This window comes from Streptomyces sp. CB02923 (genome assembly GCF_001905005.1).
In the GTDB taxonomy this organism is placed as follows: domain Bacteria; phylum Actinomycetota; class Actinomycetes; order Streptomycetales; family Streptomycetaceae; genus Streptomyces.
In genome coordinates this window covers 456,545-917,917 of the sequence record NZ_LWKZ01000023.1, presented here as the reverse complement: position 1 = coordinate 917,917, position 461,373 = coordinate 456,545, and the positions used below count along the sequence as shown (strand labels likewise).

Here is a 461,373-nt window from a genome sequence, read left to right as displayed (position 1 = left end):
ACGCTGATGGCGAGTCCCGCCGATCCGACGGTGATCATCACTCCCGTGGTGAGCACCGGCTCGCCGCGGGGCCGCGGCTTGCGGGCCATGAGACCCGGGCTCTCCCGGTCGAAGCCGAGGGCGAATCCGAAAGCGGCGTTGACGAAGAAGTGGATCCACAGGACCTGCGCGGCGGTGAACGGTTCACCGGCGGCGATGTTGAACAGCGCGGCGCCGAGGAACGTCAGGACGAAGACCACCAGCAGGACCAGGACGAAGCGGATGTACTTGGTGAGGTTGTCGTAGATCTTCCGGCCCTGCTCGACCGCGGAGACGATGCTGGCGAAGTTGTCGTCGGAGAGGATCATCTGGCTGGCGTTCTTGGCGACTTCCGTGCCGGAGCCCATGGCGATGCCGACGTCGGCCGCTTTGATCGCCGGGGCGTCGTTGACGCCGTCCCCCGTCATGGCCACCACGTCGCCCTTCTTCTTCAAGGTGTCCGCGAGCAGCACCTTGTGTTCGGGAGCGACCCGGCCGAGTACCCCGATGTGCTCGATGGCGGCCAGCCGTTCGGGCTCGGACAGGGCGGCGAAGTCCGCCCCGAGGACGGCGTCGCCCTCGATGCCGAGCTGTTCGGCGATGGCGGCGCCGGTGGTGACCTCGTCCCCGGTGACCATGCGGACGCGGATCCGGGCTGCCTGCGCGGCGGCGACCGCGGCCCGGGACTGGGCCCGTGGCGGATCGACCATCCCCACCAGGCTCGTCATCTGCAGTTCGGTGACGTACCCGAGGAGGTCGCCGGCCGGGTCGAACCGTTCCGGGTCCAGGTCGCGGACCGCGGCGGCCATCACCCGCTTGCCCTGCCGTGCCATCCGGTCCTCGTGCGCCTGTGCCCGCCGGCGCAGGTCGGCGTCCCACGGGAAGCTCATGCGGTCGGAGAGCGCCGTTGCCGCACGGGCCGTCACCGCCGGTGCCGCACCCTTCACGAAGCACCGTACGACCGGCCGCCCGGCGGCATCGCTCGCCGCGTTGAACGTGGCCATCAGCTTGTAGGTCGGATCGAACGGCAGAGTGGCCAGCCGGGGCAGGCGCTCGCGGGTGGCGTCGATGTCCAGGCCCGCCTTGTGGCAGAGGACGACCAGTGCGCCCTCCGTAGGATCTCCGACCACCTTGCCGTCGACGAGTGCGGCGTCGGAGGCGACCAGATACGGCAGCACCGCCTGCTCGATGGAGGCCGAACTGCCCGCGGCGTGATGCACCTTGCCTTCCAGGCCGTAACCGCTGCCGGAGACGGTGTAGCGGTCCGTCGGCGTCAGCACCTCTACGGCCGTCACCTGATTCATCGTCAAGGTGCCGGTCTTGTCGGAGTTGAGGGCCGAGGTGAAGCCCAGGGTTTCCACCGACGGCAGGCCCTTCACGATCGCGTGCCCCCTGGCGAGGTTGACGGCCCCGATCGAGAGGATGGTCTGCGCCACCGTGGGCAGTGCCTCCGGGATGGCCGCGATGGCCAGGGCGACGGCGCTCACGAAGAGCACGTCCCAGGCTTCGCCGCGGCTGCGCCCCAGGGCGAACATCGCGATCATCGTCAGACCGGCCGCCGCCGCGATCCACAGGGTGAGCCGGTCCAGCTCCTTGGTCAGCGGCGAGACCTCTTGGGGCGTGGCGGAGAGCATGCCGGAAATGGTGCCGAGTTCGGTGTCGGCCCCGGTGGCCGTGATGATGACGATGCCGCTGCCGTGCGTGACAGGGGTGTTCATGAACGCCATGTTCGACTGATCGGCTGGTCCCGGCCGTTCGCCGGACAACGTCCGCGCTTCCTTGGCGACGGGTGCGCTCTCGCCGGTCAGTGTCGCCTCGTCGATCTGCAGAGCGCTGGCCGTGATGATGCGGCCGTCCGCCGGGACCTCGTTTCCGGCCGAGAGGAGCACGATGTCGCCGACGACCACCTGTTCGGCCGGGATCTCGGCTTCCTTCCCGTCCCGGCGCACCCGGGCGGTCGCCTTCATCATCGACTTGAGCGCGTTCATGGCGCTCTCGGCCTTGCCGGCCTGCCGCATGCCGATCACCGCGTTGAGCACCGTCAGGGCCAGCAGTATCCCCGCGGTCCCCCACTCCGTGATCAGCAGGGACACCACGGCGGCAACGACCAGGATGATCTGCATATAGCTGCGGTACTGGGCCAGGAACCGCCGCCAGCCCGGCTCGGGCTCCTCCGCTGGTAACGCGTTCGGGCCGTTCCGGCCCAGCAGTTCGGCGGCGCGCGCCGCGGGGACTCCCACCGCCGGGTCCACCCCCATGGCCGCCGCGACCTCCTCCGGCGAACGCGCGTACCACCGCTCGGGCTCGACTGCTCGATGGTTCCGGGCACCTGTTTCCACAGCCATCGTGACTGCCTCCGCTCCGGTCATCCCCGGGCTGCGCCCTATCCCTGTTCCTTCCGCCCGCCCTTCCTGCTGGCCTTCCTGCCGTTCTTCCCGCTGTCCTTCCCGTGCCGCTCGCGGTTCTTGCCGGCGGCCGACGCCGCATACGGATCTGCCCGGGCGCCCTTGGGCGCTTCCTTCTCCAGATCCTTCTTGGCCTTGGCGAGCTCCTGGCGGGCCGGTTTGCTCATCCGCGGGTACTGCGGGCCGATGTCGATCAGCGTGTGCGCGAGCACGGCGGCCGCGCAGAGCCGCGCCAGCCACTTGCGGTCCGCGGGTACGACGTACCAAGGCGCCCACGAGGTGTTGGTGGCGGAGAGCATCTGGGAGAAGGCCCGCTGGTAGGCGTCCCAGTGCGCGCGTTCGCGTACGTCGGCCGCCGAGAACTTCCAGTTGTGCTCCGGCACGTCGATCCGCTTGAGGAACCTGACCCGTTGCTCCTCTTTCGACAGGTTCAGCATCAGTTTGACGACCTTGACACCGTTCTCGGCGAGGTACCGCTCCCAGGCGTTGATCTCCCGGTAGCGGCGCGCCCACACGTCGCTGTCCTGCGTTGTGCCGGGCAGCCTCTGCCGGTCGAGGTTCTCCGGGTGCACCCGCACCACCAGGACCTCCTCGTAATGCGACCGGTTGAAGATGGCGATCTCGCCGCGCCGGGGCAGCTGACGCGCGTAACGCCACAGGTAGTCGTGGTCGAGCTCTTCGGCGGAGGGCACTTTGAAGTTGGCCACCCGTACGCCCTGCGGGCTCAGCCCGCTCATCACATGGCGGATCGTCCCGTCCTTGCCGCCGGCGTCCAGCGCCTGCAGACACACCAGTACGCCCCAGGTCCGCTCGGCGGCCAGCCGCCGCTGGTACTCGGCCAGCAGCTCGATCCCCACACGCAACAGCTCGACCCCGTTCGTCTTCTCCGCGATGCCCGCCCGGAAACCGGGGTCGAAGTCCTGCTCCAGGTCCACCTCCGTGCCAAAAGGAATCCGTAGCTGTTCGATGAACGCCTCGATGCGTTCCGCTGTCGTGTCGGTCATCCGCGGTCGGCCCTTTCGGTGTGAGCGGGCCTACGAGTACCGGTTGCCCGCCCTGCCCCGCCACGCGCCGCCGGACACGGCGGAGCAGTCTCGTACCGGAGCAGTCAACGAACTTTCGCTTCGCGATCCCGAGGCAGCGCACGGGCTCGGACGTCGGTCCGGACGTCGGTCCGACGGCAGGCCCCGCTGGTGCGAGCCGCATCACCCGCTGCCCGTTCCCGGGTCGTATGTCCGTCAGTGACACGAGCCGCCGAGGTCCGGGGCGACAACTGTAGGACGAGAGTACGGCGGACCACCCGCTTGAGGAACACCGTCCGGCCCTCCTCGCCGTCGGACGACGATCGCCGTTCACGAAGGCCCTGGCCGGGCTCCCCGAGCGGTGGCCAGCCCGGTCAGAAGAGCCGTACGGGCGTCGAGCCCGTCCCACGTTCCGCGCCAGGCCAGCAGGGCGACCGCGGCAGTCGGGAACTTCTCCCGAACCTGCCGGACCCGCCGGCCGACTCCGTCGCCGCCCGCCAGCAGGATCGTGTCCTGCAGGCTCGGATTGTGGCCGATCACCAGTAACGTCGATACGTGGGCGGGCACTTCGTGCACGACGGCCAGGAGTTGTGGCACGGACGGGTGGTACAGCCGCGGCTCGAAGCACACCCGAGGCAGCCCCGCCAGTTCCGCCGCGGCCAGCTCCCACGTCTCCCTCGTACGGTGGGCCGTGGAGCAGAGCACCAGGTCAGGCAGCCAGTCCTCCTTCACCAGCAGGTGTCCCGCGGCCCGCGCGTCCCGGCGGCCACGCCCGGACAGTGGCCGCTCGTGGTCCGCCGTCCCCGGGGGACGGGCGGCTTTGGCGTGGCGCAACAGCAGCAAGCGCCGCAGAGGCGGGATCGTCACACCGGGACACCTCACGTCGAGAGTGCCGAGGTCCAGAGGGGACGCGCCCTGGCATCGGGCCGGTACGCGACAGCGTGGACCGCGGTGGTCAGGAGCGTCCGAGTTCGCAGGTGAAGCACACAGTACTCGGTGCCTGACGCACGTCGATCCCGCCGACGGCACTGCCTCGTGTCTTTCGGACAGCGATCGAGTCGCCGCGCGCCGTGTACTCACCTCCTACGGGGGATGCCGTCCCACCCTGCCCGTTGCTGAATGGCGGGGAACCCCTACAGAGGGAGACCGTATGACGACCGAGACCGGCCCCATACAGCTGTTGACGATCGCGTTCGGCCCGGACACGACGTTCGAGGGGCGGATCGTCGAGGAGCTGGCCGACCTCACGGCCGCCGGCCAGATCCTCGTGCTGGACCTGCTGGTCGTACAGAAGCAGACCGGCGGTGACCTCGTCTCCGTCGGCTACCAGGCGGAAGGCATGGGCGACACGGTCAGCGCGCTGCTCGGGCTGAGCCCCGGCAGCCTGCGGGAAGCGGAAGCCGCATTCCCCTCCCTGGCACCGGGACGCCCCTTCGGCCTCAGCACGGACGACATCCGGGAACTCGCCGACGACCTGGAACCGGGCACCACAGCAGGTTTCCTGCTGCTCGAACACCGATGGGCGAGGAAGCTGCGGCGCGCGGTCCGCGAACAGGGAGGCGTGCCCGTCGCGGAAGGCTTCCTCACCGAAGAGGCCCTCGCCCCCATCGCCGCGGAGCTGCTCGCAACCGCCGCGCGGCTCGAAGACGAGACGGAGGACAAGACATCGGAAGGGGCCGGTCCCCGAAAGAACCCCTCGTGAAAACGTGGGACTTCACGAGGAGCTGAACGCCACCGTCCTTGGCCCGTCCTGACATGGCTCCCGCCGCGCGGCCGCTCCGGTGCCGGCAGCCGACGGGCCCAGGACCGCGACGATGAAGATCCGTACGCCGGTCGCCTGCCTCGACGAGACAAGCCCGCGCACGCTCTTTCGCACCGCACGTCCCGCTCGGGGCACCACCGCCGGTCCGCTCGGCCGCGCCGTTCCGGTGGCACGGTGGCACGGTGGAAGACAGGGCAGAACGAGCGATGGAAAGGAAGGAGAGGACCATGAGCGGTTCCGTCACCCTCGCGTACGACTATCCGCTGTTCGGCGTTTTCTGGACCACGTTCTGGCTCTTCATGTGGATACTGTGGTTCTTCCTGCTCTTCCGCGTCATCGGCGACGTCTTCCGCGATGACCGGCTGAACGGATGGGCCAAGACGGGCTGGATCATCTTTGTGCTCGTGCTGCCTTTCCTCGGTGTCTTCGTCTATGTCCTCGCCCGGGGACGCGGCATGGGCGGACGCGAAGCGAGCAGGGCGCAGGCCCAGCAGGAGGCTTTCGACGCGTACGTACGCCGGACCGCGGCGAAGGACGCGCCCCGCACCACCCAGGCCGACGAGCTGACGAAGTTGTCCCAGCTCAGGGAGCGCGGCGACATCTCGGACGACGAGTTCCAGCGGGCGAAGGGCGAGGTCCTGCACTGACGAAAGCACCCTGCTTCGACGCCTGCCGACAGGCCAGGGCGAGCGACGCCGTTCAGCAGCTACGGTGAACGGCGTCGACGGGACCGCGGGTGTGCGCTGCGCGGGCTGTGCGTCGGCCCTGTTGTCACGGTTGCCGGTCGAAGATCTTCAGCTCACGGGTGATGTCGTTCCCGTCCACCCAGAACGTACCCGTATTGCCGTACCTGTCCCACGCGACGATCTTCGGAGTGTCATACCCCTGCCATGCGTTCAGCGGCCCGCTGTTGGGGATGTGCCATCCGTTGCCGCCGGTGGTGGAGTGCACCCAGGTGAAGCACAGGTAGCGTTCGGGGTTCGACCTGTCGTAGACATCCGCGTAATCCCACCAGTGGTTCCCTTCGGGGAAGTTGACGATCTCCCCGGTGCCGGGCGTGTGCGGCTCGCGGTACCAGACGTAGCCTCCGTAGAAGTTTGCGCGGTGGTTGTCGGGAGTGATGTCCCACGCGAAGAAACCGTCGTAACCGGAATCACTGCAGTGTCCGTGCGCCCGGAAGGTGACGAAGTAGTTGTCTGCGGCCTTCAAGGACAGGTAGTAGTTCCAGGCGCTTGTCGTCACATACTTCGTGTTGCCGCTTTCTTGGGTTGTCGCGCGCGAGTAGTTCCAGTCGATGTCTCCCCGCATGTACGTGACGGCCGCCCGCGGACTGAGTGTGACTTTGCTTTGGAAATCCCCGTCCTGGGAACTCGTGAAGGTATCACCCGAGTCGGTTTGAACCCGGACGCCGATCGACTTCCGGTTCACCCCGGGAGAGCAGTACACGTAGAACGTGACGTGCCGGGTTCCGTCGGATTCAGCCATGGCTTCGGTGCGGGCGCCGGGCCCGTCGGGGATCGCGGTGAACTCGTTCGCGGTGTCCGTATAGGACCACCCGGAGCTGCCCTTCCAGGTGAGCGTCGACTCGTTGACGTAGTCGATGAGCCACAATTTCCCGGCCAGGTACCGGGAGTCGATGTCGATGGAATCACCGTCGTCGTCGGTCGGCTCGACAGTGATCGTCACGCCGATCCTGTTCCATCCGTTCGCGTAGATGTTGCAGTTGTCGTCACCACTCTCCAGTGTCAGCGAGAGCTTCGAGACGCCCGTCCACGATGACATTTCCTGTCTCCTTCGTTCATGTGTCCGTACGCCGCCCATGCGGGGCGCGGCGAACACCGCGCCGCGTCGCGCGATTCACCCGGTTGTTTCCTCGACCGAAATGTGCAGAGCTGCTCGGCCGGAGTTGTCCTGCTGGAAACCCATGCGCTACCAAAGAATTCCGAGCGCGCCCAGCAGATGCTTGTCACCGTGGCAGGGCTCCTGCCACCGGCCGACCCATCTTCCTTCTTGCCGCACCGGCCGCATTGCGACACTGCGCGCCCCCGCGAAGTCGCGGTGTCCCGCATTCCATGCCTGTTCCAGGCAGTCGACTTCGGCACAGTTCCAGTGGAATTGGGATCGGTTTCTGGGAATATCGCCCAGGATATCGGAGTATTCTCTGAGCAGCCTTCTGGTGCCGGTCCATGTCGAGAAGGAGTTGCTGGATCCCCTGAAAATTCTCCCGCCGGGCATCTCCAGTGCCGCAATCATCGCCGGTGTTTCGGCGTGACGAAGAGCGTTGTTGTGGAATCCGACCGCTTCCCGGGCGCTTCTGGTCACCCTGTTCCATTGAGCTCCGGTCGGCTGCCTGTATCGGCCCGAACGCCTGAGGACGGGGCGGTTTCCCGGAAGCGGGTGGGGGTCGAGTCTCTCGAAACTGTCGGCACGTTGCATGAAGTTGGGATTGGCGGCGTCGGCCGGGCCGGTGAAGGTGTACTCCGAGGTGATGAGGTCGGTTGTCCGCGGGGTCTGTTCGGCCAGTCGGGACGACCCTCGTGCGGCGGCGGCACCGATTCCTGCTCCGGCCCCGGCCAGGCCGGTGCCGAGGGAGACCCATCCGAGAACCGAGGATGCCTTGGGGGATGCTTCTTCCAGCGCCCCGCCGGCGATGCTGGTGACGTCGGAGGCGACGCCGAGGCCCGCGACGGCGAGTTCGCCGGCGGTGGCGGCGCTCCAGGCGGCCATGACGCCGCCGGCCGCCGCGATGGAGGCACCGGCGGTGAACACGGCCAGGCCCAGGCCCAGCACACCGATGCCGATGCCCGCCCATGCCATCCAGCTGAGGTGCCCGGTGGGATCGGTCCGGTTGACGGGGTCGCCCGCGCAGTAGGCGTAGGGGTTGATGCCCCCGGCGCCGAAGGGGCTGAGGGTGTCGGGGGTGGTGAACCGCATGAGGGCGGGATGGTAGGCGCGGTAGCCGTTGCCGAGGTGGTACCAGCCGGTGGCCGGGTCGGTCCGCTGGCCGTCGTAGCCCTGGACGCTGTCCGTCTCCTTGGCCGGGCGGTTTCCGTAGGCGGTGTAGGCGTACTCCTGCGGGTTGTGGCCCGTGGTCGACACCAGCACGGTGCCTTTGGCGTCCGTGCCCAGCAGTAGGGTCTCGCCCTGGCCCGCGGTGGTGCGGTGCTGGGCCGCGCACACCGGGCCGAGGAGCAGCAGTCGCGTGTGCTGGTCGCCGTCGGTTACGGCGGCCAGCCGTCCCTGGCGGTAGGTCAGCACGCTGGTGGTGGTGCCGGTGGTCTGGGTCAGCAGCCGGTCCAGCGGGTCGTACCCGTAGCGGGCTGCTGTCCCGGCCGACTGAAGGCGGCCCAGGGGGTCGTAGGTCAGTGCGCGTGCGGCGTCGTCGGTGATCAGGCGCCCGGCGGCGTCGTAGCGCAGGGCGACCGGGGAGGGGAACGAGGGGTGGGTGTGGCGGATGCCGGTCAGCTGGCAGGGGTCGGCCTTGTTCTCGTACAGGTAGGTCGCCGTGTCCGAGAAGGTGGGAAAGGCGCTCTGGCAGCGGGTGACGTTCCCGTAGGCGTCGTAGGTGAACGCCTGCCGGGTGACCGGGTTGCCGCGGTCGTCATGGGGCGGCGAGTCTCCGGTACAGGTGTAGGTGAGGAGTTGGTTGCGGCTGCTGTAGGAGAAGGACTCCTCCCGCAGTACCTTGCCCTGGCGCGTGAGGGACCTGCCGCTTAGGAGGTCGTTCCGCTGCCAGCTCTGTATCAGTGTCCACGTGGTGCCCTGGCTGTCGCTGACCGCGCGTTTGACTTCACGGCCGAAGTCGTCCAGGTCCAGTTCGGTGGTCAGGGTGTGCTGGGACTGCTTGTCCTTGGCCGCCCACCGGGTCAGTCGGCCGACACTGTCGTAGGTCAGCCGCACCTGGGTGGCCGGGTCCTCGACCTCGATGATCCTGCCGGAGGGGTCCCGGCTGACGGTCTCGGTGGCGCCGTCCACCGCGGTGTAGCTCTGCGCCAGGCCGCCCACGGTGTAGCTCCATTGGGCGCGGCGCTCGCCCTGGTGGGCAAGCGCGGTGGCGTCGGTGCGCAGCATGCCTGACGGGTAGTAGTCCAGGGTGGTGGTGACATCGCCTTCGCGGGCGGTGGTCAGGTGACCGGTGACCGGGTCGTGGGTGTACTGCTGGGTGACCGGGCCTGCCTGGACACGGGCCAGGGCATGGTCGAGCTGGGGAATGTACTGGTAGGTGATGGTCTGCTGGTCGGGGGCGGTGACCGAGGAGGGGAAGGGGTCTTCGGGCGCGGCGTAGCGGTGGGTCCAGGTGCGCCCTCCCGAGGTGCTGGTGGCGAGCCTGCCCAGGCCGTCGAAGCTCTGTGTGCCGTAGAGCGTCTGGTTGAGCGCGATGCCCGCGTCCAGTGCGGCCGGGGACGAGGGCGCGTAGGTGCGGGTGATCGTCGTGCCGTCCGGGAGGGTGGTGGTCGTCGGCCGGCCCCGGGGGTCGTAGTCGTAGTGGGTGGTGTTGCCCAGTTCGTCGGTGGTGCTGCGCAGTCGGCCCCAGCCGTCGTACTCCATCGACTGGGTCCCTGCGGGCGCGCCGCGCAGGTCGAAACGTGCCACGCTCACCGGTTCGCGCCGTGTGTCGTAGGTCGTCACCCGGTCAGCTGAAACTGCCCGGTGCCGCGTACGTGGTCGGCTTCCGTCACCGATGACAGGCGTCCCTGCTCGTCGTAGCCGAGCGTCCGGACGGTGTACCAGGTGCCGTCGCCGTCGGTGTCCTTGCGCTCGTACCGGATCGGCCGGCCCATGCCGTCGAGGCTCTGCCGCAGTACGTTGTTGGTCGCGTCCGTGGACGTCACGACGAACGGAGCACTGCCGGCCGTCTCGTACGCAATGGTGTCCGTCGCCTGATACTGGGCGGCCTCGGCGTTCCGGGTGCGGGTCAGCATGCGGCCGAGACCGTCGTAGGTCATGGTCACGGCGTTCTGGTGCGGGTCGGTGGCCGACCACAGGCGTCCGGTGAAGCGCGAGCGCGTCTGCGACCGCGTGAGCGTGAGATGGTCGTGGCTCGTGAGCGTATGCCGCTGGACCAGCGCCTCCTGTTGCACCGAGAAGGCGAAGCCGTGGGTGGCGGCATACTTCGGGCCGCCTGGCCCGCTGGGGTACTCGGTCTCCACCAGGCGGGCCAGGCGGCCCAGTTCCGGTCCCGTGGTGCTGTAGGCGAACGTCTGCTCCCTCAGGAGCCGGCCGTCGGCGTAGTGCTGTTCGAGGGACTTCAGCACCGCGGCGCTCACCCGCGGATCGGCCGTGCCCTGGAGCTGGAGGTACCCGTACGTCTCCTTGTACACGGGCGCATCGAAACCGGTGTGCGCGGGCGTGCGGGTGACCGACTGCAGCAGGCGGCAGAAGCCGTTGGGCTCGCGCGGGCCGTCGGAGCCGCTTCCGCTCGCCGGGTAGTAGGTCCACTCGGTGCGGGTGCCGTCCGGCTCAACCTGGCTCTGGGGGTTGCCCGCCGCGTCGAAGGCGGTCTGGGTGGTCTCGGTGCGCGAGTTCTGCCGGGAGTCGGTCCAGGTGACCGTCCGGCTCTTCGGGAGCTGGAACTGCGCCGGCTGCTGGTCGAACGGCTGGCCGGCCGACGCGTAGTAATCGGTCTGGGTCTTTTGGGAGCACCCGTTCTGCCGTGTTTCCTCGGCCGTCTGCAAGTGATACTGGTTGTAGCTGCGAATGGTTTCCGAGGGTTGGCCGTTACCGGCCCTGGACTCGGTGGAGCCGTACGAATAGCTGGTCAGCACCCCGTACAGACTGTCCTGGTCGGGGTTCCAGGCGGCGCCGGAGTGGCCGCCGAGAAAGTTCTTGTCGGTGTAGCTGTAGTCCACCTCGATCGGCGGCTGCCCGCCGCCCGGTTTCTGGACGTGCCGCGTCACGTAGGGCAATGCCGGAAGGTGGGCAGAGGCCGGGAACTGGTGGCCCGACCCGTCCTGGGGGTAGTAAACCGTCTCGGACATCCCGCCCGGCATGCTGACACCGGTGATCCACGAACCCCACACCCCCTGCCGGCCTATCGGGCTGGAGGTGAAGTTCCACACCAGCGGCGCGTCCGTACCGAGTCCGAAATGATGCACACCGGCCAGCAGGCCGTTTTGGAACCACAGCTCCACGCGGTAGCCCTCGGAGTGCCCGGGCAGCACGTTCAAGGTGGCCTTGCTGCGGGAGTAGTCCACGGTCAGCAGCGTGTCGGTCTCGTCCCTGACCTCCTTGAGACGCGGCAGCGGGCCGTCATGGAAATCCCATGTCAGGCCCAGGGAATGACCCGCGGGCGTCAGCAGCACAGTGGGCACCTTGAGACTGAACCCGCTCCCGGGCCCGGTCAAGACCTCCACATCGCCGGTCTTGTGCACAATGCGGTACGCGTTCTGGTCCTTCGCGACATGGACCGTATCGAGCTTCTTCTGCAGCAGAATGACGCTCGCGCCGGTCTCTTGGACCTTGTACCGCTCACCCGAGGACAAAGACAACAGCCGACTGTTCTTGTCGTAGGTGGTCAGTCCCAGCGAGACACCCTGCCCCAAACCCACGTCGGTACTGTTGAGCGGCGAGTAACTCAAAACCAACGGAAGCGACGGCCCGAGATTACGATTGCCGACAAGATTCCCCAACACGACCTGGACATTGAACAATCCGGTGCGGGGATCCACACCCCCGGAAACCGCGCTCTCGAAATTACCGGCCTGCGTGAAAAACGACGGCGTTGAACTCATACTGAGGTCCCCCCGACAGAAACAGACAGCACAAGAGATCGAACGAGCCGCAGCAGCTCGCGTCCCCGCGCCCCCAGGTGCCGGACCAAGGAACACCGCCTACCACCTCTGGCCCCTGCACGCGACCAGAGCAGATTCCCATCAGGCTGACACTCCGTCACCCCTCGCGTTACAGGAACCCACAGAATGGCCGATTTCCGCGGCCCGGCCACGCGCGCTTCGGTGTGGTCGCGTGACGACCGGTCCGTGACGAACTGCCGCCTCTGCCGAGCCCTCTTGACCTCAAGCACCATGGCCCTGCTGGCCGCCGTCCCGCCCGGCCCTGTCCCGGTACGAACCGGCGGCACACGCCGTCGTACGCTTCGAGCTCCCGCCCCCGCCCCTGCCCGAGTTGCGGAACACCCGCCCCGTCCTCGTCCTGCCCTACGACGAGGGAACGGCCTTCCACGGACCGGCCTTTCGCTCACTCGCCGGGATGCGCAGGGGCGAGCGGGGCAGCGCGGGAGCGCTGGACGCCCGCTTCGCCGGTCTCGCCGACGGCGACCCCACCCGCCCGCTCACCGATGTGCAACTGCACCACCAGGGACACGGGTGTCCACGGTCGGAAGCCTCTACGTCCACGGCCCCGAACACGAGCCTGCGGCCTTGGTGTTCGCTGCGCTCGTGTCCGCCCTCAGCGATGCCCCCGCCCTGCTGTTATGGCCCGGCCCCGGTACACGTCACCTGCTGTCCGCTCTCTTCGCCGAGCCCGACATCCATACCGGCCTCCGCACTAACATCCGCACCGGCCTCGGTACGGACCTCCGCACCGACTTGTGTCACTGCCCCTGCGCACCGCGCGGGTCGGGAGTCGTCCGCCGGGTAGCGGCCCATGTGAGCCACGGGGGCTCGGTCGTCCTGCCGTCGGCGGACACGGGCTGCGCCAGGGAGGACCGCCAGGAGACCGAGGAGCTGATGAGCGCCGCGGTCACCGCCGGAGCCCGCGTGCACGCACTCGGATTCCGGCAACTGCGCACCCCGGCAGCCGAAATCTTCCCGCCACCGGCCCCACCGGCCCTCCCCCGCGCCTGCCGCCACAGGGTCGGCGCGCCGCTCTCCGCGACTGCCCTCCGGGAAGACGCCTGGCAGGCTATTCAGCAAGCCCTCCGCACCCTGGCAGAACCATCCGCGGCGCAGGCTGGGTCGGGCTGGTTCGGGCTCACAGCGTCACGTGGGTGAGGAAGGTGCTGCGGCTGGGGCATGTGGTTCGGGGGAGGTAGAGCGCGTGGAGGGGCGCGTAGACCGGAGGCTCAAGGGTGAGAATGTGCGCTTTGCCGCCCGCGGCGGGGCCCGGCGCCGTGGTGACGAAGGCGATGTGGTGGGTGCCGATGACGGCGGTGACCGGGGGTGTGCCTTGGCGGTCGGTGCGTTCGACGCGGGGTTCGAAGCCGGCCTGACGGCAGTGGTCGATGAGGAGGTCGGTGTAGTCGGAGTGGCCGGGGACTCCCCAGACCAGGAAGGGTTCGTCGGCGAGTTCGGGGAGGGTCACGGTGGTGCGGGTGGCGAGGGGGTGATCGGAAGCGACGGCGATGTGCAGGCGCTGATGGCCCAGGGTGGCGCGGGTCAGGCCGTGCGCCGGTGTGATGGCGCGGCACAGTCCGATGTCGAGGTCGCCCGCGAGGAGCGCGGCGGTCAGCTCGGAGGGATAGCGCTGGTGGGCCTCCGGGACGATGCCGGGGTGCGCGTCGGTCACGGGTGCGAGCAGAGTGACGAGTTCGTCGCCGGTGACGGCGGGGGTATAGCCGATGCGCAGCGTCTCGGTCTCGCCGCGTCCGATGCGCCGGGCGCGGCGCAGGGCGGAACGGGCCATGCCGTTCAGAACGTGGGCATCTTCGAGCAGGGCCGCTCCGGCGGGCAATACGGTGACACCGGCGCTGCCGCGCTCCAGCAGAGGCACACCGACTTCGCGTTCGAGGACCCGGATGGAAGCGGACAGGGCTTGCTGGGACAGGTGCAACCGGGCGGCGGCGCGCGTGAGGCTGCCTTCCTCGGCAACGGCGACCAGGTGTTCGAGCTTGTTCAGGTCCAGTCGCACGTCAATATCCCCGGGCTCGGTAGTGGCGGACGGTGAAGAGGGGTCGACTGCCGAAGGGCGGCACCCTCAGGCTGATGCCCGGTGCTCCCGGCCCATGCCCAGGAAGCCGGTACCGGCCGTGACCCCGCCTGCCGACAGGCGCAGGCCACCGTACGGGTGATCTCGGCGGCATCCGGCGCCGGGCGGGCGGGCGAGCAGGCGTCTTCAGGCCTGGCCGGTTTCGAAGCGGCTGACGCGGCCGTCGGTGACGGCGAAGGCCCACCGAGTGCGCATGCTGCCCCAGGTGGAGTTGGTGTAGGTGACCGTCAGGATCCGGCCGTCGGCCGAGATGTCCTCGACATCCATACGTCCGTTCGAGGAGAAGATTTCCTTGTCGGCCCACGCGGCGACGTCGCGTTCGCTGCCGTCGTCGGACATGGTGGCGTCGTCCGTCAGCGCGGCGGAGAAGGCGTCCTCGTCGCCGGCATTGACTGCGGTAACGAAAGCGGCCACCGCAGGATCGGTCGGGTGAGCAGGCATCCGGTACCTCCAGGTGTCGCGGAGGCATCCGGTGCCTCCAGGTGTCGCGGTTGAGGGCGCCGACGCCGGCGGGTCGACCGTGCCGGAAGGTGGCCGGTGCGGCCCGCCGGGAGGGCGCGGGGTCAGCGGGTGGTGTAGCCGCCGTTGGGGAACATCGTCTGGCCGGTGAACCACCATCCTTCGGTGGCCAGGAACCTGATGATCGGGACGATGTCCTCGATGTGGGTGAGCTGGTTGCCCATCGCCTGGGACTTGTGGAACTCCACCCTCTCCGGGGTTTCCTGCGGGTAGAAGAACGGCGTGTCCATCGGCCCCGGGGCAACGGTGTTCACCGAGATGTACCGGTCGGCGAACTCCTTGGCCGCCGCCCGGGTGAAGTGCTCCAGCGGCGCCTTGCCCCCGGCGTAGGTGGAGTAGCCGTCCGTGAAGGCGGCCAGCAGCGACGTACCCACGCTGATGATCTTCCCGTGGTCGTTCAGCCGTCGCCCGGCCTCCTGGATGAAGAAGTACGCCGCCTTGGCATTGATACCGAACATCCGGTCGTACTCTTCTTCGGTGGTCTCCAGGATCGGCTTGCGCAGCACCATCCCGGTGGTGTTCACGGCGATGTCGACGCCGCCGAAGGTGTCCACCGCCGTATCGAAGAGCCGCCGTACGTCCGCGACCTTGGTCAGATCCCCCTGGGCGGAGACGGCCTGCCCCCCGGCTTCCTGGATCGCCTTCACCGTCTGCTCGGCATCGCTCTCGGAGCTGTGGTAGTGCACGACCACCTTCGCCCCGGATTCCGCGAAGGACCTGCTGATCAGCCCACCCAGGTTCTTCTCGCCCCCACCGACGATCGCGACCTTGTCCCGCAGAGTGTTCTCGGCCATGCTCCGGACTCCTCACGTTCTTGCCGGTGACCGACTTGATCACCTTCTGCTTACGACACTAGGTGGACATTACGGTCATCGGGTAACAGAAGTTTCGAGTCGCTCCACAAACATCGTCGATACCCCCAGACGGCACCCCGACCGTCTCCCGACCCCGGCTCTCCGCCCGCGCACACCGCGTTTCCTCAGCTCAGCCGACCGGCCGGAGCGCCGCCGGGCCACGCCACGGATCGAGGGTCACGGGCCACGGGCCACGGAGTACGGAGTACGGAATAGCCGACACCGAAGGGCTCTCAGTACAGGGCGGTTCCCAGCCCCTGCCCCTTACCGCCCTCGCCGAGCCCGAGACTCACCTCGACCGTTTCCGTCACCGCGACGGGCGACGGGCGACGGGCGACGAGCAGCCGGTACGGACCCGTGCCCGTCCCCGCGAACTGCGCGAACCAATCCACCGCTCCTCCCTCCGCGGCCTCCACAGCGGCCCGGTTCGGGCGGTTGGTGGCCTTTTACAGCCGCCGGACGCGTAGCACGCCGGTCAGCATCGGCAGGGTGAACTCGCCGCGGGCGGTCTCCGGTGTACTCGCGAGGAATGCGCGGATCCGGCCCAGTGTGGCCCTTTGCTCCTGTTCCGGCATGACCAGGACCCCCGCGCGCGTCGCGAGGGTCGCGACCAGGGAGTCGGCGGTGCGACGCTGCCCATGCGGGAAATCGGCCTGCTCCGGCGAGCCGAACCGGGCGGCGCCGCTCTTCGGAAGGTGCAGGTCGGCCGTCTCCGCGCGCCAGCCGACGGGAGTGTCACGCGGACCGACAGCCGCGCTCCCGCTCACCCGTGCGAGCCCGGCAACCCACTCGACCTGGTCGTCCATGAGGTTCCACAGACCGGCCAGAACGCCTCCGGGCGCGAGGACCCTGGCGATCTCGGGCCCCGCGACAGCCATGTCGAACCAGTGCATGGCGTTACCGGCCAGCACGGCATCGACGGACGCGTCCGGCAGCGGAATCGCCTCGGCCCTGCCCGGCAGGGCACGGACAGGCGGCAGCGAGCGGCGCAGCTCGGTCAGCATGGCCACATCGGGCTCGACCGCGATGACCTCGGCGCCCAGCGCGACCAGCGTGACGGTCAGCTTGCCGGTTCCGGCTCCGAGGTCGAGCACGCGCGGGCCGGGCGCAGTTGCGAGCGCCCAGCGCACCGCGGCCTGCGCGTAGTCCGGACGGTGCGCGGCGTACGCGACCGCCGCCGTGCCGAAGGACGAGGCGTGAAGCGCCAGTTCATCCCGATCCACACGATCACGATATCTGCGCCGCAAGTGGCCAGCGGGGCGTTCGGCGAATCCTGTCGCGGGTGGGCAGGGCAAGGCGGACAGACACCGCGTCAACCGCGCGTACTTCCGTGCTCCCGGTGCGCACCCACCACCGGCAGTGCCTTGGTCAGGTCGTCCGTGAGCGCCGGGGCCCGGCAGGGGACCAGGCTGCTGCGTACCTGGTAGCGGGCGTGCCCGCCGCCAGGGCGTGCCGTCAGGGCCACGGTGACCGGGCCGGCGAAGGTGTAGGACCGCTCGGCGGCGTAGCGCCGGACCTCGGCGGCCAGCTCGGGCCCGAGCTGGTCCTGGTGGCCGGCCAGCTGTCGGTGGCTGTCCGCGGGCAGCTCGACGGTGAAACGGTTGGGCACCACCGTCCGCCCTTGCCCCATGATCAGGGCGTTGGCGTCACACTCCCGATGCAGCCGGGCCACCACGTCGATCGGCTGCTTCCGAGGCTTGCGCACCGAGCCCCACGCGGCGGCCGTCCAGCCTTCCACGGCCCGTTCGAATCGTCCGATCCTGTTCATTCCTGGCACCTGTCCGTCCGTGCCCCGGCCATGTCCGCCCATCCGGGTGGCCCCGGGGCTCCTGGGTTTCAACGACCGTTTCTGCATCCCGGACACCCCCACCCGGCGACCATTCGGGCCGACGGCGGTCCCGGGAAGGGAGGCGACGATGCGCCCGTACCGGTGCGGCCTGCCCATCTGCCCGGCCCCAATCGACCTCCCCACCACCCACACCGCGCCCTGCCCCCTGCCCCCTGCTGGACACCGCTCTCCCCCACCTGCCCCAGGTGAACGAATTATGGAACGGGCGTTCGCGGCGCCGGACATGGTGGGTTCCGTGCTGCGACCAGGGCCTCGTGTCGCCGCCGGGAGCGTGCTTCCCGGGACGGGGGTGAGGAATCAGGAAAACCACGTCACGCACCTCCTGCGGTCGGCAGGATGAGGTCATGGGCCATGAGAACGTGAGTCAGGGCGGGATGCGGCGGATCGTGGTGAGGCATCCGAAGGATCCGGTGGAGGCCGTCATGGAGGCCGACGCGCTCGACGCCGCACTGGGGACCGCGACGATATTGGTACGAGGTCCGCTGTTCGGGGTGGCCGCACAAGACGCCGGGCAGGCGCCGCGGTGGCAGGTGGTGAGCGCGGTGGAGGCCGGCTGTCCGCAGCAGGCCCGGGACTGCCTCAACTCATCGCTGTGGTACCGGGCAAAGGACGAAGCCCGGAACCGGGAGGAAAGGTGCGCCCTGTTGGCGGCGGTCGCCCGGCTGGAGAGCGAATGCGTCGATGACCTCACCGTACTCGGGACCCGCTACCGGATCGTACGTGCCGAGGAGTACGCCGGCACGGGGCCCGACGGCATCGAACAGCCCCGCCCGACCGACCCCGAGCCCACCGTGCCCGACTGGGACCGCAGCGCAAAGGAGACATTCGACGACGGCCTGGTTCTGGATCCGGATGCGCCGGTCACGCCCTCCCAGGCCGCGGAACGCCTGGCGCTGCGCAGCCTGGCCTATACGGGGTCCCGGTTCCCCGAAAACGTATGCGGGGACTCCCGGCAGGCGCTGCAGACCCACCCCGACGTCGTACTGCTGCCCACGGTCTTCAGGATCGTGGAGAAGAGCGATCCCGGATGGCAAACAGGCGGGGGCCTGCACGCCAGTGCGCACGGAGCCCGCAGGTCGCTGGACTTCGCCCTGACGTGGCTCCAGCCACGCCTGCAAGGTTTCATTGCCTGGAATGCCGACGACAGGGAAACCGACGCCCGCACGGTGGCTGCCGAGGGCACCGATCCTGCCGCCGGAGAACTGGCCGAGTACGTCCGGGCCGCTGACCGGCTCCGGTCCGAGCGCGCCAACCAGGTCGAGGCCCGCGGCACCGTTCACCGCATCTGCCGCGTTCGCCGACTGCTGCGCTGGGGCCCTGACGGCCCCGAAGGACCGCGCCCGTCCGACACCAACAGCCATACTCCGGAACGGATGCATCCACGCATCGACGAGGACGGCAACATTCACCACGACTGAGCGCGATCATCGGGCTCACTCCGCCTTTCCAGATATCCAGGAATGAGCCGCGCTTCGGAGTTTCGTCGACATACCTGGTTCGGAAGGGTCATGCACGAGAGTCGGGGGGATTCGGTTTCGCGCCTGACCGTCACGCCAGTCCGTCAGGTGGTCAGACCGGCGCTGGTCAGCCAGATGTGTTCGCAGGTCGCGGATGCCCCTTGCAGCGTCTCGCGGGACTCTTGTGAGGCGTGGTAGAAGGTCCGCTCGATCATCCAGCACAGGGCACGTGCCATCGCTGAGGCGTGTTCTGGTTCGGTGCCGGCCTGGATGCCGGCCCGTTCCAGGACGGCGGTGATGGCCGCGATGAACAAATCCGCCGTGTGGCTCCACAGCTCGCCGATCTCCGGCACGGTCAACGACAGGTCGATCGCCGTGCGCATGACCAGGCCGTGCTCGTTCCACAGCTCGACCGTGCGCTGCATGGCTGCTGCGATGGCCTGGCGCGGCTCGTCGGTCTGCGCGGTGGCCCGGGACCGTTCCCACAGGTGCTCGACGGTCCGGGCCACGAGTGCCGTGACCACTTCTTGCTTGGAGCCGAAGTAGAAGTACAAGGCACCGCGTGTGATGCCGGCGCCCTGGGCCACGTCGCCGACGGTCATGGCGTCGTAGCCCTTGTGCGCCAGCAGGGCCTCGCAGGTGTCGAGGATGGCCCGCTCCCGGAGGTCCCCCTTGCGCTCGGTGGGGCGACGGCCGCGCGCGGGGTGGTGGCCGGGCATCAGAGCTGAGCGCCCTCGGCGAAGTCGGTCGTACGGGAGAGCGCCTCCCACGCGCGGATGTCCTCGTCCACGGCCGTGCGCGCGGCGGTGACCAGCCGCAGCGCGTCCGAGCCCAGGACGAGGTGGGCCGGCGGCTGTTCGACCGACGCGATGTGTACGACGGCGTCTCCGGCCTTGGCCGGGTTGCCGAGCTGGTTCCCGCTGGCCTTCTGCCGCGCTTCACGGATGGGACCGAACAGCTCGTCGTAGTCGTCGACGGTCCGCGCGGCGCGTGTCATGGACCGTCCGGCCCAGTCGGTGCGGAAGGAGCCGGGCTCGATCGCCGTCACGTGGATGCCGAACTGCGCGACCTCCTTGCCCAGTGCTTCGAGGATGCCTTCCAGGGCGAACTTGCTGCCGCAGTAGGCGGACATGCCGGGCACCGCCATGAGCCCGCCCATGGAGGTGACGGCCATCAGGTGTCCTCGGCGGCGACGGCGCATGTGGGGCAGCGCTGCCTGCAGGGTGGCCACTGCCCCGAAGACGTTGATCTCGAATTGCCGCCGCACGTCGGCCAGCGGGGTTTCCTCGAAGGTGCCCTCCAGGCCGTAGCCGGCGTTGGCGATGACGACATCCAAGGGACCGACGCCTTGCTCCACCTCTGTGATCACGTCCGAGACGGCGTGGTCGTCCGTCACGTCCAGGATGCGGCCGTGGGCGTAACCGGGCTTGAGCTCCTCGAAGGCCCGCAGGTCCTCCTCGGAGCGGACCGTGCCGACAACGGTGTGCCCGGCGGCCAGGGCGGCCTGGGCGAAGGCGCGTCCCAGGCCCGTGCTGACGCCGGTGACGAGCCAGTTCTGCCTCTGCATTGCTCCTCCAAGAAGGTCTCGCGGGGAGCGGAACTGCTCCCCGCCCAGAAAGTCTACACGGTGTCGATTTTTATCTTCGCCGTGTCGGTTCCGGGATGCTCAACGACATCACGCCTGGCCGGGGGCGCTCCGGTCGTCGCGTACGAGCGGACGAACCTGACCTTTCGGGGACCGGCTACGGAGGAGAGCGAGGCGCTGATCACGGAACGGCCCCGAGGCGGCGGGCCGGCGCAGCACGTGCAGGCAAGCTCAAGCAGATTCGGAGCGGGGCAACGAAGCGCGAGTTCGCCGACCAGCCGAACCGGCGAACTCGCGCGTCATCGATGAACCACCGTGTGGGCCGTCAGACTCCGATCAGGGCGTACGTACCCGTACCGTCCTGCCTGCCGCTGGAGTACTGACGTATGAACTCTCCGTCCGCGTACCGGTCGTGGCCCATCATGGAGCCGGTGTACTTGTTCTGCACACCGATCTTCGAGCTGCCGGGTACGTCGCGGTAGATGTAGAACCGCTGGAGGTCGTCCTCCGCGCAGGAGGCCGTCTGCAGGACCGCCCGTTCGGTGGCCGCGTTCTGCTGGGCGATGGTCGCGCACCCGCCGTTGCCCCAGTTCCACAGGGACGCCTCAAGGACCCCGTTGCGCTCCGTCACGTTGCACAGGCGCCAGTTGTCCAGGTGGGCGCTGAAGATCGACGAGGGCCGCAGGCGGACACCGTCGTCCGCCAGGAGCGGCGCGCCCCAGGACAGGGGCTTGCCGGGTACGGCGATCTTGTAGACCTCGGCCATGCAGTCGAGAGCGGCCCGCGCGCCGCGCCCGGTGGCCTTGGGCTGTTCGGCGGACGTGCCGCTGGTGAGAGCCGGGCGCTGCACGAGGCGGTCCCGCTTCTGCTTCGCCGTGGGTGCCACCTCACCCGCCGGGTGCTCGGCCTTCGCGACGGCCGAGCCGCAGTCGAGGAGGGATTGCGCCTTGGCCATGATGCTGCCGGCGGGCACCCGGTCCTGGCAGCGCACCGCGCCTTCCTCAAGGGTGGTGTAGGTGGTGAAGTTGCCGCCGTCGGGCCCTTCGATCCACTTCAACGCCCAACTGTTGTTGCCCTGTTGAACGCGGTTGCAGTTGAGGCTTCCGTACGTACCGGTGACCTTCTTGGTGCCCTTGTAGGCGCCGTAGTAGCCGGGCTGGTTGAAGTTCCACGTGACCGCGTTGGTCTCGGTGCTGGTGGAGGTGTAGTTGACCTTTACGTCCAGGCCCAGGCTCGCGCCGACCTTGCCGAGGGCCTCGGTGCCGAAACCGCCCTCGATTTTGCCGTTGAGGCCGACGGAGACCGTGATGGTCGTCTGGGTGGTGGTGGTGACGGTCTGGGTGCCGGTGGTGCCCTCGGTGACGTACCAGCCTTTGAAGTGGGTGATCGTCGGGGACACTTCGGTGCTCTTGATGTACGGGTGACGTTGGCCGAGGTCGGCCGCCGTACAGGTGTCGCCGGGCGCGGGCGTCTGCGCCGTCGCGGTGGTGGGTGCCGCAGCGGCCGGTGAGGCGGCAAGGCCCATGGCGGTGACCGCCCAGGCGGCCGCCGTAGCGGTCACCGCCATGAGTGATCTGCCGGTGCGGCTGACGGGTCTTATGGGGCGCATCGTTGCCCTTCCCCCTGGTCGTGTGTGTTCGGTCAAGGGGTGAACGTAGCGGCCACGGGGGTGGCGGCGAGAGCCTGGAACTGGCCAAAAATGATCATAGAGGGGCTTATTCCGCCCCTGGCGCGCACGGGCACCGGGCCGGTTCCACGCCGGCGAGAAGAGGGAGCGCAGCAGGCGTACTACAGCTGTGACGCGCACCCGCGAGGGCGGCACGATCGGCTCCTCAGGCGTCCTCAGGCGTCCTCAGGCGTCCTCAGGCGTCCTCAGGCGTCCTCAGGCGTCCTCAGGCGATGACGGCGTACAGGTTGCTGTCGTCGCTGCCGACATAGACCATCCCGTTCGCCACAACCGGCGACGACCAGAGGGCTTGCCCGAGGCGCTCTCTCCAGCGCTGCTTGCCGTCCCGCGCGCGCAGCGCGTACAGGTAACCGTCGACACTGCTGACGTACACCGTGCCCTTGGCCACGGCCGGTCGCGTCCGCACCTGACCGTGGGTGTCGGCCCTCCACCGCTCCCGTCCGTCGGCCACGCTGACGGCGTACACGTTGCTGTCGTCACTGCCGAAATACACCGTCGAGCCGACCACGAGGGGCGTCGAGCCGACGTCGGCGCCCGTGCGGTGGGCCCAGCGTGCCCTTCGGCGCTTGGGGTCGATCGCGTACAAGTGCCGGTCACTGCTGCCGACGTACACCGTTCCGTCGGCTACGGTAGGGCGCCACACAGCGCCTTCCGTGCGAAATGACCGGAGCAGCTCGCCGCGGGCGGCGTCGACCATGTACAGCTGACCGTCATCGCACCCGACGTACACCACTCCTTCTGCCACCGCGGGCCCCCAGACGGCCGCAGACGTGTGAAACGGGCGCTGCCATCGTTGTACGCCGCTCGCCGCGTCGATCCTGTACAGGCTCTGGCCGTTCTTCTCGTCGCCGCTGTTGACGTATACGGAGTCGCCGGCGAGTACCGGAGACGACCAGCCCAGCGGGGCGCCGGTGGACGCCTCCCACCGGCGTCTTCCGTCACGTGCGTCCAGGGCGTACAGCTTCTCGTCGTCACTGCCGACATAGACCGTGCCCCGCCCCACCACCGGTGATGACCGTGACTTCCCTCCGGTGGGAAACGGCTGCGGCCACACAAGCTTCCCGGTGCGCGCATCGACCGCGTAGACCTGCTGATCGTCGCTGCCGAAGTACACCACGCCCCGCGCGACGGCGGGGTCCGAGCTCACCGGCTCATCTGCCGGAAACGTCCAGCGTCGCGGCTTCGGCAGGGAGTCCGGGGAGTCGAGGACGTGCCAGCCGGCGACGCTGATGCCCGCGGCGGCGGTCGCCGTGACCGCGTTCGCCAGGAAGGTCCGCCGGGTCAGCCACGCCGCCGTCCGCTCCAGGGCCTCCTCGGACGAGTCGGTGCCCTGCACGGTCGAGGTGGAGCCGGTTCCGTCCCGCTTCCGCGCCGGAGCACGCGGGTCGATGATGTCCCTCCCGCCCACGGGAACGTTTCCCTGGGCGGCCCCTTCCCGGTCGTGGGCGAGGGTGGACCGGGCCGGGGAAGCCGTCTCCAGGAGCCGGGCCCAGGGCTGGTAGGGGGCCGCGGGCCGCTCCGCCCACCCGGCCAGGACGCGCACGACTTTCATCAACTGGTCGAGATCACGCGGATGATGGCGGCCGTTGAACCAGTCACTGAGTGTCTGCTCCGACACCCCGCTCTTCTTCGCGAGGGCGGCCCTCGTCGTACGCCGCCCCGACCGCGCTCTGGCCTCCTTCGCCTTCGCCTTCAGACTGACGAGTTCGCGAACCAGCATGTCGGTTCCGTGCGGTGCTTGCCGTGCTTCCACGGCCGGACCTCCTCGCGCCGTGCCCGACTCCGATGTCGGTGCCCATCCCCAGCGCGTACGGATGCGCCGACGCGTCCGTTCAGATCCCCGATTCCCCGACCCCCCGATTCCCCGATTCCCCGATTCTGCCGGTGCCGGCCCCCGGCTCCCCGGCCCCGGGGTATTCGGGCCGTGCAGCGGTGCCGATGCCGTTTCCTCCGACTCGGAGGCATTCGGAGGAGGGCGCTGACCTGCCATTTCGTAGGAGCGTCCCCGGAGCTCTCCGGAGTTCCTTGGGTTGGCACGGCCCTTGCCGACTACTGGAGGGCACCGGCACGTATCAGACGGACGGACGGAAGGGGAACTCACATGAAACGTGTTCCGCACGCACCACACGGCGGCGAGGGCGTGGCACGGTGCAACGGCGGGCGCCAGTACCGGGGCCCGGACAGCCTCCGTAAGGAGCCGGTGCTCCGCTCCCGCGTCCTGCGGCCCCTGCTCCGCAGCGCGGCGGCCGGAGCGACGCGCGCGGGCGCCATGGCGCTGGAGTCGACGCTGACCGCCGTGATCCTGTTCCTGCTGCACAGTCTGTAGCCCGGCACTTCGCGGACTGCGGACTTCCCGGAGTGGACTTCGCGGATATCTGCCGGCCGGGCTCCGGATCGCACCACTGCCCTTCGCGGTGCCCGCCGCTCCCTTCACGGGGCGGCGGGGGCCGCCGTTCGCGAGCGTGAGGGGCCGACCCCGCCCCACACTGGAACCTGGTGACGGCCGCCCTTGCGAACGGTCCCGACAGCCATTGCCCATCCTCTCGCTGCGGCCTTTAAGGCGGAGGGATCGAATACCTCGCAGTCCCCTTCGTCATGCGGGGCACCCGGGGTTCTTCACCGGCGTAGCCGCCGCTCCACGTCCGGCTTGCGGCTGATTGTGCTCCCCGTAAACTGGTATCGCTGCCTGATGGCGTACCCGGCGGATGCCACCAACCCACTTCGCGCGCGCCGGGGCCGTATCACGATTACGGCCCGGTCCGCCGTGCGCGTGCAATGAACCGCCTCGGCGTCGATCTGCGCATCGGGCTGCGCCGCGATCACGGTTCTCCGGCGTCCCGTATCCGACCTTTCCGGTTCCGCCCGCCTCCGCGCCCAGGTGTGGCCTCCGCACAGGCGACGCGCGCGCATCCGCCATCCGCTCCCATCGGAGGTCTTCGGAGGTCGCCATGATCGACGATTCGCGTAGCCTGCCTTCCGGCCCGAACGCCCCGGTGCTCCGCGCCGTGCTCCTGACCGGCGCGACCGGCAGTCTCGGCGGGCGGCTCTGCGCCGAGCTGCTGGACCGCACCTCGGCCACGGTGTACTGCCTGATCCGCGCCGCAGACCGTCCTGCCGCCGAGGGACGCCTGCACGACCGGCTGGAACGCGAAGGCGTGCTCGCCGCCGACGGCATGGAACGTGTCATCTCCGTCCCCGGCGACCTGGACGGCCCGGGGCTCGGAATGAGCAGGCCCGCCTACGACGCCCTCGCGGACTCCGTCCACGAGGTCTGGCACTGCGCCGCCTCCGTCAATCTGACCGCCGACTACGCCCGGCTCGCCCCGGTGAACGTCGACGGCACCCGCCATGCCCTGGCCTTCGCCGAATACGCCGCGCAGCGTGCCGGCCGCCCCGTCCCGTTCCGGTTCATCTCCACTCTCGGCACCCTCCTGGCCGCCCGCGACACCGGCCTGGACGCCGTCGACGAGTCGACCACGACGACCGGGGAGACGTCCGGCCCGCTCGGCTACCCCCTCAGCAAGGCCACCGCCGAGCAGGAACTGCGCGCCGCCGGGGCCGGGGCCCCGGTCACCTTCTTCCGCCCCGGCGTGATCACCGGCGACTGGCGCACCGGCCGTACCTCCGAATCCGACCTCCTGATCCCGCTCCTCAAGGCGGCGGTCGCGCTCGGCTCCGTCCCGGCGGACAGCGGCGCGGTGCCCGCCGACACCATCGACACCGTGGTCCGCGCGATCGTCGAACTGGCGCGTACGGCCCCCGAACCAGGCGCCGCCTTCCATCTCGTACGCCCCCGTCCCCTGTCCCTCGACGACGTCTTCGACGCGGTGGTTCGCGCCGGGCATCACCTCACCCGCGCGGACCCCCGTCTTTGGTGGGAAGAGTTGGACGACCGCGCCGACGACCCCGCCGTCCACCCCCTCGCCGCGATGCGCGAGGTCACCCGCTACATGCTCTCCGCCGACCCCGACCACCGCCCCCCGCAGGTTCATTCGGACCGTACCTGGGCGGCTCTCACGCAGGCAGGGGTCAGCCAACCACCGCTCGATGCGGACTACTTGGACCGACTGATCGCGGGCCTCATCGCCGATGGCACTCTCCCCGCGCCCACCGACTCCGACCGCCCCCGCCGCAGGGGAGCGAACCGGTGAGCACGACCGCGTCCCCGCCCCGCACTCCGACCGCGTCCCCGCCCCGTATCGTCGAATCCTTCGTTCGTGACGAACTCCTCGGTCAGGACGCTCTCCTCGACTCTCTCGCCGAAGCCCCTTCTTCCCCTCTACGCCCGTTCCGCCGAAGCCCGTCTCTCCAACTAGTGGCTCTCCAAGGAGTACGGCGGCCTCGGACTCACGCTGGAGGAGACCGTCCCGCTGGTCTCCGCACTCGCTTACGGTGACGCCGGCGTGGCCTTCTCCCTCTTCCTGCCGATCCTTCCGACCTGCATGATCGCTCTGTACGGCAGTCCTGAGCTGCGCGCCCGTCACCTGGGCCGGCTGGTGGAGGAGAACGCGTTCGCCTCCACCCTCGGCAGCGAGCACGACGCGGGCAGCGAACTCGCCCGTATCTCCACCACGGTCCGACGCGACGGCGACACGCTGGTTCTCGACGGCCGCAAGGCGTTCTCCACCAACACGGACTTCGCCCGGTTCCTCCTCGTCCTGGCCCGCTCGGCCGAAGACCCCGACGACTACCTCGCCGTGCTCGTCCCCCGTGAGACCCCCGGAATCCGCGTCGAGAAGCGCTGGGACGTCATCGGGGTACGGGCGTCGGCGACGTACGAAGTCACTCTCGCGTCGTGCCGGGTCCCGGCGGGCAACGCCCTGAAGGGCAACGGCCTGCGTCTCCTGGAGAACGGCCTCAACACCAGCCGGATTCTGATCGGCACCACGGCCGTCGGAGTGGCCCGGCGCATCCGTCACCTGTGCATGGACTACGCCGCAGAGAAGCAGGTCAAGGGCGCTCCGCTGACGGACAACGCCGTCTTCGCCTCCCGGCTCGGCCAGTTCGAGATGCAGATCGAAGTGATGAACCAGCAGTGCCTGGCCGCGGCCCGGAGCTGGGACTCGCTCGCCTCCCGCCCTGACGCCTCTGAGGAGCTCTACCGTCTGGGCACCCTCAAATCGGCCCTCGTCACCAAGATGTTCTGCGGCCGGACGGGCTGGGACATCGCCTCCACCGCCTCCATCGCCTCTGAGATGTTCGGAGGTCTGGGCTACACCCATGACTCGCCCATCGGCAAGCTCATGCGGGACATCCGCTATGTGTCCCTCGTCGAAGGCGGCGACGACGTCCTGCGCGAGCTGGTCTACAACCGCTACGTCGTCCCGGTCTCCAAGCGCGCCTGATCAAGCGCATGGTCAGAGGGCCCGGGGGGGGGAGGCCCCGCCGTCATCCGTCGGTCAGTTCGGCCGCGAGGTCGCGCAGGCTGCCGGTGCCCAGCAGCCGCGCCACGGGAATGTCGACGCCGTGATCACGGCGCACTCGAGTGCGCAGATCGGTGGCCATGAGCGAGTCCATGCCGAGGTGGTCCATCGGCCGGGAGCGGTCGATCCGCGAAGCGTCCGTCCCGAGGACGGCGGCTAGGTGACCGGCGAGCTGCTCCTCGATGGTGGCGGCATCGCTGCCGTCCTCGGAGGCGGTGGTTTCGGGTGCGGTGGTTTCGGAGGCGCCGCCGTCGGAGGCGGAGGTGCCCTTGGTGTCCGAGGTGCCCTTGGTGCCCTCGGCGGTGCCCCCGTCGGCTGGCGTGTCTTGGGAATCCGCTGCGGGGCGGGAAACGTCGTGCTCCTCGCGAGCCCGGCCCGGACGCGGCGCGGACGGCCGCTCCCGGGAAGAAGCCGGGGTGCCGGAGGTCGCCGGACGGCGCTCCGGACCGTCGGTGGTGTCGTGCGTCTCGCGCTCGGGCGCCTTCGTGGACTCGGGCGTCTTCGTGGACTCGGGCGTCTTCGTGGACTCGGGCGTCTTCGTGGACTCGGGCGTCTTCGCGGGCTCGGACGCCTTCGCGGACTCGGGCGCCTTGGGTGTGTCGTCGGGGGTGCCGGACGCGTCGCGGGCCGGGGCGTCCGGTGCCGTCCGTGGCTCGTCGTGGTGGGCGACTTGGTGCGCGACTGGCTGGGCGGCCGGTCCGGTACGTACGCCCGTCGGCGTATCGCCGGAGCCGGTCTCCGGCGCGTACAGCAGAGGGTTGTCCGCATCCGGAGGGTAGGTGTCGAGGTAGCGGTCCCAGTCGACCGGCGGGAACAGCGGCAGCTGTCCTGTCGCCCGCAGCATCAGAGAAAAGAGCGCCGGGGCGTCCTCGGGGCGGATGGGGGCCATGCCTTCCGGCCGTACGTCGTAGCCGTTGGCCTCACTGAGGCGGGCGGCGATGCCGACCTCGGCCCAGTACCCCCAGTTGACGACCGTCGCGGGCAGGCCCGCTCCCAGCCGGTGCGCGGCCAGTGCGTCGGTGAAGGCGTTGGCCGCGGCGTACGCGCCCAGTTGCCGGCCGACGGTCAGGCCGCCCAGCACCGAGACCGCGGAGGAGAAGAGCACGAAGAAGTCGAGCGGCCGGTCGGCGAAGAGCCGGTGCAGCGCCCAGCCCCCGGCGACCTTGGGGTGAAGCGTCGCGTCGAGGGCGTCGGCGTCGAGGTCGGCCACCGGGCACGGGGTCAGGACGGCCGCCGCGTGCACCACCCCGGCCACCGGCGGCAGTTGCTCATGGTCGCGCCGGTTCAGCAGTTCGGCCATGGCCTCCTGATCGGCGGCGTCGACGGCCGCGTACTCGACTTCGGCGCCGGCGGCCCGCAGCTCTTCCAGCAGGGCGGACCTGCGGTCGTCGGGCGGCAGGTCCGCGAGGTCGGAGCGGCCGGTGAGTACGAGGTGCGCGGCGCCCTGGTCGACGAGCCAGGCGGCGAGCAGTCCGCCGACGCCGCTGAGGCCGCCGGTGACGAGGTAGCTCGCGTCGGGCCGGATCTCCACCGGCTCTTCCTTCTCCTGGGGCATGGCCAGGACGACCTTGCCGATGTGGCCGGCCCTGGCCATCAGGTCGAAGGCGTCGGCCGCCTCGGCGGCCGGGAAGACCCGGACGGTGGGCGTCTCCAGTGTGCCGTCACCGACGAGGTCCGCGACGGTACGGACCAGGTCGCCCAGGTGCTCGGGGCGGTGCCGGTACAGGTCGATCACATTCACCGGCAGGTAACTGTGGCTGCCCGCGAACACGCTCATGGGCAGCGGGCGGCCGGCGGCGATGTCGTTGACGGACAGATCGACGTAACGGCCGAAGGGCTTGAGGATGGCGAAGCCCGCGTCCATGCCCTCGCCGACGAGGGTGCCCAGGACGACGTCCACGCCGTCGCTGAACTCGTCGGCGAAGGCCGTGGAGCGGGAGTCGGCGATCTTCTCCACGCCGAGCCGTGCGAGGAGTTCCCGCTTGGCGGGGGTTCCCGCCGTGGCGTAGACCGTCGCGCCGCACATTCGGGCGATGGAGATCGCGGCCTGGCCGACGCCGCCGGTCGCGGAGTGGATCAGTACGCGTTCGCCCGGAGCGAGCCGGGCCCGTTCGACCAGGGCGTGGTAGGCGGTGGCGTGCGCTGCGGGTACGGCCGCCGCTTCGGCGGGGCGGAGACCGGCCGGGGCGTGGGCCACGAGACAGGTGGGGACGGTGAGGTGGGTGCGCAGCGACGGGTAGGAGAAGGCGACCACCGTGTCGCCGACGGCAAAATCGCCTACGCCGGAGCCCGTACGGGCGACGGTACCGGCGCATTCGCAGCCCAGGGGCGGAGGCCCGTCGGCGGCGTCACCGTCGGCTCCGGCCGCGGCCAGGACGTCGTGATAGTTCAGGCCGGCGTGAGTGACGAGGATCTCGATCTCGCCGGGCCCCGGCTCGGTGCGTGCGAGGGGGACGAGGCCCAGACTGTCGAGGCCGCCCTCGGTGACGAGCGCGAGCGGCTTCACGGAGCGGTCGTCCGGGACCACAGCCGACAGTCTGGGCGCGTAGAACTCGCGGTCGCGCAGGGCCACCTGGTTCTCCGGCGTACGGGAAAGCAGCAGCCCGGCCAGCCTCTCGGCGTCGTCGCGTGCCGCACCGTGCTCGTCCAGGTCGACCAGCAGCGGCGCGAGGTCCGGGTGTTCCTGGCCGGTGACCAGGCCGAGGCCCCATACGGCCGCTTGCCAAGGGGCCGGGCAGTTGTCCGTGGCACGGACCCGCTGCGTGCCACGGGTGACGAGCAGCAACCGGCAGGGCGCGTCCAGCACGGCTTGAAGCGTCCTGGTCAAGGAATTGCACAGCCGGACGGCCTTGTCCTGGACGCTCTCGTCCCGGGCGTCCTCGGGTGCCTCTTCGTCGTACAGGCAGACCACGCCGTCGAGCGGTCCGTCCTCGGCCGCCTCGTCGAGCACCTCGGGCAGTTCGGCCGTCAGGGGCGCGACGGTGACCGCGTGCCCGGCCGTCGTCAGGACGCGGGTCAGCCGTCGGACGAGCCGTCCGCCGTCGCCCACCAGCAGGTAACGGCCCGGCCGGGCGGCGGGCTCGGGTATCCGGGCGGGCCCCCAGCGCAGGGCGTGCGCCCACTTGTCGTGGGAGGCGCCGGAGTCTTCGGCGTGTTCCGACTTCTCCGGGGTTTCGGGGGACGAAAGGGCTCGGGACGAGGGGGCTCGGGGCGCGGGAGGCGGCATCGGCTTGGCCCGAAGGCCGGTGATGTCCACAACGGTGTGCCCTTCGGTGTCGCTCACGGTGATGTCGGCGCTCAGACCGTCCGGCCCGGAGCCCGTGAGACGCGCGTGGGCCCACAACTCGCCGTCCCCACACGCCTCGCGCGGCAGCCGGAGCCGGTCCACCGAGGCCAGGACGAAGCCGCGGTCGGCGTCCAGGAGCACGGCGACGGGCTGGAGGCAGGAGTCGAGCACGGCCGGGTGCAGGCCGAGGCGGTGCTCGCCGACGGGGTGGGCGGTGACCCGGGCGAGTGCTTCGTCCGGACCGTGCCACAGTTCTTCGACGGAGCGGAAGAGGCCGTCCCAGCTGTTCCGGTCGCCGGAGTACGTACGGTAGAAGTCTTCGCCGGTCAGGCGGTCGGTGCAGCGTTGGCGGACGTCTTCGGGGCGCTCGGCGTCCCGTTCGGCCGTATCGGTCGCCGTCGCAGGGGCCTGGGCGCGAGCGCGCGCGGAGGCGTGGCGGGTCCACGTCGTGCCGGTGCGGCTCTCCACCACCAGCCGGCGTCCGCCGTTCTCCTCTCCGTCCTCGGTACGGACGCGGATCTCCGGCGGGTGGGACGTATCGAGTACGAGCAGTTCGTGGAAGGCGGCCTCGGTGAGCTCACCGACCGGTCCCCCCGCCGCGTCGGCCAACAGGCTGAGGAAGCCGGCACCGGGCATCACGGAGACGCCGCCGACCCGGTGATCGAGCAGGAAGCGGTCCCGCTCCAGGTCGATCTCCCGCTCCACCGGCGCCACCGGCTCCACCGGCTCTTCCTGTTCCTCCGGGTCCACCGGGTCCACCGGCTCCTCCGGGCCCACCGGCTCCTCCGGGCCCACCGGCTCCTCCGGGCCCACCGGCTCCTCCGGGCCCACCGGCTTCTCCGGGTCCACCGGCGCTTCCTCGCCGATCGGCGGGTAGGGATAGTCGTCGGCCTGGTACCAATGGCGTTCGCGCTGCCACGGATACGTCGGGAGCGTCAGCGCGCGCCCGCCCTCCGGATACAGCGCGTCCCAGTCGACGTCGGCCCCCGCCTCGTAGAGCCTGCCGAGCGAGTCCAGCAAGGTGCGCGCCTCGGGCTCCCCGCGGCGCAGGGATTCAAGGACGACGGTCTCCGCCGGGGAACTGCCGCGGATCGCCCCGGTCAGCACCGGGTGCGGCGAGATCTGCAGAAAGACCGGCGGACGTGGGTCGTTCTGTGCCGCCACGACGGGTTCCAACAGGACCGTCTCCCGCAGGTTGCGCCACCAGTAGTCCGCGTCCAGCGAGGCGCCGGGGAGTTCGCCGCCCTCGACGGTGGACAGGAAAGGCACGTCGCCGTCCGCCGGGCGCAGTCCCGCGATCCCCTCCAGCAGCGGCTCGCGGACGGGGGCGATCTGGGCGCTGTGCGCGGCGTAGGCCACCGGGATCGGGCGGCACTCCAGGTCGCGGTCCGTGCAGGCGGCCATCAGGCGGTCGATCTCCTCGGGTGTCCCGGACAGCACCGTGGAGGCGGGGCTCTCGGCGACGGCGATCTGTGCGTCGATGCCCGTCTCGGTCAGGAGATCCGGCACGTCGGTGTGCGGCAGGGCGAGCCAGGCCATGGCGCCGGGCGGCGCCAGCTCATCGATCAGGCGCGCCCGCAGACAGCTCAGGTGCCCGGCCTGTTCCAGGGTGAGCGCGCCCGCGCAGTGCGCGGCGGCGATCTCCCCCTGGCTCTGGCCCAGTACGGCGTCCGGAGCGACGCCCCAGGAGCGCCAGTGTTCGGCCAGCGCGACGCCCATGGCCCACAGCGCGGGCTGGACGTACGCGGTGCGCTCCTGCCAGGAGGCGTCCTCGCCGCGCAGGGCGTCCAGCAGCGACCAGCCGGTCTCGGTCTCGATGACGCGAGCGCACCGCTCCAGCGTCGTACGGAACGCCCCGCCGCGCTCCAGCAGTTCGCATCCCATGCCCTGCCACTGCGCCCCCTGGCCGGGGAAGACGAAGACGATGCGAGGGGGGTCCGCGGGTTCGTCGCCGGGGTCCCGCCGCGCGATGTCGTCGAGCGCCCCGGCCATCTCCTCGCGGTTGTCGCCCGTCGCAGCCGCGCGCCACTGATGATGCGTACGCTGCCGGGCGGCCGCCGCGCACTGCTCGGCGAGCGGAGGAGGATCGTCCGCCGTCAGCAGTTCACGGTGTGCTGCGGCCAGTTCCCGCAGCGCGCCGGGGGCGCGGGCCGACAGCGGCAGCAGGTAGGGACCCGGCCCTTCGGCGGGGGACGGGGGGCCGTGCGGCGCGGAGGAGAGCACGACGTGGACGTTGGTGCCGGAGGCGCCCAGGCTGTTGACGCCGGCCAGCAGTTGCCCCGTGGCGGGCAGCTGCGCGAGGTCCCGTGGTACGCGGAAGGGTGCCGTCGCCCAGTCCACGGCGGGGTTGGGTGTGCGCAGGTGCGGGTTTCCGGGCACCTGGCGGTGTTCCAGGGTCAGTATCGCCTTGATCAGCCCGGCGATTCCGGCGGTGCTCTCGGTGTGCCCGATATTGGCTTTGCCCGACGCGACGAGAAATGGCTCACCACTTCGGTGGCCGCCCATCTCCGCGGCGAACGTGTTCAGTTCGGTGCTGTCGCCGAGCGGGGTGCCCGTGCCGTGGGCCTCGACGAAGTCGACGTCGCCCGGTTCCGTCCGGGCACCCTCGAAGGCACGGCGCAGAGCGTCACGCTGCGCCTCCTGTTCCGGAGCCGCTACGCCCAGACCGCTGAATCCGTTGTTGTTGGCGGCGCTGCCCCGGATCACCGCGCGGACGCGGTCGCCGTCCGCGAGCGCCTGCCACAACGGTTTGAGCAGCACCGTCCCGACCGCCTCACTGCGCACGAAGCCGTCCGCCGAGGCGTCGGCGAACTTGCAGCTGCCGTCCGGCGAGATGCCGCCGGCCCAGGCGAAGGTGAGAGTCGTGTACGGGGTGAGGATGACGTTGACGCCGCCCGCGAGAGCCGTGTCGCACTCGCCCGTACGCAGGCTCTGGCACGCCAGATGCACGGCCGTCAGCGAGGAGGAGCACGCCGTGTCCACCGAGACGGCGGGTCCTCGGAAACCGAAGACATAGGCAAGCCGGCCGGAGTGCGCGGAGCGGGTGCCCGCTCCGAGTTCGGTGTAGATGTCGAGTTCGTCGGGCGCGGCGATGTGACGCAACCAGTAGTCGCTGTAGCAACTGCCGATGAACACTCCCACCGGTCGCCGTGCGAGCCGTTCACCGGGAATTCCCGCATCCTCGATCGTCTCGTGGGCGGTCTCCAGCAGGAGGCGCAACTGCGGGTCGGCGCGCGCCGCTTCGCGCGGTGGAATGTCGAAGAAGGAAGCGTCGAACCGGTCGATTCCCGGAAGGAAACCGCCACGGTCGGTGGGAACGCGGCCCGGGGTACGCGGCTGCGGATCGTGGAGTTCGCGCATCCATGGCCGGTCGGCCGGGGCCTGGCCGACGGCCTCGCGCTTACTCACCAGCAGCCGCCAGAAATCATCCGTGGACGGGGCTCCGGGGAAACGGCCGCTCATGCCGATAACGGCGATCGGCTCTTGGGCGGGGGCCGGGGCGGGAGTGGACATACGAACAACCCTCCAACGAACACGTCGGCGGGTGTCACTCCGCGATTTCGGTCCGGTACGACCACTCGTACCGGTACAGGGGGACGCCGCTACGGTCCAGGCCTTCGTCGGCCGCATAGAAGAAGTGCTCGTAGCCCGCCAGGTGCGTGACGCGGATCTGATCTTCCGCTTCCTCCGGCGACAGGATGAGTTGGCGTTCTGCGGCAGTGATTTCAGGTGGCCCGCCGATGAGTTTCACATGTACTTTCTGCACGATTTCAGCACCTCCGTGGGATGCTCGATTGCCGCATGAGACGGGTGAAGCGGCTGGCCATACGACATCTCGGCGCGCCGGGGGCCCTTCGGGCCGTCCCCCCTCCATCGAAAACCCGGTCGAACCGCATACCAGCCAGCGGGGCAGCATGGCAGCACTCTCGGAGATTTACCGTTATGTCCAGTATGCTCCGCCCTTTCCGAGCACGCAAAGGGACAGCGGCGCGACCTCGGTCGCGGTCATCGGTACCGTCGGCCGACCGCGGGCGTCGCGCGGTCGAGTGTGGCATCGACCGTCGCGTGTGTTCGCGGATAGCTGCCCGGAGTTTTCCGCTTACCGCTGACGGCTTTCCGGTGGACAGTCGGCGATGCGGTTTCCCGGTGGTTCCCCGGGGAATCTTTGGGGGCGACGATCCAGCCGTCCAGCCCCCCTCCCCGACTATTCCGTGTCTCGTTCCGGCCGATGATGCGGCCCGTTGTGGGCGGCGTTTCCGGTGTCGGCCTCCCTTCAGCAGATGGTCCGGTTCGTGGATCGCGAGAGGGGAGTTCCCTGCCGTTTCCGGCATCCGGCTGGGCGGGCCGGATCGACGTATGTCCAAGGAGTGTGCATGCCCGCTCGGTTCTCCCGCCGCAGGGACACCGCCGCCATCGTCGAACGCATGGGACGAGTACGGCTGTTCGCCGTCTTCGTGCGGCCGACAGCGGAGTACGACGTCGAAAGCGAACGCGGACGTGACCTGATGCTCGACCATTTGGACTGGCTGCTCGACCTGGAGGACGAGGGGCGTCTCTTCGCCGGAGGGCCGCTCCGTGACGACGGCGACGACGACGAGAACGAAGGCGACGGCGCCGGGCCGGAAGATGCGCCATCGAGGGAATCGGGCGTCAACGCCACCGGCTTCTTCGTCATCGGCGCGGCGTCCGTCGAAGAGGCCCGGGAACTCATCGCGCGAGAGCCCTTCGTGCGCGCGGGCTGGCGGACCTGCGTGGTGCACACGTGGCTGCTCAACGAAGGCATCACGATTGCCGTGGGGCGCCGGATCGAGGAGAACTTCGGCGGGCCCGGACCGGAACTCGGCACGGCCTCTTGGGAACGCACCGACGAAGCGGGAAAAGGAGCTTGAGATGCCTGCCGTGCTCTACGACTTCGACGGTCTGCTCATCGACAGCGAGACGGCGGGTCTGCTCTCGTGGAAACGGGTATACGCCGAGTTCGGACACGAACTCGACCTGGCCCACTGGCTTTCCGAGATCGAAGCGGGGCGGGGCCCGTGCATGCCGACGCAGCGGCTCGCGGAACTCGTCGGGACGCCCGTCGACTGGGAGGCGGTGGAACGCCGGCGGATCGTGTGGCGGGACGAACTCCTCGTCGCGCGACCGGGCGCCGGAGAACACCTCGCGGAAGCCCGGCGGCTCGGTTTCGACCTGGCCATCGTGTCGAACGCGCCGGACTGGTGGATCCGGCAGCGGATGGACAGCGCCGGGATCGCTCACGAGTTCTTCGACGTCATCATCTGCAAAACCGAGGGAATCGCCCGGAAACCGGCCCCGGACGCTTACCTGGCGGCGCTGCGGGAACTGGGGTGCGCGGCCGGTGACGCCCTCGCGTTCGAGGACAGCCCGGTGGGAATCCGGGCCGCGCGGGCTGCCCGTATCCGGTGTGTGGCGGTGCCCAACATGGTCACCGCGCATTTCGACCTGTCCGCCGCGGATGTGACGCTGCCGTCCTTGGATGCCCGGCCGCTGGCGGAGGTGGCCGGCGCGCTGCTCACCGCCGGCCGCCTCCGGGTCAGGGGACGATCACCAGACGGCCGGTGACCCCGCCGCGCGCCAGGCGGTCCAGCGCCTCGTTGATCCCGGCGAGCGGGTACTCCGCGGCGATCAGGCCGCGGAGGCTCCCGGCGGCGGCCATCCGCACCACGTCCCGTGCGTCGTCGAGCGTGGCTCCCACCGAGCCGAGCACCGCCGTCTCACGGGAGACCAGCGGGAACACGTCCAGGGCCACGGGCCTGCCGGTGTAGCCGACGACGGCCACCCGCCCCTGGAGGTCGGCCAGCAGCACATCGAGGTTGAGGGTGTCGGTGCTGCCGACGGTATCCACCACGACGTCGCAGCGGAGGACCTCCATGCGGGAGAAGCGCTGCATGGCGCCGACCGGGTGCGGGTCCGCCGGGTCGACGGCCGCGAGCGCCCCGTACCGCAGCGCCGCCTCCCGGCCGGAGGGGCGCGGGTCGAAGGCGACGACGCGGGCACCGCGCGCGACGGCCGCCTGGACACAGGCCAGTCCGACGCCTCCCGCACCGACGACCGCCACCGCCTCCCCCGGCAGCAGCTTCGCCACCGACCGGAGGACGTGCAGCGCGGTGGTGCCCGAGCACCCGAGGACCGCCGCCTCGGCGAGGGGGACCTGCGGCGGAACGGGCACCAGGCAGCGCGCGGCGGCCAGGAAGTATTCGGCGAATCCTCCGTCGGTGTCGAATCCCCACTTGGCGAGCGGGGTGGGGCAGAGATTCTCCAGGCCCCGTGTGCAGCGGCGGCACACTCCGCAGCCGTGGTAGTAGTACGCCAGCACGCGGTCCCCGACAGCGAGCCCCGTGCTCCGGGCCGCGCCCTCCCCCAGCTCCGCGACCTCGCCCGCGATCTCGTGCCCCAGGACCAGGGGCAGCCGGGGCGTGGCAGGCACCCCCGCGGCGAGGTGCAGGTCGGTGTGGCACACGCCCGCGGCCCGGACCCGGATCACCGCCTCGCCCGCGCCGGGTACCGGGCGGGCACGCCGCTCCAGGGTCAGCGGCCGGCCGACCCCGCCCAGGACGGCGGCGAGCATCGTGTGGTCCGGCCCGCTGTCGACAACGCGGGCACCGGCCGTGGCACCGGGGTCAGTCACCGTTCTCACCGGGCCAGCGGACGTCGAGGTTCCAGGCGGCGTCGAACACGTCGACCTGGTGCTGCACGCTGCGCAGGTACAGGAGCTGCATCCGGTCCCGGCCCGTCTCGTCGGTGCGGGCCGCTTCCGCCTCCATCATCTCGGCGTGCACCTGGGCCATCCGGTGCACGGCCCGCTGGACGTAGATGTCGGCCCACCTCTGGTACGCGGACGGCCCGACGACGCGGACGTCCGCGAACCGCCGCCCGATGACCTCGGTGAACATCGCGCACGGCAGCAGCGCCGCGGCGATGTCGCCGATGCTCCCCTCCAGGGAGGTGCGGACGAGGTGGTTGGCGTACGCCTCACGGGCGGGGATGTAGGCGGCGGGACCGATGCGCAGCTTCCCCGTGACGCCCAGCTCGGCGAGGATCTCCTCCTTCGCCCGGATCTCCCCGAGCACCCACACGTCGTCCAGGACGGTGGCGGCGGCCTTGGACCACGCGGAGCCGGTGGGGGCCTTGGCCAGCCCCAGGGCGAGCGCGCGGTGCAGGTCGGAGATGTAGGGGGCGTCGTTGACCTGGAAGGAGACGAACTTCTCGACCGGGAGGGTGCCGGCGGCCATCGCCTCGATCCACGGGTGGTGCCGGTAGGCGCGCCAGGCCCCGGCGGCGTGCCGGCGGCACCGTTCCACGAATGGGTCGACCATCAAGAGACCACCTCTCCGGAGGGATCGCGCGTGCGATCAACTGCCTGTACGAGGGCCCGGCGGACGAGGACACGGACCAGGTGGCGCCGGTAGTCGGCGGAGGCCAGCGCGTCGGACCGGGTGCGGACGGTCCGCGCGGCCAGGTCGGCCGCCCGGCACACCGCCTGTTCGTCCACCGGGCCGGAGCACAGCGAGGCACCGGCCTCGGCGAGTGCCGCGCCGTCGTGTCCGGCGACGAACGGCGCGATGCGGGCGCCGCGGCACCGGCGGTCCGGGCGCAGGTCCAGCCGTACGGCCACGCCGCCGAGGTGGGCGCCGAAGGTCCGGCGGCCGGCCCGCAGGAAGGCCCAGCCCTCGCCGGGGCGGCAGCCGGGTACCTCGACGGCGGTGACCAGTTCGCCGGGACCGGTGCCGGCCGCGGCGTACAGCGCGCGGGCGGCGCGGTCGTGCGTGTCCGCGGCCCGGCGCACCGTGACGCGGATGTCCAGCACCGAGCAGAGCGCGGACATCTGGAGCGCGGGGTCGGCCTGCGCGACGGCCCCGGCCAGCGTGCCGCGCTGCCGTACGAGAGCGGTGCCCATGGTGCGCAGCGCGGCTGCCAGCAGGGCGTGTTCGGGGTGCCGGGCCGCGAGGGCGAGGACATCGGCCTGACGGGCGGCGCAGCCGATCCGCAGCACCGGGCGCGGTCCGCCCGGCCGGCCGGGCAGGACGGTGACGCCGTCGATTCCGGGGACGTTGTTGATGTCCACGAGCAGGGCGGCCCGGCGGCGACGCGAGCGCAGTTCGGGGATCAGGCTGAGCCCGCCGGCCAGTACGGCGGCGTCCGGTGACATGTCGAGCACTTCGAGTGCGTCCTTCAGGTCGCGGGCCGCGTGGAATGCGAAAGGTGCTGCGTGCATGGAAGCCTCCGGCGGTCGGACGGGCTGCCCTTGTCGGGCCGTACGGGAATCCCGGCGGTCAGTCGGCCTCCTTGGCGGCCACCTTCACCTCACCGGCCGGTACGTACTCCTCGCCGGTCACCGCCGCGTACGGCAGCCGCCGTTCCAGCGGCAGTGTCAGGGCGGTGCCGAGCAGCGCGACCCCGCCGACGACGATCCAGGGCAGCGCCGCGCGCTGGCTGAACAGCACGGTGAACAGGACCGGGGAGACGATGGTGCCCACGGTGAAGGAGTACTGGAACGCCGCGAGGTAGATGCCGCGTACGGGAGGCGGCGCGGCGCCCGCGGCCAGGGAGTTGGACGCCGGTTCGTGAATCAGCTCGCCTGCGGTGTAGCAGAGCAGTACGAGCAGCAGGAACACGGGCAGCGCCGCGTGCGGCACCAGGAGGGCCACGGCCGACCCGGCGCACCACACAGTCCAGCACAGGCCGGACAGCGCCATCGTCCGGACTCGCGTCATGTGGCGGCGGACGAACCGGCTGACGAGGGCCGGGGTGGTGGCGAGCAGCACGGTGTTGACGGCCAGCAAGGGCCCGACCACCCAGCCGGCCACGCCCAGGCCCTTGGTCACGTACACGGGCAGCGCGGTGGTCAGAAAGGTGCTGCACACGGCGAACGCGGTGTTGGCGAGGATCAGTTGGAGGTAGGGCCGGTCGCGCAGCAGGGCGCGGTGGCCGGCGCCGGGCGGTTCCGTCCGGGCTCCGGCCTCTGCGGCGGCCTCCGTCTCCGTCTCCGTGGCGGTGCGCGGAGGGTGCGTACGGACGGCGGGGTTCACCCGGACGAGGGATCGCACCAGGAGCGCGGCCACCGTGAAGGAGACGCCGTTGACCAGGATCAGGAGGTGGTAGGCGCGGGTGGACTCCCAGGCGAGGGCCACCCCCGCCGTCATGCCGCCCGCGCCCATCCCCGCGGCTCGGATCATGCTCGCCCTGGCGAACCACCACTCCTTGGCCCGGCCGGTGGTGTCGGCGTCGGCCAGCTCGGCGATGAGGGTGAAGACGGAGGACCAGTAGATGCGAGCGCCGATGCCCTCCACGAGGACGGCGACCATCAGGGAGACGGGTCCGGAGACCTGGAGGTACAGGAAGAATCCGACGGCCTGGACGAGTTGCCCGGTGATGACGACGGGGCGGGCGCCGAAGCGGTCGGCCGCCCGGCCCGCGAGGAGCGGCACGGGCAGGGAGAGCGCGGTCGCCACGCTGACGAGCGTGCCGATGAGGGGCAGCCCGACGTCCGTGGCATGCAGGAAATACAGCAGGGACAGCGGCACGTACAGGCCGGTGCCCAGCGCGTCCACCGACATCGCCGCGAACAGGGGCCAGGCGGCGGGGGAATGTTCCCGGGATTCTCTACGAGGCACCGTGGGCGACCTCTCCTCTTGTTGGGTGCGGGTGCCGTACATTGTTCCGGCGCACACAAGCAAGGACAAATAAGAATATGAACTCACCGCGTCCGGACGGTTCGCACACCGGGACAGGTGAGAAGTGCCGGCGAACCGCGCTCTTTTGGCGTGACCCGTCGGGTAACGTCCGACCACGGGCCGGTGGATCAGCAAAACGGTAACCCGCTCCGCGCGCATCGTCCAGAAAACGATCAGAAGTTCAACGCCTCGTTCATTCCAGCATTTCGACGCGACCGATGATCTCGACGATTCGGGCGGGATGAATCACTTTCCGGCAAGCGCGTAAATGCCGGTTGGCCGGTAATGCCTCCGGGTAGTGAGCACTCGTACCGGAACAGGCCGAGCACCGCGTCCACACGGACGGAATGCACCGCGGGGCAAAGCCACAGTGCGGTTCTCCTGGGGGAAACATGTCTCGAACCGGCTCCGGTGCTCGCACCGACACCCGCGTGGCGCTCTCCTGCCACGTCGACGGGGAACACCACCGCCTGCGCACGGAGCCGCGCGAGACGCTCGCGGGGCTGCTCGCCGGCCTCGGCTCCCCGGTCGGCACTGGCTGCGACCAGGGAGAATGCGGGGTCTGCACGGTGCGCCTCGACGGCCGGCCGGTACGGTCCTGCCTCATCCTGGCCGCGCAGTGCCACGGCGCGAGAATCCACACCGCACGCTCCGGCGACCCCGCCCTGGCCGGTGTGCGCGCGTGGCTGAGCGCCGCCTCGGCGCTCCAGTGCGGGTACTGCACACCTGCGTTCGTGACGCTGCTGACAGACACCGAGCGCCGGACCGCGGAAGGAGGCCCGGCAGCCGTCGACGGGCCACCGGCACGCCACCGCGTCAGCGAGGTGACCTGCCGCTGCACCGGCTACCCCGGCCTGACCCACGCGGCGGCCGGCCTGGCGGCGGGCACGTCCCCTCCCGGACACACCCCGCGCGTCGAGGACGAGCGGCTGCTCAGCGGCCGCGGCGACTTCGTCGGCGCCCGCGACCTGCCCGGACAGCTGTGGGCGCGGGTGGTCCGCAGTCATGTCGCCCACGCGGCCCTGCTGCGCGTCGACGTCCGGCGCGCTCTGCGCCACCCCGGTGTGTCCGCCGCGTACACCGCCGACGACCTGCCCGAGGCCATGCGCCTGCTCCACCGGGATCTCCCCGCCCCCGCGGAACCGGTCCTCGCCACCACGGACCTTCGCTACGCGGGCCAGCCGGTGGCAGTGGTCCTGGCGGAGAGCGCCGCCGCCGCGGAGGACGGCGCGGAACTGGTCGACGTCGTCTGCGCCCCGCGCACCCCGCTGTCCGGCCCCGAGCACGGCACGTCCCACCTCTCCGACGACGACCCGCGCTGGATCGCCACCGTCCGCCAGCGAGTGGGCCCGGACCCGGCGGACGTCGACGCCGCCGTCGTCCTCACCCGTACCTTCCGCCTCCCCCGGCAGACCGCCATGCCGCTGGAGACCCGCGGTCTGCTCGCCGAGTGGGACGCCCGCGCTCCCCGCCTCACCGTGCACGGCGTCACCAAACACCCGCAGCTCACCAGGGAACTGCTCGCCCGGTCTCTGGACCTGGACCCCCGGCACATCAGCCTGCCCGCGGGGGACGTGGGCGGGGCGTTCGGCGTCAAGGGCGAAACCCACCCCGAGGATCTGCTCGTCCCCTGGCTCGCGATGCGCGCCGGACGGCCGGTGAAGTGGCTGGAGGACCGGGCCGAGCACGTCGTCGCGGCGCACCACTCGCGCGGCATGGTGTGGCGGGCCGAGCTGCGGGCCGACCCGGACGGGCGCCTGCTGGGCGCCGGTGCCGAGATCGTCGCCGACGCCGGTGCGTACGTCCGCCCGCTCACCACCCTCCAGGCCCTGCTGGCCACGGCCCTGTTCCCCGGCCCGTACCGGCTCCCCCGCTACCGCGCGCGGGCCCGCTGCCTGCTGACCAGCCGGACACCCGTCGGGCCGCTGCGAGCGCCCGGCCGGCTGGAGGCCGCTTTCGTGCGCGAACGCATGCTGGACCTGCTCGCCCACGAACTGAACCTCGACCCCGTCGAGGTGCGCCGTCGCAACCTGCTGACCGCCGCCGACATGCCGTACGACGCCGGCACGGTGAACGAGGGGCCGGTGCGCTACGACAGCGGTGACTTCCTCGGCGCGTACGAGCATGCGGTCCGCCGGGCCGGTGCGTACGAGCAAGCGCTCCGCCGGGCCGGCTCGCAGCGACCGGGGACGAGCGAGGGGACGATCACGGGGGCGAGCGGCGCTCCTGACGGCACGGCGCACGGCCCCGGCGGCCTCAAAGGCCCCGGCAGTCTCGAAAGCCCCGACGACCCCGGCGGCTCTCCGGAGGACGGGTGGCGGCGCGGGACGGCGGTCGTTCCCTTCGTCGACAAGGCCGGCATGGGCGGGGACGAGCGGGCGGTCGCCACTTTGCGGCCGGACGGCACCGTACGGATCGACGCGGCCGCCGCGCCCTCCGGGCAGAGCCACCGCACGACGCTCGCCCGAGTGGCGGCCACCGCGCTGGGCATCCCCCGCGACCGCGTCCACATCGTGCTCGACGACCACACTTCGGGCGCCGCGGGACCGGGCACCTTCGCCAGCCGCACCGCGACGCACACCGGCAACGCCGTCCACGCCGCCTGCGTCGCGCTGCGGCGCCGCGCGGCCGAGTGGGACCGGGCCGCGGGCGCGGACCGGACCGCCGTCCCGCTCGACCGCATCGCGCGGCGGGGCGGTGCCGGGCTCCGGGCGGTCGGCCGGTACGCCGTCGACGCGCACACCTACCCCCACGGCGCGGTGACCTGCGCGGTGGCGGTGGACCCGGAACTCTGCCTGGTCCGGGTCGAGCGGCTCGCGATCTCCTGCGACGCGGGGCGGGTGATCGACGAGCGGGTGGTCCGCGGCCAGCTCGCGGGCGGTCTCGTCCAGGGGGTGAGCGCCGCGCTGCTGGAGGAGATCCGTTACGACGAGCGGGAGCAGCCGCTGGTCACGGGGTTCGGGGAGTACCCGCTCCTGCTGGCGGCGGACGTGCCCGACATCGACGTCGACCTGCTGCCGCCCGCCGCCCCGACGGCCGGGACCCCGTACAACCCGCTCGGTGTCAAGGGCATCGGAGAAGCGGGCACCTCGGCCGCCGCCGCGGCGGTGGCTGCCGCGATATGCGCGGCCGTCCCGGAATGGATGCCCGCCATCGACCGGCTGCCCCTGTCCCCGGAGCACCTGATGGCCGCTGTGGACGCGCTCGCCCGGCGGTCCGGCGCCCGGCACCGGGCGGGCCGCGGCATTCCCGCACCGAGGAGTGACACATGAACACGCCCATGTACGACAGCTTCCAGGACGCCTATCTCGCCCAGTTGCGGGAGACGTTCGAGAACTCCGCCTACCGCAACGCGCCGAGAGGATTCAGGAGCCGCGAGCGCATCGGCGTCGGTTTCGGTCTCCTCGATCCCGTCCAGCGCCACGTCACCCTGCCCGCCCGGCGGGCCAATCTCGTCTTCAATTACGCCGAGGCCCTGTGGTATTTGTCCGGGACGAACGAGCTGGATTTCATCGGCCACTACGCGTCGAGTATCGCCCATTACTCGCAGGACGGCCGCACCCTGCAAGGCACCGCGTACGGCCCCCGCATTTTCCGGCACCCTCCGGACGGCCTGGACCAGTGGCAGAGCGTGCTGAACACCCTGCGCGAGGACCCGGACAGCAAACGTGCGGTGATGCAGATCTTCACCCCACGGGAACTGGCGGTTCCCGGAAACATCGACGTCGCCTGCACCCTTGCCCTGCAATTCATGATCCGCGAGGGAAAGCTGTGCACGGTCGGATTCATGCGGGCCAACGACGCCTTCCGCGGCGTGGTGAGCGACGTCTTCTCGTTCACCCTGCTCCAAGAGGTGATGGCCCGCGAACTCGGCGTCGGCGTCGGCTCGTACAGCCACCACGTCGGCTCCGTCCACGTATACGACTCGGACGCGCAGTGGGCGGACCGGGTGCTGGCCGAGGCGGCGCACAGCCCCGCCCCGCCCGCCCCGTTCCCCGCCATGCCCCGGCAGGACAACTGGCCCTGCATCCAAGAGGTCCTGAACTGGGAGGCCCGGCTGCGCACCGACTCCGTACGGCTGTCCCCCTCCGCGCTGGAACGGCTCGACCTGCCGCCGTACTGGCGCAACGTCGTCGGGCTCTTCGAGTGCTACCGGCAAGTGCGGCACGGCACCGGCCTGGCACCGCAGGTGGCGGCCGTCCTGCCCGGCGTCCACCACCGCGCGCTGGCCACCCGCTGGCCCCGGCACTTCGCCGAAGCACTCGCGCAGAGCCGGACCTGACGCGTCGTCCGTTCCCTGCGTTCCCTGCGTTCCCTTCGTTCCCTTCGTTCCCTGCGCTCCCTGCGCTCCCTGCGCTCCCTGCGCTCCCTGCGCTCCCTGCGCTCCCTGAAAGACGTACCCCACAAGACCGCGCAACGGGCTTCGGCCCGGTGAGTTGCACTCCCGATGGAGGACCGCATGACATCCGACAGCACTGCTACGCGCCCCACCGCCCTGCGCGAAGTATTCGTGGGCGGTCCTTTCTTCCAGCTCGTCGATCCCAGGACCGGATTGATGTCCGACGCCGACCGGCTCAAGTTCCACCGGCTCATCGAGCACTTCGAACAGCGCGGCGCCACGGTGTACAACGCGCACCGACGCGAGGCATGGGGCGCGGAATTCCTCACCGCGGCCGAGGCCACCAAGCGGGACTATCTGGAGATCAGCCGCTCCGACCTGTTCATCGCCTTCCCCGGTGTTCCGGCGTCCGCCGGTACCCACGTGGAGATCGGCTGGGCGAGCGCGCTGCGGAAACCGATGGTCCTGATGCTGGAGAAGGAACAGAAGCACACCTTCCTCGTCACCGGTCTGGAGAACCAGGCGAACGTGGAATTCATCTGGTTCGCCGACCCGGCGGAGATCTACCCACAACTGGACGCGGCGGTCGGGCGCGTTCTCGCGCGCAGCGGCGAACGGACCACCATCGGCTGACCTGCCGGCCGGTCCGGCGTACGAGCCCAGGGCGCTTCTGAGGGAAGGGGCACGGATGACAGCCGCCGTTCCGGTCTGTCTGACCATCGGTTCCAGCGACTCCAGCGGAGGCGCGGGAATCCAGGGAGACATCAAGGCATTCGCCTCGGTGGGCTGTTACGCGGCCACCGTCCTCGTCGGGATCACGGCGCAGAACACGAGCGGGGTGACCGGCCGCTGGTCCGTGCCCGTGGAGGCGGTGACGGCCCAGTTGCGCGCCGTCCGTGCCGACCTGCCGATCGCCGCGGTCAAGGTGGGGACGACCTGGAGCCCCGAGCTGCTCGCGGCCCTCGCCCCCGAGCTGGCCGGGTTCGCGGCCCGCGGGGTGCCCGTCGTCGTGGACCCGGTCATGGTGACGGCCGCCGGCTCCTGGCTCTCGGCGGACACGGACGTGACCAAGGCCGTGATCCGCGACCTGTTCCCGTCCTCGGTGGTGATCACGCCCAATCGCAGGGAGGCCGGTCTGCTGGCGGGCCGGGACGGTTCCCGCCGGGAGCTGGCCGAGACGATCGCGGGGCTGGGTGCGCCGACGGTGGTCATCACGCCGGGGCCGGGCGAGAGCGGGGACTGGTTCTTCGACGGCGAGCGGCACGCGCAGCTGACCAGCGAGCGCCACGACAACGCGGCCGAGCACGGCGTGGGATGCGCGCACTCCGCCCTGACCGCCGGCCTGCTCGCCCACGGCCGGCCGCTGGACCTGGCCGTGCGGGAGGCCGGCGCGCGGGCCGCCGCGGGTGTCCGCGCCGGGCTCGGTCACCTCGGCGCGCGGGTGCATCCGGTCGATGTGCTCGGTCTCGTGCGCCGCGTACCGCCGGTGGAGGGGCAGGCTGTCGGGCGGTAGACGCGCGCACGCCGGTGCGCCGGTGCGCGGCACCGGGACCTTCCCACGCTCCGGATGCGCGACGGATGCGGGACGGACGCGGGACGGACGCGGGACGGACGCGGGCGGGGAAGTGCTCCGGTGATCGGCTCCCGGTCCGGACGTCCTGCGCGCCGCCACCCGTGACATCACGATCGGCACGACGCCGCTTCCCTTCCGAGAACGCTGCCCCGAAGTGCGTCCCGCACCGGATCCGGCCCACGGGACCCACCCGCTCACACCGGCTGCCGGACAGTTCCGGCACGTCTGACAAGGCCGGACAGCGAAACGCTACGGGAGTGCGGTTTCGGCGGCGTCCGGCTTGCTGCCTCGCTGGTGTTTGCGGGTGCACCGGTTTCTGTTTTCTCCGTGCCGGGGGAGGCGGACAAAGGCCGGACAACACGGTGCTTGCCTGGGGTGGCAGGTGGCTTCAGTATCGACGCTGCATGTCCGCTTCGGCCGTTCCCCCGGAGGCGTCATGGCACTGGGCTTCCGTACGGGACCTGCTGGAGCGGATCGGCCGGATGAGGTCACGTCACTGGCGGGGAGTGCGCAGCATGCTGTTCCGGTTGTTGAAGCAGTGGTTTGAGCGCTGTCGGGTGGCCACCGGGGGCGGAATGCCGGGAGAGGCTCGCGTGCGTCGAGGTCAGCGGGCGGGCGTCATGGGTGGGGTGGGGTGGTTCCAGGTGCCGTGGTGCGGGAGTGCGGCGTGGGCCGGAATGCCCGGCGACGTGAATGCCGTGTGGTGACGCGGCTCGGTCCGGCCCTTTCCGAGGCGTTCACCCCGGGAATTCCACATGTCCGTGCACCTTTGGAGGGTGGCATGGTGAGGTTCGAGATCTTGGGAGTTCTGCAGGCGCGGGCAACGCACACCACCTTCAGGGTCAGGGGTGGTTTCCAGCGCGTTCTCCTTCAGGCGCTGCTCGTCAGCGAAGGGCGGGTCGTCCCCGTCGACTCGCTGGTGCGGGAGATATGGAACGACCATGCTCCCGAAGGCGTGGCCAACGCGCTCCAGGCCCATGTGAGCCGGCTGCGAAGATGGCTGCAGACGCTGGAGCCGGGCACCGACGGATCACGGCTGGTGGGGTACCACAACGGATATCAGCTCGTCATGGACGGAGTCGGGCTGGACGCGGCCGACTTCGTGGCGGCCGTGCGCCGGGCCGCGGGGCTGAAGGCGGATCAGCCGGTTCAGGTGGCGTGCCTGCTGCGGACCGTACTCGGCCTGTGGCACGGTCCGGTCTTCGGCGGGAGCGGCGGCGGACCGTTGTGCCAGGCCGCCGCGGCACGTTACGAGGAGTACCGGCTACAGGCCCTGGAGCTGCTCTTCGATGTGCAGATGGACACCGGACAGCACGCGCAGATCCTCGGTGAGCTGCACGAGGTGTGTACGAGCAATCCGCTGCGGGAGAAGTTCTGCCAGCAGTTGATGGTGGCGCTGTACCGGTCGGGGCGGCAGGCCGAGGCGCTGAACGTGTACCAGCAGATGCGCCGCAGGCTCGCGGACGAGCTGGGTCTGGAGCCGTCACCGCCGCTGCGTACAGTGGAGCGCGCGATTCTGGGGCACGACCCCGCGTTGCAGAATCTGCGGTACCTACGGCTGCGGGAGGGTGCGGCCAAGGCGTTCAGTGGGTGAGGAGGGGACGCCGTTCCGGCCGGGTGGGCGCCGGGGCGGGCTGGGCCGGGTCTCCTGTGTGCTGGCGTTGGTGTCGGTGATCCCTCAGTTCGGGGTGACCGTCGTGGCGCCCGCACTGCCCGGGATGGCGGCGTTGCCGTCCGGTGGTCCGGGGGCGGTGCAGTTGGTCGTCACGCTCTATCTGGCCGGGTTCGCGGTGTCGGTCCTGCTGGCCGGGATGCTGGTGGAGCGCTGGGGGGTGCGGCGGACCCAGTTGTGGGCGCTGGGGCTGTTCGTCGTGGCCTCGGTGGTGTGCGCGGTGGCCCCGACGCTGCCGGTGCTCGTGGCGGGGCGGTTCGTCCAGGCGCTCGGCGGGTGTGCGGCGACGGTGCTGGCGCGTCTGACGGTGCGGCACGTCTACCCCGAGGCGCTGCGCGTGCGCACGCTGTCCACGCTGATGGCCGCCATCGCGGTCACCCCGTGCCTGACGCCCGTCCTCGGTGGCCGGCTGACCGAGTCGACGGGCTGGCGGGGCGTCTTCGTCCTCATGGCGGTGCTCGGTGCGGTGGCTGCCGTGCTCTTCCTCGTCGTGGTGCCGTCCGGTGCGGAGCCGGAGGGGCGCCGGGGAGTGCGGGTGCGGACGGTGCTGGCGGACTATGCCGTCCATCTGCGGGACCCCTCCTACCGTGCCTGCTGGTACGCCATCAGTCTGGCGTCGATGGCGCATGTCGTGTTCGTGACGTACTCGGCGCACGCGCTGGGCGTGGGAATCCGGCTGACGCCGACGGCGTACGGCGGGCTGGTGGCGGTGACCGCGCTGGGCGCGGTGGCCGGTGCGTTCGCGGTCCGGGGGCTCTCGGCCAGGTGGGAGCTGACCGCTCTGCTGCGGCGTGCCGCGGTGGTGTGCGCGCTGGGCGGCGTCCTGTTGGCCGTGGTCGCCGCGGCCGCCGCCGGGCTGGGGGCCCGGCATTCGCCGTGGCCTGTGGTGGTGCCCATGATGGTGGTGATGGCCGGGGTCGGCGCGGTCCTGCCCGCGTCCCAGGCAGGCATGCTGCACTCGGTCGGCCGCAGTCCCGGCAACGCTTCCGGGCTCTTCTTCTGTCTGCAACAACTGGCGAGCACGGTGTACGGGTCCGTGGCCGGGCTCTGGCCGGGGATGACCGCGTCCGCCCTGGCCGTGTGCGTCGCCGTGCCGTGTGTGCTGGTGCCGCTGGCGGTACGGCGGACGGCGTCGGCGGGAGCGGACGGCAAGGGCGTACGGAAGGGCCGGCGAGTGGACAGGCCGGTGGCGGACTCCGTGCCGCCGGGGCGGTCAGGCGGTCGTCAGTGAGGTGTCAGGGGGTGGTGGGAGGATCGGTGGGACAGCGCATCACGCCGGTTCCCGTCGCCGTGCCGTTGCCGCCATGACATCCGTTGCCCTTCGCCGTGCCGTTGCCGCCGTGACACCCGGTGCCGTCCCGTGCCCGGTGTGCGGGCGGCCCCGGGCCGTGCGGCGTCCCGGGGACCTCGTCCGGCAGACGGGTGGGGACGACGCGACGGCCGGCCGACCGCAGGAGATCAGACATGGCCGTCAGAGTCGTCAGAGGTGTCGGCGCACGCGCCCGGAGCGGTCTTCACGCCCGGCGCGTCCGGGGGGTGTTGCGAAGAGGGCGGGCGCGGGCGGCGGAGCATCAGGGAGCGCTTGCGGTGACGGTGCTGCTCGCGGCTGCGCTGATCGCTCCCCCGGCGCCGCAGGCCACGGCGGGCGGGTCCCGTGGCGGGGCGGACGGCGGGTTCCGTACGGGCGTCGCCGCCGGATGCCAGACGCGGGCCGACGCGCGGCACACCGACTGGACCGGCATGAACTTCCTCGGAGACGTGGTCTGTCCGCACAACCTGGGCGCGATCCGGGTGCAGTCCACCCCCCAGAGCACCGTGAACGGGCAGATCGCCTTCGCGCCGAGCTGGTTCGTGTGCTGGAAGAAGGGCGGCTCCTACCAGGGCAAGGACATCTGGTACTACACGCAGGCCGACACCGTCTCCGGGAGCAAGGGGGCCAAGGGGTGGGGCTATCTGCCCGCCGCGGAGATGCAGGTGTCCGGGCATCCGGTCGCCGGTCTGAAGAAGTGCACGTGGGCGTGAGGTGTACGTGGGCGTAAGTGCACGTGGGCGTGAAGTGACGCGAGGTGTACGGAGGCCGGTCGTCGGCCGGGAGGGTGGTCGCACATGAAGGGCAGGAATGTCCGGCGGGCTCCGGTGCTGCGGCGGACCGTACCCGTGGTGGCCGTGCTGGGACTGGTCACGGGGCTGACGGCGGCCGGTCCCCCGGAAGCCGGGACCGGTGGGGGCGCCGCGCGCGAGGGCACGTCGGCTGCCGGGTGTGCGCTGCGCCAGCAGCAGCCGCACCAGGACACCCTCAACAACGTCTTCACCTTCGACCTGTACTGCGACAACCTGGCCAACGACATGTACGGCCGCGCCTCGTACGACGCGCCCGTCACCGGCCGTCTCAAGTTGTCGCCGAGCTGGTTCGTGTGCTGGACGCAGGGGGACGCGGCCCCCGGCGAGAGCAAGGTCTGGTACTACACCCAGGGCGACGAGGTGGCGAGCCTGCCGAGGCTGAAGGGGTGGGGGCTGGTGCCCGCCCGGGTCGTGGCGTCGCCGAGGCATCCGTTCCCGGGGCTCCCCCGCTGTTCCTGGTTCTGACGCTGTTCCTGGTTCTGAGAGCCGGTCCCGTACGGGGGGCCGTCGTTCCCCCCTGCCGCGCCCGCTCCCACACCCCGCACCCCACACCGTTTCGTCCTTTCCAGTACCGGAGGTCGCCCGATGTCTTCACGAAGCGCCACAGGTGTGCGGGGCCGCGCGCTGGCCGCGGCGCTGCTGGGATGCGCGCTGCTCGCCGGCCCGGCCGTGGCCCTCGGCGGTGGAACCGCCGCGGCGAAGGCGCCGGCCCGCTCCGCCGAGGCCGCCGGCCTCCGGAACGGCGTCAACGGCGAGTGGCGGTACTGCCCGTACACGGGTGACCATCCAGAGCTCGGGAACGGTCACGCCAATGACGCCGTCGGGCATCTCCAGTGCGTGTTGAACAAGGTGTACGGCTACCGCAACGTGGCCACGGACAAGATCTTCGGCGCGGCCACACTCGCCGCGGTCAAGGACTTCCAGCAGTCGGTCGGCCTGACCGCCGACGGCTTCGTCGGGCCGAGGACCTGGGCCGCCCTCCACCCGTGACCCGGGCCCGGCGGCTCACCTCTGCCGCTCCGCCTCCGGCGGCTCCCGTCCCGCCAGAGCGGCGTCCAGGGCGCGCAGTGCCGCGTCCGCGCGGGCGCGGGTGGGCATGTCGTCCGGTGCCCCGGCAACGGCGTGGAAGGCGTCGACGACCGCCTGCTCGTACACCGTGAGCCGGGGCGCCCGGCGCTCCTGATCTTCCTGACGTGCTGTCATGGGCTGATCCTCCCCTTCCACAATCGTCCCCTTTCACCATCGTCCGAGTGGTGTTCTCAAAAGGCGTTCGCGGCGCGGAAGATGTGGGCGAAGGCGGCCAGGCTCGGGCTGCCCCGGAACGCCGCGTACTCGGGCAGGATCACGTCCGGTGCCCATTTGCGCTTGTACGCGAGCTGGGTGCGGGCGGTGTAGACGGCTTCGCCGTACTCCTCCAGGTGGTGCAGGAACCACTGGAGCCCCCGGCTGTGGCCGGGCACCTCGTGCGCTTCGTGGAGTCCGGTGAAGGGCGTGAACCCGAAGTGCAGCCAGCGGGCCCCTTCCGTGCGGAACGTGTCGATGGCGGTGCTGTTGACGGCCTCCATGACGCCGGGTGGGCCGTCGGGCACGCGTCGGCTGAGGTCGTGCAGCCAGCCGGGCCGGGAGCCGGGGACCGGGGAGTAGGAGATGTAGCCGATGGGCCGGCCGTCGATGGTGCCGAGGAAAAGCCGGCGGTACGCCTGTCCCCTGCCGTCGGTGCGGCCGACCAGGAATTCCAGCGGCCTGGCGTGTTCGCCCTTGCTCGCCAGCCAGGCGGCGTCGATGTCACGGAGGGCGGCGCGGCAGGTGGCGGCGTCGGTCTCGGTGACCGCCAGGCCCGCCCGCCGGGCCCTCGCGATCTTGTTGCGCAGTTGCATGAAGCGGGTGCCGCGCAGGGTGAAGGCGGCCAGGCCGACCGTGTAGGAGGCGCCGACCTGGTTGACGGTGTAGCCGCAGTCGGCGTAGATCTCCGCGTCGTGGCGCTGGAGTTGTACGGCCACGGGCGTCAGGCCGGACCGGTCCGCGTACCGGAGGAACGCGTGCAGCAGCGTCCGGTAGTCGCGGCGTGGGGCGAACGGGCCGCCGAACTGCACGGCGTAGCCGCCGCACCGGCGGAAGACGACCATGCCGTCGGCCTGCGGGCTGGTGAAGTGCTCGGCTTCCTCGTTCAGGGCCAGGAAGGCGCTGGAGTTGTCCGCGTCGGTGTGGGTGCGGATGGCGGTGAGGACGGTGTCGGCGGAAAGGAAGGGCAGGGCGGCGGCCTCATCGGTGGTCGGCGGGGCTGACGCCCGGACGGGAGAGGTGTCCGTACCGGTGGCCGAAGCCTCCGTGCCGGTCGTGGGGGGTTCCGTACCGGTGGCCGAAGCCTCCGGACCGGTCGTGGGGGCCTCCGTACCGGTGCCCGGGATGTGCGGTCGCATGGCTGTCACCTCGTATTCGCGGATCGCGGAAGGGCCGGTACGCACCGGCCGGTGGGGCGCGGTCCCCGCGGGGGCTCTCACCCCGTTCCCATCGCCAGTACCGCGTTCTGCCCGCCGAAGCCGAAGGAGTTGGTCAGCGCGACTCCGGGGCGCAGTGGCCGGGCCGCGGTGGCCACGTCGATGTCCAGTGCGGGGTCGAGGACGCCGAGTCCGGTGGTGGGGGGCGCGGTGGCGTGCCGTATGGCCAGGAGGGTGTAGACGGCCTCCACCGCGCCCGCGGCGCCGAGCAGGTGGCCGGTGGTGCCTTTGGTGGAGGTCACCACGGCTCCGGTGCCGAAGAGCCGGCCGAGGGCCAGTCCTTCGACGCGGTCGTTGTGCGGGGTGGAGGTGCCGTGCGCGTTGATGTGGGTGACATCGGCCGGTACGGCGCCGGCGTCGGCGAGGGCGGCGCCGACGGCTGCCTCGATGCCCCGGCCGCGGGGGTGGGGGGCGGTGATGTGGTGGGCGTCCGACGAGGCTCCGTAGCCCAGGACGAGGCCGTGTACGGGTGCGCCACGGGCCCGCGCGTCCGCCACCCGTTCCAGGACCACGATGCCGGCGCCCTCCCCCGCCACGAAGCCGTCACGTCCGGCGTCGAAGGGGCGGGAGGCGGTGGCCGGGTCGGCCGTCCGGCGGGACAGGGCGCCCATCTGGGCGAACCCGGCCATCACCAGGGGGGTGAGCATCGCTTCGCTGCCACCGGCCAGGACCACGTCGCAGCGGTCCAGGAGCAGCAGGTCACGGGCGGTGCCGATGGCGGTGGCGCCGGATGCGCAGGCGGTGGTGACGACCAGGCCGGGGCCCGAGGCGCCAAATTCCAGGGCGAGTTGCCCGGCCAGCATGTTGGGGAGCTGCATCGGCAGCAGGAGCGGGGAGACCTGGTCGGGGCCGTCCGTCAGCAGAACACGGTGCTGGGTCTCGACGGTGCCGGGGCCGCCGTCGGCGCAGCCGAGGACGACGCCGACGCGGGCGCCGTCCCAGGTGGGCGGGTCCAGTCCGCTGTCCCGTACGGCCTCCTGGGCGGCGACGAGCGCGAACTGGACGAACCGGTCGAGGCGGTACGCCTTACGGTCGCCGAGCAGCCGGGCCGGGTCGAAACCGGGGACGCGGCAGGTGAGGTGGGCGGGGAGGGGGTGAAGGCCCGGGTCGAGGGAGGCGGTGGCCCGGCCGGCGAGGACGGTGGACCAGTTGGCGGCGACGCCGGTGCCGGCCGGGGTCACCAGTCCCATGCCGGTGACCGCTACGGCATGGCGGGGGCGCGGACGCGGCGCGGCGCCCGTCACGGACACATCCGGTGCGGGCATGTGCGACGCGGGCCCATTCGGTACGGACACATCCGGTGCGGGCGCGTGCGGTGTGCTCTCATTCGCCGGCATGCGCGGCAGCGCTCCGCTCCTCGATCAGGTGCACGATGGCGGCGACGGTGGGCGTGCGGGCCAGTTCGTCGTCGCTGACGTGGACGCCGAGTTCCTTGGCCAGGACCAGGGAGAGTTCCACCAGGGCGAGCGAGTCCAGTTCGATGTCGTCGTGGGTGGCGTCGACGGTGATGTGTTCCGGGGCGATGTGGAGTTTGCCGACGAGGATCTCCCTGAGGTGCTCGAAGAGCGCGGTGTTCACCGAGGGTGTGGGGCTCGTGGAGGTCATGGGTTCGCTCCTTCAGGGAGTGTCGCGCGGTACGGGCAGGTCGGGCCAGCGCAAGGTGGTGGCGCCCCAGGTGAGGCCCGCGCCGAAGGCGGTCAGGACGAGGCGGTGGCCGGGGCGCAGCCGACCGTCGGCCGATGTGTGGTCCAGGAGCAGCGGGATGGAGGCGGCGGCGGTGTTGCCGACATGTTCGATGTTGGAGAGGCGGTGTCCGGGCGGCAGGCCGAGTTCGTCGGCGAGGGCGTGCAGGATGCGGGTGTTGGCCTGGTGGGCGGCGAGCCGGTCGATGTCCGTGAGCCGCCAGCCCGCGGCGGCCACGGCCGTACGGGACGTCGTGGCCATCCGTTCGACGGCCTGGCGGAAGGTGGCCCGGCCCTGCATGCGCAGGTACCGTTCGCCCGCCGGGACTTCGATGAGGCCGGCCAGGTCGCCGTCGCTGCCCAGGACGACCGGGCCGAACGCGCCGGGTTCGCCGTCGGTTCCGGCCCGCAGGACGACGGCTCCGGCGCCGTCGGCGAAGATGACGGCGGTGCTCCGGTCCGCCGGGTCGATCAAGGTGCTGAAGGTCTCGGCCGCGATGAGCAGGACGCGGCATGCGCTGCCGGTGGCCAGCAGCCCGCCGGCGGTGGCCAGGCCGTAGAGGAAACCGCTGCACACCGCGGCGACGTCGAAGGCGGGGACACCGCTCAGGCCCAGGCGGGCGGCCACCTGGGGTGCGGTGGCCGGGCAGCTCCGGTCGGGGGTGGTGGTGGCCAGCACGACGGCGTCCGCGGTGGGTTCCTCGGCCGATTTCAGGGCCCGGCGTCCGGCTTCGACGGCCAGGTCGGAGGTGGTGGTGCCGGGGGCGGCGAGGTGCCGGCGGCGGATGCCGGTACGGCTGTGGATCCAGGCGTCGTCGGTGCCCAGGCGCCGTTCGAGGTCGTGGTTGGTCAGGACGTCCGGCGGCAGCCAGGAGCCGATGCCGGTGAGCACGGGCCGTACGGCCGTGGGCGGTGGTGTTCCGGCCGTCTCCCGCGGCCGGGCGGCTGTCATCGCGCACCGCCGAGGATGCCGATGGCGTCCTCCAGGCCCATGTACCGCATGCGGACCTCCGCCATCTCGTCGGTCCAGCGTTCGGCGGCGGCGTAGCGCTCCTGCGGTGTGGTGTCGGTCAGGCGGCGGCCGGGCCACAGTTCCTGGGCGCCCACCACGTCGGCGTGTTCGCTCAGGCCCTGCTGGAAGAGTTCCTCGCGGGCCAGGACGAATTCCCGGTCGGGGACCTTGTCCCACAGGTCGCGCCCGGCGTGGAGGATCTCGACGACGCGGGACCGGTATCCGGGGTGGCGGGCCAGGTGCTCGCGCAGGAGGGAGCTGCCCACGGTCAGGTGCCGTATCTCGTCGATGGCGGCGGTGCGGGAGAGTTCGGAGGCGGCCGGGTCCAGGCGGCTCCATTTGCGTTCGCTCAGTTCGGCGGCGGGGGCGAGGACCCCTTCGATGACGATGGTGAAGACGGCGACGCCGCCCGCGAAGTCGGCCCGGTCGCGGACGATGTCCAGGGTGAAGTCGACGACCGGGTCCAGAACCCGGCGGCGGTAGTCGGCGTTCCGTTCCTCCAGGTCGGCGAGGAGAGTTGCCGCGGGCAGGCCCACTTCCGTGAGGTGGTGGCGGAAGATGCGGCTGTGCCGGGCCTCGTCGACCAGTTGGGTGGCGTAGAACTCCATTTCGGGGACGCCGGGGGCGAGGGCGACGTAGTGGGCCAGGAGCCGGGTGGCGTATTCCTCGGCGAGGGCGCGCTGGCCCAGTTCGAGGACGATGGCCTCGCGCAGCGGCCCGGGGCGGCGCATGTGGTCGGGCGTCGGGGTGGTGTCGCGGTGTCCGGAGACGGCCCGGTCGCGGAGGGTGCCCTGGGCGACGTGGGTGAACCAGTACGCGAGGTCGCAGCGGTCGGCGGTGAGGGTGAGGTCCATGGCGCCTTCGAGCAGTCCCGGTGCGGTGTCGAAGTCCGCTTCGGGGGCCGTCGGCCCGGGTGTCGCCGGGTCCGGCCGGGGGGTGGGGGTCATCGGCTGGTCTCCTTCTTCGCGTCCTTCGCGGGTGCGGCCGGGTCTCGTACCGGGCCAGGCCGTGCGGTCACCGGGCCGGTGCCGTGCGGTCACCGGCCCGCGTCGGCCGTGCGGGGCCGCTGCTTCTTCCCGTGGTGTGCGGGCACCCGCTCCAGCAGAGGGCCGCGCAGTCCGTCGAGGAGCGTGCGGTAGCCGGGTTCGGGGGCCGGTTCGAAGTGCAGGCCGAAGGGTTTGTAGAAGTTGCCGAACAGGCCGCGGTCGCCGAAGAGGTGCCACGGGAGCAGCAGCAGGGCCCATTCGGGGCCGATGAGCCAGCACCACAGGGCGGCCACGGCACCTTGGGTGACCAGGCTGTGCATCGTGTTGTAGAGGACGTAGTAGACCTTGGAGATCTCCTTGGTGCGGCTGCGGCGGTAGGCGACGGCGCCGGGGAGGTAGCCGACGAGGTCGATGTAGAGGAACAGCGCGATGGCCGGGAGCCAGCGGATCTCGTCGGCACGGGCGACGATCAGGACGGTGACGACCGCGAAGCCGACGAGGTATTCGCCGCGGTGCAGTGCGGCGGTGGTGGGGGTGTCGAAGGGGTTGGCCTGGTCCATGGCGGGGTCCTGGGTCCTAGTGGGTGTCCTCGAAGGGGGCGGCAGGGTCGGTGGGCGGTTCCGGGGCCGGTTCCGGGGCCGCTCCCGCGGTCTCCCCGGTGGCCGTTCCGGTGTCCGGTTCCATCGGTACGGACAGGCCGACGTCGGGGAAGAGGCCGTGGACGGCCCAGGCGACGGTTTCCCTGACGACCCGTTCGGCGATCGGGTCGAGGATGCCCTCCAGGCTCGGGATGCCGAAGTCGAAACGGGCCAGGAAGCGGACCCGTACGTCGTCGCCCGCCTGGGCGAATTCCCAGTGGCCGGTGAATTCCTCGAAGTCGCCGTCGGTCTGCCGGAAGGTGACGCGCAGCGCGTCGCGGTCGTACTCCTCCCGCTCGGTCCAGCTCAGCAGTCCGCTGCGGAAGTGCAGTTCCCAGCTGGAGCGGCCGTCGGCGGGGCCGCGTTCGTGCACGGTGGTGGTCCGTACGTGCGGGGCCAGGTGCGGGTAGTGCTCCCAGCGGGTGACTTCGTCCAGGACGTGCGGTGCCTTCTCGTTCCGCACGGTCGCTTCCAGTTCCACCCGTCTCATGGGCTCTCTCCGTCGTCCGGCAGGCGCGCGCCGCCCGATACGAGCGCGCGGCACGCCTGTTCCAGGGATGTGAGGAAGAAACCGGTCTCCTCGTCGGTGAGGGTGGCGGGCGGGGTGAACCGGACGACGGAGCTGCCGATCATCGAGTGGTTGCCGATGACGTGGTGGTTGAACAGCTCGATCAGCAGTTCCCCGGCCAGGCCCGCCTCCGCCAGTTCGATGCCGATGAGCAGGCCCCGGCCGCGGACGTCCACCGCCAGGCCGCCCAGGGTCCGGGCGGCCACGGCGCGGATCTGCGGCAGCAGCCGCTCGCCGAGTTCCCGGGCGCGGGTGATCAGGTCCTCCTCCTCGATGGCGCGCAGGGTGCCCTGTACGGCGGCCATGAGGAGGGGCTGGCCGGAGAAGGTGGCGGTGTGGACGTAGGGGTCCTTGTCGAAGGGCCGGAACGCCTCGCGGGTGGCGACGGCCGCGGAGACCGGCACGATGCCGCCGCCGAGCGCCTTGCCTGCCAGGAGGACGTCGGGGGTGACGCCCTCCAGGTAGGCGCCCCACCACCGGCCGAGCCGGCCCAGGCCGGTCTGTACCTCGTCCAGGACGAGGAAGCCGTCGTGACGCCGTACGAGTTCCTCGGTCCGGCGCAGATAGCCGGGCGGCGGCAGGACGACGCCGCCCTCTCCCTGAACGGGTTCGACCAGGACGCACACCTCGCCGGGGTGGGCGGCCAGTTCCCGTTCCAGGGCGGCGGCGTCACCGTAGGGCACATGCGTCACGTCGGGGATCAGCGGCCGGAAGGGCGCCTGGTACACGTCCTTGGCGGTGGCGGACAGGGCGCCCAGGGTCTTGCCGTGGTAGCCGCCGCGCATCGCCACGGTGCGGCGGCGGCCGTTGGCCCGCGCCAGTTTCAGGCCGGTCTCGACGGCTTCGGACCCCGAGAGGGCGAAGTGCACCCGGTCCAGTCCCTCCGGGGTGACGGCGGTCAGGGCCTGGGCGGCGCGGGCGACGGTGGGTTCCAGGAGGATGCGGGTGGCGGTGGGGTGGGTGTGGAGCTGGCGCAGTACCGCGTCCATGACGACCGGGTGCCGGGCGCCGGTGAAGAAGACACCGTAGCCGCCGCAGTTCAGGAACCGTTCGCCGTCGGCGGTCGTGAGCCAGGCGCCGTGGGAGGAGATCTCCAGATGGCTGCCGAAGAGTTCGGCGAGGGTGGCCCGGCCCTTGCTGAGGTGGGCCCGGTACAGGCGCAGGGTCTCCGCCCCGGTGGCGGGAGGGGCCGTCCCGGGGGGTGCGGGATGGGGCATGGGTGTCACGGATGTGCCTCCGGTTCCGGGGCGGGAGGGCGCGGGCGGAAGGGCGCGGGCGGAAGGGCGCGGGGCGGTCAGGACAGGATCAGGGGCGCGCCGCAGAAGTAGGCCACCAGCGCGTCGGCGGTGCTGGTGCGCGAGGGCGGGTGGAAGGCCAGCGGCCGTACGGAGCGGGCGAGCAGGGCGCTGTCGCCGGAGCGGATGAAGTCGATGCCGCCGAGGAGTTCCAGGGCCAGGTCGGCGGCGTGGCCGAGCATCTCCTGGGCGGCGAAGCGTGCCACGAGGACGGCGGCGACCGCGTCGTCCCCGGCGAGTCCGTCGCGTACGGCGCGGGCGGTGCCCTCCAGCAGCGCGTAGGAGGACTCGACGCGTACGGCGAGGGCGGAGCGCTCCGCGACGCTGCCGCGTTCGCGTTCCAGGACGCGGCCGGCCAGGGCCGAGGCCGCGCCCGCGTAACCGGCGGCGACCAGCAGTTCGAACCAGACGAAACCGGCCTGCTGGAGGTCGTCGAGGCGGTGCGGGTCCTCGGCGGTGGTGTGGATGACCAGATCGCGCGGTACGTACACCTCCCGCAGGCGGACTTCGTCGCTCTCCGCGCCGGCCAGCACGTCGTTGCCCCAGAACGGCTGCACGCTGATGCCCTCGGAGCCGGCCGGGATCAGGGCGAGGGCCAGTTCGGAGGCGCCGCCGGGACCTTCGACGGCGATGCTCGCGGTGAGCAGGTCCATGGAGCGGGAGAGGCTGCAGGGTTTCTTGCCGCCGTTGAGGCGGTAGCCGTCACCGTCGGGGCGGGCGGTCACCGACGGCAGCAGGATGTTCTGCCGGGTGCGTCCTTCGGCCCAGCCGGAGGCCAGCAGCAGCTGTTCGGGGACGACCCGGCCGAGGACCGCCAGCTGGGCGGGGGTGAGGCGGCCGGTCTCCGCGGCGAGGGCGTAGAGCATCGCGACGGTGAAGTGGTGCATGGCGACGGCGGCGGCCAGGGAGGGCGAGTAGGAGCCGACGGCGCGCATGACACGGACCCCGTCGACCGGGTCCGCTCCCTGGCCGCCGAACCGCCGGGGCACCAGCAGGGAGACGCCGCCGTGTTTGCGGAAGAGGTCGATGACGGGGCTGCCGGGGGCTTCCCGGGCGGTGGGCGGGACGGCCTCCAGGGCCTGGCCGAGGCCGGGATGGTAGCGCTCGCACACGGCGCGAGCCTGGTCGAGGGAGCGCACGGTGGCACCTCCGGGGTGTGTGCCGCGGCAGGGCGGCCGGGTCAGCCGCGCCGGTCGCCGAAGACGGCGCGCAGCGGACTGACGCCGGCGCCGACGCTGACGCCCTGCAGATGCGAGGTCTTGAGCATGGGGTAGTTGGCCTCGCCGTGGACGCCGCCGGTCAGGCCGGTGCCGCCGTGGCTGGGCAGGTAGGGCAGGAATCCGATGTGCGAGTCGTTGACCTTGAGCAGGCCGCCGTTGGTGACCCGGCGTACGAAGGTGTCGGCGATGTCCCGCGAGCGGGTCCACAGCGAGTTGCGCAGCCCGTAGGCGTTGCCGTTCACGAACCGGATCATGTCGTCGAGGAGGCGGTCGTCACCGGCGGGGCCGGGGACGACGACGGGCAGCAGCGGGAAGAAGGTCTCCTCGCGGACCACGTCCAGGCGCGCGGCCCGCTCCAGGCCGTCGGCCCGTACCACGGTCGGTTCCAGGAAGACGCCGGTGGCCGAACGGGTGCCGTCCAGTTCGGTACGTGCGCCGCCGCACACGAGGCGGGCGCCCCCGGCGAGGGCCTGGTCGAGCAGCGCGAAGAACCGTTCGCTGCGGCGTACGGGCGTCAGCAGTACGCCGTCGTCCTCGGGGTAGCCGGGCCGTACGGCGCGGGCCTTCTCGGCGATGCGGGCGGTCAGGTCGTCGGCGACGGCGGGGTGGGCGATGACGCGGTTGGGCACCATGCAGATCTGCCCGGAGCCGTAGAACGCCTCGCAGGCCGCTTCGGCGGCCCAGTCGAGGTCGGCGTCGGCCCACACCACGACGGTGTCGTTGCCGGCCAGTTCCAGGACGGGTTTCTTGCCGCCTGCCACGCACCGCCGCTCGATGCTCAGTCCCTCCGTACAGCCGCCGATGTAGAAGATGTCGTCGACGTACGGACTCTCCAGCCACCGGTCCATGGTGGAACGGGGGTTGCCGCAGACCACACTCAGCGTGCCGGGCGGGGCGCCCATGTCCTCCAGGAGCGGTACGGCCAGGTCGCGCAGGACGTACAGGGTGCTCAGCGCGATGCTGCGCGGGGCCCGTACGACGACGGCGTTGCCCGCCATCACGGCGAGGACGGCGAGCGCGGCGCTGGGAGCCGGGGCGTTCTGCGGCGGGTTCAGGCAGACCACGCCGTCGGGCTGCCGGCGGACGATCAGGCGGCGCCCGCCGTGCCGGATCTCGGTGTGCATCTGCTGGCGGCACCAGGCGAGGGTTTCGTCGCTGTAGGTCTGTAGCAGACAGCTCAGCTCCCAACGGGCGAGGGCGCGCGGATGCGCTTCGGCCGTCAGCAGGCCCAGGAACTCCTCCTCGTGGCGCAACAGACGCGCCCGGAAGGCGGCGCCGAGCCGCATTCGGTCCTCCAGGGGGACCGCGGCCCAGGCGGGGGCGGCCTCGCGGGCCGCGCGCAGCGCCCGCTCGTTGTCCTCGGGCGAGGTGACCGCGACCCGGCCGACGACGTAGGGATGGCCGGCCGCGGCGGAGCCGGGGTCGCGCTCCAGCCTGCGTTTGAGGGCGACGCTGGCGAACACGTCCTCCAGGAGGGAGCGGGAGCTGACGGTGTAGACCCAGTCGCCGTTCCCGGCATCCGCGTCACGGCCTGCGATGTACGAGGGGTAGCTGCGCGGCGGCGCGGCGGCCGGGGTGCGTACCGGCCGTGCCGGGCGGAGATGTTCGGCGGAATTCATCGCGTACGGACCTCCCCCGGCCGGTGACGAACGTGCCCATGAGCGGGATCCTGGCACGCCCGTCTGACACCCGGCTGACAGCGCGCTGACCGCCGTACGGACGCGGGGCCCGGCCGTCAGCGGCTCATCAGCGGGCCGTCAGCGGCGGCGGCCACACTGGCTGCGCACACCCGCCGGAACACGCCCGCCGGAACACGCCCGCCGGGAACAGAGGAGATCGCGTATGACGGCTCCACAGGGAAGTGCCGCGCCACCGGCGCCGTCCGCGTCGTTCGCGGAATTGCTGCACCAGGTGAAGGCCGAAGGGCTGCTCGAACTCCGGCCGCGCTATTACGTGGGAAAGCTGGCCTTCAACACGGCTTTGCTGGCGCTGGGATTCACGGCGTTCCGCACACTGGGCGCCTCGTGGTGGCAGCCGGCGGTCGCGGTGTGGATGGGTTTCTGCGGAGCGCAGTCGGCATTCATGTGGCACGACGCCGGACACAAGGCGATGTTCCGCAGCAAAAGACTCTCGACAGCCGTCGGACTGATCCACGCCAACCTGGTCAACGGGGTGAGTTACGGCTGGTGGGTGAGCCACCACAACCGTCACCACGCCCACCCCAACCACCTGGAGCTGGACCCGGACATCGGCCGCCGCACGGCGATCTTCGACCTGAAGCAGTATCCGTCCCGCCGGGGGCGCCAGCGGTTCATCGTGCGGTATCAGAGCGTGCTGTTCTTCGTCCTGCTCGTCCAGGAACTCTTCAAGATGCAGCGCAATGCCGTACGGCTCATCCGTCGCGGCGAGGTCGAACGGCCCGCCGTGGAAGCGGCACTCATCATCACCCGCGCCGTCGTCTATCTCTCCCTGGCGTTCTGGGTCCTCACTCCCGCCCAGGCCGTGGTGTTCATCCTCGTCCAGCAGGCCGTGCAAGGCGTGTATTTCGGGCTGCTCTTCGCCCCGAACCACAAAGGCATGGACATCCGGGACGGCGCGGAGGAGTCACTGGACTGGCTGGAGCGGCAGGTCCTCACCTCACGCAACATCCGTCCGTCGCCGCTGATGAATTTCCTCTACGGTGGCCTCAATTTCCAGGTGGAACACCACCTTTTCCCTGCCATGCCGCAGAAGAACCTGCCCCGGGCCCGGCAACTGACGCGGGAATACTGCGCCCGGCGCGGTCTGCGCTATCACGAGGTCGGCTTCCTGCGCTCGTACCGGGACGTGGCCTCGTATCTGCACGCCGTCTCCGCGCCGATCCGCCGGGGGCACCGGTCCGGAAGGAGCGTCACCTCGTGCTGAATTCGCCGGTCGCGGCTGTACGGGCCGCGCGAAGAGCCCGGTCCGGGGCGGTCGGGGCGGCCCTGGCCGCCGCGGCGTTCCTGGTCGCCGCGACCCTCATGCCGGGGGCGGCCCAGGCCCGCCCGCCGGAGGAGCGAGTGGGCCCGGCGGCGCGCGTCGCCGCGTGTGTGACCCGGGACGGAAGCCAGCACGTCGACTGGACGGGCGCGTGGTTCGACCACGATGTCGTCTGCGACAACACGCGGGGAGACGTACGGCTCCAGTCGTTCTCGGACAGCCCGGTCGTGGCCAGGATGCTCACCACCCGGAGCTGGTTCGTGTGCTGGAAGACCGGCGACCCGACCCCGGCCGGCAACAGCTTCTGGTACTACACGCAGGGCGACGAGATCGTCTCCCGTCCCTCCGCGAAGGGCTGGGGCTACCTGCCGGGCAACCTGGTTCACTCGGGGGCCCATCCGGCTCCGGGGGTACCCAAGTGCCAGTGGGCATTGCAGGACGAAGCGGCGAAGACGCAGTCACCGGCCGGGCCCGCCGCCTCCCACGGCGACCGGGCCGCGACCCACGGTGTCCGGGCCGCCGCCCACCGCCCCTCAGGCATCTGCCAGCTCCGCAGTAACGTCTCCCACACCGACTTCACCGGAAAGAACTTCACCCGGGATCTGTACTGCGAGAACGTCGTCGGCGACGTCTACGCCAAGACGGAGAACTACGCCATGGTGGTCGGCAAGCTCATCACCACCCTGAGCTGGTTCGTGTGCTGGGAGACCGGCGAACTGCACGCCGGGCAGAACCGCATCTGGTACTACACCCAGGGCGACAGGATCCTCAACTGGCCGCAGCGCAAGGGGTGGGGCTATATCCCGGCTTACCGGCTGACGACGACGGTGGACCCGTTCCCCGGACTGCCGGCCTGCGTACCGGGCAAGACCTCGCCCGGTCTGAAGCAGGCGGCGGGAGACCGCCGATGAGGCCGCCCGGCCCCCGCCGTGCCGCCCGGCTCCGTACGGCCCTGGTTGCCGTCGCACTCACCGGCGTCGGCGTTCTGACCACGGTCCCGGCGTCCGCCGCTCCCTCGTCCGCGCCCGCGCGTACGTGTCATCTCCGTGACGGCGTGCACCACGCGGACACCCTCGGCAACTCCTTCTCCAAGGACCTCTACTGCGAGAACAAACCCGGCGACCTCTACGGCCGGGCGTACTTCACGGCGCCGGTGACCGGTCGGCTGAAGTCCTCCACCAGTTGGTTCGTATGCTGGACGCTGGGCGATCCGCACCCGGGCGGCAACAACGTCTGGTACTACACGCAGGGCGACGAAGCCCTTCAGTTCCCCACCCTGAAGGCCTGGGGCAGCATCCCCGCCGACCATCTGTGGACCGAGCAGGACCCCGTTCCCGGCCTCCCCCGCTGCCCCTGGAGGTAAGTGGCCCCCGCGATGACGGGCCCGTGGCCTGCTTCAGTACCGCAATCGTGCCGCGGCGTACACCTCGATGGCATCGCGCCGGTACGCGGCCAGGCCCGGCGCGATCGACTCGTACGCCGCGCGCCAGTGTGCGTTGTCCACGCAGGAGCGCCCGATCGCACGGTATTCCTCGGCGGTGGCCGGCCGGATCCGGACCAGCGCGCGGTACTGGGTGTCGATCTCGGCCTGCGTCCGATCGGTGTCGGCGGAGAGACCGGCGGCCAGCAGTTCGGTGAGCCGGATCATCTGTGCTGTGCGCGCGGTGACCGGCCTCGATCTCCGCCTCGGTCAAGGCCGGGGTGTGCCGTTCGATGGCCTCGGCGAGCTCCGGGAAGTCACGCAGGCTCTGCATGTACTGGGCGGGGCGGATGCCCTCGAACGTGCTTCCCGTATCGAATAAGCGCCGCAGCGGACCGCACGCTCACGTCGGGATGGCCCCCGCCATTCGACGGAAGACGGCTTTTTACCTCCACCACACCTCGCGTTCGAACGACCGGCCTCGATGGCGTCGCCGCCCCGTCCACCGGAATCGCATCGACGGCGTTGTATATATCTCCAGTCATACAAGCAATCGCTTCTCGCATATGCGTGCGGCAGGTTGAGCAAAGCACATGGAAGGTTGCGTATAACTCTGTCCAATTGTGTTCACCGGGGCGGTTCGGGGAGCGCTTTCGGGGTCAAACTTGGCCCGAAAATGCGCGATGCCCGCTGTCAGGACACAGGGTGCCGCCGCACGGAGAGAAGGGACGTCCGGCCGTGACGCATCGCGGAGCACGCAAGGCAGCGGAACGTGTGGCGGGTGAGGTGGCAGAGCGATTACTGCAGCTCGGCCAGCAGTTGCAGGGGACCGCGACGACATCCGACCGGCGCGCGGTCTACCGTCCGGACCAGCAGGTCAACGACGCTCCGTACCGTGAGCGGTGGGCGCACGACAAGGTGGTGCGCTCGACCCACGGGGTGAACTGCACGGGTTCGTGTTCCTGGAAGGTGTACGTCAAAGACGGTCTGATCACCTGGGAGACGCAGCAGACGGACTACCCGTCGGTGGGCCCGGACCGCCCGGAATACGAGCCGCGCGGTTGCCCGCGGGGCGCGTCGTTCTCCTGGTACACGTATTCGCCGACCCGAGTGCGCTATCCGCATGTGCGCGGTGTCCTCCTGGAAATGTACCGGGAAGCCCGGCAGCGTCTGAATGATCCGGTGGCGGCCTGGGCCGAGGTCACCGGCGACGCGGACAAGCGCCGGCGTTACCAGGACGCACGCGGCAAGGGCGGGCTGGTGCGGCTGGGCTGGGACGAGGCCCTGGAGATCGCGGCCGCCGCCCACGTACACACCATCCGGACTCATGGTCCCGACCGGGTGGCGGGCTTTTCGCCGATTCCGGCGATGTCGATGGCCTCGCACGCGGTCGGCGCCCGGTTCATGGCGCTGCTCGGCGCGCCGATGCTCTCGTTCTACGACTGGTACGCGGACCTGCCGATCGCCTCGCCACAGGTCTTCGGCGACCAGACCGACGTACCGGAGTCGGGCGACTGGTGGGACGCGGCGTACCTGATGCTGTGGGGCTCCAACGTGCCGGTCACCCGCACCCCCGACGCGCACTGGATGGCCGAGGCCCGCTACCGCGGCCAGAAAGTCGTCGTGGTCTCCCCCGACTACGCGGACGCGACCAAGTTCGCCGACGAATGGCTGCACCCCCACCCGGGCACCGACGGAGCCCTGGCGATGGCCATGGGACATGTGATCCTGCGCGAATTCTTCGTCGACCGGCAGGTGCCGTACTTCACGGACTATGTGAAGTCCTTCACCGATCTGCCGTTTCTCGTGGAGGTGGAGCGGCGCGGTACGTCCTTCGTTCCGGGCAAGTTCGTCACGGCGGCCGACCTGGACCTGTCCGAGGAGAACCGGTCCGAGGAGGACCGGGCGGAGGCGGGGCAGGCGGAGGAGTACCGGCGCTGGAAGCCGGTGGTCTTCGACGCGGGCCGTGGTGCTCCCGTGGCGCCGCCCGGGACGCTGGGGGAACGGTGGTCCGAGCACGGTGCGGGCCGCTGGCATCTCGGCCTGGGTGACGTGGACCCCCTGCTCACCTTTTACGAGGAGCGGGCCGGGACCAGCGTGGAGGTCCTTCTGCCGCGCTTCGACCAGGGCGCGGAAGGTGTGTCCGGCGGCGGAGGCACCGTACGCCGGGCGGTTCCGGTGCGCGAGATCGGCGGGCGGTGGGTGACGACCGTCTTCGACCTGCTGCTGGCCCGGTACGGCGTGCACCGTCCGGGCCTGTCGGGGCAGTGGCCCGAGGGGTACGACGATGCGGAACTGCCGTGCACGCCGGCCTGGCAGGAGTCGCTGACCTCGGTTCCGGCGGGTGCGGTGGTAAGGGCCGCGCGGGAGTTCGCGCACACCGCGGAGAAGACGCGCGGGCGCTGCATGATCGTGATGGGAGCCGGCACCAACCACTGGTTCCACTCGGACACCATCTACCGTTCGTTTCTGACGCTGTTGCTGCTGACCGGCTGCCAGGGCGTCAACGGGGGCGGCTGGGCGCACTACGTCGGCCAGGAGAAGGTGCGCCCGTACGCGGGCTGGCAGCAGGTGCAGAGCGCGGCGGACTGGGTGCGGCCCTCGCGGCAGATGGCCGGGACACCGTTCTGGTACCTGCACACCGACCAGTGGCGCTACGAGTCCTACCGCGCCGACGCGCTGGCCTCCGCGACGGGCCGGGGGCTGTTCGCAGGCCGTCACACCGCCGACCTGGTGGCGCAGTCGGCCCGCCTGGGCTGGATGCCCTCCGCGCCCACCTTCAGCGACAACCCCCTGACCCTGGGGGAACAGGTACGCGCCGCCGGACGCGAGCCGGGGCAGTGGGTCGCCGACCGGCTCCGGCAAGGACAGTTGCGTTTCGCGTGCGAGGACCCGGACGATCCGGCGAACTGGCCGCGGGTACTGACGGTATGGCGGGCGAACCTGATCGGTTCCTCCGCCAAGGGCAACGAGTACTTCCTGCGGCATCTGCTGGGCGCCGGCGACAACGCGAGCGCCGAGGAAGCGCCGCCCGAGTCACGGCCGCGCGATGTCACCTGGCACGAGCAGGCACCGCGCGGCAAGCTGGACCTGCTGCTGGCGCTGGACTTCCGGATGACCTCCACGACCCTGATGGCGGACCTGGTGCTGCCCGCCGCCACCTGGTACGAGAAGCACGACCTGTCCAGCACGGACATGCACCCCTACGTGCACGCCTTCTCCCCCGCCATCGACCCGCCCTGGCAGGCCCGTACCGACTTCGAGATCTTCCAGAGCCTGGCGGCGAAGTTCAGCGAACTGGCCCGGGGGAGGCTGGACACCCGCCACGACCTGGTGGCCACCGCCCTGCAGCACGACACGCCCGGCGAGACGGCACAGCCCGGCGGCGTGGTGCCCGACTGGCGGGAGGCAGGCCCGCCCCGGCCCGGCCACAACCTCCCGGCGTTCGCTCTCGTCGAGCGGGACTACACGGCCGTGGCCGCGAAGCTGGCGAGCCTGGGGCCGCTGGCCGAGGAGGCGGGCATGACCGTCAAGGGCGTGACCGTGTACCCGCGGGCGGAGGCCCGGTGGCTGGCCGACCGGTGCGGAACGGCCCGCCCGGAACCCGTACGGGGCCGGCCGCTGCTGGACACGGACGTGAAACTGTGCGAGGCGATCCTCGCCCTCTCCGGCACCACCAACGGTCGGCTGGCCGCCGAAGGCTTCGCGCGGCTGGCCGAACGCTGCGGCCCGGACAGCCGGCTGGAAACCCTCGGCGAGTCGGTCGCCGAGCGGCGGGTGGTCTTCTCCGACACCCAGGCGCGCCCGGTGCAGGTGGGCGCCAGCTTCGAGTGGTCGGGCAAGGAAGGACCCGAGCGCCGGTACGCGCCGTTCACGATCAACACCGAGCACCGCAAGCCCTGGCACACCCTCACCGGGCGCCAGCACTTCTACCTCGACCACGACTGGATGGCCGAACTCGGTGAGCAACTGCCCGTCTACCGGCCGCCCCTGGACCTGGCCGCACTGGGCGAACACTCCCCGACGGGGGTGGGGAGCGCTCGCTCGGTGACGGTCCGCTACGTCACTCCGCACTCGAAGTGGTCGATCCACTCCGAGTACCAGGAGAACCTGCTCATGCAGACCCTGGCCCGCGGCGGGCCGGTCATCTGGATCAGCGTCGAGGACGCGGCGCGGATCGAGGCCGCCGACAACGACTGGATCGAGGCGGTCAACCCGAACGGCGTGGTCGTCGCCCGCGCCGTCGTCTCGCACCGTATGCCGCCGGGCACGGTGTTCATGTACCACGTACAGGAACGCCTGGTGAACGTGCCCAAGTCCGAGGCCACCGGCCGTCGCGGCGGCGTCCACAACGCACTCACCAAACTCCTGATCAAGCCCACCCACCTCATCGGCGGCTACGGCCAGCTGTCCTTCGCCCCGAACTACTACGGACCCACCGGCAACCAGCGCGACGCCGTCACCGTCATCCGACGCCGCTCGCAGAACGTGGAGTACTGACATGCCCCGCGGGACACCCCCCACCCGCCGTGTCATGGCCCAGGTGGCCATGGTGATGAACCTCGACAAGTGCATCGGCTGCCACACCTGCTCGGTCACCTGCAAGCAGACCTGGACCAACCGCACCGGTACGGAATACGTGTGGTTCAACAACGTCGAGACCAGGCCCGGCCAGGGCTACCCCCGCGGCCATGAGGACCAGGACCGCTGGAAGGGCGGCTGGCGGCTCAAGGGCGGCCGGCTCGTCCCGCGCTCCGGCGGCCGCGCCCGACGGCTGGCCCGCCTGTTCGCCAACCCCGAGCTGCCCGCCCTGAGCGACTACTACGAACCCTGGACCTACGACTACGCGAACCTGACCACCGCGCCGCTCGGCGAGGACCTGCCCACCGCGCCGCCCCGCTCCCTCATCGACGGCCGCCCCACCGACATCACCTGGGGCCCCAACTGGGACGACGACCTCGGCGGCGGCCCCGACCAGCTGGCAGCCGACCCGGTGCTGCGGCAGATGAACGAGAAGGTGCGCCTGGAGTACGAGCAGGCGTTCATGTTCTACCTGCCCCGCATCTGCGAACACTGCCTCAACCCGTCCTGCGTGGCCGTGTGCCCCTCCGGCGCCCTCTACAAGCGCATCGAGGACGGCATCGTCCTCGTCGACCAGGACCGCTGCCGCGGCTGGCGCATGTGCGTGTCCGGCTGCCCGTACAAGAAGATCTACTTCAACCACCGGACCGGCAAGGCCGAGAAATGCACCCTCTGCTACCCGCGCATCGAAGCGGGCGAGCCCACCGTCTGCTCGGAGACCTGCGTGGGCAGGCTGCGCTACCTCGGCGTCGTCCTCTACGACCCCGACAAGGTCGGTGAAGCCGCCCGCGTCCCCGACGAGAAGGACCTCTACGAGGCCCAGCTCGGCTGCTTCCTCGACCCCTTCGACCCCGAGGTCGCCCGCGCCGCCGAGGCCTCCGGCATCCCGCACGACTGGGTCACCGCCGCCCGCCGCTCCCCCGTCCGCGCGCTGATCACCGACTACCGTGTCGCGCTGCCCCTGCACCCGGAGTACCGCACCATGCCCATGGTCTGGTACGTGCCGCCGCTGTCCCCCATCGTCGACTCCCTCACCCGCAGCGGCCACGACGGCGAGGACCCCGCCAACCTCTTCGGCGCCATCGACACCTTGCGCATCCCCCTGGACTACCTCGCCCACCTCTTCACCGCGGGCGACACCGCCCCCGTCGAAGCCGCCCTGTGCCGCCTGGCCGCCATGCGCACCTACATGCGCCGCATCAACCTCGGCGACCCCAGGGACCCCGCCATCGCCCAAGCCGTCGGCCTCGGCGGAGACGACATCGAGGCCATGTACCGGCTGCTCGCACTGGCCAAGTACGAGGACCGCTACGTCATCCCCACCAGCTACACCGGAACCCTCCCCCCGGACACGCTGGACGACGGATGCAGCCTCGACGGAAACGGCGGCCCGGGAATGTACGACGCCGGCCTGCCGGGCATGGACACCTTCCATACCCCGCCCGCCCCGGAACCGGTCGCAGCCGGTGACGGACTGCGCGGCCGTGTGAACCTCCTCAACTGGAACGGCCGGGGTACACCCCGCGGCCTGTTCCCCCGCCGCCGGGAGAGCGAACAATGACAGCCGTCCGCCCCGCCATCCACCAGGCGGCCTCCCTGCTCCTGACCTACCCCGACGGCGACTGGCCCGTACGGCTGGCCGCCGTCACCGATACGATGAGCCGGCTGCCCGGGGAGCCACCGGCCGCGCTGCTGCGCTTCTGCGCCTACGCCCGGACCGTACCGGCCCTGGACCTCGCAGCCCGCTACGTCCTCACCTTCGACCGCAGCCGACGCCGCACCCTGCACCTGACCTACTACACCGACGGCGACACCCGCCGCCGAGGCGCCTCCCTGGCCCGCCTCAAAGCCCTCTACCGTACCCACGGCTGGCAGCAGGGCGACGGCGAACTGCCCGACTTTCTGCCGGCCGCACTGGAATTCACCGCGCGCTGCCCCGAACCCGGCCTGCGCCTGCTGCGCGAGCACCGGCCCGCCCTCGACCTGCTCGCCCACGCGCTGGAGACGTATCGCAGCCCTTACGCCGAGGTCCTGCGCGCCGTGCGCGACACGCTGCCGGGCCCGGCGCCCGCCGACCGCGCCGCCGCCCTCGCTCTGGCGCGCGGCGGACCGCCGACCGAGAACGTGGGCCTCGACCCGTTTCCCGCCGATGGAGCGCCGAGCAGCGAAGGAGCCCGCAGGTGACCCACGTCCACATCGCGCTGTGGGGAGTACTGCCCTACCTCGTCCTGGCCGTGCTGGTCGCGGGCACCGCCTGGCGCTACCGCTACGACCGCTTCGGCTTCACCACCCGCTCCAGCCAGCTCCACGAATCCCGCCTGCTGCGCATCGGCGGGCCCCTCTTCCACTACGCCCTGTTCCTGGTCATCGGCGGGCACGTCATGGGCCTGCTCGTACCCGAAGCCCTCACCGAACGCCTGCACATCGGCGAACCCCTGTATCACCTGTCCGCCCTGGCCGTCGGCGGCTCGGCGGGCCTCGCCGCCGTCGCGGGCCTCGCCATCCTCCTCTTCCGCCGCCTCCGGGTGCCCGCCGTCCGGACCGCGACCAGCCGCAGCGACCGCCTGGTCCTCCCCCTGCTGATCACCGTCCTGCTGGCCGGGCTGCTGGCCACCGCCTCCTCCGTCAGCAACCCCTACGACTACCGGCTCGGCGTCTCGGTCTGGTTCCGCAGTCTCTTCGCCCTCGACCCCGACGTCGGTGCCATGGCCCAGGCCCCGTTCGTCTACCAACTGCACGCGCTGCTGGGGATGGCGCTGTTCGCCCTGTGGCCGTTCAGCCGCCTGATCCACGCCTTCACCGCGCCCCTCGGCTACCTCATCCGCCCCTACGTCATCTACCGCTCCCGCCGACGCGGCCCCTACCGCCCGGCCACGCCGTCCGGCACCCCGCACCAGGTACGTGCGGAAACACCGGCCCGGCCCCCGGAGCGACACCCGAGGTAAGCGCAGCCGCACCTCCGGGCCGACACCGCGTGTCTCACTCGTGCCCGAAGAAGTTGGAGTATCCATGGGCCACGAGGGCGCACTCAGCCGGAAGAGCTACCGGACCCGCGCGCGGGAAGGCATCGAGCGGCTCCCGCCGGGGTGTTTCGCCTGCGTCATGGCAGCGGGCATCGTCTCCAGGGCAGCCACCACCATCGGCGCGCGATCCCTGGCCCGTGTCCTGCTGATGCTGGGTGCGCTGCTCTACGCCGGACTCGTCGGCGCGACCGTCTGGCGGATCGCCGCGCACCGCAGCCGGGTGGCGCAGGACGCGGCCGACCCGGCCCGTGCCTTCGGGTTCTTCACGTTCGTGGCCGCATCCGACGTCCTGGCCGCCGGCCTCGCCGCAGGCCGCTGGCGCCCCCTCGCCATCGGCCTGCTGGCCGGTGGCGCCCTGTCCTGTGTGGCGCTGGTCCTGCGAACGGTCGTCACCGTGGTCCGGGCCCGGTCGGCGCGGCCCGACGGCAGCTGGTTCCTTGTCGTGGTCGGCCCGCAGTCGGTCGTCGTGGCCACCACAGAGATTCAGGCCGGGACCATGACGGCGGTGGCCGGGGCCTGCTGCTGGGCAGCGGGCGTCCTGGCGTACGTCACGATCACGTCGCTGGTCTGGATACGCCTGCGGCACCACGGTGTCACTCCGGCGGAGCTGACTCCGGTGTACTGGATCGCCATGGGAGCAGGAGCCATCAGCGTCCTGGCAGGTGCGAGCCTGCTGCTGTCCACCCCCTGGGGCGGGCCGGTCAGAACGGTGATCATCGTGGCGCTGACGGCCGTGTCGGGCTGGGCGACGGTGCTGATTCCGGTCCTGCTGGGCGCCGGAGCATGGCGGCACATCAGGCACCGCGTACCGCTGCGCTACGAACCGTCCTGGTGGTCGGCGGTCTTCCCGCTCGGCATGTACGCCGTGGCCACCCAGCAGGCGGGGCGGGCGACGGGTGCGGGCCTGTGGGAAACGGCAGGACGGACGGTGGCGTGGGCGGCAGTGGCCGCGTGGGCCCTGGTCGGCGCGGAGAGCCTGCGCCGCTACACCGGGTCCTGGTCCCGCACCAGTCGTTCGTAGCAGTCGTAGTTGCGCTGGGCGCAGATCTTGCCGTCACGGAACTCAAGGAAGACCGCGATACGGGCCCGCAACACGTGACCGGCAGGCAGGCTCCCCATCGGGGTGGCGAGGGTTCCGGTCCACGTCACCTCCACGGCTACCTGGTCACCGGCCGCGACCGCGTTGTGCACCTCGAACCGCTGGTGTCCGAGCAGTGCCCGGCCCCGCTCGGCGCTCTCCAGTACGTCGGACAGGTCGCGTCGGACGCCATCGGGGAACAGCGCGTTGGGGAACTCCTCCTGCACCACGCACGCGTGGAAGTAGCGGGCGAGTTCCTCGCCCACGGCGCCTCGGGCGACCGCCTCGTGGTAGCGGACGGCTGTTTCGACATGGGGGTGCTGTGGCAGACCCGGCATATCCGGCAGGGTAGTTGAGCCTGCCCGGTTCTTGAAGCTGCCGCAGCGGCAGCCTCTACCGTCCTGAACAGGGCGGGAGATTCCGGCCCGGTGAAGCGCGTGTGAGGGAGGCGGCGATGGCCTGGCCGATCGCGGAGGTCGCCCGGATGTCGGGTGTGACGGCCCGGACGCTACGGCACTACGACGCCATCGACCTGCTGTCGCCGGCCTGGATCGGGGACAACGGCCACCGCTACTACGAGGAGCGCCAACTGCTGCGTCTGCAGCAGGTTCTCGTGCTGCGGGCGCTGGGACTGGGCCTGCCCGAGATCGGCCGGGTCCTGGCCGCGCAGGTCGACGAGCTGGAGGCGCTGCGGGGTCATCACCGTCGGCTGCTCGCCGAGCGCGACCGGCTGGATGCCCTGGCCGGCACCGTCGCCCGCACGATCACCGAACTGGAGCAGTCCAGAAAGGACGGCACCGACATGATCAGCATCAGCCGGCCGGAGAACCTGTTCGAGGGCATCCGGTCTGCCCAGTGCATGAAGGCCCTGCACGGTTTCCCGGAGCTGGCCGGGGCCGTCGAACGGCACACCGAGGCGTTGAGCGAGGCCGAGAGCGAGGCCGACGAGCGCGAGCGCACGGCGCAGATGATCCGGCTGGCCGAGCTGTTGGCCGCGGGCCTGCCCGCTGACGCCGACGCGGTGCAGGCCGAGATCGACACCCAGTACCGGACGCTGGCCCGCATCCGGGCAGCCACCGGTGAGGAGTACCGCGCGATCGGGCGTACCTGCGTGGAGAACGAGCACTGGCGCGCGGTGTACGAGGCGGTCGCGCCGGGCCTGGCCGCGTACCAGCGGGCCGCCATCGAGGCGTACGCCGCGACTCGGCTGCGCTGAGCCGGGGGCCGCCGTCACGGGGGTGCGGCGGCCCTGCCGGGCCGGGCCCTTTGCCGGTACGGCCGGCAAAGGGCCCGCAGCCGGCTGTCGAGGAACGGCCGCCTGTCACGTTCGCGGCTCTCAGTCGATGCAGAACTCGTTGCCCTCGATGTCCAGCATCGGGATGCACGAATCGGTGCCGTCATACAGCGTCTGTACGTATACCGCTCCGAGCGGAACCAGTCGTTCGCGCTCGGCCTCAAGGGCGGCGAGGCGCTCTTCACCGACGAGCCCGGTGCCGACCCGCACGTCGAGGTGTACCCGGTTCTTGACGGCCTTGCCTTCGGGGACGCGCTGGAAGTACAGCCGCGGGCCCACGCCTGAAGGGTCGACGCAGGCGCACCACGCGTCCTGCTGCTCAGGCGGCTGGGAACGCCGGTAATCGTCCCACGTGGCGAAGCCCTGCGGCGGCGACACAACGTACCCCAGCACCTCGCACCAGAAACGAGCCAGGCGCTCCGGTTCCGCGCAGTCGAAGGTGACTTGGAACTTCTTGATCGGCATCACGGGGTCACCGTATGCGCACGTGCTCCTCGGCGAAAGCCTCACGGCTCACCGCGTACCGACATCGTGAGTGGTGCCGTCGGCGATGGCCCGGAGTTTGTCCGGGTTGGCCATGTTGTGGATGGCGGTGATGCGGCCGTCGGCGTCGAAGTCGAAGGTGACCGTGGCGATCACCCGGTCCGGAGCGCTGAAGAGGATGCCCGGTCCGCCGTTGATCCCGACGAGTTCGGCGCGCATGTCGGCCGGCTCGACGCCCTGGTACGTGACCGTGCCGATGGCCGCGAACCAGCCGGCCACCGTGTGCGCGCCCACCACCGGGCGCAGGGCCTGGCGGACCTTGCCGCCGCCGTCGGTCCACAGGGTGACGTCCGGGGACAGCAGCTCCATGAGGGTGTTGATGTCGCCACCGGTCGCGGCGGCGAAGAACCGCTCGGTGGCCTGCCGCTGCCGCGACCGGTCGGCCGTGAAGCGCGGCCGCCGGGCCCGCACGTGCTCGCGGGCACGGTGCGCGGCCTGCCGGACCGCGGCTTCGGAGCGCTCCACCGCCTCCGCGATTTCTGCATGGCTGAAGCCGAAGACCTCCCTCAGCACGAACACGGCGCGCTCCAGCGGGCTCAGCGTCTCCAGTACCACCAGCATCGCCATGGACACCGACTCGGCGTCCGTGACGGCCTCGGCGGCGTCCCCGCCGGTGAGGATGGGCTCCGGCAGCCACGGCCCGACGTAGGTCTCACGCTGGTGCCACGCGGACCGCAGCCGTTCCAGCGCCAGGTTCGACACGATCCGCGCCAGATACGCCTTGGGGTCGCTCACCTGCGAGCGGTCGGCGGCCGACCACTTGATCCAGGCGTCCTGGACCGCGTCCTCGGCGTCGGCCGCGCTGCCGAGGACGCGGTACGCCACCGAGAACAGCAGGGTCCGATGCCGCTGGAACACCTGCTGGTCGGCGTCCGCGGCCAGGTACGTCACCGCGCCTCCCGGACGATGCGGGTGAAGCGGCCGCCGCGGGGCCAGAACGCGCCCGAGGCGGGCATCTTCTTCATACGGCCGTAGGTCGGCCAGGGCGAGGCAGTCACCGTCTCCTTATACCGGGCCGCCGTACGGCCGGTCAGATGAATGCGCCGCGGGCTGTCGTCGGGGCGGGTGAACTGCACCACCGCGTCGTGCCGCCCCAGGCTCACCGGCGTGTGGTAGTAGCCGAAGCGGAACGGCCTGGGCTGCTTGCCCTTCAGCGCGCGGACGATCGACACCGCGGCGTGCACACCGGTCGGCATGCCGCCCTGGCAGGTGCCGTGCATGACTCCGTAGCCCTGGCGGACCGCGGCCGCGTCGCCCACCGCGTACACGCCCGGGTGCGACACCGACCGCAGTGCGGCATCGGTGACGATGCGGCCGCGCTCGTCGACGGTCAGCCCGGCGGCGGCCGCCAGCGGCGACACCCGCGTACCGCTGGTCCACACCACCACATCGGCGGCGATGCTCTCTCCGCCCGCCAGCTCGACCCCGCCGGGCAGCACCTTCGCCACCTCGATCCCGCTGCGCAGCTGGACACCCAGCCGTTCGAGCGCATTGTGCAGATACGCCTTGGCCTTCGCATTCATGGCCGCACCGGGCTCGGCCCGGCCCAGCAGCACGACGTTCAGCTCCGGGTGCTGCTCGGCGATCTCCGCGGCCGTCTCGACGCCGGTCAGTCCGCTGCCGCCGACCACCACCGTGCCGCTGTCGAGCAGCGCCAGCCGACCGGCCAGCACCTCGGCGTCCCGGGCACTGTCCAGGGAGTACGCGTGCCCCTCGGCTCCGGGCACCGCCACCGTGTCGGCCACGCTGCCCAACCCGTACACCAGCGTGCCGTAGTGCAGAACCCGGTCGTCGTCGATCCGCACCGTCTTCGCGTCCGCATCCACCGCCGTCACCCAGCCGCGCTCGAACCGCGCGCCCGTGCCCTCCAGCAGCTCCGGGATGCTCAGCTCGGCGAGCTGCTGTCCGGTCGCCGTCATGTGCAGCCGCAGCCGCTCGGTGAACCGCTCCTGCGCATTGACCAGGGTCACCTGCACGTCCTCACGCCGACCGGCCCGAGCCGCGAGCTGCGTCGCGGCGGCCGTGCCCGCGTAACCCGCCCCCAGGATCAGAACGCGGTGGGTGGTCGCCCGGCCGGCTTCGTGCTGTGTGCTCATCGCTTCGCCCGTCTCTGTATCCGCTGCGCGTTGTTGACGACCACCAGATGGAGGGAGCCGCCCCGTCCGTGACACGAGGCCGGTGTGATGCGCGACACAGCCTGCCCGGCGGCGGGATGCCCGGCCGGTACGGCGATGTCTCCCCGCGCGATCTGCCGGATTCCGGCAGGTGAAACGCCGCGGTCCGGTGGTGGCCGGACCGCGGCGCGGACATGACCGGCGGGATCAGCTGCCGGTGAGGCTGATGGCCAGGTCCGTGATCTCCAGCGGGAACTGCTCGATGGCCGTGGCTTGGCCGGTGAAGACGTTGACGCTGTACAGCGACGAGGTGCTGGCGCCGTACGGGGTGAGGGTCGCGAAGGCGGCGTTGTCGACCGTCTTCCCCTTCGACAGCGTGCTGTAGATGTCCAGGCCGGCGTTGAGCCCGGCGTCGACGCCGAGGCTGCCGGTCGGGACGAGCGTGCCGCTGTTGGCCGGGGACTGGAGGACGACCTGGTCGCTGAGCGTGTTGATGTCGGCCAGGGTGGTCGCCGTGGCCGCATCGACGTCGTTGTTCGTGTACGCGGCGGCGGTGACGCCCTTGGTCGCGCCCTCGTCCGGCGGGGTGTTGAGGTTCTGGTCCTGGACGGTCGTGTGGTTGTTGAGGTTGTGCCGCAGGTTCTGGCCGTTGTCGCTGATCACGCGGAGCCGGTCGGCCGCCGGGTTGAAGTCGACGCCGAACGCCGTGCCGCGCAGGTCGTACTGGAGCTGGGACACCTTGGTGACCACGACTTCCTTGGTGGCCGGCGGGGTCTTGATCGTGTAGATGCCGCCCTTGTTGCCGACCCCGTACAGCAGGCCGTCCTGCACGCGGAAGTCGATCCCGATCAGGCTCGTGTCGCCGCTGAGGCCGGTGACGGCCTTGACCCAGCCGAGGATGTCCGGCCGGTCGGTCGTGAACGAGGCCATCAGCTTGCCGTTGGCGCTGATCCCGAACGCATTCAGGCTGGGGGTGGCCGGCGCAGCCGAACCGCTGCCCGGTACGCCGAACATGAGCGTTGCCGACGTGACCATGACCACGCCTGCCGCCATGATTCTCTTTTTCGCGTTTGCTTTCATCGGAGCATCCCTCCGGTTTGGGCGGGCACCGTCGCGCGGCGCCTGGTCGAGAATTCCCGCACATCCGCCCGTACCGATTACCAAAGTCATATCGGAGTCGCGCTCAGAATGACTGCCGCGGCGTTCCCCACGGGCGTGTACGTGGCTCTCATTAAGGCCACTTCACGGCTCCTCCACAAGCGGAAGAGATGACGAGAACGCCCCGATCCGGGAATTTTGCGCACTGTGACAAAGGTCTGGTCGATATACTTGCCGCCGTTTTATGCGCAGTGACGAACGCCGTCCGGATCCCGCCTGTCGGCCGGTTCGCTCGGGCGGGCATGCTCGTGCCCGTGGGGAGCCTTTTCGTCGAACTGGCCCGGCAGGTATCGACCAACGCCCGCCGGGAGGTCGAGGCGTACGCGCGCGAGATCCCGGAGTTCGGATTCCTGGACAAGGACCCCCGGGCACGGGCCAGGACGCTGGAGCACGCCCTGTGGCTCCGGCACCGGACCGTCGAACTGTCGCCGGACAACAGCGCGTTGTCCCTCGACGATCTCAGCCACATCGCATCGATGGGGGAGCTGCGGGCCACGGCGGGAATGTCGCTCGACACGCGGCAGCGGGTCCTGTGGCTGCACACCGCGCTCATGCTGCGCGAGATCAACGAGGCGACCGAGGCCCAGCGCGGCAGCGGTGTCGAGGAACTCATGCGCATGATGCACTGGTTCGCCCCGCAGGGTGAACGCGGCATCGGCGCCTACCGCCAGGGATTCGTACGGGGACTGCGGCGCCGGATGCGGTATGTCGAGCAGGTCTCCCTGCTGACCCGGTCACTGCTGAACGGAGATCCCATTTCGCTGGAACTCGCCTCTGCCGTCGGCATCGAGCTGCCGCATTACTGGGCGGTGACGATATTCCGGATGCCGAACCGCCCCGCCGAAGATCGGTTCCTGGAAAACGAGATCGAGACATTGGTGAAAAGTTACCGGGTACCCGTCATGTGGGGCCCGGAGGACGGAGACGGAAGCGGTGAGCTGATTGCTCTGATTCCTCTGATTTCCGGCACGGCGGGAGCGGAAACCGAACCTCCGCATACCGTTCTCGACCTCATACCCGATCTCGCCCCCGACCATTTGTTCCAGCTCGTACAGGACTTCGCCCAGGCCCTCGGCCGGCCCTGCGCCGTCGGCACCGCCACCGCACCGCTGCCCGAACTGGCCGACGCCCTCGACCGGGCCCGGCAGATCAGCCGGGCCGCCCCGCTGAGCCGGGCGTCCGCCCGGCTCCGGCCGCACACCCTGGCCGATGTGTTCGTCGAACTCGCCGTCGTGGACGTGCCGTTCGCCGACGCATGGCTGCGCGACGTGGCCCGGCGACTGGACTCCGGCCCGGACCTGCTCGTCACCCTCGACGCGTACTACCGCCACGACATGCACCGCGGCGCCACGGCGACCGCCCTCAACGTCCACACCCGCACCCTGGACTACCGCCTCCGCCGGGTACGGGAACTCACCGGCATCGACCCCGGCTCGACGCGGGGCGTGCGCACGCTCAGCGCGGTCGTCACCCGGCGCCTCTCGGGAGCGTGGCGCTGAACCCCACCGCTCCACACATGCCGATCAGTGTTTGCAGCCGCCACGAAGGAACCATGCCGTGCCGTGGGGGCGGCTGAAGCGCGCGAAAAGAACAAGACTGCCGTCGGAAAGCCGACTGCGGGACCCTGGCCGCACCACCCCACGGCAGGAGACCGCAGATGACGATGCCATCGGGTTCCCCCGCACCCCTGCACCTCGCGGGCAACAACGCGCCGATCGCGGCCGAGGTCACCCACCGGCCGAGCGCGGTGACCGGCACCGTTCCCAAGGAGCTGTGCGGCCAGTACTTCCGCAACGGGCCCAACCCGCGCACCGGCTGGTCGCCCCACTTCTTCGCCGGCGACGGCATGATCCACACCATCGCGCTGGCCGACGGCCGCGCCGCCTGGTACCGCAACCGGTACGTGCGCACCCCGCTGTACGCGGCGCCGGGCGCCTCCCGCCTCGCCCTCGCCTTCGATCCGGCCACCTCACGGATCGACTACCGCGTCACCACGGCCAACACCCACCTGATCGCCCATGCCGGCCGGCTCTTCGCCCTCGAAGAAGGCGGCTTCCCCTACGAAGTCACCCCCGACCTGGCGACCCTCGGGGTCTTCACCTTCGACGGGGCGCTCACCACCCCCATGACCGCCCACCCCAAGACCTGCCCCCGCACCGGGGAGCTGCACTTCTTCGGCTACCGCCTCCGGCCGCCGTACCTGACCTACTACCGGGCCTCCGCAGCGGGCGAAGTGCTCCAGAAGCAGACCGTGGACCTGCCGCGGGCGGTCATGATGCACGACTTCGCCCTCACCGCCCGCCACGTCGTCTTCATGGATCTGCCCGTCGTCTTCGACGCCGACCGGGCTGCCACGGGCGGCCCGCCCTGGCGGTGGGACGACGGACACCGCGCCCGCTTCGGCATCCTGCCCCGGGCCGAGGAGGACGCCTGCGTACGGTGGTTCGACATCGCGCCCTGCTACGTCTGGCACACGATGAACGCCTTCGAGAGCGACGGAACGATCACCCTCACCGGCACCCGCGTCCCGGCCCTGTGGCGCCAGGGGCCACAGGACCTCAGCGGGGGCCTGCCCGCCCTCCACCAGTGGGTGCTCCACCTGGCCACCGGCAAGGTCACCGAAACCCCGCTGGACGACACGCCCAGCGAATACCCCCGCATCGCCGACACCGGTATCGGCCTGCCCCACCGCTATGGCTACACCGCCGGATTCACCCTCGACGCCGAGCCCCGGCACACCGAGATCCACAAGTACGACCTGGCCCGCGGTGCCCTGCGCAGCACCCACCGCTTCCCCGCCGGCCACCTCTGCGGAGAGCCCGTCTTCGTCCCCCGCTCCCCCGCCACCCCCGGTCAGGAAGACGACGGTTATCTCCTGACGTTCGCCCACGACCGCTCCCGCGGCACCGGCTACCTGGCCATCCTGGACGCCGCCGACGTCAGCGCCGCCCCGGTCGCCGAGATCCACGTCCCCGTCCGCATACCGGCGGGCTTCCACGGCAACTGGATACCCGGCACCCCGAACGACACAGCACCCCGGAGCCGGGACGGCCGACAGCCGGATTGAGACGGCACGTGCGCGGCTGCGCACGCACGCAGCCGCCGAGAACGAAGCCGACAACGCCGCCGCAGCCGGTCACTGCTGGTCATGCGCGTCAGCCGCGCAGGGCCGCGATTCCGTCGTAGGCGGACATCACGACCTCCAGCCCGCGGTTGTCGTCCCCGGGCTCGCGCATCTGGTTCGTCACGTACGCCACCACCATGCGGGCGTCGGGGTCGATCATGACCATCGAGCCGCCCCAACCGCCCCAGCCGTAGGTGCTGCCGAACAGGCCGTACCCCAGGCCGTAGCGCATCGACATGCCCAGGATGCGGTCCTCGCCGCGGAACTGTTCCTGCCACGCACGGTCACAGCCCGCCTGCGACAGCAGCCGTACACCGCGCACCGTTCCCCCGCACGCCATCACCGACTGCACGAGAGCGACCGAGCGGGCATTGCCGAATCCGCTCGCCGCGGGGATCTGCGCGCGGCGCCAGGCGACGCTGTTCCCGTCACGGACCCGGATCCCGGTCCCGGCGGCGGAGGCCGCGGCTTTGCCGGGCGCGCTCGCGAGGTGGTCCTCGTCCCGCGACGGCGGCGGGACCGAGAGCGCGACCCGGTGGTCGTGCTCGGCGGACAGCCCGATGCGGAAGTCCGCGCCCAGCGGCCCGGCCACCTCGTCGGCGAAGAACTCGCCCACGCTGCGGCCCGTGATCCGGCGCACCACCTCGCCCACGAGGAATCCCTGGGTCAGCGAGTGGTACCCGGCCGCGGTGCCCGGCTCCCACTGCGGAGCCTGCGCGGCGAGCCGCGCCGTGGCGGCCGGCCAGTCGTACAGCTCCTCGACCGGCCCTTCCCAGTGGGGCAGGCCCGCGGTGTGCGCCAGCAGGTGCCGCACCAGCACCCCGTCCTTGCCCGCCGCGGCGAACTCCGGCCAGTACCGGGCCACCGGCACGTCCGGGTCGAGGTCGCCGCGGTCGGCCAGGACGAGGGCGCACAGCGCCGTCATCGTCTTGGTGACGGACCACACGCCTGCGATCGTGTCGCGCTGCCACAAGACCGTGCGGTCCGCGTCGGCGAATCCTCCCCAGACATCCACCACCGGCTCGCCGTCGACGAAGACCGCCGCCGAGGCGCCCGCGTCTCCGGCGTCCAGCAACGCGGCCAGCACGCCGGGTACCGCGGTGAACAGATCGTCGTAGAAACCCTGAATCTCGGCCATACGCGGAAGCTATCCCGCACCGGAGCGGCCCGGTCAACCGAATTCCCGGCGGGACGGCTCGAAATGCCTGCCCGAGGTCATGGAGACGGCCTGACCACAGGCGATTCATGCAGACCTGAGTCCTTCATCTGATGCGGGCTTCATTGCGCTATACGGCCGGGAAAGGCTGAGACGATATGCCCAAGACAGTTCCCCTGTCTTCGCGGGCGAGGCGTACGGCTAAAAGCACCTGCGGAGGTGCTTCCCCGGGGCGGAGTATTCTCCCGCATCGCCCGCCTCGCACACATCTCCCGCAACGGCGTCGAATCTTCCCGCCGGCCATGGCCAGGCCGGCTCCCCCTGCGGCACAGGCTCCTCGTGTGCCACAGACCTCCGTTGACGTTGATCCGTAAGCCGAAGGCGGTGGAGCCGACGGGAGCGGATGGCGCCTTTCCCTCCCTCGGCGGAGCACCGGCTTGACGCCGGCGGCCGGGGTCCTGAGAGTACGCCCGACAGCCTTCGACCGAGGAGGTTCCATGACCAACCGCATTGATCAACCACGTAAGCTCGACCTGGTCGGCAACCCGGTACAGATCGGCGGTATCGGCACCGGCTTCGAGGCCACCCTGCAGTACCGTGTCGGCGACGGGCACGACGAGGTCAGCGGCCATTTCAATGTCGGGGGTGGCTCCGGGGAACACGGACAGTTCCAGGTTCAGGCCGACGTCGCGCGCGCCGCCTTCAAGCTCGACCGGCTGCTGGTCCAGGTCTTCGAAATCAGCCCCAAGGACGGCAGCGAAATCAATCTCGTGTCCGTACCGGTGATTTACGGTCCGCGTATCGTCCGTGGTTACTACGGATACCGCGAGCACACGGTGGTGAAGGGCGACACCTTGTCGTCCATCTCCAAGGCGTTCTACGGTGACCCGTCCCTGTACCAGCGCATCGTCCGGGCGAACCCGGATCAGATAGCGGACCCGGACAAGATCATTCCGGGTCAGGTGCTCCGCATTCCGATCGGGTCCTGACACCGGCGGGCTGTAGGCGGGTGACTGCTCGCACAGCGCTCGCCCGCCTTGTCCGGCCCCTGCTCCGCCGCCCCCGGCCCACCCTCAGGGCCGGGGGCGATCCGTTTGCTCCGGGGGCCGTTCGGCCCCTTCCCCATCGCCTCCCCCGGCTGTGCACTTGCCGTGACGTGAGTGAGACGGCACTTCGAGACCTCGATCACCGACGGTCCGGTGCTTCCGCCGCGAGGAGGCAACGCCATGGACATGACCGATTTACCAACTTGCCGTCTGCGTCAGCATGCTGACGACTCCTCAGTAACAGGATCGCGATCCGGGCCCCAGCGCCAGGACGCCTCCCGGACGCCGGTACCGGCAGCCCCGTCAACTCCCGTCATCCCAGGTCACACGGCGCACCGTCGCCGTCAAGGCCCCGTAGGCGGTCACAGACCGGTAGGTCCCCTTCCGCACCTTGGGCACAAATTCCACACATCACCCCTCTTCTTATCGGCCTCGATGCTCTAGATTGACCGTGCTTCAGATGTTCGGACACGAAGCGACCAATGATGATCTATAGGTCCGGCGCTGCACACAGCCAGCAAACGCATCACCGGCGCCAGACGTGGGGTGATCAATTCTTGGGGTCCGAGAGGGACTTCGGGTGTGGGGAGCACCTGCGGTTTCGACGGATTCCCGCGCACCTCGTCAGTCTGACAGGACGTGCGCGTCCACAGCGCCAGGGTGGGTTCGAGTAGCGCTGGAAAAGCCGGAACATCACACGGGGGGCGGGGACCTCCCGGGGCGAGGAACGTTGCTGGGCGAACACGTCGAACCACTGGCGACCCGGGGGGTTCTGTGCAACAGGGGGGATTAGTCAACCCGTTTCCGTCGGCGCGCGGGCGTCTGGCGAACGGGGCAAGCGATCAGCCCGCGATCGACTGGGAGCTGCGGTACCGCCGTACCGTGATGACCAGCGATTCCGTCGCCACCGCCGTCGTGGTGGCAGCCATCGGTATCTTCTTCGGGGCCCGGGACGCGGCCAACTGGCACGAGAAATGGGGCATTCTCGCCTTCGGTACCGAGCTGCTGGTGCTGGGAGCGCTTGCGGTGAGCCGGGCGTGGGCTCCGGCCGTGCTCGGCCAGGGGGCCGAGGAATTCCGCCGGCTCGGCCGCTCACTGTTCGCGGCGGCCGTCGTCCTGGCGCTCGGCGGGATCGCCCTCACCTCGCGCAACATCAAGCTCTGGATCTTCGTCGCGATCCCCGCGGTCGCGCTCACCACCATGACCGCGCGGTATCTGCTGCGGCTGTGGCTGCACAAACAGCGCAAGCAAGGCCGGTGCCTGAGACCGGTGCTCGCTGCCGGGAGCCCGGCCACCGTGCGCGACCTGATCACCCGCGCCCGCAAGTTCCCGCATCTCGGCTGGCGGGTGGATGCGGTGTGCACGACGGATGGTCACGGGCTCGACGGTGACCATCTGGACGGAGTGCCGGTCGTCGGTGAACTGACGGACGTCGCGGGCCACGTCCGCCGTGACGGCTACCGTGTCGTCGCCGTCACACCGGATCCGCACTGGTCACCGGACCGGCTGCAGCGGCTGGCCTGGAACCTCGAAGGCAGCGACGCCGAGATGGTCGTGGCCCCCGTGCTGATGGAGGTGGCCGGCCCGCGGCTGCACGTCGATGCGGTGCTCGGGATCCCGCTGCTGCGGGTCAGCATGCCGACGTTCACCGGGGGCCGCCGGGCCGTCAAGGAGGTCGTCGACCGGATGGGCGCGGCGGTTCTGCTGATGCTGTTCGCGCCGCTGATGGTGCTCGTCGCGCTGCTGGTGCTGATGGACAGCCGGGGCGGGGCGTTCTACCGCCAGTGCAGAGTCGGCAAGGACGGCCGCGAGTTCACCATTTTCAAGTTCCGCACCATGGTCACGGGGGCCGACGCGGCACGTGCCGGGCTGGCCCACCGCAACGAGGGCGCGGGGCTGCTGTTCAAACTCCGCCGGGACCCGCGGGTGACCCGGGTGGGAGCAGTGCTGCGCCGGTACTCCATCGACGAGCTCCCGCAGCTCTTCAACGTGCTCACCGGATCGATGTCGCTCGTCGGTCCGCGGCCTCCGCTGCCGGAGGAGTCAGCCGCGTACGGCCCGGACATCCGGCGGCGGCTGCTGGTCAAACCCGGGCTCACCGGCCTGTGGCAGATCAGCGGACGCAGCGACCTCCCGTGGGAGGAAGCGGTCCGGCTGGACCTGCGGTACGTGGAGGACTGGTCGCTCGCCCTGGACGCAGTGATCTTGTGGAAGACGCTGCGTGCGGTGCTCTACGGGCAAGGGGCCTACTGATGCGCGGAAGGCTGCGGCTCAACGGCCCGGCCGGCGCGCGGACCGCAGGCCGGGAGGGCCTGCCTGGGGGGAGAGAAGGGTCATGAGGGTCAGCGTTTTCGGGCTCGGCTACGTGGGCTGCGTGTCGGCCGCGTGCCTGGCCGGCATGGGCCACGAGGTCATCGGGGTGGACGTGAACCAGGTGAAGGTCGACCTGGTCAACGACGGCAAGGCCCCGGTGGTCGAGGAGCGGATCGGCGAACTCATCGCCGAGGTCGTGCGAACCGGGGCGTTGCGCGCCACCGCCGACGTCCGCGAGGCGGTCATGGGCAGCGAGGTGTCGCTGGTCTGCGTGGGCACGCCGTCGGAGCCCAACGGCAGCCTGTGCACCACGTATCTGGAGCGGGTCACCGAGCAGATCGGCGCCGTGCTGGCCGAACGCGGAGGGCTCGGCGGGCGCGGCGGGCGGCACACGGTCGTGTTCCGCAGCACCATGCTTCCGGGCACCTGTCTGAATCTGCTGGTGCCGATCCTGGAGAAGCACGTCGGCGGCACGGCCGGGGCGGATTTCGGGGTCGCGGTCAACCCGGAGTTCCTGCGCGAGGGCACGAGCGTGCGGGACTTCTACGATCCGCCCAAGACCGTGATCGGCGAGTTCGACCGGGCGAGCGGCGACGCGGTGCTGGCGCTGTACGGCGGGTTGCCCGGCGAGGTGTTCCGGGTGCCGGTGCCGACGGCCGAGGCGATCAAGTACGCGGACAACGCGTTCCACGGTCTCAAGATCGGCTTCGCGAACGAGCTGGGCGCGGTGTGCCAGGCGCTCGGGGTGGACTCGCACCAGGTGATGGATGTGTTCCTGGCCGACCGCAAGCTGAACATCAGCCCCGCCTATCTGCGGCCCGGCTTCGCCTTCGGCGGCTCCTGCCTGCCCAAGGACCTGCGCAGCCTGGTCCACGCGGCGCAGCGGGCCGACGTCTCCGTACCCATCCTCGCCCATGTGCTGCCCTCCAACTCCGCGCATCTGCAACGGGCGGTGGAGCTGGTCGAGCGCACCGGCAAACGCCGGGCGGGCCTGTTCGGGCTGTCCTTCAAGCCCGGCACCGACGACCTCCGCGAGAGCCCGCTGGTCGAGCTGGCGGAGCGGCTCTTCGGCAAGGGCTACGACCTGAAGATCTACGACGCCAACGTGAGCCTGTCCCGGCTGCTCGGCGCGAACCGTGAGTACATCGAGACCCGGCTGCCGCACCTCGCGCAGCTGCTCGCGGACTCCGTCGGCGAAGTGCTCGAACACGCCGAGGTGTGCCTGGTCGGTACCAGGGACCCGGCCGTGCTGTCGGCGCTGCCCCATGGCGGCGACGGCCCGGTGATCGTCGACCTCATCCACCTTCCCGACGCCGAGGCGCGCCGGGCCGAACCGGGGTACGTGGGCCTTGCTTGGTGACGTGAGAAGCGGCGACGGGCCCGCCCGTCGCGCGCTGATCCTGGTGGAGAACCTGTCGGTGCCGTTCGACCGGCGGGTGTGGCAGGAGTGCACGACGCTGCGCGACGCGGGCTGGACGGTGCACGTCATCTGCCCCCGGGGCGAGAAGCGGGACACGGAGCCGGAGGCGGTGATCGACGGCGTACGCATCCACCGCTACCCGTTGCGCGCGGCCACCGGCGGTCCGGCAGGCTATCTGCGGGAGTACGGATCGGCGTTGTGGCACACGGCCCGGCTGGCCCGCAAGGCCGGGCCGGTCGACGTGGTCCACGCCTGCAATCCGCCCGACCTGCTGTTCCTTCCGGCGCTGTGGCTGAAGCGGCGCGGCGCGCGGTTCGTCTTCGACCAGCACGACCTGGTACCCGAGCTGTACCTCTCCCGGTTCGACCGCGGCGAGGATCTGCTCTACCGCGCCGTGTGCGCGCTGGAACGATTCACCTACCGGGCCGCGGACATCGTCCTCGCCACGAACGAGAGCTACCGGGACGTCGCGGTGCGCCGTGGCGGCCGACGTCCGGAGGACGTCTTCGTGGTGCGCAGCGCGCCCGCGACCGACCGGTTCCAACCGGTACCGCCCGAGCCGGAGCTGAAGCGCGGCAAGCCTCATCTGCTGTGCTACCTAGGCGTCATGGGGCCTCAGGACGGCGTCGACTACGCCTTGCGGGCCCTCGCGAAGCTCCGCGACGAGCAGGGGCGGACCGACTGGCATGCGGTGTTCGTCGGCGCGGGCGACGCCTTCGACGCGATGGTGGAACTGTCCCGGCGGCTCGGACTCTCCGATCACGTGCGGTTCACCGGGCGCGTTCCGGACGCCGACCTGGTGCGCTACCTGTCCACCGCGGACGTGTGCCTCTCCCCCGACCCGCGCAATCCGCTCAACGACGTGTCGACGATGAACAAGGTCCTGGAGTACATGGCGATGGGCCGGCCGATCGTCTCGTTCGACCTCCGGGAGGCGCGGGTCTCCGCCGGTGACGCCGCCGTCTACGCGCCCGCCAACGACGAGGCCGCGTTCGCCGGGCTCATCGCGCTGCTGCTGGACGATCCGGAGCGGCGGGCCCGGATGGGCAAGATCGGCGAGGAGCGGATCGGCGGGCAGCTTTCCTGGCGGAACTCCCAGCGGTCCCTGCTCGCCGCCTACGCCGCCGCCTGCCGTGACCGCGCTCCGGTGGCGGCGGGCGGCCCGGCCCGGGGCCGGGCACGGAGGTGGCCGCACCGTTGAGCGAGGACACGATACGCCTGGTCACGATCGGGCGGATTCTCCAGCGGCGTCGGCGGCTGCTCGCCGTCCTCGCCGTCGTGGGCGCGCTCGTCGGCTTCGGCGCCTCGGTGCTGTTTCCGCCGCGGTACACGGCGTCGGCGTCGGTACTGCTGCCGGGGCAGTGGGAGGAGCGCGAGCTGCTGACCCAGGTGGAGATCGCGGCCAGTTCGTCGGTGGTCGACCGCGCGGCCGCCAGGCTCGGCTGGGCGGGCGTCAGCGGCAGCGATCTGCGGGGCCGGGTGAGCGCCAAGGCCGCCGACGGGAACATCATCAAGATCTCGGGTACGGCCGACACCCCGGAGCGCGCTCAGCAGCTCTCCGACCGGGTGGCCCAGCAGTTCGTCGCGTTCGCCGCGCGCGTCACGGGGAGCACCACCGACCCCGAAGCGGCCACCGGGCCCGAGGCGCTGCGGCAGAAGGTGGCGGAGACCAACCGCCGCATCACCGACCTGGCCAATGCGGCCGGTCCGGGGCGGAGCGTGGAGAGCGTGCAGGCCCGCACGGCGCTCGAAAAGCTGCGCACCGCGCTGCAGGAGGCCATGAAGAGGCTGGACGAGGCCAACCCGGCGGCCAACAGGTCCGGCCTGGTCGTCATGGGGCCGGCGCCCCGGCCGACCGGCGAGGAGCCGCCGACGAGGATGCAGCTCATCGTCGCCGGGGCACTGCTGTTCTTCCTGCTCGCGGTCATCGGCCATCTCGCCGCCGCACGGGTCAACCGCCGGCTGCGCACCGGGCCGGAGATCGCCGCGGCGCTGGGCTCGACGCTGCTGGGTACCGTCGACGTACCCGGTGAACCGCGCGCGCACCGGGCGGAAGACCATGACGCGCGGGCCCGCATCCGCCGGTTGCTGGGCGTCGACGCCCGATGGGACGTACCGGCCCCGCAGAGGTCCGGCGACGAGGCCGGCCGGCGGATCCGCTACCGGCGGGTGTGCGCCCGCCTCCGGGACCGGCTGCCGGCCCCCCGGAGTCTGCTGGTCGTCGTCCCGGACGGCGACGAGATCGCCCGCCGGGCCGCCGGGCAGCTCGTCGCCGAGGCCCTGAACGATCCTTCCCCGCGCTCTTCGGGCCGGGGAGAGCCCATGCTGCGGGTGGTGGAGGTTTCGGTGGCCCGGCCGATGCTGCCGGACCGCGGCACCGAGTCCGGTGCCCTGGTCGTGCTCAGCATGGGCGTCTGGACCGCGGAGGAGCTCGCGGGCATCGCCGAGGCGTGTGCGGACGCCAGGCACGAGGTCGTCGGCACCGTCGTCGCCGGCCCGGTCCGGACCCGTCCGACGCGGTCTGCCGGTCGTGCTCCGGAGAACGCCTCCCCGTCGCTCGCGGTGCGCGGCCACGCGGCGGGAGGTCCGGTGTGATGACGAGCACGGCTTCGGAGCCGTCGGCAGCTCCGCTGCTGGACCTGCAGGCGCTGGTGGTGGCGGTGCGCAGGCGCCGCCGCCTCTGGTGCTCCATGGCACTGCTGGGGCTGCTGGTCGGCGGGGTGGCGGCGGTGCTGATGCCGCCGCCCCCGGCCGCGGTGACCAAGGTGCTGGTCGCGCACAAGGAGGACCAGCCGAACGACACCGGGACGCTGATCCGCACCGATGTCGCGCTGCTGGGAACCACGCGGATCGCCGGCCAGGCCCTGCGGTCCCTCAAGTCCACGGCGAAACCGGAGGACTTCCTGCAGGACTACCGGGGCACCGGCCTGACCAACAACCTGCTGCAGATCGATGTGACAGGTGACAGCGACGCGCAAGCGGTGTCCCGGGCCGAGGCGCTGGCCGACGCGTTCATCGCGGACCACGTACGGCGGATGCGGGAAACCGCGCAGGCCGAGGCCAAGGCCCTGCTCGACCAGCGGGACCGCATGCGGGACGAGCTCACCACGGTCAACAAGACGATCGGAGACCGGTCGCCGGGGAGCGACCCGAAAGCGTCGGCGAGCCTCGAATCGCTCTTCGCCCGCCGGGCCGAGCTCAACTCGCGGATCTCCGATTTCGACCAGCGCGCCGCGGACGCGCGCACCGGCACGCCCCGGCTCGTCGCCGGCACGCAGATCGTGGACGCACCGCGCGCGGTGCGGCACTCCCTGCCCAAGGCCGCTGTCACCAACGCCGGAATCGGGCTCGCCCTCGGTCTCGTCCTCGGCCTCGTGCTGGCCGCGGTCGGCACCGTGGTGGCGGACCGCCCCGTACTGCGCCGGGAGATCGCGGCGAACCTGGGTGCCTCGGTCATCGCGGAGCTGCGCCGCACGCGCCGCCGGCCGGCCGGGCCGTGGCAGCTCCGTCGGACCCGGGCGGCGTACGAACGGCTCACCGTGACCCTGGCCCGCACCGCGCGCGGCTCCGCGGAACCGTTGTCGCTGCTGGAGCTGGGCTGCGCACGCAGCACGAGCGTGATCGCCCTGAACGCCGCCAGGGCACTGGCGGCGGAGGGGCAGGTGGTCGTCATCGACGGTCTGCCCGGCACCGATCTCGCCGACAGCCGCCGGACGCCGGACGATCCGGCCGTGGTCAGCGGCGAGCGTGCCGCGGCCGTGCCCGCGCAGGTGCGGCGGCTCGGCGTCGGATCGGTCGCGCCCGGCACCGCGTGGACCGATCTCCGGTACCTCGGCAGCCGGACCGTGCTCGTCGTACGTGCCGGGTACGGCAGCGCCGCCTGGCTGCACACCGTGGCGCGGCAGCTCACGGACCAGCGCATTCCGGTGATCGGTGTGGTGCTGGTCGACCCTGATCCGCGGGACCGGACCGACGGCACGCTGTGGGACAGACCGAACACGGCGCCGCGCGGCCCTTATGAGCGGTTGGCCTGGCAGCTCGGGACGGGCCAGCCGCGTACGGAACGGCTGGCCCGGCAGCACGGAACAGGCCCGTCGCGGACGGAGCGGCCGTCGATGTCGGCCGCACGGGGTCCGGGCAGCGACCAGGAGGCGCGGTAGAACATGTGTGGCATCGCAGGCACGTACCGATGGCCGGACGGGAAGGCCGTGACCGACCGGCTCACCCACATCCTCGCCCACCGCGGTCCGGACGGGGCGGGCCGCTACAGCCACCCCGCCGGTGACGGTGAAGTGCACCTCGGACACCGTCGACTGGCCATCATCGACCTGTCCGGGACCGGCGCCCAGCCGATGGTCGCGGGCGGCCTCGCCCTCACGTACAACGGCGAGCTGTACAACGCGCCCGAACTGCGCGCCGAGCTGTCGGCCGCCGGGGTGCGCTTCCGCGGTACCTCCGACACCGAGGTGCTGCTGGAGGCCTGGCGGCGCTGGGGCACCGACTGCCTGCCCCGACTGCGCGGCATGTTCGCGTTCGCGGTCTTCGACGAGCGGACCGGTGAGCTGGTGCTCGCCCGCGACCAGCTCGGCATCAAGCCGCTGTTCCTGCTCCGGCGCGGCGCGGGCCTGCTGTTCGCCTCCGAGCTCAAGGCGCTCGCCGCCGTGACCGGCGGGTCGCTGCAAGTGGACCATGCGGCGCTGGTGGCCTCGCTGCTGTACTACTGGGTGCCGGACTCGCGCTGCGCGTTCCGCGAGGCGGAGAAGCTGCCGCCGGGCAGCTGGCTGCGGTGCAGACCCGACGGCCTGATCGAGACCGGCCGGTACTACAGTCTCAGGGACGTCGCCGCCGAGGCGCGGGAGCGGGCCCGGAGCGGCGAACAGCCGGATGTCGCCGCCGTCGTCGAGGCGTCGACCCGGCGCCATCTGCTCTCCGACGTACCCGTGGCCACCTTCCTCTCCGGCGGTCTCGACTCCAGCTACCTGACCGCGCTGGCGGCCCGCGACCGGCCCGGGATCTCCGCGTACACGATCGGGTTCCGCGCCGAGGACGCCAGGTTCGAGGCGATGCCGGACGACCTGCGCTACGCCCGGCAGGTCGCCGAGCGGTTCGGCGTCGACCTGCGGGAGATCGAGATCGCTCCGAACGTGCTCGACCTGCTGCCGCAGATGACGTACCACCTGGACGAGCCGATCGGCGACCCCGCCGCGATCAACACGTTCCTGATCTGCTCGGCCGCCCGGGAGGCCGGGGTCAAGGTGATGCTCTCGGGAATGGGGGCCGACGAGCTGTTCGCCGGGTACCGCAAGCACCTGGCCAACCTGCTCGCGCTGCGCTACCAGCGCATCCCGCGGCCGCTGCGGAGCGGCCTGTCCGCGACCGTGGACCGGCTGCCGGTCGCCACGTCCCGCCGGGGATACCGGTCGGTGCGCTTCGCGAAGCGGTTCCTGTCCTTCGCCGGTCTGCCGGAGGAGACCGCGTTCCGGCGCAGCTACACCATGTACGACCAGGACGAGCTGCTCGCCCTGGTCGATCCGGACCTGGCCGGGACGGTCGAGGACGTGCTGACCGAGCATGCGGACGTCTACCAGGACAACGACCTCGACGACTTCGTCAATCGCATGTGCCTGGGCGACGCCCGGCTGTTCCTGCCGGGTCTGAACCTCGCCTACACGGACCGGTCGAGCATGGCCGCGTCGACCGAGGTGCGGGTGCCGTACGTGGACGTCGAGGTGGTCGAGGCGGCGTTCGCCGTACCCGGCGACCGCAAGATCGTCGGGCGGCAGGGCAAGGCCGTCCTCAAGGAGGCGGCCGCCTCGATCCTGCCCCGGGAGATCGTGTACCGGCCCAAGGGCCTGTTCAGCGCCCCGCTGCGCGCCTGGATGAGCCGGGATCTGGCGCCGCTGGTGCGCGAGGTGGTGCACGACGGTGTGCTCGTCAACTCCGGGATCCTGCGCCGCGAGGCGTTGGCACGCATGGTCACCGAGGACGCCGCCGGGCAGCGGGACTTCTCCAAGCATCTGTGGCATGTGCTGACCCTTGAGTACTGGTATCGCGGCGCGACCTCCGGCTCCGGCCGGAGCCGGGCAGCTTGACGGTGTGGAAACAAGAGGAGCTCGGGTGAAACAGGTCGTGCAGAACTACAAGAGCGGCGAGCTGGCGGTGCTCGACGTGCCGGTTCCGGGGTGCAAGCCGGGCGGGGTGCTGGTCCGCAGCGCCTACTCGCTGATATCCACCGGGACCGAGCTCATGAAGGTGTCCGAGGCCGGCATGTCGATGGTGGGCAAGGCCCGCTCCCGGCCGGACCAGGTGGCCAAGGTCATGCAGAGCGTGGCCACCAACGGGGTGCCCGCCACCTACCGCAAGGTGATGGGCAAGCTGGACTCCTACACGCCGCTGGGCTATTCGCTGTGCGGAGTGGTCGAGCAGGTCGGCACCGGGATCGACGATGTGGCGGTCGGCGACCTCGTGGCCTGCGCCGGCAACGAGCACGCGTTGCACGCCGAGCTGAACTGGGTGCCGAAGAACCTCTACGCCCGGGTGCCGGACGGCCTCGCGCCACGGCACGCGGCCTTCGGCACCGTCGGGTCGATCGCGTTGCAGGGTGTCCGCCGCGGCGAGCCGCAGCTCGGCGACGTGGCGCTGGTCATCGGCCTCGGGCTGATCGGACAGCTGGTGGTACAGCTGCTGGCCGCCGCGGGCGTCCGCGTCGTCGGGGTCGACCCCGACCCGGTGCGCTGCGGGCTCGCCGACCGCCTGGGCGCCGCGGCCTGCGGCGATCCCGCGTCGCCTGCCGTGGAGGCCGCCGTCGCCGAACTCACCGGCGGTCACGGCGTGGACCAGGTGTATCTGGCCGCGGGCGGCGGCAGCAACCAGCCCGTCGAGCTGGCCGCCCGGCTGAGCCGGGACCGCGGCCGGGTCGTCGACATCGGCAAGTGCCGTCTGGACCTGCCGTGGAACGCGTACTACGAGAAGGAGCTGGACGTCCGGTTCTCCCGGTCGTACGGCCCCGGGCGCTACGACCCGGAGTACGAGCTGGAAGGGCGGGACTACCCGATCGGCTACGTGCGCTGGACCGAGCGCCGCAACCTGGCGTGCTTCCTCGATCTCCTCGCCCGCGGCAGCGTCGACGTGGAGCCCCTGATCTCCCACACAGCCGACTTCGACGACGCCGTCGAAACGTATCAGCGCCTGAAGGACGGCGGCCTGAAGGCCGTTGCGGTGCTGTTCCGGTACCCCGAACACGCGGGGGAAGCGGAGGTCCCCGCGGTGGCCGTGCCCGCGGTGAACGTGCGGCCCGGCCCGGCCCGGCCCGCCGGGACGCCGGTGCGTCTCGCGTTCGTCGGCGCGGGAAACTACGCCACGTCGATGCTGCTGCCGCACCTGGCGCGGCGCGACGGCGTCACGCTGTCGGCGGTCGTCACCACGACGGCGCTGTCCGCGGCCAACGCGCAGCGGAAGTTCGGCTTCGCCGAGGCGACCACCGATCTCGACGCCGTGCTCGGCGACCCGTCGATCGACGCGGTGTTCGTGGTCACCCGGCACAGCTCGCACGCCGAACTGACCCGAAGAGCGCTGCTGGCCGGCAAGACGGTGTTCGTGGAGAAGCCCCTGGCCCTCACCGAGGACGACCTCGCGGGCGTGCTCGCGGCGGTGGAGGAGTCCGGCAACGACCGGCTGCAGGTCGGCTTCAACCGCCGGTTCGCGCCGCTGCTGGGGGAAGCCCGGCAGCGGTTCGGCACCCGGAGCGGTCCGGCGAGCCTGCGCTATCTCGTGAACGCGGGCCGGTTGCAGCACGGCAGCTGGTATCTCCGGCAAGGCACCGAGGGCTCGCGGTTCGCCGGCGAGGGCGGGCACTTCATCGACACGGCGAGCTGGCTGCTCGGGGCCGACCCGGTCTCGGTGTACGCGGTCGCCACCTCCGGCAACGAGGACCTGCAGGTCGTGCTGCGCTACCCGGACGGGTCCACCGCCACGATCAGCTACGTCACCACCGGTGCGGCCGGCTTCCCCAAGGAGACGCTGGATCTGGTCGCGGACGGCAAGGTGCTGCGGCTCGACGACTTCGTACGGGCCGCTGTGTACGACGGCCCCCGTAAGCGGTGGGTCGGTTCGCGGCTGCCCAAGGCCCGGGACAAGGGCCAGAACGCCGAGCTGGCCGCGTTCGTCAAGGCCGTGCGGACCGGCGGGCCGATGCCGGTGCCGCTGGAGTCGCTGGTCGCCACCACGGCGGCCACCCTCGCCGTGCAGTCCGGCCTGGCCGGCGGCGCGCCGGTGACCTTGGCGAGGACGCCGTGACCATGAACGCGGGCTGGTACCTGCGGCGCCTGTCCCGGATGGGGCCGCGGGAGGTCGGCGGCCGGGCGGGCGACGCGGTGCGCAGGCGGCGGTGGCGGTCGGCGCGGCCGCACTGCCCGCGCGTGGCCGGTGCCCGGTTCACCGCGGTACTGCCCGCCGGGACGATCGCCGCGATACCTCCGGACGCCGCGAAACGTCTGCTCGCCGAGGCGGACCGGCTGATGGCCGGGCACGTCGAGTATTTCGGGGTGGTCCGCGACGACCTGGCCGACCCCGACTGGTGGTACGACCCGAAGACCGGGCGCCGGGCCCCGTGGGGCCACGCCTTCGACGTGCCGTACCGGGACGAGGAGACGGTCGGGGACATCAAGCAGATCTGGGAGCTGTCCCGGCACCAGTACCTCACCGTGCTCGCCGCCGCCTACGCGATCAGCGGGAACGAGCGGTACGCCGAGCGGGTGGCCGGGCATCTGCGGTCGTGGTGGGCGGCCAACCCGCCGCTGCGCGGCGTGCACTGGATCAGCGGCATCGAGCTGGGCATCCGGCTGCTGTCCTGGGTGTGGATCCGCCGGCTGCTCGACGGCTGGCCGGGGGCGGCCGGGCTGTTCGAGGACAATCCGGTGGCGCGGGAGCAGGTCTGGCACCACCAGCGCTGGCTGGCCGCCTTTCCCAGCCGGGGGTCTTCGGCGAACAACCACGTCATCGCCGAGGCCGCCGGGCAGTTCGCGGCGGCCTGCGCGTTCGGGTGGTTCCCCGCCTCGGCGCGCTGGCGGGCCGGGGCGCTGCGGTCGCTGGAGCGGCACCTGCGCGGCAACACCTTCGGCTCCGGCCTCAACCGCGAGCTGGCCACCGAATATCACGGACTCGTGCTGGAGCTCGGCCTGGCCGCGATGGCCGAGGCGGATGCCGCCGGTGTGCCGGTCCCCGCGTCCGTCCGCCTGGTGCTGCTGCGGATGACCGACGCGCTCGCGGCCGTGGTGGACGGCCGGCTGCGGCCGCCGCGCCAGGGGGACGCGGACGACGGTCACGGTCTGGTCCTGGACGGCGCGGGTACCGGCCGCTGGGCCTCGCTGCTGGCCACCGGGGAAGCGGTGTTCGGCCGGCTCACCTGGTGGCCGGCCGTGACCGGCACCGATGTGCGCACCCCGCTGCTGGCCGCGCTCATCCGGCCGTACGCGAAGGACGCAACCGTGCCGGGCGTGGTCCGCCCGGCAACCCGGCCGGGCCACTTCGCCGACGCGGGCATGACCATCCTGCGCGGCCCGGAGGAGATCTGGTGCCGCTGCGACGGTGGTCCGCACGGCTTCCTGTCCATCGCCGCGCATGCCCACGCGGACGCGCTGTCCCTGGAGGTCCGGCACGACGGGGTCGAGGTGCTCGCCGACCCGGGGACGTTCTGCTACCACGGGCAGCCGGAGTGGCGGCGGTACTTCCGGTCGACCCTCGGCCACAACACCGTGCAGCTGGACGGCGGCGACCAGTCCGTCTCCGGCGGCCCGTTCCTGTGGACCCGGCATGCCCGCAGCCGCGTCCTGGTCGCGGACACGTCCGGGACGGGGGTGGCCCGCTGGTGCGCCGAGCACGACGGTTACCGGCCGTCCGTGCACCGCCGCCGGGTGGAGCTGACCGCCGCGGCCAAGGAGCTGCGAGTGGTCGACGAGGTGCGCGGCCCGCGCCGGGCCGTGCGGCTGGCGTTCCACCTCGGCCCCGCGATCACCGCGGGCCTGGTGGGGAACCGGGCAGCGCTCACCTGGACCCGGGACGGCGAGGACCGCTGCGCGGTGCTCGACCTGGACGGACAGCTGTCCTGGCGGGCCCATCGCGGCGAGACCGGCCCTCCGCTGGGCTGGTACTCCCCCGGCTTCGGGCGCAAGGAACCCTCCACGACGCTGGTCGGCACCGGCTTCACCGGCGGCGGGCAGGGGTTCACCACCGTACTCAGGTTCCGCGGCTAGGGGGACGCGTGGGGATCAAGTGGCGGAACCGGGCGTTGCCGACGGCGGCACTGGCACTGCTGGCGTCCGGCTGCGTCGGCACGCCGGGCGCCGGGTCGCAGCCGACCGCCGCGCCCTCCACGTCCGGGGCCCGGTCGTCCCCGGCCAAGGTGTGCGCCAAGCCTGCCCCCGGGCCGGCGAAGGCACCGGCGGGCGCGGTGACGGTCGACCCCGCGGTGGTCGGCGACCTGGCCGCGAAGACCAGGAGCAGTCCCCCGGACACCATGTTCTGGCTCCGGCCGGGTCGGCACCGGCTCGATCCGGACCGCTACGCCCAGGTCGTCCCCAAGAAGGGCAACCGCTACCTCGGTGCGCCGGGCGCGGTGCTCGACGGCGGGAAGAAGAACCAGTACGCGTTCAGCGGTACCGCCCCCGACGTCACCCTCCGCCACCTGACCGTGCAGGGGTTCGTCGCGCCGCACGACGAGGGCGTGGTCAACCACGACTCGGCCGACGGGTGGGTGATCGAGCACTCGACGATCCAGTACAACTCCGGCGCCGGGCTGATGGCCGGTGCCCGCCAGCGGGTCCGCGCCAACTGCCTGCGCGGCAACGGCCAGTACGGCATGAACGCGTACAAGGACGGCGGCCGCATCAGCGCTCTGGTGGTCGAGGGCAACGAGATCGTGGGCAACAACACCGGCGACTGGGAGCGGCGGCGGGAGGGCTGCGGCTGCACCGGCGGCGTGAAGTTCTGGGCCGTCGACGGAGCCGACGTACGCGGCAACTGGGTGCACGACAACCGCGGAACCGGATTGTGGGCGGACACCAACAACAACGACTTCCGCATCGAGGACAACGTGCTGGAGGCCAACGACGGTGCCGCACTGATCTATGAGACCAGCTACAACGCGGTCATCCGGAAGAACACGATCCGGCGCAACAACCGGGTGGAGGGCCGCAGGTACGCCGACCGCGGCGACGGCTTCCCGTTCGCGACCGTCTACCTGTCCGAGTCCGGCGGCGAACCGCGGGTCAAGGCCCGCACGGACAAGATCGATATCTATCGGAACGTGCTGGAGAACAACTGGTCCGGAATCACCCTGTGGGAGAACGCCGACCGGTTCTGCAACAGCCCGGCCAACACCTCCTCCGGTGACTGCACATTGCTGGTGCGGGACCCCGGCCGCTGCGCGCGGCCGGCCATCGCCACCGCACCGCTCTACGCCGACTGCCGGTGGAAGACCCAGCGGGTGGACATCCACGACAACCGCTTCGTGCTGGACAAGTCCGTCGTCGGGTGCACGGCGAAGTGCGACCGGATGGCGGTGCTCGCCAACTACGGCACCTACCCGGACTGGTCGCCGTACCAGGGTGAGCGGGTGGCCGAGGCGATCACCCACAAGCAGCACAACCGCTGGCACGACAACGTCTACGTCGGCCCCTGGACCTTCGTCGCCCACGACCCCAGCCGGGTGCTCGACTTCGGGCAGTGGCAGGGCACGCCCTACGAGCAGGACGCGGACAGCACCCTCGATCCGCGGGCCGGTGATTGAGATGGCCGGGGACCTGCGGCACGGTGGGCTGCCGGGCGGAGCGGACACGCAGGGCACCCGGCCCGGCGCCGGAGCGCGCCCGGCCGGGGTGCCGAAGACCGTGGGGATCGTCTGGGGGCTGCTGATCCTCAACACGCTCGGCTCCGCCGGGGCGAAGACCGTCATCCCGCTGCCCCGCTCCCTCATCCAGCTCGTCACCATGGGCGCGCTGATCGCGGCGTTCACGCTGGCGCTCGCGCTCAACCTCCGGCTGCGCATCCGGGCCAGCGCCTTCCTGCTCCTGCTCACCCTGCTCCTCGTGCCGAGCGTGCTCTCCAGCCTGCAACTGGAGTCGGGGCTCGGCGCGCTGTTCCGCTGCACCCGGCTGGCTCTCTTCGTCGGCACGCTGTGGCTGCTCAGCCGCTGGTGGGACGGCGGCCTGACGTTCGTACGGCACCACATCCGGATGTACTTCGCGGTGCTCGGGACGGTCGCCGCCGGTGCGGTGGTCTCGCCGGGCGCGGCCATGCCCGACCTCTACGGCGGGCGTCTCGTCGGCGCGTTGTGGCCGCTCACCCCGCCGCAGATCGGACAGTACGCCGCAGTGATCATCGGGCTCACGGTGCTGCTCGTGCTGGACCGCCGCACCGACCGGGCCGGCGCGGCGGTCGTCATCGTCCCCTCACTCGTCCTGCTCGTGCTGACCCATACCCGGACGGCCACGCTCGGCCTGCTCATCGGGCTGACGTTGGCGATCGGCTCACTCGTCCTGACCAGCGCCGCCGCCCGCCGGTTCTTCACGTGGGCGGTGCTGTGCGCCGCGGTGGCGGCGGTGGGGTTCGCCTCCGCGCTGCGGGCGTGGTTCCTGCGCGGCCAGAGTCAGGAGAACCTCACCAGCCTCACCGGCCGGGCCACGGTCTGGGACGCCCTGCTGGCAGCGCCGCGGACGGCCGTGAAGACGCTGTTCGGCGTGGGCCTGGGCGACAAGTCGTTCGGCGGGCTGCCGATCGACAACAGCTGGCTGGCCGTCTACCACGAGCAGGGGCTGGCCGGCATCGCTCTGGTGGCGGCGATCATCGTCGTGCTGGGCGGCGTCGCGTTGCTGCGGCCGCCGTCGCTGCCGAGGGCCTGTGCGATCTTCCTGATCAGCTACTGCGTGATCGCGTCGTACACCGAGGCCGGGCTGGGCGACGCCTCGCCGTACCTGCTGCACCTGACCGTGGCCGCCGCACTGCTGACGGCACCCGCCGCGGCCACGCCCCGCGCGGCGCCCGAACCCCCACGACGACATGTCCCGCGCTGGGCCCGGGATCGGAGGTGACCTCAAAGATGCACGTTCTCGTGGTGCACAACCGCTACGCGTCGGCGCAGCCGAGCGGGGAGAACAAGGTCGTCGACCAGGAGGCGGGGCTGCTGCGCGCGGCCGGCCACCGGGTCGAGATGTTCGAGCGGCGCAGCGACGACATCGCCGCCCGGTCCCTGCTGGGCAAGGCCGCGGTGCCGCTGCTGGTGCCGTGGAACCCGGCGGTCCGCACGGAGCTCGCTGCCCGGCTCCGCGCCGAACGGCCGGACGTGGTGCACATCCACAACGTCTTCCCGCTCCTGTCGCCCGCGGTGCTGGCCGCCTGCGCCGACGCCGGGGTACCCGCCGTCGCCACGCTGCACAACTACACCCAGATCTGCCCGCCCGGCACGCTCCAGCGGGACGGACGGCCGTGCACCGAGTGCGTCGGGACGGCGCCGCTGCCCGCCGTCCGGCACGGCTGCTACCGGGGCTCCCGGCTGGCGACGGTGCCGCTCGCGGTCAGTCTGTCGGTCAACCGGCGGCGGTGGTGGTCCGGCGTCACGCGGTTCTTCTGCATCTCCGCGGCGCAGCGCGACGTGCTGGTGCGGGCCGGGATGCCGGCCGAGCGGCTGGCGGTCAAGCACAACTTCGTACCCGACCCGGGCGCCCGCCGGTCGGGCACCGGCGAGCATCTGCTCTATCTCGGCCGGCTCGCGGAGGCCAAGGGCGTGCGGCTGCTCATGGCCGCGTGGGACGAGATCGCCGCGGGCGGCGGGGTGGGTGTGCCGCTCGTGGTCGCCGGTGCGGGGCCGCTGGAGCGGGAGGTGGGCGCCTGGGCGGCGGGCCGGGACGACGTGCGGTTCGTCGGCCTGTACGACGCGGACCGGTGCCGGGAGGCCGTCGCGCGGTCGGTCGCCGTGGTGGCGCCCTCGACGTGGCTGGAGGCGTTCGGCCTGGTGGTCGTGGAGGCGATGGCGGCCGGGGTGCCGGCCGTCGCCGCCGGTCACGGCGCCTTCGTCGAACTCGTCGAGGACGGGGTGACCGGGCTGCTGCACCGGCCGGGCGAGCCCGCCTCGCTCGCGTCCTGCCTGCGCCGGATCACGGCCGGGCCGGACCGCAACCGGGAGATGGGCCAGGCGGCCCGGCGCCGTTACGAGCAGGGGTTCAGCCCGGCCGTCGGCCTTGAGCGCCTGGTGGAGGGGTACCGCACCGCAATCGCGGGTCGGACGGAAGCAATGGGGGGCAGTAAATGACACGATGCCGACTCTGCGGCTCGGCGGCGATGGCCAGCGTCGTCGATCTCGGGGCGACCCCGCCGTGCGAGAGTTTTCTCGCCGCGGACCAACTGGACCGGCCGGAGCCGACGTACCCGCTGCACCTGCGGGTCTGCACCGACTGCTGGCTCGCGCAGATCCCGCCGCTGATCACCCCGGAGGAGACCTTCACGCAGTACGCGTACTTCTCCTCCTACTCGACCTCCTGGGTGGAGCATGCGCGCACGTTCGTCGCCGACGCCGTCCAGCGGCTGGATCTCGACTCCGAAGACAAGGAAGCCTTCGTGGTCGAGGTCGCGAGCAACGACGGTTACCTGCTGCGGCATGTGGCGGACCGCGGGATCCGCTGCCTCGGCATCGAGCCGTCGGTGAACGTCGGCGCCGCGGCGCGGGACGCGGGTGTGCCCACGCTCACGGAATTCCTGGACCCGGCCACCGGCTCGGCCGTCCGGGCCGAGCACGGCCCGGCGGACCTGGTCGTGGCCAACAACGTGTACGCGCACATCCCCGACGTCGTCGGGTTCACCCGGGGGCTGCGCGCCCTGGTCGCCGACGACGGCTGGGTCTCCATCGAGGTGCAGCACCTGCTGACCCTGATCGAGAAGAACCAGTACGACACGATCTACCACGAGCACTTCCAGTACTACACGGTCGCGTCCGCGGCCCGCGCGCTGGCGAGCGGCGGCCTCGCGCTCGTGGACGTCGAGCTGCTGCCCACGCACGGCGGCTCCGTCCGGCTGTGGGCCCGGCCGGCCGAGGTGGCGGGCGAGCCGTCCCGCCGGGTGACCGACGTACTGGGCCAGGAGAAGGCCGCCGGTCTGCAGGAGCTGTCGGGTTACACCGAGTTCTCCACCCGGGTGGCCAAGGTGCGCCGGGACCTCCTCAGGTTCCTCGTCGAGGCGGCCGAGCGCGGCGAGACGGTCGTCGGCTACGGCGCCCCGGGCAAGGGCAACACTCTGCTCAACCACTGCGGCATCCGGCCCGACCTGCTGCCGTACACCGTCGACCGCAACCCCTACAAGCACGGCAGGTTCACCCCGGGCACCCGCATCCCGGTCCTGCCGCCCGAGCAGATCAGCGCCGACCGGCCGGACTACGTGCTCGTCCTCCCCTGGAACCTGCGCGCCGAGCTGGTCGAGCAGCTGTCCTTCGTGCACGCCTGGGGCGGCCGGCTGGTCTTTCCCATCCCGGAACTGAGCATTGTCGAGGTCAAGCCATGAAGGTCGTACTGTTCTGCGGCGGTTACGGGCTGCGTATGCGCGACGGAGCTTCCGACGAGATACCCAAGCCGATGGCGATGGTCGGCCCGCGGCCGCTGATCTGGCACGTCATGCGCTACTACGCGTACTTCGGGCACACGGAGTTCATCCTGTGCCTCGGATACGGGGCACACCACATCAAGAATTTCTTCCTCACCTACGAGGAGACCGCGTCCAACGACTTCGTACTGAGCAACGGGCGGATCGAGCTGCTGTCCACCGACATCGCGGGCTGGAACATCACGTTCGTGCAGACCGGCATCGAGTCACCGATCGGGGAACGGCTGCGCCGGGTGCGGCACCATCTGGACGGCGACGAGATGTTCCTCGCCAATTACGCCGATGTGCTCACCGATGCCCCGCTGCCCCGGATGATCGACGAGTTCGCCCGGCGTGACGCCGGGGCGTCGATGATGGTGGTGCCGCCGCAGTCCTCGTTCCACTGCGTGGACCTGGGCGAGGACGGCCTGGTGGGGGGCATCACCGCGGTCAGCGAACTGCCGCTGTGGGAGAACGGCGGCTACTTCGTGCTCCGCCAGGAGGTCTTCGACCACATCCCGGAGAACGGGGACCTGGTCGCCGACGGATGCTCCCGACTGGCCAAGCGCGGGCGGCTGGTGGCGCACCGGCACCGCGGCTTCTGGAAGCCGACCGACACCGTGAAGGAGCGGGCCGCGCTCGACGCCGCCTATGCCCGGGGCGACCGCCCGTGGGCCGTGTGGGAGCGGGACGGCGCGGAGGCGGGCGCGACCGGCAGCAGGAACGGCGCCGGAGCGAGCGCGTGATCCGGCTCGGGGCCGGGCGCCTGGACCGGCTCGTCGCGGTGGGCGCGCACTGCGACGACATCGCCATCGGCGCGGGCGGCACGCTGCTCACGATGTGCCTGGCGCACCCGGGTGTCCGCGTCGACGCGCTGGTGCTCTCCGGCGGTGGCAGCGAGCGCGAGCAGGAGGAGCAGGCCGCGCTCGCCGCCTTCTGCCCGGACGCCGACCTGCGGCTGACCGTGCTCAAGCTGACGGACGGGCGGCTGCCCGCGCAGTGGGACGAGGCCAAGGCCGCCGTCGAGGAGCTGCGCGCGCAGACCGAGCCGGATCTCGTGCTGGCCCCGCGTACCGATGACGCGCACCAGGACCACCGCGGCCTGGCGAAACTCGTGTCCACCGCGTTCCGCGACCACCTGGTCCTCGCTTACGAGATCGTCAAGTGGGACGGCGATCTCGGCCGTATGGCGGCCTACCAGCCGCTGTCTCCGGAGGTCGCCGAACGGAAGGTGCGGCTGCTTCAGGAGCACTACCCCTCACAACGGCACCGGCCCTGGTACGACCGGGAAGCCTTCCTCGGCCTGGCGCGGATCCGCGGCATCGAATGCCACGCGCGCTACGCCGAGGCGTTCGCCGTCACCAAACTCACTCTCGATCTGGGGGACTGAAATTTGCGCGTGCTGCTGACCGGACACCAGGGGTACCTGGGCACCGTGATGGCCCCGGTCCTCGCGGCCGCCGGGCACGAAGTCGTCGGCCTCGACGCCGGGCTGTTCGCCGACTGCGTGCTGGGGCGGCCGCCCGTGGACCCGGCGGGGCATCAGGTGGACCTCCGCGACGTCACGGCCGAACACGTCGCCGGGGTGGACGCCGTGATCCACCTGGCCGCGCTGTCCAACGACCCGCTGGGCTCGCTGGCGCCGGAACTCACCTACGACATCAACCACCATGCGTCCGTACGGCTGGCCAGGCTGGCCCGCGACGCCGGAGTGCGGCGTTTCCTGTACGCGTCGACCTGCTCGGTGTACGGCGCCTCCGGCGGTGGCGACCTGGTGACGGAGGACGCCCCGCTGCGCCCGGTGACGCCGTACGCGGAGTCCAAGGTGCGGGTGGAGGACGACCTGCACTCGCTGTCCGACGGCGACTTCAGCCCGGTGTTCATGCGCAACGCCACCGCCTTCGGCCACTCCCCCCGGCTGCGCGCCGACATCGTGCTGAACAACCTGGTCGGTCACGCGTTCCTGTCCGGCGAGGTCCTCGTACTCTCCGACGGCACTCCCTGGCGACCGCTGGTGCACGCCGCCGACATCGCACGGGCCTTCACGGCCGCGCTGACCGCGCCGCGGGAAGCGGTGCACGACCGGGCGTTCAACATCGGCAGCGAGATCAACAACGTCACGGTCGCCGAGATCGCCGAGCAGGTCGCCGAGGCGGTGGCCGGCTCGAAGGTGGTGATCACCGGGGAGACCGGGTCCGATCCGCGGTCGTACCGGGTGGACTTCTCCCGCTTCCGTGCCGCCGTGCCCGGCTTCGACTGCGCGTGGACGGTGAAGCAGGGCGCGCTCGAACTCGCCGACGCCTACCGGAAACACGGCCTGACCAGGGAGGACTTCGAGCAGCGCTTCACCCGGCTCGCCGTGCTGCGCGCGGCGTCCGACGCCGGTGCCGTCGACGACACCCTGCGGTGGCGCCGATGACCGCGGTCGGCGAGGAGATGCACGCACTGGTGGAGCGGCTGTACCCGCTCTGCCGGAGCATCACCGGCGACGGGGTGCGTGCCACCCTGGAGATCGTCGGGGAATACGTCCCGCTCCAGGTGCACGAGGTGCCGACCGGGACGCAGGTGCTCGACTGGACGGTGCCGCAGGAGTGGAACATCCGGGACGCGTACGTCGCCGACACCGCGGGCAACCGGGTCGTCGACTTCGCCGCGTCCAGCCTGCACGTGCTCGGCTACAGCGTGCCGGTGTCGCGGACCATGCCCCTGGCCGAGCTGCGCGCACACCTGCACACCCTGCCGGACCACCCGGCCTGGGTGCCGTACCGCACCAGCTACTACACCCCGGAATGGGGATTCTGCCTGGCCCAGGAGACCTTGGACGCGCTGCCGGACGGCGACTACGAGGTGCGCATCGACTCCACGCTCGCGGACGGCCACCTCACCTACGCCGAGCACGTGGTCCCCGGCCGGGTCCCCGACGAGGTGATCATCTCCTGCCATGTCTGCCACCCGTCGCTGGCCAACGACAACCTGGCCGGCATCGCGGTGGCGACGTTCCTGGCCCGGACGCTGGCCCAGGAGACGCCGTACTACACCTACCGGTTCATCTACGCGCCCGGCACCATCGGGGCGATCACCTGGCTGGCGCGCAACGCGGAGCGGATCGAGCGTCTTAAGCACGGCCTCGTCCTGGCCTGCGCCGGGGACGCGGGCCAGCTGACGTACAAGCAGAGCAGGCGTGGCGACGCGGAGATCGACCGGGTGCTGCGGCACGTCCTCGCCACCTCCGAACGCCCCCACCGCATCACCGAGTTCACCCCGTACGGCTACGACGAGCGGCAGTACTGCTCCCCCGGCTTCGACCTCGGCGTGGGCTCGCTCAGCCGGACCCCGTACGCCGGATACCCCGAATACCACACCTCGGCGGACAACCCGGACTTCGTCTCCCCGGAGGCGATGGCGGACACGCTCGCCGTCTGCCGCGAGGCGTTCGCCGTCCTCGACCGCAACCGCCGGTACGTCAACCTCAGCCCCTACGGCGAACCCCAGCTGGGCCGGCGCGGGTTGTACGACTCGCTCGGCGGGCGCAGCGACGCGAAGCAGGCCCAGCTGGCCATGCTCTGGGTGCTCAGCCTCTCCGACGGCGAGCACAGCCTGCTGGACGTGGCCGAGCGGTCCGGGCTGCCGTTCGACACCGTCGCCGTCGCGGCCGACGCCCTGCTCGGCGCCGGGCTGATCAAGGCATGACGCCGATGGCCACCGGGAGGGAGAAGCGGACCGCCAAGCGGGCCATGGCGGGCCGGCTGTCCTGGGGCCTTGCCGACCAGGCGGTCTGCAGCCTGAACAACTTCGCGGTGGGAATCTACGTGGCACGGTCGCTGGGGCTGACCGCGTTCGGCGTGTTCAGCCTGGCCTGGGTGACCTACGGCGTGGTGCTCAACATCTCCCGCGGCCTTGCCACCGACCCGCTCGTGGTGCGCTTCAGCGGTGTGCCGACCGGGGCCTGGCGCGCGGCGGCGGCCCGGTCGACGGGTACCGCGCTGGGTGTCGGCGGCGCCGTCGGCGCGGCGTGTCTGGTGGTCGGGGGCGCGCTCGGCGGCCAGGTGGGGCCCGCGTTCGCCGCCCTCGGCGTCGTCCTGCCGGGGCTGCTGTTGCAGGATGCCTGGCGGTTCTCGTTCTTCGCCGCGGGCACCGGGCGCAAGGCGTTCACCAACGACGTCCTGGCGACCGTCGCGCTCGTCCCGGCCATGGTGGTGGCGGCACGCATAAGCAGCGGGGCCGGCGTGGCCGCCTTCGTGCTCGCCTGGGGCGCGGCCGCCGCGGTGGCCGCGGGGTACGGCTGCCTCCAGTCCGGCCTCAGGCCCCGGCTGACCGAGGCGCGCGCGTGGCTTCGCGAGCAGCGCGACCTCGGCTACCGGTACCTGGTCGAGAACGTCGGCGTCAGCGGTGCGGCCCAACTGCGGGCGTACGGCCTCGGCTTGATCGTCGGAGTCGGCGCGGTGGGTGTGGTCCGGGGCGCCGAACTCCTGCTCGGCCCCTTCCTCGCCGTACTGATGGGTCTTTCGCTGGTGACCGTCCCGGAGGCGGCACGGGTGCTGCGGCAGGCCCCGCACCGCCTCGCCAGATTCTGCTTGCTACTGGGCGCCGGTCTCGCCGCCGGTGCGGTGCTCTGGGGCGCGGCGCTGCTGCTGGTGCCCGACCGGCTCGGCGAGCTCGTGCTCGGCGACGTCTGGAGCTCCGCCTCCGGGCTCATCGTGCCGGCCGCGCTCGGCGTCGCGGGCGCCGGACTCGGCAGTGGCGCGGCGGCCGGACTACGCGCGCTCGCCGCCGCCCGGCGCAGCCTGCGGTGTCAACTCTTCGCCTCCGCCTGCTACGTCGGCGGCGGGCTCGGCGGGGCGGTCGCGGGCGGCACGGTCGGCTCGGCCTGGGGCGTCGCCGCCGCCACCGTCTGCAGCTCGGCCGTGTGGTGGCTGCAACTGCGGTCCGCCCTGCGCGAGCGCCACCGGAACCCCCTCCCCGAAGTGAGGACGCCATGACCGCGTTGCGGAGCACCCCCCGGCTGAGCATCGGCCTGCCCGTGTACAACGGCGAGGAGTACCTCGCCGAGTCGCTCGACGCCCTGCTCGGCCAGACCTACGAGGACTTCGAGCTGGTGATCTCCGACAACGCCTCGACCGACGGGACCCAGGACATCTGCCGCCGGTACGCCGCGCAGGACCCGCGCATCCGCTACCTCCGGCTGCCCCGGAACATCGGCGCCGCGCCGAACCACAACCACGTGTTCACCGAGTGCCGCGGCGAGCTGTTCAAGTGGGCCTCGCACGACGACCTGTACGCCCGGGACCTGCTGAAGCGCTGCGTGGAGGCGCTGGACGAGCGGCCGGACGTGATCCTCGCGCACAGCGGGCAGGCGGTCATCGACGGCGACGGCCGGGTGAAGGTCCCGTACGAGTACGGGCTCGCCACCGACTCACCGCACGCGCCCGAGCGCTTCCGCAGCCTGCTGTTCGAACCGGGGGGCGACGACTTCTACGGGGTGATGCGGGCCGACGTGCTGCGCCGGGTCAAGCCGCACGACAGCTACCACCACGCGGACCGCACGTTCGTCGCCGAGATCACCCTGCACGGGCCCTTCCACCAGGTGCCGGAGTTGCTGTACTTCCGCCGCGACCACCCCGCCCGCGCCGAGCGGGCGAACCCGGGCAAGCGCTCCCGGTGCGTCAACCTGGACCCGCGCCGGGCAGGCCCGCTGCACCCGACGCCCCGGCTGCTCGCCGAGTACGTCTGGGGCTTCGTCTCGGCGATCCGGCGGGCGCCGTTGTCCCGGGCCGACCGGCGCGCGTGCTACCGGCACCTGGCCGCGTGGATGACCAGCCGGGTCCGGCCGGGCGCCGGAGAGCGGGTCGAGGACCGCGCCCCGGCCGACCCGGCCGGGCTCACCGTCTCCGTCGACGCCCTCGTCGCCGGTCGTGAAGGCCGTGCAGGCCGTGAAGGGGGGCGGGTGTGACGCGGGTGCGGGTGGGGGTGTTCGGCCTGCTCGGCTCCGGCAACCTCGGCAACGACGGGTCGCTGGAAGCCGTACTCGGCTACCTCCGCGCCGAGCACCCGGACGCGGCCGTGGACGCGCTGTGCGGCGGACCGGAGGTCGTCACGGCCCGTTACGGCATCCCCGCCACGCGGCTGCACTGGTACCGCGGGGAGTACCGGACCGCGTCACGTGCGGGCGCGGTCGCGGCGAAGGGCCTGGGCAAACTGGTCGACGCCTTCCGCACCGCCGCCTGGGTGCGCCGCCACGACGTGGTGATCGTGCCGGGCATGGGCGTCCTGGAGGCCACGCTGCCGCTGCGGCCGTGGGGCTTTCCGTACGCACTGTTCCTGCTCTGCGCGTCCGGCCGGCTGTCCGGCACCCGGGTCGCGCTGGTCGGCGTCGGCGCCGCCCCGATCGGCAACCGGGCGACCCGGGCCCTGGTGCGCCGGTCGGCGCGGCTGGCCACGTACCGCTCGTACCGGGACGTCCTGTCCCGCGACGCGATGCGGGCGATGGGCGTGGACACCGCGCGCGACGAGGTCTACCCGGACCTCGCCTTCGCCCTGCCGACGCCGCGGACGGCCCCGCCCCCGGACCCGCCCGGGACGGTCTGTGTCGGCGTCATGGCCTTCCACGGCGGCGACGACGACCGCGCCCGTGCCGACGAGATCCACCGGCGCTACCTCGAAGGGACAACCCGCTTCGTCCGTACGCTGGTTGAGGAGGGACGGCCGGTCCGGCTGCTCACCGGCGACGAGTGCGACGCGCCGGTGGTCGCCGCGATCCTCGACGCGGTGGACTCACCGCTGGTCACCGCCGCCGAGGCGGCCTCGCTGGCCGACCTGATGCAGGAGACGGCGGCTGCCGACACCGTGGTGGCGACCCGCTACCACAACCTGGTGTGCGCGCTGAAGACCGGCACGCCGACGCTCGCACTCAGCTATGCGGCGAAGAGCGACGCGCTCATGGCGCAGATGGGGCTGGCCGCGTACTGCCACCCGGCCCGCGATGTCGACGCCGACCGGCTGCTCGCCCGGTTCCGGGAGCTGGAGCAGCGGTCGGCGGAGCTGCGGCAGACCCTCACCGAGCGGAACGCGGCCGCCGCACGGCGCCTTGAGCACCAGTTCACCGTCTTGACCGCGGCCCTGTTCCCGACCGCGGACCACCCGCACACCCACGCGCGGCAGGAGACTGCATGAAAGCGACCGAAGTCCCGGCGATCGACGGCGCGTACCTGTTCGAGCCGACGCCGTACGCCGACGAGCGCGGCTTCTTCTGCCGCACCTTCGACGCCGACGTGATCCGCTCGGTGGGCCTGGACCCGGACGCGTTCGTCCAGGACAGCATGTCCCGCTCGGCCCGGGGCGTGCTGCGCGGCCTGCATCTGCGCTCCGGCGCCGGCGAGGCCAAGCTGGTGCGGTGCTCGTACGGGAGGATCTTCGACGTCGTCGTGGATCTGCGGACGGACTCGCCGACCTACCGCAACGTGGCCTCCTTCGAGCTGTCCGGCGACACGCAGGTGACGCTCTACATCCCGGCCGGGTGCGCGCACGGCTTCCAGGCGCTGACCGGGACCGCCGACACCGCGTACCGGATCGACCGCCCGCACGATCCGGCCGAGGACGTGACGATCGCCTTCGACGACCCGGAACTCGCCATTCCCTGGCCGCTTCCGGTCACCTTGATGTCACGGCGGGACCGCGAGGCGCCCAGCCTCGCCGAGGCCCTGCACCCCCACGAGAGCTGAGGTCGGCGTGGACAGCGAAGAGTTCCTCCTGCCCCGGTCGCGGCTGGCGAACGAGCGGCTGCACGCCCTGGTCCCCGGGGGCGCGCACACCTACGCCAAGGGCGACGACCAGTACCCCGAGGACCTGGCGCCGGTCATCAGCCACGGCCACGGCGCCCACGTATGGGACATCGACGGCAACCGTTACATCGAGTACGGCTCCGGCCTGCGGTCGGTCAGCCTCGGCCACGCCCATCCCCGGGTACTGGAGGCGGTGCGGCGGGAACTCGGCCGCGGCAGCAACTTCGTCCGGCCGTCCATCGTCGAGGTCGAGGCCGCGGAACGTTTCCTGGCCACCGTGCCGACCGCCGAGATGGTGAAGTTCGCGAAGAACGGCTCCGACGCCACCACCGCCGCGGTACGCCTCGCCCGCGCCGTCACCGGGCGCCCGCGGGTGGCCCTCTGCGCCGACCATCCGTTCTTCTCCGTCGACGACTGGTTCATCGGCACCACACCGATGTCCGCCGGCATTCCGACGGCGACCACCGACCTCACCGTGGTGTTTCCCTACGGAGACCTGGCCGCCGCGGAAGAGCTGCTCACCCGGTACCGGGACGAGGTCGCCTGCCTGATCCTCGAACCCGCCACCCACACCGAGCCCCCGCCCGGCTACCTCGCCGGGCTGCGCGAACTGGCCGACCGGCACGGCTGCGTACTGGTCTTCGACGAGATGATCACCGGCCTGCGCTGGTCCGAGGCGGGCGCCCAGGGCCTGTACGGCGTCGTCCCCGACCTCTCCACGTTCGGCAAGGCGCTGGGCAACGGATTCGCCGTCTCCGCGCTGGCCGGACGCCGCGACCTCATGGAGCGGGGCGGGCTGCGCCACTCCCGCGACCGGGTGTTCCTGCTGTCCACCACGCACGGTGCGGAAACGCACTCCCTGGCAGCCGCGATGGCCGTACTCGCCACCTACGTCGAGGAGGGTGTCACCGCGCGGCTGCACGCCCTCGGCGAACGGCTGGCCGCCGGTGTCCGGGAGGCCGCGGCCGGTATGGGCGTCGGCGACCACGTCGTCGTCCGGGGCCGGGCCAGCAACCTGGTCTTCGCCACCCTCGACGAGAACCGGCAGCCGTCGCAGCAGTACCGCACCCTGTTCCTGCGGCAACTCCTCGCGGGCGGGGTGCTGGCCCCGTCGTTCGTGGTGAGCAGCGCGCTCGACGACGCCGACATCGACCGTACGGTCGACGTGGTGGCGCGGGCGTGTGCGGTGTACCGGAAGGCACTGGACGCCGCGGACCCCACGCCCTGGCTGGCCGGGCGACCGGTGAAGCCCGTATTCCGCCGCTTGGCGTGACGTCGGGTGAGATAGCTGGAGGTTGCGTTCGAGGACTTGAGGTGACGTCAGCGACGCTCTTGCCGACCGGCGTCACCCATCCGATCGCCCGTCCTGTCGTCCGCCCGCTCGCCCGTCCTGTCGCCCGTCCGCTCGCCCAGCCGGTCGGCCGTCCGGTCGACCAGCCACGCGGTCACCGGTAACACCGCCAGCGCGGTGCACCAGCCGCCGAGGACGTCGGTCGGGTAGTGCGCGCCCAGAGCGACCTGCGCCCATCCCATGACGGCTCCGGCAACCAGCGCCGCGGCGAGCACGAGCACCGCGCCGGCCCTCCTGCCGAGACCGAACCGGCCGGTCACGAGCAGCGCCACCACGAGGGCCAGCGCGGTGAGGAAGGCGGCGTGCCCGCTCGGGTAGGACAGATTCCCGCCGTGGATGGTGCGCCCCACCACGGACTTGAGCAGCGTCGCCGCCCCCACGGTCATGCCCACGCCGACGACGACGAGCACCGCCGCGCGTGGACGTCGCAGCAGCAGGCAGCCCGTCACGGCGGCCACGACCAGCGTCGCCGCTCCGGCGGGCTCCCCCAGGAAATCCGTGGCCAGAGCGACGTACCGCAAGGGCGGCCGCACACTGTCCGCCGTCGGCTGGATGATCCACCTGTCCACCGTGCCGGGTTCGCTGTGGCCTGCGTAGAGGACCCCGAGCACGACAACCGTCAGCGTGGCGAGGACCGCCGTCAGCCCGAGCCACGCGCGCAGCCACGGAGGCAGCACCGCAGGCACCGGCTGCCCGGTCACCCGCCCACCGCGTCCGGTCGGCCCACGTCAAGTCCGGGCACCACCCGCCCCACACCGTCGCAGACCACCCGGCAGACGCCATGCGCCGCGCGGCCGGAGCCGCTCACAGGTCCGGCCGATGCGTCACCTCGGCGGCCCGCCTATGCCGGACAGAGCGGTCAGGACGGTTTCCTTCCGCCCGCTGGTCTTCAGATCGAAGGTCTTGTCGATTCCGCCCGAGTCCTTGGCCAGCCATACCCCGCTGACCGTCACGTCCTGGGGAAGGCCGAAGATGCTGCCGTCCACCTGCACCCGCACCGTGCCGCTCACCGCACCGAGCTCCGGCCACCAGTGCTGCACCGTCAGCTTCTCGGCCGGCAGCCCCCCGGCCACGGTCCCGAGCTCCGACGTGCTCCACCTGATCGAGAGCGCGCCGAGGCACCAGCCGGGCTGCATTCCGCCGTTGTCGTGGAAGAGCCGGACCTTCTTCAGGTCCCCGATGTCGTCGATGGTGACCCGGTAGGTGTCGTGGTCGCCCTGCTCGAAGTCGTTTCCCGGCTTGTCCAGCGCGACCTCCGGGCTCTTGCCCTTCTCACCGATGAGCTGGATCTTCACCGTCGCGTCGGTGCCCGCGTCATTGATGTTGGCCGTGGCGATGTTGAGGTCGTAGGTGATCTTCTCGGACATGGGACTCCTTCGAATGGGGAGTTCGTTCCGTGATCGCATCCGGTTCCGTGACCGCATCCGGTTCCGTGATCGCACCCGCACGCTAGGCCACACCCCATCACCGGTGCTAGTGATGATCACGCCATACCCGCGGACGAGGAGGTGGGCGCCGCGTCGGCCGGCGGCGACGCGGCCGCCGTCCCTCCTAACGCCGACGAAACCCTCGCCGTGTGGCGGTCTTTGCGGCAGCCTGGGGACGGGCCGCGCACGACAGCGGCGGCGCACATCCAGAGCCACCCGCACCAAGCGAGGAAGGCGGTCTGTGATGAGCGATTCGGTTACGGAGGCCGTGGGGCCGGGCCGGGACGAGTCGGCCCGGCTCTCGGCGGTCATGCTGCGCGTCAACGGCCGGACGCGGCGGCTTGAGCTGGACCCGCGGACGTCACTGCTCGACGCCCTGCGCGAGCATCTGCGGCTGAGCGGGACCAAGAAGGGGTGTGATCACGGGCAGTGCGGCGCCTGCACGGTGCTGGTCAACGGCCGGCGCATCAATTCCTGTCTGACGCTCGCCGTGATGCACGAGGGCGACGAGGTGGTGACGATCGAGGGTCTGGAAACGCCTGACGGACTGCACCCCCTGCAAGCCGCCTTCGTCGAGCGGGACGGCTTCCAGTGCGGCTATTGCACGCCCGGCCAGATCTGTTCCGCTGTGGGCATGCTCGACGAGGTGGCGGCGGGCTGGCCCAGCCACGTCACGGCCGAGGTGGCGTCCCCGCGGATCACGCTGACCGAGGAAGAGATCCGCGAGCGGATGAGCGGCAACATCTGCCGGTGCGCCGCCTATCCGAACATCGTCGCGGCCATCCGCGCGGCGGACGGAGGCCCCCGGTGAGGCCCTTCACGTACGAACGGGCGAAGGCGGCACCGGCCGCCGTCGCCGCGGTGTCCAGGGACGGCGCCACGTTCATCAGCGGCGGCACCAACCTGCTCGACCTGATGAAGCTCGGCATCGAGCGTCCCAGCCATCTGGTCGACATCAGCCGGCTTCCACTGCGGGACATCGAGGAGCTGCCGGACGGCGGCCTGCGCATCGGCGCCCAGGCGCCGAACTCCGATGTGGCCGCCGATGCCCGCGTACGCACCCGCTATCCGGTGCTGTCGCAGGCCCTGGTGTCCGGCGCTTCGGGCCAGTTGCGCAACAAGGCGTCCACCGGTGGCAACCTGCTGCAGCGGACACGCTGCCCGTACTTCTACGACACGGCCGCGGACTGCAACAAGCGGGACCCCGGGTCCGGCTGCTCGGCGACCGGCGGCTTCAACCGGATCCACGCGGTTCTCGGCACCAGTGACTCCTGTATCGCGACCCATCCCTCGGACATGGCCGTTGCGATGACCGCGCTGGGGGCGGAGATCGAACTGCTCGGTCCCGGCGCGTCCGTACGCCGCGTCGCCATCACGGACTTCTACCGGCTGCCGGGAGACACCCCGCACATCGAGACCGTGCTGCGGCCCGCCGAGATGATCACGGGTGTGGTCCTGCCCCCGCCCCCGCCGGGCCGGCAGCTCTACCGCAAGGTGCGCGACCGGGCGTCGTACGAGTTCGCGCTGGTCTCCGTGGCGGTCGTCGTCTCGGCCGAACAGGGCACGATCGACGCGGCGCGAGTGGCGTTCGGCGGTGTGGCGCCCAAGCCGTGGCGATCCGTCGAGGCGGAGACCGCGCTGCGCGGCCGTCCGGCGACGATGGCCACGTATCGCGTCGCGGCGGAGGCGGCGATGCGCGACGCCGTGGGCCGGGGACACAACGACTTCAAGATCGAGCTGGCCGAGCGCGCGCTGTGCCGGACGCTGGCACAGGCGGCCCGGTCGGGCTGAGGAGGCGAGATGATCGGGCGAGCGCTGAACCGCGTCGACGGCCCGTCGAAGGTCACCGGCCGGGCCGTCTACGCCTACGAGCAAGGGGACGCCGGGCCACCGCTCTACGGGGTCGTCGTCGGCGCGACGATCGGCAAGGGCCGCATCACCCGGATCGACACCGCGAGCGCCGAACGCGCCCCGGGCGTACGCATGGTGATGACCCACCTCAACGCCCCGGCGCAGGGCTCCCGCGACGAGCCGGTTGCGTTCGAGTTCTGGCGCGCCCAGCCGGTGCTGACCGGCCCGGACGTCCACCACCACGGCGATCCGGTCGCGTTCGTCGTCGCCACGGCCTTCGAGCAGGCCCGGGAGGCGGCCGGTCTCGTACGCGTGGAGTACGCCACCGGGCAGGGGCGCTTCGACTTCGCCGCGCACCAAAGCGAGGTGTACGTGCCGAAAGAGGTCAACGCCGGGCTCCCCACCGACACGGCCGTGGGCGACTTCGCCGCCGGGTTCGACAGCGCGCCGGTCAAGATCGATCAGCGCTACACGACGCCGTACGAGTTCTCGATGCCCATGGAACCGCACGCGTGTCTCGCGGTGCCGCGGGGCGAGGACCTGATCGTCCATGTCAGCTGTCAGATCGTCGACGCGGCCCGCGCCTCGATCGCCGGCACGCTGGGCATCGACCCGGTGCGGGTCCACGTCGTCACTCCCTTCGTCGGCGGGGGCTTCGGCTCCAAACTGGGCATCCACTGCGAGACCGTCCTCGCGGCGCTCGCCGCTCGTGCGCTGCGCCGGCCGGTCAAGGTCGCGCTGACCCGGCAGCAGATCTTCCAACTCGTCGGCATGCGCCCCACATCGAGCCAGCGGGTCCGGCTGGGCGCGGGGCGCGACGGACGGCTGGCCGCCATCGCCCACGACGTCACGATGAACACCAACCCCGCCCTGGAGTACGCCGAGCAGACCGCCGCGACGACCCGCAGCCTCTACGCCGCACCCCACCGCGCGACGAGTCACCGGCTGACGACGCTCGACCTGCCACGCGGGGCGGACGTCCGCGCGCCCGGCGAAGCGCCGGGCCTGCTGGCGGTCGAGTCGGCCATGGACGAACTGGCCGACGCGCTCGACATGGACCCGGTCGAACTGCGCATCCGCAACGAGCCCGCCGTCGACCCCGAGCGCGGCGTGCCGTACAGCGACCGGCACTTGGTCGACTGCCTGCGGGAAGGTGCGCGCCGGTTCGGCTGGGAGCGCCGCCCCACGACTCCGGCGAGTGCGCGCGAAGGGCGGTGGCTGGTCGGATACGGCATGTCGGCCGCCATCCGCGGGCACTTCCAGACGCCGACGACGGTACGGGTACGGGTCGACGCGGACGGCACCGCCGTCGTCCAGACGGACATGACCGACCTCGGCACCGGCACGTACACCATCCTCACCCAGGTCGCAGCCGACGGACTGGGGCTGCCGCCCGACCGGGTACGGACCGAGCTGGGACGGTCGGAGTTTCCCCGCAGTTGGGGGTCCGGCGGCTCGTGGGGCGCCACCAACTCCAGCACCGCGACGGACCGCGCCTGCGCGGACCTGCGCGCGAAGCTGCTGGACGCGGTACGCACCGACACGCGCTCCCCGCTGTACGGCCTGGACCCGGCGGACGCGGTGTTCCGCGAGGGCCGCGTACGCGTCGGGCACGCGTCCGAGCCCCTGGGCGAACTGGTCCGGCGCCACCACCCCCATGGCCTTGAGGCGGTGGGCGAGACCCTCTTCATGGGTGACGATCCGAACTACACGGCCTACTCGATCCACACCTACGGAGCCCATTTCGCCGAAGTGGGGGTCGACGCGGACACCGCCGAAATCCGGCTGCGGCGGATGCTGGGCGTGTTCTCGGTGGGCCGTGTCCTCAACCCCAAGACCGCCCGCTCGCAACTGATCGGCGGCATGATCTGGGGGATCGGGGCCGCCCTGGAGGAAGAGGCCGTCGTCGACCCGCGGACCGGCGCCTTCGTCAACCGGGACCTCGCCCAGTACCTGGTGCCGGTCCACGCCGACGTCCCCGACGTCGACGCCGTCATCCTCGACGGATACGACGGCAAGGCGAACGCCCTGGGCGCGAAGGGCGTCGGCGAACTGGGCATCTGCGGGGCCGGCGCGGCCGTCGCGAACGCGGTGTACAACGCCACGGGGGTACGCGTGCGCGACTTCCCCGTCACCTTGGAGAAGGTGCTGCCCGGCCTGCCGTCCATGGATTCGTGACCCCGGACGCCCCGGCCCCCGGCGGTACGGCGTCGAACTGCCGCACCACCAGCGGCAGGGCCTTGCGCACCGACCCGTTGTGGTCGAGGTCCCCGACATCCGTGAGACGGTTCACGCCTCCGTTGGCGGTCAGCTGACGCTGACAGTGACGGGCGTTGTCGAAGGCGACGTCCTTGTCTCCGGAGGCGTGGTACAGGTGCACCGGCACGTCCGGGCGCCAGTCGCAGGTGGTGTCCAGCGCGTTCAGCCGCTGCCGCAGCTTCCCGGTGGGGTGGCGGATCGTGTCGAGGAATTCCGGAGTGAACAGGTCCTTCGAGGCAGGCGGCAGGGCCGCGGCTATCTCGGACGCCTGGTGGTCGCCGTCGAAGAGGGCTTCCACCGTCTTGTCGTACGGGGCGCGGAACGCCTGTGCCGGTGTGTCGTACAGGCCGTACAGCCGGTTCCACGCGGTCGCGAAGTAGGCCAGGTAGAGCGACGACCGGACGACCTTGTCGTCCGCCGCGGCGGCCTCGAAGGCGCTCAGGTCGAACGGTCCGGCGACCGGGGCGAGCGCGCCCAGGCGGAAGTACGGATTGACGCCTTGCTGAAGGGCCCGCCCGACCATCATGGTGGCGGGCCCGCCCTGGGAGAAACCGCTGACCAGGACGTGCCTGGTGAGGGTACGGCGGTCCTGCCGGGCGAACGCGCGAGCGGCCCGGAGCGCATCGACCGAGGCGGTGACGGTCGCCTGCGGATCTCCGTACGGATGGGTGCCGGGGCCCACGCCCAGGCCGAGGTAGTCCGGGGCGGACACGGCCCGGCCGGTGGAGGCGAAGAGCAGGGCCGCGGCCCGGTCGGTGGACGCCTCGTTCATCGACGCCACGTCGCCCCGGTACACGGTCGTGCCGTGCAGCCAGGACACGACCTGGAGATCACGTCTGCCGTTGTCGGGTGTGGCGATTAGCTGGCTGGCCGTGGTGGGCCGTCCGTCCGCGCCGCGGGTGCGGTAGACGATGCGGTGCGCCCGTACGCCGTATCTGACCTGGGACGCGTCGATGCCAACCCGCTCCAGACGGTCCGCGACCTCCTTCGCGTCCAGATCGTCGACGAGGGTGGCGGAAACGACCGAACCGGGGGCCGGGCGCTGCGTGGAAACGCCCGGGACGGAGGGCGAGGCGGCGTACCAAGTACCGGTCCCGGCCTCCCCCACCCTCGTCGCTGCGGCCGCCGGTGCCGCGGCCGTGACCAGTACGACCGCGGCACACCCCAACGCGAGTACCGCCCGTGGAGCTGCGGTCCGTTCACGGAATCGTTTGAAGATCATGGCTGCAACTCTGCCGTGCACGACAGGGGCAGCACATTGCGGTTTGCCTCACTGTCGCCGTGGGGTTTTCCCCCGTATCCGGCTGGGCTGCGCTTCAATCCGAATGTAGCTGCGGGTCAGGCTGGCCGGCAGATCACCGCGCGCCTGCCCAGTACCAAGCGCGCCCCCTTAGGACTCCTCACGAAATGAGACCACCGGGTCGCCGGGAATGACGGCATGTCAGCCCTCGTTGAAGCTGGCTGAAGGGGGTGCGACCCAGTCAAAGCAAGGAGGACTGCTGCGAAACCATGGATGGTGGACGATGCACTGTGGTCGCGTATCGAGTCGCTGCTGCCAGTCGTCCCATGCAACCCCCGACATCCGGGGTGGAACGAAGCAGGCGTCTGGCAGAAGCTGCACGAGCTGCTGCTTGCCGAACTGCGCGCGGCCGACCTGCTGGATTTCTCTCGCGGCGCGGTCGACTCCAGCGATGTCCGGGCGATGAAGGGCGGGCCGGCCACCGGCCCGTCCCCGGTGGACCGAGCGAAGACCGGCAGCTGGCATCACATCATCGTCGACGCCCACGGCATCCCCCTGGCCACCACGGTTACCGGCGGGTACCGCAACGACGTCACCCGACTGATCCCGCTGATCGAAGCCATTCCGCCGATCCGCGGCAAGCGCGGACAACCACTGCGCCGCCCGCGGCACCTGTACGCCGGTCGCGGCTGCGACCACGACGTCTGCCGTGACAAGGTCCGCCGGTTCGAGATCACGCCGCACATCGCCCGGCGGGGCACCGGCCATGGCTCCGGACTCGGGGTGTAGCGCTGGGTCGTGGAAGGCGCGCTCGCGCTGCTGCACTGGTTCCGCCGCCTGCGCATCCGCTGGGAGATCCGCGCCGACATCCACGAAGCCTTCGTTACCCTCGGCCGCGCCGTTATCTGCTGCTGGTGGCGGCGGCTTCGTGACGTCGCTCTTCAGCCCCAAGACCAGGGCTGCCGACTGCCGGGACAGATGAGGACGGAATGTACGCCGAGTCGTGCGAATGCTCTCACCCATCGTCCCATCCGCCGTTGTGCTGCAGAGGGGTTGGCTTTCGGCGAGGGCTCGGCACCTACCGGGCAGGGTTGTCCGTCCCCGCGCGGGTCATGGTCTCGATGCCGGCGAGGATGAGGTCGATGCCGGTGAGGAACTGGGCGCGATCGTCGTGTTCGCGCAGTTGTGTCCTGGCTTTGTGTACAGACGGGTACCTGGTGGGGTCGAGCCGCGCCCACTGGGCGGCGACGTCGGCGAGGAACTCTGACCGGTCCATCTTGCTGTTGGCCAGGGCGCGGGCGTTGGCGGCATTCTGTTCGGCGACCCCGAGGATGTAGGTCACGAGCGTGAACCCGCAGTCGGGCATGGCCCGTTCGGGCACCTGGAGTGCCAGCAGTTGCCTGCTGACGGCCTCGTAGATGTCCGCCAGGGCCGGGCGCCAGGGCTCGCGAGTGAGCTGGGCGCCGACCCAGGGGTGGGCATCGATCGCGTCGTACAGGCCGAGCGCGAGGGCGCGCAGCGACTGTGCGGGCTCGGCGTCGGGGGCGAGGTCGGCCACGGCGCGGGCGATGACGTCGTCGGTGGCCGCCGCGAGCAGGTCGTTCCGGTTCGCGACATGGTGGTAGATCGCCCCGTATCCGGTGGCCAGGCGCACGGTCAGCGCCTTCAGGGTCAGTGCGTCCTCGCCCCCGGCGTCGAGCATCTCGGTGGCGGTCTGGACGATCACGTCCCTGGACAGCGCCTGCGTACGTCGGGGAGCCCGGTGGGCCTTGGTCGCCATGGCTCGTATTCTGCCACGGTTGGATCGCCACTCCAAACGCGTGCTAGCGTCATTGGAGTAACGATCCAACAAGTTTCGGGGGACCCGATGACCACACCCGTCACCATCGTCGGAGCCGGCCTCGGCGGCCTCGTCCTGGCCCGCGTCCTGCACGTGAACAACATCCCGGTCACCGTTTACGAGGCCGACCCCTCGGCGGGTTCGCGTACCCAGGGCGGGCTGCTCGACATCCACCCGTACAACGGGCAGCAGGCGCTCGAGGCGGCCGGCCTGATCGAGAAGTTCCGCGACCTCGTCCTGCCCGGACGTGAGTCATACCGGGTGCTGGACCAGGCCGGGACCGTCCTGCTCGACCTGCCCGACGACGGCGAGGGCGAGCGTCCCGAAGTCTCGCGCGGCGAGCTGCGCCAGATGCTGCTCGACTCGCTGCCGGAGAGCGTCGTGCACTGGAACCGAAAAGTGCGCGGCCTGCACAGCCTCGGCGGGGGCCGCCACGAGCTGCGCTTCGCCGACGGCTCCACCGTCTCCACGAGCCTGCTGGTCGGCGCGGACGGGGCGTGGTCGCGCATCCGGCCGCTGCTCTCGGACGCCACCCCCCACTACACGGGCTACATCTCCATCGAGTGCTTCCTGTTCAACAGCGACACCCGCCACCGCCCCACGGCGCAGGTGGTCGGCACCGGATCGCTCTTCGCCCTCGCGCCGGGCAAGGGCCTTCTCGCCCACCGCGAGCGGCACGGCACCCTGCACACCTATGTCCAGCTCAAGGCACCGCGCGACTGGCTCGCCGACATCAACGCATCCGACAGCGCAGCCGTCTCGGCACGGGTGGCCGCCGAGTTCGCCGGATGGGCCCCCGAGCTGACCACGCTGATCACCGAAAGCGCCATCGCACCGGTCGTGCGCTACCTGCACACCCTGCCGACCGGGCACAGCTGGGCCCGGGTGCCCGGGGTGACCCTGCTCGGCGACGCCGCCCACCTCGCCGCCTCCAACGGGGAAGGCGCGAACCTGGCCATGCTCGACGGAGCCGAACTCGGCCAGGCCATCGCCGCCCACCCCGGCGACATCGAGACCGCGCTGGCCGAGTACGAGCAGGCCATGGTCCCGCGGGCCGCCGCCGAAGCAGGAGGGGAGGACACCTACGACCTCATGCTCGGCAACGACGCGCCCCACAGCTGGGTCGCCATGATGACCGGCAGCGAGCAGGAAGCGTGAACACCCCTGTCACCGAGCCCGGCCGGGGGCACAGTGAGGCCGGACATGAATAACCCTCCCCGCCCGACCCACCCTAACGATCTCCGAGGTTCAAAAGCAGCTACTCACTCACGGTCTTCGTGGCGCCATTTTGTGAGGAGTCCTTGGCCCGGGGCCATCGGCGTCAGTCAGAGCCGATCATCGGCGTGCCGCGTGCGCGCCGGACTGCCGCACAAGAGGGCTTAGAAAACAGGGACGCAGGACGGCTCCAGTGCTTCCGGTGACTGAAGGTTCTCAACTCCCCCCGTACGAGTAGCTGCCTGCCCTTCGAGAGTTCACTAGCATTTGCATGGATGGGCATCATGCAATCCCATATGGGAATCGCTCAGCGCAGCACAACATGCAGGCAAGGTCCGATCGCACGAAGGTGGGGATGTTGATGCAGGTTGACAATGGCGTTGCCGCCAACGAGCTTTCCGGCGTGACGTGGCAGAAGGGGAGCACAAGCCTTGGGGACGGCAACTGCATCGAGGTTGCCGCGCTGCCTGGAGGGGGCGTAGCTATACGCAACTCCCGTCATCCCGACGGGCCGGCCTTGGTGTTCACCACGGACGAGCTTGCGGCGTTCGTCGCAGGTGCCAAGGGTTCAGAGTTCGATCACCTGACGATCTGAACGGTGAACCTTAGGCCATAGCTTGGATCGACGGACTCCGAGACGGCATGCTGGGTACGCTAAGTCCCGTCTGCCTTCTCGGAGTTCACATGTCCGCGTCTCGCCTTGCGCGTGTTCAACCTGAGGCGTCTGTCGTTCCCCTGCAAACGGCGCCCTCTCGTGCTGTCGCGGGTCGACTGCTGGGCGAGGAACTGCGCCGGTGGCGGGAGTCGCGAGGGCTGACGCTGAAGGACGTGGCCCCGGTCATCCGCGGGTCGACGTCAAAGATCAGCAGGTTGGAGCGCGGAGAGAGCCCTCCCAAACCGCGGGACGTGCTGGACCTGGCTCGTCACTACGGTCTCGGCCAAGAGGAGATGCAGTTGGTCGAGCGGCTCCTGGAGCAGGCTCAGGACTGCGAGTGGTACGAACAGTTTTCGGATGTGACCCCCACCTACCTGCGACGCCTCATTCAGCTGGAGGGCTCTGCACAGAAGATCTGCACCTTCGAGAACCAGGTGGTCCCCGGATTGTTGCAGACACGCGAGTACGCCCGGGAGATTGTCCGGCTCGTGATGCCCGGCGCCTCGGAGGACGAGATCGACCGGGTCGTGGAGCTACGGATAAGGCGCCAGCTCATTCTGGCGGACGGTATACCCCGGCTCACCGCCTTGCTCGACGTCAGCATCCTGTACCGGCGCCGCGGCAGTGATCTGGTCATGCGGGAGCAGATGGAGCATCTGCTCCGCGCGGCCGGCACCGCCAAGGTGAATGTACGTGTGATCAAATTGGAAAGCGTAACGCCTCCGCATCCGATCACACACCTGGTGTTTCCTGAAGGAGGGCCCTCGGAACTCGCGTATGTCGAACTCATCAGGAGTGCGAACTACGTGACTCGGACCAAGACCCTCGACGATTACCGGAAGATACTGACCCATCTGCGTGACGTCGCCGCCAGCATGGAGGAGAGCCGGGACATCATCGTGGAGGCCGCAGAACGGTATCGCTGAACGGGACCGCCGAGGGCCCGCCCGGTTACACTCAGAGGAGACCCAACCCGCCCCATTCGACCCACTCCGTGGGCCGCATACCAGAAGGCGGAGGCGGTACATCGGGCCGCCAGTCGATCACATCCACCAGGCCGGGTTCCACGATGGTCATGCCTTCGAAGTACCGCCGGACTTCGTGTTCTTCTCTCACGCGACCCCAGCGGTTACGAGTGCTATCAGCCATCAGACGGGTGACATCACGGCGAACGGCGGGGTCATCGCTGACCAACTGACAGATGACCATGCAACTGCCCGGTGGAAGCGCCGCAGCGACTCTCTTCACCAAAGCTGCAGGGTCTCGTTGATCATCCGCGTCCGGCAAGCAGTGCAGGACCGAGACGAAGAGGGCCGCGATGGGCTTTGCCCAGTCGAAGAATTCCTTCGTAACCTCAAGGATCTGTTCGGTGTTCCGCATGTCCTGATCGATGACCATCGTATTGCTGTTCTCGTGCAGCGTCGTGCGTCCGTGTGCGAGCACCATCGGATCATTGTCGACGTATGCAACTTTCGCGTCACGGGATGCACGCTGAGCCACTTCATGCACGTTGTTCTGGGTCGGCAGACCGGATCCGTGATCGAGGAACTGTGTGATGCCGAAGTCGGTGACGATGATGCGCACGACGCGTTGGAGGAACTCGCGATTGGTGCGGGCCAATTGCTGGGAGTTCGGCACGATTCTCAGGAGTTTGGCGCAGGCGTCTCGGTCCACCTGGTAGTTTTCCACACCTCCCAGCAGCCAGTCATACATACGAGCGACACTGGGTATCTCCATGTCGATGTAGTGAGCTTGGGGTTCCTCCCCGTGGGGCATGCCCCCTCCTTGACGGCCTTAGCCGAAGGCCAGATGCAGTGGGAAAGACCCATCGTAGGGAGGGGCGAGGCTGCGCGCTATCGGACAACAGGGCTACACCCGAAGGTGTTAGAGCCCACAGGCGGGTGACAAATATGACCGGCGCACTACCCGCCGAGCGGGGGCGCCGACCGGCCACTGTCTATACCCAGCCGGGCGGCCACACAGGCCGGTATGGCTGCCAGAGCACGTTCGGCGCTTCGCAGGAGGGATCGCACGGCGTAGTCAGGCAATCCCATCAGCGCTGCCGTCCTATCGACCGAAAGGCCCAGGTGCCGCTGAAGAAGCACCGCGTCGGCCTGTGCCGCCTCCAGGAGACAGTGCACGCTCCACGCATGCCGGGCTCGGCAGTCCGCCCTGCCGCCGGCCTCTCGCCCCAGCAGGCTCCAAGCCACTGCTGCCGGACAGTTGCTGCGTAGAGCCGTCAGCCAATGTGTCGAGAGAGCATCGAAGGTGGTTCGTACACATTGTTCCGCCTGCGCGTGATCTCCGGTACGTACACATGCGTAGTGCAGGTACGGACCATGGTGCATCTGCCGGAACGCCAGATACTCCAACCGGAAACATATCGGAGCGCTGTCACCCTCCGGCACGGGCAGTGTCGGCCGGAGGTGGTGTGTGTTCACTGTGCAGGGTCTCCTTCCTGGGCCCCGCATGAGGAGGCGCCGGCTTTCCACAGCGCTCGGTAGGCATCTGGCTCGGCTCCCAGGTGCGTGAGCAGTGCACGAATCGTGTCCCAGGCCGGCATCGTTCGCCCGTCCAAAGCCGCTCCTACCACTGCGGCATCGAGGTCTGCCTGTGCGCACAGGCAGGAAAGCTCCGGGGCGCCGGCCGCCAGATGTGCTCCACGCAAAGCCGCCGACAACCGCTGCGGTGAATTCAGGGGCGTGAATGGTTCCGGCCCCCAGGCTCGCTCCCAGAGCAGACGCAGATCTCCGGGGGCGCCTCCGGTCGCCTCGGCCAGCATGTATGTCACCGGCCAGGACGGGAGTGCTCGCCCCTCGCACACCAGGGCCACCAAGCTGACCGGCAGAACGGTCCTTTCGGCGACCGCGGTCAACTCGACGTCTGACATATGCCGCAGGGTCGTCAGGGCTTTGGCCAGATGACGTACCGCCTCTTCCGCCACCGGAGGGACCGGCAGAACGTCGCAGCCGGAACCTTGTCCGGCGGTGAAGGGTCTGCTCCGGAGCTTCACTTCGCCGTCTGTTGCCGATTGGCGCCGAGCGAGGATCGTTTGAGCCTTGGCTCCTCCCCATCGGGCCCGCACGGACGCCTCGGTCGCTCCGGCAGCATCAGCGATCTCGATCCACCCGGAACCCTCGGATCGAGCTTCGATCACAGCCGCCGCTGCATAGCAGAGCGCATCTTCCCGCAGCCGCGCAGCCAGATCCAGCATGACGGCAAGAGACGGACGCACCTCAGAGACTGCCAGCATTTCCTCGACTGCCACGGCCATTTCGTCGGCTATCGCATGACTTCGATGGGGGCCCTGGGGCGCTGGATCGGCGCGCCTGTCGCGGTCCCGACGACGCTGGGCCCGGCGCCGGCACCGGGCGTTGCAGTAGTCTCGGCGACGCCCCCGTCCACTCTTCTGTGCAATAAGCTTTCCGCAGTCTCCACAGAGTTCCTGCTGTGAGGGCACAGTCACGGAAGCGCTTCCCTCCCGCCCTCATGACGCGTGGTGCAACTACGCGACATCCGGGGCAGCAGCTCCTCGCGGGCGCCACGATCCCGACAGTGACGCCCGCTCTGGTGTGGTGGTCAGCCTCGACGCAAGCGGACGAACCGCATGCCGCTGCAGCAAGACGCCACCAGCAGCATCACAAGAAGCGGCCCCACGATGTGGACCGGGCACTGGACAGTCGCGGACACCCACCAGATGAAGAGAATCACCAGGATCAGACTGCAGCAGACCCGGACGTCCCACAGACACGCAGAAGGAGTTTCATCGCGCCGCTGGAGCGGGATAATGCACCTGCGAAGCATCGGGGAGGCCGTAGCACGCTCCCGGTCGTTTCCAGGGGTCACTGAAGGCGCCTTTCTGGGCGTTGATGGCCTGTCAGGTGGCCTCGGGCCGCAACCCCGGGGCCACCGCACACAGTCCGCCATCACTTCGCTGCATGCGGTGAACTCACCATACCGTCGGATGTTGGCCCTTCACTTGCAAATCGTGCAGCCCGAACACTTTTCCCTCCATGCAAGTCGCTGGCGAATGCAAGGGCATCTGAATCGATCTCGTCCACGCATTCCATCACCGCCGGAGCGACATGCAGCGATCACAGCTGGCCATGGCTCGATCAGATCAGAACGACAGGCGTAAGAGGCCCACCTTCCCGAGGCAGATAACCCCTGTTCAGGCGCGATAGGCCCGCCCCATCCGCCTTCCGGGCGGAGCATTCACATGTGGAGCTGTCACGTCCAGCCACCTGCACAGGCACATGGGAATCCGACAGGACTCGCAGACGCTAATTTCGTAACGCTCATGCTGCCGCTTCCACATTCGTGAGAGATGAGGGCTTTCCCTCCGACCTGCAGAGCGATCCATCACGGATGCATCCCGGCATGCCCCATAAGGGCATCCCCCGAGCAAATCCCCACCGAAGTAACAAAGCGCGACGGAACAGTAACAGAGGGCTCGGTTCCGAGATTTCGCGCCCAGTCGACCCCGATCGCAGCTCGCCCCTGCGCTATATCTACCGCCGGATCGGGGCGCCCACACTGCGCACCACAAGAGTTCGCTTACCCCACGGGAACCCACCGCGCAACTCCGTCAACAGCGTCGATGCCCGCCAACCTGTCCAGTAGCGTCGCCGTAGACGCAACGACGGTTACCCGGCGATGAGCAGAGGCGAGCCATGGCCTTGCCGGATCCTCGCCCATGCCAACTCGCCCTTGGTCGCGCGTCCCTGGAGACCTGCCCCACCACCCGCACGGACAACGACTCCAGCTCAGCCGCCCACAGACTGGCGCCACCATGTGCGCGAGAGGACCTGGTGGAGTCGGCCAGGCGGGTTTCCACCCACGGTTTACCTCTGCCTGGAGCTGTCCGGTCTTCCATGAACCTTTCAGTCTTCGTTCACGTGGTGTCTGCATGGCAGGAGTCATCTCGTTCGGTCTGCGTCGGGACTGTGTGTCGCCCCCTCCTCCGCGACCTTTGGACGGACCACCGTGACCGCTTCACGTACGCGCCGCTTGTGCCGTGATTTCGCTCTTCTCCTCGTCACCGGGTCGGCACTGGCCGGTTCGCTGGCCGCCTCTCCTGCGCACGCGGCCCCGGCCGGTGACATCCGTATCAACGAAGTGGTGACCACCGGGGACGTCGAGGACTCGATCGAGCTCTACAACAAGGGCGCCGCGGCCGTCGACATATCGGGCTGGATCCTGAAGGACGACAAGGACGGCTCGAAGTACAAGATCGCCTCCGGGACCACGCTGACGGCGGGCGCTTCCCGCGCCTTCGACGTCCACGGCGCTTTCGGGCTGGGCTCGGACGACCGGGCCCGCCTGTATCTGGCGGACGGCAAGACCCTGGTCGACAGCTTCTCCTGGAGCAAGCACTCCGCCCCCTCCTGGTCACGCTGTCCCGACGGCACCGGCGCGTTCAAGGCGGCCAAGGTGACCCTGGGCGCCGCCAACGACTGCGGTGGCGGCGGCACCACACCCGTGGCGTGGCCCGGCAGCGGGAAGGTGACGACCGCTGACCCCGCCGACGTCTTCGGCGAGGACCTCAGCGGCCTCTACCAGGAAGGCGGCGTCATGTGGGCTGCCCAGAACAACGGCAGGCTGTGGCGTCTGGTCCGCAACGGTTCGGGCGGCTGGGCTCCCGACACCGGCGGCGGCTGGGCCTCCGGCAAGTCCCTGCGCTTCCCCGGCGGGTCCGGCCACCCCGACAGCGAGGGCGTCACCGTGGCCGGTGGCGGGTCCGCCACCGGCGTGTTCGTCGCCAGTGAACGCAACGGCGACGCCTCCGGCACCAGCCGCCTGTCCGTGCTGAAGTACGACGTCTCCGGCACCGGCTCCACGCTGACCGCCGCCAAGGAGTGGAACCTCACCTCCGACCTGCCGTCCGTCGGCTCCAACCTCGGCTTCGAAGGCATCACCTGGGTCCCCGACACCTACCTGACCGGAGCCGCCTTCAAGGACGCCGCCACCGGCGCCGCCTACGACCCGGCGCGTTACGGCGCCCACAGCGGTGGCGTGTTCTTCACCGGCGTCGAAGGCACCGGCATGATCTACGGCTACGTTCTGCAGGACTCCGGCGCCTTCACCCGCGTCGCGTCCGTCGACAGCGGCATGAGCGGCGTCATGGAACTGCAGTGGGAGCCCCAGGCCGCCCGCCTGTGGGCCGTCTGTGACGACACCTGCGACGGCCGGCACAGCACCCTTCGGATCGGCACCTCCGGCGTCTTCACCACCACCGCCGTCTACAACCGTCCCACCGGCATGCCCAACTACAACAACGAAGGCTTCACCTTGGCAGGGGCCGACGAGTGCACCGCGGGCTCCAAGTCCGTCTACTGGTCCGACGACAGCAACGACGATGGCCACGCACTGCGCAAGGGCACCATCACCTGCTGACTCCTGCTCCTCCCTATGAGGGCGGAGGTGAGGGCGGGCCGGGACACGACCGGCGGCGGAGTACGGCGTGCCGTGCCTGCCAGGTGGCCGCGTGGCTGCCGAACGGCGCGTAGTCGATCTCCAGGACGGTGAATTGGGGGTCGACCAGGGCGAGAAAGGTCTGTTCGGCCATGCGGGAGGGGCCTCGTGCCACGCTGTGTTCTGCCTCCACGGTGGCGGCGCTCGCGCCCACGTGGATCCAGAGGCCCCCCGGGAGGCAGACACGTGCCATCGCCTCGACGAAGTGACGCCTGTCCGGCGTGTGCGGTACGGCATGCAGGACGCCCCGCTCCAGTACGACCGGAAACCGGCCGAGCCGCGGTGGTACGTGCATGACGTCGGCCATCGTGAACCGGACCGGCAGCGCCGCGGGGGTCCGTGCACGGGCCAGTTCGATCGCCCGTGACGAGAAATCGCACCCGGTGACCTGGTAGCCGTGCTCGGCGAGCCAGCGCGAGGCGGCACCCAGCCCGCATCCGACGTCGATCACCTCTGCGGGAGGCGGGGCGTGACGGGCGAGCAGGCGGGCAAGGGGTGCGGTGGGCGGCTCGTCCCACACCGGGTCGCCGAATTGATAGGTCAGGTTCCATTCCTGTGCCGTCATGGGCTTCATGTCCCGTGGCTTTCCCATTGCGAGATGTTCCTCTTGTTCTTTCCTGACGGTCAAGGACAGCACCTCGGAACCGCGCCACACCGCATCGCACAGCACCACACCGCACGGAGCCGAATGCGTGCCACAGGAAGGTAATTCGCGACTCCACCGGCGTTGTGACCTCCGGTGGCCCGGAAGTACCGTGGGCCGGGAGCCGCTCCGGCCGCGCATGCGCGGCGCGGCTCGGAATCAAGAAATCAGCGCGAAACTGATCTTCCATTCGACAACCCGCCATGTTCCCATCAGGGAGGGGTCATGACCGCTCTGCGCCCCGAAGTGCCCGTCGAGGAAGAATTCCCGGAACTCGACGAACTGGAAGTGATTGATTCCAAGGAGCTGAAGCTCGGCGGCTCCTACCACGCTTACGTCTATATTGCCGCGGAGGACGTTTTCGAGACCGCCGACTGAGTCCCGTACCGGTTCCGCGGGCTGCGTGCGGTTCCGCCTCCGTCGTTCCCGGGGGTTCCGCGCTGCGTTACGCATTCACGCAGAGCGCGCCGTGCTGCCGTGGTGTACGGCCGTCCGGCGGGCAAGGAGGTGGGCCGTGCCGCGCGTACCGGCGGTGGACGGTGAGCCCGTCGACGTACTCCTCCTCTTCCCGCCGCAGACCGAAGCCAGGTTCTTTCCGTATCTGAGCCTGCCCTATCTCACCGGCCACCTGCGGCGCCGGGGCCGAAGCGTTCACCAGGCCGACCTCAACATCGCCCTGCTTCACGAAATACTGCGCGATCCACGCCTGCTGGACGCCCCTGCGCGTGCCCGTGGCGGCGACGGTATGAGCGACTGGTACCGCCGGGAAATGGCCCGTGCCGTCGACCGGCATATCCACGAGATCCGCGCACATGTCATGCGGAAGACGTCCCCGGGCGAGTTCGGCGCCGCACGCTCGGTGCGGCTCGCCCGGCAGGCACTCGAACTGTTCGTGCGGGACACCTTCCTGACATCGGCCTGGCACGGCCTCGACGAGCTGGACAGTGCGGTGCTGCGGGCGGCGGACCGGCCGCCCGCCGCGTCCGGACCGGCGGTGGAGGTGCTCCACCGGCTCGTGAACGAACTGCTCACCCGGCATCCGCCGCGCGTGGTCGGGCTCTCGGTGGCGTTCTTCAGCCAGCTCGGACCCGCCCTCCTGATCGCCGCCTGGGTGCGCAGACTCAGCCCGCGCATCAAGATCTGCCTGGGCGGACAGCAGATCATGCTCCGCGAAGCGAACCTCTCGGTCCTGCCCGGCCTCCGCCGTACCGTCGACGCCCTGTGCTGGACCGCCGGGGAGGAACCACTCGAACGCTGGCTCGACGCCCTCGACGGAACGATCCCCTCGACCGAGGTGCCCGGCATGACCTGGTCGCCGCGCGCGGGGAACGCCGCCCCCGCGGGGAACACCGCCCCTCCCCGCCGGGCACCGACCCTGCGTTTCCACGAATTCGGCCCTCCCGACCACATCGGCCTGCCGGTCCGCTCGTACCTCAACGAGGGCCTGGAGGTGGCGATCGTCTCCTGCGTCGGCTGCTACTGGGGGCGGTGCGTGTTCTGCGCGTACGGCAACCGGTCGCTGCCGCCCGGCAGGTACCAGCAGGCCACCGTGGGGCAGGTCGCCGACGCGGTCGAGACGGTGGTCCGGGACACGGGGACACGGTTCGTGGCGATCGTGGACGAGAACACCAACCTGCGCCTGGTCTCCAAGGCGATGCGCGCCGTGCGCGAGCGCGGGGTGCGGGTGCGGTTCGGGGTGCGCAGCCGGCTGGAGTCCAGCCTGACCGATCCGGCGTTCTGCCGGGCGCTGGCGGAAGCGGGCTGCGCCATGATCGCCGTAGGGTACGAGGGGAACTCGCAGCGCCTGCTCGACCTGATGGACCGGGGCGTGCGCGCCGCCGACTACCAGCGGATCGTGGACAACGTCACCGGGGCGGGAATCACCCTGCGGTTCTCGGTGATGGGCCATGTCCTGGACGAGCGTCCGGAGGAGTTCGAGGAGTCCCTGCGATTCCTGGCCGCCAACGAGCGGCACCTCGGCATCGACGCGCTCGAACTCATGGTGCCCGAACCGGGCAGCAGGCTCGCACAGGACCCGGAGCGTTTCGGGGTCTCGCTCGACGCCTCGGGCCGGCTGGCCGGAAACCCCGAACTGAGCTACCTCGGCGGCCGGGTCGGCTACCCGCTGACGGTGCACGGCGGTCCGTCGCGCACCGAGGCCCTCGCCCGGCTGGAGCGGGTCTTCCAGGTGGTGCGGCCCGGCCGGGTGAGCGCCGTGCACCCGCCGTCGCGCCGTGCGGCGGACCGGGGCGGCCGGCGTTCGGCCGACGCCGCGAGGCCGCATCCGTGGGTACGTACCGTGCCCGCCCGCCTCGACGCGGTGCCCGACCGCATCGTGGTGGCCGATCTGGTGTGGGAACGGTTCTACGCGTTGCCGTGCCGTGACGTCGAACAGCACCCCGACGGTCTGCTCACGGCCCGCACCGCCCGTGGACAGCGGCTGCTGGCGCGCCTCGTGGACGTGTCGGCCGCCGAGCCTTGCCGGGCGGTGCCCGCAGCCGCGGTCGCCCCGCACATCAGGAGGCCGACGTGACCACGCCCTCTCCCACCGCCGCGCGCACCACGGGCAGCGGGGCTGCGCACCGGCTGGGTCTCGGTGTCCTCGTGGACATGCCGTGGTCCGCAGAGGGCGTCGGCGGGCGGGGCGCCGGGTTCGTGGACACGGACGACGGTGGCGACATCCACCCCCGGCTGAGGGCCTTCTTCCGGCGTCACGGCGGTGACTTCGGCTATGCGGCCCACTCCTTCCAGCCACGCTCGCGTGCCCTCCCCCGGGCCGTCGACTACGTCCGCGCCTACGACCGGTTCGGGCAGGCGCTGCCTGCCGGCCTTCCCCGCGCCTTCCACCACACCGAACTGAACATGGGCACGCCCGAGCGCTACGACCGCCGGCCGGCCGCCGAGTTCGCCAACGAGCTCCACGCCCGGTACGGCTTCGCCTGGGTGGTGGAGGACCTGGGGATCTGGAGCCTGCGCGGGTGTCCGCTGCCGTATCCGCTGCCGCCGCCGCTGACCGGCCCCGGCCTGGAGATCGCCACCCGCAACGCGGCCGAGGCCGCACGGCTCCTGGTGCCGCCGCTGCATGTCGAGTTTCCCGGTTTCACCGAGGGCGGCTCGTTCGCGCTGGGCGGCATGGACGCGTTCGAGTACTTCGCCGGGCTGGCCGACGGCGCCGACGTGTGGGTGACGCTCGACGTCGGCCACCTGCTCAGTTACCAGTGGCTGCGCGGACGCACCGGCCCGTACATGTACGACGGTCTGGAGGCGCTCCCGCTGCGCCGCTGCCGCGAACTCCACCTGTCGGGCTGCCAGATCGTCAACGGGAGGTTCCGCGATCTGCACCACGGCGTGCTCCTCGACGAGCAGATCGCTCTCACCACCTGTCTGCTGGACCAATGTCCGAACCTCGTCGGCGTCACCTACGAAGATCCGGTGTTCCGTGAGGACGGCCGGCTGGTGGAGAAGTCCCGGCGCAATTACGACCGGCTCAGGGAGCTGGTCGCCGAGTGGCAGGGACAGGGGCCCCTATGAGGGCGCCTCCAGGACAGCAGTTGAACGGTCAGCAGCTCACCGACCTGCTGATGCGGCTGCTGCTGGACGCCCCTTTCAGGCAGCGCCTGGCCGTCGAAGGCGCCGCGGCGGTCGCCGCGGGGGCCGGTGAGCTGGAGTGCCTGGAAACGGTCGACCTCGCCGAACTCGACAGTGCCGCTCGCCAGTTCCGCACCGCGATCTGGAAGCCGGGCAGGGGCGGCGGCATCTCCGCCGCGTTCCCGCGCAGCCTGCGCATCCTCGCGGCGGCGGGCGTCGGGGACGCGGAACTGCTCACCGGGTTCCTCCGCTCCGAAGAGTTCGGCAGGTTCCGGCTGATTCCCCACACCGGGCGCGGACTGTCCGTGGAGGAAGCGTTCGCCTCGTACGTGCTGGGCTTCGTCGCCGCGTACGGGGAGCGGCTCACGAGGGCGGGCGCGGAAGCGGCGGAAGCAGTGGACGCAGCGCGAGCCCCCGTCGTGCTGCGCGAGACCGTGACGCACGAACTGATGACGGCCCTGTTCACGGCCCTGGTCCGGGAACAGCCGCTGTCGTTCGACATCGCCGCCGAGGGGATCGTCACGACCGGCCGGGGCCATGCGGCCCTGCGCCGGTACACGCCCCGCTCCGTCGCCTCCTGGGCGGACCGCCCGACGGCCGCCGCCCGGCCGGAGCGCGGGGAACCGGTGGCGTACGCGTACTTCGCCACACCCGCCGGGGTCACGCGCGGAGCCGTCTCCGCGCGGATCACCGCGGCGTTCGAGACCACCCCATCGGCCGAGGGCGACGCCGCCCGCCACGCGCTGTCCGGGCGCGGGCTCTGGTGAGGCCGCCGCCCACACCGGCGCGCCCGCCGGACGGCCTCGGCGAGAAAGGGAACGGACTGTCATGCGCATCGTGTTGGTGGACATGCCGTGGTCGGCGATCGACGCCCCGTCGCTGGCCCTCGGCATCCTCAAGCGCCGGGTTCTCGACGTCTTCCCGGATGCCCGGATCGACGTCGTGCACGCCAATCTCGACTACGTCGACTGGCTGACGGCACGTACCGGCTTCACGTTCGAGGAGTACGACTTCTGCGCGAGCTCGTACTTCTCCGGACACAGCGAGTGGATCTTCTCGGCCGCCCTCAACGAGCAGCCCGGGTGGCACCCGGAGTTCGGCGGGTCACTGGGGTCCCGGGTACCCGAGCCGCTGCTCGCCAAGGCACGGGAACTGCACCGACTCGCCCCGCTGTTCGTGGGCGAGACCGCCGCCCGGATCACCGCCGGTGGGCCCGATGTGGTCGGTTTCACCACGACCTTCGCACAGAACGCCGCAGCTCTGGCCACCGCTCGCGCGGTCAAGGTCCGCGCTCCGCGCGCCGTGACCGTTTTCGGCGGCGCGAACTGCGACGGCCCGCAGGGCGCGGCACTGCACCGGAACTTCCCGTTCGTCGACTTCGTCGTACGGGGTGAGGGCGAGGCGGCGTTCCCCCAGCTGCTGGCCGCGCTCCGGGACGGCGGCGAGTTCGCGGGGATCTCCGGCCTGTGCTGGCGGGACACCGGCGGCCGCTGCGTCACCAACCCCATGGAGGCCAAACCCCTGCCTCCGGCGGCGCTGGTCACACCCGAGTACGGCGACTACTTCGACCGCCACGCACGGTCCACCGCGGGCAGCTGGGTGGAGCCCCGCATCGTCGTCGAGGGCTCACGCGGGTGCTGGTGGGGCGAGAAGCACCACTGCACGTTCTGCGGGCTCAACGGCTCGTTCATGGAATTCCGCAGCAAGAACCCGCAGCGGTTCGTCGACGAGATCCTCGGCCTGGTCGAGCGGTACCGCATCCTCGACGTGTGGGTCACCGACAACATCCTCGACATGGCCTACCTCACCTCGATGGCGCCCCGGCTCCAGGAATCCGGCTACGACCTGCGGCTGTGCTACGAGATCAAGTCGAACCTGCGGCGCGAGCAGCTCCGGACCCTCAGCGCGGCGGGCATCGGCTACATCCAGGCCGGTGTCGAGAACCTCAGCAGCCGGGTGCTGAAACTCATGGACAAGGGCGTGACCGGCTGCCAGAACGTCCGCCTGCTGCGCGACGCGGAGACCGTCGGCATGAACCTGAACTGGAACTACCTCTACGGCTTCCCCGGCGAGTCGGAGGAGGACTACGACGAGGTCTGCGACCAGGTTCCCGCCCTGCATCACCTCACCCCGCCCTTCAACGCCACCCGCCTCAAGGTCGAACGCTTCAGCCCCTACTTCGACCGGCCAGAACTCGGCTTCGACAACCTCCGCCCCGCCTCCCACTACCACCACATCTACGACTTGCCCGACTCCGAACTCGCCGACCTGGTCTACCTCTTCGACTCCCCCAAACGCGGCATCCCCCCGTCCTGCCTGGATCGCCTGAAGCAGGCCGTGAGCGGCTGGAAGGACGCCTATGTGCACTGCCGTCTGACCCACTGCGACCTCGGCGACCACATCGTCCTCGTCGACACCCGCCCCGGGTTCACCTGGCACCTCCTGGACCTGACGGACCCCCTGGAGACGACCGTCTTCCGCCTTCTCGACATGCCGCACTCCCCCGCGTCCCTGCTGCGCAAGGCCGCCGCCCGCCACGCGGACGCAACCGAGAACCGGATTGGTGAGCTCCTCGCCCGCTGGCGCCGCCTCGGCCTCGTCTTCACCGACGGCGGCCAGTACATCCACATCGCCCCGGCGGTCGCCAACCAGGACCTGATGCGCCTGGACGGCAGCCATCTGCACAGCGCCGAGCCCCTCGCCCCGGCCCTCGCCGCCGCCGGAGGAATCCGGTGAGCCCGCTCGCCACCCGGCCCCCCGCCCCGGTGACCCTGGCACTGTGGAGGGAACGCGACCCGGCGGCCAGGGACATCCCGGGGGTGTACGTCGGCACGCTCGACCTGATCGGCGACCAGGTGAGCACGGTGGCGGACCTCGCCGCCCACCGCGTCCAGTTCGCCCGCCTTCCCCGGACCGTCGATCTGACGGATCGCGACGGCGCCGCCGCGGTGACGGCCCTCGTCGCCGTCCGCGAACTCACCGCCTTCGGCATCGCCGTCGACTGGACGCTGCGTCTGCCCGAGCCCGAGCCCGGAACCGGCACCGGAACCGGCACCGGCATGGGCCTCGGAACCGGCACACCGGTCGAGTGGCAGCCGCTCAGCCACCTCCACCCTCCCACCGCCGTGTTCCGTGGCGGCTCCGGCAGCTCGGACGGTTCTGGCGGCTCGGACGGCTCCGGCGGCTCGGACGGCTCCGGCGAAGACATCGCCGTCCGGTGGCGCGACTCGTTCCACGCCGCGATGTGCGGATACCGCCGCGGCCCCGGCTTCATCGAGGTCCGGGACCGCCGCGGCGGTTCGTTCAAGCGCCTCGTCATCCGCACGTACCAGCACGACCAGCTGATCCAGTCCCTGCTGCGCGGCCTGCCGGAGACCGGCGTGCCGCCTTCCGTCACCGCGAGGTACCTGCCACCCGGCCTGATCCACCGGGCGGGGCGCTTCCTGTGGTGGACGCCGTACCGGATCCGCCGCTGGCCGCTGAGCACCACCATTCCGTAGGCGGACGGGGCGTTCAGACGGGAACCGCTTCCACCCAGCTGTGGTCCTCGGTGAGATACCGGACCAGTCGGAGCCCGGCGGCCGTCAGCATGCGCTCCAGCGTCGCGTCCGGGACATCCCGGGCACGGAAGGAGTGGGTCCACCGCGTGCCGTCGATCTCGTACTCGATACGTACGTCGGAGACACCGGGCATCGGGCGGTCCACGGAAACGATCCGCATGCGGGCCCCCGCCCGTTCCCCGCCGGCCGGTGCCCTGCGGGGCCTGAACCAGTCCTCGCCCTGCCGCTCCGCCAACACCCGTCCCCCGGCGGCCACGTGACGGCGGCAACTTCGCAACATCGCGTCGCACGAGGGCGGCTCGGCGGTGTTGAGCAGATGGGAGGCGAGCAGCACGGCATCGAACTGCTCGCCGAGGTCCAGTTCCTCGATGGAGCCATGCACCGTACGAGCCCCCTTGACCCGGCTGAGCATCTCCTCCGACTCGTCCACGGCGACGACTCGATAGCCACGCTCCAGCAGTACGTGGGTCACCCGCCCGGCTCCCGCGCCCAGTTCGAGTATCGAGGCCCCCGGCGGCACGACCCGCGCAATGATCTCCGGCTCGGCTCCGGCGGGAAGCCGGGCGTACAGCTCCACCGCGTTCCCGTCCGGCGTGAACGCCCCTGGACCGCTGCCCGCTCCGCGATGTGCGGGTCCGTGTGCCCTCTCGCCCATCCGACGCTCCCGTGTCGAGTCGCGTCCGTTGCCCCGGTTACCGGTTCAACTCTCCGCGTCGGAAAACTTCTGCGCGAGGTCGCGATGCCAGTCCGCGACCGCCTTGCCATGGGCAGGGCTGATGGCCGATCCCAGCATGCGGCTCAAGCGTTCGACCTGCTCCGCGAGGCGCAGGTGCTCGCGCCGCGCGTGCTCACGGCAGGCAAGGCAGGTGACGCGGTCCGGACGCGGAGAGGCCATCGCGTAGGGCACCCGCAGCCCGCATCCGGTGCTGACCGTGCTCGGCACGTTACCGACCAGGCCGAACGTGGATGCCAACAGGTTGCGGGCAGCGGCATCGCCGTGGACCACCTTCGCGTCGACATGGATGTGCGGATCGATTCCGCCCATGGTCCCTCCCCTTTCTTGCTGGCGGCTCCCTGCCACGCTTCGACGGAGCGAAACCCCCTGAAAACCCCGGTACCGGCCCCGCTCCTCGTCGGGCTCGCGCTCACAGCAGGCCCAGTTCCCGAGCCCGCAGTGCGGCCTGGGTGCGGTCGCGCAAGGCGAAGCGGCCGAGGATGCGGGAGACGTAGTTCTTCACGGTGCCCTCGCTGAGGTACAGCTGCGCGGCGATCTCCCGGTTGGTCCTGCCTTGCGCCACGAGGCGCAGGATGTCGATCTCGCGCGGGCTGAGGGCGACCGCCGGCTCCGCTCCGGGGCCCGGACAGGGCAGGCAGGCGGCGAGGTGGCGGGTCACGGAGGCGTCGAGCTGGGTGACGCCCGCGTACGCGAGCCGGACCGCGTGGGCGAGTTCGTCGGCCGGCAGGTCCTTGAGCAGGTAGCCGCAGGCCCCCGCGCGGATGGCCTGGACGACGTACTCCTCGTCGTCGAACGTCGTCAGCATCACCGTCCGGCACTCCGGCGCCTCGCCGCGCAGCACGGCGACCGCCTCGACGCCGTCCATCCCCGGCATCCGGACATCCATCAGCACGATGTCCGGGCGGAGTTCGAGCACCTTCGCGACGGCTTCGCGGCCGTCCACCGCCGTGCCGACGACCGTGATGCCCGGCCGGATGGAGAGCAGCGACGCGATGCCGTCCCGGATGAGCCGCTGGTCGTCCACGACGAGTACGCGTACCGGCGTCGCCCCCTCGCTCACCGCACGCCTTCCTCACTGTGGGCTCGCGGCACCGTCACCGTCAGCCGGGTTCCCGCGCCCGGACCGCTGTCGATGTGCACGCTCCCGCCCACCATGTGCACCCGCTCCCGCATCCCCAGCAGCCCGAACCCGGTGACGGACCCGTTCGGGACGAATCCGCAGCCGTCGTCGGACACCACGAGGCGTGCCGCGTGTTCGGTCAGGCGGACCGCCACCGTCACCCGCGTGGCCCGCGCGTGACGGCGCGCGTTGGTCAGGCCTTCCTGTGCGGCCCGGTAGAGCGCGGTCAGCTCCGCCGGGCCGTAGCCGTCCTCGGATCCGTCCACCTGCACGGTGACGTGGGGCCGGGCCTCGTCGTCGCACGCCAGGCCCGCGAGCCCCACCGTCAGCGACTTGTGCGTCTCCTCGCCCCGCAGGGCCCGCACGGACTGCCGTACGTCGCCCAGCGCGCGCTTCACCGACAGCCGCGCCTCGTCGACCGCTCGCTGGGCGGAGTCGGGTTCCAGGGCCCGGAACTCGGAGGCGATCTCCAACTGTACGGAGACGGCGGTGAGGTGGTGTCCGAGGCTGTCGTGGATGTCCCGCGCGAGGCGGTTGCGCTCGGCCGTGGCGGACAGTTCCGCGACCTGCGCGGCGTACTTCTCCAGGACGCGCCGTGCTCGCTGTTCCCCGATGGCGACGGCCGCCATGGAGAGCGCGAGGATGAGGCCGACGCAGAGCATCAGCAGGTCGGACACGCGCTCCGCTTCGCTGTACCAGCCGGGCTCGGTCAGCGCGTATCCGATGAGGAGCCCGGCCACGCACAGAGCCGCCAGCGCGAGTGCGGCGCAGCGTCCGAAGACGAAGTAGGCGGTGAACGGCAGGAGCACGAAAAGGGCCTGGGCCAGCCCCGACTCGTCGAGGACGACCACCACCGCGATCAGGCTGCCCCGCGCGAGCAGTGGCAAGCACGCGCGGGCGACGACCCCGCGCCGCTCCACGACCTCCAAGGCGACCAGCGCCACGAGCCCCGCGGCGAACCCCGCCGTGCGCCAGATCGGCGGGCCGGGTCCGGGGGTGAGGTCCGCCACCGCGTAGTAGAGGCCGCAGACCAGCACCGCGGCGTACAACAGGGGCGATACCCACGGCACCGGTACGTACGCTGCCACACGCCCACCCCCTCCTGCGTGCCGCCCAGGCTAGGCGGGCGGCGGCCGGGAGGCGAGGGCACGGGGCGGCCACAGGCGGATGCGGTCAGGCGATACGTGCCGAATGGCCGTACGGCAGCGGTGAGCCTGGTGACCACCGGCGGTCGGTCTCGCCGTTCTGCACCTGACGCGAAGGGCCGGCGGCTCCCTAACGTTCTCGGTCCCGGCCCGCGCGGTTCCGGGCCGGGGCCGTCCTTCGACGTATTGGAGTGCCGTCGTGCCCATACCCTCGTCCGACCGGTCCACCTGCATCGACGCGCTGTCCGGCGCGCTGTCCGGACTCCTCGTCGCCCTGCCCGCACTCGTCGAGATCTTCACCGGGGAGACCGCGGCGACCAGCTTCTTCCTCGCCCTGTCCCCCGCGTTCGCGCTGCCGCTGCTGGCCGGGCTGCACCGGCGCCAGGGCCCGGTCACCGGCAGCTTCGGGGAGACGGCCTACGTCGTCAACCTCATCGGGCTCGGCCTGTTCGGCGGCGCCGCGTTCGCCTCGAACCTCGTGCTGTTCTACTTCGACGATGGGACCGTCGAGAAGACCCTTACGGGCCCCACGGTCCCCGCGTTCATCGGTTCCGCGGCCGTCTTCGCCGTGGGCTGCGCCCTCTTCGGGGCGGCGATGATCCGTGCCCGGGTGTTTCCGCGGGGCGCGTCATGGTCGTACGCGACGGCGCTGCCCCTCTTCGCGTTCCTGACCGCCCTGCCCGACTCCGCGCTGACCAGCACGCTGCACATCGTGGTCGGCGCCACCTTGGTCCGGCTCGCGTCCGCCCTGCGGCGGCCCGCCGGGAAGACAGCCACTGGGGCGGGCGTCCTCGCAGGTCAGGCCGAGCCCGGCTGATCTCGGGGAGGCCGGTCCCGTGGGCGGTCCGGCCCGGTCGGCGGGGTCTGCCCGGCTTGACACGCAACCAAATGGTTGCCAATCTGATGACGAGGGGGTTGGATGGCATGGACGAGGTGTTCAAGGCGCTCGCGGACGCGAACCGCAGGCGGCTGCTGGACCGGCTGAACGAGCGGAACGGCCAGAGCCTGCGCGAGCTGTGCGCGGGGCTGGAGATGTCCAGGCAGGCGGTGTCCAAGCACCTGGCGGTGCTGGAGGGCGCGGGCCTGGTCACGGCGGTCCGGCACGGCCGGGAAAGGCTGCACTACCTCAATCCCGTACCCATCCACGACCTCGCCGACCGCTGGATCGGCCAGTACGAGCGGGGCCGCATGGCCGCACTCGGCAATCTGAAGCACGCCCTGGAAGGAACGGCGATGAGCAAGCCCGAGTTCGTCTACACGATCTACATCCACACCACGGCCGAGAAGCTCTGGGAGGGACTGACCAGCCCGGAATTCCTGAAGCAGTACCACGGCAGCTGGGCGCCCTCCTCCGACTGGAAGGCCGGCTCGAAGGTGCTGTGGCCGGTCGAGGACGGCGGCGAGCCGCAGGACCTCGGCCAGGTCGTCACCGAGTCGGTGCCCGGCAAGCGGCTCACCTACACCTGGCACACGCTGCAGCCGATGCACCAGGAGATGTTCGGCATGAGCGACGCGGAGTTCGCCGAGGCGGTCAAGGAGCGCTCGAAGGTCGCCTTCGACATCGAGCCGGCCGAGGAGCCGGAGATGGGCGTGAAGCTGACCATCACCCACGACGGCTTCACCTCGGCCGACTCCAAGATGCTGGAGGGCGTCAGCGGCGGCTGGATCATGATGATGTCGGAGCTGAAGACGATCCTCGAAAAGGTCTGAGCTTGGCATTCAACCCGTAGAGGCCTTCGCCGCCCGGCCCGCATACTGGTCCGATGAGTCCGATCTCCACACGCCATCGATTCCGGGACCCGCGGAGCACGAAGGACGACTTCCTCGCGTCCGTTCTCGTGCGTTGTCCCAGTTGCGACAAGGTCGCGCACGTGGCAGGACCGGATCCGGCCGGAGTGCACGATCCGGACCTCTTTGCGCCACGGCGGCTCGTCTGCCGGAACTGCGGGACGGCGAGGGAATGGAGCCGTGGATGTGTGGCCTTGCACCGGGACCGGTACGAGCCGGCCACAGACCCGCACTTCGGCGTCCGCCTGTGGCTGCAGACCGAGACCCGGCACGGGTGGGTATGGGCCTACAACCTGGAGCACCTGGACCTGATCAAACGATTCGTGCAGGCGCCACTGCGTGAAGGGATTCCCTGGCACGACCACGGCCGGAAGATGACCGTGGTGGCCCGCCTGCCCGCATGGATGCAGCAAGCCAAGAACCGCGACGAGGTACTGCGGGCCATCGCCCGCATCCACGCCTCACTGCTCCGCAGCTGATCCGGCAACACCGAGTTCCGATCGACATGGCTCTCGAACGTGACCGCCCCTGGAGGGAAGTGCCGGACGCGGCTCACCGGCCTGCCGGACGCGGTTGGACTGTTCGGGCCCGAGGTCCGTGGGCGTGTAGTGGGGGCACCGGTCGGCCCGGCAGGGGCAGGTGCCGGCGCTCAATGCGGGCTGCGCCGGCTCCGGTAGGCCGCGACGCTGGCCCGGTGTGAGCAGGTTCGGGTGCAGTACTGCTTCGAGCCGTTGCGCGAGAGGTCCACGAAGGTGGCCCGGCAGGTCGGCCCGGCACATACGCCGAGACGAGCGGGACCGAGCGTGGCGATCACGGAGGCCAGTGCGCTGAGCGTAGTCGCGGCAAGGTGCGCCGAGCAGCGGTCGGTGCCGGAGGCCACCTCGGTCCACCAGCGGTCGTCCTCGTGGCGCAGTACCGGGGTGGCGCGGCTGCGACGCAGACCGTCGTTGATCAAAGCCGCAGCTTCGACCGCGTCCGTGTTCGCCCGTTCGAGCACCTCACGCACCGTCGCGCGCAACGCGCGGACTTCCGCCAGGTCGGCGCGGGTGAGATGCCGCGGACCGGTCCTTTGGTTCGCGGCCGAACTCTGAGGCTCAGCCGCGGGATGGCCGTCGAGGAAGTCCCGGAGCTGCTCCACGGTCTCGAGCGCGTCCTCTCCCTTGATCGGCCTCAAGGTGTTGGCCAGGTCGACGGCCGTCTGGACCACCCCTGGGCTGTAACACGCATTCTTCATTTGACGTGTCTCCTCACTGCTCCGTAACGTTACACCCAAAGGAGCTTTGGCATGTCACAACGTACTCGGCAAGGGACGACGCCGCAGGCCATCCCGTCCGGAGGGGCCCCGGCGCCGGAGCGAACGGACGCCCGGGACGGGCGTCGGCTGGGGCTGACTTTGGGGATGCTGGTGCTGCCGATGTACGTGGCGCTGGGAGCGCCGTCGGTGGCCCTGCCGGCCATCGGCCGCGCATTCGCGGTGCCGTTCGGGGCCACCGCGTGGATTCTCGCCGCGTGGTCGCTGACCTCCGCGCTCGCGATGCCGGTCGCGGGCCGGCTGCTGGTCCGCTGGAGTCCCTTCCAGATCCTCGTCGCCGGGGTCGTGGCGCTCGCCGCGGGCTCCGCGCTCGCCGGGGCCGGGCCGACACTGTCCGTCGTGATCGTCGGCCGACTGATCGGCGGCGCCGGGGCGGGTGCGACCGTGATCGCCGTCTTCGCCGCGGCCACCGCCCTTCCCGGGCGGCAACGGATCCGCGCCCTGGGAATCATCGCGGCCGCCAGCGCGACGGCGTCGGGGTGCGGGACCCTGTTGGGCGGGGCGGTGACCACTTGGCTCGGGTGGCGTGCCGTGCTCGCGATCCCGGCCCTCGCGCTGCTCCTCCTGCTGGCCGCATTGCCGAGTAGGCGTGCGCTGACGCGGAACGGCAGCGGCGAGCGAAACGGCTCGACCGGGCGACTCGATATCGTCGGCGCGGCCGTGCTGTCGGTACTCGCCGGCTCCTTGATCACGTTGCTGCAGGCACACTCGGTCGGCCTGCCCACTCCGGTCACGCTCGTCGTGGCTGCCGCCGGGGCACTCGCCGCCGTGGGACTGTGGTGGCGCGTGCGCAGCACGCCCGACGGGTTCGTGCCTCGGCGGGTGATCGCATCCCCCGGCTTCCTGGCGGCCGGGCTCATCGGCGGGACCGTCTTCGCCGGCTACTACGGGGTGCTGTTCCGCGCCCCGTCCCTGATCGAGCAGGCCACGGGCGGTGGCCCCCTGGAAGCCGGCGTGCTCTTGGTCCCGGCCGCCGCCTGCTCGGTGCTGGCCGGGCGGCTGGTCGGCACCTTGACCGACCGGTTCACCGGCTGGCAGGTGTCGGCCGGGCTTGCGGCACTCACCGCCATCGGCGTGCTCGTGGTCGCGATCTCCACCGGGCCGGTCCCGATCGTCATCGGCACGGCCTTGACCGTGTGCGGGTTCGCCGGCGCCCAAGCCGTACTGGTGGGCCTCGCGCCGGACCTGGTCGCCGCGGACGACCGCCACACCGCACAGGGCCTGCTCAACTTCATGAACGCCCTGGGCGGCGGGATCGGTCCGGCCACTGTCGCAGGTCTGTCCGGCATCGTGCCGGCGCCGATGACCCTCGCCGTGCTCGCGGCACTCCCCCTGGCCGGACTCCTCCTCAGCCTGACCCGGCGCCCTACCGCCGACCGCCGCCCCGAACCCGACGCCACGCGTGGGAGCCCGCGCTGACAGTCCACCTGCATCCGATCCGATAACGCCTTGACCAGCAAGGAGCCTTGCCATGCCCGCCGAGCCATTCGAGGTCAGCATCACCGAAGCCGAGATCGCGGACCTGCGTGAACGCTTGCGACGGACACGGTGGCCCGAGCGCGAGCCGGTGGACGACTGGTCACAGGGTTTGCCGCTGGCGTATGCGCAGGAGCTTTGCCGCAGCTGGGCCGAGGACTACGACTTCGGGTTCGCCGAGCGGCTGAACGTGTTCCCGCAGTACCGCGACACCATCGACGGGCTGGGCATCCACTTCCTGCACGTCCGCTCGCCGGAGCCGGACGCGTTCCCGCTCGTGCTCACGCACGGGTGGCCGGGTTCGGTGCTCGAATTCCTGGAGGTCCTCGGCCCGCTGACCGACCCGCGCGCGCACGGCGGTGACCCGGCGGACGCGTTCCACGTGGTCGCGCCGTCATTGCCCGGGTACGGCTGGAGTGACAAACCGTCGACGACCGGGTGGGGCATCACCCGCACCGCGCGCGCCTGGGACACATTGATGGTCTCGCTGGGTTACGAACGGTACGGCGCGCAGGGCGGTGACTGGGGTTCGGCGGTGTCCGCGGCGCTGGGCGAGGTGGCGCCCGAGCGGGTCGTCGGCGTCCACCTGAACCTGGGATCCGTGGCGGCGGGCACGTTCGACGACCCGACGCCCGCGGAGCTGGCGAATCTCGAGGCCGAGAAGGAGATGCAGCGCACCGGCCGGGGGTACTCGGCGATCCAGGCGACCCGGCCGCAGACGCTCGGCTACGGCCTCACCGACTCCCCGGCGGGGCAGGCCGCCTGGATCGCCGAGAAGTTCTGGGCGTGGACGGACAACGACGGCCATCCCGAGGACGCGTTGTCGCGGCAGACGATCCTCGACGAGATCTCGGTCTATTGGTTCACCGCGTCGGCCACGTCGTCGGCGCGCCTGTACTGGGAGAGCTTCGCCAACTTCCGGGCCAAGGTGACCGCGCCATCCGGGCTGTCGGTCTACCCGCGCGACATCACCCGCCCGTCGAGGCGGGAGGCCGAACTGCGGTTCACCGACCTGCGCTGGTTCGAGGAACTGCCGCACGGCGGCCACTTCGCCGCGTTGGAGCAGCCGGAGTCGCTGGTCAAGCAGGTGCGCGGGTTCTTCCGCCTGTTCCGCTGACTGTCCGTGCCACCCCCTGGGAAGCCCGCTCCCAGGGGTGGCCCTGTCCGTCCCCCGGGTTACCGGCAAAACGACGGCCGCGCTCGGCGGGCGGACTCTGGTGATCATCGCCCTCGAACATTGATCAGGTCCGTTGGACGGTTCTTCGACACCGCCTCGCTCCGTATCACCGCCTCGGCGGTCTTCCGGGCCTTCGCCTTGTCGTACGACAGGCCCGTCCGGGCGGCCGGCTCGACGGTGATCCCGCCGGGCGGTTCCTTCTGGAGATCCCCCTTTCCGCCGCCCCAGCCGCGTGCTGGTGGGCCCGGCAGACCGTGGAGTCGACGTTCACGTCCCAGGTGATCAGGCCCTTCGCATCGGCCTCGGCCTGGAGCCGGGTGAGGATCCTCGCCCAGGTGCCGTCCCGCTGCCGGCGCCGGAACAGGTCATAGACCCGGTCCCACGGCCCGTAGCGTTCCGGCACGTCACGCCAGGGAGCACCCGTCCAGGTCCGCCACCGTATGCCGTCCATCAGCTGCCGCTGCGTCCATACCGGCGGACGGCCCGATCGGCCTACGCGGTTGTGGCGATGCCGCCGTCGACGGGGATCACGGCGCCTGTCAGATATGCGCCTGCCCGGCTGGCGAGGAACACGGCGACACCCGCCATGTCATCGTCGCGGCCGATCCGGCGTAGTGGGGCCGACGCCGCAATCGCCTCGCCGAACTTATCGAGGGTTGCAGCCATCATCGCCGACGGGAACGGTCCCGGCGCCACGGCGTTCACGGTGACGTGCTGCGGTCCTAGTTCCTTGGCGAGCACTCTGGTGAGTTGATGCAGTGCGGCCTTGCTGCTGGAGTACGAGTAGTTGGGCCGCTGGGGGATGTGGATGGCGGCGATGCTGCCGATGTTGATGATCCGCGCGGGATCGTCGGCGGTGCCCGCCCTGCGAAGTGCGGGCAGCAGCGCCTGGACGAGCCAGAACGGCGACTTCAGGTTGAGGTCGACGACCGTGTCCCAGGCCGCGTCCGGGAACGTCGCCAGCGGCTCGTCCCACATGGCGCCCGCGTTGTTGACGAGGATGTCGAGACGCTCCGAGTCGGCGGTGACGAGGTCGGACAGTCGCCGACACTCGTCGTGGCGGGACAGGTCGGCGGGGATGGCCCGCACCTCACCAAATTCGGACAGCCGTTCCTGCGCCTGGGTGCACGCTTCTGCGTCGCGTGAGCTGATGACTACGCGGACGCCCGCCTGGAGAAGGCCACGCGCGATCATCATTCCGATACCTCGGGTGCCACCGGTGACGAGCGCGCGCTTTCCACTCAGATCGAAAAGTTCTGCATGCGTGGTGAATTGGTTGTCTTCCACTTGCCGTCTTTCCAGTTGGTTGTGCGGGATGACGCGTCGACACGTTGGGTGTTCGGTCCAGCCGGCTCAACGCTATGACCTTGGAGCGCACTCCAAGCAAGCGGATCAGGGTCCCGACGGATCGCGTCCGCAACCGCCTCAAGCGCCACCGGGCTGTAGCCACGAGGTAGGACAAGCTCGCGGTCCGCTACGAGGCGACCGTGCTGGTCGCGGTCCTCAACGAGTGGCTGTGACCAGCACTTTCACAACAGACCCTAGGCGCGAAGAACAAGTGCAGTTCGTGCGCGTTGATCAGCCGCTTCAACCGCGGATACGCGGTCCTCTCGATCGAGGTCGCCGCTCGCCCCGCCCCGGACGACATCCAACGTCACCACCAAAGACGCTGACCGGACAGATGACGGGCCCGATGCGCCCACCCCTTCAAGATCATCTCGTGGCGGGTTTCTGCTGCTGGCACTGGCCGGTGTGCGGGCCGCTTTCCTCGCCGGTGGGCTGCTGACCACCACGGCCTGCGCAGTGTTGCTCAGCGGGTCACATCGCCCGCCATCTGTGACGTCATCAGCCGAGTGACACGGCAGGAGCGCTGGAGACGGTGCGGTGCTTGACAGTATCTGCGGCCGGAATCAGGCCAGGGCGGTGGGGGCCAGGCGGACCGTCTGCGACTGTCTCCGGATGCGTAGCGACTTGGGCTTGCCGACCGCTTTCACCGGTTCGACGGGGTGCGGTGACGCGCGAGGCGGTCGGGGAGGCCGGGTGGACGGCGGGCCATGAGGGTGATGAAAGTCCAGATCACCCCGTCGTCGTTGATGTAGCGGATGGCGTCGATGACGTTGCGCCTCGGGTGCTTCTCCGGGCGTTCGCCCCAGGGCCGGGTGCAGGCCGGCGGCGGAAGCAGCGGCTCCAGAATCGCCCACTCGGCATCCGTTTCTTGGCGTGCGGGCCGACGGCGGCCTCGATGAAGTTGGTGATGTGCCGCAGCTCGATCTTGAAGATCGCCCGCTCGTTTCACGGATCAAGGGATGTGGCACAGCTTGTGACCCGCTTTCGTACCGGCGTCCCGGCGTCCCGGGTACCTGTCGCAAACTCCGGTTGAAACGGCGGAGTTGAGATACATAGCGTGACCGCATGCGCAGACGAGGAGCGGTCGCGGTCCTGCTGGGCTTCGGCGTAGGGGTGCTGGCGGCGTGTGGTGGTGAGGCCGGGCAGCCGCACCACCCGCCGGAGTCGGCGTCGCCGTCGCGCTCCTCCGAGCCGCCCGGCCCGGCCGATCCGCCGTCCGCGAAGCCGGAGGCGGTACGGGGCGACGGCGCCGAACTGGTGCACCGGGAGCGGGGGAAGGGCAGCGCGCAGAATCCGGCGTACGCACCCGACGGGACGTCCATGCTGTTCACGGTCTTCCACGGCGGTTACAACGAGGGGGCCGCCGCGCTGCGCGTCCTTCCGCTGAGCCGGGACAGCGATGGCGTACGCAAGGTCCGCGATCTGCTGAACGAGGACGACCGGGCGGCGGTGAACCTGCCCGGTGCGAGCTGGCGGCCGTCGGCGGGGGTCACGTTCGCCTCCGACCGCGCGGGGGCGGAAGAGATCTGGGTGATCAAACCGGGCGGACGGCCGGCGAGGGTGACGGAACACCACGGGCCTTCGGGGTACCTGGAACCGAGTTTCTCGCCGGACGGGCAGTGGATCGTCTTCCAGGAGAGCGTGCAGCGGGAGGACCCGGACGAGCGTGCGGCGCTCGCGGACCGGTCGGCGTTCGGTTCGCTGTGGAAGGTGAGGCGGGACGGTACGGGGCAGGCGCGGCTGGTGAACGGCCCCGCCAGCCGTACGGACAACCGTGAGCCCAACTGGTCGCCGCGCGGCGATCAACTCGTCTTCCAGCGGCGGGAACTGGGGAGCGATGCCTGGGCGTTGTACGTGATGAACGCCGACGGAGGCGGCGTGCGCAGGCTGACCACCCTGGAAGGGGAGCACACGGACGCGAGCTGGTCGCCGGACGGCAGGTCGGTGGTCTTCTCCTCCACCACGGGCGGGCTCGACCTGCCCAAGATCTTCGTCATGCCGGTGGCAGGCGGCGGTGGGCCGGTGCAGGTGACGCGGGAGCACGGTACGTACGACGGGGCGCCGAGCTGGTCGCCCGACGGCCGCTGGATCGCCTTCGAGTCCCACCCGGGGAGCGCTGACCGGCCCACGTCCTTGTGGCGGATCCGCGCCCCCGGGAAGCCGTGACACTCACCGGCACACCGGTGCCCCGTACACACTGTGCACGCCGGCACACCGGTGCCCCGTACACGCCGGGGCACCGGGTCGGGTGACCGGGTCAGCTACTCAGCTGATGGTGACGCTGAGCAGCGAATACTGCACCACCGTCAGCTCCACACTCACCTTGTCGCCGTCCGTCTTCCAGGTCACCGGTTTCGGTCCGGGGCCGGAGTGGTCGGGCGAGCTGACCGTGGCCGCCCGTACCTGCCGGCCGGCGGGGACGGTGAGGCCGACAGTGCAGGTGGTGGGCTTGGTCTTGAAGGCCGTGGGCGTGTCGCCGAAGGCCGTGAAGTTGACCAGTTGCACGATGGTGGCGTCGCCGAGGCGGCTCAGTTCCAGGTGGATCCGCGGGTCACCGGTCAGTGTGACGGCGGGCGGAGCGGTCGTGCGGACCGGCCCGAGGAGTGTGTCAGCGGTGGGCTGATCGGTGCGCGAGAGGTATTTCAGGCCGAGCAGGTCCTTGAAGAACCAGCAGGTGCCCTGGCCGAACGCGTTCCGCTTGGTGGCGGGCACCGGGTCCGCCTTGCGGAAGCCGAGGACGTCGGCGAGCGCGTACTCCGTACGGGCGCCGCCCCGCTCGTCGAGGCCGGTGGGCGCGGGTCCGGTGATCACGACGGTGCCGCCGCCCGCCACGTACGAGCGCAGGACGTCCGCCTCCTCGGCCGAGACCGCCTGGAGGTTGGGCAGGTACAGGACGCGGTATCCGGCCAGGTCATCGGCGCTGACGCCGGGGCTGGGCACGGTGTTGAACGGGATGTGCGCGAGCACCAGGGACTTGACGGTGCCGCGGAACTCGCCCAGCCATTTCTGGTTGGTGCAGCTCTCTTCCGGCGTGTCGAAGCTCCACCAGTCCTTGACCCCGGCGGGCGGCTTGGTGTTGACGTACATGCCGCTGCCCTCGACCGGGCTGACGAAGTCGCGTGACGGCGAGGAGTGGTAGACACCGACCGTGGCCCCGGAGGCGGCGGCGAACAGCTCCTCCTGGTGGGCCGCGACGAAGCCGTACATCCGGGTCCGCATGGCGATGTCCGTGCTGTCGGTCTTGAACGGGCTCTTGACCTCGTACGGGTTGCAGCCGGCCGCCAGTGTCTCCGCCATGACCAGCGACGCGTCGTCGGCCTTCCAGCCGTAGGAGAAGGCCCAGGCGGGCTTGGTTCCGCTGGCCGCGCGGGCGTACTTGTACATCGAGATCAGACAGGTCCAGTCGGATGCCGTGGCGTGGCGCATCCCGTCGTAGTTGGCGAGGACGTCCACCTCCCAGACGTGGCTGACGCCTTCCGCCCGGCGCAGATACGCGCCGTCCAGGCCTACGGTGGTGGCGTACTTGTAGTCCATGGTCACGGTTTCGACGAAGGTGACCAGGTCCGGATTGACCGAGCGGCCGGCGGCGGCGATGTCGAGCTGGAACTGGTTGAGGTTGCGGTGGCGCCACTCGACGTAGCGGCGGAAGGCGGGGTTGGAGAAATCGACGGTGGTGGGCAGCGCCAGGCCGGTGTCGGCCCGGAAGGCGGTCGCCGCCCAGGTGGAGGCGTCGCACCAGCTCAGCGCGCCGTCGAAGTAGATCGGTACGTCCGGCCAGATCGCGTCCACGCCGGTACGCGCCAGGGCTTTGATGCGGGTGAGGTAGTAATCGCGCCAGGGGGAGTTGGCGCTGACCCAGCAGCTCTCGTCGCCCGGGTCGACCCAGACGACCAGGCTCCCGTAGAAGACGTTGGGTTTCCCGTCGAGGCCGCGCTGTACCCAGTTCTTGCCGTCGCTGTCCTTGTAGAACGACTTGCCCTTCTCCCCGCCGACGCTGATGACCTCCAGCGACGGGTAGTACACGATCACCCGTATGCCGGCGGCGTGCGCCAGATCGGAGAATCGCTTCATCTGTGCCATGTGCGTGGCGAACTCGTCGTCCGGCAGCCAGTTGGACAAGATCGTGTCGACCTCGATGACGCTCACGTTCTGCGCCTTGAGCTTGTCGATCACCGGCTTCATGTCGCGGGCCGGATCGGCGTCGTCGTCGAACGTACCGTCCGCGATCCGGGCGAACCTGGCCCAGTCGGGGAACGCCGCGGCGGCCCCGGGGGCTCCCGCCGGAGAGCCGGCCGGCACGGCGGCGGGCCCGGAAGCCGCCCACGCCGCGCCCGGCGCGCGTCCGTACACCCCGGGCAGCAGGCTCGCGGTCACCGCCAGTCCGCCCGCCCCCAGCCCGCTCCGTAACAGAGATCTGCGGCTCAGTCTGCGTCTTTCGTCCATCCGTCTCACACCCCCACATCGGGTACCGCTTCCGGTACGCCGTCCCAGAAACGTTCTCGATTCAACTCCTGCCCCACATGGTCATGCCCCCGACAACGGTAGAACGGCCGGAAGTAGCCGCAAGCGGGCTCCCGTCCCGGCGCTGCCGCCGCATACGCACTCCGGTGTCCGTGCTTCCCCGTACGCGTCGGCCTGTGCCCCCCCTCAAGCCGCACCGGACGACACCGTTGCCTCGACGGAGCTGCGCCTTTATATTATGAACATGTTCACTGAACGCGTTCAATCAACCCGCGCTGAACAGAAACGACGTACCACCGCCCGCATCACCGAGGCTGCTGCGCGGCTCTTCCAGGAGCACGGCTTCCACGGCACGACGGTGCGACAGATCGCCGCCGAGGCAGGTGTTTCCGTAGGGGCGGTCATGGCGGCGGGAGACAAGGAGTCGCTGCTGAGCCTGGTCTACGACCAGGCCATCGCCGCCCGCATCCCCGCGCCGCCCACCGTGGAGTCCGCCACGTCCGCGGTCGACTACCTGTCCCGCTACTTCGACCCGTTCATCGACCTGTTCACCGAGAATGAGGAACTCGCGCGCGCGTACTTCCGGGCCCTGACCCGCGGCCGGCCCGCGAACGCGGCGCTCGGCGGACTACGCACGCTGACCGAGAGCAACCTCACCACCGCGATGGTGAACGCGGGAATTCCGCACGCCCGCGCGGGGCTCGGCGCGCAGGTGATGTTCGCCGGTTACCTGGGTGAGCTGATGCTGCTCGCCGCGGGCTCCACCGACCCCGAACAGACCGCGGACAGAATCCGCAGCACCGCTGAATTCATCACCGCCCAAGGCAGGAACTGACCGATGACGCTCTCCGAACTCCCCTCCCCCGTATGGCCGGTGCTGGTCCTGCTCGCGATCCAGGCCGGCGACGCCGCGATGATGATCCGCCCGCCGAAGTTCATAGTCGACTGCCTGGAGGGCGTAGGGTTCCCGCGCGACTGGTGGTGGGCGCTGACCACGGCCAAGGCGGCCTCGGTCGTGGGGCTCGCCGTGGGGCTCCGGGTGCCCGGCGTCGCCATGACGACCACCGCGGCGGTCGTGGTCTACTTCCTGGCCGCCGCCACATCCCACCTTCGCGCAAAAGCCCTGAACTCCGCGTTCTGGGTCAACTGCCTCGGCATGCTCGTACTGTCCCTGGCCGTGCTCGTGGTGAGCTTCGTACGCTGGTGACCCACTACGGGCGCCTTGACGACAGCCGGCCCGACACCAGTCGCCGTCAGCGGTCACCGGTCCCCGGCCGCCGGTCAGCTCATGACCCGCCCACGTCCTCGAAACCGAACCGGGTCAGTACCCGCCCGGCCTCTTCCATCATCTCCCGGACGATCTCTCCGGCGGGCCGGATGCCGTGGACGAGGCCGACGCCCTGCCCCATCAGCCAGGGCATCTCCTCCCAGTCGGCCTCGGTCCCGGGCACCGGCGGCAGCACGCTGAACTTGCACAGTACGGTCTCCTCCCCCTCGTACACCGTCGTGCCGACCTCTTCGAGCGCGTCACGCTCGGCCGGTATGTCCGCCAACCGGTCGTGCCACTCGGACACCACACGGTCACGCTGCACCCGCATCGGGTTGAACTCCGGCCATTCGGGGCCGAAGACCGACGTGAGCACCGTGTCCTCCCCCAGGGAGGAGACCAGCCGACGGTGGTGCTCGGGATGCACCCGGGCCTCCCGCGAGGCAACCAGCCGGGTGCCGACCCACACGCCGTCGGCCCCCAGGCACAGGGCGGCGGCGACCTGGCGGCCGTCGGTGATCCCGCCTGCGGCGAGGACCAACGCGCGGTCCCCCACGGCGTCCACGACGCAGGGCACCCCGACCATGGTGGGCAGACCACCGTAGTTGTGCCCGCCGGCCTCCCACCCCTGGGCGACGACGACCTCCACGCCGTCGTCGACGGCACGCTCGGCCGCCCCGGCCGAGCCGACCTGCTCCCACACCGACACCCCGGCCTCGCGCAGGCACGTGAGCTGGTCGGCCGGCGGGTGACCCCAGTGGAAGGAGACGATCGGCACGCGCTCCTCGGCGCAGACGCGGACGTGTTCGGCGGTGTCGAAGTACGTGATCAGGTTGATGTTGAACGGTGCCGCGCCGACGCCCTCCCGGACCTCGCGGACGACCCGCCGGAGCCGGTCGACGGGCATGAGCGCGGCCCCCACCGCGCCGATGCCGCCCGCGGCGCAGACGGCTTTCGCCAGTTCCGGAGTCCCGCCCACGATGCCCATGCCGGCGCAGGCGAACGGGTACGGGACGGCGAACCTCTCGGTGAGCCTGGTGGACAGCACGCTCATGACAGCTCCCTCCTGAACCCTGCTGAGCCTTCCCGAACCTTCCTGGAACCTTCTGGAGCCGATGGCGGAAGACGCGTCCTGGCCCGTCCTGCAGGTTCCCACCGGGTCACAGCACGAGGCCAGAGCCTGACGCGGCCGCGCGGGATACGCGCGTTGGCCACGCTTCCGGTCGGCTGGAGTGCGGAGGCCCGCCCTTGCCTCTGACGTCAATGTCAGGGTTTACCCTCCACGGCCAGGGCCGGTTCGCGGCCCGCTGCACAGCACACGGCGAATGGAAAAGAACAATGGATTCGCTCCAGAGCAAGACCACCACCACAGGTTCGGAACAGACTGCCCGGACGGCCGTCATCATCGCCGGCCGGGTCTTCGTCCCTGCCGGTGACGTCGAAACGTTCGTCACCGAGGCACGGGCGACGTACCCGATCGCCGCGGCGAATCCGGGAAACGTACTGATCTCGTTCTGCGTGGAGGACGCGGCGGCGGGAACCGTCACGGTACTGGAGCAGTGGACGTCCCAGGAGGCGCTCGATCGGCACCTGAGCACACCGGAGGTCGTGGCGCTCTTCGCCAAGTGGGGCCCGCACATGCGCAACGAGGTGCGCAAGTTCGACGCGCTCAACGAGAGGGACCCCCGGGCCTGAGGCACCGGCACCGGCACCGTTCTACGCGTGCACGCGCTTGCTCCTTCATCGACTGTACTTTCCCCCTTGACCGGTCTTCGATGGACAGCAGTAAGAGGTGCGAGCAGTTTTCGTGTCGGCCTCGAATGCGGACTGTGCGCCAGGGCATATAACACCGCTGGCGGGTCAGGCAGGCCGGTGCGGTCGAATACCTCGTAACGGCGCCCGCAGTTCCGCGGGCCGGAAGCCAATGCCTGTCGATCACGGCGCATTACGGCAATCGACGGCCGACGGCCACGGGGTGAACGGACTGTCCGCACCGGCAACCGCGAATTCGTGCGACAGCGCGCCGGCACCACCGACGACCGTCGGTCCGCTCCCGCTGTGGTGAGGAGATTTGATGCCCTCGATGTCATCTCCCCGAGGCGATTACCCCCTGCTGGCGGAGATCACCGGCCCCAAGGCTCTGCGTGCGCTGCCGGAGGGAATGCTGTCCGACCTGGCGCGCGAGATCCGGGCCTTCCTGGTCGACAAGGTCGCCGCCAGTGGTGGGCATCTGGGGCCCAACCTCGGGGTGGTCGAGCTGACGCTGGCGTTGCACCGGGTCTTCGAATCGCCTCAGGACACGCTGCTGTTCGACATCGGACACCAGGGGTACGTCCACAAGCTGGTGACCGGGCGGGCCGACGGGTTCGACCGGCTGCGTCAGGCCGGGGGCCTGTCCGGATACCTGTCCGGGGTCGAGTCCGAGCACGATGTGATCGAGAATTCGCATGCCTCGACCGTGCTGGCGTACGCGGACGGGCTGGCCAGGGCCCGCGAGCTGACCGGGGAGAGCGACCGGGCCGTGGTCGCGGTGATCGGGGACGGGGCGCTGACCGGCGGTATGGCATGGGAGGCGCTGAACAACCTCGGTGGCGCCGAGCGCCCGGTGGTCGTGGTGCTCAACGACAACAGCCGCTCCTACGCTCCTACCGTCGGGGGCCTGGCCGATCACCTGCGACGACTGCGCGAGCGGGCACACGACGGGTGGCACCTGGAGCTCGGTGACCTGGCCGGAGACGACCTCGCGGCAGCGGAAGCGGCGCCCAACATCTTCACCTCGCTCGGCTTCGTCTATCTCGGCCCGGTCGACGGGCACGACCGGGAATCGCTGGAACAGGCGCTGTCGGTCGCCCACGGGCTCGGTGCGCCGGTGGTGGTGCACGCCGTCACCCGCAAGGGGAAGGGCTATGAGCCGGCCGAGAGGGAGCCGAACGACCGGATGCACACCTGCGGCGTGATCGACCCGGCCACCGGGTCCACGGCGAAGAAGGTTTCCGCGCCCTCGTGGACGAGCGTGTTCGGCGAGGAGCTGTGCGTGCTGGGCCGACGGCGCAGGGACGTGGTGGCGTTGACGGCGGCGATGCCGGGCCCCACGGGGCTGGCCCCCTTCCGGGACGCCTTCCCGAGCCGGTTCTTCGACGTGGGCATCGCCGAGCAGCACGCGGTGACCTGCGCGGCGGGGCTGGCCACCGGCGGCCTGCATCCGGTGGTCGCCCTGTACGCCACCTTCCTGACCCGGGCCATGGACCAGGTACTGATGGATGTGGCCCTGCACCGGCTGCCCGTCACCTTCGTCCTGGACCGCGCCGGAATCACCGGGCCGGACGGTCCCAGCCACCACGGCATGTGGGACCTGACGCTGCTCGGCGCCGTGCCCGGGGTACGGATCGCCGCGCCGCGTGACGCCGGCCAGTTGGCCGAGCTGCTCGGCGAGGCGCTCGCCGAGCAGGCCGGGCCCACCGCGCTCCGGTTCCCCAAGGGCCAGGTGGGCCCGGACGTACCGGCCATCGAACGCACCGGCCCGGTGGACGTCCTCTATCGCCGGGGCCGCCGCGACGTGCTTCTCGTCGTCTCCGGCCCGCTGGCCCGGGAGGCCGTGGAAGCCGCGGTGCGACTGGCCGCACTGGACATCGGCGTCACCGTCGCCGATCCCCGCTGGGTCCTGCCCGTACCCGGGGAACTGACCCGGCTCGCCGCCGGCCATCAGCTGGTGGTCACGGTGGAGGACAACATCCGCCGCGGCGGCCTGGGCACCGCCATCGCCCAGGCTCTGGCCGATTCCGGCTGTTCGCTTCCGGTCCGGACCCTGGGGCTGCCCAGCCGCTTCCTCCCGCATGCCGCCCGCGGCGAACTGCTGGCGCGGTCCGGCCTCGACGCACGGGGCCTGGCCCAGTCCGTCCTCGCCGCTCGCGCCGGCCACCCCCTTGACGACGGCGACGGGGGCCTGTGATGGCCACCGTCGGCCTCGGCATGCCCGTACTCCCCCACACTCCGGCGCGCCGCCGCTCACGGCAGATCCAGGTCGGCGATGTCCCCGTGGGCGGCGACGCGCCGGTCTCGGTCCAGACCATGACCACCACCAGCACCGCCGATGTGGATGCGACCTTGCAGCAGATCGCCGAGGTCACCGCCGCAGGCTGCGACATCGTGCGGGTCGCCGTGCCGTCCGCCGCCGATGCCGCCGCGCTGTCCACGATCGCGGCCCGCTCCCCCATCCCCGTCATCGCCGACATCCATTTCCAGCCCCGGTACGTCTTCGCCGCCATCGAGGCCGGGTGCGCCGCGGTACGCGTCAACCCCGGCAATATCAAGAAGTTCGACGACCAGGTCGCTGCCATCGCCGCCGCGGCCTCCGCCGCGGGTGTCCCCCTTCGCATCGGCGTCAACGCCGGCTCCCTGGACCGGCGCCAGCTGGCCAAGCACGGAAGTGCCACCCCCCAGGCGCTGGTCGACTCCGCCCTGTGGGAGTGCTCGCTGTTCGAGGAGCACGGCTTCGAGGACCTCAAAATCGCCGTCAAGCACCACGATCCCGCCGTCATGATCGCAGCCAACCGGCTGCTGGCCGAGCGCTGCCCCTACCCGCTGCACCTGGGCGTGACCGAAGCCGGGCCTCCCCTGCAGGGCGCGATCAAATCGGCGGTGGCCTTCGGGACGCTGCTACAAGAAGGCATCGGCGACACCATCCGCGTATCGCTCTCCGGCCCGCCGGTCGAACAGGTGCAGGCCGGCTGCCACATCCTCGCCTCGCTCGGCCTGCGCCCGCGCAAGCTGGAGATCGTCTCCTGTCCCGGCTGCGGCCGTCTCCAGGTCGACATCCACAAGCTCACCGCCCAGGTGGAAGCCGCCTTCGACGGCTTCCACCACCCCTTGCGCATCGCGGTGATGGGCTGCGTCGTCAACGGACCCGGCGAAGCCCGCGAAGCCGATCTGGGCGTCTCCTGCGGCAACGGCAAAGGGCAGATCTTCCGCAACGGCGAAGTGCTGCGCACGGTTCCCGAAGCGCGGATCGTCGAAGCACTCGTCGAGGAAGCGCTACGGCTGGCCCCATAGCCGCCGGGGCAGTGGCGTCGGCGGCCGACGGCCGGCGCGCCACATGGGATGCGGCGAGTGGTCCGGCCGCGGAAGGAGGTGAGGCCCGAGCCGCCGCAGAGGGTCCGCAGACGTACGGAAAGGACGGCCGCATGGCCAGGCGAAGGAAGAACCTGCTCGACATCGCGATCGACCGCACGGGCGATATCAACAAGGACACCCGCAAGGCGCTCCGGCGCGGTTTCCGGAGCAAGAAGAAGAAAAAGAGCACCCAGAAGCTGGCCCGGCGGAACAACAGGGACATCAGGGCGCTGACCGCACAGATCCAGTACCTGACCCACCACATGGCCGCCGACAAGAACCCCGCGAACGACAAGTAGCAATCGGGTGCGTACGCCTCCGGGACACTCGACACGGATGAGGTGAGTATGGCCAAGGGGCGTACGCGTCGCACTGCCAACATCGCTCTGCGCGCGGTCTGCAGCGAGGCCGCACGAACCGCACACGCCCGGTTCAAGAAGACCGGGATACCGGACGGGCCCGACGCCAAGCGGCAACGGGCGGTCAACATCCGCACCACCTTGGAAGAACTCGGCCCCCTGTACATCAAGGTGGGGCAGATCCTGGCGACGCGTCCGGACTTCGTGCCGCAGTATGTACGGGACGAGCTGGAACTCCTCAACGACGAGGCCACCGTGGCTCCGTTCGCCGGATTCGAGACGGTCCTGGAAGACGAACTCGGGCCCGGCTGGAGGCAGCACTTCCAGAGTATCCGGACCGACGAGCCGCTGGGGGCGGCTTCCCTCGCGCAGGTCTACAAAGGCGTCATGGCCGACGGCACTCCGTGCGCGGTCAAGGTACAGCGCCCGGGTGCCCGGGAGGCCGTCGCGGGGGACATGGATGTGCTGCGCAAGGTGGCACGGCTCATCGCGAGGAGTGCCCCTCATTTCAGTGAGGTCGTCGACGTCAAGGCCATCCTCGAAGTTCTCTTCACCATCATGAAGAACGAACTCGACTTCACCCTCGAAGCCCGCAACATGAAGAAGGCACGCAAGATTGCGAAACGCTTCAAGCACATCGCCGTGCCGAAAGTCATCCTGGCCACGCCGCGGGTGCTCGTCCAGTCCTTCGCCGACGGGGTGCCGATCAACAAGGTCAAGCCCGACAGCCTGACGAAGAAGCAGCGGAAGAAGCTGTCGTACGAGTTGGTCTCCTTCATGTTCCGGTCCTATTTCGTCGAACGCTTCTTTCACGCCGATCCGCATCCGGGCAACGTCATCGTCAACGAGCACGGCAAGGCGTATCTGATCGACTGGGGCATGGTGGGCCGCATCGACCGGGGTACGAGCGCCGCCCTGCTGGGGGCGCTCCTGGCCTTTGCCCGCAACGACGGGGCGGGCCTGGCCCGGCAGTGGATCAACCTGGGGTCGCTGACGCCCTGGAGCAACAGCACCGCCTTCGCCGGCGACGTCGCCCGTGTGCTGCCCAACTGGCACGACGCCACCCTGGAGGAACTGAACTTCGGCGTCGCCTTCATGTCGGTCGTGAAATACTCCACCGCCCGCGGCATACAGGTGACCCCGACAGCCACGATCGCCGGGAAATCCGTCGCCAACATCGAAGGCTGCGTGCGGTACATCTACCCGAAACTCAAACTCGCCAAAGCGCTCCGGAGCGTACTGGAAGGCATCCTGCTGGACCTGTGGCGCGAGGCCGCCGCTCCCGACCAGCTCGCCCAGTGGTCCACCGACGTTCTCGCCATGATGAACGCGATACCGGGCCAGCTGCAGTCCTTGCTCGACGACGTGGCCGGCCGCCAGTTCACCGTCCAGGCCCGGACCAACTTGGGCGACCCCGTCAAGGCGGGAGTGAAGCAGCGCGTTTCGAGGGGCACGAAATTGTCCACGACGGTGGTTCCCCTGGCGGTGGCGGTGGCCCGGATGAAAAGGAATGCCCGGTAGGGACGTTCACCCCCGGTACTCCGCGGACTGCGCACGGACTGCCAGTGCCGCACGTCGAGCAGTGGCATGAAGGGCCACGCGCTGGGGGTGGTCCAAGGGGCGGTTACTGCGGTGGATGAGCCCGCATGCCGCGAGGGGACGGCGATTGCCGCTGAATATGGGCACGGCGAACTCCGCCAGGCCCGACCGTCCTCGCATGCGTTGCGAGGCCGCTCCGGTCTCGGCGACCTTTCGCCTTTGGTCATGGGTGATGTCGGAGGGCGACGTGTCCGACGCCCGGTACGCGAGGCTGACCACTCCCAGGGCCGTGTGATGGGCAGGGCTCCGCTCACCCCGAACAGGTGACATCTGCTCCTGGCCGGGCCGGAAGACCGCGTCCAGGATCACGCACTGGTCCTGCCTCAGGACTCCCAGGACAACCACCAACCCCGTCATGTGATGAAGCTGCACCAGATACGGGTGAAGGAGGTGCTGGACGCATGCGGGGAGCGGATCCGCGGCAGCCAGGCGGGCACCGAGCTGATATCCCCTGCCGTCCCGCCGCACCAGGCCGTGTTCGCGCAGGCCGAGGAGCAGGCGGTGGGTGGTGCTCTTGGGCAGACCGGCCCCCCTGGCCAAGTCGGAGAGCGAAGCAGGCTCCCGTGCGTCAGCCACGAGATCGAGAAGGGTCACGGCCCGTCCCAGTACCCCGGTCGGCCTTCGAAGGCCGTTCGGCTCACGCCCACGAGACGGGTGGCAACCACCATTCATGAATCCTGCTCTCTCGGCTGTTGAACACCAAGGGCCTGACAGGTATTACCGCCGACGTCGGCAGCAGCCGAGGCCCCCCTCTACCGAAGCCTGCGCGCACAGGGCGGGACAAGGACCTGCACCGCGGGGAGCGTGAATGCGTTGAACCCGCACGGCGGCGCGTGAGCAGACTCGGAGAAAAGAGGGGCGGACCTGACCGCAGGATTCCCGATGGGGTGAGCGGGGCTGTGCGCTGTCGGGTGCCGGTGCCGGTGCCATCAGTGATTCTGCGTATCGGCCTCTTGATCCTGCGTATCGGCTTCCTCCAGCCTTTCCAGCATCTGTTGCTGGTGGCGGTGGCCGATCGTTTCGTAGCCGATCACGGTGACGAAGGGGGCGAGCATGATGATGAGCAAGCACACCGCGATCGGGACACCGGCCGAGGACAGCAGGACGGCCGCGAGGAGTACGACGAGCGTGAGGGAGATCAGCAGCAGGTGGAAGCGGTCTGCCGCGGACAGCAGCAGGGCGTGCAGCAGGTAGACCATCAGCAGGTAGAGGCCGACCGGGATGGCCAGGGACAGGACCACGGCGACGCCGCTGAGCTCGGAGTGGTGTTCCAGTTGCAGTCCGGCCACGTGCAGCCCGGCGCCCGCCCCGGCGATCCCGATGAACAGGGGGATGTGTCCGTAGCCGAAGAGGTATCCGCGGTTGCGGCGGTGTACGAGGACGTCGCCGAAGGGAGTGGCGAAGTAGACCCACCACATGCCGAAGGTCAGCCCGACGCCGGCGATGACGACGGCAATCGCGTCGCCGCTCCAGTGCGTACCGTCCGCACCACCGAGGAGGCCGCCCGACGAGGCCACGGTGCCGACGACGCCCTCGCCGAGAACGATGATCGCAAACAGGCCGTACCGCTCCGCGACGTGGTGGGGATGCCAGGGCGTGCCACCCGCGCGGCCCTGGGTGAGCACCGGCAGCAGCAGTTCCAGCGCCCCGAGTACGACGAAGGCGACGAACGCGACGGCGAGCGGCGGATGTGCGAATCCGACCACGATCCAGCCGAGCTGAGCGACCACCGTCCAGCGGATGTTCGCCCTCCCGACGTCCCGGAACGAGGGGGACTGCCGGGCGGCGCGCCACCACTGCGACACCATCGCGATCCGCATCACGACATACCCGATGACCATCACCCGCAGTTCGAGGTGTCCGCCCTCCTCGACCGAGTGGAACATGGCCGGCAGGCCGAGCGTGAACACGACGACACCGATCATCTGCACCATCGTCAGGGCCCGGTAGAGCCAGTCGTCGGTGCTGAAGGCGGAGGCGAACCAGCTGAAGCTGATCCAGGCCACGCTGATCGCCACCATCGCCAGTACGAACGCGGTGACCGCCTGCGCCGCGTGCCCTTCGGCGACCATCTCGGCGAAGTGGGTACTCGCGGTGCCGACGGCGACCACGAACGTGAGGTCGAACAGGAGCTCCAGCGGTGAGGAAACCCGTCCGTGCTCTTCCGGGTCACGGCCGACCATCGTTTTCAGCCGACGCGACGGAGCACGCTGACCGTCCTTGCTGGTGTGCTGGGGATCATTCATGTGCAACATCATTTCCGACGACGTCGGTTCTTGAGCGCGCGCCGCACGGCGCGGCGCCACAACGTGCCGAGAACGGTGCCGCCCCGGTGCGGAGGTGGACCGGTGGTTCACCTGCCGAACCGGAGGTCGCGATCCGCGTACCATTGCAGCGCCTTCTCGAAGTCGGCGCGGTCGAAGTCGGGCCACGGGGTGGAGGTGAAATAGAGCTCTGCTTCCGCGGTCTGCCAGGGCATGAAGCCGGACAGGCGCTGTTCTCCCGAGGTGCGGATGACCAGGTCGATATCGGGCTGCCCGGCGGTGGACAGATGCTGGGTGAGCCGGTCCTCGGTGACTGCTCCGTCACACGCCGGGCCGGTTTTCTGCTCGACCAGCGCACGCACTGCGTCGACGATGTCGCTGCGGCCGCAATAGGCGAGAGCCACGTTCAAAGTGACGCCCCGAATATCGCGGGTCTGATGCGCGAGGGCCCGCAGTGCGGTGGCCTGCTGCGGGGGTAATTGGTCGAGCGCGCCGATGAAGCGGATGCACCAGCGCCGTGTGGCAGCCATCTCGCGGACCCCGTCTCTGACTGCCTGGACGATTCCGTCCACCGCGGCGGTGCCACGGTGCAGGTTGTCCTGGGACAGCGCCCACACCGTCACGAACGCGATGCCCGCTTCCTCGCACCAGGTCATCAGATCGTGCACCCGTAGGGCGCCGGTCTGGTACGCATCGGTCTCGGTCCGGCTGTGCCGCACGGCCCAGCGCCGGTTCCCGTCCATGATGACCGCCACGTGCCGGAGCGCCTGACCGTCCCGGGAGGTCACGTCCGCTGTCAGGGCAGAGCCGGGTCCCGGATGTACGGCGTCGGCTCCGGGCCGGTCGTCGGCGCGCGGCGGCCCTGCGGGGGCCGCCCCGTCGTGAGGGCAGGTGGTGTGTCGGTTCATCGTGTCCTCCGTGTGCCACCGGTCTCCGGACGTCAGCGTGTCCCGTGGCGCGATGGGACGGGCCGGTGGAACCGGCGGCCGACGGGCCCCGGGGATTTACATTCGGGAGAGAAGGTGCAGCGCCATCCGGCCCGGGGGGCCGCCTACGAGTTCGGGAATGGTCGTACGCCCCGCTGCGTAGTCGAAGAGCTTTTTCGAGATCGGTGGTATGCGGGTCAAGCCGGTATGGAAGAGACCTGGATGGCGTTCGAACGCGGCGAGGAGCAGGCGCCCCGCGTGCATTTCGCCGCCGAGCGTTTCGTGGATCCGGCGGGCGTACACGATGGTCGCGTCCCGGACGTCGGCAGCGGATTCCGCGTCGGCGACATCTGCCGCCGCGGCTCCGGCCAGGGACCCTGATCGCAGAGCGAAGGAGATGCCTTCGCGGAACATCGGGTCGAGCAGCCCGGCCGCGTCCCCTGCCACGAGGACCCGTCCACGCGACAACGGGGAGTCCTGGGCCCGGCAGCGCGTGAGGTGACCGGACCGGCGTACGGGTTCCACTCCCCTCGGCGCGTTTTCCGCGAGGAATTCGCGCAGGTAGGCGCGTGTGGCGTCGCCGTGCCCACGGTGGGCGAGTACGCCGATCGTGAGCTGATCGCCCTTGGGGAATACCCACGCGTACGAGCCGGGCAGGGCGCCCCAGTCGAGTAACGTCCGCCCCCGCCAGTTCCTTGCGACGGGGCCGGTGACGGGAATCTCCACTTCCAGGGCCAGGTCAACCTGCTCGCACCGGACAGCCACATGCCGGGCGACGCGGCTCGAACTTCCGTCCGCACCCACCACGCACCGGGCGTTGAGGCGGCGGCCTTTGTCCACGGTGACCGTCACGGAATGAGCAGCCGGTTCGAGAGCGGTGACGACGGTGCTCTCGCGCAATACCGCGCCGGCTTCGACCGCCATTTCCGTCAGGGCCGCGTCGAATGCGGCGCGGTACACCATATGGGCGGTGGGTTCGTTGTGCGTGACGGTCCTCGGATTCCGGAACCGGTTGCTGACCGTGATCTGGTCGATGTGATCGAGAGACGGGACCCGGAACGAGGGGGGAAGGGCGGCGACCGCCGCGCCGACCAGCCCTCCGCCGCAGGTCTTGTAGCGGGGCAAGGAGGCGCGTTCGAGGAGCAGGACCCGCTGTCCCCGCTCCGCGGCGACACGTGCCGCGGTGGCACCGGCCGGTCCCGCACCGACCACGATCACGTCCCAACGAGGGCTACGGCTCTGTCGTGCTGAAGGTGTCATGTCGCGAGTTCCCGGGAGTTGGTCGTGGTCTGGTGCAGCACGTCGGCACATTCGGCCGGTGGGAGGTCATGGGTGGGTGGCACCGGTTCCGGACCGTGGACATGCGCGTGAGGTCCGGTCACTTGTAGCGGGAGGATCTGCGGTGCCAATCGTGGTTGGCGACCAGCCAGGTGGCGATTCCGTCGGCACACCGGATCACCCTGTCCCGTTCCTCGGCCGGACAGCGCAGGTCATCGAGCAGGACGCGCAGACGTGCCTGGTGGTCGAGAAAATCACCGACGCGCCGGTAGATACGGCCGAGGGTCTGCAAGGCGGCGGACTGTAGCGCACAGCCCTGTTGGAGCATGAGCAGGCCGGGCAGGGTGAGCATTTCCCCTTTGGCCAGTTCCGCGGGTGCGCTGAAGACATCGTTGGTCCAGCCCGCAATGTCCGCTCCCGCCTCGTAGAGCCCCTGATAGGGCTCACTGCGGTAGACGTCCACCGGAACGTCGAACATCTCGGCACGCTCCACCAGGTCCATCGCGGCATAACACCAGAACGAGTACCGGCGTTCGGCGATGTAGTCGGGAATACCCGGTGGCGAAGACGTGTGATGGACAGACTCCACACGCATGGCGTGGATGAATCGCAGGGTGTTGCGGCGGAAGCGACGTTCCCAGACGGCGGACATGGGGGTGACCGTCGCCCGCCACAGTTCGACCAGGGCCACGGTCATCGGGTGATCGGCCTTGCCGGTGGTGAGGGACTCCGCCACATCGCCGAACACCCGGTCGAAGGCCGTGACCCGGTCCTCGAAGGGAAGGCCGTCGAAGAACTCGTCCAGTGCGAGCGTCCACAGAATCCACCTGTTGAGAAGCAGGACCATGTCTTCATCGGCGAACGGCATGGCGCGTGTCGCCAGATCACCGGTTCGGGCCGCCATGATCTTGGCTCGCACCGCCGGGTCGGGGAACAGGCCGGCCCGGGTGATCCAGCTGTCGCCGTCACGGCATGCGGTCTCTGCGTAGGGGCCGGACCGTTCGGGGAAAGGAAGCGTGAAATCAGGGACGCGGTAGGCGGCGTCCGTGCCGGGGTGCTCGTCCTGCCTCATGTCGGTCCCCCAATTCTTGGCGTACTTGGCGTACTTCGCGTCGAGTTCGGCCGGTTCCCGGCCGTTGGGCCGGTGGTTGTCAGGTGGCGGTGTAGCCACCGTCCACGGAGTGACAGCTGCCCGTGATGAATGAGGCGTCGTCGGAGGCCAGGAAGCAGATGAGTGTGGCGACTTCCGCGGGTTTCCCGGCGCGTTTGATGGCTTGGGCATCAACGGCCTGCTGAAGCCGCGACGTGACGGTCTCCTGCGGCAGGTGACTGGTGATGGCGGTGTCGACGACTCCGGGAGACACCGCCACCACACGGATACCGGAATCGGCATAGTCGACAGCCGCGGCCCGGGTGAGTCCGGCTACCGCGTGTTTGCTCGCGGTATAGGACGCGGCGAACGGAACCGCGCGTGTCGCGGCGAACGAGGCGAGGTTGACGATGACGCCGCCACCCGCGGTGAGCATCGGCGGGATCTCGGCACGCATGCAGTGGAAGACGCCGAAGAAGTTGGTGTCCATCACCTGGTGGAGGTGCGCCAATGGCGTTTCGTGGACCCGGGAGGGCTCGGCGATGACACCGGCGTTGTTCACCGCGATGTCCAATCCCCCTTCCTGCCGGGATATTTCCTCTATGGCGTTGTATGTGGCGTGTGCGTCGGTGACGTCGAGCGGGAGCGCGCGGATACGGTTCGGCTGCTGTTCCGCGACGCTCCGGGCGGTGTCCGGGTTGAGGTCCGCGGCCACGACGCGCGCGCCGTGTTCCGCGAAACGGCGGGCGCAGGCTGCACCGATACCCGATCCCGCGCCGGTGATCAGAACGGTTTTACCGCGAAACTTCATCGTCTCTCCTCGGTCCTGCGGATGTGACGTCGATGAATTCGAAGTCGGCAAGGCGGGGACGGCGCAGGTATTTCCGGTGGCTGCGCGGGGACCAGGGCCACAGGATGAGGGAGCCGTTGTCGCTCTGGTACCAACTGCTGCAGCCGGAGGCCCAGACCGTCCGTGACGCCGCGGCGTCGGCCTGTGCGAGAAAGGTTTCCGTCGCGGGGACGGTCGGCATGACCGCCGCGGCCGGGCCGAGCGTGTACAGGGTCCTGATCCAGCCGATGATGTAGTCGGCGTGCGTCTCCGCCGTTGTCACCTGCGACTGATTGCCGACCGGGCTGTAGGGGCCGATCATCATGAAGAAATTGGGGAAGCCGGGCAGGGCCACACTGGCGTAGGAGGTCGGGCCGTTCGCCCAGGCCCGGTCAAGGGTCCGGCCGCCGAGTCCGGTGACCTTCATCGGCCGGACGTACGCCTGGGAGTCGAAACCGGTGGCCAGAACGATGATGTCGACAGGATGGAAGCGGCCGTCGCCGGTCACGATCCCGTTCTTCTCGATCCGCGCGATGGGGGTGTCGACCAGTTCGACGTCATCCCGCTGGAGCGACCGGTAGAACATGGAGTCCACGATGAGCCGTTTGCACATGGGGGCATGATCGGGGCGCAGCCGTCGTCGCAGGTCCGGGTCCCGGACCGCCAGCCGCAGGTGGAGCCTGCACGCGGTCGAGAGCGCGGTGCGGGCCCAGCCCGCACGCAGGGGGGAGGTTCCACTGATCGCTTCGAACGCCGTCCTCAAGCAGTGTCGGCTCGCCCGGCCGAGACCGGGCCGACGCTGGTACAGGCGGCCGACCGCCTGTACCAGACGCGGGTTGGGCACCGGGGCGATCCACTGTGCGGTGCGTTGGAAGACCAGGAGGTGGTCGGCGTCTCCGGCCAGGGCGTTGGTGAGCTGTACGCCGGTGGAGCCGGTGCCTATGACGGCCACGCGGCGTCCTGCGGGGTCGGCGGAGTCGTCCCAGCGGGCCGCGTGCCGCAGTGCTCCTTCGAATGCGTCGAGTCCGGGAATTGCCGGGGTTCGGGGGGTGTGCAGAAAGCCGGTGGCCGTCACGAGGATGTCAGCGGTGGCAGGGCCGGCGCTTGTCTCCAGTCGCCATTGGGTTTCGTCCCACCTCGCGGCCGTCACCTGCACTCCGTAACGGATGTGCGGCAGGACCCCGTGGTCCGCGGCGACGTTCCGCAGGTACTGGTGGATTTCCCTGCCGGTCGAGAACAGCCGTTTCCACGCGTGGACGGCGGCGAACGAGTAGGAGTAGAGGCGGGACGGGACATCACATCGCAGGCCCGGGTAGCGGTTCTCCCGCCACGTGCCGCCGAGGTCGTCGGCCTTCTCGTACACGGTGTAGTCGGCGAGGCCGGCGGCTGCGAGTTTCGCGGCGAGGCATATTCCCGACACGCCGGCGCCGACGATCGCCACCTGTGCCTTTCGGCGCGGTATCGGAACGGAACGGCGGATCTGTTCCCCCCATTCCGTGACAGCGGCGTCGGATTCACCCAGCAGCCCGGTGAAGAGGTGGAAGCCGTGCCACATGTGCACGTGCCGCTTGTGTTCCAGTGTGACGCCGGAGGACGCGGCGAGCGCCTCCAGGCGGTCGGCGTCCGTGGCCAGGAGGTCCCCGTCGGCCGAGTGGACCAGGAGGGGAGGAAGGCCCCGCAGGTCCCCGACCAGGGGCGAGGCCTGGGCGGTGCCCGCCTGGGCGGGGCGGGCGTAGAGGCGGGACCAGCGGCGGAGTGTCCGTGCCGTGAGGGGTGGGCGAGGCCTGCGCGCGCTGTCTTCGTGCGCGGTCGGGGTCACGTCGAGCCAGGGGCAGAGCATGGCGACGAGAGCGGGTGGTGGCAGGCCCCGGTCCCGTACGGTCATGGCCAGTCCGAGGGCCAGTCCGCCCCCCGCGGAGTCCCCGGCGATCACTATGCGCTCGGCGGGCCAGCCGGATGCCAGCAGCCCCTGGTACACCGCGAAGGAATCGTGCGGAGCCGCGGGAAAAGGATGCGCGGGCGCGAGCCGGTAGTCGGGCAGAAAGCACGGCATTCCGGCGGCCTTGGCGAGCGCTGCCGCAAAGCTGCGGTAGCTGCGGGCCGAGCCGAGGACGAACCCGCCTCCGTGGAGATAGAGCAGGACTCCCCCGGGCGCTGATGCCGGTGGCTGCACCCACAGCCCCGGCACTCCGTTGATCTCCCCCTCGTGGCACTGTGCGGTGCTCCGACGCAATGCCGGTAATTCGGCCAGTCGGCGTTGGACCTTCAGCGGTGCCCAGCTCAGTACCGCCCGGTCCGCTATCCGCACCATGAGCCGGGCCATTCCGGAACCCACCCCGCTACCGGCTGCAGAGGCAGCGCTTACCCGCATTCCCTCGCCCTCCTCTCAGGCTGAACTGCCGTCCTCTGCCATGCCGCCGCTGATCAATCCGTTCCCACTCCGTGCCGCAGAAGCCGGCCCGGCGTGGCTCGGGTGCATTGCCCGTCCTGAAAAGTGACCACGCCGTTGACCAGGACGTAGCGGTATCCCTCCGCCCGCTGCACACGCCGCCATTCGCCGCCCGGCAGGTCGTGTTCGACCTCCGGGGGCAGGACCTTGAGGTTTTCGAAGTCGTAGACGACCAGGTCGGCGGGTGCACCGGGCACGATCGTCCCCCGGTCGTGGAATCCGGCCATCCACGCGGGAAGCGCCGAGATCTTCCAGTGCATCTCTTCGAGGGTGAGCCACTGCTTCTCGCGTACGTACCGCTGGATGTGCTCGGTGGGAAAGCGGGCCATCGTGGAGATCTTGGCGTGAGCTCCGCCGTCGGAAACCCCCGGGATGACGAACGGGTCCTGGACGATTTCGCGGAGGTGTTCGTCCGCGGGAGGCGGACGGAGCGGCACCTCCCATATCGTCGCGAGATCCTCGGCCAGGGAGATGTCGAGCAGTGCGTCGATCAGATGCTTGCCGAGCTTCACCGCGATTTCGGTGAGGGGCAGATTGACGTACGGCTTGAAGTCGGGATGCTGCGTGCCGGCCAGCCGGATGAGTTCCGGGGGATACAGGATGGGCGGCTGCTTCTTGAGTCGTTCGCGGAGTCCCGTGTCCGACAGCGCGGCGATGCGGTGTCCGGTGTCGCCGACCAGTGCCTCTCGCCAGGCGTCGTCGTGGTCCCACAGCGCCCAGTCGTCCAAGGAGAAGGTGAGGGTCGTCTCGACCGTCATGCCTTGGCAGTACAGCGGGAGACCGCGCTCGCGGCACCGGTTGAACCACTGCTGGTAGGAGCGGTGGAACTCGGGCATGTCCCCGTCGGGGAAGAGGGAGTTCCACAGGATGGGCCGCCCGCCGATCTCGGCCAGCTTCTCGACGTGGCGGTTGTCCGCCTCCAGGTCCTCCGTTCCTATCGTGAGCTGAGTGAACCCGGCGCCGCGTTCGTTCATCACCGCGCTCAGCAGGAATGCCGTCTCGTCTCCCATGACGTTGCTCGCGAACGGAGTTCCGTCGTGGTCACGGTGGTTGGAGGCAAAACTGCCGGGCGGTGTCCGCATGGCCGACCAGCCGCAGGCGCCCGCTTCGAGTGCCTCCTCGAATGTGGCGGCGATCCTGCGGTGTTCCTCCTCCGTCGGTGGACGGCTCTTCGCGGCCTCTTTCCCCATCACGTAGTTGAGCAGGGGGTTGACTCCCACATACGGCAGGACGTTCACCCCTTTCGGGGTGGCGTCCAGGGCGTCGAGGAACTCGGGGAAGGTTTCCCATTTCCACGGCATTCCGGCCTTGATCGACTCGTAGGGAACCTGCTCGACCCGGTTCAGCGTCCGCATCGCGTAGTCACGGTCTTCGGGTTTGACGGGCGCGAACCCGAAACCGCAGTTGCCGATCACCAGCGAGGTGACACCGTGGTACGCGGAGATCGTGCAGTAAGGGTCCCAGAATATCTGGGCATCGTAGTGCGTGTGCAGATCGACGAAGCCGGGTGCGACGATGAGACCGGTCGCGTCCACGACCCGTTCGGCGTCGGACGGGTCCAGTCGGCCGACCGCCGCGATACGGCCGTCCTTGATCGCTACATCGGCGCGAGAGCGAGGGTTCCTCCGGCCGTCGATCACGATTCCGCCCATGACGAGGGTGTCGAACTGTGCCATACGTGTCCACCTCATTCCCCGTGCCACATTCCTTTGCGCAAGGTTCCCGAACGCGGAGTGGATTCTCCTACTCGGCGTTCCGGTCAGTGGAACACTGCGGCTCTGCCGGGGCCGGGAGGGCACCGATGAGCGCCGGGGAATTCAACGCGTTCACGCGCCCCTTCGGTGGGGTTCTTGTCCGTCAGGGGCGGCGTGGCTTGGGTGGGACGTGTACGGCCCGGCTCGGGCTTGTGCGGTGTGGGCGGCCGGCTGCCTTTCAAGGGAGTGGGACATGGACAGGGCATTCGTTGCTGCCGCATCTCCTGAGGACGCCGGGCTCATCCTGCTGGAGCAGGCCGGCCATCGGGTACGTCCCGTCCTCGAACGGCAGGTCACCGGCCGCCTGAACCAGGTGGAAAAGCACGCGGGATATCACTTGGGCTGGCAGGACGAGAAAGGCCGGCCGTGTGCGGGAAGCTCGGGCAAAGCGGTACGGCCCGCGCTGGCCTTGGCGTCGGCGAAGGCGGTGGGCGGCCGGTCCCGGGACGCTTTGACGGCCGCTGGTGCCGTGCAGATGGTGCACGAATTCTCGCTGCTGCACGACGACATCATCGACGGAGACCGCACCCGGCGGCACCGCCCGACGGTGTGGTCCGTCTTCGGCGTTCCGGCCGGGATCCTGACCGGGGACCTGCTGCTCTCGTTGGCCTTCACCACGCTGGCCGACGGTCCGCTCCGGGCGGCGCCGGATTCGCTGAGGTGCCTCGCCGACGCGGTCACCGAACTGGTCGAAGGCGAAGCGCTCGATGTCGCTTTCGAGCGGCGCCGCCACGTCTCCTTGAGCGAGTACACCGCCATGGCCGCCGCCAAGACCGGCGCGCTCATGGCGTGCGCCTGCACGCTGGGCGCCTTGGCCGGTGGCGCCGGGCGCGAACGCGCGCAGCTGCTGGGGGCTTTCGGCCGGCATCTCGGTGTCGCGTTCCAGATCGTGGATGACCTGCTGGGCCTGCAGGGTGATCCGGCCGTGACGGGCAAGCCGGTCGGCGCCGACCTGGCCGCGGGCAAGAAGACGATGCCGCTGCTGGCCGCGCTGGCCTCCGGCACCCGGCAAGGCCAGGAACTGGCGGCCCTGCTCGCCGGCAGTGCCTCGCCGGAGGGCGCGGTGCCGGCCCGGGCGGCGCTGCTGGTGGCGGAGGCCGGGGGCGTGAGCGCAGCGCGCAGCGCCGTCCACGGGGAGCTGACCTCGGCCTTCGCCGCGCTGGCCGAGGCGGTCCCGACCGGGGCCGATCGGGATGAGCTGCGCGCCCTGGCCCACGTGCTGACCCGCCGCAACCACTGACGACCGGCAAAGGAAACCTTCGCGCATGCCTCGGACACCCCGTAAGGACCGTGAGACCACCCGTTGTTCGGAGTCCGCCGCTGCGGGGCCGAGGCGCCCGCGTCGAGTGCTGCTGGCGGCCCCGCGGTCGTTCTGTGCCGGAGTGGAGCGGGCCATCGATGTCGTCGAGATGCTGCTGGAGCGCCGCGGCGTTCCGGTGTACGTGCGTAAGCAGATCGTGCACAACGCCCACGTGGTGCGGGATCTGGAACGCCGTGGCGCGGTGTTCGTCGAGGAGCTCGACGAGGTGCCGCCGGGCGCGCTGGTGGTGTTCTCCGCGCATGGGGTTTCCCCGCAGGTGCGGGCGCGGGCCGAGCAGCGGGGGCTGGAGGTGGTCGATGCCACCTGCCCGCTGGTGACCAAGGTGCACACCGAGGCGCGGCGGTTCGCCGCTCGCGGCGACACGGTCGTGTTGATCGGCCATGTGGGGCACGAGGAGGTCGAGGGGACGCTCGGTGAGGCCCCTGAGCACACGGTCGTGGTGGAAAGCGTCGCGGATGCCGCCACGGTGGACGTCGCCGATCCCGGTCGGGTCTCGTACCTGACGCAGACCACCCTGGCCGTGCAGGAGACCGCCGAGATCGTCGAAGCGCTCACCCGGCGGTTCCCGCACCTGCGGGCGCCGGGTTCGGAGGACATCTGTTACGCCAGCACCAACCGGCAACGGGCGGTGGAGCGGGTCGCCAGGGCCGCGGATGTGCTCCTGGTGGTCGGCTCCGCCCATTCCTCGAATTCGGTGCGGCTGGTGGAGGTGGGTGAGCGTCTCGGCACCGTGTCCCACCTGATCGAGGATGTGACCGCCATCGACCCGGCCTGGATCGCCGACGCCGAGGTGATCGCCTTGACCGCCGGGGCCTCGGCTCCCGGGGCCCTGGTCGACGAGGTGGTCGCCCATCTCCGTTCCCTGGGTCCGGTGGCCGTGACCGAACATGTCGCCACTGTCGAGGACGTCCACTTCCATCCGCCGGCGGCCGTCCGGACCCACTGATGCGGCGTCCTGCCGCCCGCCCTTCGTGGCAGTCATCCTGAAATCACTCCGCCTCACATCATTCTGCGGCCAGAAGAGTGACTTATGCGGCAGCGCACTGCCCAGGACGACCCTGCCTGGCGGGAAAGCCCCGGCGCAGCGGTTATCCATAGGGAATGGACGACCCGTTTTCGTTGAGCCCGCTGCCGGTCCCCCGTTATCGACGCGTTCCGCCTGCCCTGGACATGCGGCAGACGGGGGAGAACGTCGCTCGGCGCGGCGCTGCGCCGACCCGCCCTTCGGTCGGCGCAGCGCCCTTGCAGGCAGCCGGGTTCACGGGCGTCTGCCGGACAGTTCGCGGGCCCGGTCGCTGACGATGCGGGCATGCGGCTGACGGGGGAAGCTCCGCGCGGCTTGGTGCAGGGTGTCCGCGGCGCGTTCGACGTGGACGGAGGACAGGTGCGGGTAGTGGTCCAGGAAGACGTGCCAGTGTCGGCAGGCTTCCTCCAGATGGCCTGAGCGTGCCAGCACTTCGGCCAAGCGGGCCTGGGCCAGTGCGTAGGGGCGGCGCTGGGTGGGCGAGCGGTGCGCTTCGGCGTCGCGGAAAGCCGTGAGGGCCGCGTCCGCGTGTCCCAGAGCGTAGAGGGTCTCCCCTCGTTGGTAGTCCAGTCCGGCCCGGGGGTAGGACGCGAAAGGTCCCGCGGAGGCCGGCGCTTGGCCGTGCTCCCGTTCGGCCGCCTTCAGGTCTGTGTGCGCCTGGGAGCGGCGGCCGGTGTGGGCGTGCACCAGCGCGCGTTGCACCAGTAGGAAGGCGCGGGTGTCAGCGGTGACCTGCCCGGCGCTTCCCACAGCAGCGCAGGCCAGGTCGGCTGCGTATTGCAGGTGGCCCAGGCGCAGGGCCTGGGTGCTGAGGGCGCGCAGCGTGGTGGCGTAAGCGGAGCGGTCGCCTGCCCGGTGGGCCAGCGCCAGGGCGATGCGGTAGTAGGCCTGGGCCAGGCCGTGGTGGCCCGCGTCGTCCGTCATGTTCGCCAGCAGGTGTGTCAGATGCGCGCAGCCCAGGAGGTGCTGCTCGTGCCACTGCGCGCCCGCCGGGGCCAGCAGGATCGGGGCGGCGTCGTCGGCGAGATAGGCGGCCAGAGCCGTACGGGCGTGTCCGCCGCCGTTGACGTCGGTCAGCGAGGCGAAGACGAGCCCCATGTTCTGCAGGATCGATACCTCGGCCTCCGAGCGTCCGCCTTCGCCGCAGGGCGGCGCGGACGGGCTGCTGTCCCGCCAGGACGGCAGCTTCAAGGGGTGCGTTTCGTAAGGGGCGCGTCGCAGGACCGCGCGCCGCGTGAGGTCGGTTTCCGCGCGGCACACCGCCGCCAGCCGGTTCCTGGGGTCCACGTCCGACGTCCAGGCCATGCCCAGGGGAGCAAGGGGCGGCAGGTCCGGTGCGAGTCCGGTCTCCTCCACCGTGATCAGACGGCCGCTGCGCTGGCTGAGCGCCTGCGCGACGAGGCCGGGCACCTTCTTCCGGGGGCGCGAGCCGGCGAGCCAGTGCGCCACCGACGTACGGTCATAGCGCACGTTCATTCCTTGGCGGCCGCCCAGGACATTGACGGCTCTCGCCAACTCGGCGGCGCTCCACCCTGCTTCGTCCAGCAATGCTGATAAGCCATGGTTACGGTATTTTCGTGACACTCACGCCCTCCTCGCCCCGCGATGCTGTGCGGATTCCGCAGCCGACGCTGCAGGTTGAATCTTGGATAATCACATGACTGCCCCATTACGGGCTGCGCACTCGCCCCACCGATCGTGATTTTTTAGCAACCGGAAACCGCCCCGAGAAGACACATTCAGCCGGTCGCGCCCCAGGCATCCCAGCACCCTTCGCCATTCACACAGGCGCTCTTCGTATACGGGACATCGGCTCCACGTCAGGGGCAACTGCTTCCCCTCGTCTCCCGTTTCGAGCGATTCTCTTGGCTGACCCGCTCGCGCCACTCGGACCGCCCCGCAATGCCGATCCGCAGGTATTCACAAAGCCGCAAGCATTCATCGCGTGCACGCGCCCACCGCGCCGAACCTCTATTACCTGCCGAAGATCTGGTGCCAGATGGATGCATGACCGTATGGCACTGTCGTCACATCCACTTGCCCGGCCGTATCGGGCGGGACATCCATGACGCGTGGGAGCGGCACCGCCGCTGCCCCCTGGTCTTCCCGCTGACCGTCACTGCGGCCGGTCAGGGAATCCGGTCATGACGACGCAATCGGCCCCGACCGGTTCGCCGGTGCTGATCACCGGGTGCTCCACAGGCATTGGCTTCGCCACTGCGGGTTATCTGTCGGCCCGGGGATATACCGTGTACGCCACTGCGCGCCGCCCGGAAGTCCTGGACGGCCTGCGCTCCCGCGGATGCCGTGTTCTACAGCTCGATGTCACCGAGAAACACTCCATGGTGGCCGCCGTGGAACAGGTGCAGAGGCATCACGGCTCGGTCGGCACTCTGATCAACAACGCCGGTTACAGCGAGATTTCCCCGCTGGAGACCTGTTCGCTGGATCGCTACCGGCGGCAGTTCGAGACCAATGTCTTCGGAATGGCCCGCATGTGCCAGCTGGTCCTCCCCGGCATGCGTGCGACGGGAGGCGGGCGCATCGTCAATGTCGGCTCCATCGGCGGGCGATTCGCTCTGCCCCTGTGGAGTGGCTACACGGGTTCCAAACATGCCATGGCGGCGTTCAGCTCGGCACTTCGTATGGAAGTCCGCGGATTCGGTGTCGAGGTGACGCTCGTCGAACCCGGTTTCGTCAAGACGAACTTCGTGGCTTCTCTCAGCCGGAACATGGCCGACCATGCGCAGGAGATGGGGTGTGAAGCATATGCCGCGGCTCTCCGGTCGTTCGAGTCCGTCACACGGGGAGTTCTGGCCGGCACAGAGTGCGCCGGTACGCGGCGGCTGCAGAATCGCGGCTTCCGCGCCCGCGCACTCTCCTGGGCCGCGGTCGAGCCCGACCGTGCGGCCAAAGTGATCCACAAGGCCGTGACCGCGAGACGACCGCGGCCCCGCTATCTCGTCACCGGGCATGCCCGCGCGGCCGTTCTCGCGCAGCGCTGTCTCCCGGCACGGTGCTGGGAAGCCGCTGTCTGCTCCTTTTTCATCCATGAAGCCGACTCCACACACGAGAGGTGATCGCAGTGTCTCCTTGGCAACAGCCGCCCCGCGAACAACCGCTTCTGCCTCGCGAATGGCTGCAACGCTATGACGCGGTACGGCTCGTCCGGCACAGCGACGGGAAGACGCTGGACGTTCCCGGAACCACATCCGTTCTCTCGTTCCTGGACTTCAATCCCCGCTGGTACATCGACCAGTTGGTGCGCACCCAAGGGCGGGCGCTCTTCAGCGTCGCACTCGACATGACGAACTCGTGCACCGATTCCTGCCCCATGTGCTTCACGATGGCCAAGCGCGAGGCCGAGGGCATGAAGAACCACATGGACGGGGCCCTCGCACTGCGCCGCCTCTCCGAGTTGCACGAGACGTACCCCGACACCTTCCGCATGGTGTTCATGTCCGGATCCGGTGAGCCGCTGAGCATGCCCCACGTCACCGAATTGATCGACGGGGTGACGGAGCTGGGCCTGGCCATCCGCCTGTACACGGCAGGGAAGAACCTGCGCAAGGCCGGAATCCGGGCCGCGCTCCTCGCGGCCGGCGCGGTGATCCGGGTGAGCCTCGACGCCGCCAGTGAGCAGAGCTTCCGCGCCACGCATGCCTCCAAAGGGCTCGACGAGCGCTGCGCGATCATCCGCCAGGTCGTCCAGGAGCGCGACGCCACGGGCAGCTCCTCTCTCATCGGGGCGCACTTCGTGATCCAGAAGGGGAACCTGCACGAGATCGTCGCCTTTGCCGAGCAGGCCAGGGAGTTGGGCTGCGACTTCGTCGCCTACAGCCAGGAGACCTACGGGCAGGTGGCCGGCGGGTTCACCGAGAACGATCTGCGACGGGTGCTGGACGGTCTGCTGACCGTCGAGGCGATGCACACCGACCGCTTCGGAGTCATGGTGCCGAAGCTGGCGCGGCGCCCCACCATCACCCGCTTCGACAAGGAGCACATCGCGTCGCAGAGCGAATTGAACATGTGTCACCGCAGTCGCCACCATCTCTTCTTCGGTGTCGCCGACGACTACTCGGCTTGCTGCCTCGCGGGACTCGACACCTCGTTCAAGGACCAGTCCCTCGTCGGCCCGCTCGCCGAACCGACGACGATGCGTACGCTGCGCACGGTCGTCGACGAGGGGGTCGGCACCGGGCTGGGCAGGGCCGCGAAACTCAGCTGCAACTCCTGCATGGTCAACAACTACAACCGGACGCTCGACCGCATTCTCGCGCATCTGTCGGGAGAGTCCGGCTGGGACTGCGACCTGCTGCCGTACACCCCCGGCATGCTGCGCGACGACTACGAACTCACCGTCTCCGGGACGTCCGACCAGGTGCTCGCCGCGCCCCCGGGGAAACGGGCGGGCGATGCGTGAAAATTCCGGTTACTACCTCTGCCTGGGCGCGACAGGGGTTCTCTGGGTCACGACCTACATCCTGATCATCAAGGTGTCGTTCCGCGACCGCAGCTACGGAATGCCGCTCGTGGCCCTGTGCGGGAACATCTCCTGGGAGTTCCAGTACGCCTTCGTGAACCCCTACGACACCCTCCAACGCTGGGCGTGTATCGCCTGGTTCCTCTTCAACCTGGTGATCCTGGCAACGGCGCTGCGGTTCGGCCCCTCGCATTTTCCCGTCATTCGGGCGAGGCGGGTCTTCTACCCGCTCTTCGCTGCCGTTCTGGCCCTCGCCTATCTCGGGATCCATCTCCTCGCGCGGTACCTGGAGCATGGCGCCGGGGTGTACACCGGATTCGCCCAAACGCTTTTGATGTCCGGGCTGTTCCTCTCCATGCTGCTGAGCCGCCGCAGCCTGCGGGGCCAGTCCTTGGCCATCGCGTACGTCAAGATGGCGGGGACGCTGTGCGCCTCCGTTGCCTACTACGCGTTCAGTGCGCAATACCGGGGCTCGGTGCTCCTCGCCTATCTGTGCACGGCGATCCTCTTCGCCGATCTGGTGTACGTGGCGGCCGTTCACAGCCTGCGCCGCGAGGAAGGGCAGAAGGCCGACCGCGCGCCTCGTTCTCCGCTGCCGCAGCAGGCGCCCCACGCCAGGTGAACGCCCCCACATTCTGCGTACCCCATCCGATCGGAGCTTTCCATGAAGCCGTACGACACCCTGATCCAGGGTGGCACCGTCATCGACGGACGACGTAATCCCCGCTACCGGGCGGATGTAGCGATCAAGGGAGGCCGCATCGCCGCGATCGGCCGCCTCGATCCCTCCGACGCCGAAGAGGTCCTCGACGCCGACGGGCACATCGTCGCCCCCGGATTCGTCGATCTGCACACGCACTACGACGCCCAGCTCTTCTGGGACCCCTACTGCACCATCTCCGGCTATCACGGCGTCACATCGGTGGTCATCGGCAACTGCGGCTACGGATTCGCCCCCGTGCGTGCCGACATGCGCCGGCAGGCCATGCACACCCTCACCCGGGTCGAGCAGATTCCGTACGACGCGATGGAATCCTCCCTGCCGTGGTCCTGGGAGACCTTCCCCGAATTCCTCGACGCGCTGGATGCCACACCCAAGGGCGTCAACGTCCTCCCCTACATCGGCGCGTCTCCTCTCCTCAACTATGTGATGGGCCCGGAGGCCGCCAAATCCCGGGCCGCGACTCCACAGGAGAACGCCGAGATGGCGAGGCTCTTCGACGAGGCCCTCACGGCCGGCGCCTGCGGCTGGTCGGCCATGCGTACCCCGCCTGACTCCTTCTCCAGCGTCCACCGCGACGCGGACGGCACCTCCTTTCCCGCCGACCTGATGAGCAACGACACCGCGTTCGCGCTCGCCGACGTCATGGCCCGCCGGAATACCGGCTTCATGCAGATGACGATGGTCTCCGACGACCAGGCCGCCGATATGGCACACCTGGAAGAGCTGGCCCGCGCCAGCCGTCGCCCCATCGTGTGGAACGCGCTCCTGGTGGACGGAGAAAACCCGGACCTGCACCGTCAGGTCCAGGCGTGGTTCGACAGGTGTCGGCAGCGCGGGCTGAGCCTGTACTGCCAAGGCATGACCACCGACGTCAGCATGCTGTTCAACCTTGAGGTCTGGAACCTGTGGGACGCCAATCCCAGCTGGCAGCAGACCTTGATGGGCGACCGCGCCGAACGTGCCGCGAAGCTCCGGGACCCGGAGGTGCGAGAGGCTTTGCGCCAGGACCATCCCGTCCTCTATCCCTTGCGTCTGGTGGAACTGCACCGCACACAGCTGCCGGAATACGACCGGTTCATCGGACGCAAACTCCCCGACATTGCCGCGACGCTCGGCAGCGATCCCGTCGACACCCTGCTCGACATCTCTCTCGCGGAGGACCTCCAGACCACGTGGAAGGTGCCGCTCTTCCAGCAGAACGAGGACCTGATGCGCGAAGTCGTCCAGGACCCCTGGGTCCTCCCCGGCGTCTCCGACGGCAGCGCGCACACCAAGATGCTCACCTCCGGCCGGTATCCCACCGAGCACATCGAGGAATACGTGCGCAAGCGCGGCTGGATTCCGCTGGAGGACATGCACTGGAAACTGTCCGCATTCCCGGCGTGGGTCGCGGGCTTCAAGGACCGTGGCACGCTGTCCGAAGGCGCACCCGCCGATGTCGTCGTCTACGACTTCGACGGGCTCCGCTGCCTCCCCGACGAAGTCGTCCACGACGTGCCCGGTGGGGACTGGCGGCGCATCCGACGCGCCGAAGGCTACCGGTACATCCTCGTCAACGGCCGCGTCACGTTCCACAACGGCGAGTGCACCGGCGCCACTCCGGGTGCGCTGCTTCGCCACGGCCACCATGGCAAGGCGTCGGCATCATGAGCGCCACGCGCGTCCACGTCCTCGTCATCGGCGGAGGCCCGGCCGGTGCCGCCGCGGCGGCGACGGCGGCCAGGGCCGGAGCCTCCGTGGCGCTCGTCGAGCGGGGCCGGCCGCATCGTCCCAAGGCGTGCGGTGACGCCCTCCTCGGGGAAGCCGTCGCCGCGATCGACGCGCTGGGAATCGACCTCGCGCAGCGGACGGACGCCCTGCGGCCGCGGTCCTTCCAGCTCACCGCTCCCAGCGGCGACGCCCGGAACGGGCGGGTCCCCGGCGGCTGCCTCGTGATCGCACGGGAGGTGCTGGACCAACTGCTGCGCGACCGGGCCGCAGCGCTGGGAGCCGACGTCAGCTACCGCACCATGGCCATTGCGGTCCAGCACCGCCGACCGGCCGGTCTCACCGTGGAGACCATCGTCACGGCGCGGACGCGAAGGAGGATTCACGCCGACGCGGTCGTCCTGGCGCACGGTTCGAGTTCCCGGCTCAGCACCACGCACAGCATCGACGGTGCCGCGATCCGTGCCCCGGCACTCACGTGCTATCGGGAAGACACCGATTCCGACTGCCTCGAATTCGCATTCACCGCACCGCTGGCGCCGGGCTACCGCTGGCGCTTCCCGGCCACCGGAAGCCGGACCAACGTGGGCGTCATACAACTCCCCCGCGACGGCATTCCCGCAGAAGCACACCTCGTCTCCCGACACCGGCCCGAAGGGCCTGCCGGGGAGCCCTGGCGTGGTGGCCATGCCCCCCTGTGGACCGGGAAGGGAAAGCGCTGGCACACCGAGGACGGAATTCTTTCCTGTGGCGATGCGGCCGGCCTGGTCGACCCGCTCACTGCCGAGGGAATCGGGTCCGCAGTCGTGAGCGGGACGCAGGCGGGGATTGCGGCAGCGGGCTACGCCCTGGACCGCGCGCGGAGCCTCGGCGATTACAGCACCTGGGTCGCCGACTGGGCCGCCACCCGCTATGCCCCGGCCAAGTGGCGCGATACCTGGCAGAAATTCGCCGCGGGTCCGGTATCCGGAGAGACGTCAGGCCGACACCTGCCCGCCACTCCCCTCCCCGGACACCGGTGAATCCCGGGCCGCGCAGTCGGGGAGCCCGATCGGAGCCGACCATGGTTCACCCCTCACGACCGTCCGCCCCACCGTGGCCGGATGCCCCCGTACGAGCCGATTCCCGGCTGGCCGACACCCGCAGGGCCATCGACACACACCTCGCGGAATTCCTGAACGCGAAGGCACGCTCATCGACGCACCCCCCGCTCCCCGACGAGGTCTCCGAGATTCTGGAACAGTTCCTCTTCCACGGCGGCAAACGGCTACGGCCACTGCTGTGCGTCCACGGATGGCATGCCGCGAGAGGAGAAGGCGAGCCCTCCGAAGTCATCCGTGTGGCAGCGGCCCTGGAAATGTTCCACGCCTTCTGCCTCATTCACGACGACATCATGGACAGCTCCGATCTGCGCCGCGGGCATCCCACCCTGCACCGTGCCCTCGCCGCCCGCCACACGGAGGGGAGAACTCCGGCGGACGCGCGGCGCGTGGGTACCAGTCTGGCCATTCTCGTGGGCGATCTGGCGATGGTCTGGTCGGATGAACTGCTGCGGAGCGCCGACCTCCCCCCTGCTCAGCTCGCGGGTCTGCTGCCGTTGGTCAACACGATGCGCTGCGAGGTGATGTACGGCCAGTACCTCGACGTCACCGCCACGGGCAGGCCCACGCCCGACCTCGGACACGCCATGGAGATCGTGCGCTACAAGACCGCCAAATACACGGTGGAACGCCCGCTCCACATCGGCGCCACCCTCGCGGGGGCCACACCGCAACTCCTGCACGAGCTGACCTCGTACGCCCTGCCCCTCGGCGAGGCGTTCCAGCTGCGTGACGATCTCCTCGGGACCTTCGACGTCCCCGCCGCCACGGGAAAAGGCCACACGGACGACTTGCGCGACGGCAAACACACGGTCCTCCTGGCCACCGCTTTCCAGCATGCCGACCCCGCCCAGCACGCGTCACTGCACGCGCTGCTCAGCGCGCCCCGTCGTACGCGGGACGAAACCGACCAGCTCCGTCGGCTGCTGACGGCGACCGGCGCGCGCGACCGCGTCGAAAGCAAGATCAAGACCTATCGCGCGCAGGCACTCCACGCCCTGGAGCGGATTTCCCTTCCCTCCGCGGCGGGCGCCGCCCTGCGCGACATGGTCGACGCGGCCACGCTCCGGACCAGGTGACCGCCCGTCGCCTCACCGCCCCCGGTCCCGAAGACCCCTACGGTGCCGCCGCGTCGCGCGTGGCCGGCAGCTGCCATACGTACTCGAAGGAGGCCTGAATCATCTTGTAGCCGTGCGCTCCGGAGCGGAAGAGGATCATCGGCAGTCCCACCGGCGCCTTGGGCGCGAGGAGGTTGGGCGAGTAGTAGCAGACGTGCGGGAAGATGACCGTGGTGCAGTAGGGGGCGGACATGGCCAGCCGCAGGTCGACGTTCGGCCCCATCGTGGCCCGCAGTCCGGCCACGGTCACCTGCGTCGACTCGATGTCGCGCGCCAGTTGGGACGTGTGCTGGGGGCTCCGTCCGGCTTCCTCGATCGCGGCCCGTACCGGGACGTCGGGGTTGCCCGGGTCGCAGACGATCGCCCGGATCCGGACCCGTCCGCCGGTCTCCCTGAGCATGGTCTCGATGTCGCGGTGGAACGGGCCGAGGGGGTTGAAGAAGACCCGCAGGGAGACCCCCATCATGAGGATCTCCCCGTTCTCGAAGCCCCGGAACTCCTCCGCCAGCCGTGTCTGCGCGTTGTCCCGGAGCGCCGAGGTCTCACGGTCCTTGTACACGCGGCTGATTCCGGCGTCGGAGAGCTCGTTGAAGATGCGCCACACCTCGTCGCCGAGCCACTTCTCCTTGAGCCGGTCGTACGAGAACGACACCAGGATGGGAAAGAGCACGGCCGAACCCAGCGCCTCCAGCACCACGGCCGCCAGGGCCCACGTCCTGCTGTCGGTGAGGATGCCGACCGCGAGCCCCGCGACGAGCACGGCGAACCCGAGCGCGGCACAGAGGTAGAGGAACTTCTGGTGCACGGCGGACGGGCTCAACCGGGCGTCCTCTCCCCGGTGCCGACGCTCCCGGGCCGCATCACGACCGTCCCGGCGGGGCCGTCATCCGTCACCTCGCCGATCTCGACGGCCGGGACGCCGTGCTCGGCGCAGCGGCCGAGGAATGCGCGGGTCCGGTCGGCAGGGGCCGCGAGGAGCAGCCCGCCCGAGGTCTGCGGATCGCACAGGGCGAACCGGCGCGCGACGGGGAGGTCCGACCAGTCCACCCGCTCCTCCAGCGCGAAGTACGTCCGTTCCGCGCTGTTGGGCACGATGCCCTGTTCCTCGCAGAGTTCGACCGCGTGCCGCAGCAGTGGTACGGCCGCGGGGAACACCGTCGCCGTGCACTCCGACGCGAGCAGCATGGTCCGCAGGTGGCCGACGAGTCCGTATCCGGTGATGTCCGTGGCGGCGTCGATGCCGGTGTCACGGGCCAGCCGGCCGGCCGCGCGGTTCGAGGTGAGCATCACGCTCTCGGCCTCCGACACGGCCTTCGCACAGGCCACTTCGGCCTTCTGCCCGGCGATGACGATGCCGGTGCCCAGTGGCTTGGTGAGGATGATCCGGTACCCCGGACGGGCGTTGCTCTGGAGCATGGCATGTTCGGGCCGTACCGTGCCGACCACGCACAGGCCGAACACCGGGGTCTCGGAGTCGATGGAGTGCCCTCCGGCCAGCTGCACGGAGCACTCGGTGAGCGCGCTGACGGCGCCCCGCATGAGCCGCGACACCGTCTCGTGCGGCAGCTGGGGAGGCCAGCCGAGGATGCCGAGGGCGAGGAACGGGTCGCCGCCCATGGCATAGATGTCGGACACCGCGTTCACGGCGGCGATCCGGCCCCAGGTCTCCGCGTCCTGGGAGACGGGCGTGCCGAAGTCCGTGGAGCACGCGAGAGTGACGTCGGAGGAGAGCGTGTAGAGGGCCGCGTCGTCGCGCTGGGTACCGGGGACGAGGTGGTCCGCGCGGCTGCCGAGTGTGGCCGGCCAGGCCCCGAGCGTCTCCAGCAGGGCATCCATCCGCTCCATGGGGATCTTGCCTGCGCATCCCCCTGCCACGGTCATGCTCAGCAGGTTCGCCGAAGCCGCCGCGTCTGGCATCGCATGCCCCCTCCGGTGACCACCGCCGAGTCGCGCGCGGTACCCCCACTATGACGGCGGCCCCGGACGGAGACCAGGGCCGACCAGGGGCGAGTTGCCCCGTGTCACCTCGTCGCTTGGTGTGCGAAGGCGTTTGCGAGCCTTCGCACGCCCTCCTCGATCCGGCCGGGCGGATGGGTCGGGAAGGACAGGCGCAGCGTTCTCCGGTCGGGGGGTCCGGAGAAGAAGGGTTCGCCCGGCACGAAGGCGACGCCGTGGTCGACGGCCGACCGCAGCAGGGTGGTGGTGTCGTGGCCGTCCGGCAGCCGGGCCCAGACGAACATGCCGCCGCTGGGCCGGGCATACCGGCTGCCGGCCGGCAGGCACGGTGCCAGCCCGGCCAGCAAGGCGTCGCGCCGTGCCCGGTAGGCGCTCCGCACCCGTTCGAGATGGCCGTCGTGGTCGCCTTCGGTCAGGTAGGCGGCAGCGGCGGCCTGGTCGATGGTCGAAGTGTGGACATCGGTGGCTCCCTTGACCGTGGCGCAGGCCCGGCGCAGGGCCGCGGGCGCGCGAAGCCATCCGAGCCTGAGCCCCGGCGCCACGCTCTTGGAGAGGCTGCCCAGGAGCACCGTCCGGTCGGCGGCCGCGGGCAGCGCGGCGATCCACGGCTCGGCCCGGCCCTCGTACCGCAGTTCCCGGTACGGGTCGTCCTCGGCGATCCAGAATCCGTGGCGTGCCGCGAGGGAGGCGACCGTACGGCGGCGGCCGGCCGGCATCGTCCGGCCGGTCGGGTTGTGGAAGGTCGGTCCCAGGTAGAGCAGCTTGGGCCGGTGCAGCCGGACGGCCTCCTCCAGCGCGGCCGGCTCGATCCCGTCCCCGTCGCAGCGTACGGGGACGGCTCGTGCGCCGGTGAGGGTGAAGCACTGCAACGCGACCAGGTAGGTGGGCTCTTCGACCAGCACCACATCGCCCGGCGCCAGCAGTGCCGCGCACGCCAGCGACAGTGCCTGCTGTGCGCCGGTGGTGATCAGCAGCGCGTCCGCCGCGGTGGCCAGTCCTTGCCGCGAGAGGCGCTCGGCTATCACCTCGCGCAGCAGCGGATCGCCTTCGGTGGTCGAATACTGCAATACCCGCCGGGGAGTCGCGAGCACACGGGCGTAGGCCGCCGAGATGCCCTGCGCGTCGAACAGGTCGGGGGCGGGCATGCCGCCGGCGAAGGAGATCACGCCCGGCCGCGCGGTGTGCGCGAGAATCTCACCGAGTGATGCCGCGAGGGAACTCGCGGCATCGATGCGTGCTCCCGGATCCGTGGAGTTCACGTCTCCTTTCCCTGGCATTGTCCTCCTGTCCAGCCCGCTCCGCGGAACTCCGCCACGTGTATTTCGATGAAAGGGAGCGTCCACCACACCGGACAGCAGGCGAGATGGGGTTTGCTTCGTCATGGCCTCGGCGGTGCTCAGCAGGCCGGGGGCACCGGCCGTCCGGGCCGGGCAGGCGCCGGACCGTGCGGCGGCGCCTGCTCCGGGAGTAGCCGCATCCCCGGTCCGTCAAGTCCCGTGCTCCGACTTTTTCCGGCACCTCACCGGAGAGGCTCTCCTTTTCGATCACTCGTCACCTGTTTTCAGACAGGTACGGCAGAGATCGGGCCAATGTGCCTCACCGGCGTTGAATCATCCCCAATAAATGGGTCGCCGCGGAAGCGCCAAGGAAGGTTCAAGATGCAAGCACACTTCTTTCTCCCTGTTGACACAACACTGACCGACGGCGGAAGCTGATGCGCGTCACGCCTGACACCAACATGTCCGGACTGAGCACCGCAAATGCCGGAGGTGGCCGCAATTCCTTTACCCAAAGGTATTTCCGAAATAACCCTCCGAAATGTAGTCAAGACTCTCAGAGAAGCAGAACCGGAAGATGTTTCCGCAGCCGATGTATCGAGGGACACGGGAATGAGTACCGTGACCGCCCGGCGTTATCTCAGGTTCCTGGCCCGTGTCGGCGTGGCGGATGTTGCCCACCGCTACGGTCGTATCGGGGCGCCTGAGCGGCTGTACCGGCTGCGAGATGCTCTCGCTCGCCAGAGATCACCGTCGGCTCTCCACCACCAGGCGCACCACTCGCAGCCGGTACCGGCAGGACAGGGCTCCGTTCGGCTGCACGCTCCTTCCGCAGAGGCGACAACCACAGAATCACGGCGACCAACGGCAGAAGCCAGGCGAACAGGAGGACCGTAGGACGCAGGCCCAGCACCGTCCCCAGGGCCCCGCCCGCCACACCGGCGAGCGGACGCAGCCCCCATTGCAGCCAACTGGCCGTGGCGTTCAGCCGGCCCAGCATCTCCTTCGGACAGGACGCCATCCGGTAGGACCGCTGAGCGATGTTGTAGGTGAGGGCCGAGGCCAGCGTCACGGTGAAGCCGATGGTCACCATGATCTGTCCGGAGAGCCCCGGCAGCACGTACCCGGCGGCGATCTGCCCCGGGGCGAACGGGATCGGGCTGAAGAGCAGGATCCGGACGAGTCCGTACCGTTTGACCAGAGGTTTGGCGATCAGACTGCCGATCACACCCCCGACCGCGCTGATTCCTCCGACGAGGCCGACGGTCTGCGCGGACCAGCCGAGTTCCCTGACCGCGTAGAGCACCCAGACGGAACTGATGGCCGCGAGCAGGAAGTTGCCCAGACTGTTCGAGATCGTGACGAAGGTCAGGATCCGGTCCGCCACGATGATCCGGAGCCCGGCGGACAGCTCTCGTCGAAACCCTCGGTCGCTCGCGGGTTTCGGCGCGGGGCGCGGCTCCCGGAACCGGACCAGCAGCAGACAGGCCGCGCTCGCGAGATAGGACACCGCGTCGGCGGTGACCGCGGTGGCCGCGCCCACGAGCGCCACGAGAAAGCCCGCGGAACCGGGGCCGACCACGCCGGCCGCCGCCGACACGGTACTGACTTTTCCATTGGCGTCGACGAGTTGAGACTTCGTCAGGAGAATTCCGGGAAAACTCAGGTACGCGCTGTTGAAGAGCACCGCCAAGGTGCCGGACACCAGCGCCACCGCGTAGAGCTGGACCAGTGAGAGGACGTCCAGTGCCGCCGCCACCGGCACCGTGCACAGCACGGCGAAGCGGGCCACGTCGCACCAGAGCATCACGTTCCGCTTGCGGGAGCGGTCGACGATCACTCCCCCCGGTAAGGAGAAGAGCAGCCAGGGCAGGGTGCTGAACGAGGTCAGCAGCGCGACCTGGAACGTCGACGCGTGCAAGGTGAGGGCGGCGAGCAGCGGCAGCGCCAGCACGGTGACCTGAGCACCGACCAGGCTGACGGACTGCCCGCCCCACAGGAGCATGAAGTCCCGGTGACGCCAGAGGGAGCCGGCCGGCTCCGTTTCGCGCATAGCACCATTCCGTCCGAGGATCGCTCCGGGCGGCAGGCAGAAGGGGGGCCCTCCGCGCATTGCTCGGCCGGCCAGCGGGATGAGGTCCGGGTCAGGTTACCCCGTCGGCGTACGGCCGCCGCAGGCGTGTCCGGGCCGCAGCCGCACCCGGTCACGCCCCGGCTGCGCCCGTCGCGCTCCCCTGCCGGTCGGCGTCCGGCGCCTCCCCCGTCAGCTCGTCCTCCAGGAGCTGGGAAATCTTGGGGCGGTTGAGGTAGTAGGGCGGTTCGAATATCGCCCGCTGAAGCGGCGTCAGTTCGTCGGCGTAGTTCTCGTAGTTGACCGGGAGCGCCGCGGGCCGGAACTGCATGCCGCCCGGGGAGTAGCGGGCGAACACCGTGCGCCGCTCCGACGTGCCGGTCCAGGGCAGGGTGCCGTGCACCAGGGCTTCGGTGAACAGGACCGCCGAACCGGCGCGGACGGGGATCTGCCGCACGTACTCGGCGTGGGACTCCATCCGCCGGATCTCCGGCGGGCAGGGGAAGTTCGCCTTGTGGCTGCCGGGGATACAGGCGAAGCCGCCGTCCCCGGGCTCGACGTCGGTGAGGGCGTAGGCGATGTTCATCAGGCCGTTGGACATCCTGCCGCCGGTGACGTCGTAGAAGCGCAGGTCGCCCGGGATGCCGCCACCGCCGTGCAGCCGGAATCCCTCCGTTCCGAGCGTCATGACCGTGGCTTTCATCGTGTCGTAGCGGAAGCCGTCGCCGGCGAGTTCGATCATCAGCTCCACCGCTGCCGGGAGCGACAGCAGTCTGCGGAAGGCCAGGCAGGCGGGCTTGGGCCAGTCGAAGGGCTCGTCGAACTCGGTGCGGCGGCGCTCGCCCTCGAACCGTTTCGCCTTCTCGGCGAGGGAGAAGTCGAGCTGGCCGAGCCGGTCGCCGGCCTCGTCGAACGCGTCGTTGAGTTCTTTCAGGTGATCCGCTTCGAGGATGTCCTCCAGCAACAGATAACCGTTGACGTCAAAAAGAAACTTCTCATGCTCGGTCAGCATCGCCGGCCAGTCCTCTCAGGATGTGTGACAGCGTGTGTCGCAGCGAGCAGTCTCGTCGTTCCCCGACGTCCTTGATACGCGCCCGAACTCCGGAACGCCACATGACATTACCAATTCTTTACCTTGCTGATTTCATTGCGCGGAACGCTCATAACCTCCGCAATATTGACCCGCCTTGCCCCTGAACGTACGTTCGGCGTGTCATTCGACTCGTATCCGGAGCCGCACTGTTGGAGGAAACACGTGGGGGCCGAAAACCAGTGCACTCTCGACCGCCGGGAAACGGCGGCGCTGCACGAAGTGGCGTGCGAGGTCGCCGAACTCGTGCCCGGTGACCCGGACGGGGTCGGGGACGCCCTGGACGAGGTGCCGGCCGGACTGCGCCGTCAGCTGACCGCCCTCACCGGCCCCGGCCGCACACAGCCCTACTGTCTCTTCGACGTGGCCGCACCGGAACCGCTCTCCGCCCTGCCGCCCACCCCGACGGCCGACAGCCCCGCGCCCGGGGGCCACTGGTCCGCGGGCCTGCTGCTGCTGGTCGCCGAGATCCTCGGCGACCTCATCGGCTACGCGGACGAGAACGGCGGCAGGCTGATCCACGAAGTCGCCCCGGAGCCCGGCATGGAGGAGTACATCCAGAACGTCGGCGCCTCGTCGCTGGGACTGCACACCGAGAACGTCCACCACCCGTTACGGCCGGACTTCGTCAGCCTGCTGTGCCTGCGCCAGGACCACGAGGACGTGGCGGCACTGCTGGTCTCGTCCGTGCGCGAGGCCGTACGGCACCTGCCGCCCGAGACGCTCGACGTCCTGCGCGAGCCGCTGTTCCACAGCCTCTATCCCACATCGTTCGGGCTGGACGCCCAGGGACAGCGGCCGGTCTCCGGCCCGCACCCGGCGCTGTCCGGCTCCCGGGCCGCACCCACCATCCGCTACAACACGCACAACACCAGCGCGTCGACGCAACAGGGCACCGACGCGCTGGCCGCCCTCCGTACGGCGCTGGAGCGGACCGCCCGGCGGCTCCGGCTCCGGCCCGGCCAGCTCGCCGTTCTGGACAACAGCGTCGTCGTCCACGGCCGGACGGCGTTCACCCCCCGCTACGACGGCCGGGACCGCTGGCTGCGCCGGTGCTACGCGGTGCGCGGCCTGCCCCGCGGACTGCGCGGACTGATGCCCCGGCCCCGGGTGATCCCCGCCCTGCCCTCATTGCCGACGTCGCTCGACGCTCTCGCGGTGGAGCGCGGGACGGCGGGACAACCGCGCCCGGAAGGAAGTACCCGATGAACGGGACGGTCATCGACTGCGAGCGCCTCGGGCCGCACGATCCCGGGGCTCTCGTGGCCGCGGCCGTCACCGTGGTGCACCGCAGGACCACCGACGAGAGCGTCCGTATCCGCTGCCGCATCACCGGGGCGTCCGGCACCCGGCACGGCGTCCTGTGCGTCGGCCTCGCCGATGATCCGTCCTTCGGCGCGCTGGCCAAGTGGGCGGCGGCGGAGATCGAGGCGCTGAACTCCGGTGCTCCGCAGGCAGATCCGCCCATCGAACCGCGGGCGGAGCGAGGCGCGCCGCCCGCGGCGGGCTCCGGCCACGACGGCCACGACGGCCGTGACGGCAACCACGACCGCCACGGCCCCGACGCCCCCGACCGCCCCGGCTCCCCCGCGCCGGAAGTCGTGCTCACCGGGACAGCGGGCGGCGCCCTCCTGCCCGTAGAGGTCCGCGGCATCCCCGACGAGCCCGGATGGGCCGAACAGCTGGCCGCCGCCCTCACCGCCGGCGTCGGCGATCCGGCGGTGCCCCTGTCCGTGCTCGACCTGCTTCCGCCCGGCGCGGCGTCCCGCGCGACTCCGGTCCAGGGCACCGGGACACCGGCCGAACCGGCACGCGCCATCCACACGTACGTCGCCGCCCAGGCCGCCGCCCGTCCCACGGCGCCCGCCGTCACCTATGGGGACGCGACGCTGTCCTACGGCGACCTGTGGAGCCGGGCAGGCGCGGTGGCCGACACCCTCCGGGCGCGGGGCGTGGTCCCGCACGCGGTGGTCGGTGTGCTGCACCGGCGTTCCGCCGACCTGATCGTCGCCCTGCTCGGCATTCTGCGCACCGGCGCCGCTTACCTGGCGCTCGATCCGGAGGATCCGCCTGCCCGGCACGCCGAACTCCTCGCCGCGGCCCGCACCGGCCATGTGCTCGTACAGGCCGGGCTGGGCGCCCTGCTGCCTCCGGAGCAGGTGACGATCGACGTGGCCTCCTGCCGCCCGCAGGGCGCCGCCGACCGGCCGACCGCCCCCGCCGCGCCCCCGGAGGCGCCGGACGCGCTCGCCTACGTCAGCTTCACGTCGGGGTCCACCGGCCGCCCCAAGGGGGTGGGCGTCCCGCACCGGGCCGTGTCCCGCTTGCTGCGCGGCCCGGACTGGATGGAGATCAGACCGGACGACGTGTTCCTGGAGCTCTCGCCGGTGGCGTTCGACGCCTCGACCATCGAGATCTGGGCGCCGCTGATGAACGGTGCCCGTCTGGTGGTGCTGCCGGGCCCGCCGACCGCGGTCGAACGGATACGGCCCGCCGTGGAACGCGAAGGCGTCACGGTCCTGCTGCTGCCGACCGGACTGTTCAACCATCTGGTGGCGGAGGAACCCGGCCTGTTCAAAAACGTGCGGCACGTCCTGACGGGGGGTGAGACGGCCTCCGCCGCCCACGTCCGGCGCCTGCTCACCGACTTTCCCGCCCTCACCTTCACCAACGGCTACGGGCCGACGGAGAACACTTCGTTCACCACCTGCTGGACCACCGCGGGAGTTCTCCCGGAGGGCCCGCGGGTACCGATCGGAAGCCCGGTGCGCGGCACGCGGGTCGTGGTGCTCGACCCGGCGCTGCGTCCCGTACCCCCCGGGGTCGTCGGCGAGCTCTACACCGGCGGGGAAGGGCTGGCGCACGGGTACGTCGGGCAGCCGGCCGCCACCGCGGAGCGCTTCGTGGCCGATCCCTTCGCCACGCGGCCCGGCCGGCGCCTGTACCGCACGGGCGATCTGGTGCGCCGGCTGGCCGACGGCACCCTGGAATTCGTCGGGCGGGCGGATCACCAGGTCAAGGTGCACGGCTTCCGGGTGGAACCGGCCCATGTCGAGGCTCATCTGATCGGGCGGCCCGAGGTCAAGGAGGCGGCGGTCGTCGCCCAGCCGGACGGCACGGGCGGCCAGCGGCTGCTCGCCTACGTCGTCCCACGTCACGGTGGGAGCGGCACCGCGTCCGCCGGACGCGACGAAGCCGCCGGTCTCGGTGCCCGGCTGCGCGAGGAGCTGGCCGCGGAGCTGCCGCCGCACATGGTGCCGTGGGCCGTCATGGTCCGCGACGATCTGCCGCTGAACCGCAACGGCAAGGTGGACCGCCGGGCCCTGCCCCCGCTCGTCCGCTCACCGCGGGCCCTCCCCGCCGGTCCCGTGCCGCCGCGCACCTCTCTGGAGGCGCGGCTCGCCGCCATCTGGTCCGAGGTGCTGGACGTGGAACCGGTCGGCGTGGAGGACGACTTCTTCGCTCTCGGCGGCCATTCCCTGCTCGCCGCGAGGCTCCTCGGCGTGCTGGAACGCCAGCTGTCCGTCAGCGTCCCGGCACGGGAGCTGTACGAGGGGCGGACCATCGCCCATCTGGCCCGTGCCCTGTCCGACGCGCTCGACGCCCTGCCCGGCGGCACCACCGCGCCCCCCGGGACGCCGTGAGACAGGCCCGTCCCGACCGAGCCCGAACCAGGAGAACCCTGTGCACCGAATAGTGCTGGGCGGCATCGGGGCCGACGCCCACTCCGTAGGACTGTTCGTTCTCCGGCACGCCCTGGCGGAGAGCGGCTATCAGGTCATCGATCTGCGCACGCAGAACGAACTGCGCGATTTCTTCGAGGCGGCGCGTACCGCCGACGTGGTGATGATTTCGAGCATGGACGGGCACAGCCGCTTCTACACGCGCGAATTCCGCGAACTCCGCAAGGAATACGGCACCCCCGACGTCCACTGGTACATCGGCGGAAACCTGTCCGTGTCGTCGTCCCGGGACGACGTGGTGCGCCACTTCTTCGAGCTGGGCTTCCGCCGGGTGTTTCCGGGCTATGCCGACCTGCGCGAAGTCCTGCGGTTCCTGGAGCACGACCTCGCCGGGCGGCCGCCCGCACTGCCCGCCGCCCATGACGGTACGTCCCCCGCGGGGCGGGCCCGCACTCTGGTGATGCCCGACGACGAGCGGATGGAGGACGAGCACTTCCGGGTCGTCAGGAAGGAGGTCCTGCAGCACTGGCGCACCGGGCGGGCCGCCGCCGAACTCGACGCCAACGCCGAGTACCTCGTGGGCCGGCCGTCGCTCGCGGCCGCTCAGCTGCGGGCCCGGCACACCGGGCGGCCCCTGCTGCAGCCCCGGTGCGGTGTGGCGGACGCGGTCGGTCAGGTGCGTCTGTTCACCGCGCTGCACCGGGCCGGGGCGAACGTGCTGTCGTACCAGGTGGACTCCCTGTCCCGGAACAACGACTATCCCGGCGCCGAGGAGGGCCTGCGCGCCAGCTCCCCGGAGCGGTCCGTGCTGAACGGCTTTCCGGCCGTGAACCACGGTGTCCGCGTCCTGCGCCAGTTGGGGTCCCGGATTCCCGTCCCCTTGCAGGTCCGGCACAGCACCCGGGACCCCCGGCTGCTCGGCGAGATCTCCTACGCCGGAGGCGTCACCGCGTTCGAAGGCGGCGCCATCACCTACAACCTGCCCTATTACAAGGACTATCCGCTGGAGGAGTCGATCCCCGTCTGGCAGTACGCCGACCGGCTCACCGGGCTGTACGCGGAGCGCTACGGGATCATCCTGGACCGGGAGTTCTTCGGCGTCCTGACGGCGACGCTGCTGCCGCCGTGCCTGGCGATCGTCACCTGCCTCCTGGAAATGCTGATGGCCGTCGGGCAGGGGGTCCGCTCGGTGAGTCTCGGCTATGCCGAGCAGGGCTGCCGGTCCCAGGACGTCGCGGCCGTCCAGGTCATGGACGAGATGGCCCACGAGCTGGTCGGCCACACGCGGCACGGGGTGGTGGTCACGGCGGTCTTCCATCAGTACATGGCCGCGTTCCCGGAGTCCAGGCGCAAGGCGGCCCAGCTGCTGCGCGGTTCGGCGCGTACGGCGGGTCTGTCGGGCTGCGGCCGTGTCCTGCTCAAGACGACCGCCGAGGCCTGGGGCATCCCGTCCGTGGAGGAGAACGCCGAGTCGATCCGGGAGGCACACCGGTCGATCGCCGCCGCCACGCCGGCCGACCTGGACCGGAGGGCCGTCGACGAGGAGAAGCGGCTGCTGCGTGCCGAGTGCGAGCATCTGCTGAACGCGGTACTGGAATGCGGGGGCGGCAGCGTCACCCAGGGCGTCGTGCGGGCTTTCCGGCTGGGCCTGCTCGACATACCGTTCGCGCCCAGTGTGCACAATCGCGGCGAGGTGCTCGGCATCCGGGACACCGGCGGTGCCGTCCGGCTGCTCGCCCCGGGGCGCCTCCCGCTGCCCGCGGACATACGGGCTTTCCACCGCGACCGGATCGGGGAGCGCCTTTCCAAGGACCGCGTCCAGGGGAGTACCTCCGCCGAGGTGGCCGCCTCCGACATCCGCCGTGTCATCGAGGGGAATTTCGACGATTGGCCGTTGTCGTGAACGGCTGCCGTGAGCGCAATCGACCACAACAACCCCAACGAGTAATACGGTCATGATCTGGGTTCCCGGATCTCGCGCGGATAGCATCGGACGTGGTCCCGATATCCGAGCCGAAGTCCGGTGCGGCAGTGGTGACCGCTCTGTCGCCGACATCCCATCCGCTTCTCGAAATGCTCCGGGAGTTCACGGCATGCCTGGCCCCGATCGGACATCGCTTTCCCTGTCGGCCGCGCAGCGCGAGGTCTGGCTGGCCCAGAAACTCGACCCCGACAACCCCGTTTTCAGCATCGGCAGTTACTTCCACATCCGCGGCGCCATGGACCGGCGTGCCTTCGAGGCGGCGCTGCGGCGGGCGGTCTCGGAAGCGGAGTGCCTGCACGTCCGGATCGACGAGGACGCCGAGGGGGGCCTCCGGCAGACCGTGGAGGTCCGGGAGGACTGGCCGCTGCCGTTCCTGGACCTCGGCGCGGAACCCGGTGCCCGCGAGCGTGCCGAGGACTGGATGTACGAGGACCTCGCGCGTCCGGTGGACCCGGCCCGGGGCGGCATGTTCGGGCACGCGCTGCTGCGGACCGGGCCCGACGAGCACCTCTGGTACGTACGCGCCCATCACTCCGTGGTGGACGGCTACGGCCTGTTCCTGCTGGGGCAGCGGGTCGCCGAGCTGTACACCCGCGACCTTGAGGGGCAAGACCAACGGGAGGCGTCGTTCCGCCCGTTGAGCGAGGTGGTCGCCGAGGACGAGGCCTACCGGCAGTCCGCGGAGTACGAGGGCGACCGGACCCACTGGCGCGCCCGGTTCGCCGAGCGCCCGGCCATCGTGACCCCGGCCGTGCGCGCCGCCGGGACGTCCGCGCCCTTCCTGCGTACGACCGGGCACCTCGACCAGGACCGGTTCGACCGCCTGGTGGCCCTGTCCAAGCAGGCCCGGGTCCGCTGGACGGCGACGGTGTCCGCGGCGGTGACCGTCTACCTCGGCAAGGTGATGGCCACCGACGACGTCAGCCTGGGGCTCACCGTGACCGGCCGGACCGGGGCGGCCACCAGGACGACGCCCTGCCAGGCGTCCAACGTCGTGCCCCTGCGGCTGGACGTCTCGCCCCGGGAAACCCTCTCCGGCCTGGCCCGCCGGGCATCGGGCGGTCTGATGGAGGCACTGCAGGCGCAGCGTTTCCGCAGCGAGGAACTCCGGCGCGAGCTGGGGCTGCGCGGCGACGAGCGCCTGTTCGGCTGGCACCTCAACCTCGTGCCCTTCGACTACGGACTGTCCTTCGCGGGGAGCCGGGCCGAGCTGAACACCCTCACCCTGGGGCCCGTCGACGACCTCTACATCTACGTCTACAGCGGATTCGGCGGCCAGGGGCTGCGTCTGGACTTCTTCGCCGACCCCGGCCGGTACACCGCCGAAGAACTCGACCGCCACCGGGCTCGTCTGCTCCGGCTGCTCGCCGACATCACCGACGCGGAGTCCCTGGACGTACCGGTCGGCACGCTCGACGCGGCCGACGCCGACGAACGGTCCCAACTGGTCGACTCCGCATGGGAGTCGTCTCCCTGCCGGCCCGGCGCGCACACCACCGTGCTGGATCTCCTGGCCGAGCAGGCCCGCAGGTCTCCTCAGGCACCGGCGGTCAGCGCGGGCAGCGAGCACCTCTCGTACGGCGAACTCCTCGCCGGAGCAAACCGGCTGGCGCGCCTGCTGCTCGATCGGGGCATCGGGGTCGACGACGTCGTCGCGGTCGCCGTGCCCCGGTCCCTCGACATGGTGGTCGCGGTGCTGGGGGTCCTCACCGCGGGCGCGGCCTACCTGCCGGTGGACCTCGACTACCCGCCGGACCGGGTGTCGTACATGCTGCGCGACTCCGACGTGCCCCTGCTGCTCACCACGGCCGACGGCGACCGCACCGGAGCGCTGGACGCCTCCCCCGCCCCCCGGCTCGTGCTCGACGCCCCCGAGGTCCGCGCGCACCTGGCGGCCCTGCCGGACAAGGAGATCCAGCCCGGGGAGCGCACCGGCCTCCTGCGGGCCCGCAACCTCGCTTACGTCATCTACACGTCCGGGTCCACCGGGCGGCCCAAGGGCGTCGCGGTGGAGCACCGCTCGACGGTGAACTACGTGAGCCGCGCCACGGCCGCGTACCCGAGTCTGGCCGGCCGCGTCCTGCTGTATTCGTCGCTGTCCTTCGACATCACGCTGACCGCCCTGTTCGGCACGCTCGCGGCGGGCGGAGAACTGGTCATCTCCAGTGTGGAGGAGTACGCCGAAAGCAGCGGCGCCGAGGGGAGCTACTCCTTCCTCAAGGCGACGCCCACCCACCTGGCTCTGCTGGACACCCTGCCCGACCTGTGTTCGCCGACCCAGGAGTTCATCGTCGCGGGCGAGCCCCTCGTGGGTGAACTGCTGCGGGAGTGGCGCCTGCGGCACCCCGGGGTCACCGTCATCAACCACTACGGGCCCTCCGAGGCCACCTGCGGCTGTGTGGACCACCGCATACCGCCCTCGGCCGGGACGGCGTCCGGGCCCGTGCCGATCGGCACCCCGTTCGCCGGTGCCGGACTGCACGTGCTCGACTCCGGTCTCCGGCCGGTGCCGCGCGGTGTGGTGGGCGAGCTGTACATCTCCGGGGAGAACCTGGCCCGCGGCTATCTGCGGCAGCCGCGCCTGACCGCGGAGCGGTTCGTCGCCGATCCGTTCGGCGGGCCGGGCGAGCGCCTGTACCGGACCGGCGATCTGGTGCGGCAGCGTACCGACGGAGCCGTCGAGTTCATCGGCCGCGTCGACCACCAGGTCAAACTGCGGGGCTTCCGGGTGGAGCTGGGCGAGGTCCAGGCCGCCGTCGCCGCTCACCCCGGCGTACGGCAGGTGGTCGTCCTGGTACGGGAGGACGAGCCCGGGGACCGTCAGCTGGTGGCCTACGCGGAGACCGTGCCGGAGCGGCGCCCCACCGCGGCGGTGCTGCGCGACCACGTGTCCCGGGTCCTGCCCGGCTTCATGGTCCCCTCCCTGTTCGTGCTGCTCGACAAGCTGCCCACCACGCCGAACGGGAAGATCGACCGGGCCGCCCTGACGGTGCCCGAGCGGCTGCCCGCGGCGGGCGGGGGCCGGGCTCCCCGGTCCCCGCAGGAGGCGACGCTCTGCCGGCTGTTCGGCGAGGTCCTCAAAGTGGCGCGGATCGGCGCGACGGACGACTTCTTCGCCCTCGGCGGGCATTCCCTGTCCGCGGTCAAGCTCGCGGCGCGGATCCGTGCCGTCACGGGCGCCGAGGTGTCCGTCCGGGAGGTCTTCGACCTCGCCACCCCGGAGCTGCTGGCCGGACGGCTGACGGCGGGCGACCGTGCCGGAGCGGGCCCGTCCGCGGGCGCCGGTGCCGACGGGGCCCCGCTGTCCCTGCCCCAGCGCCGGCTGTGGTTCCTGAACCAGTCGGACATCCCGCGGTCCGTGTACAACATTCCCTACGTCGTCGCCCTCGACGCGACGACCGACGTGGCGGCCCTGACCTCCGCGCTGGGCGACGTGGTCGAACGGCACGAGATCCTGCGGACCGTCTTCCCGCAGACGCCCGACGGCGTACAGCAGGTCGTACTCGACCCGGACACCGCACGCCCCGAGGTGCCGGTCCTGGACATACGGGACGAGGAGGCGGACGGCGCGCTGGTGCAGGCCGCGCGGCAGTCCTTCGACCTGACGCGGGACACCCCGCTGCGGGCCCGGCTGCTGCGTACACAGACCGGCTTCCGGCTGCTGGTGGTGCTGCATCACATCGCGGGGGACGGCTGGTCCTTCGCCCCCTTCGGACGCGACCTCGAACGCGCCTACGCCGCGCGGCGCGACGGAAGGGCCCCGCGGTGGGCGCCGCTCCCCGTCCAGTACCGCGACTACGCCCTGTGGCAGCAGCGCTTCCTCGACGGCGGAGCCCGGGGCAGCGCCTTGCTGTCCCGTCAGACGGCTTATTGGAGCGAGCAGCTCGCCGGTCTGCCCGTCGAGCTGCCGCTGCCCGCCGACCGGCCCAGGCCCGCCGTGGCGAGTCATCTCGGCGGCACCGTACCGATGCGTATTCCGCCGGAACTCCACGGCCGTCTGCGGGCCACGGCCACCGAGGCGGGCGCGACGCTGTTCATGGCCTTGCAGGCAGGGCTGGCCGTCCTGCTGACGAAGCTGGGGGCCGGCGAGGACATCCCGGTGGGCACCGGGGTGGCGGGCCGGACCGACGACGCCTGGGACGATCTGGTCGGGTTCTTCATCAACACGCTCGTCCTGCGCACCGACGTGTCCGGCAACCCGGATTTCCGGGAGCTGCTCGCGCGGGTGCGGGAGACCGACCTGGCGGCGCTCGACCATCAGGACCTGCCCTTCGAGCGGCTCGTGGAGGTCCTCAACCCGCCCCGGTCACCGGCCCGGCATCCGCTGTTCCAGGTACTGCTGATGCTGCGCAACACCCCTCGTTCGGACCTGCGGCTGCGCCTGGACGGCCGGGAGGCCGACGGGGACGAGATCCCCATCGGGTTCGCGAAGTTCGACCTCACCGTCAGCCTGCGCGAATCGGTGTCCGAGGACGGCGTCTGCGAGGGCGTCGAGGGGTTCCTGGAGTACGCGGCCGACCTGTTCGACGCCGCGTCGGCCGAACGCCTCGTCCGGCTGTTCCTCGTCGTGCTGGACGCGGTCACCGCCCGCCCCGGCCGCCCGGTGGGCGAGATCGACCTGCTCACCGAGGCCGAGCGGCGGCACACGCTCGGTACGCTGGGCCGCCGCGCCCCGGCCGTCCACGACCGGAGTCCGCTGCCCGTACTGTTCGAGCGCCAGGTGCTGCGCCACCCGGACGCGGTGGCGGTACAGGGCGGCGGGGAGTCACGGACCTTCGCCGAACTGGACGCGGACGCCAACCGCCTGGCCCGGGTGCTGCTCTCCCGGGGAGCCGGCCCGGAGCGGCGGGTGGCGCTCGCCCTGCCGCGTTCCCGGCAGCTGGTCACCGCGGTCCTGGCGGTCCTGAAGACCGGCGCCGCCTACCTCCCCGTCGACCTGGACTATCCGGCGGCGCGCATCCGGGCCATGCTGGAGGACGGCAGGCCGACCGTCGCCGTCACCACCGAGGCGCACCGGAGCCTGTTCGACGCCTCCGCCGTCGAGGTCCTCTGCCTGGACGCTTTGCCGGTCACCGCCGAAGTGGACCGCGCCGCGCCCGGCGGCCTGGACGACGCGGAGCGCGGCGGGCCGCTGGATCTGCTCGGGGCCGCGTGTCTGCTGTTCACCTCCGGATCGACCGGCAGGCCCAAGGGCGTGCTGCTCACGCACCGGGGGACGGCCGATCTCGTGAGCGCGCAGCGCGCGCTCTTCGAGGTGACCGAGGACAGCCGGGTGCTGCAGTTCGGGTCCCCCAGCTTCGACGCGTTCCTGCTGGAGATCTGCATGTCCGTGCTCTCGGGCTGCCGCCTCGTGCTCGCCGAGCCGCGCGACCTGGTGCCCGACCAGACGCTGGCCGACACCGTACGGCGGCTCGGCGTCACCCATGTCACGATGCCGCCCTCGGTGCTCGCCGCCGTGCCCGCCGGGGCCCTGCCGGCCGGCCTCACCCTGGTGGTCGCCGGTGAGCGCGTGCCCGGCTCCCTCGTACGGGACTGGGCCGCGGGCCGCCGCATGGTCAACCTGTACGGGCCCACCGAGGGGTCGGTCATCACCAGCTGGGCGGGGCCGCTCGGCGGCGCCACCGCCCCGCCGATCGGCTCGCCCCGCCCCGGCATCGGCCTGTACGTCCTGGACGCCTGGCTGCGGCCGGTGCCGCCCGGTGTTCCCGGCGAGCTCTACCTCACCGGGGACTGCCTCGCCCGGGGGTACGCCAACCAGCCGACGCTGACCGCGGAACGCTTCGTGGCCGACCCGTTCGCGGCCGCCCGCGGAGCCCGGATGTACCGCACCGGCGATCTGGTGTCCTGGCGCCCCGACGGGCAGCTGGACTTCGTGGGCCGGGTCGACCACCAGGTCAAACTCCGCGGTTTCCGGATCGAGCTGGCCGAGGTGGAGTCCGCGCTCGCCGCCGTGCCCGCGGTGTCCGGGGCCGCGGCGGTGGTCCGGGAGGACGTACCGGCCGAACGGCGGCTGGTCGGCTACGTCGTTCCCGAACCGGGCGGCCACGGCAACGGTACGGACATCCGGCGCCGGGTCGCCGAGGTGCTGCCCGCCTACCTGGTCCCGGCGCAGGTGGTCGTGCTCGACCGGTTCCCGCTGAACCCCAACGGGAAGCTGGACCGCGCCGCGCTGCCGGCGCCCGACCGGAGCACACCGCGGCACCCGGCCGGAGGCTCGCCGCTGGAACTGCCCGTCGCCCGGGTGTGGGGCGAGGTGCTCGGGGTGGACGAGATCCTCCCCACGGACGACTTCTTCAAGCTCGGGGGGCACTCCCTGCTCGCGGGCAAGGTGGTCAACCGGCTCCGCGACGCGTTCGGCATCGCCATCCCGCTCCGGGTCCTGTTCGAGCATCCGACGGTTTCGGGGCTGGCGCGCGAGATAGGTCTGCTGCTCGGCGCCGACGCCCGGGAGGAGGCGTGATGACCGGCGGCGGGCTGCTGTATCCCACGCAGGAGCGGCTGTGGCGCCTGGAGCAGCGGCAGCCGGGCCGTCAGGACTTCCTGGTGGCGGGGCTCATGCGGCTGTCCGGCGACGTGGACGAGGCCGCTTTGCAGGACGCGGTGGAGACCGTGGTGGGCCGCCACGAGTCCCTCCGCACGGGATTCCGCTCCACCGCCGAGGGCCCGCGCCGTTTCGTGGTGGACCCGCCGCGCGGAGCGCTCGGCCTGTTCGACGTGCGCCGGGCGGCGTCCCCGTACGAGCGGGCCCTGGACATCGCCGAGGAGCACTGCCGTCGGCCCTTCGACCTCACGGACCCGCCGCTGCTGCGCGCCGCGCTCGCCCGGTACGGAGACACGGAGCGGCTGCTGGCCCTGGCGATGCACCACATCGTCACCGACGGCTACTCCAGCGGCATCGCCCTGCGGGAGATCGGCGCGCTCTACCGCGGGCGCGTCACCGGCCGGGCGGCCGGACTGCCGTCGCCCGCCGCCCAGTACGGCGAGTTCGTGGACCGCCAGTACGCCTGGTTCACCGGCGAGGAGGCCCGGAAGGATCTGGCCTACTGGCTCGACGACCTGCGCGGCCACCAGCCGCTGCGGCTGAGTCCCTCCGCGCGGTCCGTGCCCGCGGACGGCCCGTGCGGGGACGCGTACGACCTCACCCTTCCGCAGCCGCTGTCCGAGCGGACGCGGCAGTTCGCCCTGGAGCACGGCTGCACCCCCTACCTCGTCCTGCTGGCCGTGATGTACCTCCTCGTGCACCTCTACACGGGAGAGCGCGACATCGCCCTGGGGTCCGCCATGGCCAACCGCGGCCGCACCGAGTACGAGGACATGGTCGGGTACCTGCGGAACATCGTCGTGCTGCGGGAGACCGTGCACGGCGACCGGCCGTTCACGGAGTTGCTCGGCGGGATCCGCGGCCATGTGCTGTCCGCGTACGACCATCAGGCCCTCCCCTTCGACCACGTGGTGCGTGCCCTGGGCGGTGACCGCGGGCCGGACGGCGACGAGGACCTCTATCCGGACGTGCTGTTCTGCACGGACAACTCCGCCGCGGTGCGCTGGGACCTGCCCGGCGTCGGCGTCGAGCGGATCGACCGCCGGGGAGTGATCTCCAAGCGGGCGATGACCGTCTTCCTCCAGGAACGTGATCCCCATCTGACCCTGAGGTTCGTGCACCGGCCCGATGTCCTGGGCACCGACGACGTGCACGCCCTGGGCGAGATCTGCCAGGCCCTGCTCCGGCGGATTCTCACCGACCCCGAAACCCCCCTGAACGTGCTGTCCGGAGAAGCCGAGCTGCCCACCTGGTGGCGCTCCCGGCCGGTACGGCAGAAAGGAGCCCCCGCATGACCGTGACCCACGACACCCACACCGCCCACGCGGCAGGACGTCAGCTCAGGACCGAGGTCGAACACAGCGGTACCGCCCCGGACATGGCCGCCGCCGCGGCGCTGCTGGAGATGGGCGACCGGCTCGGCGTGCTGGACGTGATCACTCCCGGGCGCACGTTCGACAGCGCCGCGGTGGCCGCGGCGGCGGACGTCCCCGAGGAGGGAGCCGGACGCTATCTGCAGGCCCTGGAGTCCGCCGGTCTGATCGAGCCCGCCGCGGCCGGCGGCCCGGCCTTCCGGGTGGCGCCGGACTTCGACGTCATCCTGCACCGGGCGGGTTACATCTCCTGGACCATGAACGCCAACCGCCCGTTCATCGAGCACGCCCGGGAGTTCCTCACGGACCCGGTCGCGGCCGGCGAGATCTACGGGCGAGACGGCCGCCAGGTCGCGGTCAGCTCGCAGTGGATGGGGTCGCTCGCCTTCTACCCCGCGGCGCTCGACGTGATCTTCCATGCCAAGCCCCGGCGGGTGGCGGACCTCGGCGCCGGTACCTGCCGGCTGCTGATCGAGACGCTGGAGAAGTTCCCGGACGCCACCGGCGTCGGTCTGGACCTCAGCTCCGGCGCCTGCGACGCGGCCCGTGAAGCGGTCCGCAACGCGGGCATGGCCGAGCGGCTCACGGTCGTCGAGCGGTCCATCCAGTCGATCGCCGAGGACCCCGGGCCGGTGGAGGGCGCCGACGTCATCCACGCGGGCTTCGTCTTCCACGACATGATGCCCGAGGAGGAGGCGGTGGCCGACAAGGTGCTCGCCAACTGCCGGGAGGCGCTCCAGCCGGGCGGCATCATGGCGATCACGGACGCGGTGCCCTACCTCCGCAACGACCGCGAGCGGCGGTTCAGCGCGATCGTCACCTACTACCACCGGCAGTTCATGGGCCGCAAACTGCTGTCCGTGGACGAGTGGGAGGCCAAACTGCTGGAGGCGGGCTTCTCCCAGGTGGAGACCGTGGAACTCGGTTTCCCCACCGGCCGTCTCTTCGTGGCGCGGCGCTGATGAACGGTCCGGAGGCCGACGGCTCCGCGGTGGCGGGCGGCTCCGCCTGGTGGTTCGCCACCCCCTCCGGGGACAGGGCCGCCGGGGACGTGACGCTGTTCTGCCTGCCGCACGCGGGGGCGGGCCCGGTTGCCTTCCGGGAATGGGGCGCGCTGCTCGGTCCGCGCATCGACGTGGTTCCGGTGCAGTACCCCGGACGCCCTCCGCGGCTGGCCGAGCCCCCGGAGACGTCCCTGAAGCGGCTGGCCCAGCGGCTGGCCGGACCGGTCGCGGAACGGGCCGGCCAGGGGCCGTACGCGCTCTTCGGGCACAGCATGGGCGCGCTCGTGGCCTACGAGGTGGCCTGCCTGCTGACCCGTCTGGGGCATCCGCCCCTGCGGCTGCTGGTGTCCGGTCAGACGGCCCCGCACCTGTACCGCCCCACCCGGGTGCACGAACTGTCCGACGCGGGGCTGGTCGACCACATCACCCGGCTCCAGGGCACGCCGGAGGACGTGCTGGCCAACCCGTCCCTCCTGGAGATGCTGCTGCCCGTCCTGCGTGCCGACTTCGCCCTGTGCGAGACCTACGCGTACGAGGAGACGTCCCCGCTCACGGCCGACGTCACCGTCCTCGGCGGCACGGACGACCCGGGTGTCGAGCCGGGGCTGCTCGACCGCTGGGGCGAGCTGACCGACGGCGCCTGCGACGTCCGTACCGTACCCGGCGGGCACTTCGCCCTCTTCGACCAGTTGCCGGTCGTCCTGGACCTGATCGAGTCCGGCGTCCGCCCGACCGCCGCGGACCGGCCTGAACGAGGGAGAGTGCGCTGATGCGGTCCGATGCCGCCACCGCGGCAGACGTCCCCGATCTGTCCGACCCCCTGCTGTACGAGAGCGGAGAGGCACTCGCGGTCTGGCGCCGCCTGCGTGCCGAGCGGCCGGTGTGCCGGGTCGTCCGGCCGGGGGGCGGCCCGTTCTGGGCGGTGCTGTCGCACGAACTCGTCACACAGGTGCTGTCCCGGCCGGACGTCTTCTCCTCCACGGGCGGCATGCGCCTCGACGCGGACGAGACGGCGACGGCCGCCGGGGCGGGCAAGATGATGGTGATCTCCGACCCGCCACGGCACGGCAAGATCCGGCGCATCATGAGCAGCGCGTTCACCCCGCGCACGGTCCGCCGGCTGGAGCGGAACATGCGCACCACGGTGACCGGGCTCCTCCAGGACGCGCTGGCGGGCGATACCTGCGAGTTCACCGAGGTCGCGGCGCGGCTGCCGCTGTCGGTCATCTGCGATCTGCTGGGTGTGCCCCGCGCCGACTGGGACTTCATGCTGAGCCGGACGATGACCGCGTTCGGCGTGGGGGACCGTGCCGGTGCCACCGACGCGGCCGCCGCCGCGGTGGCGCACACCGAACTGTTCCAGTACTACGACGCGTTGATGCGCGAGCGGCGCCGCGCCCCCAAGGACGACATCATCAGCGCCCTGGTGCACGGGACGATCGACGGTGAGCCGTTGGCCAGTACGGAGGTGATCCTGAACTGCAACGGCCTGATCTCCGGGGGCAACGAGACGACCCGGCACGCCACGCTGGGCGGTCTCCTCGCCTTCATCGAGAACCCGGACCAGTGGACCCTGCTGCGGGAACGGCCGGAGCTGCTGCCCAGTGCCGTACAGGAAGTGCTGCGCTACACCTCACCGGCGATGCACCTGCTGCGCACGGCGACGCGGGACACGGAGATCGGCGGCGAACCCATCCGTACCGGTGACCGGATCACGCTCTGGCTGGCCTCGGCCAACCGGGACGAACGCGTCTTCGCCGACCCCGACGCCTTCGACATCACCCGCTCGCCCAACCGGCATCTGACGTTCGCCCACGGGCCGCACCACTGCATCGGCGCCACCCTGGCCGCCACCGAGCTGACCATCATGTTCGACGAGCTGACACGCCGGGTCGAGCGGGCACGACCGGCAGGCCCGGTCCGCCGGATGAGGTCCAACCTCATCGGCGGGCTGGAGTCCCTGCCCGTCTCGCTGACACCCGCGAACGGCTCGCGTACGCGGGAAGGACGGACATGACCCATCCCTTCGACGACCCCGACGGCAGTTACCTCGCCCTCGTCAACGACGAGGGCCAGTACTCCCTGTGGCCCGCCTTCCTCGCGGTGCCCGACGGGTGGCGCGTCGCCCACCCGGAGGCCTCCCGGCAGGAATGCCTGGACCACGTGGAGGAGCACTGGACCGATCTGCGGCCCCGGAGCCTGGTGGAGGCGATGACCGGCTCCGGGACCGCATGACGCGCCCGGCTCCCATGGCGGGAGGCGCGCAGCCGGGCGGGGCGGCGGAGGACGGCCGCGCGGTCCGTGTGGACGTGTCCGAAGGCGTCGCCCTCCTCTCGCTGGACCGGCCGGAATCCGGGAACGCGCTGACGCCCGCCGTGCTGCGCGACCTCGCGGCTGCCGTGTCGGGGCTGCGCGAGGCCCCCGGCGTGCGCGCGGTGGTGCTCACCGGCGCCGGACGCGACTTCTGCCTCGGCGGCTCGCTCGGCGACCTGGAGCGGCTCGCCGGAGATGTCCGGGCCGCCGAGGGCCGGCCCGACGAGGAGTCGCTCGCACCCCTACGGGCCCTGGCCGAGGCCGTCCTCGGCCTGGCCGCGCTGGAGTGCCCGGTGATCGCGGCGGTGAACGGGCAGGCGGCCGGCGCCGGGTTCTCCCTCGCGCTGGCCTGCGACCTGAGGATCGCCTCGGAGAAGGCCGCGTTCCATTTCGCCTACGGCATGCTGGGGTGTTCGACGGACGGCGCGATGTCCTGGTTCCTGCCACGCGTCGTCGGTCCGGCACAGGCCCTGTCCCTGCTCCTGGAGCAGCCGGTGCTGCGGGCCCCGGCCGCGCTCCGGACCGGTCTGGTCTCGGCCGTCGTGCCGCCCGACGACCTGGTGTCCGTGGCACTCCGCCGGGCGCACGCCCTCGCCCGGACCGCCCCGCATTCCGTTCGCACCGCGAAGCGCCTGGTCAGCCGGAGCCTTTCGCTGCCGCTGGCGGATCATTTGCGGCTGGAACACGACTGTTTCATCAGAGGTCTCATGACCGAGGATGTACAACGCGAACTGAGCGCCCGGCAGCCGGGAAATCAGCCGGAACGCCACAGAAACTGACGGGTGTATGGTGAAGCCCATGCGTCGACTGCTTTATCGGCTTTATGAAAGCCGACTTCAACATCAGTTAACGAAATGGCCAATTCCGCACCACGTCGCCATCATCATGGACGGCAACCGGCGATGGGCGCGACGGGCGGGCCTGGGAAACGCGAGTCTCGGCCATCAGCACGGCGCCGAGCACGTCGAGGAGGTCCTCGGCTGGTGCTCCGCCGCGGGCATCAAGCATGTGACCATCTTCGCCGCCTCCACCGAGAACCTCAGCAACCGCTCGTCGTCCGAGATGGGCTTCCTCATGGACGTGATCGAGCGGGTGGTCGAGGAGCACCTCACCCAGCCGTCCAGCCTGTGGCGCGTGCGCATCGCGGGCAACCTGGACCTGATCCGCGACTCCACGGCGCGCACGCTCAAGTCCGCCGAGGGGACCACCAGCGCCTACGACACCGACCACCACCTCACGGTCGCCATCGGCTACGGCGGCCGGCAGGAACTGATCGACGCCTTCCGCGCCTGGATGGACGCCGAGATCGCGGCGGGCACGCCGGTCGCGGAACTGTCCGACAGGCTCACGGCCGACGGCGTCGCCGGGCATCTGTACACGAGCGGCCAGCCCGACCCCGACCTGGTCATCCGTACGAGCGGCGAGCAGCGGCTGTCCGGGTTCCTGCTGTGGCAGACGGCGTACTCGGAGCTGTACTTCTGCGACATCTACTGGCCGTCCTTCCGGCGCGTCGACTTCCTGCGGGCCCTTCGCGCGTACGCGGCGCGTCAACGGCGTTACGGAGCCTGACCCGTCGGCGTGTGGCGGCACCCCTTCCAGTCGAGCAGCGCGGCGGCCCAGGTCAGCCCGGCCCCGAAAGCGGCCATGCCCACCCGGGTGCCCTGCGGCAGCCGTCCGTCCAGCTGGGCGCGGTGCAGCGACAGCGGGATGGAGGACGCCGACGTGTTGCCGAACTCCCCGACGTACACCACGGTGCGCTCCGCGGGGAACTTCAACTGGCGGAGCACCGACTTGATGATGCGCGCGTTGGCCTGGTGCGGCACGAACAGGTCGACGTCCGCCAGCTCCGCTCCCCGCAGGGCGCAGGCCCGGCGGGCGCTGTCGGCCATGGCGTCGACGGCCCGCTCGTAGACTTCGGCGCCCTCCATGTGCACCGCGTGCCGTGCCCTGTCGACGTACAGGATGTCGCCCAGGGAACCGTCGGCGCCGAGCACGACCGCGGGAGCGCACGCGGCGCAGCAGCGCTCGGCGGAAACGGCTCTGACGACGACCGCGCCGGCCGCGTCCCCGAACAGCGGGGCGGTGAAGCGGTCGTCCGGGTCGATGATCCGCGAGGCCGCGTCGGCGCCGCACACCAGCACGCACGTGCGCCGGCCGGCGTCGATCTGCGCCACCGCCTGGTCCAGGGCGTACAGGAAGCCGCTGCACGCGGCGTTGAGGTCGAGCGCGGGCACGTCGCGCAGGCCGAGGCCGCAGGCCAGTTCGGGGGCCAGGCCGGGAGACACCCGGTCGGAGGTGGCGGTCGCGGCGATGACCAGGTCGATGTCCTCCGGCGCGCAGTCCGCGTCGGCGAGCGCGAGGCGGCTCGCCTCGACCGCCAGCCCGGTCAGTCCCTGGCCCGGTTCGAGCCAGCGCCGTTCCCCGATTCCCGTCCGGCTCGTGATCCACTGGTCGGAGATGCCGAGATACGCGAAGTGGGAATTGCGGATCACGCGGGCCGGCCGTGCGGCACCGACCCCGCTGACCACCGCGACCACGTCGCGTCCCCCGGTCAGGAACCGCACGGGCGGTACAACCGCTCGGGCGCCCCGACCTTGCCGTACCGGCAGGACACCTGGGCCCTGCCGACGGACGCGAGAAAGCGCAGGTAGCGGCGGGCCGTGACGGTGCTCATTCCCGTGCTCTGCGCAACATCCGTGGCGGAAACCTCCTCACGGGTCGGGTTTTCCAACTCGCTGATCACCAGGCTCAGCGTGATCTCCGAAATGCCCTTCGGGGGCGCCCCTGTTCCCACGTCCGAATCCTCCGTACACGACTCCGGTCGAATTCACCAATTCAGAACGATCTTTCCGCCGACGTCGCCCTCGGCCAGCAAGCGGAATCCTTCGGCGCCGTCCTCGGCGGGAAACTCCCGGTAGATGCGGGGCCGCAGGTCGTGGGCCACCATGAACGTCAGCAGGCTGCGCAGTTCCGCCAGGGTTCCGCACATGACGCCGAGCACGCGCAGTTCGTTCCAGAAGATGCGGGTCAGATGCGCGGGCGGCAGCGCTCCGGTCGTCGCCCCCGCCACCACGACGCAGCCGCCCGCCCGTACCGAGCGCAGGCTGTGGGCCCAGGTGTCCCGGCCCACGCTCTCCATCACCGCGTCCACCGGCTCCGGCAGCGGCGCGCCCGGGACGAAGGCCTGGTCGGCGCCCAGTTCCCTGGCGAGATCACGCTTCCATCCGGTACGCGAGGTGGCCCATACGCGGAGTCCGGCCGCCCGTCCCAGCTGGATCAGCGCGGTGGACAGGCCTCCCCCGCTGCCCTGGACGAGCACGGTGCGGCCGGGGAGCAGTTCGGCGCGGGTGAACAGCATCCGGTACGCCGTCAGCCAGGTGCCGGTGATCGCGCCCGCCTCGGTGAAGCTGAGCTGGGGCGGCTTGGCGACCAGCGTGTGCCGGGGCACCGCGACCCGCTCCGCGAAGGTCCCCGGCCGGCCCTCGCCGAGCATCGTCCACGCCGGGTCGCGCACGGGGCAGTCCAGGAACTCCCGGCCGTAGACCATGCCGTGCACGATGACGTCGCGGCCGGTGTCATCCGTTCCGGCGCACTCCACCCCGAGGGTCAGCGGGTACCGGTGGGACGGCACGCCGGAACCGCGCAGGGTCCACAGGTCGTGGTGGTTGAGGCCGGCCGACCGGACCTCCAGCACCGTCCAGTCGTCGTCGGGCGGTTCGGGCTCCGGGCGCTCGCCGAAGCGCAGCGCGGTCAACGGGTCGTCGGGACACGGTCGTTCGGCGTAGACGGCCTTCATGGGCAGCTCCTGTGCTGCTGGGGACCGGGTAGGGGTTCGACGCGCTTGTCGGGGGGAGGCGGCGGGGCGGGTGACGGCTCAGCCGGGTGGCGGGTAGGCCTGCGTGATGCGGGCGGCGACCTCCGGCAGCGCGAAGGTGGCCGCCTGCATCCGCAGTTCGGGGCCGAGGACCTCGTCCGTCGCGCGGCGGAGCCGCGTGCGCAGGTGCCGCTTGAGCAGACGCAGGCTCGTCCGGGGTGCCCGAGCGGTGCGCGCGGCCAGTTCGCGGGCTGTGCTCTCCACGAGGTCGTGGGCCACCACCCGGTAGGGGACGCCGCGTTGCCGCAGGTCCGCGCCGCGGTAGGAACAGCCGGTGAGCAGCATCTCGGTGCCGAGCACCGCACCGAGCCGGGCCGGGAGCAGGGCCGTGGCGCCCACTCCGGGAGTGAATCCGTACGCCATGAAGTTGGCGGCGTACACGGACCGCTCCGACAGGACCGCGAGGTCGGCGTACAGTCCGAGCAGCAGCCCGCCGCCGATCGCGTGGCCGCGGATCGCCGCCACGACGGGGGCCGGGCAGTCCAGCGGCGCGGTGATGCACTCCTCGGCGTCGAGGGTGGACCGCCCCGCGTGGAAGCCGAGCAGTTCGTCCTGTGTGCCGCCGGCGCAGAACACCGCGGGCTCCCCGCTCAGCAGGACGACCCGCGTGGCGGGGTGTGCCGCCGCCTCGTGCAGGGCCGCCGGGAGCCGGGCGCAGAGCCGGGGGGTGATGCGGTTGCGCTCGGCCGGGTCGCAGATGGCCACTCGCGCGACGGGCCGGCCCACCGTCACGCGGACGGGAGAGTCGTCGTCGGCCGGATCGACGGACATACGGCGCTTCCCCCTTCACCGCGACGGACCGCCGGGCATCCGGATCACCCGGTCCGATCACAGTCTCGCGGAGAGCGCCGACAGTGTGACGACAAGATCGGCCGCGGACACCGCGTCCGGTACGGCGTCGCCGTTGTGTCGGCAAGGTGTCGGTGGCCCCGCCCGATACTCGTTGCCGAGCCGCCTGCCCGGAAGCAGCGCGGCCCGTCCGGCCCCTCGACGACCGGGAAGGGACTCTGCGTTGACCATGTTCCGCGAGCCAGACGGACCCGCCGATGCGGCCGGCTCCCCGGCCGGTGAGCCCATCGCCCTGGTGGGGATGGCATGCCGGGTCTCCGGAGCCGACGACCTCATCGAATTCGCCGCCCTGCTCGACCGGGGGGAGGTCCGGTTCGGGCCGGTCCCCGAGGACCGGTTCCCCGGGCTGGACGTCTCGGCGCTGAGAATGACCGACAAGCCCCTCGTGCGGGCCGCCCTGCTGCACCGCATCGACGAGTTCGACGCGGCGTTCTTCGGCATCCGCAACCGCATGGCGGTGGCCATGGACCCGGCCCAGCGCATCCTGCTCGAACTGACCTGGCAGGCGCTGGAACACGCGGCGATCCCGCCGGACCGGCTGGCCGGCGGCGACACCGGCGTCTATGTCGCGGCGGGCGGGTACGACTTCCGGGAACGCGTCGCGGCGGCCGGTATCCGCGACGGGTACACCGGCGTGGGCAATCTGCTCTCGTTCAACGCCAACCGCATCTCGCAGCAGTTCGATCTGCGGGGCCCGAGCATCACGGTGGACACGGCGTGCGCCGGCGGGCTGACGGCGGTCGCGCTCGCGGTGTCCGAACTGCGCTCCGGGACCTGTGACACCGCCGTCGCGGGCTCGTCCAACATCCTCTGTGCCGCGCTGAACGAGGCGGCCTACTTCCAGTCGGGCATGCTCTCGCCGCGCGGCCGCTGCGTTCCGTTCAGCGCCGACGCGGACGGCTATGTCCGCGGCGAGGGCGGGGCGGTGTTCATCCTGCGGCGCCTGGCGGACGCCCGGCGCGACGGCGACCCCGTACAGGCGGTGATCCGGGGTGCCGCGGTCCGGCACGGCGGGCGCACCAAGACCATGACGTCGCCCAGCCTGTCCGCGCAGACGGCGGTCATCTCCCGCGCGTGGCGCGACAGCGGGCTCAGCCCCCGCGCGATGGGGTACCTGGAGGCCCACGGCACCGCGACTCCCGCCGGGGACCCTTTGGAGATCGCCGCCGTGCGCCAGGTGACGGGCCGGGACGACGGAGCCGCGCCCGCGGACGGCGGCGACGCGCAGGACCCGTTGTGGGTCAGCTCGGCGAAGGCCAACGTCGGCCACCTGGAGGCGGCCGCGGGGTGCATCGGCCTGGTCAAGGCGGTGCTCACGCTGCGCAGTGGCCGGGTGTTCCCGATCCCCGGACTGCACGAGATCAATCCCGGCCTGGAGCTCGCCGGGTCGAGCGTGGCGCTGGCGGACCGCCCGGTGGACTGGGCTGCCGCCGGGGGACGGCGGCTGGCCGGTGTGAACGCGTTCGGCATCAGCGGCTCCGTCGCCCACGTCGTGGTCGAGTCGTGGGCGGCGGACGGTGCGGAGAGCGGCGGGGAGGCCGCCGGGACGGCTCCGGTGGCTCTCGCGCTGTCGGCGACCGGCGACGGTACTCTCCGCCGGTCGGCTGCCCTGCTGGCGCGCCAGCTGCCCGGGGCGGCGCTGACCGAGGTCGCGGCGGCGCTCGGGAGCGGCAGGCACCATCTGGACCGGCGCGCCGTGGTGCTCGCGCGGCGTGTGGACGAGGCGCGGGAGGCGTTCGAGGCCCTGTCCGAAGGCCGGTCCCACCCGGCGCTGTCCGACCCGGCGGAACCGCACCCGGACCTGTCCCCCGCGTCGGCGGAGTGGCTCTCCGGCGGGACGTCGGCATGGCCGCCGGACCCCGAGCCGGCGCGGACCCGTGCCGCTCTGGTGACGTGCCCCTTCGATCGCCACCGCTTCTGGATCCCCGGCGAACCCGAACTCAAGGATGCCCCGCCGCCGGACGACGGCCCCCGATGAGAGGAAAAATCGTGTCCCTGCCAAGCAACGGCGACGCTGCCGCCCAGGATGCGCTGCACACGGTCGTGGGCAGCGCGGCCAAGGTGCTCTTCGTCGCTCCGGAGGAGGTCGATCCCGACATCCCGCTCGTCGACCAGGGTCTCGACAGCATCCTCACCGTGGAGCTGCTGGAGTCGCTCAACAGCGTGTTCGACCGCCGGGTCAGGGCCGCCGAGCTGAACGAGCACGCCACTCCCCGTCAACTGGCCTCGTACTACGTCAAGTTGACGGTCGGTACAGACGGCACGGACGCGGAGCCGCCGTTCCTCGCCGTCGTCCGGGAATGCCTCGCCGAGGTTCTGATGACCGACGTCGACGCGGCGACGGACGACACCACGTTCGCCGACCTGGGCATGGACTCGATCCTCAAGGTGGAGCTCATCGTGGTGCTCAACGGCCGGCTGGGCAGGTCGGACGACGAGGCGCTGCTGCGCGAGTACCCGACCCCGGCCCTCTTCGCCGCCTACCTGGCGAGCCGGGCGGACGGGGAGGCGGGGCAGCAGCCGCCCGCCGAGGCGTTCGCGGTCCTGCGGGAGGCCGTACTGGACGTGCTTCCCCAGACCCCGGCGGACGCGGTGACGCCCGAGAACTCGCTGCACCAGCTGGATGCCTCCTCGCTGGACCGGGCCGACATCGTGGCCCAGGCGATGCACCGGCTGGGCGTGCGGGCCCCCGCGGAGAGACTGGCCGCGGCCCAGAACCTCGGTGCCCTCGCGACCGTCCTGGAGCAGTACCGGGAACACGGATGACCGCACACCGCCCACGGACCGTCACCCCCCTGTCCCTGACCGCGGGCGCCGTCCTCACCGGACACGCGGGCGGTCTCGACGACTACGTCAAGGTGCTCGCCGGCACGCGGTCCGCCATCGCCGCTCCCGCCGAGGGGTCCGTGTACGAGCAGGCCGGTGCCGGAGCCGTCGCCTCCCTCGGCGGCTTCGAGCCGTCCGCCTGGGCACGCGACCACCTGGTCCGGGCGCCCCGGTTGCGGGAGCGGCTGACCGCCGTCTCGGCGCGCGGGACGCTGCCCGCGATCACCGCGGCGTGCGTCGCCGCCGCGGCCGTGCACGACGCGGGCCTGTCCCCCCAGGACCTCCAGGACTGCGCGCTGATCGTGGCGGGCGGCAACCTCTCCCCGCGGCATCAGGCGGAGACCGCGGTGACGTTCGCCGAGCGGGGCCACGTGGCACCGTCGTACGCGCTGACGCACATGGACGTCGACGTGGTGGGCACCGTCAGCCAGGTCACGGGAGCCGTGGGCGAGGGCTGGGTGCTCGGCGCGTCGGCGGCCGGCGGCGCGCTGGCCGTGCTCCAGGCGGCCCGTCTGGTGGCTTCCGGGGAGGTGGCGCGCTGCCTGATCGTGGCGCCCGCGACGGAGTACTCGGCCGTGGAGCTGACCGCTCTGCGGCAGGCCGGAGCGCTGGGCGGGGTCGTGCCGCGCCGCGACCCGCGGACGCTGTGCCGCCCGTTCGACCTCGGCCGCACCGGTTTCGTCCCCGGTCAGGGGGCGGCAGCGGTGCTGCTGGAACCCGTCGGGGACGCCGTACGGCGCGGAAGTGAACCGCTCGCGCTGCTCCTCGGCCACGGCCAGGCCCTGGACGGGAGGCGGGCCGCCGACCCGCTGCCCGCGGGACAGCGGACCGCACTGCGCCGGGCCTTGGAACGGGCCGGTGTCGACGCGCGCGACGTCGACTACGTCAACGCCCACGCGGCGGGCACCCGCGTCGGCGACGAGATCGAGGCGCGCTCCCTCGCCGAGTTCTTCGGTACCCGCCCGCTGGTCAACTCCTCGAAGGCCCTCACCGGCCACTGTTTCGGCGCCTCGGGCCTGCTGGAGCTCCTCGCCACGGCGATCCAGCTGCGGGACGGCTTCTGCCACGGCAATCCCCAGCTCACCCGGCCCTGTACGGACGGGCTCACCTTCGCCCCACGGGACACCGTGCAGGCAGACCTCGCCCTGGCCGTCAGTTCCAGCTACGCGTTCTGCGGCATCAGCTGCTCGCTCGTGCTGGCCCGCGCCGGGGCCGGTGCCGGGGCAGGAGAGGACGGCTCGGCATGACGAGGCACGCGGACGAGGTCCGGACGGTCGGCATCGACGCGGTCGGCGTGGACTGCGGTGCGGCCGTGGTCGCGGTGGACGAACTGTGCCGGGGCGACGCGGCACACGACCGCCGGGTGCGCGCCCTGGGCATGGAGGCGCGGGGCGTGGCACTGCCGTGCGACGACCCCGTGGTGTTCGGCGCGACCGCCGGGCGGCGGGTCCTGGAACAGCTGACGCCGGATGAGCGGGAGACCATCGAGCTGCTGGTGTTCGCCACCGAGTGCGGTCTCGACCTGAGCAAGTCGCTCGGCGGAGCGGTACACCGCCTGCTGGGCCTGCCCGGCGCCTGCCGCACCCTGGAGTTCAAGCAGGCCTGCTATTCGGGGACCGCCGCCGTGCAGCTGGCCGCGGCCGTGGTGGCGACGAGTCCACGGCCCGATGCCCGTGCCCTGGTCGTCACCGGGGACATCGGCCACCATCCCCTGCACAGCCTGCCGGAGACCGTCACGGGGGTCGGCGGTGTGGCGGTGCTGGTGTCGGCCGAGCCCCGCATCGCCGCTCTGCGTCCCGGGCTGAGTGGACTGCACAGCGACGACGTGTCCGACACGCTCCGGCCGTCGTACACGCAGGAGGTGATCGACCCCGACCTGTCCCTGCTGAGCTACCTGGAGTGCCTGCGCTCCTGCTGGCAGGACTACTCGGCCAGGTCGCCGGGGGCGGACTTCATGCGGGACTTCGACCTGCTCGCCATGCACACCCCGTTCGCGGCGATGGTCAAGGGCGCGCACCGCACGCTCACCCGCGATGTCGTGGGACTGCCGCCCGCGGAGATCCAGGCCGACTTCGAGCGCCGGGTCGAACCGTCGCTCGCGTATGTGCGCCGCACCGGCAACATGTACACCGGCACCTCCCTGCTGTGCCTGATCAGCGCCGTGGCGCACAGCGGCAGCCGCGAAGCGGCCACCGCGGGGGTGTTCTCCTACGGGTCGGGGTGCTCCGCGGAGTTCTACGGCTGCGACATCGCGCCCGGTGCCGCGGACCGCGTGGCCGGGGGCGGTGTCCGGGAGGCGCTGGACAGCCGCTGCCCGCTGTCCTTCGACGCGTACGCGCGGCTCGCCGGCACCGATGTGCCCGCCGGTGTCCGCGACACGGGCGTCGACCTGGAGGCGGCGCAACCGGTCCTGCGGCACGTGGAGAAGGCGGGCGCGCCCCGGCTGATGCTGACCGGGGTGCAGGACTACCGGCGGCAGTACGCGTGGACGGACGGTTTTCCCCGATGACCGGCGTGCCGACCGCGGCTTCGGAACTGCGGGGCACCGAGCGTCCCGGCCGCCTCGAAGCGCGCACATGACCGAGATCTGGATGTTCCCCGGGCAGGGAAGCCAGCGCGTCGGCATGGGTGCGGGCCGATGGGACGCCGCGCCAAAACTGGTCGCCGCCGCGGACGCCGTCCTCGGTTACTCGGTGCGTGACCTGTGCGAGCACGGACCACGGGAACGGCTGGACGACACGCGCTACGCGCAGCCCGCTCTGTACGTCGTCGGCGCCGTGGCGTGGCGGGCGGCGCTGGACGCCGCCGCACCGCCGCCCGATGTGCTCTGCGGCCACAGCCTCGGCGAGTACAACGCCCTCGAATGCGCGGGAGCGATGGAGTTCACCGACGGGCTGCGGCTGGTGCTCCGCCGCGCCGAGGCCATGGCCGTGGTCACCGGCGGCGGCATGCTGGCGGTGCGGGGCCTCGGCTGGGACGGTCTGCGTCCGCTGCTGGACCCCGTACGCCACCGGGACGTGAGTCTCGCCGTGGTCAACGGGCCACGGCAGTTGGTGCTGGGCGGTCCCGGGCCGCAACTGCGCGATCTGGCAGGGGAACTGACCGCGAGCGGGTTGTGCAGGGTACTGCCGCTGCGGGTGAGCGGCGCGTTCCACACCCGTCTCATGGACGCGGCCGCGCGGGAGTTCGCCTCCGCGGCGGCCGGGCTGCCCTGGGCAGATCCGGCGGTCCCGGTGCTGTCCAATGTGACGGCCCGTCCCCACGACCGGCAGCGGCTGCCGGAACTGCTGGTACGGCACCTGACGCACCCGGTGCTCTGGCACGACACGCTGCGGGAGCTGCACGGCATGCCCGCACCGCACTTCCGCGAGATCGGCGGTGGCACCGCACTGACGGGAATGGTGAGGGCGGCCCGTCCGGCCTCCGCCCCACGGAGCTGACGACAAGGAGAGTCATGGACGCGGACACGTACACCAGGGAGAAGATCGAGGAGCTGGTCGGCGCATGGCTGCGCGAGCTGGAGGTGGAGGGACCGGTCGACTCCGAGGCCCTGCTGCTGGACCTGGGGGTCGACTCGCTGAGCGTCGTGGACTTCAGTCAGCTGCTGCGCCGCGAACTCGGCGTGGAGATCAAGGCCGCGGAGTTCGACCTCTACGCCACCGTGTCGGAGACGGTGACCAAGGTCTGCGAGCAGATCAGGGCGCGGTAGCCGGGGAGGGCAGTTCGATCCGGAGGCGGGTGTCCGCCTCGTCGAGCAGCATGCGCTGGTACAGGGACTGCAGATCCGGGGAGGGTTCGATGCCGTAGTCGCGCACCAGCCTGTTCCGCAGGGACCGGTAGATCTCCATGGCGTCCACCTTGCGGCCCATCCGGCACAGGGCCGTGATCAGGATCATGTTCAGTCCCTCGTCCGCCGACCCGGCCGGCACCTCGGGGTGCAGCCGGGCCACCACGGCCTGCGGACGGCCGGTGCGCAGCTGGGCCTGCGCCCAGGTGCGCAGTGCCAGCGTGCGCAGCTCCTCCCACGACTGTGCGGCGAGGCGGTGGCACTCGCCGTCGACGGCGCCGCCGAACGGCTGCCCCTGCCAGATCGCCAGTGCCTGGTCGACGATCCGGATGGCGGCCTCGGTACGGGTGGAGCTCAGCGCGGTGGCCTCGCGCACCAGCCGTTCGAAGTGCAGGGCGTCCACCCACGAAGGCGAGACGTCGAGCAGATAGCCGCCGCCCACCGTGCACACCTGCAGCGTCCGGCTCCATCCGAGGCGCGTGAGCGTTCTGCGCAGCCGGCCGACGTGCGCCTGGACCGCCTGTTCCGGCTGGAGGGGCGGCGCGCCTCCCCAGAGTTCCTCGACGATGACGCCGGTCGCCACCGGCTGCTCGGCCGACATGGCCAGGAGTTCCAGCAGGCTGCGGCGCAGGGAGGGGCGGGGGCTGCAGGTGGCGCCCGTGGCGGCGGTGAGCAGCGTCGGCCGGAGCAGACAGATGGGGTGCTGGATGCTGTCCTCACGTAACGGCATGGGCCACCTCTCCGAAGGCCGCGGTACGGCTCACAGCTGTCGGCACAGGTCGTCGAGGAGGTCCTGTTCCTGTCGCTCTTCCTGGTCCGTGCCGCCGAGCATGTAGCCTCCGAATTTCATGCCGCTGCCCGCCTCGCCCATTTGGATCACGCCTCGCCCCAGGTCCGTCAGAGCCGCTTCGACATCGGCGAGCCGTACCTCCGTGTTGGTGCGCAGATACAGCTCGGTCAGTTTTCTGGACGGCAGGATCTCGCCGTGCCAGGAACGCACCTCGGGGCTGGAGTTGTAGGCCTCCCAGTACATCCGGGAACCGGGCACGATGGCCGGAGCGGCGACGGATACGGTGGTGATGATGTCCTGGTACTGCTGGGCCAGGGCCAGCCAGTTGTCGACCTCGGAGCGGAGCTGGGCGGTGTCCGTTCCCGGCAGTCCGAGGATTCCGGACACATACAGCCGGTAGTCGAGGTCGCGGGCGAGTTCCAGTGCCTCGTATATGCGGTCGGGGCCCTTGTTGATGCCTTTCGAGTTCTGCTTGAGCAGCTTCGGGTCGAATGCCTCCAGTCCGACGTTCCAGGTGCGGACGAATCCCTGGCAGAGTTTCGCGGAGTGCAGGAATTCGTAGACGAGGCCGTAGGCGAGCATGAAACGCCGGTCCCGCAGGACCGGTGAGGCCGCGCAGGCCTCCGCCAGGTCGTCGAGCAGGGAGAACTGGCCCTGCCACTGGCCCCGGGAGAATCCCAGGGTGGAGTCGCCCGCGGCGTAGACGTTGGCTCCGAGGGTGCCGACGGCCTGCTCCAGAGCGGAGACGGTCTCCCCGATCGCGGCCGTCTTCGGCGTCAGTCCCTGGATCGAGCAGTGTTTGCAGCGGCGCCGGGGTGACTCGCCCCAGTGGCAGCCGCCGTCGATGGCCATCGTGATCATGCGCTGGAGGTCGTAGTGGCCCGCGTACCAGGTCTTGAACGCCTTGTCGTAGTGCTCCACCAGCTGGTCGGAGATCAGGGAGTAGTCCGGCATCCGGCGCCGGTTCAGGGGGTAGGCGGAGGCATCCTGGTGGACGACGGCCCCGCCCCGACGGTAGGCGAGGGACGGCACCCGCTCCTGTTCCAGGTCCCCGCTCAGCGCGTACAGCAGGCCCATCATCGTGAACGGCCCGTTGTTGCCGGTGCCCACGAAGTCGACGAGGCGGCTCCCGTACCGGCCGGTGAGCACCTCCTCGTAGAGGATGGCCGCGTGGTCGTTCCCGAACACGATGACCGCGCCGGGATTCACCAGCTTGATCTCGGCCGCGACGATGAACGCCCACGGCGCGGTGGCGGTGTACACCGTGAAGGCCGCCACGTCCGGCGGGTTCTCGTGGATCTGCTCGCGTATCGACTGCCATCCGGTGTGGCTCATGTCGAGGTAGCGCCACGGTATTTCGGGGAAGCAGATTTCGTGGTACGTGGCCATTTCCACGAGCGAGGAATGAGGGTAGACGGTGCCCTCATTCACGTACCTCTCCTGACTGCCCGCCCCGGCGATCTGCGCACCTCCCCCGGAATGGCTTCCGCGGTGTGCCGTTGTCAGCGGAAGCGCTATGTACCAGACCGACCGGAAGGGCGGACATGAAGCCGGTGATCTGTCGAGCGGAATTTTCCACGAGTAGCGGGGGTCGATTCCGACTTTTTCCCTGACCGGTTCGAGGGACATATCCGCAGCGCAACCTCTCCGTGCGTGGTCGAGGTAAACGTATGGGCAACCAGCGTAAGAGCCTTGATCACCCAGGGGCAAGATTTCGAAGGATACGATCAAATAGGTCATCGCGGGCTCGCGCGGCGGACCGCCACGGCCGCGCCGGCCGTCCGCACCCCGCACGGGCGCGGGGCCGGGTTCGGCACGACCCTTGAAGAAGGCGACGCAGCGGCCTACCGTTTGGGGCCAAACAATACGTCTCGAACGCGGCCGGGAGTCCGGATGACCGAGCCCCACCCCCGTATGACGCTCGTACTGACCGAGAACTGGACCATGACCGGCGGCCGTTGCGACCTCGGCGCCCTGGTGCGCTGGGCCCGCGAGGCGGAGGACGCCGGGTTCGACTCGGTCATGCTCAGCGAACACATCGTGCTCGGCCCGGACTCCGGGGCCAAGGGCCCGATGCCCAACCCGCGCGAATACGCCCTGCCGGGAAATCAGGCCCCGGACACGCCATGGCCCAGCTCCGTCGTCCTGCTCTCCGCCATGGCCGCCGTCACCGAGCGGATCCGGCTCGCCGCCGCGGCCGTGCTGGCGCCGCTGCGCCACCCGCTCCTGCTGGCCAAGGAGCTGGCCACGCTCGACCTGCTGAGCGAGGGGCGGCTCGTCGTCCTTCCGACGGTGAGCTGGAGCGAGGACGAATACGCCGCACTCCAGGTGCCGTTCGACCGGCGCGGCCGGCTGCTCGACGAGCACCTGGCCGCCTGGAAGCTGCTCTGGCAGCCGGGCCCCGCCGCCTTCGAGGGCGAGCACTACCGCTTCCGTGACGCCTGGCTGGAGCCGAAGCCGTACCGGGCGGGCGGCCCGGAGCTGTGGTTCGGCGGTTCGACGCTGCACGATGCGGTACTGCGGCGCCTGGTGACGTACGGCCACGGCTTCAACCCGCTGGGGCGGCCCGCGCCGGGCGAGCTGGAGAAGCTGCGCGCGGCGATGGCGGAGGCCAGGCGCGACATGTCCGGACTGGAGATGGTCGGCGGGACCCGTGCCGTCTTCCCCGACGGAACGTCGGTGGCCGGTCTCGAACAGGCGCTGGAGGCCGTGCCGGAGCAGATGGAGCAGGGCTTCACGACGTTCTGCATCAAGCCGTCGCAGTTCACGGACGACCCGGAGGGGGTCGGGGACTTCTGCCGCGAGGTGATGCGGCGGGTGGAGCGGCTCGCCGGGTGATGCCGTGGCGGCGGGCGATGCGGCGGCGCCGGGTGGCACGGTGGGGAATTCGTGCAGCCCCCTTGCGCCGGGGACAGCCACCGGGCATATGTTTGGGCCCAAACGACAACGGACGGAAAGGGGTCTTCCATGCCCGGACCCGCAGACCTCGTGCTGGTCAACGGCACCGTGCTGACCGTCGACGCCGCGTTCCGCAGCACGCAGGCCGTCGCCGTACGCGACGGCCTGATCGCGGCGACCGGCACCACCGGCGAGATCCGCGCACTCGTCGGGCCCGGTACCGAGGTCGTCGACCTCGAAGGGCGCACCGCACTCCCCGGGATCAACGACTCGCATCTGCACGCCGCCGCCTTCGGCGCCACCCGGCCGCCGCTCGCCCTCGACGTCGCCTCCCCCGCCGTGTCGTCGATCGCCGGCATACGCGAGGCCGTACGCCGCAAAGCCGCCGGGCTCCCGCGGGGCTCCTGGGTCTTCGGCAACGGATGGGACACCGGCTACCTGAAGGAGTGCCTGGCCGAGCCGGGCCGTACCCCACGGCGCCAGGACCTGGACGAGGTGTCGCCGGAGCACCCGGTGCTGCTGTACGAGTTCTCCGGGCACACCTCCTGGCTCAACTCCCGTGCCCTGGAGATCGCCGGCATCACCGCCGCCACACCGGTGCCGCCCGGCGGCGTCATCGAGACCGACGCCGACGGCGCCCCGACGGGCATCCTCCGGGAGGGCGCGCAGGACCTGGTGAACGCGGTGGTCCCGCTGATGGACGACACCGCGCGCGAGGCCGCCGTCCGCTCCGCCATCGCGGTCTGCCACGCCGAGGGCATCACCAGCTTCACCGAGCCGGGCCTCGGCCCCGGGGGCACCTCGCTCTTCCTGGGAGTCGCGGACACCGGGACGCTCAACGTGTACGCCCGCCTGGAGGCGGCCGGGGAACTGCGGGCGCGGGTCAGTGTGCTGCTGCTCCCCCTGGAGATGGGCGGCGCGGCACGGCATCTGCCGGACCGGCTGGCTCAGTTGGAGGGGGTGTGCGCGGCGGCCGATCCGCGGCGGCTGCGCGTCCTCGGCGTCAAGCTGTTCGCCGACGGCATCCCGCCGAGCCGCACGGCCTGGATGCACGAGGAGTACGAGGGCGGCGGGCACGGCAGCCTCTGCCTGCACGGCCACAACGACGTCCAGCGCGTCGGGGAGCTGAACACGATCGTGCGCTACGCCCACGCCGCCGGCCACCAGCTCGGCGTGCACATCACCGGGGACCACGGCATCGACGCGGTCGTCGAAGCCTTCGAAGCGGCACAGGCCGAGTCCCCGCGCCCGGACGCCCGGCACTACGTCATCCACGGCGACTTCGCCTCGGCCCGCTCGCTCGCCACGCTCGCCCGGCACGGCTGGGGCATCAACATGAACCCCGGCGTCAAGGACGCCACCGCGGACGCGATGGACGCGATCGTGGGGCCCGCGCGCTCCGCCTACCAGTGGCCCGTACGCAGCGCCGTGGAGGCCGGGATCCCGGTCACCGCCAGCTCGGACGCGCCCATCACCTACCCCGACTGGCGCCGGGGCGTGGCCTCGATGATGCTGCGGGAGGCGAAGGCGAGCGGACGGCAGAGCGGCCCCGAGCAGTGCGTCGACCGGGAGACCGCGATCCGCGCGTACACCTCGAACGCCGCGTGGCAGGACTTCGCGGAGAGCTGGAAGGGGACGCTGGAGCCCGGCAAGGCGGCCGATCTCTGCGTCGTGGACGGCGATCTCGCGCACGCGGACCCGCACGAGATCGCGTCGATGCCGGTGGCGATGACGGTCTTCGACGGGGAGGTCGTCCATGATGCCCGGTGACCGGATGCCCGGTGGCCGGACGTCCGGTAGCAGGAAGCCCGGTGACGAAGCGGTCGGTGACCGCAAGCCCGTCGGCGTGCCACCCGGTGCGGGGAGGCCGCAGCCGTCGCGGCCGTCCGTCCAGCCGTACTCCGGAGCGCTGTCCGGGCGCTTCGCCCGCTGGGCCGTCGCCCTCTCCCCGCGGCGGAAGTGGGCGCTGTTCGGCTGCTGGTTCACACTCGATGCCGTACTGGCGCTGGCACCGCCGGTGTACTGGGCCGCGGGCGATCCGCGGTTCCAGGGCGGAATCCCGTTGTCCTTCTGCTACTTCCTCGCCCTCGGCGCGCACATCTCGGCCGGCGTCATCGCGCTGTACGGCGTCGAGGCGGCCCGCGGCGAGATCGACTGACACCTCCTCGGACCGGAGAGGGGCTCGCCCCAGTGAATGTGTTCCTCGGCTACGGCATGGTGGTGCTCTTCTTCTGCGGAGTACTCCTCACGCTGTACGTGCACCGCAGGCGCGACGCCGACTTCACCGACTACGCCGTAGGCGGGCGCAGCTTCGGCAGCGGCTATCAGACCATGTCCGTCCTCAACACCTGGTTTCCCGGCTCGGTCTTCATCGCCGACGCCGGTCTGGCGGCGCGCAGCGGCGTGATCGGCTTCCATCTGCTGGTCTACGGCCTGTTCGCGTACCTGCTGATGTACCTGATGTCCCGGCGCGTGTGGATGTGGGGGGAACGGTACGGGCTGCGCACCCAGTCGGACCTGTTCGGGCTGCGCTACGGCGGGACGTCGTCGCGCACCGTGCCCGCGCTGATCCAGGTCCTGGTCAACTTCCCGATGACCGTGCTCGGGATGCAGGCCATGGGGCTGATCTTCTACTACATCTCCTTCGGTCACCTCAGCTACTCCCAGTCGGTGCTCGCGGGCGTGCTGGTGCTGGTGGCCCGCCAGTTCTGGACCGTGCGCATGGGCATGCGCGGAGTGGTCGTCACGGACTTCTACCAGGGCATGATCGCGTACGTCTTCGGGTCGGTCCTGCTGGTGGGGCTCATCGTCTATCTGGCCGTGCACGGCCACGGGTTCGCGCGGCTGCCGCTGGAGCGGCTGACGCTGCCCGTGAGCGGCGGCGGCAGCGGCGGGCTCTACCTCTTCGCGCTGACCTTCACCGGCTCGGTGGGCGGCTGGTGCCTGTCGGGAATGTTCGTCCGGCTCTTCACCGCGGACGGGGTACGGAGCGTCAAGCGCTCCGCCGTGTTCGTCATGCCCGCCTCGCTCGTCTTCGCCGGGCTGCTGCTGACCGCCGCCCTGCTGTCCGGGACGCTGCCCGGCGTCTCCGACGACCCCGACCGCGCCCTGTTCACCCTGGCCCAGCACATCGGCGGCCCGTGGGTCGTCATCGCGATAGCGCTGTGCATCCTGGCCGCCCAGATCGGCATGGCGGACGGGGTGCTCCAGTCCGTGGGCACGCTCATCGCCAACGATCTGGTCGCGGTGTACCGGCCGATGAACGACAAGGGGCGGCTGCTGGCGGCGAAGATCTCCATCGCCGTCTACACGGTGGCCTCCGCGCTGGTCGCCAACATCGGGCTCGGCAACCTCATCACGCTGTCGATCATGGCGTACCAGGGAGTGGTGCAGCTCGCCGTCCCGCAGTTCCTCGGACTCTTCTGGAAGCGCGGCAACCGGACCGGCACGGTCGCCGGGACGGTGGCCGGCTTCGTCACCGCCGCCGGGCTCTCGGCGGTCTACCCCACCTCCATCCCCTGGCTGAGCGGCCTGACCTCGGGGATCGTGGGACTGGCCGTCAACCTCACGGTGTACGTCGCCTGCGCGTACCTCCTCCCGCAGACCACGACGGAGCAGCAGCGGGTCGCCGGGCTGTTCGCCGCCACGGCCGTGTCCGCCGACCGCGTCCGGCAGAACTCAGTGGCCGGGTGACGTGGGGCCCGGCGCGGGAACGCCGGACCCCACGGCCGGACCAGGCTCAACGCCAGGATGCCCGCCGACAGGGCCCGGCCATACGAGAAGTTACGGGCCGCCGCCGACCTCGTACCGCTCTAGGACCGCCGGGGAGGCCGGATGCCGCGGTGCTCCCAGTCGCCGCCGAAGGCCGTGGACAGGACTTCCTCCGAGGCTGTCGGCTGGGCTCCGCAGTCGTTCCGGACGGGCGTCGGGCCCGCCACGATGTGGTTGGTCAGCCGGCCCAGGCCCTCCGCCTCGACCTCCACGACGTCGCCCGGCCGGACGGGGCGCGAGTGGGCGGGGGTGCCCGTGAGGAGGACGTCGCCGGGGACGAGGGTGATGGTCCGGGCGATGTCGGCGACGAGGTAGTGCATGTCCCACGTCATCTCGTCGGTCGAACCGTCCTGCATCAGCTGCCCGTTGACGTACGTACGCAGGTACTTGCCGCGGAAGTCCCACCCGGTCACCAGCCCGGGGCCGAGGGGGCAGAGCGTGTCGGAACCCTTGACGCGCAGCATCGAACCGGCGTCGGTGTCACGGAAGTCGTGCAGGCCGTAGTCGTTCGCGACGGTGTAGCCCGCGATGCAGTGCCCGGCGTCGTCCGGCGCGACGTTGCGGCACTCGCGGCCGATGACGAGCGCGATCTCGCCCTCGTAGTTGAGGTACCGGCAGCCTTCGGGGCGGACCACCGCGCCCCCGTGCGCGTTGAGCGCGGAGACGGGCTTGTGGAAGAACGTGGGCGCGGACGGCAGCGAGATCTGGAACTCCTCCACCCTGCTGCGGTGGTTGAGGTGTACGGCGATCACCTTCGACGGCTGTACGGGCGGCAGGTGCAGGGCGTCGGCCGCCTTCACGCGGCGGCCGTCGCCTGCCAGCAGTTCGTCGCCGTCCCGCACGACGTGGACGGCGGTGCCGTCGAGCAGGATGCGGCGGTATTCGCGGGTCCCGTCCTCGCCTGGGCTGTGCGTCGTGTTCATGACGCCTCCATCCTGGTCACGGGCCTGGTCACGGACCTGGTCACGGGGCGCCCCTCTCGGGCCCAGCCTGCCGCCGGGCGGTCGAACCACAGGTGGATCTGTCCCGTACCGATCGAGTTCTCGTACGCGCTGCAAGCGCGCGCGGGCGCGGTCAGGCGCTCCTCGCCCAGCGCGCCCGCCATCATCAGGTAGTGCCCGAAGCCCGCCTCGGGCCGGTGGGCGGCGAACTCCGGCATGGTGCGCAGCACGCGCGCGTGGTCACCCTGCAGAAACCACGCGATCCGCTCCTCGTCGGCGGCACGCGCCGCGGGGGTGCGGAGGTGCACGGGGTCGCTCGCTTCGTGGTCGCGCAGTTCGCGCAGGGGCCAGAAGGTGTGGGAGAGCGCGCCGGAGGCGATCAGCACCACCTTGCGGTCCGGCAGGGCGGCGATGCCGTCGGCGAGCGCGCGGCCGAGCCGGAGGTGGTCCTCGGCGTCCCCGGTCTGGCACACGCCGACGGAGACCCACCGCTTGTCGGGCAGCCCCTGCCCCAGGTACGTCCAGAGGTTGACGGTGGCGTAGTGGACCGGCAGGCAGGGATCGTCGATCGGGGTGATCCAGGTGCCGTGCCGGTCCGCGAACGTGGCGGTGGCGCGGGCGAGTTCGGGGTCGCCGGGGAAGTCGTAGGGCATACGGCACATGCCGCGCGGCAGTTCGTCCGAGGTGTAGAGCCCGGCCCTCCTGTCCTGCGCGGCGATGACGAACTCGACGGTGGTCGCCCAGTGCGAGTCCAGGACGACGACCGTGTCGTAGTCGAGCGTCTCGAAGACGTCCCGGCGCAGTCGGCGCAGACCGGGTACGAGGCTGACCTCGCGGCCCGCGTTCAGCTCCCGGCGGCCCGCTTCGGGCAGGACGATGGTGGGGACGTGGGCGAGGAGACCGGCCCCGACGATCTCACCCATGGCGCTGCCACCCCTTCGGTGCCGTGACGGTGTTCTTCACATCGCAGTAGAAGTCGAAGCTCCAGTCGCCGCCCTCGCGCCCCAGGCCGGACTCGCGGGAGCCGCCGAAGGGCGCGGCGAGGTCGCGGACGAAGAAGCAGTTGACCCAGACCGTCCCGGCGACGAGCCGCGCGCCGACGCGGTCCGCGCGCTCGCGGTCGCCGGTGACGAGGGTGGCGGCCAGTCCGTAGCGGGTGTCGTTGGCGAGGGCCACGGCCTCGTCCTCGGTGCGGAAGCTCTGGAGGGTGAGCACGGGGCCGAAGACCTCCTCCTGCACGATCTCCGAGTCCTGCGCGACGTCGGTCAGCAGCGTCGGCCGGTAGTAGGTGCCGCCGGTCCGCTCGTTCAGCTCGGTGTGCGGGCCGCCGCCGAGGATCGCGGTGGCGCCGTCCGCCAGGGCCCGCCGGACGAAGCCGTCGACCCGCTCCAGGTGCCGGGGGTGGATGGTGGGGCCGATGCCGGTGGACTCCTCGCGCGGGTCCCCCTGGACGAGGGCGCGGGCCCGGTCGGTGAAGCGCTCCAGGAAGGCGTCCCGTACGGAGTCCTCGACGAGCAGCCGGGTCGCGGCCAGACATACCTGGCCCGCGTTGTCGTACTGCTCGACGGCCAGGTCGGCGGCCAGGTCGAGGTCGGCGTCGGCGAAGACGAGCAGCGGGGACTTGCCGCCGAGTTCGAAGCTGGTGGGGACCAGGTTCGCGGCCGCGGCGCGGGCGATGTGCCGCGCCGTGGGCACGGACCCCGTGAAGCTGACGCGGCGCACGCGCGCGTCGGACACCAGGGGTGCGCCGGCCTCGTCCCCGTACCCCTGGAGGACGTTGAGGACCCCTGGGGGCAGCCCCGCCCCGGCGGCGATGTCCGCGAAGAGCGAGGCGGTGAGCGGGGACCATTCGGCGGGCTTGAGGATCACCGGGTCACCGGCGGCCAGCGCGGGGCCGATCTTCCATGTGGCCAGCATCAGCGGCGCGTTCCACGGTGTGACGAGCGCGGCGGGGCCGGCCGGGTCCCAGGTCACGTGGTTGGTGTGGCCGCGCGTCGCGAAGTCGTCGTGGCCGAGGGCGAGCAGGCGGTCGGCGAAGAAGCGGAGGTTGTGCGCCGCGCGGGGCATCACGCCGTGCCGGTGCGAGCGCAGCAGCGCGCCGTTGTCCGCGGTCTCGACGGCGGCGAGGTCTTCGAGGCGCGCCTCGACGCCGTCCGCGACGGCGTGCAGCAGCCGGGCGCGCTCCCGGTGCGGGGTAGCGGCCCAGCCGGGGAACGCGTCGTGGGCCGCGGCGACGGCCGCCTGTGCCTCCTCGGCACCGCCCCGCGCGATCTCGGCGAGCGGCGCTCCGTCGATGGGTGAGCGGTCGGTGAAGGTGCCTGCGGAGGCGACGCGTTCGCCGCCGATCCAGTGGCGGGTGTCGACCGTGACTCCGGCCACCGTGGCGGTGCTGTCGGCGGTCAAGGAGCCCGGTGCGGGCGCGGGGAGAGCCATCACAGCCTCCATTTCGTTTGAGGCCAAACAAAATAGGCGGCGCCGCTCCGGGTGGTCAACCCCTTCCCCGACGGCCCCCTGCGGCTATCATTTGACCCCAAACGTCATGCCGGAGCCCGGTACCGCAAGGGCCGGGAGAGACGGGAGAGGTGCCCATGCCGGAGAGTGACACCAGCCACGACACCTGGCTTCGCCGGGCGGACCGGTGGGTTCCGCCCACCCGCCATCGCATCGCGGGCGCGGACGAGGACGGCTCGGGCGCGTCCTTCCGCGTCCTGTCCCCGCGCGACGGCCGTGAGCTGGCCGTCGTCGCGGACGCCGGGGAGCGGGAGGTGGGCCGCGCGGTCCACGCGGCCCGGCGCGCCTTCGACGCGGGCCCCTGGCCCCGCCTCTCCCCGGCCGCGCGAGGCCGCGCCCTGCTGCGCCTCGCCGACCTGATCGAGGAACATCGCACGGAACTCGCCCTGGCCGTCAGCCTGGAGAACGGCAAACCGGTCAGCGAGGCGTACGGCATCGAACTGCGCGCCACCATCGCCACGTTCCGCTGGTACGGACAGCTCGCGGACAAACTGCACGACGAGTCCCCGCACACCGGCCCCGCCGCGCTCGCCCTCGTCACGCGCGAACCCACCGGCGTCGTCGGCGCGGTCGTCCCCTGGAACTTCCCGCTCTCGCTCGCCTCCTGGAAGCTGGCCCCCGCGCTCGCCGCCGGCTGTACGGCCGTACTCAAGCCGTCCGAGCTGACGCCGCTGTCCGCGCTGCTCCTCGGCCGGCTCGCGGACGAGTCGGGACTGCCGCCGGGCGTACTCAACGTGGTCGCGGGCGACGGCCCCGTGGCGGGGCGCGCCCTCGGTCTGCACCCGGACGTGGACGTCCTCGCGTTCACCGGATCGACGGCCGTGGGACGCCACTTCCTGCGCTACGCCGCCGACTCCAACCTCAAGCGCGTCTGGCTCGAACTCGGCGGCAAGTCACCGAACATCGTGCTGCCCGACGCGCCCGATCTGGAGACCGCCGCCACCACGGCGGCCTGGGGGATCTTCTTCAACCAGGGCGAGATGTGCACGGCGCCCTCCCGGCTGCTGGTGCACTCCTCGGTGGCGGAGCAGGTCGTGGACACGGTGGTCGGGCGGGCCCGCGCGCTGCGTGTCGGCGACCCGCTGGACCCGGCGACGGAGATGGGCGCGGTGGCGGGCGAGGCCCGCGCCCGTGCCGTACTCGCCCACGTACGGGCCGGGCAGGAGGCGGGCGCCCGGCTGCGCACCGGCGGCGCCCGGCTGGACCGCGTACCGGGCGGCAGCTATCTGGAACCGACGGTCTTCGACCGGGTGCGGCCGGACATGCGGCTCGCGCGGGACGAGGTGTTCGGCCCCGTGCTGTCCGTCCTCACCTTCGACACGGAGGAGGAGGCGGTGGCCCTGGCCAACGACACCGAGTACGGCCTCGCCGCCGCCGTGTGGACCGCGGACCTCGGCACCGCCCACCGCCTCTCGCGTGCCCTGCGCGCGGGCACCGTCTGGGTCAACTGCTACGAGGAGGGTGACCTTTCCGTCCCCTTCGGCGGCTACAAGCAGTCGGGCAACGGGCGCGACAAGTCCGTACACGCCCTGGAGAAGTACACCGAACTCAAGACGACCTGGATCCAGTGGTGAACCCCCCGCGCAACGGCTCCCGCGGCGCTCCGCGAAGCTCCCCGCGGAACTCCCCCCGGAACGCTTCGCGGGACTCCCTCCGGAACACCTCGCGGGACTGCGCGCCGTACGGTGCCCGCCCCCTCATCGCCCTCCCCCAGCGCTTCTCCGCCACGGCTTCGGCGCTGCGCCACGGCGCCGTGGTGACCGCGCGGGCGCTGTCGGAAGCCGTCCTGCGCGCGGGCGGCGAGCCGTTCATGATGCACCCGGGTCCGCCGGATGAGGCCGCCGGGCGGCTGGCCCGCTGCGACGGCGTACTGCTGCCGGGCGGCGGCGACGTGGCACCCCAGCTCTACGACACCGGTGCCGAGACCCACGACAGGGTCTACGACGTCGACGCGGAGCAGGACGCGTTCGACCTCGCGGTGGCGCGGCACGCGCTGGCGAACGGGCTGCCGCTGCTGGCCGTCTGCCGCGGACTCCAGGTCGTCAACGTCGCCCTCGGCGGGACGCTGCGCCAGGACATGGGCGGCACGGAGGGCGAGCACCGGCACCGCGTCCACCACGTCACGCTCGCGGCGGGCTCGGTGGTCGCGAAGGCGATGGCGGGCGGCCGGATCCATGGGGCAGTGCGTCCGCAGGCCGCGGCGGAAGCCGACAAGGTGGAGGTGTCGTGCTATCACCACCAGTGCACGGACCGGCTGGGCGAAGGGCTCGCGGTCACCGGGCGCGCCGCGGACGGCACCGTGGAGGCCCTCGAACTGCCTCGCCGCCGTGCGTGGTTCGCAGCGGTGCAGTGGCACCCCGAGGACACGGCGGCCTCGGATCCTGCCCAGCAAGGCCTGTTCGAGGCGCTGGTCGAGGCGGGCAGGGGGCGGTTCTCCTGAGGGCCGGCTCAGCGCCGGGAAGGGCGGCGTCCGCTGCGTCGCGGGCGGGGGTCGGCGCCGTCGAGGAGGGCGAGCCGCCGCTCCTCCCCGTTCTCCTCCGTCTGCACCACGATCTTCCGCAGGAGATCGGCCAGCGTCCGGCACTCCTCGTCGGTCAGCCGCTCGGAGACGAAGACCTCCTCCGCGTTGAAGGCGGGGAAGACCTCGGCCATCAGCTGCTCGCCCTCGTCCGTCAGCCGCAGCAGCACCAGGCGCCCGTCGGAGGGGTGGCTGTTGCGTTCGAGGAGGCCCCGGCTCTGGAGCGTGCGGCACACTCCCGTCAGGGTGCCCTTGGAGATGCCCGCCTCCTCCGCCACGTGGCGGGTCTCCGTCTCGCCCCAGATCCATACGACCCACAGCACGACGAACGAGGTCCAGGACAGCTCGGCCCCCCGCAGCACGGAGTTCTCGAAGTGCTGCCGCACGGCCGCTGCGGCGCGGTAGATGTTCGCCACCGCGACCATCTGTACGTGCCGGATCGGTGTGTCGCCCAGCTTGGCCTGTACGGCCTTCTCGGTCTCCCGGATGGAACGGTGCTCCGTCACGTCGTGTTCTCCCGCGTCTCTCGCCCTCGCCGGCAGTCCCCTGCCGGGTCCCGTGCGCCCCTGTACGACCGTTTTCGTTCGCGACCCTTACGGACTCAAACGATAACCCGGCCCACCCTGCCGCATCCGCTCTCCCCTGGGCCCGCCCCCTTCTCCGTCCTCAGCTCACCGTCGCACCGCCCTTCAGCGAAAGCGAGTTCCCTATGACGCCCGTACTGCTCGTGGCCGGGGCCAGCAGTGGGATCGGCGCGGCCATCGCCGCGCGCGGCACGGAGGAAAGGGCCCGTGTCGCCGTGTGCGCACGGCGCGCCGAGGCGCTGCGCAAGGCCGCGGACGCGTCCGGCGCGACGCCCTACGTCGCCGATGTGACCGTACGCAGCGAGGTCGAGGAGCTGATCGCGGCCGTGGTGCGGGACCACGGCCGCCTGGACGGCGTGGTCGCCAACGCCGGAACCATCCGCCCCGGCGGCCTGCTCGAACTCAGCGACGAGGACTGGGACGTCACGCTGCGGACCAACCTCACCTCCGTCTTCCTGCTCGCCCGCGCGGCCCTTCCCCACCTGGCGGCCGCGCGGGGCGCGTTCGTCACGGTGGGCTCCGTCGCCGGGCTGCGCGCCGCCGCGGGCGCGAGCGCTTACGCCGCGTCCAAGGCGGGCGCCGGGATGCTGACGAACGTCATCGCCGCGGAGTTCGGCCCGCGCGGAGTGCGCGCCAATACCGTCTGTCCGGGCTGGACGCGTACGGAGATGGCCGACGAGGAGATGCGGGAGTTCGCCGACGGGCTCCCCTTGGACGCGGCGTACGCGCGGGCCACGGCGCTGGTGCCGCAGCGGCGCGCGGCGTCGGCCGAGGAGGTCGCGGATGCCGTGCTGTGGCTCCTCGGACCGCGGTCCTCCTACGTCAACGGGGCGACGCTGACCGTGGACGGCGGCCTGACCTCGGTCGACGCGGGGCGCGTGCCCTTCGACTTCACGGTGACGCCGCGGTGACACGACGTGGGGACGGAGGCGGGGGCGCAGGCGCAGGCTCGTACCGCTACGCGCCCGTGTTCCGCTCCAGCACCGTCCCCCCGTCCCAGCACACCCCCACCTGCCGGTAGTAGGCCCCGATCGGCTCCGCGACGGCGAGGGCCGCCAGTTCCTCCGTGGGCGACTCGAAGAGTTCCAGTTCCGCGTCCGCTGCCCACGCCTGGCCTGCTTCGAAGGAAGCGGCCCCGCTCTCGACCAGTTCGTCCAGGGCGAGTCCCGTCCCGTCGACCGAGGGCATCGAGCGGTGGTGGGCCATCGGGTGGCCGTTCACGAAGCCGCCCGTCGCCGACGGCTCGCGCAGCGTGGCGACCGCCTGCGCCAGCCGCCGGTCCCCCGCCGCGAGCGTCGCGCCGAAGACGGCGCCGGGCTCGATGCGGGGCGCGGGCCCGTACGGATGGGGCCTGGTCATCTGGATGGAGCCGAGCTTCTTCGGGTAGCCCTGGTGGATTCCGCGGGCGAGGGCGAAGTCCTTGTCGACCCAGATGTAGACGCAGCGGGAGTACGTACGGCCGCGGTAGCCGCAGCGTACGACCGCGAAGCACTCCTTGTACTGGCTGCGCACCGGGTCGAGCAGCTCCTCCTTCCCCGCGCCGCAGGACTGCCAGTCGGCCCAGATGAGCGCGACGGCACCGGGGTCCTCGTCCGCGGGGGCGAGCGGCGCGGGGAGGAGTTCGCGGACCCGCGCGGGATCGGTGCGGTATTCGATGGTGAGCAGGTCGCCGGAGTAGTACCAGGGCGGGGCCGGGATCAGCGATGCCCGCCCCGTGGCGGTCCTGGGCGGGAAGAAACCTCGGACGGTGGGCACGGTGGGCACGGCGGACTCCTCGGGTTCCTCGTTCGGCATACCGTTTGGGCCCGTACGATATGCCCTTGACCCCGGGTTGTCACGAGCGCGCCGATCGCGCCGCCGATCCATCGCGCCCCCTTGCGCGGCACCCGCCCTCTTCATATTGTTCGACCCCAAACGATATCGAGTGAACCCGAGCACAGGCCCCGCAGGAAGGCTGGACAGGGTGAGCGAACAGAGCCCGGCACACGGCGACCAGGCCCGTCAGGCCGTCGCGGCGCTGCGAGCACAGGACATCGATGTGGTGCGCGTCGTCTACCCCGACCTGCTCGGCGCCGACCGCGCCCGCGACATCCTCGTCAGTCATCTGCCGACCGCCGCGCGCCAGGGCCTGGCGTTCTGCCGCGCGGTCTACCACACCAGCCCGCAGAGCGACACCGTCCCCATGCCGGGGGGCCTGTCGGCAGGCATGCCGGACATCTCCGTCCGGCCCGATCTGGACACCCTGCACGGCCTCCCCTGGGAGCCCGGTGTCGCCTGGTGTCTGGGCGACGCCCTGGACCCGGCGACCGGGCGCCCGGCCCTCGAATCCCCGCGCGACCTGCTGCGCGGTGTCCTCGACCGGTGCGGCGAGGAACTGCACCCGGTGATCGGCCCCGAGCTGGAGTACTACCTGTGCGAGCGGGACGAGGGCGCCGTCACCGGCTGGTCGCCGTACGGGAGGTCTCCCGGCAACGTCTACAGCGCGGGGCTGCGCGGCGACCCCGACGGCCACCTGCTGCGCACGCTGCGGCACCTCAAGGAACTGGAGATCGGCGTGACGGCCGGGAACCGCGAGTTCGGCAGCGGCCAGTTCGAGATCAACCTCGACCACTCACCGGCGCTCGACGCAGCCGACCGCGCGTTCCGCTTCAAGTCGGCCGTCAAGGAGATCGCACGCACGGAAGGGCGGCTGGCGACCTTCATGGCCAGGCCCTTCAACGAAGAGGGCGGCTCCGGCTTCCACCTGCACCTGTCGATGGTGGACGCGGACGGGCGCAACGTCTTCGAGGGCCGCGGCGAGGGCGATCCGCACGGCCTGTCCTCCGCCGCGCGGCACGCGATTGCCGGTGTCCTCACCCACGCGCCCGCGCTCACCGCGCTGCTGAACCCGACCGTCAACTCCTACAAGCGCTTCGGCCCCGACAGCCTCGCCCCGTGGCTGATCGACTGGGGGCTGGACAACCGCAGCGCGATGGTACGGATACCGCCCGAGCGCGGCAGCGGCACCCGCCTGGAACTACGCCTCGGAGACGCCACGGCCAACCCCTACCTCGCCGTCGCGGGCGCAATCGCCGCTGTGGGACTCGGCCTGCGGGAGAAGCGGGAGCCACCCGCGCCCCTGGACGGCTACGGCTACGGGCAGGACACCGCGGCGCGGCTGCCGGGCACGCTCACCGAGGCGCTGGACGCGCTGGAGGGCGACACGGACCTGACCGGGGTACTGGGCGCCGAATTCACCCACTCCTTCCTCACCTACAAGCGCAACGAGATCGACCGTTTCCAGCAGTACGTCACCGACTGGGAGTTCAAGGAGTACGCCTTCCTCCTATGACGCCTTCCTCGTGTGACGCCGCTCTCCTATGACGCCTTCCTCCTGTGTACGCCCCGTCCGCCCGCCCCTCCGGAGGACAGCTCCCCATGACCATCGCTCCCACCACACCCGAACCGCTGTCCCTCGACGCGGTCGACCTCGCCGACCACGACAACTTCACCGACGGCGAGCTGCCCTGGCGGATGTTCGACACGCTGCGCCGCGAGGACCCGGTCCACTGGCAGCCGGAGCCCGCGCCCAACAGCGGCTTCTGGGCCGTCACCCGGCACGCCGACATCGTGCGCGCCGGCCGCGACCCCGAAACGTTCACCTCCACGGAGTTCACCAACCTCGAAGAGGTCGACGCGCAGCACTGCGAGGCACGCCGCTCCCTCCTGGAGACCGACGGACCGCGCCACCGGGTCATGCGCAGGCTGTTGCAGCAGCAGTTCACGCCGCGCGCCGTCGCCACGTACGAGGTGTTCCTGCGCGGGCTGACCGCACGGACCCTCGACGCGGCGCTCGCCAAGGGCCGCTTCGACTTCGTCCAGGAGGTCGCGGCCGACTTCCCGATCAACGTCCTCGCCCGCATGCTCGGCGTCCCCGCGCACGACACCCGGCGGCTCATCGACTGGGGCAACCGCATCATCGGCAACACCGACCCCGACTACGCGGACGTACTGCTCGGCACCGAGGAGAGCGAGCGCTACCGCGACCTGCCCTTCCGCAGCCCCGCGGCGCTGGAGGTCTTCGCGTACGGGCGGGAGCTGGCGGCGCGGCGCAGGGGAGGCGACGGCGACGACCTGGTGAGCCGGCTCGTCAACCAGCCGCCGTCCGACGGGGTGCCGCTGTCGGCGCGGGACTTCGACAACTACTTCCTGCTGCTGGTCGTCGCGGGCAACGAGACGACCCGGCACGCCATCTCGCACGCCATGCTCGCCCTGATCAACCATCCGGAGCAGCGGGAGAAGCTGCGCCGGGACCCTTCCTCGATGCCGGGCGCCGTCGAGGAATTCCTGCGCTGGTCCTCTCCCGTCTACCACTTCCGCCGCACCGCCACCCGCGACACCGAGCTGGGCGGCAGGCGGATAGCCGAGGGCGAGAAGGTCGTCCTCTGGTTCGCCTCGGGCAACCGCGACGAGACGGTCTTCGACGCCCCCTACCGCTTCGACGTCACCCGCACCGCCAACGACCACCTCACCTTCGGCAAGGGCGGCCCGCACTTCTGCCTGGGCAGCTCACTGGCCCGCCTGGAGCTGCGCGTCATGTTCGAGGAACTCCTCCCCCGCCTCTCCGACATCCGCCTCACCGCCGCTCCCCGCCACATCCGCTCCAACTTCGTCAACGGCCTCAAGACCCTGCCCGTCGAGGTCGTCACGGCATAGCCGTGCGCGAGGGGGTGGTGGTTCCGGGGGCGGCCGGTGGTACGGCCGGCCGTATGACGCGGAGAGGTCCTCCAACAGCACTTCGGATACCAATTCCTCGACCACGGCCACGCCGAGCCCGGTCATGGCCTCGGCCAGCCCGGGGTCCCACGGCGCTTCGGTGACGCGGCCGGGCCGAGGACCGTGGGGGTGGCGGACAACCGCCGCGCGGTAGTCCGCCGCCGTCATGCGCCACGGGCATGCCGGTGTCTTGTCCAGGAGGTACGCGGCGATGCGGACGCCTTCACCGTCGAAGTCGCCGTGGTAACGCAGGGCGGAACCGTGGTCCGCGAGCAGCCGCAGGAGGCGGATCGCCGCGCTGTTGGGCCAGCCGGACGTACAGACGAGCGGCGGGCAGTCCGGGCCGAAGCGGCGTACGGCCAGCGCAAGGATGCTGGGGTTCTCCACGACGTGGACGACGGGGGCCGATGGGACCACGGGGGCCGGTGGGAAAGCGAGTTCCGGTGGGACGGCGGGAGCCGGCTCTTCGAGGAAGCCGAATTCGCCCGGGGCCCGCAGATGGGCGAGGGTCAGGCAGGCCGCCTGCCCCGCCTCGGCACACACCCGCGTCACACGGGCGAGCAGTCCGCCGCCGGACAGGCGGAGTCCGGCGGCCAGGACGGTGCTGGACAGGTCGTCGTCGGCGACGCCCGCGCGGACCCACAGGGCACGCCGGTCCGCGGCGGACTGCGGCGGCGCCGTGTCATGGAGGGTGGCCAGGGCGCGCAGGACGAGGGAAGACAGGCGGGTGCCGTCGTCGAGTGCGTGCGCATCTCCTCGCAGGACGCGGGCGGCGAAGACCGGCAGGGGCTCGGCCTGGGCAGGGAGCGCCGCGAGGACGGTGAGCGCGTCGGTGAGCAGGTGCCGGGTGCGCTCCGGTGAGCCGCCGACCAATCCGGCGGACCGGCAGGCGGCGGCCCAGTCGGCAAGCGCCGGCTGAGCCCGTACGGTGTGGTGGCCGTCCAGCCATGTCCAGAGTCCGGCTCGTTCGGCCGCTTGGCGGCGCCGGTCCCCCGCACGGTTGTCGAGCGGGCCGACGAGGTCGGCGACGGCTTCGTGGACCGTGCGCCCGCACAGTTCGGTGACGGCTTCCTCCAGGCGGTCCAGGGCGACGGAGGGCCGGACGGGCGGCAAGCGGTCCAGGCCGAGGAGGTCGGCGAGAGCTTCACGCTGGGCTTCGTCGAGCGGGCCGATACGCACGCGGGTGACGGGGCGGCCGGACGAGAGGCGGTCGTGGACCGCCTGCCACAGGACACGCAGCTCGGGGCGGCGCAGGGTGCGCTTCCCCGTGACCGGATCGGTGGGTGTCATTCCGCCTCCAGGTCGGTGCCGTTCCAGACGAAGCGAGCGCTGGTGACGGCGTCGTCGTCCGCCCCGGTGAGAAGCTGGTGCACGGCGATGCCGGGCAGCTCCCCGTAGGTGCACCACTCGTGGTCGGAGGTGAGCATGAGGTCCAGGTCGAGTGCGGCGAGCAGGGCGAAGACCTGTCCGCGGTTGACGGTGTCGACACCGACGAAGACCTCGTCCAGCAGGATGGGCCGGGGTGCTCCGGGCACCGCCTCGTAGTGCGCGGCGACGGCGGCGAACAACGGCAGGTGCAGGGCGATGGCCTTTTCCCCGCCGGACAGCGCGCCGTGCAGCTTCTTGGTCAGCGGCTGCCAGCCGGCCCCGTTGGCCCGGTCGAGGCGTACGGTGAACCGGTGCCACGCCGTGTAGTCGAGCACCTCACCGGAGCTGCTCCTCCCAGCTGGTCGCGGTGTTCCTGCTCTTGGCTTCCTCGATGCGGGCACGGAAGAAGTCGTGCAGCGCCTCCCGGTCGGCTCGGGTGACCCTGCCCGGGTCCTTGAGCAGGAGTTCGCGGGCGGTGCGGGTGCCGTCGGGGAGGTCGGGGCGGATCTGCCAGACGAGTTGTACGGCGACACGGGAGGCGGTGCGGACACGCTCCAGATGCCCGTTCATGCGCTCGACGAGTTCACCGGCCTGACGGATCCGGGCAGCGAGGTGGCGGCGGATGTCGCCGGTGAGGATCTGGTCGAACAGACCGCGTTCGGCGGCGGTGATGTCGTCGCGGCTGCGGTCGCGCTCCCGGGTGAGCGCGGTGAGCAGGCCGGTGGCGCCGACACGTACGCCGTCCAGGGTGGCGGTGAAGAGCTGGATGTCGTCGTCGGGCTCCAGGTCCAGGTCGGCACGGGCACCGAGACGCTGCCGGGCTTCGTGGACGGCTTCGGAGAGGCGGGTCGCGGCGTCGCTCAGGTTGCGCGGCGCGTGCGGGATGCCGGGCCATTGCGCCGCCGTCGCGCGGGCGGCCTCCAGGGTGGCCTTGGCGCCGTCCTCGGCGTCGAGTTGCAGTGCGATACCGGCGTCTTCGGCCAGCCCGGTCCTGCACAGGTGCCGGAACCGGCCCGCCGCCTCGTCCCGGGTCGTGACGGCCCGCTCACGTAGCTCGGCGTCCTGGCTGCTGGTGGCCTGGAGCCCTCCGATACGCCCTTCCAGACGCAGCAGGTGATCTCCCGTCCGGGCGAACTCCTCACGGCACTCGCGCAGTTCACCGCGCGCCTCGGCGACGCGCGCGACGACCTGCCGGTAGTCCTCGCCGACAGTCGCCTCCACCGCCTCCAGACGCGCCCGCAGTCCATCGGCGTCGGCCTCGGCGGCGGCCGCGTCCGCGGACTGCTCGTCGGCGGCCTGGCGCGAGCGATCCGCCTGGCCCGCCAGCTGGCGGGCCTTGTCGGCACCGGTGGCGGCGGCGATTCGGGCGTCCACCCAGGTGTCGGCCGTGTCACGGTACCGGTCCACTTCGCCGGACAGGTCACGCAAGCGGCCACGGTCGGTGGGCAACGCGTGCTCCGCGGCCCGGCGGCTGAGCGTACGCAGGGCGGTTCCCACCTCGGTCTCGCACCGGGCCAGGTGCGCGGCGGCATCGCGTACGGCGTCGTCCCGGGCGGCCACCCTTTCCTCGGCGCGGTCCCGGTCACGGCTGCGGGCGTCCAGTTCCCGGTGGTCGGGGCGGGCCGCCCGGTCGGCTTCCAGGCGGGCGCGGCGGGCGGCAAAACCGTTCAGCTGGTTGTCGAGCGCGGCGAGTGAGGCGTTCATCCCGCCGATACGGTCGGTCACCTCGCTGATCCGGCGCTGTCGTGCCCGCTGCCGGGCGAGGGCGCCGATGTACGCGGGCTCCGGCTTGCTCCAGGTGCCCGTGGCGAGCGCGAGCCGCCAGGCACCGTCGGCGGAGACGGCCGCCGGGTGGCCGCCGGGCAGGCTCGTGCCGTAGGCGACACCGGCGAGGAGCCGGGTCACGGCAGCGGCCGGGACCGGGATGTCCTCCTCGGGGCGGAGCACCTCCAGCAGGCTCGGCCCGGGGGCCGCCGCGGCCAGGGCGGCCTCGGCCCGGACGTCGTGGCCGGACAGCATGATGCCCTCGTGGGGGCGGACCCAGGCGTCCAGCAGGCCGGAGGCCTCCAGCGCGGCTTCCACCGCGGCCCGTACGGCGAGGGGGACGTCGTCGCGGAAGGCGATCAGTCGCCACAGCGGGGCACCTGCCGTCGCCGTGCGGTCCGCGGTGCGGGTGGGCGGCGGCGCGGGCGGCAGGTCGGTCTCACGGCTCAGCCGCCGCACTTCCTCTTCGAGGTGGCTCCGCTCGTCCGCCAGGCTGTGCCGGGCGGCCCGGACGGTGGCTTCCGCCGCGGCGATCTCCTGTTCCACCGCACGCGCGGCGGCTTCCGTCACGGCCGTCACGTCAGCCTCGGTGGCCGCTCGGGTGACCAGTTCCCCGGGGTCGGTGATGCGGAGTTCCGCGCACGCTCCGGCCCAGGCGCGCAGCCGCTCCGCCTGTGAGGTGAGGGCGTCGTCCCAGTTCCGGGCGGCTTCGTCGCGCAGGGTGATCGCTTCCATGAGACGGGTGCGGGACCGGTCCAGTGCGTCCTCGGCGGCGCCGCGGTCGCGGACTGTGCGGTCGTGTCCGTCCATCGCCTCGGTGACGCGGGTGATCTGCTCCCGCCGGGCGGCGACAGCGCCGCGCAGCAGCCGTCGGGCCCGGCGGGCCTGTTCCTCACTCGACGTGCTCGTGGCCGCGCCGTCGAACAGTGCCTTCGCCTCGTGATGGATGGACTCCAGGCCGGCTGACCGGGCCGCGGTACGGGTCTCCTCGGCGGCTTCGTGGGCGTGGTCGTCGAGGGTGCGCGCGTGACGCGTGGCGTCGTCGGCGCGCCGCTGGTCCTCCTGCGCCCTGCCCTGTCCGGTCCGGGCGGCTGCGCTCTGCCGCCCGGCAGTGGTTGCGGCGTGCTCGGCGCGGCGACGGAGCCGGTCCAGTTCCTCGCCCTGTTTGTACGCGTCGCTCTCCCGCAGGCCCTCGACGGTCTCCTCCAGGGCGTGCGCGCGCCTGTCCTGCTCCTCGCCACGGGCCTGGGCCGCCTCGCGTTCCTCCAGGACCTGTGTGAGCTCCTCGGCACTGAGGCGGGCCACGCGGGTGAGATTGTCCATCTCGGTGGTCGCGGAGATCAGCGCGGCCGAGCCGGCGCGCAGGGCCCGTCGTGCGTAGGCGCGTTGGCGGGTCGCGACGGACTCGGCCGCTGTCACCTCGTCGTCGAGCCGCTTGAGGTGTTCACGCTGGCGGTCCAACCGTTCGAAGCCCTCGGCGAGCTCCGCGATCTCCGCCTCACCCAGCGGCGGCAGGGCACGGGAGAGCAGCGTGGAGAGCAGGGACGGGTCGAGCCGCTCGGACAGTTTGGGCTGGCGCAACTGCAGCAGGGCGGACAGGAGCGACTCGTAGCGCTGCTCCCCCATGCCGGCGAAGAGTTCGCGTCGTACCGCCGCGCGGTAGTCGGCGGCCGCGGCATGCACGTCGCCGCGGTCGCGCAGTTCCTCGACGAGGGCGGCGCGGGTCAGCGGCTGCCCCGCCCCGTTGACGAGGGACGCGCCTGCGGGGTGGGCGATCCTGGTGCTCGTGGTGAAGTAGTCGGCGTGCACCCCGGTGGTGTGCACGCTCGCCTGCAGGCGTGCCCCGCAGCCGAACCACCGCTCGCTGCCGTCCTCGCCGAGGCGGCTGAACTCCATCCACACGTATCCGACGCGGGTCTTGCCGGAGGCGCCCTCGCCGAGCAGGTTCCAATGCATGGTGCGTTCCGACCCGCCGAACGTGGACAGCCGGTGGGGGCGCAGGCTGGCGTCGAAGAGGAAGGGCAGCAGGAGCTCCAGGGCCTTGGACTTGCCCGACCCATTCTGCCCGCGCAGCAGCAGGCGGCCCTGGTGGAAGGTGAAAACCTCGTCGTAGTAGCGCCAGACGTTGAGGATGCCGGCGCGGCGCGGCTGCCAGCGGCTCCGGGCGGGCTCCACCGCTCGTACCGGTGTGCCGGCCGGCTCGGTGGGCTCCTGCCGCCGCGGCAGGGGAAGCTCCGTCACGCTCACTGCTCGTCTCCTTCCTCCGCGGCGCCGCCCGAAGCCGCGGCACCCGTCGTCCCGGCCCGGGTCGCACTCCGCTGCCCGCCTGACTCGCTGTCCGTTCCCGCACTCGCCGCCTCGGCCACCCGGTAGCGGTGGGCGGCGGGGCGCGCGATGACACGGCCCCCGTCCCGGCGGACCAGCCCGACGTCACACAGCACGCGTACGGCGTCGTCGGCCAGCCGTGCCGCGCCGTCCTCGGACCGGTACGCCTTCGCCCACCGCGGAAAGCGGCGCAGCAGATCCGCCCCGGCCTCGGCGAGCTGCTCGGGCAGCTTCCCGGCGGGCGCGGCGCAGACGGAATCCAGGAGGAGCAGCGCGGCGACCCGGGCGGTGGACGTGTCGTCGGGGAAGCGGAAATCGGTGGCCAGGGCATCCGGGTCCACGAGCAGGAAGCCCTCCGCCCGTTCCTCCAGGACGAAGCCCGCCTGCTCGACCGAACGGCGCAGGATCTGGCGTCCGGTCAGGGACGTGACGTAGGCCAGCTCCTCCTCGGAGAGGTCCGCCCGGTACAGGACCGGGTCGTCGAAGAGGCGGCGCAGGACCGAGTGGCGCAGATGCAGGTTGCGCTGTGTGTCCGTGGCACCGGTCTCGCTCCGCGCCTCGTCCGCGGCGCCGCCACCCGCCGCCTCCGGTACATGGCCGTAGCGTCGTTCCCGCACGAGTCCGGCGAGGAGGTCCTCGAACCGTGCGGGCGCCTCCTCCGGGGGCACGGCCAGCCGGGAGGCGCCGACGGGTGCGGAGGGCAGCCGTATCAGCAGGGTGGAGTCCACGCGGTACAGCACCTTGGCCTCCGCGGACTCGATGTACGCGTCGGTGGCCCCGTCCACGGCGCGCAGCACACCGTACGACTCCAGCAGCTTCAGGACGTCGACGAACGCCGTCCGCTCCGGCCGGTGGACCGGGTCGAAGGCGGACAGCGCCCGGTCGGCCGCGGTGGCCTGCACGACACGGTCGGCGAGCAGGCCGATGGTCGTCATCGGCATCGACAGCAGTTCGGCCGCGGTCACGCACAGCAGCACATAGCGCCGACGGTCGAACGGGGCCCGGCCCGCACGCGGCCTGCGGGCCGGGCGGGAGCCGTCCGGGTCCGCGCGGACCTTGGCCAGGCGCGCGTACCCGCGGCGGGGCTCCACCACCAGGTTCCAGCCGCACGTGTAGTCGAACCACTGCTCCAGCGGCTCGTGGCGCCGCCGTACGAGGTCGAAGGCGGCCGGGTCGGCGGCCTCGGTGAGCAGGGGCCGGGCCAGCAGGAACCGTATGCCGCGGGCGACCTCCTCCCGCTCGACGGCGGCCAGTTGGTTGGCGAGCGTGCTCATCCCACCGCCTCCTGCCGGGCAGCGCCCGGAGCCGGGAACGCACCCGGGCCGGCCACTGCGGTGACCCGGACGACGTAGTCGGGGCCGGCCAGCGTGCCCTTCGCGGTGTGCAGCACGGCGGTACGGCCGTCCGGTGGCGGAGACAGGGTGATCTCCACCCGGCCGTCCCCCGTCGTGGCGCGGCGCAGCCCGTCGGTGTCCGGCCGGGCGGACAGGGCCCGGCCCAGCAGGTCGAGCAGCCGCTCGAACACCACGGGATCCAGCGTCCCGAAGGAGGACAGGCACACCGGGCCGTCCGTCGCCAGGCCCTGCCAGGCCCGCGCGAGTTCCGCCCGCTCCGCACGGGCGCGCTCGGCACGCTCCGCCCGGACCGCCGCCACGTCCCGCACCTTGGCCGTACGGGTGAACCGCTCCGCTCTGCCGCTGGCCCGCAGCAGCGCCGACACCTCCACCGGCGGGGCCTCGGCCCAGGAGAGCGACGAGGGGATCAGCTCCGGGTCGGGGTGGGCGAGATGGGCGTGCCGCGCCGAGCCCAGGCCGAAGACCGCCGACCAGAGCCGGTGGAGGTCCTCCTCGGCCGGGGCGGCCGCGAACCAGCGCGCCAGCTCCCGGAAGTCCTGTACGGCGCTGGAGGAGCGGCGCCGCGATTCGTTGATCCGCTCCAGTACCTGCAAGAGGGAGACGATGGCCCGCCGGGCGATGTCGTGCAGCTGCTCGGCCCTCGGCCGTGCCCCGTCGTCCGGCAGGAACCACGCGCGCAGGCCCGCCCAGCGCGCCCGCCGGCTCTCCAGCCAGTTGGCCGCGGGGTCCTCGCCCGCCGACGGCGGCAACTCCGCTCCGCGCAGGGCCCGCTCGCGCAGTACGGCGATCCCGCACTCCTCCGCACGGGCCACGGCGGCGGCGACGGCCTGCCCGCGCCGGTCGAGGTTGACGAGGAACTCCTGCAGGTAGGCGACGGTGGCGGCCTTCACCTCGCGGAACACCTCCAGGTCCGCGCCCTCGGCGCGCAGGAGCCGCTGCAACTCGCCGTTGAACGCCTTGGTGTTCTCCACCAGAGCTTCCAGGTGCCCCTCCAGCTCACGCAGCGTGGTGAAGATGCGGCGGTCTGCCGAAGCGGGCTCGCCGGACAGCAGGCACAGCTCGTCGAGCCGGTCGGCTATCGCCTCCAGCACAGCCGTCTGCAGTGCCCCCGTGGAGGCGAGCATCTCCAGTGCGTGCCGCACACCGGCGAGGGCCGCCTCTCCGCGACGGGTCAGCAGGTACTGCAGGTTGCGCCGCTCGTACTCCTCGGCCGTGCGGTAGTTCTCGGCGTGGTTGTGGACCACGACGAGCAGCTCCCACTGCACCAGCTTCTTCAGCGCCTCGTGCAGTTCCCCGTCCTCGACCGCCGTCAGCCACCCCACCCCGCGCAGCCACTCCCGTACGGCGTCGAGCCCCAGCGCCGTCTCCAGATGCTCGCCGGCCGCACCGAACGCGTCCAGCACCGCTCCGTACAGGTCGGACCTCTCCACCGTGGTGAACCGGAACATCTCCGGTGGAACCCTGCGCACGCCCGTCGGCCTCCTCCCCACCGCATCAGCGGCATCTAATCCACCACCGTAGAGGGAGGCACTGACACTCATAGCTCTGTACCGGAACCGACGACGACGTCCGACAGTCGGCAGGGGGCCGCTCGCGACCCGCGCCACTCCCCCATCCCCCGCAAGTTACGCTTCTCTGCCGCCGTGATCACCGGAAACCGGCAACACAGGGGCGGCCGGCGAAAGGGAGGACAGAGGACATTCGAAGAACGACTGTGTCATCTTCCGAGGACCGCTCGGGGAGATGGCGGAGGCCGAGGCCGGCCGGGCGCGGGTGGACGCGTCGGAGCCTTGTGGGACCTCTCCCTCCATGACTGGCAGGGCTTCTTGTCCACGGACGCCGCCACGTACTCCCGCGCTCTGCACTTCGCCCGGCGAGCAGCCCCCGTGGCTCCCCGCCGGGAATCGGCATCGGACGACTGGCACAACGAACTCGCAGCGGCGTATTCCTGGGCCTTCAACACCCGGCCGCGCCTGAGCTACACCACGCGCGCGGGGCTCCAGAGGGACACGATCCGCACGGGTCCTCACCGACATCGCACGGTCGTCGACGCAGTGAGCGTTTTCAGCGTGGCCCCCGATCGGTGAGGGTGTCGGGGTGGGCGGGGCGGCCGGCTTCGGGACATCCGTCGGCACCGCCCACGCCCATGTCACGGACAGCGTCGGCCTGCTCGCCGACCGCGCCTCGGGCCTGCTGAAGGTTCTGAGTGAGAACGTCCCTGACTTCGCCCTGCTCGACGGGACTCTCGCCGAGTGCGACCGCGTCGGCGACGGCCACGCGGACTACTCGGCCAAGCACCGCCGCCACGGGATCAACGTCCAGGTCGTCACCGGCCCCGAAGGCACAGTGCGGTGGATCTCACCCGTACTGCCGGGACGCACCCACGGCCTGACCGCAGCCCGCAGCCCGTAGCCCGTAGCCCGTAGCCACCGCATCATCCGGATCTGCGAACGACTGGGCATCCCGTCCTGGCCGACCGCGCCTACCAGGGCGCCGGCCCCTGGGGCACCACCGACCTCAGACGACCGCCCGGCGGCGAACTCAGCGGGCATGTCCGGCCTGGTCAGCGGGCGAGGCGGGGGAAGAGCACCTCGGCGTTGCCGCGGTCGACGGCTTCGGCCTGACCCGGGGTGTAATCGGGGTAGGTCTCAAGGAAGTTGTTGTAGTAGGAGCCGGCCTCCTGGGGGGCGAAGGGCCAGTCGCTGCCGTAGAGGACGTGGCCGGGCTCGGCGAAGGCGAGCAGGGCCGGCAGCGCGGAGGGGCTCGCGGACAGGGCGGTGTCGAAGTAGAACCGCTTCAGATCGCGCAGGACGTCCTCCGCCTTGCGCTCGCGGTCCACGACCGTGGAGGTCAGGCCGGAGAAGCGGTAGGCGGCGTAGGGCAGGAAGCCGCCTCCGTGGGAGAGGATCACGCGCACGTTGCGGTAGCGGTCCATGACGCCGTTGAGCACCATGTTCAAAGCGGTGCGGGTGGTGTCGAAGACGTAGTCGGCAAGCGGGGCGGGAGTGCCGGGCAGCAGCGTCATCGGGGGCTGCGCGGGGTGGACGAAGACGTTCGCGGCGCGGCGGTCCAGTTCGGCCCACAGGGGCTCGAATTCCGGGTCGCCGAGGTACTTGCCGTGGGCGTTGGACATCAGCACCACGCCGTCGGCGCCGAGGGTGTCGAGCGCGTACACGGCCTCGGCTACCGCGGCGTCGATGTCGGGCAGCGGGATGCCGGCGAAGTGGCCGAAGCGGTCGGGGTGGTCCTTGACGACCTCGGCGCCGTACTCGTTGACGGCGCGGGCCAGGTCGCGGGCGGCCGCGTCGTCGCCGAGGTGGACGCCGGGCGAGGTGACGGACATGACGCCGGTGGCGATGCCCTGCTGGTCCATCATCGCGACCGCGCTCTCGGGGCTCCAGGCCGGGATGGCCCAGCCGCCGGAGTCCAGGCCCCGCGCTGCCAGGGTCTGGGCCCAGACCGGCGGAACGATGTGGTGGTGGACGTCTATGCGCGCGGGGTAGTCCATGATTCCTAGCCTTCTAAAGCTTAGCTTGCTAATTGATTCATTTAGTAAGCTAACAGTCATGCGAGAGACGAGCAACCACGAAGTGGACGACCTTCAGGACCCCGCCGGCGACGAGGCGGGCGTGAGGGAGCTGGCGCAGGCCGCTGACCGGCTGTTTTATGCCATGCGCCGCTCTCGGGCGGCCACCATGGGCCGCTCCGGGGCCGGGCTGTCCATGGCTCAGATCACCCTGCTGGAGCCCCTCGCCGCCGGCGCCAAGGGCGACGGATTGCCGGTCGGCAAGCTCGCCGTCGCCGCCGAGGTCAGCGTTCCGACCGCCACGCGCATGCTCAAGCAGCTCGAAGCTGCGGGCGTGGTCACGCGGGAGCGCTCCCCGCACGATGAGCGCCAGGTCCTCATCCGTCTCACCGAGGACGGGGCCGATCGGCTCGCGGCGATGCGGACGGAACTGCGGGCCCGTCAGTCCGAGGCGCTGGCGCACTTCACGCCGCCGGAACGCCGCGAACTCGCCGCCCAGCTCCAACGCCTCGCCGCCGTCATCGGCGACACCGTCCCCCAGCCCGGCGAGGGGGAGACCATACAACCGTGACGCACCCCGGTTCCGGCAGCCGCCCCAAGCGCATGACCGTCATCAGCAGGGCCGCCCTCACCCTGGAGAGGCAACGCTGAAACCGCTCAGTGACCGGCAGCCACGGAAGGAGGATCACACTCCACCGGTGGCACTTCGTCGACATCCGGTACGTCCGCCACCACCGGCAACGCTGGACGCAGCGAGTCGTCCCTCTCCGCGGAGGCAAGCCGCTCGGCATGGCGCGTTAGGGGCCGGGGTCCCCCGCCTTGCGCAGTATCGCGGCGGCCGTTTCCAAGAAGTCCAGTGCAGGGCCTGCGCAGTTGTTCTCCGGGGCGGCCAGGCAGGTCTTCACGGGCAGGGCGTCGGTGACGGGCAGGTAGACGAGGTCGGGGCGGGAGTACGAGGCCGCGACGCTGAGGGGAACGAGCGCTATGCCCTGTCCGGAGGCGATGAGTTCGAACTTCTCCTCCAGTGAGGAGGTCCGCCGCGTCCTGACGTCGAGGATCGGCTCGGCGTCGAGATCGGCCGATGTGAGTGTGGGGCGGGCGGCCAGCGGATGCGTCGCGGGCAGGCATGCGACCTTGGTCTCGTGCCCGATGGGGACGGTGCGCAGTCCCGCGTCGTCGAAGGGGTGCCGGAGGTATCCGACGTGCGCGCGGCCGTCGCGCAACGGCGCGTCCTGCTCCCACCAGCGCAGCGGGAAGACATCGATCCGGGTCTCCGGGTGGGCCGCCGTGAAAGCCCGGATCGCCTCCGACACGTGCAGGCCGGGCGAGAAGGCGACGACGAGCCGCTGTTCGCCCCGTTCGGCCTCGTGCACGCGCCGCAGTGCCGTGGTCACCACCGTGGTGATGCTGCGCGCCTCGTCGTACAGCTGCCGGCCCGCGGGGGTCAGCTCGACGCTGCGCGTGGTCCGCGTCAACAGCCGGCAGCCCAGCTCCTGTTCGAACGCGCGGATCTGCCGGCTGAGCACCGGCTGCGCGATGAACAGCGCCTGTGCCGCCCGGCCGAAATGCCGATGGTCGGCCACCGCGACGAAGTAACGGAGCTTGCGCAGATCCAGGTCCAGGTTCAGGTCCAGATCCATGCCTTAACGGTATCAATGTGTTCGGAAGAGTATTGGACGTCCGGCCGGGCCGCTCGGAGACTTGGCTCATGATCGGCAGGGCCGCTCCGACGGGTCGTACGGGCAGCCGGGTTGTGCACCGGCTGCTGGAGTGAGCATCCGAACCGGCCCACGACGCTCCACGACTACCCGCGACGCTCCGCAACGAACCGCGACGACCCGCGCCGCCCCATACGCATCACGATAGGAATCACATGACCGAATCCCCCAGGACCGCCCTCGTCGTCGGAGCTTCCCGGACGCTCGGCCTCGGGCTCGCCGCCGAGTACCTCCGCCGCGGCTGGGACGTCATCGGCACGGTGCGCGGCAGCCGGCGCACCGGACTGCACGACCTGGCCGAATCGTCCGGAGGGCGGCTGACCGTCGAATCGCTGGAGATGACCGATCCGGAGCAGGTTTCAGCGCTGCGCGACCGGCTGGCGCGGCGCACCCTCGACCTGCTCTTCGTCAACGCCGCCATCACGCGCGGCGACCTCCCGATCGGCGAGGTCCCGACGGACATGTTCACCGAGGTCATGGTCACCAACGCGCTCAGCCCGATGCGCGTCGTGGAGTCCCTGCGCCCGCTGGTCGCGCCGACCGGGACCATCGGTGTGATGTCCTCCGACCAAGGCAGCATCACGCTGAACACCGAGGGCGGGCAGGACCTGTACCGGGCCAGCAAGTCCGCGCTGAACCAGCTGATGCGCAGCTATGCCGCCCGCTACGCGGAGGACACCCGGACGCTGCTGCTCATGGACCCGGGCTGGGTGCGCACCGAACTCGGCGGGCTTGAGGCCGAACTCAGTGTGGAGGAGAGCATTCCCGGGGTGGCGGAGACGATCGAACGCCAACAGGGGAAGCCCGGCCTCCACTTCCTCGATCACCTGGGGCAGGTCGTTCCCTGGTAACGCGAGCCCTGGTAACGCCGGCCCTGGTAACGCGGTCCCTGGTAAACGCGGTTCCGGCCTCCTGTCATGCGCCGCCCGTCGGTTCGAGTGCGGCGAACTTCCAGTCCGCCCAGATGAGACGGGATGTCTCCGCCGGGTACGGCACGGTGACGGAGTCCGCGGTGAACACCCGGGTCAGCCGGTCCTCGGGCCGGTACGGGGACCAGCCGGGCGTACCGGTTCCGGCGAAGGCGGTCCAGGCCGCCATCATCGACTCCGAGAGCGCCCTGGCCTCGGGGGAAGGCTCCTTCCCCAGGAGCATTTCGGCGAGTTCGCCGTGGAAGGCGCCGAAGACCAGCGGGACGTCGAGCCCGTGGCAGGCGCCGAGCGCACCGTCCATCGCCGGGCTCGGCCAGGCCATCTCGTACAGATACGCGGTGCCTCCGCCCGCCACGTGGGCCTCGGCCAGGTGGAGACTGGGCATGCGGAACAGCCAGTCGGACATGACCAGGTCCTGGATTCCGGTGGGGTCCGCGGCCGGATGGCCTGTCCGGTAGGCGCGTGCTCCGGCGGCGTCGGGCGCGCACCATTCGAGGGTGGCAGCGGCTTCTTCCTCGGTGACCTTCCCGCGCCGCCCCGAGAGCGCGGTGAACCCGCGGCATTCGTCCCGCGTGTGCCCCACGACGAGGTCGATGCCTGCGCCCTGCCCCGCGCGCAGCGCCTCCCAGGGAGTTCGCGGCAGCACGTCGCCGTCGACCACGGGCGCGAACGGCATCCGGGCCCGTGCTGCCCGGCCCCACCGCGCGCCGTGGTCCGCCATCTTGTTCCATACGGAGTCCGCCGCGTCCCGCAGGGCGCCGGGCGCCACCGGTGCGAGGCCGTCACGCGTAGCGGGCACTCCCAGTTCGGCGGCGATGGCCGCACCGATGTCCGAGGCCAGCGGCGTGCTGAAGAAGGTGCCCGGCACGCTCTGCGCCACGGCCCGGTGGAAGAGCCCGGCCGCGCGGGGCATCGTCATCAGGGCGGCCACCGCACCCGCGCCCGCCGACTCGCCGAAGACGGTCACCCGGCCCGGGTCGCCGCCGAAGGCCGCGATGTTGTCCCGGACCCACTCCAGCGCGGCGACCTGGTCCAGCAGGGCCCGGTTGGGCGGCGCGCCCGCGAACTGCCCGTAGCCTTCGGCGCCCACCCGGTGGTTGAACGTCACCACGACGGTGTCCCGCCGGGCCAGGCCCGTACCGTCGTAGCCGGGCCCGTCGGCCGAGCCGATCATGTACACGCCACCGTAGAGCCAGACCATGACCGCCAGTCCCGCTCCGCCGGGATCGGGGCTGAAGACATTGACGGTCAGCCAGTCGTCCGCGCCCGGCGCGCTCTGCGGCCCGGCCCCGTATCCGAGTGCGAGGGACTGCGGTGGCGGGGGCCCGAAGGCGTCGGCCTCGCGCACCCCGTCCCAGGGCAGCGCGGGCACGGGCGCCGCCAGATGCAAGTCGCCGACGGGCGGCCGGGCGTACGGAATGCCCCGGAAGACGGCCACGTCGCCCTGCCACCGGCCGCGGACGGAACCGGCCGACGTGCGGACTTCCGGTGCCGGGATGGATCGGATGGATCGGGTCATGTGGTTCCCTTCCTTCCGCGTTCGGCGGGGATGCGCCCTCGCGCTGGGGTACCGGCCCTTCACCATGAGCCTGCGGTCAGCCTAGGCCGGAGGGCGGACGGTGGAACAGTGAGTTCGCTGCACGCGTGACGACGCGGGGTGACGGCGCCCCGTCGCGGCTCAGAGCACCCGGACAGCGTGCACGGCAAGGTGCCGGCTCTCGTCGTCCAGGCAGGCTCCGGTGCGCAGGTCGAAGCGCTGCTTGTACATGGGTGAGGTCACCACCGGCGTTCCGTCGACCGCTCCGTAGATGCCGCGGGAGATGACGGCGGCCCGCGAGACGGGGTCGGTGTCGGAGACGGCGAAGACCTCTCCGTCCGGTGAGCGGAAGAGCGCGACCGTCTCTCCTTCGTCACCGGCGCGGACCGGCACGCCGCGCCCCGGTTCGAGTTCCTCCAGCAGGCAGACGGACTGCCACGCGCCCTCGGGTGTGCGGATCTGGACGTGCCCGGGGGCGGCCGGGCCGTCGGGGGCGGGGCGGGCGGTGGTGAAGCGCCGCAGCTTCGCCGGGTCCTCCAGGACGGCCCGCCATTCGTCGCGGTAGGCGTCCACGTGCCGCTGCAGCTGGGATTCCAGCTCCTCGGCCAGTCCCAGGGAGTCGTGCAGGACCACGTCACGGACGTGGTCGATGCCGCCGTCGATACGTTCCAGCCAGGCCGCGGTGCGTTCCAGGCGGTCCGCGGTGCGGATGTAGAACATCAGGAAGCGGTCGATGACACGGATGAGTTCCGCGTCGCCCAGGTCCTGGGCGAGGAGATCCGCGTGGCGGGGTGTGACGCCGCCGTTGCCGCCGACGAAGAGGTTCCAGCCGTTCGCCGTGGCGATGACGCCGACGTCCTTGCTCTGGGCCTCGGCGCATTCGCGGACACAGCCGGAGGCCGCCAGCTTCAGTTTGTGCGGGGACCGCAGTCCGCGGTAGCGCAATTCCAGCTCCACGGCCATGCCGACGGAATCGCGCTGCCCGAAACGGCACCAGCGGGAACCCGCGCAGGATTTCGCGGTGCGCAGGGATTTGCCGTAGGCGTGGCCCGATTCGAGGCCGGCGTCGACCAGCCTGCGCCAGATGTCCGGGAGCTGGTCAACGGTGGCGCCGAACAGGTCGATGCGCTGTCCGCCGGTGAGTTTGGTGTAGAGGCCGAATTCGCGGGCGACCTCGCCGAGCACGATGAGGTGGTCGGGGCTGATCTCACCGGCCGGCAGGCGGGGCACCACGGAATAGGTGCCGTCCTTCTGGAGATTGGCGAGGAAGAGGTCGTTGGTGTCCTGGAGGGCGGCCTGCTCGCCGTCCAGGATGTGGTGCAGTCCGAGTTCCGGGCCGAGGGTGGCGAGGAGCGAGGCGACGGTCGGGCGGCAGACCGCGCATCCGTGCGGCGGTGTGCCGTCCGGGCCGGGAACGCCGTACTCCCGTGCCAGACGCGTGAAGCTGTCGGTGCCGGTCACCCGGATGATCTCGTACAGCTCCCGGCGGGTCTGTGTGAAGTCCGGGCACAGTCCGCCCGGTCCGGTCTCGACGCCTTCGGCCGCCAGCTGCGCTTGCATGATCGACGTTACGGCGCCGACGCAGCCGCCGCACCGGGTGCCGGCGCCGGTGCACTTCTGCACGGCGGCCAGATCGTGCGCGCCGGCGTGGACGGCGTCGCGCAGGGCCTTCTTGGTGACTCCGTTGCACGAGCAGATCACCGCGTCGTCGGGGAGTACCGCGGTGGTGTCCACCGGGCCCGACGCGTCGGCGGGCAGCAGGAAGGAGGCGGCCGGGCCGGGCAGCCGGGCCCCCACGAGGGGGCGCAGGGTGCCGTACGCGTCCGCGTCCCCGACCAGGATGCCGCCCATCAGCTTGCCGTCCGGGCCGAGCACCAGTTTCTTGTAGACGCCGGAGCCGGAGTCGGCCCAGAGCACCGAGCCCCCGGCGTCCGGAGCGAAGGGGTCGCCGAAGGAGGCGACGTCCGCGCCCAGCAGCTTGAGCTTGGTGGAGGTGTCGGCGCCGGTGAAGCTGCCTTCCCCGCCGGTCAGGGTGTCCGCCAGGGCTTCCGCCATCCGGTAGCCGGGCGCGACGAGCCCGTAGACGTTGCCGTCGGCGGCGCGGGCGCATTCGCCGAGCGCGTAGATCTCCGGCGCGGAGGTGCGGCACCGGCTGTCGATCATGATGCCGCCGCGGTCCGCGACGTCGAGGCCGGCCGCCCTGGCGAGTGCGTCGCGGGGCCGTACGCCCACGGAGAAGACGATGATGTCGGCCTGGACGCTCGTGCCGTCCGACAGCGACAGGCCGCGGACGCGCCCGTCCGCACCGGTCCACACCTCGGTGATCGCCGCGTCGGTGTGCACGTGGACGCCCATGGACTCGACGGTGCGTGCCAGGGCGTCGGCCCCGCCGGTGTCCACCTGTCCGGGCATCAGCCGGGGCGCGGCCTCCACCACGCTGGTCTCCAGGCCGAGTGAGCGCAGGGCCCCGACGGCCTCCAGCCCCAGCAGCCCACCGCCGATGACCGCCGCGGTACGGGCGCCGCGCGCCGCTTCCCGGATGGCCCGGACGTCCTCGACGGTGCGGTAGACGAAGCATCCGGGCGCGTCCCGGCCGGGCACCGGTGGGACGAAGGCGTACGAGCCGGTGGCCAGCACCAGCGCGTCGTAGTGCCACGCCGCGCCCCGGCGCGTGGTCACCGTGCGGGTGGCGGTGTCGATGGCGGTGGCGGGGTCGCCGAGGCGCAGTGTGACGTCGTGGTGTTCGAGGAAGTCGGGTTCGGCGAGGTTCAGTTCCTCCGGGGTCGTTCCGGTGAACAGCGAGGACAGGTGCACGCGGTCGTAGGCGCGGCGCTCCTCCTCGGCGAGGATCACGACGCGCCACCGCTTGCCGTCGTCCTCGCCGTTCTCCGGGCCGGCGAGCGCGTCCCGTTCGGCCAGTTCTTCCAGCAGCCGTTGGCCGACCATGCCGTGACCGACGAGAACGAGAGTGGGCCGGTCGGTGGATGACACCATGTGAGCTCTCCTGCCAGCTGCTTGGCGACGGGACGCGTTTTCCGTATTCCACGACTGCCGCACGGAACCCGCGCCTTCCCGGGCCGCAGCGTCTTCAGGCTATGACCGCTCCGCGCCCGCCCCCCGCGCCGAACGTCCCCTTGATCAGGGCCTGTCGTCCCTGCAATTCCGGGACCAGCAGTTCCTTATCGCGAAAGGGAGGCATTATTACGGTGGCGGCATGGCCTCCTTTTCCCCTGTGCTGATTGCCGCCGCGCACGGCAGTCGCGAGGCACGGGCGCAAACGGAAACGCACCGGTTGCTGGCGCACGTGCGCGCGCTGCGTCCCGCATTGCGGGTGGACATCGCGTTCTTCGACCTGCACCGCCCCAGGGTCGACGAGGCCGTGGCCGCTGTGAAAGGCGCGCCTGCGATCGTGGTGCCCTTGTTGCTGGGGGCGGGCTTTCATTTCACCGTGGACCTTCCCGCCTTGCTCGGGCCCGCCCGCGCCGCGGGGCCGCTGGCGCCGCACCCGCTGCTGACCGAGGCGCTCGCGTACCGTCTCCAAGAGGCCGAGGCGCGCGCCGGATTCCCGGCGGACGCCGTCGTCCTGGCCGCCGCGGGTTCACGTCGGCCGGGCGGGAACGACGGCTGCCGCGCCGCCGCCCGCCAGTTGGGTACGGCTCTGCGCGCCCGGCGGGCGACCCCCGTCCCCGTACGGCCCGCCCTGCTGTGCGCCGGTTCCGGCACCGGTAGCGGGGAAGGCCGGTCCCTGGCCCGTACGGCACAGGACCTGCGTGACGAGGGCTGTACACGTATCGCGGTCCTGCCCTACCTGATGGCCCCCGGCCGTTTCTCCGACCACCTCGCAGCGGAGGCCGACCGTGCGGGATGCATGGGCACCGCCCGTCCGCTCGGCGCCCACGACGCCATGGCCCGTCTCGTTCTCGCCCGCTTCGACGAAGCCCGGAGCGGCCCCGGTGCGCCGCCACGTGGCGGGCGGTCGGCCGGAAGGCCATTGGTCCCCGGACTCGGGACCTCGGGGCCGTCCCCACGGTGACCGCCGTGCCCGGAGAGTGGAGTCAGGACGTACTCCCGTTCCCGCTTCAGGAGGTCCCCATGCCCGGCACCGTCACCGTCGGACTGGACGGAACCGACCACAGCCTCGCCGCCGCCGACTGGGCCGCCGCCGAGGCCACGCGCCGCGGAGCGCGCCTGCGGCTGGTCCACGCGTGGCTGTGGCGCCCCCTGGACGTGCCGGTCGCGGCGGACGAGGAAGTGCAGCGCCGCTGGGCCACGGAGGTGCTGCGGGAGGCCGCGGTCCGGGTGGCCGGGGACTTCCCCGAATTGCCCGTCACCAGGGAGATCCTGGCCGCCGAGACCGTTGTGGCCCTGGTCGCCGAGGCCGCCGCGGCGGACTTGCTGGTCCTGGGCTCGCGCGGGCACAGCACACTGGTCGGCTACCTGCTCGGATCCGTGGGACTCCAGGTGCTGCGGCAGGCGACCGCCCCCGTGGTCCTCGTACGCGGCACGCGCGACGACGAGGCGGGGCAGCCCCGTGACGAGGTCGTGGTGGGGGTGCAGGACGAGCGGGAGAGCGGCCCGGTGCTGGAGTTCGCCTTCGCGGCGGCCGCGGCCCAGGGGGCGGTCCTGCGAGCGGTACGGGCCTGGAACATCCCGCCGGTGCTGGTGTGGGGCGGCGAAGCCATGCGGGCGGCCGACGACGCCGGCGGCCTGGAGCCGCTGGAGCGCAAGCGGCTGGCCGACGCCGTGCGGCCGTGGCGGGAACGCTTCCCGGGGGTGAAGGTCGTCGAGCACGTCGAGATGGGTGGTGCGGGACAGGTTCTGCTGGCGGGCAGCGGGCGGGCCCGGCTCCTGGTCGTGGGACGCCGCGCTCCGGGCCGTCACGACCTGAGGAAGATCGGTGCGGTCGCGCACGCGGCGCTGCACCACGCACCGTGCCCGGTGGCCGTCGTGCCCCACCCGTGACCCGGGCCCCGGGGACCCCGCTCCAACCCTTCCGGCAGACACCGCGGTGACTGCCACCGCACCTTCCTGACATCCCGAAAGGCCTGTATCGGGGTCCGTTCGGCCCTGTTGTCAAGAGGGTGTCTTCGGAAGGCTGGCCGTCAGGCAACGAGTGCCCGGACGAACGCCGCCGGAGCAGAGGGTGTGCAGGATGAACGACGAAGACGCACAGCAGGTCGACGAACGCCGTGAACCGGTGGCCCCCCGGGGGATGCAGCAGCTCCTCCGGGGCGAATCGCTGCGGCTGCTGGGCAGCGTCCCGCTCGGCCGGCTGGTGTTCACCCAGAACGCCCTGCCCGCCATCCGTCCCGTCAACCACCTCCTGGACGGGGAGGACATCATCGTCCGGCTCAACGACGGGGCGACCCTCACCTCGATCGCGCCGCCCGCGGGCGAGGCGGGCCTGGTGGTCGCGTACGAGGCCGATGCCATCGATCCGCGTACCCACCTGGGCTGGAGCGTCATCATCACCGGGTACGCCCAGCTGGTGGCCGACCCCGTGCAGGTGGCCCGCTACCAGGACCTGCTGCGGCCGTGGGTGGCGCAGACCATGAACGGCGTGCTGCGCATCCAGCCGGATCTGGTCACCGGTTTCCGGCTGGTGACGCAGCCCGCGGTCGCGGTGTGCGCCACCGGCGGCGAGGGCTTCTGACTCCTCGCCGCCGGCAGCCCGTCAGGTGCCCGCGGGCAGCGGAGCGCGCCACACGATCCGGCTTCCGCCCTCGTCGGGCGTACGGATCTCCAGCACCCCGCCCACGCTGCTCGCCCGTTCGGACAGGTTGCCCAGCCCGCTGCGCCGGCCGCCCTCCGGAATGCCTCTGCCGTTGTCCGTCACGGTCAGCAGGACCTCGTCGCCGGTGGCCTGGAGCGCCACCTCGACCCGGGTCGCGTGCGCGTGCCGGGCCGCGTTGCTCAGCAGCTCGGTGAGGGCCGCCACGACGTGATCGGCGACCTGCGCCGGTACGTCCGTGTCCAGCAGGCCCTCCATGCTCAGCCGGGGCGGGAAGCCCAGTGCCGTACCGGCCTCCCCCACGGCGCGCGCCACGCGGGCCCGCAGGCTCGGTCCCGTGTCCTCCTCCCTGACCCGCAGACCGAAGATCGTCGACCGGATGATCTTGATGGTCTCGTCCAGGTCACCCACCGCCCGGGTGACCCGCTCCGCCGCGCCGGCGTGCTCGACCAGCCGGGCGGCGCTCTGCAGCGTCATACCGGTGGCGAACAGCCGCTGGATGGCGAGGTCGTGCAGGTCGCGGGCGATACGGTCGCGGTCCTCCAGCAGGGCCAGCTGTTCGGCGTCGCGCCGTCGCTCGGCCAGTTCCAGGGCGAGGGCGGCCTGCCCGGCGAACGCGTGCAGCGGCTCCAGCTCCCCTTCGGTGAACACCGCCTCCCCTTCGGCGCGTGCCAGCAGGAGTACGCCCCGGGCGCTGCCGCCCTCGCTGCCCAACGGCACGGCCACCGCCGGTCCCAGGCCGTCGAACCGCCGGGGCCCGGCGGTGCAGCGGTCGTCGCCCGCCAGGCCGGACGAGGTGACCGGTCCTCCCGCCTTGAGAGCGGCGCCGGACAGGGTGCCGTCGGCCGGTACCACCAGGCCGCGGCGCTCGGCGCCGTGTCCGCCGAGCGCCAGCTCGACGACCAGGTCGCCGGTGTCGTGCATGGGGACGCAGACGTCCGCGAGCTGCGCCCTGGTGATTTCCCGGGCCCGGCGGGCGATCAGCTCCAGGACCTCCAGGCGCGGCATGCCGGAGAACAGGCTGTTGGTGATCTCCGCGCCTGCCTTCAGCCAGCGCTGCTGGCGCTGCGACCCCTCGTAGAGCCGCGCGTTGTCGATCGCCACACCGGCGGCGACCGACAGCGTGGAGATCACCGACTCGTCCTCCGCGTCGAAGTCCCGCCCGCCGCGCTTGTCGGTCAGGTAGAGATTGCCGAAGACCTCGTCGCGGACCCGGATCGGCACGCCCAGGAACGTACGCATCGGGGGGTGGTGGGCGGGAAACCCGTAGGACGACGGGTGGGCGCCGAGGTCGGTGAGCCGCAACGGCTCGGGGTTGCGGATCAGTTCGCCCAGCAGGCCGTGTCCGGCCGGCAGCGGCCCGATCGCGGCGACCTCCTCGGGGGTCAGGCCGACGGTCAGGAACTCCGACAGCCGCCTGCCGTCCGGGCCGATCACACCGAGTGCCGCGTACTCCGCGTCCACCAGCAGCGCGGCGGCTTCGACGATGCGCCGGAGCACCTGGGGCAGGTCCAGCTCCCGCCCCACCGAGACCACGGCCTCCAGGAGGCTGTGCACCCGGTCCCGGGTGCCGCGTGCCGCGTCGATGCGTGCCTGCAGTTCCTCCAGCAACTCGTCCAGTCGCATCTGAGGCATGCGCGACAACGACTCCTGCGTGCCCACCGGTCCTCCTTCTTCGGTCGCCCGCCGTACCCGGTCAGCGTATCCCTGTTCGAACAGTGGGATCGGAGCCCCGTGGCCGCGCGCTCCCGTGCGGGTCGTGCGCGCGGCACATTCGGGGCGATCGGCCCTCGGACGGAGGAAGACAGGCCCATGCTTCCCCGGCCCGTCCCCGGCGAGACTCGACCGGCGGGGAAAGAGCGTCCGGCCGGGAGGCCGGGACCGTGAGGCACCGACGCAGGGGAGGTATCGCCGTGCAGCACCGCACCGTGGCCGAGGTGATGACGTGGGAGGTCGTGCAGGCCCGCCCGGACACCCCGGCCGAGGAACTGGTCCGGCTGCTCGACGTCCACGGGATCAGCGGCCTGCCGGTGGTGGACGGCGACGACAAGGTCATGGGGGTCGTGTCGCGGACGGACCTGCCCGCGCCCGCCGGGGGCCCGGACGCTCCCGACGGGCCGTCACGCCCGGCCTCGCGCCCACCGGCCGGGGCCGCCGCCGGGGGTACGACCGCGGGCGAGGTGATGACGACACCGGCGGTCACCGTGCACCCGGAGCACCGCGTCGAGGACGCCGCGCGCATCATGCAGCGCCGCCACGTCGACCGGCTGCCCGTCGTGGACGAGGAGGACCGTCTCATCGGTATCACCACCCGCCGGGACCTGTTGCGGGTCTTCCTGCGGCCGGACGAGCAGATCCGCGCGGAGGTGGCCGGCGAGGTGCTGGGCCGCGCCCTGGGCGTGCCGCCGGACGATGTGCGGGTGTCGGTACGGGACGGTCTCGTGACCCTGCGGGGAACGCTCGTGCACGAGGACGACATCCCGGCCGCGATCGGCCTGACCTGGCGGGTGGACGGAGTGGTGGGCGTGGTCAGCCGACTCGTAGCGCGCGCGGACGACGGCTGCACCCCGCGCGGCCCTGACGGCCCCAACGGCCCGCACGGTGGGCCGTTAGGGCGGACATGGGGCTGAGCCCGTGTTTCAGGCTTCAGGAAGCGAAGACCGTGCTGGACAGGATCACGTGGACGGCGGTGCCGCCGAGGATGCTCAACAGCGCGTTGCGGCGCCACAGGTGCAGACCGACCGTGACGGACAGGGCGGCCAACGGGGCCAGTCCGCGTGCGTGGGTGACGGAGAGGTCGCGCAGGCAGTAGGCGAGGAGGATCACCATGACGCCTGCGGGCATGCGCCTGCTGAGGTACTGGACGGTGCTGCTGGACCGCAGGGGTGTGAGGGCGGCGAAGGGCAGGGCGCGCACGGCCCAGGTGACGGCGGCGGCGACGAGGACGGCGGCAATGGCGTAGCGCGTGTCAGGCATGGCTCGGTTTCTTGCTGGTGGTGAAGTGGCGGGCCAGGAGGGCGGCAGTGAACAGGGCGAAGGCGGCCAGGAGCATCTCGTCGGGGAAGAGGAGCCGGGCGGCCAGGGCGCTGAGCAGGGCGAGTGCGGGGGTGGGCAGGTCGCCGCGCAGGTCACGGACCGCGTCGAGGGCGAGGACGGCGAACAGGGCCGTAAGGGCGAAGTCCAGACCGGTGACGCTGTGCGGGATGAGGGAGCCGAGCAGGGCTCCGGCAGTCGCGCTGCCTGCCCAGTACATGTGCAGGAAGAATTGCAGCCACAGGATGCGCCGGCCGGACCAGGAGCGGGCCCGCTCCCCTGTGGAGAGGGCGTACGCCTCGTCGCACAGGGCGAACGTGCTGTACGTCCTGCCGAGGCGGCCGGAGATGCGGTGCAGGGGGAACGACAGTGCGTAGAAGACGTGCCGGACGTTGACCATGAACGCGGACAGGGCTATCACCGCCAGCGGGGCCGCGGCGGTGACCATGCCGATGAGCAGGAACTCGAACGATCCGCCGAAGGCGAGGGCCGCGGACAGCCCCGCCCACCACCAGTCCAGGCCCGACTGCGGCACCAGCGCCCCGAAGGCGAGGCCGACCACGACGAATCCCAGGCCGGCGCCGACGGATTCCTTGAATGCCGCCCGCGCCTCGGACGGCGTAGCGGGCGGTGTCACGGGCGGAGGGGCGGGTGATGGGGCGGGCGCCGGGCGAGGCGGGCTCCCGGTGGCGGCGGGGCTTATGTCCATGGGGAAATTTTAGGACTAATCCCGCCTCATATGGTTGCTGATTATCGCCCTAGGATGGCCATGTGAGCAATGAAGTGACTCTTGATGCGGTTGATCGCGACATTCTGTTTCACCTGAGCCAGGACGGCCGGCTGACCAACGTCGAGCTGGCCAAGCGGGTCGGCCTGACCCCGCCGCCCTGCCTGCGCCGGGTCAGACGGCTGGAGGAGGCGGGCGTCGTCACCGGGTACCGGGCCGTCATCGATCCCGAAGCGGTGGGCCGCGGGCTGGAGGTCCTCGTCGCCGTCGAGATCTACGCCCAGGACCGCACCAGCTTCGAGGAGTTCGAGGGCACCGTGGCCTCCTACGAAGAGGTCGTGGAGTTCCGCCGGATGTACGGGCGCCCCGACTACTTCCTCCGCGTCGCCGTCGCCGACCACGCCGCCTACGAAGCCTTCCTCACCGGCCGGCTCAGCTGCCTGCCCGCCGTCCTCCGTCTCGAATCCCATCTGACGATGAAGGAGATCAAGACGGGTCCGTGAAGCTCAGCCCGTGCCGACCGACCGCCGGCCGCCGCCGGTTGCCGGGCCCTGGGTGGCTCCGAGCGCCTGGGTGGCGATGACCGCGGCCTGCACCCGGCGTTCCACGCCGAGTTTGGCCAGCAGGCGGGAGATGTTGTTCTTGACCGTCTTCTCGGCGAGGTAGAGCCGCTTGCCGATCTCCCGGTTGGTCAGCCCTTCGCCCACCAGCGCCAGGATCTCCCGCTCCCGGTCGGTCAGCCCGGGGAGGCCCTGCTGCGGTTCCTCCCGCTCGGTCTCGCCCCGCAGCCGGGCCATGACGCGGGCGGTGGCACCGGCGTCGAGCAGTGAATGGCCGGCGGCCACCGTCCGTACGGCGTTGACCAGGTCGGTCCCGGTGATCTGCTTGAGCACGTAACCGGCCGCCCCCGCCATGATCGCGTCCAGCAGGGCCTCCTCGTCGTCGAACGAGGTGAGCATCAGGCACACCAGGTCCGGCATGCGCGAGCGCAGCTCGCGGCACACGCTCACCCCGTCGCCGTCCGGCAGCCTGACGTCCAGGATCGCCACCTGCGGACGCAGGGCGGGTACGCGGACCAGCGCCTGCTCGGCGGTGTTCGCCTCCCCCACCACGGTCAGGTCCGGTTCGGCGTCCAGCAGGTCGTGCACGCCGCGGCGCACCACCTCGTGGTCGTCGAGCAGGAAGACGCTCACCGGTGCCTTCGTCGGTGCGTCGGCGGGGTTTTCCGTCATCATGCAGCTCCGATGTTCCTGGTCGGGCCCGCCCCCACGGGCGTGCCCCCTGCAGCCTGCCGCACGCCGGGGCCGGAGAGCCAGGGCCGGACGGCCCTTCTTGCCACCGGGCGGGGTGGGCAGAACGGCCCCGGCGCACTCACACGGGTCGCGTGGCGTCCGTAGGGGGCGCGGCGTCCGTAGGGAGCGTGGCGTCCGTAGGGAGCGCGGCGTCCGTAGGTGCCGTGGCGTGGGCGGCGGCCCGCCGGACCCGGGTGACGGTGAAGGCCAGGGCTGCGGCCGAGACCAGCGCCAGCAGGAGCAGGCCCAGGGCGTAGGTCCCCGCGGCGCTGAAGATGACGCCCATGACCAGCGGGGGGATGAATCCGCCCAGGCCGCCCGCGGCGCCGACCACGCCGGTGATCGAGCCGACCTTGTTCGCCGGGGCCAGGAGGGCCACCAGGGCGAAGGCGGCGCCGCTGCCCGCGCCGAGCGCGGCGGCCATGGCCAGGAAGGCGAGGGTGCCCACCGGAGCGAGCGGCGGGGTCGCCGACTGCACGGCGGCGCCCACGGCGACGACGGCCAGGGCCCCGGTGAGGACGCGGACCGGGCCCACCCGGTCCGACAGCCAGCCGCCGACCGGGCGCATGGCCACCGCCAGCAGGACGAAGCCGGCCATCCGGTCGGCGGCGTCGGACTGGCCGAGTCCGTAGCCGGTCTTCAGGTAGGTCGGCAGGTAGACCGAGAAGGCGACGTAGCCGCCGAACGCCACGGCGTACAGGGCGGATGCCTGCCAGGTGAGGGACAGGCGCGCGGTGTCGGCCAGGCGGCGGGTCAGCGGTTCGGCCGGTACGGTGCGGCCGGGCGCGTCCCGCAGCAGCACGGCGGCCAGGACGGCGTAGACGGCGAGCGCCGCCGCGGTGATCAGGAACGGGTTGGCCATGCCGTGCGCGTCGACCAGCTTGACGGTCGTCAGCGCGCTGACGGCGGTGCCGCCCATGCCGGCGCCGAAGACGCCGATCGCCAGCCCGCGCCGCTCCGGCGGGAACCAGCCGCTGACGAACGGCACGCCGACGGCGAAGGCCGTGCCCCCGATGCCCAGGAAGAACCCGCCGGCCAGCAGGGCGCCGAGCGAGGAGTGACCGGCCAGCCCCAGGTAGAGCACCGGCACGATCGTCGCGGCGGACACCAGGGGGAACATCACCCGGCCGCCGTACCGGTCGGTCAGCGCCCCCACCGGGACGCGTCCCAGCGACCCCACCACGACCGGCACCGCCACCAGCAGGGACTGCTCGAACGAGCTGAGTTCCAGGGTCTCCTTGAAGCGCGGGCCCAGTGGACTCAGCAGCGCCCACGCCCAGAAGTTGACGGCGAAGCCCAGCGTCGCCAGCGCGAGCATCATCGACGGCCGCCCGGCCGGGACGGCAGGGCCCGCTGCCCTCGGCGGGGCGGTGTCGACGGTGTCCTCAAGCGCGCGCATCGTGTACCTCTCGGTCATCGGATCGTTCCGGGAGCCGCCCGGTGCGGGACCGCGTTGTGGCGGCCGGAGCCGGTTCACCGGGGCGCCCCGGGTCCGGCCGGCCCGCGCCGGGCGGGGTCGGCGGGATGCCCGCCGTACACCGGGGGAGCCGCCTTCCGGCGGTAGACCAGGTACGGGCGGCGCAGGTAGCCGACGGGGGCGCTCCACACGTGGACGAGGCGGGTGAAGGGCCAGACCGCGAAGAGCAGGCACGCGCTCAGGGCGTGCAGTTGGAACAGGAGGGGCGCGTCCGCGATGGCCGCGGGCTGGGGTTGCAGCAGGAACAGTCCGCGGAACCAGACCGAGACGGTGGAGCGGTAGTCGTAGCCGCCCCCGGCGATGTTGTGGACGACGGTGGCGGCGATGCCCAGTGCCACGGTCACGGCCAGCAGCGGGAAGAGCACCTTGTCGCTGTGGCTGGTGCGGGTGCGGATGCGCGGGGCGAGCAGGCGCCGGGCGCTGAGCATGCCCAGCCCCGCCACCATGGCCGCACCGGCCACGGTGCCGAGAGCCACCGCCACGGTGTGGTAGGCGTGCTCACTGATGCCCATCGACCCGGTCCAGGACGCGGGCACGGCCAGGCCCACGACGTGTCCGCCGATCACGGCGAACGCGCCGAGGTGGAACAGCGGGCTGCCCCAGCGCAGCCAGCGGTGTTCCAGCAGCTGGCTGGTGCGGCTGGTCCAGCCGAACTGGTCCTTGCGGTAGCGCCAGACGTGCCCGGCGACGAAGACGGCCAGGCAGATGTAGGGAACGGCGACCCAGAGCAGCAGGCCGGTGCCGTCCGTCGCGGTGAGGGGGCCGGCGGCGCTCATCGGCGGGTCTCCGTATCCATGGGGCCGGTCAGCGGGGGCATCAGGGTCGGCTCGGCCGGCCGGGGCGGTACGAACGTGCCGGGCGGGGCGAAGCCGGTGCCGCGGTACGGGTCGAGGCCGACGTCCTCGGCCGGTGGGCCTTCAGCGGCCAGCCGGGCCACCGCCTCCAGGTCGGCGGCGCCGGCCGGGGGCAGCAGGGACAGCAGCGCCGCGATCGGTCCGGCGTACGGGGACCGCGCCTCCGACAAGGCGTGGTGGATGAGCACCAGGCCGCGCCGGTGCCTGCGCAGCGGTGCCTCTCCGGCGCGCGGACCGGCCAGCGCGGCGAATTCCAGGACGACGGGCAGGTGGTCGGGGAGTTCGCCGCTGTCGGCGTCCCACCCGGCGGCCCGGTAGGTCTGGGCGAGGGTGAGCAGGGCCATGCCCCGTCGCCGGGTGTCGCCGTGCAGGTAGTAGGTGAGGTAGAGGCTGCTCTTGCGGCGCAGGTCGAAGACCTCCACGTAGTGGCTCTCCAGCGTTTCGGCCGGCTGGGCCGCGAACCAGGTGGTGAAGGAGGCGAGTTCGTCGGCGGCGGCCGAGGGCGGCAGTGCGTGCACTGCCGCGGTCAGCGCGGGCCGCCCGGCGGTCAGTTCGGCGTCCGGGTACTGCAACAGGAGCGACAGCAGTCGCAGCAGGAGCGCGCGCTGTGCGGTCTCTTCGGGGCCGGGGCGGACGCGGCGCCCGGCTGTCGGGCGGATACGGGTGCGCAGGGTGCTCATGCGGTCTCTCCTGCGGGGTCGCCTGCGGCGGCGGTCCGCCGCCGCAGGGTGGGAATGCCGAGCATGGTCTTGCGGCCAGGGCCGGGCGGCGCGTCGCCCGCGCTCTCCACGGGGCAGCGGTCCTGCATCGCGCTGAGCGCGGCGGCGTCCTCCTGATGGGCGGCGGGGACGACGTACCGGTCGGAGTACTTGGCGACGGCCAGCAGCCGGTGCAGGTCCTCGGTCTGCGCGGGGGTCAGGCCCACGGCTTCGAGGGCACTCGCGTCGCCTGGTCCGCCGAGGGTGCGCTGCCGCATGTGGCTGCGCAGCGCGGTCAGTTTCATCAGTACTCCGGCGACGACGTCGGTGTCTCCGGCGGCGAAGAGGTTGGCCAGGTAGTCCAGCGGGATGCGCAGGCGGGTGACGGCGGCGAAGACGTGGTCGGGGTCGTCGGCGTCGCCGCCCGCCTCGCCGACGGCGTCCAGGACCGGGGACAGGGGCGGTACGTACCAGACCATGGGCAGGGTGCGGTACTCCGGGTGCAGCGGCAGGGCCACCTTGTACTCGCTGATCAGGGCGCGTACGGGTGAGCGGCGGGCGGCCTCGATCCAGTCCTCGGGGATGCCGGACCGCCGGGCGGCCTCGCGGACGCCGGGGTCGGCGGGGTCGAGGAAGACGCTCCGCTGGGCGTCGAGCAGGTCCTTCTCGTCCGCCACGGCGGCGGCCTCGCCGACGCGGTCGGCGTCGTAGAGGACCAGGCCGAGGTAGCGCAGGCGTCCGACGCAGGTCTCGGAGCAGACGGTGGGCTGTCCGGCCTCGATGCGCGGGAAGCAGAAGGTGCACTTCTCGGCCTTGCCGGTGGCGTGGTTGACGTAGACCTTCTTGTACGGGCAGGCGGTGACGCACATCCGCCAGCCGCGGCAGCGGTCCTGGTCGACCAGGACGATGCCGTCCTCGGCCCGCTTGTACATCGCGCCGGACGGGCAGGCCGAGACACAGGCCGGGTTGAGGCAGTGCTCGCACAGCCGCGGCAGGTGGAACAGGAAGGTCTGCTCGAACTCGAACTTCACCCGTTCGGCCAGGCCCCCGCTCAGGTTGGGGTCACCGGCCGCCGTCTCGGCCGCGCCGCCCAGGCCGTCCTCCCAGTTGGCGCCCCAGGTGATGGACGTGGGTTTCCCGGTGAGCACCGAGCGGGGGCGGGCGACGGGCACGTCCTGGCCGGCGGGGGCGCTGACGAGGTTGTCGTAGTCGTAGGTGACCGGCTCGTAGTAGTCCTCGATGGCCGGCAGGTCGGGGTTGGAGAACAGGGAGGCCAGGCGCTTGAGGCGGCCGCCGGAGCGGAGCACCAGGCGCCCGCGGCGGTCCAGTGCCCAGCCGCCCTTCCACTGCTGCTGGTCCTCGTAGCGGCGGGGGTAGCCGACGCCGGGTTTGGTCTCGACGTTGTTGAACCAGGCGTACTCCACACCGGTGCGGTTGGTCCACGTCTGTTTGCAGGTGACGGAGCAGGTGTGGCAGCCGATGCACTTGTCGAGGTTCATCACCATCGCCACTTGGGCCATGACGCGCATGTCAGTACTCCACGTCCTGGCCGCGGCGGCGCAGCACGGTGACCTCGTCGCGCTGGTTGCCGGTGGGGCCGTAGTAGTTGAAGGCGTACGTGAACTGGGCGTAGCCGCCGGCCAGGTGCGACGGCTTGAGCAGCAGCCGGGTCAGGGAGTTGTGCATGCCGCCGCGCCTGCCGCTGACCTCCGTCTTCGGCACGTTCACCGTGCGGTCCTTGGCGTGGTACATGTACACGGTGCCCTCGGGCATCCGGTGGGTGACCACCGCGCGGGCCGCGACGACGCCGTTGCGGTTGTACGCCTCGATCCACTCGTTGTCCTTGACGCCGATCTTCCCGGCGTCGGCGGTGCTCATCCAGATCACCGGCCCGCCGCGGGACAGGGCGAGCATGTAGGCGTTGTCCTGGTACTCGGAGTGGATGGACCACTTGGAGTGCGGGGTGAGGTAGCGGACCGTCACCTCGGCGCGGCCGTCCTCGCCCAGGTGCTCGTCGCCGTAGTGCCGGGCGGTGTTCAGCGGGGGCCGGAACACCGGCAGTTGTTCGCCCAGCTCGGTCATCCAGTCGTGGTCGACGAAGAAGTGCTGGCGGCCGGTGAGGGTGTGCCAGGGTTTGCGGTGCTCGACGTTGATGACGAACGGGGAGTAGCGGCGTCCGCCGGTCTCGCTGCCGGACCACTCGTACGACGTGATCACCGAGCGGGGCTGGACGCGGGTGTCGGCGAAGGTGATGCGCTCCGCCTCGCGCTCGGCGGCCAGGTGCGCCAGCCCGGTGCCGGTACGTTCCTCCAGCGCCTTGAAGCCCTCGGTGGCCAGCCGCCCGTTGGTGGTGCCGGACAGGGCGAGGATGGCCTCGCACATGTCCGTCGCGGTGGCCAGGGACGGGCGCCCGTCCGCCGCGCCGCCGCGCCGTACGCCGTTGGTCCGCCGCAGGTGCTCCAACTCCTGGTCCGGGTGGACGGTGACGCCCTTCGTGGTGGTCCCGAGCCGGTCGAGGAGCGGCCCGACGGCGCGCATCTTGTCCGCCACCGCCGCGTAGTCCCGCTCGATGGTCACCAGCTTGGGCATGGTGCGTCCGGGGACCGGCGCGCACTCGCCGGCCTTCCAATCGGCGACGACGCCGCCGGGCTGGGCCAGTTCGTCGGGCGTGTCGTGCTGGAGGGGCACGGCCAGGACGTCGGTGCGGGTGCCGAGGTGCTCCGCGGCCAGTTCGCTGAAGCGGTCGGCGATGGTCAGGAAGGTGTCGTAGTCGGTCCGTGCCTGCCAGGGCGGTGCGATGGCCGGGGTGAAGGCGTGGACGAAGGGGTGCATGTCGGTGCTGGACAGATCGTCCTTCTCGTACCAGGTGGCAGCCGGCAGCACGACGTCGGAGAACAGACCGGTGGAGGTCATCCGGAAGTCCATGGAGACCAGGAGGTCGAGCTTGCCCTCGGGGGCCTCCTCGTGCCAGACGACGTCCCGGGGCCGCCCCGCGGGCGGTGTCTCCTCGGAGCGGACGGCCGCGTCGGTGCCCAGGAGGTGGCGCAGGAAGTACTCGTTGCCCTTGCCGGAGGAGCCCAGCAGGTTGGCCCGCCACACGGTCAGCACGCGCGGGAAGTTGGCGGGGTCGTCCGGGTCCTCGGCGGCGAAGCGCAGCGCGCCGGACGTCAGGCCCTCGACGATGTGCTCGGCCACGGGACGGCCGGCGGCGGCCGCCTCGTCGGTCAGGTCCAGCGGGTTGCGGTTGAAGCCGGGGTGGCCGGGGGTCCAGCCCATGCGGACGGCCTGGGCCAGGCAGTCGGCGGTGGAGCGGCCCGTGAAGCGGCCCTCGCCCAGCGGGGAGGCCAGTTCGTCCGGGCCGAAGGCGTCGTAGCGCCACTGGTCGGTGGCCAGGTACCAGTAGGAGGTGCCGGCCATGTGGCGGGTGGGCCGCTGCCAGTCGAAGGCGAACGCGAGGTGCTGCAGGCCGGTGACGGGGCGGACCTTCTCCTGGCCGACGTAGTGGGCCCAGCCGCCGCCGTTGACGCCCTGGCAGCCCGTCATGGTGGTCAGGGCCAGGAAGGCGCGGTAGATGGTGTCGGAGTGAAACCAGTGGTTGGTGCCGGCGCCCATGGCGATCATGGAGCGGCCCTCGGTGCGCTCGGCGTTGCGGGCGAACTCCCGCGCGATACGGGCCGCCTGCGCGGCGGGGACCGAGGTGATGGTCTCCTGCCAGGCCGGGGTGTACGGCTGGGAGGCGTCCTCGTAGGAGGACGGCCACGTACCGGGCAGCCCGGGGCGGCGCACGCCGTACTGGGCCAGCATCAGGTCGAAGACGGTGGTCACCTGCCGTCCGCCGATCCGGCGGACCGGGATGCCGCGCGCCATCACCCCGCCGCCCTCGGTGGGGCCCTCGTCGAAGCGCGGCAGCGCCACGGTGGCCGTGTGTCCGGCCCGCTCCAGCAGGCTCAGTTCCGGTTCGGTGTCGCCCAGTTCAAGGTTCCAGCGGCCCTTGCCCTCCTCGCCCCAGCGGAAGCCGAGCGAGCCGTTGGGGACGACGGGCCGGCCGGTGGCGCGGTCGAGGAGGACGGTCTTGTGGCGCGCGTTCTCGCTCGTGTCGCCGAGGTCGGCCGCGGTCAGGAAGCGGTCCGGCACCAGGTCGCCGTCCCGCTCGCGCAGCGTGACCAGGAACGGGGCGTCGGTGAAGCGGCGCAGGTAGTCTTCAAAGTAGGGCGTGGCGCGGTCCACGAGGAACTCGCGCAGGATCACGTGTCCCATCGCCATCGCCAGGGCCCCGTCCGTCCCCGGGTGCGGGGCCAGCCACTCGTCGGCGTGCTTGACGTTGTCGGCGTAGTCCGGGCTGACGGCGACGACCTTGGTGCCGTTGTAGCGGGTCTCGGTCAGGAAGTGGGCGTCCGGGGTCCGGGTGACGGGGATGTTGGACCCCCACATGATCAGGTAGCCGGCGTTCCACCAGTCGGCGGCCTCCGGCACGTCCGTCTGGTCGCCGAAGACCTGCGGCGAGGCGACGGGCAGGTCCGCGTACCAGTCGTAGAAGGACAGCAGGGTGCCGCCGATCAGCGACAGGAAGCGCGTCCCCGCGGCGAAGGACGCCATCGACATCGCGGGGATCGGCGAGAACCCCGCCACCCGGTCGGGGCCGTGGGTCTTGACGGTGTGCACGTGGGCGGCGGCGACCAGTTCGGCCACCTCGTCCCAGTCGGCGCGCACCAGCCCGCCCTTGCCGCGGGCCTTCTTGTACGCACGGGCCTTGGCCGGGTCGCCGGTGATCTCCGCCCAGGCCGCCACCGGGTCGCCGAGCCGGTGGCGCGCCTCGCGCCACATCTTCAGCAGCGTGCCGCGGACGTACGGGTAGCGGACGCGGCTGGGCGAGTAGGTGTACCAGGAGAACGACGCGCCGCGCGGGCAGCCCCGCGGCTCGTACTCGGGGCAGTCGGCGCCGATCGACGGGTAGTCGGTGGCCTGGTGCTCCCAGGTGATGATCCCGTCCTTGACGTAGACCATCCAGGAACAGGAACCGGTGCAGTTGACGCCGTGGGTGGAGCGCACGACCTTGTCGTGGGACCAGCGGTCGCGGTAGAAGCCCTCCCACCGCGGGTCCCCCGTGCCGAACACGGCACGTCCGTCCTCGCTCACCTCGCGGCGGTTGAGCAGCCGCCGGCCGGCCAGCGGCCAGCCGCGTTCTCCGGCAGCCTGCGTCGGGCCGCCGACTTGTTCGTTCTCCATGAAACCGAACTTAAATCGCCCTCATACGGGTCTCGGTGGGCGAAGCGTCCCGCGGCGCAGGGCCACAGGACCCCGATTGTTTTCGGCCATCCGGGACCAACGACCCTGCGCCGGGGCCGGCAGCCCCCGGCGGTGCGTGCCTGGTCAGCCGCATGCTGGGGGTGACCGCATCGGAGGTACCGCTCATGTACGACCACTCCCGGCGGGCGGCCGGCCGCCCCGCCCCGTCTCCGTCGACCACCCGGTGAGCGGCGCCCGCCCGGTCCGCCGGCAGCATCAGGATGCCGCGGACAAGCCGTTCATCGTCATCTGGGAATCGACCCGCGCCTGTCCCCTGGCCTGCCTGCACTGCCGGGCCACCGCGGTCCCGGACCGCGATCCCCGCGAGCTGGACACCCGGGCCGCCAAGGGCCTGATCGACCAGATCGCCGCCTTCGGGCGGCCCGCTCCCCTGTTCGTCATCACCGGTGGCGACCCGTTCCGGCGCCCCGATCTGCTGGAACTGATCGTTTACGGCACGCTGGCCGGGGTAAGGGTCGCCGTCTCGCCCTCGGGCACCCCCACCCTGACCGCGCGGAACCTCCGGGCGGTGCGGGAGGCGGGGGCGGTGGGCCTGTCCCTGAGCCTGGACGGCTCCACCGCCGCACTTCACGACGGCTTCCGCGGCGTCCCCGGCGTCTACCGCTGGACCCTGGACGCCTGGCACACCGCCCGCAGTCTGGGCATGAAGGTCCAGGTCAACACCACGGTCAGCCGGCACAACCTGCACGACCTGCCGGAGATCGCGGCGCTGGTCCGCGAGCACGGAGTCATGCTGTGGAGCGCGTTCTTCCTCGTGCCCACCGGACGCGGCAGGCAGCTGGCCGCGCTCGGTCCCGGGGAGTGCGAGGACGTCCTCAACTTCGTTCACGACGTCGGGCTGTCCGTACCCGCCAAGACCACCGAGGCCCACCACTTCCGCCGCGTCGCCCTGCAACGCGCGGTACTGGACGCCAAGGGCGAGGACCACGTCGAGGCGCTGCGGCTGGGACCGCTGTACCGCCGGCTCCGCGAGCGCGCCGAAGAGCTGGGCCTGGTCACCGGCGGGCGCCGGGCCCGCCGACCGCCCCTGGACGTCAACGCCGGCCGGGGCTTCGTCTTCGTGTCCCACACCGGCACCGTGCATCCCAGCGGCTTCCTCCCCCTCGGGGCGGGCAACGTGCGCACCCGCCCGCTGCCGGTGATCTACCGCGAGTCGGAGCTGTTCACCGGCCTGCGCGACGCCGAACGGCTGGGCGGCCGGTGCGGCCGGTGCGAGTTCCGGCGCGTCTGCGGAGGGTCACGCTCCCGCGCTCACGCCGTCACCGGCGACCCGTACGCCGAGGAACCCTGGTGCGGCTACGCACCCGGCTCGTTCCCCTACCAGCGGGAACTGGCGGACCTGTTGAACGGAGGCGCACCGGGCCGTTGAGAAGGCCGCGCACCCGCGCGTCCGTGTATTGCCGAACCATTCCGCAATTTTCGATTCGCGAACGCCTGGAGCGGCGGTACGTTGGCGCTCGACCGGCTTCTTTCGGCAGAGGTGGTACGGCGATGGGTGAGCAACGGGCGTCGCAGGTCGGCCCGTCGCGCATCCGGATGGCGTACGAGAGTTTCGGTGCGGACCAGGCGCCTGCCGTGGTGCTGGTGATGGGCGGCGGCGCGCAGATGATCGCCTGGCCCGAAGGGTTCTGTGCCGAACTGGTGGGACACGGCCTGCGGGTGATCCGGTTCGACAACCGGGACACCGGCCGGTCGTCGCACTTCCCCGACGTCGCGGTCCCCGGCCCGGGGACGGTAGGGGACGGCCCCTTCTCCCCGGTGTCCTACACCTTGTCCGACATGGCCGGCGACATCATCGGCCTGCTCGATGTGCTGGGCCTTGACCGTGTCCATCTGGTGGGGGCGTCGCTGGGCGGGATGATCGCCCAGACCATGGCCATCGAGCATCCCGCGCGCACCCGGTCGCTGACGTCGCTGATGTCCACCACGGGTGACCTCTCGGTGGGCCGTTCCGACCCCGCGGCGCTCGCCGCGCTGGGGGCGCCCCCACCGGACCGCGAGGGCTTCATCGCCTGGCAGCTCCGGGCCCTGCGGACGGTGGGGTCTCCGGGGTACGCGTTCGACGAGGCCGCGGTGGCGGAGCGGGCCGCACGCGCTTACGAGCGGGGCCACGATCCCGCGGGCATGGTGCGCCAGTTCGCCGCGGCCGCGGCTTCCGGCGACCGCACGGCGCAGCTCCGCGCGCTGCGCGTTCCGGCACTCGTCATCCACGGCACCGACGACGTACTGATCGACATCAGCGGCGGGCGCGCCACCGCCACCGCCGTTCCCGGCGCCGGGCTCGCCATCATCGACGGCATGGGGCACAGCCTCCCCCGCGCGCTCTGGCCCCGGCTCGCCCTGCTGATCGCCCACCTGGTCCACCGCGCCGAGGACCCCGGCCGGCGCGCCCCGTACGACGGCCTGTCCGCTCTGCCCGTAGCCGCCTCCCGGAGCCGGTGAGGCAGCCGGAGACAGGGAGCGTCCGGGATCTCCGGCGCAACGGGAAGGACCGCGAAAAGTGAGGTTGTCAGGTCTTCCGCAGTGACGCCGCAGGGTAGTCTTTCGAGTACTTGCCGTGCGGCAAGGTCACGAGGTGTCGGCGTGAGGCACAGGTGTGCGCGCCTTCGGGCCAGAACCACAGCGCCGTCGTGCCCTGCGCAGGGGGTCCGGTAAGTGGAACGAGGTTGCGGCATGGCTGCTGAGACGGCCGGTGAGAACGTACGCCCGGCGTCGCGGACGAGATCGGCGCGTACCGGGGCGAGGGTCGGGGAACCGGAGCTGCGCCAGCTGCTCGCGGGACTCACGGCCGTACGCGACGGGAACTTCGGGACGCGCCTGCCGGACGAGGACGACGGGCTGCTCGGCGAGATCGCCACCGTCTTCAACGGCATGGTCGACCAACTCTCCCAGTTCACCTCGGAAGTGACCCGGGTGGCCCGCGAGGTCGGCAGCGAGGGGCGGCTCGGCGGACAGGCCCAGGTCCCGGGTGTGTCCGGCACCTGGGCCGACCTGACCGACTCGGTGAACGTCATGGCCGGCAACCTCACCACCCAGGTGCGCGACATCGCGCAGGTGGCCACCGCGGTCGCGCGGGGCGACCTCTCGCAGAAGATCGACGTGGATGCCCAGGGCGAGATCCTGGAGCTGAAGAACACCGTCAACACGATGGTCGACCAGCTCTCCGCCTTCGCCGACGAGGTCACCCGCGTCGCCCGCGAGGTCGGCAGCGAGGGGCGGCTCGGCGGGCAGGCCGAGGTGCCCGGGGTGGGCGGCACCTGGCGGGACCTGACCGACTCCGTCAACTTCATGGCGGGCAACCTCACTTCACAAGTGCGCAACATCGCGCAGGTGACCACCGCGGTCGCCCGGGGCGACCTGTCGCAGAAGATCACTGTCGATGCGCGGGGCGAGATCCTGGAGCTGAAGACGACCATCAACACGATGGTCGACCAGCTCTCCGCCTTCGCCGACGAAGTCACCCGCGTCGCCCGCGAGGTCGGCACCGAAGGACGGCTCGGCGGACAGGCGCAGGTGCCCGGGGTGGGCGGCACCTGGCGGGACCTGACCGACTCCGTCAACTTCATGGCAGGCAACCTCACTTCACAGGTGCGCTCGATCGCGGCGGTCGCCACCTCGGTGGCCCAGGGCGACCTGTCGCAGAAGATCACCGTGGACGCGCGGGGCGAGATCCTGGAGCTCAAGAACACCATCAACACAATGGTCGACCAGCTCTCCGCCTTCGCCGACGAGGTCACCCGCGTCGCCCGCGAGGTCGGCACCGAAGGACGGCTCGGCGGCCAGGCCGACGTCAAGGGCGTCTCCGGTACGTGGAAGGACCTGACCGAGTCCGTCAACGTCATGGCGGACAACCTCACGGCGCAGGTGCGGTCCATCGCCGAGGTCACCACGGCCGTGGCGCAGGGCGACCTGTCGCAGAAGATCCGTGTGGATGCCCGGGGCGAGATCCTGGAGCTGAAGAGCACCATCAACACGATGGTCGACCAGCTCTCCGCCTTCGCCGACGAGGTCACCCGGGTGGCCCGTGAGGTCGGCACCGAGGGCAATCTCGGCGGGCAGGCCACCGTGCGGGGCGTGTCGGGCACCTGGAAGGACCTGACCGACAACGTCAACGTCATGGCCTCCAACCTGACCGGTCAGGTGCGGTCCATCGCCCAGGTGGCCGCCGCGGTCGCCAAGGGCGACCTGTCGCAGAAGATCATGGTGGAGGCGAAGGGTGAGGTGGCCGCGCTCGCCGGAGTGATCAACACGATGGTCGACACGCTGTCGGCCTTCGCCGACGAGGTCACGCGGGTGGCCCGCGAGGTCGGCACCGAGGGGATGCTCGGCGGACAGGCCCGCGTACCGAATGTGGCCGGTACGTGGAAGGACCTGACCGACAACGTCAACTCGATGGCGAACAACCTGACCGGCCAGGTGCGCAACATCGCCCAGGTCACCACCGCGGTCGCCAACGGTGACCTGTCGAAGAAGATCGACGTCGACGCCCGGGGCGAGATCCTGGAGCTGAAGACCACCATCAACACGATGGTCGACCAGCTCTCCTCCTTCGCCTCCGAGGTCACCCGCGTGGCCCGCGAGGTCGGCAGCGAGGGACGGCTCGGCGGACAGGCCGAGGTCGAGGGCGTGTCGGGCACCTGGAAGCGCCTCACCGAGAACGTCAACGAGCTGGCCGGCAACCTCACCCGGCAGGTGCGGGCCATCGCCGAGGTGACCAGCGCGGTCGCCGAGGGAGACCTGACCCGCTCCATCACCGTGGACGCCTCCGGCGAGGTCTCGGAGCTGAAGGACAACATCAACTCCATGGTGCGGTCGCTGCGGGAGACCACGCGGGCCAACCAGGAGCAGGACTGGCTCAAGAGCAACCTGGCGCGCATCTCCGGGCTGATGCAGGGCCACCGGGACCTCGCGGTCGTCGCCGAACTGGTCATGGACGAGCTGACGCCGCTCGTCTCGGCCCAGTACGGCGCCTTCTACCTGGCCGAGGAGTCCGCGCACGGCACCGTGCTGAGCCTGGTCGGCGCGTACGGCCGGCCGGCCGACAGCACCGGGCACGACCGCTTCAAACTGGGCGAGTCCCTGGTCGGCCAGGCCGCCCGCAGCCGTCGTACGATCGTCGCCGACGGAGTGCCGGGCGAGTACATCAGCATCTCCTGCGGCCTGGGCCGGACGGCGCCGGGCAGCCTGATCGTGTTGCCGATCAGCGTGGAGGACCAGGTCCTCGGCATCATCGAGCTGGCGTCCTTCACCTCCTTCACCCCCGTGCACCAGGACTTCCTCGAACAGCTCATGGAGATGGTGGGCGTCAACGTCAACACCATCGTCGCGAACGCGCGTACCGACGAGTTGCTGGACGAGTCGCAGCGGCTGGCCGGGGAGCTGCAGGCCCGCTCCGGGGAGCTGACGCGGCAGCAGGAGGAGCTGCAGCGTTCCAACGCGGAACTGGAGGAGAAGGCCGAGCTGCTCGCCTCCCAGAACAGCGACATCGAAACCAAGAACCTGGAGATCGAGCAGGCGCGGCAGGAGCTGGAGGACCGGGCGCGGCAGCTGGCGCTGGCGTCGAAGTACAAGTCGGAGTTCCTGGCCAACATGAGCCATGAGCTGCGTACCCCGCTCAACAGCCTGCTCATCCTGGCGCAGTTGCTGGCGCAGAACCCGACCCGCAACCTCACTCCCAAGCAGGTCGAGTACGCGGGCATCATCCACTCCGCCGGCTCGGACCTGCTCCAGCTCATCAACGACATCCTCGACCTGTCGAAGGTCGAGGCGGGCAAGATGGACATCACCCCGGAGCGGGTGGCGCTGCGGCAGCTCCTGGACTACGTCGAGGCGACGTTCCAGCCGCTGACCACGCAGAAGAGCCTCGACTTCACGATCAGCGCCGCGCCCGGCGTCCCGGTGGATCTGCTCACCGACGACGCGCGGCTGCGTCAGATCCTGCGCAACCTCCTCTCCAACGCGGTCAAGTTCACCGAACAGGGCAGCGTCGAGCTGCGGATCGAGCCCGCCTCCGACAGCGAACTGCCCGACACCGTGTACCGCGGTGGCCCCGTCGTCGCCTTCCGCGTCAAGGACACCGGTATCGGCATCGCCGAGCAGCAACTGGCGGTGATCTTCGGGGCGTTCCAGCAGGCGGACGGCACCACCAGCCGCAAGTACGGGGGCACCGGCCTGGGGCTGTCCATCAGCCGCGAGATCGCCCACCTCCTGGGCGGCGCCGTGACGGCCGAGAGCATCCCCGGGCAGGGCAGCGCCTTCACCCTCTACCTGCCCGTCGCGCGCTCCGACTTCCGGGAGCAGGCCGGCGCGGGACCGGCCGTCGAGGCACCGGCGGACGGAAGAGGGGAACGGCCGGAGATCCCGTCGCGTCCCCCCGTCGCCGCCCCCGCGCCGCCGCGCCGGCTGCTGGTGATCGAGGAGCGGGCCCGCGGGCTGCTCTCCCACGTGGCCGACAACGCGGTCGCCGAGCTCACCGGCGGTCAGGACCTGGGCGACCGCCCGGAGAACATCGAGGTCATCTCCGCCGTCGGTGCCCAGGAAGCCGCCGGCGCGCTGGCCGCCGGGCCGTTCCACTGTGTGGTTCTCGACCTGGACATGTCCAACAGTGAGGCCTTGCGGTTCCTGGAGGCGATGGACGGCGACACCGCCGTGCGCACCGTCGCCGTCCTCGCGCACAACAGCAGGCGCCTGGAGGCGGAGCAGGAACGCGTCCTTCAGGAGCGCGCCACCACCCAGCCGCTGGAACTGCTCTCCAGCCTCGACGAACTGCGCGAACGCATCGCCTTGCACCTGTCCGCCGAACAGCCCGGTGACGTGCTGCCCCTGGTACGGCCGGAGGAGCCCGTACGGCAGGCCCCCCAGCCCGTCGACGACAGCCTCAGCGGTCGTACCGTCCTCGTCGTCGACGACGACGCCCGCAACCTGTACGCGCTCAGCAGCATCCTGGAACTGCACGGCCTGAACGTCCGCCACGCGGAGGACGGGCGCAAGGGCATCGAAACGCTCGTCGAGCACCCGGACATCGACCTCATCCTGATGGACGTGATGATGCCCGAGATGGACGGCTACACCGCGACCGCGGAGATCCGGCACATGCCGGCCCACGCCCATCTGCCCATCATCGCCGTCACGGCCAAGGCCATGCCCGGGGACCGCGAGAAGAGCCTCGCCGCGGGAGCCAGCGACTATGTCACCAAGCCGGTGGACACCAACGATCTGATCGCCTGCGTCCGCCGGTGGCTGGCCGCCTAGGCGGGTACCCGGCCGGACACTTCCCCGTTCTGCTCACGCGACGCACCCATCGCATCGAGACGCACCCATCATCGAGGAATCGGCAACTTCATGAGCACTTCCGAGCACGTGGGAACCCCCTCCGGGGACGACGTGTCGCCGACGCCCGAGACCGAGCGGGGCCAGGTCCCACCCGTACCCGCGAGCGCCCCGACCGCGCAGACCGCACCGGGCCGGGACGCCGCCCCGGCCCGCGACCGAACGGACCGGACGTCCGCCGTGGGCCGCCTGGCCGCCACGGTCGAACGGCTGCGCAGTGAAGTCCAGGCGGCGCACGCGGCAGCCGATGGCCGTGCCCTGATCGAACTCGCCAAGGGCATCATGATCGAGCGGCTCCACTGCGGCCCGGCGCAGGCGACCCGGCAGCTCGCCGAACTCGCGGAGAAGGCCGCGGTCTCCCAGCTGGAGCTGGCCGTGGACATCATCAACCAGGCCGCCCGCGACCGCGTGACGGAGATCGCCGGTGCCTTTCTGCGGCGGACCCAGGCCGAGCGCGCCGTGCCGGACCCGGCCGTCGGGGTACGTCTGCGGACGGCCGAGAGCGCCGCCCTGGCCGCCGGTGACGCACAGGCCGTCGCCGACTCGCTGCTCCAGCACGCGCTGACTCCGCTGGGTGCCACGGCCGTCGCCATCTGGTCCGCGGGCACGGACACCTCCCTCACCCTGTCCGGGCACGCGGGGTTCCCCGCCGACGAGGCGGTGCGCTGGCGGTACGTGCCGCCCGGCGTGGTCACCGTCGCCCGCCAGGCGCTGACCGAACGGGACACCGTCCGGTTCTCCTCCCTGTCCGAGACGGGCATCCCCTCGATCGGCCGCACCCACCACCCCGACGGCGGCCGGGTGGCGCTCCCCGCCGGTACCGGTGGCCGCATCCACGGCGTCCTGGAGATCTGCTGGCACCAGCCGCTCCCCCGGCAGCCGCCGGTGATCATGCGTCAGATCGAGGCCCTGGCCCAGCTGTGCGCCCACGCCCTCGAAGACACTCCCGCGTCACAGGACCACGGCACGCCCCCCGACCGGCACGTTCCCGCCGTGGCCGAGCTGGTGGACCTGGCGGACGGGCTCTACGACCCGGCGCTCGTCCTCACCCCTCACCTCGCGGCCGACGGCCACCTGAGCGACTTCCGGATCCACCACGTCAACGCGCGCTTCATGGACCCGGCGGGCCGCCCCCGCAGCTTCGTCAACGGCGCGCTGCTGCTTGAGGCGTACCCGATGGCCGCCGAGCAGAGCGAACTTTTCGACAAGGTCCAGCGCGTCTACGCCACCGGAGAACCGTTCCGCGCCCAGCGGATGACCCTGACCGCCCTGGTGGACCAGGTGCCGCTCGCCGCCGTCGCCGACATCAGCGTCAGCCGCCACGGGAACAGCGTGCTGCTCATCTGGCGTATCGAGGACGAGACCGCCCGGCTCGCCAGTCTCCTGCAGCACGCCCAGCGCCTCGGCCGGATCGGCGGCTTCGAGGAGAACCTCCTGACCGGCGAGATCACCTGGAACGGCCAGCTCTTCTCGCTGTACGGACGGCCGTCCACCGGCGCCCCCGTGTCCCTGCACGACCTGGCCGCCCACGCGCACCCGGACGACGGCATAGCCATCGGCCGCTTCCTGCGCGCCGTACTGCACCACCGGCGCTCCGCCTCGGCCGCTTTCCGCCTCCGGCGCCCCGACGGCGTCACCCGGCACATGCGGGTGATCGCCGAGCCCGTGCTCGACTCCGACGGCCGGCTTCTCACCGTCCGGGGCGCCTACCAGGACATCTCCTCCCAGCACTGGACGGAGGTGGCGCTCGCCGCCACCCGCGACCAGCTCGCCCACACCGAACAGGAGTCGGCCGAGCGCAACCGTCTCGCGCTCCAGCTCCAGCAGGCCATCATGCCGCCGAGCCGCGGCCCCATCGACGCCCCCGGCCTGCAGATAGCCGTACGCTACCGGCCCGCGGAAACCGAGTCCCTGGTGGGCGGCGACTGGTACGACGCCGTCGTCCTGCCCTCCCAGCGGGTGCTGCTCTGCGTCGGTGACATCGCGGGCCACGGCATCGAGGCGGCCACCGGCATGGTGGTCCTGCGCAACGCCCTGCGCGGTCTCGCCATCACCGGCGCCGGCCCCGGCCAGCTACTGTCCTGGCTGAACATCGTGGCCCACCATCTCACCGACCAGGTGTCCGCCACGGCCGTCTGCGGCGTGTACGACCCCGGGACCCGCATACTGCGCTGGGCCAGAGCCGGCCACCTGCCTCCGGTGCTGGTCCGCGGCGACGAGGCGAGCAGGCTGCCGCTGGTCCGCGGGCTGCTCCTGGGCGCCCTCCCCGAAGCGGCCTACGAGGAGGCCGTGCTCCAGCTGGAGGCGGACGACACCCTTCTGATGTACACCGACGGCCTGGTCGAGCGGAGGGACACCGCCATCCACGATTCCCTGGCGCAGTTGCTCGCCACCGCGCGGACGCCCGCGCCCACCCTGGAGCACCGGCTCGACCGCCTGCTGACCCACAGCAAGTCCGACACCGACGACGACACCTGTCTGATCGGCATCCAAGTGGTCTGAGACGGTGGTCCGGGATCGTGGTCCGGGATCGTGGTCCGGGATCGTGGTCCGGGATCGTGGTCCGGGATCGTGGTCCGGGATCGTGGTCCGGGACGGTGCCCGATGTGGTGTCCCGGGCGGACCGGGACTTCGGCCCCGGGCTTCTGCCGACGGGTGGGTGCGGGTGCCCTGGAGAGCACCCGCACCCGCCGTCAGCGTTCCGCGTCCATCAGCCGGAACAGTTCCTCGTCACTGGCCGAACCCAGGTCCAGCGTCTCCCCGGATCCTGTGCCCGTGCCCGTGCCCTGGCCCGCCCCGGCCGTCACCGCCTGCAGCCGTGCCACCGCCTCCTCCGAGAGTTCCGCACCGGCCATGAGCAGCGACTCCAGCTCGGCCACGACGGAGCCCACGTCGCGCCCGGAGGCGGCAGGGCGCGCGAGCCGTTCGCGTACGAGGCGGACGACGGCGTTCGGCGTGGGGTAGTCGTACACGAGCGTGGCCGGCAGCCGCATGTCGGTGGCCGTGATGAGGCGGTTGCGCAGTTCGACGGCGTTCACCGAGTTGACGCCCATCTCCTTGAACGTGCGGTTGCCCTCCTCGTCGCGCTGCTCCTGACCGCCGAGCACGGCCGAGGTCTCGGCGAGGACCAGGGCCAGTACGTACGCGTGCTGTCCGGCGTCGTCGAGGCCGGTCAGCCGGGCTTCCAGCCCCGGCGGCTCCTCGTCGGCCGCCGTCCCGCCCGCGACGTCCGCGAAGCCCGCGTCGGCGACCGGACCCGCCGGGCCCGCCGGAGCCGACGCCAGCCAGAACCGCCGCCGCTGGAACGCGTACGTCGGCAGGGCGGCGGGCCGGGCCCCGGGAAGCACCGCGTCCCAGTCGACCGGCACGCCGTGGGCGTGCACCCGGGCGACCGCGGTGAGCAGGGCGTGCCGCTCCGGCGCTCCGGCGCGCAGGCTCGGGATGAGGGCGGCCCCGGGCTCCGGGTCGCCCGCCTCCAGGCACTCGTCGATCATCGGTGTGAGGGCCGGCTCGGCTCCCAGCTCCAGGAAGCCGGTGACGCGTTCGTCCCGGAGCCGGCCGACCGCGTCCTTGAAGCGTACGGACTGCCGTACGTGCCGCACCCAGTGGTCCGGGTCGCGCACGACCTCGGCGGTCAGCGGGAGGCCGGTGACGGTGGAGACGATGGGGACGGTGGGCGCGGCGTAGGTCAGCGTACGGACGACCTCGCGGAACTCCTCCAGCATGGGGTCCATCAGCGGCGAATGGGCCGCGACGCTCATCGTGATCCGCCGGGTCTTGTGGCCGGCGGCGGCGAGCCGCTCCGTGAGCGCGACGAGCGGGGCCTCGACGCCCGACAGGACGAGGGAGTGCGGACCGTTGACGGCCGCGATCGACACCGTGTCCGTCAGGTCCGTCAGCCACGGGGCCACTTCGGCCTCCGTGATGCGCACCGCCACCATCGCGCCGCCGGGCGGCAGCGCGCCCATCATCCTGCTCCGGGCCGCCACCAGGGTGCACGCGTCCTGGAGGTCGAGTACGCCGGTCACGTGGACGGCGGAGATCTCGCCGACCGAGTGCCCCACCAGGTGGCCGGGGACCACGCCCCAGGACTCGAACAGCCGGTACAGGGCGACCTGGACGGCGAACAGCGCGGGCTGCGTGTAGGTGGTGTCGTCGAGGAGGGCCGCCTCCTCGGAGTCGGGAGCCGCCCACATCACCGAGGTCAGCGGTCGCGGCAGCAGGGGGTCCAGCACGGCGCACACCTCGTCCAGCGCCTGCCGGAAGACGGGGAACGCCGCGGCGGCCTCGCGTCCCATGCCGTTGCGCTGGCTGCCCTGTCCGGGGAATATGACGGCCAGTCCGCCCGGCACGGAGTCGTGCGGGGTGACGTTCGCGGTCCGTTCACCGCGTCCGAACCCGGCCGTCGCGGCCAGCATGCGGGCCCGGTCGGTGCCGCTGACGACGGCCCGGTGCGGGTGCAGGGCACGGGTGGTGGCGAGGGCGTGGGCGACGTCCTGGGCGCGCAGGCCGGGATCGGCGGTCACGTGCTCGGCCAGGCGCCGGGCCTGCTCGCGCAGTGCCGCCCGGCTCCGGGCGGACAGGACCCAGGGCACGGCCACGTCGTCGGCGGGCTCCGGGACCTGTGCCGTCACCGGCGTGTCCCGCGCCTCCTCCGGGGCCTCGCCGGGCGCTTCTTCGAGGATCACGTGCGCGTTGGTGCCGGTGAGCCCGAAGGAGGACACCCCTGCCCGTCGCGTGCGTCCGCTCTCCCGTGGCCAGGGCTGAGCGTCGGTGAGCAGCCGTACCGATCCGGCGGACCAGTCCACCTTGGCGGAGGGGGCGTCCACGTGCAGCGTGCGCGGCAGGACGCCGTGGCGCAGCGCGAGCGCCGTCTTGATGACTCCGGTGACCCCGGCGGCGGCCTGCGTGTGCCCGACGTTCGACTTCGCCGACCCCAGCCACAGGGGCCGTCCCTCCGGCCGTTCCTGGCCGTACGTGGCGAGCAGGGCCTGGGCCTCGATGGGGTCGCCGAGCGGGGTGCCGGTGCCGTGTCCTTCCACGGCGTCCACGTCCTGCGGTGTCAGTCCGGCGTCGGCCAGGGCTTCGCGGATGACGCGTTGCTGGGCGGGTCCGCTCGGCGCGGTGAGGCCGTTGGAGGCGCCGTCCTGGTTGACGGCGGAGCCCCGTACGAGGGCCAGGACGCGGTGTCCGTTGCGGCGGGCGTCGCTCAGCCGTTCCAGCAGCAGCAAGCCCGCTCCCTCCGACCACGCGGAGCCGTTGGCGGTGTCCGCGTACGCCTTGGACCGCGAGTCGGGGGACAGTGCGCGCAGGCGGGAGAAGTGCGCGAAGGGCGCGGGGGTCGCCATGACGGTGACGCCGCCGGCCAGGGCCATGTCGGTCTCGCCCGACCGCAGGGACCGGCAGGCCAGGTGCAGGGCGACGAGGGAGGACGAGGAGGCGGTGTCGACCGTCAGCGCGGGGCCTTCGAGCCCGTAGGTGTAGGCGATGCGTCCCGAGACCGCGCTGCCGGAGGCCCCGGTGATCAGCATGCTCTCCCACGCGCTGGGCGCGGCGGCGGCGTTGGCCGCGTAGCCGCGGTCCATCGCGCCCGTGAACACGCCCGTACGGGAGCCCTTCAGGGACGTCGGGTCGATGCCGGCCCGCTCGAAGGTCTCCCAGGCCGCCTCCAGGAGCAGGCGCTGCTGCGGGTCGGTGGCCGTGGCCTCCTGGTCGGACAGGCCGAAGAAGCCCGCGTCGAAGTCGCCCGCTTCGTGCAGGAAGCCGCCTTCGCGTGCGTAGGAGGTACCCGGGCGGTCGGGGTCCTCGTCGAAGAGCCGGTCCAGGTCCCAGCCCCGGTCGGCCGGGAAGCCGGACATCGCGTCGGTCCCGTCGGCGAACAGGCCCCACAGGGCGTCGGGGGTGTCGGCGCCGCCCGGCAGCCGGCAGGCCATGCCGATGATCGCCACCGGGTCGGCTTCGTGCTCCGGGCTCTCCCGCGGCTTCGCGGGAGACGGCTGCTGCTGCCCGGCCAGTACGCGCGCGACGGCCCGCGGGGTGGGGAAGTCGAAGGCGAGCGTGACCGGGAGCGCCAGTCCGGTCTCCTCCCGCAGCAGGTTCCGCAGCTGCACCGCGAGGATGGAGTCGAGGCCGAGCCGGCGGAATTCCGTGTCGGGGTCGAAGGGGGCGGCCGTCCCGTCGTTCCCGGCCACCTGGCCGACGCAGTCGCGTACGAGTTCCAGTGCCTCCTCGGCCGTGTCCGGCGGGGCCGCGCCGGGGCGGGCCGGGACGGGTACCGCCTCCAGGCCGGTGAGCAGCTGTTCGAGCGCCCGGCGGTCCAGCTTCCCTGCGGGTGAGAGGGGCAGCTCGCGCACGGTGACCAGTTCGAGGGGGATCTTGTGGTCGGCGAGCCCCTGCCGGCGCAGGAAAGCGGTCACCTCGGTCAGGCCGATGGTGCGGTCCGCGTGGCCGGTGACGACCAGGCACGGGTACTCCCCCAGCCGGTCGTCGGGTGCGCCCGCCACGGCCAGCGGGCCCAGGCCGGTGAGGCCCGCGAGCAGCTCCTCGACCTCGGTGGCGCTGAACTTCCGGCCACCCGTGTTGATCAGCTCGGCGGCCCGGCCGTGCAGGACCACCACGCCGTCCGTGTCGACGGCCGCGATGTCGCCGGTCCGCAGCCAGCCGTCGTCGGTGAGGGCCGAGCGCGTCAGCTCCGGCTCGCGGAAGTAGCCGCGGAACACCCCTGCCCCCCGGTACTGGAGCTCGCCCCGCTCCCCCGCCGCGCACGCCTCGCCGCGCTCGTCGACGACCCTGAGGTCCACGCCGCCGACCGGCTGTCCCACGCTGCCGTCGGGGTGGTGGGCCAGGGTGCGGGTGCCGGTGCCGATCTCGGACATCCCCCACACGACGACCAGTTCACCGCCGAGGGTGGCGCGTACCTGTGCGGCGAGCGCGGGGGCGACGGGGGCTCCCGCGGTACGTATCTGGTGCGGCGTGAAGCCCGCCGGCTCGTCCGTCCCGGCCAGCCGTGTGACGATGTCCCGCAGCTGGGCGGGCACGGCGAAGACGACGCGGGGGTCGTGCTCCCGGGCCAGTTCCAGGAAGCGGTCCACGTCCCAGCCGGAGAGCAGGACCTGCCGGCCGGCGGCGAACAGCGCCGCGTGCATGGCCTGGAGTCCGAACAGGTGGGTCATCGGGCAGGCCGTGAGGACCGTACCGTCGAAGGCGTCGGCGGCCTCGGCGGTGACGACGGCGGTGTTCGACAGCAGTCCGTCGTGGCGGTGCACACACAGCTTGGGCCGTGCCGAGGTCGTCCCGGACGAGGGGATCAGGACGAACGGCATGTCGGGGGTGACGTCCACCGGCCGTGGCTCGTTGCCCGCCCAGGTCGTGAGCAGGCCGTCCAGCGTCCCGGCCCCCGGCGCCTCGCCCTCCGTCCGCGACGCCCCGGCCGACAGCACGCCGCGCAGCGACGGCACGCCGTTCAGCAGCGCACGGGCCGTCGCCGCGTTCTCGTCCGCGTCGTCGTCCGGGGATTCCGACAGGACGAGGAGGACGGGCTCGGTCCGGGCCAGCAGGGCCTGGGTCTCCGGGAGCGTGGTGCCCTGGTGGACGGGCAGGAGTACCGCCCCCACGGCCGCGACGGCCAGGTGCAGGGTCTGCAGCTCCCAGCAGTTCGGCAGCCGCGCCGCCACCACGTCGCCGGGGAGCACGCCCGTTTCCTGCAGGCCGCGGGCGAGCGCGTCGACGTCCGCGCGCCAGTGTGCCCACGTCCAGGAGCGGTTCCCGTCGACGATGGCCACCGCGTCGGGGGCGGACCCCACGGCGGCCTCGAAGACCTCGGGCAGCGTGAAGCCGCCCAGTACGTCGGCCGCGTCGGCGGACGGCTGGATCACGTAGTCATCTGTGGGGTGGGGCACCATCACTCCCGGATCGCTCTCGGCACTCTCGTCAGTTGTGGGGCGGGCCGGGGTTCGGACACGAGCTCCTGCCCGGGTGGGGCGTCAGCCCTCGTGCACGGAGATGGCCCGGGACGGACACAGGGCGCCGGCCAGCCGGGCGGCGGACTCCTCGGCGGTGCCGGGCTCGGTGAGGAGGGTGACGAGCCCGTCGTCGTCCTGGTCGAAGATCGCGGGGGCGTTCAGCACGCACTGGCCCGCCCCGACACAGCGGTCGGGGTCAACGGTGATACGCATGTCGGTGTCTCTCCTGCGGTGGATGGAGCCCGCCCGGCGGCCGGTGGGACAGGCCGCCGGGCGGGCGGTGCCGGGGTGCGGTCACCAGCGGACGGGCAGCTCGTTCAGGCCGTAGAGCACGCCGTCGTACTTGATGTCCAGACCGTCGACGGGAACGGCGAGTTCGAGGTTCGGGATGCGTTCGAAGAGCTTGCGGTAGGCGACTTCCATCTCGATCCGTACCAGGTTCTGCCCCAGGCACTGGTGGACTCCGTAGCCGAAGGCCACGTGGCCGCGGGCGGAGCGGGAGGGGTCGAACGCGTGCGGGCAGGCGAAGAGGTTCTCGTCGTGGTTGGCCGCGGCGACCAGCGGCACGATGCCCTCGCCCGCCTTGATCAGCTGTCCGCCGATCTCCACGTCCTCGACGGCCACGCGCAGGGACACGATGTCGGCGACCGAGTGGAAGCGCAGTGTCTCCTCGACGGCCCGCTCGTCACCGATCCACTGGGGGTTCGTCAGCAGGGTGACCACGCCGAGCGCGATGTTGTTCGCGGTGGTCTCGTGACCGGCGATGAGCAGCAGCATCAGCACGCCGGACATCTCGTTCGGGGAGATGGCACCGGTGGCCAGCAGCCGGGTGATGAGGTCGTCGCCGCCCCACTTCTGCTTGATCTCCACCAGCCGGTTGATGTACCGCAGGAGGTCCTTGGCGGCGGTCATCCGGTCGTCGTCGCTGGAGGAGCGCAGGGAGACCAGGACGCGGGTCCTGGACTCGAAGAACTCGCGGTCGGCGGGCGGTACGCCGAGCAGCGCGGAGATCACCAGGGACGGGATGGGCAGGGCGAAGTCGGCGACGAGGTCGGCGGTGTTGCCCGCCGCCAGCATGGCGTCCAGCTGGGCGTCCACCGTGCTCTCGATCGCGGACTTCATCGCGCGCACGCGCCGGACGGTGAACTCCGGGATCAGGGCCTTGCGGAACCGGTCGTGGTCCGGGGAGTCCATGCCCACGAACCAGCCCGGGATCTGGTCCTGGCTGGGCACGCCCAGGTTCCCGACGTTGGGGAACCCCTCGTGCTGGGGGTTGGAGCTGATGCTGGGGCTGGTCAGTACGGTGCGTACGTCCTCGTGCCGGGTGACCAGCCACACCCGCTTGCCGTCGGACAGGCGGGAGAGGACCAGCCCCTCGCGGTCGCGGAAGCCGGTGTAGTCCGGCGGCGGGAAAGGTACGCCGGGTTTGCGCTGCGGGAAGTCGACGATCAGCTGGTCGGCCGCTATGGCCGTGTCCGTGGCCGACTGCCCCGTGACCGGGCAGGTCTGCGGCGCGGCCGGGTCGTTGTGCGTCATGGGTGGATGTCCCCTCTCGAACGGCCCGGTCAGCCGGCGCCGTAGAACGCGCGGACCCGGTCGATCACGAATTCCTGGTCGGCGGCGGTCAGTCCGGTGTGGGTGGGCAGATACAGCCCGTCCTCGGCGAACGTGTTCGCCTTGAGCGAGGGCCAGACGGGGTCGAGGTACATGGGCTGCCGGCTCATCGGCTTGAAGAACAGCCGGGTCTCGATGGACTCCCCGGCCAGGAACTCCCGCAGTTCCTCGCGGCGTTCGGCCCGCAGGTCGTACATCCACAGCACGTCCCGCGACGGCATCAGCGTGATGCCGGGGATGCCGGCCAGGCCCTCGTCGTAGCGCCGCTCGATCTCGCGCCGTATTTCGAGGATCTCGTCCAGGCGCTCGGTCTGGGCGAGCGCGACGGCGGCCTGCATGGCCGTCATGCGGTAGTTGTAGGCGACCTTCTTGTGCAGGAAGCTGTGGTCCTTGGTGAAGGCCATGGCCCGCAGGTGCGCCATCTGCCCGGCCAGCCGGGGGTCGTCGGTGAGGCAGATACCGCCCTCACCCGCCGTGATGATCTTGTTGGCGAACAGCGAGTAGCACGCGATGTCGCCGACCGGGCGGATGCCGTGGGCCTCCGCGCTGTCCTCCACGACCCGCAGGTTGTACTGGTACGCGATGTCCATGATCGCGTCCATGTCGCAGCGGCGGCCGTAGATGTGGACGGGCATGATGGCCTTGGTCCGCGCGGTGATCTTCTCCTCGATGCGGCCGGCATCGATGTTGAGGTCGTCCCCGCAGTCGACGAACACCGGCGTCGCGCCGGTGTACGTGACCGCCCACGCCGAGGCGATCATGGTGAACTCCGGGACGATCACCTCATCGCCGGGGCCGATGCCCAGGGCCCGCAGGGCCAGCGTGAGGGCGGCCGTCCCGGAGGAACAGGACACGCCGTGCGCGACGCCGTTGTAGTCCGCGAAGGCGCTTTCGAAGCGCTGGACCATCGGGCCCTGCGACGAGATCCAGCCGTCACTGACGGCGCCGGTCAGATATTCGAGCTCTCTACCGTCCAGAGCGGGCCTGGACACGGGGTACTTGAACGACATCCGCTGCTTCTTCCTTGTCTTCCTGAAAGTCCTCGTACGTAAGTGAATGCTCGTGCGGCCTTATGCCAGAGCCGGGTGTCCGAGGACCAGCTCGGCGGCGGTCTCGCGGCCGCCCGCCGCATGCTGCAGGGCGCTGAGCCGCTCCGCGTTCTCGCGGAAGGAAGGGGTCTCGATCACCCGAGTGAGCTTGTCGATCACGTCGTCGACGTCCATGTCCCGCGGCCGGTCGAGGGTCAGGCTGATGCCGAAGTCCCGGCCGCGCGTGGCCTGGTCGTAGCAGTCCACCCACAGCGGCCGCACCACGAGCGGCTTTCCGAAGTACACGCCCTCGTTGTAGCCGTTGCCGCCGGCGTGGGTGAAGAAGACCTTCACATTCGGGTGGGCCAGCACGTCCAGCTGCGACGGAACCCAGTTCTCGACACGGAGGTTGGCCGGCAGCGACTCCTTCGGCGGCAGCATGTGCTGCTGTTCCGAGGGCAGCTTCCACAGCACCTGATGCTTGCCCTCCAGGCGGCGGGTGACCTCCACCATGGAGTGGACCTGGTCCCGGGTGAGCCGGGTGATCGTGCCGAACCCGGCGTAGATGACGGAGGACTGCTCGTCCAGCCAGCGCGAGAGATCGTCGTCCTGCGAGGACTCCGGCAGCGGCGGCACCATCGCGCCGACCAGCCGCATCTTCTCCGGAATGTCGAAGGGGTAGTCCAGCTCGGCGATCGAATTGCACAGCACCAGATCGGCGCGGTCGATCCGTGTCATCAGGCTGGGCTTGCCGACACCGTGCTCCATACGCCGCCGGTTGTCCTCCTTGACGACCTTCATCATCTTCGGCGTCATGAACATCGCCAGGTTCCGCCACTTGAAGAGCGCGTTGCTCATACGCTGCGGGAAAGTCATCGGGTACGGCAGCCCCGTGTGCGGTACGGGGAAGTCCCGCGGGGTGTAGGCCTTGGCGAAAGGCATGAACGCCGTCAGCACATTGCTCGGCGTGAACGGAACGCTCAGCACGAACGGAATATTGCGGGAGACCGCCACCTCGATCGCGAAAGCGCTGACGCAGTCGATGATCATCAGCGCCGGCTTCACCTCCTCGACCACGGCCACCAGCTTGTGGAACTTCTCCTCGTGCCGTCCGGGCTTGTAGGTGTGCCGGACCACCGCGCGGTGTGCCTTGAAACGCGAATTCTGGGTGACCTCGCGATAGGTCTTGTCGTCCCATGTCACCGCCGACAGCTCGGTGACCACGTCACCCAGCGAGGCGAACTCCACCGGGGAACCCACCCCGATCTTCTTCACATCCCCGCGCCGCGGCTCGTCGGTGGCGAACCAGAGGTCCGGCACGTTCTGGCGGGACAGTTCCTCGGCGAGCACGAGCAGCGGATTGGCCAGCCCGCTCTCCGGGAGAGTGACGAAGAGGATCGGCCGTCGGGCGGAGTCCATTGTTTTCCTTTCAGCAATGACAAACAGGGTCCGGCAAGCACACCCCCGTGCGGATCGCTCCAGCCGCACTCCCCTTTGATCTCACGCCACCCACCGGAAAATCCTTAGACCCCGGGCGAGGGCATTCGGGGCACGAACGAACCGGCCCTCCGCACATGGGGAGGGCCGGAACGGCGCGGACGGCGAACCGTCGGCACAACTCTGCTACGCGGCCTTGACGTCCTCCGCGATGATCCGCTCGATGTTGCGCTCGGCCAGCGCCGTGATGGTCACGAAGGGGTTGACGCCGATGGACCCCGGCACGAGCGAGCCGTCCGTGACGTAGAGGTTGCGGTAGCCCGCGACGCGGCCGTAGAGGTCGGTGGCCTTGCCCAGGACGCAGCCGCCGAGCGGGTGGTAGCTGAAGTCGTCGGAGAAGGGCTTCAGCTGCGGCCCGAACAGGTCGTAGCGGTACATCGTCGTGTTGGCCTTGTTGATGCGGTCGAAGAGCGACCGCGCGGCGTCGACCGCGGGGGTGTTCTGGTCCCGGGTCCAGCGCAGCTTGGCCCGGTCGGTGGCCTTGTCGTAGACGAAGGTGCCGCGCTCGGGGTTCTTGGTGATCGCCAGGTAGAGGCTGACCCAGGTCTCCAGACCGGCCGGCATCGGCGCGATCTCCGCGAAGACCGGGGCGGTGGGGTTGTCCCAGTCGTCGATGCCCAGGGCGGGGATCGACGACTGGTGGGCGCCGGTGGTGTTCCAGACGTGGTTGGCCCGGCCGGTCATGATGTTGCCGTTGGGGCCCCAGCCCGCGCCGACCTCGCCGTTGAGGTTGGGCAGCGTGCCGGTGTCCCGGGCGCGCACCAGCAGTTCGGTCGAGCCGAGGCTGCCCGCGCCGAGGAACAGGTGGCGGCAGCCGATCTCCTTGTGGGCGACGGCCTTGCCCTCGGCGTCGATCTGGTCCACGGACAGCACATAGCTGCCGTCCTGCTGCTGGCGGATCGCCTTGACCTGGTGCAGCGTCTCGATGGTGACCTTGCCGGTGCCGAGCGCCTGCGCCAGGTAGGTCTTGTCCAGGCTCTGCTTGCCGTGGTTGTTGCCGTAGATCACCTCGCCGGCCAGCGCCGACTTGGGCGCCTCACCGGTCGCCTCGCGCTGCATGTGGCCGAAGTCGTAGACGTTGGGGACGAAGGTGGTTCCCAGGCCCGCCTTGGCGGCCTGATCGCGCGAGACCCGCGCGTACTTGTACCACTCCGTCTCCTCGAACCAGCCCTTGTCCATGTGGTTCACCTTGAGCATGGAGTTGGCGCGCGGGAAGTACCGGTCGTACATCTGGGCGGCGTCCACCCGCGGGAGGACCTCCTCGAAGTACGAGCGCTTCGGTACGACGGCCATGCCGCCGTTGACCAGCGAGCCGCCGCCGACGCCCCGCCCCACGTACACCGACATCTCGTCGAAGTGCACCTTGTCCAGCACACCCGCGTACGGGTCGATGTTCTTGTTGATCACGTCCAGCCACAGGAACGAGCCCAGCGGGGCCTCGGTACGGGACTTGAACCAGCTGGACCGGCGGTCGGGCTTGAGCATTCCGCAGAAGACGTTGCCGTCCTCGGCCGGCTTGTTCCACAGCTGGCCCATTTCGAGCATGAGCGTCGAAATGCCCGCCTCGCCGAGCCGCAGCGCGGAGACCGCGGCGCCGTAGCCGGTGCCGATCACCACGGCCGGTACGAACGTGCCGCTGTCGGCCCGCGGGCTGCGCCGGTCGGCGGCCGACGCGCGCGGGGCGGCGGAAATCGTGGTCATTCCGGCGACGGCGGCGCCGCTGAGGGCGGCCATTCCGAGCAGACGGCGCCGTGACAGATGCTGGTTCTCGAACACGCTGTAAGTACCCAACCTTCGCCGACAGAATTCTTCCCCGCAGGGCTGTGTCACGGCGCCGTCCCGGTGGGATCGCGGGCTGTGTCCCTCGGCTCGCGCCGCCGCGCGCCACCATCATGAGCCAGAAAGACTGGGGGAAATCCCAGAGTTGTGCCCGCCGCCAGGCCGGTGCGGCGAGCAGAGGACGCGGGCCCACTCTAGGTAATTCCAGGCCGTTTCGCGCCGTACGGTCCGGCTATGAACACACATTCCACGGCGGCGGTGCTGACCGCCCGCCGCATCGCCGTGTCGTTCGTGGCCACCGTATCGGCGGTGGGGCTCACCGCGCCCCTCACCTCGGCCGATCCCCTCGACGCGCCCACCGGAGCGGGCCGGCACGCGCCGCAGGCACCGCCTGCCGCGCAAGGAATCCTGTTCACCGATGCCACGGTGACCCAGCAGAAGGACGGGTCGTTCACCGTGTCCTGGAGGGCACCGGGCGCCGGTTCGGTGACCGTCTACGCCGGCGCCCGTGCCGTGGCGCACGGCGGGTCCGAGGCCACCGTCGTCGTCCGCGGGCTGCCCGCCGTCGACCGCCGGTGGTTCCGCCTCGTGCCCGACCAGGGTGATCCGCTCACCCTCGCCGACCGCTCGCTGCACCTGGAGGGCGCCGCCCACTTCCGCGACGCGGGCGGCCACCGCACCGCCGACGGCCGGTGGGTGAAGATGGGCGTGCTGTACCGCGCCGACGGCCTGCACGCGCTCACCGGCGCCGATCTGGCCAAGCTCAAGCGCCTGGGCCTGCGTACGGTCCTGGACCTGCGGATGCCGCGCGAGCGCGCCAAGGCCCCGGACCGCGTGCCCGCGGGCGCGCGCCATGTCGTCGCCGGAGTGCCCGGCGGCAAGGCCGAGGGCGAACTGCCCGCCACGGCCAAGGCGTCCGCGCACATGATGGCCGGCTCCTACCGGAAGTTCGTCTCCAAGCCCTCGGCGGTCAACGCCTACCGTTCGCTGTTCCGGCTGGCCAAGGGCCCCGGTTCCTACGCGCTGGCCTACCACGGCGAGAGCGGCAAGGACCGTACGGGCTGGGCCACCGCCGCCCTGCTCACGGCCCTCGGCGTGGACCGCGGCACGGTCCTGCGCGACTATCTGGCCGCCAACGGCCACCTCGCGGCGGTCCACGCCGCCGAACTCGACAGACGTCCGCCCAGACTCGCCGCCCGCCTCAAGCCGGTACTGGACGCCAGGGCCGAGTACCTGAACGCGGCCTTCGACGAGGCCGAGGTCCGCTTCGGCACCTTCGGCGCCTACCTGCGGGACGGACTGGGCCTGACCGAGCAGGACTTGGAGCGGCTGCGGGAGGCACTGCTGACCGGCTGAACGGCCTGCCCGCAGGAACACGAACGTCCCCTCCCGGTTTGCGGGGAGGGGACGTTGCTGTGTGTACGCCGCGACGTGGACCGCGCACCGGGTTGCTCCCGGGGCCTTCCCATGCCCGGCTACCGCCGCCGCGCAGCACGGCGCGCCGCCGGAGTGTCCGGCGGCGCACCGTGCCCGCGCCCGGACCGGCCGGTGGGGTGCGGGGGTCACCCGGACCGGCCGGTCCGGCGGGTCAGGACAGTCCGAGTTCGTTGTCGAGGAGGTCGAAGACCTCGTCGTCGGACGCGGACTCGAAGTCGAAGTCCTTGTCGGACCGCGACTCGTCGTGCTCGGCTGCCGCCGTGGTGTCCCGCAGGGCGTTCCACTTCGCCCTGAGGACCTCCAGGCGGCCGGCTATCTGCTCGTGGACCTCCTCCGTGATGTCGAGCCCGCCGAAGGACTTCTCCAGCTTTTCGAGTTCGCCCAGGAGTGCCGCCGGGCCGGAGGACGGCTCGGGGGCGACCCGGGCATGGAGATGGTCGACGAGCTCCGCGGGCGTCGGGTAGTCGAAGAGCAGCGTCGCCGGCAGGCGGATTCCGGTGAGGGTGCTCAGGCGGTTGCGGAGTTCGACCGCGGTGAGCGAGTCGAATCCGAGGTCCAGGAAGGCCCGGTCCTCGTCGATCTCCGTGGCTCCGGCGTGTCCGAGGACGGCCGCGACCTGGCCGCGTACGGCGTCGAGTACCACCTCGCGTCCCTCTGCCGCCGACAGGCCGGTCAGGCGCTGGGCGAAGACGGCGGCGGCGTCGCCGCCGCCCGCCGCGGCTGCCGCCGTGCGCCGGCCCGGGGTCCTGATCAGGCCGCGCAGCAGCGGGGAGATGTCGCCCTGCTGCCGCAGCGCCGCCAGGTCCAGGCGGACGGGCAGCGCCATGGCTTCGGCGCTGCCGAGTGCGGCGTCGAAGAGCGCCACGCCTTCCTCGGCGGACAGCGGCGGCATGCCCGAACGGGCGATGCGCTGGATGTCGGTTTCGGTGAGGTTTCCGGTCATGCCGCTGTCCTGCGACCAGGGGCCCCAGGCCAGGGACACCGCGGGCAGACCCGCCGCGCGGCGGTGGTGTGCCAGGGCGTCCAGGAAGGCGTTGCCCGCCGCGTAGTTGGCCTGGCCCGCACTGCCGACCGTACCGGCCACGGAGGAGAACACCACGAACGCGTCCAGGTCGAGTTCCCTGGTCGCCTCGTGCAGGTTCCAGGCCGCGTCCACCTTCGGACGCAGCACCCCTGCCAGGCGCTCCGGAGTCAGCGACTCCACCACACCGTCGTCCAGGACACCGGCCGTGTGCACCACGGCCGTGGGCGCGTGACGGGCGACCAGGTCGGCCACAGCGGCCGCATCGGTCACGTCGCACGCTTCGACGACGGCTTCGGCACCGCTGCCCTGAAGTTCGGCCACGAGGTCCCCGGCGCCTTCGGCGTCCGGGCCCCTCCGGCTGACCAGCAGCAGGCTGCGTACTCCGTGCTCGCTCACCAGGTGCCGGGCGACCGTACGGCCCAGACCACCCGTACCACCGGTGATCAACACCGTGCCGGACGCGTCCCAGGCGAAAGCCTGCCGCGTCTCGGCGCGGGCCAGCCGCGCCGCCAGCACCTCGCCATCACGCACCAGCAGCTGCGGCTCGTCCGACGCCAGCGCCGCTCGCAGAAGCGTCGGGTCGACGTCGTCGTCCGCGTCCGCAGCCACGTCCACCAGGCCGAAGCGGCCCGGGTTCTCCGCCTGCGCCGACCGCACCAGGCCCCACACCGCGGCGCCCGCGAGATCCTCGCCGGACACCGCGCCACGCGTCACGAACACCAGACGCGAAGCGGCGAACCGGTCATCGGCCAGCCACGACTGGAGCACGTCCAGCGCCCGCGCCGTCACGGCGTGCACGGACTCCACCGTTCCGGCGGCCTCGGTCGTCGGCGGTACGAGCACGGTGTCGTGGCCGCCGGCCTCCGCGAGGTCGTCGAGATCCATGTGGGGCTGGAGCGAGAGCCCGTCGAGGACGCCCTCGGTGTCCTTGCCGAGCAGGGCGAGGGACTCGCCGGGCTCGGCCGCCGTGGGCTGGATGCCGGTCCAGTCGACCTTGAAGAGGGAATCGCGGTCGCCGGATTGCAGCTGCCCGGCGGTGATCGGTCGCGTGGTCAGGGACCGTACCGAGGCCACCGGCGCACCGGCCGTGTCCGCGATGGCGATCGACGTGCCGTCCTCGGTGGGACGGAGGCGTACCCGCACCTGGGAGGCGCCGGTGGCGTGGAGCGTCACTCCGTTCCAGGAGAACGGGACGGCTCCCTCGTCCGCTCCCCCGGCGGCCAGCAGCGCCGCGTGCAGCGCGGCGTCGAAGAGCGCGGGGTGCAGACCGTAGGCGCTGCCGTCGGTGCCCTCGGGCAGCGCGACCTCGGCGTAGACGTCCTCGCCCGCCTTCCAGGCGGCCCGCAGGCCCTGGAACACCGGGCCGTACTCGAATCCGGCATCCGCGAACCGTGCGTAGCAGCCCTCCGCGTCAAGCGCCTCGGCGCCCTGCGGGGGCCACGCCGTGGCGTCGAACGGCAGCTCCTCGGCGGCCGGGGCCAGGGCGCCGCTGGCGTGCAGCGTCCACGGTCCCTCTCCCCCACGCGCGTGCACCGACACCGGTCGGCGGTCCTCGTCGTCCGGCTCACCCACCGTTACCTGCACCTGGACCGCGCCGCCCGAAGCAGGCAGCACCAGGGGCGCGGCCAGTGTCAGTTCCTCCACGACACCGCAGTCCACCTCGTCGGCCGCCCGCAGTACCAGCTCCATCAGCGCAGTGCCGGGAACCAGTACGGATCCCATCACAACGTGATCCGCCAGCCACGGGTGCGAGGACACCGACAGCCGGCCCGTGAACAGCAGGCCGTCCGAGCCCGCCAGTTCCACGGCCGCACCCAGCAGCGGGTGCCCGGCCAGGCCCAGGCCCGCGGACCGCACATCGCCCGCGCGCGCCGCGCCGGCCGACGGCCAGAACCGCTCGTGCTGGAACGCGTACGTCGGCAGATCCACCCACCGCGCACCCGAACCGGCGAAGACGGCGGACCAGTCGACGGGCGTGCCGTTGGTGTGCAGTCGCGCCAGGGCCGTGAGCAGCGCCGGTGTCTCGGGCCGGTCCTTGCGCAGGACGGGGGCCAGTACCGCGTCGTCCACGGTGGATTCCGCGGCGAGCGCGGAGAGGGCTCCGTCGGGGCCGAGCTCCAGGAAGGCCGTGACGCCCTGCGCGTGCAGTGCGCCGACCCCGTCGGCGAACCGTACGGCTTCGCGGACGTGGCCGACCCAGTACTCCGCCGAGCCCAGCTGTTCCGCGGTGGCCGGCTCGCCGGTGACGTTGGAGACCACGGGAATGCGCGGCGCTCCGTACGTCATGCCGTCGGCGACGGTCCGGAATGCTTCGAGCATCGGTTCCATGAGCGGCGAGTGGAAGGCGTGCGAGACCCGCAGCCTGCTGGTCTTGCGCCCCTCCCCCTCGAAGTGCGCCGCGATGGCGAGCACCGCGTCCTCCACACCGGAGACCACAACCGACGACGGCCCGTTGACCGCCGCGATCGAAACACCCTCCACCAGATGCGGAAGAACCTCCTCCTCCGTCGCCCGGACCGCCACCATCGCGCCGCCCGCAGGCAGTTCCTGCATCAGCCGGCCCCGCGCCGCCACCAGAGCACACGCATCCGGCAGCGAGAACACACCCGCCACATGCGCCGCGGCGATCTCGCCGACGGAGTGCCCCAGGAGCTGGTCCGGGCGTACGCCCCACGACTCCAGCAGCCGGAACAGTGCCACCTCGATCGTGAACAGGGCCGCCTGGGTGTACGCGGTCTGGTTCAGCAGCTCCGCTTCCTCGCCCCAGACGACGTCCCGCAGAGGACGCTCCAGGTGCTCGTCCAGAGCGGCACATACCGCGTCGAACGCCCCCGCGAACACCGGGTAACGGCCGTACAGCTCCCGGCCCATCCCCAGACGCTGCGAACCCTGCCCCGAGAAGAGGAAGGCCAGCTTGCCCGAACGGGCCCGGTCGTGCGCCACGACGGACGCCTCACTGCGGCCCTCGGCCAGGGCGGCCAGCGAGCGCAGCAGGTCGTCCCGGTCCGCGGCCAGGATCACCGCGCGGTGCTGGAACGTCGAGCGGCCCGTCGCCAGCGCGTGGGCGACATCCGTGACCCGCTGCCCCGGCTCACTGTCCAGGCGGGACAGCAGCCGTGCGGCCTGGGCCCGCAGCGCCGGCTCGCTCCGGCCCGACAGCGGTACCAGCACCGGCGACCCGGTTCCGGCCGTCTCGTCCTCGGCGGTGTCCGGTGCGGTGTCGGCCGTGACCGGTTCGGGCTGTTCCAGGATGACGTGCGCGTTCGTGCCGCCGATGCCGAAGGAGGAGACACCCGCACGGCGCGGCCCGTCACCCTGCGGCCACTGCGTCTCGGAGGTCAGGAGCTCGACGGCGCCCGCACTCCAGTCCACATGCGAGGACGGCTCGTCGACATGCAGGGTCCGCGGGAGAACACCGTGGTGCATCGCCTGCACCATCTTGATGATGCCCGCGACACCCGCAGCGGCCTGCGCGTGTCCGATGTTGGACTTCACCGAACCCAGCAGCAGCGGCCGGTCCTCCGGCCGCTCCTGACCGTAGGTGGCCAGCAGCGCCTGCGCCTCGATCGGGTCGCCCAGCGTCGTACCCGTACCGTGCGCCTCCACCGCGTCGACATCCGCCGCCGACAGGCCCGCGCTCGCCAGCGCCTGCCGGATCACCCGCTGCTGCGACGGACCATTCGGGGCCGTCAGGCCGTTCGACGCACCGTCCTGGTTCACGGCGCTGCCACGCACCGTGGCCAGCACCCGGTGCCCGTTGCGGCGCGCGTCCGACAGACGCTCCAGCACCAGGATTCCAGCGCCTTCGGCCCAGCCGACACCGTCGGCGGTGTCGGCGAACGCCTTGCAGCGACCGTCCTGGGAGAGACCGCCCTGGCGGGAGAACTCCACGAAGGTCAGCGGCGTCGACATCACCGTCACACCGCCCGCGAGCGCCAGCGTGCACTCACCGGACCGCAGTGCCTGCGCGGCCAGGTGCAGGGACACCAGCGACGACGAGCACGCCGTGTCCACCGTGACGGCCGGACCCTCGAAACCGAACGTGTACGACACCCGGCCGGAAGCGATGCTGCCCGCGCTGCCGCTGCCCTGGTAGCCCTCGAACTCGCGCCCGGAGAGCAGCGTCGAGTAGTCGCTGTACATCACGCCGGCGAAGACGCCCGTACGGCTGCCGCGCAGCGTGGCGGGGTCCATTCCGGCGCGCTCCAGCGCCTCCCAGGACGTCTCCAGCAGCAGTCGCTGCTGGGCATCGGTGGTCAGGGCCTCCCGGGGACTCATCCCGAAGAACTCGGGGTCGAACTCCGCCGCGTCGTGGAGGAATCCGCCGGAGCGGGTGGCGATGGCGCCCTCGCGGTCGGGGTCGTAGGTGTCGTCGATCTGCCAGCCCCGGTCGGTGGGGAAGGCCGAGACGGCGTCCACCCCTTCGGACACCAGGTGCCACAGGTCCTCGGGCGAGGCGACCCCGCCGGGGAAGCGGCAGCTCATGCCGACGATCACGACCGGGTCGTCCGTCAGGGACGGGAGGGCGGACACCGGTACCGGCGTCGCGGTCTCCGTGCCGAACAGTTCGTCGAGGAAGTGCCCTGCCAGGGCGTCGGCCGTCGGATAGTCGAAGACGGTCGTCGCCGGGAGCCGCAGCCCGGTGGCCTTGCCCAGCAGGTTGCGGAGCTCGATCGCGGTGAGGGAGTCGAATCCGAGGTCCTGGAAGGCGCGGTCCGGGTCGACCGTCTCCGGGCTCGCGTGGCCCAGGACCGCTGCGACCTGGGCACGTACGAGATCGAGCAGCGCCTCGCGCCGCTCCGCCGCGGGCAGCCCGGTCAGGCTCTGCGCGATGGCGGATGCCGCGGCGGCGCCGGCCCGGCGGGTCTTCGTACGGATCAGGCCGCGCAGCAGCGGGGGCACCTCGCCCTGCTCACGGAGTACCGCCAGGTCGAAGCGGACCGGGAGCGCCATGGCTTCGGCGCTGCCGAGTGCGGCGTCGAAGAGCGCCACACCCTCCTCGGCGGACAGCGGCGGCATGCCCGAACGGGCCATGCGCTGCACGTCGGTTTCGGTGAGGTTTCCGGTCATGCCGCTGTCCTGCGACCAGGGGCCCCAGGCCAGGGACACCGCGGGCAGGCCCGCCGCACGGCGGTGGTGTGCCAGGGCGTCCAGGAAGGCGTTGCCCGCCGCGTAGTTGGCCTGGCCCGCACTGCCGACCGTACCGGCCACGGAGGAGAACACCACGAACGCGTTCAGGTCGAGTTCCCTGGTCGCCTCGTGCAGGTTCCAGGCCGCGTCCACCTTCGGACGCAGCACCCCTGCCAGGCGCTCCGGAGTCAGCGACTCCACCACACCGTCGTCCAGGACACCGGCCGTGTGCACCACGGCCGTGGGCGCGTGACGGGCGACCAGGTCGGCCACAGCGGCCGCATCGGTCACGTCGCACGCTTCGACGACGGCTTCGGCACCGCTGCCCTGAAGTTCGGCCACGAGGTCCCCGGCGCCTTCGGCGTCCGGGCCCCTCCGGCTGACCAGCAGCAGACTGCGTACCCCGTGCTCGGCCACCAGATGCCGGGCGACCGTACGGCCCAGACCACCCGTACCACCGGTGATCAACACCGTGCCGGACGCGTCCCAGGTCATCGTGTGCGGTGACTGCGACCTGGTCAGCCGGGCCGCCAGCACCTCGTTCCGGCGCACCAGCAGTTCGGGCTCGTCGGTCGCCAGGCCCTGCGGCAGCACCGTCACATCGGCGTCGCCTTCCAGGTCCACCAGGCCGAAGCGGCCCGGGTTCTCCGACTGGGCCGACCGCACCAGGCCGCGGACGGCGGCGCCCGCGAGGTCCTCGCCGGACACCGCGCCACGCGTCACGAACACCAGACGCGAAGCGGCGAACCGGTCATCGGCCAGCCACGACTGCACCATCTCCAGCGCCCAGGCCGTCACGGCGTGCACGGACTGCACCGTCTCCGCCGTGGCGGCGGGCGGCGTGACCAGGACGGTTCCGGGCACGGCCGGGTCCGTCAGGGACTCCAGTTCGGCGTACGTCCGCAGCGGCTCGCCCTCCGGACCGGTGCCGAGTTCGACGCGCTCGTCCGTGAGGGGGACGGGGACCCAGTCGACGGTGAAGAGCGCGTCACGGTCGGCGGTCCGCAGCTGTCCGGCCGAGAGCGGGCGGATCACCAGCGACTCCACGGAGGCGACCGGCGCACCGGACGTGTCCGCGACGGCGACGGACAGCGCGTTGCCCGCGCCGCGGATCCGGACGCGGAGCTGCGCGGCGCCGGAGGCGTGCAGCGACACTCCGGTCCACGAGAACGGGACTCCGCCCGCTTCGCCACCGTTCAGCGCCGCCGCGTGCAGCGCGGCGTCGAAGAGCGCGGGGTGCAGACCGTAGGCGTCGGTTTCGGTGCCCTCGGGCAGCGTCACCTCGGCGTAGATGTCCTCGCCCGTCTTCCAGGCGGCCCGCAGGCCCTGGAAGGCCGGGCCGTACGTGAGTCCGGCATCGGCGAGTTCGTCGTAGCAACTCGCCACGTCAACGGGCTGCGCGCCCTTCGGCGGCCATACGGCGGCATCGAAGGAGGCCGCTGTGGCCCCGGTGGACACCGCGCCGTCGGCGTGCAGCGTCCACGGGCCCTCGCCCTCCCGGGCGTGCACCGACACCGGCCGGCGTCCCCCGTCTTCGGGCTCGCCGACCCATACCTGTACCTGGACCGCGGCGCCGGAGGCGGGCAGTACCAGGGGCGCGGCCAGCGTCAGCTCGTCCAGCAGGTCGCAGCCGACCTCGTCGGCCGCCCGCAGCACCAGCTCCACCAGCGCGGTGCCGGGAACCAGTACGGATCCCATCACGACGTGATCCGCCAGCCACGGGTGCGAGGACACCGACAGCCGGCCCGTGAACAGCAGGCCACCCGTGCCCGCCAGTTCCACGGCCGCACCCAGCAGCGGGTGCCCCGCCGAGCCCAGGCCCGCGGACCGCACATCGCCCGCACGCGCCGCGCCGCCCGACGGCCAGAACCGCTCGTGCTGGAACGCGTACGTCGGCAGATCCACCCACCGCGCACCCGAACCGGCGAAGAGCACCGTCCAGTCCACGTGTGCGCCCCGGACGTGCAGCTGCGCCAGCGCGGCCAGCAGTGTCGTCTCTTCGGGCCGGTCCTTGCGCAGGACGGGGACGAGCAGGGCCTCGTCCGGTGCCGATTCCCGGGCCATCGCCGACAGCACGCCGTCGGGGCCGAGTTCCAGGAACCGGGTGACTCCTTCCGCCCGCAGTGCCTCGGTGCCGTCCACGAAGCGCACTGCCTCGCGGACGTGGCTGACCCAGTAGTCGGCGTCGGCGAGCTGTCCGGGCTCGGCGAGCCGGCCCGTCAGGTTCGACACGACGGGGATCGTCGGCGTGCCGAACGACAGCCGTGCCACCACCGCCCGGAATGCTTCGAGCATCGGTTCCATGAGCGGCGAGTGGAAGGCGTGCGAGACCCGCAGCCTGCTGGTCTTGCGCCCCTCCCCCTCGAAGTGCGCCGCGATGGCGAGCACCGCGTCCTCCACACCGGAGACCACGACCGACGACGGACCGTTGACCGCCGCGATCGAAACACCCTCCACCAGGTGCGGAAGGATCTCTTCCTCCGTCGCCCGGACCGCGACCATCGCGCCGCCCGCAGGCAGGTCCTGCATCAGCCGGCCCCGCGCCGCCACCAGAGCACACGCATCCGGCAGCGAGAACACACCCGCCACATGCGCCGCGGCGACCTCACCGATCGAATGTCCGGCCACGAAGTCCGCGCGGACTCCCCACGACTCCGCCAGCCGGTACAGCGCCACCTCGATGGCGAACAGCCCGGCCTGGGCATACGCGGTCTGGTTCAGCAGCTCCGCGTCCTCGCCCCAGACGACGTCCCGCAGAGGACGCTCCAGGTGCTCGTCCAGAGCGGCACATACCGCGTCGAACGCCTCCGCGAACACCGGGTAACGGCCGTACAGCTCCCGGCCCATCCCCAGACGCTGCGAACCCTGCCCCGAGAAGAGGAAGGCCGACTTCCCCGTACCGGCGGAGCCCTCCGCCAGACCGGGGTCGGTCTCGCCCGCCGCGAGTGCGGACAGGGCACGCAGCAGGGCGCCGCGGTCCTCGCCCCACACCACCGCGCGGTGGGCGAACTTCGACCGTCCCGTCACCAGCGAGTGGCCGATGTCCTGCGCGGGCAGGGCGTCACGGCCGGCGGCCAGGGGCAGCAGGCGTGTGGCCTGGCCGCGCAGCGCGGCCTCGGTCCGGCCGGACAGCACCCACGCCAGCGCGCCGGGTTCGGTCACCGGGACGTGCGGTGCGGTGTCGGCCGTGACCGGTTCGGGCTGTTCCAGGATGACGTGCGCGTTCGTGCCGCTGACGCCGAAGGAGGAGACACCCGCACGACGCGGCCCGTCACCCTGCGGCCACTGCGTCTCGGAGGTCAGGAGCTCGACGGCGCCCGCACTCCAGTCCACGTGCGACGACGGCTCATCCACATGCAGCGTCCGGGGCAGCACACCGTGGTGCATGGCCAGCACCATCTTGATGATGCCCGCGACACCCGACGCCGCCTGCGCGTGTCCGATGTTGGACTTCACCGAACCCAGCAGCAGCGGACGGTCGTCCGGCCGTGCCTGGCCATACGTGGCCAGCAGGGCCTGCGCCTCGATCGGGTCGCCCAGCGTCGTACCCGTACCGTGCGCCTCCACCGCGTCGACATCGGCCGCCGACAGACCGGCACTCGCCAGCGCCTGCCGGATCACCCGCTGCTGCGACGGACCGTTCGGCGCCGTCAGGCCATTGGACGCGCCGTCCTGGTTGACCGCACTGCCACGGACCGTCGCCAGCACCCGGTGCCCGTTGCGGCGCGCGTCCGACAGACGCTCCAGCACCAGCATGCCGACGCCCTCGCCCCAGCCGACACCGTCGGCCGCGTCGGCGAAGGACTTGCACCGGCCGTCCGCCGACAGGCCCCGCTGCCGCGAGAAGTCCACGAACGTCGTCGGCGTCGACATCACCGTCACGCCGCCCGCCATGGCCAGCGAGCACTCGCCGGACCGCAGTGCCTGCGCCGCCAGGTGCAGGGCCACCAGCGACGACGAGCACGCCGTGTCCACCGTGACGGCCGGACCCTCGAAACCGAACGTGTACGACACCCGGCCGGAAGCGATGCTGGCGGCGCTGCCGTTGCTCCGGTAGCCCTCGTACTGGTCGCCGACCATGATCTCGCTGTAGTCGGTGTACATCACGCCCGCGAAGACGCCCGTACGGCTGCCCCGCAGCGTGGTCGGGTCGAGGCCCGCCCGTTCGAGGGCCTCCCAGGTGGTCTCCAGCAGGAGCCGCTGCTGCGAGTCCGTCGCCAGTGCCTCCCGGGGACTCATCCCGAAGAACTCGGGGTCGAAGTCCCCCGCCTCGTGCAGGAACCCGCCGGAGCGCGTGTACGAGGTGCCGAGCGCCTCGGGGTCGGGGCTGTAGAGCGACTCCACGTCCCAGCCGCGGTCGGCCGGGAAGTCCGAGACGGCGTCCGTGCCGTCCGACACCAGCCGCCACAGGTCCTCGGGCGAGGCGACCCCGCCCGGGTAGCGGCAGCTCATGCCGACGATCACGACCGGGTCGTCGGCCGCGGCCACCTGCGCCCGGACCGGCAGCAGCGTCTCTTCCGCCACCGCGTCGGCGCTGAACAGCTCGTCCAGCAGGTGGTCGACCATCGTCCCGGCCGTGGGGTAGTCGAAGACGGCGGTGGCCGAGAGGCGCATGCCCGTCGCCTTGTTGAGCCGGTTGCGCAGCTCGACCGCGGTCAGGGAGTCGAATCCGAGGTCCTGGAAGGCCCGGTCCGGGTCGACCGTCTCCGGGCTCGCGTGGCCCAGGACCACCGCGATCTGGGCGCGCACCAGGTCCAGCAGCGCTTCGCGCCGTTCCACCGTGCCCAGTCCGGACAGGCGTCCCACCAGGCCGGCGACCGCGGCCGAGCCGGCGACCGCCGAGCGCCGGGCGCGGGTCCTGATCAGGCCGCGCAGCAGCGAGGGGATGTCGCCCTGTTCGCGCAGGCCCGGCAGGTCGAAGCGGACCGGGAGCGCCATGGGCTCGGTGCCCGCGAGTGCGGCGTCGAAGAGCGCCAGGCCCTCCTCGGCGGACAGCGGCGGCATCCCCTGACGGGCGATGCGCTGGATGTCGGCTTCGGTGAGGGTGCCGGTCATGCCGCTGTCCTGCGACCACGGGCCCCAGGCCAGGGACACCGCAGGCAGACCCGCCGCCTTACGGTGCTGAGCCAGCGCGTCCAGGAAGGCGTTGCCCGCCGCGTAGTTGGCCTGACCGGGACTGCCGACCGTGCCCGCCACGGACGAGAACACCACGAACGCGTCCAGATCCAGATCCCTGGTCGCCTCGTGCAGATTCCACGCCGCGTCCACCTTCGGACGCAGCACACCCGACAACCGCTCCGCAGTCAGCGACTCCACCACACCATCGTCCAGAACACCGGCCGTGTGCACCACAGCTGTCGGCGCATGACGCGCGACCAGATCGGCCACAGACGCCGCATCGGTCACATCGCACGCCTCGATCACAGCCTGCGCACCAAGCGCCTCAAGCTCAGCCACGAGCTCCCCGGCACCCTCGGCACCCGGACCCCTCCGGCTGACCAGCAGCAGACTCCGTACCCCGTGCTCACTCACCAAGTGCCGGGCGACCGTACGGCCCAGACCACCCGTACCACCGGTGATCAACACCGTGCCGGACGCGTCCCAGGCGAAAGCCTGCTGCGTCTGGGCGCGGGCCAGCCGTGCGGCCAGCACCTCGCCACCGCGCACCAGCAGCTGCGGCTCGTCCGTCGCCAGCGCCCGCGGGACCAGTGCCACGTCGGCGTCGCCGTCCAGGTCCAGCAGGCCGAAGCGGCCCGGGTGCTCCGACTGCGCCGACCGCACCAGGCCCCACACCGCGGCGCCCGCGAGATCCTCGCCGGACACCGCGCCACGCGTCACGAACACCAGACGCGAAGCGACGAACCGGTCATCGGCCAGCCACGACTGCACCATCTCCAGCGCCCGGACCGCTACGGCGTGCACGGACCGCACCGTCTCCGCCGTGGCGGCGGGCGGCGCCATCAGCACCGTGCCGGGGGCGGGGCCGGATGCGGCCAGGGAGTCCAGGTCCGCGAAGTGCTCGATCAGGTCCGCGCGCCAGGTGTGCGACGTGTCCGCGGCGAGGCCGACCGCCGCGACGGTCTCCGCGGCCGCGGCCTGGGGAAGGCGTACGGAGTCCCACTGGAGGCGGAACAGCGCGTCGCGGGCGACCGGGTTGGTGCCGCTCTCCCACTGGTCGGCGGAGACCGTCCGCAGGACGAGAGCGCCGATGGAGGCGACGGGCTCGCCCGTCGTGTCGGCGACGTCGACGGACACCGTGTCGTTGCTGTGCCGGGTGACCCGGACCCGTACCGCCGCGGCGCCGGAGGCGTGCAGCGATACGCCTTCGAAGGAGAAGGGCACGACCTGCTGGTCGATGCCGTTGAAGGTGACGACGTGCAGGGCCGCGTCGAGCAGCGCCGGGTGCAGGCCGTAGGCCGGTGCGTCGCCTTCCGCCCCGGTGGGCAGGGCGACCTCGGCGAAGACCTCGTCGCCCCGGCGCCATGCGGTGTGCAGGCCCTGGAAGTGCGGGCCGTAGTCGAAGCCGCGGTCGGCCAGGCGCGGGTAGAGGCCGGTCAGGTCGACGGGTTCGGCGTCGGCGGGCGGCCAGGCAGCGAAGTCGACGTCGGTGGTGGCCGGCTGCGGGCCGGTGGCGAGTACGCCGGTGGCGTGCTGCACCCACGGGTGGTCGCCGTCGCCGTCGGTCCGGGAGCGTGCGCTGACGGTGCGGCGGCCCGCCTCGTCGGCGGGGCCCACGCGCAGTTGCAGGTGTACGCCGCCGTGCTCGGGCAGGACGAGCGGGGCGGCCAGGGTCAGCTCGTCGACGCGGTCGCAGCCCACCTCGTCGGCGGCGCGGATGGCGAGTTCGACGAACGCCGTGCCCGGCAGGAGGACCGAGCCCATGACGGAGTGCCCGGCGAGCCAGGGGTGGGAGGTGAGCGACAGGCGTGTGGTGAACAGCAGGCCGTCGCCGTCGGGCAGTTCCAGGGCGGCGCTGAGCAGGGGGTGTCCGGTCGCTTCGAGGCCGACGGCGCCGATGTCCCCGGTGCGGGTGTGGTCGGGGGTCGGCCAGAACCGCTGGTGCTGGAAGGCGTACGTCGGCAGGTCCACGGCGTGCGCGTCCTGGCCGGTGCGGAACGCGGACCAGTCGATGGGGGCGCCGTGCACGTGCAGGTGCGTCAGGGCCGCGAGCAGAGTCGTTTCCTCGGGGCGGTCCTTGCGCAGGGCGGGGACGAGGACGGGCTCCTCCGGAGCGCTCCGGTCGGCGGCGCCGTCCGGCAGCGACTCGCGTGCCATGGCCGAGAGCGTGCCGTCGGGGCCCAGCTCCAGGAAGCGCGTCACGCCCTGTGCGCACAGGGCGCGGATGCCGTCGGAGAACCGCACCGCGGCGCGGACATGGGTCACCCAGTACTCGGGGGTGCGCAGTTCGCCGGGGTCGGCGAGTCCGCCGCTGACGTTCGATACGACGGCCAGTTCCGGCTCGCCGTAGGACAGGCCCTCGGCGACGGCACGGAAGTCGGCCAGCATCGGGTCCATCAGGGGCGAGTGGAAGGCGTGCGAGACCCGCAGCCGGGTGGTCTTGCGGCCCTCGGCCTCGAAGTGCGCGGCGACCGCGAGCACGGCGGCCTCGGTGCCGGACACGACCATGGCCCGGGGGCCGTTGACGGCGGCGAGCGCGACGTCCTCGGTCAGGTGCGGGAGTACTTCCTCCTCGGTGGCCTGGATCGCCGCCATCGCGCCACCGGCGGGCAGCGCCTGCATGAGGCGTCCGCGCGCCGCCACCAGCGCGCAGGCGTCGGCCAGGGAGAACACCCCGGCGACGTGCGCGGCGGCGATCTCGCCGACGGAGTGCCCGGCCACGTACTGCGGCCGTACGCCCCAGGACTCCACGAGCCGGAACAGGGCCACCTCGATGGCGAACAGCCCGGCCTGGGCATACGCGGTCTGGTTCAGCAGCTCCGCGTCCTCACCCCAGACGACGTCCCGCAGAGGACGCTCCAGGTGCTCGTCCAGAGCGGCACATACCGCGTCGAACGCCTCCGCGAAGGCAGGGTGGCGGGCGTGCAGCTCGCGGCCCATGCCGATGCGCTGTGATCCCTGGCCGGAGAAGAGGACGGCGTCCGGGCCGGTGCGGGCGGTGCCCGTGTCCACGGCTGGGTCGGACTCGCCCGCGGCCAGGGCGGCCAGGGCGCGCAGTGCGGTGCCGTGGTCGTCGGCGCGGACGGCCGCGCGGTGGGCGAAGGCCGTACGGCGCGTCGTCAGCGTGTGGGCGATGTCCGTGAGCCGGAGTGCGGGCTCGCGGTCGAGGTGGGAGTGCAGCCGGGCCGCCTGGGCGCGCAGGGCGCTCTCGCTCTTGGCGGAGAGCAGCAGCGGCACAGCTCCGCCGTGGGCGGCGGTCGTCCCGTCGTTGTCGTCGGGGGCGGTGACCGGTGCTTCGGTCTCCGTGGCCGCGGGCAGTTCCAGGACCACGTGCGCGTTGGTGCCGCTGATGCCGAAGGCGGAGACGGCGCTTCGCCTGGGGTGGCCGGTCTCGGGCCATTCCGTGTGCTCGGTGAGCAGTTCGACCGCGCCCGCGGTCCAGTCGACGTGCTCGGTGGGCTCGTCGACGTGCAGGGTGCGCGGCAGCATGCCGTGCCGCATCGCCAGCACCATCTTCATCACGCCCGCCACACCGGCGGCGGCCTGGGTGTGACCGAGGTTGGACTTCACCGCGCCCAGCAGCAGGGGCTGCTCCGCCGGCCGCTCCTGGCCGTAGGTGGCCAGCAGCGCCTGGGCCTCGATCGGGTCGCCGAGCGTCGTGCCGGTGCCGTGGGCCTCCACGGCGTCGACGTCGGAGGCGGTCAGCTGGGCGTTGGCCAGGGCCTGGCGGATCACGCGCTGCTGGGAGGGGCCGCTGGGGGCGCTCAGGCCGTTGGACGCGCCGTCCTGGTTGACGGCGGAGCCGCGGACGACGGCGAGCACCTGGTGGCCGTTGCGGCGGGCGTCGCTGAGCCGTTCGACCAGCAGCAGGCCGACGCCCTCGCTCCAGCCGGTGCCGTCGGCCCCGGACGCGAAGGGCTTGCAGCGGCCGTCGGGGGCCAGGCCGCGCTGCCGGGCGAACTCCACGAAGGAGGACGGGGTGGACATCACCGTGACGCCGCCCGCGACCGCCAGGGAGCACTCGCCCTGGCGCAGCGCCTGCGCCGCCATGTGCAGGGCCACCAGCGAGGAGGAGCACGCCGTGTCCACCGTGACGGCCGGTCCTTCGAAGCCGAAGGTGTAGGAGACGCGGCCGGAGACGACGCTCATCGCGTTGCCGGTGAGCCGGTGCCCGCCGGTTTCGTCCTGTGCCGTGTCCAGGACCGCGCCGTAGTCCTGGGTGTTGGTGCCCGCGAAGACACCGGTGCTGCTGCCCCGCAGGGAGTCCGGGTCGATGCCCGCCTGTTCGAGCACCTCCCAGGTGGTCTCCAGGAGCAGTCGCTGCTGCGGGTCCATGACGAGGGCCTCGCGCGGCGAGATGCCGAAGAAGTCCGCGTCGAAGCCGGCCACGCCTTCCAGGAAGCCGCCGCCGCGGGCGTAGCTGGTGCCCTGGTGGTCGGGGTCGGGGTGGTAGAGCCGGTCGAGGTCCCAGCCCCGGTCGGCGGGCATGGGGGTAATGGCGTCGCCGCCCTCGGCGAGCAGGCGCCACAGGGCCTCGGGCGAGTGCACGCCGCCGGGGAAGCGGCAGGCCATGCCGACGATCGCCACCGGTTCGTCGAGGGCGGCGGCCGATGCCTGGACGACCGTGGCGGGTCCCGCGGCGCCCAGGATCTCGGAGCGCAGGTACGCGGCGACCGCGACGGAGGAGGGGTGGTCGAACAGGAGGGTGGCGGGCAGCCGCAGGCCGGTCGTGGCGGAGAGCCGGTTGCGCAGGTCGACCGACATCAGCGAGTCGAAGCCCTGCTCGCGGAAGGCGCGTACGGCGTCGACGGTGTCCGGTGAGGGGTGTCCGAGGACCTTCGCGGCCTCTTCCCTGACCATGGTCAGGATCGCCTGTTCCTGTTCGGCGGGCGGCAGTGCGCCGATCCGGTCGCGCAGGGGGGAGCGTTCGCGGCGCGGGCCGCTCGCGGGGCCGAGGGCGCGGCGGGCCTCGGGCAGGTCGCCGATGAGGGGGCTGGGGCGGACCGCGGTCAGGGCGGGGGCGTACGCGCTCCAGTCGATGTCGGCCACGGTCACGTGCGTCATGCCCTGGGCGAGGGCCTGGCGCAGGGCGGCGAGGGCGGGGGCCGCGGCCATGGGCAGCAGGCCGTCGCGGCTCATCCGGTCGGCCGCGTCGCTGTCGGTGGCCATGCCTTCGCCCGCCCAGGGGCCCCAGGAGACGGAGGTGGCGGGGAGGCCCTGCTGGTGGCGCTGTTCGGCGAGGGCGTCCAGGTGGGCGTTGGCGGCGGCGTAGTTGGCCTGCCCGGCGTTGCCCAGGACGCCGACGATCGAGGAGAACAGCACGAAGTGGTCCAGGTCCAGGTCCTGGGTGAGGTCGTGCAGGTTCTGGGCGGCCGTCGTCTTGGGGCGCAGTACGGTCTGGAAGCGCTCGGGGGTGAGCGCGTCCAGGACGCCGTCGTCCAGGACGCCCGCGGCGTGCACGACGCCGGTCAGCGGCAGGTCCGCCGGGATGTCCGCGAGGACGGCGGCCAGCGCGTCGCGGTCGGCGGCGTCGCAGGCGGCGAGGGTGACCTTGACGCCCCGGTCGGTGAGGGCCGCGGCGAGTTCCGGTGCGCCGGGGGCTCTCGGTCCGCGGCGGCCGGTGAGCACGAGGTGTTCGGCTCCGGCGTCGGCCAGCCAGTGGGCGAGGTGCGCGCCGAGGGCGCCGGTGCCGCCGGTGACCAGGACGGTGCCGTGGGTGCTCCACCGGTCGCCGGTGTCGCCGCCGGGGGTGATCCGTTCGATGCGGCGGGTGAAGGTTCCGGCCGGGCGGATCGCTACCTGGTCCTCTTCCGAGGCGAGGGTGTTCAGCAGTGCGGCGACGGCGCGCTTGTCGAGGTTCTCCGGGAGGTCGACGAGTCCGCCCCAGTTCTGCGGGGACTCCAGCGCGGCCACCCGGCCCAGGCCCCAGAGCTGTGCCTGTACGGGGCTGCCGAGCGGGTCGTGCCGGTCGACGGCGACGGCGCCACGGGTCACGCACCACAGCGGGGCCTGGATGTCCGCGCTCTCCAGGGCGTGCAGGAGGGTGGTGGTGGCGGCCAGGCCGCGCGGCACGGAGGGCAGGTCCGGGTGGGGCCGCTCGTCGGAGGCGAGCAGGGAGAGCACGCCGTCGACGGGGGTTTCGGGGCGGGCGAGGACTTGCTCGCCGGGTTCGTGGGCCGCGGGCAGTTCGCGTACGTCGGTGTGCAGGCCCTGCTCGTGCAGGGCGTCCAGGAGGCGGACAGTCCACGGGTCGTCGGTCGTGCCGTCGGGCAGGACGACGAGCCAGTGCCCGGTGGCGGCGGGGCCGTTGGACGTGGTGCGCGGGGCCCAGTGGGTGCGGTAGCTGAAGCGGTCGGCGGCGGCCTGGGTCCTGCGCTGCTTGCGCCAGGAGGAGAGGGTGGGCAGGAGGCTGCCGAGGGAGCCCGCTTCGCTGCCGTCGATGGCCAGGACGGCCGACAGTTCCTGGAGGTCCTCGCGTTCCACGGCGGCCCAGAAGCCGGCCTCGCCCGCTTCGGTGTCGGCCGTCTCCCCCGTGTCGGGGCCGGCCGGGTCCAGCCAGTACCACTGGCGCTGGAAGGCGTAGGTGGGCAGCTCCGCGCGAGAGGTGCCGGGCGCGCCGAGGCGGGCGGACCAGTCGACGCGTACTCCGTGCGCGAAGGCGGTGGCGATGCCCTCGGTGAAGGCGGACGCTTCGGGGCGGCCGGTGCGCAGGAGGGGGACGAGGACGGGCTCTTCGAGGGTGGTCAGGCAGTCCTGGACCATGGGGGTGAGGACGCCGCCGGGGCCGATCTCCACGAACGTGGTGACGCCCTCGGCTTCGAGGGTGCGTACGGCGGCGCAGAAGCGGACCGCTTCGCGGACCTGCCGTACCCAGTAGTCGGGCGAGCGCAGTTCCTCTTCGGCGGCGAGGGTGCCGGTCACCGTGGACACGACGGGGATGCGGGGGGCGTGGAAGGTCAGGCCGCGTGCGACGCGCGCGAAGTCCTCCAGCATGCCGTCCATGTGCGGGGAGTGGAAGGCGTGGCTGACGCGCAGCCGCTTGGTGCGGCGGCCCTGTGCCGTCCAGTGGGCGGCGATCTCCGTGACGGCCTGTTCGTCACCCGAGATGACGGTGGAGTCGGGCCCGTTGGCGGCGGCGAGGGCGACGTGCTCCTCGTGGCCCGCGAGGTGGTCGCGGATCTCCTCCTCGGTGGCCTGGACCGCCACCATCGCGCCGCCTTCGGGCAGCGCCTGCATGAGGGTGCCGCGCGCGGCGACCAGCCGTGCGGCGTCGGCGAGGGTCAGTACGCCGCTGACGTGGGCAGCGGTGAGCTCGCCGATGGAGTGTCCCGCGACGAACCGGGGCGTCACGCCCCAGGATTCGACGAGCCGGAACAGGGCGGTCTCCAGGGCGAAGAGAGCGGCCTGGGTGTAGGCGGTCTGGTCGAGCAGCGCGGCTTCGGCGCTGCCTTCCTCGGCGAAGACGATGTCCCGCAGCGGCCGGTCCAGGTGCGGGTCGAGTTCGGCGCACACCGCGTCGAAAGCGGCGGCGAACCCGGGGTACGCGGCGTACAGGCCGCGTCCCATGCCGAGGCGCTGGGAGCCCTGCCCGGCGAAGAGGAACGCGGTGGAGGCCTTGGCGGCGACGCCGCTGACCAGGCCGGTTTCGGTGCGGCCCGCGGCCAGGGCGTCCAGGCCGCGGAGGAATTCCTCCCGGTCGTCCGAGACGAGTACCGCGCGGTGCTCCATGAGGGTACGGGTATCCGCGAGGGCGTGGGCGACCGCGGCCGGTTCGAGGCCGGTGTGGTCCCGCAGGTGGCGGCCCAGGCGTTCGGCCTGGGAGCGCAGGGCGCCTTCGGTGCGGGCGGACAGGATCCAGGGCAGCGCGCCACCGGTCCGGGTGGCCGGCTCGGCGGCCGGTGCGTCCTCGCCGGCGGGTGCCTGTTCCAGGATGACGTGGGCGTTGGTGCCGCTGATGCCGAAGGAGGAGACGGCGGCGCGGCGGGGCCGGTCGGCCTCCGGCCAGGGCGCGGGCTCCGCGAGGAGTCTGGCGTTGCCCTCGCTCCAGTCGACGTGCCCGGTGGGCTCGTCGAGGTGCAGCGTCCGGGGCAGGTGCCCGTGCCGCATCGCCAGGACCATCTTCATGACGCCCGCGATGCCGGCGGCGGCCTGAGTGTGCCCGATGTTGGACTTCATGGCGCCGATCAGCACGGGCCGGTCGGCGGGGCGCTGCTGCCCGTAGGTGGCGAGCAGGGCGTGCGCCTCGACGGGGTCGCCGAGGGTGGTGCCGGTGCCGTGGGCCTCCACGGCGTCGATGTCGGCGGCGGCCAGGCCGGCGCCGGTCAGCGCCTGGCGGATGACGCGCTGCTGCGAGGGGCCGTTGGGGGCGGTCAGCCCGTTGGACGCGCCGTCCTGGTTGACGGCCGAGCCCTTCAGCACGGCGAGTACGGGGTGGCCGTTGCGTACGGCGTCGCTGAGCCGCTCGACGAACAGCATCCCGACGCCCTCGCTCCAGCCGGTGCCGTCGGCCCCGGACGCGAAGGGCTTGCAGCGGCCGTCGGGGGCCAGGCCGCGCTGCCGGGCGAACTCCACGAACATCTTCGGCGTGGACATCACGGTCGCGCCGCCCACCAGGGCCATGGTGCACTCGCCGCGCCGCAGCGCGTGCGCGGCCAGGTGCAGGGCCACCAGCGACGAGGAGCAGGCCGTGTCGACGGTCAGCGCGGGGCCCTCCAGGCCCAGGACGTAGGAGATCCGGCCGGAGGCGATGCTGATGTGGTTGCCGGTCAGCAGGTGTCCGCCGACCTCCTCGGCGCGCCGGCTGCCCTCGGCGTCGTACTCCCCGTGGCCAGTGCCGACGAAGACGCCGGTACGGCTGCCCGCGAGGGATTCCGGGTCGATACCGGCGCGTTCGACGGCTTCCCACGCGGTCTCCAGGAGGAGCCGCTGCTGGGGGTCCATGGCGAGCGCCTCGCGCGGGGATATCCCGAAGAAGCCGGGGTCGAACTCGCCCGCCTCGTGCAGGAATCCGCCCTCGCGGGCGTAGGAGGTGCCCTGGTGGGCAGGGTCGGGGTGGTAGAGCGCGTCCAGGTCCCAGCCGCGGTTGCGGGGGAAGGAGGAGATCGCGTCGACGCCGTCGTCCAGCAGCCCCCAGAGGTCTTCCGGTGTCCGGACGCCGCCGGGGAAGCGGCAGGCCATCGAGACGATCGCGATGGGCTCCCGCTGCTTCGCCTCCGTCTCGTCCAATTGCTGACGAGTCTCGTGAAGGTCCGCGATAGCGCGCTTGAGGTATTCGCGCAGCTTCTCCTCGTTCGACATCAGGACGCCAATCGCTCGGTGGGATGCCGGACCTGGGGCACAACCCCGACACGTACGTCCGACCGTTTCTCTGCCATCTTCCTCAACGTGGACTGCGGGTTTCCCTAGACCCGCTGCTCTCGGCGCCCAGACCCGCTGCTCTCGGGGCAAGACTCGGCCTCCCCCGGATCATTTGTAGGGTTTTCCCGGTTCCCGGGCCGCTAGCGTCACGCGTCACGCCATGAAGCACACGTAAGGGGCCCCCTATGACCGCCGCCTCCCAAGATCTGCCCTGCCTGAACCTCGAACCGCCCAAGACGCTGGAGCTGAGCCCGCTCCTGAGCGAGTTGCAGGACCGGGGACCGATCCACCGGGTACGCACACCCGCCGGGGACGAGGCGTGGCTGGTGACCCGCCACGCCGAGCTCAAGCAGCTGCTGCACGACGAGCGCATCGGCCGCACGCACCCCGACCCGGCCTCCGCCGCGCGGTACGTGCGCAGCCCGTTCCTGGACCTGCTGATCAGCGACAGCGACGCCGAGACCGGGCGCCGGCAGCACGCCGAGACCCGCCGCCTGCTCACGCCGCTGTTCTCGGCCCGGCGGGTGCTGGAGATGCAGCCGAAGGTGGAGGGCGCCGCGGACGCCCTGCTGGACGCGTTCATCGCACAGGGGCCTCCCGGCGACCTGCACGGTCAGCTGTCCGTGCCGTTCGCCCTCACCGTGCTCTGCGAGGTCATCGGAGTGCCGCCGGAGCGCCGGGGCGATCTGACCTCGGTGCTGGCCGGTATCGCCAAGCTGGACGACCGCGAGGGCGCCGAGAAGGCGCAGCACGAGCTGTCCGCGTTCGTGGAGGGGCTGGTCGAGCTCAAGCGGGCCGAGCCGGGTCCCGACATCATCTCCCGGCTGAGCGACGGCGAGCTGCCCGACGACCGTGTGGCGCACCTGTCCATGGGGCTGCTGTTCGCCGGGCTGGACAGTGTCGCGAGCATCCTGGACAACGGTGTGGCGCTGCTGGCCAGCCACCCCGAACAGCGCAAGGCGGCGCTGGCCGACCCCGCCGTGATGACGCGCGCCGTGGAGGAGGTGCTGCGGACCGCCCGTTCCGGCGGGTCGGTCCTGCCGCCGCGCTACGCCAGCGAGGACATGGAGTTCGGCGGGGTGACCATACGGGCCGGGGACCTGGTGCTGTTCGACCTCGGTCTGCCCAACTTCGACCAGCGGGCGTTCGACCTGCCGGAGGAGTTCGACGTCTCCCGGTCCCCCAACCCGCATCTGAGCTTCGGCCACGGCATCTGGCACTGCATCGGCGCCCCGCTCGCGCGCATGGAGCTCAAGACGATGTTCACCAAGCTGTTCACCCGGCTGCCGGACCTGCGCCTGGAACTCCCGGTGGAGGAGCTGCAGCAGAAGGAAGGCCAGCTGTCGGGCGGCTTCGCCGAGCTGCGGATCAGCTGGTAGAGGGCTGTTCCTGCCCGCGTGGTTCGTAGGGGGCCCTCAAGAGGTACGACGGAACCCCGGTGTGTCAGCGTCTGACCGACGCTGACACACCGGGGTTCTTTCGCATGCCGTGGCGAGAGCGACGAGCGCGACGAGAGCACTGCCACGGGCGGGCCGGCCGGAACGCGCCGGGGCGGGCGGCCCGATGGCCGCCCGCCCTGGCTTACCGCTCCTGAGCCGTGGTCACGCGTCGCCGAGGGAGCCGAGCCATTCCTCGATGATGCGTGCGGTCTCCGGGGCCGCGTCGCGGACCATGGAGAAGTGGTCGGCGTCCACGCTGCGGACGTCGGTCCTGGAGTCCCCGCCGCCCGGCTGGTCGGCTTCGAGGCCGGTGACGGTCTTGATGCCGAAGATCTCCTGGGCGGCACGGACGATCAGCACGGGGGCGCTCGTGTGCCGCATCTCCAGCTGGTTCAGCATGCCCATCCAGCGCCCCATGGCGGACAGCCTGGAGTTGGTCATCCGTACCGGCGCGACCTCGTCGACCATGAAGTGGCGCCGCATCAGGCCCCGGAAGTCGACGTCCTCGCTCTGCTCGCGCCGGACGCTGATGGTGTCCAGCAGCACCACGGCCTCCGGCCTGATGCCCCAGGTGTCCTCCAGCAGGGCCGCCGCCAGGTAGGCGAAGGCACCGGCGGACGAGTGGCCGAGCAGGACGAAGGGGTTGCCGTCGCTGGCGCGAAGCGCGCTCTCCGCGATGACGCGCACCGCGGTCTCGGGGTTGGCCGGCAGCCGCTCCCCCGTGGCGAAGCCGACCAGCGGCAGCGCGCTGACGTGCCGCTCGCCCCGGAAGGGCGCGGCGAGCCTGGCGTATTCGTGTACGCCGCCGTTGGCGGTGGGGGTGCTGACGCAGATCAGCCGCGGCGTGCCGGGGCCGTCGGCGAGGGTGGCCGAGAGCGGCAGGTCCTCCAGTTCGGCGGTGTTCTCGAAGTTCGGCCGCAGGGCGCCGAGCGCGGAGATCATGCGCTGGGCCTCCGCCATCTTGTCGTTGTCCAGGGCGTCGAGGAACAGCCGCTCCAGCGAGTCGGTCTCCGGTGCGGCGGCCTGGAAGCCCGCCTGCGCCCCGGAGCCGTCCAGGGTCGCCTGTTCGGCCAGGTCGGCGTAGAGCCGGGCGGCGAGGTCGGCGGGGGTCTTGCTGTCGAAGACCACGGTTGCCGACAGGTGCAGTCCGGTGAGGGCGGAGAGGCGGTTGCGCAGTTCGACGGAGGTCAGCGAGTCGAAGCCCAGCTCGTAGAACTCGCGCCGGCCGTCGAGGCTCTTGGCCGAGCCGTGTCCCAGTACGGCGGCGGCCTCGGTGCGCACCACGTCGGTCAGCAGCTGCGTACGCTCCTCCGGACGCGCCGCCCGCAGCTGGTCGACGAGCGAGACGGCCGCGGCGGCGCCGCCGGGGGCGCTCGCGGCCGTCCGGCGGGCGCCCTTGACCAGGCCGCGCAGCACCGGGGGCACCGGGCCCTGGGCACGGACCTGTCCCGAAGCCCGGCCGACGGCGACGAGGTGCGCCGCGCCGGTCGTGACGGCCGTGTCGAACAGCGCCAGGCCGCGGTCCGGGCTGAGCGGCGCCGTGCCGTACGAGGCCATCCGCTGCATGTCCGCGTCCGAGAGGGCGGCGGTCATGCCTCCGCCCTGCGTCCAGGCTCCCCATGCCAGGGACTGCGCGGGCAGTCCCTGGCCGGCCCGGTGCCAGGCGAGCGCGTCCAGGAAGGTGTTGCCGGCCGCGTAGTTGCCCTGGCCGGGAGAACCGACCACACCCGAGATGGACGAGTAGAGGACGAACGCGGCGAGGTCCAGGTCCTTGGTCGTCTCGTGCAGGTTCCAGGCGGCGTCCACCTTCGGCCGCAGCACGGCCGCCAGCCGCTCCGGGGTCAGCGAAGTGACCACCCCGTCATCCAGCACACCAGCGGTGTGGATCACCGCGGTCAGCGGGTGAGCAGCGGGCACCGAACCCACCAGCTCCTCCACCGCCGCACGGTCCGCCACATCGCAGCCGCGAACCGTCACCTCGGCACCGTGAGCAGCCAGCTCCTCACGCAGCTCACCCACACCCGACGCCTCCGGACCACTGCGGCTGACGAGCAGCAGATGCCGCACCTCACGCTCCGCCACCAGATGCCGGGCCAGCTCACGCCCCAGACCACCCGTACCACCAGTGATCAGCACCGTACCGTCCGGATTCCACGCCTGCGGGGCCGCCTCCGCGCCACCACGGCGCTCGGTCAGCCGCCCCACCCGCACCGCGCCTTCACGCACCACGAACTGGGCATCCCCGGTCTCCAGCAGACCCGGCAGATCCCCCAGCACGGAAGCGAGGTCTCCGTCCTCCAGGTCCACCAGCGCGACCTGCCCGGGATTCTCCGACTGCGCCGAACGCACCAGGCCCCACACCGCACCCGCGGGCACGTCCTCCACGGACTCGCCCTCGGCGGAGGAGACGGCGGCGCGCGAGACGAACACCAGGCGTGTGGTGCCCTGTTCCTCCCGGCCCAGCCACTCCTGGAGCACGCCCAGGGTCCGGGTGGTGAGTTCATGGGTGCGCGCGGGCACGTCGTCGCCCGTACCCGTCACGGGAACCACGACGAAGTCCTCGTCGCCGGTGAGTTCCGACAGGGACGCGACCGACGCGCCCACACCCAGCTCGTCGGCGCCCAGGGACACGCACCGCACCTCGGCGGACTGCACCTCGGGGGCCGCCGTCCACTCCAGCGACAGCAGCGCGTCGGGGCTCGCGCCCCGCTGTCCCGCACCGGCCAGCTGGCCGCCGCGCAGAACGAGTTCCTCGACGGACAGGACGGGTGCGCCTTCGACATCGACGGCCGCGATGGACACCGAGTCCTCACCGGTCTTCTCGACCCGCGCCCGCAGCACCGACGCGCCTCCGGCGTGCAGCGACACGCCCCGCCAGGCGAACGGCAGGAGCTGGTCGCCCTGGGTGCCCACACCGGCCAGCCGACGCGACTGGAGCACCGCGTCCAGCAGGACCGGGTGCAGTCCGTAGGCGCCGGCGTCCTCGGCGACCTGCTCCGGCAGCGCCACCTCCACGTAGGCCCCGTCCTCGTACTGCCACACCGCGCGCAGGCCCTGGAACGCGGGACCGTAACCGGTCCCCTCGTAGAAGTCCTCCAGGTCGGCGGCGACCGCGTCCTGCGGCGGCCAGACCGCGGAACCGAAGTCCCCGATCCGCTCCCCGGCGGCGAGCGTGCCGCCCGCGTGCTGGGTCCACGGCTGGTCGAGGGCACCGTCCGGGCGGGAATACACCGAGACCTTGCGGGCGCCCGCGTCGTCGGCGGCCGCGGCCAGCACCTGGACCTGGGTGGCCCGCTCCTCGGCGAGCACCAGCGGGGTCATCAGCACGAAGTCCTCGACCCGCTCGCAGCCGACCTGGTCACCGGCGCGCATCGCCAGTTCCAGGAATCCGGCGGCCGGGAAGAGCACGCTGCCGCCCATGACGTGGTCGGTCAGCCACGGGTAGGCCTGGAGCGACAGTCTGCCGGTCAGCACCACCCCGCCGTCGTCCGCGAGGGTGAGCGTCGCGCCCAGCAGCGGGTGCTCCGCGGGGAGCAGACCGGCGCCGGTGACGTCGCCCGACAGCGCGGCCGGGCGGGGCCAGTACCGCTCGTGCTGGAAGGGGTAGGTCGGCAGGTCGACACGCTGGGCGCCGGTGCCGTCGAACCAGGCGGACCAGTCCACCTCGGCACCCGCCACGTGCAGCCGCGCCAGAGCCGTGAGCAGGGCCGTCTCCTCGGGGCGGTCCTTGCGCAGGGCCGATACGGCCAGCCGGCCGTCGGCACCGTCGAGGCTGTGCTGGGCCATCGCCGTCAGCACACCGTCGGGACCCAGCTCCAGGAAGACGTCGACGTCTTCGGCCACCATGGCCCGTACGCCGTCGGCGAAGCGCACCGTCTCCCGGACGTGCCGCACCCAGTACTCCGCCGAGCACACCAGGTCCTCGGCGGCCTGCTCGCCGGTCACGTTCGACACCAGCGGAATCTGCGGGGCCTCGTACGACAGGCCCTCGGCGACGCGCCGGAAGTCCTCCAGCATCGGCTCCATCAGCGGCGAGTGGAAGGCGTGGCTGACCGACAGGCGCTGGGTCTTACGGCCCTCGGCCGCCAGCTCCTCCGCGATACGGAGCACCTCGGTCTCGTCCCCGGCGATGACCACGGCTTCGGGGCCGTTGACCGCCGCGATCGACACGCCCTCGACCAGGCGCGGCGCAACCTCGCTCTCCGCGGCCTGGACGGCCACCATCGCGCCGCCCGCGGGGAGGGCCTGCATCAGCCGCGCCCGCGCCGACACCAGCGCACACGCGTCCGCCAGCGAGAACACTCCCGCCACGTGCGCGGCGGCGATCTCGCCGATCGAATGCCCGGCGACGAAGTCCGGGCGGATGCCCCAGGACTCGGTCAGCCGGAACAGCGCCACCTCGATGGCGAACAGCGCGGGCTGCGTGAACCCGGTCTCGTCCAGGCCCTCCGCGTCACCGAACATCACCTCGCGCAGGCCGTCGTCGAAGTGCCCCAGCACCTCGTCCAGGGCCGCGGCGAACACCGGGAACCGGCCGTACAACTCACGGCCCATCCCCACCCGCTGCGCACCCTGACCCGAGAACAGCACCGCCAGCTTCGCGGCCGAGGGCTCCGCGACCCCGCGCGCCGCCTCGACGGTTTCGCCGCCCTCGGACAGGAGTACCGCCCGGTGCTCCAGGTGCGCCCGGGTGGTCGCCAGCGAGAAGCCCAGGTCGAGGGGCGACGGGTCGGTCAGCGCGGAGATCTGCTGGAGCTGCGCGGCCAGCGCCTCCTCGGTCTTCGCGGAGAGCAGCCACGGTACGGCCGACGGCGAGGTCCGCGGCGCGGCCTCCTCCTCGGACTCCTCCTCCGCGGTCGGCGGCTGCTCGATGATGACGTGGGCGTTGGTGCCGCTGATGGCGAACGACGACACGCCCGCGCGCCACGGCCGGTCGGCCTTGGGCCACTCCTGGGGCTCCGTCAGCAGTTCCACCGACCCCGACGGCCAGTCCACGTGCGAGGTCGGCGCGTCCACGTGCAGCGTCTTCGGCAGTACGCCGTGCCGCATCGCCATGATCATTTTGATGAGCCCGGCCGCACCGGCCGCCGCCTGCGTGTGGCCGAGGTTGGACTTCACCGAACCGAGCAGCAGCGGCCGCTCCGGATCGCGGTCCTGACCGTAGGTGGCGAGCAGGGCCTGGGCCTCGATCGGGTCGCCGAGCGGGGTGCCGGTGCCGTGGGCCTCGACGGCGTCCACGTCGGAGGCGGTCAGACCGGCGCTCGCCAGCGCCTGCCGGATCACCCGCTGCTGGGAGGGACCGCTGGGCGCCGTCAGACCGTTGGAGGCGCCGTCCTGGTTGACGGCCGAGCCCCGCACGACCGCGAGAATGGGGTGCCCGTTGCGGCGGGCGTCGCTCAGGCGCTCCACGACGAAGACGCCCACGCCCTCCGACCAGCCGGTGCCGTCGGCGGCGTCGGCGAACGCCTTGCAGCGGCCGTCCGGCGCCAGGCCGCCCTGCCGGGTGAATCCGACGAAGCTCATCGGCGTCGAGATCACCGTCACACCGCCGACCAGCGCCAGCGAGCACTCCCCGGAGTGCAGCGCGTGGGACGCGAGGTGCAGGGAGACGAGCGAGGAGGAGCAGGCCGTGTCGAGGGTGACGGCGGGGCCTTCCAGGCCGAAGCTGTAGGCGACCCGGCCGGACAGGATGCTGGCGATGAGGCCGGTGCTGCCGTGCCCTTCGATGTCCTCACGGGAGTTCATCACGGTGTTGGTGTAGTCGATGCCGCTCGTGCCCACGAAGACACCGGTGTCGCTGCCCCGCAGGGACCCGGGGTCGATGCCGGCGCGCTCCAGCGCTTCCCAGGAGGTCTCCAGCAGGATGCGCTGCTGGGGGTCCATGGTCACGGCCTCGCGGGGCGAGATGCCGAAGAAGTCCGCGTCGAACGAGGCCGCGTCGACGAAGCCGCCTTCGGACGTCGCGCTGCTGCCGCTGCCGTCACCGGCGAGAACGTCGAGGTTCCAGCCGCGGTCCGTGGGGAAGCCCGTGATGCCGTCCCGGCCGTCCTTCAACAGCTCCCACAGGTCTTCCGGCGATTGCACGCCACCGGGCAGCCGGCAGGACATTCCCACAATGGCTATGGGTTCCTGCTTGGCGGACTCGGCCTCCCGAAGCCGTTGGCGGGTCTGGTGCAGGTCGTTCGTGACCCACTTGAGGTAGTCAACGAGCTTCTTGTCGTTCGACATGCCGTGGAAACCTTCCGTGTGAAAAAGGGGCCGGACTCAACGCTCGTTGTGACGGCCGAGCTCGTTGTCGATGAAGGCGAAGATCTCATCGGTACTGGCGGCTTCGATCCGCTCGGCGACCTCCGCACCGTCCTCCTCCGCCTGGGCGTCCCGCCAGTTGTCCAGGATCTGCGTCAGCCGGGTGGTGACGGCGGCCCTGGTACGGGCGTCGGGCTCGCCGGCGGCGAGTGCGGCGTCGAGCCGTTCGAGTTCGTCCAGGAGGGCCGGCCCCGAAGCGGTGTCGCCCACGAGTTCCGATACGAAGTGTTCGGCGAGTGCGGTGGGGTTGGGGTAGTCGAAGACGAGGGTGGCGCTCAGCCGGAGTCCGGTGATGTCGGACAGCCGGTTGCGCAGTTCGACGGAGGTCAGCGAGTCGAAGCCCAGGTCGTTGAACTCCCGCCGGGCATCGAGGCTCTTGGCCGAGGCATGTCCCAGTACGGCCGCGGCCTCGGTGCGCACCACGTCGGTCATCAGCCGCGGGCGCTCCTCCGGACGCGCCGCCCGCAGCCGCTCGATCAGCGACACGGCCGCGGCGATGCCGCCCGTGGAAGCAGCCGCCGTCCGCCGGGCGCCCTTGATCAGCCCGCGCAGCACCGACGGCACCGGGCCCTGGGCACGCACCGGACCCGAAACCCGCCCGAGCGCGACCAGGTGCGCCGCGCCGGTCGCGGTGGCCGCGTCGAACAGCGCCAGGCCCCGCTCCGGGCTGAGCGGCACCGTGCCGTACGAGGCCATCCGCTGCATGTCCGCGTCCGAAAGCGCGGACGTCATGCCTCCGCCCTGCTCCCAGGCGCCCCACGACAGCGACTGCGCCGGCAGCCCCAGTCCCGTGCGGTACCGGGCCAGCGCGTCCAGGAAGGTGTTGCCCGCCGCGTAGTTGCCCTGCCCCGGCGCACCCAGTACGCCCGAAATGGACGAATAGAGTACGAACGCGGCGAGGTCCAGGTCCTTGGTCGTCTCGTGCAGGTTCCAGGCGGCGTCCACCTTCGGCCGCAGCACCGCCGCCAGACGCTCCGGGGTCAGCGAGGTGACCACACCGTCGTCCAGCACACCGGCCGTGTGGATCACCGCGGTCAGCGGATGGGCAGCGGGCACCGAACCCACCAGCTCCTCCACCGCCGCACGGTCCGCCACATCGCAGCCGCGAACCGTCACCTCGGCACCGTGAGCAGCCAGCTCCTCACGCAGCTCACCCACACCCGACGCCTCCGGACCGCTACGGCTGACCAGCAGCAGATGCCGCACCTCACGCTCCGCCACCAGATGCCGGGCCAGCTCACGCCCCAGACCACCCGTACCACCAGTGATCAGCACCGTGCCATCCGGATTCCACGCCGCCGGAGCCGCCTCCGCGCCACCACGGCGCTCGGTCAGCCGCCCCACCCGCGCCACACCATCGCGCACCACGAACTGGGCATCCCCGGTCTCCAGCAGACCCGGCAGATCCCCCAGCACGGAGACCAGGTTCCCGTCCTCCAGGTCCACCAGCGCGACCTGCCCGGGATTCTCCGACTGCGCCGAACGCACCAGACCCCACACCGCACCCGCGGGCACGTCCTCCACGGACTCGCCCTCGGCAGCCGAAACAGCCCTTCGCGTGACGAACACCAGGCGCGTGGCGGACTCCTCCCGGCCGGCCCACTCCTGAAGCACGCTCAGGACCCGGCCCGTCACCTCGTGCGCACGGGCAGGCACATCGCCCCCCGCACCGGACACGGGGACCACGACGAAGTCCTCGTCGCCGGTGAGCTCCGACAGGGACGCGACCGACGCGCCCACACCCAGCTCGTCCGTACCCAGGGACACACACCGCACCCCGGCAGGCTGCACCTCCGGCGCCGCCGTCCACTCCAGCGACAGCAGCTCGTCGCGCTCCGCGCCGCGCCGTACCGCCGACCCGCCGGTGCCGGGATCGCGGTAGGCCCGCATCACCATCGCCTCGGCGGACAGTACCGGCGCGCCTTCGACGTCGACGGCCGTGATGGACATCGAGTCGTCGCCGTTCTTCACGACGCGGACCCGCAGGACCGAGGCGCCGCCCGCGTGCAGCGAGACACCGCGCCAGGCGAAGGGCAGGAACTGGTCGTCCGCACTGCCGACCCCGGCCATCCGGTGCGACTGGAGCACCGCGTCCAGCAGCGCCGGGTGCAGTCCGAAGGCACCGGCGTCCTCGGCGATCTGCTCCGGCAGCGCCACTTCGAGGTACGCGCCGTCGTCGCGGCGCCAGACCGAGCGCAGGCCCTGGAACGTGGGGCCGTAGCCGGTCCCGTCGTAGAAGCCCTCCAGGTCGACGGCGTCGCCGTCCTGCGGCGGCCAGACCGCGGAACCGAAGTCCCCGATCCGCTCCCCGGAGGTCAGCGTGCCGCCCGCGTGCTGGGTCCACGGCTGGTCGAAGGCGCCGTCCGGACGCGAGTGCACGGAGATCGTGCGGGCACCCGTTTCGTCGGCGGCCCCGACCAGTACCTGGACCTGGGTGGCGCCCTCTTCCTGGAGCACCATCGGCGTCATCAGGACGAGGTCTCCGACGCGGTCACAGCCGACCTGGTCGGCAGCGCGCATCGCCAGCTCCAGGAAACCGGTTCCCGGGAAGAACACGCTGCCGCCGATGACGTGGTCGACCAGCCACGGGTGTGTCTGGAGCGACAGCCTGCCGGTCAGCACCACCCCGCCCTCGTCCGCGAGGGTCAGCGTGGCACCCAGCAGCGGGTGCTCGGCGGGCAGCAGGCCCGCGCCGGTCACATCGCCCGACAGCGCAGCCAGACGGGGCCAGTACCGCTCGTGCTGGAAGGGGTAGGTCGGCAGGTCGACACGCTGGGCACCGGTGCCGTCGAAGATCCCGGCCCAGTCCACCCCGACACCGGTGACATGCAGCTGCGCCAGCGCCGACAGCAGAGCCGTCTCTTCCGCACGGTCCTTGCGCAGGACGGGAACGGCCACCGCCGCCTCATCCAGCGTGTGCTGCGCCATCGCCGTCAGCACGCCGTCGGGGCCCACCTCCAGGAAGACCGACGCACCCTCGGCCGCCAGGGCCTGCACCCCGTCGGCGAAACGCACCGTCTCCCGGACGTGCCGGACCCAGTACTCCGCCGAGCACACCAGCTCCTCGGTGGCCAAAGCGCCGGTCACATTCGACACCAGCGGAATCCGCGGAGCCTCGTACGACAGGCCCTCGGCCACGCGCCGGAAGTCCTCCAGCATCGGCTCCATCAACGGCGAATGGAAAGCGTGGCTGACCGACAAGCGCCGCGTCTTACGGCCCTCGGCCGCCAGCTCCTCCGCGATACGGAGCACCTCGGCCTCGTCCCCGGCGATCACGACCGACTCCGGGCCGTTGACCGCCGCAACCGACACACCCTCGACCAGACGCGGCGCAACCTCAGCCTCCGCCGCCTGGACGGCCACCATCGCGCCGCCCGCGGGAAGGGCCTGCATCAGCCGCGCCCGCGCCGACACCAGCGCACACGCATCCGCCAGCGAGAACACCCCCGCCACATGCGCGGCAGCGATCTCACCGATCGAATGCCCGGCAACGAAGTCCGGACGAAGACCCAACGCCTCCGTCAGACGGAACAGCGCCACCTCAACGGCGAACAGCGCAGGCTGCGTGAACCCGGTCTCATCCAGACCCTCCGCATCACCGAACATCACCTCACGCAGACCACCATCGAAGTGCCCCAGCACCTCATCCAGCGCCGCAGCGAACACCGGGAACCGGCCGTACAACTCACGGCCCATCCCCACCCGCTGCGCACCCTGACCCGAGAACAGCACCGCCAGCGAGCGGCTTGCCTCCGCGCGGCCCCGGGCCGCTTCGGAGACCTCGCCGTCGGGGCTCTGTGCCAGCAGCACCGCACGGTGTTCGAAGAGCGAACGGCCCGCGGCGAGCGAGAATCCCACATCCACGGGTGACGACGAGCCGCGCAGCGACGAGATCTGTTCGATCTGCGCCACCAGGGCCTCTTCGGACCTGGCCGAGACCAGCCACGGCGCCACGGTGGGCGCCGTCTCCGGCTCCGGTGCCGGCTCTTCGGCCGGAACTGCCTGTTCCACGATCACGTGCGCGTTGGTGCCGCTGATCCCGAACGACGACACACCCGCGCGCCACGGCCGGTCGACGTCGGGCCACTGCCGGGGTCCCGTCAGCAGGTCCACCCCGCCGGACGACCAGTCCACGTGCGACGACGGCGCGTCCACGTGCAGGGTCTGCGGCAGCACACCGTTGCGCATGGCCAGGACCATCTTGATGATCCCGGCCGCGCCGGCCGCCGCCTGTGTGTGGCCGAGGTTGGACTTCACCGAACCGAGCAGCAGCGGCCGCTCCGCGTCGCGGTCCTGACCGTACGTGGCGAGCAGTGCCTGGGCCTCGATCGGGTCGCCCAGGGGCGTGCCGGTGCCGTGGGCCTCGACCACGTCCACGTCCGAGGCGGCCAGGCCGGCGCTCGCCAGCGCCTGCCGGATCACCCGCTGCTGGGAAGGCCCGCTGGGCGCCGTGAAGCCGTTGGAGGCGCCGTCCTGGTTGACGGCCGAGCCCCGCACGACCGCGAGGACGGGGTGACCGTTGCGGCGGGCGTCGCTCAGGCGCTCCACGAGGAGGATGCCCACGCCCTCCGACCAGCCGGTGCCGTCGGCCGCGTCGGCGAACGCCTTGCACCGGCCGTCCGCCGCGAGGCCGCCCTGCCGGCTGAACTCCATCAGGGAGCCCGGGGACGACATGACGTTGACGCCGCCGACGAGGGCGAGCGAGCACTCACCGGCCCGCAGGGCGTGGGACGCCGCGTGCAGGGCCACGAGCGAGGAGGAGCACGCCGTGTCGACCGTCACCGCCGGGCCTTCCAGGCCCAGCGTGTAGGACAGCCGCCCGGAGGTGGCGCTGGCGGCGATTCCGGTGCCGATGTCACCGGTGGCGTCGGCCAGGGAACGCACCAGCAGGTAGGCGTAGTCCTGGCCGTTGGTGCCGACGAAGACGCCGGTGCGGCTGCCGCGCAGGGACACCGGGTCGATGCCGGCGCGCTCGATCGCCTCCCAGGAGGTCTCCAGCAGGAGCCGCTGCTGCGGGTCCATGGTGACGGATTCACGCGGGGAGATCCCGAAGAAGTCCGCGTCGAAGTCCGCCACGCCGTCGAGGAAGCCCCCTTCCTGGCTGACGGCGTTGCCGCGCTGGTCGACGCCCGCGTCGCGCAGGGCGTCGAGGTCCCAGCCGCGGTCCGTGGGGAACGCGCTGATCGCGTCCTTGCCGGAGGCCAGGAGGTCCCAGAGGTCCTCGGGTGAGTTCACGCCGCCGGGGTAGCGGCAGCTCATCGCGACGATCGCGATCGGTTCGGTGGCCGCGGCGACGAGTTTGCGGTTCTCCCGCCGCAGGTGCTCGGCTTCCTTCAGAGAGGCGCGGAGGGCCGCGACGACGGTTTCGCTGGATGTGGTCATGGTCCGCTCTTTCAGCGCTCTTGGGTGGAATTGCCGTCGAGAGCCGCCTGCACCAGGCCGGCGACGTCCATCGCGTCGATCGACTCCTCGTAGGCGTCTGCTGTCGTGGAGGCGTCGGCCTCGCCGTTGGACGCCGCGTGCTGTTCGGCGGCGAGCTTCATCAGGGGGCCGAGTACGCCGATCTCCCGCAGCTGGTGCATGGAGACGGTGGCGAGCAGGGCCCTGATGCCGGAGGAGTCCGGGTCACCGTCGCCGGTCTCCTCCCCCGGTCCCTCGTCGGGGACGAGCAGGCTCAGGATGTGCGCTGCCAGGTCGACGGGGTTGGGGTGGTCGAAGACGAGCGTGGCGCTCAGGCTCAGTCCGGTCGCGGCGCCGAGCTGGTTGCGCAGTTCGACGGCGCTGAGGGAGTCGAAGCCGAGGTCGCGGAACGCCCGGTCGGCGCCCACGGCGTCGGCCGTGGGGTGTCCCAGTACGGTCGCGGCCCTGGTACGGACCAGGTCCAGTACGGCTTCGGAGCGCTTGGCGGGCGGCAGGCCCGTCAGCTTCTCGCGCAGCGCGTCGCCGGTGGTGTCCTCGCCGGTGTCCCCCGCCGCCTGGTGCTCGGCGGTGGTGGCCTCACCGAGGAGCGGGCTGGGCCGTACCGCGGTGAAGGAGCGGATGAACCGGTCGCGGTCGATGTCGGCGACGACCTCGACGGGCCGTCCGTCCATGACCGCCCGGCGCAGCGCCACGACGGCGAGATCCGGGTCCAGCGGACGGATTCCGGTGCGCCGGGCCACGTCGGCCGCCCGGTGGTCGTCGGCCATTCCGCCGCCGCCCCACACGCCCCAGGCGATCGAGGTCGCGGCCAGGCCCTGGGCCCTGCGCTGTTCGGCGAGGGCGTCCAGACCGGCGTTGGCGGCGGCGTAGTTGGCCTGGCCGGCGTTGCCGACCGCTCCGGAGGACGACGAGAACAGGGCGAAGACGTCCAGGTCCAGGTCCCGCGTGAGGTCGTGCAGGGCCAGGGCCGAGGCGGCCTTGGCGCGGTAGACGGCCTCGTAGCGGTCCGGGGTGAGGCTGTCCAGGACACCGTCGTCCAGGACGCCCGCCGTGTGGATCACGCCGGTCAGCGGTGCCTCGTCGGGAATCGTGGCGAGGACCTCGGCGAGCGCGTCGCGGTCGGCGGCGTCGCAGGCGGTGAGGGTGACCTCGGCGCCCAGTGCGGTCAGTTCGGCCCGCAGTCCGTCCGCGCCGGGGGCGTCGGCGCCCCGGCGGCTGAGGAGCAGCAGGTGCCGGGCGCCCGCCTCGGCGAGCCGGCGTGCCACGTGGGCGCCCAGGGCTCCGGTGCCGCCGGTGATCAGGACGGTGCCGGTGGGGTTCCACTCGCCCGTGCCGCGCCCGGCCGGTACGGGTACCAGCCGGCGGCCGAAGGCGGCGGACGGCCGGACCGCGATCTGGTCCTCCGTGCCGGGAGCCGCGAGGGTCTCGGCGAAGCGGGCCGCGGACCGCTCGTCGAGCGTGTCGGGCAGGTCGATCAGACCGCCCCAGCGCTGCGGGTGCTCCAGCGCGGCGACCCGTCCCAGGCCCCATACGGCGGCCTGGGCGAGGCCGGGTACCGGCTCGGAGGGCGCGGCGGCGACCGCGCCGCGGGTGACGCACCACAGGGGTGCGGTCTGGTCCGCGTCGCCGAGCGCCTGGATCAGGGCGGTGGTCAGGGCCAGCGCCTCGGGGGTGTCCGCGCCCTGTCCGGGTGCGGCGGCGAGGGCGAGCAGCGACACGACTCCCGTGAACGCGTGCCCGTCGTCGGCCAGTCGGCGCAGTCGTGCGGTCAGTTCCGCACGGTCGGGGCCGGTGGCTTCCAGGCGCACGGTGTCCGGGCCCAGGGCGGCGACGGCGTCGGCGGCCCAGGGGTCGTCGGTGAGTCCGGCCGGGAGCACGGCGAGCCAGGTGCCGGCCGGTGCGCGGGAGGACTGCGGGTTCAGCGGCTGCCAGGTGATCTGCTGCCGCCAGCCGTCGACGGTGCTGTCCTCGCCGCGCCGGCGGCGCCAGTCCGCGAGTGCGGGGAGCACCTTGGCCAGTGCGTCGCCGTCGACGTTCAGCGTCGTCTCCAGCTCGGCGAAGTCGGCCTCGCGGACCGCCGACCAGAAGCCGTCGTCCTCGCCGTCCGCCGTGGCGGGTCCGGTGGCCGGCTGGGCGACCGGCCAGAACCGCTGGTGCTGGAAGGGGTAGGTCGGCAGGTCGGTGCGGCGGGGCTCGGCCGTGGCGCCTTCGAGGAGGGCGTCCCAGGCCGGGGCGGTGCCGTCGGCGTACAGCCGGGCGACGGCGGTGACCGCGGACTCCTGCTCGTCGCGGTCCCTGCGCAGCACCGGTACGGCCAGTGCCTGCGAGGACAGTTCGTCGAGGGTGTCCTGGGCCATGGCGCACAGTCCGCCGTCGGGGCCGAGTTCCAGGAAGGTGGTCACGCCGCGCTCGGTGAGGGTGCGGACGCCGTCGCCGAAGCGGACCGCCTCGCGGACGTGGCGCACCCAGTAGTCCGGGGAGCACACCTGCGCTTCGGTCGCCGCCTCGCCGGTCACATTGGACACGAGCGGGATCTGCGGGGCGTGGTAGTCCACGCTCCGGGTGACCCGTCGGAAGTCCTCAAGAATGGCGTCCATGTGCAGGGAGTGAAACGCATGGCTGACCCGCAAACGCCTAGTCTTGCGTCCGTCGGCGGTGAGTTTCTCCGCGATGCCCAGTACGGCCTCCTCGTCACCGGAGACGACCGTCGACCGCGGCCCGTTGACCGCGGCGATCGACACGCCCTCGGTCAGCAGCGCCGTCACCTCCTCCTCGGCGGCCTGGACTGCGACCATGGCGCCGCCGGCCGGCAGGGCGTTCATCAGGCGGGCGCGGGCGGCCACGACCTTGCAGGCGTCCTCCAGGGAGAAGACCCCGGCCACGTGTGCCGCCGCGATCTCGCCGATCGAGTGTCCGGCGGCGAAGTCCGGGCGGATGCCCCAGGACTCGACCAGGCGGAACAGTGCCACCTCGATGGCGAACAGCGCGGGCTGGGTGAAGCCGGTCTGGTTGAGCCGCTCCGGGTCGTCGGAGATGACGTCCCGCAGCGGGTGCTCCAGCTCGGCGTCCAGGTGCGCGGTCACCGCGTCGAATGCCTCGGCGAACACCGGGAAGCGGGCGTACAGCTCCTGGCCCATGCCCGGTCGCTGGGTGCCCTGGCCGGAGAACAGCACCGCCAGCTTGCCGCGGCGGGCCGCTGCCTCTCCGAGGACGACCTGCGGTGAGGTGTGGCCGTCGGCGAGCGCGGCCAGACCGGCCAGCAGGTCGTCGCGGTTGCCCGCGAGGACGGCGGCACGGTGGCTGAACACCGATCGGGTGGTGGTCAGCGTCCGGGCGAGGCCGGCGGCGGTGAGTTCGGGCCGGGCGCTCACGTAGGAGTGCAGCTGCCGGGCCTGGGCCCGCAGTGCCTCCGGCGCGGCAGCCGACACGGGCACCGGCAGCGGGCCGTGGGACGCGGGCTCCCCCGCGGGTTCGGCCGCGGCGGGCAGCTCGGTTTGCGCGAACTGCTCGACGATCACGTGGGAGTTGGTGCCGCTGGCGCCGAAGGCCGAGATGCCGGCCCGCCGGGGGCGGTCCGTGCGCGGCCAGTCGGCCGCGTCCGTCAGCAGCTCGACCGCACCGGCGGTCCAGTCGACGTGGGCCGACGGCTGGTCGACGTGCAGGGTCCTGGGCAGGACGCCGTGGCGCATGGCCTGCACCATCTTGATCACACCGGCGACGCCGGCGGCGGCCTGGGTGTGGCCGATGTTGGACTTCAGCGAACCCAGCAGCAGCGGCTGTTCGCGGTGCTGGCCGTACGTGGCCAGCAGCGCCTGGGCCTCGATGGGGTCTCCCAGGGTGGTGCCGGTGCCGTGGGCCTCCACCGCGTCCACGTCGGCCGGTGCCAGTCCGGCGTCGGCCAGCGCCCGCTGGATGACGCGGCGCTGCGAGGGGCCGTTGGGGGCGGTGATGCCGTTGCTGGCACCGTCCTGGTTGATCGCGGAGCCGCGCAGGACGGCGAGGATCTCGTGCCCGTTGCGGCGGGCGTCGGAGAGCCGTTCCAGGACCAGGACGCCCACGCCCTCGGACCAGCCGGTGCCGCCCGCGGAGTCCGCGAAGGCCCGGCAGCGGCCGTCGGGCGCGAGAGCGCCCATCTCGCCGAACTCGACGAAGTTCACCGGGCTGGACATCACCGTCACACCACCGGTGAGCGCGACGGAGCACTCGCCGTTGCGCAGTGCCTGGGCGGCCAGGTGGAGAGCCACCAGGGACGACGAGCAGGCCGTGTCGACGCTGACGGTCGGGCCTTCCAGGCCGAGGTGGTAGGCCACCCGGCCGGAGAGCAGGCTGGCCGACTGCGCGGTCTGCGCGTGGCCCAGCTGGCCCGCCTCGGGCCGGTAGTCGCCCGAACCGCCGCCGATGAACACGCCGGTGTCACCGCCGCGCAGCCCGGCCGGGTCGATGCCGGTGCGCTCCAGCGCCTCCCAGGCGGCTTCCAGCAGGATGCGCTGCTGCGGGTCCATCACCATGGCTTCGCGCGGCGCGATCCCGAAGAATCCGGGGTCGAAGTCCGCCACGTCGTAGAGGAAGCCGCCTTCGCGGACGGTGGTCCGGCCGTGGCCGTCCCGGTCGCCGTGCAGCAGGCGGTCCAGGTCCCAGCCCCGGTCGGTGGGGAAGCCTCCGATGGCGTCCACCTCTCCCATGGCCAGGTCCCACAGGTCCTCGGGCGAGCGGACGCCGCCCGGGTAGCGGCAGCTCATGCCGACGATGACGACCGGGTCGTCGGCCACCGCCCCGCCGCGCGTCCGCGCCGCCGCGACGGCGGGCAGCCGGTCGTCTTCCCCGCCGAGGAGTTCGGTGAGCAGGTGGCCGGCCAGCGCCTCCGCCGTCGGGTAGTCGAAGACGAGGGTGGCGGGCAGCGACAGGCCGGTCGCGGTGGCGAGCTGGTTGCGCAGGTCGACGGCGGTCAGCGAGTCGAAGCCGAGGTCCTTGAAGGCCGGTCCGGACGGGACGGCGTCGGCGTCGGCGAAGCCGAGCACCGTGGCCACCTCGCCGCGGACCAGGGTCAGCAGCATCTCGGTCCGCTCCGCGGCCGGGCGGGCGGCGAGTTCGGCCCGCAGTCCGGTCGGCGTGCCCTGCGCGGTGCTCTCGGCGGAGTCCGCCAGGGCGGACCGGGCCTCGGGCAGTTCGGTGAACAGGGCACCGCTGCGGTTACGGGTGAAGGCCGGCGCGAACCGGTCCCACCGTACGTCGGCGACCGTCACGGAGGCCGTGTCGTCGCCCACGCAGCGGGCGAGTGCGGTCAGGGCACGCGCGGTGTCCATCGCGGGCAGCCCGTTGGCCCGCAGGTGCGCGGCCAGGCTGTCGTCGGTGGTCTCCGCCCAGCCGCCCCAGGCGACGGACAGGGCACGCAGTCCGCGTGCGCGGTACCGCCGTGCCATGGCGTCCAGCAGGGCTCCGGCCGCCGCCTCCGCGCTCCGGCCGCCGGCACCCCAGGTCCCGGCGATCGAGGAGCAGAGGACGAACGCGTCCAGGGGCCGCTCTCCGGCCGCCGCGTCGGCGACGGCCGCCAGGTTCTCCACGGCCGTGTGCAGCGCGGTCAGGCCGGCGGCCGGGTCGCCGTCGGCGGACGGCGTTTCCGCGTCGGCGTAGACGACGGCGGTCAGCGGTGCCGTCTGCGGGAGCCCGGCGAGGGCGGTCAGCAGGGCGTCGCCGTCGGCCGGGGTGCACGCGAGGTGCGTCAGCTCCGCGCCCAGAGCGTCGAGCTCGGCGCGCAGCGGGTCCGCTTCGGGTGCGGTGGGCGTGGCCAGCAGGATGTGCCGGGCGCCCTGTTCGGCGAGCCAGCGGGCGAAGCGTACGCCGGTGCCGGACGCGCCGCCGACGACCAGGACGGTGCCGGACGGCTGCCACGGGGCCGACGGGGTGTCGGCCGCGGCGCGCACCAGCCGGCGCCCGAAGGCACCCGCGGCGCGCAGCGCCACCTGGTCCTCGCCGGTGCCGGACAGCACGGCCCGGAACCGGTCCGCCGCACGGCGGTCGAGTACGGAGGTGATGTCGACGAGGCCGCCCCAGCGGTCCGGGTGGTCCAGGGCCGTGACCCGGCCCATCCCCCATACCGCTGCCTGGGCGACGTCCACGTCCGGCTCGGAGCGGCCCACCGAGACCGCGCCCCGGGTGACGTACCAGAGGCGGGCGTCGATTCCGGCGTCGGCCAGGGCCTGCACCGCCTCGCCCGGCCAGACCGGCCCGGCGGGAGCGGCGCCTTCGGCGGGACGGGCCGCGAGCAGGGAGACGACTCCCGCGAACGCGGTTCCCCGCGAGGCCAGTTCGGCCAGCTGAGCGGCCAGCGCGCTGCCGTCGGCCGGGTCGGTCTCGACGCTGACGGCGTCGTCGCCGAGGGCCGCGACCACGGCGGCGGTCCACTCGTCGTCGGCAGTGCCTGCCGGGACGAGCGCCAGCCACGGTCCGGAGAGCGTGCTCGCCGAGGTGCCGGTGAGCGGCTTCCACGTGACCTGGTAGCGCCAGGCGTCGACGGTCGAGCGCTCGACGCGCTTGCGGCGCCAGGCGGACAGCGCCGGTACGAGCGCGGTCAGCGCGGTGTCGTCCAGGTCGAGGTCGGCGGAGAGCGACGACAGGTCCTCGCGCTCCACCGCGTCCCAGAATTCGGCGTCCACGGGGTCCTGCGAGCCGTTCGGCAGGTGACCCGCGGGTGCGAGCTCCGGCCAGAACCACTCCTGCTGGAAGGGGTAGGTCGGCAGGTCGATGCGGCGGGCACCGGTGCCGGCGAAGATCCCGGCCCAGTCCACCTCCACACCCGTGACGTGCAGCTGCGCGAGAGCGGTCAGCAGAGCCGTCTCCTCGGCACGGTCCTTGCGCAGGACGGGAACGGCCACCGCCGCCTCATCCAGCGTGTGCTGCGCCATCGCCGTCAGCACACCATCCGGACCCACCTCCAAGAACACCGACGCACCCTCGGCCGCCAGAGCCTGCACGCCGTCGGCGAAGCGCACCGTCTCCCGGACGTGCCGCACCCAGTACCCGGCCGAGCACACCAGCTCCTCGGTGGCCAGAGCGCCGGTCACATTCGACACCAGCGGAATCCGCGGAGCCTCGTACGACAGGCCCTCGGCGACGCGCCGGAAGTCCTCCAGCATCGGCTCCATCAACGGCGAATGGAACGCGTGACTCACCGACAAGCGCCGCGTCTTACGGCCCTCCTCAGCAAACCCATCCGCGATCCGCAAAACCTGCGACTCATCCCCGGCGATCACGACCGACTCCGGGCCGTTGACCGCCGCAACCGACACACCCTCGACCAGACGCGGCGCAACCTCACCCTCCGTCGCCTGGACGGCCACCATCGCGCCGCCCGCGGGAAGCGCCTGCATCAGCCGCGCCCGCGCCGACACCAGCACACACGCATCCGCCAGCGAGAACACCCCCGCCACATGCGCGGCAGCGATCTCACCGATCGAATGCCCGGCCACGAAGTCCGGACGAAGACCCAACGCCTCCGTCAGCCGGAACAGCGCCACCTCAACGGCGAACAGCGCGGGCTGCGTGAACCCGGTCTCATCCAGACCCTCCGCATCACCGAACATCACCTCCCGCAGACCACCGTCGAAGTGCCCCAGCACCTCATCCAGCGCCGCAGCGAACACCGGGAACCGGCCGTACAACTCACGGCCCATCCCCACCCGCTGCGCACCCTGACCCGAGAACAGCACCGCGAGCTTGCCGTCGGTCTCCCGGGCGATGCCGCGGGCGAGTTCCCGTACGCCTTCTCCGTCGGCCGCGAGGACCGCGCGGTGGGTGAACGCCACCCGGCCGGTGGCGAGAGAGTGGCCCACGTCGACCGGTGACGGGCCGGTCAGTGCCGAGACCCGTTCGATCTGTGCCGCCAGCGCGGCCTCGGACTTGCCCGACACCGGCCAGGGCACGAGGCCCGGCACCGTGGTGGGCGCGGCCGGCTCGTCCGCCGCCGGCTCCTCGGCGTCCGGCGCCTGCTCGATGATGACGTGCGCGTTGGTGCCGCTGACACCGAAGGCGGAGACGCCGGCCCGCCGGACGTGTCCGGTCTCGGGCCACTCCTGCTGCTCGGTGATGAGCGAGACCGTGCCGTCCGTCCAGTCCACGTGGGTGGACGGGGAGTTGACGTGCAGGGTCTTGGGCAGGACACCGTGGCGCATCGCCAGGAGCACCTTGAGGGTGCCGGCGACACCGGCGGCGGCCTGGGTGTGGCCCAGGTTCGACTTGACGGCGCCGAGCAGCAGCGGGCGCTGCCGCTCCTGGCCGTAGGCGGCGATGAGGGCGTGTGCCTCGATGGGGTCGCCGAGGGTGGTGCCGGTGCCGTGGGCCTCGACGACGTCGACGTCGGCGGGGGTGAGGCGGGCGTCGGCGAGGGCCTGGCGGATGGCGCGCTGCTGGGCCCGGCCGCTGGGAGCGGTCAGTCCGTTGGAGGCGCCGTCCTGGTTGACGGCGGTGCCGCGCACGATGCCCCATACGTCGTGGCCGTTGCGGCGGGCGTCGGAGAGCCGTTCCAGGACGAGGATGCCCACGCCCTCGGACCAGCTGGTGCCGTCGGCCGCGTCGGCGAAGGGCTTGCAGCGGCCGTCGGGGGCCAGCCCGCCCTGGATCGTGAACTCGGTGAAGGAGTCCGGGCTGGACATGACCGAGACACCGCCGGCCAGTGCGAGGGTGCACTCGCCGCTGCGCAGGGCGTTCGCGGCCATGTGCATGGCCACCAGCGCGGAGGAGCAGGCGGTGTCGACGGTGACGGCCGGGCCCTCCAGGCCGAAGGCGTAGGAGAGGCGGCCGGACATGACGCTCGCGGTGTTGCCGGTGGCGACGTGGCCGCGTACGTCGGCGGTGCCGGTGCTCCGGCGCAGCAGCGTGGCGTAGTCCTGGCCGTTGGTGCCGACGAAGACGCCGGTGCGGCTGCCGCGCAGGGTGGCCGGGTCGATGCCGGCGCGCTCGAAGACCTCCCAGGTGGTTTCCAGCAGCAGGCGCTGCTGGGGGTCCATGGCCAGGGCCTCGCGGGGCGAGATGCCGAAGAAGGAGGCGTCGAAGAGGCCGACGCCGTCGAGGAAGCCGCCTTCGAGGGTCGCGGAGTCGCCCTGGGCGAGGGCGTCCAGGTCCCAGCCGCGGTCCGCGGGGAAGCCGGAGATGGCGTCCTCGCCCTGGCTGAGCAGCCGCCAGAGGTCCTCGGGGGACCGGATGCCGCCGGGGAAGCGGCAGTTGATGCCGACGACGGCGATCGGGTCGTCGTCGGCGGCGCGGCCGCCGGGGGCCGGGGCGAGCCGGTCGGGTTCGGGCAGGGCGCCGAGGAGCTCGGTGAGCAGGAAGTCGGCGAGGTCGGTCGGGGTCGGGTAGTCGTAGACGAGGGTCGCGGGCAGTTTCAGGCCGGTGGCGGCCGTCAGGGTGTTGCGCAGTTCGACGGTGGTCAGCGAGTCGAAGCCGAGGTCGCTGAAGGCGCGGTCGGCGCCGATGCCCGCGGTGCCGTTGTGTCCGAGGACCGCGGCCACCTGGGTGCGTACCAGGTCCAGGACGAAGCGCGGGCGCGCCGCCTCGGAGAGGCCGGCGAGCTGCGAGCGCAGGGCCGGTTCCCGCAGGGCCGCTTCCGGTGCCCCGGCGGCCGGGGCGGTCCGGCGCAGTTCGGGCAGGTCGCCGACGAGGGGGCTGGGGCGCAGCGCGGTGAAGACCTCCGCGTAGCGCTGCCAGTCGATGTCGGCGAGGGTCAGCGTCGTGGCGTCGTGCTCGATGGCCCGCCGCAGGGCGGCCAGGGCGAGCTGCGGCGCCATGGGGTTGAAGCCGCCGCGGCGGACGCGGTCCTGGACGCCGGTGCCGTCGGCCGCCATGCCGGTCTCGGCCCAGGGGCCCCAGGCCAGCGAGGTCGCGGGCAGGCCGTGGGCGCGGCGGTGTTCGGCGAACGCGTCGAGGAAGGCGTTGGCCGCTGCGTAGTTGCCCTGGCCGGGTGCGCCGAGGGTGCCGGCGACGGACGAGAACAGCACGAAGGCGGTCAGGTCCTGGTCGCGGGTCGCCTCGTGCAGGGTGCGGGTGGCGGTGACCTTGGCGTGCAGGACGGAGGTGAACTGCTCGGGGGTGAGCGTGTCCAGGATTCCGTCGTCGACGGTGCCGGCGGTGTGGAACACCGCGGTGAGCGGGTGCTCGTCGGGGATCAGGGCCAGGGCGGCGTCGAGCTCGTCGCGGTCGGCCGTGTCGCAGGCCGCGAAGGTGACCCGGGCGCCCGCTTCCTCGATCTGCGCGGCCAGTTCACCGGCGCCGGGGGCGTCGGCTCCGCGGCGGCTGACCAGGAGCAGGTGCTGAGCACCCGCTCCGGCCAGCCATCGGGCGACGTGGCCGCCGAGGGCTCCGGTGCCGCCGGTGACGAGCACGGTGCCGGTGGGGCTGTACGTGCCCGCCTCCGGGGCCGGTGCGGCCCGGTGGTGCGCCAGGCGGCGGACGTAGGTCGCGGTGGTGCGTACGGCCAGCTGGTCCTCGCCGCCGTTGTCGGCGAGGGTGGCGGCCAGGCGGCGCAGGGTGGTGCCGTCGAGCTCGTCGGGGAGGTCGACGAGGCCGCCCCAGCGCTGCGGGTGCTCCAGCGCGGCCACTCTGCCCAGGCCCCAGACGGCGGCCTGGGCGGGCCGGGCCGGGTGTTCGGTGCGGTCCACGGCCACGGCGGTGCGGGTCACGCACCACAGAGGCGCCTCGATGCCCGCGTCCCCCAGTGCCTGGACGGCGGTCGCCGTCAGCAGGAGGCTCGTGGCGGTGGCGTCGTCGGTGCCTTCGCCTGCCGTCGCCAGCAGGGACAGGACGCCCGCGAACGCGCCGTGTTCGGCGCTCAGTCCGCTCAGCCGCTCGGCCAGGTCCTGGCGCTGCGGGTCGGTGACGTCGATCCGTACGGAGTCGGTGCCCAGGGCGCCGGTGACCGCGTCGAGCCAGTCCGGGTCGCCGTCGGCCGGTGCGAGCACCAGCCAGGTCCCGGCCGGGCGTCCGGTGCCGTCCGTGCCGGTGCGGGCCTTCCAGGTGGCCCGGTAGCGCCAGCTGTCGACGGTGGTGCGTTCCCGGCTCTTGCGCCGCCAGGAGGAGAGGGCGGGCACGACGGCGGTGAGGGTGTCGTCGTCCAGGTCCAGCGAGGAGCTGAGGGACTGGAGGTCCGCGCGCTCCACCGCCGACCAGAACTCCTCGTCCGCCGCGTCGGCGGGGTGCGCCGGTGCCGCGGCCTCGGCGGCCGCCTCGGGCCAGAAGCGCTCGCGCTGGAAGGAGTAGGTGGGCAGGTCGGTCCGGCGGGCGCCGCTGTCCGCGAACACGGCGTCCCAGTCGACGCGTACGCCGTGGAGGTGGAGCCGGGCCAGTGCGGTGGTCAGTGCCGGGTCCTCGGGCCGGTCGCGGCGCAGGGCCGGTACGGCGGTGGCCCGGGTCTGCTCGCCGGTGGTCCCGCGAACCGCGCCGCTGAGTACGGCGTCCGGTCCGAGCTCGAAGAAGGTCGTCACGCCGTGCTCGGTGAGGTGCTGTACGGCGTCGGCGAAGCGGACGGTGCCGCGGACCTGGCCGGTCCAGTACTCCGGCGTGGCGAGCTCCTCGTGCGTGAGGAGTTCACCGGTGACGGTGGACACCAGCGGCACGGTGGGCGCGTGGCAGGTGACGGAGCCGACGGCGCGGGCGAAGTCCGCCAGCATCGGGTCCATGTGCGGCGAGTGGAAGGCGTGGCTGACGCGCAGCCGCTTGGTGCGGCGGCCGAGCTCCTGGAAGTGCGCCGCCACGGCGAGGACCGCGTCCTCGTCGCCGGAGACGACCAGGGAGGACGGGGTGTTGACGGCGGCGACCGTGGCCCGTCCCTCGTAGGAGGCGAGCACGATGGCCACCTCGTCCTCGGTGGCCTCGACGGAGGCCATCGCACCGCCCGGGGGCAGCGCCGCCATCAGGCGGCCGCGGGCCGCGACGAGGGTGCAGGCGTCCTCCAGGGAGAGGACTCCGGCGGCGTGCGCGGCGGCGAACTCGCCGATGGAGTGGCCCGCGACGTAGTCGGGGCGCAGGCCCCAGGACTCGGCGAGGCGGAACAGGGCCACTTCGAGGGCGAACAGGGCGGGCTGGGTGTAGCCGGTGTCGTCCAGCAGCGCGGCCTCGGGGGTGTCCGGGGCGGCGAAGAGGATCTCCCGCAGCGGCCGGTCGAGTTCGAGGTCGAAGCGGGCCAGTACGGCGTCCAGGGCCTCGGCGTAGACGGGGTGGCGGTCGTAGAGCTCGCGTCCCATTCCGGGGCGCTGGCTGCCCTGGCCGGTGAAGAGGAAGGCCAGTCGGCCACGGTCCGGGCGGCCGGTGAGCAGCCCGCCGTCCGGGGTCCCGTCGCGCAGTGCGGTCAGGGCGCGGGCGAGGGTGTCGGGGTCGTCGGTGACGACGGCCGCGCGGTGCTCCAGGGCGGCCCGGGAGGCGGCGAGGGAGTACGCGAGGTCGGTGAGCGGCAGCCCCGGGTGGTCGGTGAGGTGGGACAGGAGCCGTCCGGCCTGGGCGCGCAGGGCCTCTTCGCTGTGCCCGGACAGGGTCAGGGGGACGGGTACGGGCTCGGCCGGGCGGGCCGGCGCGGTCTCGGTGCCGTCCTCGGGCTGCTCCTCCGGGGCCTGTTCGAGGATGGTGTGGACGTTGGTGCCGCTGAGCCCGAAGGAGGAGACGCCGGCGCGGCGCGGGTGGCCGGTGCTCGGCCAGGGCAGCGGCTCGGTGAGCAGCTGTATGGCACCGGAGCTCCAGTCGACGTGCGAGGAGGGCCGGTCGATGTGCAGGCTCTGCGGCACGGTGGCGTGGCGCATGGCCATGACCATCTTGATGACGCTGGCCATGCCGGACGCCATCTGGGTGTGGCCGATGTTGGACTTGACCGAGCCCAGGTGCAGCGGGTGCTCGGGGTCGCGGCTCTGGCCGTAGGTGGCGAGCAGGGCCTGCGCCTCGATGGGGTCGCCGAGGGCGGTGCCGGTGCCGTGTCCGTCGATGACGTCGATGCCGTCGGGGTCCGTCTTGGCGTTGGCCAGGGCCTGGCGGATGACGCGCTGCTGGGACGGGCCGTTGGGCGCGGTCAGGCCGTTGGAGGCACCGTCCTGGTTGACGGCGGAGCCCCGGATGACGGCCAGGACCTGGTGTCCGTTGCGGCGGGCGTCGGAGAGCCGCTCGATGAGGACGAGGCCGACGCCTTCGGCCAGGCTCATGCCGTCGGCCTGGTCGGAGTACGCCTTGCAGCGGCCGTCGGCCGCCATCGCGCGCTGCCGGCTGAAGCCGACGAACGCGCCGGGCGTCGACATGATGCTGACGCCGCCCGCGAGGGCCAGGGAGCTCTCGCCGTTGCGCAGGGACTGGCAGGCCAGGTGCAGGGCGACCAGGGACGAGGAGCAGGCGGTGTCGAGGGAGACGGCCGGGCCCTCGAAGCCGTAGGTGTAGGAGAGCCGGCCGGACAGGACGCTGGAGATGGTGCCGGTGATCAGGTGTCCTTCGGCGCTTTCCGGGCTCGCGCCGGAGGCTCCGTAGTCCTGGTAGCTGGCGCCGATGAACGTGCCGGTGCTGCTGCCGCGCAGGGTGGCGGGGTCGATTCCGGCGCGCTCCATCGCCTCCCAGGAGGTCTCCAGCAGCAGGCGCTGCTGGGGGTCCATGGCCAGGGCTTCGCGGGGCGAGATGCCGAAGAAGGAGGCGTCGAAGTCGGCAGCCTCGTGCAGGAAGCCGCCCCGGGTCGAGTAGGTGTGGCCGGCCCGGTCGGGGTCCGGGTCGTAGAGGCCCTCGGCGTCCCAGCCGCGGTCGGTGGGGAACTCGCCGGTGGCGTCGCCGCCCTCGGCGACCAGGCGCCACAGGTCCTCCGGTGAGCCGACGCCGCCGGGGTAGCGGCAGCTCATGCCGATGATGGCGATGGGGTCGTCGTCGGCGGTGGCGGTGTTCGTGGCCGTGACGGCGGTGCCCGTGGCGGACCCGGCGAGGGACTCGCGCAGGTAGGCGACGAGCGCGAGCGGGTTGGGGTAGTCGAAGACCAGGGTGCTCGGCAGGGCGAGTCCGGTCACGGCGGCGATGCGGTTGCGCAGGTCGACGGCGGTCAGCGAGTCGAAGCCGACGTCGCGGAACGCGCGCTGCTCGGAGAGCACGTCGGGTGAGGCGTGGCCGAGTGCGGTGGCCGCCTCGGTACGGACGAGGTCCAGCAGGAGCCGGTCCTGCTCGACGGGGGCCAGCCCGGCGAGCCGGGTGGCGAACTCGTTGCCGGAGTCCGCGTCGTGGGTGGTGTCCTCCTCCAGCAGCTGCTGGACTTCGGGCAGGTCCTCGAAGAGCCGGGTGGGCCGGGCGGAGGTGAAGACGGGGTGGTAGCGCTCCCAGTCCACGTCGGCGACGGCCAACTGCGTCTCGTCGTCGTCGAGGGCCTGGCGCAGGCCGGTGAGGGCCAGCTGGGGGTCCATGAAGACCAGGCCGCTGCGGCGGATCTGGCCGGGGTCGACGCGGCCCAGCTTGAGGTCGTCGGCCCAGATGCCCCAGGAGATGGCGGTGGCGCGGGCGCCGCGGGCGCGGCGGTGTTCGGCCAGGGCGTTGAGGTAGGCGTTGCCCGCGACGTAGGCGGCGTGGGCGCCGCTGCCCCACATGCCGGCGGTGGAGGAGTACAGGACGAAGGCGTCGAGATCGTCGCCGAGGAGTTCGTCCAGGTGCCGGGCGCCGGTGACCTTGGCGTCCATGACCTTCGCGAAGTCGTCGGGGGTCGTCTCGTCCAGCGTCGCCAGCTCGATGGTGACGGCGGTGTGCACGACGGTGCGTACGGTACGGCCTTCGGCTTCGAGGTCGGCGAGCATCCGGGCGACGGCGTCGCGGTCGGTCAGGTCGCAGGCGACGACACCGGCCTCGCAGCCCATGTCGGCGAGTTCCCGGACGAGTTCGTCGGCGCCGGGGGCCGCCGGGCCGCGGCGGCTGGTGAGCACGACGTGCTCGGCGCCCTGTTCGGCGAGCCAGCGGGCCAGGTGCGGGGCGAGCGTGCCGGTGCCGCCGGTGACGAGGGTGGTGCCCCCCGCCGTCCAGGGGCGGGCCGGTGCGGGGTCCGCGGGAGCGGCGCGTACGACGCGGCGGGCGAGGGCACCGGAGGCGCGCAGGGCGAGCTGGTCCTCGCCGGTACGGCCGGTCAGGACGGCGGCCAGGCGCTCACCGGCCCGCTGGTCGAGCTGCTCGGGCAGGTCGACCAGGCCGCCCCAGCGCTGCGGGTGTTCGAGGGCGACGGTCCAGCCGAGGCCGAGGATCTGGGCCTGGTCGGGGTGGGTGAGCCGGTCCGCACGGCCGGTGGAGACGGCTCCTTGGGTCAGGCACCACAGGGGTGCGTCGATGGCGGCGTCGCCGAGTGCCTGGACGAGCGAGAGGGTCAGGGCGAGCCCGCGGGTGAGCGCCGGCTGCGCCGTGCTCTGTCCCTCGGCCTCGGCCAGCAGGGACACCACGCCCGTGACGTCGGCCAGGTCGTCGTTGCCGGTCAGGCGTGCGGCCAGGGTGGCGCGGTCGGCGCAGGCGTCGTCCAGGACGAGGGTGCGCGGGTCGGCGCCGTGGGCGGCGAGGACACCGGTGACGGTGTCGGTGTCGGTCCCTTCGGGGGCGACGACGAGCCAGGTGCCCGTCAGGGCCGCGGTGGGCAGGCTGGTCAGCGGCTTCCAGGTGGCGCGGTAGCGCCAGGAGTCCACGGTGGACAGGTCGCGGCGGCGCTTGCGCCAGTGCGAGAGCGCCGGGAGGACCGGGGCCAGGGCGGCCTGGTCCAGGCGCAGGCTGGAGGCGAGGGCGTCGACGTCCTCCTCCTCGACCGCCGTCCAGAACTCGGCGTCCGCCGGGTCCGTCTCGGTCCGGCCGCGGGGCCGGTCGGGGACCGCCCACAGGTGTTCGCGCTGGAAGGCGTACGTGGGCAGCGGCACGCGGCGGGCGCCGGTACCGGCCAGGACACCGGCCCAGTCGGCGTTCGCGCCCCGTACGAAGGCTTCGGCGAGGGAGGTCAGGAAGCGGTCGGTGCCGCCCGTGTCGCGCCGGAGCGTGCCGAGCACCGCGGCCGGGCCGCCGGCTTCCTCGGCGGTCGCCTGGATGCCCATGGAGAGGACGGGGTGGGAACTGACCTCGATGAAGAAGCGGTGCCCCTGGTCGAGGAGTTCGCCGATGGCGGGCTGGAAGTGGACGGTCTGCCGCAGGTTGGTGTACCAGTACCCGGCGTCCATGACGGTGGTGTCGAGCCAGTCGCCGGTGACGGTGGAGAAGAAGGGCACCTGCGCCGGGCGCGGGCGCACCGGCGCGAGGATGGTGTGCAGTTCGTCGCGCACCATCTCGACCTGCGCGGAGTGCGAGGCGTAGTCCACGGCGATGCGCTTGGCGCGGACGTCCTCGGCGACCAGTTCGGCCTGCAGGGCGTCCATCGGCGCGATGGAGCCGGAGACGACGGTGGACCGGGGGCCGTTGACGGCGGCGATCGACAGTCCCTCGTACGCGGCGAGGCGCTGTTCGACGTCCGCGGCGGGCAGCGGTACGGACATCATGGCGCCGGCCCCGGCCAGCCCGCGGGCGATGGCCTGGCTGCGCAGCGCGACGACGCGGGCGGCGTCCTGGAGGGAGAGCGCTCCGGCGACGGCGGCCGCCGCGATCTCGCCCTGCGAGTGGCCGACGACGGCGTCGGGGGTGATGCCGTGGGAGGACCACAGTGCTGCCAGGGAGACCATGACGGCGAAGGAGGCGGGCTGGACGACGTCGACGCGGTCCAGGGTCGGCGCGCCGTCGGTCTGCCGCAGTACGTCGAGCAGTGACCAGTCGACGAACTCCGAGAGGGCGGTCGCGCATTCGGTCAGGCGCTCGGCGAAGACCGGGGACTCTTCGAGGAGCCGCGCTCCCATCCCGGCCCACTGGGAGCCCTGGCCCGGGAAGACGAAGACGGTCTTGCCGTCGGTGTCGGCCGTGCCCTGGACGACGCCGGGTGCGGAGCCGCCGGTGGCGAGGGCGTCGAGGGCCGCGCGCCGGGACTCGTCGTCGGTGCCGACGACGACGGCGCGGTGGTCGAAGAGGGTGCGCGAGGCCACCAGGCTGTGGGCGACGTCCAGCGCGCCGGGTGCCCGGTCGCCGTCGAGGTGCGCGGCGAGGCGGGCCGCCTGGGCGCGCAGTGCGCCCGGGGTACGGGCGGACAGCATCCAGGGAATGGCGTCACCGGCCGGGGGTACCGGCTGGTCGGCGGCCGTCTCCTGCGGGCGGGGGGCCTCTTCGATGATGGTGTGGGCGTTGGTCCCGCTGATGCCGAAGGAGGAGATCGCGCAGCGGCGCAGGCGCTCGCCCTCGGACCACTCGGCGGGCTCGTTCAGCAGGGCGAGGGTGCCGGGGGTCCAGTCGATGTGGCTGGAGGGGGTGTCCGCGTGCAGGGTGCGCGGCAGCTCTCCCTGGCGCAGGGCCATGACCATCTTGATGACGCCGGCGACACCGGCCGCCGACTGGGTGTGGCCGATGTTGGTCTTGACGGAGCCCAGGAGCAGCGGGTTCTCGGGGGTGCGGTCCTGGCCGTAGGTGTTGAGCAGGGCCTGCGCCTCGATGGGGTCGCCGAGGGCGGTGCCGGTGCCGTGGGCCTCGACGGCGTCGATGTCGGCCGGTTCCAGACCCGCGTTGGCCAGGGCCTGGCGGATGACGCGCTGCTGGGAGGGGCCGTTGGGGGCGGACAGGCCGTTGGAGGCGCCGTCCTGGTTGATGGCCGAGCCGCGGACGACGGCGAGGACGTCGTGCCCGTTGCGCCGGGCGTCCGAGAGGCGCTCCAGGACGAGGATGCCGACGCCTTCCGCGAGGGTCATGCCGTCGGCGCTGTCGGAGAACGCCTTGCAGCGCCCGTCGTTGGCCAGGGCCCGCTGGCGGCTGAAGGCGACGAACGGGTTGGGGTTGGTCATCACGGTCGCGCCGCCGGCCAGGGCCAGGGAGCTCTCGCCGTTGCGCAGCGACTGGCAGGCCAGGTGCAGGGCGACGAGGGACGAGGAGCAGGCGGTGTCGACGGTGACCGCGGGGCCTTCGAGGCCGAAGAGGTAGGCCAGGCGTCCGGAGAGGACGCTGGGGCTGGTGCCGGTCACCAGGTGGCCCGCGGAGCCGTCCTCGACGCCGAGTCCGTACTCCTGGTACGTGGAGCCGATGAAAGTGCCGGTGGCGCTGCCGTGGACGGTGGCGGGGTCGATGCCCGCGTACTCGAACGCCTCCCAGGTGGTCTCCAGCAGCAGCCGCTGCTGGGGGTCCATCGACAGGGCCTCGCGCGGCGAGATGCCGAAGAAGGAGGCGTCGAACTCGCCCGCGTCGTGCAGGAAGCCGCCCTGGCTGGAGTACGTCGTGCCGGGGTGGTCCGGGTCGGGGTGGTGCAGTCCGGTGTCCCAGCCGCGGTTGACGGGGAAGTCGGTGATCGCGTCGACGCCTTCGGAGACGAGGTCCCAGAACTCCCGCGGGGAGCGGACGCCGCCGGGGAAGCGGCAGCTCATGCCGACGATGGCGATGGGCTCGTCGAAGCTGCCCGCGGCCACGGCCGCGGGAACGGCCCGGCCGGCACCGGTGCCCAGGATCTCCTCGCGCAGGTGGCGGGCGAGGACGGTGGGGGTCGGGTAGTCGAAGACGAGGGTGGCGGGCAGGGACAGGCCGGTGAGGGCGGCCAGCCGCTTGCGCAGTTCCACGGCGGTCAGCGAGTCGAAGCCCGCGTCGCGGAAGGCCCGCCGCTCCGGGATGGCGTCCGCGGAGTCGTGGCCGAGGGCGACGGCCGCCTCGGCGCGCACCAGGTCGGCCAGCAGTCGTTCCTGCTGGTCCTGGTCCAGGCCGCGCAGGCGCGCGGCGAACTCCGGCGCGGCGTTCCCGGCGTCGCCCTCGGCGCGTACGAGGGCCTGGACCTCGCCCAGTTCGTCGAAGAGGGCGCTGTGCCGGGTGGAGGTGAAGACCGGGTGGTAGCGCTCCCAGTCGATGTCGGCGACCGTGACGGTGACGTCCTGGTGGACGACGGCGCGCCGCAGTTCGGCGATGGCGGTCGCGGGGGCGAGGAAGCGCAGCCCGCGCTTGTGCAGTTCGTCGGTGACGGCCTCGTGGGTGGCCATGCCGGCCTCGGCCCAGGGGCCCCAGGCGACGGAGGTGGCGGGCAGCCCGCGGGCGCGCCGGTGCTCGGCGAGGGCGTCGAGGTAGGCGTTGGCGGCGCTGTACGCGCTCTGTCCGGCGCTGCCCCACACTCCGGCGATCGAGGAGACGAGGACGAAGAAGTCCAGGTCGTGGCCGTCCAGGAGGGAGTCGAGGTGGGCCGCGCCGAGCATCTTGGCGGCCATCGCCTCGGCGGCGGCGTCCAGCGGGGTCTCGGCGAGGGCGGCGTTCTGGCCGACGCCTGCCGCGTGCACGACGCCGGTCAGCGGGTGCTCCTGGGGTACGGAGGCCAGGAGGGCGGCGAGCGCGTCGCGGTCGGCGGTGTCGCAGGCCGCGATGGTGACCTCGGCGCCCAGGTCCTCGATCTCCGCCTTCAGCTCGGCGGCTCCGGGTGCGCCGGGGCCGCGTCGGCTGGTGAGGAGGAGGTGGTCGGCGCCGCTGCGGGCGAGCCAGCGCGCGGTCTCGGCGCCGAGCGCGCCGGTGCCGCCGGTGACGAGGACGGTGCCGCGCGCGGTGAACGCGTCGGCCGGGGGCAGTTCGGCCTGCGGGTGGCGCACCAGGCGCCGTCCGAGCGCTCCGGTGGAGCGGATCGCGAGCTGGTCCTCGCCGCCCTGTGCGGCCAGCGCGCTGACGAGGTGCTGGGTGGCGGGGGCGTCGAGGGTGGCCGGCAGGTCGATCAGGCCGCTCCACAGCTGCGGGTGCTCCAGGGCGGCGACGCGTCCCAGTCCCCAGACCGCTGCCTGGAGGGGGTTGGTGAGCGGGTCGGCCGCGCCGGTGGTGACCGCGCCGCGGGTGAGCGTCCACAGGGGGGCGTCGAGCGGGGTGTCGGTGAGCGCCTGGGTCAGCACGATGCTGAGCGCGAGCCCGGCCGGCGATTCGGCGCCGGGCCGGTGGCCGGGCCGGTCGGCGAGCGGGAGCAGCGACAGGACGCGGGAGAAGGTGTGGCCCTCGGCCCGTACGGCGTCGAGCCGGGCGGCGAGTTCGGCGCGGTCGAGGCAGGCGGCGTCCAGGACGAGGGTTTCGAACTGGGCGCCGTGGCCGCGCAGCGCGTCGAGGATCTCGTCGCTGTCGATGCCGTCGGTGGTGACGAGCAGCCAGGTGCCTTCGAGGACGGGCGCGGCGGCCGCCCGCACGGGCCGCCAGGAGACGCGGTAGCGGGTGGAGTCCAGCAGCGCCTTCTCGTGCCGCTGCTGGCGCCAGGAGGACAGCGCGGGCAGCAGCGCGTACAGGGAGGCGTGCTGTTCGTCGCGCAACCCCAGGAGAGAGGCCAGCTCCGCGGCGTCGCCGCGTTCGACGGAGCCCCACAGTTCGGCGTCCGCGGGGTCGGCCGCGCCCTGCGCGAGGAGGACCGGGGCCTGCTCGGGCCAGTAGCGCTCGTGCTGGAAGGCGTAGGTGGGCAGGTCGACGGTGCGGGCACCGGTGCCGGCGAGGTACGCGGGCCAGTCGACGGCCGTGCCGCGTACGTGCAGGCGGGCCAGCGCGGTGGCGGCGGAGCGCTCTTCGCCGCGCCCGGCGCGCAGCAGCGCGACGATGTCCGCGTCCGTCTCGTCGCCCAGGGTGTCCTGGGCGGGTGCCGACAGCGCGCTGTCGGGGCCGATTTCGAGGAAGGTGCCCGCGCCGCAGGCGTGCGCCGCGCGCACGGTGTCGGCGAAGCGGACGGTGCCGCGGGCGTGCGCGACCCAGTAGTCCGGGGAGCGCAGTTCGTCGTCGGTGGCGGGCCGTCCGGTGAGGCCCGAGATGACGGTCACCTCCGGCACGCCGTAGGTGAGCTGCTCGGCGACCTCGCGGAGGGCGTCGAGCGCGGGCTCCATGAGCGGCGAGTGGAAGGCGTGGCTCACCTTCAGGCGCTTGGTCTTGCGGCCCTGTGCGGCGAAGTGGGCGGCGATCTCCTCGGCCGCGGCCAGCTCTCCGGCGACGACGACGGCACGGGGGCCGTTGACGGCGGCGAGGGAGATCTCGTGCTCGCGTCCGGCGAGCAGCGGGGCGGCCTCGTCCTCGGTGGCTTCGAGGGAGATCATCGCGCCGCCTTCGGGCAGCGCCTGCATCAGGCGTCCGCGCGCGGCGACCAGGCGGGCCGCGTCGGGGAGGGTGAGGACGCCCGCGACGTGCGCGGCGGCGATCTCGCCGATGGAGTGGCCCAGCAGGATGTCGGGGCGTATCCCCCAGGTGCGCAGCAGCCGGTGGAGTGCGACCTCGATGGCGAACAGGGCCGGCTGGGTCCATTCGGTGCGGACCAGCAGTTCCGCCTCGGGGCTGCCCTCCGGGGCGAACAGGACGTCCTTGAGGGGGCGGTCCAGGTGCGCGTCGAGGGCGGCGGTCACCTCGTCCAGGGCCTCGGCGAAGGCGGGGAAGCGGGCGGCGAGCTCACGGCCCGCGCCGGGGCGCTGGCTGCCCTGTCCGGCGAACAGCACGGCCAGCTTGCCGGCGCCGCCGGTCTCGCCGTCGGTGAGCGCGGTGTCGGGGCGGTCGGCGGCCAGGCTGGCCAGCGCGCGCAGCAGGTCGTCGCGGTCGCCGGTGACGACGGCGCGCTGGTCGAAGGCCGAGCGGGTGGTGGCGAGGGAGAGCGCCACGTCGGCCGTGTCGAGGGCGGGGCGCTCGTCGAGGAAGGACCGCAGCCGGGCGGCCTGGTCGCGCAGCGCGGCCCGGCTCTTGCCCGACAGGGTCCAGGGCACGACGGCCGGGGTGAGTGCCGGCTGTTCGCGCTGTTCGGGGGCGGCCGCCGGCTCCTCGACGATGAGGTGGGCGTTGGTGCCGCTGAAACCGAAGGAGGAGACGGCGGCGCGGCGCGGCCGGTCGGCCTGCGGCCAGGGGGTCTCCTCGGTGATCAGGCGCACCGCGCCGGAGTCCCACTCCACGTGCGAGGACGGCTCGTCGGCGTGCAGGGTACGGGGCAGCACGCCGTGGCTCATGGCCATGACCATCTTGATGACACCGGCGACGCCGGCCGCGGCCTGGGTGTGGCCGATGTTGGACTTGACGGAGCCCAGCAGCAGCGGGCTCTGCGCGTCGCGGTCCTGGCCGTAGGCGGCGAGCAGGGCCTGGGCCTCGATGGGGTCGCCGAGGGTGGTGCCGGTGCCGTGGCCCTCGACGGCGTCGACGTCCGTGGCGGACAGGCCGGCGGCGGACAGCGCCTGGCGGATGACCCGCTGCTGGGAGGGGCCGTTGGGGGCGGTCAGGCCGTTGGAGGCGCCGTCCTGGTTGACGGCGGAGCCGCGGACGACGGCCAGGACGTGGTGCCCGTTGCGGCGGGCGTCGGAGAGGCGCTCCAGGACGAGGACGCCGACGCCTTCGGACCAGCCGACGCCGTCGGCGCTGTCGCCGAACGCCTTGCAGCGGCCGTCCGGGGACAGTCCGCGCTGCCGGGAGAACTCGATGAGGGCGCCCGGTGTCGACATGACGGTGACGCCGCCGGCCAGCGCGAGGGAGCACTCCCCCGCGCGAAGGGCCTGCATCGCCCAGTGCATGGCGACCAGCGAGGACGAGCACGCGGTGTCGACGGTGACGGCGGGGCCTTCGAGGCCGAGGGTGTAGGAGACGCGGCCGGAGACGACGCTCGCGGCGGTGCCGCTGCCCTGGTGGCCCTCGAACTGACCGCCGGAGAGCACCGTGGCGTAGTCGTTGTACATCACGCCCGCGAACACGCCGGTCTGGCTGCCGCGCAGGGACACCGGGTCGATGCCCGCCCGCTCGACGGCCTCCCAGGACGCTTCGAGGAGCAGCCGCTGCTGGGAGTCGGTGGCCAGGGCCTCGCGGGGGCTCATGCCGAAGAAGGCGGGGTCGAACTCGGCGGCGTTGTGCAGGAATCCGCCGAAGCGGGAGTAGGAGGTGCCGATGCGGTCCGGGTCCGGGTCGTAGAGCGCGTCCAGGTCCCAGCCCCGGTCGGTGGGCAGGCCGGAGATGGCGTCGGTGCCCTCGCTGACCAGTCGCCACAGGTCCTCGGGCGAGGCGACGCCGCCCGGGTAGCGGCAGCTCATGCCGACGATGACGATGGGGTCCTCGTCGGTGGCGGCGACGCGGGGGGCGTCGGCAGCGGCGGCGGCCTCGGAGCCCATGAGGCCGCCGAGGATGTGCGTGGCGAGGGCGTCGACGGTCGGGTAGTCGAAGATGACCGTGGCGGCGGTGCGCAGGCCGGTGGCCGCGCTGATCCGGTTCCGCAGTTCCACGGCGGTCAGCGAGTCGAAGCCCAGCTCCCGCAGCGGTCGCCGCGGGTCGATGTCGGCGGTGCCGGCGTGGCCGAGTACGGCGGCCACCTGACCGGCCACCAGGTCGAGCACGACCTCGCGGCGGTCGGTCTCGGCCAGCCGGGACAGCTTCTGTACGAGGGTGACGGCGGTCTCCGAGCCCGCGACCACGGCGCGGCGGGCCGGGGTGCGGATCAGGCCGCGCCACAGCGGCGGTATGTCGCCCTGGACACGCAGGACGGACAGGTCCAGCCGGGTCGGCAGCAGGACGGCGGCGTCCGAGGCGGTGGCCGCGTCGAAGAGGGCGGTGCCCTGTTCCTCGGTGAGGGCGGGCGTGCCCATCCGGGCCAGGCGGTCGAGGTCCTCGTCCGTCAGGCCGCCGGTCATGCCGGTGGTGGGCACCCACGGGCCCCAGGCCAGGGAGAGTCCCGGCAGGCCCTGGGCGCGGCGCAGCTGGGCGAGCGCGTCGAGGAAGGCGTTGGCGGCGGCGTAGTTGCCCTGGCCCGCCGCGCCGACGGTGCCGGAGAGGGAGGAGAAGACGACGAAGGCGGCCAGGTCCAGGTCCTGGGTGGCCTCGTGGAGGTGCCAGACGGCGTCGGCCTTGGGCCGCAGGACGGCGCTGATCCGCTCGGGGGTGAGCGACTCGATCACGCCGTCGTCGAGGGTGCCGGCGCTGTGCACGACGGCGGTGACGGGGTGCTCGGCGGGCACGCCGGCCAGCAGCCGCCGCACGGCCTCGCGGTCGGCCAGGTCGCATGCCGTGACGGCGACCTGTGCGCCGTGCCCGGTCAGTTCGGCGACGAGTTCCCGGGCGCCGTCGGCGTCGGGGCCGCGGCGGCTGGCGAGCAGCAGGTGCCGTACGCCGCGCTCGGCGACCAGGTGCCGGGCCAGTACGCGGCCCAGGCCGCCGGTGGCCCCGGTGAGGACCACGGTGCCTTCGGGGTTCCACTCGGTACCGGCCTGCGTCACCTGGGCGCGGGCGAGCCGCGCGGTGAGCACGGCGGTGCCGCGGACGGCGGTCTGCGGCTCGTCGAGGGCCAGGGCCCGCGTCAGCGGTTCCGCGGCGGGTTCGGCGGTGCCGGGGTCGAGGTCCAGGAGCGCGAAGCGGTCCGGGTGTTCGCTCTGGGCGGCGCGCACCAGGCCCCAGACGGCGGCGGCCACCGGGTCCGGCGCCTGCCCGGCGTCGGTGGCGACCGCGCCCCGGGTGACGAAGACCAGCCGGGACGCGGCGTACCGCTCGTCCGCGAGCCAGGTCCGCAGGAGGTCCAGGGCATGGGCGGTGTGGGCGTGCACGGAGGTGACGACGACGTCACCGGTGGCGCCGGCCGCGCCCGCGACGGGGGCGAGGACGACGTCCGGGACGTGCGTGGGGGCGTCGTCCAGGCCGGGCAGCGCGGTGACCGTGAGGTCCGGCGACGTCAGGGCCTGCTCCAGGCCGAAGTGGTCCGGGCCGAGGAGGGCGAGCGCGGCGGGCGCCGCCTGGGCGGCCTGGCGCGGTTCGGTCCAGCGCAGCTCGAACAGGGCGTCGCGGACAAGGGAACTGGCGGTGCTGAGGCCCTCGTCGGGCATGGTGCGCAGGACCAGCGAGCCGATGGAGGCGACGGGGGCGCCCGTGGTGTCGGCGACGGCGATGGCCACCGCGTCGTCGTCGGCCAGGGTCAGCTTCACGCGGACCGTGCTCGCGCCGCTCGCGTGCAGGGTGACGTCCTGCCATGCGAAGGGCAGGCCGCCGCGGCTGTCCTCGCCGAGGTCGACGAAGGCCGCGGCGTGCAGCGCGGCGTCCAGCAGGGCCGGGTGGATGCCGAACGACGTGTCGGCGCCGTCGGTCTGCGGCAGCGTCACCTCGGCGTAGACGGCGTCGCCGCCGCGCCAGGCGGCGCTCAGGCCCTGGAAGAGGGGGCCGTACGCGAAGCCGGTGTCGGCCATGCGGTCGTAGAAGCCGTCGAGGTCCAGGGGACGCGCGTCGGCGGGGGGCCAGACGGTGGCGTCGAAGTCGGCGCGGTGCTCGCCGGCGACGAGGGTGCCCGCGGCGTGCTGGGTCCAGGGGAGCTCCTCCGGCCCGTCGGGGCGGGCGTGGACGCTCACGGCGCGGCGGCCGGACTCGTCCGGGCTGCCCACCCACACCTGCACCTGGACGCCACCCTCTTCGGGCAGGACCAGCGGTGCGGCCAGGGTGAGTTCCTCCACGCGGCCGCAGCCGGCCTCGTCCCCGGCGCGTACGGCCAGTTCCAGGAAGGCGGTGCCCGGCAGCAGCACCGTGCCGCGCACGGCGTGGTCGGCGAGCCAGGGGTGGGTGCGCCGCGACAGCCGGCCGGTGAGGAGCAGGCCGTCGGAGTTGGCGACCGACACGGCCGCCGACAGCAGCGGGTGGTGTGCCGCGCCCAGGCCGGCGGCGCGCATGTCGCCGCCGCCCGCGAGCACGCTCTTGGGCCAGTAGCGGCGGCGCTGGAAGGCGTAGGTGGGCAGTTCGACGCGCTGGGCGCCGGTGCCCTGGAAGTAGGGCTCCCACTGGACGGTCACGCCGCGGGTGTGCAGTCCCGCCAGCGCGGCGGTGAGGGTCTCGGCCTCGGGGCGGCCCTTGCGCAGCACGGCGAGCGTCGCGGGGACGGTGTCGGCGGGGTCGGCGGAGTCGGCGGCGCCGTCGGCGGTGGCCAGGCAGGTCTGGGCCATGGCGGACAGGACGCCGTCGGGGCCCAGCTCCAGGAAGGTGGCGGTGCCGTGACCGTCGAGCCAGGTGAGGGCGTCGGCGAACCGTACGGCGTGCCGGGCGTGGTCCACCCAGTAGTCGGCGGAGGTCAGCTGCTCCACCGTGGCGAGGGTGCCGGTCAGGCCGGAGACGACCGGGATCACGGGCGCCTGGGGGGTGAGCCCGGAGACGACGGTGCGGAACTCCGCCAGCATCGGCTCCATCAGCGGGGAGTGGAACGCGTGCGAGACGCGCAGCCGCTTGGTCTTGCGTCCCAGCGCGGTGAAGTGCTCGGCCACGGCGGTGACCTCGTCGGCCCGGCCGGAGATCACGACGGCGGCGGGTCCGTTGACCGCGGCGACCGAGACGTGGTCCTGCCGGTCCTCCAGGAGGGGCAGGACCTCTTCCTCGGTGGCTTCGAGGGAGACCATGGCGCCGCCCTCGGGCAGCGCCTGCATGAGGTGGCCGCGGGCGAGCACCAGGGCAGCGGCGTCGGCCAGCGAGAAGACCCCGGCGACGTGCGCCGCGGCGATCTCGCCGATGGAGTGTCCGGCGAGGTGGTCCGGCTTGACGCCGAAGGACTCGACGAGCCGGTACAGCGCCACCTCGATCGCGAACAGCGCGGGCTGGGCGTAGCCGGTCTCGTCGAGCAGGGCGGCCTCGGGGGTGCCCTCGGCGGCGAACAGCACGTCCTTCAGGGGCCGTTCGAGGCCCTGGTCGAGGTGGGTGAGGACCTCGTCGAGGGCGGTGGCGAAGACGGGGAAGCGGGCGGCCAGTTCGCGGCCGGAGCCCGGCCGCTGGGAGCCCTGGCCGGTGAAGAGGAAGGCCAGCTTGGACCGGGTCCGGGCGGTGTCCTGCACCAGGCCCGGGGCCGGCGCGTCGTCGGCGAGCGCGGTGAGGGCGGCGCGGGCGCCGTCGAGGTCGGCCGCGGTGAACGCGGCGCGGTGCTCCATGCCGGAGCGGGCCGTGGCCAGGGAGTAGGCCACGTCAACGGGCGCGAGGCCGGGGGCCGACGCGAGGTGTTCGAGCAGCCGCGCCGCCTGGGCGCGCATCGCTTCGCGGGTACGGCCGGAGACGAGCCACGGGACGGCGCCCGCGGCCACGGGCTCGGCCACGGGCTCCGTGTCCTCCTGGCCGGCCTCGGGGGCCGGGGCGGCCGGGGCCTCCTCCAGGATCGTGTGCGCGTTGGTGCCGCTGAGCCCGAACGAGGAGATGCCGGCTCTGCGGGGCCGTTCGCCCTGCGGCCAGGACTCCTGCTCGGTGAGCAGGCGCACGGACCCCTGCGTCCAGTCGACGTGCGAGGACGGCGCGTCCACGTGGAGCGTGCGCGGCAGCAGGCCGTGCCGCATGGCCAGCACCATCTTCATGACGCCGGCCATGCCGGCCGCCGCCTGGGTGTGACCGAGGTTCGACTTGACGGAGCCCAGCAGCAGCGGGCGGTCCGCCTCGCGGCCCTGGCCGTAGGTCGCCAGCAGCGCCTGGGCCTCGACCGGGTCGCCCAGGGTGGTGCCGGTGCCGTGCGCCTCGACGACGTCGATCTCGTCGGCCGAGAGCCGGGCGCTGACCAGCGCCTGCTCGATGACACGCTGCTGCGAGGGGCCGTTGGGGGCGGTCAGGCCGTTGGAGGCGCCGTCCTGGTTGACGGCGGAGCCCCGGATGACGGCCAGGATCTCGTGCCCGTTGCGGCGGGCCTCCGAGAGGCGTTCGAGGACCAGGACGCCGACGCCCTCGCCCCAGCCGGTGCCGTTGGCGGAGTCGGCGAAGGAGCGGCAGCGCCCGTCGGCGGCGAGCCCGCCCTGGCGGCTGAACTCCACGAAGGTGGTGGGGCTGGACATCACGGTGACGCCGGCGGCCAGCGCCAGGGAGCACTCGCCCTGGCGCAGGGAGTGGGCGGCCAGGTGCAGCGCCACGAGGGAGGAGGAGCAGGCGGTGTCGATGGTGACCGCCGGGCCGACGGCGCCGTAGAAGTACGCGAGCCGGCCCGAGACGACGCTGGTGGTGGTGCCCGTCAGGGCGAAGCCCTGGACGTCGTCGTCGGGGCCCACCCGGTATTCCTGGGGCATCGCACCGACGAACATGCCCGTCCTGGTGCCCCGTACCGCCGCCGGGTCGATGCCGGCCTGCTCGAAGGCTTCCCAGGAGGACTCCATCAGCAGCCGCTGCTGCGGGTCCATGGCGAGCGCCTCACGCGGGGAGATCCCGAAGAAGGAGGCGTCGAAGTCGGCCGCGTCGTGCAGGAAGCCGCCGGAGAACTCCCCGGCGTCCTCGGCCGACAGCTCCCAGCCGCGGTCGGCGGGGGAACGGGTGATGCCGTCCCCGTCGGCGGCGAGCAGGTTCCAGAGCTCCTCGGGGTTGCTCACCCCTCCCGGGAAGCGGCAGCTCATGCCCACGATCGCGATCGGCTCGCGGGCCGCTGCCTCCAGCTCCCCCACCCGCTGCCGGGAGCGCCGCAGATCGGCACTGGCCCGCTTCAGGTAGTCGCGGAGTTTCTGTTCCTGGTCCATGTTCGCCACGTTCGACCCAACCCATCTCAAGAACGGCGGACAGCAGAGGATTTCGTTGTGGACATCCGGCACTGGGGACGGCTGTTCCACAGCGACTGAGTTTCTGCGTGCCCTGCACGAGGCAGCTCGACTTCCCGCACGCCACCTGCACAGTCTCGTCGGGGGCGGCCGGGGAATTCCCTAGAGTCGGCCGGACCCGGTGCCGGCCGCACGCGAAGGCGCCGGGGCGCCGCGGTTGCTCCGCGGCGTCCCCGGCGCCTTGTGTACCCTGGGCTCGCTTTCGGACCGGGCCGGGCCCTGTGGACAGGGTCCGGCCCGTGTTGCCCGTGTGCGGCGAACCCCGGGAACGGGGGTGTTACTTGATGAAGCCGTCCACGACACGGGGCGGCCAGGTTCCCACCGTCAGCACCCCCATCGCGTAGGCGCGGGAGACCAGTGCGGCGCGGTTGGGTACCTTCAGTTTCCGCAGCAGTCCGGTGACGTGATATTCCACACCTTGCCGGCTGAGGTACAGCCGGGATGCCAGCGGAATCGTGGACAGGCCCGCCGCGATTCCTTCCAGGATTCGCGCGTCGATCTCGCTGAGCAATTTCTTACGCGGTGCCACCACCGCGTCGCCCTCCGCATTCTGTCCGGACTTCATCATGACGAGGACCGCGGCCGGTTCGGGAGCGTAGCCGCTCACCGCGGTGGCGGTGAGGTTGCCGGTGAACGGGTCGCCTGTCGATCTCAGCGCGACCACCTGCGCGGTGAAGCGGTCGCAGCGGCCGGTCAGCAGCCGCTCGAACTGCCGCATGAGCGGCTGCCGCACGCTGGGGTGTACCAGCTCGCGGAAATCACGCCCGCAGACATCGGGGGCGGTGACCGAGGAATCGGAGGGGGAAGAGGCGAGTACGTCGACGGACGCCGCGTCGGGGGTCGCGAAGTGACGGAAGAATTCCTGGGTGGCCTGACGGACCGTCAGCGCCGGATCCAGCACGGCCATGCACATGCCTGGCCGGTCGGACGGCGGCCGCTCTTCCCGCCGTCCGGACGTGCCGAGCGCACCGACCGTGCCGACCGCACTCCGACCTGCCGAAATCTGCGGAGAATCCACCAGAGCAGAAAACTTCAAGGGACCGACATCCTTTCCAACCCCCGTCTGCAAACCAGGAACACAAGAGAAGTTGAGCGAGAAAGAGAGATCCGGAGAATGGAACGCGCCGGGCGATCCGAAGGCCCGGTCGCTGCCGGGGCTGTTTTCCGACCTCCCCAACACATTCGACACTAGGGAGAGGTCCAGACAAGCGTCAACGTCGCCCCGGCCCCCCACCGCTAAACCTGTGGTCCCGCTCCCGCACGGTACGGTCCCGCACCACCCTTTCGGTCCCCCCGAACACTCCCCGCCGCTTACCGCCGGTAAGCCGTACCTCACACGGCGGCGCACTCAGCGCGCCGGGAACACCCCTCCCCCGCTCCGCCCACCCAGGAGTTCACGTCGCCCGGCCACCCCCAACTTGCGGTAACACGAGGTCAGATGCTTCTCCACCGCACGGGTGCTCACACCCAGTTCATCGGCGATTTCCTGATTGGTCAGCCCCCGGTCCACCAGGGAAACGACCTTGCGCTCACTCTGGGTGAGCGATGCTTCCGCAATCGGGGCGGTGGCGGTCCCCAGCGCCGCGTAGGCACGTTCGGTCATCCAGGGGGCGCCGCAGGCGGTGGCGAGATCGGCGGCCTCGCGCAGCACCGCCTTCGATTCCCTGCCGCTCTCCAGTGCTCGGCCCAACTGCAGGAGCGTACGGGCCCGTTCGAGCGCGTTGGCGGATGAGCGGAGGATCTCGGCGGACTCGCGCAGGACGGGTACGCCCCCTCCGCCGGGCAGGAGCGCCTTCAGCCGCAGGGCGCGGCCGAGGGCTGCGGGGGCCGCCCACTGCCTCGCCCAGGCCAGTTCCTCCTCCGCAAGAGCCAGCGCCGGGCGGGGCTCGCCCAAGCGGTGGTGGAGGACGATCGCGCGGGGCCGCCAGGGGTAAAGGGCGGAGTTGCGCCAGCCGGCTGCTTCGAGTCGGCGGCCGCAGGCCAGGAGGGATTCCAGGGCGTGGACGCCGCGGCCGCGGCGGGCGTCGAGCGAGGCCTTGAGGAGTTGCAGCATGGCCGTCAGGCCGAGGCTGCCCGTCCAGCGCTGCCCGGCGTCCGCGAGGAGGCGTTCGATCAGCTGGATGTCGCCGGTCTCCATGGCCACCGCGGCCCGGACGGCGGCGATGGGTTCCCGCCAGTCCGCGGTGGCCAGTTCGGTGGCCCGGTCGGCCTCTTCACGGGCCTGGACCAGACGGCCGCAGGCGAGCTGGATCAGGGCGTTCTCGGCGTGCACCACCGCATCCGGGCGGGCGGTGTGCTGCTCGCAGGACAGGCGGGTGTTGATGCCGTCCACCGAGTCGGTGGCGTACAGGGCCACCGCGACCAGCGGGAGTGCAATACAGGCGCGCGCCGCCGTCACCGGCTCGCGTTCCAGGATCATTTTGGCCAGGGCGCCGACATCCGGCGCCGGTACGGCGCTGGAGAGCACCGCCGCGTTGGTCAGGACGGCCGCCAGTTCACGGTCCCCGCCGGTGTCCAGAGGAGGCGGGGCGCCCAGCGCGCGCAGACGCTCCACCGCACCGGTCAGTTCCGTCGGGTTCTCGTGACCGGCGTGCCACAGGCGCGCTTCCAGGCGGAGGGCTATCGCGCGGGCACTTCCCCGGTGCCGCGCCATGGGGTCGAGGTCCTCGGACACGCGGCGCAGCAGGTCCACGGCCGAGGCGGGCGCCTCGCCCAGGAGGTTGGGCGGGATGAGCAGCGAGGCGGCGGCCCGGTCGGTGGCCGACGGCAGCAGGCGGACGGCCTGGCCGATGTGGCGCTCGCAGGCGGCGGGGTCGATGGCGCGTTCGGCGCCGGCCAGCTCGATCAGCAGGCGGGCGCGCGCGAAGTCACCCGTGCTTCCGAGCAGGGCGCACTGAAGGTAGCGGACGGCGTCGCCCGGAGCGCCCCGGCGCAGCGCGGCCTGCGCGGCGGTCCGCAGCACCCTGACGGCCCACGGCCGGTGTGTGGCGGTGACGGTCAGCAGCAGGTCCGCGACGTGCTCGGCGGGCCGGCCGGCCTGGTGGAGGAGTTCGGCCGCGGCGTCCCGGGAGCGCTCGCGTTCGGCGACGGTGAGGGCGGCGTCCATGGCGTCGCGGACGACGCGGTGGATGAAGCGCGGGGTGCCGTGCGAGGCGAGCAGGCCGAGGTGGTGCAGGGTGCGCAGGGCCTGCTGGAAGCCGACGGTGTCCAGCCGGGCGTGACGCCGGATGAGGCCGGGCTCGCCGTGGTCCCCGAAGGCGGCGACGGCCGCGGCCAGGTCGCGTACGGGGGCGGGCTGGGCGAACAGGCAGGCGGCCAGGCGGTCGCGGAGCTGGGCGGGGCGCTGGAGGCGGGCCTGGCCGGCGTGTTCGGCGGTGGGGCGATGCCCGGTCAGGGCCAGGTCGCGCAGGACGGAATGGAGGAAGAGGGGGTTGCCCGCGCAGGCCTCGTGGCAGGCGTGGGCGTAGCTGTCGTCGGCGGGTTCGCCCAGGTGGTGGTGGATCAGGGCCCGGGTGCTGTCGAGCGAGAGCGGGGCCGGGCGCAGGATCTCCGCGGCGTCCGCGATGTCGCGGACGAGCGGGTGCTGGGCGCGGGGGTCGCCGTCGCGCAGGGTGCACACGAGGGCGGCGTGCAGCCCGTGCGAGCGCCGGATCAGGTAGGCGAGCCAGCGCAGGGAGGGCAGGTCGGCCCACTGCAAGTCGTCGATGAGGAGGAGTACGGGAGTGGTGGCACAGGTCTCGGCCAGCAGGGACCGCAGTCCGTGCAGTACGGATTCGGTGGCGAGGGCGTCCGGAGCGCCGGGAGCGGGGAGGACGTCGGTCAGGTCCGTCCGGACAGCGCCCTGGTCTCCGGGGGCCATGGGGTCCCGGCACAGGGCGGGCCCCAGGAGCTGGTGGACGATGCCGAAGGCGAAGTCCTGCTCCATGGGGGCGGCGTTGGCCCGGAGTATCTTCACGCCGTCGGAGGTCCGGGCCCCGGCCTCCTGGAGGAGTGTGGACCGGCCGATGCCCAGGGGCCCGGTCAGCAGCAGTGCGGAGGAACGGCCTGCCTGTGCCCGACGTACTGCGGTGTCGATGCGGGCCAATTCGGTTTCCCGCTCATACAACATCCGTGACGTCCCTTTCCATCGGCCTGCTCCGCGCGCGGAGTTCCTTGCGTGAGGTGATGTGCAGCTTCTTGTACGCACTGCTCAGCCGGTGCTCGACGGTGCGCCGGCTCACCACGAGCTGTTCGGCGATCTCCCGGTTGCCCAGGCCGCGGCGGGCCAGTTCGGCGGTCTGCCGCTCGGCGGGCGACAGGTCGCCCCACCCGGTGGGCAGGGCCGCGTCGCCGGGGGTGGTGGGCTGTTCCAGCCGGGCGGTCAGCCACCGTACGCGTTCGGCGAGCCGGGTGGAGGTGTGGGCCACGGTCCGCTGCGACAGTTCCTTCAGCAGGCGGGCGGCGGCGGCGTGGTTCCCCCTGGCGATCTCCTCGGTGGCGAGTTCGACCAGGACCCAGGCGTAGGCGAGCCGGGTGGGCAGCTCGCGCGGGACGCGGGGCAGTGCGCGGATGCCGGCGGCCAGACCCTTCTGGTCGAAGCATCCGGCGCACAGCTGGGCCAGCCCCAGTGCGCTGGGAGCGCCCCAGCGGCGGGCGAGGACGAGTTCTTCCAGGATCAGGTGCTGGGCCTGTTCCTGGTCGCCGAGGGAGATGCAGGCACGGGCGGCCGACGAGCGCCAGGGCAGCACGATGGGGTTGGCCCACTGTCTGCGCAGCAGCCAGCGTCCGCACTCCTTGAACAGTTCGACGGCCTCGGCCGAGCGCCCTTCCTCGGTGGCCACGCGGGCACGGGCGTACAGCAGGTCGGGCCAGTGGATGCCGTATTCGGCGCCGGGCGGCATGGGGGCTCCGGACAGGGCGCGGGCCTCGTCGTAGCGGCGGGTCTCCAGGGCGACGACGGCGCGTACGGCGATGAGGAGCGGTGCGGCCAGGGGGTGCCAGGCGGCGATGGGCATGGCCCGTTCGGCGGCGTCCGCGGCGCGGTCGGCGGCGTCCAGGCGGCCGCTGCGCAGGTGCAGTTCGGCGCGGATGGTCAGGGCACGGGCGAGGACGGGGTGGCAGTGGCGGCGGCGCAGTTCGGCGACGATGGCGGCGAGTCTGTCCTCGGCTTCGGTGGCGGCATCGGTCAGCCACAGCGCTCTGGCGGCGACCAGGCGGATCACGGCGGGGACGGCGTTGCCCGCGTCCAGGGCCCGGCGGGCCAGCTCCGCGGCCCGCCCGCGGTGCCGGCCGCGTGCGGCGAGCTGTCCGGCGCGGATGCCGGCCTGGGCGGGGGCGAGGGGGTGTACGGGCATGTCGGGGACGTCGAAGGCGGAGACGTCGCCGGTTTCGGGGCCGGTCTCGGCGGCGTACCAGTACAGCGCGATCAGGTTGTCGCGTTCGGTGCCGCGGGCGGTGGTGAGGGCCTCGGCGGCGGCGCGCCGGGCCCAGGCGTCGTCGCCGCGCGCCAGGATCAGGTCCAGGGCACGTATCCGCAGTTGGGACCAGGCTTCGCCCTCGCCCTGGCTCCGGATGAGGGCGGCCAGCCTGCGGTCGCTCGCCTCGGGGGCGGAGACGGCCTCGGCGCCGGCCAGGTCGAGGCTGATGTGCGCGCGTTGCACGGGGTCTTGGATCTCGTCGAGGGCGCGGTCGAGGTAGGTGGCGGCGCGGGCGAAGTCGCCGCGGCGCAGGGCGGCGCCGGCACTGCCGCGCAGCACGTGGACCGCCCATGGCTCGCCGATGGGGGGTGCCTGGAGGAGGAGGCGGGCGATGTCCTCGTCGTCGGACACGGCCCGGTAGGCGAGGTGGGCGGCGCGGGCGTACAGGGCGGTGCGCTCGGCGGTGGGCATGTCCTCCAGGATGCGGGCCTGGACGACGGGCAGACGGATGCGCTCGTAGGAGCCGTCGGGGACGGTGAAGCCCGCCATTTCCAGCGTCGCGCGCAGCCGGGATTCGCTCACGGTGCACAGGCCGGCCACGGCGCAGATCAGCGGGAAGTCCAGCAGGTCGCCCGCGACGGCCAGCGCCCGCAGCACGGCCGTGGCCTCGTCGGTCAGGCCCCGCAGGGCGCGCCCCGCGCGGTCGCCGATGATGCCGGTGATCAGCGTGTGCAGCTGCGGGGCGCGGTCGGCGGACGGCCGGTGTCCGGCGTCGGTGAAGCACTGGAGGGCCGAGCGCAGTACGGCGGGACTGCCGAGCGACGCGTGGGTGGCCGCGGCGGCGAACGCCTCGTCGCACGGGGTGCCGCAGATCCGCTCGACGAGGGCGGCGACCGCGCGGGAACTCAGGGGGCGGACGGTCAGATGGCGGGTCAGCCGCGTGGAGGGGGTGGCTTCGGCCAGCCAGTCGGGGCCGTGCGGGTCCAGGCCGGTGCGCGCGATGAGCAGGGCGAGGGGGACGCCGGTGGACAGGCGGCGTACCAGGGCCTGGAGCCAGTTGAGGGAGGCGGCGTCCAGCCACTGCGCGTCCTCCACCGTCACGAGCGTGGGGACGCGGTGGGCGGTGCGCAGGAGTTCGGGAAGGCCCGGCAGGCCGTCCGGCTCGCGGGGTCCGCGCAGGGCGTCCAGGGCGGGTTCGGCCATCTCGCCCAGCAGGCCGAGGAGTTGGGTCACGGTTCCGTAGCGCAGATCGCGTTCGGCCAGGGAGCCGCTGACGCGCAGGACGCGCACCGAGCGCTCCTCCGCCAGGCGGGCGGTCCAGCGCAGCAGGGCGTTGTGGCCGAACCCGGGGCGGCCGGTCACGGAGACGACGGCGGGCCGGCCTTCGCCGAGCGCGGCCACCATCTTCTTCAACTGCGCCTGTTCTTCCTCGCGTTCAAGAAGGGGCGGGTCGGCACGCCGACGTCCCGCCCGTATGAACCCCGCGTAGAGCTGCTCTTCTTCCAGGCCTGTCACCGGCGTCACCCCGGCCGCCTCAACGCTGTCCGCGCGACCGCGGAGCCTGCCGCGCCGCGCCGCTGACGTCCGGGCAGCGGAGAACGACGGCGAGCTGGGCGCGCTCGGCGATGCCCAGCTTGCGGTACACGTTGGTCAGATGCGTCTCGACCGTGCGCACGGAGACGTGCAGCGACTGGGCGATCGAGCGGTTCCTTGCGCCGCCGGCGGCGAGGCCGGCGACCTTGCGTTCCATGCTGGTGAGCAGGTCCAGGGGCGAGGCGGTCATCTTCCGCATCCGGCCGCCCGCCTCCTGCAGGGCGCCGCGGGCGCTCTGGCCCAGCGCGAGGGCACCGCAGCGCTGGGCGAGGTCGGCCGCCGCACGCAGGTGTTCGCGCGCGGCACGCCGCTCGTCCGCCGCCAACAGGGCGCGCCCCAGCACGAGTTCGGCGCGGGCGTGTTCGACGCGGGCCGGTGAGGAGGCCAGTTCCCGCACCGCCTCGCCCAGCAGTGCCACGCCCTCCTCGCCGGGTGTGGCCACGCCGCGGGCCAGGGCGGCCAGACCGAGGACGCGGGGGGTGCCCCAGCTTCGCGCGAGGCGCGTGCCGTACGCGGCGGGCTCCCGGGCCTCGTCGGCGCGGCCCAGTTCCGCGAGCACGCAGGCCGCCTCCGCCCACCACGGCAGGTATGCGGCGTGGTGCAGTCCGGCCGCCTCCAGTGACCTGCCGCACTCACGGAACAGCGCCAGTGCGCCTTCCGCGTCCCCCAGGGCGTGCCGGGCACGGCCGAGGGCCAGCAGGTAGCGGTAGTAGACCCCCACGTAGTGGTCGCGCCAGGCGGGTCCGGTGCCGGTCAGCAGCTTCTCGGCGTGTGCGGCTTCCCCCCGGTCCACCAGTACGCTCGCCAGGGCCACGCGCGGCAGGACCATCGACTCGCGCCACTGTTCCGCGTCGGTGATCTGCACCGCCTTCCTGGCGTCCGCGAGCGCGTCCGGGAGTGCGCCCAGGCCGTGCAGGAGCAGGGCCCGGTTGGACAGGGCCAGGGAGAAGGTCCATGCGGCGGAGTTCTCCCGGCCGGGGACCAGCAGCCGGTCCAGGGCGCGCAGCGCGTCCTCGGTGCGGTCCGCGAGGGTCAGCACGAACCCGGCGTTGATCAGGGACCAGCTCCTCAGGGGAAGCTGGTGGGAGCCGGCCGCGCGCAGGGCGTATCTCACCGCGGGTTCGGAGGCCTGGTCGTCGAGTGCCGTCAGTACGGCCATCGCCGCCAGCTTCTGGCGCTGGGCGGGGGTGTCGCCCTCGGGCACGGTCATCGCCGCCGCCCGCCTGCGTGTCGCGGCGATCGTGCTGCGGCCGTGGGTCCCGACGATCAGCAGCACCGACTCGACGAGGGTGCGCAGTTCCCGGTCGGCGGGCAGGGGGTCGGGGCCGAGTTCGGCGTCGAGGGCGTCCAGGATCTCTTCGAGCATGGCCAGGGAGGCGCAGCTCTCGCGGGCCGCCAGGCAGGTGGTGCCGAACTGTGCGGCGATCCTCGCCCGGGTGCGGATGTCGACGCTGGGCACCAGGGCGCCGCGGAGCAGGCCGATGGCTTCGGGCGGGTCGGTCTCGGCCAGCACTCCGGCCAGCCGGACGCGGACCTCCAGGCAGTCGGGGTCCACTTCGCGCACCCGCTGCAGGCAGCGGGCCGCGGCCTCCGGGTCGCTCCGCGCCTCGGCGCGGGCGGCGGCCTCCAGCAGGACTCCGGTCATCCACGGTTCGGATATCGAGGGCAGCGGCAGGAGGAGGGCGGCGATCTCTTCGGCGGGCCGGCCCGCGTCGCTCAGGAGCAGGGCCGCCCGCGTGCGCAGGTCCGACAGTGCCTGGGTGCCCAGCGGCGCCAGTACTGCCGCGCGTACCGCGTCGTCCGCGAGGTGTCTGCTGCCCGGCGTCAGCAGTCCGGCCTCGCGCAGCGCCCCCAGGGCGTCCTGGGCGTCGTCGGCGGGGACGGCGGCCAGGGCGCCCACGTGGTCGGCGCCCCGCTCGCCGAGGACCGCCACCGCCCGTGCGACCTCGCCGACCCAGGGCGGCCGGCGGTCCAGGAGTTCGCGTACCCAGCCCGTCAGGACGCGGCCGCCGGCCTCGGTGATCCGGTCGGCGCCGCCGACGCCCGGTCCGGTGCCCTCGTCCCGCAGTTCGCGCAGCAGCCGGTCCAGCAGGCGGGGGTTGCCACCCGTCATAGCCGAGGCGCGGGTGATGAAGTCGGGGGCGGCGGGTGCCGGGAAGAACTGCCGTACGGCCTCGGTGACGTCCGTCTCGGTCAGCGGCCGCAGGCGCAGCGTCGTGCTGCGGTGGCGGGCGGTGAGGACCGCCAGGGCGCGGTGGACCGGGGCGGCGCGGGCGAGGGCGGTGGCCTCGGCCTGCTGGGTGAGGACGACGAGCAGCGGGAGGCCCTCGGCCCGGCGCAGCAGGAAGTCCAGCCAGCGCAGGGACAGCTCGTCGCAGTGATGGGCGTCGTCCAGGGCCAGGACGACCGGGCGACGGCTCAGCTCGTCCGCCGCGAGGTGGTACAGGCCGTGGAAGGCGCGCTGGACGGCAGGGGCGTGCGGCGGCTCACCGGTCAGTGCGCCGGGGGCGAGGGCACGGCGGGCGGCATCGTCGAGTGGGGCGTCGTCCTGCACGGCCGGGCCGAGCAGGGCGCGTACGCATCCTAAGGAGTCGCCCGCGGCGCCCTCTTCGCAGAGGGCGTGCAGAACCGTCGCGTGGCGGCAGACGTCCCCACTCAGGAAGGCGTCCAGGAGAGCGGACTTGCCGATTCCGGTCGGGCCGGTCACGACCGCCGAGCCCACCTGTCCCCGGCGCGCCGCGCGGGCGAGGCGGTTGAGGGCAGCCAGGTCGTCGGTGCGGCCGACCACGGTGCGGTCCGAGCAGGAATTGACGCTCCGGTCCTGCACCATAGAGCTCCTCGCACCTCAGAGACACAACAGATGCGACGGGGCGTCACCACACCGTGTTGTAAATCACCCTAAAGAGTGATGTCCGACGTGCGTCACAGTACATGATCGGCAGACTCCGTGACCAGGAACGCCGTTCAGCGCGCCGACTCCCCTCCGGCGGCGAGGTGTTCGCGCAACAGCGCCAGAACAGCGGGGGCCTGAGAGCTCAAGAAGAAGTGACCGCCCGGGTAGACCTGGAGGTCGAACGCGCCCGTGGTGTGCGCGCGCCAGCCCTCGGCCTCCTCCAGTGTGGTCTTCGGGTCGTCGTCACCCGTCAGCGCGGTGATCGGTGCCTTGACGGTCGCCCCGGGCTCACAGCGATAGGTCTCCACCGCGGTGTAGTCGCTGCGGATCGCCGGGAGAATCATGCGCAGCAGCTCCTCGTCACCCAGCAGCGCCGCGTTCGTACCGGAGAGCAGCTTCAGCTCGTCGACGATCCCGTCGTCGTCGCGCCGGTGCACGCTCTCCGCCCGGTAAGTCGAAGGAGCGCGCCGCCCCGAGGCGAAGAGGTGCGTCAGCTCTCCGCCGTCCGCCTCCAGCCGCCGGGCCACCTCGAACGCCACCATCGCGCCCATGCTGTGTCCGAAGAACGCCGTCGGCCGCGACCTGATCCGGTCCCCCAGCGCCGCGTACACCAGGTCGGCCATGGTCCCGATGTCACTGGGGCTGGTCTCGGTGCGCCGGTCCTGACGGCCCGGGTACTGCACCGCCAGCACCTCCGCGACGGACGTCAGCTGTGCCGACACGGGGAAGAAGAAAGAGGCCGAACCGCCCGCGTGCGGAAAGCAGACGAGCTGGCGCGGGCGCTCCGGCGCCGGGTGGTAGCTCCGGGCCCAGAGCCCTTCCGCCGTGGTCGTCGTCATGCTGCTGATTCCTCCTCCTCGCGAGGGCACCGGACCGGCCCGCCGGAATACGGCGGCCGGTCACCGGCCTCTGTGGTCCACACACCCATTCCACAAGGAGGAATGCGGAAAATCACCTAGTGTTCGCGCTTCGCGTGACGGCGGGCCCGCCGCACCGAAGCCGTACGGGACACCCGGCGCGACGACGCCGCGCGCCGGGATGTCCCGTGCGTCCGGCCTACCAGCTGGCGGCCAGCAGCAGGTCGCCGTACTCCCGCTCGCGGGACGCCTGACGCAGGTCGGAGTCGACCATCATCTGCATCAGCTCGGGGAAGTCGACGCTGGGCTCCCAGCCGAGCTGGGTGCGGGCGCGCTCGGCGTCCGCGCACAGGATCTCCACCTCGGCCGGGCGCACCAGCGAGGGGTCGATGCTGACGTAGTCCTCCCAGTTCAGGCCCACGTGCTCGAAGGCGATGCGGACGGCGTCACGGACCGAGTACATCTCGCCGGTCCCGATGACGTAGTCGTTCGGCTCGTCCTGCTGGAGCATCAGGTGCATGGCGCGGACGTAGTCTCCGGCGAAGCCCCAGTCGCGTACGGCGTCGAGGTTGCCCAGGGACAGCTTGTCCTGGTAGCCCAGCTTGATACGGGCCACCGCGAGGGAGATCTTACGGGTCACGAACTCCGCGCCACGGCGAGGCGACTCGTGGTTGAACAGCATGCCGGAGACCGCGTACATGCCGAAGGACTCGCGGTAGTTACGGGTGATGAAGTGCCCGTAGGTCTTCGCCACGCCGTAGGGGCTGCGCGGCCGGAAGATGGTGGTCTCGCACTGCGGGGTCTCGGCCACCTTGCCGAACATCTCCGACGAGGACGCCTGGTAGAAGCGCATCTGGCCGGAGCTGTCGCCGCGCGAGCCGTTCAGGCCGCTGACCATGCGGATCGCCTCGAGCATGCGCAGCACGCCCATGCCGTTGATCTCGGTGACGAGCTCGGCCTGCTGCCAGGACATCGGCACGAAGGAGATCGCGCCGAGGTTGTAGATCTCGTCGGGCTGCACCTTGTCGACGGCGGAGACCAGGCTCGCCTGGTCCATCAGGTCACCGTCGACGAAATTCAGCTCGGACACGAGCCGGCTGACCCGCGACTTGCGGGGATTCGCCTGCCCCCGCATCAGACCCCAGACCTGGTACCCCTGCCCGAGCAGGTGCTCGGCCAGATAGGAACCGTCCTGCCCGGTGATTCCGGTGATCAGCGCACGCTTGGACATCTCATCCCTCTCCTCGCAAAGAACAGACCGCCCAAACGCAGAGCCGGTTCGGCTACTTGGCCTCTTGGCTGCTTGACCTCGAATGGCACCGGGTGGCATCGAATACGCCGCGGACCGGACGCTGGGTAATCGCACGCTTCCAAGCGGCCGGGCACGGTGTCAAGAAATTCTGGGCACACTAGGGAATTCACGAGTCCAACCGGCGGTTCTGCACGCCCCGTTGCGGACGGCGCCACAGGTACGGTCCGGCAGCGCTCTCCCGGCGTGACACTAGGGATTTTCCGGTGTGCGGTGCGCTGCACTGTCCATGTGTGCCCTTCCAGGCCCGGCCCGGCGCGCTCACCCCTTGCTGCCGACCGGGCCTGCCCACCTCCTGGAGCGTCGCCCGGTGCTGCTCAGCCTCCTGCGAATCCATCTGCGGCCCCACCGACGCTCCGTGGCACTGCTGGTGCTGCTGCAACTGGTGCAGGTCCTGGCCACGTTGGCCCTGCCGACGCTGGGCGCCGCGATCATCGACAAGGGCGTGGTCAGGTCCGACAGCGGCTACATCACCCGGACCGGCCTGACCATGCTGGCCGTGGCGCTCCTGCAGATCGCGACGTCCGTCGGCGCGGTGTCACTGAGCGCCCGTACGGCGATGGCGCTGGGCCGCGACCTGCGCTCGGCCGTCTTCCGCCGGGTGCTGGACTTCTCGGCCCGCGAGGTCGGACAGCTCGGCACTCCGTCGCTGATGACGCGGACCGTCAACGACGTGCAGCAGGTGCAGATGCTGGCGCTCTCCGCGTTCGGCGTCGCCGTGGCGGCACCCCTGATGTGTCTGGGCAGCATCGCGCTCGCACTCCAGCAGGACGTCGGGCTCTCCCTGGTCCTGGTGGCGCTGGTGGTGGTCCTCGGATTGGCCTTCGGACTCATTCTCGGCCGCACCGACCGGTTCTACGCCCGCATGCAGAAATACCTCGACCGCACCAACGGGCTGCTGCGCGAGCGCATTACCGGAGTCCGCGTCGTACGGGCTTTTGTGCGCGATGACCACGAAGGCGAGAGATTCAGCCGCGTCAATTCCGAATTGCACGGCATCTCACTGCACGTCGGCCGGCTGCTGGCGGCCATCATTCCCGTCGTACTGTTCGCCCTGAACGCCTTCATGGTGGCCGTCCTGTGGTTCGGCGCGCACCGTGTCGCTTCCGGGGAGGTGCCGTTCGGCGCGCTCAGCGCGTTCCTGAGCTATCTGTCGCTGGTCCTGATGGCCGTGGTGATGGTGACCTTCGTCTGCCTGGCGCTGCCGCGGGCGAGGGTCTCGGCGGAGCGCATCCAGCAGGTGCTGACGACCGAGCCGAGCGTGGCGGCGCCACCCGATCCGGTACGTGTCGCGCCCACGGCCGGCGCGCTGGAGCTGTGCGGCGCCGAGTTCCGCTACCCGGGCGCGAAGGATCCGGTGCTGAGCGGGATCGATCTGCGCACCGGGCCCGGCGAGACGGTGGCGATCCTCGGCAGCACCGGCAGCGGCAAGACCACCCTGCTCAACCTCGTCCTGCGGCACTTCGACGTCACCGCGGGCTCCGTCAACGTGGGCGGCGTCGATGTCCGCGCACTGGACGGGGAGGTGCTGCGCCGCACCGTCGGCTTCGTACCGCAGCGGCCGTACCTCTTCTCCGGCACCGTCGCCGGCAATCTGCGCTTCGGCGTCCCGGACGCCACCGACGAGGAACTCTGGCGGGTACTGGAGATCGCCCAGGCCCGCGATTTTGTACAGCGCCTGCCCGGCGGGCTGAACGCGCCGATCACCCAGGGCGGCACCAATGTGTCCGGCGGGCAGCGGCAGCGCCTGTCGATCGCCCGCACCCTGCTGCGCAAGCCGGACATCTACCTTTTCGACGACTGCTTCTCCGCACTGGACTACGCCACGGACGCCGCCCTGCGCGCCGCCCTGGAGCCGGAGCTCTCCCGGGCGACGGTGCTCACCGTCGCCCAGCGCGTCAGCACCGTCCAGCACGCGCGGCGCATCGTGGTCCTGGACGCGGGACGGATGGTCGCCACCGGAACGCACGACGAACTGCTGCGTACCAGTGCGACGTACCAGGAGATCGCCCGGTCGCAACTCACCACGAGCAACGGTCACCACGGCGGCTCCGGCCCGGACGCCGGAACCACAACGACTCCTCAGGAGGCTGTCCATGGTCTCGGCGGACCGCGCTAGCCGGGGGCGGCGCGGCCCCGCCCGCCGCACGCTGGAACTGCTTCGCCCGCACCGTGCGCTGGTGACCGTGGCGGTCGTCATCGGCATCGGCGGCGTCGTGCTGAACGCGGCGGGCCCGATGATCCTGGGCCGGGCCACGGACCTCGTCTTCGACGGCATCCAGCACACCCACGGGTCCCCGGGGGTCGACTTCGAAAAGATCGCCCGCGTGCTGCTGGTCGCGCTCGCGCTCTTCGGCGCCGGCTCCCTCCTCACCCTCCTCCAGGGGCGGCTGGTCGCCTCCGTGGTCCAGCGTGTGGTCTTCACCCTGCGCCGGTCGGTGGAGTCCAAGCTGGCCCGCCTGCCGCTGCGGTACTTCGACCGCCAGCCGGCGGGCGAGGTGCTCAGCCGGGTGACCAATGACGTCGACAATCTCCAGCAGACCCTCCAGCAGACCCTCAGCGGGCTGATCACGGCGGTCTTCTCCGTCCTGACCATGCTGGTGCTGATGTTCGTCATCTCGCCGCTGCTGGCACTGATCATGCTGGTCTGCATTCCGCTGTCGGCCCTGCTCACCGCCCGGATCAGCAAGCGCTCACAGCCGCGGTTCGACCAGCAGTGGGCCGCCACCGGAACGCTGAGCGCCCATGTCGAAGAGATCTACACCGGGCACGCGCTGGTCAAGGGCTTCGGGCGGCGCGAGCAGGCCGAGCGGGCCTTCGACGAGCACAACCAGGCCGTCTACCGCGCCGGTGCGCGGGCCCAGTTCGTCTCCGGCGTCATCGAGCCGTCGATGATGTTCATCTCCAACCTCGGCTATGTCGTCGTGGCGGTCGTCGGCGCGCTGCGGGTGGTCGCCGGGGCCCTGTCCATCGGCGACGTCCAGGCGTTCATCCTCTACTCCCGGCAGTTCAGCCACCCGATCGTCGAGGTCGCCGGCGTCGCCGCCCGCCTGCAGTCCGCCCTCGCCTCGGCGGAACGGATCTACGACCTCCTGGACGCCGAAGAACAGCGGCCCGACCCCGCGCACCCCGCACGGCTCCCCCAGGCCCGCGGTCACGTCCGGTTCGAGAAGGTCTGTTTCCGCTACTCCCCCGACACCCCCCTGATCGAAGACCTCTTCCTCACCGTCGAACCCGGTCAGACCGTGGCGGTCGTCGGCCCGACCGGCGCGGGCAAGACCACCCTGGGCAACCTCCTCATGCGGTTCTACGAGATCGACGAGGGGCGCATCCTCCTGGACGGCGCCGACATCACCGCCCTGACCCGCGACGAGCTGCGCTCCCACATCGGCCTGGTGCTCCAGGACGCCTGGCTCTTCTCCGGCACCATCGCCGAGAACATCGCCTACGGGCGCCCCGACGCCACCCGCGAGGACATCGAGGCCGCCGCCCGCGCCACGTGCGCCGACCGCTTCATCCGCACCCTGCCCGACGGCTACGACACCGTCCTGGACGAGGAGTCGGCCGGCGTCAGCGCGGGTGAGAAGCAGCTGCTCACCATTGCCCGCGCGTTCCTGGCCCGGCCCTCGATCCTGCTCCTGGACGAGGCGACCAGCTCCGTCGACACGCGTACGGAAGCCCTCATCCAGCGCGCGATGCACTCGCTGCGCGAGGGCCGTACCAGCTTCGTCATCGCCCACCGCCTCTCCACCATCCGCGACGCGGACCTCATCCTCGTCATGGAAGGCGGCCGCATCATCGAGCGCGGCACCCACGAGCAGCTCCTGGCCGCCGAAGGCGCGTACGCCCGGCTGCACTCGGCCGTGGACACCACGGAACCGGGCACTGCCGAACCGGGCGATACCGGACCGGGCGGCGCCGAATCGGGCGGCGCCGAGCTGGAGGACGCCGTACCCCGCTGAGTGTTCGTGTCAGGGTCCCGGCCGGACCTCGAAGCCCTTCGGCTCGCCCGGAAACATACGGACCCGCTGCCGGTCCCACGCCCGGAACGCATCGCCGCCTTCGTCCGGGATTTCGCCGATACGCCGGGACTCTGCCGCACGCCCGATCATGGCGGGGCACCCGGCCGGCGGAGAGCCGACATCGCGAAGCACACGCGCCACATACGCGACCTCTTTCTGACGGCACTCGGAAAGCACGGCTGAGTACGGGCGGCGGTGAAAGCACCCGCGCGGAGCCGGTGAGGTGTTCGACGAGGTGTTCAATGCGGTGTGGCGCGGACCGGGACGGGTCATGCCCACAATGCGTCATCGGAGCCGGAATCCGCCACCGGCATCTGAATAACTGCTTCCTCATCGATCGATCAGCTAGGTTGATCGCCGGTCGTCGGAAGGGACGCGATGCATCAGGTTCATGTGCAAGAAATCGAGTGCCTCCTCACACTGGCCGAGGAATTGCATTTTGGGCGGACGGCCACCCGCCTGGGCTGCTCCCAGAGCCGCGTCAGTCAGCTCGTCGCCGGCCTCGAACGGCGCGTCGGGGTACGGCTCGTCGAGCGCACCAGCCGGCGCGTGCAGCTGACCCGGTTCGGCGCGCAGTTCGTCGGCGAGATACGCCCGGCCTACGAATCGCTGGTCACCGTGTTCGACCGGGCCCATGAGCGCGCCCGGCACGGTGTCCTGCGGCAGTTGCGGATCGGCTTCCACGGCAGCGTCGGCGAAGAGGTCACCGAGACGTTCCGCCGGCTCCGCGCCCACCACGACGTGGCGATGGCGTTGAGCGAGATCCCCCTCGGCTCGCCCTTCTCCGCCGTGCTCGACAGCCGGCTCGATGCCGCGGTGGTCGAGCTCCCCGTCCAGGAGGCCGCGCTGACCGTCGGGTTCCGTTTCCCTCCTCAGGACCGGCTCCTCGCCGTCGCCGCCTCCCACCCGCTGGCCGCCGCCCACCGCGTGCACGTCGAGGACCTGGCAGGGCTGGACATCCTCCACCCGACCGGAGACGCCCCCGGCCACGGGATGGCCGCCCGCGTGCCGCCCACCACCCCCGCGGGTGCGGCCATCCGCTCCACCAGGGGAATCACCAGCGCCGAGGAGGGCTTCGCGCTCGTGGCCGCCGAGGACCACGCGATGCTGGTCTGCCGCCCCCTGGCCGAGCGCGTCACCCGCAGCGACGTGCGCTGTCTCGCGGTCGACGGTTTCGACGCGCCGTCACAGCTGGGCCTGATCTGGCGCACCGACCGCTCCACCCGGCAACTGGCCCTGCTCGCCCAGCTCCTCCACGAGGAGTTCACCGGCGACGCACGGCTCGGGCAGCTCCAGGTGTGACGTCACCGCACCGCGCGCAGGATCTCCCCGCTGCGGCCGGTGCCCGCCAGCGCCACGGCGGCGGCCACGGTTTCCGCCGCATCCGCCACGGAGTCGGGGGCCTCCGGCCCTCCCATGTCGGTGGGGATCCAGCCCGGGTCCACCCCGTTGACCACGATGCCGTCGGGGCGCAGCGCGACGGCCAGATTCTCGGTCATGACGTTCAGTGCGGCCTTCGACATGCGGTAGGCGGTGAAAGTGCCGTCGAAATCGGCCGGGTCGGCGTCCTGGCTGGTGACGTTGACGACGGACGCGCCACCGGCGGCCCGGAGCAGGGGGAGAAATCGCTGAGTGACCGTCAGCGCCCCCCAGGCATTGGTCAGCAGCAGGTCACGGGAGACGGAGGCCGGGGCGCCCGGAAAGTGTTCTTCGGCGTGCTCGAATATTCCGGCGTTGTTCACCAGGGCGTGCAGCTTCCGTGTCGTGCTCCGCACCGATTTCAGGGCGGCGGTGACGCTTTCCGGGTCCGTCACGTCCATCCGTACGGCGGTGGGGCCGTACGTCCGTAATTCTTCCAGGGCCGGTGCGGCGGCCTCCGGTTTCCGGCAGGCCAGGATGACCGACCAGCCGCGGCCGGCCAGCAGCCTCGCGCTGTGCAGGCCGAGTCCCCGGTTCGCGCCGGTGATCAGTACGTACCGTTGTTCCCCGCTCATCGCGTTCTCCGTCGTCCGTGAATGCATTCGGGTGTGCCGGTGCGGTGCGTGTCGCAATCCCGTGTGCCGCCGGTGGGCGGGGGCATGGTCAGGGGTTGCGCCGGTCTCTGTCGTCCTGGTCGGACCACGCGTGCAGCCGCTTCTGGAATTCCGCACGTTCCCGCGGGGTCGCCGCCGGCCTGCACACGGCGTGGAGTTCGTCCACGAACGAGGTGGCCTGTTCCAGGTCCGCCACGCTGAGCAGGTCGGTGTGCATGACGGCGTGATGACTGGTGAACGCGTCCTGTTCGCCGTCGATCCAGCCATTTCTGGTGGCGATCTGGTGTAATTCCGTCCCCGGGTAGGGCGTGATGATGCTGAGGTTGAACTCGGTGTCGCTCAGGCCGAGTTCCAGGATGAAATCGAAGGTGCGCCGAATGGACATCCTGGTTTCCGCGGGCAGCCCGACGAGGAACAGGAAAACCAGTTTGAGGTGCATGGTGCGGGCCAGCGTGTGGAAGCGGCGTACCGCGTCCAGGTCCAGGTGTTTGCGTACGGCCGTCGCCTGCATGTCCGGGTCGCCGCTCTCCACCCCCACCTCGACACCGACGCAGCCCGCGGCGACCAGGGCCGTCACGACTTCCTCGTCCAGCCGGTCGATCCGCGTCTCGCACCACCAGGGGACGCCGGTCCCGGCGGCCTCGATGGCCCGGCACATCTCCAGGGTGCGGGCGCGGTGGAACGAGAAGACCGGGTCGCGGAAGACGGCCGCGGTGATGCCCAGGTCCGCGCACTGCCGGAATTCCGCCACGATGCGTTCGACGGGGTAGGTACGGATCTTACGGCCTTCGCTGAGCGGGTACGGGCAGTAGAAACGGCACGGATAGGGGCAGCCGAAACTCCCGTTGATGCTGGTGATTCCCGTCAGGGCGATCGGGGGGAACATGTACGGCGTGTGGTCGACGAGATCCCTGGCGGGCAGCGGCTCCGCGGCGAGGTCACCGAATCGGGGCCGGTGGTGCCCCGGGTCCAGAAGGGTTTGGGGGGTGACGAAACCCGGGACGGTCGTGTCGCCGTCCAGCGCGGCCCGCGCGGAAGTGATGGATTCGGGGAGCAGGATGCCCTCGCAGCCGCCCTGTTCGAACAGGACTCGCCATTGTGCCGGGCTGCGAATGCTCGCGTAGGCGTAGCAGCGTGCGCCCTGGGCGCGGAAAGCGGCGATGCGTCCCGCGTCCTCGTGCAGACTGGGCAGGGAGACCTGGCAGATGACGGTACTGCCCGGAGTGGCGGTGACCGTGCCGGTCACTTCCTCGTCCACGACCGCGATGTCTCCGGCACCGCCCTCGCGCAGAACGCCGGCCAGCCGCATCAGGTCCAGCGGTGGCAGCAGGAAATCCTCGTCCTTGCACACCGTCCCCAGACCGCCCGCGTAGGTCCGCTGCAGGTCCCGGCCGAAAGACGTCTTCGGGCTCACGAGCATGACGTTACCGAGTCGCATTCGTCGCACCTTCTTGTGCCGAGTGGTGGCATCGGTTTCAGCATGATCAGTAATTCGGTCCGCCCACGTTCCGCCGTGTCCACACGTTCCCGTATACGGGAGGAGAAGAGGCGGTTACGGGTTTCCTTGCTGCACCGGAAGGAAACCGGAATACCGGACTGACACCGGCGGACGGGAAGTTCGAGCAAAAGCAGACTTCGGCCGTGCTCCGCACGGCGGCAGGCCGGCCGATGTCGTCGATTCACGCGTTTTCTGCTGCCCCAGCTTCGGGTGACCTTGGTTGCATGTCAAGCGAGTTGGCGTATCGCCTCGATTTCGGAAGAACCTTTTCCGTGGGAGGTGCCGCCGAACGCCACCAGAGCCGGGAGAACCGTCACCGTCACCATCACGACAAGGAGCCAGGAGTTGACGGACAGCATCTGCCACAGGCCGTTCTGGTCCGGCACCCGGTCCCCCCAGTCCATCGGCCGCAGCATCAGCAGCATCACCGCCACCCCGGCCCCCCGGCGCGGCAGGTCCCGGTAGCGCAGAACCAGCCACGCCCCGGCCAGCACGGGCCAGTACAGGTGGTGCACCCAGGTGACCGGTTCCAGCAGCAGCCAGACGCACCCGGTGACGAGGACCGCGAGGACCGGATCGCGGGTGCGGAGGCGGCGCGTCCACACCGCCCAGACGGCGAGCACGGCCAGAGCCGATGCCGCGAAGACGAGCGACGTCGCCGTCGGTCCGAGTCCGCACCTCAGGACGAAGGAGTACAGCGACTGGTTGGCGGGGTCGCCGATGTCCCACACGCGTTCGCGCATCCGGAACGTCTCGGAGAGCCAGAAGCGCGCGGAGTCGGACGGGAACACCCCCCAGGCCAGCAGGGCCGCCCCGGCGAACACCGCCGAGGCCGTGGCCGCCTCGCGGTAGCGCCGGGTGAGCAGGAAGTAGGGGATGAACATCAGCGGAGCCAGCTTGACGGCGGCTGCCAGTCCGACGAGCGCACCGCCGAACGGCCGCGGCAGTCGCCCCAGTGCGTCGATCAGCACCAATACGGTGAGCAGCGCGCCCAGTTGGCCCCAGAGCTGGGTGGAGAGATGGGCGGAACTGACCAGGACCAGCGACAGAGCGATCGCGAACAGAGGGAAGTTCCGCTGCTGATGGTGCCGCTGTGCGGCCCGGTACAGCAGGACGACCGTCCAGATGGCCGCCGCCAGGGTGAGCGCCGTCCACCCGAGGGCGGCGGCGCGGTCGCCGAGCCAGTGCAGGGGCCACAGGATCAGGGCGGCGAACGGCGGGTAGTTGAAGACGTCTCCCTCGCCGGTGGCGTAGTCGTACAGCGAATGTCCCGCGGCGCTTTCGCCGATCGCCGCGCGGTAGATGGCCAGGTCGTACTGGAGCGGGTCGTCGGTGCCGATGCCCGGCACCAGCGCCCAGCCCAGGGCGTAGCCGCAGGCGATGACCAGCACCGCCGCCGAGGCGATGGGCCACAGCCGTGGCCACCGCCCCTGATGAGGAGTGGTGGCGGAGCGTGGGAGTGACACCGGTACTCCTTGCGAGATCACGGGGAACCAACGGTCTGCGCGGGGCGTTCAGGGGGTGATCGTCCGGGGTGCGGGAGGGGGCAGGGGGTGTTCGAGGGGTGGATTCAGGAGCTTGGCCAGGGCTCGTCGCAAGCCTGGGGGCCGGTTGCCGGGGCCGTGGCGGGTCGGTGCGTACGGTGCGCGTAGGGGCCCGCCCGGGGCGGCCCGTGCCGGAGACACTCAAGCGGGCGTGCTCTGACCGGCCCGCGATCGGGCGAAGCCTCGCACACACTCCCGCGTCTGGCGAGAGCGCCTCGCTCCCTTACGGGCGCGCGGTGTGCCACGGGAACGCGGTGTGCCGCGGGCGCGCGGCGTGTCCCCCGCGGGAGACCCCGTCGGCCAATTCGGGCCGGGAAAAGGAGAATTCCTGGCTATGATCCAGCCGATCGCGCTTTTCGCTGCCCGGACAGGCCGCCGGACGCCGCTCCCCGCCGCGTGCCGCTTCCCGGCCGGCGGGACGGGTGTTCTCATCGTCGACAGCTCGGAGGAGAGATGGACTTCCCTGGTGACCGCGTACTCGAAGGAGCCTCCGCGGAGGACCGCCGGGACGGGCCCGCGACGCCGGACCGGGGTGGTGACCTGACCCGCATGCTCGTCCTGAAGTGCCTGAGCGACCAGACCGGCGACTCCGCCGAGGAGATCGCCGCGGCCGGTTACGTCGAGGGCGACGACCGTGACTACGTCGAAGCCGTGAACCGGCTGGAGTCCTACTTCGACTGCACGCTCGGCCTGCTCGGCGCCGACGGCCGCCGCATCGTGGTCGAGGACGTGATCGCCCGCATACCGGCCGGCTCCGGCGCCCTGGCGGGCGGCCATGACTGACCCCTCACCGGTCCGGCCCGCACCCCGGGCGAAGGGCCGCGCCCTGGCGTCCCGCTGCGGCATGAACGGCCGAGGACGGCGTGTCATGCCCGGTTGACCCATCGCACACCGCGCCTGCTTCACCCACCCGGCACGCCCTGCGTGCCGGTCCCTCGCCGCACCCGCGGTGCCCGCAGTGCAGTCCGCTGCTGCCCGCCGCGCCCGGAAGCGGTCCGTGCTCCCGGTCCGCCGTGCGGAAGCGGGAAACGGCCGAGGGCTCCTCCGGCGTACCCGCGACGCCCGGCCGGACATTCACGCGGGGCCGGGGCAGCCGAGATCGCCCACCCCTACGGTGCGTGCCACGAGCACGCGGTCCGGAGGCGGCCCGACGCGGCCCGCGCGTCGCCGTCCGGAGCGGGGCCGAGGAGATCCGTCTCCTTCGCTCCTCCCACGGCGCCCCGCCACCCGCCTCGCCGTTCCCTGCCCCACCATCCCTGCCTCGTTCGAGGAGCGCCCACGCGCGCTCCGGAAGAACGACGGCGGACGCTTCCGAAGCCGATGCGGACGAGGGCGCGCAGGCCAGTCGCGCCACCCGAACGCACAACGAGAAACGGTGTATTGCCAGACCATGGACATTGATTCCGAGTCCACCGCGATCAGCACCTCCCCGCCCGCCGACCACGACTACCACCACGTCCGCGGCGACCAGCACGACGACCGGCACAACGGACACCACGCAGCCGCCGACCAGGACCGCCGGGACCTGGAAGCGCGGTACGGCACCAAGTGCGCCCGGCTGCTCCTGCTGGCCGCCGATCCCGCCTACCGGCCGGTCGCCCTCCCCGTGTTACCGCTGGACGACGCGGAGGCCCGCGCCTTCGCCTCCCGTACCGGCACCCGGCTCTCCCCCGACGGCACGCACGACCACCCCGCGCTGGTCCGTGCCTACGGCGCCCACCTGCGGGAACAGCGCCCCGGTCTGGCGGCCGAGGTACGGGCGGAGTGCGGTCCGGCGCCCTGGATCGTCCGCAGTTCCGGCGCCGAGGACACCGCGGTGAACGTCAACGCGGGAGGCTACGACAGCGTCGTGTGCCCCGGCGAGGCGGAGCTGTACGCCACCGTCGCCGCCGTCGTGTGGAGCGGCTGCACCGAGCGGGCCGTGGCCCAGCAACGGCTCGCCGACCCGGACCACCGGCCCGGCCCCATCCCGGTCTTCGTCCAGCCCCTGATCGACGCCGCGCCCGCGGACGGCGCGCCGCCCGCGGAGGACGAACTGCCCCTGCTCGACGAGGGCACGGTCGCGGACATCACCGGCTGGCTGCGCCGGCTGCACCGTACCTTCGGCGAGGCGCGCCTGGACTGCGAGTGGGTGGTGGAGACCGACGCCGGGCCGGTCTCGGTGACCAGCCTGACCGAGGCCCGCGACGGCCATACGGCTGCGGGCGCGGCCGGGGAAGCGGCGGGCGGGGACGCGACGGCCGGGGACGCTGCCGCCTCCTTGGGCCCCGCCGGGCAGCTCGCGCTCGGTTTCGGGTTCGCCGCCGCGCAGCGCGTCGACGCCCGGGGCAACAGCGTCGCCTGGCTGGCCGGTGACGCCGCCGGGAGCGTGCTGTGGCAGCGCGCGATGCTGCGGCAGGTGCGTACCTCGGCGCTGCGCCTGGTGCAGGTCCGTCCCGCCACGGCGTTCGACCCCGAACCGCGCGTGGAGGTGCTCACCGAGGACTCCCACCGGACCTGGCAGGAGGCCTGCACCGCCCTGCCCGCCGAGTTCCTCGTCCCGCCCCGCCGGATCGCCGCCACGGCGTACCTCGCGGCGATCACGCTGGACGACGCCTGGGCCCGCTACCTGGGCCTGGACGGGCCGCAGCGCGAGCGCGTCGGGCATGTCTTCGTCGAGCGCGGCAGCCCCGCCGAGCACGCGGCGGTGATGTTCCGTCAGGCGGGCGTCGCGGTGCTGCGCACGCGCCTGGACGAGCTGCCGGGCTGGGCCTCCTACGCCCTGGCCGACCCCTGGAGCCGTGTCTGCTTCTTCGGCGACGGCGAGCCGCCCCTCCTGCACACCAGCCCGCGCCGGGTCGCGGACGTGCCCGCCGACGCCCGGCTGCTGTTCTCCCCGGAGCAGTGTGCCGACGCGGCCGACGCCGTGGACAAGGCGGGGCGGGCGCCCACCGTGGAGTCGATGCCGGGCGCCGACGCCGTACGGGCCCTGCCCGGTCTGCCGCCCATCGTCAAGGACCGGGTGCTGGAGCAGAGCCTGCTGCCGTCCTCCGCCTCGTTCCGCCGCGTCCGCGATCACGGCCCGGACCGGGTGGAGTCCCCCGCCTTCCTGGCCCAGCTCGCCACCTGTCTGGCCGAGAAGGGGAAGGACGCGGCCGCCCGCGCGCTGCTCGACGGGGTTCCCGGGACCGCGCGCGCCAGTCTGCGTGCCGTGCTCGCCGCCCGGGGGGTCCTGACCCCGGGCGAGGGGTTCCCCGCGGCCACCGCCGCCCTGGCGCACGAGGACGTACCGGAGGTGGCCGCCGTCGCGGCCTGCGCCGATCTGCGTCCCGCCGTGGCGCTGGCCGAACTCGACGACGACGCGCGGATCCCGGCCACGGTGCGCGCCGGAACCGTCCGCGTGAGCGCCGCCCTGGTCACGGCCGGGGCGCCCCGCGCGGCGTTCCGTCTGCTGCGCGTCGTACGGCGTATGACGGACGACATGGACGCGCTGTGCGTCTACACCCCGGAGGAGCGGGAGCGGGTGCTGCTGGACACCCTCGCTCTGCTCCCGCCGGACGCTCCCGACCGCGTCGAGCGGTGGTGTGCCCTGCTGCTGTCGTCCTCGATGCCGCCGGGCGAGGCGCCGCGCCTGCTCGGTCTGGCCGCCGGGGAGGACGGCTTCGCGGAGGGCTATCTGCGGCTGAAGGAGTGCGAGAGCACGTTCACGGCCGCGGCCGGTCTGGGCGAGGCCACCGGGCGGGCCCGCGAACTCAACGCCGCCTACCGGGCCTTCGTCGCCGGTGACCGGTGGACGCCCGGTGCCCGGCCGCTGCTGGACCTCGTCCACTCCGACCTGGTGGAGGTCTACGACGCGGCGCTGAAGAAGATCCTGCTGCAGCTCGTGGACCGGCCGGAGCCGTTCCTGTACCGGCTGTACCTGGACGTGATGGCCGCCTGGCTGGACGCCGCCGGGGCCGGCGGGCTGGCCGAGGACGAGCGGCGCGCCGTCGCGGTCTTCCGGGAGTGGATCGCGGGGTGGCGCGCGGGGGAACCGCACACCGACTACACGATCGAGCACTTCACCCAGCCCCGGCTGGTGGTGGACCTCGCGGCGGCCGGTGAGGGCGGCTCGGTCGCGCCGGACAACCCGCATCAGCTCCACAACCTTCTGCACCAGTGGCTGCTGTCCCGCCTGGAGCGCTTCCCCGTCGAGCAGGCCCCCGGCCGTCTCGTGGAGCTGCACCGGTTCTGTGACCGTTTCTGCCGGGGCGGCAACAAGCTGCTGCGCTTCACGCGTGACTCCTTCGAGCTGGAGATCCCGCTGTCGATCCACAAGGCCAGCCTGCTGTTCCGGCCGGACCGGATCGAGGTCGAGTGGAGCGAGCAGCCGGGGGTGGAAGAGGCGGAGACCGGGCGTCTGCTGGCGTTCACGGTGCTGCTGCGGCGCTTCGGCGACTGGTTCCCCGACCTGGTCCTGCGCGCCGACAAGCTGCTGATGGCGGGGACCTGGACGCTGCGCATCGAGGTGCGTCCGAGCGGCGCCGACCGCTTCACCTATCCGCGCATGCGGCTGGCCCTGGAGCTGCTGCGCACCATGCTCGACGCCTCCTTCGACTTCTCCTACGTGGAGAACGAGGAGGTCGAGGGGCTCGGCGAGGCGTTCGCCGACGACGTGTGGAAGGAGTACTTCACCGGTCTGGTCGCCTACCGCCGGGAACTGGACGACTCCGACCAGTACGAGGCCGTGGAGTCGCTGCCGCTGGGCACCGCGATGGCCGCGGTCTGCCTGGACGGGGACACGCGTGCGGAGGTGGCGCGCGCGGTCCGCGAGGGGAGCGCCGCCGCGTTCGCCCGTATGGACGCCCTGTGGGAGGAACTGGCCGGGGAACGGACTCCGGACGCCTGGAACGCCCTGTTCGTGCGGGGCCAGCAGCTCACCCTGACGGCCGCGGCGCTGTGGCCCGAGGAGTCCGCCGGGGTGTTGCGCGAGGGCGGGCGGCCGTGGGCGGATCTGCTGGCGACGAGCCTGCTGCGCCGCCGGGACGTGCGCGACCGCCTGGCCGCCGGGTGCGGTGACAAGGAGGCCGTGTCGCTGACGGGCTTGGCGGGATCTCTGCTGCGGCACACGCCCGCCGCCCTGCTGCGGCCCGGCAACGCCGCCGCGGTGGCGGCGGAGCTGGCGGAGCGGCCCGGGGCTTTCCGCCGGTGCAAGCAGTACCTGGTGCACCGGTACGCCGAGGTGCTCGGATCCGGTGTCCTGGACCGGCTCGTGACGGACCTGGAGACCGTCCCCGCAGGGTTCTCCGAGGTGCAGGAGGAGGCCATCGCCGGTGCCCTGGGCCGGGCGGACGGCGGGCCACGCTTCCGGGCGCCGGTCCGCTCCAAGGTGGACGAGGCCGACCCGCTGTTCCGCGCGGCGCGGGCGCGTACCGGGGAGTGAACCGGCGCCGCCTGTCCGCGTCCGTCCCGGAGCACCGGGCGGACGCGGGCAGGCGGCGGTGCCTGGGCCGGCCGCCCGGCGGCGCGTTCAGGACGCGGAGGGCGTCGGCGGGTGTCCGGCGCCGCCCGGGAAGCGGTCCCGCGGGCTGCGGGCCGCCGTGTCCTGGCCCGCCATGTAGAGGTGGAACCGCCGTACGTGGGGCGAGTGGTAGGCGCGGGCCAGCCGGAGGAGGAAGGCGGTCTCGTCGTCGAGGTCGCGGCTGTCCCCGCCGAACGAGCGGTCCGGATCCGTGCGCCGGGGCAGTCCGGCGAGTTTGGCGCGGCGGGCCTCGCTCAGCTCGCAGGCCAGGACGACCACGTCCGCTTCCGCGTCGGCCAGGCCCGCGGTGGCCGTGTAGCGGCGGGCGAGGCCGGGGACGGCGGGGCCCGCGTAGCCGCGCAGGCCGAGGATGGCGTCGCGGGTCTCGATGACCTTGCGGTAGCCGAGGAGGCGCCAGGAGTGCCGGGGCCGCAGGAGTTCCAGCAGGCGGCAGCGGGGCTTCATCAGGGCGACGTGGGGTGCGGCGTCCACCAGGTGCCGCCACAGCGGCCACAGCCGCCACACCGTTCCGATGTGTCCGACGGCACCGGCCGAGGCGGCCACGACGGGGACGAGGATGGCCGCCGCCCACAGGACGCCCTGCACGACCATCAGCAGCCGCAGCCAGAGGGCCGGTTGCTCCGTGTTGGTGGAGAACAGGAGGAAGTGGCCCGCCCAGAAGAGCCCGGCGGAGGCGCTGCCCCAGCCGAACAGCCACAGGCCCAGCCTGAGCGAGCGGCTGTCGGTGCGTCCGGCGTAGCGCCAGCACAGGCGGAAGCACAGGCCACCGGCGAGGAGGTGCATCGCCATGAGGAGCAGCCAGTACGCGGTGGTCTCGGCCGTCGCCCGGACGCCGTGGGCGGTGTGTCCGCCGTGCGATGCCGCCAGCAGGTCCAGGGTGACCAGCGTCGCCGTCATGGCGGCGACCGCCACGTACACCCCCTTGCCGTACCGGCAGTTCCCGGAGGTCGCCACGAAGTGCAGGACGGCTCCCGCTGACAGCACCCCGAACAGGTCCCGTATCAGGTGGTGCAGGTGCCCGAACCCCATGCGGGCCTGGAGGAAGCCGTCGACGGCGGGCAGCTCCATGGTCATGGCCACGGCGGCGGTGGCGACGGCCAGCCACAGGCCGCGCTGGTGGGGCGAGCAGACGGCGGAGCGGCAGCGCAGGAGGACCGCGCTCCACAGGCAGCAGACGCCGACGACCAGGTACCAGGGTCCCAGCGCGTTCAGATCGGCGGTCACCGGCGGCCGCTCACACCGAGGGCGGCGCCGAGGTTGCGCAGCACCCCGTCCCGTTCCGTGCCCGGCCCGTGGTCTCCCGCGCGGATCAGGCTGGCGAGCATCTCGGCCTCCTGCTCCTGGCGCGTGCTGTAGTTGGTGCGGGCGAGCAGGCGCCGCACGAGTCGCGGGTCGAGGTCGAGGAAGAGGCCGGACAGGACCGGGGAGCCCGCGCGGCCGTCCACGGCGTGGTGGTCGAACAGCATGTGCCCGATCTCGTGCAGCACGATGTGCTCCTGGTGGAGCCGTACCGTGTGCTGCTCGAAGAAGATGTGGTCGTCCGTGTCGGTCGCGAGCCACAGGCCGCAGGCGCCGGCCGTGGCGGCCTGGTCCGGCAGCGGGTGCAGGTACAGCGGGCGGCCGCGCTGCCGGGAGACGCTGTCGCACAGGGCGTCCATGGAGAACGAGCGGGGGAGGTCGAACTGGTCCAGCTTCTGCTGGCAGCGACGGCGTAATTGGACATACCGATATGGCATGGGGGGTTCCTGTCGGCCCTTCCGTGGGCAACGGCGTTGGTTGCGAGGCGGGTTCGAGGGGACTGACTTCGGCCGTCCGGTCCGCGGGCAGCGCGACGGGCCCGCCCTGGAGGCGGGTGTCGTGCGGCGGATCGGTGAGAGCGGTCGACCTGGCCGGTGGTGCCGACGTACCGGCCGGCGAAGGGGCGCCCCGGGTCAGCCCGTGGGGCCGTACGGCGCCGTCATGTCCGTGGGCGGCCCCGGCCTGATCGGCCGTGCCGCCCCTGTCCGCCGGACCGGGTCACGTCGTAACGTGCCGCGGCCTTCGCCTCCCTGATGCATCCACAGCCTCCCCATGCGTGGCGCCCCTCCAGGCGCCGGCGGCCATCGTGCTGCGTGCCGGCCCGCGTCCGGCACGGTGGTTCATCCGCTCGCGGCGCCACTGCCGTTCGCGGTCCCGGTGCCGTCCGACACGTCGTCGACGGACGTCAGGTTCTGCACCTTGCGGGCTTCGTTGACCATGACCAGCAGCGCGTCCAGGGTGGCCGGCGAGAGTCCGTCGGCCCGCAGGGCGAGGTTGCGGACCCGGGCGTCGCGCAGCGCGGTGGCCAGTTCGAGCTGGGAATTGACCCGCTCGGCCACCTCCTCGCTGAGAAAGTACTCGGGCGGTACGCCGAAGTACTCGGCGAGGACGTCGAGCTGTTCCAAGGTGACGTTGCGTTTCTTGCCGGTGGCGAGTTCCCACAGGTAGGTGCCGGAGATCGTGCCCCCCGTGGTCTCACGGATCTCCTTGGCCAGCCGGGCGTAGCCGGGACGCTTGCGTTCGTCGGGGTGCAGGGCGGCGATCAGTTCGTTGAGCCGCTGGTCGAACTTGCGCACCAGCGGGCGACCGGCCTGCTCGGATGCCGATGCGTTGTCACCCATGCGCCGCCCTTACCGAAGAAGGTCCCGTACCGACCCGGACACCCGCTGAAGCGGGCAACTTACCGTGCTCATCAATACCATCGTTCACCCTTGTTGACAACGGATCCACCATCTGGCGTACGCTCACTCAGCATTCCATCCGCTGTTGTTGACAAGCCTCACCGGGCCGCCCACGGCCCCGTGAAGACGGAGGTCCGGCACGATGAAAGCACCGCTTCCCCGCAGCACCCGGCCCCGGCGCCGCCGGCTCGTCCAGGGAGCCGTCGCCCTGCTCGTCGCGGCGGCGGTCCCCGCGCTGACCACGGCCACCGCCGACGGGGCGGGCGGCGGGAGTCCGCGGGCGGCGCGGAACGTGATCCTGCTCATCGGTGACGGCATGGGCGACTCGGAGATCACGCTGGCCCGCGACTACACGGTGGGCGCGGGCGGACGGCTGCACATGGACCGCTTCCCGTCGACCGGTACGTACACGACGTACTCCGTCGACAGCCAGGGGCGCCCGGACTACGTCACCGACTCGGCCGCCAGCGCCAGCGCCTGGGCCACGGGGCACAAGACCGTCAACGGACGGATCTCCAAGACCCCCGGAACCGACACCGCGCTGCCCACGATCCTCGAACTGGCCCGCGCCAAGGGCCTCGCGACCGGGTCCGTGACCACCGCCGAACTGACCGACGCCACCCCCGCCGCGATGGCCGCCCACGCCACCGACCGCGACTGCCAGGGACCGGCCGACATGGAGCTCTGCCCCCGCGACACCATCGCGCGGGGCGGCCCCGGATCGATCGCCGAACAGTCCGTACGGCTGCGGCCCGACGTGCTGCTCGGAGGCGGCCGCCAGCGCTTCGACCAGAAGATCACCCAGGGCCCCTACCGGGGCATGACCGTGGCCCAGCAGGCCGAGAAGCTCGGCTACCGGGTGGTCACCGACGCCCGCGGACTGCGCACGGCCGCCCCGGGACGGCCGCTCCTGGGCCTGTTCGCCCCCGGCGCGGTCCCCGTGGAGTGGACGGGCAGGCCCGCGGCGGCGGGCGGCACCGAGCCGCAGCGCTGCGTCACCGCCAACCCGGCGCGCCCCGCCGGGACTCCGACCCTGGGGCAGCAGACCGCCAAGGCCCTCGAACTGCTGACGGCCGGGGCACGGGCGGGCGGCGCCGACCGGGGCTTCTTCCTCCAGGTGGAGGGCGCGTCCATCGACAAGCAGGGCCACGAGGCGGACCCCTGCGGCCAGATCGGTGAGACCGCCGCCTTCGACCGGGCCGTCAAGGTCGCCCGCGACTACGCCGACCGGCATCCCGGCACGCTGGTGATCACCACCGCCGACCACGGCCACAGCAGCCAGATCGTTCCCCTGGACGCCACTCCGCCCGGCCTGTCGTCCACGCTCGTCACGGACGAGGGCAGCCGGCTCAAGGTCAGCTACTCCACCACCACGACTCCGGAGGACGGCCAGGAGCACACCGGGACCCAGGTCCGTATCGCCGCACAGGGCCCGTACGCCGAGCGGGTCCAAGGGGTCACCGACCAGACGGAACTGTTCACGACCATCACCGAGGCGCTCAGGCTGCGCTGAGCGCGGCCGGGCACACCACGACGCGGTGGAGGCCGTTTCCCGGGACGTGCCAGAAATGGCTTCCACCGCGTTCCCGGGTCGCCTGCCGGGTGATTGCCCCTTGCCTCACGACGGAAGAATCCGGCGGCCCGGGAACGGGCTGCCGAGACATTTCACGGCAGGCCGAGGAAACGGGCCGACGGATTCACGGAACGGGGCACCCGATACGTTCCCGCTGTTCCGGAGAATTCCCGTCGGCCCGTCCGGTGGACCCGTGGGGAATACGCGCCGATTCCCTTTCCCGGCCCGTCAGTCGTCCAGGAGGCGGCTGATCCACTCCCGGGTGGTCCGGTCGTCGCGCTCGGCGTCGCGCAGCCCGTCGATGACGTTCCAGGCCGCCTGGTAGCGGGCCTCCTCGCTCACCCGGACGTCCGAGGCGTAGGGCGCCAGCCGGTCGCAGACGCGGGTGAAGCGGGCCTCGGCGTCGTCCAGGACGTCCGGTCCGAACGCCTCGGAGACGGCCTGGTTGTCGCCCCGGTAGAACAGCAGTCCCTCGTCCTCCGCCGCCCGCCACAGCGCCTTCTCCAGCTCCCGCGTGGCGGCCACGAACTGGAAGAAGGAACCGTCACCTGCGAGTTCCACCGGCAGCCCGGCTCCGGCGAGGGCCTTGCGGGCGTGGGCGAGGAAGCGCTCGCCCGCCTCGCGCACGGTCCGCTGGGGGGCGCCGGTGGCCACGCGGGCGAGGGTACGGTCGGCCGCGGCCAGGACGGTGGGCTCGAAGAAGGAGGTGAAGGACACCTCCCGCAGCGGCTTGAGCAGGGTGCGCGAGCCGCCGACCGCGGCCGTCGGGTACCCGTTGGCCATGCCCTTGGCGACCACCCACACGTCGGCGTCCAGCAGGTCCGCCGTGGACAGTCCCGGGCCGTAGCGCAGGCCCACCTTGACCTCGTCCACGATCACCGGGACGTCCGCGTCGGCGAGCAGGGCGCGTGCCCGTGCGTACCAGCTCGGCGTCAGGTGCATGTGGTCGGGCGAGAGGACCACGGCGGCGACCCGGTCGCGGTCGCGCAGCAGTCCGGCCAGCAGGTCGAGGTCGTAGAAGAAGTCGACGATGCCGTCCGCGTTGGGCTCCAACGGGGTCCGCGGCGGGTACCACATGGGGTCGTACCCGTGGTAGCCGGAGCTCAGGACCAGGGGCCGGCCGACGGATTCGCGTACCGCCAGCACGGCCGCGCGCACGGCCGAGGTGCCGGTGCGGAAGAGGCCGACGACCTCGCCGCCGCACAGGGCGAGCAGCCGGCCGGTGACGGTGTCGAGCAGCGGGCTCCAGCCGGTGGTGGTGCCGGCCGCGCCGGTGGCGGCGCGGGCGACCGCCTCCGCGATCTCGGGGTCCCCGTGGCCCAGGACGACCGAACCCCGGGCGTTGTCGAAGTCGATCCACTCCTTCCCCGCGCTGTCGGTGAGCCGGGCGCCGCGTGCCGCCGTGAATATCCGGGGATTGCCTTCCGCGTCCTTGGGGCAGGTCGGCCTTTCGGCCAGCGTGGAGGAATTTCGCGTCATTGTTGTTCCTTTTCCAGGCGTGCTGTTGATCGGAGGTCGGTGCCACGGACACAGTCATGGCCCAACGGCCGCGAAAGGTACCGAAGAGCAAAAGGCCGGAAAGCAGAACTCCGGAAACCGCGAGTCGGAATCGAGGGCCGGGGAGAGAAAGCGGAGGAGAAATCGTGCGGACCACCGACGAGCGGTTCACCTGCGGAGGCAGCACTCCGGCGTTCTCCGGGGCGGACGGCGGCGTCCCGCGGCCGGACGGCGGGGCCGCGCCGCCCGGACTGCCGCCGCTGCACCGGGCGTTCCTGGAGCACACCGTGCGGGACGGCGGCGCGGAGGCCCGGTACGCCTGCGCCTGCTTCATCGAGCAGATCCTCGCGGACACGGCCGCGTGCCGGACCGCACCGGCGGCGGCGCACACGCTCCTGGCCGAGGTCCGCCGGGCATGTCTGACTCTGGCGCGGGCCGTCGCGGCCGGGCCAGGGCAGGACGCCCCCATGCCCCGGGACGCCTTCCTCCGGCACGCCATGGCCTCCGCCGTGGCGCAGACCGCCGCACTGTGGCGTTCCGGGGCGGCCCGGGACGACGCGGCGACCGAAGCACTGCTGCGGCACGCGTCGGACTGGAAGACACCCGAGTGTTATGCGTACGACCTCGCCGACCTGCCGCCGGTCCACGCCCAGGCCACCGCGTGGCTGCGCGAAACGGCGCCCGCGGGGCCGGTGTTCGTGGTGGGGGTGCGTACGGGCGGCTCCTACCTGGCTCCCCTGTGGGCGGCGGCCGTCGCCGCTCAGGGGCGCCAGGCCGCCGCCTGGACCACGCTGCGGCCGCTGCGCCGGGCGGGGCGCGCCGAACTCGTACCGGCCGAGACCGGTCGGCTGCCGACGGAGCTGCCCCCGGGGACTACCGTCGTCGCCGTGGACGACCAGCCGGACACCGGGAACACCGCCCGTGCCGTGTGCGACGCCCTGCGGCGGCGCTTCCCGGCCGTGCGCGACTTCGTGTTCGCCTCGCCGGGGCGCGTGTACCGCCCGGACGGCGACGGGCTGCGGCCCGTCGTGGAGACCTCGCCGGTGCGTGCCGCGCCGCCCCGGCTGTGGCAGTTGCTCGCCCCTGCCGACGCGGACCGGCTGACGGCCCGCGCCGAGGCGCTCGGTGTCCTCCCCGCCGACGGGCCGCACTACCGGCCGGTCCCCTTCGGCAGTCCGTTCCACGAGCGCTACGGCACGCCGACAAGCTCCTCCGCGGAGGCGGACGGCGCTCCGGGGCCGCGCCGCATCAGCCCGCGCAACCGCCCGTTCTCCCTCGTCACGGATGCCGGGGAGGGCGGCGCGTACCACTTCCGGTTCGTCGGTGCGGGTCCGCACGGCGCGGCGGGTGCCCGGTCCCTGGCCGCGCTGGGCGAGTTCCTGCCGCCCGAGCGCCACCACGTCGACGGCTATCTCGTCACGGCGCACGAGCCGGGCCTGCTCCCGCTGGGTCCCGCGCTGGCCGGGCCGTCCGGCCCGTGGCGCCGCCGGGCGCTGGAGGCCGTGGTCCGCTACTGGCGGGGGCTGGAGTCCCTGGGCGGGCTGGGCGAGGTGGACGGGGCCGTCGTCCACGACCCCCGGGAGCGGCTGGACGGCGCGCTGCGGCGGCTGCGGGAGCGGCTGTCCGGGCCGCTGCCGGTGGACGGGGCCTGGCTCGACCGGCATCTGCCCCGGCGGGCGGCGCTGGGCGGCATCCGGGGCCGTTTGCTGCGGACGTCGCTGCCGTACTCGCACCAGGGCTGGCACTGGCGGGTGAAGGTGCCCGGCGGGGCGTACGAGCCGGTGTCCGTGCGGCGGTTCGGGCTGGACTGGGTCTGGGGCGGGGGCGGGCCGCTGGAGTCCGAGATCGCCTCGTTCGTGGTCGAGAACCGGCTGGACGGTGCGTGTCTGGACGAGCTGCGCGCGGCCCTGGCCGACGATCCGCTGCTGGACGCCGCGCTGGACCTGGCCGGTGAGGCCCTGTGGTGGAACGTGAAGTCGTGGCTGCGGCGCTGCCCCGCGCCGGATGCCGCCGCCGCGCTGCGCATCCGGGAGGACCTGGACGCCATGGCCCGTTACGTGGCCGGGCTGCGCTGACCCGGCCGTCGTACGGCGGCCGGGTCCGGGGCGGCCCGCGAGGCGCGTGCCGTTCACCGGGCCCGGCCGGCGGGGGCCGGTGCCCATACCCGCTCGGCACGGCCGCCGGGTGCGGTCCCGGCCGTCCGCCGTGCGTGCAGGGTCACTTCGCGTACGCACTCCTCGTCCGTCTGGCTGCCGTAGATGTACATGCCGCGCACCTTCTCCTGGAAGACGTGCGCCACGTCGGTGGTCGTGTAGGGGACGAGATTCCGTTCCGCCGTGAGGGTCTTCTCCAGGTCCGCGGACGCCTGATGGGCGGCGTAGGGCAGGTCCTCGTAGTAGAGCCGCCGTACGCCGTCGTGTGCCGAATCCCGTACGGCGTCGTGCACCAGGCGGTGGTCGACGTGCCCGCCGACTGCGGCGGGGGCCAGCAGGAGGCCGGGCCGCAGGTCGCGGACGGCCTCCGCGATCACTTGGGCGACCCGCTCGCGGGCCGGATCGGCCGCCGGGTCCGCCGTCATCTCCGTGTCGTCGTCGTAGCCGCGCAGGCTCGCGTCGTCCAGGCCCAGCGGTACGTAGCGTTCCAGCCCCCGGGCACGGCAGTACCGCAGTTCCTCCTCCTGCCTCCGGGCGCTGATCACCGCCGGGCCCGCCGCGCGCAGCCGCTTGGGCAGCGCCCAGGCGGAGCGGGTGAAGACGGTCAGCAGGACGGCCTGCGCGGCTCCGGCGCAGGCCGCGAGCGCGCCGCCGCAGGAGTAGGCCACGTCGTCCGGGTGCGGGGCGATCAGCAGGGTGCGGTGGGTGCGCAGTTCGGTGATCAGGTCCGGCATGCCGCCTCCTCGTGCCGGGCGCGGTCCCCGGTCGTGGTGATGAGCCGCGCGTAGTGCCGGGCGACCTCGTCCCAGCCGGTCCGCGAGCGCGGCCGGGGGCGGACCGACGCGCCGTCCGTGACGACCCGGTCCATCAGGTCCTCGACGGTGGCGGCGGTCAGCGACGCGAAGCCGGGCAGGGCCCCGCAGTCGGCGAGGGTCGCGACGGGCAGTCCGAGCTGGACGGCCTCGGCCGCGGCGAAGTTGAAGGTCTCGTGGAAGACGGAGGGCAGCACGAACAGCCGCGCTCCCCCGTACACCCGTTTCCAGTCGGTGCGGATGTCGTAGGTGTCGAACACCTCGATATCGCCGGACGCGGCCCGTTCGTGGACCAGGTCCCGGGCGGCCCGGCCCTGCCGGGACCAGGTGGCGAACACCGCCCGGACCGGCAACCGGGCCTCCAGGAGCCGGGTCAGACAGCGTTCGGCGTCCTCGACGGGTGTCTTGCCGAGCTGGATGACGACGGGCCCGCGGATGTCGCGCAGGTCCTCGGCGGGCAGGTGGTCGGCGGCCCAGGGGATGTACGCGCGGTCGGGGAAACAGCGGGTCCAGGGCAGGTCGCGCAGGAAGACCTCGCGCATGGGCCCGTCCGGGTGGGCCGGGGTGGCCGGGCACCCGGCGTCCGGGTCCGGTGCCGTGCCGGGGGTGTGCGCCGGACATGGCGGTGGGGTGGTGAGGTCCGGCGTCAGGTGGCTGACGTCGTGCCAGATACGGACCACGCGCCGGTGCAGCGCGGGAAGTCGGCGCCACCGGTCGCCGCGGAACAGGGCGCTCTCCACCAGCGGGAAGACCGCGTCGGTCCGCTCCCGGGCCACCCGCCCGGCGAGCGCTTCGAGGTCGGTCCCCTGTGAGGAGGGGTAGAAGTCGGCCTGCACGCCGAGGGCGCGCAGCCCTTCGGCCAGGCTCCACAGGGCGGTCTCCACGCCGCCCCAGGTGTCGCAGGCGAAGCCCTCGTCGTAGATCTCGAACAGGGCACGGGGGGCGTCCGGCGACGAGCCGGTCGCCCGGCCGGGCTCCGGTGCGCCGCTCACGCCGTCCGGGCCAGGTGCGTCTTCGAGTTGGCCACGACCAGGTAGCCGCATGGCTGCTCCGTTCCGTCCGTGGGGGCGTCCACGGTCCTGTCGACGATGAACACGCCGGTGTTGCTGACCTTGAAGCGGGCCGCGAGCAGGACGGAGTCGTCCAGGCCCAGGAGTTCCAGCAGCAGTGCCTGGATGGTCTCGGCGTGCGAGACCAGCACGAAGCCCGCGCCCGGCCGGTCCCCGCAGCGTTCGCGCAGGAACCGCCGGACCCGGGCGCGCTGCGCCGTCCAGCTCTCGACACCGGCGATCTCCGCGTCGGTGCGGCGCAGCCGCTCTTCCAGGACGGCGTCCCACTCCCGTACCCGCAGGGGTCGCGGGAAGCGGGGCGGGGAGTGCGCCTCGGCCAGCAGCGGGTCGGTGACGGCGGCCAGGCCCAGGAGGCGGGCCAGCGGCTCGGCCGTGCGCCGGGCGCGCCGCTGGGGGCTGGTGTAGAGGCGGTAGGCGTCCGCGCCGGGCGGTCCGGGCCAGGCGGCACGGTCGCCCGCCAGGTGGCCGGCGAGCGCCCGTGCCTGCTCCTCCCCCAGCGGTGTGAGGTCGGCGTCGGTGTCGTGGGCGGTCATGAGGTCGTCGTCGCCGAGGATGTTGACGGCGGCCTGGGCGTGGCGCACCAGCACGAACCGCTGTGCGGTGCTCATACGAGGGGCAGGGTTATCCGGCCCTCGGGGACCTGCATGCGCGGGCGGGAGTTGTTGAACTCCTGGTTGGCGATGCAGGTGCCGCAGGGCCAGTTGTCGAACTCCCGTATGTCACCGAAGTCGTGGTAGAGGTGCTTGGGGACCGAGTAGCAGTCGCACTTGACCATCTCGATGCGGTCGTCGGAGACCGAGTAGTTGTAGCCGTTGGAGATCTGGTCGCAGACCGCGTCGCGCTTGCCGGTCTCGAAGATGTGGTTCCAGCGGCGGAAGTACTCGGACGGGGCGAGGAACGGGGCGGGGTGCAGGTCCTCGTAGCGCAGGTTGACGGTCAGCGGGCGGCCCTTGAAGGCCAGCAGCGGCATGAAGTGCAGCAGGCCGGTGTAGTTGCGGGCGGACAGCAGGTCGATGAACTCGTTGACCTCCTCCAGGCTCTGGTCGTGGTAGACCATCTGGAGTTCGGCGCCCAGCTCGACGGCGGTGTCCAGGATGCGGTCGACCTGTTCCTGGGACATGCCGCGTTTGGCGTTCATCCGGGCGGTGTGGCCGTCGACGGAGAAGACCCACATCAGGTTCTCGCGGCCCTTCAGGCAGCGCGGCAGGCGGGTGCCGTTGCTCAGCACCTCGATGTGCCAGCCGTCGGCGGCGCGGCCCTGGAGGTGGTCGAGGATCTTGGGGTACAGGGCGATCTCGCCGTTGGACTCCACGCGGAAGAGCGTGTTGCCGGGCTCGTACCGCTCGAAGATCTTGTCCAGGGAGGCGTTGGTGGCGACCTGGTCGACCTTGATGGCCTTGACTTCGCAGTAGGTGCAGCGCAGGTTGCAGGCGCCGTCGATGACGATGTTGCGGTAGGTGCGGATGCGCCGCGTGCGCGGCGGCCAGACGACAGGTGTGTCCATGATCCGTGTCTCCTCTTGCGTGCCGGGTCACACATGGGCGGCGCGGTCGGCCGCCAGGTGGGAGGCGATGGCCCTGCTGGTGCGCAGGGCGTGGGCCTGGATGGTGAGGGTGGGGTTGAGGCCACCCGGGTACGGCATGAAGCTGCCGTCCACGATGTAGACGTTGTCCGCCGAGTGGACCCGTCCCCAGGCGTCCACCACGGAGCGGGCCGGGTCGTGGCCCGCCCGGCAGGTGCCGTGCAGGTGGGAGCTGCCCTGGGCGAAGCCGGTGCGCTTGCGGCGGATGCCGCGGGCGCCGGCCGTGTGCAGCAGGCGTTCGCAGCGTCCGGTCATGTAGCGCAGCCGGTCCAGGTCGCGGGGGTCGGGCGTGTAGTCGATGACCACGGCCGGCATGCCGTCCTCGTCGAGGCGGCCGGACAGGCCCACGCGGTTGTCGAGGCTGGGGTGGTCGGCGAGGATCGTCTCGACCCGCAGTTCCAGGGCGTCGTGGACGAGTTTGTGCCGCTGGTCGCGCTTGGACTCGTAGATGAGACCGCCGAAGCCGCCGGGGCAGTCGGCGTCGAGGTAGTGGTCGAGGAAGGCCACGGTGGAGAAGGGCCCGGTGTTGGTGCGGGGGTCCGCGAGGACCGCGGGCTCGGCGTCCACCGTGCCGCTCACGTACTCGCTGAGCTTCATGCACAGTCCGCGGCCGACCATCCGGGAGTGGTTGCCGACGCCGTCGGGTGAGTACGGGGTACGGGAGCGCAGCAGCAGAGCGGCGCTCTGGATGGCGTTGCAGGCCACGACGAAGACGCGGGCACGCACCCTGTGCGCCTGGCCCGTCTGCCGGTCCAGGCAGCTGACCGCGGCGGCCTCGCCGGAGCGGTCCTGTTCCAGGCGCAGGGCGCGGACCCCGGTGCGCAGGGCGAAGTTGGGGTGGGCGGCGAGGGGGGCGAGGAAGACCGAGACGACGTCGCCCTTGGCGCCCGTGGGGCACAGGTGGCTGACGCACAGGGAGTCGCGGTTGCAGGCCGCCCGGCCGTCGTGGGCGTCGCGGTTGATGGCCAGGGGGGTCGGAAAGGGCCGGTAGCCGAGGGATTCGCCCGCCGCGCGCAGGACGCGGGCGGCCGGGGACGGCTGGTGGGCGGGGCCCCGGCTGTGGCGGCTGCCGCGGGCGGCGCCCGGCGCGTCGCCGCCGCACACGCCGAGGCGGCGTTCCAGCACTTCGTAGTACGGCGCGAGGTCGGCGAGGGTGTAGGGCCAGCGGACGTCCACGCCGTCGGTGTGGACGAGTTCGCCGGGGTCGAAGTCGAAGGGCCGGTAGCGGAAGGAGGCGCCTCCGTAGTAGACGGTGCCGCCGCCGAGGTTGGAGGTGGTCCAGGGCCAGCCCTCGTCGGTCCAGTTGCCCTCGTCGTCGCGGGCGAGGGCCTGTCGGCTCAGGGACTCGGCCTCGTCGAGGCCGACGTGGGGGGCGAGCCGGAAGCCCTCCTCGATCATGAGGACGTCGAGGCCCTGGCGGACCAGGCGGTCGGCGGCCACCGCGCCGCTGGCGCCGCTGCCGATGACGCAGACGTCCCACACGCGGTCGGCGGTGCCGGGGCCGAGGCCGTCGCGGTGGGCGGGGCCGAGCGGTGCCGGGTGGCGGGCGGCGGTGTTCTCCAGCGGCGAGGGTCCCCGCAGGCGCTCCATGCGATGCCTTTCGTCAGTGGTCCGAGGAGTGGTGGGCGCGCCGGTCGGTGGCCGACAGCCAGCTGTGGTGCAGCCGGGCGAACGGGCCGTCGCCGGTGGCGAGGACCGCGGGCGGGCCGTCCTCGACGACGGCGCCGTCCTCCAGCACCAGCACCCGGTCGGCGATGGCGACCGTGGTCAGGCTGTGGGCGATGATCAGTGCGGTGCGGCCCGTGAGCACCCGGTCGAGCGCGGTGTGGACGGCGCGCTCGGAGGGGGCGTCCATGCTGGAGGTGGCCTCGTCGAGGATGAGGACGCGCGGCGCGGCGAGCATCGTGCGGGCCAGGGCGACGAGTTGGCGCTGGCCCGCGGAGAGCCCGGCTCCGCGTTTGCGTACGTCGGTGTCGTACCCGTCGGGCAGGCCGGTGATGAAGGAGTGCGCGCCGACGGCCCGTGCCGCCTGGCGGATCTCCTGGGGGGTGGCGTCCGGGCGGCCCAGGGCGATGTTGTGGGCCACGGTGCCGGAGAACAGGAACGGCTCCTGGGTGATCATGGCGATGTGGGTGCGCAGTTCGGGATCGGCGACGTCGCGCAGGTCCACCCCGTCCACGGTGATCCGGCCGGCCGCCGGGTCGTAGAGCCGCGCCAGCAGCTTGGCGAGCGTGGACTTCCCGGCGCCGGTGGTCCCGACGAGGGCGACGGTCTGCCCGGGGACGAGGTCCAGGCTCACGCCGTCCAGGACGTACGGCGATCCGGGGGCGTAGCGGAACCGTACGTCCTCGAAGCGGACCCGGCCGGGGGCGGCCGCGGGCGGCAGGGGTACCGGCCGGTCCGGTCCGGGGAGGGTGTCGGTGGCGTGGAAGAGCAGGCCGATGCGTTCCAGTCCGGCGGAGGCCGCGGAGAAGGCGTTGGCGAAGGAGGCCAGTTCGTCGATGGGGTCGTACAGGCGGTGGACGTAGAGCAGGAACGCGGCCAGGGTGCCGGCCTCCAGCTGCCCGTGGGCGATGCGGACGGCGCCGAAGGCCATCAGCAGGGTGAGCGAGAGGTTGCCGATCAGTTTGACGCCGCCGCTGAAGAAGGCGCTGACGCGGCCGGAGGCGGCGCGCGCCGCGGCGTAGCCGCTGTCCAGGCGCCGCAGTTCGGCGGCGTTGGCGTCCTCCTTGCGGAACGCCTGGACGGCCTTGATGCCGTTGTACGCCTCGCCGGTGTGCCGCACGACGTGTTCGGTCGCGCCCCGGGTGCGCCGGTAGGCGGCGCGTGAGCGCCTGCGGAACCAGCGGGTCAGCAGGTACAGGGGGAGGAAGAGCGCGAGGACGACGGCGGCCATCGGCAGGTCCAGCCAGATCATCACGGCGATGATGCCGACCATGGAGAACAGGGCGGAGAACAGCCCGTCCAGGCCCATCTCCAGGACCTCTTCGACCGATTCGACGTCGCTGGAGAGGCGGGCGACGACGCTGCCGGAAGGGGACGCCTCGTGGAAGGACAGCGGCAGCCGCAGGGCGTGCGCGAACGTGCGGTGCCGCAGGTGGAACAGCAGGCTCTGCGCGATGGCGCCGGAGTAGCGCAGGAAGCCGTACTTGAGGGTGGCGGTGGCCAGGCCCGCCCCCAGGGCCAGGGAGGCGTAGGTGGTGAGCGGGCCCCAGTCGCCGTCCGTGGCCGCGGGCAGGCCGCGGTCGATGGCGGCGGCGATCAGCAGCGGGGTGACCAGGCTGCTGAGGTTCTCCAGCAGGGCCAGGCCGACGGCGAGGGCCAGCCGTCGCCTTTCGGGCCGCAGGAAGGTGCGCAGCAGGCGGTTGCGGCGGTCGCGCAGCAGCCGGTCCGAGTCGGTGTCGGCCGGTCCGCCGGGCAGGTCCTCGGTCCGCGGCCGTGAGGTGGCCGTGGCGGTGTCGTCGGTCATCGGGCCTGGACCTTCCGTGCTGTGCCGCGGAGCGGGGCGCCGTCCGCTCCCGCGGGGCCGGTCACCGGGGATTCGAGCAGGTCGCGGTAGGCGGCGTGGGTGGCCATCAGCTCGTCGTGGGTCCCGGTGGCGGCCACGCGTCCGTCGGCGATGAGCGCGACCCGGTCCGCCAGGCGGAGGGTGGCCGGGCGGTGGGCGACGAGGACGGTGGTGACCTGGCCCAGCACGGTGCGCAGGGCGGCCTCGACCTCGCGTTCGGTGTGCACGTCGAGGGCGGACAGGGCGTTGTCGAGGACGAGGACGGCGGGCCCGGGGAGGACGGCGCGGGCCAGGGCGAGGCGCTGGCGCTGGCCGCCGGACAGGCCCGTGCCCTCCTCGCCGAGGCGGGTGTCCAGCCCTTCGGGCAGGGCGGCGACGAAGCCGTCGGCGTGCGCCAGGCGCAGTGCCGCGTGGATGCGCCCGTCGTCGCGGGTGCCGTCCGGCAGGCCGAGGGCGACGTTGTGCCGGACGGTGCCGGAGAACAGGACGGGGTCGTCGAAGGCGCAGGTGACGGCCGAGCGCAGGGCGTCCAGGGTGAGGTCGCGGAGGTCGGTGCCGTCGAGGGTGACGCGTCCAGCGGTGGGGTCGTCCAGGCGGGTCAGCAGGGAGACCAGGGTGCTCTTGCCGGAGCCGGTGGCGCCGACGAGGGCGAGGGTGGTGCCGGGGGGCACGGTGAGGTCGATGCCGCGCAGGATCGCGTCCTTGCCCTCGGGGTGGCGGTAGTGGACGTTCTCCAGCCGCAGTTCGCCGCGCAGCGGGTGGGGCAGGGGCCGGGGCGTCGCGGGGTCGCTGACGGCGAGGGGGATGTCGCGCACCTGCCAGTAGCGGGTGGCCGCGGCGCCGGCGGTGCTGGCGTCCGCGACCAGCCAGCCCAGGGTGTCGGCCGGCCAGCGCATGTAGGTGGCGACGGTGATGGCCGCCATCAGCACGCCCAGGGTGAGCTGGCCGGTGGCCGCGCTGTATCCGCCGTACCCCATCAGGGCGACGATGCCCAGTTCGGGCAGGGCGGTGGCGGTCCACCACAGGGCGGCGGTCAGGGAGATCTTGCGCAGTTCCGTGCCGCGCAGGGCACGGGCCTGCGCGGTGAAGCGGCGTACGGTCTCCGGGCAGCGGCCGAAGGCCTTGAGCACCCGGATGCCCGCGACGGACTCCTCGACCGTGGTGGTGAGGTCGCCGCTCTGCTCCTGCGCGCTCCGGGCCACGGTGTGGAAGCGCTGTTCGAAGAAGACGGTGGCGGCCACCATCGGCAGGTAGGTGACCAGCACGACCAGCGCGAGTACGGGTGAGAGCCAGGCCAGCACGCCCAGCCCGGCCACCAGGGCAGCGACGTTGACCAGCAGGTACACGGCGGAGAACGCGAAGAACCGGCCGATCTCGGTGACGTCGGACACCGTTCTGGACAGCAGCTGCCCGGAGCTCCAGTGCGAGTGGAACGACGAGGGCAGCCGCTGGACGTGCTGGAAGAGACGGGCGCGCATCGTGGTCTCCAGATGCGTCGCCGGGCGTACGACCAGCAGCCGGCGGGCGCCCAGCAGGACGGCTTCGACGGCGCCGAGCACCGCGAACCCCGCGATCAGGCCCGGCAGTGCCCCCATGTCCTGGTGGGCGAGGGGCCCGTCGATCAGGCGCTGGAGGACCAGCGGCATGGCCAGCCCGGCCAGCATCGCGCCGAGGGCGGTGCCGAAGGCCCCGGCCATGAACCAGCCGTACGGACGCAGGTAGCGCAGGCAGCGCCACAGCGATCCGGTGCGGGCGTACCTCACCGTGCGGCCCCCTTCGTGCGCAGGACGCGGCGGTAGTGCGCCAGCGCCCGGTCGGTCGCGGCGCCGCTGCCGTACTCGGACGCCAGGCGCTGCCGGGCCCCGGCGACCGACTGCCGTACGTGTTCCGGTTCCTGTACGGCGTCGCGGGCGGCCCGGGTGAGCGCGGCGACGTCGCCGCGCGGCACGAGGAGGCCGGGGGTGACCCCGCCGACGGTCTCCCGCAGGCCGCCCACGGCGTACCCGGCGACGGGGGTGCCGCACATCATGGCTTCGATGGCGCTGCCGCCCAGTTCCTCGTGGGCGGAGGGCATGACCAGGACGCTCAGTGCCGTCATGACGGCGGGGATCTCGGCGTGCGGCAGGAAGCCGGTGAACCGGAAGCGGTCGGTCAGGCCCGCGTCGGCGACGGCCTTGCGCATCCGGTCGCCCTGCGGCCCGTCGCCCACCACCAGGAACACCGCCGCCCCGGCCCCGGGACCGGCACGCCACCGCGCGGCCATGGCCACGAAGTCGCGCCAGCCCTTCTCGTGCGCCACCCGCCCCACGTAGCCGATCACGGGCGCCCCTTCGGGCACGTCCAGGTCCCGGCGCAAGGCAGCGGCGGCTTCGGGCCGTGGGCCGACCTCCCCCACGGAGTCGGGTACGACGTCGATGAGGGAGCGGTCCATCGGCAGGGCGCGGGCCACGACATCGGCGGTGCGCGCGGTCAGGGTGGACACCCCGGCGGCGTGCCGCAGGGTGTGGCGTTCGACGGCGCGCACCAGCCGGTGCTGCCACCGGTCGAGGCGGGACATCGGTTCGTACACGGCCAGCCGGGAGCAGTGCAGCGTCAGGCAGTAGGGGGCGCCCACGATGCGGGCCGCCAGCGGCCCGGCGAGCAGGGCCCACAGCTGTCCGTCGGCGTGCACGTGGATCAGGTCGGGGCGCCACCGGCGGCCCAGCCGGGCGCAGGCTGCCAGGGCCCCCAGCAGCCACGCCTGGTTGAGGCCGACCAGTCCGGTCAGCTCCGAACGCAGCCGCGGCAGCGGCGCGCGGGTGATCCGCACCACCAGGCCGGGCCGGTCCCGGCGCCACCGGGGCAGACCGGGGAAGCCCACCGTCATGACCTGCTGGTCGACGCCGCGGTCGGCCAGCTCCCGCGACAGGCCCAGGATCTGCACCTGCATCCCGCCGACGGCGTCGTACTCGGCGGGCCAGTTCTCGACCTGGTCGTGGTGGAAGAACGGGGTCAGCCGCAGCACGCGCACGAGAACTCCCCTAGGAGGAACGGACGGTGGGAAATCGGGACAGCGGTCGGGGGCGGCGCACGGGCCGCCGCGCGTCAGACGGGGACCGCCGCCCGGTGGTCCGCGCCGGTACGGCCGGGGCCGGCCAGGGCGTCCACGGTCTCGTTGAGCACACTGAGCGGTACGGGTACCAGGGGCATCCCGCCGGTGCGCAGCGGCTGGCCGGGGCCGGAGAGCAGCACCATGGGCGTGGAGGTGCCCTCGCAGTCCAGGTAGCCGCGCTTGTTGTCGTACGTCAGCCAGTTCTTGACGTCGTCGGTGCCCACGAAGGCCGGTACGGCGTGCTCCAGGCCCGCCTTGGCGATCAGTTCGCGGTGCAGGGCGACGAAGGGGGCGGAGGCGTGCCCGAGCCGGTGCGAGACCTCGGCGGCGATCACCATGCCGATGGCGACGCCCGCGCCGTGGGCGACCTCGCCGCGGGCGGCGTGCTCGATGGCGTGACCGGCGGTGTGCCCGTACTCCAGGACCAGGCCGTCCCGGCGCTCGTGCTTGTCGGCGCCGGTGACGTCGGCCTTGGCGGCGACGCTCTCGGCGATGATCCAGCGCAGCGCGTCGTCGTCGTAGCGCCCGTCGGGGCGCAGCAGTCCGGCCAGCCGCTCGGTCATGGAGGGGCGGATGGCGAGGGCGTTCTTCACCACCTCGCCCATGCCGGAACGCAGTTCCCGTACGGGCAGGGTGCGCAGCATCGCCGTATCGGCGAGGACCTCGGCGGGCTGGTAGAAGGTGCCGACGAGGTTCTTGCCGAAACTCGCGTTGACCGCCTGCTTCAGCGAGAGCACGGAGTCCAGCATGGCGACGACGGTGGTGGGCACGTGCACCAGGGCGATACCCCGGAAGAGCAGCGCGGCCAGCAGGCCCGCGATGTTCCCGGTGATGCCGCCGCCCAGGGCCACGACGATGCTGCGCCGGTCGGCACCCGCGCCCAGGGCCTGTTCGGCCAGCGCGCCGACGGTGGTGACGTCCTTGTGCACCTCGCCCGCCTCGTGGGTGAGCAGGACCGCCGGACCGGCGTCCTTCTCCAGGCGGGCCACGAGGTCGTGCCCGTAGAGCGCGGCCACCGTGGTGTCGCAGACCACGAGATAGCGGCTGGCGGCGCGGTCGCCCAGCCGGGCGACGATCTCTTCGGCACAGTCGGTACCGAGCCGGTAGGGAAAGGTGGCGTCTTCCATGGTGATGGCCGTGACGTGCATGTTCACCCCGATTTCTGCGGCGGATCGCGGGACGGTCCCAAGGCGGTGCTGCGGTCTCATTCGGTCAGGTCGGCGCCGTGCCGCAGGACCTTGCCGAACGCCGCCGCGATGTCGCGCATGTCGTTCTCGTCACCGAGCAGGGCGGCGTGGTGCACGGTGAGGACGCGCCGGGCGGCGGCCTCGGCCACCGGCAGCTCGAAGCGCTTGGGGTCGGTCAGCGCCTGGTGCTCGACACCGAGCGCGTAGCGCCGGCGGCTGCCCGGGTCGTACAGCCGGTTGCGGGTGATCGGCGCGTACGACGGCGCGACGGTCAGGCCCAGTTCGGCGCTGACCGCCCCGGCCACGGCGGCGACGCCGACGTGGGTGAGGTGGCCTTCGGGCAGCCGGGCGGCGTACGTGTAGTGGGTGCGGGTGCTGGTGCCCTCGGAGGTCTCCTGAGGGACGTAACCCGACTCGCCGAGCAGGTCGTCGAGGAGAGCGGCGTTACGGCGGCGGACCGCGTGCTGGCCGTCCAGTTCCTTGAGCTGTTCGGTCAGCAGGGCGGCCTGGAACTCCGACAGGCAGCGGTTGTTGCCCATCAGCTCGCCGGTCTCGACCAGCTCCATCTCGCCGGGCGCCGGGCGCTGCCCGGCCAGGCAGCGGCCGTCCGCGCGCAGGTGTTCCACCCGGCGGGCGAAGTCGGCGTCCCGGGTGACGACCGCGCCGCCCTCGCCGCTGGTGAGCATCTTGCTGTGCTGCATGCTGAAGGTTCCGGCCGTGGCGAGCGCACCGACCTTCACCCCGCGGTACGCGGCGCCGTGCGCCTGCGCGCAGTCCTCGATCAGGGGCAGGGAGTGGCGTTCGGCGAGGGCGGTGAGGGCGTCCATGTCGGCGACGGCCGAGTAGAGGTGGACGACGACGATCGCCTTGGTGCGCTCGGTGACGGCGGCCTCGACGGCCGCGGGATCCAGGCACAGGGTGCGGGGGTCCACGTCGCAGAAGACGGGTACGGCGTTGACGCCGAGGACGGTGGAGCCGGACGCCACCCAGGACAGGCCGGGCACGATGACCTCGTCGCCCGCGCCGACGCCGCACGCCTCCAGGGCCAGCATCAGGCTGGCGGTGCCGCTGGCGGCGGGTACGCAGTGGGGGACGCCGTTGTACGCGGCGAACGCGCGGGCGAAGCGCCGCTCGTGGGAGTCGGTGCCCCGGTAGGGCCCGCTGATGGACCAGCGGCCCGAGGAGAGCACCTGCTGCACCGCCTCGGCCGCGCCGGCCGCGGGCCGGGGCCACAGGGGCCAGGGCCGGGTGCGTACCGCGCTGCCGCCTTGCACTGCCAGGGATTGCGCCATCGGATCGTCCTTCCTGAGCATGGGACCGGTGGGGGCGGCGGGGACCGCCCCCGGGCATACGACGGAACCGGCCGGTGCGGTCAAGTGCGGAGGTTGAAGAACGAGCGGGTGTTCCCGTCGGCGCGGCGCAGGGCCACGTCCAGGGCCCTGGCGTGGTCCTCCAGGGCGAACTCGTGGCTCAGCAGGGCCTCCACGTCGACGGCGCCCGAGGACAGCAGCTCGATCGCCTCGCCGAACCGGGTGCCGGGGCCCATGGACGCCTGGAGCGTCAGCATCTTGATGACGATGTGCTGGGGCGCCATCGGCCCGGTCTCTTCCACGCGGTAGCCGATGAGCCCCACCCGTCCGCCAGAGCGGACAGCCTCGATGGCCTCCTGTACGGCCGACGGATAGCCGGACGCCTCCAGGACGACATCGGGCCGCAGTTCCGGGTGCTTCTCGACGAGGGCGACGAGGTCGCCCGGCGCTCCCCCGACGGTGGCGGCCACCCCCAGGGAGGCGGCCGCCTCCCTGCGCTCGGCGACGGGCTCGGCGAACGCGGTGACCTCTCCCCCGCGCTGCCGGACGGCCAGCGCGAGCAGCAGGCCGATGCCTCCGGCTCCGGTGATGGCCACCTTCTCCCCCGGGGCCACGGCCAGCCGGTCCACGGCGTTGAGCGCCACGGCCAGCGGCTCCACCTGGCACGCGGCGCGCAGCGACGTCCCCGCGGGCAGCCGGTGCAGGTTGGCGGCCGGAATGGTCATGTACTCGGCGCACGCGCCGTCCCGAGTGAAACCGAGTTCCTGGAGGTCGCCGCAGAGCGTGGGCTTGCCCTCCGCGCAGTGCCGGCAGGCCCCGCAGGAACAGGTGAGGTCACCGACGACATCGGCACCCACCAGCCCGCTGTCGGCCCCGTTGACGTCCACCACCGTGCCGCTCCACTCGTGCCCCGGCACGACGGGGTAGGTGGAACCGTGCCAGACCCCCTTGTAGAAGGAGAGGTCACTGCCGCAGACCGAGTTGTACGCGAGGCGCACCAGCGCCTCTCCCGGGGCCGGCTCCGGCATCGCGCGCTCGGTGAGCACGGCTCGCTCGGGAGCTTCGAACATCAGGGCTTTCATCGTGCTGGGACCTCCATGTCCACGAGACCGGGCGAGGGCCGGACGTGCCGGGCAGGGGTGGGCCGGGCTGAGCTGACGCGAGGTGAACAAACGCCGCACGGTTGCCGGGCAAGGGCGTGCGGGGCCGAGCCGAAAGCAAAGGTGCTGGTCGAAACGCCGAGCGAGGAGCGAGTGCCGCTGAGCGTGCACTTGGCAGGTGGTGCGCAGGAGTTGGTCGAGGGCCGAGCAAGAACTGAGCAAGAAGTGACTGCCGCGATAGCCGTCCGCTCGTGTGAACGGAATGCCTGGTGAGCGTACGCCAAACCGTAGGCAGCTTGTCAACTAAAACGGATGACGGGGCGGATGAAACTTCGCTGTGCGGTTCGGGTGGGGGCGTCGGAGCCCCCACGCAGTCCCATGCGGTCGCGAGAGGAAAGAGAGAGGCGACGGGCCTGCAGGGTGCGAAGCCGAGCTGTACCCGGAACGCGCTTCGGCCTCAACCAGCGGTGGATCGATGCCGATCGGATGCGGTCGCTGGTGACCGATGCAGCGTTGCCTCGCTGCCCACCGCGGTCTCTGCGGTTACTTCCGGTCCAGGCCCAACCAATGTCACTTGTTTTGACCTAACACTCCCACAACAGACGGTTACGGCAGCACAATAGTCAAGTTCCAGACGACTATGCCGTTTCGGACCTCCACCTCCGCCCGGCTCCGGCACCACCGAGGATGATTCATGGGAACGTCCAGCAGCAAGCGAGCGTCGGCCGCTGCCGCCCCCTTGATCCAACTCGTGGCCGCGCATCCCCGCGGCATCACCGTCGAAGATCTGATCGCAGCAGCGCGGGACCGCTTCAAGCGAGTGCCGCCCCAGCGCCTGGCGGGCCTCCTCGATCAGGCACTGTCCGCAGGCCAGTTACACGAGCGTGACGGCCTGCTGTTCACCGGGGAGGGCGCGGGACTTCAAGAGGCAGCGGCCCGGAGCGGAGAACCCGATGCCCGGCGCGGCATACGTGCCGTCGCCATAGACACCGAGAGTGTGGTGCGCACGACAGCCACGCCCCCGTATGTGGACCGCCGCATCTTCCAGATCGGTGCCGTACGGACGGGAACGGATGCAGCCTGGATCGAGGAACAGCCGTCGCTGCAGGTCTTCCTGTCCTTGCCCGACGATGACTGGGCCATTCACGACGAGGGACTCCGGGAGCAACAGCAGGCCCGGGCCTTGGTGCCCCGTGCGGCACTGGAGCGCGTCCGTGAGTTCTGCACCACCACGGACGTGCTGGTCGCGCACAACGGAATCGCAGCGGACTTCCCCCTTCTCGACGAAGCATGCGAACGCGAAGATCTGCCCCCGGTCCCGGGGGACCGCGTGGACTCGCTCTACTTGGCACACTGCCTGTGGCCTCTCGCCCGCAGCCACCGCCTCGCCCTGCTCTGTGATGCCCAGGAGGTCGACCGTTCGGGCCTTCGGTGGCACAACGCAGCCGACGACGCGGAGTTGTTGGTCCGGTTCCTGTCCCGATGCGCCGGCGAACTGGCTTCCCGGCCCATGAACCTTTGCGCGCTCGTCACAGCCGCATGCCCTGATTCCCCTGCTTGGAGACTGCTCAACGACCTTGCCCGGGCGGCCCCGGGCCCAGCAGCGGCAATCGACCCCCTTGTCATCTGGGACCGGCCAACGGTCTCGGCCGCGCTAGCCGGCTGGCTCCGGGATCACACTCCACGGCGTAGCGGACCACCCGCCGCAGCGCCAGGCCGAAGAGCGCTCGCCGTACCAGGACAGCTGCGCTCCGATGGCCGGGTCGATCCCGGAGCACTGGCCAAGGTAGTCCATGGCGCTGCTGCCCGTTCGCGGCCGGCGCAGCAGCAGATGACCGCGGGCCTGCACTCCTGGGCCGACGCCGGTATCCCCGCCCTCGTGGAGGCACCGACAGGTACGGGGAAGAGCTTCGCCGTCCTGGCCGCCGCGATGGACTGGCTCGGCGGCGGGGAAACCCGCAGCGTCGTCATAGCCACCTACACCAAGCATCTGCAGAGCCAGATGGCTCGGGACGTCGACATTCTCAGCCGTGCCATGCCCGGCCTCCTGTCAGCCACCGACCTGGTGAAGGGCAGAGGGAACCGGCTCTCCCTGCGCGCCTTGGCCGCTGCTCTGTCCGACGCGACCGCCCTCGGTACGGCCACGGTCTCCCGTACCCGCTCACGGTTCGTCGAGCACACGAGGTTCCGAGAACTGGGAATTTTCCTCCTGTTGCGACTGGTTGCAGCTTCGTCTGCCCCCGCCATGTGGACTGCCCGCTCGGTGGACTCCGTCGATGTGCCCGCCTTCCTCGATGCATACTGCGGGCCGACACTGGCCCTCTGGCTCCAGTCTCTCTCCCAAACCGACGGGGATTACGCGGCCACGGCGGCCACACCACTGGCGGTGCACACGAACAGCGTGCGCGAGGCAATCGCCTCCCACCGGCTGATTCTGGCCAATCACGCCGTGCTCCTGGCTCATCTGGAGGATCTGCGGTCACTCCCTGGCGAGACGATGCTGATCGTGGACGAAGCCCACCTGCTCGAGGACGCCGCCACCTCAGCCTTGACTGTTTCCCTGGACTACGGCGCGGTGGAGCAACTCGCCGCGTCCGCCCGTACCTGGTTGAAGGACGCGACATCAGGGCCGGCTCGGGAACGCGTGGCACACGCTGTCGTGGAACTGGAAACGCTCCTCGACCACGAGTCCCTCCCCCACGCCGCCAGCCGCGCGTTCGACGCGCTGGGCGGGCAGGATGCATCCGTCGTCGGCGCACGCTCAGTCACCCTGGCCAGTCCCTACGGCGGGAGCTCCGGACTCGGACAGGTCCGGGCGTTGATCGCGCTCATCCGTCGCTTGTCCTCGACAGCCCTCCGATTGGAGCGGGCGCTGGCCGCCTTCGCGCAGGCTCACGCCTCCGCGCTCGACTTCTTCTCGATGGACGCGCTCTCGGTGATGCAGACCCAGGTCGCCGACCTGCGTGAAACGGCCGAGTCACTGCTGTCGGACGCTCAGGAGGTACTCGGCGCACTCCCGTCGGAGGGGCACACGTCCGGCCGTGCCCACCCGGACGTCGAACCCGTGGCCCCCGTCGAAGGAGAGGAAGAGCAGGGAGAGGAGCCCGAGAGCGAGACCGATGCAGATGACGCGGCGGACGACGTTTTACTGACCGACGGTGTACTCGACGCTCAGGCCGGCCTGCTTCCCCCACCGCTGCCCAATCGGATCGTCTACGCCGAAGAGCTCGCCATCCCCCTCACCGGTCTTCGCCACTATCGCTTCCGGATCTCTTCCAGCCCCGTGGAACTGCCGGCCGATGCCCGGTGGAGGCGGTTCCTGAACTTGTTCCCTCGCACGTACTACGTGTCCGCAACACTGCGCGTCGCGGGCAGCTGGGACTACATCATGGGGCGCCTCGGGCTGGCCGGACTCGCGGCGATGTGTGTAGACACCCCTTTCGACCTGCGTCGCCAGGCGGAGCTGATCTGTTTCTCGGACTTCCCGTCCTGGGCGGAGCAGCAGGAAGGAGCCATGCGGACAGTGGCGCACCAGCTCGGCGGCTACGCCACGGAGCTGGTACGACCCGGCACACGGGGCCGGAGCGCGGACGGTGGGGCGCTGGTCCTGACCACCGCACGGTCGACGGCAGCCGGGATCGCGGAATTCCTGACGGAGGAGCTGCATCGGCGTGGTGATCCCACGCACGTGGTCAACGCGCTCGCACTGGGCAATTCGCGCGCATTCGAGCAGTTCACCGACCCCGGCAGTGGGGGCGGATTCCTGGTCGGCACCAAAGGCCTGTGGCAGGGCGTGGATGTCTCGGACGAGCACCGATTACGGCTCGTCTGGATCAACAAGCTGCCCTTCGCGCCTTTCGCGGCGCCACTGGTGGAGGCCAGGCGCACTGCCGTACGCGCGCGGGCCGAAGCCGCAGGCCGGGAGGACCCGGATGCCCATGCAACGGAGCACTACTACATTCCGCTCGCGGCTCTGCAGTTGCGCCAGGCCGTGGGGCGCCTGATCCGCTCCGAGCGGCACCGGGGCGTCGTCGTGATCAGCGACCGGAAGCTGGCCGGGCACACGGCCTTGCGCCGCGCCTATCGCCGGGCCTTTCTGGGGAGCCTCGACCAGGGCCTGCTCCGCACCGATCCGCATACCGGGGAACCAGGTGCCGCCAACGTCGCAACCATGACCGAGGGATGGGCCCGGATCTGGTCGTTCTTCGTACGGCACGGCCTGCTCTCCCCGCAACGGGGGAAAGAGCTGTCAGAGCCCGGCGCTCTGCAGCGGCACACCCTGCTGCCCCAGACGCTTCGCATCAGGCAGCTCGAGCTGTCGGTCGAAGACGTCTCGAAGTTGGCAGCCGACGATCAGCTGCAAGAGGAGGTCCTCCGGCGCGCCTCGGAGGTGGCCGGGCTGCTCCGCCTGATGGACGACCCGAGCGATTTCCGGCTCAAGCCCGCCCAACGGACCGTTATCGAAGGGGTGGCGCAGGGGCGCAACGTTCTCGGTCTCCTTCCGACCGGGTACGGCAAGAGCTTCACATTCCAGCTCCCTGCACTGGTGCTGCCGGGCGTCACCCTCGTCGTCAGTCCTCTTGTGGCGCTCATGCAGGATCAGGCGCTGGAGCTCAACCGATCGATCGGCGGTGCTGTTCGGGCGCTGATCGCACCGCTGCGGGAGTCGAGCAGCAGAGCCGGCAAAACAGAGGTGGCGGATCAGCTGCTGGGGCGGGCGAATCACGGCATCAAGATTGTTTATGTCAGTCCGGAACGACTCTGCCAGCGCCGCTTCCGAGAGCTGATACGTGCCGCAGCTGAGGCGGGCGTTCTCAGCCGCGTCGTGCTGGATGAAGCGCACACCATGGTTCAGTGGGACGACTTCCGGCCCAGCATGCAGCGCGTCGAGCAATTCCTCCGACAGCTACGGCGCTGCCACGCGGTTCCGGTGACCGCCTTGACCGCCACCGCCAACCACGTCGTGCACGCCGGCCTTCGGGCCGGAGTCTTCGAAGTACCCGAAGACTCTCCGCCTCCGGACAGCGAGGCTGCCCGCCGGGAAGCCACGAGGCCGGTGGACGACGGCGGTCTGGTGACCGTACGTGAGAACCCCATCCGCCCGGAGCTCGCCGTGTTCCGGCGCTCCCTCAACCAGTCGAGCCCTGCCGTGGTGGCCGGTCTCGCCCGGCACGTCCTGGAGGCGTTGACAGGGCATGCCGTGTTCTACTGCCTCACTGTCAAGGAGGTGACCGCGCTCCACGCCTACCTCCAGGAGTACGTCGGTGACCTGGGAGTTCGGGTACGCCGCTTCCACGGCAGGCTGTCGCAGGCCGAGAAGTCGGCAGTCATGACGGAGTTCCGTGAGGCACCCCGCTCGGGCGAGGAGGGATTCGCCCCCTTGGTCGTCGTGGCGACCTCCGCCTTCGGGCTGGGCATCGACCGCGATGACGTGCGCACCGTGTTCTGTGTGTCGGCTCCGACCGATCTGGCTTCGCTCTACCAACAGTTGGGGCGGGCCGGCCGAGATGTCGCGGGAAGTGGTTCCTCCGTCGAGCCCGGGGCTCCGGCAAACACTGCTCTGGCTCTGCTGACCTCCAGGGGGTTGCGCACAGTCGCCTTCATGACCGGGCAGGATCTGCACCCCGAGCTCGTCAGGCGCATGGGGCGTGCGGTGCTGGCCTGCAAGGGGGTGCTGGATGCCCGGGACGTCGCCGACCGGCTGATCGGCGAGGATGCGCGATCAGGACGAATAAGCATCCAGGAAGCGCGTTCGGCGCGTGTGACGGACACCTACGTGGCGGGAGTGGTGCGGGCCTTCAGCCACCTGGCCCGGCTGGGCAGGGTCAGCGACCACGGAGACTTTCCACCGTTGTGCAAGGTACGGCGTGGTGAGCTGTGCCCCGAGGACGATGAGGAGTCGGTCGTCCTCGAGATTCTCGAGGTGGTGAACGCCCTCCCTGAGTCGCAGTCGCCAGCACTGCGTCTGGCCCGGGCACGGCTCGACGTGGTTGCACTGGACGGTCTGCTGACGGTCCGGGTGGCCGGATACCGGGAGCTGGTGGAAGGCCCTGCGGGTACCTGGCAGTTGCTCAGCGACCTGCACGACCGCGGGCTGCTGGACGTCTCGGCCGCGCCGAGCCGGCACTGGGTCAGCGGAATCGCGGTCCACCGCTCCGAGCTGCCGGTAGACTTCTTGACCGCCATGTCCGGAAAGGCCAGGCGGGCGGCTGCGGAGATCGCCCGGCTGCGCGACTTCTTCGACGACTCGGCCGCCTGCGCGCACCGCAAGTTCGCCGACTACTTCGGTGTGACCGAGTTGCCCGAGGGCTGCTGCACCACTGAGTCGAACCGCTGCGGCGCTTGCTGGGGCAGGCCGGACTGGCCGGCAGGCGAGACCATGCCGGTATCGGCGAAGGCCCTCCTCACCCCGAAGCCCCGCCCGATCGACAGCAGCGCTCTGCCGGAGTCACGGCTGCGGCGGCTGGACGAACAGGTGTACCGGCTGATCTGGGCAGTACCACGCGGAGTGCACGCACGAAGCGTCTGGCGAGCACTGCGCGGCGAGGACAGCTCGTACTCGCCGAAAGTCGGCCGGCGCGTACGCCTTCCACAAGGTCTCACCGGCAGTCGGTATTTCGGAGCGCACGCGGACGTTCCCTTGCGCGGCGTCGAGGAGAGCATCGAGCGGCTGGCGCAGGCCAGGCGTGTGACGTCGTCGGGGAAATGGTGGCGCGTGATGCCATCCGGGAGCACCGGGGACCCGGCGGTGCGGGAGGGGGAAACCGGATGACGAGTGCGCTGCATGTAGCCGATGGTGTATGGCGTCCGTATGACAACGAACCGTTGATCACGCGAGACATGCTCAGCGGCCTGGACGCCTGTGAACCAGAGGCGCAGGACGCCCTGTTGGCCTATCTGGCCGCGGTCATCGCCCACCGTACGGCCCCGGTGCACACTGCTGTGGCTTTCAACGCCGTCTACTTCGGTTACGACGTGGAGGCCGGTGGCTATGTCGGCGGTCCCCTGGACTTCGAGGACTTTCCGTCGGTCGCCCTCGGCGACCGGCTGGAGGCGTTGCCGGTCGGCGCGATGATCAATATCCGTACGGGCGGAGACCTGCTGCCCGCGGAGATCGTCTACAAGGAGGGTGCCCACGCCGGCCTCGGCCCGTACGGCGAGACTCCCGACTGGCTGTCCGGCGCCCCGGCCGGCGCCCGGGGACCTGGCCTCCTCGCTCCCGACGAGGTGCCCGTGCTGCGCGAGCGACTGGTATTCGACACCTCCGCATTCGGGCAGGACCTGGCTCCCACGAGGGCACGTCTGCAGCGTTTGCGTCGCCGTGGACGCACAGACGACTTCGGGCACCTCGTCGTGGAGGCACGGTACGAGTGGGCGGACCCGGACCTGAGCGACGCCGACCACTACGCGCGCTATCTGGTCACAAGCGGCAGGGACCAGCTCACCAGCGCCTTGGTGCCAACGCCGTTGCCGACATTGCTCGCGCCGGGAGGCGGGGGCGCCGAATTACTGACCGCCGTGAAAGGGCTGATGAGAACCTTGCGTCAAGCTCTGGCGGAGCTGAGCGGCGTCCGGGTCTGGGGGGATTACGCCTTCACTCGGGCGTCGCTGGCCCAGAGGCTGGCGGTTCCCGGGCCGCTGGGCCGCGACGACCTGGCCCGGCTGGCTGATTCGACGGTACGCCAGGCGATACCACGGGCCGGGCGCCGGATCATGGCTATACCGCCCAGACCGGTCTACACCGCGCTCGGCGCCGCGCTGCGCTCGCATCCGCAATGGCAGGACCAGCTCCACGGCACGGACTATCCACTGGCCGTCTGCCACGCCAACTCCGTGGTGTCCGACTACGCACGGCGCGAGCAGGAGGAGGCCACAGGGCTGCTTCCGTCCGGCGTCCGGCTGAGCCTGGACGACCGATGGCAGGGCGGCGGCGTCTGGCGGGCCGAGTTCGTACCGAGCGGATCGGATCCCGCCCCCGGCACCACGGAGAAACCCGTCGGCCGGGGCTGGGCGGACAGCCTGCCGCACCGGCCGGACCACCGGACATCGTCAGCCCCGATTCCCACGCCGCCGCCGTGTCCCGAGCCGCCGAGCGGCCTCCAGGACCACCCCGGCACCGTGCTGCCCCCGCCCCCTGGTGCGGACGCTTCTCCGGCCTCGCCGGACGAAGCACTCTCTGCCGCAGAGCCGACATCGGCCGATGCGGAAGAGACGGCGCTTCCGCTTCTGTGGCCTGACGACAGTCGTCTCGGTTTTCCCATCGAGCTGGCGGCGAGCGACAGTCAGATCGAGTGGGCTCAGCCCCTTCGGCTGTTCCACGTCCTACAGGAATGTCTGCCGCTCCCCGAGCATGTCGTCGCCGAGCTTCTCCCGTCCGGTGCTCCGCAGAGGGCCGTGCGGATCGTCCTCCACCACGAAGGCCGGAACCTGCCGGCAGCCCAGTCGTGCCATGACACGTGCGTCACGGTGGACCGGCAGGGAACACGTCTCGACGGCGTCGAGTGGCCGCTGGACCTGTTCCCCGGCATCTGGTTGACCTTCACCTGGCAGCGCGGGAGCGGGGTGATCCATGCACGGACCACCATGCTTCCGCAGCCGGTGACCGTCGACGGCGAGCTGATGGAACACCGTTACGATCCGCGGGTGCTCACCCGTGATGGGACACAGAGGCTGTGCACCGGGGCGGAACCGGCCGACGAGGTGGTTCCGTCGCACCGGGCCGTGACCACCGTCCAGCTCCTTACCGCGGTCCGCAGACTCGGGCTGCTGGACCGATTCGGCTGTGCGTTGCTTGCCAGGACGGACCTGCCCGCGGCTGTCCGCGCCGTCACGGGCGAGGACGGCCTCGAAACCACCGGCATCGAGTCAGCCCTCTCCAAGTTGCTCGGCTCCGAGCTGCTCTCGGTCGCCTGGGGCAGCCGTGGTGCGGACAGCAGCACACACCATCCGCCACGGCCGGGCGAGCCGGCCGTGGAGCTCGTCCGCTATCGGCCGCATCGCGTCGATGTCGAAGGCGCTTCGTTCTCCGAGGGCTCGGGCCTCGTCCCGCCGGCTTCGGCGGACCGGGCGGTGCGCGAGCACGACGTGGCCGGGTTCCTCCGCCGCATCGGGCATCTCAAAAAGGAAGCCACTTCAGAGCAGCGCGCCCTGTACCGCGAGGACCACCGGAGGTTCCGGCTGAGCGGTCCCGACGAACTGCCGGACGGATTCACCTACGTACGCCCACACAAGCGGAGTCGATAATTCCGATATCCACGACGTACCTGCATCACCCGTACCATCCGCACGACCCGCACCAGCCGTTGGAGCCCGTATGAGCCACCCTCGCCCGTCCCGCGCCGTGTCAGGTGGAGAGATGGACACCCCTTACCCTGTCGACCTTGGCAACCGCGAGCGGAATGAGACGCCGCCCGAATTGCTCGCGGCTCTGGAGGAGTTATCTGCCGCACTCACCCGGTCCATGGACGCGCGCCCGTCCCCGACAGCTGATGCGCTCCTGCGCCTCAGCGAGGCAGACGTCGAATACGCGCTCAACTCGACACGCGTATCGTGGCGGCGCCATCTGCTGCACACGCTCCGCATCCCCATGGACGGAACCAAGGTCAACCGTGCCCTGTGCCACGACGTCCTGACCCGTATTCAACGCGACCCCGAAGCGCCCCGCGCCCGTCAGGCGGCCCTGCATCTGAGCCTGCCCGTCGTCGACGACCTGGCCCGGGCCGGCCAGCAGAACACCGTGGGCCCGTCGGACGACGGCCTTGGTCCACTCACCCATCGATGGACTCCCGCCCTGCTGCAGTTGACGGTCTGGTCACACCTCAGGGCCAGCTCCGAGGATGCTTCCCTTTGGGCGTGGGCGCTGGAGCAACCGTGGCTGGCGGAGACCGACGTCCCGGTCCAGGCGGTACGGGAAGCCGCACACCGGGTAGTCGAACTCGCGCAGCGGACGCCCGTCGCGCCCGAAGAAGACGCGGTCACTCACCACGACACGACCGCTGCCGACGACACCGCGGACGCGCAGGTAGGCAGGCCCTCTTGCCCACCTGACGCGCACCAGTTGCAGGCTGCGCTGGCGCGCATCACCGATGCGCTGAACACTGCGACCGGGCCGGCCCGCCGTGCCGCGGAGGCCGTTACTGCCCGAGCCCGGCCTTCCACCGACGATCTGAACGCGCTGTGCGAGGTGGCCGAGGCGTTCGACGACGCCGAGCGGGGCCTGGAAGCACACGGGGCGAAACCCACCGCGACCGATCTGCTCCACTTCCGGCAGGCAACCGAGACGGCGCTGACCCGGCTGTCCACCGGGCCCCTGCGCCGCCGGCTCGTCAAGGTGGCACAGCTGGAGTGCGGACCGGGCGATACGGCGCTCGCCCAGGACCTGGAAACGGCCCGCAACCGGGCCGCCGCCCTGGTGGAGGCCGACGACTGGGACGCCACGGACCGGGTGGACGCCGAGGCCCTCGATGCGCTGCTGACGATGGTGGAACGACACGCGGCGGACCAGGACCCCAGGGACATCCTCACGCTGCTGCCCACAGCCGTGAAAGGCCGCTGTGCGGCGTATCCGGCTGGGCGCTACGCCGAGCTCCGGCTCGGAGCGGCCGTTCGGGAAGCTGCCGCGCCGACAGCCGCTCGCTCCGCGTCCACTCCGCCCGTGCCGGTCCCGACTCCCCACCCGGCCGAGTCGGCTACACGGGACGCCTCCCCCGATTCGTCCGCGTCGGTGCAGGACGTGACGCAACACATGCCCCCGGCTCCGCACGACAACAGCCGAACTGGCCCGGAATGCGGTGCTGCCGGGTCCCGTGAAACGCCCCCCATCGACCAGGCCCCCGGGACGCCGGCCGTCGAGCCTCGGACCACCAGCCCCGCCCCGGTACAGCCTTCCTCGATCCCCAGCGCTCCGGAAGACCGCCCGTCGCACGTCACCCCGCCGCTCAAGTCCGCAGCTCAAAAACCCGTGGCCGGGCGGTCGGAGACCCGCGCCGCTCTGGCGCAGCTCATCTCGGCCGAGCGGTACGGCCTTGCCGCCGCGCTCGCCGTCCGACTCGATGAGCCACCGCACCGGGTCACCGCGCTGCAGCTCGCCGCCTGCGCCGATGCCGTGCACTCGGCGAGCAGTGAGAGCCTCACCGAAATGCGCGGGCTGCTCGCCGGTCACACCATCGATGAATTGACAGGTGACCGCCCCGATGCGGCGCTCACCACCGCGGCACTGCTGCGTACTGTCCTGGTGACAGGTGACACCGAAGTGGGCGCCTCCTTGAGCCGGGTAGCGAATGGCGTCCCTCCGAGCCTGGCCCGTGTGGCGGATGAGGTGGCCCAACGTGCCCTGAAGTCGTTCCTCCTGCATTCCCCGCCGCTGGCTCTGGCCCGTGACCGGGCGGAACTGGAAAGAGCCCTGGAAGATGCCCGCGACGAGTGCCGGCGGAGCCTCGAGCAGGTGCCCACCATCCGCTTCCCGCGCGGCCAGAAGATCGCCCACAACTGGTGGAACCCCAAGAACGGGCTGATCGGTTCGCTGCTGCGACAGGCTGCGGACAACAACAGGCACGGCCTCGACGCGCTCACGCGAAGAGTTCGAGAGCTGCGCGACCCCTCGGTCCTGCAGTCCGTACTGGACAAGACGGACCGGGAGTTCATGGCACCCGGAGCCCGGACGCGACTCGAGGGGTCGGCCCGTCAAGATCTGTTACGCCATACCGCGAAAGGCCTCACTCTCATCGACCGGTGGAGCCGGCAGATGCAGCAGCTCACCGCACGGGACACGGACTGGAGTGCCGACCAGGTGCAGGAGATGCGCACCGTAGTGCTCCGGCTCCGTGAGGACGTCGTGCGTGATGTGCGGGAACAAGCAGTGGCGGCCGACGTACTCACCGCTGCCGCGTTGAAGGCCACGGTCGCTTCGATTTCCGCGACCTTCGCCCTGTTGGCGGGGGAAGCACAGCTCGACGAGACCGAGTTGTCCACCGAACTGGCCCTGCGGTCGGAACTCCTGAAGATACCCGGCACGGTGATCGGTGAAGGGGGCACCATTCAGCTGGCTGCCGAGGTCTCCGTCCGCGAGCTGGTGAAGGCGGGCGGTCTTTCCTGGGAGGAGGGGGTACGAGCTCAGGTGTCCGGTGAGACGTTCGCCACGGCTCACATCATCCTCGACCTGTGGGCGAACCGGCAGCTGCCGCTGCTGCCCGCGCAGAGCGTGCCTTCGGAGGAACTGTGCGCGCACGTCGAGGAAACCGGGCGGCGGATCGCGCGGGAGCTGCGCGAGACGCGGGAGCGGCTGGAGGAGACGCTGCGCCACGCCCGCGTCGACGGTGCGCTCAACGAGGAGCAAGAGCGCCTCTTCGAGCGACGCCTGCGGGACGCCGCGCCTCACCCTGACGGTGATCTCGCCCAGGTGCGCCGGAGCCTGGTGACGCTCTCCGAAGAACTGAACCGGGCCCGGGCGGGCCACGCGGCCAAGTTGCGTACCCGGCTGGGTAGCATCGACGGGCTGGCCCCGGAGGATCAGAACCGGGTCGAGCAGCTGATCGATGCAGGTGACCTGCTCACCGCAGATGAGCTGATATCCCATTTGGTGAATGGTGAGAGCATCCCGGACATTCAGTCGTCCGACCGCAGCCTCGCCGCCTTTTTCCCGGATGTGCCGCAGGTCATGGCCGACAAGGGAGTCTGCGACGCGCTGATCGACGCCGCCCGTCAGCGGAAGCGCTATCTGAAACTGGAAGCCCTCGACTATTCCTCACTCTCTCCCGAGATCGCGGAGCAGACCGCACAGGCGCTCGCAGGCTGGGCGAACCTCGCGTCCCGCAAGGGCAGGGAACGCACCCACGGCGTTCGTGAGAGCGAACTGTTGATGCCTGCCCTCCGCCTCATCGGCTACAGCAGCAAGAAACTGCCCCAACGGATCGACGCGCCGCGTTCCGTCAGTTACCGCTTCATCGACGTACCCGCGATCGAGTACACCGGGTCGGCCCTGATGCCGGCGTTCGGGTCGGGGCTGCGCGGCAGCCTCCGCGTGATGTTGGTGTGGGACAGACCATCGTCCGAACGATTGATGTCCTGGATCCAACAGGACCCGAACGACGACAATCTGCTCGTCGCATACTTCGGCACGTTGCCGGTGCGTGACCGCGAGGTGTTCGCAGCCCAGTGCGCGGGCGGACGGCGTGCCCTCGTGATTCTCGACGACGCGGCCCTGGCTCACCTGGCCGCCTGCGGAAACCAGCGCCTGGACTCTGCCATGCGGGTGCTGCTCCCCTTCTCCGCGGTCAATCCGTACGTGATGGGCAAACGCGCTCCGGTGGCTGAGGAGATGTTCTACGGCCGTGACACGGAACTCGACGAGGTGCTGAGCACCACGGGCGAGCAGGTGGTCTTCGGTGGACGTGGTCTCGGCAAGTCGGCCCTGCTGAAAGCCGCCGGCCGCAAGTACGAGGCCCAGCTGTACGGAGCACGACTCAGCCTGCTCATCTCCCTGGACTCGACGTTCACCGGCACCAACGCTTCCTCGTCCGTCGTCTGGGACCGGATCGGACGTCGCCTGCTGGAACGTGAGGAGTTCACTTCGTCCCGCAGGGTCAAATCGGGCTCGGCTCTCACCCGCGAGCATGTTCTGACAGGCATTCAGGCATGGCTGCGCGAGGACCGGAAGCGGCGGCTGCTGATCATGCTCGACGAGGCGGACGGCTTCTTCGAGTCCGACTCACCGCAGTTCACCGAGACCAGGCTGCTGCGCGATCTCGGTGCCGACACGGATGACCGGGTGAAGGTGGTATTCGCGGGGCTCCACTCCGTACAACGCTATGCGAAGATCGCCGAGAACAGCCCGTTCGGGCACCTCTCCCAGAACCCCACAGTGATCGGCCCGCTGCCCCCGCAGGACGCGGTCGACCTGCTCACCAAGCCGCTTGAGGCACTGGGGTGCCGCTTCGAGGAACCCGCGCTGGTGCACCGCATACTCGGCCACTGCTCGTACCAGCCGTTCCTGCTTCAAATGTTCGGACACCGCCTGGTGCAGACCATGCACGGCAGACGGACCGGTACGGCGTCCTGTCCGCCGTACATCATCACCCGCGCCGATGTGGAAACGGTTCAGTCGGACAAGGATCTGCGGTTCAGCATCACTGAGGCATTTCATGACACACTGCGGCTCGACCCTCGTTACAACGTGATCGCAAACGTGGTCGCGCACCATGCACACCACTACGGCCTGGACGCCCGGCTCAGCCAGGTGCAGTTGCGGGAAGAGTGCACGTACTGGTGGCACGAGGGATTCGAGAACCTGGACACGGACCGGTTCCGTGCCTACTTGTCGGAGATGCAGGGCCTCGGAGTGCTCGCGCCCGACCCGGACCACCGGGGCTGGCATCTGCGCAGCGCCAACGCGCTCAGCATGATCGGAAACCTGGGAACGGTGGAAGCCGAACTTGCACAGGCAACCAACCGCAAGGTACCCGAACACTTCAGCAGGTTCGAGGCGCGCCACCGGTCGCGCAACGGCTACTCCCACTCCCCGCTGACTGCGGATCAGATCGCGGACGTGCTGCCTGGACATGGCAACCAGGCACGACTGATCATCGGAACTCCCGCCACCGGCGTCGACCGGGTCGCCTCAGCGCTGAGGGACGTCGCCGGGACAACCGGCTGGGAGACGCCGCAAGTGACCAAACGCTCGGACTTCGATCGCCACCTCGTGGAAGGCGCCCCCGGCCGGAAACGGATCGTGGTGTCCGATCTCACGGAGAAGAGCCCACGTGACGACGCATGCCTGGAAACCCTGGACAGCGCGGTACGCCACCTCCCCGACCGGTCCGGTGTCACCCGCTCGGCTGTGATCGTCTTGGGCCCCAGCCAGCAGGCGCTGTGGTCGCGGGCCACTGGTGGCGGGCTCGAGGACGACGGGATCGAGGTGCTCACACTGCGGCGATTCAGCCCGGACGGACTACGCGCCTGGGCCCAGGACAAAGAAGCCTTCACCTCCGACACGCAGATGGAGCAGCTCCGGGAATCCACCGGAGGCTGGCCGCTCCTCATTGACCGGCTCTCCGCCGGGCTGTTCGCCCGGCTTCCCGAGAATGAAGCGCTGCGCCAAGTGGTCACCAACTTGGAGGACGCCAAAGGTGCGAAGGAGTTCCTGCTGGAAGCCGGCCTTGTTCCGCGGACGCCGCAGTGGATCGCCTACCGCGCGGTCGCTGAATTTATGACGGAGGAAGGCATGAGTGCCGGTGATCTCCTGGCCGCGGTGGAGGCAGCCACGGACGGTGACCGGATCGACGCCGCAGAGGCGCTCGGCGCGCTACGGGCACTTCAGGTCTTCGAATCGGATGCGGCCGGCCGACACCGGCTCGAGGGCGTGCTGCGCGCATGTTGGGACCGGGTTCACGCAACCTGAGCCCAGGGCACGGGAGGTCGGTGGGGCCGACGAACTGGGGCGGGAAGCCGCCCCGGCGCCGGCCTCCTGTGCTTGAGCGTACGAGAAGGGCGCTTGCCCTGGCTCTTCGCCGCGCAGGCGCCCTTCGCCCCGCAGGCGCCCTTCGCCCCGCAGGTTTGCCGTGCTGTTCCGTTACGGCTCGATCGTGGTCGGCTTCTCGGATCGCAGGTCGCTGACGAAGCCGGACTTGATCACGCGCATCCAGTAGGAGTGCGGGCGGACCTCGGGGGGAATCCCGGCGGCGCGCTGCAGTTTCCGGTCCATCGAGGTGGTGTCGGCCGGGGCGTCCCACTGGAACGTGTAGGGGTGCCACAGGCCGATCTCGCTGCTGTAGAAGGGCTTGCGCTCCAGCAGGACGACCTGATCCGGGTTGCCGCGGGCGGGCTCCCAGTTGACGCGGACGGTGGCCGCGTCGAGGCGGTCGACGGACGTCAGCCGCGGAGCCTTCGGGATCACCGAGGAGGCGGCGGGCTTGAGGTCCTCGCTGCGGATGGTGCGCGGTACGGACGGTTCGTAGTGCTCCGGGTTCTGCAACTTTCCCGTGACGCGGAGTGCGGCGGGGGCCTGCCCCTGCCCGCCCGCGCACGCGTCGACCTGGACGACCTTGCGCCACTCGCTGGCGATCCTCACGAAGTCCTCCTTCTGGACCGGCAGCTCGCGCGCACTGCCGTCGCCTGCCCGGCTCACGGAGTAGGCGTAACGGGAGTCGTCCGAGCGGACCACCTGATAGCTGCACCGGTCCACGGCCGCGGCACGCGCGTCGACCGCCGGGCGGGCCGACGGCGCGGGGGCCGACGGAGCCGCGGCGGCGGTGCCCGCACCCGCGGCGAGAGCCCCGAGGCTCAGCGTGCACGTGGCTATGGCGGCGGCGATACGAGAGGTCATACATCCTCCGGTGACATCCAGCGGTTCACTGTGAACCGACGAGCAGACGAGCAGACGACGTGCCGACCGGGCTCCGGCCGCCTTCTCGCACCTGCGGCGCGAACCCCCGGGCGGGGGGGCGGCCTTGATCGGAGCCCGACCAGGACTGGACGCTACCGGCAATGAATGACCAAGAAATAGTCAACAACCAGCAAAGTGAGAACTTTTCGTCAACTTTCCGCAGTCGGTGCAGAACCGGTGCCCGATCCGCCGGGAGGCTGCGGCCGTCACGGGGAGGTGCACGACGGCCTGCCCGCCCTTCCGGCCTGCCGCTGCCGGAGTTTTTCACCGGCCGTCGTCCAGACCTGTCGCGCCAGGGTTTCGGCGGGCAGGACCCCGTTCAGGACCAGGTCACTGCTGTCGCGCGCCGGCTCGACGTGCCGTTCGTGCGCGTCGCGCCGGTGGTGGAGGTAGTTGCGCAGGAGGACGTCCAGAGGGAAGCCGTGGCGCAGGCACTTGCGCTGGATCTTGCGCACCAGCCGGAGGTCGGCCGGCAGGTCGAGGAAGACGTCGAGGCGCGGGCACCGTGCCGCCGGCCTGACGTGGCGGGCGAAGAGCCCTTCGACGATGACGACGGAGGCCGTGGTCAGCGCGTCGTCGGCGTCGTGGGTGAGACGCTCGATGTCGGCCGACTGGGGAGCGCCGTAGTCCAGGTGCGGTACGCCGGCGTCGTCGAGCACCCAGACGCCGCGTTCCGGTGTGTCGAAGTAGTAGTCGTCGCCGTGCAGTATCCGGCTCGTGGCGTGCGGCGCGGTGGCGGTCAGCGCGCTCGCCAGCGTCGTCTTGCCCGCGCCGGACCCTCCGGTCACCGTCAGCAGCATGTGGTTCCCCTTTTCCGCTCGTGGCACTGGGTGCACTTGGTGCACATGGCAGCGGGGCCGGGGACCATGTCAGGACGTCAAGGACGTGCGGGGTTTCTGGTCGGCATGACGCGCACCGCCTTCCGGGCGGCACGGCACCGGGTTCGCCGGCTCGCTACCTTCTCTTCGGAGCCGGCGAACGTGACGGCCGGACCGGCGCCGGAAGTTCCCGGCGCGCGGAGTGCCCGGCACGCCTCAGGCGGTCTTGCGGGCGACCGCCCCGTACATCGCGATGTCCCGGTCGTCGACCTGCTCCTGGTCGGCGTCGGGGCGCCAGTGATGGACCTGTGTCAGGCCGGGTTCGACCAGGTCGAGCCCGTCGAAGAGCTCCATGGCCTCGGCCTTGGTGCGCAGCTTCATCGGCATCCCCCGGCTCGCGTACTCCTCGGCGACCCGGTTGACCTCGCGCGGCGCGAAGTCGGCGGTGCCGATGGTCATGGCGAGGAAGCTGCCCGCGGGCAGCGGTTCGAGGAGGCGGTGCACCAGGCTGTGGTCGTCGGGCGGGAGGATGAAGTGGAGGATTCCGATGATCATCAGGCCGACGGGCTGCCGCAGGTCCAGCAACTCCTGGAACTGGGCGGAGCCGATGATGGCCTCGGGGTCGCGCATGTCGGCGTCGACGTACGCGGTCCGGCCCTCGGCGGAGCCGGTGAGCAGCGCCCGCGCGTGGGTCAGCACGATCGGGTCGTTGTCGACGTACACCGCGCGGGCGTCGGGCCGGACCTGCTGGACCACCTCGTGCAGATTCGGTGAGGTCGGCAGGCCGGTGCCGATGTCGAGGAACTGCCCGATGCCTTCCTCGCGGGCCAGGTAGCGGGCCGCGCGGTGCATGAACTTCCGGTTGGCCCGCATGTGTACGGGCAACGCGCGCCATTCCTTGCACATCGCGTCTCCGGCCTCGCGGTCCACCGCGTAGTGGTCCTTGCCGCCGAGGATGTAGTCGTACACGCGCGCCGAGTGAGCCGTACCGGTATCGATCCGGTCCACGGGGTAGCCCTGCTCCAACACCCTTGCTCCTTACGGTTGCACTTGCGCCGTGTCAGTCCGGCGCCATGGTGAGTGTAAGCGGTGCCCCGGACGGTCCCGCCAGGCCGGTGGATCTTCCGTCGTCGCAGGTGGGCGCCTTGTCGATGCGTAACCCCGCGTGCCCCCGCCCACCGCGCCGTCTCCTCTGTCAACTGGTCCGCTATTGCCTTGAATTGTTCAATCTCGTCCTGGTCCAGGTCGAGGAGCGGGAAGTCGGAGGGGGTGTGTCCGCCGGCTTCCGGGGTGTCCGTATGGGCGGCCAGGCCGTCCAGCATGTCCAGCCAGAGGCGGCCGAGGTGGGCCGCCACTGTCTCGTCCAGCATCTGGTCCGGCCAGGTCAGCGTGAGGGGCAACGCCGCACCGTCCGTGGTGTCCCGGATGAGCGCGCTTGCTTCCAGTACGTGCGGAGCGGGCATGTCCGGATCGGACGAGGAGCCGATGGCCGGTTCGCCGGTCAGTTCCCAGGCTTCGGGCGGGCCCGTCCGGTCGCGGGCGGCGGGCAAGCGGCCCATGCAGTTGAAGCTGATGCGGGGAACCGGGAGGCCCGCGCCCTCCGGGGCGTCGTGGAGTCCGTCCCCCGGTACGGCCCGGGTCTGTTCCTTGACGGCTTTGAGCAGGCGGCCATCCGCATACGACGGCTCCCGCCAGCGCCGCGAGCAGCACCGCCGGTACGCGGGCCGGTACGCGAGCCGATGCGCGGGCCGGTACGCGAGCCGATGCGCGGGCCGGTCATCGTGCGGTCCCGGTGGTGAACCGGCACCGGGACCGGCACCGGGACCGGCAGCCGTGTCCGCGGCGGTCGGGTATCCGTTCGGCACCGGACCGGTGGTGGTGAACCCGGCACGGCGAAAACGTCCCCGGTAAGGAATCCGTCAGCGGCCGAGGGTATGTGCGGTGCGGTTTCCGTAAGAAGGCGGCCGTCGGCCATATCCCTTTCCGGCGTGCGGAGAGGGACAGGATGGAGTACGTCAGGCCGTTCATGATTCCCCCTTCGGCGGAGCACGCGGACTCGGCCGTACGCACGCGGACCTGCGGACATACGACCCGACCCGGCACCACGACGACCGGCGGCACCGCGCTTTCGAGCGTGCGGCGAATTCCGCGCGTCCCGTGCATTCCAGGTCGGTCAATGACCGTTCGGAGTTCCGCGATTCGAGGTTCGACAGCCCTCACTCTGCGATCTCGTACGTACGGGGTCAACCACGACCGGTTGGACGAGCACCGGGGAATTGCGCGTCCAACCGGTTGTTTTCCGCGGGGAATGGGCCCGGGGGAATGCGCCGGGCTCTGCCGGTCACCCGCCGAGCGCTGCGAGCGTGGCGTCGAGGTCGGTGGCGCGGGGCTGGTTGTGGGGAAGCCTGGCGAGCAGGGCGGCCAGGCCGCAGGTGTTGGTGGCGGCGGAGAAGACCAGTCCGCCGCCGATCGCGGCGGACAGCCAGCGGGCACGACGGTAGCGGGTGCCGAGCGCGAGTCCGGCCACGACGAGGGAGCCGGCGGCGAGGCGGACCTGGCGTTCCATGGGCCAGACCGCCTTGACGTTCTCCTCGCGTTCGACGGGGTGGCCCTGCGCGGTCCAGGCTGCGGTGCCGCCGGTGAGGGTGGCGGCGGGAATGCCGGCGGCGGCGAGCTGCGCGCAGGCGGTGGCGGAGCGGTTGCCGGAAGCGCAGACCATCAGCAGCTCGCCCCGGGCGGCTGCCGCCTTGAGGGCGGGCAGGGCGGTGGCGAGGTGGTCGAGCGGGATGTTGTGGGCACCGGGCAGGTGGCCTGCGGCGTACTCGCCGGGAGTGCGTACGTCGACGACGGTGCAGGCGCTCAGGCGGTCGGCTGCCTGGCCGGGGTGGAGGGCGGCGTGGGTGATCATGTGCATGAGTTCCTTTTCGTTTCTTCGCCGGGGAGAGGGCGGGCCCCGAACGGATTAAGATACCCATGGGGGTATCCGGGGCAGGTGATGTCCGGGACATCCGGTATCCGGGACACGTCGGGTGTCCGGAACGTCCACCGAGGAGGAAGCATGGAGCTGGAGATGGCGGCCGACGAGCTGAAGAGCGTGCTCAACCGGCTGCGGCGGGCGCAGGGGCAGATCGCCGGGATCATCAAGATGATCGAGGACGGCCGGGACTGCGAGGACGTCATCACGCAGCTCGCCGCGGTCTCCCGCGCGCTGGACCGGGCCGGGTTCGCGATCATCGCGACGGGCCTCCAGCACTGCATGGCCGACGGGGAGCGGACCGGCGGCGACCGGGAGCAGATGCGGGCGAGACTGGAGAAGCTCTTCCTTTCGCTGGCCTGAGGCATGCGCGGGAGGCATGCGGGGGGGGAGACATGCGGAGGGGGAGGCCTGCGCCACCCGTACCACCACCTCCACGGGGCCCACGTCTCACGTCTCACATCACCGCCTCGACCAGCATGAAGGCCGCGACACCCAGCAGCACGAAGGCGAACAGGCGTTGCAGACGAGGCCCGGAGACCTTCGCGGCGAGGCGTTTTCCGTCCCAGGCCCCCAGGACGGCGGCCGCGGTGAACGGACCGACGACCGCCCAGTCCAGCGAGCCGGCCGCCCCGAAGCGGGTGGCCAGGGAGGCCAGAGAGTTGACGGTGATGACCAGCAGACTGGTGCCGACGGCAGCCTGCATCTCGAAGGCCAGCACGGTGACCAGGGCCGGGACGGCGAGGAAGCCTCCTCCCACCCCGAGCAGTCCGGTCAGGGCACCGAGCCCCGCTCCGGCCCCCGCCGCCCTTCCCGGCCGGACCCCGCGGCTTTCGGCCGCCGCCGCGGCGGGGCGCAGCATCATGACCGCGGCGAGGGCGGCGACGCCCGCGAAGGCGATGGTGAGAGCGGCTTGGGGCAGGCGGGCTGCGGCGGCTCCGGCGAGAGCCGCGGGCAGGACACCGGCGGCGGCGAAGGCCGCCCCCGCCTTCCACCGCACGTGCCCGGCCCGCGCGTGGGCGTACAGCGCGGTCAGGGAGGTGGCGGTGACGATGAGCAGACTCGCGGTGGTGGCCGCGGCGGGCGTGAAACCGAGCAGGTAGATCAGCGCCGGCACGGCCAGGACGCTGCCACCGCCACCGAGCGCGCCGAGCGCCAGCCCGACCACGGCCCCCGCGAAGAGGGCCAGAACCAGAGCACTCACGCTGCCGAGCCGTCCCGCCCGCTCGCGTCGGCGACCGGGAGCCCGGGGCTCCGCCCACATCGGTAGAGGAACATCACGCGCCTTCGGTACGAGGGTGATTCGAGAGGGATACGAGAGGGATACGGGAATGCGGGGACTCAGGAACGGGTGACGGTCAGCCCCGCGTCGACGGCGGCCTCGAAGCCGTCGTCGACGGCGACGACCTGCCGCCCCACGGCGTCCAGGAGGGAGGCGGCGATGGCCGCACGCATCCCGCCCGCGCAGTGCACCCACACGGTGCCCGGCGGGACCTCACCGATCCGGCCGTGCAGTTCGTGGACCGGTATGTGCACCGAGTCCTCGACATGGCCGCCCGCGCGTTCCGAGGCGCGGCGCACATCGAGCACCACCACCTCTTCGCCGCGCCCACGGGCGGCGGCGAGATCGGCGAAGGCGGCACGCGGGAACGCGGCGGGCTCCTCGCCCTCGCGGATCCAGTCGGCCGGTCCGCCGGTCGCGGCGGCGGCCGGACGGTCGATGCCGACCCGGGTCAGCTCCCGCTGGGCGTCGGCGATCCGCTCCGGCGTCCCGGCGAGGAGGGTGACGGGCTTGCCCCACGGGATCAGCCAGGCCAGGTACGTCGCCAGCTTGCCGTCGCCCTCGAAGTTGAACGATCCGGCCACATGCCCCGCGGCGAAGGCGACGCGGCTGCGCAGGTCCACCACCCACTCCCCCGCGGCGAGCCGCTCGGCTATCTGCCGCGCGTCGGCACGCTCGGGCGGCGTGAGGTCGACGGGGGCGGGGCCTGCGGCGTTGGCCGGGCCCATGTGGGCGTAGTACGCGGGCACGTCCTCCAGACCGGCCAGCGTACGGGCGACGAAGGTGTCCACGTCCAGGGTGAGCGCGTCGTTGGCCGTACGTTCCTTGCCGATCGTGGTGGCGTCGCCTTCGGCCTGGGAGGAGGAGCAGAAGCTGCCGAACCCGTGGGTGGGCAGCACCGGCACCTCGTCGTCGAGTTCCCCGGCGAGGCGGTGGGCGGAGGCGTACTGGGCACGGGCCAGCTGCTCGGTCAGCCGCGGCTCGACCAGGTCCGGACGGCCGACCGTGCCGATCAGCAGCGATCCGCCGGTGAAGGCCGCCACCGCCCGCCCGTCGTCCTCCAGTGCGTACGAGGTGTGGTGCGGGGTGTGGCCGGGGGTGGCGATGGCCCGCAGCACCAGGCCGTCGTCCACCGTGACCGTGTCGCCGTCGGCGACGGGAGTGCGGGTGAACGCGACCTTCGCGGCGGCCGGGACCAGGTAGGCGGCGCCGGTGACGCGGGCCAGTTCCAGGCCGCCGGTGACGTAGTCGTTGTGCAGGTGGGTCTCCGCCACGTAGGCGATACGCACCCCGCGTCTCGCCGCGGCGGTTATCACCTGGTCGATGTCGCGCGGCGGGTCGATCACGACCGCGGCGCCGTCGCCGCCGGCCAGGTAACTGCGGTTGCCCAGACCCTCGAACGCCAGGGTGTCGACGAAGAACACGGCTGCGCCTCCTCCATGTAACGGTGTACCCCGGGGGGTATCTGATGCTCACCATAACAGTGATACCCGTGGGGGTATTCCAGACAGCTGTACGTGCCGGGTGCACGGGATGACTCCGGCACTCCAGGGGAACGGAACACCTCCGTCCGGCAGCACCCCCTCTGCGACGGGTACCCGGTGGGGTATCGGGGAACCCGGATACGCCGTTCCGGACCCCGGACCCCGGACCCCGGCCCCCGAACCCCCCGGCGCTCCGGCGCTCGACGGCTGCCCGCTCCGGCGCGGCCGGGCTACAGTCGGCTACCGGTACCGGCACCTCCGACACGGAGCCTTCTCATGACCACGCCACGGGACCTGCTGATCGTTTCCCTGATCGTCACCATGGACGCGGATTCGCCGCGCCCCGTGGACCCGGGCGAACTCTCCCTCGCCCTCGCGGGAGCCGAACTGATCGACCTCCTGGAGGCCGATGCCCTCGCCCTGGACGGCGACCGCATCGTTCCCGGCGACCGGCGGACGCCTGCCGACCGCCTGCTGGACGGGGCAGCGTCGGCACTGGTCCGGCAGGCGCCCTACGAATCGGTCGCGGACTGGCTGTGGCGCCGGGGCCGCGGCCTGGCCGCCGTCTACCGGGCCGCCCTGGCGGAAGAAGGACTCGTCACCCGCAAACGCAGCCGCCTGCTCCCCCTGCGCACCGGCCGGACGACACTGGCCGACTCGTCCGCCCGTAGCCACGCGGCCGACCGCCGGGCGTCGGGCGAACCCGTCCTCGCCGCCCTCGCGGCCGCCGTGGGAATCCCCGGCCATCCGGCCGACGACGCGCTGGACGGGGCCGACGACGCGGTCACGGCCGTACTCGCCGCCGTCAACGAAGCGGTGGTGGAACTGGAAGGCGTACGGCAGCGGCGGTCCGTCGAGGACGCGGCCTTCGACAACATCTGGCGGGGTGCGTGACACGAGCGGCACGGCCCGACGCGCGCGTCTCGCCCTCTCGCCGCCGCCCCTACGGCCACCCGGCCCGGTCCCGTCAGCGCACGCGGCGCACGAAGATGTCCGTAACGGCGTTGGTGTCGCCCGGCACCAGGTCGGCGCTGTCGCTGGCGAAGGCCACCAGCCGCCCGTCGCGGTCGGGTGCCGCCCCGAACGATCCCGCGGCGGGTGACCCGCCGTCAGGGGTCGTGCTCAGGCGGGTCACCTTTCCGCTCCTCAGGTCGCGTGCGAAGACGTCCCAGGTGCCGTTGGTGTCGTCCGGGACCAGGTCGGGGGCGTTGGTGGTGAAGAAGGTGATCCGGTTGTCCGCGCTGAGTCCGCCCCCGGTCACGCTGCCCGTCGGCGCGCCGCCGTCCGGGCGGGCTGCGAGTCGCGCGTACGCGCCGGTGCGCAGGTCACGGGAGTACGAGCCCCACATGCCCGGCCGGTCGCCCGGCAGCAGCGCGTCGCTGGTGTCGAACTGGAGGTACCGGCCGTCCGGGGAGAACCGCAGGCCGTACTGGACCCGCGCCGGAATGCCGTTCAGGTTGTACGCGCCCGCCCTGGTCTCGCCGTTGCGCAGGTCGTGGACTCCGAAGGTCACGTACGGAGGCTGCGGCCTGGCGATGCCGGGCCCGCCCTGGGGCCAGGGGAACAGGTTCTTCGCCTCGGTGGTGAAGGCGACCTGCCGCCCGTCGGCGCTGATGACCGGGTCGGAGGAGGGCGCGGTGCCCTGCGTACCGTCGCCGGCCACGCTGACGAGCCGGGTGGTGCCCTTCCGGCGGTCGCGGACGAAGACGTCGGCCTTCCCGTTGGCGTCCCCCGCCACGAGGTCGTCGCGCAGCGAGGTGAAGGCGAGATAGCGCCCGTCGGCGCTGATCGAGGGCAGGAAGCTGCGCCCGGCGTCCGGTGCACCGTCGTGGCGGGTGACCAGTTCGGTGGTGCCCTTCCAGCGGTCGCGGACGAAGACGTCCATACCGTCACCGCTGTCGTGCGGGTCGAGCGTGTCCGACGGCGAATCGAAGGCGACGAAGCGCCCGTCGGCACTCACCGCGCGGGTGTAGCCGGCCGCGTACCCCGGCGAGCCGTCCGGGTTCGCGCTGACGAGGTCGACCCGTCCGGTCCGCAGATCCTTGGCGTACACCTGGATGCCGGTCCCCTCGGGTGTGCCCGGCACCAGGTTGCGCGCCTCGCTGACGAAGACGAGGACGCGCCCGTCCGCGCTGAGCACCGGGTCGAAGGAGGCGCCGTCGGCCTGCTTCCCCGCGGCGCCGACGCTGACCCGCTGCACGCTCTCCGGTGCCCCGGCCGCCGTGGGGTCCGCCGCGCCGTGGGCGGAGACTGCGGGCAGCGTCGTGGCGCAGGCCCCCGCCAGCACCGCCAGAACTGCGGTCCATCGCCGCACGGTTCCTCCCTCACCCCATGGGCACCAAACGGAGCCGGGGCAAGCCAACCCGCCCGGCGGCACACCGGGCAACGCGGGAACCGGCCAACCAGGGCGCTTCCGACGGGCCGGGCGTTCCGGACGGGTCGCTTCCCCTCAGGGGACGCCGCTCCGGTCAGGGAGTGGCGCCGCTCCGGGTCAGGGGGTGGGACCGCTCCGGGTCAAGGGGTGGGGCCGCTCCAGTAGGACCGCTCCCACTGCTCCTCGTCGGGGCTGAACTCGACCTCCATCGTGCCGGCGGCGTCCGGCGGCAGCGAGTAGGCGTATTTGCCGACGACCTGCCTGCCGGGGAGGACGTAGCCGGAGATGATTTTCTGCCGTCCGCTGCCGTCGATCACCAGTTCCGTCGTGGCGCCGTCGGCGTCGTTGACCCGGGGCAGTCCCGGATCGAGTTCGAACCGCTCGGTGCCGGTGTTGGCCACCGTGATCGTCACCTGGAAGGCCTTGTTGCCCTTCTCGTGCCCCGTGGCGAAGCTGTCCGGGTCGAACGGCTCGGGCTTGGCGACCGTCACCTTCAGACCGTCGCCGAAGGCGTAGGAAGCGCCGAACGAGAGGTGCCGGGCCTTCTCCTCCGCCTCGGAGGTCTTCCGCTGCGCCTCGGCGGAGGCCCGCACCTCCTCGACCTGTTCGCGCTTGTCGTCGACCATCGCCTTCACCACGAAGCCGGTGAACACACCGGACCCGATCGCGATCAGGAGTCCGCACCCGCCCAGGACCACACCGGCCAGCGCCATCCCCTTGTCCGTCGCCAGGCCCTTGCGCGCCCGGCTCAGCCCGACGCAGCCGAAGACCACGGCCAGCAGCGACGGCAGCCAGGACACCCAGAACAGGAAGACGAGCATGCCGACCGCGACGCCGACGACGCCGAGCACCAGCGCCGGGATGCCCATGCCGACGGCGCGGGGCTGCGGTAGCAGCAGTGGCTCCATCGGATGTGGCCCCCGAGAGGCGGGAGCCGGTCCGGGGGGCGGCGGTCTCCACGGGTCGCGGTCGTCCGGTGTCGCGTCGACGGGCTTCTCGCCGTCAGGCGGAGTGGATACGGTCACGCACAATCCTCGAATTCGGCTGAAATGAACAAGCTGGCGACATTATCTGTCGTGTTCCTCCCGCTGCCGCGAGCGGGGCAACGATGCCTGCCGACAACCGGTACGTACGAGAACCCGCCGCCTCCCTCAACTGCTGCGCCCCGCGCCGCTCACTCGGCCGGAGCGTCCTCGGCCGACGCGTCCTCGACCGGGTGGCGGACCACCGTCGGCGGCCGGGGGAGGTCTCCGGCGTCTATGGCGTTCTGGGCGACGGTGGACAGCATGAGGTGGTGGCAGCGGGCGTGCTCGTGCATGAGGTCGAAGGCGGCTTCGAGGGAGACGTCGCGGCCGGCGGCGAGGAACCCTTTGGCCTGCTCGATGAGGATGCGGCTGTGCAGCGCGGAGTGGAGATTCTCGTTGACGGTGTCGGTGTCCGTGTGCCGGAGGGTCCGGGCGTGGATCAGGCCGATGGTGGCCGCGTCGGCGAAGGCCTGCGCCACGGTGAGGTCGTCGAGAGGCACCGGGCTGTCGGTGGCGCGCAGGAGCAGCAGGCTGCCCAGGGTCTCCTTGCGCAGACGCAGCGGTACGGCGCAGGCGTAGGTGTAACCGACGCCGCGTGCCTGTGCGGTGAAGTTCTCCCAGTCGGCGGGCGCATGGGAAAGATCGCCGGGGGTGACGGCTTCGGCGGTCCGGTAGGCGTCCACGGCGGGCCCTTCCCGCAGCGCCACGTCCAGCACCTTGGACAGGGCCGGGCTGGGATCGCAGGGCGCGGGGCTGTACATCTGCGGCCCCGGGTAGGCCAGCACGACGGCGGCGTCGGTGACGGCGAAGATGTCACGGCAGCGGACGGTCAGCTGCTGGAGGAAGTCGATGACGTCGAAGTCCGCGACGAGGGTGTCGGCGAGTTCGACGAAGGTCTGGGCGATTTTGTCTTCCCTGCTCATGTCCCTGCTCCTCGGTGCGCGGGCCACGGCAGGTCCGTGCCGGGCGACGGTTTCACGGCGGCAGCTCCTGGAGGATGTCGCGGGCGGTCTCGGTGAGGGGCCGGCCGGAGACGAACGCCTGGGCCCGCAGCCGGACCAGCGCCTCCTCCAGCGGCACCCCGAGCCGGCAGCTGAGGACGCCGGTGGCCTGGTGCACCTCGACCCAGTGCAGATCGACCGCGCCCGCGGCACCCGGCCCGTCTTCGGGCTGGGAGTCCCCGGTGTCCGGCCGCCAGGTCAGCAGCCGGCCGGCCAGCGCGTCGGCCACCCGCAGCCCGTCCGCCGCCTGCGGTGGGGTCAGCGGACCCGGCGTCCTGCGGTACCCGGTCAGCGCGCCGAACCGGGCGCCTCCGGTCCGTACCGGCCACACGAACATCGCCCGTACGCCCAGGGCCAGGGCCTCGTCGGCGAACTGCGGCCACCGCTCGCCCGCGCCCGCGCCCAGGTCCGCCACCTGGCAGGGCACCTCGCTGAAGTCCGCCTCCACCCCGGGGCCCTGCCCCAGGGTGAACTGCGCGTCCTCCAGACGCGCGCTGATGTCGTCGCTGAACCACACCAGTTCCGCCCCCCACCGCAAGGAGACGGCGATGCCTTCCAGTCCCAGCGCGTGGGCGCACCGCACCGCCCACATGCGGCGTTCTCCCACATCGACGGCCCGCCTCAGACCGGCGAGCAGCTCCTGCACAAACACCCGGTGCTCCATCGCTGAGCCTTCCGCGCCGAAGGCGGACCGGCACTGAAGGCGGCCGCTTTCCGTACCCGAAGACTACTCTTCGGCCGCCCCCGCGGAGCCTCGTTCGAGAGCCTGGCTTGCGGGGGCGGAAGGGCGGGTGGAAGGGCGGGTGGAAGGGCGGGTGGAAGGGCCGGGGAGGGCTACTGACGGCCCTGCCCGGCCAGCCCCCGGAGCAGGCCCTCCAGATCGCGCTCGCCGTCGCGGGTCTGGGCGCCGTGGGCCAGTCCGCCGCGGATCAGCCCCTCGGCCGCGGGGCGGACGAACTGGCCCGCCCAGGCGTCGTGTTCCCGCAGGAGGCCCTCGGCCAGGTCCTCGGGGACGATGGCACGCTTGGCCGCCGCGATCACGCCGTCGGGCAGGGCGGCGATGTTGCGGGCGAGGCGGTCGACGAAGGCATCGAGTTCGTCGGCGGGGAGGGCCCGGTTGACCCAGCCGTAGCGCTCGGCGGTTTCGGCGTCGTACAGGTCGGCGCCCAGCACCGCCTCCAGGGCGCGATTGCGGCCGACCCGGCCGGCGAGGTACTGCGTGCCCCCTCCCCCCGGGACGATGCCCATGAGCGCTTCGGTCTGGCCTACCCCGGCGCGTCCGATCGCCGCGAACGCCATGTCCGCGGCCGTGACGAACTCCGCCCCTCCTCCGCGCGCCGTCCCGGCGAGCTTGACGATGGTCACCTGGGGCTGGTGCCGGAGCTGTTCCCCCAGCGCCTGGAAGACGTTGACGCCGTCCGGCAGGCCGGCCGCGAGTTGCTCGAAGGCGTCCGGCGCATCGACGAGCGACATGTCGACGTGCGCCACGAAGAACTCCGGGTCGGCGCTGTCGAACACGATCACCCGCACCGAGTCGTCGTCCCGCAGCGCGGTCAGCAGGTGCCGGAGGTCGGCCATGAGGGCGACGTCCAGGACGTTGACCGGTGGGTTGTCGAGGGTGACGCGGGCGATGCCGTCCTCGGAACCCACCCTCAGGGTCGTATAGGCGTCGTGGTGCACGGAGTTCTCCGATCGGTACCTGGTGTGCATCTAGGTTCCTGATGCACACTTACCGTCCGATGCGGGGCCACCAGCGTCAATAACGCACTTTCGGCATCGCAAGGATCACGGAGGATACCGACATGGCCAGTTCAGAACCCCGCGTCGGCGCAGGCAACGGCACCGTCTACCGGGCCGACTGCCCCAGCCGTCCGATCCTCGACCAGATCGCCGACAAGTGGTCGATGATGGTGATGGAGATCCTCGCCGAGCCCACCCGGTTCAACGAGATCAAGCGCCGCCTGGAGGGGGTGACCCAGCGGGTCCTGACCCAGACCCTGCGCCGCCTGGAGCGCAACGGGATGATCGTGCGCCGCGTGCTGCCGACCTCGCCGGTCGGTGTCGAGTACTCCCTGACCCCGCTCGGCGCGTCCCTGCGGGAGCCGTTCGGCCGGCTGTACGACTGGACGGTCGACAACGCGGACGAGATCAGTGCGCGCCAAAGGGACTACGACCGACGCGTTCAGAGCTGAGCGGGCGCGCGGCGCGCCGAGAGCCCACCGCCCTGAACCGGCTCGCTCCCACAGCTGCTTCCTCCACTTCCTACTTCCAGGCGGTGGTGTTCGACACCGCGACGCAGTACTTGCGCCACTGCGGGCCGAGCCGCCCTCCACCCGGATGGTGACCACGTCCCCCACCTCCGCGTGCGTGACGCGCCCCCACACGGCCCCGCACCGTTTGCTGTAACGAACGTGCAGCGTGGCCGGGTTGCCCTGCCGCGGGAGCCAGGTGACCGCGCCCGCGGAGCACCCTTCCTTCTGCGCAGCCAGCGCCGTACGCGACGCCGCGGCGGGCGGCGGGTTTGCCACCGGTTCGGGCGGTCCCGGGACGCAGGGCGCACGCCGGGGGCGCCCTGCGTCATTGGTGCGCCAAGACGCGCGGTCCCGGGCTTACTTGTGCTGTTTGCTCCGCACAGCCGCAAGGTAAAGTTCTGGTATAGAGATAAGTGAAGCGGAGTGCGCCGACCGCATCCGCTGCCCCATACGGCATGGATTCCGCTTTCCCGCGATATTCCGTACGGGAAAGCGGAGACGCGAAGGAGGAATCATGTTCGAGCTCAGGGCCGAGGCGGAAATGCGCCTCTTCTCGGAAAAGCTCGCCAGGAAACTCGCCGCCGAACAGTCCCGCGCTCCGGACAACGCGAGCGGCGATGCCGCGGAGCAGCCGTCGGAGTCCGAGGAACGCCGCCTCAGTTCAGGCCGGTGAGGAATTCACCGAAGAGCCGGTTGGCGGTCTCCGAGTCATACAGACGCTCGAACTCCGCGCGCGCCAGGCGGCGTCGGAACTCACCGCGGTAGGAGACGTCTCCCGCGTCGTGCATGAGGTCGGTGAACCACGCGGCGAACGCCTGGTAGTTCCACACATGCTTCAGGCAGGTGGCGGAGTACGCCTCCAGCAGGCTCGCGTCCCGCTCCGCGACCTGCTTCAGGACGGCCGCGGCGAACACGCCGGCGTCGTGCAGGGCCAGATTCATGCCCTTGGCGCTCATGGGCGGCACGGTGTGCGCGGCGTCGCCGAGCAGGTACAGGCGGCCGTGGCTCATCGGGTCGTAAACGACGCTGCGCAGTGGCACCAGCGTCTTGCTGGAGATCCGCCCCTTTGCGGCGACCGGTTCGCCGAAGCGCGCCTCTATCTCCTCCCAGACACGGTCGTCCGTCCACTCCCCGACGGAGGAGTCCAGGGGGCACTGGAGGTAGAAGCGGCTCGCCTGCGGGCCGCGGGCGAACTGCCCGGCGAATCCCCGGTCGTGGATCGCCATCATGGACTGGTGGTTGGCGGGGGCCTCGGCCAGTACGGTCAGCCAGGCGTACCCGTATTCGCGGGAGTGACGGGTCAGTTCCTCCTCCGGGATGCTCGCCCGGCTGACGCCGTGGTCTCCGTCGCAGCCGGCGATGTAGTCGCAGGTGATGGTGCGTGTCGCGCCCGCGCTGTCGCGGTAGCGCACGCGCGGTCGGGGCCCGGTGATGTCCTCCAGCTCCACGTCCTCGGCTTCGAAGCGGAGGTCGCCGCCGTCGCCGACGAACACGTCGACGAGGTTGCGTACGAGCACCTGCTGGGGGCAGAAGCGCCCGTCGCCGTGGTCGTCGGTCGCGTACCTGAAGGGCCGTGTCCCGCCGTCGATGCGGAAGTTCAGCACCGGCTCCAAGGGGGCGCCGCCGAGGACCCGGTCCGCCAGGCCCCATTCGCGGAACATGCGCGCCGCCCGGGAGTCGATGACCCCCGCGCGCTGGCGCTGCTCGACGTACTCGCGGCTGCGCCGCTCCAGGACGACACAGTCGATCCCGCTGCGCAGGAGGAAGGTGGCGAGGGTGAGCCCGGCGACGCCCGAGCCCACGATCACGACAGTGGTGTTTTCGTCCGTCACGGACATGAATGGCGCTCCTCGGTGCTCTGGTTCCGGGCGAGCCGCCCCGCGCGCCCGCGGCCGCGCCGCGACGACGGCCGCCGGGACACGGCCCGCTCCGCGCGTTTGGCGCACGCGGACGCGGCGCCCTACCCTTAAGCGGAGTCTTCACTACGCATCATACGTAGTGCTCACTACGTTTGCAAAAGGGGTCCGGTATGCGCCGCGACGGAGCCGCCAACAGGGAGAAGGTCCTGCTGGCCGCCGAGCATGTGTTCGCCGAGAAGGGGGCGGCCGCCTCCACCGACGAGGTCGCCCGGCGGGCCGGGGTCAGCATCGCCACCGTCTTCCGCAACTTCGCCACCAAGCAGGACCTGATCGAGGCCACCGCGGTGCGCCACCTGGAGAAGCTGACCGCCGAGGCGTTGCGGCTCGCCGACAGCCGGGACGCGGGCCAAGCCTTCGCCTCCCTGATGAAGACCCTCGCGGCGGCAGGGCCGGTGAAGATGACCCTGCTGGACCTGCTGCCTCCGCACGACGGCAGAGAGGGCCTGTCCCGGCCGGTCACCGAGGCGGCCGACGCCTTCCGCGCGGCCCTCGACGGCGCGCTCCACCGCGCCCAGGCCGCCGGCGCCGCACGCCCCGAGGTCACCGGCGACGACGTCTCCCTCCTCCTGCGGGCCCTCGCGCACGCCACGGACCTCGGCGAAGGCGAAGCGCTCGACCGGGTCGTGGGCATCGTCCTCGACGGCCTCGGCGTGCCGCGCTGACCCCCGGTACCTTCCGCCCGCCCGGCCCACGCGCCACGACGTAAGGTAAGGGTGGCCTTACCCATCGACCGGCAGCAGCGCCGCACCTCCCCCGCACCACCGACACGGAGACCGCTTCGATGACCGTCACCGCCCCGCCCTCCGGCTCGCCGCGGCATCCGCCCCGGATGCCGCGGCCCTCGCCCGTGCCGCGCGTCACCGACGAACGTGTCGTCCGCCGGGCGGCCGGGATGTCCGGGGCGGAGTTCTGGCGGGCGGTGGAACGCGAGGGTACGCCGCTGACCGGTCCGGATCCGGAGGGTGCGGCGGACCACGCCGTGGTCACGTTCCTGTGGCGCGGCTCCCCCGCGACCCGTGCGGTCCTGGTGTCGCCCAACAAGATCGCCGATCCGCGTGACCCGTCCGGCAACCTCATGGACCGCGTCCCCGGCACGGACGTGTGGCACTGGTCGGTGCGGATGCGCCGGGACTGGCACGCCACGTACACGCTGTGCGTGGACGAGGGCGGCGGCCCCGCGGACGACGCCGCGTACTGGCCCTGGCTGCGCACGCAGCGGCGCTCCGACCCGTACAACCCGCACGCCCTGGCGGGCCGTTGGGATGGCGATCCGACCCCCTGTGTCGCACTGTCCGGGGCGCCGGGCAGCACGGAATGGCGGGAACGGCCCGGCGTACCCAGGGGATCCGTCTCCGTCCACTCCGTCCGCAGCGCGCTGCTCGGCAACGAGCGCCGGGTGTGGCGGTACGTGCCTGCGGGCGGCGTGGAGCCGGGTGCCGAGCTGCCCGTCCTCGTCCTCCTGGACGGGGAGATGTGGCAGCCGGGGCTCGGCGTGGCGACACTGCTGGACAATCTCGTCGCGGACGGCCGTATTCCGCCGCTGGCCGCGCTGCTGCCGGAGTCGCTGGGCGCGGACACCCGCTGGGCCGAGATGACCTGCGATCCCCGGTTCGCCGGTTTCCTCGCGGACGAGCTGCTGCCCTGGGCGGGCGCGGATCTGCCGCTGACCGCCGATCCCGCCCGTACGGTGGTGGCGGGCCAGAGCCTGGGCGGTCTGACGGCCGCGTACGCGGCGGTGACCGCGCCCGGCCGGTTCGGCTGCGTCCTGGCGCAGTCGGGTTCGTTCTGGTGGCCGAACGGTCCGGGCGCGCAGTGGCTGACCGAGCGGATCGCCGCGTCCCCGCGGCTCCCGGTGCGGTTCCGCCTGGCGGCGGGCGAGCAGGAGTGGGTCGCGCTGCCCGCGAACCGCCGGCTGCGCGACACCCTGGCGGCCAAGGGGTACGACGACGCGGTCTACCGCGAGTACAACGGCGGTCATGACTACCTGTGCTGGCGCACGGAGCTGGCCGAGGGGCTGTGCGACCTGCTCGGCCCGGGGACGGCCGGGCCGGTGGCCGGATGACACGCCGGAGCCCGGCCGCCGGTGTGCGGCCGGGCCCCGGTGCGGGGAGCGGCGTCGTGCCGGATCTCAGTGGGAGCGCGTCAGGCTGATGCGGTGCACCGAGTCGATCCGGTCGGCACCGGCCGCGGACTTGTCCACCACGTAGGCGGTGCCGCGACGGACGCTGACGTGGTTCGGGTTGGGGCCGGTGGCGAGGTCGGCCAGGACGGTGCCCTTCTCCGGGTCCACGACGGTCGTGGTGCCGCTGCCGCGGTTGGCGACGAAGACCCGGCCGGAGCGGTGGTCGGCGGCGACGGAGATCGCGCCGGCGCCGGTGGTGACGGTCCGGGTGACGGCGCCCTTGCGCAGGTCGACGACCGAGAGGGTGCCGGCGGCCTGGTTGGCCGTGTAGGCGGTGCGGCCGTCGGCGGACAGTTCGATGCCGATGGGGGCGTCACCGGTGGGGATGAAGCGCGGCTCGGCCTTGTACGGGCTGACCGCGATGATCCGGTCGTTGTTCAGGTCGGTGGCGTAGGCGGTGCCGGTGCGGGTGTCGACGGCGAGCCCGGCGGTGCCCGCGCCCTCGACCTTGACCCGCTTCTTCTCCTTGAAGGTGCGGGTGTCGAACGCGACGACCGAGCCGTCGCCGAAGCCGCTGGCCCAGGCGAGGTCGTGGCGCTTGTCGACGACTATCTCGCGGGCGTGCGCGACGCCGGGCAGGGTGGCGAGGTGCTTGCCGGTCCGCTGGTTGTAGACGGCCACCGAGTTGTTGCGGGTGTTGGTGGTCCACACGGTGTCGTGCTCGTCGTCCACGGCCACGCCGTAGACCGCCTCGACGGCGCCGGTCGCCGGGTCGGTGACCGGCGGCGTGTACGCGGCCTTGGTCTTGAGCGTCTTCGGGTCGACCTTGAGCAGTCTGGACTGGGTGACCGGCGGCCGGCCGACGGCTGTCGTGGTCCACAGGGCGTGGTGCCGCTCGGAGTAGGCCGACTGGTAGAGCCCGGTGGCCAGTTGCGCGGTGTCCACGCGGTACGACGCCTGGCGCGCGGGCCGGTCGTGCGCGACGGCGGTGCCGGTCACCGCGAGGACGCTGCCCGTGGCGACGGCGAGGGCCGTGGCGTTGCGGGCGAGGCGGCGGGAGGCGGTGCGGGGCTTCAGCGTCTTGAGGGCGCTCATGGTCTGGACTCCTCCTGAAGAGGCGGGCGGGAGAGGGCGGTCGGGGGAGATCCACCCGACGCGGTCAAAGATTAGCTTAGCCTTACCTAAGTTGCACTCCATCGGCCGGTACCCGGCCGGAGCCGGGGCGGGCCGGGCACACCGGAACGGCGCACCCGGCCCCGGCCCTACGGCCCGTCAGGCATCCAGTTCCGCCAGGCGTGCCGCGACCACCGCGCCGATCTCGTCCATCCAGCGCGGCTGCGTCATCTGCGGATGCAGGCAGTCCACGTCGTGGTTGGCCAGCTCGCCCCTGACGTACGGCTTCCAGGCGTTCCGGGTCAGCCAGTCCTCGGCCCGCGGGGCGACGGCGGTGAAGAACAGCGCGTCGCCGGTGAACACCCGGTGCTCGTGTTCCCGCATGAGACGGGCGTTGTTGACGACGATGTCGACGACGGCGGACAGCGTGCGGTCGGACAGCCCGGCCAGCGCACTGCCCTCGCGGCGCAGCGTCTCCAGGACGTCCTCACGGGTCAGCTCGTCCGTGCGCTCGAAGCCCGCCATCCGCAGCAGGGCGTTCAGCGCGTCGGTCTCCTTGGGGACGGCCTGGTCGCGCCACTGGTCGGAGGGGTAGGCGTCCAGCAGGGCGAGGAACTCGACCCGCTCCCCCGCCTCCTGGAGCCGCACCGCCACGGTGTGGGCGAGGACGCCGCCCACGGACCAGCCGAGCAGCCGGTAGGGGCCGTGCGGCCGGACGGTGCGCAACTGCCGTACGTAGTCGGCGGCCATCTCCTCCATCGTCGCCGGGAGGGCTTCGTCGCGGGCCAGGCCGCGGGCCTGGAGGCCGTACACCGGCTGGGCGGGGTCGAGCCGGGAGAGCAGGCCGGAGTAGCACCAGCTGATGCCGCCCGCCGGGTGCAGGACGAACAGCGGTACGCGGTCGCCTGCCTCGCGCAGCGGCAGCAGGACGTCCAGCGCGTCCCCGCCGGTCCCGTCGCCGTCCAGGCGGGCGGCGAGCGCGGCCGGGGTGCGGTCCTGGAAGAGCGCGCCGATGGCCAGGTGAGTGCCGAGCGTGTCGCGTATCCGTGCCATCAGGCGGGCCGCCAGCAGCGAGGTGCCGCCCAGGTCGAAGAACGCGTCGTCCACGCCGACGCGGGGCAGGCCCAGCACCTCGGCGAACAGCCGGGTGAGGGTCTCCTCCCGGTGGGTGCGCGGGGCGCGGCCGGGTCCCGCTTCGAAGGAGGGGGCCGGGAGCTTCTTGCGGTCCAGCTTGCCGTTGGGGCTGAGCGGGAACTCCTCCAGCGGGATCACGCTGTTGGGCACCATGTGCTCCGGCAGGGTGCGGGCGAGCGCGTCGCGCAGGTCCTCCGGGTCCGGCGGGGCCACGCCGTCGCGGTGCTCGTACGTGACGTAGCCGGTCAGCCGCTGGTCGCCGGGCCGGTCCTCGCGCACCACCGCGCAGGCCGCGCCGACGGCGGGCAGGGCGGCCAGTGCCTCCTCGATCTCGCCGAGTTCGACGCGCTGGCCGCGCAGTTTGACCTGGTGGTCGGTGCGGCCGAGGTAGAGCAGTTCGCCGCCGTCGGTCCAGCGGGCGAGGTCGCCGGTGCGGTACATGCGGCCGGCCGCGGGGCCGTACGGATCGTCGACGAAGCGGGTCGCCGTCAGGCCGGGCCGCCCCAGGTAGCCGTCGGCGAGCTGGGTCCCGGCGAGGTACAGCTCGCCGGGGACGCCGGGCGGGCAGGGCTGCAGCGCCGCGTCCAGGACGTACAGGCGGGTGTTCCAGACGGGCGCTCCGATGGGCACCGCGCCTTCGCCGTCGGGTGCGCACGCGTGGTGCGTGACGTCGACGGCCGCCTCGGTGGGCCCGTACAGGTTGTGCAGTTCCACGCCGGGCAGCGCCCGCGCGAACTCCCGGGCCGTCTCGCGCGGCAGCGCCTCGCCGCTGCAGAACACCCGGCGCAGGCCCGCGCAGTTCGCCGCGTCCGGCTCGGTGAGGAACACCTGGAGCATGGACGGTACGAAGTGGCAGGTGGTGACGGCCTGTTCGCGGATGACGCGGGCCAGGTAGGCGGGGTCCCGGTGGCCGCCGGCTTCGGCGACCACCAGCGTGGCGCCCTGGCGCAGCGGCCAGAAGAACTCCCACACGGACACGTCGAAGCCGGAGGGCGTCTTCTGGAGCACCCGGTCGCCCGCCTCCAGGCCGTACTGCCCCTGCATCCAGCGCAGCCGGTTGTCGATGGCCCGGTGGCTGACCACGACGCCCTTGGGACGGCCGGTGGACCCGGAGGTGTAGATGACGTACGCGGGGTGGCCCGGGGTGAGCGGGCGGGGCGGGACGGTGCCGGGGTACGCGTCCAGCGCGAGGCCGTCCAGGACGACCACCGGTACCCGGCCGTCGCCGGGCACGCGGTCGGCCCGGTCGGTGACCACGCACACGGGCCGGGCGTCGTCGAGCATGTACGCGAGCCGGTCGGCGGGGTAGTCGGGGTCCAGCGGCAGGTAGGCGCCGCCCGCCTTGAGGACGGCCAGCAGGGTGAGGACGAGGTCCGCGGAGCGCGGTACGGCGACGGCGGCCAGCGTGCCGGGCCGCACGCCCAGGGACGCCAGGTGCCGGGCCAGCCGGTTGGCGCGGGCGTCGAGTTCCGCGTACGTCCAGGAGGTGTCCCCGAAGACCAGCGCCGTGGCGCCGGGGGTACGGGCGGCCTGCGCCTCGATGGGCCCGATGAGGGTGGTGGGCGGCAGCGGACGGGCCGTGGCGTTGAACGTCTCCAGCACCCGGGTCCGTTCGGCCGCCGTGGCGATGCCGTGCGTGCTCTGGGGCGCGTGCGGGTCGGCGTGCGCCAGGCGGGACAGCAGGTCCAGGAAGCGCTCCTGGTGGTGGCCGAGGTCCGTCTCCTCGTACAGCGCGGGGTTGGCGTCGTAGTCGACGCGCAGGCCGCGGCCGTCGGCGCGGTCGTAGACGTTGACGGTCAGCTCGTCGACGGGGCCGGTGGACAGGTTGTGCGCGGTGGCCGGAATTCCCGCGAAGTCCAGGCCGTAGTCGAAGGGCATGACGTTGACCAGCGGGCCGACCAGCGCCCGGTCGGCGCCGAGCAGGCCCAGGTCGCGGCGGATGTCCTCGTACCGGTAGCGCTGGTGGCGGCGGGCCGAGCGGATGCCGAGGACGACCTGGCGGACCAGTTCGGCGAAGGTGGCCTGCGGTCCGGCGGTCAGGCGCAGCGGCAGGACGTTCATGACCATGCCGGGGACGCGCAGGGCCACCGAGCCCATGCGGCCCATCATCGGCAGGCCGAGGACGACTTCCCCGGCGCCGGTGGCCCGGGACAGGTACAGCGCCTGGGCGGCGATCAGCACCTCGGGCCAGGTGGCGCGGACCGAGGAGGCCAGTTCCTTGAGCCGTTCGGTGGTCGCGGGCTCCAGGTACGCGGTGCGGCGCAGGTGGGTGCGGGAGGGCAGGGCGGTGCGCCCGGCCAGGTTGACGGCCTCGGGCCGGTCCGCGAACGCCTCGTTCCAGTGCCGCCGGTCGGCCTCGTACGCGTCCGAGGCGCGGTACGCGGCGTCGTCGTCGACCAGGTCGGTCAGCCGTCCGAAGGTGTCGGGGCCCACGGGTTCGCCGGCCGCGAGCGCCGTGTAGACCTCGGCGGTGCGGCGGGCCAGCAGCGAGTAGCCGAAGCCGTCCATGACGACGTGGTGGACGCGCTGGTACCACAGCCAGCGGGCGTCGCCGACCCGGAACAGCGCGTGGGCGAACAGTGGCCCGGCGGCCAGGTCGAACGGTTCGGCCAGGTCGGCGCGCATCCAGGCGCGCGCCGCGGCGTCGGGGTCGGACTCCGCGCGCAGGTCCGCCAGGTGGAGCGGCAGCGGCGCCGGTCCCGTGGTCAGGGGGAGCTGGCGGGGCCCTTCGGCGGTCTCCACGATCCGGACGCGCAGCGCGTCGGCCTCGGTGACCACGTGGTGCAGCGCGTCGGAGAACAGCGCCGGGTCCACCGTCCCGTGGATCTCCAGGTATTCGGCGGTGTTCTGCGCGGGGCTCGCCGGGTCCAGGGCCTGTGCGTACCACAGGCCGGTCTGTGCGGCCGTCAGCGGCAGGCCCTCGGCGGTACGCAGGCCGTCCGCGCCGGCGTCGAGGAGCGCCGTCACGAGACCGCGCCCAGGACGCGGGCCCACGCCTCGATGGCGGGCTGCTCGGCGAGGTCCACGAAGCCGGCCCGGGTGCCGTGGTCGCGCCGCCACCGTTCCAGGAGCGCCATGATGCGGACCGAGTCCATGCCGTAGTCGACGAGGTTCTCGTCGACGGGGATGTCGGCCGGGTCCTCGCCCAGCACGTCGGCGACGTCCGCGCGCAGGTGGTCGATGGTCAGTGCCATGACAGGTGGTTCTCCTTGGGGGGTGTGGCCGGTGGGGGCTGGGGCCGTGCGGCCGGGGCTCCGGTGTGCGGCCGGGGCGCCCGGGTGCCAAGCGGGCACCGGCCGGGCGGGGTCCGGCCCCGTCCGGCCGGTGCGGTCCGTCACTTGGCCATGGCCTTCTCGATGTCGTCCAGGACGGACTGGGCCGCCAGGCCGCCGCCGAGGCTGGTCCACTTGGAACCGTCGATCTCGGTGGTGTGGCCTTCGCGGACGGCACCGAGCTGGCGGTAAGCGGGCTTGGTCTTCAGCTCCGCGAACAGGTCGGCGTCCTTGCCCTTGGCGGCGAGGGTGCCGATGAACAGCCAGTCGCCGTCGATCTGCTTGATGTCCTCGTCGCTGATGGGGGTGGAGTGGCCCTGGCCGCGGTCGTTCTGGATGCCGGGCCGCTTGAAGCCGAGGTCCTTGAGGATGTCGCTGATGAAGACGCCCTGCTGCATCACGGCGGTGCCCTTGGCGGAGTAGCGGGCGACGGAGACGGTGGCGCCTGCGTTCGGGCCCAGCTTCTTCTTCAGGGCGGCGGCCCTGGTCTCGTAGCCGTCGAGGAAGGTCTTGGCCTCGTTCTGCTTGCCGAGGACCCGGCCGGTGACGTCGAGCGCCTTCTTCCAGTCCTTGTCCTTGCCGACGGTGACGACGGTCGGCGCGACGGCCTTCAGCTGCTGGAGCACCTTCTGGTCGGCGAGCTGCCCGGCGAGGATGACGTCCGGCTTGGCGCGCAGCACCTTCTCGATGTCGGGGCCGGTGACGGCGCCGACGACGGGTATGTCCCGGGCGCGGTCGGCGAGGTATCCGGGGGCGCCCTTCTGGCCGCGGCCCGCGGTGAGGCCGATCGGCTGGACCCCGAGGGCCAGCGCGGAGTCGAGGTCCATCTCGCTGAGCGCGATCACCTTGGCGGGCTTGGCGGGGACCTCGACCCGGGCGCCGGTGGCGTCGGTGACGGTGACCTTGCCGGCGCCGCCGGCCTTTGCCTTCTCGGAACCGGACTCGTCCCCTCCGCAGGCGGTGAGGGCCAGCGCCAGGGCGGTGGTGACGGCGGCCGCCGCGGTCAGGCGGACGCGCGGCAGGGAGTGCGTGGACATGTCTGTAGTCTCCGAGTGGTGAAGTCCGGCGCCGGGTCGGCGTTTGACGAATACATTGTTCCGGGGCGCGCCGCGGAAACACGGGTGTCCGGGCTCGTCAGGCGTCAAAAAGCCCCGGTCAAGCCTTAGGTTAGGCTAACCTTATGTTGGTTGCGCAAGAGGCCGGGGCCCCCGTGGGCGACACCGAGCCCCCTCCGTCAAGGGCGCCCGGTCACCGCCGGCGCATCCTGACAGCCGCGGTCGCCCTGACCGTGCTGCTGGCCGCCCTGGTGGTGCTGTCCCTGCTCATCGGCACCGGATCCAGCCCCGTGGCGCGCGCGTGGGACTTCCTCGTGGGCGAGCCGACGGCCCGCGCCGACGCCCAACTCCGCCTCGCCGTCCTGGACGTGCGGCTGCCGCGGACCCTCGCCGCCGTCCTCGTCGGCGTCTCGCTCGGCGCCGCGGGCTGCCTCCTCCAGGCCGTCACCCGCAACCCTTTGGCCGAAACCGGACTGCTCGGCGTGAACTCCGGCGCGGCACTCGGCGTCGTCATCGGCCTCACCTACTTCGGCGTGGAGTCCTCCTACGCCCTGCTGGGCTGGGCGCTCGTCGGGGGCATGACCGCCAGCGCGGTCGTCCTGCTCCTCGCCGCCTCGGGCCGCGCCGCGGCGTCACCGCTGCGGCTGGTGCTCGCCGGCTCCGCCCTCGGCGCCACCTTCCACGGCATGACCTCCTACGTCCTGCTCAGCACCCAGTCCACCTTCGACACGTTCCGCTACTGGACCATCGGCTCCCTCGCGGGCATCAAGACCTCGGACACCTACCCGCTGATCCCGCTCATCGTGACCGGCCTGCTGGTCGCCTTCGGCGCCGCCCGGCCGCTGGCCGCCCTGGCCCTCGGCGACGACAGCGCGCGGTCGCTGGGGCACCGCCCCGGGCTGGTCCGGGTCGTCGTCGCCGGTGCGGTGACGCTGCTGGCCGGGTCGGCGGTGGCCATCGCCGGCCCGATCGCCTTCCTCGGCCTGATGGCACCGCACGCCGCGCGCGCCGTCACCGGCCCGCGCATCGCCGCGCAGCTCGCCCTCTCGGCGCTGATCGCCGCCGACGTGATGATCGCGGCCGACATCTTCGCCCGTGTCGCCATCCGCCCCTGGGAGACCCCCGTGAGCGTGCTCCTCGCCTTCGTCGGCGGGCCGTTGCTGATCTGGATCGCCCGCTCCCGGCGGATGTCCACGGCGGGAGGCACGGCATGACGGAGCAGGCGCACGGCGCACACGGCACGGCGGAGCCCGCGGACGGCGGGACCTCGCCCGCCCCCTCCCCCGCGCACTCCGCCGAGGACACCAAGGCCGCCGCGCCGGACGCGGCACCCGCCGCGGACGTGACGCCGCCCGACAGCCTCGTCCTGCGGACCGGCGCCTTCTCCTGGCTCTTCCCCCGCCGGGGCTCGCTGGTCGCCGTCGCGCTGGGGGCGCTGATCCTCGTCCTCGTCGCGCTGGGCACCTTCGCCAGCTCCACCGGCATGAGCTTCTCCGAGACGCTCTCCGGCCTGTTCGGTACGGGCGACTCCGCGACGGTGATGCTGGTCCAGGACTTCCGGCTGCCGCGGATCGCCGTCGGCGTGCTGGTCGGCGCGGCGCTGGGCATCGCCGGCTGCCTCACCCAGACGCTGGCCGGCAACCGGCTCGCCACCCCCGACATCATCGGCGTGAACGAAGGCGCCACCGCGGCCGTCGTCGCCTCCGTCGTCGGCTCGTCCACCGGCATGATCGGCGAGTGGTGGCTCGGGCCGGTCGGCGCGGTGCTGGCCGCCGCGCTCGTGGTCCTGTGCGCGGGCGGCGCGGGCCACCGGGGCCACCGCGTCCTCGTCGTCGGCATCGGCGTCTCGACCGTCGTCGGGGCCGTCACCGACCTCGTCATGTCCCGCCAGAACGACAACACCGCCGGCGGCGTCTTCCTGTGGACGGTCGGCAGCCTCAGCGGACGTGACTGGTCGGTGGGCACACCGCTGCTGCTGGTCCTGCTCGTCCTGCTGCCGTTCGCCCTCGCCGCCGGGAACCGGCTGCAGCTGCTGCGCTTCGACGACGACACCGCCGCCGGGCTCGGCGTATCCGTCCGTCGGGTCCGCGCCCTCGCCCTGGCGCTCGCGGTGGTGCTCTCCGGCGCGGCCGCCGGCGTCGGCGGCCCCATCGCCTTCGTCGCACTGGCCGCGCCCGTGCTCGCCGACCGCCTCGGCGGCCGGTCGCGGGTGCCGGTGCTGGCCTCGGGCCTGGTGGGCGGCGCGCTGATCGCCGGTGCCGACGCGCTGGGCCGGGTCGTCGCCCCCGTCGAGATCCCGGTCGGCGTGATCACCAGTGTGCTCGGCGGCCCCTTCCTCCTGTGGGTGCTCTTCCGCTCGGACCGGGGTACGGGGCGACCGTAAGGAGTGCGCCGCAGGCGTGCTTCAACTCCCGGGGAAAGCACCGAACCTGCCGGGGAGGCACCGAACCTGCCTCGGGGAAGCACCGAACGCACGCCCCCGTACGGCACAGCGCACGGCGAGGCGGCCCCGGTGGCGCGCTTCACCGGGGCCGCGCTGCCGGAGGGTCCGCCCTGCCGGAGGTTCCGGCGTGCCGGTCAGCCGCGTCCGGGCTTGGTCACGCCGAAGTGCTGCGTCGTGCCGTCGTGCTGCACGCTGACGGTCGCCGTGGACATGGCCTGGTCCAGCGTGTACGTCCAGGTGTGCCCCTCGCCCGCGGTCCCGCTCCGCACGGGTCCGGGCTTGTCGGCGTCGAGCACGCCGATCACGCTGCCCTGCGGGTCCTCGACCGAGGCGGTGGCGGTGGCCGGGTCGATGGTGAGGGTGTCGCCGTCGGCCATCTTCACCGTACGCACCTCGGACTGCTGCGCGGCGGCGACGACCGCGGTACGCAGCCGGGCCCGCTTGCCGTGTCGGGCGAAGGTCATGGGCTCGTTGCTCGTCGGCTCGTTGCTCATGGGAAGTACCCCTTTACTGCGTTTCGCTGCGCGGTGCGGAGTGCGGTCCGGGGAGCCCTCGGACCGGCCGGGGGCGCGGCATCGCCCCTGGCCGGACACGCTAGGCAGCCGCTGTGCCGGCTGTTCGTCAGCCGCGTAACGGCCCGTGCTCGTCCGTTGCACGAGCGCGTTGCGAAGGTGCTGTGCTCGTGCAACGGGCCGGTGCCGCCGCACCGTCGGAGCCGGGCAGCTCTCCCTGTGCGCCCTTTCACGGAAGCGCTACCGTGGTGATGCACCGTGAAGCCGTCCACGGCCGACCGGAACCGGCTGGCGTGACGGCCTCGGACGGGCCGGGTGAGAGGCGAGGCGGTCAGCAGTTCCTGTCAGCGGGCATCAGCGGTCCCTTGACCGGACTTCCTTCTCCCACCGCCGGGCGCGCGCGCCGAGACCCCGCGCCCCACGTCGTGGAGGCGGGAGCTCGCCGATCGGCGGCCTTCGATGTCTACGACCGAACGTGAGGTCCGCATCGCCGAAGCGGTGCGTGACCTGGTGTACCGCAGTGCGGACTTCGACCCACTGGAACTCCTGCACGACCTCACCGACCTCGCCACGGCCCTGCTGCCGGTGGCCGGAGCCGGTGTCACCATCCTCGACGACCTGGGGCGGGTGGAGTACGCCACCGCGTCCGACGAACGCTGCCGACGGCTGGAGGAGGTCCAGATCGAACTGGACGAGGGCCCCTGCCTCGACGCCATCCGCGACGGCACGGTCATGCCCCCGGCCTCGCTGTCCGGCCCGGCGGCGATGCGGTGGCCCCGCTTCGCGCGCCGGGCCCGGCGCGCGGGTATCACCGCGGTCGCCGCGGTCCCGCTGCGCACTCCCGGCTTCACCGCCGGCGCCCTCAACCTGATGAGCGGACAGGACGCCGAACCCGTGCCCACCCCCGACGACCTGCGCATCGCCCAGGCGCTGGCCGACGCCACCGCCGCCTGCTTCGGCCACCAGCACGACCTGAACAGCCAGGCGGTCCTGATCGAGCAGCTGTCCACCGCACTGGACAGCCGCCTGGTCATCGAGCAGGCCAAGGGGGTGCTGTCCGAACGTCTTCGCGTGAGCCTGGACGACGCTTTCGAGCGGCTGCGCGCGCATGCCCGCGCCCGGCAGCGCAAACTCACCGACCTGGCGGCCGACGTGGCCCGCGGCGAAGTGCCCGCCGAACTGTCCCGGCCTTGACGCCCAGGCCGCGGACGGACCCGCGACACGGGCACACCGGCCGCGCCCGCGCGCCCGCAACGGAAGGTTGACCATGCCAAGCGCCGAGCTGGAGACACTGCTCGACCGGCTGCGCCATGCCGCGCGCACCGGCAGGGGCCTGAACGCCGTACGCCCGGAAACCGCCGCACACCTGCTCGGCCACGACGCCCTGACCCTGTGCCTGGCCACCCCCCGCGGCCATCTGGAACTCCTGTGGTCCGACGATGCCGCCGACCGGCTCGGCCCGACGCTGGACGACCTGCAGTACACCCTCGGCGAAGGCCCCACCCTGGACACGATGCGCACCGGCCGCACCATCACGGAACCCGACCTGCGGAACACGCCCGTCGACCGCTGGCCCCAGTTCCTGCCCGCCGCCGTCCGCACACCCGCCCGTGCCGTGCTGGCCGTCCCGCTGCGCCTGGGCGTCGTACCCGCCGGCGTCCTGACCGCCTACCGCATCCGGCCCGGACCCCCGACCGCCCAGCAGGCGGAAGCGACCGAACGTTTCGCGCGCGTCGCGCTGTCCCTGCTGCTGCACACCTCCCCCGCCCGGCTGCTCACCGGCGAGCACGGCGCCGGGCTCGCCCTGCACCGCGCCGAGGTCCACCAGGCCACCGGTGTCCTCGCCGTCCAGCTCCGGATCGCTCTCGATCAGGCCCTCCTGCGGCTGCGCGCCCACGCGTACTCCCAGGACCGCGCCCTGCTGGACGTCGCCCGCGACGTCATCGCACACCGCCTGCACCTCGACAACGGCTCGTCGTGACGGGCCGACGGCGTGTACGAGTTCTTCCCTGCCGGCTCCCCCTGAAGTGCACCCGGGCGGTCGGCTCCCCCGTGAACCCGCCGACCGTGAAGTAGCCCGCCCGCGTGCCGCCGGGCCCGCTACTTGGCCAGGTAGCCGCCGTCCACCACATGGTCGCTGCCCGTCACGTACGAGGCGTCGTCGGACACCAGGAACGCGATGAGGGCGGCGACCTCGTCCGGCTGCGCGGGGCGCCGCAGCGGGACGGAGGCGAGGAAGCCGTCGGTGGCCCCGGGCGGCAGCGAGGTGACCATCGGGGTGCCGACGATGCCCGGTGACACCGACAGGACGCGGATGCCGTGGTCGGCGTACTCGCGGGCCGCGGTCCGGGTCAGGGCGAGGACGCCCTGCTTGGCCGCGGCGTAGGCGGCGTGGTGCCGGAAGGCCGAATGCGCGGCGACGGAAGCCAGGTTGACGATGACGCCGCCCGTCGCGGTCATCGCGGGGAGCTGGCAGCGCATCGCGTGGAAGACGCCGTAGAGGTTCACCTTCATCACGGTGTCGAAGTCGGCGGGCGGTAGTTCCGCCAGCGGGCTGAGGGAACCGCTGATCCCGGCGCTGTTGACGGCGATGCGCAGGCCGTCGCCGAGGCAGGCGGTGTCCGCGACGACGCGGGCGACGCTGTCCGGGTCGGTGACGTCGACCCGGCGGGACAGCGCGGTGCCGCCGGCCGCGGTGATCTTCCCGGCCACCCGGGCCGCGCCGTCCTCGTCGAGGTCCGCGACCACCACCGCGGCGCCCTCCGCGGCCAGCCGCTCCGCGCACACCGCGCCGATGCCGGAGGCCGCACCGGTCACCAGGGCGGCCCGGTCCCGCAGCCGGCCGTGCTGCGTTCCGTTACCCGCGGTCCAGGGGTGGGCTGGCATGTGCGGCTCCTGACGGGAAGGGGAAGGAGGGCAGGCGTGGTTCAGGACGGGCGGGCGTGCGCGGTGAGCGGCAGCCGGTCGGGGCGCAGGACGGTGCCGACCAGGGTCCGTACGGGGGTGGAGGCGACCGGTTCCAGGCGCCGTCGGGCGGTGAACGCGGCCACCGCCAGGATCAGTTCGGTCCAGGCGAAGTCCTCGCCGATGCACAGCCGGCTGCCCGCTCCGAAGGGCAGGTAGGTGTGCCGCGGCGGTTTCGTGGCGGCGTGCAGGGGCCAGCGGTCGGGGGCGAAGTGCTCCGGGTCCTCGTACAGTTGCGGGTCGTGGTGCAGGGCGTACGGGCTGAAGAACACCTCGGCGCCCGGGGCGAGCCGTACGCCGCCGAGCGTGACCGGCCGTACGGCGCGGCGCATCAGCAGCCAGGACGGCGGGTGCAGCCGCAGTGTCTCGGTCAGCACCTGTCGTGTGCGGACCAGCGCGGGCACGTCCTCGAAGGCGGGTGGCCGTCCCGCGAGCACGGTGTCCAGCTCGTCGTGGAGGAGCCGCTGGACGCCGGGGCGGCGGGAGATCTCGTACAGCGCCCAGGCCAGGGACGCGCTGACGGTTCCGGTGCCGGCCAGGAAGAGGGTGATCAGTTCGTCGGTCACCTCGGTGTCGGTCAGGGCGTTCTCCGGTCCGCCCGCGAGCAGGAGCATCGAGAGCAGGTCGCCGCGGTCCCGGCCGTCGGCACGGTAGGCCCCGATGATCCGGTGCTGGACGGCCACCAGCCTCCGCAGCGGTCCGGCGTCCGGCGGCCGCCACCCCGGCAGCAGCGGGAGGCGTTCCGCCCAGGCGTGCAGCGGGGACAGGGCCAGGCGCATCGAGCGGTACTTGACGCCCAGCCAGCCCTTGACGGCGGTGCGCAGCTCAGGGTCCTGGGGGTCCGCGAAGAGGGTGCGCAGCAGGATGTCGAGGGTCAGGCGGTGGATCTCCGGGACCAGGTCGCGCGGGGTGCCGGGTTCCCAGGCGGCGGCGCAGGCCAGGGACCGTTCGGACATGACGCGGGCGTAGCGGGCGATGCGGTCGTGGTGGAAGGCGGGTTGCATCGTCCGGCGGTGGCGCAGGTGCCGGTCGCCGGCGGCGGTGATCAGCCCGTCGCCGAGCGGTACGCGCAGCGCGTCGAACATCGCGCCCTTGTCGAAGGCGCGGGCCTGGGCGGTCAGCAGGTCACGTACGAGTTCGCCGGAGTTGACGACGTGGACCGGCCGCGGGCCGATGTAGATCTTCGTCACCGGACCGTGGTGCCGCTGCTCACGGACGAAGCGCAGGGCGTCCCGGTGCAGCCGTGGGGCGTGCCCGGCCAGCGGCACGCGGCCGGGTGCGACGGGCGCTCCGGTGGGGGCGTCGGCGGAAGTACGCCCCGGGCGCGCGGTCGTCCGGGTCCCGTTCCTGCTCACGCCGGGCCGCCTCCCGCCCGGCCGCATGCCAGTTCCTCTCCGTGCGCGTGGGCGCGGCGGTCTCCGGCGGCGGCCCGGAGGCGGCGCTGCCCGGCGAAGAGTCCGTCGGCGGTGAACGCATGGGTCTGGGTGGGGAAATGGGTGAGGAGCGGCCTCGGGCCGTACATGAGCGGGACGCCGGGCCAGGTGCCGTCGTCGCGCTGGGTCTCCACGAGGTAGCCGAGCCCCGGCGCCCAGAGGTCCTCGTCGAAAAGGCCGCCCCGTTCCAGAGCCGCGAGGGCCAGGCCGGTGGCGGCGGGGGTGCTCGGGCCGCCCGCTTCGACGGGCCAGCCGCCGTCGGGATTGCGGATTCCGGCCAGCGCGCGGGCGGCGGGGTGGCCGTTCGCCGGTACGGCCGCGTCGAGGGCGGGCAGCACCTCGGCCGTGGCGTACGCCAGGCCCCGATACCACCCGGCGTGCCAGCGCCCCTGGTCGTGGAAGCGTTCGGTGAGCCGGTCGCGCGCCGCGGCCAGCGGCACGCGGTGGCGGCCGGAGTGGCGGGCCAGGGCGCTGACGACGTGAGCTGTCACGTCGTCCACCGGAGGGTCTCCGGCGGACTGCCAGGTCCGCCAGAGCCCGTCGTCCCGCTGCTGCCCGGCCAGGTGCCGCACCCCGGCCCGTAACGTCCCGGCGGGAGCGCCGCTCGCGCCCGCCAGCGCGATCAGGGCGGCCCCGGTGGTGTCGTTGTCGGACTCGACGCCCCGGCGGTACGGCCAGCCGCCGTCCGGGTTCTGCGCCTCGGCCAGGAACGCGACGGCGGCGGGCAGGCCGTGGCGGTCGAAGTCGGGCGCGCCCCGGAAGGCGCGCACGGTCAGGGTGGTGTCCCAGACGTCGCTGGTGGAGAAGCGCCAGGTTCCGTCGGGGTGCTGGCCGGCGAGCAGGTTCTCCGTACAGCGGCGGGCGGCAGCGGTGCCGGGTGCCGCGGTCTGGAGTGCGAGCGCCGCGAGGGCCGTGGTGACCGGGTTGCCGAAGAAGTCGCCCGCCGGGGACTGCTGGCCGGCGATGAGGCGGGCGGCGTGCCGTGCGGCCGGCCGGTTCCCGAAGTGGTCCTCCACCAGGGCGTGTGCGGACCAGAGTTCCACCCGGGACCAGCGCTTGAGCCGCCCCTGGGCGGCGACCGCGGTGGCCAGCAGCGACCGCAGCGCGCGGGGGCCCGTACCGCCGTGGGTTGTCCGGCCGGTGTGCAGGGCGAGGGTCTGGAGGAGGCGGGCGCGGGCCGACAGGGCCGGGTCGTCGAAGGAGGGGTGGCTCACGTCGATGGGGCCGCCGGTGTCCAGGGCGAGGGACAGCAGCGCGGTCTCCACGGCGTGGGCCACCGGGTGGTGGTCCTGCGGGGCGGCGCCCGCGGCGAGCCAGGCCCTGCCCCGCCCGGCGGCGCGGCCTGCGCCGGGGAGCGGTGAACGCGCCAAGGCCAGTGTGCACAGCGCGGTCTCGGTGACGCGCGGGGCAGGGGTGGCGGCCCAGGAGCCGTTGTCCCGCTGGGTGGAGAGGACGTGCCGGGTGGCGAGGGCGAGGGCGCGGTGCACCCGTGGTGCGAGTGTGGGCGACAGGCGGGTGACCGGCAGGTCCGGTGATGCGCGTCCCGTTGACATCTGGAATCTGGCCTCGTTCTCTGCTGGTGCCGCGTGCGCTTCCTGCGGGCGTCCCGTCAAGGTCTCAACGTCCAAGGTCTCAACGTCGTGGAGGAGCCCCCGTATTGCCCGGCGGCCGGGGGCGGCCACGCGCGGCGTAGCCTGACGGCGTGGACACCTCGCGACCCGTCGGCCACCCTCCCCGGGAGATCGTCTCCATAGCGGACACATGCTCCGCCGCGTTGCAGAACATGCCGCGGCTGGAAAACTGGCTCAAAAGACTCGGACTGCCCGTGGACCCCGCGCTCGTGCCCCTCATGTGCCTCCAGACGGCGTTCTTCACCCCGTGGCTGCCGCCCGGCACCTGCCTTCGGATGTCCCGGCTCACGGTCTGGCTGATGGCGATCGACAACGTCCTGGACGCACCGGGTGCGCCCGGCTCCGCGGGCCCGGACTGGCCCCTGGCCCGCGTACGGGACTGGCACCGGATCCTCGACGGGCACGACGCCGGCAGCGACGATCCCGTGGCGCGCGCACTGGTGGAGATCACCGGGGATCTCCACCGGTACGGCCGGCCCGAACTCGTCGCCGTCTGGCGGGAAAGCATGCACCGGACCCTGACCGGGATGCGGCGCGAACACGAGGCCACCCGGACGCAGGCCACCGGTGGAGGGGCACCCCGGCTGACCGACTACCTGCGGCACGGCGCCTGGAGCATCGGCGTCGAACAGCAGGTCACCGCCCTGTGGGCGCTCCTGGACGAGCCGGGCCTGCCCCGGCGCCTGCCCGCGCTGCGCGGTGCGCTGCGGCAGGCCGCGGTCGCGATCCGGCTGCTCAACGACCTCCGCGGCCACCGCCGGGAGCAGCGCGAGGGCAAGCCCGACGTACTCGGCGTCGGCCTGACCGGGCAGGAGGTGTACGAGCGGGCCGACGCGGCGCTCGGCGCCTGCCGGCTGGCCCTGGCTCCGCTCACCGCGGCCGGGTACGGTTCCGCGGTGGCACTGGAGCGGGTGGTGCTCTGGCATGCGCGGATGTACCACCGCTTCGACCCCGTACGGCCCGGCGGGGCGGCCACCGCCCACCTGCCGGGCGGCACCGCGCGCACCCCGTCCGTCCCCCAGCCGAGGGAGACCCCGCCCATGGGCACCGAACAGGAAGTCCTGGACGCCATCGCATCCGGAGGGCAGTACGACACCACGAAACTGGCGGAACTCTTCGACCGGCTGGAACCGGTCGACACCGCGCTCCTGATCGGCACCTGGCGCGGCGGCGGGTTCGAGGACTCCAGCGAGAACGCCGCACTGCTGGCGAAGATGCGGTGGTACGGCAAACGGTTCACCGACGCCGATCACGTGGAGCCGCTGCTGTGCCGCGCCGAGGACGGGACGGTCCACTCGTACACGGAGATGGGTCTCGCGTCGCTGCGTGAGGTCGTCCACCGCGGCAAGCAGTCCACGGCGATGGTCTACGACCAGCTGCCCGTCATCGACCACTTCCGGCGGCTCACCGATGACGTCCTGCTGTGCGTGATGGACAAGAAGGGCGATCCGGAGGACTTCTACTTCCACCTCACCCGCGTACCCGATGCCGGGGTACGGGCCTGACGTCACACCGCCAGTGACCGGGGAGCCGGGGTGCCCGGCCCGCGGCCGCCGCGGTGCTCGTGCCAGGCGGACGCCAGGCGGCGCACCGCCTCCGTCAGGGTGCCGGGCGCGGCGAGGAAGTGGAGGCGGAGGTACTCCTTGCTGCCTCCCGAGGCGTCCAGTCCCCTGCCGGGCAGTACGACGACGCCGTGCCTGAGGGCCGACTGGGCGAAGGAGTCCCCGTCGCCGTGCGGCAGCCGCACCCACACGGTGTGGCCGCCGGGGACGGGCGGGGCCTGCCACTCCGGCAGCTGTCGGGCGAGCTGGGCCCGCAGGTGGTCGTGGCGGGCCCGGCGGCCGGCCGACATGGCCTGGACGTGGGCTTCCAGGTGCGGCAGCAGTTCGGCGGCGGCCAGTTGGGCAGGGACGTTTCCGCCGAGGTCGTGCACCGCGCGCAGCCGGGCGAGGCGGTCGATGACCGGCCGGGCCGCCCGGATCCAGCCGATGCGCAGTCCGCCCCAGACACTCTTGCTGAGCGAGCCCACGGAGATGACCGTGCCGCCGAACGCGGCGAGCGGCGGGGGCGTTTGATGCCCGGGGAAGGCCAGAGCGGACAGGACTTCGTCGTCGACGAGCGGTACGTCCGCATCGGCGGCCGCCGCTGCCAGCCGTCGGCGCGCGAGGGGCGACAGTACCGCTCCGGTCGGGTTGTGGTGGGTGGACACGAGATAGGCGAGGTCCGGGCGGCGCGGCGAGGAACGGACCGCCGCTTCGAAGCCGTCCAGGCCCACGGGAAGCGCCCGCAGGTGCACGGCCTGCTCGCGGAACGCCTCCAGCGCACCGGGGTAGGTGGGCGCCTCGACGAGCACCGTGCCGCCGGGCTGGGCGAACGCGCGGGCGAGCAGGGAGAGGGCCTGCTGGCCGCCGTTGGTGATCAGGACGTGCCCGGGGTCGGTCGGTACGCCGCGCCGCGCGTAGTGGCGGGCGACCGCACGGCGCAGCCGCGGATGGCCCGTCGGGTGGTAGCCGATGTCGTCCTCGACCGCGGCCAGCCGGGCCAGAGCCCGCTCGTACGCCGTCAGCAGGACCGGCGGCGGGGCGGTGGGCGCGGCGCACGCCAGGAGGATCACGTCGTCGTCGCGGGGTTCCAGCAGGTGGAGGAAGACCGGTGCCGCGGTGCTCTCCTGAGGTGCTGTCCGTGGTGGCCCCGCGACGCGGGTGCCGCTTCCCTGCCGCCGGGTGATGCGGCCTTCCTGGCGCAGTTGATCGTATGCGGCCACGACCGTTCCGCGTCCTACGGCGAGCGTGGCCGCCAGGACCCGGTCGGGCGGCAGCGCCGTACCGGGCAGCAGTTCCCCCTCGTCCACGAGGCGTCGCAGACGCGCGGCGAGCAGGAGGTACAGCGGGCCGCGGCCGGCCGACCACCGGCCCAGGCGGTCGGCCAGTGCGGCTGGGTCCGTGGCCATGGTCCGGATCTTCCCGTGTCAGGAGGCGGGGGAATTGGGTTGTCAGACGAACCAATTATGGGTCATTGGCTCTGTGAACCGGCCATGTCTGCGACAAGGATCGGGACATGACCACACACCACGAAGACGTACGCCACCTCGCCGCCGTATCGATACCCGACGCCATCGCCGGACTTCCGGGCCCCTTCCACCAGGTCAGCCTGGCAAAGGTGAACGACACCACCGCCGTTCGCCTCGCACGGCTGGAAGGCGATGCCTTTCCCTGGCACCACCACGACGGGGACGAGCTGTTCCTGTGCTGGGACGGCACCTTCCAGGTCCAGTTGGAGGGCCGCGATCCGGTGGTGCTGAAGGCGGGCGAACTGTTCGTCGTACCCGCCGGGTTGCGGCACCGCCCCGTTGCCGAGGAGGCCGCGCACGTCCTGCTCGTCGAGCACCCCGACACGACGCAGTACGGGAGCTGACCGGCGCCTGCGGACACCCTTGGCACGTTACGGAGCTGCGAAGGACCTTAGGTTCTCGGACGGATGCAGGACTCTCACCCCTGCCCGTCCTCCGCCGCCTGCCGTGCCCGCTTGTTGCGCGCGCCCACGACCACGGCCGTGGCCGCTCCCGTGGCGGCGAGCGCCACGGGGACCATCCAGCCGCGGTTGACGGCATGGCCGAGCGCGTGGTCGAGGGAGAGCCTGCCGGGTCCCATGACGCCGAGTCCGGTCGTCGTCAGGCCGAGGAAGACCGGGTACTCGTAGCCGCCGCTCTGCGCGAAGAACCCGTTCGGGGTGTGGACGGCGGCGGCCCCCGCCATCGCGCCCGCGGCGGCAGCGCCAGCTGCGGGGGTGGCCAGACCCAGCGCCAGCAGCACACCGCTGCCGACCTCCGTGACCCCCGCGGCCGTGGCGCTGGCCTTGCCCGGCGCGAAGCCGACGGACTCCATGAACTGGCCGGTCCCCTCGATTCCGCCCCCGCCGAACCAGCCGAAGAGCTTCTGCGCGCCGTGCGCGGCCAGCACTCCGCCGGTCCCCAGCCGCAGAAGCAGCAGGCCCAGGTCACGTCGGTCGAAACAGGTCACGATGGGCTCCCGGAGCAGCTGGACAGGGTCCCCTCCCGCGTACCCATCTTCCCTCCGCCGGACCGGTACGGGCTCGCCCACCGGGCCATTCGGGTGCCGGGCCACGGCGCCCGGTCCGGCTTCCGGGGCCCGGGGCCACGGGCCCCGTGACAGGTCGAGGCAGCCTGCCGCATGACCGCTCCTCACCCGATCGCCATCGGTACGTCACGGCCCCTACGATCTGAGCGTGACGATCAGGTATGAGTGGCGCGGCGACTTCGACAACAAGACCCTCAACGCCTTGCACGCCGAAGGTTTCGAGCACCCGGTCCTCGACATCGACTGGCGGGCGCAGGTGCGAGGGCACAGCCTCGGCTGGGTCTGCGCCCGGGAGGACGGCTCCCTCGTCGGGTTCGTCAACGTCGCCTGGGACGGCGGAGTGCACGCCTTCGTTCTGGACACCCTGGTGACCCGGCGCCTCCGGTCCCAGGGCGTCGGCGCCGCGTTGATCGACGCCGCGACGCGAGGAGCGCGCGCCGCGGAGTGCGAATGGCTGCACGTCGACTTCGACGAGCACCTGCGGCCGTTCTACTTCGACGCCTGCGGCTTCGAGCCGACGGCGGCGGGCCTGATCCGCCTGTAGTCCAGGCCGCCCCTCCCACCCCTCCCGCACCTCCGATTCCCCCAGCACCGCACCAGGAGTCCGTACGTGATCCCCCGCCGCACCCTGCTCATCGCCTCCACCGGCATCGCCACGGCGGCCACCGCGACCGCTCCGTCCTCCGCCCGGCCCCGGCCCGGCACCGCGGCCCTCCACCTGGCGTCCGCCCGCGAGCAGGTCGCCGCACTCCGCCGGCGCGACATCAGCAGCCGCGACCTCCTGGAGCAGTACCTCCGGCACATCGCGAAGGCCAACCCGGACATCAACGCCGTCGTGACCCTCGACGCCGACGCCGCGCGCGCCGCCGCCGACGCGGCCGACCGGCACCTCGCCGAGACCGGCGAGCCCCTCGGCCCCCTGCACGGTCTCCCGATGACGGTCAAGGACGCGCTGGAAACCAAGGGGATACGCACCACCAGCGGCTCCCCCGGGCTCTCCGGCCACGTCCCCGGCCGGGACGCCGACGCCGTCGCCCTCCTGCGCGCCGCCGGTGCCGTCATCATGGGCAAGACGAACGTGCCGGTCATGTGCCAGGACATCCAGACGTCGAACCCCCTCTTCGGGACGACGGCCAATCCCTACGACCGGACCAGGACCGCGGGCGGCTCCTCCGGCGGTTCGGCCGCCGCCGTCACCGCGGGCCTCTCCAGCCTCGAAGTCGGCTCCGACCTCGCCGGTTCGCTGCGCCTGCCGGCCGCCTACTGCGGTGTGCTCGCCCTGCGGACCTCCCGCGGCGCCGCACCGATCGTGCCCACCCGCGGCCACATCCCCCGCCTGCCCGGCTGGGCCACCAGCAGCGACATGGTCGCCCTCGGCCCGATCGCCCGTACGGCCGGCGATCTCGGCCTCCTCCTGGACGTGCTCGTCGCGCCCGCCCCCGCCGACCGGGCCGGATGGCGGATCGACCTCCCGGCCCCCGCCAGGAGCTGCCTCGCCCGATACCGCGTCGGCGTCTGGGCCGACGACGCCTACTGCCGTGTCGACGCCGGCACCCGCGCGCTCCTCGAACAGGTCACCGCGCTCCTGCGCACCGCCGGCGCGGGCGTCGACGACCGCACCCGGCCCGTCGACTTCGCCGAGAGCAACACGCTGTTCCAGCGCCTCCTGTACGCCACGGGTTCCGCCACCGCCACGGACAGCGCGTTCGCCGCCGACGTCGAAGCGGCGGCGAAGGTCCCCGCCGACGACCCCGCCGGTCTGTTCCTGCACTCGCGGACGATGCGGCACCGGGACTGGTGCGTCGCCGACGAGGCACGGCAGAGGCTCCGGGAGCAGTGGGCGGGCTACTTCGCGGAGCACGACGTCCTGATCACCCCCGCCGCACCCACGGCCGCCGTCCCCGACCAGACCGCCACCCCGCCGCCGCAGCGGTACATCACGGTCGACGGCGAGCAGCGCCCGTTCTTCGACCAGACGAGCTGGATCAATCTGGCGAGTCCGGTGGGCCTGCCGTCCGTGGTCGTCCCGGCCGGCCGGACCGCCGACGGGCTGCCGCTGGCCATCCAGATCATCGGCCCCTACCTGGCGGACCGGACCCTCGTAGCCATGGCCGAACAGCTCGCGGAGCACCTGCCCGACCCCGTCCGGCCGCCCGCTTTCACGGCGTGATCCCGGCATCGAGGACGAAGTGCTGTGAGCAGCAGGGCGCCTTGAGGGCGCCCGTGCCTATACATAACCCCCACTTGCCTAAAGGGTTTAGGCAGATGCATACTCGCTATAGCTGAATGAAGGGATGGTCATGGCACCACGCGTGGGGCTCACCACGGATCGGCTGACCCAGGCGGGTGCGGAGCTGGCCGACGAGACCGGCTTCGAAGAGGTGACCGTTTCGGCGCTCGCCCGGCGGTTCGGTGTCAAGGTCGCGAGTCTGTACTCGCACGTGCGGAACTCGCAGGACCTCAAAACCAGGATCGCCCTGCTCGCCCTGGAGGAACTCGCCGACCGGGGCTCCGCCGCACTGGCCGGGCGGGCGGGCAAGGACGCCCTGGCCGCCTTGGCGAACGTCTACCGCGACTACGCCCGGGAGCACCCCGGCCGTTACGCCGCGGCACAGCTGAGGCTCGACCCGGCGACGGCCGCAGCCAGCGCCGGCGGCAGGCACTCGCAGATGACCCGGGCGATCCTGCGCGGCTACGACCTGACGGAGCCGGACCAGACCCATGCGGTCCGGCTGCTGGGCAGCGTCTTCCACGGCTACGTCAGTCTGGAGTCGGGGGGCGGGTTCAGCCACAGCGCGCCCGACTCGGACGAAACCTGGTCCCGGGTGCTGGACGCCCTCGACGCCCTGCTGCGGAACTGGCCCGCACCACAGCCGGAGTCGGAGCCGGAACAGCAGCCGTAGCCGTATCCGCATTCGGGCCGTCGGAGCCGTAGCCGCGCTCTTCAGACCACGACGCACTTCGATCAACAGGTTGAGGCCATGCACACCAACGACAACTGGACCGCCACCCCCGTCACCGCGGATCTCCTGCGCGGTGCCCTGGAACTGGAGCGCACCGAGCACGGCGTGCTGCCGCACCGGCTGCCCGCCTGGGCCCGCGCCCAGAACAACGACCCGCAACTGGCCATGGCCGAGTCGCAGCCCTCCGGCGTCCGGCTGGTCTTCCGCACCCGGGCCACCGCCGTCGAGCTGGACACCCGGCCCACCAAGCGGGTCTACGTGGGCGCCCCGCCCCGTCCGGACGGTGTGTACGAACTGGTCGTCGACGGCCGTACGGCGGGCCGGGCGAGCGTGGCGGGCGGCAACACCCTGACCATCGACATGTCCGCCGGGACCGCCGAACAGCGGTCCGGCCCCGCCGGCACCCTGCGCTTCGACGGCCTGTCCGGCGACGTGAAGGACGTGGAGATCTGGCTGCCGCACAACGAGACCACAGAGCTTCTCGCCCTGCGCACCGACGCCCCCGTCGAGCCGGCGCCGGACCGGGGCCGCAAGGTGTGGCTGCACCACGGCAGTTCGGTCAGCCACGGCTCCGACGCCGCCGGACCCACCACGACCTGGCCCGCGCTTGCCGCCTCCCTGGGCGGCGTGGACCTGATCAACCTGGGGTTCGGCGGCAGCGCCCTGCTCGACCCCTTCACCGCCCGCACGCTGCGGGACACCCCCGCCGACCTGATCAGCGTCAAGATCGGCCTCAATATCGTCAACGCCGACCTGATGCGGCTGCGCGCCTTCACGCCCGCCGTCCACGGTTTCCTCGACACCATCCGCGAAGGCCACCCCGGCACGCCGCTGCTGGTCGTCTCCGCCATCCTGTGCCCGATGCACGAGGACACGCCGGGGCCCGCCGCCCCGGACTTCTCCGCCGTGAGCTCGGGGCAGATGCGGTTCCGGGCCACGGGCGATCCGGCGGAACGCGCGGCCGGGAAGCTGACGTTGAACGTCATCCGGGACGAGCTGGCCCGGATCGTGGCGCAGCGGGCGGCCGATGACCCCCGTCTGCACTACCTCGACGGCCGCGAACTGTACGGCGAGACGGACCACGCCGAGCTGCCCCTGCCCGACGGGCTGCACCCGGACGCCGCCACCCACCGCCGGATCGGCGAGCGTTTCGCCGAGCTGGCCTTCACCGCCGACGGTGCCTTCGCGGACGGCGTCGCCGGTGTCCGGCACCGTTCCGGGACGGTCTGACGCCGCCCCGCCGCAGGTGTCCTACTGCTGGTGGGAAACCTGCTGGTGGGAGGCGAACACGCCGAGCAGGCGCTCCAGGCCACGGTCGCCGAACATCAGCTCCAGGCTGGCGGCGGACTCCGTGGCGGATGCCTCGCTACGGGGGAAGAGGGCCTGCTCGTAGGCGGCGAGGGCGGCCTCGGTATCGCCGGGGTGAGCGACGATCGCCCGGCCGAGTTCGGCACCGTCGAGCATGGCCAGGTTGGCGCCCTCGCCGGCGAACGGGGACATCAGGTGGGCGGCGTCACCGAGCAGGGTGACGCCGGGGACGCGGTCCCAGCGGTGGCCGATGGGCAGGGCGTGGATACGGCGCGGGACCAGCGCGCCGTCGGCATCGGCGATCAGCGCGCGCAGGCCGTCGTCCCAGCCCTCGAAGTGGGCGAGAACAGCCTTCTTGGCGGTGTCGGAGCGGGAGTCGGCTCCGGTGGTGTCGGTACCGGAGCCGGCGCCCGTGCCCGTGCCCGTGCCCGTACCGGTGTCGGCGCCCGTGAAGTCGATGGTGTCGAGCCAGTCCGGGCCGGTCTTGAGCGCCGTATAGATGTGCAGGCTGCCGTCGGTCTCGCTGTGGGCGAGGATTCCCTTCTCGTCCCCGAGGCAGAAGAAGGAGCCGCCGCCGACGAGCGCGGCACTGTCCGGGTGACGGGTACCGGCGTCCAGCAGGTCGGACTCGACGAAGGAGATGCCGGTGTAGGCGGGGGTGGCCTGCGAGACCAGCGGCCGGATCCTGGACCAGGCACCGTCGCCGCCGACGAGCAGGTCGGTGGTGAAGGCGGTGCCGTCGGCGAGGGTCACCTCGTGGCGTCCGCCGTCCAGCGGCCGCGCGCCGGTGACCTTGCTCCCCCAGCGGATGGTGTCCGTGGGCAGGGAGTCCAGCAGCAGGTGGCGCAGCTGCCCGCGGTCCACTTCGGGGCGGGCGCCGTCACCCTCGTCCGCCGTCTCCAGGCGGACGGCGCCCCGGGGGTCGACGACGCGCAGGGCTTCGCCGCCCGGGTGGACGAGGGCGCGGAACCGCTCGTACAGATCTGCGGCGCGCAGGGCCTCCTGGCCGCTGTCGTCGTGGATGTCGAGCATCCCGCCCTGGGTACGGACGTGCCGGTCGGCCTCGGCCTCGTAGATGACCGCGTCGATACCGTGTACATGCAGGACGCGGGCCAGCGTCAGGCCGCCCAGACCGGCGCCGACGATCGCGATGCGGTGGTGCGTGGGGGTGGTCATGGCAGTGCCTCGATTCGTGGTGGGTGGGGCGGCCGGTGCGGCAGCGCGCCTGAGGGGACTCACTGTTGCCGGGGTGTGGCTTCCGCGCCATGGATGACCATGCGGAAGATCCAGGCCAGCCGCTGTTCGGGGCTCCCGGAGAACAGGTCGTCGCCGAGCGCGGCGATCCGCGGATACGTACGGGGTGTGGCCTGCCGCAGCGCGTGCACGAGCGCTTCGTGATCGTCCTCCGCGGCGGCGTCGCGGTCGCGGGTGGACTGCTCGGCGGCGGTGGCCGTGGCCACCTGCAACAGGACGTCCACGCCCCAGGCCGCCTGCGCGCCGGGGACCCCGCCCTCGTGCAGCAGGGCGAGGACCGCCTCGACGAGGGACAGGTAGTTGGGCCCCGAGGGGCGGGCCACCAGGGCGGAATGCGCCAGGCTGGGGTGCTGGAAGAGGGTGTGCGTGTAGGAGCCGAGGAGGGTCACCAGCCGTTCACGCCAGTCACCGGGCGTACGGGCCGGGGCGAGGTCGACCGCGCCGAGGAGTTCCTCCAGGATCGCGGCGTGCAGTTCGGCCGTGTTCGCCACGTACACGTACAGCGAGGCGGGGCCGGTGTCGAGCTCCTTGGCCAGGCGGCGCATCGTGACCCGTTGCAGCCCTTCGGAGCGCATCAGGGCGACGGCGGTGGCGAC

306 protein-coding genes and 6 pseudogenes (2 of these 312 only partly in view) are annotated in these 461,373 nt (G+C 71.7%); 151 read left to right on the top strand and 161 right to left on the bottom strand.

The window, feature by feature from the left end:
• The 3 genes from A6A06_RS22160 to A6A06_RS22150 form a co-directional block, all read right to left on the bottom strand.
• Positions 1–2,363, bottom strand: the 5' portion of a protein-coding gene (locus tag A6A06_RS22160) for a cation-translocating P-type ATPase (protein ID WP_073763307.1). Its footprint begins 358 nt before the window's first position; the window shows 2,363 of its 2,721 coding nt (coding positions 1–2,363); its start codon is at positions 2,361–2,363; the stop codon falls past the left edge of the window.
• A gap of 38 nt (positions 2,364–2,401) precedes the next feature.
• Entirely contained in the window at positions 2,402–3,427 is a 1,026-nt protein-coding gene (locus A6A06_RS22155) for a PPK2 family polyphosphate kinase (RefSeq protein WP_073762996.1), read from the bottom strand.
• A gap of 348 nt (positions 3,428–3,775) precedes the next feature.
• On the bottom strand, positions 3,776–4,312 hold the full coding sequence (locus A6A06_RS22150; protein ID WP_073762995.1) for a SixA phosphatase family protein: 537 nt from the start codon (positions 4,310–4,312) through the stop codon (positions 3,776–3,778).
• Positions 4,313–4,595: 283 nt separating this feature from the next.
• On the opposite strand from A6A06_RS22150, the gene A6A06_RS22145 reads away from it, so the two are divergent.
• Positions 4,596–5,147, top strand: coding sequence for a DUF1269 domain-containing family protein (locus A6A06_RS22145; protein ID WP_073762994.1), 552 nt, complete (start codon positions 4,596–4,598; stop codon positions 5,145–5,147).
• Between the two features lie 287 nt (positions 5,148–5,434).
• Entirely contained in the window at positions 5,435–5,854 is a 420-nt protein-coding gene (locus A6A06_RS22140; RefSeq protein ID WP_073762993.1) for an SHOCT domain-containing protein, read from the top strand.
• A 124-nt stretch (positions 5,855–5,978) separates the two neighbouring features.
• On the opposite strand, the gene A6A06_RS22135 is transcribed toward A6A06_RS22140, so the two are convergent.
• The 10 genes from A6A06_RS22135 to A6A06_RS41905 form a co-directional block, all read right to left on the bottom strand.
• Positions 5,979–6,989, bottom strand: a complete 1,011-nt coding sequence (locus A6A06_RS22135; protein WP_073762992.1) for a hypothetical protein — start codon at positions 6,987–6,989, stop codon at positions 5,979–5,981.
• 147 nt (positions 6,990–7,136) lie between these two features.
• Entirely contained in the window at positions 7,137–9,806 is a 2,670-nt protein-coding gene (locus A6A06_RS41915) for an RHS repeat-associated core domain-containing protein (RefSeq protein ID WP_199931059.1), read from the bottom strand.
• Between the two features lie 26 nt (positions 9,807–9,832).
• Positions 9,833–11,938, bottom strand: a complete 2,106-nt coding sequence (locus A6A06_RS22125) for a hypothetical protein (RefSeq protein WP_199931058.1) — start codon at positions 11,936–11,938, stop codon at positions 9,833–9,835.
• Positions 11,939–12,401: 463 nt separating this feature from the next.
• Complete coding sequence (locus tag A6A06_RS43550) at positions 12,402–12,527, bottom strand: hypothetical protein (protein ID WP_274535885.1); 126 nt, start codon at positions 12,525–12,527, stop codon at positions 12,402–12,404.
• 609 nt (positions 12,528–13,136) lie between these two features.
• A complete protein-coding gene (locus tag A6A06_RS22115) occupies positions 13,137–14,012 on the bottom strand; it encodes a LysR family transcriptional regulator (RefSeq protein ID WP_073762988.1) in 876 nt (291 codons plus the stop codon).
• 204 nt (positions 14,013–14,216) lie between these two features.
• Positions 14,217–14,531, bottom strand: a complete 315-nt coding sequence (locus A6A06_RS22110) for a nuclear transport factor 2 family protein (protein WP_073762987.1) — start codon at positions 14,529–14,531, stop codon at positions 14,217–14,219.
• A 122-nt stretch (positions 14,532–14,653) separates the two neighbouring features.
• The gene (locus tag A6A06_RS22105; RefSeq protein WP_073762986.1) at positions 14,654–15,403 is read right to left on the bottom strand and encodes an SDR family oxidoreductase; all 750 of its coding nucleotides are present in this window, start codon (positions 15,401–15,403) and stop codon (positions 14,654–14,656) included.
• A gap of 293 nt (positions 15,404–15,696) precedes the next feature.
• Positions 15,697–15,855: a hypothetical protein gene (locus tag A6A06_RS41910; protein ID WP_199931057.1), complete on the bottom strand. Its 159-nt coding sequence runs from the start codon at positions 15,853–15,855 to the stop codon at positions 15,697–15,699.
• A gap of 54 nt (positions 15,856–15,909) precedes the next feature.
• On the bottom strand, positions 15,910–16,686 hold the full coding sequence (locus A6A06_RS22100) for a class I SAM-dependent methyltransferase (RefSeq protein WP_073762985.1): 777 nt from the start codon (positions 16,684–16,686) through the stop codon (positions 15,910–15,912).
• Between the two features lie 89 nt (positions 16,687–16,775).
• Complete coding sequence (locus A6A06_RS41905; RefSeq protein WP_073762984.1) at positions 16,776–17,231, bottom strand: DUF3662 domain-containing protein; 456 nt, start codon at positions 17,229–17,231, stop codon at positions 16,776–16,778.
• Positions 17,232–17,656: 425 nt separating this feature from the next.
• On the opposite strand from A6A06_RS41905, the gene A6A06_RS22090 reads away from it, so the two are divergent.
• Entirely contained in the window at positions 17,657–18,730 is a 1,074-nt protein-coding gene (locus A6A06_RS22090) for a DUF5954 family protein (protein ID WP_073762983.1), read from the top strand.
• Positions 18,731–18,873: 143 nt separating this feature from the next.
• Here the strand turns inward: A6A06_RS22090 and A6A06_RS22085 are convergent, their stop codons facing one another.
• The 4 genes from A6A06_RS22085 to A6A06_RS41900 all read right to left on the bottom strand — a co-directional run bounded on the left by A6A06_RS22085 (position 18,874) and on the right by A6A06_RS41900 (position 23,761).
• Positions 18,874–19,488, bottom strand: coding sequence for a TetR/AcrR family transcriptional regulator (locus tag A6A06_RS22085; RefSeq protein WP_073762982.1), 615 nt, complete (start codon positions 19,486–19,488; stop codon positions 18,874–18,876).
• On the bottom strand, positions 19,488–20,336 hold the full coding sequence (locus A6A06_RS22080; RefSeq protein ID WP_073762981.1) for an oxidoreductase: 849 nt from the start codon (positions 20,334–20,336) through the stop codon (positions 19,488–19,490). Before A6A06_RS22080 ends, A6A06_RS22085 begins: the two co-directional genes overlap by 1 nt.
• A gap of 343 nt (positions 20,337–20,679) precedes the next feature.
• Positions 20,680–21,921, bottom strand: a complete 1,242-nt coding sequence (locus tag A6A06_RS22075) for a hypothetical protein (protein WP_443333766.1) — start codon at positions 21,919–21,921, stop codon at positions 20,680–20,682.
• Positions 21,922–22,246: 325 nt separating this feature from the next.
• On the bottom strand, positions 22,247–23,761 hold the full coding sequence (locus tag A6A06_RS41900; protein WP_073762979.1) for an outer membrane protein assembly factor BamB family protein: 1,515 nt from the start codon (positions 23,759–23,761) through the stop codon (positions 22,247–22,249).
• A gap of 381 nt (positions 23,762–24,142) precedes the next feature.
• Here A6A06_RS41900 and A6A06_RS41895 point away from each other — a divergent pair, with 381 nt between their 5' ends.
• The 3 genes from A6A06_RS41895 to A6A06_RS22050 all read left to right on the top strand — a co-directional run bounded on the left by A6A06_RS41895 (position 24,143) and on the right by A6A06_RS22050 (position 27,386).
• Positions 24,143–24,367, top strand: coding sequence for a hypothetical protein (locus A6A06_RS41895; protein WP_073762978.1), 225 nt, complete (start codon positions 24,143–24,145; stop codon positions 24,365–24,367).
• A gap of 622 nt (positions 24,368–24,989) precedes the next feature.
• Positions 24,990–26,192 carry an SDR family oxidoreductase gene (locus A6A06_RS22055; protein WP_073762976.1) on the top strand — a complete coding sequence of 401 codons (1,203 nt, stop codon included), beginning with the start codon at positions 24,990–24,992 and terminating at the stop codon, positions 26,190–26,192.
• Positions 26,193–26,393: 201 nt separating this feature from the next.
• A complete protein-coding gene (locus tag A6A06_RS22050) occupies positions 26,394–27,386 on the top strand; it encodes an acyl-CoA dehydrogenase family protein (protein ID WP_338015941.1) in 993 nt (330 codons plus the stop codon).
• 43 nt (positions 27,387–27,429) lie between these two features.
• Here A6A06_RS22050 and A6A06_RS43545 read toward each other — a convergent pair whose 3' ends face one another.
• Positions 27,430–34,263: a type I polyketide synthase gene (locus tag A6A06_RS43545; RefSeq protein ID WP_199931055.1), complete on the bottom strand. Its 6,834-nt coding sequence runs from the start codon at positions 34,261–34,263 to the stop codon at positions 27,430–27,432.
• A 34-nt stretch (positions 34,264–34,297) separates the two neighbouring features.
• Entirely contained in the window at positions 34,298–34,516 is a 219-nt protein-coding gene (locus tag A6A06_RS41885) for a DUF5988 family protein (RefSeq protein ID WP_199931054.1), read from the bottom strand.
• A gap of 607 nt (positions 34,517–35,123) precedes the next feature.
• On the opposite strand from A6A06_RS41885, the gene A6A06_RS21995 reads away from it, so the two are divergent.
• Together A6A06_RS21995 and A6A06_RS21990 are read left to right on the top strand one after the other, a co-directional pair.
• Positions 35,124–35,639: a YciI family protein gene (locus A6A06_RS21995; RefSeq protein ID WP_073762974.1), complete on the top strand. Its 516-nt coding sequence runs from the start codon at positions 35,124–35,126 to the stop codon at positions 35,637–35,639.
• Between the two features lies 1 nt (position 35,640).
• On the top strand, positions 35,641–36,333 hold the full coding sequence (locus A6A06_RS21990) for an HAD family hydrolase (RefSeq protein ID WP_073762973.1): 693 nt from the start codon (positions 35,641–35,643) through the stop codon (positions 36,331–36,333).
• Here A6A06_RS21990 and A6A06_RS21985 read toward each other — a convergent pair.
• From A6A06_RS21985 to A6A06_RS21970, 4 genes are read right to left on the bottom strand one after another with little or no spacing between them, the layout of a single operon-like run.
• Complete coding sequence (locus tag A6A06_RS21985; RefSeq protein WP_079194210.1) at positions 36,305–37,399, bottom strand: alcohol dehydrogenase catalytic domain-containing protein; 1,095 nt, start codon at positions 37,397–37,399, stop codon at positions 36,305–36,307. The two genes, A6A06_RS21990 and A6A06_RS21985, sit on opposite strands and share 29 nt — an antisense overlap.
• On the bottom strand, positions 37,392–38,087 hold the full coding sequence (locus tag A6A06_RS21980) for a TenA family protein (protein WP_073762972.1): 696 nt from the start codon (positions 38,085–38,087) through the stop codon (positions 37,392–37,394). The genes A6A06_RS21985 and A6A06_RS21980 overlap by 8 nt, the downstream gene beginning before the upstream one ends.
• Positions 38,087–38,986, bottom strand: coding sequence for an FAD binding domain-containing protein (locus A6A06_RS21975; protein ID WP_073762971.1), 900 nt, complete (start codon positions 38,984–38,986; stop codon positions 38,087–38,089). Before A6A06_RS21975 ends, A6A06_RS21980 begins: the two co-directional genes overlap by 1 nt.
• Before the next feature lie 58 nt (positions 38,987–39,044).
• Positions 39,045–40,385: an MFS transporter gene (locus tag A6A06_RS21970; RefSeq protein WP_073762970.1), complete on the bottom strand. Its 1,341-nt coding sequence runs from the start codon at positions 40,383–40,385 to the stop codon at positions 39,045–39,047.
• Positions 40,386–40,837: 452 nt separating this feature from the next.
• Here A6A06_RS21970 and A6A06_RS21965 point away from each other — a divergent pair, with 452 nt between their 5' ends.
• The 9 genes from A6A06_RS21965 to A6A06_RS21925 all read left to right on the top strand — a co-directional run bounded on the left by A6A06_RS21965 (position 40,838) and on the right by A6A06_RS21925 (position 51,140).
• A complete protein-coding gene (locus A6A06_RS21965; protein ID WP_199931053.1) occupies positions 40,838–43,717 on the top strand; it encodes a molybdopterin-dependent oxidoreductase in 2,880 nt (959 codons plus the stop codon).
• Positions 43,714–44,727, top strand: coding sequence for a thymidylate synthase (locus A6A06_RS21960; protein ID WP_073762968.1), 1,014 nt, complete (start codon positions 43,714–43,716; stop codon positions 44,725–44,727). Before A6A06_RS21965 ends, A6A06_RS21960 begins: the two co-directional genes overlap by 4 nt.
• Positions 44,728–44,904: 177 nt before the next feature.
• Entirely contained in the window at positions 44,905–45,417 is a 513-nt protein-coding gene (locus tag A6A06_RS21955) for a nucleoside 2-deoxyribosyltransferase (protein ID WP_199931052.1), read from the top strand.
• 55 nt (positions 45,418–45,472) lie between these two features.
• Positions 45,473–46,297, top strand: coding sequence for a bifunctional hydroxymethylpyrimidine kinase/phosphomethylpyrimidine kinase (locus tag A6A06_RS21950; RefSeq protein ID WP_073762967.1), 825 nt, complete (start codon positions 45,473–45,475; stop codon positions 46,295–46,297).
• 841 nt (positions 46,298–47,138) lie between these two features.
• Positions 47,139–47,951, top strand: coding sequence for an AfsR/SARP family transcriptional regulator (locus A6A06_RS21945; protein WP_073762966.1), 813 nt, complete (start codon positions 47,139–47,141; stop codon positions 47,949–47,951).
• Between the two features lie 70 nt (positions 47,952–48,021).
• A complete protein-coding gene (locus A6A06_RS21940) occupies positions 48,022–49,260 on the top strand; it encodes an MFS transporter (RefSeq protein WP_199931051.1) in 1,239 nt (412 codons plus the stop codon).
• Between the two features lie 356 nt (positions 49,261–49,616).
• Entirely contained in the window at positions 49,617–50,051 is a 435-nt protein-coding gene (locus A6A06_RS21935) for a hypothetical protein (protein ID WP_073762964.1), read from the top strand.
• 84 nt (positions 50,052–50,135) lie between these two features.
• The gene (locus A6A06_RS21930; protein WP_199931050.1) at positions 50,136–50,615 is read left to right on the top strand and encodes a hypothetical protein; all 480 of its coding nucleotides are present in this window, start codon (positions 50,136–50,138) and stop codon (positions 50,613–50,615) included.
• Positions 50,616–50,735: 120 nt separating this feature from the next.
• A complete protein-coding gene (locus A6A06_RS21925) occupies positions 50,736–51,140 on the top strand; it encodes a peptidoglycan-binding domain-containing protein (RefSeq protein ID WP_073762962.1) in 405 nt (134 codons plus the stop codon).
• Positions 51,141–51,155: 15 nt separating this feature from the next.
• Here A6A06_RS21925 and A6A06_RS21920 read toward each other — a convergent pair whose 3' ends face one another.
• The 11 genes from A6A06_RS21920 to A6A06_RS21870 all read right to left on the bottom strand — a co-directional run bounded on the left by A6A06_RS21920 (position 51,156) and on the right by A6A06_RS21870 (position 61,668).
• Positions 51,156–51,353 carry a hypothetical protein gene (locus tag A6A06_RS21920; protein WP_073762961.1) on the bottom strand — a complete coding sequence of 66 codons (198 nt, stop codon included), beginning with the start codon at positions 51,351–51,353 and terminating at the stop codon, positions 51,156–51,158.
• A gap of 56 nt (positions 51,354–51,409) precedes the next feature.
• A complete protein-coding gene (locus tag A6A06_RS21915; RefSeq protein WP_079194206.1) occupies positions 51,410–52,570 on the bottom strand; it encodes a phosphatidylglycerol lysyltransferase domain-containing protein in 1,161 nt (386 codons plus the stop codon).
• Positions 52,571–52,647: 77 nt separating this feature from the next.
• Entirely contained in the window at positions 52,648–53,913 is a 1,266-nt protein-coding gene (locus A6A06_RS21910) for a beta-ketoacyl-[acyl-carrier-protein] synthase family protein (RefSeq protein ID WP_073762960.1), read from the bottom strand.
• Positions 53,914–53,971: 58 nt separating this feature from the next.
• Positions 53,972–54,253 carry an acyl carrier protein gene (locus A6A06_RS21905; RefSeq protein WP_073762959.1) on the bottom strand — a complete coding sequence of 94 codons (282 nt, stop codon included), beginning with the start codon at positions 54,251–54,253 and terminating at the stop codon, positions 53,972–53,974.
• 12 nt (positions 54,254–54,265) lie between these two features.
• Complete coding sequence (locus tag A6A06_RS21900; protein WP_073762958.1) at positions 54,266–55,282, bottom strand: beta-ketoacyl-ACP synthase III; 1,017 nt, start codon at positions 55,280–55,282, stop codon at positions 54,266–54,268.
• Complete coding sequence (locus tag A6A06_RS21895) at positions 55,279–56,289, bottom strand: VlmB-like protein (protein ID WP_073762957.1); 1,011 nt, start codon at positions 56,287–56,289, stop codon at positions 55,279–55,281. Before A6A06_RS21895 ends, A6A06_RS21900 begins: the two co-directional genes overlap by 4 nt.
• An 89-nt stretch (positions 56,290–56,378) precedes the next feature.
• Positions 56,379–56,888, bottom strand: coding sequence for a hypothetical protein (locus A6A06_RS21890; RefSeq protein WP_242440867.1), 510 nt, complete (start codon positions 56,886–56,888; stop codon positions 56,379–56,381).
• 16 nt (positions 56,889–56,904) lie between these two features.
• Positions 56,905–57,456, bottom strand: a complete 552-nt coding sequence (locus A6A06_RS21885; RefSeq protein ID WP_079194205.1) for a type II toxin-antitoxin system RatA family toxin — start codon at positions 57,454–57,456, stop codon at positions 56,905–56,907.
• Complete coding sequence (locus A6A06_RS21880; protein WP_073762955.1) at positions 57,453–58,751, bottom strand: aspartate aminotransferase family protein; 1,299 nt, start codon at positions 58,749–58,751, stop codon at positions 57,453–57,455. The genes A6A06_RS21885 and A6A06_RS21880 overlap by 4 nt, the downstream gene beginning before the upstream one ends.
• A 77-nt stretch (positions 58,752–58,828) precedes the next feature.
• A complete protein-coding gene (locus A6A06_RS21875) occupies positions 58,829–59,968 on the bottom strand; it encodes an acyl-CoA dehydrogenase family protein (protein ID WP_073762954.1) in 1,140 nt (379 codons plus the stop codon).
• A 41-nt stretch (positions 59,969–60,009) separates the two neighbouring features.
• Positions 60,010–61,668, bottom strand: coding sequence for an aldehyde dehydrogenase family protein (locus A6A06_RS21870; RefSeq protein WP_073762953.1), 1,659 nt, complete (start codon positions 61,666–61,668; stop codon positions 60,010–60,012).
• A 223-nt stretch (positions 61,669–61,891) separates the two neighbouring features.
• Between A6A06_RS21870 and A6A06_RS21865 the strand changes: the two genes are divergently transcribed.
• The 3 genes from A6A06_RS21865 to A6A06_RS21855 are packed head-to-tail and all read left to right on the top strand — an operon-like array spanning position 61,892 to position 64,373.
• Entirely contained in the window at positions 61,892–62,953 is a 1,062-nt protein-coding gene (locus A6A06_RS21865) for a fatty acid desaturase family protein (RefSeq protein WP_073762952.1), read from the top strand.
• A complete protein-coding gene (locus tag A6A06_RS21860; RefSeq protein WP_073762951.1) occupies positions 62,947–63,921 on the top strand; it encodes a hypothetical protein in 975 nt (324 codons plus the stop codon). The genes A6A06_RS21865 and A6A06_RS21860 overlap by 7 nt, the downstream gene beginning before the upstream one ends.
• Positions 63,918–64,373 carry a hypothetical protein gene (locus A6A06_RS21855; RefSeq protein WP_073762950.1) on the top strand — a complete coding sequence of 152 codons (456 nt, stop codon included), beginning with the start codon at positions 63,918–63,920 and terminating at the stop codon, positions 64,371–64,373. Before A6A06_RS21860 ends, A6A06_RS21855 begins: the two co-directional genes overlap by 4 nt.
• A gap of 33 nt (positions 64,374–64,406) precedes the next feature.
• On the opposite strand, the gene A6A06_RS43745 is transcribed toward A6A06_RS21855, so the two are convergent.
• Entirely contained in the window at positions 64,407–64,658 is a 252-nt protein-coding gene (locus tag A6A06_RS43745) for a TipAS antibiotic-recognition domain-containing protein (protein ID WP_338015931.1), read from the bottom strand.
• 558 nt (positions 64,659–65,216) lie between these two features.
• On the opposite strand from A6A06_RS43745, the gene A6A06_RS21845 reads away from it, so the two are divergent.
• The 5 genes from A6A06_RS21845 to A6A06_RS21825 all read left to right on the top strand — a co-directional run bounded on the left by A6A06_RS21845 (position 65,217) and on the right by A6A06_RS21825 (position 73,055).
• The gene (locus tag A6A06_RS21845) at positions 65,217–68,930 is read left to right on the top strand and encodes a nitrate reductase subunit alpha (protein ID WP_443333765.1); all 3,714 of its coding nucleotides are present in this window, start codon (positions 65,217–65,219) and stop codon (positions 68,928–68,930) included.
• A 1-nt stretch (position 68,931) separates the two neighbouring features.
• Positions 68,932–70,572, top strand: a complete 1,641-nt coding sequence (narH, locus tag A6A06_RS21840; RefSeq protein ID WP_073762948.1) for a nitrate reductase subunit beta — start codon at positions 68,932–68,934, stop codon at positions 70,570–70,572.
• Positions 70,569–71,195: a nitrate reductase molybdenum cofactor assembly chaperone gene (gene narJ / locus A6A06_RS21835; protein ID WP_073762947.1), complete on the top strand. Its 627-nt coding sequence runs from the start codon at positions 70,569–70,571 to the stop codon at positions 71,193–71,195. The genes narH (A6A06_RS21840) and narJ (A6A06_RS21835) overlap by 4 nt, the downstream gene beginning before the upstream one ends.
• On the top strand, positions 71,192–71,956 hold the full coding sequence (gene narI / locus A6A06_RS21830) for a respiratory nitrate reductase subunit gamma (protein WP_079194204.1): 765 nt from the start codon (positions 71,192–71,194) through the stop codon (positions 71,954–71,956). Before narJ (A6A06_RS21835) ends, narI (A6A06_RS21830) begins: the two co-directional genes overlap by 4 nt.
• A 64-nt stretch (positions 71,957–72,020) precedes the next feature.
• Entirely contained in the window at positions 72,021–73,055 is a 1,035-nt protein-coding gene (locus A6A06_RS21825; RefSeq protein ID WP_073762946.1) for a tellurite resistance/C4-dicarboxylate transporter family protein, read from the top strand.
• On the opposite strand, the gene A6A06_RS21820 is transcribed toward A6A06_RS21825, so the two are convergent.
• Positions 73,019–73,450, bottom strand: a complete 432-nt coding sequence (locus A6A06_RS21820) for a nuclear transport factor 2 family protein (RefSeq protein ID WP_073762945.1) — start codon at positions 73,448–73,450, stop codon at positions 73,019–73,021. The two genes, A6A06_RS21825 and A6A06_RS21820, sit on opposite strands and share 37 nt — an antisense overlap.
• Before the next feature lie 116 nt (positions 73,451–73,566).
• On the opposite strand from A6A06_RS21820, the gene A6A06_RS21815 reads away from it, so the two are divergent.
• Complete coding sequence (locus tag A6A06_RS21815) at positions 73,567–74,328, top strand: MerR family transcriptional regulator (RefSeq protein WP_073762944.1); 762 nt, start codon at positions 73,567–73,569, stop codon at positions 74,326–74,328.
• Positions 74,329–74,448: 120 nt separating this feature from the next.
• Here A6A06_RS21815 and A6A06_RS21810 read toward each other — a convergent pair whose 3' ends face one another.
• The 4 genes from A6A06_RS21810 to A6A06_RS21795 all read right to left on the bottom strand — a co-directional run bounded on the left by A6A06_RS21810 (position 74,449) and on the right by A6A06_RS21795 (position 78,116).
• A complete protein-coding gene (locus A6A06_RS21810; RefSeq protein ID WP_073762943.1) occupies positions 74,449–74,871 on the bottom strand; it encodes a VOC family protein in 423 nt (140 codons plus the stop codon).
• Between the two features lie 48 nt (positions 74,872–74,919).
• Positions 74,920–75,840, bottom strand: coding sequence for an RNA polymerase sigma-70 factor (locus A6A06_RS21805; RefSeq protein WP_073762942.1), 921 nt, complete (start codon positions 75,838–75,840; stop codon positions 74,920–74,922).
• Positions 75,837–77,045 carry an NAD(P)/FAD-dependent oxidoreductase gene (locus A6A06_RS21800; RefSeq protein WP_073762941.1) on the bottom strand — a complete coding sequence of 403 codons (1,209 nt, stop codon included), beginning with the start codon at positions 77,043–77,045 and terminating at the stop codon, positions 75,837–75,839. Before A6A06_RS21800 ends, A6A06_RS21805 begins: the two co-directional genes overlap by 4 nt.
• 225 nt (positions 77,046–77,270) lie before the next feature.
• Entirely contained in the window at positions 77,271–78,116 is an 846-nt protein-coding gene (locus A6A06_RS21795) for a DUF4394 domain-containing protein (protein ID WP_073762940.1), read from the bottom strand.
• 359 nt (positions 78,117–78,475) lie between these two features.
• Between A6A06_RS21795 and A6A06_RS21790 the strand changes: the two genes are divergently transcribed.
• Both A6A06_RS21790 and A6A06_RS21785 read left to right on the top strand, forming a co-directional pair.
• On the top strand, positions 78,476–79,720 hold the full coding sequence (locus A6A06_RS21790; protein WP_242440866.1) for a PucR family transcriptional regulator: 1,245 nt from the start codon (positions 78,476–78,478) through the stop codon (positions 79,718–79,720).
• Between the two features lie 158 nt (positions 79,721–79,878).
• On the top strand, positions 79,879–81,288 hold the full coding sequence (locus tag A6A06_RS21785; RefSeq protein WP_079194203.1) for a carotenoid oxygenase family protein: 1,410 nt from the start codon (positions 79,879–79,881) through the stop codon (positions 81,286–81,288).
• An 88-nt stretch (positions 81,289–81,376) separates the two neighbouring features.
• Here A6A06_RS21785 and A6A06_RS21780 read toward each other — a convergent pair whose 3' ends face one another.
• Positions 81,377–82,483, bottom strand: coding sequence for a serine hydrolase domain-containing protein (locus tag A6A06_RS21780; protein ID WP_073762938.1), 1,107 nt, complete (start codon positions 82,481–82,483; stop codon positions 81,377–81,379).
• 515 nt (positions 82,484–82,998) lie between these two features.
• Between A6A06_RS21780 and A6A06_RS43540 the strand changes: the two genes are divergently transcribed.
• From A6A06_RS43540 to A6A06_RS21670, 22 genes are all read left to right on the top strand, one after another.
• Positions 82,999–83,490, top strand: a complete 492-nt coding sequence (locus A6A06_RS43540) for a Gmad2 immunoglobulin-like domain-containing protein (RefSeq protein ID WP_073762937.1) — start codon at positions 82,999–83,001, stop codon at positions 83,488–83,490.
• A gap of 831 nt (positions 83,491–84,321) precedes the next feature.
• Entirely contained in the window at positions 84,322–85,800 is a 1,479-nt protein-coding gene (locus A6A06_RS21770) for a sugar transferase (RefSeq protein ID WP_073762936.1), read from the top strand.
• An 82-nt stretch (positions 85,801–85,882) separates the two neighbouring features.
• On the top strand, positions 85,883–87,220 hold the full coding sequence (locus A6A06_RS21765) for a nucleotide sugar dehydrogenase (protein ID WP_073762935.1): 1,338 nt from the start codon (positions 85,883–85,885) through the stop codon (positions 87,218–87,220).
• The gene (locus A6A06_RS21760) at positions 87,210–88,481 is read left to right on the top strand and encodes a glycosyltransferase family 4 protein (RefSeq protein WP_073762934.1); all 1,272 of its coding nucleotides are present in this window, start codon (positions 87,210–87,212) and stop codon (positions 88,479–88,481) included. The genes A6A06_RS21765 and A6A06_RS21760 overlap by 11 nt, the downstream gene beginning before the upstream one ends.
• Positions 88,478–89,875 (top strand): Wzz/FepE/Etk N-terminal domain-containing protein, encoded by a 1,398-nt coding sequence (locus tag A6A06_RS21755; protein ID WP_073763302.1) that lies wholly within the window; start codon positions 88,478–88,480, stop codon positions 89,873–89,875. Before A6A06_RS21760 ends, A6A06_RS21755 begins: the two co-directional genes overlap by 4 nt.
• Complete coding sequence (locus A6A06_RS21750) at positions 89,872–91,440, top strand: Wzz/FepE/Etk N-terminal domain-containing protein (protein WP_073762933.1); 1,569 nt, start codon at positions 89,872–89,874, stop codon at positions 91,438–91,440. Before A6A06_RS21755 ends, A6A06_RS21750 begins: the two co-directional genes overlap by 4 nt.
• 3 nt (positions 91,441–91,443) lie before the next feature.
• Positions 91,444–93,372 carry an asparagine synthase (glutamine-hydrolyzing) gene (gene asnB / locus A6A06_RS21745; protein ID WP_073762932.1) on the top strand — a complete coding sequence of 643 codons (1,929 nt, stop codon included), beginning with the start codon at positions 91,444–91,446 and terminating at the stop codon, positions 93,370–93,372.
• 25 nt (positions 93,373–93,397) lie between these two features.
• Positions 93,398–95,575 carry a bi-domain-containing oxidoreductase gene (locus A6A06_RS21740; RefSeq protein ID WP_073762931.1) on the top strand — a complete coding sequence of 726 codons (2,178 nt, stop codon included), beginning with the start codon at positions 93,398–93,400 and terminating at the stop codon, positions 95,573–95,575.
• A complete protein-coding gene (locus tag A6A06_RS21735) occupies positions 95,572–97,530 on the top strand; it encodes an alginate lyase family protein (RefSeq protein ID WP_073762930.1) in 1,959 nt (652 codons plus the stop codon). Before A6A06_RS21740 ends, A6A06_RS21735 begins: the two co-directional genes overlap by 4 nt.
• Positions 97,531–97,538: 8 nt before the next feature.
• Positions 97,539–99,065: a right-handed parallel beta-helix repeat-containing protein gene (locus tag A6A06_RS21730; RefSeq protein ID WP_073762929.1), complete on the top strand. Its 1,527-nt coding sequence runs from the start codon at positions 97,539–97,541 to the stop codon at positions 99,063–99,065.
• A 1-nt stretch (position 99,066) separates the two neighbouring features.
• Positions 99,067–100,365, top strand: coding sequence for a hypothetical protein (locus A6A06_RS21725; protein ID WP_073762928.1), 1,299 nt, complete (start codon positions 99,067–99,069; stop codon positions 100,363–100,365).
• Positions 100,366–100,373: 8 nt separating this feature from the next.
• Complete coding sequence (locus A6A06_RS21720; RefSeq protein WP_073762927.1) at positions 100,374–101,582, top strand: glycosyltransferase; 1,209 nt, start codon at positions 100,374–100,376, stop codon at positions 101,580–101,582.
• Positions 101,579–102,823 carry a class I SAM-dependent methyltransferase gene (locus A6A06_RS21715; protein ID WP_073762926.1) on the top strand — a complete coding sequence of 415 codons (1,245 nt, stop codon included), beginning with the start codon at positions 101,579–101,581 and terminating at the stop codon, positions 102,821–102,823. The genes A6A06_RS21720 and A6A06_RS21715 overlap by 4 nt, the downstream gene beginning before the upstream one ends.
• The gene (locus A6A06_RS21710; RefSeq protein ID WP_073762925.1) at positions 102,820–103,647 is read left to right on the top strand and encodes a glucose-1-phosphate cytidylyltransferase; all 828 of its coding nucleotides are present in this window, start codon (positions 102,820–102,822) and stop codon (positions 103,645–103,647) included. The genes A6A06_RS21715 and A6A06_RS21710 overlap by 4 nt, the downstream gene beginning before the upstream one ends.
• Entirely contained in the window at positions 103,644–104,291 is a 648-nt protein-coding gene (locus tag A6A06_RS21705) for a PIG-L deacetylase family protein (protein ID WP_073762924.1), read from the top strand. The genes A6A06_RS21710 and A6A06_RS21705 overlap by 4 nt, the downstream gene beginning before the upstream one ends.
• A gap of 3 nt (positions 104,292–104,294) precedes the next feature.
• Positions 104,295–105,320 (top strand): NAD-dependent epimerase/dehydratase family protein, encoded by a 1,026-nt coding sequence (locus A6A06_RS21700; protein ID WP_073762923.1) that lies wholly within the window; start codon positions 104,295–104,297, stop codon positions 105,318–105,320.
• Positions 105,317–106,591, top strand: a complete 1,275-nt coding sequence (locus A6A06_RS21695) for a DUF4910 domain-containing protein (protein WP_199931048.1) — start codon at positions 105,317–105,319, stop codon at positions 106,589–106,591. Before A6A06_RS21700 ends, A6A06_RS21695 begins: the two co-directional genes overlap by 4 nt.
• Positions 106,588–107,880: a hypothetical protein gene (locus tag A6A06_RS21690; RefSeq protein WP_073762921.1), complete on the top strand. Its 1,293-nt coding sequence runs from the start codon at positions 106,588–106,590 to the stop codon at positions 107,878–107,880. Before A6A06_RS21695 ends, A6A06_RS21690 begins: the two co-directional genes overlap by 4 nt.
• Before the next feature lie 5 nt (positions 107,881–107,885).
• Entirely contained in the window at positions 107,886–108,851 is a 966-nt protein-coding gene (locus A6A06_RS21685; RefSeq protein WP_199931096.1) for a glycosyltransferase family 2 protein, read from the top strand.
• A complete protein-coding gene (locus tag A6A06_RS21680) occupies positions 108,848–110,071 on the top strand; it encodes a polysaccharide pyruvyl transferase family protein (protein ID WP_242440865.1) in 1,224 nt (407 codons plus the stop codon). The genes A6A06_RS21685 and A6A06_RS21680 overlap by 4 nt, the downstream gene beginning before the upstream one ends.
• Positions 110,068–110,619, top strand: a complete 552-nt coding sequence (rfbC, locus tag A6A06_RS21675; protein ID WP_073762919.1) for a dTDP-4-dehydrorhamnose 3,5-epimerase — start codon at positions 110,068–110,070, stop codon at positions 110,617–110,619. The genes A6A06_RS21680 and rfbC overlap by 4 nt, the downstream gene beginning before the upstream one ends.
• Before the next feature lie 7 nt (positions 110,620–110,626).
• Positions 110,627–111,952, top strand: a complete 1,326-nt coding sequence (locus tag A6A06_RS21670) for a glutamate-1-semialdehyde 2,1-aminomutase (RefSeq protein ID WP_073762918.1) — start codon at positions 110,627–110,629, stop codon at positions 111,950–111,952.
• A gap of 47 nt (positions 111,953–111,999) precedes the next feature.
• Here A6A06_RS21670 and A6A06_RS21665 read toward each other — a convergent pair whose 3' ends face one another.
• Together A6A06_RS21665 and A6A06_RS21660 are read right to left on the bottom strand one after the other, a co-directional pair.
• On the bottom strand, positions 112,000–112,731 hold the full coding sequence (locus A6A06_RS21665; RefSeq protein WP_073762917.1) for a phosphatase PAP2 family protein: 732 nt from the start codon (positions 112,729–112,731) through the stop codon (positions 112,000–112,002).
• Positions 112,732–112,854: 123 nt separating this feature from the next.
• Complete coding sequence (locus A6A06_RS21660; protein ID WP_073762916.1) at positions 112,855–113,397, bottom strand: PLAT/LH2 domain-containing protein; 543 nt, start codon at positions 113,395–113,397, stop codon at positions 112,855–112,857.
• 304 nt (positions 113,398–113,701) lie between these two features.
• Between A6A06_RS21660 and A6A06_RS21655 the strand changes: the two genes are divergently transcribed.
• From A6A06_RS21655 to A6A06_RS21645, 3 genes are read left to right on the top strand one after another with little or no spacing between them, the layout of a single operon-like run.
• A complete protein-coding gene (locus A6A06_RS21655) occupies positions 113,702–114,268 on the top strand; it encodes a 2Fe-2S iron-sulfur cluster-binding protein (RefSeq protein ID WP_073762915.1) in 567 nt (188 codons plus the stop codon).
• Positions 114,265–115,248 carry an FAD binding domain-containing protein gene (locus A6A06_RS21650; protein WP_073762914.1) on the top strand — a complete coding sequence of 328 codons (984 nt, stop codon included), beginning with the start codon at positions 114,265–114,267 and terminating at the stop codon, positions 115,246–115,248. The genes A6A06_RS21655 and A6A06_RS21650 overlap by 4 nt, the downstream gene beginning before the upstream one ends.
• Positions 115,249–115,257: 9 nt before the next feature.
• Positions 115,258–117,486 carry a xanthine dehydrogenase family protein molybdopterin-binding subunit gene (locus A6A06_RS21645; RefSeq protein ID WP_073762913.1) on the top strand — a complete coding sequence of 743 codons (2,229 nt, stop codon included), beginning with the start codon at positions 115,258–115,260 and terminating at the stop codon, positions 117,484–117,486.
• Here A6A06_RS21645 and A6A06_RS21640 read toward each other — a convergent pair.
• The gene (locus A6A06_RS21640; RefSeq protein ID WP_242440864.1) at positions 117,440–118,789 is read right to left on the bottom strand and encodes a hypothetical protein; all 1,350 of its coding nucleotides are present in this window, start codon (positions 118,787–118,789) and stop codon (positions 117,440–117,442) included. The two genes, A6A06_RS21645 and A6A06_RS21640, sit on opposite strands and share 47 nt — an antisense overlap.
• A gap of 291 nt (positions 118,790–119,080) precedes the next feature.
• Between A6A06_RS21640 and A6A06_RS21635 the strand changes: the two are divergent.
• Positions 119,081–119,737 (top strand): annotated as a pseudogene (locus tag A6A06_RS21635) (IS5 family transposase); the annotation flags it as partial.
• A gap of 148 nt (positions 119,738–119,885) precedes the next feature.
• Here the strand turns inward: A6A06_RS21635 and A6A06_RS21630 are convergent.
• The gene (locus tag A6A06_RS21630; protein WP_073762911.1) at positions 119,886–120,587 is read right to left on the bottom strand and encodes a TetR/AcrR family transcriptional regulator; all 702 of its coding nucleotides are present in this window, start codon (positions 120,585–120,587) and stop codon (positions 119,886–119,888) included.
• Positions 120,588–120,674: 87 nt separating this feature from the next.
• On the opposite strand from A6A06_RS21630, the gene A6A06_RS21625 reads away from it, so the two are divergent.
• From A6A06_RS21625 to A6A06_RS21615, 3 genes are all read left to right on the top strand, one after another.
• On the top strand, positions 120,675–121,805 hold the full coding sequence (locus A6A06_RS21625; protein WP_073762910.1) for an FAD-dependent oxidoreductase: 1,131 nt from the start codon (positions 120,675–120,677) through the stop codon (positions 121,803–121,805).
• Positions 121,806–122,223: 418 nt separating this feature from the next.
• Positions 122,224–122,457: a DUF397 domain-containing protein gene (locus A6A06_RS21620; RefSeq protein ID WP_079194273.1), complete on the top strand. Its 234-nt coding sequence runs from the start codon at positions 122,224–122,226 to the stop codon at positions 122,455–122,457.
• Between the two features lie 140 nt (positions 122,458–122,597).
• On the top strand, positions 122,598–123,443 hold the full coding sequence (locus tag A6A06_RS21615) for a helix-turn-helix domain-containing protein (protein WP_443333772.1): 846 nt from the start codon (positions 122,598–122,600) through the stop codon (positions 123,441–123,443).
• 31 nt (positions 123,444–123,474) lie between these two features.
• Here A6A06_RS21615 and A6A06_RS21610 read toward each other — a convergent pair whose 3' ends face one another.
• Both A6A06_RS21610 and A6A06_RS41875 read right to left on the bottom strand, forming a co-directional pair.
• The gene (locus A6A06_RS21610) at positions 123,475–124,293 is read right to left on the bottom strand and encodes an SAM-dependent methyltransferase (RefSeq protein ID WP_073762907.1); all 819 of its coding nucleotides are present in this window, start codon (positions 124,291–124,293) and stop codon (positions 123,475–123,477) included.
• A gap of 661 nt (positions 124,294–124,954) precedes the next feature.
• Entirely contained in the window at positions 124,955–125,785 is an 831-nt protein-coding gene (locus A6A06_RS41875) for a hypothetical protein (protein WP_199931047.1), read from the bottom strand.
• 1,718 nt (positions 125,786–127,503) lie between these two features.
• On the opposite strand from A6A06_RS41875, the gene A6A06_RS21600 reads away from it, so the two are divergent.
• Positions 127,504–128,913, top strand: coding sequence for a lamin tail domain-containing protein (locus A6A06_RS21600; RefSeq protein WP_079194201.1), 1,410 nt, complete (start codon positions 127,504–127,506; stop codon positions 128,911–128,913).
• Positions 128,914–128,926: 13 nt separating this feature from the next.
• Here the strand turns inward: A6A06_RS21600 and A6A06_RS21595 are convergent, their stop codons facing one another.
• Positions 128,927–129,583, bottom strand: a complete 657-nt coding sequence (locus tag A6A06_RS21595) for a class I SAM-dependent methyltransferase (RefSeq protein WP_199931046.1) — start codon at positions 129,581–129,583, stop codon at positions 128,927–128,929.
• A 276-nt stretch (positions 129,584–129,859) separates the two neighbouring features.
• On the opposite strand from A6A06_RS21595, the gene A6A06_RS41870 reads away from it, so the two are divergent.
• The 6 genes from A6A06_RS41870 (at position 129,860) to A6A06_RS21570 (ending at position 136,722) form a co-directional block, all read left to right on the top strand.
• Positions 129,860–130,012 carry a hypothetical protein gene (locus tag A6A06_RS41870; RefSeq protein ID WP_199931045.1) on the top strand — a complete coding sequence of 51 codons (153 nt, stop codon included), beginning with the start codon at positions 129,860–129,862 and terminating at the stop codon, positions 130,010–130,012.
• A 136-nt stretch (positions 130,013–130,148) separates the two neighbouring features.
• Complete coding sequence (locus A6A06_RS21590) at positions 130,149–132,167, top strand: B12-binding domain-containing radical SAM protein (protein WP_073762903.1); 2,019 nt, start codon at positions 130,149–130,151, stop codon at positions 132,165–132,167.
• Positions 132,164–133,165, top strand: a complete 1,002-nt coding sequence (locus A6A06_RS21585) for a multinuclear nonheme iron-dependent oxidase (protein ID WP_073762902.1) — start codon at positions 132,164–132,166, stop codon at positions 133,163–133,165. The genes A6A06_RS21590 and A6A06_RS21585 overlap by 4 nt, the downstream gene beginning before the upstream one ends.
• Positions 133,162–133,989 (top strand): hypothetical protein, encoded by an 828-nt coding sequence (locus A6A06_RS21580; RefSeq protein ID WP_199931044.1) that lies wholly within the window; start codon positions 133,162–133,164, stop codon positions 133,987–133,989. Before A6A06_RS21585 ends, A6A06_RS21580 begins: the two co-directional genes overlap by 4 nt.
• A 61-nt stretch (positions 133,990–134,050) precedes the next feature.
• Positions 134,051–135,958, top strand: coding sequence for a RiPP maturation radical SAM C-methyltransferase (locus A6A06_RS21575; protein ID WP_073762900.1), 1,908 nt, complete (start codon positions 134,051–134,053; stop codon positions 135,956–135,958).
• The gene (locus A6A06_RS21570; protein WP_073762899.1) at positions 135,955–136,722 is read left to right on the top strand and encodes a DUF5825 family protein; all 768 of its coding nucleotides are present in this window, start codon (positions 135,955–135,957) and stop codon (positions 136,720–136,722) included. The genes A6A06_RS21575 and A6A06_RS21570 overlap by 4 nt, the downstream gene beginning before the upstream one ends.
• A 13-nt stretch (positions 136,723–136,735) precedes the next feature.
• Here the strand turns inward: A6A06_RS21570 and A6A06_RS21565 are convergent, their stop codons facing one another.
• The 4 genes from A6A06_RS21565 to A6A06_RS21550 form a co-directional block, all read right to left on the bottom strand.
• A complete protein-coding gene (locus tag A6A06_RS21565) occupies positions 136,736–137,437 on the bottom strand; it encodes a class I SAM-dependent methyltransferase (RefSeq protein WP_073762898.1) in 702 nt (233 codons plus the stop codon).
• A 45-nt stretch (positions 137,438–137,482) separates the two neighbouring features.
• Complete coding sequence (locus A6A06_RS21560; RefSeq protein ID WP_073762897.1) at positions 137,483–137,827, bottom strand: hypothetical protein; 345 nt, start codon at positions 137,825–137,827, stop codon at positions 137,483–137,485.
• Positions 137,828–137,927: 100 nt separating this feature from the next.
• Positions 137,928–138,578, bottom strand: coding sequence for a response regulator (locus A6A06_RS21555; RefSeq protein ID WP_073762896.1), 651 nt, complete (start codon positions 138,576–138,578; stop codon positions 137,928–137,930).
• Positions 138,575–139,726, bottom strand: a complete 1,152-nt coding sequence (locus tag A6A06_RS21550) for a sensor histidine kinase (RefSeq protein WP_073762895.1) — start codon at positions 139,724–139,726, stop codon at positions 138,575–138,577. The genes A6A06_RS21555 and A6A06_RS21550 overlap by 4 nt, the downstream gene beginning before the upstream one ends.
• 256 nt (positions 139,727–139,982) lie before the next feature.
• On the opposite strand from A6A06_RS21550, the gene A6A06_RS21545 reads away from it, so the two are divergent.
• The 3 genes from A6A06_RS21545 (at position 139,983) to A6A06_RS21535 (ending at position 142,050) form a co-directional block, all read left to right on the top strand.
• Positions 139,983–140,600: a hypothetical protein gene (locus A6A06_RS21545; protein WP_079194199.1), complete on the top strand. Its 618-nt coding sequence runs from the start codon at positions 139,983–139,985 to the stop codon at positions 140,598–140,600.
• Between the two features lie 107 nt (positions 140,601–140,707).
• Positions 140,708–141,493 (top strand): ArsR/SmtB family transcription factor, encoded by a 786-nt coding sequence (locus A6A06_RS21540; protein WP_073762894.1) that lies wholly within the window; start codon positions 140,708–140,710, stop codon positions 141,491–141,493.
• Positions 141,494–141,546: 53 nt separating this feature from the next.
• Positions 141,547–142,050 (top strand): hypothetical protein, encoded by a 504-nt coding sequence (locus A6A06_RS21535; protein ID WP_073762893.1) that lies wholly within the window; start codon positions 141,547–141,549, stop codon positions 142,048–142,050.
• A gap of 170 nt (positions 142,051–142,220) precedes the next feature.
• Here the strand turns inward: A6A06_RS21535 and A6A06_RS21530 are convergent, their stop codons facing one another.
• Positions 142,221–142,778: a CGNR zinc finger domain-containing protein gene (locus A6A06_RS21530; RefSeq protein ID WP_242440862.1), complete on the bottom strand. Its 558-nt coding sequence runs from the start codon at positions 142,776–142,778 to the stop codon at positions 142,221–142,223.
• A gap of 78 nt (positions 142,779–142,856) precedes the next feature.
• Between A6A06_RS21530 and A6A06_RS21525 the strand changes: the two genes are divergently transcribed.
• Together A6A06_RS21525 and A6A06_RS21520 are read left to right on the top strand one after the other, a co-directional pair.
• Complete coding sequence (locus tag A6A06_RS21525; RefSeq protein ID WP_073762891.1) at positions 142,857–144,302, top strand: MFS transporter; 1,446 nt, start codon at positions 142,857–142,859, stop codon at positions 144,300–144,302.
• A 52-nt stretch (positions 144,303–144,354) separates the two neighbouring features.
• Positions 144,355–145,476 carry an epoxide hydrolase family protein gene (locus A6A06_RS21520; RefSeq protein WP_073762890.1) on the top strand — a complete coding sequence of 374 codons (1,122 nt, stop codon included), beginning with the start codon at positions 144,355–144,357 and terminating at the stop codon, positions 145,474–145,476.
• A gap of 166 nt (positions 145,477–145,642) precedes the next feature.
• On the opposite strand, the gene A6A06_RS21515 is transcribed toward A6A06_RS21520, so the two are convergent.
• The 3 genes and pseudogenes from A6A06_RS21515 to A6A06_RS41865 all read right to left on the bottom strand — a co-directional run.
• On the bottom strand, positions 145,643–145,987 hold the full coding sequence (locus tag A6A06_RS21515; protein ID WP_242440861.1) for a transposase: 345 nt from the start codon (positions 145,985–145,987) through the stop codon (positions 145,643–145,645).
• 41 nt (positions 145,988–146,028) lie between these two features.
• On the bottom strand, positions 146,029–146,823 hold the full coding sequence (locus tag A6A06_RS21510; RefSeq protein ID WP_073762888.1) for an SDR family oxidoreductase: 795 nt from the start codon (positions 146,821–146,823) through the stop codon (positions 146,029–146,031).
• Positions 146,824–147,574: 751 nt separating this feature from the next.
• Positions 147,575–147,748, bottom strand: a pseudogene (locus A6A06_RS41865) (transposase); the annotation flags it as partial.
• Between the two features lie 200 nt (positions 147,749–147,948).
• Here A6A06_RS41865 and A6A06_RS21500 point away from each other — a divergent pair.
• Positions 147,949–149,049 (top strand): PD40 domain-containing protein, encoded by a 1,101-nt coding sequence (locus A6A06_RS21500; RefSeq protein WP_073762886.1) that lies wholly within the window; start codon positions 147,949–147,951, stop codon positions 149,047–149,049.
• A 99-nt stretch (positions 149,050–149,148) separates the two neighbouring features.
• On the opposite strand, the gene A6A06_RS21495 is transcribed toward A6A06_RS21500, so the two are convergent.
• Positions 149,149–151,257 carry a hypothetical protein gene (locus A6A06_RS21495; protein WP_079194198.1) on the bottom strand — a complete coding sequence of 703 codons (2,109 nt, stop codon included), beginning with the start codon at positions 151,255–151,257 and terminating at the stop codon, positions 149,149–149,151.
• A gap of 331 nt (positions 151,258–151,588) precedes the next feature.
• Between A6A06_RS21495 and A6A06_RS21490 the strand changes: the two genes are divergently transcribed.
• Together A6A06_RS21490 and A6A06_RS21485 are read left to right on the top strand one after the other, a co-directional pair.
• A complete protein-coding gene (locus tag A6A06_RS21490) occupies positions 151,589–152,179 on the top strand; it encodes a TetR/AcrR family transcriptional regulator (RefSeq protein ID WP_079194272.1) in 591 nt (196 codons plus the stop codon).
• 3 nt (positions 152,180–152,182) lie between these two features.
• The gene (locus A6A06_RS21485; protein ID WP_073762883.1) at positions 152,183–152,551 is read left to right on the top strand and encodes a DoxX family protein; all 369 of its coding nucleotides are present in this window, start codon (positions 152,183–152,185) and stop codon (positions 152,549–152,551) included.
• A 79-nt stretch (positions 152,552–152,630) separates the two neighbouring features.
• On the opposite strand, the gene A6A06_RS21480 is transcribed toward A6A06_RS21485, so the two are convergent.
• A complete protein-coding gene (locus A6A06_RS21480) occupies positions 152,631–153,665 on the bottom strand; it encodes an NAD(P)H-dependent flavin oxidoreductase (RefSeq protein WP_073762882.1) in 1,035 nt (344 codons plus the stop codon).
• Positions 153,666–153,949: 284 nt separating this feature from the next.
• Between A6A06_RS21480 and A6A06_RS21475 the strand changes: the two genes are divergently transcribed.
• The 5 genes from A6A06_RS21475 (at position 153,950) to A6A06_RS21455 (ending at position 159,600) form a co-directional block, all read left to right on the top strand.
• Positions 153,950–154,306, top strand: a complete 357-nt coding sequence (locus A6A06_RS21475; RefSeq protein WP_073762881.1) for a putative quinol monooxygenase — start codon at positions 153,950–153,952, stop codon at positions 154,304–154,306.
• Positions 154,307–154,694: 388 nt separating this feature from the next.
• Positions 154,695–156,560: a 1-deoxy-D-xylulose-5-phosphate synthase gene (locus A6A06_RS21470; protein ID WP_073763299.1), complete on the top strand. Its 1,866-nt coding sequence runs from the start codon at positions 154,695–154,697 to the stop codon at positions 156,558–156,560.
• Positions 156,560–157,660, top strand: a complete 1,101-nt coding sequence (gene ispG / locus A6A06_RS21465) for a flavodoxin-dependent (E)-4-hydroxy-3-methylbut-2-enyl-diphosphate synthase (protein ID WP_073762880.1) — start codon at positions 156,560–156,562, stop codon at positions 157,658–157,660. Before A6A06_RS21470 ends, ispG begins: the two co-directional genes overlap by 1 nt.
• Before the next feature lie 131 nt (positions 157,661–157,791).
• On the top strand, positions 157,792–158,019 hold the full coding sequence (locus A6A06_RS21460) for a hypothetical protein (RefSeq protein WP_073762879.1): 228 nt from the start codon (positions 157,792–157,794) through the stop codon (positions 158,017–158,019).
• A 48-nt stretch (positions 158,020–158,067) separates the two neighbouring features.
• Positions 158,068–159,600, top strand: coding sequence for an ABC1 kinase family protein (locus tag A6A06_RS21455; RefSeq protein ID WP_079194196.1), 1,533 nt, complete (start codon positions 158,068–158,070; stop codon positions 159,598–159,600).
• A 6-nt stretch (positions 159,601–159,606) separates the two neighbouring features.
• On the opposite strand, the gene A6A06_RS43960 is transcribed toward A6A06_RS21455, so the two are convergent.
• The 8 genes from A6A06_RS43960 to A6A06_RS21410 all read right to left on the bottom strand — a co-directional run bounded on the left by A6A06_RS43960 (position 159,607) and on the right by A6A06_RS21410 (position 170,190).
• Complete coding sequence (locus tag A6A06_RS43960) at positions 159,607–160,350, bottom strand: helix-turn-helix domain-containing protein (RefSeq protein ID WP_073762878.1); 744 nt, start codon at positions 160,348–160,350, stop codon at positions 159,607–159,609.
• A gap of 257 nt (positions 160,351–160,607) precedes the next feature.
• Positions 160,608–161,924: a low temperature requirement protein A gene (locus A6A06_RS21445; protein ID WP_073762877.1), complete on the bottom strand. Its 1,317-nt coding sequence runs from the start codon at positions 161,922–161,924 to the stop codon at positions 160,608–160,610.
• Positions 161,925–162,031: 107 nt separating this feature from the next.
• Positions 162,032–162,697, bottom strand: a complete 666-nt coding sequence (uppS, locus tag A6A06_RS21440) for a polyprenyl diphosphate synthase (protein WP_199931041.1) — start codon at positions 162,695–162,697, stop codon at positions 162,032–162,034.
• 249 nt (positions 162,698–162,946) lie between these two features.
• Positions 162,947–164,128, bottom strand: coding sequence for a geranylgeranyl reductase family protein (locus A6A06_RS21435; RefSeq protein ID WP_073762876.1), 1,182 nt, complete (start codon positions 164,126–164,128; stop codon positions 162,947–162,949).
• Positions 164,129–164,246: 118 nt separating this feature from the next.
• Entirely contained in the window at positions 164,247–165,218 is a 972-nt protein-coding gene (locus A6A06_RS21430; RefSeq protein WP_199931040.1) for a terpene synthase family protein, read from the bottom strand.
• A 79-nt stretch (positions 165,219–165,297) separates the two neighbouring features.
• Entirely contained in the window at positions 165,298–166,098 is an 801-nt protein-coding gene (locus tag A6A06_RS21425; RefSeq protein WP_242440860.1) for an SDR family NAD(P)-dependent oxidoreductase, read from the bottom strand.
• On the bottom strand, positions 166,031–168,388 hold the full coding sequence (locus A6A06_RS40975; RefSeq protein WP_199931039.1) for an alpha/beta hydrolase fold domain-containing protein: 2,358 nt from the start codon (positions 168,386–168,388) through the stop codon (positions 166,031–166,033). Before A6A06_RS40975 ends, A6A06_RS21425 begins: the two co-directional genes overlap by 68 nt.
• A gap of 101 nt (positions 168,389–168,489) precedes the next feature.
• Positions 168,490–170,190: an N-acyl-D-amino-acid deacylase family protein gene (locus tag A6A06_RS21410; RefSeq protein ID WP_073762873.1), complete on the bottom strand. Its 1,701-nt coding sequence runs from the start codon at positions 170,188–170,190 to the stop codon at positions 168,490–168,492.
• A gap of 271 nt (positions 170,191–170,461) precedes the next feature.
• On the opposite strand from A6A06_RS21410, the gene A6A06_RS21405 reads away from it, so the two are divergent.
• Positions 170,462–171,508: a polyprenyl synthetase family protein gene (locus A6A06_RS21405; protein ID WP_073762872.1), complete on the top strand. Its 1,047-nt coding sequence runs from the start codon at positions 170,462–170,464 to the stop codon at positions 171,506–171,508.
• 25 nt (positions 171,509–171,533) lie between these two features.
• A complete protein-coding gene (gene ispH, locus A6A06_RS21400) occupies positions 171,534–172,535 on the top strand; it encodes a 4-hydroxy-3-methylbut-2-enyl diphosphate reductase (RefSeq protein WP_079194191.1) in 1,002 nt (333 codons plus the stop codon).
• A 312-nt stretch (positions 172,536–172,847) separates the two neighbouring features.
• Here ispH and A6A06_RS21395 read toward each other — a convergent pair whose 3' ends face one another.
• Positions 172,848–174,083, bottom strand: a complete 1,236-nt coding sequence (locus tag A6A06_RS21395) for a hypothetical protein (protein ID WP_073762870.1) — start codon at positions 174,081–174,083, stop codon at positions 172,848–172,850.
• Positions 174,084–174,757: 674 nt separating this feature from the next.
• Here A6A06_RS21395 and A6A06_RS21390 point away from each other — a divergent pair.
• The 6 genes from A6A06_RS21390 to A6A06_RS21365 are packed head-to-tail and all read left to right on the top strand — an operon-like array spanning position 174,758 to position 181,706.
• Positions 174,758–175,693, top strand: coding sequence for an SDR family NAD(P)-dependent oxidoreductase (locus tag A6A06_RS21390; RefSeq protein WP_073762869.1), 936 nt, complete (start codon positions 174,758–174,760; stop codon positions 175,691–175,693).
• A gap of 5 nt (positions 175,694–175,698) precedes the next feature.
• Positions 175,699–177,036, top strand: a complete 1,338-nt coding sequence (locus tag A6A06_RS21385; RefSeq protein ID WP_073762868.1) for a radical SAM protein — start codon at positions 175,699–175,701, stop codon at positions 177,034–177,036.
• Positions 177,029–177,718 (top strand): transmembrane-type terpene cyclase, encoded by a 690-nt coding sequence (locus A6A06_RS21380; protein ID WP_073762867.1) that lies wholly within the window; start codon positions 177,029–177,031, stop codon positions 177,716–177,718. The genes A6A06_RS21385 and A6A06_RS21380 overlap by 8 nt, the downstream gene beginning before the upstream one ends.
• 42 nt (positions 177,719–177,760) lie before the next feature.
• Positions 177,761–179,470 carry an N-acyl-D-amino-acid deacylase family protein gene (locus A6A06_RS21375; RefSeq protein WP_073762866.1) on the top strand — a complete coding sequence of 570 codons (1,710 nt, stop codon included), beginning with the start codon at positions 177,761–177,763 and terminating at the stop codon, positions 179,468–179,470.
• Positions 179,467–180,549 carry an NAD(P)/FAD-dependent oxidoreductase gene (locus tag A6A06_RS21370; RefSeq protein ID WP_073762865.1) on the top strand — a complete coding sequence of 361 codons (1,083 nt, stop codon included), beginning with the start codon at positions 179,467–179,469 and terminating at the stop codon, positions 180,547–180,549. The genes A6A06_RS21375 and A6A06_RS21370 overlap by 4 nt, the downstream gene beginning before the upstream one ends.
• A 41-nt stretch (positions 180,550–180,590) precedes the next feature.
• Positions 180,591–181,706, top strand: a complete 1,116-nt coding sequence (locus tag A6A06_RS21365; RefSeq protein WP_079194190.1) for a polyprenyl synthetase family protein — start codon at positions 180,591–180,593, stop codon at positions 181,704–181,706.
• 37 nt (positions 181,707–181,743) lie between these two features.
• On the opposite strand, the gene A6A06_RS21360 is transcribed toward A6A06_RS21365, so the two are convergent.
• From A6A06_RS21360 to A6A06_RS21340, 5 genes are all read right to left on the bottom strand, one after another.
• Positions 181,744–182,565 carry a hypothetical protein gene (locus A6A06_RS21360; protein WP_073762864.1) on the bottom strand — a complete coding sequence of 274 codons (822 nt, stop codon included), beginning with the start codon at positions 182,563–182,565 and terminating at the stop codon, positions 181,744–181,746.
• A complete protein-coding gene (gene selD, locus A6A06_RS21355; protein ID WP_073763294.1) occupies positions 182,562–183,626 on the bottom strand; it encodes a selenide, water dikinase SelD in 1,065 nt (354 codons plus the stop codon). The genes A6A06_RS21360 and selD overlap by 4 nt, the downstream gene beginning before the upstream one ends.
• A gap of 140 nt (positions 183,627–183,766) precedes the next feature.
• Entirely contained in the window at positions 183,767–184,978 is a 1,212-nt protein-coding gene (locus A6A06_RS21350) for an aminotransferase-like domain-containing protein (RefSeq protein WP_073762863.1), read from the bottom strand.
• Between the two features lie 640 nt (positions 184,979–185,618).
• Positions 185,619–187,031: an MFS transporter gene (locus tag A6A06_RS21345; RefSeq protein ID WP_073762862.1), complete on the bottom strand. Its 1,413-nt coding sequence runs from the start codon at positions 187,029–187,031 to the stop codon at positions 185,619–185,621.
• A 151-nt stretch (positions 187,032–187,182) separates the two neighbouring features.
• Positions 187,183–188,061 (bottom strand): phytanoyl-CoA dioxygenase family protein, encoded by an 879-nt coding sequence (locus A6A06_RS21340; RefSeq protein WP_073762861.1) that lies wholly within the window; start codon positions 188,059–188,061, stop codon positions 187,183–187,185.
• A 243-nt stretch (positions 188,062–188,304) separates the two neighbouring features.
• On the opposite strand from A6A06_RS21340, the gene A6A06_RS21335 reads away from it, so the two are divergent.
• The 11 genes from A6A06_RS21335 (at position 188,305) to uppS (A6A06_RS21275) (ending at position 206,606) form a co-directional block, all read left to right on the top strand.
• Positions 188,305–189,348: a TauD/TfdA family dioxygenase gene (locus A6A06_RS21335; protein WP_073762860.1), complete on the top strand. Its 1,044-nt coding sequence runs from the start codon at positions 188,305–188,307 to the stop codon at positions 189,346–189,348.
• On the top strand, positions 189,345–191,783 hold the full coding sequence (locus A6A06_RS21330; protein WP_079194187.1) for a non-ribosomal peptide synthetase: 2,439 nt from the start codon (positions 189,345–189,347) through the stop codon (positions 191,781–191,783). The genes A6A06_RS21335 and A6A06_RS21330 overlap by 4 nt, the downstream gene beginning before the upstream one ends.
• Positions 191,784–191,823: 40 nt before the next feature.
• Positions 191,824–193,725 (top strand): methylaspartate mutase subunit E, encoded by a 1,902-nt coding sequence (locus tag A6A06_RS21320; protein WP_199931038.1) that lies wholly within the window; start codon positions 191,824–191,826, stop codon positions 193,723–193,725.
• 190 nt (positions 193,726–193,915) lie between these two features.
• On the top strand, positions 193,916–200,266 hold the full coding sequence (locus A6A06_RS21315) for a non-ribosomal peptide synthetase (RefSeq protein ID WP_199931037.1): 6,351 nt from the start codon (positions 193,916–193,918) through the stop codon (positions 200,264–200,266).
• Positions 200,266–201,642: a condensation domain-containing protein gene (locus A6A06_RS21305; protein WP_073762858.1), complete on the top strand. Its 1,377-nt coding sequence runs from the start codon at positions 200,266–200,268 to the stop codon at positions 201,640–201,642. Before A6A06_RS21315 ends, A6A06_RS21305 begins: the two co-directional genes overlap by 1 nt.
• The gene (locus A6A06_RS21300; protein ID WP_073762857.1) at positions 201,639–202,682 is read left to right on the top strand and encodes a class I SAM-dependent methyltransferase; all 1,044 of its coding nucleotides are present in this window, start codon (positions 201,639–201,641) and stop codon (positions 202,680–202,682) included. The genes A6A06_RS21305 and A6A06_RS21300 overlap by 4 nt, the downstream gene beginning before the upstream one ends.
• Positions 202,682–203,494 (top strand): thioesterase II family protein, encoded by an 813-nt coding sequence (locus tag A6A06_RS21295; protein WP_079194184.1) that lies wholly within the window; start codon positions 202,682–202,684, stop codon positions 203,492–203,494. Before A6A06_RS21300 ends, A6A06_RS21295 begins: the two co-directional genes overlap by 1 nt.
• Positions 203,494–204,741: a cytochrome P450 gene (locus A6A06_RS21290; protein WP_073762856.1), complete on the top strand. Its 1,248-nt coding sequence runs from the start codon at positions 203,494–203,496 to the stop codon at positions 204,739–204,741. Before A6A06_RS21295 ends, A6A06_RS21290 begins: the two co-directional genes overlap by 1 nt.
• On the top strand, positions 204,738–204,959 hold the full coding sequence (locus tag A6A06_RS21285; protein WP_073762855.1) for an MbtH family protein: 222 nt from the start codon (positions 204,738–204,740) through the stop codon (positions 204,957–204,959). The genes A6A06_RS21290 and A6A06_RS21285 overlap by 4 nt, the downstream gene beginning before the upstream one ends.
• The gene (locus tag A6A06_RS21280; protein ID WP_199931036.1) at positions 204,956–205,816 is read left to right on the top strand and encodes an enoyl-CoA hydratase/isomerase family protein; all 861 of its coding nucleotides are present in this window, start codon (positions 204,956–204,958) and stop codon (positions 205,814–205,816) included. Before A6A06_RS21285 ends, A6A06_RS21280 begins: the two co-directional genes overlap by 4 nt.
• A 7-nt stretch (positions 205,817–205,823) precedes the next feature.
• Positions 205,824–206,606 (top strand): polyprenyl diphosphate synthase, encoded by a 783-nt coding sequence (gene uppS / locus A6A06_RS21275; protein WP_199931035.1) that lies wholly within the window; start codon positions 205,824–205,826, stop codon positions 206,604–206,606.
• Here the strand turns inward: uppS (A6A06_RS21275) and A6A06_RS21270 are convergent.
• From A6A06_RS21270 to A6A06_RS21255, 4 genes are all read right to left on the bottom strand, one after another.
• A complete protein-coding gene (locus A6A06_RS21270) occupies positions 206,594–207,601 on the bottom strand; it encodes a 3-oxoacyl-ACP synthase III family protein (RefSeq protein WP_199931034.1) in 1,008 nt (335 codons plus the stop codon). The two genes, uppS (A6A06_RS21275) and A6A06_RS21270, sit on opposite strands and share 13 nt — an antisense overlap.
• Positions 207,589–207,780, bottom strand: a complete 192-nt coding sequence (locus A6A06_RS43740; RefSeq protein ID WP_338015940.1) for a hypothetical protein — start codon at positions 207,778–207,780, stop codon at positions 207,589–207,591. Before A6A06_RS43740 ends, A6A06_RS21270 begins: the two co-directional genes overlap by 13 nt.
• A gap of 84 nt (positions 207,781–207,864) precedes the next feature.
• Positions 207,865–208,833, bottom strand: coding sequence for a zinc-binding dehydrogenase (locus A6A06_RS21260; protein ID WP_073762852.1), 969 nt, complete (start codon positions 208,831–208,833; stop codon positions 207,865–207,867).
• Positions 208,834–208,911: 78 nt separating this feature from the next.
• Positions 208,912–209,682: a polyketide synthase gene (locus A6A06_RS21255; protein WP_073762851.1), complete on the bottom strand. Its 771-nt coding sequence runs from the start codon at positions 209,680–209,682 to the stop codon at positions 208,912–208,914.
• A gap of 247 nt (positions 209,683–209,929) precedes the next feature.
• Here A6A06_RS21255 and A6A06_RS21250 point away from each other — a divergent pair, with 247 nt between their 5' ends.
• The 6 genes from A6A06_RS21250 (at position 209,930) to A6A06_RS21225 (ending at position 216,295) form a co-directional block, all read left to right on the top strand.
• Positions 209,930–211,738: a polyketide synthase gene (locus A6A06_RS21250; protein ID WP_073762850.1), complete on the top strand. Its 1,809-nt coding sequence runs from the start codon at positions 209,930–209,932 to the stop codon at positions 211,736–211,738.
• A gap of 11 nt (positions 211,739–211,749) precedes the next feature.
• On the top strand, positions 211,750–212,526 hold the full coding sequence (locus A6A06_RS21245) for a phosphopantetheine-binding protein (RefSeq protein ID WP_073762849.1): 777 nt from the start codon (positions 211,750–211,752) through the stop codon (positions 212,524–212,526).
• The gene (locus A6A06_RS21240; RefSeq protein ID WP_073762848.1) at positions 212,523–213,833 is read left to right on the top strand and encodes a beta-ketoacyl synthase N-terminal-like domain-containing protein; all 1,311 of its coding nucleotides are present in this window, start codon (positions 212,523–212,525) and stop codon (positions 213,831–213,833) included. Before A6A06_RS21245 ends, A6A06_RS21240 begins: the two co-directional genes overlap by 4 nt.
• Positions 213,830–215,095 carry a hydroxymethylglutaryl-CoA synthase family protein gene (locus A6A06_RS21235; protein ID WP_073762847.1) on the top strand — a complete coding sequence of 422 codons (1,266 nt, stop codon included), beginning with the start codon at positions 213,830–213,832 and terminating at the stop codon, positions 215,093–215,095. Before A6A06_RS21240 ends, A6A06_RS21235 begins: the two co-directional genes overlap by 4 nt.
• A 67-nt stretch (positions 215,096–215,162) precedes the next feature.
• Positions 215,163–216,026, top strand: a complete 864-nt coding sequence (locus tag A6A06_RS21230) for an ACP S-malonyltransferase (protein WP_073762846.1) — start codon at positions 215,163–215,165, stop codon at positions 216,024–216,026.
• A 14-nt stretch (positions 216,027–216,040) separates the two neighbouring features.
• Positions 216,041–216,295 (top strand): acyl carrier protein, encoded by a 255-nt coding sequence (locus A6A06_RS21225; RefSeq protein ID WP_073762845.1) that lies wholly within the window; start codon positions 216,041–216,043, stop codon positions 216,293–216,295.
• Here A6A06_RS21225 and A6A06_RS21220 read toward each other — a convergent pair.
• Positions 216,282–217,103, bottom strand: coding sequence for an AfsR/SARP family transcriptional regulator (locus A6A06_RS21220; RefSeq protein WP_073762844.1), 822 nt, complete (start codon positions 217,101–217,103; stop codon positions 216,282–216,284). The two genes, A6A06_RS21225 and A6A06_RS21220, sit on opposite strands and share 14 nt — an antisense overlap.
• Before the next feature lie 30 nt (positions 217,104–217,133).
• Positions 217,134–218,594, bottom strand: a complete 1,461-nt coding sequence (locus tag A6A06_RS21215) for a B12-binding domain-containing radical SAM protein (RefSeq protein ID WP_199931033.1) — start codon at positions 218,592–218,594, stop codon at positions 217,134–217,136.
• A gap of 462 nt (positions 218,595–219,056) precedes the next feature.
• Between A6A06_RS21215 and A6A06_RS21210 the strand changes: the two genes are divergently transcribed.
• The 4 genes from A6A06_RS21210 to A6A06_RS21195 all read left to right on the top strand — a co-directional run bounded on the left by A6A06_RS21210 (position 219,057) and on the right by A6A06_RS21195 (position 223,754).
• Positions 219,057–220,001, top strand: coding sequence for a TIGR03619 family F420-dependent LLM class oxidoreductase (locus tag A6A06_RS21210; RefSeq protein ID WP_073762842.1), 945 nt, complete (start codon positions 219,057–219,059; stop codon positions 219,999–220,001).
• Between the two features lie 129 nt (positions 220,002–220,130).
• The gene (locus A6A06_RS21205) at positions 220,131–221,831 is read left to right on the top strand and encodes an amidohydrolase (protein WP_073762841.1); all 1,701 of its coding nucleotides are present in this window, start codon (positions 220,131–220,133) and stop codon (positions 221,829–221,831) included.
• A complete protein-coding gene (locus A6A06_RS21200) occupies positions 221,818–222,219 on the top strand; it encodes a hypothetical protein (RefSeq protein ID WP_073762840.1) in 402 nt (133 codons plus the stop codon). The genes A6A06_RS21205 and A6A06_RS21200 overlap by 14 nt, the downstream gene beginning before the upstream one ends.
• A 32-nt stretch (positions 222,220–222,251) precedes the next feature.
• Positions 222,252–223,754 (top strand): sodium:solute symporter family protein, encoded by a 1,503-nt coding sequence (locus A6A06_RS21195; RefSeq protein ID WP_199931032.1) that lies wholly within the window; start codon positions 222,252–222,254, stop codon positions 223,752–223,754.
• Between the two features lie 119 nt (positions 223,755–223,873).
• Here the strand turns inward: A6A06_RS21195 and A6A06_RS21190 are convergent, their stop codons facing one another.
• From A6A06_RS21190 to A6A06_RS21180, 3 genes are read right to left on the bottom strand one after another with little or no spacing between them, the layout of a single operon-like run.
• Positions 223,874–224,755: a fumarylacetoacetate hydrolase family protein gene (locus A6A06_RS21190; protein ID WP_073762839.1), complete on the bottom strand. Its 882-nt coding sequence runs from the start codon at positions 224,753–224,755 to the stop codon at positions 223,874–223,876.
• The gene (locus A6A06_RS21185) at positions 224,752–225,696 is read right to left on the bottom strand and encodes a 3,4-dihydroxyphenylacetate 2,3-dioxygenase (protein WP_073762838.1); all 945 of its coding nucleotides are present in this window, start codon (positions 225,694–225,696) and stop codon (positions 224,752–224,754) included. Before A6A06_RS21185 ends, A6A06_RS21190 begins: the two co-directional genes overlap by 4 nt.
• Complete coding sequence (locus tag A6A06_RS21180; protein WP_199931031.1) at positions 225,689–227,206, bottom strand: aldehyde dehydrogenase; 1,518 nt, start codon at positions 227,204–227,206, stop codon at positions 225,689–225,691. The genes A6A06_RS21185 and A6A06_RS21180 overlap by 8 nt, the downstream gene beginning before the upstream one ends.
• 155 nt (positions 227,207–227,361) lie before the next feature.
• Between A6A06_RS21180 and A6A06_RS21175 the strand changes: the two genes are divergently transcribed.
• Together A6A06_RS21175 and A6A06_RS21170 are read left to right on the top strand one after the other, a co-directional pair.
• Positions 227,362–228,858, top strand: coding sequence for an aldehyde dehydrogenase (locus A6A06_RS21175; protein WP_073762837.1), 1,497 nt, complete (start codon positions 227,362–227,364; stop codon positions 228,856–228,858).
• A 125-nt stretch (positions 228,859–228,983) separates the two neighbouring features.
• Positions 228,984–229,724: a gamma-glutamyl-gamma-aminobutyrate hydrolase family protein gene (locus A6A06_RS21170; protein WP_073763286.1), complete on the top strand. Its 741-nt coding sequence runs from the start codon at positions 228,984–228,986 to the stop codon at positions 229,722–229,724.
• A gap of 8 nt (positions 229,725–229,732) precedes the next feature.
• Here the strand turns inward: A6A06_RS21170 and A6A06_RS21165 are convergent, their stop codons facing one another.
• A complete protein-coding gene (locus tag A6A06_RS21165; RefSeq protein WP_073762836.1) occupies positions 229,733–230,308 on the bottom strand; it encodes a MarR family winged helix-turn-helix transcriptional regulator in 576 nt (191 codons plus the stop codon).
• A gap of 203 nt (positions 230,309–230,511) precedes the next feature.
• Between A6A06_RS21165 and A6A06_RS21160 the strand changes: the two genes are divergently transcribed.
• On the top strand, positions 230,512–231,297 hold the full coding sequence (locus tag A6A06_RS21160; protein WP_073762835.1) for an SDR family NAD(P)-dependent oxidoreductase: 786 nt from the start codon (positions 230,512–230,514) through the stop codon (positions 231,295–231,297).
• Between the two features lie 46 nt (positions 231,298–231,343).
• On the opposite strand, the gene A6A06_RS21155 is transcribed toward A6A06_RS21160, so the two are convergent.
• A complete protein-coding gene (locus A6A06_RS21155) occupies positions 231,344–232,141 on the bottom strand; it encodes an acetoacetate decarboxylase family protein (protein WP_073763285.1) in 798 nt (265 codons plus the stop codon).
• 208 nt (positions 232,142–232,349) lie between these two features.
• On the opposite strand from A6A06_RS21155, the gene A6A06_RS21150 reads away from it, so the two are divergent.
• Positions 232,350–233,717, top strand: a complete 1,368-nt coding sequence (locus tag A6A06_RS21150; protein ID WP_073762834.1) for a glutamine synthetase family protein — start codon at positions 232,350–232,352, stop codon at positions 233,715–233,717.
• Between the two features lie 86 nt (positions 233,718–233,803).
• Positions 233,804–234,925, top strand: a pseudogene (locus A6A06_RS21145) (cytochrome P450); the annotation flags it as partial.
• 9 nt (positions 234,926–234,934) lie between these two features.
• On the opposite strand, the gene A6A06_RS21140 reads toward A6A06_RS21145, so the two are convergent.
• The 5 genes from A6A06_RS21140 to A6A06_RS21125 are packed head-to-tail and all read right to left on the bottom strand — an operon-like array spanning position 234,935 to position 243,422.
• Positions 234,935–236,431, bottom strand: a complete 1,497-nt coding sequence (locus A6A06_RS21140; RefSeq protein ID WP_443333764.1) for a TIGR02679 family protein — start codon at positions 236,429–236,431, stop codon at positions 234,935–234,937.
• Positions 236,428–236,844 carry an SbcC/MukB-like Walker B domain-containing protein gene (locus tag A6A06_RS42900; RefSeq protein WP_242440857.1) on the bottom strand — a complete coding sequence of 139 codons (417 nt, stop codon included), beginning with the start codon at positions 236,842–236,844 and terminating at the stop codon, positions 236,428–236,430. The genes A6A06_RS21140 and A6A06_RS42900 overlap by 4 nt, the downstream gene beginning before the upstream one ends.
• Position 236,845: 1 nt before the next feature.
• Positions 236,846–240,514: a TIGR02680 family protein gene (locus A6A06_RS21135; protein WP_242440856.1), complete on the bottom strand. Its 3,669-nt coding sequence runs from the start codon at positions 240,512–240,514 to the stop codon at positions 236,846–236,848.
• Positions 240,515–240,516: 2 nt separating this feature from the next.
• The gene (locus A6A06_RS21130) at positions 240,517–241,872 is read right to left on the bottom strand and encodes a TIGR02678 family protein (protein WP_073762832.1); all 1,356 of its coding nucleotides are present in this window, start codon (positions 241,870–241,872) and stop codon (positions 240,517–240,519) included.
• Positions 241,869–243,422, bottom strand: coding sequence for a TIGR02677 family protein (locus A6A06_RS21125; RefSeq protein ID WP_073762831.1), 1,554 nt, complete (start codon positions 243,420–243,422; stop codon positions 241,869–241,871). The genes A6A06_RS21130 and A6A06_RS21125 overlap by 4 nt, the downstream gene beginning before the upstream one ends.
• Before the next feature lie 637 nt (positions 243,423–244,059).
• On the opposite strand from A6A06_RS21125, the pseudogene A6A06_RS21115 reads away from it, so the two are divergent.
• Positions 244,060–244,526 (top strand): annotated as a pseudogene (locus tag A6A06_RS21115) (transposase family protein); the annotation flags it as partial.
• On the opposite strand, the gene A6A06_RS21110 reads toward A6A06_RS21115, so the two are convergent.
• Positions 244,517–245,461, bottom strand: a complete 945-nt coding sequence (locus tag A6A06_RS21110; protein ID WP_073762829.1) for an amidohydrolase family protein — start codon at positions 245,459–245,461, stop codon at positions 244,517–244,519. The pseudogene A6A06_RS21115 and the gene A6A06_RS21110 overlap by 10 nt on opposite strands.
• 58 nt (positions 245,462–245,519) lie before the next feature.
• On the opposite strand from A6A06_RS21110, the gene A6A06_RS21105 reads away from it, so the two are divergent.
• On the top strand, positions 245,520–246,050 hold the full coding sequence (locus A6A06_RS21105; RefSeq protein ID WP_073762828.1) for a MarR family winged helix-turn-helix transcriptional regulator: 531 nt from the start codon (positions 245,520–245,522) through the stop codon (positions 246,048–246,050).
• Positions 246,051–246,276: 226 nt separating this feature from the next.
• Here the strand turns inward: A6A06_RS21105 and A6A06_RS21100 are convergent, their stop codons facing one another.
• Complete coding sequence (locus tag A6A06_RS21100; RefSeq protein WP_073763284.1) at positions 246,277–247,101, bottom strand: LysR family transcriptional regulator; 825 nt, start codon at positions 247,099–247,101, stop codon at positions 246,277–246,279.
• Between the two features lie 251 nt (positions 247,102–247,352).
• On the opposite strand from A6A06_RS21100, the gene A6A06_RS21095 reads away from it, so the two are divergent.
• Positions 247,353–248,048 (top strand): SDR family oxidoreductase, encoded by a 696-nt coding sequence (locus A6A06_RS21095; RefSeq protein ID WP_073762827.1) that lies wholly within the window; start codon positions 247,353–247,355, stop codon positions 248,046–248,048.
• A gap of 64 nt (positions 248,049–248,112) precedes the next feature.
• On the opposite strand, the gene A6A06_RS21090 is transcribed toward A6A06_RS21095, so the two are convergent.
• Positions 248,113–249,645 carry a carboxylesterase/lipase family protein gene (locus A6A06_RS21090; protein ID WP_073762826.1) on the bottom strand — a complete coding sequence of 511 codons (1,533 nt, stop codon included), beginning with the start codon at positions 249,643–249,645 and terminating at the stop codon, positions 248,113–248,115.
• Positions 249,646–249,804: 159 nt separating this feature from the next.
• Positions 249,805–252,657: a nitrite reductase large subunit NirB gene (gene nirB / locus A6A06_RS21085; protein WP_073762825.1), complete on the bottom strand. Its 2,853-nt coding sequence runs from the start codon at positions 252,655–252,657 to the stop codon at positions 249,805–249,807.
• A 220-nt stretch (positions 252,658–252,877) separates the two neighbouring features.
• Between nirB and A6A06_RS21080 the strand changes: the two genes are divergently transcribed.
• The 3 genes from A6A06_RS21080 (at position 252,878) to A6A06_RS21070 (ending at position 255,316) form a co-directional block, all read left to right on the top strand.
• A complete protein-coding gene (locus A6A06_RS21080) occupies positions 252,878–253,696 on the top strand; it encodes a sirohydrochlorin chelatase (RefSeq protein ID WP_079194178.1) in 819 nt (272 codons plus the stop codon).
• Between the two features lie 59 nt (positions 253,697–253,755).
• Positions 253,756–254,625 (top strand): universal stress protein, encoded by an 870-nt coding sequence (locus A6A06_RS21075; RefSeq protein ID WP_073762823.1) that lies wholly within the window; start codon positions 253,756–253,758, stop codon positions 254,623–254,625.
• A 190-nt stretch (positions 254,626–254,815) separates the two neighbouring features.
• Positions 254,816–255,316, top strand: a complete 501-nt coding sequence (locus A6A06_RS21070; RefSeq protein ID WP_073762822.1) for a pyridoxamine 5'-phosphate oxidase family protein — start codon at positions 254,816–254,818, stop codon at positions 255,314–255,316.
• Between the two features lie 21 nt (positions 255,317–255,337).
• On the opposite strand, the gene A6A06_RS21065 is transcribed toward A6A06_RS21070, so the two are convergent.
• On the bottom strand, positions 255,338–257,029 hold the full coding sequence (locus tag A6A06_RS21065; protein ID WP_443333763.1) for a sensor histidine kinase: 1,692 nt from the start codon (positions 257,027–257,029) through the stop codon (positions 255,338–255,340).
• 278 nt (positions 257,030–257,307) lie between these two features.
• On the opposite strand from A6A06_RS21065, the gene A6A06_RS21060 reads away from it, so the two are divergent.
• On the top strand, positions 257,308–258,024 hold the full coding sequence (locus A6A06_RS21060; RefSeq protein ID WP_242440855.1) for a CBS domain-containing protein: 717 nt from the start codon (positions 257,308–257,310) through the stop codon (positions 258,022–258,024).
• 16 nt (positions 258,025–258,040) lie between these two features.
• On the opposite strand, the gene A6A06_RS21055 is transcribed toward A6A06_RS21060, so the two are convergent.
• Both A6A06_RS21055 and A6A06_RS21050 read right to left on the bottom strand, forming a co-directional pair.
• A complete protein-coding gene (locus tag A6A06_RS21055; RefSeq protein WP_073762820.1) occupies positions 258,041–258,370 on the bottom strand; it encodes a branched-chain amino acid transporter permease in 330 nt (109 codons plus the stop codon).
• Entirely contained in the window at positions 258,363–259,136 is a 774-nt protein-coding gene (locus A6A06_RS21050) for an AzlC family ABC transporter permease (RefSeq protein ID WP_079194177.1), read from the bottom strand. The genes A6A06_RS21055 and A6A06_RS21050 overlap by 8 nt, the downstream gene beginning before the upstream one ends.
• Positions 259,137–259,198: 62 nt before the next feature.
• Here A6A06_RS21050 and A6A06_RS21045 point away from each other — a divergent pair, with 62 nt between their 5' ends.
• Entirely contained in the window at positions 259,199–259,657 is a 459-nt protein-coding gene (locus A6A06_RS21045) for an Lrp/AsnC family transcriptional regulator (RefSeq protein ID WP_073762818.1), read from the top strand.
• A 3-nt stretch (positions 259,658–259,660) separates the two neighbouring features.
• Here A6A06_RS21045 and A6A06_RS21040 read toward each other — a convergent pair whose 3' ends face one another.
• From A6A06_RS21040 to A6A06_RS21015, 6 genes are all read right to left on the bottom strand, one after another.
• A complete protein-coding gene (locus A6A06_RS21040) occupies positions 259,661–260,386 on the bottom strand; it encodes a response regulator (protein WP_073763282.1) in 726 nt (241 codons plus the stop codon).
• Positions 260,387–260,525: 139 nt separating this feature from the next.
• Positions 260,526–261,764 (bottom strand): MFS transporter, encoded by a 1,239-nt coding sequence (locus tag A6A06_RS21035; protein ID WP_073763281.1) that lies wholly within the window; start codon positions 261,762–261,764, stop codon positions 260,526–260,528.
• A gap of 155 nt (positions 261,765–261,919) precedes the next feature.
• Positions 261,920–262,699: a respiratory nitrate reductase subunit gamma gene (narI, locus tag A6A06_RS21030; RefSeq protein ID WP_073762817.1), complete on the bottom strand. Its 780-nt coding sequence runs from the start codon at positions 262,697–262,699 to the stop codon at positions 261,920–261,922.
• Positions 262,696–263,457: a nitrate reductase molybdenum cofactor assembly chaperone gene (gene narJ / locus A6A06_RS21025; RefSeq protein ID WP_073762816.1), complete on the bottom strand. Its 762-nt coding sequence runs from the start codon at positions 263,455–263,457 to the stop codon at positions 262,696–262,698. Before narJ (A6A06_RS21025) ends, narI (A6A06_RS21030) begins: the two co-directional genes overlap by 4 nt.
• On the bottom strand, positions 263,454–265,004 hold the full coding sequence (narH, locus tag A6A06_RS21020; RefSeq protein WP_073762815.1) for a nitrate reductase subunit beta: 1,551 nt from the start codon (positions 265,002–265,004) through the stop codon (positions 263,454–263,456). Before narH (A6A06_RS21020) ends, narJ (A6A06_RS21025) begins: the two co-directional genes overlap by 4 nt.
• Position 265,005: 1 nt before the next feature.
• A complete protein-coding gene (locus A6A06_RS21015) occupies positions 265,006–268,701 on the bottom strand; it encodes a nitrate reductase subunit alpha (RefSeq protein ID WP_073762814.1) in 3,696 nt (1,231 codons plus the stop codon).
• 244 nt (positions 268,702–268,945) lie between these two features.
• Between A6A06_RS21015 and A6A06_RS21010 the strand changes: the two genes are divergently transcribed.
• The 4 genes from A6A06_RS21010 to A6A06_RS20995 all read left to right on the top strand — a co-directional run bounded on the left by A6A06_RS21010 (position 268,946) and on the right by A6A06_RS20995 (position 278,613).
• On the top strand, positions 268,946–270,151 hold the full coding sequence (locus A6A06_RS21010; protein WP_073762813.1) for a TIGR04053 family radical SAM/SPASM domain-containing protein: 1,206 nt from the start codon (positions 268,946–268,948) through the stop codon (positions 270,149–270,151).
• A gap of 122 nt (positions 270,152–270,273) precedes the next feature.
• Entirely contained in the window at positions 270,274–271,224 is a 951-nt protein-coding gene (locus A6A06_RS21005) for an alpha/beta fold hydrolase (RefSeq protein WP_073762812.1), read from the top strand.
• A 231-nt stretch (positions 271,225–271,455) separates the two neighbouring features.
• Positions 271,456–276,033 carry a HAMP domain-containing protein gene (locus A6A06_RS21000; protein ID WP_199931030.1) on the top strand — a complete coding sequence of 1,526 codons (4,578 nt, stop codon included), beginning with the start codon at positions 271,456–271,458 and terminating at the stop codon, positions 276,031–276,033.
• A gap of 90 nt (positions 276,034–276,123) precedes the next feature.
• Entirely contained in the window at positions 276,124–278,613 is a 2,490-nt protein-coding gene (locus A6A06_RS20995; protein ID WP_079194176.1) for a SpoIIE family protein phosphatase, read from the top strand.
• 191 nt (positions 278,614–278,804) lie between these two features.
• On the opposite strand, the gene A6A06_RS20990 is transcribed toward A6A06_RS20995, so the two are convergent.
• The 6 genes from A6A06_RS20990 to A6A06_RS20965 form a co-directional block, all read right to left on the bottom strand.
• Positions 278,805–284,012 (bottom strand): type I polyketide synthase, encoded by a 5,208-nt coding sequence (locus tag A6A06_RS20990; protein ID WP_073762811.1) that lies wholly within the window; start codon positions 284,010–284,012, stop codon positions 278,805–278,807.
• Positions 284,013–284,093: 81 nt separating this feature from the next.
• A complete protein-coding gene (locus A6A06_RS20985; RefSeq protein WP_073762810.1) occupies positions 284,094–284,285 on the bottom strand; it encodes a ferredoxin in 192 nt (63 codons plus the stop codon).
• Between the two features lie 81 nt (positions 284,286–284,366).
• Positions 284,367–285,608, bottom strand: coding sequence for a cytochrome P450 (locus tag A6A06_RS20980; protein WP_079194175.1), 1,242 nt, complete (start codon positions 285,606–285,608; stop codon positions 284,367–284,369).
• A gap of 29 nt (positions 285,609–285,637) precedes the next feature.
• Positions 285,638–286,696 carry a DegT/DnrJ/EryC1/StrS family aminotransferase gene (locus A6A06_RS20975; RefSeq protein ID WP_073762809.1) on the bottom strand — a complete coding sequence of 353 codons (1,059 nt, stop codon included), beginning with the start codon at positions 286,694–286,696 and terminating at the stop codon, positions 285,638–285,640.
• 60 nt (positions 286,697–286,756) lie between these two features.
• Positions 286,757–288,133 (bottom strand): glycosyltransferase, encoded by a 1,377-nt coding sequence (locus A6A06_RS20970; protein WP_073762808.1) that lies wholly within the window; start codon positions 288,131–288,133, stop codon positions 286,757–286,759.
• A 204-nt stretch (positions 288,134–288,337) separates the two neighbouring features.
• The gene (locus A6A06_RS20965) at positions 288,338–289,945 is read right to left on the bottom strand and encodes a GMC oxidoreductase (RefSeq protein ID WP_073763277.1); all 1,608 of its coding nucleotides are present in this window, start codon (positions 289,943–289,945) and stop codon (positions 288,338–288,340) included.
• 279 nt (positions 289,946–290,224) lie between these two features.
• On the opposite strand from A6A06_RS20965, the gene A6A06_RS20960 reads away from it, so the two are divergent.
• On the top strand, positions 290,225–291,346 hold the full coding sequence (locus tag A6A06_RS20960; RefSeq protein WP_073762807.1) for a tyrosine-protein phosphatase: 1,122 nt from the start codon (positions 290,225–290,227) through the stop codon (positions 291,344–291,346).
• A gap of 232 nt (positions 291,347–291,578) precedes the next feature.
• On the opposite strand, the gene A6A06_RS20955 is transcribed toward A6A06_RS20960, so the two are convergent.
• Positions 291,579–311,954, bottom strand: a complete 20,376-nt coding sequence (locus tag A6A06_RS20955; protein WP_443333771.1) for a type I polyketide synthase — start codon at positions 311,952–311,954, stop codon at positions 291,579–291,581.
• A 287-nt stretch (positions 311,955–312,241) separates the two neighbouring features.
• Here A6A06_RS20955 and A6A06_RS20950 point away from each other — a divergent pair, with 287 nt between their 5' ends.
• Entirely contained in the window at positions 312,242–313,435 is a 1,194-nt protein-coding gene (locus A6A06_RS20950; RefSeq protein WP_073762805.1) for a cytochrome P450, read from the top strand.
• A gap of 222 nt (positions 313,436–313,657) precedes the next feature.
• Here A6A06_RS20950 and A6A06_RS20945 read toward each other — a convergent pair whose 3' ends face one another.
• The 9 genes from A6A06_RS20945 to A6A06_RS20905 form a co-directional block, all read right to left on the bottom strand.
• Entirely contained in the window at positions 313,658–319,723 is a 6,066-nt protein-coding gene (locus tag A6A06_RS20945) for a type I polyketide synthase (RefSeq protein ID WP_073762804.1), read from the bottom strand.
• 36 nt (positions 319,724–319,759) lie between these two features.
• Positions 319,760–325,138 (bottom strand): type I polyketide synthase, encoded by a 5,379-nt coding sequence (locus A6A06_RS20940; protein ID WP_443333770.1) that lies wholly within the window; start codon positions 325,136–325,138, stop codon positions 319,760–319,762.
• 56 nt (positions 325,139–325,194) lie between these two features.
• The gene (locus A6A06_RS20935; protein WP_073762802.1) at positions 325,195–353,664 is read right to left on the bottom strand and encodes a type I polyketide synthase; all 28,470 of its coding nucleotides are present in this window, start codon (positions 353,662–353,664) and stop codon (positions 325,195–325,197) included.
• Positions 353,665–354,019: 355 nt separating this feature from the next.
• Positions 354,020–354,655 carry a response regulator transcription factor gene (locus A6A06_RS20930; protein ID WP_242440894.1) on the bottom strand — a complete coding sequence of 212 codons (636 nt, stop codon included), beginning with the start codon at positions 354,653–354,655 and terminating at the stop codon, positions 354,020–354,022.
• A gap of 435 nt (positions 354,656–355,090) precedes the next feature.
• Entirely contained in the window at positions 355,091–357,850 is a 2,760-nt protein-coding gene (locus A6A06_RS20925) for an ATP-binding protein (protein ID WP_073762801.1), read from the bottom strand.
• On the bottom strand, positions 357,840–360,653 hold the full coding sequence (locus tag A6A06_RS20920; protein WP_242440854.1) for an AAA family ATPase: 2,814 nt from the start codon (positions 360,651–360,653) through the stop codon (positions 357,840–357,842). Before A6A06_RS20920 ends, A6A06_RS20925 begins: the two co-directional genes overlap by 11 nt.
• Positions 360,654–360,672: 19 nt before the next feature.
• Positions 360,673–363,561, bottom strand: coding sequence for an AAA family ATPase (locus A6A06_RS20915; protein WP_073762800.1), 2,889 nt, complete (start codon positions 363,559–363,561; stop codon positions 360,673–360,675).
• A gap of 134 nt (positions 363,562–363,695) precedes the next feature.
• Entirely contained in the window at positions 363,696–364,463 is a 768-nt protein-coding gene (locus tag A6A06_RS20910) for a thioesterase II family protein (RefSeq protein ID WP_073762799.1), read from the bottom strand.
• Positions 364,464–364,680: 217 nt separating this feature from the next.
• The gene (locus tag A6A06_RS20905) at positions 364,681–365,712 is read right to left on the bottom strand and encodes a GDP-mannose 4,6-dehydratase (RefSeq protein WP_073762798.1); all 1,032 of its coding nucleotides are present in this window, start codon (positions 365,710–365,712) and stop codon (positions 364,681–364,683) included.
• A gap of 388 nt (positions 365,713–366,100) precedes the next feature.
• Between A6A06_RS20905 and A6A06_RS20900 the strand changes: the two genes are divergently transcribed.
• The 3 genes from A6A06_RS20900 (at position 366,101) to A6A06_RS20890 (ending at position 371,114) form a co-directional block, all read left to right on the top strand.
• The gene (locus A6A06_RS20900; protein ID WP_073762797.1) at positions 366,101–367,909 is read left to right on the top strand and encodes an ABC transporter ATP-binding protein; all 1,809 of its coding nucleotides are present in this window, start codon (positions 366,101–366,103) and stop codon (positions 367,907–367,909) included.
• Complete coding sequence (locus tag A6A06_RS20895; protein ID WP_199931028.1) at positions 367,887–369,752, top strand: ABC transporter ATP-binding protein; 1,866 nt, start codon at positions 367,887–367,889, stop codon at positions 369,750–369,752. The genes A6A06_RS20900 and A6A06_RS20895 overlap by 23 nt, the downstream gene beginning before the upstream one ends.
• 453 nt (positions 369,753–370,205) lie before the next feature.
• Positions 370,206–371,114: a LysR family transcriptional regulator gene (locus tag A6A06_RS20890; protein ID WP_242440853.1), complete on the top strand. Its 909-nt coding sequence runs from the start codon at positions 370,206–370,208 to the stop codon at positions 371,112–371,114.
• 2 nt (positions 371,115–371,116) lie between these two features.
• Here the strand turns inward: A6A06_RS20890 and A6A06_RS20885 are convergent, their stop codons facing one another.
• From A6A06_RS20885 to A6A06_RS20875, 3 genes are all read right to left on the bottom strand, one after another.
• Positions 371,117–371,806, bottom strand: coding sequence for an SDR family NAD(P)-dependent oxidoreductase (locus A6A06_RS20885; protein WP_199931027.1), 690 nt, complete (start codon positions 371,804–371,806; stop codon positions 371,117–371,119).
• A gap of 88 nt (positions 371,807–371,894) precedes the next feature.
• Positions 371,895–373,283: an AprD4 family radical SAM diol-dehydratase gene (locus A6A06_RS20880; protein ID WP_073762794.1), complete on the bottom strand. Its 1,389-nt coding sequence runs from the start codon at positions 373,281–373,283 to the stop codon at positions 371,895–371,897.
• Positions 373,284–373,570: 287 nt separating this feature from the next.
• Positions 373,571–374,809 carry a glycosyltransferase family 87 protein gene (locus A6A06_RS20875; RefSeq protein ID WP_199931026.1) on the bottom strand — a complete coding sequence of 413 codons (1,239 nt, stop codon included), beginning with the start codon at positions 374,807–374,809 and terminating at the stop codon, positions 373,571–373,573.
• A 531-nt stretch (positions 374,810–375,340) separates the two neighbouring features.
• On the opposite strand from A6A06_RS20875, the gene A6A06_RS20870 reads away from it, so the two are divergent.
• Positions 375,341–375,670, top strand: a complete 330-nt coding sequence (locus A6A06_RS20870) for a DUF6137 domain-containing protein (RefSeq protein ID WP_073762792.1) — start codon at positions 375,341–375,343, stop codon at positions 375,668–375,670.
• 607 nt (positions 375,671–376,277) lie between these two features.
• Positions 376,278–380,288 (top strand): hypothetical protein, encoded by a 4,011-nt coding sequence (locus A6A06_RS20865; protein ID WP_073762791.1) that lies wholly within the window; start codon positions 376,278–376,280, stop codon positions 380,286–380,288.
• 87 nt (positions 380,289–380,375) lie between these two features.
• Here A6A06_RS20865 and A6A06_RS20860 read toward each other — a convergent pair whose 3' ends face one another.
• The 3 genes from A6A06_RS20860 to A6A06_RS20850 all read right to left on the bottom strand — a co-directional run bounded on the left by A6A06_RS20860 (position 380,376) and on the right by A6A06_RS20850 (position 383,026).
• Positions 380,376–381,611 carry an MAB_1171c family putative transporter gene (locus A6A06_RS20860; protein WP_073762790.1) on the bottom strand — a complete coding sequence of 412 codons (1,236 nt, stop codon included), beginning with the start codon at positions 381,609–381,611 and terminating at the stop codon, positions 380,376–380,378.
• Entirely contained in the window at positions 381,608–382,123 is a 516-nt protein-coding gene (locus A6A06_RS20855; protein ID WP_073762789.1) for a hypothetical protein, read from the bottom strand. Before A6A06_RS20855 ends, A6A06_RS20860 begins: the two co-directional genes overlap by 4 nt.
• A 402-nt stretch (positions 382,124–382,525) precedes the next feature.
• Positions 382,526–383,026: a hypothetical protein gene (locus A6A06_RS20850; RefSeq protein WP_073762788.1), complete on the bottom strand. Its 501-nt coding sequence runs from the start codon at positions 383,024–383,026 to the stop codon at positions 382,526–382,528.
• Between the two features lie 202 nt (positions 383,027–383,228).
• On the opposite strand from A6A06_RS20850, the gene A6A06_RS20845 reads away from it, so the two are divergent.
• Positions 383,229–384,599 (top strand): alkaline phosphatase, encoded by a 1,371-nt coding sequence (locus A6A06_RS20845; protein ID WP_079194172.1) that lies wholly within the window; start codon positions 383,229–383,231, stop codon positions 384,597–384,599.
• A 288-nt stretch (positions 384,600–384,887) separates the two neighbouring features.
• Here A6A06_RS20845 and A6A06_RS20840 read toward each other — a convergent pair whose 3' ends face one another.
• Positions 384,888–386,138 carry an aminotransferase class III-fold pyridoxal phosphate-dependent enzyme gene (locus tag A6A06_RS20840; protein WP_073762787.1) on the bottom strand — a complete coding sequence of 417 codons (1,251 nt, stop codon included), beginning with the start codon at positions 386,136–386,138 and terminating at the stop codon, positions 384,888–384,890.
• A gap of 164 nt (positions 386,139–386,302) precedes the next feature.
• On the opposite strand from A6A06_RS20840, the gene A6A06_RS20835 reads away from it, so the two are divergent.
• Positions 386,303–388,231, top strand: a complete 1,929-nt coding sequence (locus tag A6A06_RS20835; protein WP_073762786.1) for a phosphoribosyltransferase family protein — start codon at positions 386,303–386,305, stop codon at positions 388,229–388,231.
• A gap of 53 nt (positions 388,232–388,284) precedes the next feature.
• Here the strand turns inward: A6A06_RS20835 and A6A06_RS20830 are convergent, their stop codons facing one another.
• The 11 genes from A6A06_RS20830 to A6A06_RS20780 all read right to left on the bottom strand — a co-directional run bounded on the left by A6A06_RS20830 (position 388,285) and on the right by A6A06_RS20780 (position 401,939).
• Positions 388,285–389,043: a PIG-L deacetylase family protein gene (locus A6A06_RS20830; protein ID WP_073762785.1), complete on the bottom strand. Its 759-nt coding sequence runs from the start codon at positions 389,041–389,043 to the stop codon at positions 388,285–388,287.
• Positions 389,031–390,113: a hypothetical protein gene (locus tag A6A06_RS20825; protein ID WP_073762784.1), complete on the bottom strand. Its 1,083-nt coding sequence runs from the start codon at positions 390,111–390,113 to the stop codon at positions 389,031–389,033. Before A6A06_RS20825 ends, A6A06_RS20830 begins: the two co-directional genes overlap by 13 nt.
• Complete coding sequence (locus A6A06_RS20820; RefSeq protein WP_073762783.1) at positions 390,110–390,799, bottom strand: histidine phosphatase family protein; 690 nt, start codon at positions 390,797–390,799, stop codon at positions 390,110–390,112. Before A6A06_RS20820 ends, A6A06_RS20825 begins: the two co-directional genes overlap by 4 nt.
• Complete coding sequence (locus A6A06_RS20815; RefSeq protein ID WP_073762782.1) at positions 390,796–391,695, bottom strand: radical SAM protein; 900 nt, start codon at positions 391,693–391,695, stop codon at positions 390,796–390,798. Before A6A06_RS20815 ends, A6A06_RS20820 begins: the two co-directional genes overlap by 4 nt.
• 27 nt (positions 391,696–391,722) lie before the next feature.
• Entirely contained in the window at positions 391,723–393,363 is a 1,641-nt protein-coding gene (locus A6A06_RS20810) for a GMC oxidoreductase (protein WP_079194171.1), read from the bottom strand.
• A gap of 13 nt (positions 393,364–393,376) precedes the next feature.
• A complete protein-coding gene (locus tag A6A06_RS20805; protein ID WP_073762781.1) occupies positions 393,377–395,242 on the bottom strand; it encodes an ABC transporter ATP-binding protein in 1,866 nt (621 codons plus the stop codon).
• Complete coding sequence (locus A6A06_RS20800) at positions 395,239–397,044, bottom strand: ABC transporter ATP-binding protein (RefSeq protein WP_073762780.1); 1,806 nt, start codon at positions 397,042–397,044, stop codon at positions 395,239–395,241. The genes A6A06_RS20805 and A6A06_RS20800 overlap by 4 nt, the downstream gene beginning before the upstream one ends.
• Positions 397,041–398,291: a glycosyltransferase family 4 protein gene (locus A6A06_RS20795; RefSeq protein ID WP_073762779.1), complete on the bottom strand. Its 1,251-nt coding sequence runs from the start codon at positions 398,289–398,291 to the stop codon at positions 397,041–397,043. Before A6A06_RS20795 ends, A6A06_RS20800 begins: the two co-directional genes overlap by 4 nt.
• Positions 398,292–398,365: 74 nt before the next feature.
• Entirely contained in the window at positions 398,366–399,520 is a 1,155-nt protein-coding gene (locus tag A6A06_RS20790) for a 2-deoxy-scyllo-inosose synthase (protein ID WP_242440893.1), read from the bottom strand.
• 56 nt (positions 399,521–399,576) lie between these two features.
• On the bottom strand, positions 399,577–400,851 hold the full coding sequence (locus tag A6A06_RS20785; protein ID WP_073762777.1) for a DegT/DnrJ/EryC1/StrS aminotransferase family protein: 1,275 nt from the start codon (positions 400,849–400,851) through the stop codon (positions 399,577–399,579).
• Positions 400,852–400,931: 80 nt separating this feature from the next.
• Positions 400,932–401,939 carry a zinc-dependent alcohol dehydrogenase gene (locus A6A06_RS20780; protein ID WP_274535882.1) on the bottom strand — a complete coding sequence of 336 codons (1,008 nt, stop codon included), beginning with the start codon at positions 401,937–401,939 and terminating at the stop codon, positions 400,932–400,934.
• 724 nt (positions 401,940–402,663) lie between these two features.
• Here A6A06_RS20780 and A6A06_RS20775 point away from each other — a divergent pair.
• The 3 genes from A6A06_RS20775 (at position 402,664) to A6A06_RS20765 (ending at position 417,363) form a co-directional block, all read left to right on the top strand.
• On the top strand, positions 402,664–408,741 hold the full coding sequence (locus A6A06_RS20775; protein ID WP_073762775.1) for a DEAD/DEAH box helicase: 6,078 nt from the start codon (positions 402,664–402,666) through the stop codon (positions 408,739–408,741).
• Positions 408,742–408,794: 53 nt separating this feature from the next.
• Positions 408,795–411,212 carry a hypothetical protein gene (locus A6A06_RS20770; RefSeq protein ID WP_199931025.1) on the top strand — a complete coding sequence of 806 codons (2,418 nt, stop codon included), beginning with the start codon at positions 408,795–408,797 and terminating at the stop codon, positions 411,210–411,212.
• Between the two features lie 112 nt (positions 411,213–411,324).
• Positions 411,325–417,363, top strand: a complete 6,039-nt coding sequence (locus A6A06_RS20765; RefSeq protein WP_073762773.1) for an AAA family ATPase — start codon at positions 411,325–411,327, stop codon at positions 417,361–417,363.
• Between the two features lie 171 nt (positions 417,364–417,534).
• Here the strand turns inward: A6A06_RS20765 and A6A06_RS20760 are convergent, their stop codons facing one another.
• From A6A06_RS20760 to A6A06_RS20740, 5 genes and pseudogenes are all read right to left on the bottom strand, one after another.
• Positions 417,535–418,287, bottom strand: coding sequence for a hypothetical protein (locus tag A6A06_RS20760; RefSeq protein ID WP_073762772.1), 753 nt, complete (start codon positions 418,285–418,287; stop codon positions 417,535–417,537).
• A 266-nt stretch (positions 418,288–418,553) separates the two neighbouring features.
• A complete protein-coding gene (locus A6A06_RS20755; RefSeq protein WP_073762771.1) occupies positions 418,554–419,147 on the bottom strand; it encodes a uridine kinase family protein in 594 nt (197 codons plus the stop codon).
• Between the two features lie 234 nt (positions 419,148–419,381).
• Positions 419,382–420,191 (bottom strand): SAM-dependent methyltransferase, encoded by an 810-nt coding sequence (locus A6A06_RS20750; protein ID WP_073762770.1) that lies wholly within the window; start codon positions 420,189–420,191, stop codon positions 419,382–419,384.
• Between the two features lie 206 nt (positions 420,192–420,397).
• Positions 420,398–421,030: pseudogene (locus A6A06_RS40970) on the bottom strand (hypothetical protein); the annotation flags it as partial.
• Between the two features lie 476 nt (positions 421,031–421,506).
• Positions 421,507–422,073: a rhodanese-like domain-containing protein gene (locus tag A6A06_RS20740; RefSeq protein WP_073763272.1), complete on the bottom strand. Its 567-nt coding sequence runs from the start codon at positions 422,071–422,073 to the stop codon at positions 421,507–421,509.
• A 150-nt stretch (positions 422,074–422,223) separates the two neighbouring features.
• On the opposite strand from A6A06_RS20740, the gene A6A06_RS20735 reads away from it, so the two are divergent.
• Positions 422,224–422,502, top strand: coding sequence for a metal-sensitive transcriptional regulator (locus tag A6A06_RS20735; RefSeq protein WP_073762769.1), 279 nt, complete (start codon positions 422,224–422,226; stop codon positions 422,500–422,502).
• 94 nt (positions 422,503–422,596) lie between these two features.
• Here A6A06_RS20735 and A6A06_RS20730 read toward each other — a convergent pair whose 3' ends face one another.
• On the bottom strand, positions 422,597–423,343 hold the full coding sequence (locus tag A6A06_RS20730) for a sulfite exporter TauE/SafE family protein (RefSeq protein ID WP_073762768.1): 747 nt from the start codon (positions 423,341–423,343) through the stop codon (positions 422,597–422,599).
• A 137-nt stretch (positions 423,344–423,480) separates the two neighbouring features.
• On the bottom strand, positions 423,481–424,845 hold the full coding sequence (locus tag A6A06_RS20725; protein WP_073762767.1) for an MBL fold metallo-hydrolase: 1,365 nt from the start codon (positions 424,843–424,845) through the stop codon (positions 423,481–423,483).
• A gap of 336 nt (positions 424,846–425,181) precedes the next feature.
• On the opposite strand from A6A06_RS20725, the gene A6A06_RS20720 reads away from it, so the two are divergent.
• Positions 425,182–425,799: a GOLPH3/VPS74 family protein gene (locus A6A06_RS20720; protein WP_073762766.1), complete on the top strand. Its 618-nt coding sequence runs from the start codon at positions 425,182–425,184 to the stop codon at positions 425,797–425,799.
• 73 nt (positions 425,800–425,872) lie between these two features.
• On the opposite strand, the gene A6A06_RS20715 is transcribed toward A6A06_RS20720, so the two are convergent.
• The 5 genes from A6A06_RS20715 to A6A06_RS20695 all read right to left on the bottom strand — a co-directional run bounded on the left by A6A06_RS20715 (position 425,873) and on the right by A6A06_RS20695 (position 431,015).
• Positions 425,873–427,219 (bottom strand): PD40 domain-containing protein, encoded by a 1,347-nt coding sequence (locus tag A6A06_RS20715; RefSeq protein WP_199931024.1) that lies wholly within the window; start codon positions 427,217–427,219, stop codon positions 425,873–425,875.
• A 200-nt stretch (positions 427,220–427,419) separates the two neighbouring features.
• Positions 427,420–428,187, bottom strand: coding sequence for a DUF4190 domain-containing protein (locus A6A06_RS20710; RefSeq protein WP_199931023.1), 768 nt, complete (start codon positions 428,185–428,187; stop codon positions 427,420–427,422).
• A gap of 266 nt (positions 428,188–428,453) precedes the next feature.
• A complete protein-coding gene (locus A6A06_RS20705; RefSeq protein WP_073762763.1) occupies positions 428,454–429,227 on the bottom strand; it encodes a GAF and ANTAR domain-containing protein in 774 nt (257 codons plus the stop codon).
• A gap of 52 nt (positions 429,228–429,279) precedes the next feature.
• Complete coding sequence (locus A6A06_RS20700) at positions 429,280–429,957, bottom strand: ANTAR domain-containing protein (RefSeq protein WP_199931022.1); 678 nt, start codon at positions 429,955–429,957, stop codon at positions 429,280–429,282.
• Positions 429,958–430,139: 182 nt separating this feature from the next.
• Complete coding sequence (locus A6A06_RS20695; protein ID WP_073762761.1) at positions 430,140–431,015, bottom strand: enoyl-CoA hydratase/isomerase family protein; 876 nt, start codon at positions 431,013–431,015, stop codon at positions 430,140–430,142.
• Between the two features lie 92 nt (positions 431,016–431,107).
• Here A6A06_RS20695 and A6A06_RS20690 point away from each other — a divergent pair, with 92 nt between their 5' ends.
• Positions 431,108–431,497 carry a winged helix-turn-helix transcriptional regulator gene (locus A6A06_RS20690; protein ID WP_073762760.1) on the top strand — a complete coding sequence of 130 codons (390 nt, stop codon included), beginning with the start codon at positions 431,108–431,110 and terminating at the stop codon, positions 431,495–431,497.
• A gap of 120 nt (positions 431,498–431,617) precedes the next feature.
• Here the strand turns inward: A6A06_RS20690 and A6A06_RS20685 are convergent.
• Positions 431,618–431,833: pseudogene (locus tag A6A06_RS20685) on the bottom strand (DUF2690 domain-containing protein); the annotation flags it as partial.
• Positions 431,834–432,071: 238 nt separating this feature from the next.
• Here A6A06_RS20685 and A6A06_RS41860 point away from each other — a divergent pair.
• Positions 432,072–432,230, top strand: coding sequence for a hypothetical protein (locus tag A6A06_RS41860; protein ID WP_199931021.1), 159 nt, complete (start codon positions 432,072–432,074; stop codon positions 432,228–432,230).
• Here A6A06_RS41860 and A6A06_RS20680 read toward each other — a convergent pair.
• Positions 432,214–433,395, bottom strand: a complete 1,182-nt coding sequence (locus A6A06_RS20680; protein ID WP_073762759.1) for a 4-hydroxybenzoate 3-monooxygenase — start codon at positions 433,393–433,395, stop codon at positions 432,214–432,216. The two genes, A6A06_RS41860 and A6A06_RS20680, sit on opposite strands and share 17 nt — an antisense overlap.
• 191 nt (positions 433,396–433,586) lie before the next feature.
• On the opposite strand from A6A06_RS20680, the gene A6A06_RS20675 reads away from it, so the two are divergent.
• The gene (locus A6A06_RS20675) at positions 433,587–434,138 is read left to right on the top strand and encodes a TetR/AcrR family transcriptional regulator (protein ID WP_073762758.1); all 552 of its coding nucleotides are present in this window, start codon (positions 433,587–433,589) and stop codon (positions 434,136–434,138) included.
• Between the two features lie 119 nt (positions 434,139–434,257).
• On the top strand, positions 434,258–435,538 hold the full coding sequence (fes, locus tag A6A06_RS20670) for an enterochelin esterase (RefSeq protein ID WP_073762757.1): 1,281 nt from the start codon (positions 434,258–434,260) through the stop codon (positions 435,536–435,538).
• Positions 435,539–435,604: 66 nt separating this feature from the next.
• On the opposite strand, the gene A6A06_RS20665 is transcribed toward fes, so the two are convergent.
• The 4 genes from A6A06_RS20665 to A6A06_RS20650 all read right to left on the bottom strand — a co-directional run bounded on the left by A6A06_RS20665 (position 435,605) and on the right by A6A06_RS20650 (position 442,154).
• Positions 435,605–436,693 (bottom strand): YncE family protein, encoded by a 1,089-nt coding sequence (locus A6A06_RS20665; protein ID WP_073762756.1) that lies wholly within the window; start codon positions 436,691–436,693, stop codon positions 435,605–435,607.
• A 177-nt stretch (positions 436,694–436,870) separates the two neighbouring features.
• Positions 436,871–440,812, bottom strand: a complete 3,942-nt coding sequence (locus tag A6A06_RS20660) for a non-ribosomal peptide synthetase (RefSeq protein ID WP_073762755.1) — start codon at positions 440,810–440,812, stop codon at positions 436,871–436,873.
• A complete protein-coding gene (locus tag A6A06_RS20655) occupies positions 440,809–441,039 on the bottom strand; it encodes a phosphopantetheine-binding protein (RefSeq protein WP_073762754.1) in 231 nt (76 codons plus the stop codon). The genes A6A06_RS20660 and A6A06_RS20655 overlap by 4 nt, the downstream gene beginning before the upstream one ends.
• Before the next feature lie 140 nt (positions 441,040–441,179).
• Positions 441,180–442,154, bottom strand: coding sequence for an ABC transporter substrate-binding protein (locus A6A06_RS20650; protein WP_073762753.1), 975 nt, complete (start codon positions 442,152–442,154; stop codon positions 441,180–441,182).
• 143 nt (positions 442,155–442,297) lie between these two features.
• Between A6A06_RS20650 and A6A06_RS20645 the strand changes: the two genes are divergently transcribed.
• A complete protein-coding gene (locus A6A06_RS20645) occupies positions 442,298–443,386 on the top strand; it encodes a FecCD family ABC transporter permease (RefSeq protein WP_242440852.1) in 1,089 nt (362 codons plus the stop codon).
• On the top strand, positions 443,383–444,555 hold the full coding sequence (locus tag A6A06_RS20640; RefSeq protein WP_242440851.1) for a FecCD family ABC transporter permease: 1,173 nt from the start codon (positions 443,383–443,385) through the stop codon (positions 444,553–444,555). Before A6A06_RS20645 ends, A6A06_RS20640 begins: the two co-directional genes overlap by 4 nt.
• Positions 444,556–444,749: 194 nt before the next feature.
• Here the strand turns inward: A6A06_RS20640 and A6A06_RS20635 are convergent, their stop codons facing one another.
• Complete coding sequence (locus tag A6A06_RS20635) at positions 444,750–445,109, bottom strand: hypothetical protein (RefSeq protein WP_073762752.1); 360 nt, start codon at positions 445,107–445,109, stop codon at positions 444,750–444,752.
• Between the two features lie 477 nt (positions 445,110–445,586).
• Between A6A06_RS20635 and A6A06_RS20630 the strand changes: the two genes are divergently transcribed.
• Both A6A06_RS20630 and A6A06_RS20625 read left to right on the top strand, forming a co-directional pair.
• Positions 445,587–446,321 (top strand): ANTAR domain-containing protein, encoded by a 735-nt coding sequence (locus A6A06_RS20630; RefSeq protein ID WP_073762751.1) that lies wholly within the window; start codon positions 445,587–445,589, stop codon positions 446,319–446,321.
• Positions 446,322–446,394: 73 nt separating this feature from the next.
• Positions 446,395–447,108, top strand: coding sequence for a GAF and ANTAR domain-containing protein (locus A6A06_RS20625; protein WP_242440850.1), 714 nt, complete (start codon positions 446,395–446,397; stop codon positions 447,106–447,108).
• A 119-nt stretch (positions 447,109–447,227) separates the two neighbouring features.
• Here the strand turns inward: A6A06_RS20625 and A6A06_RS20620 are convergent, their stop codons facing one another.
• From A6A06_RS20620 to A6A06_RS20610, 3 genes are read right to left on the bottom strand one after another with little or no spacing between them, the layout of a single operon-like run.
• Entirely contained in the window at positions 447,228–448,013 is a 786-nt protein-coding gene (locus A6A06_RS20620) for an SDR family NAD(P)-dependent oxidoreductase (protein WP_338015928.1), read from the bottom strand.
• A gap of 41 nt (positions 448,014–448,054) precedes the next feature.
• Entirely contained in the window at positions 448,055–449,446 is a 1,392-nt protein-coding gene (locus A6A06_RS20615) for a cytochrome P450 (protein WP_242440849.1), read from the bottom strand.
• Positions 449,443–451,077, bottom strand: a complete 1,635-nt coding sequence (locus A6A06_RS20610) for a prenyltransferase/squalene oxidase repeat-containing protein (protein ID WP_073762750.1) — start codon at positions 451,075–451,077, stop codon at positions 449,443–449,445. Before A6A06_RS20610 ends, A6A06_RS20615 begins: the two co-directional genes overlap by 4 nt.
• A 149-nt stretch (positions 451,078–451,226) precedes the next feature.
• Here A6A06_RS20610 and A6A06_RS40965 point away from each other — a divergent pair, with 149 nt between their 5' ends.
• Positions 451,227–452,660 carry a DUF4334 domain-containing protein gene (locus A6A06_RS40965; RefSeq protein ID WP_242440848.1) on the top strand — a complete coding sequence of 478 codons (1,434 nt, stop codon included), beginning with the start codon at positions 451,227–451,229 and terminating at the stop codon, positions 452,658–452,660.
• A gap of 2 nt (positions 452,661–452,662) precedes the next feature.
• On the opposite strand, the gene yczR is transcribed toward A6A06_RS40965, so the two are convergent.
• A complete protein-coding gene (gene yczR, locus A6A06_RS20600; protein WP_073762749.1) occupies positions 452,663–454,105 on the bottom strand; it encodes an aminotransferase-like domain-containing protein in 1,443 nt (480 codons plus the stop codon).
• Positions 454,106–454,212: 107 nt separating this feature from the next.
• On the opposite strand from yczR, the gene A6A06_RS20595 reads away from it, so the two are divergent.
• Positions 454,213–454,569, top strand: a complete 357-nt coding sequence (locus A6A06_RS20595; protein ID WP_073762748.1) for a cupin domain-containing protein — start codon at positions 454,213–454,215, stop codon at positions 454,567–454,569.
• Between the two features lie 74 nt (positions 454,570–454,643).
• Here A6A06_RS20595 and A6A06_RS20590 read toward each other — a convergent pair whose 3' ends face one another.
• Positions 454,644–455,174 (bottom strand): DoxX family protein, encoded by a 531-nt coding sequence (locus A6A06_RS20590; protein ID WP_073762747.1) that lies wholly within the window; start codon positions 455,172–455,174, stop codon positions 454,644–454,646.
• A gap of 226 nt (positions 455,175–455,400) precedes the next feature.
• Here A6A06_RS20590 and A6A06_RS20585 point away from each other — a divergent pair, with 226 nt between their 5' ends.
• The 4 genes from A6A06_RS20585 (at position 455,401) to A6A06_RS20570 (ending at position 459,445) form a co-directional block, all read left to right on the top strand.
• Positions 455,401–455,796 carry a GNAT family N-acetyltransferase gene (locus tag A6A06_RS20585; RefSeq protein ID WP_073762746.1) on the top strand — a complete coding sequence of 132 codons (396 nt, stop codon included), beginning with the start codon at positions 455,401–455,403 and terminating at the stop codon, positions 455,794–455,796.
• 66 nt (positions 455,797–455,862) lie between these two features.
• Entirely contained in the window at positions 455,863–457,422 is a 1,560-nt protein-coding gene (locus tag A6A06_RS20580) for an amidase (RefSeq protein WP_073762745.1), read from the top strand.
• A 130-nt stretch (positions 457,423–457,552) separates the two neighbouring features.
• Entirely contained in the window at positions 457,553–458,155 is a 603-nt protein-coding gene (locus A6A06_RS20575) for a TetR/AcrR family transcriptional regulator (protein ID WP_073763265.1), read from the top strand.
• Positions 458,156–458,233: 78 nt separating this feature from the next.
• On the top strand, positions 458,234–459,445 hold the full coding sequence (locus A6A06_RS20570) for a GDSL-type esterase/lipase family protein (RefSeq protein ID WP_073762744.1): 1,212 nt from the start codon (positions 458,234–458,236) through the stop codon (positions 459,443–459,445).
• Between the two features lie 21 nt (positions 459,446–459,466).
• On the opposite strand, the gene A6A06_RS20565 is transcribed toward A6A06_RS20570, so the two are convergent.
• Positions 459,467–460,699 (bottom strand): FAD-dependent oxidoreductase, encoded by a 1,233-nt coding sequence (locus A6A06_RS20565; RefSeq protein ID WP_073762743.1) that lies wholly within the window; start codon positions 460,697–460,699, stop codon positions 459,467–459,469.
• 59 nt (positions 460,700–460,758) lie between these two features.
• A protein-coding gene (locus A6A06_RS20560) for a TetR/AcrR family transcriptional regulator (RefSeq protein ID WP_073762742.1) crosses the window boundary here: on the bottom strand, positions 460,759–461,373 show its 3' portion. It continues 75 nt past the right edge of the window; 615 of the gene's 690 nt are visible here — the last part of the coding sequence; its start codon lies beyond the right edge, outside the window — the gene reads right to left on this strand; the stop codon is at positions 460,759–460,761.

Coding starts and splice junctions, on each gene's coding strand:
- A6A06_RS22140 (WP_073762993.1), top strand. CDS start 5,435: ATGAGCGGTTCCGTCACCCTCGCGTACGACTATCCGCTGTTCGGCGTT.
- A6A06_RS20610 (WP_073762750.1), bottom strand. CDS start 451,077: ATGTCAACGGGACGCGCATCACCGGACCTGCCGGTCACCCGCCTGTCG.
- A6A06_RS21595 (WP_199931046.1), bottom strand. CDS start 129,583: ATGGGAAAGCCACGGGACATGAAGCCCATGACGGCACAGGAATGGAAC.
- narI (WP_073762817.1), bottom strand. CDS start 262,699: ATGAGCGCCGCCGGCCCCCTCACCGCGACGGACGGCACCGGCCTGCTG.
- narJ (WP_073762947.1), top strand. CDS start 70,569: ATGACAGCCGTCCGCCCCGCCATCCACCAGGCGGCCTCCCTGCTCCTG.
- A6A06_RS21540 (WP_073762894.1), top strand. CDS start 140,708: ATGGACGAGGTGTTCAAGGCGCTCGCGGACGCGAACCGCAGGCGGCTG.
- A6A06_RS20690 (WP_073762760.1), top strand. CDS start 431,108: ATGGCCAGTTCAGAACCCCGCGTCGGCGCAGGCAACGGCACCGTCTAC.
- A6A06_RS20630 (WP_073762751.1), top strand. CDS start 445,587: ATGTCTACGACCGAACGTGAGGTCCGCATCGCCGAAGCGGTGCGTGAC.
- A6A06_RS20910 (WP_073762799.1), bottom strand. CDS start 364,463: ATGACGACGACCACGGCGGAAGGGCTCTGGGCCCGGAGCTACCACCCG.
- A6A06_RS20820 (WP_073762783.1), bottom strand. CDS start 390,799: ATGAGCACCGCACAGCGGTTCGTGCTGGTGCGCCACGCCCAGGCCGCC.
- A6A06_RS21695 (WP_199931048.1), top strand. CDS start 105,317: ATGACCGCGGTCGGCGAGGAGATGCACGCACTGGTGGAGCGGCTGTAC.
- A6A06_RS21380 (WP_073762867.1), top strand. CDS start 177,029: ATGCGTGAAAATTCCGGTTACTACCTCTGCCTGGGCGCGACAGGGGTT.
- A6A06_RS21725 (WP_073762928.1), top strand. CDS start 99,067: ATGGCCGGGGACCTGCGGCACGGTGGGCTGCCGGGCGGAGCGGACACG.
- rfbC (WP_073762919.1), top strand. CDS start 110,068: ATGAAAGCGACCGAAGTCCCGGCGATCGACGGCGCGTACCTGTTCGAG.
- A6A06_RS21255 (WP_073762851.1), bottom strand. CDS start 209,682: ATGTCCGTCGATCCGGCCGACGACGACTCTCCCGTCCGCGTGACGGTG.
- A6A06_RS20895 (WP_199931028.1), top strand. CDS start 367,887: ATGGTCTCGGCGGACCGCGCTAGCCGGGGGCGGCGCGGCCCCGCCCGC.
- A6A06_RS21950 (WP_073762967.1), top strand. CDS start 45,473: ATGACAGCCGCCGTTCCGGTCTGTCTGACCATCGGTTCCAGCGACTCC.
- A6A06_RS20570 (WP_073762744.1), top strand. CDS start 458,234: ATGCACACCAACGACAACTGGACCGCCACCCCCGTCACCGCGGATCTC.
- A6A06_RS20575 (WP_073763265.1), top strand. CDS start 457,553: ATGGCACCACGCGTGGGGCTCACCACGGATCGGCTGACCCAGGCGGGT.
- A6A06_RS21225 (WP_073762845.1), top strand. CDS start 216,041: ATGGACGCGGACACGTACACCAGGGAGAAGATCGAGGAGCTGGTCGGC.
- A6A06_RS20855 (WP_073762789.1), bottom strand. CDS start 382,123: ATGCCATATCGGTATGTCCAATTACGCCGTCGCTGCCAGCAGAAGCTG.
- A6A06_RS20840 (WP_073762787.1), bottom strand. CDS start 386,138: ATGACGCGAAATTCCTCCACGCTGGCCGAAAGGCCGACCTGCCCCAAG.
- A6A06_RS40975 (WP_199931039.1), bottom strand. CDS start 168,388: ATGGCCCGGCTCATGGTGCGGATAGCGGACCGGGCGGTACTGAGCTGG.
- A6A06_RS21560 (WP_073762897.1), bottom strand. CDS start 137,827: ATGGGCGGAATCGATCCGCACATCCATGTCGACGCGAAGGTGGTCCAC.
- A6A06_RS21065 (WP_443333763.1), bottom strand. CDS start 257,029: ATGCCTCAGATGCGACTGGACGAGTTGCTGGAGGAACTGCAGGCACGC.
- A6A06_RS21890 (WP_242440867.1), bottom strand. CDS start 56,888: ATGGACCAGGCCAACCCCTTCGACACCCCCACCACCGCCGCACTGCAC.
- A6A06_RS21090 (WP_073762826.1), bottom strand. CDS start 249,645: ATGACCCGATCCATCCGATCCATCCCGGCACCGGAAGTCCGCACGTCG.
- fes (WP_073762757.1), top strand. CDS start 434,258: ATGACCGTCACCGCCCCGCCCTCCGGCTCGCCGCGGCATCCGCCCCGG.
- narH (WP_073762815.1), bottom strand. CDS start 265,004: ATGCGCGTCATGGCCCAAGTGGCGATGGTGATGAACCTCGACAAGTGC.
- A6A06_RS21430 (WP_199931040.1), bottom strand. CDS start 165,218: ATGAGGCAGGACGAGCACCCCGGCACGGACGCCGCCTACCGCGTCCCT.
- A6A06_RS20620 (WP_338015928.1), bottom strand. CDS start 448,013: ATGCCAGCCCACCCCTGGACCGCGGGTAACGGAACGCAGCACGGCCGG.
- A6A06_RS21110 (WP_073762829.1), bottom strand. CDS start 245,461: ATGGACTACCCCGCGCGCATAGACGTCCACCACCACATCGTTCCGCCG.
- A6A06_RS41900 (WP_073762979.1), bottom strand. CDS start 23,761: ATGCTGGTTCGCGAACTCGTCAGTCTGAAGGCGAAGGCGAAGGAGGCC.
- A6A06_RS21640 (WP_242440864.1), bottom strand. CDS start 118,789: ATGATCTTCAAACGATTCCGTGAACGGACCGCAGCTCCACGGGCGGTA.
- A6A06_RS20755 (WP_073762771.1), bottom strand. CDS start 419,147: ATGCTGCTGACGGTGACCGGAGGGTCCGGCGCGGGCAAGACGACGCTG.
- A6A06_RS21370 (WP_073762865.1), top strand. CDS start 179,467: ATGAGCGCCACGCGCGTCCACGTCCTCGTCATCGGCGGAGGCCCGGCC.
- A6A06_RS21480 (WP_073762882.1), bottom strand. CDS start 153,665: ATGAGCGTGCTGTCCACCAGGCTCACCGAGAGGTTCGCCGTCCCGTAC.
- A6A06_RS21905 (WP_073762959.1), bottom strand. CDS start 54,253: ATGACCTCCACGAGCCCCACACCCTCGGTGAACACCGCGCTCTTCGAG.
- A6A06_RS22135 (WP_073762992.1), bottom strand. CDS start 6,989: ATGTCATCGTGGACGGGCGTCTCGAAGCTCTCGCTGACACTGGAGAGT.
- A6A06_RS21520 (WP_073762890.1), top strand. CDS start 144,355: ATGCCCGCCGAGCCATTCGAGGTCAGCATCACCGAAGCCGAGATCGCG.
- A6A06_RS21630 (WP_073762911.1), bottom strand. CDS start 120,587: ATGGCGACCAAGGCCCACCGGGCTCCCCGACGTACGCAGGCGCTGTCC.
- A6A06_RS21190 (WP_073762839.1), bottom strand. CDS start 224,755: ATGAACACGACGCACAGCCCAGGCGAGGACGGGACCCGCGAATACCGC.
- A6A06_RS20935 (WP_073762802.1), bottom strand. CDS start 353,664: ATGGACCAGGAACAGAAACTCCGCGACTACCTGAAGCGGGCCAGTGCC.
- A6A06_RS21305 (WP_073762858.1), top strand. CDS start 200,266: ATGACCGGCGGCGGGCTGCTGTATCCCACGCAGGAGCGGCTGTGGCGC.
- A6A06_RS21140 (WP_443333764.1), bottom strand. CDS start 236,431: ATGACACCCACCGATCCGGTCACGGGGAAGCGCACCCTGCGCCGCCCC.
- A6A06_RS20870 (WP_073762792.1), top strand. CDS start 375,341: ATGGACTTCCCTGGTGACCGCGTACTCGAAGGAGCCTCCGCGGAGGAC.
- A6A06_RS21330 (WP_079194187.1), top strand. CDS start 189,345: ATGAACGGGACGGTCATCGACTGCGAGCGCCTCGGGCCGCACGATCCC.
- A6A06_RS21660 (WP_073762916.1), bottom strand. CDS start 113,397: ATGTCCGAGAAGATCACCTACGACCTCAACATCGCCACGGCCAACATC.
- A6A06_RS21795 (WP_073762940.1), bottom strand. CDS start 78,116: ATGGCGGCAGGCGTGGTCATGGTCACGTCGGCAACGCTCATGTTCGGC.
- narH (WP_073762948.1), top strand. CDS start 68,932: ATGCCCCGCGGGACACCCCCCACCCGCCGTGTCATGGCCCAGGTGGCC.
- A6A06_RS21580 (WP_199931044.1), top strand. CDS start 133,162: ATGAGGGCGCCTCCAGGACAGCAGTTGAACGGTCAGCAGCTCACCGAC.
- A6A06_RS21470 (WP_073763299.1), top strand. CDS start 154,695: ATGTCATCTCCCCGAGGCGATTACCCCCTGCTGGCGGAGATCACCGGC.
- A6A06_RS21005 (WP_073762812.1), top strand. CDS start 270,274: ATGGGTGAGCAACGGGCGTCGCAGGTCGGCCCGTCGCGCATCCGGATG.
- A6A06_RS20850 (WP_073762788.1), bottom strand. CDS start 383,026: ATGGGTGACAACGCATCGGCATCCGAGCAGGCCGGTCGCCCGCTGGTG.
- A6A06_RS21815 (WP_073762944.1), top strand. CDS start 73,567: ATGGCCTGGCCGATCGCGGAGGTCGCCCGGATGTCGGGTGTGACGGCC.
- A6A06_RS41905 (WP_073762984.1), bottom strand. CDS start 17,231: ATGAACAGGATCGGACGATTCGAACGGGCCGTGGAAGGCTGGACGGCC.
- A6A06_RS21955 (WP_199931052.1), top strand. CDS start 44,905: ATGACATCCGACAGCACTGCTACGCGCCCCACCGCCCTGCGCGAAGTA.
- A6A06_RS20735 (WP_073762769.1), top strand. CDS start 422,224: ATGGAGCTGGAGATGGCGGCCGACGAGCTGAAGAGCGTGCTCAACCGG.
- A6A06_RS22110 (WP_073762987.1), bottom strand. CDS start 14,531: ATGCCTGCTCACCCGACCGATCCTGCGGTGGCCGCTTTCGTTACCGCA.
- A6A06_RS20975 (WP_073762809.1), bottom strand. CDS start 286,696: ATGTCGTTCAAGTACCCCGTGTCCAGGCCCGCTCTGGACGGTAGAGAG.
- A6A06_RS21870 (WP_073762953.1), bottom strand. CDS start 61,668: ATGAATTCCGCCGAACATCTCCGCCCGGCACGGCCGGTACGCACCCCG.
- A6A06_RS20790 (WP_242440893.1), bottom strand. CDS start 399,520: ATGCACGTCACGGCCATCACCATGGAAGACGCCACCTTTCCCTACCGG.
- A6A06_RS21710 (WP_073762925.1), top strand. CDS start 102,820: ATGAAGGTCGTACTGTTCTGCGGCGGTTACGGGCTGCGTATGCGCGAC.
- A6A06_RS20740 (WP_073763272.1), bottom strand. CDS start 422,073: ATGATCACCCACGCCGCCCTCCACCCCGGCCAGGCAGCCGACCGCCTG.
- A6A06_RS20675 (WP_073762758.1), top strand. CDS start 433,587: ATGCGCCGCGACGGAGCCGCCAACAGGGAGAAGGTCCTGCTGGCCGCC.
- A6A06_RS21300 (WP_073762857.1), top strand. CDS start 201,639: ATGACCGTGACCCACGACACCCACACCGCCCACGCGGCAGGACGTCAG.
- A6A06_RS22080 (WP_073762981.1), bottom strand. CDS start 20,336: ATGCAGAGGCAGAACTGGCTCGTCACCGGCGTCAGCACGGGCCTGGGA.
- A6A06_RS41870 (WP_199931045.1), top strand. CDS start 129,860: ATGACCGCTCTGCGCCCCGAAGTGCCCGTCGAGGAAGAATTCCCGGAA.
- A6A06_RS21285 (WP_073762855.1), top strand. CDS start 204,738: ATGACCCATCCCTTCGACGACCCCGACGGCAGTTACCTCGCCCTCGTC.
- A6A06_RS20655 (WP_073762754.1), bottom strand. CDS start 441,039: ATGGCACTGACCATCGACCACCTGCGCGCGGACGTCGCCGACGTGCTG.
- A6A06_RS21055 (WP_073762820.1), bottom strand. CDS start 258,370: ATGCCTGACACGCGCTACGCCATTGCCGCCGTCCTCGTCGCCGCCGCC.
- A6A06_RS21900 (WP_073762958.1), bottom strand. CDS start 55,282: ATGACAGCCGCCCGGCCGCGGGAGACGGCCGGAACACCACCGCCCACG.
- A6A06_RS21185 (WP_073762838.1), bottom strand. CDS start 225,696: ATGGGTGAGATCGTCGGGGCCGGTCTCCTCGCCCACGTCCCCACCATC.
- A6A06_RS21895 (WP_073762957.1), bottom strand. CDS start 56,289: ATGACCCCCACCCCCCGGCCGGACCCGGCGACACCCGGGCCGACGGCC.
- A6A06_RS20765 (WP_073762773.1), top strand. CDS start 411,325: ATGGACACCCCTTACCCTGTCGACCTTGGCAACCGCGAGCGGAATGAG.
- A6A06_RS21240 (WP_073762848.1), top strand. CDS start 212,523: ATGACCGCACACCGCCCACGGACCGTCACCCCCCTGTCCCTGACCGCG.
- A6A06_RS21960 (WP_073762968.1), top strand. CDS start 43,714: ATGAACACGCCCATGTACGACAGCTTCCAGGACGCCTATCTCGCCCAG.
- A6A06_RS21620 (WP_079194273.1), top strand. CDS start 122,224: ATGCAGGTTGACAATGGCGTTGCCGCCAACGAGCTTTCCGGCGTGACG.
- A6A06_RS21720 (WP_073762927.1), top strand. CDS start 100,374: ATGCACGTTCTCGTGGTGCACAACCGCTACGCGTCGGCGCAGCCGAGC.
- A6A06_RS20925 (WP_073762801.1), bottom strand. CDS start 357,850: ATGTTGTATGAGCGGGAAACCGAATTGGCCCGCATCGACACCGCAGTA.
- A6A06_RS21260 (WP_073762852.1), bottom strand. CDS start 208,833: ATGAAGGCCGTCTACGCCGAACGACCGTGTCCCGACGACCCGTTGACC.
- A6A06_RS20930 (WP_242440894.1), bottom strand. CDS start 354,655: ATGTGCATGGCCGTGCTGGATCCGGCGCTGACGGTCCGTCAGGCCACC.
- A6A06_RS20970 (WP_073762808.1), bottom strand. CDS start 288,133: ATGGACTCCGCCCGACGGCCGATCCTCTTCGTCACTCTCCCGGAGAGC.
- A6A06_RS21780 (WP_073762938.1), bottom strand. CDS start 82,483: ATGGCCGAGATTCAGGGTTTCTACGACGATCTGTTCACCGCGGTACCC.
- A6A06_RS21350 (WP_073762863.1), bottom strand. CDS start 184,978: ATGCCAGGGAAAGGAGACGTGAACTCCACGGATCCGGGAGCACGCATC.
- A6A06_RS21295 (WP_079194184.1), top strand. CDS start 202,682: ATGAACGGTCCGGAGGCCGACGGCTCCGCGGTGGCGGGCGGCTCCGCC.
- A6A06_RS20950 (WP_073762805.1), top strand. CDS start 312,242: ATGACCGCCGCCTCCCAAGATCTGCCCTGCCTGAACCTCGAACCGCCC.
- A6A06_RS20665 (WP_073762756.1), bottom strand. CDS start 436,693: ATGAGCGCCCTCAAGACGCTGAAGCCCCGCACCGCCTCCCGCCGCCTC.
- A6A06_RS21315 (WP_199931037.1), top strand. CDS start 193,916: ATGCCTGGCCCCGATCGGACATCGCTTTCCCTGTCGGCCGCGCAGCGC.
- A6A06_RS21075 (WP_073762823.1), top strand. CDS start 253,756: ATGCCCGGCACCGTCACCGTCGGACTGGACGGAACCGACCACAGCCTC.
- A6A06_RS20830 (WP_073762785.1), bottom strand. CDS start 389,043: ATGCCGGACCTGATCACCGAACTGCGCACCCACCGCACCCTGCTGATC.
- A6A06_RS20635 (WP_073762752.1), bottom strand. CDS start 445,109: ATGAGCAACGAGCCGACGAGCAACGAGCCCATGACCTTCGCCCGACAC.
- A6A06_RS21975 (WP_073762971.1), bottom strand. CDS start 38,986: ATGCACGCAGCACCTTTCGCATTCCACGCGGCCCGCGACCTGAAGGAC.
- ispG (WP_073762880.1), top strand. CDS start 156,560: ATGGCCACCGTCGGCCTCGGCATGCCCGTACTCCCCCACACTCCGGCG.
- A6A06_RS21180 (WP_199931031.1), bottom strand. CDS start 227,206: ATGGCTCTCCCCGCGCCCGCACCGGGCTCCTTGACCGCCGACAGCACC.
- A6A06_RS21340 (WP_073762861.1), bottom strand. CDS start 188,061: ATGCTGACCGAGCATGAGAAGTTTCTTTTTGACGTCAACGGTTATCTG.
- A6A06_RS41895 (WP_073762978.1), top strand. CDS start 24,143: ATGAAACGTGTTCCGCACGCACCACACGGCGGCGAGGGCGTGGCACGG.
- A6A06_RS21810 (WP_073762943.1), bottom strand. CDS start 74,871: ATGCCGATCAAGAAGTTCCAAGTCACCTTCGACTGCGCGGAACCGGAG.
- A6A06_RS21000 (WP_199931030.1), top strand. CDS start 271,456: ATGGCTGCTGAGACGGCCGGTGAGAACGTACGCCCGGCGTCGCGGACG.
- A6A06_RS21915 (WP_079194206.1), bottom strand. CDS start 52,570: ATGCGACCGCACATCCCGGGCACCGGTACGGAGGCCCCCACGACCGGT.
- A6A06_RS41860 (WP_199931021.1), top strand. CDS start 432,072: ATGTTCGAGCTCAGGGCCGAGGCGGAAATGCGCCTCTTCTCGGAAAAG.
- A6A06_RS21205 (WP_073762841.1), top strand. CDS start 220,131: ATGCCCGGACCCGCAGACCTCGTGCTGGTCAACGGCACCGTGCTGACC.
- A6A06_RS20640 (WP_242440851.1), top strand. CDS start 443,383: ATGACGGAGCAGGCGCACGGCGCACACGGCACGGCGGAGCCCGCGGAC.
- A6A06_RS21040 (WP_073763282.1), bottom strand. CDS start 260,386: ATGACGGAAAACCCCGCCGACGCACCGACGAAGGCACCGGTGAGCGTC.
- narJ (WP_073762816.1), bottom strand. CDS start 263,457: ATGAGCACCCTGCGCACCCGTATCCGCCCGACAGCCGGGCGCCGCGTC.
- A6A06_RS20595 (WP_073762748.1), top strand. CDS start 454,213: ATGACCACACACCACGAAGACGTACGCCACCTCGCCGCCGTATCGATA.
- A6A06_RS21500 (WP_073762886.1), top strand. CDS start 147,949: ATGCGCAGACGAGGAGCGGTCGCGGTCCTGCTGGGCTTCGGCGTAGGG.
- A6A06_RS43960 (WP_073762878.1), bottom strand. CDS start 160,350: ATGAATGGTGGTTGCCACCCGTCTCGTGGGCGTGAGCCGAACGGCCTT.
- A6A06_RS22125 (WP_199931058.1), bottom strand. CDS start 11,938: ATGAGTTCAACGCCGTCGTTTTTCACGCAGGCCGGTAATTTCGAGAGC.
- A6A06_RS21105 (WP_073762828.1), top strand. CDS start 245,520: ATGCGAGAGACGAGCAACCACGAAGTGGACGACCTTCAGGACCCCGCC.
- A6A06_RS22055 (WP_073762976.1), top strand. CDS start 24,990: ATGATCGACGATTCGCGTAGCCTGCCTTCCGGCCCGAACGCCCCGGTG.
- A6A06_RS21525 (WP_073762891.1), top strand. CDS start 142,857: ATGTCACAACGTACTCGGCAAGGGACGACGCCGCAGGCCATCCCGTCC.
- A6A06_RS20680 (WP_073762759.1), bottom strand. CDS start 433,395: ATGTCCGTGACGGACGAAAACACCACTGTCGTGATCGTGGGCTCGGGC.
- A6A06_RS21485 (WP_073762883.1), top strand. CDS start 152,183: ATGACGCTCTCCGAACTCCCCTCCCCCGTATGGCCGGTGCTGGTCCTG.
- A6A06_RS20965 (WP_073763277.1), bottom strand. CDS start 289,945: ATGGCCGCCCTCAGCGGCGCCGCCGTCGCCGGAATGACCACGATTTCC.
- A6A06_RS21280 (WP_199931036.1), top strand. CDS start 204,956: ATGACGCGCCCGGCTCCCATGGCGGGAGGCGCGCAGCCGGGCGGGGCG.
- A6A06_RS20880 (WP_073762794.1), bottom strand. CDS start 373,283: ATGCGACTCGGTAACGTCATGCTCGTGAGCCCGAAGACGTCTTTCGGC.
- uppS (WP_199931035.1), top strand. CDS start 205,824: ATGGTGAAGCCCATGCGTCGACTGCTTTATCGGCTTTATGAAAGCCGA.
- A6A06_RS21390 (WP_073762869.1), top strand. CDS start 174,758: ATGACGACGCAATCGGCCCCGACCGGTTCGCCGGTGCTGATCACCGGG.
- A6A06_RS20775 (WP_073762775.1), top strand. CDS start 402,664: ATGGGAACGTCCAGCAGCAAGCGAGCGTCGGCCGCTGCCGCCCCCTTG.
- A6A06_RS21200 (WP_073762840.1), top strand. CDS start 221,818: ATGATGCCCGGTGACCGGATGCCCGGTGGCCGGACGTCCGGTAGCAGG.
- A6A06_RS21455 (WP_079194196.1), top strand. CDS start 158,068: ATGGCCAAGGGGCGTACGCGTCGCACTGCCAACATCGCTCTGCGCGCG.
- A6A06_RS21345 (WP_073762862.1), bottom strand. CDS start 187,031: ATGCGCGAAACGGAGCCGGCCGGCTCCCTCTGGCGTCACCGGGACTTC.
- A6A06_RS21410 (WP_073762873.1), bottom strand. CDS start 170,190: ATGGCACAGTTCGACACCCTCGTCATGGGCGGAATCGTGATCGACGGC.
- A6A06_RS21365 (WP_079194190.1), top strand. CDS start 180,591: ATGGTTCACCCCTCACGACCGTCCGCCCCACCGTGGCCGGATGCCCCC.
- A6A06_RS21610 (WP_073762907.1), bottom strand. CDS start 124,293: ATGCCCCACGGGGAGGAACCCCAAGCTCACTACATCGACATGGAGATA.
- A6A06_RS20625 (WP_242440850.1), top strand. CDS start 446,395: ATGCCAAGCGCCGAGCTGGAGACACTGCTCGACCGGCTGCGCCATGCC.
- A6A06_RS21865 (WP_073762952.1), top strand. CDS start 61,892: ATGACGGCTCCACAGGGAAGTGCCGCGCCACCGGCGCCGTCCGCGTCG.
- A6A06_RS20815 (WP_073762782.1), bottom strand. CDS start 391,695: ATGGACACACCTGTCGTCTGGCCGCCGCGCACGCGGCGCATCCGCACC.
- A6A06_RS21475 (WP_073762881.1), top strand. CDS start 153,950: ATGGATTCGCTCCAGAGCAAGACCACCACCACAGGTTCGGAACAGACT.
- A6A06_RS20695 (WP_073762761.1), bottom strand. CDS start 431,015: ATGCACACCAGGTACCGATCGGAGAACTCCGTGCACCACGACGCCTAT.
- A6A06_RS21080 (WP_079194178.1), top strand. CDS start 252,878: ATGGCCTCCTTTTCCCCTGTGCTGATTGCCGCCGCGCACGGCAGTCGC.
- yczR (WP_073762749.1), bottom strand. CDS start 454,105: ATGGCCACGGACCCAGCCGCACTGGCCGACCGCCTGGGCCGGTGGTCG.
- A6A06_RS22075 (WP_443333766.1), bottom strand. CDS start 21,921: ATGGCGGTGACCGCTACGGCGGCCGCCTGGGCGGTCACCGCCATGGGC.
- A6A06_RS21925 (WP_073762962.1), top strand. CDS start 50,736: ATGTCTTCACGAAGCGCCACAGGTGTGCGGGGCCGCGCGCTGGCCGCG.
- A6A06_RS21765 (WP_073762935.1), top strand. CDS start 85,883: ATGAGGGTCAGCGTTTTCGGGCTCGGCTACGTGGGCTGCGTGTCGGCC.
- A6A06_RS21825 (WP_073762946.1), top strand. CDS start 72,021: ATGGGCCACGAGGGCGCACTCAGCCGGAAGAGCTACCGGACCCGCGCG.
- A6A06_RS20785 (WP_073762777.1), bottom strand. CDS start 400,851: ATGGCGCAATCCCTGGCAGTGCAAGGCGGCAGCGCGGTACGCACCCGG.
- A6A06_RS20990 (WP_073762811.1), bottom strand. CDS start 284,012: ATGGTGCCCCACCCCACAGATGACTACGTGATCCAGCCGTCCGCCGAC.
- A6A06_RS21490 (WP_079194272.1), top strand. CDS start 151,589: ATGTTCACTGAACGCGTTCAATCAACCCGCGCTGAACAGAAACGACGT.
- A6A06_RS21930 (WP_199931050.1), top strand. CDS start 50,136: ATGAAGGGCAGGAATGTCCGGCGGGCTCCGGTGCTGCGGCGGACCGTA.
- A6A06_RS21445 (WP_073762877.1), bottom strand. CDS start 161,924: ATGAATGATCCCCAGCACACCAGCAAGGACGGTCAGCGTGCTCCGTCG.
- A6A06_RS21095 (WP_073762827.1), top strand. CDS start 247,353: ATGACCGAATCCCCCAGGACCGCCCTCGTCGTCGGAGCTTCCCGGACG.
- A6A06_RS21035 (WP_073763281.1), bottom strand. CDS start 261,764: ATGCTCGCGCTGGCGACGCTGGGCTTCGCCGTCAACTTCTGGGCGTGG.
- A6A06_RS21800 (WP_073762941.1), bottom strand. CDS start 77,045: ATGAGCACACAGCACGAAGCCGGCCGGGCGACCACCCACCGCGTTCTG.
- A6A06_RS21715 (WP_073762926.1), top strand. CDS start 101,579: ATGACACGATGCCGACTCTGCGGCTCGGCGGCGATGGCCAGCGTCGTC.
- A6A06_RS20845 (WP_079194172.1), top strand. CDS start 383,229: ATGAAAGCACCGCTTCCCCGCAGCACCCGGCCCCGGCGCCGCCGGCTC.
- ispH (WP_079194191.1), top strand. CDS start 171,534: ATGCCTCGGACACCCCGTAAGGACCGTGAGACCACCCGTTGTTCGGAG.
- A6A06_RS21435 (WP_073762876.1), bottom strand. CDS start 164,128: ATGACACCTTCAGCACGACAGAGCCGTAGCCCTCGTTGGGACGTGATC.
- A6A06_RS21210 (WP_073762842.1), top strand. CDS start 219,057: ATGACCGAGCCCCACCCCCGTATGACGCTCGTACTGACCGAGAACTGG.
- A6A06_RS20885 (WP_199931027.1), bottom strand. CDS start 371,806: ATGAGCGGGGAACAACGGTACGTACTGATCACCGGCGCGAACCGGGGA.
- A6A06_RS21645 (WP_073762913.1), top strand. CDS start 115,258: ATGATCGGGCGAGCGCTGAACCGCGTCGACGGCCCGTCGAAGGTCACC.
- A6A06_RS21405 (WP_073762872.1), top strand. CDS start 170,462: ATGGACAGGGCATTCGTTGCTGCCGCATCTCCTGAGGACGCCGGGCTC.
- A6A06_RS21575 (WP_073762900.1), top strand. CDS start 134,051: ATGCGCATCGTGTTGGTGGACATGCCGTGGTCGGCGATCGACGCCCCG.
- A6A06_RS20720 (WP_073762766.1), top strand. CDS start 425,182: ATGACCACGCCACGGGACCTGCTGATCGTTTCCCTGATCGTCACCATG.
- A6A06_RS21820 (WP_073762945.1), bottom strand. CDS start 73,450: ATGCCGGGTCTGCCACAGCACCCCCATGTCGAAACAGCCGTCCGCTAC.
- A6A06_RS21995 (WP_073762974.1), top strand. CDS start 35,124: ATGCCCGCTCGGTTCTCCCGCCGCAGGGACACCGCCGCCATCGTCGAA.
- A6A06_RS20905 (WP_073762798.1), bottom strand. CDS start 365,712: ATGTCCAAGCGTGCGCTGATCACCGGAATCACCGGGCAGGACGGTTCC.
- A6A06_RS21535 (WP_073762893.1), top strand. CDS start 141,547: ATGAGTCCGATCTCCACACGCCATCGATTCCGGGACCCGCGGAGCACG.
- A6A06_RS21855 (WP_073762950.1), top strand. CDS start 63,918: ATGAGGCCGCCCGGCCCCCGCCGTGCCGCCCGGCTCCGTACGGCCCTG.
- A6A06_RS21460 (WP_073762879.1), top strand. CDS start 157,792: ATGGCCAGGCGAAGGAAGAACCTGCTCGACATCGCGATCGACCGCACG.
- nirB (WP_073762825.1), bottom strand. CDS start 252,657: ATGGTGTCATCCACCGACCGGCCCACTCTCGTTCTCGTCGGTCACGGC.
- A6A06_RS21565 (WP_073762898.1), bottom strand. CDS start 137,437: ATGGGCGAGAGGGCACACGGACCCGCACATCGCGGAGCGGGCAGCGGT.
- A6A06_RS21250 (WP_073762850.1), top strand. CDS start 209,930: ATGTTCCGCGAGCCAGACGGACCCGCCGATGCGGCCGGCTCCCCGGCC.
- A6A06_RS21965 (WP_199931053.1), top strand. CDS start 40,838: ATGTCTCGAACCGGCTCCGGTGCTCGCACCGACACCCGCGTGGCGCTC.
- A6A06_RS20915 (WP_073762800.1), bottom strand. CDS start 363,561: ATGGTGCAGGACCGGAGCGTCAATTCCTGCTCGGACCGCACCGTGGTC.
- A6A06_RS20780 (WP_274535882.1), bottom strand. CDS start 401,939: ATGTTCGAAGCTCCCGAGCGAGCCGTGCTCACCGAGCGCGCGATGCCG.
- A6A06_RS21130 (WP_073762832.1), bottom strand. CDS start 241,872: ATGAGCACGCTCGCCAACCAACTGGCCGCCGTCGAGCGGGAGGAGGTC.
- A6A06_RS22155 (WP_073762996.1), bottom strand. CDS start 3,427: ATGACCGACACGACAGCGGAACGCATCGAGGCGTTCATCGAACAGCTA.
- A6A06_RS43540 (WP_073762937.1), top strand. CDS start 82,999: ATGACCAACCGCATTGATCAACCACGTAAGCTCGACCTGGTCGGCAAC.
- A6A06_RS20865 (WP_073762791.1), top strand. CDS start 376,278: ATGGACATTGATTCCGAGTCCACCGCGATCAGCACCTCCCCGCCCGCC.
- A6A06_RS20710 (WP_199931023.1), bottom strand. CDS start 428,187: ATGGAGCCACTGCTGCTACCGCAGCCCCGCGCCGTCGGCATGGGCATC.
- A6A06_RS22085 (WP_073762982.1), bottom strand. CDS start 19,488: ATGCCCGGCCACCACCCCGCGCGCGGCCGTCGCCCCACCGAGCGCAAG.
- asnB (WP_073762932.1), top strand. CDS start 91,444: ATGTGTGGCATCGCAGGCACGTACCGATGGCCGGACGGGAAGGCCGTG.
- A6A06_RS21655 (WP_073762915.1), top strand. CDS start 113,702: ATGAGCGATTCGGTTACGGAGGCCGTGGGGCCGGGCCGGGACGAGTCG.
- A6A06_RS21015 (WP_073762814.1), bottom strand. CDS start 268,701: ATGGAGAACGAACAAGTCGGCGGCCCGACGCAGGCTGCCGGAGAACGC.
- A6A06_RS20995 (WP_079194176.1), top strand. CDS start 276,124: ATGAGCACTTCCGAGCACGTGGGAACCCCCTCCGGGGACGACGTGTCG.
- A6A06_RS21920 (WP_073762961.1), bottom strand. CDS start 51,353: ATGACAGCACGTCAGGAAGATCAGGAGCGCCGGGCGCCCCGGCTCACG.
- A6A06_RS20810 (WP_079194171.1), bottom strand. CDS start 393,363: ATGGAGCGCCTGCGGGGACCCTCGCCGCTGGAGAACACCGCCGCCCGC.
- A6A06_RS22145 (WP_073762994.1), top strand. CDS start 4,596: ATGACGACCGAGACCGGCCCCATACAGCTGTTGACGATCGCGTTCGGC.
- selD (WP_073763294.1), bottom strand. CDS start 183,626: ATGACCGTGGCAGGGGGATGCGCAGGCAAGATCCCCATGGAGCGGATG.
- A6A06_RS20645 (WP_242440852.1), top strand. CDS start 442,298: ATGTTGGTTGCGCAAGAGGCCGGGGCCCCCGTGGGCGACACCGAGCCC.
- A6A06_RS21290 (WP_073762856.1), top strand. CDS start 203,494: ATGCGGTCCGATGCCGCCACCGCGGCAGACGTCCCCGATCTGTCCGAC.
- A6A06_RS21175 (WP_073762837.1), top strand. CDS start 227,362: ATGCCGGAGAGTGACACCAGCCACGACACCTGGCTTCGCCGGGCGGAC.
- A6A06_RS22105 (WP_073762986.1), bottom strand. CDS start 15,403: ATGGCCGAGAACACTCTGCGGGACAAGGTCGCGATCGTCGGTGGGGGC.
- A6A06_RS21235 (WP_073762847.1), top strand. CDS start 213,830: ATGACGAGGCACGCGGACGAGGTCCGGACGGTCGGCATCGACGCGGTC.
- A6A06_RS20650 (WP_073762753.1), bottom strand. CDS start 442,154: ATGTCCACGCACTCCCTGCCGCGCGTCCGCCTGACCGCGGCGGCCGCC.
- A6A06_RS21690 (WP_073762921.1), top strand. CDS start 106,588: ATGACGCCGATGGCCACCGGGAGGGAGAAGCGGACCGCCAAGCGGGCC.
- A6A06_RS21375 (WP_073762866.1), top strand. CDS start 177,761: ATGAAGCCGTACGACACCCTGATCCAGGGTGGCACCGTCATCGACGGA.
- A6A06_RS21160 (WP_073762835.1), top strand. CDS start 230,512: ATGACGCCCGTACTGCTCGTGGCCGGGGCCAGCAGTGGGATCGGCGCG.
- A6A06_RS21625 (WP_073762910.1), top strand. CDS start 120,675: ATGACCACACCCGTCACCATCGTCGGAGCCGGCCTCGGCGGCCTCGTC.
- A6A06_RS21220 (WP_073762844.1), bottom strand. CDS start 217,103: ATGCCGTTACGTGAGGACAGCATCCAGCACCCCATCTGTCTGCTCCGG.
- A6A06_RS20705 (WP_073762763.1), bottom strand. CDS start 429,227: ATGAGCAGGGAAGACAAAATCGCCCAGACCTTCGTCGAACTCGCCGAC.
- A6A06_RS21070 (WP_073762822.1), top strand. CDS start 254,816: ATGAACGACGAAGACGCACAGCAGGTCGACGAACGCCGTGAACCGGTG.
- A6A06_RS20985 (WP_073762810.1), bottom strand. CDS start 284,285: ATGCGTATCACCGTTGACCCCGACCGCTGTGTCGGGGCGGGCCAGTGC.
- A6A06_RS21785 (WP_079194203.1), top strand. CDS start 79,879: ATGACGATGCCATCGGGTTCCCCCGCACCCCTGCACCTCGCGGGCAAC.
- A6A06_RS20945 (WP_073762804.1), bottom strand. CDS start 319,723: ATGTCGAACGACAAGAAGCTCGTTGACTACCTCAAGTGGGTCACGAAC.
- A6A06_RS20980 (WP_079194175.1), bottom strand. CDS start 285,608: ATGACGCACAACGACCCGGCCGCGCCGCAGACCTGCCCGGTCACGGGG.
- A6A06_RS21230 (WP_073762846.1), top strand. CDS start 215,163: ATGACCGAGATCTGGATGTTCCCCGGGCAGGGAAGCCAGCGCGTCGGC.
- A6A06_RS20760 (WP_073762772.1), bottom strand. CDS start 418,287: ATGACCTCTCGTATCGCCGCCGCCATAGCCACGTGCACGCTGAGCCTC.
- A6A06_RS22090 (WP_073762983.1), top strand. CDS start 17,657: ATGGGCCATGAGAACGTGAGTCAGGGCGGGATGCGGCGGATCGTGGTG.
- A6A06_RS21980 (WP_073762972.1), bottom strand. CDS start 38,087: ATGGTCGACCCATTCGTGGAACGGTGCCGCCGGCACGCCGCCGGGGCC.
- A6A06_RS21990 (WP_073762973.1), top strand. CDS start 35,641: ATGCCTGCCGTGCTCTACGACTTCGACGGTCTGCTCATCGACAGCGAG.
- A6A06_RS21910 (WP_073762960.1), bottom strand. CDS start 53,913: ATGCCCGCACCGGATGTGTCCGTGACGGGCGCCGCGCCGCGTCCGCGC.
- A6A06_RS20565 (WP_073762743.1), bottom strand. CDS start 460,699: ATGACCACCCCCACGCACCACCGCATCGCGATCGTCGGCGCCGGTCTG.
- A6A06_RS21515 (WP_242440861.1), bottom strand. CDS start 145,987: ATGGACGGCATACGGTGGCGGACCTGGACGGGTGCTCCCTGGCGTGAC.
- A6A06_RS21880 (WP_073762955.1), bottom strand. CDS start 58,751: ATGCCCCATCCCGCACCCCCCGGGACGGCCCCTCCCGCCACCGGGGCG.
- A6A06_RS20805 (WP_073762781.1), bottom strand. CDS start 395,242: ATGACCGACGACACCGCCACGGCCACCTCACGGCCGCGGACCGAGGAC.
- A6A06_RS20960 (WP_073762807.1), top strand. CDS start 290,225: ATGAACACACATTCCACGGCGGCGGTGCTGACCGCCCGCCGCATCGCC.
- A6A06_RS21050 (WP_079194177.1), bottom strand. CDS start 259,136: ATGGACATAAGCCCCGCCGCCACCGGGAGCCCGCCTCGCCCGGCGCCC.
- A6A06_RS21945 (WP_073762966.1), top strand. CDS start 47,139: ATGGTGAGGTTCGAGATCTTGGGAGTTCTGCAGGCGCGGGCAACGCAC.
- A6A06_RS43745 (WP_338015931.1), bottom strand. CDS start 64,658: ATGATCCGGCTCACCGAACTGCTGGCCGCCGGTCTCTCCGCCGACACC.
- A6A06_RS43545 (WP_199931055.1), bottom strand. CDS start 34,263: ATGTCCACTCCCGCCCCGGCCCCCGCCCAAGAGCCGATCGCCGTTATC.
- A6A06_RS21885 (WP_079194205.1), bottom strand. CDS start 57,456: ATGAGACGGGTGGAACTGGAAGCGACCGTGCGGAACGAGAAGGCACCG.